This window comes from Anaerolineales bacterium (assembly GCA_015075625.1).
Lineage (GTDB): Bacteria > Chloroflexota > Anaerolineae > Aggregatilineales > UBA2796 > UBA2796.
This window is the reverse complement of sequence record JABTTZ010000001.1, coordinates 1-461373: the sequence shown is the minus strand read 5'-3', so window position 1 is coordinate 461373 and position 461373 is coordinate 1. Positions and strand designations below refer to the sequence as shown.

391 protein-coding genes, 3 tRNA genes, 5 pseudogenes and 1 riboswitch are annotated in these 461373 nt (G+C 56.5%); of the genes and pseudogenes, 220 read left to right on the top strand and 179 right to left on the bottom strand.

Annotated elements, in window-relative coordinates; all coding sequences use genetic code 11:
- The first annotated feature begins 5 nt into the window (after positions 1 to 5).
- The 5 genes and pseudogenes from HS103_01995 (at position 6) to HS103_01975 (ending at position 2641) form a co-directional block, all read left to right on the top strand.
- Positions 6 to 824, top strand: coding sequence for a hypothetical protein (locus tag HS103_01995; protein ID MBE7511573.1), 819 nt, complete (start codon positions 6 to 8; stop codon positions 822 to 824).
- 210 nt (positions 825 to 1034) lie between these two features.
- Positions 1035 to 1322 carry a hypothetical protein gene (locus HS103_01990; protein ID MBE7511572.1) on the top strand — a complete coding sequence of 96 codons (288 nt, stop codon included), beginning with the start codon at positions 1035 to 1037 and terminating at the stop codon, positions 1320 to 1322.
- A 381-nt stretch (positions 1323 to 1703) separates the two neighbouring features.
- Positions 1704 to 1790 (top strand): annotated as a pseudogene (locus tag HS103_01985) (chitin deacetylase).
- Positions 1791 to 1933: 143 nt separating this feature from the next.
- On the top strand, positions 1934 to 2080 hold the full coding sequence (locus tag HS103_01980; protein MBE7511571.1) for a hypothetical protein: 147 nt from the start codon (positions 1934 to 1936) through the stop codon (positions 2078 to 2080).
- Between the two features lie 24 nt (positions 2081 to 2104).
- The gene (locus HS103_01975; GenBank protein ID MBE7511570.1) at positions 2105 to 2641 is read left to right on the top strand and encodes a hypothetical protein; all 537 of its coding nucleotides are present in this window, start codon (positions 2105 to 2107) and stop codon (positions 2639 to 2641) included.
- A 308-nt stretch (positions 2642 to 2949) separates the two neighbouring features.
- Here the strand turns inward: HS103_01975 and HS103_01970 are convergent, their stop codons facing one another.
- From HS103_01970 to HS103_01960, 3 genes are all read right to left on the bottom strand, one after another.
- Positions 2950 to 3558, bottom strand: coding sequence for an SMI1/KNR4 family protein (locus HS103_01970; protein MBE7511569.1), 609 nt, complete (start codon positions 3556 to 3558; stop codon positions 2950 to 2952).
- Between the two features lie 797 nt (positions 3559 to 4355).
- The gene (locus tag HS103_01965; GenBank protein MBE7511568.1) at positions 4356 to 5732 is read right to left on the bottom strand and encodes a DUF2029 domain-containing protein; all 1377 of its coding nucleotides are present in this window, start codon (positions 5730 to 5732) and stop codon (positions 4356 to 4358) included.
- Positions 5729 to 6517, bottom strand: coding sequence for a sulfite exporter TauE/SafE family protein (locus tag HS103_01960; GenBank protein ID MBE7511567.1), 789 nt, complete (start codon positions 6515 to 6517; stop codon positions 5729 to 5731). The genes HS103_01965 and HS103_01960 overlap by 4 nt, the downstream gene beginning before the upstream one ends.
- A 315-nt stretch (positions 6518 to 6832) precedes the next feature.
- Between HS103_01960 and pyrB the strand changes: the two genes are divergently transcribed.
- Both pyrB and pyrF read left to right on the top strand, forming a co-directional pair.
- Positions 6833 to 7825, top strand: coding sequence for an aspartate carbamoyltransferase (gene pyrB, locus HS103_01955; protein ID MBE7511566.1), 993 nt, complete (start codon positions 6833 to 6835; stop codon positions 7823 to 7825).
- Positions 7826 to 7829: 4 nt separating this feature from the next.
- Positions 7830 to 9254, top strand: coding sequence for an orotidine-5'-phosphate decarboxylase (gene pyrF / locus HS103_01950; protein ID MBE7511565.1), 1425 nt, complete (start codon positions 7830 to 7832; stop codon positions 9252 to 9254).
- Positions 9255 to 9326: 72 nt separating this feature from the next.
- On the opposite strand, the gene HS103_01945 is transcribed toward pyrF, so the two are convergent.
- The gene (locus tag HS103_01945; protein MBE7511564.1) at positions 9327 to 11330 is read right to left on the bottom strand and encodes a cation:proton antiporter; all 2004 of its coding nucleotides are present in this window, start codon (positions 11328 to 11330) and stop codon (positions 9327 to 9329) included.
- Positions 11331 to 12339: 1009 nt separating this feature from the next.
- On the opposite strand from HS103_01945, the gene HS103_01940 reads away from it, so the two are divergent.
- The 5 genes from HS103_01940 (at position 12340) to HS103_01920 (ending at position 18488) form a co-directional block, all read left to right on the top strand.
- Positions 12340 to 13398, top strand: a complete 1059-nt coding sequence (locus HS103_01940) for a LacI family DNA-binding transcriptional regulator (GenBank protein ID MBE7511563.1) — start codon at positions 12340 to 12342, stop codon at positions 13396 to 13398.
- 129 nt (positions 13399 to 13527) lie between these two features.
- A complete protein-coding gene (locus tag HS103_01935) occupies positions 13528 to 14901 on the top strand; it encodes a sugar ABC transporter substrate-binding protein (GenBank protein ID MBE7511562.1) in 1374 nt (457 codons plus the stop codon).
- A 233-nt stretch (positions 14902 to 15134) separates the two neighbouring features.
- A complete protein-coding gene (locus HS103_01930) occupies positions 15135 to 16130 on the top strand; it encodes a sugar ABC transporter permease (GenBank protein ID MBE7511561.1) in 996 nt (331 codons plus the stop codon).
- A 71-nt stretch (positions 16131 to 16201) separates the two neighbouring features.
- Entirely contained in the window at positions 16202 to 17032 is an 831-nt protein-coding gene (locus HS103_01925) for a carbohydrate ABC transporter permease (protein MBE7511560.1), read from the top strand.
- Between the two features lie 127 nt (positions 17033 to 17159).
- Complete coding sequence (locus HS103_01920) at positions 17160 to 18488, top strand: beta-glucosidase (protein ID MBE7511559.1); 1329 nt, start codon at positions 17160 to 17162, stop codon at positions 18486 to 18488.
- Between the two features lie 192 nt (positions 18489 to 18680).
- Here the strand turns inward: HS103_01920 and HS103_01915 are convergent, their stop codons facing one another.
- Positions 18681 to 19532, bottom strand: coding sequence for a DUF1684 domain-containing protein (locus tag HS103_01915; protein MBE7511558.1), 852 nt, complete (start codon positions 19530 to 19532; stop codon positions 18681 to 18683).
- A gap of 139 nt (positions 19533 to 19671) precedes the next feature.
- On the opposite strand from HS103_01915, the gene HS103_01910 reads away from it, so the two are divergent.
- Positions 19672 to 20829, top strand: coding sequence for a response regulator (locus HS103_01910; GenBank protein ID MBE7511557.1), 1158 nt, complete (start codon positions 19672 to 19674; stop codon positions 20827 to 20829).
- Between the two features lie 188 nt (positions 20830 to 21017).
- Here HS103_01910 and HS103_01905 read toward each other — a convergent pair whose 3' ends face one another.
- Positions 21018 to 22628: a helix-turn-helix domain-containing protein gene (locus HS103_01905; GenBank protein ID MBE7511556.1), complete on the bottom strand. Its 1611-nt coding sequence runs from the start codon at positions 22626 to 22628 to the stop codon at positions 21018 to 21020.
- Between the two features lie 207 nt (positions 22629 to 22835).
- Here HS103_01905 and HS103_01900 point away from each other — a divergent pair, with 207 nt between their 5' ends.
- Positions 22836 to 23936 (top strand): MoxR family ATPase, encoded by a 1101-nt coding sequence (locus HS103_01900; protein MBE7511555.1) that lies wholly within the window; start codon positions 22836 to 22838, stop codon positions 23934 to 23936.
- Positions 23937 to 23948: 12 nt separating this feature from the next.
- Here HS103_01900 and HS103_01895 read toward each other — a convergent pair whose 3' ends face one another.
- The 4 genes from HS103_01895 to HS103_01880 are packed head-to-tail and all read right to left on the bottom strand — an operon-like array spanning position 23949 to position 27176.
- On the bottom strand, positions 23949 to 24563 hold the full coding sequence (locus tag HS103_01895; GenBank protein ID MBE7511554.1) for a YigZ family protein: 615 nt from the start codon (positions 24561 to 24563) through the stop codon (positions 23949 to 23951).
- A 4-nt stretch (positions 24564 to 24567) separates the two neighbouring features.
- On the bottom strand, positions 24568 to 24930 hold the full coding sequence (locus tag HS103_01890; GenBank protein ID MBE7511553.1) for a response regulator: 363 nt from the start codon (positions 24928 to 24930) through the stop codon (positions 24568 to 24570).
- A gap of 7 nt (positions 24931 to 24937) precedes the next feature.
- Positions 24938 to 26521: a PAS domain S-box protein gene (locus HS103_01885; protein ID MBE7511552.1), complete on the bottom strand. Its 1584-nt coding sequence runs from the start codon at positions 26519 to 26521 to the stop codon at positions 24938 to 24940.
- Positions 26463 to 27176, bottom strand: a complete 714-nt coding sequence (locus tag HS103_01880) for a response regulator transcription factor (GenBank protein ID MBE7511551.1) — start codon at positions 27174 to 27176, stop codon at positions 26463 to 26465. Before HS103_01880 ends, HS103_01885 begins: the two co-directional genes overlap by 59 nt.
- An 89-nt stretch (positions 27177 to 27265) precedes the next feature.
- Here HS103_01880 and HS103_01875 point away from each other — a divergent pair, with 89 nt between their 5' ends.
- The 6 genes from HS103_01875 to HS103_01850 all read left to right on the top strand — a co-directional run bounded on the left by HS103_01875 (position 27266) and on the right by HS103_01850 (position 38536).
- Positions 27266 to 28300 carry a hypothetical protein gene (locus HS103_01875; GenBank protein MBE7511550.1) on the top strand — a complete coding sequence of 345 codons (1035 nt, stop codon included), beginning with the start codon at positions 27266 to 27268 and terminating at the stop codon, positions 28298 to 28300.
- A 35-nt stretch (positions 28301 to 28335) separates the two neighbouring features.
- Positions 28336 to 31239, top strand: coding sequence for a hypothetical protein (locus HS103_01870; GenBank protein MBE7511549.1), 2904 nt, complete (start codon positions 28336 to 28338; stop codon positions 31237 to 31239).
- Positions 31240 to 31354: 115 nt separating this feature from the next.
- Positions 31355 to 32410, top strand: coding sequence for a LysM peptidoglycan-binding domain-containing protein (locus HS103_01865; protein MBE7511548.1), 1056 nt, complete (start codon positions 31355 to 31357; stop codon positions 32408 to 32410).
- A 29-nt stretch (positions 32411 to 32439) separates the two neighbouring features.
- Positions 32440 to 33192: an HD domain-containing protein gene (locus HS103_01860; GenBank protein ID MBE7511547.1), complete on the top strand. Its 753-nt coding sequence runs from the start codon at positions 32440 to 32442 to the stop codon at positions 33190 to 33192.
- Positions 33193 to 33228: 36 nt separating this feature from the next.
- Positions 33229 to 37167 (top strand): DNA polymerase III subunit alpha, encoded by a 3939-nt coding sequence (gene dnaE / locus HS103_01855; protein ID MBE7511546.1) that lies wholly within the window; start codon positions 33229 to 33231, stop codon positions 37165 to 37167.
- 127 nt (positions 37168 to 37294) lie between these two features.
- Positions 37295 to 38536, top strand: coding sequence for a glycosyltransferase (locus tag HS103_01850; protein ID MBE7511545.1), 1242 nt, complete (start codon positions 37295 to 37297; stop codon positions 38534 to 38536).
- Between the two features lie 233 nt (positions 38537 to 38769).
- On the opposite strand, the gene HS103_01845 is transcribed toward HS103_01850, so the two are convergent.
- The 5 genes from HS103_01845 to HS103_01825 form a co-directional block, all read right to left on the bottom strand.
- Entirely contained in the window at positions 38770 to 39774 is a 1005-nt protein-coding gene (locus HS103_01845; GenBank protein MBE7511544.1) for a hypothetical protein, read from the bottom strand.
- A gap of 158 nt (positions 39775 to 39932) precedes the next feature.
- Positions 39933 to 40781, bottom strand: a complete 849-nt coding sequence (locus HS103_01840; GenBank protein MBE7511543.1) for a carbohydrate ABC transporter permease — start codon at positions 40779 to 40781, stop codon at positions 39933 to 39935.
- A gap of 14 nt (positions 40782 to 40795) precedes the next feature.
- Positions 40796 to 41722 carry a sugar ABC transporter permease gene (locus HS103_01835; protein ID MBE7511542.1) on the bottom strand — a complete coding sequence of 309 codons (927 nt, stop codon included), beginning with the start codon at positions 41720 to 41722 and terminating at the stop codon, positions 40796 to 40798.
- A 168-nt stretch (positions 41723 to 41890) separates the two neighbouring features.
- Entirely contained in the window at positions 41891 to 43222 is a 1332-nt protein-coding gene (locus HS103_01830; protein MBE7511541.1) for an extracellular solute-binding protein, read from the bottom strand.
- 247 nt (positions 43223 to 43469) lie between these two features.
- Complete coding sequence (locus tag HS103_01825; protein ID MBE7511540.1) at positions 43470 to 43952, bottom strand: hypothetical protein; 483 nt, start codon at positions 43950 to 43952, stop codon at positions 43470 to 43472.
- Between the two features lie 571 nt (positions 43953 to 44523).
- On the opposite strand from HS103_01825, the gene HS103_01820 reads away from it, so the two are divergent.
- Genes HS103_01820 through HS103_01810 form a run of 3 tightly spaced genes read left to right on the top strand, consistent with a single transcriptional unit; the run spans position 44524 to position 47572 of the window.
- Entirely contained in the window at positions 44524 to 45549 is a 1026-nt protein-coding gene (locus HS103_01820) for a hypothetical protein (protein ID MBE7511539.1), read from the top strand.
- 57 nt (positions 45550 to 45606) lie between these two features.
- On the top strand, positions 45607 to 46854 hold the full coding sequence (locus HS103_01815; GenBank protein ID MBE7511538.1) for a pseudouridine synthase: 1248 nt from the start codon (positions 45607 to 45609) through the stop codon (positions 46852 to 46854).
- The gene (locus HS103_01810) at positions 46841 to 47572 is read left to right on the top strand and encodes a 1-acyl-sn-glycerol-3-phosphate acyltransferase (GenBank protein ID MBE7511537.1); all 732 of its coding nucleotides are present in this window, start codon (positions 46841 to 46843) and stop codon (positions 47570 to 47572) included. Before HS103_01815 ends, HS103_01810 begins: the two co-directional genes overlap by 14 nt.
- 15 nt (positions 47573 to 47587) lie before the next feature.
- Here HS103_01810 and HS103_01805 read toward each other — a convergent pair whose 3' ends face one another.
- Positions 47588 to 47950, bottom strand: a complete 363-nt coding sequence (locus HS103_01805) for a hypothetical protein (protein MBE7511536.1) — start codon at positions 47948 to 47950, stop codon at positions 47588 to 47590.
- Between the two features lie 115 nt (positions 47951 to 48065).
- Here HS103_01805 and HS103_01800 point away from each other — a divergent pair, with 115 nt between their 5' ends.
- Positions 48066 to 48263, top strand: a complete 198-nt coding sequence (locus HS103_01800) for a hypothetical protein (protein ID MBE7511535.1) — start codon at positions 48066 to 48068, stop codon at positions 48261 to 48263.
- On the opposite strand, the gene HS103_01795 is transcribed toward HS103_01800, so the two are convergent.
- The 5 genes from HS103_01795 to HS103_01775 form a co-directional block, all read right to left on the bottom strand.
- Positions 48260 to 48493 (bottom strand): hypothetical protein, encoded by a 234-nt coding sequence (locus tag HS103_01795; GenBank protein MBE7511534.1) that lies wholly within the window; start codon positions 48491 to 48493, stop codon positions 48260 to 48262. The two genes, HS103_01800 and HS103_01795, sit on opposite strands and share 4 nt — an antisense overlap.
- Positions 48494 to 48674: 181 nt before the next feature.
- The gene (locus HS103_01790; protein MBE7511533.1) at positions 48675 to 50378 is read right to left on the bottom strand and encodes an MFS transporter; all 1704 of its coding nucleotides are present in this window, start codon (positions 50376 to 50378) and stop codon (positions 48675 to 48677) included.
- A gap of 79 nt (positions 50379 to 50457) precedes the next feature.
- Complete coding sequence (locus tag HS103_01785; GenBank protein ID MBE7511532.1) at positions 50458 to 51852, bottom strand: amidase; 1395 nt, start codon at positions 51850 to 51852, stop codon at positions 50458 to 50460.
- A 2-nt stretch (positions 51853 to 51854) separates the two neighbouring features.
- The gene (locus HS103_01780; protein ID MBE7511531.1) at positions 51855 to 52976 is read right to left on the bottom strand and encodes a PD40 domain-containing protein; all 1122 of its coding nucleotides are present in this window, start codon (positions 52974 to 52976) and stop codon (positions 51855 to 51857) included.
- A gap of 135 nt (positions 52977 to 53111) precedes the next feature.
- Complete coding sequence (locus tag HS103_01775) at positions 53112 to 53336, bottom strand: transposase (protein ID MBE7511530.1); 225 nt, start codon at positions 53334 to 53336, stop codon at positions 53112 to 53114.
- A gap of 481 nt (positions 53337 to 53817) precedes the next feature.
- On the opposite strand from HS103_01775, the gene HS103_01770 reads away from it, so the two are divergent.
- Positions 53818 to 55248 (top strand): LysM peptidoglycan-binding domain-containing protein, encoded by a 1431-nt coding sequence (locus HS103_01770; GenBank protein MBE7511529.1) that lies wholly within the window; start codon positions 53818 to 53820, stop codon positions 55246 to 55248.
- Positions 55249 to 55275: 27 nt separating this feature from the next.
- Here the strand turns inward: HS103_01770 and HS103_01765 are convergent.
- From HS103_01765 to HS103_01750, 4 genes and pseudogenes are all read right to left on the bottom strand, one after another.
- Positions 55276 to 55348, bottom strand: a tRNA-Arg gene (locus tag HS103_01765).
- A 69-nt stretch (positions 55349 to 55417) separates the two neighbouring features.
- A pseudogene (locus tag HS103_01760) lies at positions 55418 to 57153 on the bottom strand (ABC transporter ATP-binding protein).
- A gap of 30 nt (positions 57154 to 57183) precedes the next feature.
- Positions 57184 to 58212, bottom strand: a complete 1029-nt coding sequence (locus HS103_01755; GenBank protein MBE7511528.1) for a radical SAM protein — start codon at positions 58210 to 58212, stop codon at positions 57184 to 57186.
- Positions 58213 to 58224: 12 nt separating this feature from the next.
- Positions 58225 to 58758 carry a phosphoribosyltransferase gene (locus HS103_01750; GenBank protein MBE7511527.1) on the bottom strand — a complete coding sequence of 178 codons (534 nt, stop codon included), beginning with the start codon at positions 58756 to 58758 and terminating at the stop codon, positions 58225 to 58227.
- 230 nt (positions 58759 to 58988) lie between these two features.
- On the opposite strand from HS103_01750, the gene HS103_01745 reads away from it, so the two are divergent.
- Entirely contained in the window at positions 58989 to 59906 is a 918-nt protein-coding gene (locus tag HS103_01745; GenBank protein ID MBE7511526.1) for a tetratricopeptide repeat protein, read from the top strand.
- Positions 59907 to 59931: 25 nt separating this feature from the next.
- Here HS103_01745 and HS103_01740 read toward each other — a convergent pair whose 3' ends face one another.
- The 3 genes from HS103_01740 to HS103_01730 all read right to left on the bottom strand — a co-directional run bounded on the left by HS103_01740 (position 59932) and on the right by HS103_01730 (position 64496).
- A complete protein-coding gene (locus tag HS103_01740; protein ID MBE7511525.1) occupies positions 59932 to 61269 on the bottom strand; it encodes an AAA-associated domain-containing protein in 1338 nt (445 codons plus the stop codon).
- A gap of 24 nt (positions 61270 to 61293) precedes the next feature.
- Positions 61294 to 63030 carry an ABC transporter permease subunit gene (locus HS103_01735; protein ID MBE7511524.1) on the bottom strand — a complete coding sequence of 579 codons (1737 nt, stop codon included), beginning with the start codon at positions 63028 to 63030 and terminating at the stop codon, positions 61294 to 61296.
- Positions 63031 to 63347: 317 nt separating this feature from the next.
- Positions 63348 to 64496, bottom strand: a complete 1149-nt coding sequence (locus HS103_01730; protein MBE7511523.1) for a hypothetical protein — start codon at positions 64494 to 64496, stop codon at positions 63348 to 63350.
- Between the two features lie 16 nt (positions 64497 to 64512).
- On the opposite strand from HS103_01730, the gene HS103_01725 reads away from it, so the two are divergent.
- The 4 genes from HS103_01725 to HS103_01710 all read left to right on the top strand — a co-directional run bounded on the left by HS103_01725 (position 64513) and on the right by HS103_01710 (position 69836).
- The gene (locus tag HS103_01725) at positions 64513 to 66075 is read left to right on the top strand and encodes an acyl-CoA carboxylase subunit beta (protein MBE7511522.1); all 1563 of its coding nucleotides are present in this window, start codon (positions 64513 to 64515) and stop codon (positions 66073 to 66075) included.
- Between the two features lie 163 nt (positions 66076 to 66238).
- Positions 66239 to 67552, top strand: coding sequence for a histidinol dehydrogenase (hisD, locus tag HS103_01720; GenBank protein MBE7511521.1), 1314 nt, complete (start codon positions 66239 to 66241; stop codon positions 67550 to 67552).
- A gap of 212 nt (positions 67553 to 67764) precedes the next feature.
- Complete coding sequence (locus tag HS103_01715; GenBank protein MBE7511520.1) at positions 67765 to 68505, top strand: glycosyltransferase family 2 protein; 741 nt, start codon at positions 67765 to 67767, stop codon at positions 68503 to 68505.
- 101 nt (positions 68506 to 68606) lie between these two features.
- Positions 68607 to 69836: an aminotransferase class I/II-fold pyridoxal phosphate-dependent enzyme gene (locus HS103_01710; protein ID MBE7511519.1), complete on the top strand. Its 1230-nt coding sequence runs from the start codon at positions 68607 to 68609 to the stop codon at positions 69834 to 69836.
- A gap of 123 nt (positions 69837 to 69959) precedes the next feature.
- On the opposite strand, the gene HS103_01705 is transcribed toward HS103_01710, so the two are convergent.
- Entirely contained in the window at positions 69960 to 71120 is a 1161-nt protein-coding gene (locus tag HS103_01705) for a hypothetical protein (protein ID MBE7511518.1), read from the bottom strand.
- Between the two features lie 293 nt (positions 71121 to 71413).
- On the opposite strand from HS103_01705, the gene HS103_01700 reads away from it, so the two are divergent.
- On the top strand, positions 71414 to 72358 hold the full coding sequence (locus tag HS103_01700) for a PD40 domain-containing protein (GenBank protein ID MBE7511517.1): 945 nt from the start codon (positions 71414 to 71416) through the stop codon (positions 72356 to 72358).
- A gap of 290 nt (positions 72359 to 72648) precedes the next feature.
- On the opposite strand, the gene HS103_01695 is transcribed toward HS103_01700, so the two are convergent.
- Entirely contained in the window at positions 72649 to 73377 is a 729-nt protein-coding gene (locus HS103_01695) for an amino acid hydroxylase (protein ID MBE7511516.1), read from the bottom strand.
- Positions 73378 to 73727: 350 nt separating this feature from the next.
- Positions 73728 to 74912: a homogentisate 1,2-dioxygenase gene (locus tag HS103_01690; protein MBE7511515.1), complete on the bottom strand. Its 1185-nt coding sequence runs from the start codon at positions 74910 to 74912 to the stop codon at positions 73728 to 73730.
- A gap of 214 nt (positions 74913 to 75126) precedes the next feature.
- On the opposite strand from HS103_01690, the gene HS103_01685 reads away from it, so the two are divergent.
- Positions 75127 to 75579 carry an Hsp20/alpha crystallin family protein gene (locus HS103_01685; protein ID MBE7511514.1) on the top strand — a complete coding sequence of 151 codons (453 nt, stop codon included), beginning with the start codon at positions 75127 to 75129 and terminating at the stop codon, positions 75577 to 75579.
- 85 nt (positions 75580 to 75664) lie between these two features.
- Here the strand turns inward: HS103_01685 and HS103_01680 are convergent, their stop codons facing one another.
- Positions 75665 to 75895 carry a hypothetical protein gene (locus HS103_01680; GenBank protein MBE7511513.1) on the bottom strand — a complete coding sequence of 77 codons (231 nt, stop codon included), beginning with the start codon at positions 75893 to 75895 and terminating at the stop codon, positions 75665 to 75667.
- Positions 75896 to 76098: 203 nt separating this feature from the next.
- Here HS103_01680 and HS103_01675 point away from each other — a divergent pair, with 203 nt between their 5' ends.
- The 12 genes from HS103_01675 (at position 76099) to HS103_01620 (ending at position 88178) form a co-directional block, all read left to right on the top strand.
- The gene (locus HS103_01675; protein MBE7511512.1) at positions 76099 to 76818 is read left to right on the top strand and encodes a Crp/Fnr family transcriptional regulator; all 720 of its coding nucleotides are present in this window, start codon (positions 76099 to 76101) and stop codon (positions 76816 to 76818) included.
- A gap of 68 nt (positions 76819 to 76886) precedes the next feature.
- The gene (locus HS103_01670; protein ID MBE7511511.1) at positions 76887 to 77585 is read left to right on the top strand and encodes a Crp/Fnr family transcriptional regulator; all 699 of its coding nucleotides are present in this window, start codon (positions 76887 to 76889) and stop codon (positions 77583 to 77585) included.
- Between the two features lie 153 nt (positions 77586 to 77738).
- A complete protein-coding gene (gene nosZ / locus HS103_01665) occupies positions 77739 to 79730 on the top strand; it encodes a Sec-dependent nitrous-oxide reductase (protein ID MBE7511510.1) in 1992 nt (663 codons plus the stop codon).
- 84 nt (positions 79731 to 79814) lie between these two features.
- On the top strand, positions 79815 to 80486 hold the full coding sequence (locus HS103_01660) for a cytochrome C (protein ID MBE7511509.1): 672 nt from the start codon (positions 79815 to 79817) through the stop codon (positions 80484 to 80486).
- A gap of 52 nt (positions 80487 to 80538) precedes the next feature.
- A complete protein-coding gene (gene nosD, locus HS103_01655; GenBank protein MBE7511508.1) occupies positions 80539 to 81981 on the top strand; it encodes a nitrous oxide reductase family maturation protein NosD in 1443 nt (480 codons plus the stop codon).
- Entirely contained in the window at positions 81978 to 82862 is an 885-nt protein-coding gene (locus HS103_01650; protein MBE7511507.1) for an ABC transporter ATP-binding protein, read from the top strand. The genes nosD and HS103_01650 overlap by 4 nt, the downstream gene beginning before the upstream one ends.
- Positions 82852 to 83712: an ABC transporter permease subunit gene (locus HS103_01645; protein MBE7511506.1), complete on the top strand. Its 861-nt coding sequence runs from the start codon at positions 82852 to 82854 to the stop codon at positions 83710 to 83712. Before HS103_01650 ends, HS103_01645 begins: the two co-directional genes overlap by 11 nt.
- Entirely contained in the window at positions 83709 to 84458 is a 750-nt protein-coding gene (locus tag HS103_01640) for a FixH family protein (protein ID MBE7511505.1), read from the top strand. The genes HS103_01645 and HS103_01640 overlap by 4 nt, the downstream gene beginning before the upstream one ends.
- Before the next feature lie 66 nt (positions 84459 to 84524).
- Positions 84525 to 85517 carry a c-type cytochrome gene (locus HS103_01635; protein ID MBE7511504.1) on the top strand — a complete coding sequence of 331 codons (993 nt, stop codon included), beginning with the start codon at positions 84525 to 84527 and terminating at the stop codon, positions 85515 to 85517.
- A gap of 141 nt (positions 85518 to 85658) precedes the next feature.
- Positions 85659 to 87068 (top strand): cobalamin B12-binding domain-containing protein, encoded by a 1410-nt coding sequence (locus HS103_01630; protein MBE7511503.1) that lies wholly within the window; start codon positions 85659 to 85661, stop codon positions 87066 to 87068.
- Complete coding sequence (locus HS103_01625; GenBank protein ID MBE7511502.1) at positions 87065 to 87874, top strand: MBL fold metallo-hydrolase; 810 nt, start codon at positions 87065 to 87067, stop codon at positions 87872 to 87874. Before HS103_01630 ends, HS103_01625 begins: the two co-directional genes overlap by 4 nt.
- A gap of 109 nt (positions 87875 to 87983) precedes the next feature.
- On the top strand, positions 87984 to 88178 hold the full coding sequence (locus HS103_01620) for a hypothetical protein (protein MBE7511501.1): 195 nt from the start codon (positions 87984 to 87986) through the stop codon (positions 88176 to 88178).
- A gap of 644 nt (positions 88179 to 88822) precedes the next feature.
- Here the strand turns inward: HS103_01620 and HS103_01615 are convergent.
- Positions 88823 to 89221 (bottom strand): protein kinase, encoded by a 399-nt coding sequence (locus HS103_01615; protein ID MBE7511500.1) that lies wholly within the window; start codon positions 89219 to 89221, stop codon positions 88823 to 88825.
- A gap of 186 nt (positions 89222 to 89407) precedes the next feature.
- Positions 89408 to 89479: transfer RNA gene (locus tag HS103_01610), tRNA-Gly, on the bottom strand.
- Between the two features lie 189 nt (positions 89480 to 89668).
- Between HS103_01610 and HS103_01605 the strand changes: the two genes are divergently transcribed.
- The 12 genes from HS103_01605 to HS103_01550 all read left to right on the top strand — a co-directional run bounded on the left by HS103_01605 (position 89669) and on the right by HS103_01550 (position 102304).
- Positions 89669 to 90622, top strand: a complete 954-nt coding sequence (locus HS103_01605) for an ROK family protein (protein ID MBE7511499.1) — start codon at positions 89669 to 89671, stop codon at positions 90620 to 90622.
- Between the two features lie 4 nt (positions 90623 to 90626).
- Positions 90627 to 91982: a putative aminohydrolase SsnA gene (ssnA, locus tag HS103_01600; protein ID MBE7511498.1), complete on the top strand. Its 1356-nt coding sequence runs from the start codon at positions 90627 to 90629 to the stop codon at positions 91980 to 91982.
- Positions 91983 to 92055: 73 nt separating this feature from the next.
- Positions 92056 to 92958, top strand: a complete 903-nt coding sequence (locus tag HS103_01595) for a glycosyltransferase family 2 protein (GenBank protein MBE7511497.1) — start codon at positions 92056 to 92058, stop codon at positions 92956 to 92958.
- On the top strand, positions 92925 to 94430 hold the full coding sequence (locus HS103_01590; GenBank protein ID MBE7511496.1) for an undecaprenyl-phosphate glucose phosphotransferase: 1506 nt from the start codon (positions 92925 to 92927) through the stop codon (positions 94428 to 94430). The genes HS103_01595 and HS103_01590 overlap by 34 nt, the downstream gene beginning before the upstream one ends.
- Positions 94430 to 95728, top strand: a complete 1299-nt coding sequence (locus HS103_01585; GenBank protein MBE7511495.1) for an HlyC/CorC family transporter — start codon at positions 94430 to 94432, stop codon at positions 95726 to 95728. The genes HS103_01590 and HS103_01585 overlap by 1 nt, the downstream gene beginning before the upstream one ends.
- A 253-nt stretch (positions 95729 to 95981) precedes the next feature.
- Entirely contained in the window at positions 95982 to 98261 is a 2280-nt protein-coding gene (locus tag HS103_01580; protein ID MBE7511494.1) for a response regulator, read from the top strand.
- Positions 98262 to 98264: 3 nt separating this feature from the next.
- Positions 98265 to 98618 (top strand): response regulator, encoded by a 354-nt coding sequence (locus HS103_01575; protein ID MBE7511493.1) that lies wholly within the window; start codon positions 98265 to 98267, stop codon positions 98616 to 98618.
- Between the two features lie 10 nt (positions 98619 to 98628).
- The gene (locus tag HS103_01570) at positions 98629 to 99033 is read left to right on the top strand and encodes a response regulator (protein ID MBE7511492.1); all 405 of its coding nucleotides are present in this window, start codon (positions 98629 to 98631) and stop codon (positions 99031 to 99033) included.
- Positions 99034 to 99112: 79 nt separating this feature from the next.
- On the top strand, positions 99113 to 100282 hold the full coding sequence (locus tag HS103_01565; protein MBE7511491.1) for a hypothetical protein: 1170 nt from the start codon (positions 99113 to 99115) through the stop codon (positions 100280 to 100282).
- Between the two features lie 17 nt (positions 100283 to 100299).
- The gene (locus HS103_01560; protein MBE7511490.1) at positions 100300 to 100563 is read left to right on the top strand and encodes a PqqD family protein; all 264 of its coding nucleotides are present in this window, start codon (positions 100300 to 100302) and stop codon (positions 100561 to 100563) included.
- A 4-nt stretch (positions 100564 to 100567) separates the two neighbouring features.
- On the top strand, positions 100568 to 101275 hold the full coding sequence (locus HS103_01555) for an FAD binding domain-containing protein (GenBank protein MBE7511489.1): 708 nt from the start codon (positions 100568 to 100570) through the stop codon (positions 101273 to 101275).
- Between the two features lie 126 nt (positions 101276 to 101401).
- Positions 101402 to 102304: a VOC family protein gene (locus tag HS103_01550; GenBank protein MBE7511488.1), complete on the top strand. Its 903-nt coding sequence runs from the start codon at positions 101402 to 101404 to the stop codon at positions 102302 to 102304.
- A 64-nt stretch (positions 102305 to 102368) separates the two neighbouring features.
- Here HS103_01550 and HS103_01545 read toward each other — a convergent pair whose 3' ends face one another.
- Entirely contained in the window at positions 102369 to 103718 is a 1350-nt protein-coding gene (locus HS103_01545; protein ID MBE7511487.1) for a YifB family Mg chelatase-like AAA ATPase, read from the bottom strand.
- A gap of 241 nt (positions 103719 to 103959) precedes the next feature.
- Between HS103_01545 and HS103_01540 the strand changes: the two genes are divergently transcribed.
- A complete protein-coding gene (locus tag HS103_01540; protein ID MBE7511486.1) occupies positions 103960 to 105492 on the top strand; it encodes a YifB family Mg chelatase-like AAA ATPase in 1533 nt (510 codons plus the stop codon).
- A gap of 12 nt (positions 105493 to 105504) precedes the next feature.
- Here the strand turns inward: HS103_01540 and HS103_01535 are convergent, their stop codons facing one another.
- The gene (locus tag HS103_01535; protein ID MBE7511485.1) at positions 105505 to 106341 is read right to left on the bottom strand and encodes an ImmA/IrrE family metallo-endopeptidase; all 837 of its coding nucleotides are present in this window, start codon (positions 106339 to 106341) and stop codon (positions 105505 to 105507) included.
- A 31-nt stretch (positions 106342 to 106372) separates the two neighbouring features.
- The gene (locus tag HS103_01530; protein ID MBE7511484.1) at positions 106373 to 106750 is read right to left on the bottom strand and encodes a helix-turn-helix transcriptional regulator; all 378 of its coding nucleotides are present in this window, start codon (positions 106748 to 106750) and stop codon (positions 106373 to 106375) included.
- Positions 106751 to 106894: 144 nt separating this feature from the next.
- Between HS103_01530 and HS103_01525 the strand changes: the two genes are divergently transcribed.
- The 4 genes from HS103_01525 (at position 106895) to HS103_01510 (ending at position 111478) form a co-directional block, all read left to right on the top strand.
- On the top strand, positions 106895 to 109021 hold the full coding sequence (locus HS103_01525; protein MBE7511483.1) for a hypothetical protein: 2127 nt from the start codon (positions 106895 to 106897) through the stop codon (positions 109019 to 109021).
- A gap of 607 nt (positions 109022 to 109628) precedes the next feature.
- A complete protein-coding gene (locus HS103_01520) occupies positions 109629 to 109832 on the top strand; it encodes a hypothetical protein (GenBank protein MBE7511482.1) in 204 nt (67 codons plus the stop codon).
- Between the two features lie 29 nt (positions 109833 to 109861).
- Positions 109862 to 110782, top strand: coding sequence for a hypothetical protein (locus tag HS103_01515; protein MBE7511481.1), 921 nt, complete (start codon positions 109862 to 109864; stop codon positions 110780 to 110782).
- 87 nt (positions 110783 to 110869) lie between these two features.
- The gene (locus tag HS103_01510) at positions 110870 to 111478 is read left to right on the top strand and encodes a hypothetical protein (GenBank protein MBE7511480.1); all 609 of its coding nucleotides are present in this window, start codon (positions 110870 to 110872) and stop codon (positions 111476 to 111478) included.
- A 38-nt stretch (positions 111479 to 111516) separates the two neighbouring features.
- On the opposite strand, the gene HS103_01505 is transcribed toward HS103_01510, so the two are convergent.
- The gene (locus tag HS103_01505) at positions 111517 to 112134 is read right to left on the bottom strand and encodes a hypothetical protein (protein MBE7511479.1); all 618 of its coding nucleotides are present in this window, start codon (positions 112132 to 112134) and stop codon (positions 111517 to 111519) included.
- 109 nt (positions 112135 to 112243) lie between these two features.
- On the opposite strand from HS103_01505, the gene HS103_01500 reads away from it, so the two are divergent.
- From HS103_01500 to HS103_01485, 4 genes are all read left to right on the top strand, one after another.
- Positions 112244 to 112873, top strand: coding sequence for a hypothetical protein (locus tag HS103_01500; protein ID MBE7511478.1), 630 nt, complete (start codon positions 112244 to 112246; stop codon positions 112871 to 112873).
- Positions 112870 to 113094 (top strand): hypothetical protein, encoded by a 225-nt coding sequence (locus HS103_01495; protein MBE7511477.1) that lies wholly within the window; start codon positions 112870 to 112872, stop codon positions 113092 to 113094. Before HS103_01500 ends, HS103_01495 begins: the two co-directional genes overlap by 4 nt.
- Positions 113095 to 113193: 99 nt before the next feature.
- A complete protein-coding gene (locus tag HS103_01490; protein MBE7511476.1) occupies positions 113194 to 116667 on the top strand; it encodes a hypothetical protein in 3474 nt (1157 codons plus the stop codon).
- A gap of 9 nt (positions 116668 to 116676) precedes the next feature.
- The gene (locus tag HS103_01485; protein ID MBE7511475.1) at positions 116677 to 117576 is read left to right on the top strand and encodes a hypothetical protein; all 900 of its coding nucleotides are present in this window, start codon (positions 116677 to 116679) and stop codon (positions 117574 to 117576) included.
- A gap of 68 nt (positions 117577 to 117644) precedes the next feature.
- Here the strand turns inward: HS103_01485 and HS103_01480 are convergent, their stop codons facing one another.
- Entirely contained in the window at positions 117645 to 120647 is a 3003-nt protein-coding gene (locus tag HS103_01480) for a hypothetical protein (protein ID MBE7511474.1), read from the bottom strand.
- Positions 120648 to 121196: 549 nt separating this feature from the next.
- On the opposite strand from HS103_01480, the gene HS103_01475 reads away from it, so the two are divergent.
- The 10 genes from HS103_01475 to HS103_01430 all read left to right on the top strand — a co-directional run bounded on the left by HS103_01475 (position 121197) and on the right by HS103_01430 (position 136203).
- Positions 121197 to 121802: a hypothetical protein gene (locus HS103_01475; protein ID MBE7511473.1), complete on the top strand. Its 606-nt coding sequence runs from the start codon at positions 121197 to 121199 to the stop codon at positions 121800 to 121802.
- A 135-nt stretch (positions 121803 to 121937) separates the two neighbouring features.
- A complete protein-coding gene (locus HS103_01470; protein ID MBE7511472.1) occupies positions 121938 to 122351 on the top strand; it encodes a hypothetical protein in 414 nt (137 codons plus the stop codon).
- Complete coding sequence (locus HS103_01465) at positions 122348 to 123022, top strand: hypothetical protein (protein MBE7511471.1); 675 nt, start codon at positions 122348 to 122350, stop codon at positions 123020 to 123022. Before HS103_01470 ends, HS103_01465 begins: the two co-directional genes overlap by 4 nt.
- A 192-nt stretch (positions 123023 to 123214) precedes the next feature.
- On the top strand, positions 123215 to 125251 hold the full coding sequence (locus HS103_01460; protein ID MBE7511470.1) for a type IV secretory system conjugative DNA transfer family protein: 2037 nt from the start codon (positions 123215 to 123217) through the stop codon (positions 125249 to 125251).
- The gene (locus HS103_01455; GenBank protein MBE7511469.1) at positions 125232 to 125528 is read left to right on the top strand and encodes an HU family DNA-binding protein; all 297 of its coding nucleotides are present in this window, start codon (positions 125232 to 125234) and stop codon (positions 125526 to 125528) included. Before HS103_01460 ends, HS103_01455 begins: the two co-directional genes overlap by 20 nt.
- A 119-nt stretch (positions 125529 to 125647) precedes the next feature.
- Positions 125648 to 128404 carry a DUF499 domain-containing protein gene (locus HS103_01450; GenBank protein ID MBE7511468.1) on the top strand — a complete coding sequence of 919 codons (2757 nt, stop codon included), beginning with the start codon at positions 125648 to 125650 and terminating at the stop codon, positions 128402 to 128404.
- Entirely contained in the window at positions 128401 to 129360 is a 960-nt protein-coding gene (locus HS103_01445; protein MBE7511467.1) for a hypothetical protein, read from the top strand. The genes HS103_01450 and HS103_01445 overlap by 4 nt, the downstream gene beginning before the upstream one ends.
- A gap of 130 nt (positions 129361 to 129490) precedes the next feature.
- Positions 129491 to 132937, top strand: coding sequence for a DUF1156 domain-containing protein (locus HS103_01440; protein MBE7511466.1), 3447 nt, complete (start codon positions 129491 to 129493; stop codon positions 132935 to 132937).
- A 4-nt stretch (positions 132938 to 132941) separates the two neighbouring features.
- Complete coding sequence (locus HS103_01435) at positions 132942 to 133427, top strand: hypothetical protein (GenBank protein ID MBE7511465.1); 486 nt, start codon at positions 132942 to 132944, stop codon at positions 133425 to 133427.
- Positions 133408 to 136203, top strand: a complete 2796-nt coding sequence (locus HS103_01430; GenBank protein ID MBE7511464.1) for a DEAD/DEAH box helicase family protein — start codon at positions 133408 to 133410, stop codon at positions 136201 to 136203. The genes HS103_01435 and HS103_01430 overlap by 20 nt, the downstream gene beginning before the upstream one ends.
- 30 nt (positions 136204 to 136233) lie before the next feature.
- Here the strand turns inward: HS103_01430 and HS103_01425 are convergent, their stop codons facing one another.
- The 7 genes from HS103_01425 to HS103_01395 all read right to left on the bottom strand — a co-directional run bounded on the left by HS103_01425 (position 136234) and on the right by HS103_01395 (position 143520).
- Positions 136234 to 137199, bottom strand: coding sequence for a hypothetical protein (locus tag HS103_01425; GenBank protein MBE7511463.1), 966 nt, complete (start codon positions 137197 to 137199; stop codon positions 136234 to 136236).
- Positions 137200 to 137208: 9 nt separating this feature from the next.
- Positions 137209 to 138495, bottom strand: a complete 1287-nt coding sequence (locus HS103_01420; protein MBE7511462.1) for a hypothetical protein — start codon at positions 138493 to 138495, stop codon at positions 137209 to 137211.
- A complete protein-coding gene (gene topA / locus HS103_01415; protein MBE7511461.1) occupies positions 138492 to 140384 on the bottom strand; it encodes a type I DNA topoisomerase in 1893 nt (630 codons plus the stop codon). Before topA ends, HS103_01420 begins: the two co-directional genes overlap by 4 nt.
- On the bottom strand, positions 140381 to 140587 hold the full coding sequence (locus tag HS103_01410) for a hypothetical protein (protein MBE7511460.1): 207 nt from the start codon (positions 140585 to 140587) through the stop codon (positions 140381 to 140383). The genes topA and HS103_01410 overlap by 4 nt, the downstream gene beginning before the upstream one ends.
- Positions 140588 to 140604: 17 nt before the next feature.
- Positions 140605 to 142743 (bottom strand): hypothetical protein, encoded by a 2139-nt coding sequence (locus tag HS103_01405; protein ID MBE7511459.1) that lies wholly within the window; start codon positions 142741 to 142743, stop codon positions 140605 to 140607.
- Positions 142744 to 143199, bottom strand: coding sequence for a hypothetical protein (locus tag HS103_01400; GenBank protein MBE7511458.1), 456 nt, complete (start codon positions 143197 to 143199; stop codon positions 142744 to 142746).
- 81 nt (positions 143200 to 143280) lie between these two features.
- On the bottom strand, positions 143281 to 143520 hold the full coding sequence (locus HS103_01395) for a hypothetical protein (GenBank protein MBE7511457.1): 240 nt from the start codon (positions 143518 to 143520) through the stop codon (positions 143281 to 143283).
- Positions 143521 to 143778: 258 nt separating this feature from the next.
- Here HS103_01395 and HS103_01390 point away from each other — a divergent pair, with 258 nt between their 5' ends.
- Complete coding sequence (locus HS103_01390; GenBank protein ID MBE7511456.1) at positions 143779 to 146625, top strand: restriction endonuclease; 2847 nt, start codon at positions 143779 to 143781, stop codon at positions 146623 to 146625.
- Between the two features lie 246 nt (positions 146626 to 146871).
- Entirely contained in the window at positions 146872 to 147078 is a 207-nt protein-coding gene (locus tag HS103_01385; protein ID MBE7511455.1) for a hypothetical protein, read from the top strand.
- Between the two features lie 4 nt (positions 147079 to 147082).
- On the opposite strand, the gene HS103_01380 is transcribed toward HS103_01385, so the two are convergent.
- From HS103_01380 to HS103_01345, 8 genes are all read right to left on the bottom strand, one after another.
- Positions 147083 to 148438, bottom strand: a complete 1356-nt coding sequence (locus HS103_01380; GenBank protein MBE7511454.1) for a hypothetical protein — start codon at positions 148436 to 148438, stop codon at positions 147083 to 147085.
- Complete coding sequence (locus HS103_01375; protein ID MBE7511453.1) at positions 148435 to 150993, bottom strand: hypothetical protein; 2559 nt, start codon at positions 150991 to 150993, stop codon at positions 148435 to 148437. The genes HS103_01380 and HS103_01375 overlap by 4 nt, the downstream gene beginning before the upstream one ends.
- Before the next feature lie 3 nt (positions 150994 to 150996).
- Complete coding sequence (locus HS103_01370; GenBank protein ID MBE7511452.1) at positions 150997 to 152061, bottom strand: hypothetical protein; 1065 nt, start codon at positions 152059 to 152061, stop codon at positions 150997 to 150999.
- A complete protein-coding gene (locus HS103_01365) occupies positions 152058 to 153278 on the bottom strand; it encodes a hypothetical protein (GenBank protein ID MBE7511451.1) in 1221 nt (406 codons plus the stop codon). The genes HS103_01370 and HS103_01365 overlap by 4 nt, the downstream gene beginning before the upstream one ends.
- Positions 153279 to 153405: 127 nt before the next feature.
- Entirely contained in the window at positions 153406 to 154095 is a 690-nt protein-coding gene (locus HS103_01360) for a response regulator transcription factor (GenBank protein ID MBE7511450.1), read from the bottom strand.
- A 17-nt stretch (positions 154096 to 154112) separates the two neighbouring features.
- On the bottom strand, positions 154113 to 154463 hold the full coding sequence (locus tag HS103_01355; protein ID MBE7511449.1) for a hypothetical protein: 351 nt from the start codon (positions 154461 to 154463) through the stop codon (positions 154113 to 154115).
- A gap of 9 nt (positions 154464 to 154472) precedes the next feature.
- On the bottom strand, positions 154473 to 155507 hold the full coding sequence (locus HS103_01350; protein ID MBE7511448.1) for a ParM/StbA family protein: 1035 nt from the start codon (positions 155505 to 155507) through the stop codon (positions 154473 to 154475).
- Positions 155508 to 155691: 184 nt separating this feature from the next.
- On the bottom strand, positions 155692 to 156354 hold the full coding sequence (locus HS103_01345) for a response regulator transcription factor (protein MBE7511447.1): 663 nt from the start codon (positions 156352 to 156354) through the stop codon (positions 155692 to 155694).
- 309 nt (positions 156355 to 156663) lie between these two features.
- Between HS103_01345 and HS103_01340 the strand changes: the two genes are divergently transcribed.
- The 5 genes from HS103_01340 (at position 156664) to HS103_01320 (ending at position 160127) form a co-directional block, all read left to right on the top strand.
- Positions 156664 to 156858 carry a hypothetical protein gene (locus tag HS103_01340; protein MBE7511446.1) on the top strand — a complete coding sequence of 65 codons (195 nt, stop codon included), beginning with the start codon at positions 156664 to 156666 and terminating at the stop codon, positions 156856 to 156858.
- Between the two features lie 7 nt (positions 156859 to 156865).
- Positions 156866 to 158461 carry a DUF3987 domain-containing protein gene (locus HS103_01335; GenBank protein ID MBE7511445.1) on the top strand — a complete coding sequence of 532 codons (1596 nt, stop codon included), beginning with the start codon at positions 156866 to 156868 and terminating at the stop codon, positions 158459 to 158461.
- 97 nt (positions 158462 to 158558) lie between these two features.
- Positions 158559 to 159536, top strand: coding sequence for a toprim domain-containing protein (locus HS103_01330; protein ID MBE7511444.1), 978 nt, complete (start codon positions 158559 to 158561; stop codon positions 159534 to 159536).
- Positions 159515 to 159742 carry a hypothetical protein gene (locus HS103_01325; protein ID MBE7511443.1) on the top strand — a complete coding sequence of 76 codons (228 nt, stop codon included), beginning with the start codon at positions 159515 to 159517 and terminating at the stop codon, positions 159740 to 159742. The genes HS103_01330 and HS103_01325 overlap by 22 nt, the downstream gene beginning before the upstream one ends.
- A gap of 43 nt (positions 159743 to 159785) precedes the next feature.
- Entirely contained in the window at positions 159786 to 160127 is a 342-nt protein-coding gene (locus tag HS103_01320) for a helix-turn-helix transcriptional regulator (protein MBE7511442.1), read from the top strand.
- A 2384-nt stretch (positions 160128 to 162511) separates the two neighbouring features.
- Here the strand turns inward: HS103_01320 and HS103_01315 are convergent.
- Complete coding sequence (locus HS103_01315; GenBank protein MBE7511441.1) at positions 162512 to 162700, bottom strand: hypothetical protein; 189 nt, start codon at positions 162698 to 162700, stop codon at positions 162512 to 162514.
- Positions 162701 to 163017: 317 nt separating this feature from the next.
- Between HS103_01315 and HS103_01310 the strand changes: the two genes are divergently transcribed.
- The 4 genes and pseudogenes from HS103_01310 to HS103_01295 all read left to right on the top strand — a co-directional run bounded on the left by HS103_01310 (position 163018) and on the right by HS103_01295 (position 169231).
- A complete protein-coding gene (locus tag HS103_01310; protein ID MBE7511440.1) occupies positions 163018 to 165042 on the top strand; it encodes a DNA primase in 2025 nt (674 codons plus the stop codon).
- Positions 165043 to 165068: 26 nt separating this feature from the next.
- Positions 165069 to 166742, top strand: coding sequence for an RNA polymerase sigma factor RpoD (gene rpoD / locus HS103_01305; GenBank protein ID MBE7511439.1), 1674 nt, complete (start codon positions 165069 to 165071; stop codon positions 166740 to 166742).
- 278 nt (positions 166743 to 167020) lie between these two features.
- Positions 167021 to 168172 (top strand): annotated as a pseudogene (locus HS103_01300) (sigma-70 family RNA polymerase sigma factor).
- 111 nt (positions 168173 to 168283) lie between these two features.
- Complete coding sequence (locus HS103_01295) at positions 168284 to 169231, top strand: branched-chain amino acid transaminase (protein MBE7511438.1); 948 nt, start codon at positions 168284 to 168286, stop codon at positions 169229 to 169231.
- Positions 169232 to 169419: 188 nt separating this feature from the next.
- On the opposite strand, the gene HS103_01290 is transcribed toward HS103_01295, so the two are convergent.
- From HS103_01290 to HS103_01265, 6 genes are read right to left on the bottom strand one after another with little or no spacing between them, the layout of a single operon-like run.
- Positions 169420 to 170496, bottom strand: coding sequence for a phosphotransacetylase family protein (locus HS103_01290; protein MBE7511437.1), 1077 nt, complete (start codon positions 170494 to 170496; stop codon positions 169420 to 169422).
- A 40-nt stretch (positions 170497 to 170536) separates the two neighbouring features.
- Positions 170537 to 172651, bottom strand: coding sequence for an acetate--CoA ligase family protein (locus HS103_01285; protein MBE7511436.1), 2115 nt, complete (start codon positions 172649 to 172651; stop codon positions 170537 to 170539).
- A gap of 14 nt (positions 172652 to 172665) precedes the next feature.
- Positions 172666 to 173529, bottom strand: a complete 864-nt coding sequence (locus HS103_01280) for an acyl-CoA thioesterase (protein MBE7511435.1) — start codon at positions 173527 to 173529, stop codon at positions 172666 to 172668.
- Positions 173530 to 173556: 27 nt separating this feature from the next.
- Complete coding sequence (gene pseI, locus HS103_01275) at positions 173557 to 174609, bottom strand: pseudaminic acid synthase (GenBank protein ID MBE7511434.1); 1053 nt, start codon at positions 174607 to 174609, stop codon at positions 173557 to 173559.
- A gap of 2 nt (positions 174610 to 174611) precedes the next feature.
- Positions 174612 to 176165, bottom strand: coding sequence for a UDP-2,4-diacetamido-2,4,6-trideoxy-beta-L-altropyranose hydrolase (pseG, locus tag HS103_01270; protein ID MBE7511433.1), 1554 nt, complete (start codon positions 176163 to 176165; stop codon positions 174612 to 174614).
- Positions 176166 to 176168: 3 nt separating this feature from the next.
- Entirely contained in the window at positions 176169 to 178547 is a 2379-nt protein-coding gene (locus tag HS103_01265) for a protein kinase (protein MBE7511432.1), read from the bottom strand.
- Between the two features lie 170 nt (positions 178548 to 178717).
- Here HS103_01265 and HS103_01260 point away from each other — a divergent pair, with 170 nt between their 5' ends.
- Both HS103_01260 and HS103_01255 read left to right on the top strand, forming a co-directional pair.
- A complete protein-coding gene (locus HS103_01260; GenBank protein MBE7511431.1) occupies positions 178718 to 180511 on the top strand; it encodes a DUF3352 domain-containing protein in 1794 nt (597 codons plus the stop codon).
- A gap of 108 nt (positions 180512 to 180619) precedes the next feature.
- The gene (locus HS103_01255; protein MBE7511430.1) at positions 180620 to 181417 is read left to right on the top strand and encodes an MOSC domain-containing protein; all 798 of its coding nucleotides are present in this window, start codon (positions 180620 to 180622) and stop codon (positions 181415 to 181417) included.
- Between the two features lie 7 nt (positions 181418 to 181424).
- On the opposite strand, the gene HS103_01250 is transcribed toward HS103_01255, so the two are convergent.
- From HS103_01250 to HS103_01240, 3 genes are read right to left on the bottom strand one after another with little or no spacing between them, the layout of a single operon-like run.
- Positions 181425 to 181940, bottom strand: coding sequence for a cytochrome P450 (locus HS103_01250; GenBank protein MBE7511429.1), 516 nt, complete (start codon positions 181938 to 181940; stop codon positions 181425 to 181427).
- The gene (locus HS103_01245) at positions 181874 to 182290 is read right to left on the bottom strand and encodes a hypothetical protein (protein MBE7511428.1); all 417 of its coding nucleotides are present in this window, start codon (positions 182288 to 182290) and stop codon (positions 181874 to 181876) included. Before HS103_01245 ends, HS103_01250 begins: the two co-directional genes overlap by 67 nt.
- The gene (locus tag HS103_01240; GenBank protein ID MBE7511427.1) at positions 182227 to 182496 is read right to left on the bottom strand and encodes a cytochrome P450; all 270 of its coding nucleotides are present in this window, start codon (positions 182494 to 182496) and stop codon (positions 182227 to 182229) included. Before HS103_01240 ends, HS103_01245 begins: the two co-directional genes overlap by 64 nt.
- A gap of 95 nt (positions 182497 to 182591) precedes the next feature.
- On the opposite strand from HS103_01240, the gene HS103_01235 reads away from it, so the two are divergent.
- The 4 genes from HS103_01235 (at position 182592) to HS103_01220 (ending at position 185003) form a co-directional block, all read left to right on the top strand.
- A complete protein-coding gene (locus HS103_01235) occupies positions 182592 to 182828 on the top strand; it encodes a hypothetical protein (GenBank protein ID MBE7511426.1) in 237 nt (78 codons plus the stop codon).
- Positions 182829 to 182831: 3 nt separating this feature from the next.
- Complete coding sequence (locus tag HS103_01230; protein MBE7511425.1) at positions 182832 to 183779, top strand: GNAT family N-acetyltransferase; 948 nt, start codon at positions 182832 to 182834, stop codon at positions 183777 to 183779.
- Between the two features lie 132 nt (positions 183780 to 183911).
- On the top strand, positions 183912 to 184445 hold the full coding sequence (locus tag HS103_01225) for a hypothetical protein (protein MBE7511424.1): 534 nt from the start codon (positions 183912 to 183914) through the stop codon (positions 184443 to 184445).
- 27 nt (positions 184446 to 184472) lie between these two features.
- Positions 184473 to 185003, top strand: a complete 531-nt coding sequence (locus tag HS103_01220) for a GNAT family N-acetyltransferase (GenBank protein ID MBE7511423.1) — start codon at positions 184473 to 184475, stop codon at positions 185001 to 185003.
- Positions 185004 to 185102: 99 nt separating this feature from the next.
- On the opposite strand, the gene HS103_01215 is transcribed toward HS103_01220, so the two are convergent.
- The 6 genes from HS103_01215 to HS103_01190 all read right to left on the bottom strand — a co-directional run bounded on the left by HS103_01215 (position 185103) and on the right by HS103_01190 (position 190766).
- Positions 185103 to 185852: an ABC transporter permease subunit gene (locus HS103_01215; protein ID MBE7511422.1), complete on the bottom strand. Its 750-nt coding sequence runs from the start codon at positions 185850 to 185852 to the stop codon at positions 185103 to 185105.
- Positions 185849 to 186634: an ABC transporter permease subunit gene (locus HS103_01210; GenBank protein MBE7511421.1), complete on the bottom strand. Its 786-nt coding sequence runs from the start codon at positions 186632 to 186634 to the stop codon at positions 185849 to 185851. Before HS103_01210 ends, HS103_01215 begins: the two co-directional genes overlap by 4 nt.
- On the bottom strand, positions 186631 to 187410 hold the full coding sequence (locus tag HS103_01205; protein ID MBE7511420.1) for an ABC transporter ATP-binding protein: 780 nt from the start codon (positions 187408 to 187410) through the stop codon (positions 186631 to 186633). Before HS103_01205 ends, HS103_01210 begins: the two co-directional genes overlap by 4 nt.
- A 241-nt stretch (positions 187411 to 187651) precedes the next feature.
- Entirely contained in the window at positions 187652 to 189439 is a 1788-nt protein-coding gene (locus HS103_01200; protein ID MBE7511419.1) for a threonine--tRNA ligase, read from the bottom strand.
- 224 nt (positions 189440 to 189663) lie between these two features.
- Positions 189664 to 190017, bottom strand: coding sequence for a hypothetical protein (locus HS103_01195; GenBank protein ID MBE7511418.1), 354 nt, complete (start codon positions 190015 to 190017; stop codon positions 189664 to 189666).
- Between the two features lie 404 nt (positions 190018 to 190421).
- A complete protein-coding gene (locus HS103_01190; protein MBE7511417.1) occupies positions 190422 to 190766 on the bottom strand; it encodes a glyoxalase in 345 nt (114 codons plus the stop codon).
- Between the two features lie 211 nt (positions 190767 to 190977).
- On the opposite strand from HS103_01190, the gene HS103_01185 reads away from it, so the two are divergent.
- Entirely contained in the window at positions 190978 to 193458 is a 2481-nt protein-coding gene (locus HS103_01185; protein ID MBE7511416.1) for a WD40 repeat domain-containing protein, read from the top strand.
- A 352-nt stretch (positions 193459 to 193810) separates the two neighbouring features.
- Here HS103_01185 and HS103_01180 read toward each other — a convergent pair whose 3' ends face one another.
- From HS103_01180 to HS103_01165, 4 genes are all read right to left on the bottom strand, one after another.
- Complete coding sequence (locus HS103_01180; GenBank protein MBE7511415.1) at positions 193811 to 194626, bottom strand: HAD-IIA family hydrolase; 816 nt, start codon at positions 194624 to 194626, stop codon at positions 193811 to 193813.
- On the bottom strand, positions 194619 to 195485 hold the full coding sequence (locus HS103_01175) for a DUF1028 domain-containing protein (GenBank protein MBE7511414.1): 867 nt from the start codon (positions 195483 to 195485) through the stop codon (positions 194619 to 194621). The genes HS103_01180 and HS103_01175 overlap by 8 nt, the downstream gene beginning before the upstream one ends.
- Before the next feature lie 173 nt (positions 195486 to 195658).
- Positions 195659 to 197341, bottom strand: a complete 1683-nt coding sequence (locus tag HS103_01170) for a glycoside hydrolase family 3 protein (GenBank protein ID MBE7511413.1) — start codon at positions 197339 to 197341, stop codon at positions 195659 to 195661.
- Positions 197338 to 198186: a response regulator transcription factor gene (locus HS103_01165; protein MBE7511412.1), complete on the bottom strand. Its 849-nt coding sequence runs from the start codon at positions 198184 to 198186 to the stop codon at positions 197338 to 197340. Before HS103_01165 ends, HS103_01170 begins: the two co-directional genes overlap by 4 nt.
- A 421-nt stretch (positions 198187 to 198607) precedes the next feature.
- Here HS103_01165 and rpsB point away from each other — a divergent pair, with 421 nt between their 5' ends.
- From rpsB to HS103_01150, 3 genes are all read left to right on the top strand, one after another.
- A complete protein-coding gene (gene rpsB / locus HS103_01160; protein MBE7511411.1) occupies positions 198608 to 199447 on the top strand; it encodes a 30S ribosomal protein S2 in 840 nt (279 codons plus the stop codon).
- Between the two features lie 83 nt (positions 199448 to 199530).
- Positions 199531 to 200124, top strand: a complete 594-nt coding sequence (gene tsf / locus HS103_01155; protein MBE7511410.1) for a translation elongation factor Ts — start codon at positions 199531 to 199533, stop codon at positions 200122 to 200124.
- Between the two features lie 111 nt (positions 200125 to 200235).
- Positions 200236 to 200988: a UMP kinase gene (locus HS103_01150; protein ID MBE7511409.1), complete on the top strand. Its 753-nt coding sequence runs from the start codon at positions 200236 to 200238 to the stop codon at positions 200986 to 200988.
- A gap of 145 nt (positions 200989 to 201133) precedes the next feature.
- Here the strand turns inward: HS103_01150 and HS103_01145 are convergent, their stop codons facing one another.
- Positions 201134 to 202429 (bottom strand): Glu/Leu/Phe/Val dehydrogenase, encoded by a 1296-nt coding sequence (locus tag HS103_01145; GenBank protein ID MBE7511408.1) that lies wholly within the window; start codon positions 202427 to 202429, stop codon positions 201134 to 201136.
- 248 nt (positions 202430 to 202677) lie between these two features.
- Between HS103_01145 and HS103_01140 the strand changes: the two genes are divergently transcribed.
- Complete coding sequence (locus tag HS103_01140) at positions 202678 to 203958, top strand: insulinase family protein (GenBank protein ID MBE7511407.1); 1281 nt, start codon at positions 202678 to 202680, stop codon at positions 203956 to 203958.
- A gap of 149 nt (positions 203959 to 204107) precedes the next feature.
- Here the strand turns inward: HS103_01140 and HS103_01135 are convergent, their stop codons facing one another.
- The 5 genes from HS103_01135 to HS103_01115 form a co-directional block, all read right to left on the bottom strand.
- A complete protein-coding gene (locus HS103_01135; protein ID MBE7511406.1) occupies positions 204108 to 205760 on the bottom strand; it encodes a hypothetical protein in 1653 nt (550 codons plus the stop codon).
- Complete coding sequence (locus HS103_01130) at positions 205757 to 205969, bottom strand: hypothetical protein (GenBank protein MBE7511405.1); 213 nt, start codon at positions 205967 to 205969, stop codon at positions 205757 to 205759. The genes HS103_01135 and HS103_01130 overlap by 4 nt, the downstream gene beginning before the upstream one ends.
- 12 nt (positions 205970 to 205981) lie before the next feature.
- Positions 205982 to 206395 (bottom strand): hypothetical protein, encoded by a 414-nt coding sequence (locus HS103_01125; GenBank protein MBE7511404.1) that lies wholly within the window; start codon positions 206393 to 206395, stop codon positions 205982 to 205984.
- Between the two features lie 83 nt (positions 206396 to 206478).
- Complete coding sequence (locus HS103_01120) at positions 206479 to 207576, bottom strand: ABC transporter substrate-binding protein (protein ID MBE7511403.1); 1098 nt, start codon at positions 207574 to 207576, stop codon at positions 206479 to 206481.
- 76 nt (positions 207577 to 207652) lie between these two features.
- The gene (locus HS103_01115) at positions 207653 to 208459 is read right to left on the bottom strand and encodes an ABC transporter permease (protein ID MBE7511402.1); all 807 of its coding nucleotides are present in this window, start codon (positions 208457 to 208459) and stop codon (positions 207653 to 207655) included.
- A 202-nt stretch (positions 208460 to 208661) separates the two neighbouring features.
- On the opposite strand from HS103_01115, the gene HS103_01110 reads away from it, so the two are divergent.
- Together HS103_01110 and HS103_01105 are read left to right on the top strand one after the other, a co-directional pair.
- Positions 208662 to 209174 (top strand): FHA domain-containing protein, encoded by a 513-nt coding sequence (locus HS103_01110; GenBank protein ID MBE7511401.1) that lies wholly within the window; start codon positions 208662 to 208664, stop codon positions 209172 to 209174.
- A 9-nt stretch (positions 209175 to 209183) separates the two neighbouring features.
- Positions 209184 to 209606, top strand: a complete 423-nt coding sequence (locus tag HS103_01105) for a response regulator (GenBank protein ID MBE7511400.1) — start codon at positions 209184 to 209186, stop codon at positions 209604 to 209606.
- A 56-nt stretch (positions 209607 to 209662) separates the two neighbouring features.
- Here HS103_01105 and HS103_01100 read toward each other — a convergent pair whose 3' ends face one another.
- Complete coding sequence (locus HS103_01100) at positions 209663 to 211816, bottom strand: pre-peptidase C-terminal domain-containing protein (protein MBE7511399.1); 2154 nt, start codon at positions 211814 to 211816, stop codon at positions 209663 to 209665.
- A 246-nt stretch (positions 211817 to 212062) separates the two neighbouring features.
- Here HS103_01100 and HS103_01095 point away from each other — a divergent pair, with 246 nt between their 5' ends.
- Complete coding sequence (locus HS103_01095; protein ID MBE7511398.1) at positions 212063 to 213583, top strand: LCP family protein; 1521 nt, start codon at positions 212063 to 212065, stop codon at positions 213581 to 213583.
- A gap of 138 nt (positions 213584 to 213721) precedes the next feature.
- Here HS103_01095 and HS103_01090 read toward each other — a convergent pair whose 3' ends face one another.
- Both HS103_01090 and rplI read right to left on the bottom strand, forming a co-directional pair.
- Positions 213722 to 214666: a DUF4115 domain-containing protein gene (locus tag HS103_01090; GenBank protein MBE7511397.1), complete on the bottom strand. Its 945-nt coding sequence runs from the start codon at positions 214664 to 214666 to the stop codon at positions 213722 to 213724.
- Between the two features lie 50 nt (positions 214667 to 214716).
- On the bottom strand, positions 214717 to 215256 hold the full coding sequence (gene rplI, locus HS103_01085; protein ID MBE7511396.1) for a 50S ribosomal protein L9: 540 nt from the start codon (positions 215254 to 215256) through the stop codon (positions 214717 to 214719).
- Positions 215257 to 215409: 153 nt separating this feature from the next.
- Between rplI and HS103_01080 the strand changes: the two genes are divergently transcribed.
- Both HS103_01080 and HS103_01075 read left to right on the top strand, forming a co-directional pair.
- Positions 215410 to 216189 carry a hypothetical protein gene (locus tag HS103_01080; protein ID MBE7511395.1) on the top strand — a complete coding sequence of 260 codons (780 nt, stop codon included), beginning with the start codon at positions 215410 to 215412 and terminating at the stop codon, positions 216187 to 216189.
- Positions 216190 to 216452: 263 nt separating this feature from the next.
- Positions 216453 to 219386, top strand: a complete 2934-nt coding sequence (locus HS103_01075) for a molybdopterin-dependent oxidoreductase (protein MBE7511394.1) — start codon at positions 216453 to 216455, stop codon at positions 219384 to 219386.
- Here the strand turns inward: HS103_01075 and HS103_01070 are convergent, their stop codons facing one another.
- The gene (locus tag HS103_01070; GenBank protein MBE7511393.1) at positions 219387 to 220073 is read right to left on the bottom strand and encodes a DUF2344 domain-containing protein; all 687 of its coding nucleotides are present in this window, start codon (positions 220071 to 220073) and stop codon (positions 219387 to 219389) included. It abuts the gene before it with no gap.
- A gap of 396 nt (positions 220074 to 220469) precedes the next feature.
- Between HS103_01070 and hisS the strand changes: the two genes are divergently transcribed.
- From hisS to HS103_01055, 3 genes are all read left to right on the top strand, one after another.
- On the top strand, positions 220470 to 221831 hold the full coding sequence (hisS, locus tag HS103_01065) for a histidine--tRNA ligase (protein MBE7511392.1): 1362 nt from the start codon (positions 220470 to 220472) through the stop codon (positions 221829 to 221831).
- Between the two features lie 44 nt (positions 221832 to 221875).
- Positions 221876 to 223138, top strand: a complete 1263-nt coding sequence (locus HS103_01060; GenBank protein MBE7511391.1) for a hypothetical protein — start codon at positions 221876 to 221878, stop codon at positions 223136 to 223138.
- Positions 223139 to 223224: 86 nt separating this feature from the next.
- Positions 223225 to 224607, top strand: a complete 1383-nt coding sequence (locus HS103_01055) for an FAD-binding oxidoreductase (protein ID MBE7511390.1) — start codon at positions 223225 to 223227, stop codon at positions 224605 to 224607.
- 479 nt (positions 224608 to 225086) lie between these two features.
- Here HS103_01055 and HS103_01050 read toward each other — a convergent pair whose 3' ends face one another.
- Both HS103_01050 and HS103_01045 read right to left on the bottom strand, forming a co-directional pair.
- Positions 225087 to 226145, bottom strand: coding sequence for an Mrp/NBP35 family ATP-binding protein (locus tag HS103_01050; protein ID MBE7511389.1), 1059 nt, complete (start codon positions 226143 to 226145; stop codon positions 225087 to 225089).
- Positions 226146 to 226291: 146 nt separating this feature from the next.
- Positions 226292 to 226708 (bottom strand): hypothetical protein, encoded by a 417-nt coding sequence (locus tag HS103_01045; GenBank protein ID MBE7511388.1) that lies wholly within the window; start codon positions 226706 to 226708, stop codon positions 226292 to 226294.
- A 165-nt stretch (positions 226709 to 226873) separates the two neighbouring features.
- On the opposite strand from HS103_01045, the gene ruvA reads away from it, so the two are divergent.
- Positions 226874 to 227455, top strand: coding sequence for a Holliday junction branch migration protein RuvA (gene ruvA, locus HS103_01040; protein MBE7511387.1), 582 nt, complete (start codon positions 226874 to 226876; stop codon positions 227453 to 227455).
- A gap of 105 nt (positions 227456 to 227560) precedes the next feature.
- Positions 227561 to 229714: an FHA domain-containing protein gene (locus HS103_01035; GenBank protein MBE7511386.1), complete on the top strand. Its 2154-nt coding sequence runs from the start codon at positions 227561 to 227563 to the stop codon at positions 229712 to 229714.
- Between the two features lie 137 nt (positions 229715 to 229851).
- On the opposite strand, the gene HS103_01030 is transcribed toward HS103_01035, so the two are convergent.
- Together HS103_01030 and HS103_01025 are read right to left on the bottom strand one after the other, a co-directional pair.
- The gene (locus tag HS103_01030) at positions 229852 to 231579 is read right to left on the bottom strand and encodes a carbamoyltransferase (protein ID MBE7511385.1); all 1728 of its coding nucleotides are present in this window, start codon (positions 231577 to 231579) and stop codon (positions 229852 to 229854) included.
- Between the two features lie 33 nt (positions 231580 to 231612).
- Entirely contained in the window at positions 231613 to 234888 is a 3276-nt protein-coding gene (locus HS103_01025; GenBank protein MBE7511384.1) for a DUF4062 domain-containing protein, read from the bottom strand.
- Between the two features lie 393 nt (positions 234889 to 235281).
- Here HS103_01025 and HS103_01020 point away from each other — a divergent pair, with 393 nt between their 5' ends.
- The 15 genes from HS103_01020 to HS103_00950 all read left to right on the top strand — a co-directional run bounded on the left by HS103_01020 (position 235282) and on the right by HS103_00950 (position 252420).
- Positions 235282 to 236187, top strand: coding sequence for a PrsW family intramembrane metalloprotease (locus HS103_01020; protein MBE7511383.1), 906 nt, complete (start codon positions 235282 to 235284; stop codon positions 236185 to 236187).
- Positions 236184 to 236783: a hypothetical protein gene (locus HS103_01015; protein MBE7511382.1), complete on the top strand. Its 600-nt coding sequence runs from the start codon at positions 236184 to 236186 to the stop codon at positions 236781 to 236783. Before HS103_01020 ends, HS103_01015 begins: the two co-directional genes overlap by 4 nt.
- A gap of 382 nt (positions 236784 to 237165) precedes the next feature.
- Positions 237166 to 239025, top strand: coding sequence for a serine hydrolase (locus tag HS103_01010; GenBank protein ID MBE7511381.1), 1860 nt, complete (start codon positions 237166 to 237168; stop codon positions 239023 to 239025).
- 49 nt (positions 239026 to 239074) lie between these two features.
- Entirely contained in the window at positions 239075 to 239920 is an 846-nt protein-coding gene (locus HS103_01005; GenBank protein ID MBE7511380.1) for a fumarylacetoacetate hydrolase family protein, read from the top strand.
- Positions 239921 to 240117: 197 nt separating this feature from the next.
- On the top strand, positions 240118 to 241002 hold the full coding sequence (locus tag HS103_01000) for a carbon-nitrogen hydrolase (protein MBE7511379.1): 885 nt from the start codon (positions 240118 to 240120) through the stop codon (positions 241000 to 241002).
- 156 nt (positions 241003 to 241158) lie between these two features.
- On the top strand, positions 241159 to 242217 hold the full coding sequence (locus HS103_00995) for a L,D-transpeptidase (GenBank protein MBE7511378.1): 1059 nt from the start codon (positions 241159 to 241161) through the stop codon (positions 242215 to 242217).
- 26 nt (positions 242218 to 242243) lie between these two features.
- Positions 242244 to 242966, top strand: a complete 723-nt coding sequence (locus HS103_00990) for an ABC transporter ATP-binding protein (GenBank protein MBE7511377.1) — start codon at positions 242244 to 242246, stop codon at positions 242964 to 242966.
- Between the two features lie 136 nt (positions 242967 to 243102).
- On the top strand, positions 243103 to 243888 hold the full coding sequence (gene ccsA / locus HS103_00985; GenBank protein ID MBE7511376.1) for a cytochrome c biogenesis protein CcsA: 786 nt from the start codon (positions 243103 to 243105) through the stop codon (positions 243886 to 243888).
- A 51-nt stretch (positions 243889 to 243939) separates the two neighbouring features.
- Positions 243940 to 245328, top strand: coding sequence for a VWA domain-containing protein (locus tag HS103_00980; protein MBE7511375.1), 1389 nt, complete (start codon positions 243940 to 243942; stop codon positions 245326 to 245328).
- A gap of 495 nt (positions 245329 to 245823) precedes the next feature.
- Positions 245824 to 247230 (top strand): glucuronate isomerase, encoded by a 1407-nt coding sequence (gene uxaC, locus HS103_00975; GenBank protein MBE7511374.1) that lies wholly within the window; start codon positions 245824 to 245826, stop codon positions 247228 to 247230.
- 67 nt (positions 247231 to 247297) lie between these two features.
- Positions 247298 to 248878: a DNA polymerase III subunit gamma/tau gene (gene dnaX / locus HS103_00970; protein MBE7511373.1), complete on the top strand. Its 1581-nt coding sequence runs from the start codon at positions 247298 to 247300 to the stop codon at positions 248876 to 248878.
- 8 nt (positions 248879 to 248886) lie between these two features.
- Positions 248887 to 249276 carry a YbaB/EbfC family nucleoid-associated protein gene (locus tag HS103_00965; GenBank protein MBE7511372.1) on the top strand — a complete coding sequence of 130 codons (390 nt, stop codon included), beginning with the start codon at positions 248887 to 248889 and terminating at the stop codon, positions 249274 to 249276.
- 115 nt (positions 249277 to 249391) lie between these two features.
- Positions 249392 to 250000 (top strand): recombination protein RecR, encoded by a 609-nt coding sequence (gene recR, locus HS103_00960; protein MBE7511371.1) that lies wholly within the window; start codon positions 249392 to 249394, stop codon positions 249998 to 250000.
- 105 nt (positions 250001 to 250105) lie between these two features.
- Positions 250106 to 251254: an FAD-binding oxidoreductase gene (locus HS103_00955; protein ID MBE7511370.1), complete on the top strand. Its 1149-nt coding sequence runs from the start codon at positions 250106 to 250108 to the stop codon at positions 251252 to 251254.
- A 56-nt stretch (positions 251255 to 251310) separates the two neighbouring features.
- The gene (locus tag HS103_00950; protein MBE7511369.1) at positions 251311 to 252420 is read left to right on the top strand and encodes a glycosyltransferase family 4 protein; all 1110 of its coding nucleotides are present in this window, start codon (positions 251311 to 251313) and stop codon (positions 252418 to 252420) included.
- Here the strand turns inward: HS103_00950 and HS103_00945 are convergent.
- The 4 genes from HS103_00945 to HS103_00930 all read right to left on the bottom strand — a co-directional run bounded on the left by HS103_00945 (position 252404) and on the right by HS103_00930 (position 256647).
- Positions 252404 to 253231, bottom strand: coding sequence for a hypothetical protein (locus HS103_00945; GenBank protein ID MBE7511368.1), 828 nt, complete (start codon positions 253229 to 253231; stop codon positions 252404 to 252406). The genes HS103_00950 and HS103_00945 overlap by 17 nt on opposite strands.
- Before the next feature lie 66 nt (positions 253232 to 253297).
- On the bottom strand, positions 253298 to 253498 hold the full coding sequence (locus HS103_00940; protein ID MBE7511367.1) for a hypothetical protein: 201 nt from the start codon (positions 253496 to 253498) through the stop codon (positions 253298 to 253300).
- Between the two features lie 142 nt (positions 253499 to 253640).
- Positions 253641 to 255227 (bottom strand): glycosyltransferase family 2 protein, encoded by a 1587-nt coding sequence (locus HS103_00935; GenBank protein MBE7511366.1) that lies wholly within the window; start codon positions 255225 to 255227, stop codon positions 253641 to 253643.
- A gap of 154 nt (positions 255228 to 255381) precedes the next feature.
- Positions 255382 to 256647, bottom strand: coding sequence for a HAMP domain-containing histidine kinase (locus HS103_00930; protein MBE7511365.1), 1266 nt, complete (start codon positions 256645 to 256647; stop codon positions 255382 to 255384).
- Between the two features lie 257 nt (positions 256648 to 256904).
- Positions 256905 to 257007, top strand: a riboswitch (SAM riboswitch).
- A 176-nt stretch (positions 257008 to 257183) separates the two neighbouring features.
- On the opposite strand from HS103_00930, the gene HS103_00925 reads away from it, so the two are divergent.
- Both HS103_00925 and HS103_00920 read left to right on the top strand, forming a co-directional pair.
- Complete coding sequence (locus tag HS103_00925; GenBank protein MBE7511364.1) at positions 257184 to 258374, top strand: methionine adenosyltransferase; 1191 nt, start codon at positions 257184 to 257186, stop codon at positions 258372 to 258374.
- An 82-nt stretch (positions 258375 to 258456) separates the two neighbouring features.
- On the top strand, positions 258457 to 258816 hold the full coding sequence (locus HS103_00920) for a hypothetical protein (GenBank protein MBE7511363.1): 360 nt from the start codon (positions 258457 to 258459) through the stop codon (positions 258814 to 258816).
- Here the strand turns inward: HS103_00920 and HS103_00915 are convergent.
- Together HS103_00915 and HS103_00910 are read right to left on the bottom strand one after the other, a co-directional pair.
- Positions 258727 to 259233, bottom strand: a complete 507-nt coding sequence (locus tag HS103_00915) for a hypothetical protein (protein ID MBE7511362.1) — start codon at positions 259231 to 259233, stop codon at positions 258727 to 258729. The genes HS103_00920 and HS103_00915 overlap by 90 nt on opposite strands.
- 41 nt (positions 259234 to 259274) lie before the next feature.
- Positions 259275 to 261878 carry a HEAT repeat domain-containing protein gene (locus tag HS103_00910; GenBank protein MBE7511361.1) on the bottom strand — a complete coding sequence of 868 codons (2604 nt, stop codon included), beginning with the start codon at positions 261876 to 261878 and terminating at the stop codon, positions 259275 to 259277.
- 196 nt (positions 261879 to 262074) lie between these two features.
- Between HS103_00910 and HS103_00905 the strand changes: the two genes are divergently transcribed.
- Positions 262075 to 263775: a hypothetical protein gene (locus HS103_00905; GenBank protein ID MBE7511360.1), complete on the top strand. Its 1701-nt coding sequence runs from the start codon at positions 262075 to 262077 to the stop codon at positions 263773 to 263775.
- Positions 263776 to 264167: 392 nt separating this feature from the next.
- Positions 264168 to 264818 (top strand): HD domain-containing protein, encoded by a 651-nt coding sequence (locus tag HS103_00900; protein ID MBE7511359.1) that lies wholly within the window; start codon positions 264168 to 264170, stop codon positions 264816 to 264818.
- Here the strand turns inward: HS103_00900 and HS103_00895 are convergent, their stop codons facing one another.
- The 5 genes from HS103_00895 to HS103_00875 all read right to left on the bottom strand — a co-directional run bounded on the left by HS103_00895 (position 264819) and on the right by HS103_00875 (position 270851).
- Positions 264819 to 266183, bottom strand: a complete 1365-nt coding sequence (locus HS103_00895) for a WD40 repeat domain-containing protein (protein ID MBE7511358.1) — start codon at positions 266181 to 266183, stop codon at positions 264819 to 264821.
- A gap of 3 nt (positions 266184 to 266186) precedes the next feature.
- Positions 266187 to 267470: an MFS transporter gene (locus HS103_00890; GenBank protein ID MBE7511357.1), complete on the bottom strand. Its 1284-nt coding sequence runs from the start codon at positions 267468 to 267470 to the stop codon at positions 266187 to 266189.
- Positions 267471 to 267625: 155 nt separating this feature from the next.
- A complete protein-coding gene (locus HS103_00885; protein ID MBE7511356.1) occupies positions 267626 to 268288 on the bottom strand; it encodes a sortase in 663 nt (220 codons plus the stop codon).
- 104 nt (positions 268289 to 268392) lie between these two features.
- A complete protein-coding gene (gene tsaE / locus HS103_00880; protein ID MBE7511355.1) occupies positions 268393 to 268899 on the bottom strand; it encodes a tRNA (adenosine(37)-N6)-threonylcarbamoyltransferase complex ATPase subunit type 1 TsaE in 507 nt (168 codons plus the stop codon).
- Positions 268896 to 270851 (bottom strand): hypothetical protein, encoded by a 1956-nt coding sequence (locus tag HS103_00875; GenBank protein MBE7511354.1) that lies wholly within the window; start codon positions 270849 to 270851, stop codon positions 268896 to 268898. The genes tsaE and HS103_00875 overlap by 4 nt, the downstream gene beginning before the upstream one ends.
- 210 nt (positions 270852 to 271061) lie before the next feature.
- Here HS103_00875 and leuC point away from each other — a divergent pair, with 210 nt between their 5' ends.
- The 7 genes from leuC to HS103_00840 all read left to right on the top strand — a co-directional run bounded on the left by leuC (position 271062) and on the right by HS103_00840 (position 279394).
- A complete protein-coding gene (gene leuC / locus HS103_00870) occupies positions 271062 to 272489 on the top strand; it encodes a 3-isopropylmalate dehydratase large subunit (GenBank protein MBE7511353.1) in 1428 nt (475 codons plus the stop codon).
- 406 nt (positions 272490 to 272895) lie between these two features.
- Positions 272896 to 274074, top strand: coding sequence for a hypothetical protein (locus HS103_00865; protein ID MBE7511352.1), 1179 nt, complete (start codon positions 272896 to 272898; stop codon positions 274072 to 274074).
- Positions 274075 to 274276: 202 nt separating this feature from the next.
- Complete coding sequence (gene leuD / locus HS103_00860) at positions 274277 to 274885, top strand: 3-isopropylmalate dehydratase small subunit (protein MBE7511351.1); 609 nt, start codon at positions 274277 to 274279, stop codon at positions 274883 to 274885.
- A gap of 171 nt (positions 274886 to 275056) precedes the next feature.
- Positions 275057 to 275884 carry a tryptophan 2,3-dioxygenase gene (gene kynA / locus HS103_00855; protein MBE7511350.1) on the top strand — a complete coding sequence of 276 codons (828 nt, stop codon included), beginning with the start codon at positions 275057 to 275059 and terminating at the stop codon, positions 275882 to 275884.
- 108 nt (positions 275885 to 275992) lie between these two features.
- Complete coding sequence (locus HS103_00850; GenBank protein ID MBE7511349.1) at positions 275993 to 276997, top strand: SH3 domain-containing protein; 1005 nt, start codon at positions 275993 to 275995, stop codon at positions 276995 to 276997.
- Between the two features lie 36 nt (positions 276998 to 277033).
- Positions 277034 to 278755 carry a HEAT repeat domain-containing protein gene (locus HS103_00845; protein ID MBE7511348.1) on the top strand — a complete coding sequence of 574 codons (1722 nt, stop codon included), beginning with the start codon at positions 277034 to 277036 and terminating at the stop codon, positions 278753 to 278755.
- 69 nt (positions 278756 to 278824) lie between these two features.
- Complete coding sequence (locus tag HS103_00840) at positions 278825 to 279394, top strand: polymer-forming cytoskeletal protein (GenBank protein MBE7511347.1); 570 nt, start codon at positions 278825 to 278827, stop codon at positions 279392 to 279394.
- 409 nt (positions 279395 to 279803) lie between these two features.
- On the opposite strand, the gene HS103_00835 is transcribed toward HS103_00840, so the two are convergent.
- Entirely contained in the window at positions 279804 to 281123 is a 1320-nt protein-coding gene (locus HS103_00835) for a hypothetical protein (GenBank protein ID MBE7511346.1), read from the bottom strand.
- A gap of 336 nt (positions 281124 to 281459) precedes the next feature.
- Between HS103_00835 and pheA the strand changes: the two genes are divergently transcribed.
- From pheA to HS103_00805, 6 genes are all read left to right on the top strand, one after another.
- Positions 281460 to 282314 (top strand): prephenate dehydratase, encoded by an 855-nt coding sequence (gene pheA, locus HS103_00830; protein ID MBE7511345.1) that lies wholly within the window; start codon positions 281460 to 281462, stop codon positions 282312 to 282314.
- Entirely contained in the window at positions 282314 to 283624 is a 1311-nt protein-coding gene (thrC, locus tag HS103_00825) for a threonine synthase (protein ID MBE7511344.1), read from the top strand. The genes pheA and thrC overlap by 1 nt, the downstream gene beginning before the upstream one ends.
- Before the next feature lie 180 nt (positions 283625 to 283804).
- Positions 283805 to 286597 carry an ATP-binding cassette domain-containing protein gene (locus HS103_00820; GenBank protein MBE7511343.1) on the top strand — a complete coding sequence of 931 codons (2793 nt, stop codon included), beginning with the start codon at positions 283805 to 283807 and terminating at the stop codon, positions 286595 to 286597.
- A 525-nt stretch (positions 286598 to 287122) separates the two neighbouring features.
- On the top strand, positions 287123 to 287287 hold the full coding sequence (gene lysW / locus HS103_00815) for a lysine biosynthesis protein LysW (protein ID MBE7511342.1): 165 nt from the start codon (positions 287123 to 287125) through the stop codon (positions 287285 to 287287).
- Positions 287284 to 288156, top strand: coding sequence for a lysine biosynthesis protein LysX (gene lysX / locus HS103_00810; GenBank protein MBE7511341.1), 873 nt, complete (start codon positions 287284 to 287286; stop codon positions 288154 to 288156). Before lysW ends, lysX begins: the two co-directional genes overlap by 4 nt.
- Complete coding sequence (locus tag HS103_00805) at positions 288153 to 289202, top strand: N-acetyl-gamma-glutamyl-phosphate reductase (GenBank protein MBE7511340.1); 1050 nt, start codon at positions 288153 to 288155, stop codon at positions 289200 to 289202. Before lysX ends, HS103_00805 begins: the two co-directional genes overlap by 4 nt.
- A 393-nt stretch (positions 289203 to 289595) precedes the next feature.
- Here the strand turns inward: HS103_00805 and rho are convergent, their stop codons facing one another.
- From rho to HS103_00785, 4 genes are all read right to left on the bottom strand, one after another.
- Positions 289596 to 290876 carry a transcription termination factor Rho gene (gene rho / locus HS103_00800; GenBank protein MBE7511339.1) on the bottom strand — a complete coding sequence of 427 codons (1281 nt, stop codon included), beginning with the start codon at positions 290874 to 290876 and terminating at the stop codon, positions 289596 to 289598.
- Positions 290877 to 291046: 170 nt separating this feature from the next.
- A complete protein-coding gene (locus HS103_00795) occupies positions 291047 to 292018 on the bottom strand; it encodes an NAD(P)H-quinone oxidoreductase (GenBank protein ID MBE7511338.1) in 972 nt (323 codons plus the stop codon).
- Positions 291999 to 292316: a DUF2007 domain-containing protein gene (locus HS103_00790; protein MBE7511337.1), complete on the bottom strand. Its 318-nt coding sequence runs from the start codon at positions 292314 to 292316 to the stop codon at positions 291999 to 292001. Before HS103_00790 ends, HS103_00795 begins: the two co-directional genes overlap by 20 nt.
- Positions 292313 to 294265 carry a response regulator gene (locus HS103_00785; protein ID MBE7511336.1) on the bottom strand — a complete coding sequence of 651 codons (1953 nt, stop codon included), beginning with the start codon at positions 294263 to 294265 and terminating at the stop codon, positions 292313 to 292315. Before HS103_00785 ends, HS103_00790 begins: the two co-directional genes overlap by 4 nt.
- Before the next feature lie 81 nt (positions 294266 to 294346).
- Between HS103_00785 and HS103_00780 the strand changes: the two genes are divergently transcribed.
- Positions 294347 to 294829, top strand: a complete 483-nt coding sequence (locus HS103_00780) for a hypothetical protein (GenBank protein ID MBE7511335.1) — start codon at positions 294347 to 294349, stop codon at positions 294827 to 294829.
- 22 nt (positions 294830 to 294851) lie between these two features.
- Here the strand turns inward: HS103_00780 and HS103_00775 are convergent, their stop codons facing one another.
- The 3 genes from HS103_00775 to HS103_00765 are packed head-to-tail and all read right to left on the bottom strand — an operon-like array spanning position 294852 to position 297728.
- Positions 294852 to 296252 carry a glycoside hydrolase family 1 protein gene (locus tag HS103_00775; GenBank protein ID MBE7511334.1) on the bottom strand — a complete coding sequence of 467 codons (1401 nt, stop codon included), beginning with the start codon at positions 296250 to 296252 and terminating at the stop codon, positions 294852 to 294854.
- A 5-nt stretch (positions 296253 to 296257) separates the two neighbouring features.
- Positions 296258 to 296980: a GNAT family N-acetyltransferase gene (locus HS103_00770; protein ID MBE7511333.1), complete on the bottom strand. Its 723-nt coding sequence runs from the start codon at positions 296978 to 296980 to the stop codon at positions 296258 to 296260.
- A 7-nt stretch (positions 296981 to 296987) separates the two neighbouring features.
- A complete protein-coding gene (locus tag HS103_00765; protein MBE7511332.1) occupies positions 296988 to 297728 on the bottom strand; it encodes an HD domain-containing protein in 741 nt (246 codons plus the stop codon).
- A gap of 604 nt (positions 297729 to 298332) precedes the next feature.
- On the opposite strand from HS103_00765, the gene HS103_00760 reads away from it, so the two are divergent.
- Together HS103_00760 and HS103_00755 are read left to right on the top strand one after the other, a co-directional pair.
- A complete protein-coding gene (locus tag HS103_00760) occupies positions 298333 to 298884 on the top strand; it encodes a sigma-70 family RNA polymerase sigma factor (protein MBE7511331.1) in 552 nt (183 codons plus the stop codon).
- A gap of 57 nt (positions 298885 to 298941) precedes the next feature.
- Positions 298942 to 299652, top strand: coding sequence for an anti-sigma factor (locus HS103_00755; protein MBE7511330.1), 711 nt, complete (start codon positions 298942 to 298944; stop codon positions 299650 to 299652).
- A 61-nt stretch (positions 299653 to 299713) separates the two neighbouring features.
- On the opposite strand, the gene HS103_00750 is transcribed toward HS103_00755, so the two are convergent.
- Complete coding sequence (locus HS103_00750; GenBank protein MBE7511329.1) at positions 299714 to 300169, bottom strand: Hsp20/alpha crystallin family protein; 456 nt, start codon at positions 300167 to 300169, stop codon at positions 299714 to 299716.
- A 167-nt stretch (positions 300170 to 300336) separates the two neighbouring features.
- Between HS103_00750 and HS103_00745 the strand changes: the two genes are divergently transcribed.
- The 7 genes from HS103_00745 to HS103_00715 all read left to right on the top strand — a co-directional run bounded on the left by HS103_00745 (position 300337) and on the right by HS103_00715 (position 309071).
- The gene (locus HS103_00745; GenBank protein ID MBE7511328.1) at positions 300337 to 300861 is read left to right on the top strand and encodes a cytochrome c-type biogenesis protein CcmH; all 525 of its coding nucleotides are present in this window, start codon (positions 300337 to 300339) and stop codon (positions 300859 to 300861) included.
- A 132-nt stretch (positions 300862 to 300993) separates the two neighbouring features.
- Positions 300994 to 301746 carry a hypothetical protein gene (locus HS103_00740; protein ID MBE7511327.1) on the top strand — a complete coding sequence of 251 codons (753 nt, stop codon included), beginning with the start codon at positions 300994 to 300996 and terminating at the stop codon, positions 301744 to 301746.
- A gap of 38 nt (positions 301747 to 301784) precedes the next feature.
- Positions 301785 to 304550: a hypothetical protein gene (locus tag HS103_00735; protein ID MBE7511326.1), complete on the top strand. Its 2766-nt coding sequence runs from the start codon at positions 301785 to 301787 to the stop codon at positions 304548 to 304550.
- A 78-nt stretch (positions 304551 to 304628) separates the two neighbouring features.
- Complete coding sequence (locus HS103_00730) at positions 304629 to 305036, top strand: response regulator (GenBank protein ID MBE7511325.1); 408 nt, start codon at positions 304629 to 304631, stop codon at positions 305034 to 305036.
- The gene (locus HS103_00725; GenBank protein ID MBE7511324.1) at positions 305011 to 306876 is read left to right on the top strand and encodes a transporter substrate-binding domain-containing protein; all 1866 of its coding nucleotides are present in this window, start codon (positions 305011 to 305013) and stop codon (positions 306874 to 306876) included. Before HS103_00730 ends, HS103_00725 begins: the two co-directional genes overlap by 26 nt.
- Positions 306786 to 307646, top strand: coding sequence for a hypothetical protein (locus tag HS103_00720; protein ID MBE7511323.1), 861 nt, complete (start codon positions 306786 to 306788; stop codon positions 307644 to 307646). The genes HS103_00725 and HS103_00720 overlap by 91 nt, the downstream gene beginning before the upstream one ends.
- A gap of 219 nt (positions 307647 to 307865) precedes the next feature.
- Positions 307866 to 309071: a hypothetical protein gene (locus HS103_00715; protein MBE7511322.1), complete on the top strand. Its 1206-nt coding sequence runs from the start codon at positions 307866 to 307868 to the stop codon at positions 309069 to 309071.
- A gap of 153 nt (positions 309072 to 309224) precedes the next feature.
- Here the strand turns inward: HS103_00715 and rfbB are convergent, their stop codons facing one another.
- Positions 309225 to 310253, bottom strand: a complete 1029-nt coding sequence (gene rfbB / locus HS103_00710; protein ID MBE7511321.1) for a dTDP-glucose 4,6-dehydratase — start codon at positions 310251 to 310253, stop codon at positions 309225 to 309227.
- A 316-nt stretch (positions 310254 to 310569) separates the two neighbouring features.
- Here rfbB and HS103_00705 point away from each other — a divergent pair, with 316 nt between their 5' ends.
- The 4 genes from HS103_00705 (at position 310570) to HS103_00690 (ending at position 315610) form a co-directional block, all read left to right on the top strand.
- Positions 310570 to 310818 (top strand): helix-turn-helix domain-containing protein, encoded by a 249-nt coding sequence (locus HS103_00705; protein ID MBE7511320.1) that lies wholly within the window; start codon positions 310570 to 310572, stop codon positions 310816 to 310818.
- Complete coding sequence (locus HS103_00700; GenBank protein ID MBE7511319.1) at positions 310802 to 313081, top strand: hypothetical protein; 2280 nt, start codon at positions 310802 to 310804, stop codon at positions 313079 to 313081. Before HS103_00705 ends, HS103_00700 begins: the two co-directional genes overlap by 17 nt.
- A gap of 320 nt (positions 313082 to 313401) precedes the next feature.
- Positions 313402 to 314883: an alpha-amylase gene (locus HS103_00695; protein MBE7511318.1), complete on the top strand. Its 1482-nt coding sequence runs from the start codon at positions 313402 to 313404 to the stop codon at positions 314881 to 314883.
- A gap of 37 nt (positions 314884 to 314920) precedes the next feature.
- A complete protein-coding gene (locus HS103_00690) occupies positions 314921 to 315610 on the top strand; it encodes a YceI family protein (GenBank protein ID MBE7511317.1) in 690 nt (229 codons plus the stop codon).
- Between the two features lie 50 nt (positions 315611 to 315660).
- Here HS103_00690 and HS103_00685 read toward each other — a convergent pair whose 3' ends face one another.
- Together HS103_00685 and HS103_00680 are read right to left on the bottom strand one after the other, a co-directional pair.
- A complete protein-coding gene (locus HS103_00685) occupies positions 315661 to 316362 on the bottom strand; it encodes a sugar transferase (protein MBE7511316.1) in 702 nt (233 codons plus the stop codon).
- Positions 316355 to 316981, bottom strand: coding sequence for a hypothetical protein (locus HS103_00680; protein ID MBE7511315.1), 627 nt, complete (start codon positions 316979 to 316981; stop codon positions 316355 to 316357). Before HS103_00680 ends, HS103_00685 begins: the two co-directional genes overlap by 8 nt.
- A 209-nt stretch (positions 316982 to 317190) precedes the next feature.
- Between HS103_00680 and HS103_00675 the strand changes: the two genes are divergently transcribed.
- Both HS103_00675 and HS103_00670 read left to right on the top strand, forming a co-directional pair.
- Positions 317191 to 318384, top strand: a complete 1194-nt coding sequence (locus tag HS103_00675; protein MBE7511314.1) for an aminotransferase class I/II-fold pyridoxal phosphate-dependent enzyme — start codon at positions 317191 to 317193, stop codon at positions 318382 to 318384.
- A complete protein-coding gene (locus tag HS103_00670) occupies positions 318381 to 319340 on the top strand; it encodes a homoserine kinase (protein ID MBE7511313.1) in 960 nt (319 codons plus the stop codon). The genes HS103_00675 and HS103_00670 overlap by 4 nt, the downstream gene beginning before the upstream one ends.
- A 142-nt stretch (positions 319341 to 319482) precedes the next feature.
- Here HS103_00670 and HS103_00665 read toward each other — a convergent pair whose 3' ends face one another.
- Entirely contained in the window at positions 319483 to 320385 is a 903-nt protein-coding gene (locus tag HS103_00665) for a PmoA family protein (protein ID MBE7511312.1), read from the bottom strand.
- On the bottom strand, positions 320364 to 320837 hold the full coding sequence (locus HS103_00660; protein ID MBE7511311.1) for a hypothetical protein: 474 nt from the start codon (positions 320835 to 320837) through the stop codon (positions 320364 to 320366). The genes HS103_00665 and HS103_00660 overlap by 22 nt, the downstream gene beginning before the upstream one ends.
- A 178-nt stretch (positions 320838 to 321015) precedes the next feature.
- Here HS103_00660 and HS103_00655 point away from each other — a divergent pair, with 178 nt between their 5' ends.
- Genes HS103_00655 through HS103_00645 form a run of 3 tightly spaced genes read left to right on the top strand, consistent with a single transcriptional unit; the run spans position 321016 to position 322495 of the window.
- A complete protein-coding gene (locus HS103_00655; GenBank protein ID MBE7511310.1) occupies positions 321016 to 321321 on the top strand; it encodes a hypothetical protein in 306 nt (101 codons plus the stop codon).
- Between the two features lie 27 nt (positions 321322 to 321348).
- Positions 321349 to 321816 carry a transcription elongation factor GreA gene (greA, locus tag HS103_00650; GenBank protein MBE7511309.1) on the top strand — a complete coding sequence of 156 codons (468 nt, stop codon included), beginning with the start codon at positions 321349 to 321351 and terminating at the stop codon, positions 321814 to 321816.
- A gap of 28 nt (positions 321817 to 321844) precedes the next feature.
- Positions 321845 to 322495: an MOSC domain-containing protein gene (locus HS103_00645; protein ID MBE7511308.1), complete on the top strand. Its 651-nt coding sequence runs from the start codon at positions 321845 to 321847 to the stop codon at positions 322493 to 322495.
- A gap of 110 nt (positions 322496 to 322605) precedes the next feature.
- Here the strand turns inward: HS103_00645 and HS103_00640 are convergent, their stop codons facing one another.
- The 9 genes from HS103_00640 to HS103_00600 form a co-directional block, all read right to left on the bottom strand.
- Positions 322606 to 323403 (bottom strand): DUF554 domain-containing protein, encoded by a 798-nt coding sequence (locus HS103_00640; GenBank protein MBE7511307.1) that lies wholly within the window; start codon positions 323401 to 323403, stop codon positions 322606 to 322608.
- A 148-nt stretch (positions 323404 to 323551) separates the two neighbouring features.
- Positions 323552 to 325345, bottom strand: a complete 1794-nt coding sequence (locus HS103_00635; protein MBE7511306.1) for a peptide ABC transporter substrate-binding protein — start codon at positions 325343 to 325345, stop codon at positions 323552 to 323554.
- Between the two features lie 421 nt (positions 325346 to 325766).
- Positions 325767 to 326642 (bottom strand): GNAT family N-acetyltransferase, encoded by an 876-nt coding sequence (locus HS103_00630; protein MBE7511305.1) that lies wholly within the window; start codon positions 326640 to 326642, stop codon positions 325767 to 325769.
- A gap of 48 nt (positions 326643 to 326690) precedes the next feature.
- Entirely contained in the window at positions 326691 to 327257 is a 567-nt protein-coding gene (locus tag HS103_00625; protein MBE7511304.1) for a Uma2 family endonuclease, read from the bottom strand.
- 53 nt (positions 327258 to 327310) lie between these two features.
- Complete coding sequence (locus tag HS103_00620) at positions 327311 to 330265, bottom strand: NHLP bacteriocin export ABC transporter permease/ATPase subunit (protein ID MBE7511303.1); 2955 nt, start codon at positions 330263 to 330265, stop codon at positions 327311 to 327313.
- Positions 330266 to 330342: 77 nt separating this feature from the next.
- The gene (tsaB, locus tag HS103_00615) at positions 330343 to 331038 is read right to left on the bottom strand and encodes a tRNA (adenosine(37)-N6)-threonylcarbamoyltransferase complex dimerization subunit type 1 TsaB (GenBank protein MBE7511302.1); all 696 of its coding nucleotides are present in this window, start codon (positions 331036 to 331038) and stop codon (positions 330343 to 330345) included.
- Between the two features lie 6 nt (positions 331039 to 331044).
- Positions 331045 to 331485: an NUDIX domain-containing protein gene (locus HS103_00610; GenBank protein ID MBE7511301.1), complete on the bottom strand. Its 441-nt coding sequence runs from the start codon at positions 331483 to 331485 to the stop codon at positions 331045 to 331047.
- 5 nt (positions 331486 to 331490) lie between these two features.
- Positions 331491 to 332450, bottom strand: a complete 960-nt coding sequence (locus HS103_00605) for a GDP-L-fucose synthase (protein MBE7511300.1) — start codon at positions 332448 to 332450, stop codon at positions 331491 to 331493.
- 446 nt (positions 332451 to 332896) lie between these two features.
- Positions 332897 to 333100, bottom strand: coding sequence for a hypothetical protein (locus tag HS103_00600; protein MBE7511299.1), 204 nt, complete (start codon positions 333098 to 333100; stop codon positions 332897 to 332899).
- Positions 333101 to 333564: 464 nt separating this feature from the next.
- Between HS103_00600 and HS103_00595 the strand changes: the two genes are divergently transcribed.
- The 8 genes from HS103_00595 to HS103_00560 all read left to right on the top strand — a co-directional run bounded on the left by HS103_00595 (position 333565) and on the right by HS103_00560 (position 336377).
- On the top strand, positions 333565 to 333777 hold the full coding sequence (locus HS103_00595) for a hypothetical protein (protein ID MBE7511298.1): 213 nt from the start codon (positions 333565 to 333567) through the stop codon (positions 333775 to 333777).
- A 16-nt stretch (positions 333778 to 333793) separates the two neighbouring features.
- On the top strand, positions 333794 to 334051 hold the full coding sequence (locus HS103_00590) for a hypothetical protein (protein MBE7511297.1): 258 nt from the start codon (positions 333794 to 333796) through the stop codon (positions 334049 to 334051).
- Entirely contained in the window at positions 334020 to 334190 is a 171-nt protein-coding gene (locus tag HS103_00585) for a hypothetical protein (GenBank protein ID MBE7511296.1), read from the top strand. The genes HS103_00590 and HS103_00585 overlap by 32 nt, the downstream gene beginning before the upstream one ends.
- Before the next feature lie 20 nt (positions 334191 to 334210).
- The gene (locus tag HS103_00580) at positions 334211 to 334516 is read left to right on the top strand and encodes a hypothetical protein (GenBank protein ID MBE7511295.1); all 306 of its coding nucleotides are present in this window, start codon (positions 334211 to 334213) and stop codon (positions 334514 to 334516) included.
- A gap of 240 nt (positions 334517 to 334756) precedes the next feature.
- A complete protein-coding gene (locus tag HS103_00575) occupies positions 334757 to 335188 on the top strand; it encodes an MBL fold metallo-hydrolase (GenBank protein MBE7511294.1) in 432 nt (143 codons plus the stop codon).
- A 234-nt stretch (positions 335189 to 335422) separates the two neighbouring features.
- Positions 335423 to 335614 carry a hypothetical protein gene (locus HS103_00570; GenBank protein MBE7511293.1) on the top strand — a complete coding sequence of 64 codons (192 nt, stop codon included), beginning with the start codon at positions 335423 to 335425 and terminating at the stop codon, positions 335612 to 335614.
- Positions 335611 to 335895, top strand: coding sequence for a hypothetical protein (locus tag HS103_00565; protein MBE7511292.1), 285 nt, complete (start codon positions 335611 to 335613; stop codon positions 335893 to 335895). Before HS103_00570 ends, HS103_00565 begins: the two co-directional genes overlap by 4 nt.
- A 125-nt stretch (positions 335896 to 336020) precedes the next feature.
- A complete protein-coding gene (locus tag HS103_00560) occupies positions 336021 to 336377 on the top strand; it encodes a hypothetical protein (protein ID MBE7511291.1) in 357 nt (118 codons plus the stop codon).
- An 84-nt stretch (positions 336378 to 336461) separates the two neighbouring features.
- On the opposite strand, the gene HS103_00555 is transcribed toward HS103_00560, so the two are convergent.
- The 8 genes from HS103_00555 to HS103_00520 all read right to left on the bottom strand — a co-directional run bounded on the left by HS103_00555 (position 336462) and on the right by HS103_00520 (position 339571).
- Positions 336462 to 336617, bottom strand: a complete 156-nt coding sequence (locus tag HS103_00555) for a hypothetical protein (GenBank protein MBE7511290.1) — start codon at positions 336615 to 336617, stop codon at positions 336462 to 336464.
- 158 nt (positions 336618 to 336775) lie between these two features.
- Positions 336776 to 337027 (bottom strand): hypothetical protein, encoded by a 252-nt coding sequence (locus HS103_00550; protein ID MBE7511289.1) that lies wholly within the window; start codon positions 337025 to 337027, stop codon positions 336776 to 336778.
- A gap of 589 nt (positions 337028 to 337616) precedes the next feature.
- Complete coding sequence (locus HS103_00545; GenBank protein ID MBE7511288.1) at positions 337617 to 337868, bottom strand: hypothetical protein; 252 nt, start codon at positions 337866 to 337868, stop codon at positions 337617 to 337619.
- Positions 337805 to 338194: a hypothetical protein gene (locus HS103_00540; protein ID MBE7511287.1), complete on the bottom strand. Its 390-nt coding sequence runs from the start codon at positions 338192 to 338194 to the stop codon at positions 337805 to 337807. The genes HS103_00545 and HS103_00540 overlap by 64 nt, the downstream gene beginning before the upstream one ends.
- Positions 338169 to 338354 (bottom strand): hypothetical protein, encoded by a 186-nt coding sequence (locus tag HS103_00535; protein ID MBE7511286.1) that lies wholly within the window; start codon positions 338352 to 338354, stop codon positions 338169 to 338171. Before HS103_00535 ends, HS103_00540 begins: the two co-directional genes overlap by 26 nt.
- Before the next feature lie 129 nt (positions 338355 to 338483).
- Complete coding sequence (locus HS103_00530) at positions 338484 to 338660, bottom strand: hypothetical protein (protein ID MBE7511285.1); 177 nt, start codon at positions 338658 to 338660, stop codon at positions 338484 to 338486.
- Between the two features lie 219 nt (positions 338661 to 338879).
- A complete protein-coding gene (locus HS103_00525) occupies positions 338880 to 339119 on the bottom strand; it encodes a winged helix-turn-helix transcriptional regulator (protein ID MBE7511284.1) in 240 nt (79 codons plus the stop codon).
- Positions 339116 to 339571, bottom strand: coding sequence for a response regulator transcription factor (locus tag HS103_00520; protein ID MBE7511283.1), 456 nt, complete (start codon positions 339569 to 339571; stop codon positions 339116 to 339118). Before HS103_00520 ends, HS103_00525 begins: the two co-directional genes overlap by 4 nt.
- Before the next feature lie 78 nt (positions 339572 to 339649).
- On the opposite strand from HS103_00520, the gene HS103_00515 reads away from it, so the two are divergent.
- From HS103_00515 to HS103_00485, 7 genes are all read left to right on the top strand, one after another.
- Positions 339650 to 339907: a hypothetical protein gene (locus HS103_00515; GenBank protein MBE7511282.1), complete on the top strand. Its 258-nt coding sequence runs from the start codon at positions 339650 to 339652 to the stop codon at positions 339905 to 339907.
- 484 nt (positions 339908 to 340391) lie between these two features.
- The gene (locus HS103_00510) at positions 340392 to 340919 is read left to right on the top strand and encodes a hypothetical protein (protein ID MBE7511281.1); all 528 of its coding nucleotides are present in this window, start codon (positions 340392 to 340394) and stop codon (positions 340917 to 340919) included.
- Entirely contained in the window at positions 340867 to 341127 is a 261-nt protein-coding gene (locus tag HS103_00505; GenBank protein MBE7511280.1) for a hypothetical protein, read from the top strand. Before HS103_00510 ends, HS103_00505 begins: the two co-directional genes overlap by 53 nt.
- Before the next feature lie 127 nt (positions 341128 to 341254).
- The gene (locus HS103_00500; protein MBE7511279.1) at positions 341255 to 341398 is read left to right on the top strand and encodes a hypothetical protein; all 144 of its coding nucleotides are present in this window, start codon (positions 341255 to 341257) and stop codon (positions 341396 to 341398) included.
- Between the two features lie 171 nt (positions 341399 to 341569).
- A complete protein-coding gene (locus HS103_00495) occupies positions 341570 to 341815 on the top strand; it encodes a hypothetical protein (GenBank protein ID MBE7511278.1) in 246 nt (81 codons plus the stop codon).
- 549 nt (positions 341816 to 342364) lie between these two features.
- Complete coding sequence (gene mazG, locus HS103_00490) at positions 342365 to 343819, top strand: nucleoside triphosphate pyrophosphohydrolase (protein MBE7511277.1); 1455 nt, start codon at positions 342365 to 342367, stop codon at positions 343817 to 343819.
- A gap of 7 nt (positions 343820 to 343826) precedes the next feature.
- A complete protein-coding gene (locus HS103_00485) occupies positions 343827 to 344717 on the top strand; it encodes a hypothetical protein (protein MBE7511276.1) in 891 nt (296 codons plus the stop codon).
- Between the two features lie 550 nt (positions 344718 to 345267).
- On the opposite strand, the gene HS103_00480 is transcribed toward HS103_00485, so the two are convergent.
- Complete coding sequence (locus HS103_00480) at positions 345268 to 346284, bottom strand: sigma-70 family RNA polymerase sigma factor (protein ID MBE7511275.1); 1017 nt, start codon at positions 346282 to 346284, stop codon at positions 345268 to 345270.
- A 318-nt stretch (positions 346285 to 346602) separates the two neighbouring features.
- On the opposite strand from HS103_00480, the gene HS103_00475 reads away from it, so the two are divergent.
- Positions 346603 to 347574, top strand: a complete 972-nt coding sequence (locus HS103_00475; protein MBE7511274.1) for an aldo/keto reductase — start codon at positions 346603 to 346605, stop codon at positions 347572 to 347574.
- Between the two features lie 120 nt (positions 347575 to 347694).
- Here HS103_00475 and HS103_00470 read toward each other — a convergent pair whose 3' ends face one another.
- From HS103_00470 to HS103_00435, 8 genes are all read right to left on the bottom strand, one after another.
- Positions 347695 to 349599 (bottom strand): hypothetical protein, encoded by a 1905-nt coding sequence (locus HS103_00470; protein ID MBE7511273.1) that lies wholly within the window; start codon positions 349597 to 349599, stop codon positions 347695 to 347697.
- A 128-nt stretch (positions 349600 to 349727) separates the two neighbouring features.
- On the bottom strand, positions 349728 to 351266 hold the full coding sequence (locus HS103_00465) for a hypothetical protein (GenBank protein ID MBE7511272.1): 1539 nt from the start codon (positions 351264 to 351266) through the stop codon (positions 349728 to 349730).
- 56 nt (positions 351267 to 351322) lie between these two features.
- Positions 351323 to 352024 carry a hypothetical protein gene (locus HS103_00460; protein ID MBE7511271.1) on the bottom strand — a complete coding sequence of 234 codons (702 nt, stop codon included), beginning with the start codon at positions 352022 to 352024 and terminating at the stop codon, positions 351323 to 351325.
- A gap of 123 nt (positions 352025 to 352147) precedes the next feature.
- A complete protein-coding gene (locus HS103_00455; protein ID MBE7511270.1) occupies positions 352148 to 356008 on the bottom strand; it encodes a protein kinase in 3861 nt (1286 codons plus the stop codon).
- Between the two features lie 22 nt (positions 356009 to 356030).
- The gene (ilvD, locus tag HS103_00450; GenBank protein MBE7511269.1) at positions 356031 to 357695 is read right to left on the bottom strand and encodes a dihydroxy-acid dehydratase; all 1665 of its coding nucleotides are present in this window, start codon (positions 357693 to 357695) and stop codon (positions 356031 to 356033) included.
- 185 nt (positions 357696 to 357880) lie between these two features.
- Positions 357881 to 358444 carry a GNAT family N-acetyltransferase gene (locus HS103_00445; GenBank protein MBE7511268.1) on the bottom strand — a complete coding sequence of 188 codons (564 nt, stop codon included), beginning with the start codon at positions 358442 to 358444 and terminating at the stop codon, positions 357881 to 357883.
- Complete coding sequence (locus HS103_00440; GenBank protein ID MBE7511267.1) at positions 358444 to 359424, bottom strand: GNAT family N-acetyltransferase; 981 nt, start codon at positions 359422 to 359424, stop codon at positions 358444 to 358446. The genes HS103_00445 and HS103_00440 overlap by 1 nt, the downstream gene beginning before the upstream one ends.
- Positions 359425 to 359426: 2 nt before the next feature.
- The gene (locus HS103_00435) at positions 359427 to 360890 is read right to left on the bottom strand and encodes a C39 family peptidase (GenBank protein ID MBE7511266.1); all 1464 of its coding nucleotides are present in this window, start codon (positions 360888 to 360890) and stop codon (positions 359427 to 359429) included.
- A 182-nt stretch (positions 360891 to 361072) separates the two neighbouring features.
- On the opposite strand from HS103_00435, the gene HS103_00430 reads away from it, so the two are divergent.
- From HS103_00430 to HS103_00420, 3 genes are all read left to right on the top strand, one after another.
- Positions 361073 to 361948 carry an alpha/beta hydrolase gene (locus tag HS103_00430; protein MBE7511265.1) on the top strand — a complete coding sequence of 292 codons (876 nt, stop codon included), beginning with the start codon at positions 361073 to 361075 and terminating at the stop codon, positions 361946 to 361948.
- Between the two features lie 280 nt (positions 361949 to 362228).
- Positions 362229 to 363062, top strand: coding sequence for an SMP-30/gluconolactonase/LRE family protein (locus HS103_00425; GenBank protein MBE7511264.1), 834 nt, complete (start codon positions 362229 to 362231; stop codon positions 363060 to 363062).
- 67 nt (positions 363063 to 363129) lie between these two features.
- Positions 363130 to 363204, top strand: a tRNA-Gln gene (locus HS103_00420).
- Positions 363205 to 363252: 48 nt separating this feature from the next.
- On the opposite strand, the gene HS103_00415 is transcribed toward HS103_00420, so the two are convergent.
- The 13 genes and pseudogenes from HS103_00415 to HS103_00355 form a co-directional block, all read right to left on the bottom strand.
- Positions 363253 to 366549, bottom strand: coding sequence for an ATP-binding protein (locus tag HS103_00415; protein MBE7511263.1), 3297 nt, complete (start codon positions 366547 to 366549; stop codon positions 363253 to 363255).
- Between the two features lie 11 nt (positions 366550 to 366560).
- On the bottom strand, positions 366561 to 367124 hold the full coding sequence (locus tag HS103_00410; protein ID MBE7511262.1) for a transposase: 564 nt from the start codon (positions 367122 to 367124) through the stop codon (positions 366561 to 366563).
- A gap of 2736 nt (positions 367125 to 369860) precedes the next feature.
- Positions 369861 to 370178 (bottom strand): annotated as a pseudogene (locus tag HS103_00405) (endonuclease domain-containing protein).
- 102 nt (positions 370179 to 370280) lie between these two features.
- Positions 370281 to 370838, bottom strand: a pseudogene (locus HS103_00400) (DUF1156 domain-containing protein).
- Positions 370839 to 370847: 9 nt separating this feature from the next.
- Positions 370848 to 371270 (bottom strand): type II toxin-antitoxin system VapC family toxin, encoded by a 423-nt coding sequence (locus HS103_00395; GenBank protein MBE7511261.1) that lies wholly within the window; start codon positions 371268 to 371270, stop codon positions 370848 to 370850.
- Positions 371270 to 371518, bottom strand: coding sequence for a hypothetical protein (locus HS103_00390; protein MBE7511260.1), 249 nt, complete (start codon positions 371516 to 371518; stop codon positions 371270 to 371272). The genes HS103_00395 and HS103_00390 overlap by 1 nt, the downstream gene beginning before the upstream one ends.
- The gene (locus tag HS103_00385; GenBank protein MBE7511259.1) at positions 371518 to 375012 is read right to left on the bottom strand and encodes a DUF3883 domain-containing protein; all 3495 of its coding nucleotides are present in this window, start codon (positions 375010 to 375012) and stop codon (positions 371518 to 371520) included. Before HS103_00385 ends, HS103_00390 begins: the two co-directional genes overlap by 1 nt.
- Positions 375013 to 375093: 81 nt before the next feature.
- A complete protein-coding gene (locus HS103_00380; protein MBE7511258.1) occupies positions 375094 to 376290 on the bottom strand; it encodes an MFS transporter in 1197 nt (398 codons plus the stop codon).
- A gap of 5 nt (positions 376291 to 376295) precedes the next feature.
- Positions 376296 to 377774: a hypothetical protein gene (locus tag HS103_00375; protein ID MBE7511257.1), complete on the bottom strand. Its 1479-nt coding sequence runs from the start codon at positions 377772 to 377774 to the stop codon at positions 376296 to 376298.
- 7 nt (positions 377775 to 377781) lie between these two features.
- Entirely contained in the window at positions 377782 to 379098 is a 1317-nt protein-coding gene (locus HS103_00370) for an acetyl-CoA hydrolase/transferase family protein (GenBank protein ID MBE7511256.1), read from the bottom strand.
- Between the two features lie 116 nt (positions 379099 to 379214).
- Entirely contained in the window at positions 379215 to 379802 is a 588-nt protein-coding gene (locus tag HS103_00365) for a GNAT family N-acetyltransferase (protein ID MBE7511255.1), read from the bottom strand.
- 33 nt (positions 379803 to 379835) lie between these two features.
- Positions 379836 to 380204 (bottom strand): DUF192 domain-containing protein, encoded by a 369-nt coding sequence (locus tag HS103_00360; protein ID MBE7511254.1) that lies wholly within the window; start codon positions 380202 to 380204, stop codon positions 379836 to 379838.
- The gene (locus HS103_00355; GenBank protein ID MBE7511253.1) at positions 380201 to 381793 is read right to left on the bottom strand and encodes a LysM peptidoglycan-binding domain-containing protein; all 1593 of its coding nucleotides are present in this window, start codon (positions 381791 to 381793) and stop codon (positions 380201 to 380203) included. The genes HS103_00360 and HS103_00355 overlap by 4 nt, the downstream gene beginning before the upstream one ends.
- Positions 381794 to 382001: 208 nt before the next feature.
- On the opposite strand from HS103_00355, the gene HS103_00350 reads away from it, so the two are divergent.
- The 7 genes from HS103_00350 to HS103_00320 all read left to right on the top strand — a co-directional run bounded on the left by HS103_00350 (position 382002) and on the right by HS103_00320 (position 388603).
- On the top strand, positions 382002 to 382457 hold the full coding sequence (locus HS103_00350; GenBank protein ID MBE7511252.1) for a hypothetical protein: 456 nt from the start codon (positions 382002 to 382004) through the stop codon (positions 382455 to 382457).
- A 9-nt stretch (positions 382458 to 382466) separates the two neighbouring features.
- Positions 382467 to 383039, top strand: a complete 573-nt coding sequence (locus tag HS103_00345) for a xanthine phosphoribosyltransferase (GenBank protein ID MBE7511251.1) — start codon at positions 382467 to 382469, stop codon at positions 383037 to 383039.
- Positions 383036 to 384610: a glutamine-hydrolyzing GMP synthase gene (guaA, locus tag HS103_00340; protein MBE7511250.1), complete on the top strand. Its 1575-nt coding sequence runs from the start codon at positions 383036 to 383038 to the stop codon at positions 384608 to 384610. The genes HS103_00345 and guaA overlap by 4 nt, the downstream gene beginning before the upstream one ends.
- Positions 384611 to 385011: 401 nt before the next feature.
- On the top strand, positions 385012 to 385245 hold the full coding sequence (locus tag HS103_00335) for a hypothetical protein (protein ID MBE7511249.1): 234 nt from the start codon (positions 385012 to 385014) through the stop codon (positions 385243 to 385245).
- A 37-nt stretch (positions 385246 to 385282) separates the two neighbouring features.
- Positions 385283 to 386314: a hypothetical protein gene (locus HS103_00330; GenBank protein ID MBE7511248.1), complete on the top strand. Its 1032-nt coding sequence runs from the start codon at positions 385283 to 385285 to the stop codon at positions 386312 to 386314.
- On the top strand, positions 386302 to 388194 hold the full coding sequence (locus tag HS103_00325; GenBank protein MBE7511247.1) for a hypothetical protein: 1893 nt from the start codon (positions 386302 to 386304) through the stop codon (positions 388192 to 388194). Before HS103_00330 ends, HS103_00325 begins: the two co-directional genes overlap by 13 nt.
- A gap of 181 nt (positions 388195 to 388375) precedes the next feature.
- On the top strand, positions 388376 to 388603 hold the full coding sequence (locus HS103_00320) for a hypothetical protein (GenBank protein ID MBE7511246.1): 228 nt from the start codon (positions 388376 to 388378) through the stop codon (positions 388601 to 388603).
- A 313-nt stretch (positions 388604 to 388916) separates the two neighbouring features.
- On the opposite strand, the gene HS103_00315 is transcribed toward HS103_00320, so the two are convergent.
- From HS103_00315 to HS103_00285, 7 genes are all read right to left on the bottom strand, one after another.
- Positions 388917 to 390341: a hypothetical protein gene (locus tag HS103_00315; protein MBE7511245.1), complete on the bottom strand. Its 1425-nt coding sequence runs from the start codon at positions 390339 to 390341 to the stop codon at positions 388917 to 388919.
- Between the two features lie 102 nt (positions 390342 to 390443).
- Positions 390444 to 391460 carry a phospho-N-acetylmuramoyl-pentapeptide-transferase gene (locus HS103_00310; protein ID MBE7511244.1) on the bottom strand — a complete coding sequence of 339 codons (1017 nt, stop codon included), beginning with the start codon at positions 391458 to 391460 and terminating at the stop codon, positions 390444 to 390446.
- Between the two features lie 167 nt (positions 391461 to 391627).
- A complete protein-coding gene (locus tag HS103_00305) occupies positions 391628 to 393370 on the bottom strand; it encodes a penicillin-binding protein 2 (GenBank protein ID MBE7511243.1) in 1743 nt (580 codons plus the stop codon).
- Between the two features lie 5 nt (positions 393371 to 393375).
- A complete protein-coding gene (locus HS103_00300) occupies positions 393376 to 393858 on the bottom strand; it encodes a hypothetical protein (GenBank protein ID MBE7511242.1) in 483 nt (160 codons plus the stop codon).
- Between the two features lie 70 nt (positions 393859 to 393928).
- Entirely contained in the window at positions 393929 to 394876 is a 948-nt protein-coding gene (rsmH, locus tag HS103_00295) for a 16S rRNA (cytosine(1402)-N(4))-methyltransferase RsmH (GenBank protein MBE7511241.1), read from the bottom strand.
- A gap of 11 nt (positions 394877 to 394887) precedes the next feature.
- Positions 394888 to 395706 (bottom strand): alpha/beta fold hydrolase, encoded by an 819-nt coding sequence (locus HS103_00290; GenBank protein ID MBE7511240.1) that lies wholly within the window; start codon positions 395704 to 395706, stop codon positions 394888 to 394890.
- The gene (locus HS103_00285; protein ID MBE7511239.1) at positions 395706 to 396725 is read right to left on the bottom strand and encodes a zinc-binding dehydrogenase; all 1020 of its coding nucleotides are present in this window, start codon (positions 396723 to 396725) and stop codon (positions 395706 to 395708) included. Before HS103_00285 ends, HS103_00290 begins: the two co-directional genes overlap by 1 nt.
- Positions 396726 to 397052: 327 nt before the next feature.
- Here HS103_00285 and HS103_00280 point away from each other — a divergent pair, with 327 nt between their 5' ends.
- The 3 genes from HS103_00280 (at position 397053) to HS103_00270 (ending at position 399105) form a co-directional block, all read left to right on the top strand.
- Positions 397053 to 397496 (top strand): hypothetical protein, encoded by a 444-nt coding sequence (locus HS103_00280; protein MBE7511238.1) that lies wholly within the window; start codon positions 397053 to 397055, stop codon positions 397494 to 397496.
- A gap of 65 nt (positions 397497 to 397561) precedes the next feature.
- A complete protein-coding gene (locus HS103_00275) occupies positions 397562 to 398032 on the top strand; it encodes an acyl-CoA thioesterase (protein MBE7511237.1) in 471 nt (156 codons plus the stop codon).
- Positions 398032 to 399105, top strand: a complete 1074-nt coding sequence (locus HS103_00270; protein MBE7511236.1) for an amidohydrolase family protein — start codon at positions 398032 to 398034, stop codon at positions 399103 to 399105. The genes HS103_00275 and HS103_00270 overlap by 1 nt, the downstream gene beginning before the upstream one ends.
- Before the next feature lie 27 nt (positions 399106 to 399132).
- On the opposite strand, the gene HS103_00265 is transcribed toward HS103_00270, so the two are convergent.
- Genes HS103_00265 through HS103_00250 form a run of 4 tightly spaced genes read right to left on the bottom strand, consistent with a single transcriptional unit; the run spans position 399133 to position 403346 of the window.
- The gene (locus HS103_00265; protein MBE7511235.1) at positions 399133 to 400494 is read right to left on the bottom strand and encodes a hypothetical protein; all 1362 of its coding nucleotides are present in this window, start codon (positions 400492 to 400494) and stop codon (positions 399133 to 399135) included.
- A 19-nt stretch (positions 400495 to 400513) separates the two neighbouring features.
- On the bottom strand, positions 400514 to 401671 hold the full coding sequence (gene rffA / locus HS103_00260) for a dTDP-4-amino-4,6-dideoxygalactose transaminase (protein ID MBE7511234.1): 1158 nt from the start codon (positions 401669 to 401671) through the stop codon (positions 400514 to 400516).
- Positions 401672 to 401674: 3 nt separating this feature from the next.
- Positions 401675 to 402400 (bottom strand): GNAT family N-acetyltransferase, encoded by a 726-nt coding sequence (locus HS103_00255; GenBank protein MBE7511233.1) that lies wholly within the window; start codon positions 402398 to 402400, stop codon positions 401675 to 401677.
- Positions 402375 to 403346: a glycosyltransferase gene (locus tag HS103_00250; GenBank protein ID MBE7511232.1), complete on the bottom strand. Its 972-nt coding sequence runs from the start codon at positions 403344 to 403346 to the stop codon at positions 402375 to 402377. Before HS103_00250 ends, HS103_00255 begins: the two co-directional genes overlap by 26 nt.
- A gap of 166 nt (positions 403347 to 403512) precedes the next feature.
- On the opposite strand from HS103_00250, the gene HS103_00245 reads away from it, so the two are divergent.
- The 10 genes from HS103_00245 to rsfS all read left to right on the top strand — a co-directional run bounded on the left by HS103_00245 (position 403513) and on the right by rsfS (position 412603).
- The gene (locus HS103_00245; GenBank protein ID MBE7511231.1) at positions 403513 to 404307 is read left to right on the top strand and encodes a class I SAM-dependent methyltransferase; all 795 of its coding nucleotides are present in this window, start codon (positions 403513 to 403515) and stop codon (positions 404305 to 404307) included.
- Positions 404308 to 404447: 140 nt separating this feature from the next.
- Positions 404448 to 404930 (top strand): Lrp/AsnC family transcriptional regulator, encoded by a 483-nt coding sequence (locus HS103_00240; protein ID MBE7511230.1) that lies wholly within the window; start codon positions 404448 to 404450, stop codon positions 404928 to 404930.
- 46 nt (positions 404931 to 404976) lie between these two features.
- A complete protein-coding gene (locus tag HS103_00235) occupies positions 404977 to 406512 on the top strand; it encodes a long-chain fatty acid--CoA ligase (protein ID MBE7511229.1) in 1536 nt (511 codons plus the stop codon).
- A complete protein-coding gene (locus HS103_00230) occupies positions 406509 to 406922 on the top strand; it encodes a MaoC family dehydratase (GenBank protein ID MBE7511228.1) in 414 nt (137 codons plus the stop codon). Before HS103_00235 ends, HS103_00230 begins: the two co-directional genes overlap by 4 nt.
- 127 nt (positions 406923 to 407049) lie before the next feature.
- Positions 407050 to 408357, top strand: coding sequence for a substrate-binding domain-containing protein (locus HS103_00225; protein ID MBE7511227.1), 1308 nt, complete (start codon positions 407050 to 407052; stop codon positions 408355 to 408357).
- A gap of 135 nt (positions 408358 to 408492) precedes the next feature.
- A complete protein-coding gene (locus tag HS103_00220) occupies positions 408493 to 409284 on the top strand; it encodes an ABC transporter ATP-binding protein (GenBank protein MBE7511226.1) in 792 nt (263 codons plus the stop codon).
- 67 nt (positions 409285 to 409351) lie between these two features.
- Positions 409352 to 410059 (top strand): ABC transporter ATP-binding protein, encoded by a 708-nt coding sequence (locus HS103_00215; GenBank protein ID MBE7511225.1) that lies wholly within the window; start codon positions 409352 to 409354, stop codon positions 410057 to 410059.
- Positions 410060 to 410083: 24 nt separating this feature from the next.
- Complete coding sequence (locus HS103_00210; GenBank protein ID MBE7511224.1) at positions 410084 to 411106, top strand: branched-chain amino acid ABC transporter permease; 1023 nt, start codon at positions 410084 to 410086, stop codon at positions 411104 to 411106.
- A 3-nt stretch (positions 411107 to 411109) separates the two neighbouring features.
- Positions 411110 to 412189: a branched-chain amino acid ABC transporter permease gene (locus HS103_00205; GenBank protein MBE7511223.1), complete on the top strand. Its 1080-nt coding sequence runs from the start codon at positions 411110 to 411112 to the stop codon at positions 412187 to 412189.
- A 24-nt stretch (positions 412190 to 412213) separates the two neighbouring features.
- Positions 412214 to 412603 carry a ribosome silencing factor gene (gene rsfS, locus HS103_00200; GenBank protein MBE7511222.1) on the top strand — a complete coding sequence of 130 codons (390 nt, stop codon included), beginning with the start codon at positions 412214 to 412216 and terminating at the stop codon, positions 412601 to 412603.
- A gap of 78 nt (positions 412604 to 412681) precedes the next feature.
- Here rsfS and HS103_00195 read toward each other — a convergent pair whose 3' ends face one another.
- Together HS103_00195 and HS103_00190 are read right to left on the bottom strand one after the other, a co-directional pair.
- The gene (locus tag HS103_00195; GenBank protein ID MBE7511221.1) at positions 412682 to 413938 is read right to left on the bottom strand and encodes a sigma-70 family RNA polymerase sigma factor; all 1257 of its coding nucleotides are present in this window, start codon (positions 413936 to 413938) and stop codon (positions 412682 to 412684) included.
- A 180-nt stretch (positions 413939 to 414118) separates the two neighbouring features.
- Positions 414119 to 414715, bottom strand: a complete 597-nt coding sequence (locus HS103_00190; GenBank protein MBE7511220.1) for a hypothetical protein — start codon at positions 414713 to 414715, stop codon at positions 414119 to 414121.
- An 873-nt stretch (positions 414716 to 415588) separates the two neighbouring features.
- Between HS103_00190 and HS103_00185 the strand changes: the two genes are divergently transcribed.
- The 4 genes from HS103_00185 to HS103_00170 all read left to right on the top strand — a co-directional run bounded on the left by HS103_00185 (position 415589) and on the right by HS103_00170 (position 419723).
- Positions 415589 to 416644, top strand: a complete 1056-nt coding sequence (locus HS103_00185; GenBank protein MBE7511219.1) for a sulfate ABC transporter substrate-binding protein — start codon at positions 415589 to 415591, stop codon at positions 416642 to 416644.
- 364 nt (positions 416645 to 417008) lie between these two features.
- Complete coding sequence (cysT, locus tag HS103_00180; protein ID MBE7511218.1) at positions 417009 to 417866, top strand: sulfate ABC transporter permease subunit CysT; 858 nt, start codon at positions 417009 to 417011, stop codon at positions 417864 to 417866.
- On the top strand, positions 417853 to 418686 hold the full coding sequence (locus tag HS103_00175) for a sulfate ABC transporter permease subunit (protein MBE7511217.1): 834 nt from the start codon (positions 417853 to 417855) through the stop codon (positions 418684 to 418686). Before cysT ends, HS103_00175 begins: the two co-directional genes overlap by 14 nt.
- A gap of 2 nt (positions 418687 to 418688) precedes the next feature.
- Positions 418689 to 419723 carry an ABC transporter ATP-binding protein gene (locus HS103_00170; protein ID MBE7511216.1) on the top strand — a complete coding sequence of 345 codons (1035 nt, stop codon included), beginning with the start codon at positions 418689 to 418691 and terminating at the stop codon, positions 419721 to 419723.
- Positions 419724 to 419794: 71 nt separating this feature from the next.
- Here HS103_00170 and HS103_00165 read toward each other — a convergent pair whose 3' ends face one another.
- Positions 419795 to 420673, bottom strand: a complete 879-nt coding sequence (locus HS103_00165) for an SDR family oxidoreductase (GenBank protein MBE7511215.1) — start codon at positions 420671 to 420673, stop codon at positions 419795 to 419797.
- A 183-nt stretch (positions 420674 to 420856) separates the two neighbouring features.
- Positions 420857 to 421492, bottom strand: coding sequence for an NAD(P)-binding domain-containing protein (locus HS103_00160; protein MBE7511214.1), 636 nt, complete (start codon positions 421490 to 421492; stop codon positions 420857 to 420859).
- Between the two features lie 257 nt (positions 421493 to 421749).
- Here HS103_00160 and HS103_00155 point away from each other — a divergent pair, with 257 nt between their 5' ends.
- Positions 421750 to 422247, top strand: coding sequence for a hypothetical protein (locus tag HS103_00155; GenBank protein MBE7511213.1), 498 nt, complete (start codon positions 421750 to 421752; stop codon positions 422245 to 422247).
- Positions 422248 to 422272: 25 nt separating this feature from the next.
- Complete coding sequence (locus tag HS103_00150) at positions 422273 to 422590, top strand: sulfurtransferase (protein ID MBE7511212.1); 318 nt, start codon at positions 422273 to 422275, stop codon at positions 422588 to 422590.
- Between the two features lie 57 nt (positions 422591 to 422647).
- Here HS103_00150 and HS103_00145 read toward each other — a convergent pair whose 3' ends face one another.
- Entirely contained in the window at positions 422648 to 423928 is a 1281-nt protein-coding gene (locus HS103_00145) for an SRPBCC family protein (GenBank protein MBE7511211.1), read from the bottom strand.
- A 45-nt stretch (positions 423929 to 423973) separates the two neighbouring features.
- Here HS103_00145 and HS103_00140 point away from each other — a divergent pair, with 45 nt between their 5' ends.
- The 7 genes from HS103_00140 to HS103_00110 all read left to right on the top strand — a co-directional run bounded on the left by HS103_00140 (position 423974) and on the right by HS103_00110 (position 431361).
- Positions 423974 to 424357, top strand: coding sequence for a hypothetical protein (locus HS103_00140; GenBank protein ID MBE7511210.1), 384 nt, complete (start codon positions 423974 to 423976; stop codon positions 424355 to 424357).
- Positions 424326 to 424817, top strand: coding sequence for a hypothetical protein (locus HS103_00135; GenBank protein ID MBE7511209.1), 492 nt, complete (start codon positions 424326 to 424328; stop codon positions 424815 to 424817). Before HS103_00140 ends, HS103_00135 begins: the two co-directional genes overlap by 32 nt.
- 1 nt (position 424818) lies before the next feature.
- Positions 424819 to 425046 carry a YtxH domain-containing protein gene (locus HS103_00130; GenBank protein MBE7511208.1) on the top strand — a complete coding sequence of 76 codons (228 nt, stop codon included), beginning with the start codon at positions 424819 to 424821 and terminating at the stop codon, positions 425044 to 425046.
- 69 nt (positions 425047 to 425115) lie between these two features.
- The gene (locus HS103_00125; protein ID MBE7511207.1) at positions 425116 to 427800 is read left to right on the top strand and encodes a hypothetical protein; all 2685 of its coding nucleotides are present in this window, start codon (positions 425116 to 425118) and stop codon (positions 427798 to 427800) included.
- 358 nt (positions 427801 to 428158) lie between these two features.
- A complete protein-coding gene (locus HS103_00120) occupies positions 428159 to 429214 on the top strand; it encodes a hypothetical protein (GenBank protein MBE7511206.1) in 1056 nt (351 codons plus the stop codon).
- Between the two features lie 47 nt (positions 429215 to 429261).
- Complete coding sequence (locus tag HS103_00115) at positions 429262 to 429774, top strand: hypothetical protein (GenBank protein ID MBE7511205.1); 513 nt, start codon at positions 429262 to 429264, stop codon at positions 429772 to 429774.
- A 108-nt stretch (positions 429775 to 429882) separates the two neighbouring features.
- Positions 429883 to 431361 (top strand): hypothetical protein, encoded by a 1479-nt coding sequence (locus HS103_00110; protein MBE7511204.1) that lies wholly within the window; start codon positions 429883 to 429885, stop codon positions 431359 to 431361.
- Positions 431362 to 431384: 23 nt separating this feature from the next.
- Here the strand turns inward: HS103_00110 and HS103_00105 are convergent, their stop codons facing one another.
- The 7 genes from HS103_00105 to HS103_00075 all read right to left on the bottom strand — a co-directional run bounded on the left by HS103_00105 (position 431385) and on the right by HS103_00075 (position 438469).
- A complete protein-coding gene (locus HS103_00105) occupies positions 431385 to 431618 on the bottom strand; it encodes a hypothetical protein (protein MBE7511203.1) in 234 nt (77 codons plus the stop codon).
- A gap of 18 nt (positions 431619 to 431636) precedes the next feature.
- Entirely contained in the window at positions 431637 to 433337 is a 1701-nt protein-coding gene (locus tag HS103_00100) for a hypothetical protein (GenBank protein ID MBE7511202.1), read from the bottom strand.
- 72 nt (positions 433338 to 433409) lie between these two features.
- A complete protein-coding gene (locus HS103_00095) occupies positions 433410 to 433826 on the bottom strand; it encodes a hypothetical protein (protein MBE7511201.1) in 417 nt (138 codons plus the stop codon).
- Between the two features lie 143 nt (positions 433827 to 433969).
- Entirely contained in the window at positions 433970 to 434728 is a 759-nt protein-coding gene (locus tag HS103_00090; protein ID MBE7511200.1) for a hypothetical protein, read from the bottom strand.
- 70 nt (positions 434729 to 434798) lie between these two features.
- The gene (locus HS103_00085; GenBank protein ID MBE7511199.1) at positions 434799 to 435881 is read right to left on the bottom strand and encodes a serine/threonine protein kinase; all 1083 of its coding nucleotides are present in this window, start codon (positions 435879 to 435881) and stop codon (positions 434799 to 434801) included.
- 28 nt (positions 435882 to 435909) lie between these two features.
- A complete protein-coding gene (locus HS103_00080; protein ID MBE7511198.1) occupies positions 435910 to 436668 on the bottom strand; it encodes a MinD/ParA family protein in 759 nt (252 codons plus the stop codon).
- Between the two features lie 175 nt (positions 436669 to 436843).
- Positions 436844 to 438469 (bottom strand): hypothetical protein, encoded by a 1626-nt coding sequence (locus HS103_00075; protein ID MBE7511197.1) that lies wholly within the window; start codon positions 438467 to 438469, stop codon positions 436844 to 436846.
- 199 nt (positions 438470 to 438668) lie between these two features.
- On the opposite strand from HS103_00075, the gene HS103_00070 reads away from it, so the two are divergent.
- Entirely contained in the window at positions 438669 to 439037 is a 369-nt protein-coding gene (locus HS103_00070) for a hypothetical protein (GenBank protein ID MBE7511196.1), read from the top strand.
- Between the two features lie 54 nt (positions 439038 to 439091).
- Here HS103_00070 and HS103_00065 read toward each other — a convergent pair whose 3' ends face one another.
- The 4 genes from HS103_00065 to HS103_00050 form a co-directional block, all read right to left on the bottom strand.
- Positions 439092 to 440087, bottom strand: coding sequence for a glycosyltransferase family 2 protein (locus HS103_00065; protein ID MBE7511195.1), 996 nt, complete (start codon positions 440085 to 440087; stop codon positions 439092 to 439094).
- 13 nt (positions 440088 to 440100) lie between these two features.
- Positions 440101 to 441813 carry a hypothetical protein gene (locus tag HS103_00060; GenBank protein MBE7511194.1) on the bottom strand — a complete coding sequence of 571 codons (1713 nt, stop codon included), beginning with the start codon at positions 441811 to 441813 and terminating at the stop codon, positions 440101 to 440103.
- Positions 441814 to 441818: 5 nt separating this feature from the next.
- Complete coding sequence (locus tag HS103_00055) at positions 441819 to 443351, bottom strand: oligosaccharide flippase family protein (GenBank protein MBE7511193.1); 1533 nt, start codon at positions 443349 to 443351, stop codon at positions 441819 to 441821.
- Between the two features lie 106 nt (positions 443352 to 443457).
- Positions 443458 to 447384 (bottom strand): DNA-directed RNA polymerase subunit beta, encoded by a 3927-nt coding sequence (locus HS103_00050; GenBank protein ID MBE7511192.1) that lies wholly within the window; start codon positions 447382 to 447384, stop codon positions 443458 to 443460.
- Between the two features lie 292 nt (positions 447385 to 447676).
- Between HS103_00050 and HS103_00045 the strand changes: the two genes are divergently transcribed.
- From HS103_00045 to HS103_00005, 9 genes are all read left to right on the top strand, one after another.
- On the top strand, positions 447677 to 451486 hold the full coding sequence (locus tag HS103_00045; GenBank protein ID MBE7511191.1) for a PD40 domain-containing protein: 3810 nt from the start codon (positions 447677 to 447679) through the stop codon (positions 451484 to 451486).
- Complete coding sequence (locus tag HS103_00040; GenBank protein ID MBE7511190.1) at positions 451474 to 452559, top strand: hypothetical protein; 1086 nt, start codon at positions 451474 to 451476, stop codon at positions 452557 to 452559. Before HS103_00045 ends, HS103_00040 begins: the two co-directional genes overlap by 13 nt.
- A gap of 90 nt (positions 452560 to 452649) precedes the next feature.
- Positions 452650 to 454272, top strand: a complete 1623-nt coding sequence (locus HS103_00035) for a M23 family metallopeptidase (GenBank protein MBE7511189.1) — start codon at positions 452650 to 452652, stop codon at positions 454270 to 454272.
- 18 nt (positions 454273 to 454290) lie between these two features.
- On the top strand, positions 454291 to 455421 hold the full coding sequence (locus HS103_00030) for a hypothetical protein (GenBank protein MBE7511188.1): 1131 nt from the start codon (positions 454291 to 454293) through the stop codon (positions 455419 to 455421).
- Between the two features lie 138 nt (positions 455422 to 455559).
- Entirely contained in the window at positions 455560 to 457023 is a 1464-nt protein-coding gene (locus tag HS103_00025) for a hypothetical protein (GenBank protein MBE7511187.1), read from the top strand.
- Positions 457024 to 457027: 4 nt separating this feature from the next.
- A complete protein-coding gene (locus HS103_00020) occupies positions 457028 to 458236 on the top strand; it encodes a WD40 repeat domain-containing protein (GenBank protein MBE7511186.1) in 1209 nt (402 codons plus the stop codon).
- A gap of 962 nt (positions 458237 to 459198) precedes the next feature.
- Positions 459199 to 459819 carry a hypothetical protein gene (locus HS103_00015; GenBank protein ID MBE7511185.1) on the top strand — a complete coding sequence of 207 codons (621 nt, stop codon included), beginning with the start codon at positions 459199 to 459201 and terminating at the stop codon, positions 459817 to 459819.
- 3 nt (positions 459820 to 459822) lie between these two features.
- Entirely contained in the window at positions 459823 to 461007 is a 1185-nt protein-coding gene (locus HS103_00010) for a WD40 repeat domain-containing protein (GenBank protein ID MBE7511184.1), read from the top strand.
- A 115-nt stretch (positions 461008 to 461122) separates the two neighbouring features.
- Positions 461123 to 461373: hypothetical protein (locus HS103_00005; GenBank protein MBE7511183.1), on the top strand; the 251-nt coding region annotated here is incomplete at its 3' end.

The following is a 461373-nucleotide window of genomic DNA, read 5'->3' as shown; positions in this document are numbered from 1 at the left end:
CTCCCGTGCCGACACTAACACCTACTTGGCTACCTACCAAAATAGCGACAGCGAAAACGCTGAACATCCTCACCGTATTTTGCCAATACACACCGGACCCTGTCAACCCACTGCCAACGCCGCCCGTTCCTTACAGCGTCCCCTACCTTGTCAGCCTTGAACTCGCCAAGAGGGTGTTTCCTAGTGTTGTCGATTTCTGGTCGGCGCAATCTCAAGGGAAAATAACGCTCAACATGGTAGCGTTTCACTCTTCTTGGTTGACGATGGACTATACCAGCTATGAAGATTCCTTAGAGTACCCTTTAGTCGCTACAGACTGTCTGACTCAGGCTATACAAGATGGGGTCGATCTAAATCCATTTATGCGATCCAATAACGGCATTGTGATCCTCTTTTTTGACTACTTCTTATGGAATAGGGCAGCCGCGTTTACGCCGTCTCTGGGAATAATGCCCCAAATCTATATCGATGGCTCGCTTTACGCGATAGACCCTATCTTTGTGGGGAATGTTCAGTCGATGATCAATATCCCCTCTCTTCAGGCAACAGTTGCCCACGAGATCGGACATATTCTTGGGTTACTTCACTCCTATTCGCCTTACTATGTCCCAGGGGATGTCTATGGATCGTCATGGGACGTGATGAGCGATGCACTGGGCAATTATTCTATTTACCCAACGTTACCAGCCACAACTACAGGTACCCCATCGCCTGTCCAAAAAACATGCGGGCAATGGGATACTACTGGTGAGTTGTTCTGTATACCGAATAATGCGATAGCTTTTCATCGGTACAGATCAGGTTGGTTTCAACCGACACGTTGAGGAAGTTGGCAGTCCATCGGCACGCATTATCAAGCTTAAGGTGCTAGATAGCGCTCCTATTAATCAGAGTGCGAACGAAAAATATATGATACGAATTGATATACCCCACGTTTCGAGCATGATAACCGATCGTTTTATACGATAGAGGCGAGAAAACTGGGGAATCTTTATGATAAAGGACTGCCCATACTGATCGATAGACCCGTGATTTTGATACACCGCATTGAGGATGCAAGTGGAGTTGCAGTTGTCGTTGATATTGATAAACGGCGTGCAATGGCAGGTTATGAAGTGAGGTATGTCTGCAATTTAGGGAAAGGATCAACGGAAAACCCAAACGATTTGGGAGCAATTTGGCTTACAAATCAGATGTTTATTGATGAGAAGACAGATATTCAGGTGAAAGTAATTGGATATGACCCAATAACGGAAACGTTCACCATTGATATCCAGGTGGGACAAAATGCGCCGCCACCACTACCAGACGAATGTCAATGACAAATAGGGAAAATCTCCAAGTATCATGAAATCAAAATTTGCGACAACCTTCTGGTTTGCTGTGGTTCTTTGGTTTGCTTAGGAATATTAATCAGCAATATGGACATTCCCAAATTGCCTCTGAGAGCGTTTGGTGCGCCAGCACAAGCCTCTATTGATCTTGACGCTACGCATTCCTTAATATTACTCACCGTGACGGTTTATTATGCAACGATGGGTACTCCACCCCCGCCCGCACCTCCTACCGAAACGTTCACTTTGGGCGATCATCTCACCGCCGATCATTTCCAGAAAACTGGTTATTGGTCTGCCACTCAATCACGACTTACGAATGATGCTTGGGTGACGCAAATGTATGGTGAAACTCTCACCGCCCTCGCACCCACAGCAACCCCAACGCCAAGCCCATCGAAAACCCCAACGGCAACTCCCACATGGACTCCCACCCCGACGGCAACGCCCTTCCCCGCAATTATCCCCTACCCTACTGGCTTTCCTCCCGTCTGCCCCGGCGGTGGCGGCGAATGGATGTGGGTCGATGGGGAGTTGATCTTCGTCTGCGGGGTGAGTTGGGAGTAGTCCATCCATAGACGACGAACGATGCCCGCACGGTGATCCTCATCCGCGCCGATGGGTCGGGGCGCGATGCCCATCCGGGGATGGCGTTCCTCGGTGTCCCCCCGACGTGGTACGTGCCGGTGCAGGCGCAGTCCACGCCCACGCCCGTGCCGACGTCTCCGTTGGGCGTGTGTCCATAACCAGCGACGCGAAAGGTACTTTCGATGAAACGACGCCTTAGGTCAGGCTTTGGGCTCACGATGATGCTCCTCACCGTGATTGGTATAGTGGTGATTTTTGTCAATGGACAGCGCATTGCCCCGCCAGCCTATCTTGCCCCTGCACAACAAGCCACCGATCTATGGGTGGCTACGTTACGTGCTAATTCACGGCTGACGATGACCATAATTTACGCTACTGTAGGGACGCCCATCCCTACAGCCCGTCCCTCAAATACCTTTACGTTAGGTCAGCATCTGACCGCCGAGCATTTTCAAAAAACTCGTTATTGGGATTATGTTCATTCTTGGCTTACTAACGATGCCAAAGAAACACAAGATTACTTCAAGACACAAACCGCCCTCGCCCCCACAGCAACCCCAACGCCAAGCCCATCGAAAACAGCAACGGCTACTCCCACACGGACTCCCACGCCACCCTTCGGCGGTGGTGGTGATCCCCTTTGCCCCGATGGTGGCGGCGGCGAATGGATGTGGGTTGATGGCGAGTTGGTCTTCGTCTGCGGGGTCACGTGGGAGTAGTCCATCCGTAGGGGATTCGTACAGCGCGTCCCTTGACACTGTACGGGGGGGGGTAATATTAGTGGCGGTCTAAGATTATACAAACGAGATCGCCGCCCTATGCGCTGTCGGATGCGTTTGTTCATTGCCCTTCTGTTTCGCTACCCCAATGTCGTGATAAATTCACGATAGCCAACTGGGAAAGTGATATTGAGTGTTGCCCCAACGTCCGACACCACTTCCTGCGTAATCGAGTTGAGTTCGCCGCCAACGACCTTTACATTTTCCAGCTTCATGCCCGAATCATCCTCTATTGGCTCAATCATAAACTATGAAGCCAACCAGTGATCAACATATCCTTCAATCCACTGGTAGAATGTCACACGGTTGCCCGGTTCGATGGGGATAGCACGATCATGTTCATCACTCCCCTGTGGGGTAAATGGCTCTGGTGCAACTGAAAAACAGTCCCACCGATCATCCCACCAGACATTACCGCGTTCAGTGCCGGATACGACTAGGATGTAACGAGTCGTACAACCGCCCGAACACAGTGTCAGTGCCCCGCGAACTGTCCCTATTTTCTGGCGCACCTGTTCCAGATAGTCGGCTTCGTCGTCAAATTTATCTTTGCCAAGCCAAGCCGTCGTAAATGGAAATGGCGCAGAAAACAGATCATTGGGAATAGGAGTATCAGAAAAGTAACTAACCGCGTCTTCAACTACCTCATCGAGCGAGAGCAGAAGCGAATAACCATCATTTAGCAGCTTGACATACCCCACGCTGAGCAAGAGCCGACGATAGTTCTCTGGCAGGATAATATTCCAGCGATTCTCGAAACCTGTTACGATTTCTTCTGATACCGGCTGAAACTCGACCTTATTGATTTGGCGAAGCATGTTAAATTTTTCAATGACTCGATCAAAATCATTTTCCATCGCTTATACCTTCCATCGCTGTCCAATGCGTGTTCACTCTGCGCCGTCAGATTTCCAGCTTGATAGTTCTCAAAAGGCTGACCATCAACAAATATTAACCAATGGTGCAAATAAAGGTTAGAGGGTATTCATCGTGTCTGTCACCACGTATCCCAAGCGAGGTGTTTCTCAGAGCGCCCCAAAGAGGCAGATTAAGGGGGAAGCCCCCTCAAAAAGTGACTACTCCCTTCTCCCATTGGGAGAAGGGGGCAAGGGGGGATGAGGGCTTCCGCGTTCTATTGCAGTACCCTCACTGGTTGGACTGCAACCAGCCTTCTTACAAGAAGAGCGGGCGTCGTTCGTTTACCCCTTAGATCACCACCGCCTAGCCCATCGGTAAGTATATTGTGATAAGCGGGGCTGTCAACCACGAAGGGGTCAATCTCCTTGAAAAATGCTGTAGGTTCTGTTGATAGTGTAATTCCCGTAGGGGCGCCATGCCTTGCGCCCAGCGCCGCCCGTAAGCGCCCGCCGCTAAAGCAGCGGGCTAGGAGTAGCCACCCTTTCAGGGCTTGGAAACGCTAATCCCCACCCCGTAAACAAAAAGAGGGAAGCTCTCCCCCTTTCTCCGCGTGCGGGGAAAGGGGGTAGATAGGGATTCTGAACCAAAATGTCAACACACCCTAGTTCGTTTGGGCAGGCAAGCCTTTCTCCTCTCCTGCCCTTTTTTCTAGCTGCTGCTCCCTCAGCCGTTTACGGGGAGGGGGGTGGGGTTGTTGGGTCAGTCTATCTCTACTTAGCTGTGTAGTGGACTACTATCACCAATAGAGCGGGGGGTAACGCAGACGGTAGAGAATTTGCCCCGCCAAAACACTAAGCAGGAGCAGGATTCCGAAGCGGTTTACCGTGATCATCCCTTGTCCAATAGGGATCGCCGCCCGATGCAGCCGAGAGCGGCGAGGAGGCACAGCCAGCGGAAACACGGCGATGCCCATCATTTCGACCAGAAGGCAAAGGTTAAGGGCAGCGATAGCAGCCGACGCCTGCGGTATCCAGAGCGCCGCCGTAAGCAGCGGCACGCCGAGGACAATCACAAGGTTGTAGGTGAAGGTATAGATACTCCCTATTGCCACGAAGATGAGTCGCCGTTCCTGCACGAGGGCAACTATGCTGAGGACAACACCCGGATATAAATAGCGCTCATGGATTTGCGTAGGAAGGGTGAAAAAAACCATGTAGAGCGCCGCCGCCCAGACGAATTCCCGTCGTTCAGCGGGGTCTGTTCTTTTCGCGCCCCGCCATACGGCACACAGGATTAAGAGCGTGCAGACGCCCAAAGCAGCAAGTCCCGCCTGATTCATGCTCAGCGGAAGGGAGGCACTGAGAGGCTGTGAATCAAGCGTGTAATCATAGGGGAAGGGCAGGGCAAATTTATGGGGGGTGACGACATACCATAGATTGAAGGCATTCACGGTGATCACGGGATATTTCCCTACCGCGCCGAAGTAAGGATGGAGCGCTTCGTCAAAACCGCTGCCCATCGCAAAAGGAAACACCGCCGCCGCCACGATGAGCACGGCAATAATCACCCCGCCGAGGGCATTTCGCCAACCATAACGGCGAAAGCAAACGACGACGAGCAGCGGCAAAAGGATCACGCTTTGTATTTTGGCAGTGAGCGCCACGCCGAACAGTCCCCACACCCACCAGCGTTTATCATGGTGAAGCGCGAATAGGGCGGCAACCACAATAAGGACGTAAAGCGAATCGACCTGTCCCCAGAGCGCTGTATTGAGGATGAGTGGTGGGCAGAGGGCGATCACTGAGGGAACAGCCCACCGCCACACCGCCCGCCGTCGCAGCCAAGCATAAGCAAGGGCAATAATTCCAAGTTCCGCCCCAATAGGGACGATTTTGAAGATCGGAATCAGCGCCGGATTATCAGCGAGGAAGGGCGTTTCTCCCCACGAATGAATCGCGCCAATGACCCCCAAGACGGTGATGTAGAGTGGCGGCGCGTCGGTAGGATGCTGGCGGTAGACGCTGAAAAAGCCGAACTGCTTCATGCTCCATGCCCGCCGACTGTACCAACTGAGATCGCTCTCATGTCCGCTGTCGGGAACAAAGCCCATCCGCAGCAGCAGCGCGGCGAGGAGAATCACCGCCAATGGCGACCAGACCCGCAGGCGACTCACGCGGCGTAGGTGCGAATGAAAAAGAGGATCGTGACGAAAAAGGCGATGGCGATCACAATCCGGCGGGCGATCTGTGGATCGAGACGCAGCGCCAGCGATGCGCCGCCATAGCCGCCGAGAACTGCCCCGGCGATGGTGATCAGGGCAATATCCCAATAGACCAAGCCAGAGAGGACAAAAATAACCACCGCCACGCCATTGATCAAACTCGCCAGCAGCACCTTCAGGGCGTTCATGCTATGGATGTTCGTCATGCCCATCAGCGAGAGCAGCGTAAGCATGAGAACACCAATTCCGCCGCCGAAATAGCCGCCATAGGTGGCGATTACCAGTTGGATCACAATGGCAGCGGGCGAGGGGCGGTTATCCTCCCCGATCAGCGGGCGCTTGAACAGCCGATTTACAAACTGAGTGATCCGTTTGCTGAAGGTGAACAGAAGCGTTGCCACCAGCAGCAAGAAGGGCAAAATCTTATCAAAGATTGTCGCCGGCGTTGCCCGCAGCAAAATCGCCCCTAGAATGCCGCCAATCAAGCTGACCGCCATCAAGCCGAGGACGCGCCCCCGATCTTGTTTGGCAAGTTCCTTGCGGTAAGGAGCAATGCTCACCATCGAGCCGGGCCACAGGGCAACAGTATTCGTGGCATTCGCATTGAGCGAGGGGATAGTCCCCCCCAAAAAACGAATGGTTGGAAAAAGAAGGAAACTCCCCCCTCCGGCGATGGAGTTCATCCCTCCGGCAATGACTGCCGCAAGGAAAAGGAGAATAGCTTGCAAGAAGGTCATGTGTATACTTTCTGCAGGACTGAGTATAGGGACGGATGGTAATCATAACTCGTTGCGTGAAAAACATCAGCTACAGCGCACCCCTCGAAATTGAACGACTCTCCGCGTATAATTCCCCCAATTTGCCACCTACAGCATTTTTCAAGGAATTTGACTCCTTAATGGTTGGTAGCCTCGCTTATCACGATATACTTACTGATGGGCTAGGTGGTGGTGATCAAGGGTGTAAACGAACGACGCTCACCCTTCTTGTAAGGAGGCTGGTTGCACCCCAACCAGTGAGAGTACGGCAATAGCAAAAAAGAAAGACCCCAGATGACCTTCGCCTCTAACCTGATCAACGTCCAATCGGCACGCCTCCCCTTTGCCACCCATCACAGCGGGCATTTTAAGGGGCAACATATTCTCTCTGTCTCCCAATTTTCGCTTGACGACCTCGCCTACATCTTTGATGTTGCCGAGGAATTTCGGCTGATTGTCCGCCGCATTGGAATCATGGATTTGCTAAAGGGGCATGTCTTGGCAACGCTCTTTTATGAGCCGTCCACGCGCACCTCGTCGTCATTCATCGCCGCCATTCACCGCCTCGGCGGGACGGTGATCCCGATCAGCGAGGTGCGGTATTCCAGTGTCTCCAAAGGCGAATCGCTGCCGGATACCATCCGTACACTGGAATCCTATGCCGATGTGATCGTCCTCCGCCATCCAGAGGTTGGCTCAGCGGCGTTAGCGGCAAAATATGCTCGCAAACCGGTGATCAACGCCGGAGATGGCATTGGCGAACACCCCACCCAAGCCCTGCTTGACCTATTCACCATTCTCCAAGAGCGGGGCAGCATTGACGGGCTGACGGTAACCATGCTTGGCGACCTGAAATATGGGCGGACGGTTCACTCGCTTGCCAAGCTGCTCAGCCTGTTCAACGTGACCATCCATTACGTCTCGCCAGGGGGCTTGGCAATGCCCCCTGAACTTGTTGCCCAACTGCGGGAGAAGGGTATCACCCAGTACGAACACCGCAATCTGCACGATGTATTGGGGCAGACCGATGTTCTCTACGTCACACGCATCCAAAAAGAGCGCTTCAGCGACCCCGCCGAGTATGAACGCCTTGCCGGAAGTTATGCCATTACGCCGGCGATTATGGGCGAGGCAAAACCGGATATGGCGCTCATGCACCCGCTCCCCCGCGTGGGCGAAATCACCATGGAGGTGGACGATGACCCCCGCGCCGCCTACTTCCGCCAGATGGAGTACGGTCTGTACGTGCGGATGGCGATCCTCGCCCTTGTCTTGGGGAAGGCGTAACCGGATGCCCTCTCTTTTTGACCGCCTAGATGCCCGCGCTCAGCAGATCGACAGCTTGCTGTGCGTGGGGCTTGATCCTCATCCTGCTCTGCTTAAACAGAAGGTGAATCGTCAGGATGCATCGGGGGCACTCGCCTTTTGCAGTGAAATTGTCGACCAGACTGCCGATCTCGCCCTTGCCTATAAACCAAACAGCGCTTTTTTCGAGGCACTGGGAAGCATGGGCATTGAGGCACTTCGGGCGCTGATCGCCCGCATTCGGACGGCGGCGCCGGGGGCGTTGGTCATCCTTGATGCGAAACGGGGCGATATAGCCAGCACAGCGGATGCCTATGCCCGTGCCGCCTTTGATTACCTTGATGCTGATGCACTGACGGTGAATCCCTATTTGGGAAAGGAATCGATCACACCCTTCTTAAATCGTCCCAGACGAGGTGTGTTCGTCCTTGCGCTCACCTCCAACCCCGGCGCCGCTGATTTTCAACACCGCGAGATTGGCGCTGCCCCGCTCTATCAGCATATTGCGGAAACGATGGGCGCTATGGGAGAGGATCACCCCGGACAGGTGGGGTTGGTCGTCGGGGCAACCGACCCCCACTCCGCAGCAAGGGTGCGGCAGGTGAACGCTGAGGCGTGGTATCTTGTCCCTGGGGTGGGGGCGCAAGGTGGCGACCTGAGCGCCACACTGCGGGCGACGCGCCGACCAGACGGAATGGGTGTCCTCATCACTGCCTCGCGTTCGATTGCCGAAGCGGACGATCCCCGCGCCGAAGCGCTCCGTCTGCGGGATGCGATCCGCGCCGTTCAGCCCGTACAAGGCAGTAACACGCTTGCCGCTGCTGAGCGGCGTTTGGCGCTGGCGCTTTACACCACAGGCTGTGTAAAGTTTGGGACGTTCACCTTAAAATCTGGCGCGGAATCCCCCATCTACATGGACTTACGCCGCCTGATTAGTTCGCCCCCCGCCATGCATGAGGTGGTGACAGCCCTTGCCGCGCTGGTGAGGCGGGCAGCGCTCCCCTATGATCACCTTGCCGCCCTTCCTTACGCCGCGTTACCCATTGGGGCTGTGTTGGCTTACACCATCGGCGCATCGCTCATCTACCCGCGCCGCGAGGCAAAAGACTACGGGACAAAGGCTGTGGTGGAGGGGGTTTTCAAAGCGGGCGATAGGGCGCTTGTTGTTGACGATCTCGCCACGACGGGGGAGAGCAAATTTGAGGCGATTGAGAAGTTGACTACGGCAGGGCTGACCGTCAGGGATATTATTGTCGTGTTGGATCGGGAGGGCGGCGCACGAGAAACGCTGGCAAAGGCGGGCTATACCCTCCACAGCCTGATCACCCTTTCCCACCTGACGGCGATTTTAGCGGGGGAGGGGCTGATCACAGCGGCACAACACGAGGCGGTAAAGACATATCTGCGCTAAGTAAGACCACAGTTACATAAGCCCGCTGCTAAAGCAGCGGGCAGAGTTTTATGCGGTGCGACAGAGTCCTAGTTACTGATCTTCGACAGGCGGATTGATGATTTTTGCTGCCGAGACCAGTTCTTCAGCAGTTCCAATGAAGCCTACCATATCGCCTTGCATAAATACCATGTTGGATTTTGGATTCGGCAGTACCTTCTTATCTCGTATTAGTGCAATCACTGACGCGCCAACATTCGCTCGCAGGTTAGTTTCCGCCAGGTTTTTACCAAGAATCGGGCTATTGGCTGACACAATTTGCCAGTCAATTTCCACTCCTCTTACAGCTGAGATAAGCTGATCAAGGACAGGATGGCTTTCGTGATCTGGGCGTATAGCTTTATAGGCATCCTGACGGACAGCATCAACGTAATGTTGAATTTGAGTCATTGGATAATCCAAGATCATCAAGGTGTGACGTACAATCTCCAACCCGCCTTCAAGCTCAGGATGAATCACATGACGTGCCCCGTGCTTTGATAGCCGTTCAATACCTGATTCTGTCCCTGCTCTAGCAATAATTGGCAGTGTAGGAGCCATAGCATGAGCAGCGGCGACAACAAGTTCTGCGGCGGCCTCATCTGGAACAGTAACGATTAATGCACTGGCGTGATCCAACCCGGCATGGGTAATGACTTCCGAGTTGGCGGCATCGCCAAAGAGGATCTGAATGCCTGCCTGCTGCATCTTTTCTGCATGTTCAACATCCTGTTCAACCACTAGGTAGGGTAATTTCAGATGCTCAAGCACGCGGCCAATATGCGTACCAACACGACCATACCCGACAATCACAACATGTCCGGTTAAGCCTTTATGCCCTAAAAGGGGGGTAGGTCCACCTTTTTCCATCCGATTCCAAAGAATTGGTATCTGCTGAAGGATGCGTTCAATCGTTGGAATAGCCCGAAACATGAGCGGGTTAACGACAATGGAAAGCAGCGCGCCAGCCAAGATGAACCCATACTGATCGCGGGTTAGAATACCAAGCGAAACGCCAGTTTGCCCCACAATAAATGAAAATTCACCAATTTGACTCAATCCCGCTGCTACCACAATTAAGGTGCGCCCCGAAGCAGGCAGAATAAAACTCAGAAGGAGGGTCACAATTCCTTTGCCAACAACAATTAAGATGGTGAGAGTAAGAATTGGTCCAATGTTTGCGACAACTGATGTCGGATTAACCAGCATTCCAACCGAAACAAAGAAAAGGACAGTAAAAACGTCGCGGAAAGGGATTATCTCCGCACCTACCTGATGGCTAGTCTTTGATTCGCTAACGACCACCCCTGCCAAAAAAGCGCCCAGTGCTAGTGACACACCGAAAAGTTCGGCTGCGGCAAATGCTGTTCCAAGTGCGAGCGCTACGACGGCAAGGATGAACAATTCACGAGACCGTGTATGGGCAATACGTGTAAGTATCCATGGCATAAAGCGTGCCCCGGCAAAAAGCATGATCACAATAAATAAACCTGTTTTGAGAATGACCAGTCCAACGCTTGCTAGCACGTTATCTGTGCTACCTAGCAAGGCAGGCATGAGTACCAAGATAGCAACTGTTGCCAAATCTTCAAACACAAGCCACCCAATGGCTACTTTACCATGAGATGTATTTAGCAAGCCGCTATCGGCTAATCCTCGTAAAAGGACAACGGTGCTAGCAATCGAGATGGATAATCCAAGAACAAGGCTGGCGTTCATCGACCATCCCCAAAGTTGGGTAAGGATAACGCCAAGGAATGTGGATGCCAGCGTTTGTAACACAGCTCCCGGAATGGCAATGTGTCGCACACTCCATAAATCTTTCAGCGAAAAATGAAGACCAACCCCAAACATCATAAAGATGACACCCATTTCAGCCAGCTGGCTGATGGCGCTGGCATCTCCAACAAAGCCTGGAGTAAAGGGTCCAATGATCAATCCTGCCACGAGATACCCTACTAGGGCAGGCAGACCAAGTCTTCTCGCGACATATCCACCAATAAAGGCGGTAAGTACAGCCATCGTAATTGTGGCAAACAGGGCAAGATCATGAGGCATCTGTCCATCCTTTCCTTAACTACCGATTTCCAATTCTTAAAAATGGGGTGGTATTTATTGAGTGGGCGATAATATACTGGCTTCTGCGATTTGAAGTGTCGACAGAGGCTATTTTATATACCATCAAGAAAGGTCTCTTGATCCCTATACTTCTTAGCTATGCGTTCATCCCCGCACATATACCACCGTATCCGCTGTACCCATCCATGTAAAACTGGCAAGTGCGCTCTGTACAAGTAAGCCGTTCGCGGTGACTTCAAAGACAATACTACTCTGGAATCCAAGCCAGCCACTCCACAGATTGGCCTTCCCTAAGGTTCAGTTGCTGGCACAAAAGTGCTTGGAGAACAGAATGAAACAATCGTCATCCCAACTATATAGCCAATGGTGCAGAGTCCCCTAGAACGCCGCAGCCCTCGTCCCTCTAGCCCCCTTCTCCCATTGGGAGAAGGGGAAGTACTGTTTCTGAGAGGACTCCCCCTCATACTACCCCGTTGGAGTGCTGCGGAAAGTACTTCACAAAGATACAGACTGCGACAATGGCAATGGATACAGCCCTAACATTAATTTACACTATTCACTATATATCCTAGCTTGCCTAAGTATTTGATGCAACACATTCCGAATGAATGTGGGTGCTGCTTAACGAAATCTGATCCATTTAACGATGGGGATATTCCAGTCACGCAACATGCCCATCCGGGACAAGCAGATGCGTATCGTCAAATGCTTTAGGGTGTGAAGCGTCTCCAAGGCACGTGCTGCTGTATTCATGCGCTCATTTAGCATTTTTTGCCACCGTAATACCTATCAGTGAGAACACATACACGCCCCGCAAATGACATGCCTCATCTTTCTTTCACGTAGTTTGTACAAACTGCCTAACGAATTTAGTTTGGGGTCTTGACATGCACTTAAAATCCGTTCTATACTGTGTCCAATGTTTTGGGAACGCTCCCAATTTTCAATGGAGCGGGTTTTTCTAATTTTTTTGTGTAAGGTTTTCTTCATGAACGGGCGAAAGCGGCTTAATCTAGAGGATATAGCGGAAAAAGCGGGCGTTTCCCGATCTACGGTATCGCGTGTCGTGAATAATGACCCGAACGTGAACGAGAAAACCCGCGCCCATGTCCTCATGATTATTGAGCGCGAACGGTATACTCCAAATCCCGCAGCGCGGATCATGGTCACCAAACGCACGAATGTGATCGGCGTTGTATTCCCCCACACCTTTCAGCAGTTCTTCAACGATCCTTACTACTTCCCTGCCTTGTTGGATGGGGTGAACAGCACCGCTCATAAGCAAGATTATGGGATGCTGCTGTGGGTGCGTCACGGTGGCGAGGATGAGGGGATTTTCTACCGGCGCATCCTCCAAAATCGGTTGATGGATGGCGTGTTGATCGCCTCAGCGACAACCGATACACACCTCATTCAACAACTCTTGGATACGAACACCCCCTTAGCGATGGTCGAACGCCCCATTGCCTATGAAGACCGCATCAACTACGTGACGATAGATAACGGCGTGGCGATGCACAAAGTGGTCGCCCATCTGGTAAAACGTGGGCGGCGGCGGATTGGTGTCCTTGCCGGGGCGATGGACAACATGGACGGCAAAGAACGCCTTGTTGGGTTCTTCGAGGCGCTCAAAGAGCATGGCTTGCCCTACGACCCCGATCTGGTGGCGTATGGTGAGTTTAGCCGGACCCGCGCACGGGAGGCAACCCGCCACCTCTTGCGCCGTCCGGGGGTGCGAGATCGGATGGATGCGCTTGTTTCTTGCAGCGACATTATGGCACTTGGTGCTTACGAAGCCTTTGAAGAAGCGGGTGTGAATATTCCCGAAGAAATCGCCGTTGTTGGCTTTGACGATCTGCCAACGGCAACACAACTCAAACCCATGCTGACGACCATCCGGCAGCCAATCCGCCAAAAGGGGGAGAGCGCTACGCGAATGCTCATTGAGCAAATTGAGACGGGGCGGGCAGAGCGCCACCACGACATACTTTCTACCGAACTGATTGTTCGTGATTCATGCGGGAAACGCCGCACAGCAAAACACTAAACCATTTTTTTAAAGGGGGTGATGAGGCGGCATTGACAGGTCTTGGACTACGCAACCGATTTTTGCTGACATCGATCTGGCTTTTCAGATCATAGGTTACAGACTGACGCAGGATTGAGGAGAATCATCATGTCGAAGAAGTTTTTCCGTTCGTTGCTTGTTTTGGCGCTGGTATTGGGAGCGCTCCCATTCTTTACCGCCCGCGCCCAAGAAGTCACCTTGAAATTGTGGATCATGCCCAATGGTCCCGACCCGGCGGGCGCTGTCTCTGCCGAAATCGCCGCCTTTGAAGCCGCAAACCCAGGCTATAAGGTTGAGTATGAAATCCTTGACTGGGGTTCGGCGTGGACGCGCATCACGAACGCCGCCGTGTCCGGTGAAGGTCCCGATGTGACCCAACTGGGGACAACATGGGTTGGCGCGATTGACGCGATGGACGCGCTGCACCACTTCACCGATGAAGAAATTGCGGCAATCGGCGGCAAGGATAACTTCACCGCCGCCTCGTTGAACACGGTTGTCCGTGCTGATACGACCGATGGCGCAGTGGTTTCGCTGCCATGGTTCACCGATGTGCGGGCGATCAACTACCGCGCTGACATTTTTGCCGAATTGGGCATTGATCCGGCGACGGCATTTGCCGATTGGGACAGTTTCACCAAGACGCTTCAGACCATCAAAGATGCAAAGCTGATGGGCAAGGATGCCGAGGGGAAAGAATTCCCCATCTACCCCATTGCCTTCCCTGGCAAGAATGACTGGAACGTGCTGCACAACTTCGCCCCCTGGGTGTGGAGCGCTGGCGGCGACTTGATCTCGGCTGATCTCAAGACAGCCACCTTCAATGACGAAAAGTCTGTGGAAGGCGTGGCGTTCTATGCCAGCTTGTTCACCAGCGGCTTCACCCCCCCCGACACGCTTGAACTGAACAGCGCCCAGGTGGACGGGTTGTTGAGCAGCGGCAAGGCGGCGATGATCGTCAGCGGTCCGTGGAACGTTCCGAACAGCCGTACCTCGATTGATAAGAACGGCTGGTCCGACCCCTCCAAAGAAGGCAACTTGTGGCCCGAGGCGTATGCCGTTGCGGAAATCCCCGCCGGTCCCGCTGGACGTTACACCTTCGTTGGTGGCTCGAACCTCGGTGTGTTCAAGTCCAGTGCAAATCTGGAAGGCGCTGTGAAGTTGGCGCAGTTCCTCGTCAGCGATAGCAGCCAAGCACGCTATACACAGACCATCGGTATGCTGCCGACGGCGAAATCGACCCTTGCCCTTGCCGAATTCGCTGGCGATAAGGACTACTCGGTTTTCATCAGCGCGGTAGAAAATGGTAAGAGCTACCCGGCAATCGCCGCGTGGGGCCCGATTGAAACCATCATGGTGACCAACCTCGGCGCACTGTGGGACGATGTGGCGGGTGTGAATGGCGCGTTTGACGCCGCCAAGATGATCCCGGCACGCCTTGCCGCCGCCGCTGAAGAAGTGACGAAGGCATTGGCGCAGTAGCTATCTCTGCAACGCCCTCTTTCCCACAGGGGAGAGGGCGTTCACTCACCCGCTGGATACCTATCGGGCTGAGATCAGACCATGTAATAAGCACTGTCTTCTCCCATCGAATGAATGATGGGAGGAAACATCGCAACTAGGGTGGGCGCAGGGTTGCTCAGGGCTTTGCGCCCCCGTCGTGAATTCAGCACAGCAAGACAGCGATCACAGGAGGGCGGTTCACCGCACAGGCTATGGCTACTCTCGCAGGGTCTACCTATTTACCCAAAGTGAAACAGATTGGTTTTTGGGGGCGCGTGCGACGCTATCGCTTTGCCTACTTCATGATCGCCCCGACCCTCATCATGATGCTTTTGATTTACGCTTTGCCTATTTTACAGGGGATTCACCTGTCTCTGCTGGATGCCAACGGCGCGGCAAAAATGCGCCTCTTTTTAAGCGCACCCTATCATGAGCTTGAGAATTACGGCGAGTTTTTTGGTGGGCGAACAAGCGCTGGCGCACAGGTGCTGTTGAATGCGGCAAAAAACACCTTTATCTACACAAACGTTGTGAATGTCGCCAACATTGGGATAGGGTTGACCGCCGCGCTGCTGTTGAACCGCCGCTTTAAAGGGCAGCGCCTCGTTCGGACGCTCGTTTTACTGCCATGGATTGTCCCCACCTACGCTGTTGGCATGATGTGGGCGAATATGTGGCTGCGCGAGACAGGGATCATCAACAATATTCTCGTTGATGGCTTGCATTTATTTCCGGCGGATAACCGTCCTTTCTGGCTGATTGGTCCGAATGCCTTTTGGGCGGTGGTTGTTCCCACTGTGTGGCGTTCGATGCCTTTCAATACAGTCATGATGCTGGCAGGCTTGCAAGTGATCCCGGCGGATCTTTATGAGGCGGCAAACGTGGATGGAGCAAGCACCTTCCAAAAATTCCTTTTCATCACCGTGCCTTTGTTAAAGCCTGTCTTGGCAATCATGCTCCTGTGGGGCGTCATTGGAACGGCGTTCGGCTACAACATTGTGGCGATGATGTTCGGCAACGGCGCTGGTTTCCCCGGCGAATCGGCTGACCTATTGATGCCCGCCCTTCAGCGGCAATCGTTCCAACAATACAATTTCGGGTTGGGTGCAGCCATGTCCGTGATCATGATGGGTGTCATGATGATCTTCGTCTTGGCATGGATGCGCACCTTCCGTGAGACACTCACCCAACAAGGAGGCGCACGATGACGCAGGCACTCTTGGGGACGACACTCCCTGTAGACACCGCCCAACCCAAGAAGGCGGAACGTCGCCTACGAATGGGGCAGGAATTCTGGTCAAACCGTTTTGGCGATTTTCTCTTGTTGTTGATCGTGATGTTTGCTCTGTTCCCCATCTTCTGGATGGTGATCACCTCCTTCAAGAGCAACCAAGAGATCGTCAACAACCGCCTGTTTCCAAGCGAACTGCGCTGGCGGAACTATGTGGACTTATGGGATCGTGTCAATTTTGGGACGAGCTTTATCAACAGCATCGTCATCAGCACACTGGCAACGGTGGTCGCCACCTTTTTCTCAACCTGTGCGGGCTATGCATTAGCACGCTTCAAATTTCCCGGTGCGCCGGTGTTTGGGGGGGCGGTCATTGCGACGCAGCTTGTCCCGGGCATTTTGATGATGCTGCCGCTTTATTTGACCTTTGTCAACATAAAACGGACGACGAACATCTCCATCATTGGCACGCCCGGCGGGTTGATCATGCTTTACGTGGCGTTCTACATCCCGCTTAGTTTGTGGATTGTGCGGGGATTTTTCGCGGCGATACCGACAGAATTAGAGGAAGCGGCACAGATTGACGGGGCATCTCAATTTCAATCGTTCTGGATGGTGGCGCTGCCGCTTGCCCGTCCGGGGATTGTGGCAACGGCAATCTACGTCTTTTTGACAGCGTGGGATGAATTGTTCTTCGCTCAGGTGATGAATGTCCAGACGATCCCGCTTGGTATTCGGAACTACATTGGGCAGCAGGCAAACCGTTTTGATTACATGATGGCAGCGTCGGTGATTGTCACCATTCCAGTAGCGATCATCTTCTTTGTCTTGCAGCGGCACATGATCAGCGGGCTAACGGCTGGCGCGGTCAAGGGGTAGTACGTACCCCCTCCCCAAAAAACCGTTAGGGTTGGACAGGTGAATCGTTAAAAGCAACTCGTAAGGCACATTCTGCGCGGGGATTTGCTCTCCGCGCCTAACGAACGATAACAGGGGGCATTCAGCCATGACAGGGCATTTTCCTGAAGGGTTTGTCTGGGGCGCGGCAACGGCAGCGTTCCAAATTGAGGGGGCAGCCAATACAGATGGACGCGGCGTCTCCATTTGGGACACCTTCTGTCGCACACCGGGCAAGGTGTTCAATGGCGATACCGGCGACGTTGCCTGTGACCATTATCACCGCTACGAGAGCGATATTGCGCTGATGACCGACCTTTGTTTGCGGGCATACCGGTTCTCCATTTCGTGGGCGCGGGTTGTTCCCAATGGGACGGGGGCAGTGAACCCCGCAGGTCTTGATTTCTATGATCGGCTGGTGGATACCCTGCTTGCCAAAGGGATTCAACCCTACGCCACACTCTACCATTGGGACATGCCACAGGCGCTTCAAGATCGCGGCGGGTGGGTCTCGCGGGAGGCGCCGACTGCCTTTGCCGCTTATTCCGAGGCGGTGGCGCGGCGCTTGGGAGATCGTGTTAAGGACTGGATGACCATCAACGAGCCATGGGTTATTTCCATGATGGGCTATGGGACGGGCGACCATGCCCCCGGTCTGCACGATTGGAAAGCAGCCCTGCAAGCCTCGCACCATGTTCTTTTGGCGCATGGCGAGGGGATGCGGGCGGTACGGGCAGCCGTCCCCGGCGCACGGGTGGGCATTGTCCTGAACACAACGTGGGTTGATCCCGCCAGTGAGGTAGCGGCGGATAAAGAAGCGGCAGCACGCTTTGATGGGTTTTACACCCGCTGGTTCGCTGATCCCGTGTTCACGGGGGCATATCCAGTGGATATGATGAACTGGTATGGCACCCAAGCGCCGACCATTCACGAAGGGGATATGGCGTCGATCAGCGCCCCAACGGACTTCCTCGGTGTGAACTATTACAGCCGCGTGATTATTGGCGCGGGCGATCACGACTCGCACTTGAAGGTGCGCTATGTGCGTGGGGCGGGCGAACATACGGCGATGGATTGGGAAGTCTATCCCGATGGGCTTTACAACAGCCTGAAGAAATATGCGGCGTACCAACCCAAGAAAATCTTTGTCACCGAAAACGGCGCTGCCTATGACGATCAGCCCAGTGGGACGGGCGCAGTCGAAGACCCCCAACGAGAGGCATACCTGCGCCATCATCTAGCGGCGGCGGCGCGGGCGATTCAGGATGGAGTCCCGCTGGCGGGCTATTTCGTCTGGTCGCTTTTGGATAATTTCGAGTGGGCGCTTGGCTATTCTAAGCGCTTCGGCATTGTCTATGTCGATTACGCGACGCAAAAACGGACGCCCAAGCGGAGCGCCCTCTACTACCGAGATGTCATTCAACGGAATGCCCTCTAACGACATTCACCATCTTCCATGTGGTCTAGCAGCCCCGACACAGGCTGAGTCTTACTTAGAGCGGACACATACTTAAATACGGAGCGGATCGCAAGGGCGGGGGTGTAACTTCCGCCCTTGCGATTCTAATTGGACGCCCCTTTGTGAGAAATCTGAGAAATCGTCGTGGGCTAGTCGTGGGCTAGTCGTGGGCTAAAGGGGCAAGCGTTCTCCCGCATCAATGGGAAAGGGAAGGGTGTTCTCACGGGGGGGCAAGGGGCAGGTGGCAAAGGGGGTGAAGGCGCAGGGTGGGTGATATGCGCGGTTGAAATCAAGAAGGACACCACCTTGCGCATCCCGTGTGGCGTAAAGAAAACGTCCGGCTTTGTAGGTGAGTGCTTCATTGGTGGCATCTTTAAAGATAAACCACAAGGTATCCTCTCCGGCATCAAATGCTTCTAGGCGGGTATCATGTTCGGCAAGGCGGAAGGTCACCCAGCCGGGGTTCTCCATGGGGACGAGGCTGCCCACCGAATTCATCACAGTGACAGTACGAGGTGTGGGGTGGGGAACGTAACGCCCAAGGACATAATAGGCGGGATCAAGCGGGAACCAATGCCGTCCGCTAAACATTTGGCGTGCGGGGCTGCTGCGCTGGCGGACGCGAATCGCATACTGATCGCCCCGTTTGATCACAAAAAAAGTGAGATCACCCACGTTGACGAGGGTTGCCCCACCCTCGGCATGATCATCGCGGAGCAGGGCGTTTCTGGCGGGCTGCTGATCGATTTGCACAAGATCATCGCCGGTGACGGTGAGCGTTACCTGACCAGCCTGAAGGGTAAGCCATCCTAAGTGGGATGAGGTAGACTTGGCGGGGAGCGGCACAGCACAGGTGGGGTCGCTGCCAATCGCGTTGGATCCTTCACTGAGCCAGTGAAGACCGACCACCGTCAGCCAGCCATCTTCGGCACGCAGACGATCTTCCATCATCTGCCGCCACGCAAGGCTCTCTGGTTCAAAATTGGGCGGCAGCGCCGCCTGTACATCATGAGAAAGGCTCATCGTTCACCTCTAACCCTTGTTTTGCTCTTGATTTGTGCCTTATCGTGAACGATCTTAACGAAACTCACCATACATTGCGCGGCATCTGTATTGATGCTAGACTAGCCGGAGTGACGCGGCGCAAGGACAGGTCTACCCAATGGCGGAAAAAATACTAATCGTTGACGACGACGTGGACAGCCTAAAGCTAATCGGTTTGATGCTCAACCGACAAGGCTATGAGATTATCGCTGCCAACAGCGGCGGGCAAGCCTTCACGAAAGCTGTTGCCGAACGTCCGAATCTGATCATTCTTGATGTGATGATGCCCGATATGGACGGGCTGGAAATTTGCCGCCGTCTGCGTGGTAACGCGGCGACGCAAGGTATTCCAATCATCATGTTCACAGCAAAAACACTCATCGATGATAAAGTCGCAGGGTTTGAGGCAGGTGCGGATGATTATCTGACAAAGCCAACCCATCCAGCGGAATTAGCATCGCGGGTGAAGGCGATCCTTGCCCGAAACGTGGCGCAGCGCAAAACCCCCGGCGCAGGCGGGAGCAGCGGCGGTGCGGTAGTCACCTTTTTAGGGGTGAAGGGCGGCGTTGGGACAACCACGCTCGCTGTGAATACGGCTGCCGCCTTTCAACAAAAAGAGGGGACGATCCTCGCTGATATTCGTCCGGGACAGGGCAGTATGGGCTTATACCTAAACCTTTCTCGTGCGGCGGGAATGGCAAATTTGCTCCCGCGTTCAGCGGCAGAGATCACCCCGCGCATGGTGGAGCAAGACCTTGCCCAACACCCCAGTGGGTTGCGTGTTTTGAACAGCACGACACGCCCCCGCGAGATGGGGCTGCTGCCCAACCCCGACACAGCCAGCGCCATTGTGAAAGTACTGCGCGGGTTGGCGGCGCATGTTGTCATTGACAGTGGTGTAGGGCTGACGCCCCTCAACGCCCGCCTGATCAAGGAATCGAATCAGAGCGTGATCGTTGTTGAGCCAACCCGTCCGGCGCTTCATATGGCGCGGGAAATTCTGAAGGAACTGGAGACGATGGGCGTCGGACGCCCTCGTTTGAATGTCGCCATCGTCAGCCGGACACAGACTCAGGTGCAAGTCCCCTGGCAAGAGGCGGAACAGATTCTTGGGCAAGAGATGGTGGCGCTCATTGGGGCGGCGCCGGAATTGGCGTTCCAAGCGACAGAAGCGGGCTTCCCCGTTGTCTTGTTCCAGCCGGCATCGGTGGCGAGTACGCAATTGAACAAGTTGGCAGAAGAACTACTGGTACTGGTACGCAGCACGGCAGGCTAATCTTCTCCGCGATCTCACGCTTTTCGCTCTAGCGGCGCTCTCTTTGCCTACAAGTCATTTCAAAACCTTGACCCTCCCCTTTATGGGGAGGAGTTGTTTACCCCCTTTCCCCGCTTGCGGGGAAAGGGGTAGGGGGATAGGCGTTTTTGACATACATTCTATTCTTGTGAGCGACAAGAGGGGACGTTTTATTCCCCCAACAGGCGGTGAATCTTCAATGAAAGGTGAACGGCAAGCCGCACGTCGGGCTGGTCAAGGTCGAGACCGGTGATCTCGGCAATGCGGTTCATCCGATAAAAAAGGGTGTTCCGGTGAACGCTAAGCTTTGAGGCGGTTTGGTTGTGGTTTCCGTGCTGCTCAAGGAACATTTCTAGGGTTTGCAGCAGATCAGCCCGCTGTTTCGGGTCGTAACTCAACAGCCGCCCAATCGTCTTGTCCCTCAGGGCGCGGAGTTCCGTTTCTACATCGGGGTTCGTGAGCAGGGCGTAAATATCAATGTCCCCGCTGTAAAGGGCTTCCTCTGCCCCAATGCGTCGGGCGATTTCCGCCGCTTGGTGCGCCCCTCGGTAGCTTTCGCGCCATTCCCAAACCTTTGTCGCTACAACACCAATCCCAACGGCAACCCGTGCTTTTTTTCCCTCACGTCCTACCGCCTCGATAATCTCTTTTCCTAAAGATCGCGCTGAAGCTAAGCCGTCCCCTTCGGGGGCAGCATAAAACAGACGCACCTCATTTTCGTAATATTGGGTCAGCGCCCCTCGTCCGGCGCCGCTCAGCAGCCCATTGACAAGCGTTTCGAGGCGGCGGACAGAGGGCGGGTTTTCCCCATACCAACGGGCAACGATGGCGATATGCGAGGCGTTGACGTTATGCCCCAAGCCTTCAATGGCAGCACTCGCCTCCGCTTCAGAGAGCATCCCCGTCATGAGGCTGTTCAGGAAATGTCCTCGCGCCCGTTTCTCAATATCGCTGATCACTTTTGCCCGCGACATTTCAAGGGCGCAAACGACGGCAGCATGACGGATGATCAACTGATCAACCTCGTCAAAGACGTTCTCATGAGGGGCGACAAGCGAAAGATAGCCACGCCCAACGCCCTGATTGACAATGGGCATGATCAACCGTGCCGCGCCATTTGCCTCCAACTGTTGCAACGATGCCTGAACGCCGCCGCGTGGCAGACGGTGACGATCTCGGATTGGCTCTGGAAGGCTTGTCCGATCTTTCAGCGCGTCACCAAAGGATTCCCACACACGGGCAAGTTCCGGCGAAACAACCTCATGAAGGATGCGCAAGTGTTTATCCTGAACAATCACCCCCCGATGGATTGTCTTGGCAAGGGTTTCGATAATGCGCCCCAAGCCCGCGTTTTCCGAGGCAAGCTGCACCATTTGTTGATAAATACCCGCGCTGAGGCGTTCTAGATGTCCGTTGCGATCTAGAATCAAACCGAGCGCGGTTCGTTCAATCTCCCGCAGATGTGCGCCGCTTGGCAATAACAAGAGCGGGACACCGGCTGATTCTGCTTGGGCAAGGGCAACTGGCGAGAGTGGCGGTGGGGCAGCAAATGCCACTGCGCCGCGTTCGGCACAGGCGCTCATGACTGCCGAAAGCTGATCGGTTTGGGCGGCAAGAAGGATGAATTCACCCCCTTCCATGTAAGGGGGGGTGTCCTCCGCCGTGACCACCCAGCGGACATGGCGATCTACGCTCCCACCGCCCGCTGCAAAGGTGGTATTCAACGGGAGGGCAAAACGCACCAAATCGCTAAGTGTAATGCCGGGATGATGATCGCTCATGGATGGGGAAAATCCGCCTGTGTTGTGGAAACATAATACCCCGAATAGGGCGCAGATTCAACTGAGGGGCAATTCACCGCACGGGATGAGCGGATGGTGAGTCTCTCCGAAATGTCTCGTGGCGAATCAGCCAAGACCCACTAGGGATGAGCCTATAGGGGAGACGCGATGCCTGACATTGTACAATTTTAGTCGTGTGATAGACTCATGGCTCAACCTCATAAACAGTCTGACCGTTGGTGGCATGTACCAGGTTCACGTTCCAACACCCATCTCCCATATGACGGCACATTCCGCTACCAATACCGAACCCATCTAACACATCAGGGAGTCATCACATTGAAACAGGTTCAATCCGTCGCTGAACGGCTCATTGAGAATGTCAATCGGGTCATCATCGGCAAGCGCAATGAAATCCGCCTCACGGTGATCGGGTTGTTGTGTCAGGGGCATTTGCTTCTGGAAGATGTGCCCGGGGTGGGCAAAACGGTTATGGCGAAGGCGCTGGCGAAATCGTTGGGATGTTCCTTCAGCCGTATTCAGTTCACCCCCGATATGCTCCCTTCCGATGTGACTGGCGTTACCATGTTCAACCAAGCCACCCGCGAATTTGAATTCCGTGCCGGTCCAATCTTTGCTCAGGTTGTCCTTTCCGATGAGATCAACCGCGCAACGCCCAAGACCCAAGCAGCGCTTCTGGAGGCAATGGAAGAACGCCAAGTGACCGTTGATGGCGTTACCTATCAGTTGGAAACGCCTTTCCTCGTCCTTGCTACCCAAAACCCGATTGAATATGAAGGGACGTTTCCCCTTCCAGAGGCGCAGTTGGATCGTTTTCTGCTGCGGCTGCGGCTTGGCTACCCCACACCCCAAGAAGAAATGATGATGTTAGAGGCACAGCAAACCCGCCACCCCTTAGAAGGAATCGGGCAGGTCATCACTGCCGAGGAGTTGATCGTCGCCCAACGTGCCGTGCGGAGCATCTATGTTGGGGAGGAGATCAAGAAATACATTGTCGATATTGTGACGGCAACGCGCACCCACCCCGATGTGTATTTGGGGGCGAGTCCGCGTGGGGCGTTGGCGCTTTATCGCGCTTCGCAGGCACGGGCGGCTGTTGCCGGGCGTGATCTGGTCATCCCCGACGATGTAAAAGCCCTGGCAGAGGTAACGTTGGCGCACCGCATTATTGTCGGTCCGATGGCGCGGGTGAAAGAGATCACTGCTCGCAGTATTTTGATCAATCTGCTGAACAGTATTCCTGTTCCAGGGGCTTCGCTCGGTATGCGGACGGCAAACGCAGGGTGAATCGTCCCACCCTCAGGAGAGGTCAAGCGGGGTGATTGCTCCGGCGCTAAGGTCACGAAGGGCGTTTGTAAACGCAGCAACATGGGCAGCGGGGAAGCGAACGATGAGGGTGACTTCCCCGCCGAAGGTTTCTTCATCGATGTGCGCCTCGTAGCTTCCTAGCAAGCGCTTCACCCGCTCATAGAAGGGGTAAGAAAAACTAAGACCTAGCATTTGGAAGGGAATTTTGAGCGTGGTTGGGGTAATCGCCAAAACGGATCGGGCGGCGTCCCCATAGGCACGTACCAAGCCCCCGGTGCCTAGCTTTGTCCCCCCAAAATAGCGCGTCACCACGAGACAAACATCGCCCAATGGCGCCCCACGCAGCACGGCGAGGACAGGAGCGCCTGCCGTTCCCGATGGTTCGCCGTCATCGGAAACACCCTCCGTAAGGCTTCCGCCAAACCCCACCTTAAAGGCATAGACATGGTGCGAGGCAGTGGGCATCTCCGCCCGTATGGAGGCGATGAACGCTCGCGCTGCCTCTGCCGTCTCTACCTGATCTACGGTGGCGATGAAGCGCGAGCGGCTGACCTCTGTTTCGGTTCGTGTTCGCGCCGTGGGAATGGGGTAGGGATCACCTCCCATGACCCTAGCCAAGCCGTTGGTGGATCAAATCGAGCAGTTCTTTGGGGGAGAAGGGTTTGATCAAATAATCATCCGCGCCTGCCCGCATTCCGGCATCCACATCCGATTCCCGTCCCCGTGCCGAGATGATAATTACAGGCGGCGCTCCCGTACCCAAATCGCGTTTGATTTGTTGGCAAATATCCAGCCCTGTACGCCCCGGCAGCATAACATCGAGGAGGACAATCAGCGGTTTTTCGGTGCTGATCATCGCCATGACCTGATCGCCATCGGCAGTGCTGCGCACAGCGAAACTGGCGCCTTCTAATTTGCGGCGCACCATCAACTGAATGTAGGGGTCATCTTCCGCCACAAGTACGTAACTCATCGAAATCCTAAATCCCTTTCACGACGGGTATAGTGAAGTGAAATGACGATCCCGTCCCTTGCTCTGATTGTACCCAAATTCGTCCACCGTGCAGTTCAACAAAGCGTCTAACAATGGTCAACCCCAACCCGCTTCCTTGAATCTGGCGGCGAGAAACTTCCTCTGTGCGGTAGAAACTATCGAAAATACGCTCTTGATCTTTCAGGTTGATGCCCATCCCGTTATCATGGACGCTGATCACAAAGGCGGGAAGGGCTATCCCACGCGGCGGCTCGCCGGGCAGCGCTGCTTCATCCTCGCTAATTCTGGCGTGGATGGCAAGTGCGCCGTGAGGGTCGGTATATTTGCAGGCATTTGCCACAAGATTTGTTAAGACTTGCACAAGGCGATCTCGATCCGCCCAGATAGCGGGGAGATCATTGGCAATCTCCAGACTCAGGGTGTGCTTCTTGTCTTCGATCATCGGGCGTAGCGACTGAACGACAACCTCGACAATCGTTGGCAAGGCATAGCTCTCAGGGTGAATGTCCACATGCCCCGCCTCCAGTTTTGTCAGGTCAAGAATGTCGTCAATGAGGACGCGCAGACGCACGGCATTCAGTTTGATGATCTCCAAAAATTCTTGAACTTCCTCGTTAATCTCACCAGCGTCGCCATCCAAAACCATCTCATTGAAGCCGACAATGGAGGTCAGCGGAGTGCGTAGTTCGTGGGAGACAAGGGAGAGGAACTCCGTTTTCATCCGGTCTAAATCGCGTTCGCGGGTGGCATCGTGAAAGGCATAAAGCCTTCCCATAAGCGCTCCATCGTGCGCATGGACGGGAATCGAATACCAAATGAGAACGCGCCGGTTGGGGCTAGGAATCTCAAAATCGCCTCCAGCGGTACGCTGCATGTCTTTGCCCAGTGTGCTGAAAATGTTACTGAAATCGGGGGGCAAATCGTCGCGCTGACGGACGGCATCCAAAAGGGCATCCACTGGATAACCAAGATGCTGATAACGGGGGACGTTGAAAAACGCCTCGAATTGTGCGTTCATGGTCAGCACACGCCCATCGGGATCGATCATCACCATGGCGTCGGTGGTCGTCTCTAGTACGGCTTCCAATACATCACGTTCTTGTTGGAGTGCTGTCTGGATGGTGAGCGAATCGGTCACATCGATCACGAACAAGCTGACCCCCACCACTGCCCCCAGATCATCGTGAACAGGGGAAAACATGACGCGCACCCCAAGCGCTCGCCCGCCAGAGGCAATGTGTTCCGTTTGCAATTCCACAAAGTGACCTTCGCGGGCGGCAGTATAAACGGCGCGATCATGATCTTGGCGACACGAGGGGTGAACAAGCATGGTGATTTGTGAGCCAACGACGGCATCATTTGTATAGCCATAAAACGCTTCTGCGGCACGATTGAATAGTGTCACCCGCCCGTGAAGGTCTTGGGCAAGCACAGTCACCCCCGCACCCATGACAAGGTTGGCAAGAAAATGGGCTGCCTGCGAAATTTGTTGGCGGGTTTGGGAATCAATGTCATTCGTCATAATCATGCCCTTCGTTTTCGGCTGGCTCAACGGCAAATAAATAGCCATAGCCGCGCTCGGTAAGAATATAGTCGCGCTTCGTTTTCCCTTCTAGTTTTTTCCGTAAGCGGTGGATGTGGACGCGAAGGCTTTCATGCAAGTCGTCTTCTCCCCACACCCGTGCCATGAGTGCCTCATTGCTGACGAGGCGCCCCCGATTGCGGTAGAGGATATATAACAAATTTGTCTCAATTGGGGAAAGCAGCACGGGAGTCTGGTCAACAATCACGCGGTTGTTCACAAAATCAATCGTCAAGGCGCTGTCGATAATTTCTAGCGGGCTGCTACCATCGCCCGACAAGCGGCTGAGAACGCGCTTGATACGTGCCACAACCTCGTCAACATCAAATGGCTTGCGAATGTAATCTTCGGCGTAGTCGTGCAGTCCTTCCGTTGCCGTCTGGGGAGACGTATCGCCCGTGAGGATCATGATAGGGATATCGCCCATCCGCTTCACCCGACGGCAAAGTTCAAAGCCATGCATTGTCGGCAAGCCGAGGTCGATCAAGATTAACTCTGGTAGTCCGCTGCGCTGAAGGTGGGCAAGGGCATCTGGTCCATCCCCGACAGCGTTTGTGTTAAACCCTTCCCGCTCCAAAATTTCCCGAAGGAGGGTCTGGGTGACCAGATCATCTTCCACAATGAGGATTCGCTTGGGGGTCATGGGCTGCCTCACGCTTTCCTAACACGTCGGGGGTTTCTACACTACTTTGGACACGGTGTCCCTTAATTCCATGATACAATAGATGTGCCATGAGTGTCCATTCGATTGAATTTCGCTGGGCGCTGGACGAACACGGTGTCCCTACCCCAATCACCCGCGCATTACGCGGCGCATCCTATCGTTGTCCCTGCTGCCAGCAGTCCATGATTGCACGGATGGGGCAGCATGTACAGCATCATTACGCCCACGAGGTGGAGACGGATTGTACCTTAGAGCGTGTCGAACGTGCGACACTGCGCCGTTTTATTGCCCTTGCCCTCAAAGACGCCCTCGTCAATGGGGAACGCTATCGGTTGAATGTGCCTTGCCCCTATTGTGGGCAGCACCATGCGCTTACCCTTTTAGAGAATGTTTCGGACGTTCGTGAAAATGTTCAAGAGAAGGGGCATGTGTTAGACGTGGCGTTGATTGGCACCGGGAGCGGAGCAGCGGAAGTGATTCATGGCACACTGCAAGCCGGCGTTGTATCACCTTATGCCCACCAAACACCTACCCCGCTGCTCTTTCCAGACCGCCCCGCATGGGAGATCGAACTCTCTGGGCATATTCTAGAGCAGTTGGCTACCTCGCATAAGGGTATTGTCCTTAGAGACGCCCTGCGCGGGTGGCTGACAGACGATCAGATGCGAGCAATTCGTAATACGCCTTGTCCGGTGTGGGCGGCGGCGGGGGGTATTGTTCGGGAGGGGGGCGAGACGCTGCGCATCCTCACCGAGACCGCGCTCAGCGCCCGCCGCTTTCTCGCCCGCGTGGAAACCTTGCAAGGGTTAGCCGATCTCGTCCGTGTGGGCGGAAAAACACTGTGGCTCACAGCGGCGCGGTGGCGAGAGGTTGTTGGTGGGGAAATCAGCCGCATTGGGGGGTTAACCATCTACCACCGCTTGCTTCCGCTCAGCAGTGGGGAAAGCATTTCGCTTTTTTATGTTATGTTGAACGACACCGCCGCCATTGCCGGACGGCGACACGCGCCGGGGGAAAAATCGACCCCTCGTATTGATGAACGTTTCCGCACGCGCCGCGCAACCGCCTATGATATTGCCGCGATGCTTATTGCTACTCAGTGACAACCCTAGCGAAACTAGACCCAACATCAACGACCATGCCTAAGAACAAAACAACCAGTGAGGCACGTATCCTCACGCCACGCCACCTCGTCACACTCCTCGAAGCGTCGCCGGAGGGGTTTTTTCATCGCACAAAACTCAACGATCCCAAGCTGGGCGCCGGCGGGCGGGCAGAGGTGATTGCTGAGGCACTCAACGATGGCTTGATTGGGCAAGAAGGCGATTACCTCTATGCCCTTGACCGCCTGAACGCTGACGAACTTCGGCGGCGCAGCGCTGAATATCCGGGGAGCATCCCCCCGCTGAAATTGGATGGACGCCCTGCCGTGCGGAGCATCCCCGAACGGTTCAGCATCCGTGAAGAACGCCTGACAACGCTTGACGATCCAGCGCTGAACCGCCTCTTGAACCGTTTCGAGGGGACGGAAGGCTATCTCCCCCGTGAGCAGGTGGTTCTTGAAGCAGGTGATGAAACGCACCTCTTGACCCTGATCCAAGCAAATTTGCTCAAATCCTCGGAGGGTATCATTTTTGACCCACTGCGGATTTCCCGCGAGAGCGTCGATCACATCTTGGAACGGCGGGTTGTCCTTCCGGCACGGGAAGCGATGATTGCCCAACTGCGCGAATCACCCGCACAGACGCTCCCCCGCGCCGCCCTTGTCGAGGCTTACGGGTTCAAACTGCTGGAGAAGGCGCTTGCCTATGGCGGGCTGCGCTTGTTCAATGTCCCTTCCCCACGCGGGGAGGTGGCGTGGGTGACGCTCAGTGAGGCGGATGAGGTCACCCCCTACAATTTTGCCGTAGAAGCCGTCCAACCCAAAGATTCCGATTGGGAGGCACTTTTAACGCTTTGCGGAAATCGCCTGAAAGAGGATGCCGTTGAGGGATTGACCTTCCGCGAAAAGGTCATTGCGCGGACGTATATTCTTCCCCATGCGGCAAAGCAGATCGGTGTTAAGGAAAGCACCCTCCAAACGGCGATCACCGAACATAGCTTGAGCAGCATTCTAGACCCTGAGGGGAAACTGCGCGTTGCTGTCGTTGAAGTCAAAGACATCCTTGCTCACCCTGCCCACCAAATCGCTATTGAAGATTTAGAATTGCTCCACCTGCGGGAGGTCAAACTTGCCTTTGGCGAGGCAGAAGCACGCGCCATTCTGGAGCGTATTCGCCGCCGAGGTCATGTAAAACTGCGGTGGGGAGCGCTCCGCGATGTCCTTCATGGGACAGAGTATGCCGAACTGACTCTTGCGGCTTTTCACGAGCGGGTTCAGGGTGGGCGCGACGATTGGAAACAGACGGAAACGCTCCGCAAGGAACAGCAGCGCCGCCAACGCGATGAAGACCGCCGCCGCCGCGACACCGAGCGCCGCCAAAAAGAAGAATTACGGGCGAAATTGTTGGCGGCGTTTCCCACCTGGGCGCACCCAGGACGCGCCGATCAGCGCGTTGTCATTCACGTGGGACCGACGAACAGCGGAAAAACACACCATGCGCTGGAGGCGCTGGTAGCGGCGGGGAGTGGGTGGTATCTCGCCCCGCTGCGCCTGCTTGCCTATGAAATTTTTGACCGGCTCAACCGCCGAGGGGTGTATTGCAACTTGCTGACGGGGGAGGAATACATCCCCGTGCCGGGGGCGCAAATCACTGCCTCTACCATTGAGATGTTCAACCCCCAAAACAGCGGGGAATTGGTGATCATTGACGAAGCCCATATGCTTGCCGATGCAGATCGCGGTTGGGCATGGACGCGGGCATTCATGGAGGCTCGTTCGCCGCTGATTCGGGTGATCACTCCGCCCTTTGCCCGCACGCTTATAGAGCGTCTTGTGAAAGAGGCGGAGATGCAGTGTGAGGTGGTCACCCACGAACGGCTGACCCCGCTGGAAATTGCCCCTCGCCCCTGGTCGTTGGAGCATATGCCTCCCAAGACGATCCTCGTCGCCTTTTCGCGGAAGATGGTCTTGCGGCTGAAAACAGAGCTAGAACGGTATGGACGGCGGGTCTCCGTCATTTATGGCAACCTCCCCCCCGAAGTGCGCCGCCGTCAGGCGGATCGCTTTGCCCAGGGGGAGACAGAAATTTGTGTGGCAACCGACGCGGTGGGCATGGGCTTGAACTTGCCAGCCGATAATGTCTGTTTCTATGAGCTAGAAAAATATGACGGGAAAAATGTCCGCTTGCTCAGCACGATGGAGATTCGGCAGATCGGCGGACGTGCCGGGCGCTTTGGCTATGCGTCGGCGGGGTTGATTGGCGCGGTGGAGCGCGGCGGCTTGAAACTGCTCCGCCAACTCTATGAAACCGAGCCAGACGCACTAGAACATGCCCGTGTTGCCCCCGAAGTCGAAGATTTGGAGATGATCCCCGGCAGTTTGGCGCACCGTTTTGCCCAATGGCGGGAATTGGAATCGATCCCCGATTCCCTACGCGATGTCATTGAACCTGCCGATATTGACGAGCGTATCGCCCTTGCCCAGATGCTCTCTGATTCCGATGTAGAAAAAATTGGGTTGGCGGCAGCCGTCCAGTTGGTGAATGCGCCCACGCGGGAAAACAGCCGTCAATATTGGCTGCGCTGTGCGCGGGCGATCATCAATGGGGAGTCGATGCCCTTCCCACCCGAAGCGCCTTTAGAAATTGAGAGCGATTTCGATCTCGACCAAACGGAGGCGGCAATTTCGTGTTCGGATATTTACCTTTGGCTGTCTGGACGGCGCGAATTTCAGTTGTTCGGACCCGACGAAGCCTGGGTGCGCTCGCTCCGTTCGGAATGGTCGTTGAGCGTTGATGCGGCGCTTTTGCGGAGGCTGGATACGGCGGCACGCTGCATCAACTGCCGGACGAAACTGCCTTTGAATCACCGCTTTCCGCTCTGTGATAACTGCTACCAACGGGGGAGTTACAACAATCACTCCCGCCGGAATCGGTGGTAACCTTTCTTGCGGGGCGACCATTTGTTTTTCCCCCCATCTCTTGGTATTCTTTTCTCTAGATAGATGGGGATAGTCTAAGGCGGAGCGTTTTTTGGGCAAGGTGCGTTATGGGGGCATGATTCGTGTTGTGGGGGCGTTTTTTCTCATCGCCACCCTTGTTGCTGCTTGTTTTCAGCCGGCTGGCAGTGGGATCACCCCCTCTCCAGTAGATGTGGCAGCGCTGACGATGATCCCGCCAACGCTCACCGCAACAGAGTTCCCACTCGAATCGCCCACCGAATTTCCCACCAACCCTCCCCCTCTTGAAACACCAACCCCAGCGCCGTTCATCACGCCGCTGCCGCCGGAAGGGTTCACCCCACCAACAGCAACCTTCACCGTCCCCACCCCTACGGACATTCCGACAGTGGATTTTCCTACTACCGCTCCAGAGGGGTTGCTAACGCCGACTGAGTTTGTCGTGTTTCCAACGCTGACACCGAACGATCTCGGCGTGCTGCCCGCCACCCCGACGGAGACCGCGCCGCTGCTCCCGACCCCAACGGCGCTCCCGACGGATAACCCCTGTGTTCACACTGTCCAGCCGGGCGAATGGCTGCTGAAGATTGCCCGTGAGCGCGGTATTGATGCGCAGGCGCTTCTTGCCGCCAATCCCAGTGTGCGTGGACGGGAGACGAACCTTCAACCCGGCGAAACCTTGATCATTCCCAACTGCAACGCCGCGCCAACACCTATCCCCCCGCCCAACACCGATGGCTTGCCCGCCACGCCGACGGCGCTACCTACCGCCAACCCGTGCGATTACATCGTCCAGCCGGGCGATACGCTTTACCAGATTGCCCGTAAATTTGGGGTGGATGTGCAAGTGATCTTAGCGGCGAACCCGCGCTTGGCGGCAAATCCGAATTCGCTCTCTGTGGGACAGCAAATTGCCATTCCCAACTGCACCGTCCCCACCGTTGCGCCAGCCCAACCCGGACAGCCCGCCGCGCCCACCAATCCCGCCACCCCGATCATCTTGACAGATCGCATCTATACCGTTGTCGAAGGCGATACGATGGGAGCGATTGCCCGCAAGTTTGGGATTACTGTGCAAGCGTTGAAAGCAGCAAACAATCTCGCTAATGATTTCCTCCGTGTTGGACAACAACTGAAGATTCCCGCACCGTGATCGACACCCTGATCGCGGTTTAGGAGGAGGTGGCAGAACCAACGATGAGCAGCGGAAAAGACCACCGGGGAGGAACAATGCGTCAGCTTGTGAGCGAACTCACCAGTCATGCCGAAGAAGCGCTTTATTCTCCCAATGATTGGGCAACCCACCTGACAATGAGCGCCGCCTCACGCAGTTTTCTTGCCGCCTTGCGGGAGGAATGGCTGCCCGCCGAACCCCCCGACTCGTTCTGCCGCGCCATGTCCGATCACGTTCAAACCCATTTGGCATCGGTCTACGCGGGGTGGCATCACCTCTGGGCGCACACCTTGCGGGTGACGGGGATCGCCCTCGCCCTTGCCGAAGAAAGCGATATCGATCCGGCACACGCTTATTTAATGGGCATTTTTCATGACGCGGGCAAGCTCGATGAAATGATTACCGGTGCGGCTCATGAGCGCGTGGGGGCGCTGCTCATCCGCAAAGCGCTGCGGGAGGAATACCATCCGACGGTGATCGAACGCATGGCAAACGTGATTGCCAAACTCGCCCCTCCCACCGATAGCTACATGCATATCCTCTATGATGCCGACAAACTAGATAAAATCGGCGCGGCGGGCATTCTGCGGCGGCTGACCACCCGTTGGGGAGCAAGCCGTCCCACCGCTGCCTTGCGTACCGTCAGTGAGGAGATGGAAGATTTCCCCGCCATGCACTTTGCCCGCTCAGCCCTCCTGACTGGATCGAAAATCACCTACACGGCGGAGTTTTTGCAAACCGCCCAAACGATCCGCTTCTAAATGCCCGATTCTTAAGTGCCAGAGGCGATTTCCATCATGAGCGATGCCAACGATTTGCCCATCACGCCAACGGTGGATGAAACCTCTCCCCCGCCTGATTTTGTCCACCTTCACGTTCACACTGAATACAGCTTGTTAGATGGCTTGAGCAAGATTGATAAGCTGGCGGCGCGGGCAAAAGAACTGAATATGCGGGCGCTGGCAATTACCGATCACGGGGCGATGCACGGGGTGATCAACTTCTATCGTTCTTGCAAAAAGGTCGGTATCAAGCCCATCATTGGGATGGAGGCGTACCTTGCTCATCAGGATATGACTGTCCATGATCAAAGCGAGAAACAGTCCTACCATCTGCTGCTTTTGGCACGTAATCTGACGGGCTACAAGAACCTACTGAAGATCGCGTCAGCAGCACAGCTTCACGGCTTTTACGGCAAGCCGCGCATCGACAAACACTTCCTTGCCGCGCACGCTGAGGGCTTGATCTGTACCAGCGGCTGCATAGGGTCGGAAATTCCCTTTCACATTAAAACGGGGAATGAGGATCAGGCACGGCATCTGATGGGCTGGTATCAGGATGTTTTTGGTAAAGAAAACTTTTTTCTCGAACTCCAAAACCACGAACAGGTCGAAGAATTACCCGCCGTTAACCAGTGGCTTTATGAGAATCAGGGCTATGTGAACGCGCCGCTGCTTGCCACAAACGACACACATTATATCTATGAAGAAGACGCTGATGCGCATGATACGCTTTTATGCATCCAAACGGCGACGAAAAAAGCCGATGCCAAACGGATGCGGATGAGCGACAACAGCTACTTTCTACGTTCCCCCCAAGAGATGTTTGACCTTTTCAAAGAAGTACCTGAATCGCTTTCCAACACCGTCCTCGTTGCCGAAATGTGCGATCTCAGCCTTGATAGCAAGGGCTACCATCTGCCCCTTTTCCCCGTCCCCGAAGGCTACATGCCTGATTCGTTCCTCCGTCACCTTGCCGAAAGCGGCTTGCGTTGGCGCTTTAACGAGATTACCGAGAGCCTGCAAACGCGGTTGGATTATGAACTGAGGGTGATCCACACGATGGGCTTTGATACCTACTTCCTCATTGTGTGGGATTTGTGCCAGTTTGCCCGCTTTGCCGATATTTGGTGGAACGTGCGCGGCTCAGCAGCGGGGTCACTGATCGCCTATTGTTTGGGCATCACGAACATTGATCCGATCCAAAATGGGCTGATCTTCGAGCGATTCTTGAATCCGGGACGTTTGAGTATGCCCGATATTGACATGGATTTCCCCGATGATCGCCGTATGGAGATGATCGAATATGCCATGAACAAGTATGGGGCGGAGAAGGTGGCGGCGATCATCACCTTTGGAACGATGAAAGCACGGGCGGCGATCAAAGACGTGGCACGGACGTTGGATATTGAACCGAGCCTTGTCAACCCCGTCACGGCGCTTGTGCCGCAAATTCCCTCCCGTCCAGTGACGCTCTCCGAATGTTTGTTTAGCGAGGACAAAGAAAAAGCCGTCCCCGCCCTGCGCGAAATCTACGAGAATGACAAGCGAATGCGCCCCGTCTTTGATACAGCAATCACCGTTGAAGGGGTGGCGCGAAACGCTGGCACACATGCCGCTGGCGTGATCATCTCTGATAAGTCGCTCACCGAATACCTGCCGCTCTACCGTCCCATTGGCGATACGAAACTTTCCCAAGTGACGCAATTCCCCATGGAAACTTGCGAGTCGATTGGCTTGCTGAAGGTGGACTTCCTCGGTCTTTCGACGCTGACGATTATGCGCAAGGCGTGCGAACTCATCGAGCGCTATCACGGCATCCAATACACGATGGACAACATCCCTTACCGCCCTGTTCCGGGCGACCCCCTTGAAACGAAACGGGTGGAAGCGCTCTTTGATCTCATTGGGCGCGGAGATACGACGGGCGTCTTTCAATTGGAAGGCGGCGGGATGAAGCGCACGGTGATGAGCATGAAACCGCGCACCTTTGAGCATGTGGTCGCTGCCATTGCCTTGTTCCGTCCGGGTCCGATGCAGTTCATCGATAGCTATGTGAAGCGGATGCACGGGGAGGAGCAGTTTGAATACCTCCATCCCAAACTAGAGCCGATCCTCAGTGAAACCTATGCCATCTGCGTGTACCAAGAACAGATTCAGCAGATTGCCGCTGATTTGTTCGGGTACACCCTCGGAGACGCCGATCTGATGCGGCGGGCGGTTTCTAAGAAGAAACCGAAAGACCTCCAAGAACATAAAGCGATCTTCATGGAGAAGGGTCCTGAAAACGGCGTCTCGGTGGAGGTCAGCAAGAAAATCTTCGAGATGATCGAATACTTTGCTGCCTATGGTTTTAATAAGTCCCATTCTGCCGACTATGCTGTTCTGACCTGCCAAACAGCCTACCTGAAGGCGCATTATCCAGAGGAATATTACACGGCGCTGCTCAGCGTCCAGCGCGATAACATTGCTGATGTCGCCGTTTTCACCAACGACTGCCGCAAAAAGGGGATTCCCGTCCTCCCCCCAGACATTAACAGCAGCGACCTTGATTTCACCATCGTGGAAACGAACGATCCCTTGTACGGAAAAAAACGCGGCATACGCTACGCGCTGAGCGCGATAAAAAACGCTGGTGAGCGGGCGATTGAGATTCTCTTAGAGGGGCGCGGCGACCAACCCTTCCGCGATATTGGGGATTTTTGCCGTCGCGTCGATCTGCGCCATGTCGGACGAAAAACCCTCGAAGTCTTGATCAAAGTCGGCGCGATGGATAGTTTTGGGGATCGTGATGCTTTGCTTGCCGTGATTGAGCGACTCATGAAGTACAGCCTTGATTACCACGAGGCACGTGCTGCCGGACAGTTGGGCATGTTTGGCGACGAAGAAACAGAGACCTTTGAACTGCCTAAACTCAAAGACAATGACCGCAGCGACAGCCGCCAGCGCCTAAAATGGGAGAAAGAACTCCTCGGCTTGCCTATCTCCTCGCACCCCCTAACGGCAGTTATTGAGAAGGTGCGCGATCTCGCCAATTATTCCGAAATTGGGGCGCTTCGCCGTGATGAAGACACCGACTCGAATGATCCGTCCCTCTCGCCCCACAGCGAGATCAATACCGAGAACGTGACCCTCGTTGGCTTGGTCAGTGGGCTGAATGTGCGCCTGACGCGCAGCGACGACAACATGGGCATTTTCACTCTTGAAGACCTCACCGGGGCGATCTCTTGTGTTGCCTTCCCCAAAAAGTGGCGGCAGATTGAAGGGCTGACGAAGAAGTTAGTACAAGATGAGGGGTTGGCGGTTGTTCGTGGGAAGTATGATCTCTCACGGGGTGATCCCCAGATTATCGTTGAGTCGATCAGCGATCAATTTGAAACCGTTCGTCCCGCTGGGGATGATCCCTACACAGCGCCAACAAATCCTTCCCGAAAGCGCCACGAAGCCCCCACCAATCATGACTTGGACGAGCCGCAGCACGCCACCCCTGTCCCTCGCTTTGTTGATGACAGCGATCTTGGTGAGGATGGCTTGCCCAATGAATTATTCAACCGCGCCGCCACGCCCACCCCCTCTCCACGCCCCTCAACGCCCGTACACGGTAGGGTGGAGACGGCACCGCCTTCCTTTCCAGTATTAGACATCGCTGAACTGCTAGGGAGTTCCGCCCCTGTACCAAAGAACCCGCCCGTCTTAATCACCCTCACCATCCGCCGTACCGAGAACCCCGAACGCGATCAACGCAAAATCACCCGCTTGCGAATGAAATTGGACGAATATCCGGGACGGGATCGCTACCGCTTTCGGATGATCATGCCCGATGGTCGCATCGTGTGGGTTGAATATCCCGACGCCAGTACCCATTACAGCCGCGAGATGGAGAATTTCCTCACCGAGGAACGCACCAAGCAAGAGATTACCGATCTGGATGTTGCCACCCTCCCACCCAACGATTAAGCTGTGATTCCCTTGAGAGGGACGACCCGCACGCCAAGATTAGTGTTGTAAACATTCAATACTGTACAGCCCGTTATTTTCGGCTAGACTCTAGCGGGCATTTCCATCAGTGATTTCGACAGGACACATGCACCTACTCTTTCTAACTTCGCAAATGCCATACCCTCCCCATGCCGGCGGGGCGCTCCGTGCCTATGGCTTGATTAGCGGCTTGCGGGCAGCCGGCTACACCATTGACCTGATCACCTTTGTCGCGGCGGGTGGCGGGGAAAGCGATCCAACGCCGCTGAGCGATCTCTGCGAAAAAATTGTCACCGTCCCCTTGCCGCCCCGTTCCGGGCGAGACCGTCTGCGGGATGCGTTGTTCACCAACCATGCCGATATGGTGCAGCGCTTCGCGTCACCCGAATTCGCCCGCGCCCTGACCGCGCTAGTGACGGCACGCGCTTATGATTTGGCGATGATCGAAGGGTTGGAGATGTCCCCTTACCTGCCCATCCTCAAACAGCATGTAAAAAAAGTTGTTTACGATGCCCTGAACGCTGAATATGACCTTCAACGGTTGATCTATCAGGTGGATCGCCGTAACCTGACTCGCCTTCATGCGGCGCTTTATTCGCTCATCCAATGGCGGCGGTTGGAGCGCGTGGAACGCTCTGTGTGCCAAATGGCAGATGCGGTGGTTGCTGTTTCCGACCTTGATGCCAGTTTGCTGCAAAAACTTGCCCCCACCACGCGCCTTGCCGTTGTCCCCAATGGGATCTATACGGCGGAATACCTCCCCGCCCCAACAAAGCAATTGGCGTTGGGAAACGCGCCCCTGCTCTTTACGGGAACGATGGATTATCGCCCCAACGTAGATGCGATGGTCTGGTTTGCCGAGTCTGTCCTCAGCGAGATTCGGTCTGCCGTCCCCGACGCACGCCTGTTCATCGTTGGCAACCGTCCACACCCACGCTTGGCAGGTATTCGCGGGCGGGGCGATGTGGAGATCACGGGCTTTGTTCAAGATGTGGCGCCCTTTTTACACAGTGCCGCTGTGTATGTCGCTCCCTTACGGATGGGCAGTGGCACGCGCTTGAAGCTGCTGCAAGCAATGGCGGCGGGCTGTGCCATTGTCTCTACGCGCATCGGCGCGATGGGCTTGGATGTCACCAGCGGGCGGGAGATGATCCTTGCTGATGATGCCGGGGGGTTTGCCTCTGCCGTGACAATGCTGCTGCGTGACCCTGAACGCCGCCGAGCGATGGGCGTAGCCGCCCAAAAACTTGTTTGTGAGCGCTACGATTGGTCTGCCCTTGTCCCCCAGATGGTTGCCTTCTATCAGCAGATGGGTGTTGCGGCAACAGGGGGAGAGTCTTCCCCCTAATGTGAAATTAATTTTGGCGGGGCACCATACCTTGCGCTCACCACCGCCCGTGAGCGCCCGCCGCTAAAGCCGCAGGCTAAGAGTAGCCGCTCGCAAACCCTAATCCCCACCGCGTAAACAAAGAGAGGGACTCTCTCCCCCTTTCCTTATCTACGGGGATAGGGGTTCTTTAGAAATTACTGTGGTGAATTACTGGGTAAGGTGCGCCATTCTGAGTCACCAACGCCTAAACCTCAGCGGATCGCCTCCATGCATGTGGTCGGACCCGCCACCACCTTCCGCACATCACGCATCCAACGCCCCTCTACAAACGCCCGACACAACCGGAATCGTTCCGCCGCCAGTGCCGCATCGTCCACTGTTGGGGCAGGCGTTTTCTCATAGAGGATGAATCCGGGTTGTAATTTTTCGCTGGCGGTCTCAAAGACCTTCGCCGCCGCCGTCGCCTTATCCTTGAAGGGCGTCACCTGACACGTCTGGCGGTCTTGCTCAAGGCGAGAGAGCAGCATCAATGTGGTTGGGTTGCGCAGTACATCGTCTTTCGTGGCGACGGGCGTCAGGTCTACAACGGCTTTGGCAAGGAAGTTCTGGCGTGTCTCCAACGCCGTCACCCCTAGTTTTTCGCGGATAATTTCAGCATATTCGCCGGCGATGCTCCCCGTCCAGACATTATCATGAAGCGCACCCTTATAAAAAGTGATCCCACCCTCATCAATCTTGAAGAAGGTCATTTCGGCAGTAAAAACCTCGTAGCCTTCTTTCAACGCCTCAAAAAGATAGACGGACTTTCCCGCTCCTGTGCCGCCGCCGATGATCAGTAGTTCATGTTTGCCCGGGTGATAAAACGAGGATGCGTGCATACTGACTATGCCGTGTTCGCGCTGTAGCACGGCAAGCGAGTAACGGAAAAATAACCCCATGTTCCCAAACACTGAATAGCGCCGATCATAGACATCCCGTTCTAGGGCGGTCAGATCGCCCGCCACCCACAGCATCCGCGCATCGCTGCGGATGGTCAGGGGCATCTGGCGCACATCAAGGATGAATACCTCGGCACTAGGCGGGTGTGTATCCTCTAGGGGCAGGTCAACAACGGTGTAGTAATTCGTCAGCAGCGATTGGACATCCTTCGCCCCAAAATATTCCTCAGCATGGATGAGTTCAGGCGCATTTGAGTGGAGTTGAAAAACGCCCTCCACAAGTTGGATACGACGTTGGGCAAGGGAAAGGACAGGCATTGACGTATCTCCCTTCTGAAGAAATATCGAACGATGAGAGTCTAAGGCATGTTGCAGTTTTACTTCAAAGCCCCGACCCTCCTTTCCCCTGCCAATGGGAGAAGGGAAGGGGTTTATCGAACTCCCCTTATGGTGGACAACGAAGGTAGTCCGTTCCTCTACCCCTTAACCGCCCCTTGCAGCATTGCCTCGAAAAAATGCCGCCGCAGCGCCAAAAATAGCAGCATGACCGGCGCCATGATCAAGACACAGGCAGCCGTCCAAACGTGATAGGCAATCTCATAAGACGATTGAAAATCATACAAACCGACGGTAACTGTCCTCGCCGTGCCGGAGAGCAGCGCCAGCGCGGCGAGGAATTCGTTCCACGTATCGACAAACATCAGTAAGAAAGCTGCCATCAAGCCCGGCATTGCCAGCGGCACAACGACGCGAATCAACGCCCCCAAAGGGCTGCACCCGTCGATGAGCGCCGCTTCCTCTAATTCTAAGGGGATCGTCTCGAAAAATGAGCGGATGATCCAAATGGCAAAAGGCAGCCCGCCCGCCGTGTACACAGCGATGATGAATTCATGACGATCCAACATGCCAGCATCACTCGCCATTTTGTAAAGCGGAATCAGGTTGGTGAGACCGGGGATCATCATCAAACCGAGGATCATGAATTCCAACACACGGCTGCCCCGAAAGCGGTAGCGACTAAAGGTATAGCCTGCCAACGACGCCACCACCACCACCATCACCGACGATACCACCGAATTGATCAGTGAGTTGGGGATGAAATGCTTCACCATATCGCTGTTAAAGACGGTCTGATAACCCTCCAACGAAACCTGCTGCGGGAACAAGGTTGGTGGGCGGGTGAGAACGCCGTTTTCTGTTGAGCCATTCTTGAACGAGGTCATCAAGGTATAGATAATGGGGAACAGGGCAAAGAGCGCAAACAGCCCCAAGATCAGATGTGTTGTCAGCGTATCAAAGCGTTTTGTGAAGCGTGAGACGACCATCGGTATAGACCTTTCTATTTTTCCCGTCGCTGCCCGATAGCATTCAGGTAGATAATCGTCAGGATGGCGTTAATCGCAAACATGATCACCGAGACCGCCGCCCCCCGCCCAAAACGCCCCTGCTCCCACCCTAATTGGTAGAGGAAATAGCTGGCGGTGGTTGTTGCCCCGCCCGGTCCCCCTTTGGTAATGGAGAAAATCAGCCCCAACGAATTGACCGCCTGAATAGAGGTGAGCAAGACCATCACGAGAATAACAGAGCGAATGGTGGGCAAAATGACGCGGAAGAAGCGCTGAAAACGGTTTGCCCCATCAAGGGCGGCGCTCTCGATGATCTCTTGGGGGACGGTCTGCAACGCCCCCAACGCCAAAATCGTGGCGAACGCCAGCCCCCGCCATACCCCCGCCGCAACAATGATCGCCATCGCCCCGCTGCCAGAGGTATACAGCGAACTGCCGATGAAGGGAACGTACTGATCGATCCAATATTGGATCAGCCCATAACTGGGTTGAAACAACCAGCGCCACATGGTGCCGGCAACCACATCAGAGATCACCCAGGGGATGAAGATAATGACGAGATACCAGCCCGTGAATTTCACTTTGCGGTTCAGCAAAAGGGCGATAAACAGCCCTAATACAACCGTGAGCGTCACATAAAAAACGCTGTAGGTTGCCGTCAGGCGGAGGCTCTCTACGAAGCGGCGGCTGGCGAAAAGCCGTTCAAAATTCTCTAGCCAAACGCCCTGAAACACACCATCTTTCACATCGGTGACGCTTAAATAGAGCGAGTACAGCGTTGGAATCACCTGAAACGCGACCAAGATAATCAGGGTGGGCAAAAGCAAGCCCAAAGGCAGCCACCGGTAGCGCCGCATGTCGCGGCGGGTGGGTTTGGGGATAAGCGCTACGGATGTGCGGGCAAGTGTTCCTTGTGCCATAGAGACCTTCCCTTCGGCAAACCCCGACGAGGAAACAATCAGCGGGCGGAACACGCACCGCCGCGGCTTTTTGTTTGCCGTGACGTGTCGCGCTGCGCCCGCTGTAGGGTTAGGTTGTGAAGTTGCCGTTCGACCCGTCCCCCATAGTGGGGGGCGGGGAACTTCGTATTACTCTAGTTCGGCGTTGTATTCATCCTCTGCCGCTTCCAACTCGCTCATAATGTCCAGCGAGGGGTTTGTGATCAGCTTGACAATTGTATCGGCAAGGATCGTCATCCCCCGGTCATAGTCGCGCAGGGTTGGCGCACCAACGCCATATTCCGCTTGGAGGTCGGCAACTGCTTGCCAATACTCTGTTTGGAATTCCGGCGCGGCAAGGGAGGAATTCAGCACAGGCAGCGCCCCATAAGAGGCAGCAAAGGCTACATTGTTCGCTGTCGTCATTTGGAAATCAATGAACGCCTTCGCCGCCTCAACATTCTTCGCCCCAACGGGGATTCCCCACGCGCTCGCCAAGATCAGCGAGGCGGGGATGCCCCCCGGTGCGGTGAAGGGCGGCGCGTAGCCCAGTTTGCCCGCCTCTGCCGCCGCCCCCACCGAGAGCGCTTTGGGGTCAAAATCGCCCGTGATGTCCCCCTCAAACGTTGTTCCATCCGGCGCGGTGAGCGGCGTCAGATAGACATAGGAGTACGAGCCAGAGACGAACGCCCCCGCATCCCCACGTTTGAAAGGTTCTTCGTTATCAAAGGCGGGGGCGAGGGATTCCTTCGCCATGTAGCCCTTCTCGTACATTTCGCGGACAAACTCAACGACCTTGACTGTCCCCTCGTTTGCCCATGCCGCCAAGCCGTCCTCATCGGCAATATCTTCGCCGTGAGAGAGGATCAGCCCATAGTAAAAGCGCTCCACCGCAGCTTTTTCCGCCAATTTTCCGGTGAAGGGAAATTTATCGGGAGCGGCGGCTTTCATTTCGGCAGCCATTTTCAAGAAGGACTCCGTATCGGCAGGAACGCCATCCGGGTAATAATCCTTCCAATAGTACATGAAGTGATTTGCCGCGCTGGTTGGCACGCAGAGGATTTTCCCATCGGGCGTGGTACATGCCTCTACTGCCTGTGGGCTCAGATCGGCATACCAGGTTGATCCCTTCACCCACTCGGTGAGGTCTGTGAGCGTGCCGTTTTGGGCAAAAAAGCCCAGACGTTGGCTATCCACATAAGAAACATCCGGCACACTGCCACCCGCAAGGACGGCAACATTCAATTTCTCATTAATCTGGTCGTAGGGTTGGAAAATGTTGGTTACGTCGTTCCCTGTTTTCGCTTTATAGTCAGCGAGGGTGCTTTTTAACCACTTGTCTTGCGTGTTTTGCGGATTCTGATCGTTGAATTTTGTCCAAAGTGTCAAGGGCGGCTGCGTTTGCGCCGCCGCGCCAGAGACTCTAAACATCATTGTGGCGACGAGCGCCACCACCAGCCCCAAGAGGGAAATTCGTTTCACCTTGATGTTCTCCTCGGTGAGCTTGAATGATACAGTATGACCTTAGCACATTTACCCCATAGAAACAACTATGACTTAACCATTAAAGAACATTGGAACGCCTTTCTAGCTCTAGCACCTTCCTCCGAGGAAGGGACACTGCGAGTACCCGACCACACGAATCGTTATAGCTCCCCTCACTCCCCGTAAACGGCTGAGGAGAGGACATGTTTTCAAGTAAACCTTATGTCTGGGATAAAGGGTAATCCTAGACATAAGGTTTGGCGTTGAACAACTTGCACGAAGTAGCGCAAGCCTTCCCGAAACAAGCTCCAGAGGCGCCGGAACGGACCGTCGGGATGACGAACGAGCGGTTGGGCGATGCCAGCAGCAACGGCTTGCTGCCGAGGGCGACCACCCACGTGTAGGCAATGACCAACAGAACCAGTCGGTTGGCGACATGCTGCGGGGAGCGCAGACGACTATCGCCCCAATGCCAACCACCACTTTTCAGGTCACGAAAACACTGCTCCTGCCAGTTGCGTCGGGCGTACTCGTGACCGGTCAGGCGGGCATCGTTGGTCACCAGCGCCCAAGGTTCGTTGTAGCCCACGCCCCACAGCGCCCGTGCAGGCGCGGGAATCCGTCCGCGCCGCTTGAAAATCTGCCCCGACTGCTGCCATACCTCACCCGGTTGGACTTGTCGGGCATAAGTCCTCCACCACCCGACACAAGGCAGGCGAGCAACCAATCCCTCTGTCGGCTAACACTAAGACCTTGTAGCCCTCACCAATGCCCGCTTTCACGCTTTCCAGCAGGGCGTGTATCATCTCCACTTGTCCTTCGGCGGGATAGCCTGTCTGGCGGTTGCGCCAGCGGCAAACACCGCCCTTCCCACCCCAACCCGACCATCATCACCCCAATCCGGTCATGGACTTTCGTCTCATCCACCAACACCGTGAGCGGCTTTTCCCCTACACACTGAACTATCCAGTCACGTTCCTCACTGGGTTTCTTGGTCGATTTCCAGTTTGAACGATGAACTCCCTATTTTTCAACCCTCCTTCCAAACATGTCCTCTCCTCAGCCCTAAGGGAGAAGGGGGAATCACATCTTTGAGGGGGAAGCCCCCTCACCCCCTCACCCGCAGTATCTCTCCCCTTTCCCTGCAAGCGGGGAAAGGGGACGGGGGATAGGGGTTTTTGAAATGCGTTCTAATCTCAAGGGGAAGTCAGCCCCACGCGGGGCAGCAGACACAGCGGGCGATCTCACGAGGTTGCCCCTACTGTATCCGTTCGCCTTCTGCCCATTGATTCGTTAGAATGGGAATGCAACACTCGTCCGTGTTGTCGGAGGCAAAGACCGCCATGATCCTCCCTGCCATTCGCCCACCCCGCGTGGAAAACCCCATCCTGTGGCAAGAACTCACCCACCAGCACCGCGCCGCGCCCACCGCTCAACAGCGGGAATTTCTCCTCGCTCTCGTCCTTGCCACTGCCCTTGTGGGGGGAGCGCTGCTGCTGCTCCCCAACAACCGTACACTTGGCTATATCGTCACCCAATATGGGTTGGTCGCGCTGTGGGCATTCACCGCCACCGTGATGATCCGGGCGGTGGTTGCCGGGGCAAATGTGATCAGCCGCGAGCATGTGGGACGGACGTGGGATGCCCTCGTCCTGACAGGCGTCAGCGCTCGCCGTATCATGATCGGAAAATGGCTGGCGGCGGTGCGCCGCGTATGGGGGTGGGGGGTAGCGTTGGCGTGCCTGCGCATGGTGTTTGTCCCAATTTTCTTTTTTAGCACAACCCAATCGTATGCCTATTACACATGGCGGCGGATGGGATCGTATCAAAATCAATACGATGATGTCGTCTACACCATTGGCTTTTCGCCCGGGATCACCTTCACAGCGGTGATCGTTGCGCTGCTGATGCCCTTCATTGAGATCGCCGCTTGTGCTGCGCTTGGAGTTGCCGCCAGCGGGATCACACAGCGGGGGGCGTCGGCGGCTGTTTTAGCAGGCATTGTTCGCTTCGTCCCCACCATCCTCACCTTGCATAGCGGGTTCGTTCGTTATGAAAGCAGCGCCCCCTATTGGCGTTGGCTGCGGATGCCAACCTTCTCTCTTGCTGATGCAGGAACAGGACTTATGATGCGCTTGTCCATGCCAGAGATTAGTTGGACACGCAGTACCTATGGATGGGCGTTCAGCAACCTGGGCGCTCCCTTGCTGCTTTTATTCACCTTCACTGCCCTTGCCCTAGTTGTGACGCTTCTTATGGCACGTCGGCAGGGGGCGCTACCCCATCCAAAGGCGTTGAAACTCCTTTCTCAATCATCGGCATAACCGTGACATAACCATGATATAATGCCTGTTCAGACCACGATCAAGGCACACGATTCCATGTCCGAACGATTGCAAAAACTAATCTCGCAGGCGGGCATTAGCTCCCGCCGCGATGCCGAAACCATCATTGCCGAAGGGCGCGTAACCATCAATGGGCGCATTGCTACCCTCGGTGAATCGGCTGACCCCGACAGCGACGATATTCGCGTTGATGGCGCACGTCTGCGCATCAAGACCACCTTTCGCTACATCATGCTCAACAAACCGATGCAGGTGGTGACAACCACCCGCGCCCAAGATCAAGAAAAACGGCGCACTGTGCGCGATCTGGTTGAAGTAGAGGGACATTTATACCCCGTTGGGCGCTTGGACGCCGACAGCGAAGGGCTTGTGCTGCTCACCGACGATGGCGACCTTGCCGAAAAACTCACCCATCCCCGCTATGAACACGCGAAGGTTTATACGGTCACGGTACGGGGACGGATTGACGACAAGGCATTGGAGCAGTGGCGGAAGGGTGTTCACCTAGAGGAAGGGCTAACCCTCCCCGTTGAGATCAAAGTAATCCAACGGGAGACGAGCCATTCCATCCTTGAGGTGACGATGCGTGAGGGACGCAAACGCCAGATTCGGCGCATTGCCAGTATTGTTGGCTATCCAGTGCAAAAACTGGTACGGACGCATTTAGCCACACTCACCTTAGGCGATCTTCCTTCCGGGGCGTGGCGCGATCTCACCCCTTCTGAGGTGAAGTCACTCAGGATGACAATTTCCGCTGGAGAGAACCGCGAAGCAGCACGCGCCGCAGCCAAATCACTCCCGCGCCGCAGTCCGGGCAGCCCCCCTCGCACACGCCGTCCGGCACGACCAGAGGGGGAACGTGCCGAACACGCCGGCGGTACAGCCCGTCCGCCGCGCCGCCCATCGTCTGGTGCGCCCAAGCGAAGTGATTCCGCAGAGGGTGGGCGGTTAGAGAGTGGGAAGCGCCCCGCCCGTCCGCCGCGCCCGACACGCCGCCCGTCTGCTTCTATAGCAGGACGCAGCAGTACGCCCCAAGGCGAACGATCTGAACAGAGTGAGCGCACCGAAGGTGGCGAGCGCCCGCCGCGCCGTCCGTCTTCCGGTGCGCCGAAGCGCCCAACGGGTGAGAATCAGAATCGCCCCGCCAGCCGCCGTCCAAGTGGAAAATCGACAGGGAGACCCAGCGGCAAAGCGGGCGGACGCCCAGGCAGAAAGCCCGGAGATAAGCCAACAGGCAGCAGCCCCAGCGGAAAAGGACGCCGCCGTCGCAATGACTCTGGTTAGTGCTGATTTTGCCTTTCGCCAAGATCGGTATCGGGCATGGCGGTATTTCATCCGTGATGTGCTGCTGCGCTCTTTAGCCTTCCATCTTTTGGCAAAAGTTGAGGTGCGTGGCTTTGATCATATCCCGCTTTCGGGCGGGACGATTGTCCTTTTCAACCACATTGACGCCATCGATCCGGTGGTGATCCTCGGTGTGGTGCGCCCCCGTTTTGCTGTTCCCATGTCGAAGGTGGAAAATTTTTCGCTGCCCATCTTTGGGACGCTGATGAAACGGTGGGGAGCGTACCCCGTCCACCGAGATCGGACGGATAAGCAAGCCGTGCAGAACACCATTTCCCTCACGGAGCAGGGGCATCTCGTCTTGATCGCCCCCGAAGGGACGCGCAGTCCAGCACTCATCCGGGGAAAAGATGGGGCAGCGTTTGCGGCGGTACGGACGGGAGCAACCATCGTCCCTGCTGCCATTGACGGCACGCCCGCCCTGCTCAGCAACCTCAAGCGTCTGCGGCGGACGCCGATCACCATCACCTTTGGGCGGGCGTTCCGGTTCAACGCGCAAGGCGATGTGCCGCGTCAGGCGCTCACGGTTATGACCGATGAGGCGATGTATCGGCTGGCGGCGCTGCTGCCCCCCGAACGGCGCGGCGTCTACAGCGATCTGGACAAAGCCACGACAAAGACATTAGAATTTTTGCCCTACACACCCTTTGCCAGTTGAGCCGGAACACACCCCCTAGCGCAACACCGCCCGAAGCAGGTAGACCCCCCCTAGCGTGACCGCCCACGCCACATAGCCAACAAGAATCGCGGCGATCAGGCTGTGACCGGCTTTCGTCATCTGCCATGCGACGAAGATGAACAAGACCGTAGGAAACATGTTGTAGAAGGCTGCCTCGGCAAACTCTGCCAAGAGTTTCGTCTGGTCTTGCCCTTCCGTCGTCCCACTGAAAACAATCCACATTCCCAGGGGGAGGTTGATCGGCATCGTCGCGGCAATGGCGGCAAAAGCGCGGGAATAATGACGAAGGATTGCCACCGCAATGATGATCAGAATAGAGACAATGACGGGCAAAAGTTTTGACCATGCAATATTCACGGTTAAGGTGTCCTCAGTTGGGCTAGATCAGGGTTGGTTGGTTGTGTATGATGCTATTGTACCCACCGATCATCGTTAGGGGGCGTGATGATCGCGTCTGGAACGCCCCCAGAGCTTGGAAAACACCCCCATAGCCCGTGATGGGATGCAGGCGGAGACCCAAAGCGATGTGGCGATCTTCACCATTGGCTACAGTAGTGGGGCAGATGAAAGCGTCTTGCGCACCATCGCTGAGGGGGAGCGTGGGGCATTTCGGGCAGGGTCTACCTCCGATATTCGGCAAGTCTATCTGGAGATTTCGACCTTCTTTTAGGTAGTACCGACCTGAATATTTTCCAGATCGTTCACAAGGTTGCCCACATGCGCATAGCGCTCTGAAGGCAGTTTCGCCAATCCGCGCCGAATGATGTACGTCAGTTCTTCGGGTAAATTCGGCGCAAGTTCACGTGGGTCTGGCGGCGGTTGAGTTAGATGGGCAATCAGCAGTGCAGCGGGATTTGTGTTGGTGAAAGGCAGTCGCCCGGTAACCATCTGAAACAGCATGATGGTGAAGGCGTAAACATCGACCGCCCATCAATCGTCTCGGCTTCCTGAATTTGCTCAGGCGACATATAGTCGAACGTTCCTACTACACCTGTCGTCAATTGAGTGCCACCTGATAAGAGCCTGGCAATTCCAAAGTCCACCAACCTACCCCTTTTTGATGCAGCGGGCGCGGGCAGTCTCAATCCCGCGCCCGGATGAGCAGCGTTGGCAGCAAGGCAACGGCACAAACAATACCCCCCACAACGAGCAGTTCGCCAATCACCTGTACACCAGAGGCAATATAGGCTTGGGTCGAAAGCCCTTGTACCTCCTGCGCCGTCAGCCCCCCTGGAAAACTGACTCGCGCTATGGTGACGAGCTGCCCAACGCGGTTGAGGGCAAAGGTTGTCATTGAGGCAATGGCAACGGTCATCCCAATAAGGCGCATGATCAAGACCAGCGCAGAGGCAACTCCTCGGCGGCTCTCATCGACGTGGTTGATCACCACCGTGCCGATAGGGGCAATGGTTAAGCCCAAGCCAACGCCGACCATAGTCATATGAAATGCCATCATCAGCGGGGGCGAATCCAACCGCCACGTTGTTCCAGCGCTGATAAACCCCACCCCTGCCAACCCCATCCCCAAGAGGGTTGTTGTCCGGTAGCCAATCTTCCCACTTAGCCACCCGCCGGGAATCGCCGCCAATGCCATCGGAATGGTAAGGGCAGAGAGGAGAATTCCAGCGCGTTCGGCGGCGAGGGCAATCGAGACAGCGCTGGCATTTTCCGCCTGAAGGTTGACCAAAAGCGGCACACTGACCAATCCAAGCATGAGGCAAAAGCCAACCAGTAGATTCGTCACTGTCGCTGCTGAGATGCTTCGATCTCGGAAGAAATGAAGTTCTAAAAGGGGATATTTCGCCCGCCACTCCCATGCCACGAAAATGACGAACAAGCCGAGTGCCGCCAATAACAAAACGGGATTGTAAGGGAGTGCGGACTCGCCTAAATTGCGTAAGGAGGTTGCCCCTGTCACATCGGTGTTCCCACCTAGCCCTAAGACAAGCGCCACCAATGCGAGGGCGATCAAGAGTGCCCCAAGAACATCGAAGCGTCCGGCGCTAATGGGGTGTTCTACCCGCCGCAGCGCCCGCCACATGAGGAAAAAGGCGAACAACCCCAACGGCACATTGATGTAAAAGAGCAAGCGCCAATCCATCGGCAAGCCCCCCAACCCAATCCCGCTGAGTGTCTGGTGGAGCCCAGCCCCATTCACGGCAAGGAAATTGACCGTTAATCCACCGTAAAGGTGTCCCAAGACCCAACCGAGCGTATCAAACGCGCCGACCAACCCCACTGGACCCGCCCGCCGAGAGGGTGGATAGAGATCGGCAACAAGGGCAACGCTGACGGGGACAATCGCCCCCGCCCCAAGCGCTTGAATCACCCGCCCTAAAATAATGGCGACGAGGGTCAAGGTGTTCAAATCGGGGCGCTGCCCCAAAACGCGCCGCGCAAAGTCATTTAAAACCACCGTTGGGAATTGATTCGCTGTAGCCACCCAATAGGAACCAAAAATGAAGATCGTCAGGCAGACGAGGAACGCCCCACGCCGCCCGACCATATCGGATACCCGCCCCATGACCATCATGCTGACTGTGTATGCCAAGAGGTAACCCGTGACCATCCACGCGGCGAGGGCGAGGTTCGTCTCAATGGGGATGTTCAGGCGCGTCAGAATTTCGGGCAAAATGGCGGAGACAATGGTTAGATCAAGCGATCCAACAAAGACGGGTATCAGGACAAGAAAGACGATCAATCGTCGCCGGCGTGCGCTGACGATCTCGTGAAAGGGGGCTGTCGCAGGCGTCATCGATGAGCGGAATGTAGACTCGGCACGCATGGAGTGTCTCATTATTCACAACGAATGCAGCTATTCTAGCAGAGGGGGAGAAGATCGGCGTTGATCTTCAGCCCCTTCCTCAGGCGAAATTTGGGTGGCGCTCCGTCCACTGAGTTGCTTTTTCATAGGCATAGGCTGCCCGCAGCAAATGCCTCTCCATCGTCTGTGGGGCAACGAGTTGAAGCCCTATCGGTAGCCCGTCGCGGGTGAACCCACCGGGAAGCGAGAGCGCCGGGACGCCTGTCATGTTGAAGGGCGTGCAAAAGCGATTGTAATCGTAGCCGCGTTCTGTCCATGCTATCGCCGCCTCAGGGCTGAGCGCAGGCAAAGGGGTGGCTGACGTTAAGAGAAGATCATACCCCTCAAAAAATGCACCCAAACGGTGCGTGGCAAGACTCTGCACATGGCGTGCCTCGGCATATTCTATGGCGGTGAATGCCGAGTCTTCTTGCAACCGAGCGAGGATCGGGGGGCTGAATTTTTCTGGGTGACGTTCGATCCGCTCTCGATGAAAGGCAGCCGCATCCGCCCCCCGCATAATTCGCGTCTGGGCGCCGGCTGCCCGCAGCCAACTCATATCCACCCATTGCACATCCGCGCCGAGCGTCGTAAAAACCCCTACCGCCGCCTCAAACGCCGCCGTGATGTCGGGATCAGCCGCCTGAAAGTAGTCATCATCGGCGGCGGCAACCCGCCAGCCCACAATGCCGCCCTCTAGATCGCCTTGCACATCCCCCATGGGGTAATCAATGCTGAAGGGATCGTCAGGGTCATAGCCCGCCAACGCCTCATAAAGGATCGCCACATCGCGTACCGTTCGCGCCATGGGTCCGGCGTGATCGAGCGACCAACTGAGCGGCATCGTCCCCCGCAGGCTAATCCGCCCGTAGGTTGGTTTGAAGCCAACAACCCCACACAGCGCCGCCGGAATCCGAATCGACCCTCGCGTATCGCTGCCAAGCGCCCCCAAACACAAGCCCGCTGCTAACGCCACCGCCGACCCGCCCGACGAGCCGCCCGAAATACGCGCCACATCGTAGGGGTTGTGGCAATGCCCGTAAAAGGGGTTGTCGTTCAAGACGCCGAGGGCAATTTCGTGCATGTTTGTCTTGCCGAGCAACACCGCCCCGGCGTGGGTCAGTTTGTCAACCACCGCCGCATCCCGCCCCGGAATATGATCGGCAAAGTGCTGTGAGCCAGCCGTCGTCAGGATGCCCGCCGTCTCGAAAAGGTCTTTATAGGCGAGGGGGATGCCGTGCAGTGTCCCGTGATAACGCCCCGCCGCGATCTCTCGTTCCGCCGCCGCTGCATCTTGACGGGCGCGTTCGGCAGTGACGGTGATGAAGGCGTTCAACGCCGGATTCAGACGGGCGATCCGCTCAAGGTATGCCTCGGTCAGGGTGAGGGGAGAGAGCGTTCCGGCACGGATGTGTGCGGCGGCTTCGGCTAGGGTGAGAGTTGTCAGGTCAGGCAGTGTCATTTCTGCACCGGGCGCCATGCGGGTTGATATGCTTTGTCCTCAACAGGGGAAAAGGGGATTGCCTCGCCCGTACCATCGGCACGTCGGAAATTTAATATGCCGTCCTGATCATCCAGCAACCATTCACCATTAGGCGACCATGTGACAATGGGAAAAAGACGATTTTCCTGGAAGATGTAATCCCGTATGGATGAGGGAGAGGGGTCATTTTTAAGCATCCGATCTACATCCACCACCTTTGTCAGCGATCCTTCGATCACGCTGCCATTGGCATCGTACTGGCGATCTGTTTGTACCCAAAAGCGTTTGTTGTCTGGCGACCAGCCCATGTACCAAATGGATGTACCGCTGTAAAAGACGCTGAACGAGGCAAACTTGCCCGTCGCTAGATCAATTACATCCACTTTTGCTTTGTTGGCAAGGGCGATCCATTGGCGATCCGGCGAGCTAACAGCAACAAACGAATAGGCTTGCGGCGTCCCAATTGGCTGAGGATTTTTCAGCGCTGCGTCGGTGATCGTGGCGTTGCCCTCAATATCAATCAGCAGAAACCCATCCTTTATTGGGAGGACGTTGCTGAGGTTGGGAACGCCGTCGGGATTCAAGGCGCGGCGGTTTGAGGAATCGGCATCGATGATGAAAAATTCAAGGTGCGCCTTCTCTTTGATAAGACGTGTCACACCATAGACAATCTGCCGACTGTTCGCCGTCCACCCGCCGAATTGATACTGATTCAGGATAAATTCCTCACCAAGTGGGTAGGATAACAGGCGTGTCCGCTTCTGGGTGCGGAAATCAAACACCCAAATTTCGCTGGTCTCACCGCTGCTGGTTGGATCAGGGCGCACAGTGTAATAGAACTTTGTCCCGTCTGGCGACCAAATCGGCGCATAGCTTGCGCCCGTTTTGCCGGGCGTGTTCGTCAACTGTTTAAGCCCTGTCCCATCGGTATTGACGAGGAACACTTCGTTTTTGCCTTCCACTTTGGAAACAAAGAGGATTTCTCCTTTAGGGGGAACATCCGCTTGGGCGCGGATGGGCGCGGCGGAGGCTGACCAAATCCACCCTCCCACCACCCCAAGAATGAGCATAAACACCAACCAGCGCGTGCGCCTCATCGTGTGCATCTCCTTCCAACGTATCTTCACCATGAGAACAATACCTAACCTAGTGATCACCCCGCAACTTCTTAACTGACCTTACGCAATTGCCCTCATCTCCCTACCCCCTTCTCCCTAATGTTCTTTAACAAATTAGTAAGGCAATAAACTGACATAACGAAGCAGATCAGGCGAACCGGTTTGAACTTGGGACATAAAGTCTAGGACGCGCTGCTTGAGTTCCGACCAAGCATCAGCTAACCGATGCAGGTGAAGCATGGTTTGGCGAAGCCAGCGCCAGAGTTTTTCAATGGGATTGAGCGAGGGGGCATAAGTGGGTAAAAAGAGCATCTGAATGGGTAAATGACCTGTGGGCATGGTAGCAGCGTACAGATGCGGCAGGATGGTGAGATAAGTGGGCGGAAGGGGCTGAGTTGAGGGCAGCGTGCAGCCAGAATGTCAGGATGATAATGAACGGAGCAGTTATCCTGGACAGCAAAAATGGTGGTGGCTTGGGGATAAGCCTGAGCGAGCTTGTGATAAAACTGAACAGTATGCTGGGTGGAGAGGCGAGAATGCTGGGCATAGGTGAGCCGCCCGTTCAGCGCATTCAAAGAGCCGATACCGCGACAGCCCTCATCCTTCGGCGTGTCCCCGCTCTCCCTGTGGGAGAAGGGGGAATCGTGTCTTTGAGAGGGCTTCCCCCTCACCCCCTCGCCCGTAGAATTTCTCCCCTTTCCCTGTGTACGGGGAAAGGCGACTACTGCGCAGTAACCGGGGGATAGGGGTTCTTTTAGAAATCTTTCTGGCGGACGACTAGGGGGTGCGGGGGCGCTTGCTCAGCGGTAAAATACCGCGCATGCCGCTTAAACGATTTCTTTCTCTCCTCGTGCTTGTCAGCCTAATCGTGATCGGGGGTTCCCCTGCCGCCGCCCAAGATGGTGGAACGGGCGCACCGTCCGGCAGCACGATTCATATCGTCCAAAAGGGCGAAACACTCACCCGCATTGCCATTCGCTACGGGATCACCGTTGAGACGATTGTCCGTGTAAATGGACTACGCGACCCTTCGGCAATCAGCGTTGGGCAGCGCTTGTTGATTCCCAATGCGGCGCCGGGGTCGCCCGGAATACCGACGGAATTCACCGTTGGGGTGGGGGATAGCTTCCTGACCCTTGTGGCACGCTTCGGGGTAACGCCACAGCAGATCGCCCAACAAAACAAAATCACAAACACACACTTGCTGTTCATTGGGCAGCGGATCAACGTCTTGGAAGGCGCGAACAGCGGCGATAAGGGCGTCCAGCGTGGCTGGCTGCACACTGTCGCCCCCGACGAAACGATCTGGCGAATCGCCCTCCGCTACAGCCTTCCAGTGGAGGTTATTTTGCGGGCAAACGCGCTCCGCCGCCCCGCCCCGCTTTACGTCGGGCAGCGTTTGGTGATTCCCGATCTGGGTGAGGCGGGAAACACCCTCTCCGATGTCCCTGCCCCATTCGTCCGCGCAACGATCACGCCGGCGCGGATTGAGCAAGGGCGCACTGTCGTTTTTCACCTGAGTACCGCCACACCCGCCCGTCTGACAGGGACATTTCTGAACCGCACCCTTCTTATCCTCAGCGATGCCAGCCGGACGGCACATATTGCGTTGGTCGGCGTCGATTCCCTCACGCCGCCCGGGATGTACCCTCTCCGTTTTTTGGCGACGGATGATTCCGGTGTGCAAGGGGTGATTGAGCAGAGCGCCTATCTCTATGACGGGGGCTATCCCAACGAGAGCATCACCCTCCCCCCGACGCAGCAGGATTTATTGAACCCGGCGATCACCGAACCAGAGGCGGAACGGGTTGCCCAGATCGTCAGTGTGATGACCGCAGAACGCTATTTTGGCGGGCTGATGGGGCTGCCTTGCTCAGCGCCCGTGACTTCCCAGTTCGGGACACGCCGTTCCTACAACGGTGGGGCGTTGGAGCGCGTCCATGCTGGCACAGATTTCGCCGCCATGCCCGGCGCCGCCATTTACGCCGCCGCGCCCGGAAGGGTTGTCCTTGCCGATGCGCTCACCGTGCGCGGCAATGCGACGATCATCGATCACGGGAACGGCGTGTTCACCGGCTACTGGCATCAGGACACCATTACCGTGAAGGTGGGGGACTTTGTTCAAGCTGGGCAAATCATCGGGACGGTGGGGCAGACGGGGCGCGTGACGGGACCGCATTTGCATTGGGAATTATTTGTGAATGGTGTGCAGGTTGACCCCTTGCAGTGGACAAAGGTCACCTTTCCGTAGATGGGCTGTGGGGGTGATATGTCTGTGTGGTCTCGGCGGGACTCGAACCCACGACACTCAGTTTAGGAAACTGATGTTCTATCCTCTGAACTACGAGACCATTCTAGCAAGTATAGCACTGCCCATTACCGCTGTGTAGAGCGAACTAGGGGCGTGATTTCCACCCCGATTACACCGAGGACTGCACGCTGTAAAGCGAGGCATAGATACCCTGCCGTCCAAGCAGTTCGTCATGTGTGCCTTCTTCGGCAATGCCTTGCTCTGTCAAAACGATAATTCGATGGGCATTGCGGATCGTGGACAAGCGGTGGGCGATGACCAACAGCGTGCGGTTGTGGCGCAGCCGCTCTAATGAGACTTGAATCGCCCGTTCACTTTCGTTGTCTAAGGCGCTCGTTGCCTCATCAAAGATGATGATCGGCGGGTCTTTCAAAAAGACACGGGCAATGCTGAGGCGCTGTTTCTGCCCACCGGACAGCTTGACGCCGCGCTGTCCGATCTCGGTCTCATAACCATTCGGCAGGCGCATGATGAACTCGTGAGCGTTTGCCTGTTTCGCCGCCTCAAGGATCGCCGCCCTTGCCGCGTCGCGCTTTCCATAGTGAATGTTCTCGGCAACCGTTCCAGCGAACAAGTAGGTGTCTTGCTGAACAACGCCAATGTGTTGCCGCAAAGAGCGTAGGCGCACATCCCTAATCGGCTGGTCATCCAGCAGGATCGCCCCTTCGGCAACCTCGTAAAAACGGGGGATGAGCGAACAGAGGGTTGTTTTCCCGACGCCCGATGTTCCGACCAGCGCAATATACGCCCCGGCAGGGATGCTCAGCGAGAGGTTTTTCAGGACGTATTCGTGATCATCGTTGTATTTGAAGCTGACGTTTTGGAAGGCGATGTTCCCCTGAACGTCCTTCAGGTCAACGGCATGGGGCGCATCGGTGATCTCCGGCGCAAGCGCCAGAATCGCCATGATGCGATTGAACCCGGTCATCCCTTCTTGGATCAAGCGGACGATGTTGATCCCGCGTTGAATCGGATCGATGAGAATCGCCACACACAGTAAAAACGTCACCAAATCGGCGGCGCTTAGGGAGGTATTCACCATCCCCACCGCCCCAAAGACAATCACAGCAATGGTGATCAGTTGGGTAAAGCCGATCAGCCCGGCGGAAAAATACGCCTCACTGCGGTAGCCCTCGCCTCGGCTTGCTACAAAGCGCTTGTTTTCGTAGGCGAACTTTTCCCTTTCAACATCCTCATTGGCAAAGGAGGCGACCACCCGAATCCCTGCAAGAGAGTCCTCCATTTGGGCGTTAATATCCGCGATGCGCTCCCAACTTTTGGCGAGGGCGCTCGCCATCCGCTGGTAAAAGTAATAGGCATAGGCAGCCATGATCGGCAAAAAGAGAAAGACGATCAGGGTCAACGTCACATGGATGCTCAGTAAGATGATCAACGCCCCGCTGAACTTGAGCAGCGCAATGATCACATCTTCCGGTCCGTGGTGAAAGAGTTCGGAAATGGCAAAGGAATCATGGGTAATTCGCGCCATCAACTGACCGGTTTTATGGTCATCGTAAAACGGAAGGAAAGCCCTTGATAATGGGCGAATAGCTCGGCACGAAGGTCGCTTTCCATCAACGCGCCCATCAAATGACCTTGATAATCGACCACCATGTTGCAAAGCGTCTGAACGCCGACCAACGCCAGCATCACCGCGCCGCTCAGGTAGACCTGCGAGAGCCGATCTGCGGTTGGTTCGCCCAAGACGTGCTGCGTAAGGTGGCGGGCAAGAAGCGGCAGGGCAAGGGTAATCCCCGCCACCAGAAAGGCGCAGATCATATCGGCAAAAAACAAACCGAGATATGGCTTGTAGTAGGAGAAGAATTTCAGAAATCGTTTGTTCAAGCCCATGAACGATGCTGCTGCCGTCACGCCCTAGATCGCGCCTGTGATCAGCGCCCGCGCCCCGCGATGGAGCGGGCAGACGCAGCGCGTACATTCGGGGCGTTGCCCTCTCCGGTAGGCGCTGCGCAGGGCAACGAGAGCGGGGTTGTTCAACGCCGCGCTGAGGGGTGTTTGACGTAGATCGCCTCCAGTAGGGAGGAAATAACAGGGGCGAATGCGCCCATCGACCTCCACAACGAGGCTGAGATGGGGGGCATTGCAGCGCGGCGGGGCAAAGGACGCCAAGCCGAACGGGGCGGCGAAATAATCCCACAGGCGGCGCAGTTTGGCGGGTGATTCGGCAATCTGTCCGGCGGCGAATTCAGCGGCGTGCGTCCCTTCAAGGGCATCCAAGAGCGCGGCGAAAACAGGCAGATCGTCGGCTTGCAGGGCGGGCGAGTGGATCGGATCGGCGGGGAAGGTACGCACCCCGAAGGCTTCTGTGTTCAGTACATCAACGGGGAGGAAGCTCGCCCGCGCTGCCCCCGCCCCTAGCGCTGCATCAATGATCGCCGGAATCTCGGTGAAGTTCGCCCGCTGAACGGTTGTCCGCGTCGTTATGGAGACGCCGCCCGCTGCCACCATCGCCATCCCCTCCAAGACGAGGGCGAAGGCATCCACGCCGCGAATCGCCGCATAGGTTTCCGGCGCTGCCCCATCAAGGCTGACGGTTAGACTGTCCACATGGGCAATCACGGCGTTGGCATCTTTTTTGAGGAACAGCCCGTTCGTGATCAGCCCTACCTTCACCCCGGCGCGGCGAAAGAGCGCGGCGATCTCCGCCCACTGAGGATGCTGCATTGCCTCCCCACCCGTGAGCGCCACCGCCCGCCCGCCAAGCGCGGCAAATTCCCCAACAAGGCGAGCCACAAAGGGGAGCGGCATGTTGCGGCGGGGATTTTTCCAAATATCACAGGTCAGACAGCGCGAATTGCAGCCATCGGTGATGGAGAGGACAAGCAAAGGGAGCGCCCGCAGATGATCTGAGGTGAGGTTGAGCAGCGGACGAAGATCGGGCATCAGCGGCAGGGCTTAGCTTGGCTCTGGTACGCCATCGGGGACGCCCTTTGTGCCGCGCTCTACCTCCCAGGGGTAGATGATGTGGGCATCGGTGATCGCCGCGTAAAAATCCGGTTCGGCGCGGGTGAACAGGGAACGATAGGGGTTGTAATGAAAGACGCATGTCGAAGGCATTGCCCCCGCCGCCAAACAGCGGTTCTTCACCGAAGTACTCGTCCGCCCGCTGCCCCACACATCATCAATGATCAAAATGCGGCGGTTGGCAAGCAGATCGTCGGCGGGAAATTGGAGGAAGGTTGGCATGGCGGCAAGCTGTGCCTTTGGCTGAAGATCAAGCGGGAAATCGACGGCGGCAATCAGCGTGTAGTTAATGTCCAGTGCCTCGCTGATCAGCCCGCCGGGGATGATCCCGCCCCGCGTAATGATCAACAGGGCATCAAAATAGCCAACACTTCGCAGTTGAGGCGTCAGCACATCGACTAATTTATCCACATCTGCCCACGTCAACAGTTCATGGCGGAGTGGGCTGCGGGGCGAAGATATCATCAGGCGCGTCCCTTGTGGTGATCACTACACGGTTCATGAGTCAGGCTATTATGCCGCAGGGTGAGGTGTGGCGCAAACAAAGGGATGCTTAGCGCCCTTCGTGGTTTGAAAGACGCCCTGACCCTGTCGTTTCGGTATGGTCGTACTTAGCCGTATATTCTACGACAGACCTACGATACAATCTCTGGCGTGGGATGGTGTGCTACATTTATGTGGGAGAAACCTTGACAATGCCCCTTGCCGCTTCACGGATTCGGTTTATCAGCGTGTGCCTCTGCGTTGCCTTGCTTGCCTCTGCTTGTCGGGGCGAAAATGCGCCCGAACAGACGGCAATCCCTACCCTCGCAGAATCCGGCGGTGAAACGTCCCAAGCCCCAACGCCCTTCCCCGAACCTCAGAACGCCGCCGAATTTTTCGCACGGGGCAAAGCTGCCTATGAACAGGGCGATCTTCCCGCCGCCCTTGCCGATTTCAACGCCGCTATCGAGCTAGACAGCAGCCAAGCGGAGTACCTTCACCAGCGGGGGATCGTCTATTTCGTCAGCGGTAACTACGAATTTGCCCTTGCCGATTTCACTGGTGCGGTGGGCTTGAATCCGACAAACTCGGAATTCATTTTCTGGCGCGGGCGGACGTATTCTTACACCGGACGCCCCGTTGAGGCAATTGCCGATTACGATGTGGCGATCCGCCTAAACGCAACGAACGCCGAGTATTTTTTCTGGCGGGGGGCTGCCTATGCCTTCCAGCAGCAGCAAGACCCCGCCATTGCCGATTTCAACCGTGCTATTGCCCTCGATTCCACGAATGCCAATTACTACCATTGGCGGGGCAACGCCTATGCCTTCAGCGGGAACGTTGATCAGGCGCTTGCCGACCAAACAAACGCCATCGCGCTCAGTGGGACAGACCCCGAACACTTCTATGCGCGGGGGTTGGCATTCGCCGCAAAGGGCGACCCGATCAGCGCGACAGCGGATTTTACACAGGCAATCATCCTGAATGGCGAACGGAGTGAGTTCTATCTGGCGCGGGGGCTGGCTTACAAAATGGCGGGAAACAGTGAGGCGGCACGGGCTGACTTGCAGCGTGCCGCCGAGATGGGCAACACCGATGCCGCCTCAGAATTGGCGGCGTTAGGATCGTAGTGGGGGGAATGGCATGGATGCCCCCTCATCCGCCAGCCGTAAGGCGTTGTTCTTCCAGCTTGATCGTCTCGTCGCGGTCATCGTAGTCGATCAGTTCGGCATAGCGCCCCCAATCAATCGCCGTGTCCAACTGCCGCGTCGCCATATCGTCGGGGAGGTCTGGCTTCAGCGCTGTGTAAAAGACCTTCCAGGGCAGCATCCCCTCGGAGGTTGCCCGCAGCATCTCCATAATCCATTGGATCATCGGCAGGCGGCGGGCGCGGTTGGCGAAAATCTCTTTGCGGGTGAGGATCGACGCCTCGGCAAAGATTTGCCCTAGCGCGGTGAGTTCCACATCGCCCGGGGTGACTTTCACAAAACCGAGCATCTCCGTCATATCGAGAATTTCCACCAGATCGTCCATGGCAATGCCCAGTTCATCGTCCAACTTGTAAATATCTGTGCGTGGCGAGGTGTTATTCATGAACTCCAACAACCCCGCCATTTCTTCCACAGAGGCTTGCGGGAGCATCCGCGTGGGGACATTTGCCGCTTTCCCGCCAACATCCAGGGCTTGGGTGGGGCGTCCGGCAATCGCCCCGTAGATTTTGTCGATCAGCGCTTCAAAGTTAGGGTCTTTGCGGGAGCGCGGATGCGCCATCGGAATGGGGAATTCAGCGGCGATATGCCCAGGTTCTTTGCCCATGACGACAACCCGATCCGCCATCGTGATCGCTTCCTCAATGTTGTGGCTGACCATGAGGATCGCTTTCGTCGGCAGTTTGCCGCCCATCCACAGTTCCATCACCTCCCCGCGCAGCGTTTCCGCGCTGAGGACATCCAACGCGCTAAAGGGTTCGTCCAAGCAAAGCAGTTCCGGCTCTACCGCCAATGCCCGCGCCATCCCCACCTTTTGGCGCATTCCGCCGGAGAGTTCGCGGGGGTAGGCACGCTCAAAGCCATCCAAGCCGACAAGGTCGATCAAGCCAATGGCGGCTTCCTCCCGCGCCTCACGGGGGACACCCCGCGCCTCTAGCGCCAGCGCCACATTATCGCGCACGGTTAGCCAGGGGTAGAGGGCAAAGGATTGAAAGACCATCGTCGCAAAAGGATTCACCCCGCGAACGACCTTATCGCGGTATTTGACCGTCCCTTTCGTGGGGGCAATCAACCCAGTGATCATGCGAAGCAGGGTGCTTTTGCCGCAGCCAGAGGGACCCAAGAGGGCGACAAATTCGCCCGCGTGAAGGGTCAGATTGATGTTCTCAACGGCGGTAAAACTCCGCTCGCCTTTTCCATACACGCGGGAGACGCCTTCCACCCGAAGCAGAACCTCACGGGTTTCTTTGGGGGGGGCGCTGGTTGGTTTTAGGTCTTTGTTCAGGATTCCCACGAATCACCCCGTTTCTTACTGCTCTAGGCGGAAACGATCTTCAGCAAGGCGGTAAAGCCGCCGCCAGACAAAGCGATTGATAAAGACGACGATCAGCACCATGGTCAGGGTGGAGGCTAACAATAGGGCGTGGTTTTCGGAGGCGGTAGACTGCGTAATCAGCGCCCCTAAGCCGGTGACCGTAGTCGTTTTTCCAGCAAACTCCGTATATTCAGAGACGATGCTGGCGTTCCATGCCCCGCCGCTGCTGGTGATCAGCCCAGTGATGATGTAGGGAAACAAGCCCGGCAAGATCAATGTGCGCCAGCGCTTCCAGCCGTGCAGCCGCATAAAATCGCTGGTATCGTGCAGGTCTTGGGGAATTGCCGAGGCGCCGGCGATGATGTTGAACAACAAATACCACTGCGTTCCCAAGAGCATGAGCAGTACGGCGGCGATGTTCGCCCCGCCGGGGACATTGAGCAAGCCAAGCAGCAGCGCCGGAAAAAGCGCCGTCGCCGGAATCGAGGCAAGAATTTGAACAATGGGCTGCAAGAACCGCGCCACCGCCGGATTTGTCCCAATGAGGACGCCAACAGGGATCGTCCATGCGAGGGCGATGATCACCGCACAAGCAACGCGCAGCGAGGTTGCCAACGCGCCGAGGGCAATCTCCCCCCACGAGGTGAGCGGCAGCGAGACAACCATCCCCGCCGCTTGGACGAGCGCATAGCCAGCCGCCCCACTGAGGATGATCAGCAGCAGCCAACCAAGCAGGGAGCGGCGCACCGTGTCCTCAGCGGGGTCAAGGCTGGCAACATAATCGGGCGCACGGGGGGTGAGTGCCTTGTTCACCCTGTCCACAACGGGGAGGACGATTTGCCGATTCAGGCGCTCCAAAAGGGCGGTGCGCCGCAGCATGGTCAAAAACCACGACTCCGGGGCATTCTCATTGCTCACTTGGGACATCTTAAAGCGCTCTGCCCACGCCAGCAGGGGACGCCAAACAAGCTGATCAAGCATGACGATCAGAGCGATGAGGGTGGCGATCCCTAGCCAAAGCGCTTGTGTGTTCCCCTGATCGGCGGCGGTTTGGAGGTATGCCCCTAAGCCGGGCAGCCGAAAATCGCGGTCTCCCAAGCGAAAAATTTCCGCCGCCATGAGGAAAAACCACCCCCCCGCCCACGACATGACGCTGTTCCAAATCAGCCCGACGGCGGCAAAAGGCATGTCGATGCGCCGGAAACGCAGCCAACCGTTCAACCGAAAAATCTTCGATGCCTCGCGCAGCTCGCGGGGCTGCGTCTTCATCGATTGGTAGAAGCTGTAGGTCATGTTCCATGCCTGACTAGTGAAGATCAGGATGATCGCCGCCAGTTCAACGGCAACCCCACTGGGCAGGATGGAAATGAGCGTGAGCAGCACGACGGGCAAAAAGGAGAGGATGGGAATCGATTGCAAAATGTCTAGCGCAGGCATCAGCAGGCGCTCGGCGCTCTTGCTGCGGGCGGCGCTGTAGCCATAGGCAAGGCTGAACAACAGGGAGAGGGCATAGGCTGCCAACATGCGCCCCACCGAGAGCAGCGCATAATAGGGGAGCGCCTCTGTCTCCAGCCGGATCGTAGGACCTTGAATCACGGCAGGGGCATTAAGCGCCAGCCGCGCCGCAAAAAAGATGAGCGCACCAAGTACAAGCAGCACGACGGCATCGCCCACGCTGAACAGCGGGCGGGTGGGAACAGGCGTGCCGAAGACTCGCTTTTGTGCTGTCATGAAGAACCCCTTTCGAGTCTTTCCCGAAATGAAGGGGAGGGAGATGGTATCGCGCCGGCGGTGAGAGTTTATTTGAGAACCCGGCGCATCCTAAAGGAGAATCAAAGGGGATGTGTCAGGTGCTTAACAACCACACAGCCAAGCGTAACGCTGACTGCCCTCGTCCATGTCGTTGATCTTTTTCAACCTCGTGAATCGTTAACCATTGAATGACCAAAACGAGGCTATTGTACGCCGTTTTTGGCAAATTGAGCAAGTCTGAACAGGTCACAAAATCGTCCCAACTCGTAGCACATCCTTGTCGGGCAGAGATTCGCTTAGGGCAGCCGCTCATCGGTGAGCGCCGCCAAAATACGCGGGGCAATATCGGTAAGTGCCGCCAACCCTTCGGAAAAGGCATCCCGTCCGCCGCCGATGATCACCGTTGGGACATCGTTCAGGGTGTGTTGGCGGATAGAAATATCCTCCATGTTACCATGATCGCTGGTGATGATGATCAGTCCGTCCTCGTCGCGCCATGTCTGGAGCAAACCCTTCATCACCGCATCAAACACCTCTAAGAATGTCGTGCCGCGCTCTAAAGGACCGCGATGCCCAATCTCATCGGTGATCCACGTCGAGAACAAGCTGAAGTCGTGGGTGTACGCCAATTCCGCTAGGCGCACGCCGCTCTCTAGGGCGCTCATGACAGGTGTATCGGGGTACTGCAAAACGTCCCGCCAACCCTGACCAGTGAAATCGGCGCTCATGGCGCGTCCGGCGTTCAGATCGTCCACCGTCCCGATGCGCACTCCGGCAGTGTGGGCAGCGTGCTGAAGGGCGGTGCGCAGACGTTTGCCGCGTTCGATGGCGGCGTGAAGGGTGGGCGGGTAAGCAGCAAGGTATGCCCCCCGCTTGCCGTGTGCGGCAAGGCGCTTGAACAGGCTGGACTCATCGATAATGGCGCGGACGGCGGGGTTTGGATACGGTCCGTAATGCTCGCCAAGTTCGGTGGGGGCATTCCGTCCGGTGATGATCGCTGTCTGCCCAGTGGCGCTTTGGGGACGCCCCGAAACCCCTAACCGTGGATCGGTGGGGATGAATACCGCCCGTTCGCTGACGACGCGCCCCGTCGCCGCCAGCCATTTATTTCCCCCAGCAAGGGCATTCAGCGTTGGCGTATCGGCGGCGGCAAAGGGATTGATCGTTGGATCATCCGCGCCCAAGCCGATCCCATCGAGGAAAATAAGCAGGATGTGAGGGGGCAAGGTGGCAACCTTTCTAAGCGAATGGCGCGGCGGGATAGAGAAATTGTGCCGTGCTTTTGCGGGAACGTCGAGAGTAGGGACGCCCCACACGCCCTGTGGCGTCCGCGATTTCAAGGGCTTTCCGATGGGTTTCCTACCCGCTTGCACCATTCCGCCCATTCCGGTGTTATAGTCACTGACGTTTGAATAAACGCAAAAAACGCTTTCAAGACAAGCCATCGGGATAATTCTCTCCATGACCGACCAACATAAAGACAAATACGACCTTCTCCACGAGATGCGCGAACGCAGCCGGCAAGGTGGCGGGGCAGAGCGCATCGCCGCCCAACGCAAGAAAAACAAATTGACCGCCCGTGATCGCCTTGAGCTTCTGCTTGACCCCGGTAGCTTCCGCGAGATGGATGCCTTCGTCACCCAACGCACCCGCGATTTCGGGATGGAACGCCCCGAAAACCAAATTCCGGGCGATAGCGTCGTCACCGGATGGGGGACGGTTGAGGGGCGCTTGGTCTACGTCTATTCGCAAGATTTCACCGTTTTTGGCGGGTCGCTGTCGGAAGTCCATGCCGAAAAAATTTGTAAGATCATGGATATGGCGATGAAGAACGGCGCTCCGGTGATCGGCTTGAACGATTCCGGCGGGGCGCGGATTCAAGAGGGCGTTGTCAGCCTCGGCGGGTATGCCGATATTTTCCTCAAGAATACCCTTGCCAGCGGGGTTGTCCCCCAGATCAGCGCCATTATGGGACCCTGCGCGGGCGGCGCGGTTTATTCGCCGGCGCTGACCGACTTCATTTTCATGGTGGAGAACAGTTCCTACATGTTCGTCACGGGTCCCGATGTGGTCAAGACCGTCACCCACGAGGATGTAACCTTTGAGGAACTGGGCGGGGCGTCTGTTCACAGCGCGGTGAGCGGTGTTTGCCATGTGACAGCCGCATCCGAGGCAGACTGTCTCTTTATGATCCGCGAGGTGTTGGGCTACATCCCCCAAAACAACATGGAGGATGCCCCCTACAAAACGACGGGGGACGACCCCCTACGGGCAGATGCGGCGCTAAACAGCCTTGTTCCCGATAACCCCAACAAGCCCTACGACATCAAAGAGGCGATCAAGATGATCGTTGATGAGGGGCATTTCTTTGAACTGCACGAACACTACGCGCCGAATATCGTCGTCGGCTTTGCCCGTTTGGGCGGGCGCAGCGTGGGGATCGTCGCCAACCAGCCGATGGTCTTGGCGGGTGTCCTCGATATTGACGCCAGCGAGAAAGCGGCACGTTTCATTCGCTTTTGCGATTGCTTCAACATCCCGATCATTACCTTTGAGGATGTACCCGGGTTTATGCCCGGTCTCAAACAGGAACACGGCGGGATTATCCGCGCCGGCGCAAAACTGCTCTACGCCTATTGCGAGGCAACCGTTCCCAAACTGACGGTGATCACCCGCAAGGCATATGGCGGTGCCTATGACGTGATGAGCAGCAAGCACATTCGCGGCGATCTCAACTTTGCGTGGCCCACCGCCGAGATTGCCGTTATGGGACCGGACGGGGCGGTGAGCATCATCTTCCGCCGCGAACTTGCCGAGGCGGACGACCCCGTAGCGAAAAAGGCGGAATTGGTTGCCATGTACCGCGAGAAATTCGCCAACCCCTATGTGGCAGCCTCACGGGGGTACATCGATGATGTGATCATCCCTTCAGAGACGCGTTCGCGGCTGATCAATGGGCTGAACATGCTCCAAAACAAGCGCGACGAAAACCCCGCCAAAAAGCACGGGAACATCCCGCTGTAAACCTTTCTGTGGGGGCGTGGCGGGTCGCCCGCGCCATAGCCCCGCATCCTGTAGGGGCGACCATGCGGGGTCGCACGCGGCTTTGATACGCCCCCCTTGACCACCCCCCTGTGGTATAGTTTCCCGAATCTTGTGAACGACTATCCCCCAAAGGGTTTACACCATGATCCAACTACGCCACCTTGCGGCGCTGACGCCTGCTGAGCATGCCGCGCTGATGCGCCGTGCCGAACAAGATATTGCCTCGCTGCTGCCCGCCGCCCAAACGGTTATTGACCGTGTGCGGACGGAAGGGGACGCCGCCCTTGTCCATTACACGCGCAATTTTGATGCGCCCGCCTTTGACGAATCGCGCTTGAAGGTGCAGCCAGAGGAATTTGATCGCGCCTTTGCCGAAGTCGCCCCCGACCTGATCGCGGCGATCCGCCATGCCCACGCGAACATCCAGCGCTTTCATGCCGCCGCCATGCCCGAAAAAGCGTGGTTCATCGAGATTACGCCGGGGATCAAGGCGGGCGAGAAAGTCACTCCCGTCGCCAGCACAGGCTTATACGTCCCACGTGGAAAGGGATCGTTCCCTTCGGTGATGCTCATGCTGAGCATTCCGGCGTTGGTGGCGGGCGTCCCCCGTGTCGTCGTTGTCACGCCGCCCAACAGCGAAGGGCGGGCGGATGCGGCGTCTCTTGTCGCCGCCAAGATCGCTGGCATCTCCGAGGTCTACGCCGTCGGGGGGATGCAAGCGATTGCCGCCCTTGCACATGGCACGGAAACAATCCCGAAGGTGAGCAAGATTATTGGACCCGGCAGCAGTTATGTATCCGCCGCGAAACGACTTCTCTATGGCGTGGTCGATGTGGGGCTGCCTGCCGGTCCAAGCGAGGCGGTCATCCTCTGTGACGCCAGCGCCGATCCGCGTCTTGCCGCCCTTGATCTGCTTGTTGAGGCGGAACACGGACCAGAATCAGCGGCACTGCTCGTCACCGAGAGCCGCGCTCTTGCTGAGGAGGTCGCCCGTCTGCTGCCGGACTATATCGCTGAACTTCCGGCGTGGCGGCGGAACTTTGTGGAAACTGTCTTGGGCAACTACGGCGGCATCCTAATTACCGAGAGCGTCGAAGCATCAATTCAGTTTGTCAACGACTACGCCCCAGAGCATTTGGAAATCCTCACCCGCGATCCAGAGGCGACACTTGAACACATCGTCAATGCCGGGGAAATTTTGCTAGGGGCGTATACCCCGATCCCCACCAGCAATTATTGTTTGGGGCTGAACGCCATCCTCCCGACGGGGGGGTTTGCCCGTTCGTTCTCAGCGGTGGGCATTTGGGATTTTCTGAAGCGGAGCGGGATTGGGGTCATGACGCGAGAGGGCTACAACACCCTGCGCCAGACAACAACGGCGCTGGCGGATTACGAGGGGTTTCCCGCCCATGCCCTCGCTATTCGCAAACGGGATCAGATTTTAGGGTTGGATTGAGAGAAGGGAACTAGGCGCGGACGACCATGTGGGGTGACCCCTGCCGGGTGCAGGCACAAGGGTGGGCAGTGGGGTGTCCTTGCTCTGTTGCCATTGGTGAGGGATAATGCACCCCAACCTAAACCTGATTGAACACGCGCCCGCACCAACCCATTTGCGCGGCGGCGCGTTTTGTGGAGTCACTTGTGGCGAGCAGCGAACCGTTTCTGTCTATCATCATTCCGGCGTTAAACGAAGAACGCCGTCTTCCCCTCAGCCTTGAAAAGATCGACGCCTTCTTAAAAACACAGGCGTTTAGCGCCGAGGTTGTCGTTGTTGAAAATGGCAGCACAGACCGTACCGTACAGGTCGTGGAGGATTTCATCCGCGATCATCCCTATGTGCGCATTTTAGCCGGCGAACCACGCGGCAAGGGGCGGGCGGTGCGGCGCGGCATGTTGGCGGCACGGGGGGCGTTTCGTTTCCTGTGTGATGCCGATCTCTCCATGCCCATTGAGGAACTCGTTCATTTCATCCCCCCACACCTTGATGTTGATCTCGCCATTGGCTCGCGGGAGGCAAAAGGGGCAATCCGTCATGGAGAACCCATGCACCGCCATTGGATGGGGCGCATTTTGAACATGATGGTGCAGCTTTTCGCCCTCCCTCGCTTTAATGATACGCAGTGTGGATTCAAGGCAGTGCGCGGGCATGTTGCCGACGATCTGTTCTCTGTCAGCCAGATCAACGGGATCGGCTTTGATGTGGAGTTGATCTACATTGCCCAAAAGCGCGGTTATTCTGTTGCCGAAGTGCCGATCAACTGGTATTACAACGACGATAGCAAAATGCGTCTCGTCCAAGATTCGCTTGGCATTATCCGTGAAATTTTTCAGGTGCGGCGCAATTGGCGCGAGGGCGTCTATGCCAAACAGCCGCAGCATACAGCGCAAGAACCCGCCAAAATAGTGTAAAATCAGCAGAATAGACCAAGCAAAACCTGATCGCGTGTCCTTCGTGATTTCTATGGGTTGTAATGAACATACATTAATGAACGGAAGGGGAATATCCCACCATGCCTGCTGATCTTTTTGATAAGGTCACGAAATTTACCACCGCAAAAGAGGCGCAAAATCTGGGGATTTACCCCTTTTTCCAGCCCATCACAAATTCGGAGGGCGTTACTGCCACCTTCAATGGGCGTGATGTGATCATGTTGGGCTCCAACAATTATCTCGGTCTGACCGCCCACCCCAAAGTACGCCAAGCGGCGATGGACGCCATTGCTCAATTTGGCACATCCTGCACGGGGAGTCGCTTCCTCAATGGGACGCTCGAATTTCACCTCGAATTGGAACGGCGGCTTGCCCGCTTTATGGGAACAGAGGCGGCGCTGACCTTCACGACGGGCTATCAGGTCAACGTGGGAGTAATTTCCTCTCTTGTCCAGCGCGGTGATTATGTGATTATCGATAAGGACGACCACGCCAGCATCGTTGATGGCTGCCTGATGGCGTTTGGCGAGATGAAACGCTTTACCCACAGCGATGTGGGGAGTTTAGAGCGCATCCTCAGCAAGCTGCCCCCTGATGCCGGCAAACTCGTCGTCGTTGATGGTGTCTACAGCATGGGCGGCGATATTGCCCCCCTGCCAGAGATTATCCCCATCTGCAAGAAGTACGGGGCGCGAATCATGGTGGACGACGCGCACGGTATTGGCGTCACGGGACCCGGCGGGCGGGGGACAGCCGCTCATTTTGGGATGCTCGATCAGGTTGACCTAATCATGGGGACATTCAGCAAGAGCTTTGCCTCGGTGGGCGGCTACATTGCCGGCAAAGCGGATGTGCTGCATTACATTCAGCATACCGCCCGCTCGCTGATGTTCAGCGCCAGCCTGCCGCCCGCCAACGCCGCCACCGTCCTCGCCTGTCTCGATCTCTTGGAATCCGACCCGACGATGGTCGAACGGCTGTGGAGCAATGCCAATTACATGCGACGCGGCTTGGGTGAACTTGGTTTGAATATTGGCAGCAGCAACACGCCGATCATCCCGATCATCATCGGGGATGATTTGCGGACGGTCTTGGCGTGGCGGGCGCTGGCAGATGGCGGCGTCTATGCGAATCCGGTGATCCCGCCCGGCGTGCCACCGTCACAATCACTGCTGCGGACGAGTTACACGGCGACGCACACCCATGCCCACCTTGACACTGCCTTGAAGGTCTTTGCCGATGTCGGTGAGCGGCTTGATCTTTTTACGGCGCGGCAAGAGCGCGAGAAGAACGCCACCGCCAGCGCATAGAGACGGAGGAGCGACAAAGACCACAACATCGCTGCAAAAGAGAACGGGGCGATTCTGATAAGAATCGCCCCGTTTGCTATGGTGATTTTTCTGCCCCCTCTTGTGAGGGAGAGAGAAGTTCCCTTACTTCACTGCTTCGCGCTCAATTGCCTCAAAGTCGGTAAAGAGGAAGTGATCGTGATAGTAGTGAATCCACAGGAAACACAAGATCGCCGTATAGTAGGCGGTGTCAAAGCGCTTGTCCATCGAGCGCGTCGGGTCAAAAATGCCTACCACAATGTAGACAACAATCCCCAAGATGATCGAGCCACCCAACATGCTCAGCGAAAACAGGTACAGCCGCCACGAGGACGGTTTCGCCGCGATGTTGTTCACCATTGGGTTAGAGGCAACTAAATCGCCCGCTTGCTGACGCAGCTTGATGATGTAGAAGGTCAGGGCAAGGTATTGGAAGGAATGCCATGTGTTCAAACCCTGAAAGGCGGTGTCAAGGTTATCAAAAGCGGGCATGGTGCAGGCGATAGGGACGGTGATCATGATGAAGATCGTCTTTGGCAGGTGCAGGTAGCCGCCGCGCCATTCGCGATAGGTCTTTTGCAGGTACAGCCCAAGCGCCACCACAAAGATGCCCGTCGCCGTATAGAATATCCACGTCTGTTGAAAGAAGATCGGGATCGCTGTCGTCAGATCGTTTGTGCCGATCTGGAAATTTCCCTGGCTAATCTTCAAGGCGGCGATGGGGAACAAGCAGGTCAGAACAAGCGCGTAATCGATGAGCTTGGAATAGAGCGAGTTCGCACTCTTTTTATCGGCACGTTTGTTGTACAGTTCCACCACATAAACGACCTGATGCAGGACGTGGATCGACGCCCAGAAGAAGAAGATCGTCAGCAGCAGATTCAGGTTGAGGAACGCCAGCGAGACGACGACAATCGGAATGATGATCGAGGAGCGAATCAGCATCGGATAGCGGCTGACGAACTGCTTATCAAGCGCCGTCCGCATGAAAGTGGCATACATATGGGGACCGCCAACAAGGACGGCAACCACTAAATTGACCAGATTCCGGGCGACATTGCTAATGTGATCCGGCGTCCAGCCCGGCACATTGGCGGTGATAATCGCACTGTTCAGAAGGAGGTATAAAATGTACGGCGTCGGGACGAGAAAGACGCTCATCGTCATGAAGATTGTGTCCCAATTGCGGTTACGAAGCCACAACCCCTCTGGTTTAATCGCCGCTTCAGATTGTCCGGCGGGATAACTTGCTTGCATTACAGCCATAGATACCACCCCCAACTGCCTACCATCGTTACTAGAGAGACTCAACACCCCATTACGCAAAACGTTACGTCTGAGGGCGCATGATAGCACGATTCTAAAGAGAATATGTGAAGTTTGCAACAAGCAAGGTGAAGGATGACATTCACCATGAGGAAAAGGTGACATCTGTCACATCGGCGCCCTTTGTTATTTGTGGAGGTCCATGGCAGCAGGTAGGGTTTGCCCTTCATCCTACACAGTCTATAATTCACCTAACAACGGACATCTGATGAGGGAACAAGGACAGCCATCTTATGAAACGACTCACACAGATTCTGGCGGCGCTGTGTACAGTACTGCTTCTGACGGCAACAACGGCAGGGGCGCAGGGGCGTTATCGCATTCTCTATTCAACGGGAATCAGTATGGGGGGTGGGAGTGTCCCTATTTTTGTCATGGAAGGCGATGGCAGCGGGGCGTCAGAGCTTTTTGGTCAGTCGTTCGGCTGCAACACATTTGAACCCTCACCCGATGGCACACAGATCGCTTGTTATGTCCCCACGACAAGTTCAACGATCATCATGATGGGTCCGACGCCCACCCCTGATCCTTCTGAGAAAGCGGGCTTGTACATCCTCTCCCTTGCCGGTGAGGAGACACGGCATATTGTCTTTGGCGAGGCGTTCAGTCCGGCATGGTCGCCCGATGGGACGAAGATCGCCTATTTCACAAATACCAACGGGCTGCCGCAGTTAAGCATTGTGGAGGTGGCGACGGGGACAATTACGTCACTGCCCGCCTTCAAAGGGGGGGCGTATAACCCGGCATGGTCGCCCGATGGGACGAAACTTGCCGTCGTGGTGACCGCTGAAGATCGCTCACGCATTGGCGAACTATATGTGATGAACAGCGATGGGACAGACCCCGTGCAGCTAACGGAGAATACGACGGTGGGCGGCTTGGATAACAGCCCGTCGTGGTCACCCGATGGGACGAAAATCGTCTTTGATGCCTCGCGGGAGGATGCCAGCAAAGCAAATATCCTGATGATTGACGTGGCAACCAAAACAGAGACGGTGATCGTTGGGCAAGCACAGGTGCCGGGCTATAACTACGGCGCACGCTTTTCCCCCGATGGCGGGCTGATCGTCTTTGGGAATTTTGGCGACTTTGGTATCTATGTGGTGGATGTGGTCGGCGGGAGCATCAAGCGGATCAGCATGGGATACACCCCAAAATGGCTGCTGGTGGGGCAGTAAAAAACTTACCGCCTTCCTCTATACACAGGCAGACAGGGTATGAATGCCTCCTCCCCTTTTAGGTGCTGTGGGGGCGTCCCCTCACACCCCCCAGAGTGGGGCATGGGAGCAGTCTACCCCTCCGAATCGCGATTCACTCTTTGCCCGCATGTGGAAGAAGCGGGTACACACCGAAAGTGGATCGCAGAGGGATGAGGGTAACCAATGCCTGTACACCCTACTGTCGCCCCCTCAGCCTTGCGGGCGAGGGGGCTAGGGAGGGAGGGCATCGCCCAAGCCCCGGAAGGCAGCTAGGCGGGGAAGGTGATTCCCTCCATCTCAGCGAACTCCCGCATGATGCGCAGGGGGTGATCTTCACCATCGAGGATGAAGTATTTCTCGTGCATACTGTATGCCGCCCCAGCGGTTTCCGCCACCATACGGGTATCAAATGGCACTTTCGGGGTCTCTGCCTTCAGGCTGTGCAGCAGTTCGCCGGGGGAACTAAGCAGCCCCGCCCCATAGATTTTCAACGCGCCGCCCTCGCGGATGAACCCGAACTCCGTTGTATACCACCACAAACGGGCAATGCCAAGCCGCTGGTAATCTGTTTGGGCGTTCAGGTAGAACTTCCCAAACGTTTGCGCCATATCGGCAAACTCCTGATTCATGAAAAAGGCGAGATGCCCAAAATATTCATGGAACAAATCAGGATTAGGGGTGAACTCCAGTTCGTGCGGACGGCGAATGTAATTCGTCACCGGGAAGCGCCGTTCGGCAAGGTGTTCAAACCATTCTGTCGGTCCGAGGTAGCCATTTTGGGCATCGCCTAACGTCCAGCCTGTCGTCGCTCGAATATGTTCGCTGACGGTGAAGGGATCGGGCAGTTGGGTCAGATCAAGATTGAGCGCCGCCCACCCCTCATGAAAGAGGCGGCAGGCAGGCTCGCTGACAAGGGGGATTTGGCGAGTGCAAAGTTTTGCCCATGTCTCGTGATCTTCGTCGGTATAAACGGGTTTTTGTAAGGTGATGGTCGCCATAAGGGGAAGTCTCCTGAAAGGAAGGTGTCTTTCACGCAGCAAGACCGACACATGGATCGACTCTTTTTGCGGAAAGCAATGTCAATTTGCACAAGATCATAGCACCAAACCCATAAAACACACGGGTGAATCCCAAATTTTTGATGAATTTTCACTGGCGGTACGGAGCGGAGGAGGCGCGGGGCTAAAACCGCCGTGCTAGGAATAACCACCCCTATGGGGCTTGGAAAAGCAGACCAGCATGGGGGGGGCATCGCTTTGTCTTTAAGCCCTAACGGGGCGGTCAGCCTTAGCCCGCTGCTTGAGCGGCGGGCGGATAATTGACGACGAGGCGGGCGCAGACCATGTGCCTACCCCTCGGTGTTTTTTTTGTAGCGCTCCGGCAGCCAACTGGTGGCGTAGGCGTGATCTTCCATACCAAGGGCGTGGCGCGTCAATTGCAAGGGACGGAAGGTGTCGACCATCACGGCGAGTTCTTCGGTGCGTGTCTTGCCAATTGACCCCTCATACGTCCCCGGATGCGGTCCATGGGGGATGCCGTTGGGGTGGACGGTGAACGATGCCCGCTCAATTCCCCGCCGCGACATAAAATCGCCATCGACATAGTACAGCACCTCGTCGGAATCGACGTTGGAGTGATTGTAAGGGGCGGGAATCGAGAGCGGGTGGTAATCGAACAGGCGTGGGACAAACGAACAAACGACGAAGCCCGGTCCGTCAAAGGTTTGGTGGACGGGTGGCGGCTGGTGAACCCGACCGGTGATCGGCTCGAAATCCTCAATATTGAAAGCATAGGGGAACAAATGCCCATCCCACCCGACCACATCCAATGGGTGATGCCCATAGATAAACCGCGTGATTTGTCCCCGCGTTTTCACCTGCACTTCAAACTCGCCCACCTCGTCAAAGGTGAGCAGTTTTTCCGGCGGGCGCAGATCGCGTTCGCAGTAGGGGGCGTGTTCCAAGAACTGCCCGTAATCATTGATGTAGCGGCGGGGCGGCTCGATATGCCCGAACGCCTCAACCACAAGCATCCGTTGTTCCACGCCCGCATCAGGGACAAAGCGCCACAAAACGCCCGTCGGAATGACGAGATAATCCCCCGGACGGTAATGCAAGACGCCAAACTGGGTTTCAAGGACGCCCGTCCCCTCATGGATGAACAGCAGATCATCGCCTTGCGCATGTTTGTACCAGTAGCTCATTGCCTCGGTGGGGCGGGCAACCGACATGACCAGATCGTGATTGCCCATCATCGGCAGGCGGGCGGTGATGGCGTCGCCGCCAGCGGGGGTGGGCGCAGAGCGCAGGTGACGGTGACGGAGCGCGTCGGTATCCTCGTAGGGGATTTCGACCTTGCAGACCATCTCCATATGGCGGACTTCGGTGGGCGGGCGGTTGTGATAGAGCAGCGATTGAATCCCGCTAAAGCCATGAATCCCCATCAGTTCTTCGTGATAAAGTGTTCCATCCGGCTTGCGGAATTGGGTATGGCGCTTATGGGGGATCGCGCCGAGGCGGTAATAATAGGACATAGACCATCTCCACAGAATAAGTTGAACCCATACCTGTCTTGTGCAGATCGCCCAAACTATACCCACTTTCGCCTGCTGATACATCTCCTACAAAATGTTGATCTATCGTTTACGGTCTGTCTATGTGCCTCTAACGAAGGGGATTTATGATCAGAAGCATAGGTTTGAGACCGTATTGAGAAACAAAAACACACTGGTTGGAGGTACTTGAACAATGGCTACCGTAACACGTTGGAATCCTGTCCGCGATTTGATCACGATGCGTGAAGCGATGGATCAGGTAATGAACGAGGCGTTTAGTCGCACCCGTGAGAATCGTCAGGCATGGCTGCTGCCAGTGGATGCCTACAGCACGCCGGAAGCGCTTGTCTTGAAGGCGGATGTCCCCGGTGTGAAGCCAGAGGACTTACAGATCACCCTAGAGGGCGACACACTGACCATCCGGGGCGAGTTCAAGAAGGGCGAGCAAAGCACGAATGGCAATGCCAACGGGAACAGCTACCTGCTGCAAGAGCGGTTGTGGGGCAAATTTGAGCGCACCCTGACGGTGAACACCCCCATTGATGGGGAGAAGGTCGAAGCGACCTTTGAGAATGGTGTCCTCACGCTGACGCTGCCGAAAGCCGAAGCGGTGAAACCCAAGAGCATCACGGTCAAGCGCATCTAAACGCGCAGCGGGAGGACAGCCCGCCCCCCGCCCCCCCTCAATCGGTCTGACTGAGGGGGGGCTTTTTGTTGCCCGCGCCCCTACACTACTCCACCGATGGCGGGCGATAGACCCACAGATCGTTCAAATCCCCGTTTTTGTTCACCCCGCCAAAAAGGATCATCTGCCCGTGAGCGACGTCCCATATCGCAGCGTGGCTGCTGCGAAGGGGAGGTGCAGTCTCGCCAGTATGGATTAGCCATTCGCCCGCCAGCGGGTCAAACGCCCATAAGTCAGCCAGATCTCCCCACCGCCGCCGCGCCCGCCAAAAAGCCAAACGACTCCCCCCCTGCCACGAGGGACGGATTCGAGCGCGGTGCGGGCGCGGCGTTCGTCGGGGTCACCTCGCGCCAACCGTTCGTCAGCGGATCATAGCGCCAGGTGTCTCCCTGTGGACAAGGACCTCTGCGAGCGGATTGTTCTGAACTGTGTTTGGCAGTATAATTGACCTATTCAAACGGAGCACAAATTTTGGAGTATATGGCACTTGATCGTTTCCCGGTAAAGGTTGCCGAGGTAAGAAGCTTGCCGGCTTTTCGGGATATGCCAATGGAGCAGTTAGCCCTTTTGGCGTCATCAATGGTGCGCCAGAGTTACATGCCCGGTCAGGTCATTTTCACCGAGGGCGAGATAGCCGGTTCGCTCTGGTTCGTCTTTGAGGGGCGAGTCAAGATTATCAAACAGTCGTTCAATGGACGGATTCAGGGACTGTGTGTGATGGATCAAGGGAAGTGTTTTGGAAGCTGCCCCCTCTTTGATATGAACAGTAACCCGGCTACCGCGCAGGCACTGGATCATGTCACCCTTTTTCTCCTCCCCGAATCCGGGCTTCAGCAAGTGAAGGTGTGCAAACCTCAACTGGTTAAAGTGCTGCTGCACATCTACAGTCAGCGCTTAACGCACCTCGCCAAAGTGAGCGAGATATTAGGCGCATGGACTGTGCCCGACCGCATCAACGACTGCCTGCTTACCTATGCCAACCGCTCCACCCCCCAACCAACTGTGGAACTGACCCACGAGAGGCTGGCCGCACTCTCAGGAACCGTGCGAGAAGTGGTCACACGGCACCTTAATCATTTGGAAAAGGAAGGCATCATCCACAGCGAGCCGGGTCATATTACGATCCTCAACCTCAACGCGCTTATGCCTCCCTGTGCCTGTGATGATCAGAAGAAAAGCCCCTTACCTCACGAGGCGTGATTTAAGTCACATTCTGTTCATCCCAAAAGGCTTACCCTGATTACATATCGCCCTGATGTTGATGAAATGTGTCCCCGATGGTGAGCCTAGAGCAGCTTTTAGCCATTCCTCTCCTTCAGGCGCTCAGCCCACGCACCCAGCGCTGTCTTGCTGAAAAGGCAGTGGAACTGAGCTATGAAGCCCATCTTGATCTGTATCAGCAGGAAGATCCACCTACAGGGCTATATCTACTCCAGAGGGGGCACGTCAAGCTTTACCGGCATTCAAAGGACAAATGCCAGATATTGGCCCTGCTTGTGCCGGGACAGTGCTTAGGTGCGGAATCCCTGCCCACAGATACCCCCAGTCCCTATGCTGCTACCACCCTTTCCCCTGTACAAGTCCTCTTCCTGCCACCGGGGAATCTGAGAGTTCTGCTGGACGAACTGCCCGATTTCCAAGAGCTTTTTTTGCGCCTGATCACCGATAAACTTAAACAATTCGTCATCCTTGTACATGATCTCGCCTTTCGTGATGTGACTTCGCGTCTGGCGATGGTGCTGCTAGCGCGGGCTGAGGCGGAAGGACGACCCTACGAAGGGGGAATCGGCATTGAACGCCTGCTCTCACAACAAGAATATGCTGATATGGTCGGCACTGCCCGCGAAGTTGTCTATCGTACCTTTCGGAAGTTTGAGGCTGAGGGATTGATCCAAGTTACCCGCACCTTGATTCTCCTGTATAACCTCGATAAACTGCGCCAAATCGCCCTGCACGAAGCCCGCTGAAGTTCTTCATCCCCTTAAACCCATGTGACTTGAGTCACATTCGCCACCCCAGATCAGTGTCATGATGAACTGAGAAATCGCTTGCTGGGCATGATCTGGGGCGGATTCCTCGTCATTTCCATTTAGGTATAGGTAAAAGAGAGGCTAAAGAAAATGATTAAACTCCGGCTTTCACTGAAATCTCTATTCATCGTTGTGATTATGGTGGCGCTGCTTTTGGGAGTAGTAGCACCGAAGATGATCACCACGAACGCCCAAGATGGTTCCACTGATTGGCAGTCCATTATGGCACAGCGTGGTCTTACCGAAGCCGACCTGCGTGCTGCGGTGATGACCTATACCCCCAGCGGTATGATGGATGAATACGTGATGTTCGCTTCTGCTGGTCAGGGTGGTCAGATGCTAGCGATTGGAATGCCCTCCATGCGCCTGCTGCGGTTGATCTCCGTTTTCACCCCGGAATCGTGGCAAGGTTATGGGTATGGGGCGGGGAATGAAATCCTTGATCAGGGTAACATCGATGGTAAGGAAATCCGCTGGGGTGACACCCATCACCCGGCACTGAGCGAAACCAACGGCGAATATGATGGTCAGTGGCTGTTCATTGGTGATAAAGCCAATGGGCGCGTTGCGGTTATTGACCTGCGTGACTTTGAGACCAAACAGATCGTTCACAACCCCGCTTTCTTGAACGATCATGGGGGCACCTTTGTCACCCCCAACACTGAATACATCGTTGAGGGTGGTCAGTATGGTCTACCCCTCGGTGGAACCTACGCCCCCATCGAAAACTACAAAGATGCCTACAGCGGGATGATCACATTCTGGAAGTTTGATCGCGAGACTGGGCGTATTGATATGAGCAAGTCGTTCGCCATGGAACTTCCTCCCTACTGGCAGGATTTGTGCGATTCGGGCAAGTCCGTCTCCGAAGGTTGGGTGTTCTGCAATTCTTTCAATGCGGAAATGGCGACTGGCGGTATCGAAAAAGGCAATCCTCCTTTTGAAGCGGGCGTGAGTCGTGGCGCGGTAGACTACCTGCATATGATCAACCTGAAGGCTGCGGAGGCAGTCTTCCAAGCAGGTGGTGTTGTGGATGTCAAAGGCTTTAAAGTCATCCCCCTCGAAAAATCGATTGAAGCTGGACTGCTATACCTTGCCCCAGAACCCCGCAGCCCTCACGGCGCGGATGTGACCCCCAAAGGCGATTTCATCGTCGTCGGTGGCAAACTTGACCCCCATGTGACCGTCTACAGTTTCGCCAAGATGATGGCCGCTATCGCCGCTGGACCCACAGAGAAGGATGCTTTTGGAGTACCCGTTCTGTCGCTCGAAAGCGTGATGGAGGTTCAGGTTGAACTGGGACTTGGACCGCTGCACACCGTTTATGACGATCAGGGCTATGCCTATACCAGTCTGTTCTTGGACAGCGCTGTAGCACGCTGGAGCATCGGCGCAGAAGGTTATCGTCCGCAGGATGGCTGGAAGCTGATCAATAAGACCCCTGTTCAGTACAACGTGGGGCATCTTGCCGCTGCTGAAGGCGATACCGCAACTCCTGACGGGCGCTTTTTAGTCGCGCTCAACAAGTGGTCAGTGGATCGTTTCCTCAGCACGGGCCCACTGCTGCCCCAAAATCTACAGTTGATCGACATTTCGCAGCCGGGTGACAAGACTCAGATTCTATTCGATATGCCTATCACCGGCGCAGAACCACACTATGCCCAGATCATCAAAGCAGATAAGCTTAATGCGTGGGAAGTCTACCCTGAAGTAGGCTGGAACCCGGCGACCCAGACGGTTGATCCCAGAGCAGTCACCCAAGGCACCGAAGGTATAACCCGCGACGGTAAGAACGTAACTGTGCGCATGACCGCCGTTCGCAGCCACATGACTCCTGAGCATGTCGAGATTCAGGTGGGCGATCATGTTACTTGGACGATCACCAATGTGGAGCGTGCCCGTGACGCTACCCACGGCTTTGCAATCCCCTTCTACAATATCAACCTGAGTATTGAGCCGGGAGAATCGATCACCTTTGAGTTTGAAGCGACCCACGCAGGTGTGTTCAGCTTCTACTGCACTGAGTTCTGCTCAGCACTCCATCTCGAAATGATGGGTTACATGATGGTGAAGCCTGAGTGATGGTCAGCCATTGAGGGATGGTGGGGTGGGATAACTGCCCCACTACCCCTCATCATGCGCATAACCAGATCACAGAGGTTCAATATGGCTGCAAATATACTTTCCTCCTCCAATTCAAGCGCTGCACAGAATACTACTACTGGCGCTTCCCGTCATTGGCTAAAGTGGTTACCACCAGTCCTGTACCTGAGCGCGGCAGTGTTGATGATCGTCTCCACTGCTTTCCCCTACTGGGGACTGATCTTGCAGGCACCTCAATACCCCGGTGGGCTTCAGATGCGGGTATTTGTGAACTATATCACTGGAGACGATGATCCCAAACTGGACGAAGTTCGGGAAATTGACGGGCTAAACCATTACATCGGCATGAAGTCTCTCTATGACGCTGCACAGCTAGAACGCTCCATCGCCATCCCGGGGATGGTTGTGATGATCATCCTACTGATTGTGGCGGCATTTTGGCGGCGGCGCTGGACGTGGTTGTTGACTATACCAGCCCTGCTGTTCCCCTTCATTTACCTTGCCGATCTAGCGTTTTGGATGAACCACTATGGGCAGAACCTCGATCCCTATGCGCCGCTTTCTAGCGCTATTCGTCCTTTCACCCCGCCAATCCTCGGTGAGGGAGTCATCGGTCAGTTTAAGACTGTTGCCAATGTTGATGTGGGTTGGTATCTGATCGTACTGGGCAGTGCCCTGATCGTACTGGCGGCTGTCCTTCGCTTCGCTCAGCGACGGGCACGCACTTCAGGCTGAGGCAGCCTCTATGAAACCAACCTGCTGTACTCGACGAATCTACCGCCCCGCTGTGCTGATCAGCCTGCTCATGTGGATGGCGATACCCCTGATCACAGTTCGGGCACAAACCACCCTGATCGTGGCTCCGGGTGGAGCTTACCCCACCATCGAAGCAGCTCTTGTAGCTGCCCATAATGGTGACGTGATTGAAGTTCACGGTGGTGTATATGTCGCGCCGTTAGTGATCGAGAAATCGATCTCCCTGATCGGGATCGATCAACCGGTGATCGACGGTCGCGGCATAGGCAGTCTCGTGCTGATCAACGCCCCCCGTGTCATCTTTCAGGGATTCATCGTGCGGAACAGCGGTCACAGCCTGCCTCACGAAGATACGGGGATCGTGATTCAGTCCCCACAGGTTACTGTTGCCGATAACCTGCTTGAAGATGTCTTGTTTGGGATCTATTTTGCCGATGCCCCTCAAGGGATTGCTCAGAACAATGTTATCAGGGGCAAACCCCTTGAGGAGAGTATCCGGGGCGACGGCATCCGGGTTTGGTACAGCCATGATGTGAGTTTGATCGGCAATGAGATCACCAGCGGGCGTGACATCCTTATCTGGTATGCCAACAATATCCTCATTCGCCAGAATTACATCCACCATAACCGTTATGGACTGCATTTTATGTACAACAAGGATGCAGTGGTGGAGGACAACCGAATTGAGGAAAACGCCGTCGGCGCTTACATGATGTATTCGGCGGGACTAACCCTGAGCCGCAACCGGATCATCCATAACCGAGGGGCAAGCGGTTACGGTGTTGCCCTCAAGGATATGGATCAGGTGCGGGTTTTTGAAAACGTCTTTATAGGCAATGCAGTGGCCATTTTTTTGGATAACTCACCCTCCCTTTATGATTCCCACAATTATTTCAGCCAGAACTTCATTGCCTACAATGATATCGGCTTGACCGGCCTGCCCTCGGTGAAGCGAAATATTTTCCAGAACAACACCTTCCTCGAAAACTACCAACAGGTGAGTGTTCAGGGTCGTGGTAACCTTCTGGGAAACGCTTGGAGTCAAGACGGCATCGGCAACTACTGGAGCAACTATGTAGGTTATGACCGGGATGGTGACGGGGTGGGGGATATGCCCTACCGCGCCGAAAAGCTCTTTGAGAGCATCTCCGACAACAACCCTGTACTACGCCTTTTTACCTTCAGCCCAGCAAGCCAAGCCATTGACTTTGCGGCAGCAGCGTTTCCTTCCTTACGTCCTGATCCTAAGGTCATCGACGAAGCCCCTCTGATGAAATACAGCGTCCCCGTCCAGATCGACTCACCCGGACAGGGAATGACGTTTTCCTTACTGGCTGGTACAGGGCTGTTATTGGGGATTGGAGCACTGGTGTGTCTCTCGGCGCTGCGTAACCGGGCACTGTCTTCTATCAGGAGAACTTTAGCCGCGTCAGAACCTATGCCTAAAACTGAGCAGAAAGTACCCCTGACATGATCATCGCCAAAAATCTGACCAAACGTTACCGCAAACATGCTGCCCTGCATGAAGTCTCTTTCACCATCAAAGCGGGCGAGTCCGTTGCCTTGTGGGGCGCAAACGGTGCAGGAAAAACCACCACCCTTCGCTGTCTGTTAGGGGTGCATGGATTTGAGGGCGAGCTGACCGTGAATGGTATCGATGTGCGTAAACAGGGCAAGGCTGCACGGGCCGCCATCGGTTATGTTCCCCAAGAAACTGCCTTTTATGACCTGACCGTCGTAGAAACCTTGTATTTTTGTGCCCGTCTTAAAAAAGCTTCGGTGAAGCGGATCGATGAGGTGCTCACTCAGGTGCACTTATCGCCCCACAAGGCCAAACGAGTCCACATGCTCTCCGGGGGCATGAAGCAGCGTCTGGCGCTGGCAGTGGGACTTCTCTCCGATCCGCCTGTGCTGGTGCTGGATGAACCCACGGCTAGCCTTGATGTCAAAGCACAGCGGGATTTCATCCACATGATCCAAAGCCTGAATCAGTCCGGCAAGACCATTGTGTTCTCATCACACCGCTTGGATGAGGTTATAGCATTGGGCAGTCGGGTGTTAGTGCTGGACGAAGGCAAGTTGGTTCTGGATTGTGCCCCACATGAACTTGCGCCTCGCTTGGGGCTGCATCGCTGGCTGCGCATTTGGATTTCGGCACAGCACAAAGCTCAAACCCTGAATGTTCTGAGTGAACAGGGATACCGCTTTATGCCCAATGGGCACAGTGTGTACGTGCAAGTCAGCTTGAGTGGTAAGGTTGCCCCCTTGCGCCTTCTGGAATCAATGCAAATTCCCGTAGAGGATTTTGATCTGATCGACGGTGAACTGCTGTTACTGGGGGAAAATGATGATTGACCTTGCCAATATCCGCACCATGGCGGAAAAAGAGCTGCGCGACGCCCTACATAACCGATGGTTTTTGGTGTTTACCATCGCTTTTGCAGGGCTGGCACTGGTGCTTTCAACGTTAACTCAGCCCGGCGGAATGAACCTTCGTGTGGCCAGTTACAGCCGTACCGCCGCCAGCCTGATCAATCTGGTGCTGCTATTTGTACCGCTGATCGGGTTAACGTTGGGGGCTGCGAATCTCGCTGGAGACCGGGAGACAGGCGTACTGATGTATTTACTTTCGCAGCCTATCAACCGGGTGGAAGTCATCCTTGGCAAATTTTTGGGCATGGCGGGCGCACTCCTTGCCACCCTCAGCCTCGGATTTGGAGTGGCCGGGGTGGTGCTCTCGCTCCAAGGCGGGATTCAGGATGCTGGCGGTTATCTGTTTATGGTACTGCTGGCGTACCTGCTGGCCTTGGCGATGCTGAGTTTGGGCTTTTTGCTCTCCAGCATTACCCAGCGTACTGCTGCGGCCTTGGGTGGGGCGTTATTCCTGTGGCTGTTTCTGGTGTTTATCGGCGATCTGGGCATCATGGGCACAGCCACATCTACCCAGATGCCTATTGAAACCGTCTTTGCGATTGCGATCCTGAATCCCCTTCAGGTATTTAAGATCGCCTCCATCCTCGTACTCCAAGCAAACTTAGAAGTACTAGGGCCTGCGGGGGTGTATGCTACCGATCATTTTGGCAAGCTTCTCCTCCCCATGCTCATCAGCGGCTTACTGCTGTGGATCATCATTCCTTTGATGGGGGGAATGATCCTCTTTGGGCGTGAGGAGCGGTTGATTCAAAGAGGCAGAGGAAATTTATGACTTCCTTCCGAATGCTGTTGGCTATGGTGCTGTGTCTGTTTGTGATGAGTGCATGTGCCGGAGCCGCTTCTCCCACTATCACCCCCTCGAAAGTGGACTTATCCGTGAGGGCTGAACCGGAGCCACCCGCGGTAGGAGACTCTGAACTGATCGTAACCTTAAAGGATGCGCAGGGAACACCCATCGACGGCATGTTGATCCAAGCTCATGGAAATATGGATCATGCGGGCATGGCTCCGGTTGACGGCGAGTCCCACGAGAGCCTTAAGGGTGTGTACCGCATCCCCTTTGAATGGACGATGGGTGGGGGGTGGTTCGTGACTATCACCGCCACACTGCCCGATGGCTCGAAGATTAGCCGGGATTTCTCTTTCACGGTTGAAGCTGTCTCCAGCGAGAGTATCATTCGGCGTGCTACGGGCACCCCCGCCTCAGACTTTTCTGCCCTGAACATCGCCTACAGCCCTGATCGCAGCCCTGCCCTTGTGGGTAGTGGGATAGTGATCATCACCGTGACCGGCCCTGACGGCGCACCTGTCACTAATGCGATGGTGAAGGTGACAGGGAACATGCTCCATGAGGGCATGATGCCGATCACGGGGGAGGGTAAACATATGGGTGAGGGGCAGTATCAGGTCTCACTGCAATGGTCAATGGCTGGTGATTGGCAAGTCGTGGTTAATGTGACCCGTCCCGATGGAACACACGCGGAGCGCACTTTTGATCAGGACGTGGTCATGCCCTGAGCCACCCTGAGAATACCTGCGAATCTGTGTTTAATTCATCCAAATTTTATGAGGGAGAAAGTTTTCGTGGAGCATCACACACATAAAACGGCATCACTGCATCCTGTTCTTTTCAGTTTGATCTTTGCCAGCAATCTAGTGATCATCGGTGTTTTGATTCTGGTTGGATTAATGCAGTCTCAGCCCGATGGCGTTAACAGAGGCTCGGTAGTGGTTTGGGTAGCGCAGACATCCACCCCCACCCTTATTCCCACCAGCACACCAATCCCAACGGTAACCCCTACCCCCCTACCGACCAATACACCCGTACCTACTGCGACCTCAACCCCGCCTCCAACCAGTACCCCTCTCCCCACCCTGACGTCCATATCCCCTGTGAGCAGCAACCTCACCCCAACAGCAATCGCGCAGGCAGACGGCACTGGCGGGGGCAGCAGCACTTATGATCCGGCTCTGGTGACCAAAGGGGAGCAGCTTTTTGGTGCTTGCAGCGCTTGCCATGGGTCCAATGCGAAAGGTATTCCCAATCTGGGTAAAGACCTTATTGCCAGCGAGCTTGTGGCGAGATCATCCGATGCGGACCTGTTAACCTTCATCAAAACCGGACGCCCAATCTGGGATCCACTCAACACAACCGGGATTGATATGCCGCCCAAGGGTGGCAATCCGGCGCTAAGTGATGACGATATCCTCGCTATCATCGCCTTCATTCGCAGTTTGTCCGCTCAAACTGAAAGTGCGGTACCTGCAACTGATACTGAAACGGACCCTGCCTATGATTCAGCCCTTGTGACTGAAGGCGAAAAACTGTTCACGGCTTGTGCCGCCTGTCATGGGTCCAATGCGAAAGGTATTCCCAATCTGGGTAAAGACCTTATTGCCAGCGAGTTTGTGGCGAGATCATCCGATGCGGACCTGTTAACCTTCATCAAAGCCGGACGCCCGATCTGGGATCCACTCAACACAACCGGGATTGATATGCCTCCCAAAGGCGGCAATCCCGCTCTGACGGATGATCAGATTCTGTACATCATTGCTTATATTCGCTCATTAAGCTGACAACCGCAGCTTCGACCCTATCCCTAAAAGACCTTGCGCTGGATGTGTCCACTTTGGATCAACCTGCACGAGGTCTAGAATTGTCTCGCAGCTGAGATTAATTGTGAGAGAAGCATTCATTTGCAAGAACCGAGGTGTATCATGAGAATCCTATTGGTCAACCCACCCAGTGGTGATCTCACCGTTGGGTTGAAATATCTGGCGAAGGTCGAACCACTGGGGCTGGAGATCATCGGCGGGGCTGTTCCTGATCATGATGTTGAACTACTCGACATGGAACTCGACACCGATCTGGAGGGTGCCCTGAAGCGCTTTAATCCTGACATTGTGGGGGCAAGTGCACAGGTGGTACAGACCTACACAGTACAGCGAGTTTTCAAAATCGCCAAAGCATTCAATCATCGTATTTTGACCGTTGTGGGTGGACATCACGCAAGCTTGTGCCCAGAGGAGTTCAATTCGCCCTACCTTGATGTCATCGTCATTGGTGAGGGAGTTCCCGCCTTCCGAGAAATTGTTGCCCGCTGGGCAGAGCGGCAGATTGTGGACTTTGAGGATATTCAGGGGTTGGGGCTTCCCAGAGAAGGGCAGATACACTTTACCGAATCCCGCCACTTTCCAGCGAACCTCGATCATATGCCTCAACCCAAGCGCTCGCTCACAGATAAATACCGATCCCGCTATTACTATCTATTTGAAAGCTCGGTAGCTTCGATCCAGACTTCACTCGGATGCACCTTCCCTTGCAATTTCTGCTCCTGTCAGCACTTCACCAACCGACGCTTTATTACGCGGTCACCGGAGCTTATTGTTGAAGACCTAAAGACCATCCGCGAAGATTTCATCATGTTTTGTGATGATCACACCTTCATTGATGTGAAACGAATGGAGCGACTGCATGACCTGATCGTGGCAGCAGGTATCAAGAAGCGCTATTTTGCCTATACCCGTACTGACTGTGTGGTCAAAAACCCGGAAATCTTCGCCAAGTGGGCAAAGATCGGGTTGATGATGGTCATGACGGGTTTGGAGGCCATTGACGATACCCGTATCAACGAGATCAACAAAAAGACCAGCATCGAGATCAATGAAAAGGCCATTCAGATTCTTGCCCAAAACGGGATCGCCCTAAGCGCGGGCTTTTTGGTCATGCCGGATTACACCGAAGCTGATTTTCAGAACATTGATAGTTATGTACGCAAACATCCCAACATCGCCCTGACAGAACTGACCCCTTTGACCCCACTGCCCGGTACTGGCTTTCACCAAGAGATGAAAGACAAGGTGACAACCCACCATCGGGAACTATATGACCTTGCACATTTTGTGATTCCCACCACCAAGCTCAGTCAGGTGGAAATGTATCGCCTGATTCAGAAGTACTATTTTCGGGTTGTACTCCGGGCGATATGGCGCTTTAAGTTATATCGCCCACGGGCTGCCCTAAAGCGTCATATTCCCCAGCTACTTTTGGGGGCGATGCGCAACAGCAGGTTGATCAAGAATATGCATGTGAATACCTTTGCCCCAGTGCCAACGGATGTAGTATGAACATTCACTATTACAACTGGTCAGGCATCAGTCTGCAACACGCGGGCGCATTTATAGGCTTTGACTTATACGGTGAAGCCGTCACTTGGGATGTTCTCAAGAATGATCAGCCTAAACTGCTTTGTGTCACGCATGGGCATCCAGAGCACGCGGGTTCACTGCGGCGGTTTTTAGAGGCACCGGAAGCCCGTCCATACTTGGAAAACATCCACCTGATCTCCTCTCCTGCAGTTACTGCCCATATCAACCGACGCAATATACTCCTCCCCGCAAATGTACACAGGATCAAAGCAGGTGAAAGCATCACCCTAAATGAGATCAAGATTACTGCCTTCACTTGGGTACATATGCCCCTCTTGCCACCCGGATTCAAGCATAAAGTAGACTATCTTCTACAACTTGCACTTCACCCCTTTGATCTGCTCCGAATTGGCAGTCAAGGCTTGCGCTTGCCCATGAATGCTCCCCAACTTGGCTTTCATGTGCGTTATCCGGATGGAACGACGGTGCTCAACTACGCGGAAGGAGTTCACCGCCTGACCAATCCTCAGGAAGTTCAACGGGTGGCGCGGATTCTGCCCGCAGATATGCTCTTGTTTGCAGTTGAGCCTGACGACGCGGAGTCCATCCCTCGGTGGGTGGAGATGCTGTCTCCTCAAGAAGTCTATCTGTACGAGGCGCATCGCCCTTGGCGTGACTTGTTCCACCTGCCATTTATTGATCTGGAAGTCTACAGGCAACGTTTGCAGCAGCAATTTCAGACAATTGTCTTTCATGCGCTAACGCAGCCCGGCATTGTGCAGTAGCAGTAGCCGACAGAGGGCTTCACAGCGCGGTCTTGTCCCCGACATTTGAGAGAGAAGACCCCGTCGCTTGGGTGGCGTGTTGTTCGCCAGACATTGAAGGTAGGTAACCATGTCGAACCTGATCGGTAGACGTTTGGGTCCTTACAATATCGTAGGGATGCTGGGTAAAGGTAGTATGGCAACCGTATATCGTGCGCATCATGCCACAACAACCCTTGAAGCGGTGCTGAAGGTCCTCGCGGTCAATTCTGGTGGATACAGCGAACTTGTAAAGCGCTTCGAACGTGTGAATTTCGGACGGTGAACACACTCACCCATCCCCACATTCTACGTATCTATGGCTATGGTATCGATGTGGGGACAAGTACCCTCTATCTGGCAATGGGTGATCGGCAAAGCCTTAGCCAAGCACCGCGCAAACTGAATTGCTTCGGCCGAGGAACTTGCGACTCTGCTGCGGTCTGTGACCACACAGGCGGCAGAATTAGTTCCTTTCATTGGGACACAAACTGAACATATGATGCCTCCGATTCCCCCGGGTGGCAATGTGGCGAACGAGTCGACGGTTGTTGTTTCTATCAGCAGGGAACAGGCTGCGGCACAACAGCAGCGTGCACTCGAAGCCATTAAGGCTGAGATTGGGCAACGTCACCGCCATGAGATCGAATCCCATCGCACCACGGTCAATGCCCCTCCTCAGGATGTCGATGACCGGTTCGTAAACCGGATCAAAAAGCCGTCCGATTTGGCTAACCTGCTTGCTGAGCGTGCCCGTCTCATCAGCATCTATGGACGCGGAGGTGTAGGCAAAACTGCTCTTGCCTGCACAATCATGAGGTGCAGCGGATGCTTGAAGCGCTCATTGAGGTCTGGGGATGGAGGAACTGACCGCAGGAGGGCGGATAGAGAAGAGATTCAAAACTTCCTCGAGCAGCACATTCTGAGGCTTCAGGTCGTGGCGGATGAACCCCTTGGCATGGGCGTGATCAAGAGGGCGGAGGCGATCTGATCTAGGTAATGAGCAGTCTGTTCAGCGCTGAGCTGCTCCGCTCGGATAAGGCTGCCCCCGCTCTTGAGCTCCATCCCCAGATGGAGCAGGTTATCCTCGCGCCCGAAGTCATGAATCTTGAGGATGTGGGAATGATCGAGGGCAGCGATGGTCATCGTCTCGCGTTCAAAGCGTCGGATGAACTCTGGGTTGCACGCCAGTTTGGACTCGATGATCTTGACTGCCACGTCGCGCCGAACGCTGGTCTGATGTGCTCGATAGACGGTCGCCATACCGCCTTCGCCCAGCAGCGCTGTAATCTCGTACTGTCCCAGTTTACGCCCGATGAGTTCGTTCATGAAACTGCCCCCTTGCCCGTGTGGTAACCGTGGGTATTCACCACTTCCCTATTACTATAAAACAAACGGAGGGCGGGGCAAAGTGATAATTGTCACCCAAAGAGAGGGGGTTGGTGCTATAAACACAAACTCCCCACGAAGGGAAGCATCATTTGAGAGCTGTTTACATAGGCTAGGAGGGCTAAGAGCGGGTAAGCGGACTCGAACCGCTGACATGTTGCTTGGGAAGCAACCGTTCTACCACTGAACTATACCCGCATCGCACTTTGTGGGAGATAGTATAGCCCATCCTCCCGCCCTTTGTCAAGCATCCCCTTCACACAAAGACACCCTCCGCGACAGGTCGCCTCTTTCTATGAACTGCATACCTACCATTGCCGGATATGCCTTTCGTGGGGTACACCTTAGAGGGGTTTAGTGAGTTTTTCCGGCGCAAAGGGCAGCATCATGACTGAAAAAATACACTACATCGGGATCGATTTAGGCGGGACGCGCATTCGGGCGGGGCGTTTTGACGCGAATTTGGAGATGGACGCTCGCACCGAGACTCTCACCCTTGATGAGGAAGGTGTCGATGCCGTGATCGGACGTATGGTCGCGCAGGCACGCGCCGTCTTTCCGACGGACGGTGGGCGTGTGGCAGGGATTGGCGTCTCTGCACCGGGACCCATCGACCCCAAAGCCGGAGTGATCACCTCGCCTCCCAACCTGAAGGGTTGGAAAAATATCGAACTGCGGCGTATTTTGCAGGAGGCTTTAGGCGCTCCCGTCTTTTTGGGGAACGATGCCAATCTTGCCGCCCTTGCCGAACACCAACGCGGCGCTGGGCGCGGTTACACCGATTTGATTTACCTCACCATCAGCACAGGCGTCGGCGCAGGGGTGATCACCGACGGGCGCTTGTTGATCGGCTCACACGGGTTTGGCGCAGAGTGCGGACACCTGATCATGCTTGTTGAGGGGGAACACGTCTCTACCCTGGAAAAAGAAGCGGCGGGACCCTCCATTGCCCGCCATGCTGTTGCCGCGATTAAGGCGGGTGAGCAGTCGGCAATCATCACCTTTGCCGCCAATGACCTTGCCGAGGTCACGGCGAAACACGTCAGCGAGGCAGCACGTCAGGGCGACCCCTTGGCACTGCGCCTTATGGGGCGGACGGGAAAAATCATTGGCTGTGGGATCGTCAGTTTGCTGCACACCTTTAACCCCCAAATTGTCGTGATTGGCGGGGGAGTCTACAAGGGAGCATCTGATCTGCTGAACCCCGCTATGAATGACGCCATTCGCGCCTATTCCATTGGGGCGGAATATTGGCGCGATCTCGTCATTGCCCCCGCTGCCCTCGGTGAAGATGTCTGTTTGATTGGGGCGGCGGCGTTGGCAGTTGGCGGGGGGAACTAGGGTGATGGCTAATCTGCTGCTGACGAACGCCACTATCCTGAATTGGTCGCCCCGCGTTGTCCTTCCGAATCAGGCGATCCTGATTCGAGAGGGACGGATTGCCAAGATTGGCGATTCTGAGTCGCTTACGGCAAACGAGGGAGGGCTGCCCATTTATGATTGCGAGGGGGCGCTTGTCCTCCCCGGCGCAATCTGCGCCCACACCCATTTTTATGGTGCTTTTGCACGGGGGATGGCAATTCCCGGCGTGCCGCCCCGTGATTTTCCTGAGATTTTACGCCGCTTGTGGTGGGGCTTGGATCGGGCGCTGACCTTAGACGATGTTCGTTACAGTGCCTTGCTATGCCTGATCGATGCCATACATGGCGGCACCACAACACTCATCGATCATCACGCCAGCCCAAATGCCATTGATGGCAGCCTCAGTGTGATCGCCGCTGCCGTTGAAGAAGCGGGCTTGCGCGGCGTTCTCTGTTACGAGGTGACGGATCGGGATGGGGCGGAACGCGCCCAAGCGGGCATTGCCGAAAATGTCCGCTTTCTGCGAGAGATGGAACGGCGGCAGGATGATCGTCTTGCGGCGACCTTTGGCTTACATGCCAGCCTCACCCTTTCCGAAGAAACCCTTCGTGCCTGTACCACCGCTAATGAACCCTTTGGGAGTGGCTTTCACATTCACCTTGCCGAACACGAAGCAGACGAAGAAGACAGTCTTGCCCGTTCTGGAGTGCGGACGACCCTTCGCCTGAAGCACCACCGGATTTTAGGGGCGCGGACAATTGCCGCTCACGCCGTCCATGTCGATGCATCGGAAGTAGCACTTCTGCGGGAGACGGAGACGTGGGTCACCCACCAGCCGCGCAGCAACATGAATAATGGGGTGGGCGTTGCCTCCCTTGATGAACTGCTGCGTGCCGGGATCAAGGTGTGTTTGGGTAACGATGGGTTTAGCCATTTCATGATCGATGAGTGGCGGGCGGCGTATCTCGTCCACAAAGTGGCAAAGCGCGATCCCCGCGCCGCCGGGGGGGAGACGATCCTCCATATTGCTGCCGAACACAATGCTGCCCTTGCCGAGATGTTCTTTCCCACCCTAACCTTAGGCGTGATCCAACCCGGCGCAGCGGCAGACCTGATGATCGTCGCCTATGATCCCTTCACCCCGCTCACGGGGGAAAATGCGCCTTGGCATGTCCTGTTTGGGGTGGAGTCGCGCATGGTGGTGGGAACAATTTGCGCCGGAAAAGTCGTCATGCGCAATCGTGAGATCACCACGCTGGATGAAAGGAAAATTCTGAGTGAGGCACGCGCCCGCGCCCCGCACATTTGGGCGCGATATGCGGCGTTGGTGGGCAATTAGCGGTTTGCTGGAGGTGGGTTGTTTCAGAGCGCGTCTAACGCTATAGTAGGGAACGTGAGGAATAGACGCACCAATGTTTGATTTGGGAATCGTGATCGTCAATTGGAACACCCGCAATCTGCTGCGGGATTGTTTGCGTTCGATAGAAACTGGTGAGCCAAACATCCAGCGGCAGGTGATTGTTGTGGATAATGCCAGCAGCGATGGCAGTGCCGAGATGGTGCGGGCAGAATTCCCTTCGGTCACGGTGATTGTCAACAGCGAAAACACCGGCTTTGCCCGCGCCAACAATCAGGGCTTGCGGGCGTTTGGCTGTGGAGATATTGGGCAGACCAGCCCCACCGCGCCGCGTTACTTGCTCCTCTTAAATCCCGATACGGTTGTTCCGCCCGATGGCTTTCGTAAGATGGTGGATCGGATGGACGCCGACCCCAAAATCGGGGCGGCGGGTCCGCGTTTAGAGATGCTGGATGGCTCGCTTGATCTGGCATGCCGGCGGAGTTTTCCTTCCCCAGAAATCTCCATGTGGCGGATGCTTGGCTTCAGCAAACTTTTTCCCAAAAGCCGCCTTTTTGGTCGCTATAACCTCACCTATCTTGATGAACACCTCGAAACCGAGGTGGATTGCATTGTGGGGGCGTATATGCAAGTCCGCCGTGAGACAATCCAGCAGGTGGGCTTGCTTGACGAACAATTTTGGATGTATGGAGAAGACATCGATTGGGCGTACCGCATCAAGCAGAACGGTTGGAAAGTTCTCTACTACCCGACAGTGACCGTTCTTCACGTGAAACGGGCGGCAAGCCGCCAAAATCCCCAGACGAAGTTCGAGTTCCAACGCGCCAGTTGGCAGTTTTATCGGAAGCACTACCGCGCTCGCACGTCGCTGCCCATGCACGCGCTGGTGATGAGCGGGCTGCTCCTGAAAGGCGGGCGAAAGCTATGGGCAGCCATCCAAACGGAAAGGCACGGGTGACGCAGCCCGCGAAGGTGATTGCTCCCTCGGCTTCACCCACTCCCACGCCACCGCAAGCCCCTGATCGCCCCCGCTTGAAGTCGTTTTTGGGGGCGCTGTTGGTGGCGTTGGATACGCTCGCCGTCATCGGGGCATTTGGTTTGGGCTATTTTGCGCGGCGGCGGCTGCCCCTTTTCAACGCGCCCATAGACCCGCCGACGTTTGGCTTTTACCTGCCGATTTTGGTCATTCAAACGCTCACCTTTTTGACCTTGTTTTTTGTCGCTCGGCTCTACCACCAACGCCGCGCTGTCAGCCGCATTGATCAGGCGTTCGTAATCGCCGCCTCAGTCTCGGTGGGGGTAGTCATGACGAACGGCTTCACGACGATCCTACTCAAAGGGACGGATGTCGGCTCGGACTACCCCCGCCAAATGGTCATGTATATCTGGTTGTTCACGATCATAACCGTGATCATCGGGCGCGAAATTCACCGCCAGACGGCAGTTCTCTTGCGGCGCTTTGGGATGGGGCGGGATCGCGTGATCATTGTGGGGAGCGGCGAGAGCGCTCAATCCATTGCCCTGCACATCCAAAACAATGCGTATCTCGGCTACCATATCCTCGGCATGGTCAATGGCAGTGATCACGACAAACTGCCGGGGATTCCCCTGCTGGGTTCGCCAAAGGACATGCCTACGCTCATTGATGGCTATCGAGTTGATGAGGTGATCATCGCTGTACCAGAGGCATCTCGTGCTGATCTCGCCCATCTCGTCGGATTGTGCCAGCGCGGAAGGGTGAGCATCAAAATTTACCCCGACACGTTCGCATTCATGGCGGGCAATATGTCCGTAGACGATATGGGTGGGCTGCCCCTTCTGACCGTGCGCGATATTGCTATGCGCGGTTGGAAACTAGCACTCAAACGGTTGGTCGATGTCTTAGGCGCTTGTGTGGGATTGGTGTTCCTCTCGCCTTTTATGCTGCTGACAGCGCTCCTGATTCGCTTGGAATCGAAGGGTCCGACGTTCTTTTGTCAGGAACGGATGGGGTTGGATGGACGCCCTTTCCCCATGATCAAATTCCGCAGTATGCGCACCGATGCCGAAAAGTTGGGGAATTGGACAACCCAAAACGACCCCCGTGTGACGCGCTTGGGGCGCTGGATGCGCAAGACGAACTGGGACGAAATTCCCAACCTGATCAACGTCCTCTTGGGGCATATGAGCCTTGTTGGTCCGCGCCCGGAACAAGTCCAGTTCGTCCAGAAATTCCGTGATATGATCCCGCGCTATATGGAACGCCACCGTGAGAAAGCCGGAATGACCGGCTGGGCGCAGGTCAACGGCTTACGCGGTGACACCTCCATCGAGGAGCGGATCAAGTATGACCTTTGGTACGTTGAACATTGGTCGCTTGGGTTGGACATCAAAATCATCATCCGCACCGTTTTGCAGACGGTCTTGGGTCGTAGCCGAAACGCCTACTAATGTTTGAACTTCTCTTGATTTTCGCCCTTGCCTTGTTGAATGGGTTGTTCAGCATGGCAGAGGCGGCGCTCATTGCCGCACGGGAGGCACGCCTTCAGCAGCGTGCCAACGAGGGCGATAAACGCGCTCACCTTGCCCTTGCCCTCCGCAAAGACCGCGAACGATTTTTTGCCACGAATCAAATCGCCATCACCCTCATTGGGATTCTTTCGGGGGCGTTTGGGGGGGCAACCCTCAGTGATCCGTTGGCGAAGTGGATCGCCGGAATTCCCTTCTTAGCGGGTGCGGCGCAACCCCTCGCTTTTCTCATCGTGACGATGGGGATCACCTACCTCTCGCTCGTCTTTGGGGAGCTTGTCCCCAAACAACTGGCAGTGAACAACCCCGAAAGCATCACCGCCGCGTTGTCGGGGATCATGCGCACCCTGATCGCCTTAGTCGTGCGGCTGCGTCTGGATAAGCTGCTCAACGGCTCATCGCGGCTTATTCTCGCCCTCTTGAATGTCAAACCGAATGACACCCCGGATATTACCCGCGAAGAATTTAAGGTGATGCTCGATGCCGGGGCGCAGTCGGGTGAGTTTGAAGTTGATGAGACGCACCTTATGAAGCGCGTCTTTCGGCTAGACGATATACGCATCAGCGCGATTATGACCCCCCGCCGTGATGTAACATGGCTTGATGTGGATGATTCACTGGATGTTCTGCGGGAGAAGATCACCAGAGCAGGGCGTTCCCGCTACCCTGTTGCTGAGGGATCGCTCGATCAGGTGATCGGCGTCGTTCGCACAAAGGATTTGCTGCTGAAGATTATGTATGGCGAAGCGGTGGATTTGCGCCAGATCATTCGCCAGCCGATTGAAGCCCCCGAATCATTGAGTGTCCTTGAAATCCTCCAAAAATTTAAGGAGAATAGTTCTCATCTTGCCCTTGTTTATGATGAACATGGCGGTTTGGAAGGGATTCTGACGATCACCGATGTCTTGGAGCAGATCATCGGCGGCATCTCGCTGACGGACGAAAGCGCCGAACCAAACGCCGTTCAGCGGGAGGATGGATCGTGGCTGTTGGATGGAATGATCGCCGTAGACGAACTGAAAGACATCCTGAAGATCAAAACACTTCCCGATGAAGATGAGTTTCAAACCCTCAGCGGATTCGTCATGGCACAGTTAGGGCGTGTCCCCTCTGCCGCCGATCACTTCATCGCTGCGGGCTACCGGTTTGAGGTTATGGATATGGATGGGAAACGGGTTGATAAGGTTCTCACCGTGCTTTTGCCCACCGCCAAAAGCTAAACCAGCCCTAAACTATTTTTTGCACCAATTATTTAGAAATCGCGTTTTCCCGTTTATAATGAACGCATTAAGGGTGACTCTCCGTCTTAAGGAGATTTAATTATGTTTATAGATGGGGTTACTTGCGCAAACCGAACACACCTGTTTAAGCGGTTTTCTTCTTTCTGTTTAGCACCCGCCTTGCTCTTAGTGGCTGCGTCTTTCAAAGCCCACAGGTAAAAAAGTTTATCTATTCTTAAACGGAAATAGGCTTATGCGTTTTAGTATTCAACGACGTATCATTGCCGTCTTTGCCCTTCTTTCTGTTCTCCCACTCACCCTTGTCGGTGTGGCGGTGGTGCTGCGCAGTTACAGCTTGCAAGAACGGCAAGCCCTTGACCAGCAGCATGCCGTTGCCCGTCGTATTGGTGTGGAGGTGATCAGTGAAATCACCAAACGGGAAACCACCCTTCGTCAACTGATTAGCGTGGGCGATTTTCCCGATCTAAGCCCCGCCGGGCAAAACAGCATCCTCTCCCAACTGCTGGCTTATGACAGCGCCTTCGATGAACTGACCCTTCTAAACAACGAGGGAGCAGAGATCGTGCGTGTGGCTCGCTCACGGGCATTTACCCCAAGCGATCTGGGCAACCGTTCTGAGGCGGAAGAATTCGTCACGGTGAAGGCAACGGGGAATGTCTACTACAGTCCGGTGCACATCGAACCGAACTCTGGGGAATTTCTGATCACCGTCGCTGTCCCCCAAATGAACATCCGCACAAACACCCTTCAAGCTGTACTGGTGGGGGATTTGCGCCTTAGGCAAATCAGCCAGACGCTCTCCCAGATTAGGGATGTTGATGTCAGCAGCGCCTATGTGGTCGATGACCGCAATCGCGTTGTTGCCCATCCTGATCCTTCGGTGGTTTTGCGTAACACGCGCTCCCCCTTCGGTCTGGCAGATGGGTTGGCAAATGGGTTGTTGGGTGGCTCCGTCTTTCGGGTGGTAGATACCCTCCCCCTCGGCAATCGGGACATTCGCATTGTTGTGGAAAAGCCCACTGCCCAAGCCTTCCAATTGGCATTTGAAAGCATCGTTGTCTTTCTCATCGTGGTGATCCTCTCCCTCTTGATTGCCCTCACCCTGAGTGTCGTCTTTGCGCGACGGATCGTTCGCCCCATCCGGGCGCTTGGCAGCGTTGCCGAGGCAATTACGGCGGGCGACCTCACTGCACGGGCGGAAGTCAAAGGGGTGGATGAGTTGGGCGCGTTGGGAAACGCCTTCAACAGCATGACGTGGCAGCTTCGGCAGGTTCTTTCTAACCTTGAACAGCGGGTGGAGGAACGTACCACCGCGCTTCGCGAGGCGAACCGCCGCACCGAACAAGCCAGCCAAGCAAAATCGGTCTTCCTTTCCAACATGAGCCACGAACTGCGCACGCCGCTGAACGTGATCATCGGTTATTCCAGCGCCATGCTCCATGTGCGCAGTATGTACGAAAATGTTGATCTCCCGCCGATTTACCGCAAAGACATTCAGTTGATATTGGAGAACGGCGAATACCTGCTTGGTTTGATCAACGACGTTCTCGATCTGAGCAAGATCGAGGCGGGCAAACTGGAAATTCACCGCTCCCCTGTTGATCTTCATGAGGTTGTCAAAGCAGTTATGGCAACCGCCATCGGCTTGGTGAAAGAAAAACCTGTTCAACTGCGGACGAACCTACCAGAGGGGCTGCCCTATATTCAGGCTGATTCGGTCCGTATTCGCCAGATCACCTTAAATCTAATGTCCAATGCGATCAAGTTTACCGAACGGGGGACGATCACCCTGGAGGCGGTGGTTGAAGATCGTTTTGTGCGGATCACCGTCACCGATACGGGAATAGGCATTGAAGCGCATGTCTTGCCCTACATTTTTGATCGCTTTCAGCAAGCGCAAAGCGATACGGATCGACGCTATGGGGGGACGGGCTTAGGGCTGGATATCAGTAAGCAGTTGACGCAGATGCACGGCGGGGATATGACTGTTGAGAGCAAAGTGGGTGTAGGCACGACGTTCTCTTTCACGATGCCCATTGCCGAGGCACAGCCCGCCAGCCAAGCACCCGCCGAATTCGTCAGCGACAAACCCGAAGATGCCCTTGTGACGATCTTCAGCGAAGACATGATGAGCGACCTGAGCGCCTCAAAGACGATCTTAATCGTTGAGGACGAGGTGAACGCACGGCATTTGATGCACGAAATATTAGAGGGGGCGGGGCATATTGTTGTTGACGCGGAAAACAGCCGTGAGGCGCTCAGTATGGCGACCAGCATCCTTCCTGATCTAATCATCTTGGATTTGCAACTCCCCGATGCTTCTGGTCGGGAGGTCTTGCAAAAACTGAAAGCCGATCCGCTCACCGCAGATATTCCAGTGATTATCTACACTGCCCGAAGTGCTGCACCTATAGCAGAATTATCGGGAGCGGCGCTGATCCTGACGAAACCTGTCGCCCCGGACATTCTCCTTAAAACAATCACGAATCTGATGACAACAAAGGTGAACTAACTCGTGAATATCTTGTATCTTGAAGACGAACCAAACGACGCTGCCCTTGTGGAACGCTTCGTGCGTTCCACCCCACACCACCTCACACTGGTCACCACTGTTGATGAGGCAATTGCCACATTTACCCCAGAATACGATCTCGTTCTGGTCGATGTACGCATTGGGCAAGGGCGAACAGGACATGAATTTGTTGAGATGTTACGTGAACAGGGGATTGCCCGACCAATCATCGCCGTCACAGCGCTGACACTCCCTGACGATATGGAGCGCTGTTACCAAGCTGGCTGTAATGCCATTCTGAGCAAACCGTTTCGCATCGATCAACTGGCTGCCCTGATCGATGCCCATGCCTCGTAGGGAATGTCTTATGCCGTACATCCTTCTTGTCGAAGACAACCAATCCAACGCCGATTACGCTATCCGTGTGTTGAGTGCCGCTGGCTATCAGGTGAAACATGTCTTGCGGGGGTTAGAAGCGCCGCCTATGGCACGCCAGGAGCGCCCCAGTTTAATTCTGATGGACTTCGACCTGCCCGATATTGACGGGCGGACGATGATCCTTTTGCTCAGAAAGCAGCTTGAGGGAATCACCCCCCAACCGCCCATCGTCGCGCTCACCGCCCGTACCAGTGCTATGGATCAGCGCATTGCTGCCCGTCTGGGGTGTGCTGCCTTTGTGGGCAAGCCGTTTACGCCGGATATTTTAGTGAATATCGTCCAAACCCTGTTGAAAACGAAACAACCGTCTGCCGAATCGCCACCACCATCCTGACCATCTGGTTTCGGTGATCTCACCCCAAACCTGATACAATGGAGTGCTTATCACGAAACATGAAACGAGGAGGGGCGACGTGACGCGCCACAACCGCCCGAAGGCATACACTCGGCTCTTTCAACTCACCTTGCTAGGGGTGGCGTTTGCCACACTTGCCGCCTGTCGTCAGCGGGTGGAACCACCCCTTCCGACGGTGGCGATTCTCCCTTCACCAACAATCACCGACACACCAACAAACACCTACACGCCCACCTTTACACCGACCTTCACGCCGACGTTTACCTTCACGCCGACGTTTACGCCGTCCTTTACATCGACGTTTACGCCGACGTTTACGCCCACCTTCACCCCTAGCCTGACGCCTTCCACCACCTTAACACCCTCGAATACCTTCACGGCAACGTTCACGCCGAGCCTAACCCCCTCGCTGACGCCAAGTTTGACGCCGACCTTCACGCCGACCTTCACCCTCACCCCAACGCCAACGCTCACCCTGACACCGAGTTTGACACCAACCCTGACCCCTGTCCCTCCAACGATCACGACCTTTGGAGTCACCCCGGCAAGTGTCGCCAGCGGTGGGCAAGTCACCGTGACATGGCGTGCCGATGGCGAGGTGATTCGTCTGATCCGCCTGACGGGGACGCTCGCCGTAATTGACACCACCCTTGTTGGACCCGACGGGCAGCAGATTTTTACGCTGACTTCTACAAACAGCGACACGGTGATCATCCGCTTGGAGGCGGAGCGCGGCGGGCAATCGGTGAAGCAAGATATTGCCATTCAAGTTCTCTGCGCCACACCCTGGTTTTTCACCCCTGAGCCACGCGGCGGCTGCCCTTCGCAGGCGGCAACCTATGCGCCCATGATCTGGCAACGGTTTGAACGCGGCTTTGCCCTCTATGATTCCAGCTCCAACCGGGTCTACTTCTTGGCGAATAATGGGCTGCGCGTTGGCTTGTATAGCAACACATGGACACCCGGTGTTGAGATTCCCACTGTCACCGTCCCCGCTGGTTATCAAGCTCCCACAGCACAGATTGGCTACCTATGGGCGACAAGTAATTGGATCGATGGCAACAGCCTGATCAGTGTCTTTGGCTATGGCATTGCTGGCGGAGAAAACTATCAAGGGACACAGCAGCCTAGCCCCGTCTCCAATCAGATTTACGTCAGCCTGCCGGATCGAACGGTCTACAGCATCCAACTGAATGGTAACTGGCAGCCCGTCGGGCGGGTTAAGTAGGGGAGGACAGACGATTGATGATACGTCCAAACACGAATGTTTTGATCAGCGATGTTGCTGGTGAATCCGTCCTGCTGAACATGGATACCGAGAAGTATTTCACCTTGAATGAGAGCGGTACACGGATGTGGGAGGCACTCCAACAGCACGGGACACTCGATGGCGCAGTCGCCGCCTTGTTAGAGGAATACGATGTTGAGGAGGCAACGCTTCGCCAAGACCTAACTACGCTCATTGAGGAACTCCGTGCAGCGCAGCTTGTTATTGTTGAGGAGGCGTAAGCGAATGCTTCTCAATTTGAGGGCAATCCACACCCCGCGCACGTTGGACGAGGCAGCGGCGCTCGTCCGGCAGTCAGGCGTATTTCCCCTCTACGGAGGGGGCGCCTACCTTGTGCGGTGGGGGGATAGCCACATCGAAAGCGCTGTGACCCTTACCAAGCTGATTCACGATGGGACAAACAGTGCGGATCATCCGGCATGGGTGGGGGCGGCGGCGACCTTGGAAACGCTCTGCGGGTTAGATGGGAACGTGCGCCGCCTTGTCAAAGCAGACACGCCGAACACGCTGCGTCATGCCTTGACCGTAGGGGATGTCCTCATGGAAACACGCCCCGAATCGCTCGTCAACGCGCTTTTTCTGGCACTCCGCGCAGAGATCGTCTGTTACGGGGAAGAACCATTCACCCTTGAAGAATGGTTCGCTAAGCCTATGATCTGGCGTGGGCGGCGGATCATTCTGCGCGTGACCCTTTCCGGCTACCGGACAGGCGTAACATCCATTTCGCTGGAAAAAGTAGGGCGAACGCCTGCCGATATACCGATTGTGGCGGCGGTGACGGCACAGACGGGCGCTGAGAAGGTGACGGTAATCAGCGGCGTCGATGCCCATCCGGTGGTCTATACACCGGCATTGACCAGCCGCCTTAGCGACTACCGAGGGAGCGCCGAGTACCGCACAGCGATGGCACACGAACTCGCCGGACGCGGATAGCTGTCGGCACATCGTTCATCGCTGCCTTCTCCCCCTCTGGCGCTGAACACGTCGGAGGGGTTTCCTTTTTGATAAAGCAAGAATTTCCCCTCTCCCCCCGTCTAAAGCCATAGGAGTATCCTACCTATGACAACACAACCCTCACCACAAAGGACACCGGCGGATATCTTTCCCATTCACGCGGCGACTCGCTTGGGGCATGTTCACTATCGGACGGCTGATCTCGATAAGCAGATCGCTTTTTACCGCGATGTTCTGGGCTTTCAGATTCATTGGCGGGATGGCGCGGCGGCAGGCATGGGCGGCGGCAAAGAGGACTTGCTCCGCCTGACAGAGGAGCGCACAGGGCGGCGTTACCGCCGCACAAGCGGGCTTTACCACACGGCATTTTTGCTGCCCACAAAATGGGAACTCGCTCATCTGCTGCGCCAAATTGCCGTCACGCGAACGCCAATTCAGGGCATGGTCAACCACCGCACTCACCTTGCCATTTACCTTCCCGATGCCGAGGGAAATGGAATCGAACTGGCGTGGGATTTCCCTAAAGAAGAATGGGTTTCCTACGAGGAAATGCTGGCATTGGGGGCAAATTTGAATCTCCCCCTTGAGCCGGATGAACTCTTAGCTGAACTAGAGCGCGATCCCTCGGCGTGGTCAGGGCTGAGTGCAGGGGCAAGCGTAGGGCATGTCCATCTACACGTGGGCGATCTGGAGAAAGCCGCAGCCTTTTACCACGATGTCTTGGGCTTCGATACGCTCTTTGTCAACCACGACTTTGGCGCGGGCTTTTTCAGTGCGGGGGGCTATCATCACCATATAGGGACAAACGTCTGGCAAGGGCATGGTGCGCCGCCGCCGCCGACAGATGCGCTTGGTCTGCGCTATTTCAGCGTGCTGCTGCCGGATGAAGCAGCGTTGAGTCCTGTATTGGCGCGGGCGGTCGGGGCAGGTGTTGCTACCGAAAACACCGAACAAGGAACGCTCATCCGCGATCCGTTTGGGAATGGGATTGTTCTCAGCATAGGGTAAGGAGAGGAATAAAATGATCTGATTCGGGTTTCGCGCTGAGGAAAGCCGATCAGGTCATGGTGATTCACCCAACAAGCACCCTAGATCGATACTGCACCGCCTCTGCCACATGCTCTGTCCGAATGATCTCACTGGCGGCTAAATCGGCAATGGTGCGGCTAACCTTCAATACGCGATGGTAAGCACGGGCGCTCAGTTGAAGTTTTCGCATGGCAGCTTTCAGCAGAGTCGCGGCGGATTCATCCATCTTACAAAATACATCGATCTCGCCCGCCCCAAGATCGCTGTTCGTCAGCACCCCCGAAAGGTGTGCATAGCGCTGACGTTGGTGCTCGCGGGCAAGTTCGATACGGGCTTGGATGATTGCTGAGGATTCGCCGCGTCGATCCTCGGTTAATTTATCGAAGTCCACGCGCTGTACATCGAGTTGAATATCGAAACGATCCAACATCGGACCGCTGATGCGCTGTTGATATTTCCGCACGGCTTGATCGCTGCATGTACACGCCCGCAGGATGTCCCCTCGGTAGCCACACGGACAGGGATTCATCGAGGCGACGAGGATGATGTTTGCCGGAAAGGTGGTTGATCCGCGCACGCGGCTGATGGTGACCATCTTGTCTTCAAGAGGCTGGCGTAAGACTTCCAAAGAGCGTCCCATCTCCAATACCTCATCGAGATACAGAACGCCCCGATGACTCATCGTGATCTCGCCAGGGCGCGGGATGCTGCCGCCGCCGATCAAGCCCGCTTCGCTAATCGTGTGATGGGGGGCGCGAAAGGGACGGCGCTGCGCCAGCGTTTTTCCCTGTGGGAGCATATCAGCCACGGAGTAAATGCGGGTGATTTCGAGTGCCTCCTCAGGGGTCAGTTTGGGGAGGATGCCCGGCAGCGCACGGGCGATCAATGTCTTACCCGAACCGGGTGGCCCGGAAAGCAGGGCGTGGTGTCCGCCCGCCGCCACAATCTCCATCGCCCGCTTGATATATTCTTGCCCTTTGATGTCGGAGAAATCAACAAGGCGTTCGGGGGGCTGTGTTGGGGTGAGGTTTATTTGGGTGCGATCTAGGGGGGGGATGACATTCAATTGAAAGATATGTTCAACCAAATGCCCCAACGTCGGGACGGGGATTACATCAATGCCGTCAACGAGCGCCGCTTCAAGTGCATCACATTCGGGCAGATAGAGCCGGCTGAGTCCTAAATCTCTGGCAAGGTAAGCGTAGGAGAGCGCCCCGCGCACATGGCGCAACGTCCCATCCAGTGAAAGTTCCCCAATAAAAAGGGCATCGGAAAGGGACTCTGGCGGAATTTGTTCCGTCGCAGCAAGAACGCCTATAGCAATGGGCAGGTCATAGGCGGGTCCTTCTTTGCGCATCTCCGCCGGGGCTAAATTGACGAGGTAGCGCTTCATCGGGAACAAGCGCACAAACTTCAGGTCTTCTTGGCAGTTCGCCTTTTGACATCGTAATGGTCTTGCGTGCCGCACCAGCAGGGAGAATCGCCCTTTCTCCAAAGCGGTGAGGTATTTGGTATTTACCCGCGAAAAGTCGTCATTCAATGCCGGACACCGTTATGCTCACAATTGCGGGCAGAGTATAATCCCCAGCAGTGCTGCTAGGAAGGGCGGCGGTGCTTATGGGGATTATTTGTTTATGCTTTCTATTGTACAGTCCGGCGCACTCGTCGGGTTGGATGCAGTCAGGATCACAGTTGAGGTGGATTACAATCCGCGCGGAATGACAGGTTTTACGATTGTCGGACTACCAGATACGGCGGTCCAAGAGAGCCGAGAACGTGTTCGGTCGGCAGTTCGCAATCGTGGCTTGGATTTTCCTATGCGTCGTTATTTAGTGAACTTAGCCCCCGCGGAGATGCGTAAAGAAGGCCCCGCTTACGATTTGCCCATTGCGATGGGGGTACTCGCCGCGACGGAACAAATCCCGCCTGAGTCGCTTCAGGATGCTGTTTTCGTTGGCGAACTCTCACTGGACGGCACTTTACGACACGTGCGGGGTGTGATGTCCTTCGCCTATATGACACGCGAATTGGGGTACTCCACCCTCTATGTGCCTGAATGTGATGCGGCAGAGGCGGCACTCGTAGAAGGCATCGATGTGATCCCGGTGTCCAGTTTGGGGCATCTGGTCGAACATGTTTTTAAGCTGAATATCATCCCACCTTATGATCGCAACCGCACGCCGCCAGCCACCGAACCCGGCCCGGAACGTCTCGTGGATTACTCGGACATCAAAGGGCAGGAGTTTGTGAAACGGGCGATGGAGATCGTGGCGGCTGGCGGCCACCACGCGTTGCTCTCCGGCCCACCCGGATCGGGCAAGACGCTGATCGCGCGAGCGCTTCCCGGCATCCTGCCCAAACTAACCCCACCGGAAGCCCTTGAGATCACCCGCATTTACTCGGTTGCTGATCTGCTGCCTTCTGGCAAAGGCATGGCGCAGCGCCGCCCTTTCCGCGCGCCGCACCATACCATCTCGGAGGCAGGCTTGATCGGCGGCGGCAGCATACCGCGCCCCGGTGAGCTGAGCATGTCGCACCGAGGCGTGCTTTATCTGGACGAGGTGTTGGAGATGGGCAGGAATCTTGAAGTCCTGCGTCAGCCGCTCGAAGATAAAGTGGTGACGATCAGCCGCGTGCGCGGCTCGGTGACGTTTCCCGCCAACATCATTCTGGTGGCGAGTATGAACCCGTGCCCCTGCGGCTATCGGGGCGATTCAATGCGAGCCTGTACCTGTTCTGAGCCGTTGGTGCGCAAGTATCAAGCACGCATCAGCGGCCCCATGCTAGATCGTTTTGACATTCAATTGGATGTACAACGGGTCGATTACGACAAACTGACCGATGCGCGACGCGGCGAACCATCGGCAGTCATTCAAGCGCGGGTTGAAGAGGCGCGCGAGCGCCAATATGCCCGTCATCGTGATCTGCCCGGCGTGCTGACCAACAGCGATCTGGGTGCGGGCGAGATCGAGAAGTTCTGCACGATGGATGAGTCTGCCGAAACGCTGCTGAAGGCCGCGCTGCGCAAGTTGCAACTGAGCGCCCGCGCCTATCATCGAGTGTTGAAGGTGAGCCGCACCATCGCCGACCTCGCGGCCAGCGACATCATCCGCACGGAGCATGTGGCTGAGGCAGTGCAGTATCGGGCGAGGACACTTTTGAGCTAAAGATGACGTGCTTTATTGGGCTATAACTGCAACGACAAGCCCATCTTTTTTAGAGTCTCCAACATAAATGGGCATACGCATAGACTCAAAAATACAAGACGCTCCAAGACCAGATTCATTTTGCCAGTGTTCCACAGTTCTTGCTGTACCTTGCCCAAGCCATGCCCGTTTGAGGCAGTTGTAATGGGGCAGAATCGTTCGACCCAAAAGGGTGTATGGGAATCGGCGTGTCACGTAGTAGCGCTGAATATAAAAAATCTCGTCATTGCCCATTGCGGCGGGTAGGCAGTATAGAAATATGGCAGGTATCTGTCCATAACATGCGATGGCGCGGATCACGGCCTCAAAAGACACGTCCAGATATTTGGCAAGAAAGTCTACGGTTGCTAACGAGCATCCTCGATCACCAAGCGTTTCGCTGATAAAGGTTGGACGCAAACCAAGAAGCATCGTAGCAAATAAATCGCAGATTTCCTCTTCCTCACCCGTTTCAATATCAGGGTTATAGGATATACGTTCCTTTGGAACCCCAATTTTGCTCGTCAGGATAGCTTTATGACCGATCTCGTGAGCAATTGAAAATCGTTTGCGTACATTAGGATGAGCCTTGTTCACTTCGATATGATATTTCCCGTCAAGATGAACAAGGCGACCCGCCTGGGCCATTTCAACGTATTTGAACTTCGGTTCAATTCCAAATACAGAAGCTACGAGCGGGAGGTCGATTGGATACTTGGGAGTACCGAATATACTGAGGGTTCGATCTAACCTGGCGATCAGCGCGTCTTCCATCACAGCCGCTTGGGTTTCCGTGAGGAGTTGACGCGCCAGTAGACTATTCCAATCCACACTCTCCATGGTCACCTTCCTGCGGCCAAAGTTAGCGTAATGTGCGTTTTATAGATTCAAAGATGTAGCGCCAGTCATCTGCGTTGTCTGGTCGTTTCCCTCGATACTGAATACGGGACAGCATCTCGACATCTGCTTCTGTCAGATTTTCGGCTCTCGCAAAGTCCCTGAGTGATTCTGAAATCTCCGTCGAAACAGGCTCAACCTGTTCCTCACCTAATAAATCGGCAATGGTGGTTCCTAGCTCGTTCGCTATCCTGAACAAAATCTCTGCGGATGGGCTTTGAGTATCCCCTGACTCGATAGCGTGGAGATAACCCTTCGATAAATCCGCCCGCCTCGCCAATTCTGCCAACGCAATGTTCATCTCCGTGCGACGCAGTTTGATTCGTTCCCCGATGTTCGACATGCGTTCTCTCCTTAAAACTATCGTTCTCTTGACAGAACGTTATTGTCTGTTATCATTTTGCTTTAACAAACGCGGGTTTGCTATATCGAAAGTATAGCACATTTTCTCGACTTGGAAAGGACAAATGCAATGGTCACAAGTGCTATGACGAAAACGAAAGTCATCGTTGATGTCTATCCCATCAAAGCAGATGGTCTACCGCCTCTTACCGGATGGATCGTTCATGCTCCCGAAGAGGATGCCGCTGAACTAGGTCGGAAATTCGCTCATCGGGTTCGTGTGAAACTCGGAAAACGTGCCATATGGTCACAGAGCCGTTTGGTGACGGATATGGTGCAGAAGGCCGATGACCTGATGGTGCTTCTACGGAAGTTATGGGAAGAAGATGACGATGTGTTCAAGAAGATGCGCTCGGTGGGTGTGGACAAAGCATTCTCAGCAACGGCACGGACTCAGGCCGATTTCGTTGCTTTTGGTGTAGCAGAAGATCACCGGAAAGAGATTAGGGCAATCCTAGATGCGCATCAGCGCCGTATTCGTAACGCTACTGTAGAACGCTATGATGATATTCGCGGGATGGTTGTCGAAGGTCAACCTGCGCTGGCCATATCGGTGAACTCGAAGCTCTTCCCGGCGCGTTCGCTTACGGACTACATCCGCGATCTGGTTGGAAAGTTGAACGACCTTGTAGGCGTAGAAGTCAAGGATAAAACCGGAAACTTAACAGGCAAAATCACACAGATAGTGGGGACAATGGCAGAGCATCGAGAAAACTTACTGGCCCGCACAACCCGTAACGAAATGAAAGCCATCATCAAGAATGCTCCAAACGAAGATTTGGTCCTTCATGTCCGAACCGTGTCAGGGAAGAGCTACGATTATCCTGCAAGCGCCTTGCAGATGATTGCGACGACTGAGCAGTATAGAAAGCTCGACATCAACGGTCAGGATGCTCTTAGCAATCTGCAAATCTCATCTGATCCACGGCGCGAAATCGTTCAGCAAATCGCGCGTCTCTTCGCGGAGTTGGGATATATCGAGGCTGAACCCTTCAACAGCGAAGTACATGAAGCGCGGTTCATGCTGAATCTCGACAGTCAACTCGGAATAAAAGCGCGTTTGGGAAATAACGCTTCATGCCGATGCGATCCACAAGCTGTTCTAGCAGCCCTGCGCAAATTTCCGCCGTACCGCCGCGCAGCAGATTTGGGTAGCAGCCCCCTGCGTCTTGCAACACTCAACCTTATCGGAGAACATCCACAGGGAAAGTCGTATCTCGGTCAAATCGGCAAAGAACTAGCTGCCATCGGTTTCCCGGTGAATTTTATAGGAGCAGCACGACCTGACGGAAAATCACATCACGCCCTTGAAATAGCTGTGGAAAAGCTGGCTCTACTGAACCCGCATCTCATTATCGCTGTTTTGCCAGGTAATCCCCTCGACGGGGAGGTTGCCGACAGTCTCTACCATGACCTGAAAGCGATCACGCTGGCCCACGATCTTCAAAGTCAGTTCATTTATGAAACGACACTGCGCCAGAACTATGCAATCAGCAACATTGTACTCGGTATACTTGCTAAAACAGGTACAGTGCCATATGTCCTAGACGAGCCATTGCCATATACTGATCTGGTTGTGGGGATTGATATTGCGCGTGAGCGTAACGAGCGCACCGCTGGCAGCCGCAATATCGCCGCGATGACACGTATTTACGCCGCAAACGGGGACTTCTTGAAGTACACATTCCTCGACACATTAGTTCAGGGCGAGATGCTAACGCAAAGCGAACTACGAAGACTGCTACCATCCAGCGAGTTCGCAGGCAAGCGAACGATTATTCATCGTGATGGATTGTATCGAGGCAATGAGGTCGCCAATATTAAGGCGTGGGGTGACGACATTGGAGCTAAGTTCTTTCCAGTTGAAGTAGTGAAATCGAAAGTTCCGCGCCTGTATATCGAGGAATATGACAGGATTCTCCGTCCGCAGAAAGGAACCGCATTCGTTCTTAATGATCGGGAAGCGTTCTTGGTCTCGTCATTGCCTCCGACCAAGAATTCAACACCCCGTCCATTGCACGTTCGTTCGATGGGTAATCTCAGCATTGAAGAAGCCTTGCATTCTGTGCTAGCAATGACGCATCTGCACTATGGTTCCGTGCCAATGCCGCGTTTGCCAGTTTCACTGCACTACAGTGATGCCATCGGTTATTTAGTTTTACGGGGAGTGCGCCCGAAGAGTGCAGGAGGACATATTCCATTCTGGTTATAGGTGTTACCGATGTTCTGCCTGCTTCTCAGAAAACAAGAAGTAGGCAGGACAATTCCATCACCACCTTTTCCTAGTCCTCTAGCCATACCGTAACACACTTTCCCAGTGACCGTGGCCGCCAAGTAATCACCCTCTCGATAATTTGTCCGCTGCCTTCCTTCACCTTGCACGATACCGCACCCGCAAAAACATCAAGCCGCAAGCGGCTCGCTGCGGCTTTTTGCTCTGGCTTGCGCCGCTACGCTCATGCAAAAATCCTTGCGCCCGATGGGTGAGATTTTTGCCTATGGGTGCGGTATCTGGATGTGCAAGGGAAGGCAGCTTCCCGAACAACCTATCGAGATAGAACGTGCTCACGGTGACGGCACGAGGCACAAGCCCAACGGATTATACGTTGGCGGTCACCTAGCGGAGAACGCGAAATCGAAGATTACATACCGCCCCCGCCGCTCAGGAGCGCCCGCTCCAGCGGTGTGTGCTCCAGGCAGGATGTCTCCGAGTCGTGAGCCGCCACGTTTATATAACCCTCTATATCCAATGGGTCGTGGTGCTGGAAAAGCCGCTGAGGGACACGGGAATGGGTTGCCAAGCAATCCGCCCGTGATCTATGCACGCTCAGGCTGAAACGGTAGACAGATCGGGCGTTTACAAGACCAGTCGCGCAGATTCTTCCTCGCGCCCTCCACGCCGGATTCCTCTTCGCCCGGATCAGGTGCAGCGGCGCGGCTGGTCAAGTGTTGTCAGATGGCTGCCCGTGCAAGCCTCCTCGTTGGCGCAGCCGGACTTCGACCAATTGCACATCCTCGTTTGAGTATCCACCCACTGAAAGGATAACTGAAGATGACCGACCCGGTATACACCTGCCGTCAATATCGTCTGCTGATCACAGGCAGTCGCCACGCAACCCCGGAAATGCTCGATATGGCTCGCCGTGCCGTTACCCGCGCCAAGTCCAACGGCTGGATGGTGCTGGTGGGGGACAATCCACAGGGCGTTGATGCCGCCGTCATCGATGCGTGTGATGCGCTGGGCGTGAATGTCCTGGTCTGCGGCACAGCGCCCCAGCCGCGCAAGGGCAGCCAGCGCGAGGGATCGTACTGGCAGGTGGACGTGAAACGCCGCGATGATGATGCCACCTTGTTTGATGCCTACGCCGCCCGTGATCGTTGGATGATCGACCTGTGCGACCGGATGCTGGCGATTTGGAATGGGCAGTCACGCGGGACGAAAGCGGGTTTCGACTACGCTCGCCAAATCGGCAAGACAGCGAACCTTGTGACTTTCGAGCCGCCTCAAACGGCATCAACGCGATTGCCAGTGCCGCGCACCCTGCATACCGTCGAACTGATCATCGATGCTGGCGACAGGCCAAATGATCTGACCTTCGAGGGAGTGTACGGATTACGAGCGCTGGACGAAATGGGTGACCTGCTCTACGATGCGACTGCATCCAGCCCAGCGGATGTCCACACCTCCGACGCGGCGCGGATGCAAATGCTCATCATGGCGCTGGAACGTCTCACGGCACGTCTCCAGACTGATCAGGCTCCGTATTGCCTCCGCGTCTTTCAATCCTCCAAGAATGTCGAAGGCTGGTGCGCCAAGTCATGGCGGCGCAACGTGCCGGAGGTGCAGCGGCTCACGGCCCGAATCGAAACCCTGCTCCAGCGTTTCCCAAACGTAGAGTGGGTCAAGATGCCCCGCGCTCAGGTTGCCTCGAAGCTGAGCAAGATCGAGAAAGGAGGCGCTGCACGACGCTAACACGCAGCAATCGACCACGTTCGCCAGCCGGAGCAGGAGTACGCCTGTTCCGGCTTTTTCGTTCTTGCCTACCGAAAGGAACAACCCATGACTCATCATCAACCTTCGCCCGAATCGCTCAATATCGCGCAGGCCATCCTCGACGGCTATAACAAACGCTACAACAACGCCACCTACCGGGCATTCAGCGTGGCGCTGGAACAGGCGCTGCCCGATGGCATGTCGGATGAACGACACAATGCGCTGATGAACCTGCTCATTGACGCGAGTTTTGAGCGACTCGGCGCAAGCCTGTACGACGGCGCGTGCCGGAAACTGGACGCTGCACTCGCCCAACTTAACGCACCAGACCTGTATGTTTTGGCAGAGCAGCACCTTCGCAACTTCAACCCGGAGTCCGACGAAACGGTACTCATTGCCGGACTGCTGCACTCGCTGGAAACCCTTCGTTACACGGCTGATCAAGCAGCAAGCGCCGCCTCAGCCAGCCACCACTGGCGCAGGCGCGTTGTGTTCTGGTGGTTGGCAGCTATCGCCCTGCTTGCACAGGCCGCGCAAGCCGTACTGCGCGAAGCAGAGAATGACTACGTGGAAGAGAAGCTCAGTCGCGCTCTACGCAATGTGCGGAACGGTCTCCGTGAGGCATCCGCCAGTGGTCTTGCGGCGCAGATTGCTCATTGGCTTGCGCGATGGTGACGCTCCAAGTGATGTCCTAAACATCTTTCGACTGCAACTCATACTCTAAATGCAAGATACCGAAATTCACCACCGGAGATCGCATCAAGTCTCGAATAGGGCTTCCATTCCACAGTATAGCTACCAGAAAGGTGCAAGGGTTCGGTTCGTCCTCGAATCGTGCCAGGAGCCGCATTCGGTAACCAACCCATATCTCCAGTAATCTCCCGGCCCGGATGTAGCCGGAAGTTCACATCGACGGTTCCTATACGTCCCGTACCCCAGTAAGAGGGATCATTGGTGAGCAACACAGCATATCCAGATACATTGCTGCTGTTCATCGAAACTTTCTCAAGTCTTGCTACATCCTTGAGAAAGTCGTATCGACCTGAGTCTTGAGCGCTGTGACTCTTAAGGCGGAAATGCTCATCACTGTGCAAGGTTTCAAGGGTGCGCGACTTGTATTTCAATTCAATTGCCAACTTTTGGCTGGGTGTGTCTAGCCAAAGGTCAATGTAAATCCATTTACCTGCATAAAAAGGGTATTCCAGACGAACGCGAGCCTCTGGAAAAACTTCATGAAACTGCCATGCAAAAGCGTGCTGAAAATCAGCTTCAGAATGAAAAATAGCACGTTGGGAGGCAAGTCCGACCATGAATTGATCAATATCAAACATCAATTCTTCTTTCCTTCAGCAAACGAATCATGAGTACCAGTACCGATTTAGGTACTTGGCGCTCATTTGACACCTTCCCTGTGAACATTATCCCCCTTCAGAGGTAACTATGACAACCGAATATCGTGTCGCACCCGCTGACCTGCTGCGGTCATTACCGCTACGCTACATCGGCCATGTGAGCGTGGTTGGTGACTGCTTCTGTTTCGGGCTGGCCATCGAGTACACGCCCGACACCCACCGCGCCTACCCGATCTACCTCAACCTGTGTGGCGCAGCGACCAGCGTCGAGGCGGCCTGGGCGAAGTTGGCCCAAGGAAAAGAGTTGGGCATTACGCCGCTGGAGCGTAACGCCACGACTATTCCGCTGCATCCGCCAGACAAGGGGCTGTACGTCCGTATCCAGCGCAAAATCGACGGGCTGGGTATGGATAACCTCATCCTGCTCCATCGCCAACTGGCGCAGCCCACGTTCACCGATACCGAACTTACCTTCCTCATGGCCGCCGATGAAACGTTGGCGCGTGCGCGCTTGGTGGATTACGTCCGCCAGATGGTCAAGATCGCGGTGTTCCCTGCCTGGGGTGAGTATCTGCATCAACAAGGTTATCGCATGGGGTTGCTCACGCCGCGCCAGTCACACGAAGGGTTGATGTTCTGGACGCTTAAAGTCGATGCCGCCGCATGGACAGAAATCATCTGCGATGGACTGCGTAAGGGGCGCATCAAGCTGCCATGAAACGCTTCCAATCCACTGCCGATTACCTCACGCATATTTACTTTGTCCGACTGCGCCTTCAACTCGCCAAGGCTCGCTATCGCGCTGAACAGAAGAAACACGCGCAACTCAAAGATCGCGTGGCAAAGCGGCGGCAGTTCGTGCGTATGATGCGTGCCTGGATCGATTATTACGCGCTGCATGAGTACCTCAAGGATCTGCTGCGCGGCACGCTGAACTAATTCACTCTCCATAACCTCTTCTGCCCGACTCCACGCGCCCCGTGCGCGTCCAGTCATGGGGCGCGTCCTTGCCCGGATTCTTGGAAAGGATGCAAACTCATGACTCGACTGACTTCCATCGAAAAAGGCGGCTACTACGCCTTCCCGGATGAACACCTGACCGCGCTTGCCTCACTCTTCGCCCCCTCCTCGCATGGCGGCAAACTGCTTGATCCGTGCGCCGGAGAAGGCCGCGCGTTGAAGCATCTCGCGGAATCGTGGCGCTTGAGCGCCTATGCCAATGAACTTGATAATGTCCGCGCTGCTGAATGTCAGCACTTGTTCGGGCCGACCCAGACGGTGCATGGCGACCTGTATCAGCTTCGCGCCTCAACGAGCGCATTTACTGCGGTCTGGTGCAACCCGCCGTACACTTGGGACAGCACAGGCAGCGACAAACGCCGCGAATTCGGGATGCTCAAGCACGCCTGGAAGTGGGTACAGCCGGACGGCTTCATGCTGTGGTGCGTGTATGCCCATCACATCACCCCGGATGCAGCGGCGTATCTCGTAAATCATGCTTCCCAAGTGGACATCTGGCGGCTGCCGGGATTGCACCTCGGCGCGTATGTGCATGTGGTCGCCGTCGCCCGTGCAGGGAAACCCGCAGGCGATCCGGCTCACCGAGCGCTCGAATTGGTGGAACAGGCGCGGAGCGGCTCACTGCCCGAACTGACAGTGCAGGCTACACCGCAGTATGACTTCCCTGCCCCGCTAACGCGCAAGTCGTTCCTGTTCGCGCCAAAAAACATTACCCCGGAAGTGGCATTGCAAGCGGTCAGGGATGCGGGTGCGCATTTCGCACACGGATTCGCAGCGCTGCTGGAACCGCCCCTCGAAACCCAAGAGGTGCGCCCGGTCGTGCGTCCACGCGGTCGTCAATTAGCGCTCATTCTCGCAGCGGGCATGTTCAACGGCCTGACGCTGGACACCGAGCAGGGACGTTCCGCCGTGCGCTCCACGATTGAGTCTACCGAAGCGCTGGTCGAGACGGAAGGCGATCCTGACGCGAACGATGAGGAGACGGCCCGCGAGGTCTACCAGACCCGCCCACGGGTGACCATTACCCTGCTCTCCGAATCCGGCGATGTGACCGACCTGAGCGGCGACTCGGCGCTGGTGGATTTCATCAAGGCGTACAAACCCATCCTGATGCAGTACCTCGACGACCACTTCAAGCCGCTGTACGGGTTCGACTACACGCCCCTCAAGCCGATACTCGGCTTTGCCAAAGGCGGCAAACTGTTCCCGACACAGAAGCACGTGATCGCCGCCTGCCATACTGCGCTTTTGGAGCGGCGCGGCGTGATCCTCGTCGGCGAGCCGGGCAGCGGAAAGAGTATCATGGGCGCGACCATCGCGGCGGCGCTGCAACCGCAGATGAAGCTGGGTCAGGTAGTGATCATCATGTGTCCGCCGCACCTCGTGGAGAAGTGGGAACGCGAGGTCAAACAGGCGGCACACCGGGTGTTTGTGCGCATTCTGAGAAACGTGGATGATACCCGCGCTTTCATGGACGGCGCAGCGCAGCAGAGTACCGATACCCTCAAAATCGGCATTATCAGCCGCGAGACCGCGAAACTCGGTGAAGGGTGGACGATTGCCGTCAATTGGCGCAAGAGCCGCTTTGCCCGCTGGTCGATGGGCATGAAGCCCGAAGATGCCGAAGGTGAACGGATTGTCACGCTTGAAAAACCGATTTGCCCGACCTGCGGCACGCAAATCGAGAAGGACAAGGACATTCCCGCCGACCTGAAGTGGTTGGAGCGCGTGCCCCGTTTCTGCCCGAACTGTCGCTCCGCGCTGTGGTCGAAAACACGCACCTTCAGCAAACCCAAACACGGCAATACCCCGACTCGCAATCCGCGTACACCCCTAGCGGAATATCTGGCGACCGCCTTTCCGGGGCGGGTCTATCTGGCTGTAATCGACGAGTTGCATGAGTGTAAATCGGCTTCAACCGATCAGGGTGAAGCGATGATGATCCTCGCCAATGCCGCGACCAAAACGCTTGGGTTGACAGGCACTTTGTATGGCGGATGCGCCTCCTCGTTGTACAGCATCGAGTTTGTGTTCAATCCCCGTGTCCGCACGCGCTATCCGTGGGGAAAGGTCAATGAGTGGGTCAAGGACATGGGCTGCCTGGAACGAGTAGTCGAATACAAGCCGCAGTATGACAAATCGGGCGTGTATTCCGGCAAGCGCCGCATGGAGCAGAAGCCCCGTGAAGCGCCCGGCTGCTCGCCCGTGTTGGTGGGCGAGATCATCGACCATTGTGTTTTCGTCGGGCTTTCGGATATGGGCAAAAAGATGCCCGATTTCGAGGAAATCCCAGTTGCCATCTCGCCCGATCCCGACGTCTCTGCGTTGTACAACGAGGCCAAAAAGAAGCTCGGCCAGTATCTCTTTCAGTGCCGGATGGAAGGCGACGCTTCAGCGCTCGGCATGTACCTGCAAACCCTGCTCTCGTGGCCCTCCGCGCCTTATCGTGAAGAGCTGTGCATCCATCATAAACGGTTGGGCAAAGACTCGGATCAGTTCATTGACATCCCGGTGCATACCGTTCCAGCACTGGACGAAGACCGCCTGTATGCCAAAGAGCACTGGCTCATCGACACGGTGCGGGAGGAACTGGCACAGGGGCGCGGGGTGGCGGTGTTCTGTCGTCAGACGGGAACCCGCGATATTCAGCCGCGCATCGAGAAGCTGGTCCGCCACCACATACCCCTGGCGAAGCCATTCGTCCTCAAAGGCAGTGTGCAGGCGGATCGCCGTGAGGAACTGCTCAACCGTCAGGTTGAAGCAGGCGTGAACACACTGATCTGCAATCCGCGCCTTGTCCAGACTGGCCTCGACCTGTTGAGTTTCCCCTCGATCATCTTCTTCGAGATGGATTATTCGCTCTACGTCATGGGACAAGCATCGCGTCGGGCGTGGCGGCTGATCCAGGACAAACCTTGCAAAGTGTTCTATCCCCATTACGTAGGATTGATGGAACAACAGGCGGTCGAATTGGTCGGGCTGAAGCAGCAGGCGGCAGGACTGCTCTACGGCGAAGAGACGGGCGGCCTCAGCACCTTGAGCAGCGGCGGAGGCGGCGGTTCACTGCTGGCGGAGTTGGCAGCCGAGATGGGGCAGGACAAGGAGATCGCTGACCTGAACGTTTTGTTTGCACGTCATGCGCAGCAGCACGACCCGGCAGAAAGCGCTTGGTTCACCAGCGAAACACCCGATGAAACTGTCATGATCGCTGTCCCAGAACCTGAGCCAGACATGGCAGCGACACATACTCAACCCAATCAGCCAACGCCTGATCCGCTGCTGGTCTTTGCCGCAACCGTTCCACCGACGAGTCGTTCCGCGCTGCCCACTGAGCTTGCCAAGAAACGTCGTAAATCGAAGATCAGCGGGAGCCAAACGCTCTCTATCCTCTCGCTTCTCCCAGACCCGCCTGCGCCGCCTTGCGCACCGCACCTGATTCGTGAGGAACGTGAGCCTTTCCCTGAAAACATGCAGCAGCTTGCGCTGTTTTAGGCGGCTGCCATGCAAGCCGAAACCATGACTTTCCTCCGCGCTCTGTACCACGGCGTGGAGAGCGGGTTTCTCACATTCACCGCCATCCACCCCGACAAACAACACGCTACCCCCTCGCGGCACGTGCCCATCAAGGACGAGGCGCGACTGGCGGATACGTTGGCGCAGATCTGCACCGCAAATGCGCAAGGGTGGGGCGCTTACTTCTCCGTGGCGACCCGCAAGGCGGATCTTGGACGCTGGCGGCGTGGTGGAAAGGGCGATCTGGCCGCGCTGCCTGCCCTGTTTGTGGATATAGACGGCGATCCTGATGCGGCGCAGCGCCAACTGGATGCCTACAGATTCTCGCCGTCGTGCATCGTCTCTAGTGGCGGCGGGATTCATGCGTACTGGTTCATCCAGCCAAATACAGATTGGAGGCAGGCCGATCTGGTCTTGGCTGGGCTGGCGAATGCGCTTAACGGCGACAAGACCAATACCGCCCAGGCGCTACGACTGCCCGGCACGCTCAACACCAAACCAACACGCAATGGCGCATCGTGCCGCATTATCGCCCTTGACCCGGAACGTCGCTACACACTGTCGGATTTCCCGACTCTGAAACCAGCCTGTAAACGCTCAAAGATCTCATCTTCGGCATCGCATACCCATAATCGCGTCAATAACCGCCTTCTCCACGCTGTCGCTAACCACCTATGCGCCGAATTTCGCGGCTATGTCAAGGCAAACGGTTACATCGCCGCGCTGTGTCCCTGTGGGCATTGCCGCGATTATCCCGGAAGCCATTTCAATTTCGATCCCGTGCGTGGCATTGGCATATGCTTTGGTCGGCATGGAAGGCTGAGGCTGAAAGATCTTTGCGCAGTGATGCAGATTGCTCCTGTTCGACATGGTGGCTTCTACGTTTGAATTTCCGGCTGCACCTATGAATTCCTCGCCTATCACGGCGGCTACTATGCGTAGTTTCCCTTCCTGTATCAAAAGTAGTCGCCTTCAAACTCCTCCACATTGTCAGGATAACGCGAGTAGTAGTAGTTTTTCCGTACTACCTCCGGTTCGATAATCTCACTGTCAAAATCTGGTTCCTGATATGTTCTATAATTGTTGTCCAACGAATACCACTCAGCCATCAATTCACGCATGAGATCGTATTGCTCCTGCTGACTCCCGTTCCGCTGTGCCAAAATGAGGAGGTTACGCGCAAGTTGTGCACATCGATCCTTGATTTGGATCGCACAACCAGCAAATGCCTTCTGCTGACGGACATCAGGGGTATATTGAGGGGTGAAAATGAGTGTCTCGGTAGCCATCAATGCTTCCACCAAGAATTCATCATCTGTGAATACTCTGTCATTCACACTGATGCCCTCCAGAATACGGATGATCCCCCGATTTTGTACCGCCTCCGTCGAACGAAAGAACCGAAGGATGAGCGCCCTCAAGGATGAAATGCCTGGGAAAACTGCCTCATGGAGCTGTTGCCAAATGGTATGAAGGTGCTCAACATGACCTTGCAACGCCAAATGCTCAATGACTACTCGTGGAGACTTCAGAACGTAAGGAAAATTGCTGATGATCTCGATAACTATGTTTAGAACCTGATCGTACCCAAGTCGCGCAAGCCGATTCAGGGTAAAGCTAAGATAAGTTTGGATATTCTTGAGGTTCGCTTTCTGTTCTTTCTCGCCCAATTTATCCGGGTTCTCAGCCTTAAGGATTTTCCACTCACCCCACTTTTCTAAAAGTAAATTAGACAACTCAGTCTTTATGGCATTGTACTCACCGCTCCACTGATCATTTTCCTCGATGAACTGCCGAGTCCATAAGTCACGATCTTGCGAGTGATCAAACGCGGGAAACTCTTTTCGCACTTCTCGGCGCAGCAAGGGATTCTGTACATACTGCCACACCTTTCGACTTAAGCGAGATGCTTCGACAAAAACTCCCAACTTACTCAAACATTGCTGGTAGGCATAGATGAATTTCCACCAATCATGCTCTGCGGCGAGCCGTAGCTTCGCGTGATAATCGGGATGCGTGAAATACAACCCATCCGTCAACTGCCGAAACCGCTTGTCCAAATCATCAAGAGTCTTATCTCTTTCTAGCGCTTCCAACGCACTGACGACCGACTCACTATCCGTCTTATCATCGGACAAGTTCAGTCCCAATTCCCCGATGCTTTCTCTGAGATCCTGCAACACCCTATCCTTCGCTGACGCATCGGGGACAACAAGCACCATATCATCAACGTACCGGTAGAACGATGCATGTGCATAGTCATCTGAGAATCGACTGTCCAATTCGAGTAAATACAAGTTTGCCCAGAACCCAGAAGCCAATGGCCCCTGCAGTACGCCACCGTCTTTCTCATTTTCAGAGCGCAACAAGAGTTGTCGCAATAGCCAAACAACCCGTGGATTCGCCTCAATTCGGAGTTTAGCCGAAACTGTAGTGAGTAGCTTTTCTTGCGGGATGGTGGGATAGAAGTTAGCAATATCGCTCCGGATTATAATCCCATTCTCATCCCCACCACGCAGCGCCCTTCTTACCGCATTTCGAAAACGCCCGTAGGAGCGGAACCACGGACGATACAAGTATTCAGTATTTCCGGCAAGGTCGAGGCGATACCCGTAATTGCGGGCCATTAGCTCTTGTACCGTTCGACCGAGAACCTGAATGATCGCTACCGCCAAAACCTCCTCATGAATTGATTGCAGTGCTCGCGGGCGAGACTTGCCTTCATCTTTGGGGACACTGTAGAAAAGGCGTGGGAAATCCGTCAGGCGAGTTGTATAAGTCAGTAAACGGTTTCGAATGGCCTGCAGGTTGCCGTCAAGCTTGTACTCAAACAGCTTTAGATCAACTTCGTCTACTATTGACTCGCGGATCATGGCAGCACGGACCCGCACCCATGCGAGTTTTAGATTCTCCAGCGAAATGATCTCTTGCCAATCCCGATCAGCCAGAAAATGTTGGCTTTCGATATGTTCTACATCGGCATAGAATCTCGCTGTATAACTTGTAACCCTGCGCTGAGTACGCCAATAGCTTCCATCAGGATTTGTATACGACACGGACAAGGGCTGGGCAACGACTAGCGGTGCATAAAGACGGGTCGCTCTATGACTCCTATCTGAGAATATGCGCATCACGGAGTCACCAAACTGACTCGAGCTGCCACGCCAGTTATCGTCATTAGTCGCCACTGTCATAACGAGCATCCGATCCGCCTCACTGAGCCGCAACAACTGCTCATAAGCGCGTGCCTCGACCTCACCGAAATCATCGGGAATTAGACTTCGGTTGGCATCTAGTCCTAAGCTATTCCGCGCTTTTTTGTCCTCCTCCCAGATATTCTGCAATGGTCGAACTACATTCGATTGGATAACCCAGAGATCGTTTAGCGATGGAATAGCCCATTTCTTTTTCGCTTGATGCAAACCTTCGGCCACATAAGTCAATACTTCGGGCATTCCTTTTATGACAGCATGATAGTCGATGCGTTCCTCCAAGGCTGAAACGCGAGAATAACCCTGCATCATCCAATCATAGAGCTGAACAGCGCAGTGATTGGTGTCTATCCCCACAAATAAAAAGCGCGTGTCTCTCTCGGATTTTCGCAAAAGCATGTTGATGAGCGCTGTCGTTGCTGTCGCACCACCACAACCGATGTCCACAATGGCAAGACATGCCCGTTCTGTATGGAGAGACAGTGCATAATGCTTGTCCAGATGGTCTATCAAGTATTGAACTTTGAAACTATGCCCTGGCATGTAGTCGTAGAACTGTCCGGCTATACTGTCAGGTGATTCATCGTTGACATTAACCTTTCCATTCGGATCAACAGTTCCAGCAATCGAATTACACGACAGGGGTTTGTTAAGCCATTGTCGGGGTGGTGCAGCATATAGGCTACATATGTGCTGAATGACTTCCTGGTAAACATTGGTGACTGCGTCGTCCCAAGTGTACTGCATTACGGATTTCCTCAGAGAGCCTTCAATGCGGTCAACACGAATGATTGCGCATAATTCTATGCCGCAACACGGTAAGGGATCAAGGCAGGTCGTACCGGGGTCGTACCGTTTTGCCGAAGTGGTCGTACCGAGGTCGTACAACTCCGGGTATCCCGATCTTGGCGGGTCGGCACGGCTGCTATGCCCGCCCTGGCAGGCGGGCATCCGCCGCGTTGCGGCGGTCACTCCCCCCACCTCGACATGGTTTTGTGTATCGAGATAGCGGGGTGGGGGGAGTAGCGAGCTAAAACGCTCGCCACCTCATGCGCCGGTGGGGGCTTGGGGGCGGGCCGCCGCTACCCGCTTCGCTGGCGGCGAAACCCGCCCTCTGTGACGCGCCTGAGCGCGTCACCCCGCTGCCCTTTGCAGGTGCAGCGGGTCGTGTCGGCGCGGTTCACCCTGCCGATACACAGCACCTCAATGCTGGATATGCCGTTGCGGTATGCATTTGCACTCCGGGTTCGTTGGGATACACATTGTGGCATAATTTGATAGATATGGAGGTGAAAAGTGTCCCGGCACAGCTTTAGAAGAAGCCCATCGACTGATGATGCAGAGGAGATTATCGATACTCTGTGCGCCGGTTGCGATCTGCCTGCCTCAGTCAATGATGTAGGGCTATGCCCGGACTGCAACGCGAAACTTGAGCGTGACCTGATCCGTGCCCGCGATTGGGAGTATTCGGTTACGGCAGCGCTCACACCGGAAGCAGAACGCGAAACCTTGCGCCTTGATGTCATCAGGAAGTATGGATCTGCCTACGAACTCATTGAACCATCGACCAAAGTCGAACAGCAGGCGCGTAAACCGAAACCTCCTGCGCCGCCCCCTGTCCAACCGCGTCAAGCGGGAACCTACACCGAAAGTGATGTGCTGGCGAGCATTGAAGGAATCCTTGCCTCAACCGATCAATACATCTGGCGTGAATGGGCGGCAGTGACCCGTGATCTTCGCCGTGAATACCCTGACCTCGATCCTAGGCAGTTCGGTCACAAGAGCTTGCGTCACATGGTGCAGGCACATCCGAAACGATTCCATACCCAATGGGATGATCCCAAGCACAAGCATACTCGTCAGCTCTACATCCGCCTCGCCAAAGACCATACGCAGAAATAGTAGCCTTGGCGGGCTGCGAATTTCCCTCTCGATACTGTAGTTTTCACCTTCCACCAGCCGCAAATCTCCATCCTATTCACCACACAACCTGAGACAATAAGGGGTGCAACATGAGTGTAGCGGGAGAGCCGACCCATGGCGGGGAAGACGATTCGGCGCAGCATCGCCATGACCCCGGAGATGCACAGCCGCCTTGAGCAACTTGTCAGCAAACTAGGGCGCGACATTACCGAGAGCGACCTGATCCGTGAAGCGATCCGGCTCTACCTCGACGAACAACAGGACATCATCGGCAGCCGACGGCATTTTGCACGCTCGTTCCAGGATCGGATAGATCGGCTGGAGTACGCCCTCGAATTCCATCTGAACGTCTTGTTACTCCTGCTTGCCAATGCGCTGCCTCAGATGCTGCCGCACTTCACAAAGGAACGCACGACCACATCGCAACTTCTTCAGCAGGCCATCATCGCCGCCCGGCGCGACGGTGAACGCCTCCTGGCGCAAATGGATGCGGTGCGCAACATGGACCACGACAAGGATAAGTCGTGAAGGCCACGATTGTGCCCGACTTTGGCTATGTTTCGACAAAGGGTAAAGGTCGCGTCAGCGCCCACAAGCACCTACGTGGCAAGCTCAAGTACTTCACATATCGGGATAACCGCGATGAGCACCTCAAGCCAGAAGATCGGGAAGAGCGCTGGCAAGATCACGGACTGGGCAAGGATTACCGCACCATATTGAACAACTGCGATAAGCTGAGCAGCAAGCACGTCCTCGCCTGGTCGTGGGTCATCTCGCCTGCGCCCGACCTGATGGCGCTCGTGCCGGAAGACATGCGCCGTGATCTGGTCGTCGATCTGACCGAACGCATCGTTGAGTCGTACTACACGGCACGAGGCGCAGAAGTCCCGGAATATGCATTCGTCCTGCACAACCGTCTGACCACAGCAAAAGACGGCGGCGAACCCGGTCTCCAGCATTTGCATACCCATGTGATTTTGCCCGGCACCGTGCCTTCCCTGGAAGGTCGCCACGCCTTCTACAACAACACAGAGAAAGGCCATGACCGCCTGTTTCGAGAAATCGCTGCGCAGCATTTCGAGGCGGCTTTGGATGAGATCGTTGGAGAACGCTGGCGCGACCTGCGCCGCGAACCAGAGGTAGAACCTACCACACCCGATCTTGATGACCTTGACGCTTGGTTTCCGAGGGAGCGGTGAACATGCGGAGTCGCCATATGCCATTGATCTATGGGTTACTCGTGGTGGTCGCCTGCATCAGCGCTACGACCGTGCTTTACCGTGCCTTGGGGTTTGGTAAAGGGGAAGCGCTGTACTTCGCCTGTTTGACCTTTGTGGTGCTGTCCTATCTCACAAGCCGCCGTGTGACACGCCGATACGGGGAGAAATAGCATGTTTTACTGGTTGTTCACTGAAGGGAAAGCGCTGTTGGGCGGCTGCCTTACACCGCTCCTGTGCCTGACCGTATCCACGCCGCTTGTCGTCGCCGGACTGCTTGGCGCGGGCATCCAGCGCACAGGCGACTCGGCATCCTTCAGAGGTCGCCGCCGCCTGTATCTGCTGTGCGCCTACGCCATCGTCAATCTGGGCGTATCCGCTCTGTATCTCCACCTGTTCAGCAACTTCGCCCTTGTGCGACAAGTTGGCAGAGCCACGACAAATGACTTTATCCTGTTGCTTGCTGGCGCGCCGCCAACGGTCAATCCGATGCGTGTCTTCATGGTCGGCATGGGGCTGATTTTTGCCCTCGTCATGGTCAGCATCGGCCTGCACAGCGCATTACGCAGCGGTGGATGGCTGCACGAGTGGGTAGACAGGTTACGTCGGCCTGTTGTGAAGCGCGGCGAGATGGGATCGTCGCACTTCTGCTCCAGCCGTGAATATCGCCGCTATCGTCGCCAGGACAAAGACGGCGTGACCTTCCTTGGCGCATTTTGGGGTGATGGCAAGCGGCGGTTGGATTTCGGATTTGGCAAATTCTGCTTGAACGGGGAAGATGCTGCGCGTGGCATTTTGACGCTCGGCGGCCCCGGTTCCGGCAAGACTCAAGGCGTGATTCTGCCTGTCATCGCTGACCGGATGCTCGCCGGACACAGCCTCATCGTGGCCGACCCGCAGGGCGAGATCACGGGGCACGTCATGAAGTTCGCGCGTGTCACGCGCCATCTGGTCGTCATTCACGATCCAACCAGTTCCATCGGGCCGCGCTACAACCTTTCGGAAGGCATTGCGAATGTCTCCGATGCGCGGGCAATTGCTGACGTGTTGGTGCCCTCCGCCCAGGGTGACAACAAGTTCTGGACGGACAGCGCGGCGGCGCTGCTGGCCGCGTGCCTGATCCGGTTCGACAATCTGGGCGAAATCTACAACGCGCTCAATGACCTGAAGAAGCTGGCCGAGACCCTGGCTGCGGGCAAAGATGACGCCTCCCTGCTGGCGAACAGCTTCATCGCCAGCGTGGGCGCAGACGGCAAGGTGGCCTCGAATGTGGTGGCGACCCTGGCGACAGCGCTCACGGGTTGGGCATCCACCGATGTGCGGGCCAACACCAGTGCCTCAGACTTTGACGCCGATCTGATTGTCTCGCAGCCAACAGTGGTGGTGCTGACCTGCCCCGGCAGAATGCGCGCCGTCTATGCTTCGTACCTCGGCGCGACGTTGCGCAAGCTCATGCTCGATCTGGATACCCTCGGCGAACGCAACAAGGGGCCGCTGCCCATGCCCGTCGGCGTGATCCTGGATGAGTTCCCGACGCTTGGCAAGCTGGACAGCCTCGTGGCTGATGTGAACCTTGTGCGGAAACGAAGGATTTCCATATTGATAGGCGCACAGACGAAAGGGCAGTTCCACCTCATCTATGGCGACGAGGGCACCCAGGCGTTATTCACCGGACTGGCGACCCAGATCGTCTACGGCGGCTGCGACCACGACACCGCCAAGTTCTACAGCGAGGCTTCCGGCACGGCGACGGTGGACGCGAATCCTGACCCGAACAAGGGTAACTTGCGGCAGCGCCCGCTGCTGACCGTTGATGAAGTGGTCACACCGCAGATGGGCAACTGCACGATCTTCGCTCGCTACGTGGAGCCTTCCTTCGCCACGCAGGTCATCCTCACGGCACGCCTGACGCGCCTCTACGAGCGGGAGGACTGGACAGCGCGGTTCAAGGCTGCTAATCCAGAAGAGCCGCTGCTTTTAGAGCGTGGCGTAGCGATTACTCCTAAACCTATCTCCGCACCCGCCTTGCCGGATAAACCGCAGGGAAACACGCAGTCCACCTTCGAGCAAGCTGCGATCCGAGCGATGGAACGGGCGCAGGCAATGGACAAACGTACAGGCGGGAATGAAACGCAGTTCACTAATCTCCGCGAGATGCGCCGCCGTCGAGACGCGGCAAAGAGGGAAATCGATGTCGTTGGACAAAAATAAGACAGTCGCCGAAATCGGACGCCGCACCCGCCTGCGTAATCACGAGGTGCAGCGGATGTTGGAAGCGCTTATCGAGGTCTGGACGGAAGCACTCGCCAGCGGCGGGCGGATCGAGATTCAGAACTTCCTCGTGCTGGAGGTGAAGCAGGTGGACAGGGGCGAGAACGCGGGTAAGCTCATGGTCGGCGGCAAGTTACGCCGTGCGCCACGCCATACCAGCAGATTGATTGTCAGAGCAAGCAAGAAACTCAGATCGCGTCTGAACACCATTCGTTAGACTCGCCGCAGCATGGTAAAATCAGGCAGCTTTTAAGGTGTGCCTGATCTGTCATCACGCCTGTTTGCTTGTGCAATAACCCAATACTTGTTACACGATAATCAGAGGCCGATACTACAATGCTGAATCTTCAGCTCAGACCTGAATTTCTTAACGCCCAGACGCCGGGCACCGCCATCGCGTTGGCTGACGTGAAACAGCGTCCGCCGAGTTGGATACAGGAAATCACGTATCCCACAACGGATATCCAGAACGCCTTGAAAGCGATCAGCGTGACCAGAGAGGGGCGTCCCATCGTCTTGATGGGAGATCGCGGACGTGGCAAATCGCACATTATGGCGGTGATGCATCATGCGATTTCTTCCCCCGATACAATGGAACCTTGGGTGCGAGACTGGGGAAACCGTGTTGGATCGCCCACACTGACCTCACTGTCTATTCAGCGAGGCTATCAGGCTATTTCAGAAGCTGTTCACAATCAAGAATATCCCCTTCTGTGGAACCTGATCTTTGATCGGCACCCGCGAGGCCAATATTACAGGGGAGAGTTCGAGGCATCCGGCAATCCTTTTCCTGCGCGTTCGCTACTGGAGCGCATGTTCAAGGAACAGCCCGTTGCGCTGATTCTGGACGAGTTCCAGAAGTGGTTTGATGGACTACATGATGATCCCGCAGGACGCAAGTGGCAGACCAACGCTTCAAATTTCATCCAGATTCTATCGGAGCTTTCCAAAGATAGACCAGAACACCTCATTTTGGTGATTTCGGTATTGAACAACCAAACTGAGGCATTTAAGCAGGTTCATCGCAACACACCCGTAGTTGTGGATTTCCGGGGGCCGACAGCCCGTCAGGATAGGCAGCGATTGTTGCTGCATCGGTTGTTCATGAACCGAGGCAACATACCGCAGGCCGAGATCAGATCGCTTGTTAATGCTTACGCATCAGAGCGTTTTCGCCTACGTTATGCTGGGATCTCTCAGTCTGAGCAAGATCGAATTACGGGCGAGGTTATCGGCGCATGGCCCTTCGCGCCAGAACTGCTCGAACTGCTTGAAGATCAGATTCTGATGGCAGAAGCGGCACAGGAGACACGTGACCTGATCCGAATCTTGGCCCAAGTGTATCGCGCACGAGGGGAGCACTCACCGGTCATCACACCAGCCGATTTCTTTGTTGATGACGATTCAGGCGGCGTAACCACACTGCTTGACTCGATTGCGACAGCCGCTGACCAGGAAAAACTGCGGGCTGTTGCGCAACGTAATCTTGAAAGCATTGCCTCGACAAATGCGCCTGTTCCCCATGCCCGTGAACTCGTAAGCGCGCTGTGGATGCGCTCCCTTTCGTCAGGAAAGAACAACGGCGCGACCCGTCAGGAACTTCAGCTTGACATTACCCGCAGCGCATCCCAAGACGACAATGCCTTCCGTGTCGAATTGAGTCAGTTGGAAGACCATGCCCCGAATATTCATGGGGGTGAAATTGGGAACGAGCGTCTGCGCTTCGAACTAGAAGAAAATCCCACCACCAGAGTACGCACCATTGCACGCAACAACAAGCTTTGGGAGCCAGGCGCTGTAGCGACAATCGGGAGTCAGGTCTTTCCGGGTGAAGACATCAGCCACATTCGAAAGACATTCCGTTCGATCCTCTCTCCAGAGGCAAAAGAACGACCATCGCGGATCATCGTACTTGGCCCTAACTGGCAGCGCGACCCCTGGAAGGATGTTGACGAAGCGGATCAGCCTGCCCGCTGGGATCGCCCGGTATTGCTGGTTATTCCCGATCCGGTCACGATTGAGGCTGACGGGCGTATTCTCGGCTTGGGGGAATGGCTCAAGGCTCATGTTTCCCGGCGACGCAATACGGTGAGGTTCCTTCTGCTTGGGGCAGGAACACAAGGCATATACACTGATCAGACCATGATCCAAAATGCCCGTGGGTCTTTCCTAACCTCAATCGCATGGAAGGATGACGGCAAGTACCGTGCCCTGAAGGACAAGTTCGACAAGCCGCTGCGCGATTCGCTGAAAACGCGCTTTGACCGCTTCGCTATTTTGCAGCATTGGGATTTTCAGAATCCGGCAGCTTGCCGCTTTACATGGGAACGTGTCAATGCGCAGGGCGAGGACATCCCGGCTCAGGTAGAAGCCAAGATCAACGACGAGATATTCGATTTCGCGCCGTTCGAGAACTACATCCTTGAAATCGCCAAAGATACCGGAGTCGTTGGAGATGTGCTGGATTATCTCTACGAGCCGCCGTCTTCGCCCGCTGAGGAAGCTACTCCCTTCCTCGGAGATACGCGCATCTATGAGCGTATTATGCGCATGGCCGCCGATGGCAAGATCGCGCTCAATGTAGGCGGCGCTTGGATTCGCCGATTGACCGAGCATACTTCCAGCGACCAAGCATACAACCATGTCAAGAGCCGTGCTTTCCGTTCTGGCTCGGAGTTGAGGGCTGTGCAAATCGCCCTGCCCGAAGCCGTCGGCGGCACAACCGTCACTGTACCGCCGATCACACCACCCCAACCTGCACCCACGCCGGGATCAACCAACCCGCCCATATCTGTAACCGTCCCCGGCGGCGCTCAACCTGTTGTCGTTGTACCGCCCGTACAACCCGACCCGACGCCAATACCGAAGCAGCCCGTTGTGAGAACACAACGTACCGATGACGCCAATACCAGTATCAATCTGGCGGGTAAATTGGAAAGCTGGAATGTGCCTTCCGGCACGCGGTTGACGACTGCCAAGCTGGAATTTGGCAACCTGACTGTCCAGGAGTTGAAACAAATTCTCACGCGCATACCATCATCCTTGCGGGCTTTGCTCGAAATCTCCTATAACGAAGAGGACGAGTCCCGATGAACGCGCTGGGCTGGACAGAGGTAATCCTGGGCGCGACCACGCCAACGGAGGCATGGCAGGCGATTTTCCAACACCTGAACGACATTGCCGTTCAGGCCACGTCTCCAACAGAACTCCACAACCAGACCGTCGCGCCTGATCGGCTGCTGGCGGAGAGCGGTTGGGAGCTTTGGGAGGCGTACTCCGCCAGCGCAGAGCGCACAGCAGCGCGCCTGAAACGCTGGTATGCACAGCCAGCGGCAACTGGTCGCGCCACCCTGATATTGGATGCGCTATCCCTTCGTGAACTGCACGTGCTGTTGGAGGGTGCAGCGGCGCATAATATCCAACCTATCGAGGTTGTCGTAACCGGATCAGAGGTTCCATCGGACACCAATCGCTTTGCTCAGGCGCTGGGTGCGTCCACACGAAGCAGCCTGACCAACAACGGCAAACCGGGTGGATTTGCGCTGGCGCAGACCTACACCGATGTGCTGAGTGTGCCTTTTCAAGATTGCGTGGGCAGCGTGCCCTATGAACACAACATCCTCCTCTGGCACACTTTCATTGACGACCTGATTCATGAGCAGAAAGCGCCAGAGCAAGTCTACAAACAGGCTGCTGATATGCTCAAAGATGCCGGGTTCTGGGCGCTTGTGGATCGGATGCGTCAGGGTCGTGAACTGGTCATCACCGGTGATCATGGTTACGCAACCAGCAAACTCTTCTCGGATGAGATTACCGACAAAGAGAGCATCCAGTTGATGCGCGACACCTTCAGCGCCTCTCGGACGAAACCCGCTTCCGCCGTTTGGGAAAATCGCTTCATGCCGCCGTTGGTGCTGACTGAGAATAACCAGCATGTGGTCATTGGGCAGCGTAAGTGGAGCGTGCAAGGTGGCTTTCCCAACCTGTGTCACGGCGGCCTGAGCCTCCTAGAAGTGGCTGTACCGTTTGTAAGACTACCTGCGAAGTAATTGAGTGAATATGGCGAATAAACAGCAAGAGCTGATGCCGGTTGAACCGGACGAGCTGAAGAAGGTTGAAAAAGACAAGACCAAAAAAGCGCCCGCCTACCAGCCGCCAAATCTCGGCAAGGCGATTCGGCTGCCCGTGCCTGATTTTAACGACCCGAATCGACCTCCCGTTTGCCTGGAGGTTGATTTTCCCATTGCGCCGATCAACGCCCTCTCCAATCTGGAAGGTAATGCAGGCAAGCCAATCTACCAGATGTCCAAGTGGTGGGCGCGGCGGCGATCCAGCGTCTTTCGCAGCCTGCTGATCGCGGCGGCCACCCAAGCGCCCGAAGACCCCACCAAAGCGGGCAAACTGGTCTGGGATCACTACTACGCGAACCACCAGAAGGCGGGCAGCTTCAAAAAACTGCGGGTGCTGGAACCCTTCATGGGCGGCGGCACGACCATGGTCGAAGGCGCGCGTCTCGGCTTTCAGATGACAGGCATCGACCTGAACCCGGTGGCGTGGTTCGTGACCAAAAACGAACTGGCGTGCAGCGATCCCAAACAGGTGCAGGCGTTTTTTGATCACATTGAGCGCGAGGTCAAGCCGCTGATTCAGCCGTTCTACACGACTACCTGCCCGCGCGGACATCAGGGCCAATGGATCGATCTTGAAACTGATCTGCCAGCCGATGTAGATCCACTGACTCTGCCGCCTGAAGACCGCAAGCGCTACCGCTGGTATGGGCCGGAGATCATCTACACCTTCTGGGCTAAACATGGCCCCTGCAAGGCAGACGGTCACCGCACGCCGCTGTTTAAGTCTCCGGTGGTTGCCGAGAAGAAGCTCACCACCGCATTCATTCCTACCTCATGCCCGGACTGCGGACGCGCCTTCCATATCGAGCTTGGTGAAACGCGCATGGCTCCCGGCGTGGAGCGGGTTGTTCTCGATAACGAACCGAGTTTTACGGAGACAACACAGGCTTTTGCCCAACTGCTGAAGGACTACAGCAAGGGCAGCAGCGCCGAAAAGACCGCCCGGATCAATGAACTGATCGAAACTATCGATGACGAACCGGGGCTGCGCTGCCCACACTGCGGGGCGTTTGCGGGCCGACGCATCAAACAGGTGGCGGAGAAACACAAGAAGGTGCAGCGGCAGAGCGACATCAAAAAGGGCGATTACGGCATTGAGACCCGCCATGTCTACATGTACCTGCTGATCCACCCGGACTGGCTGCGCGGCACCCCCGGTGAACTGGATGGGCAGCCTTTGGGCGGCTGGGCAGGCGCAGACCCCGACAGCACTGCCCGCTGGTACAGCGCTCGGATGGAAGGGCTGCGTCTCATTGAGGTGCGCGGGCGGATCAAACTGGCGGATGAAACCACGCCTGATGATGAAGACACGGATGCAGGTGAAGAAGGTGCGAGCGAAGCGGATGGCGATGACCGCAAAGGCTACGGCTTACCCCGTGAGATTGTCCTAAGCGATGGCTCGCGGATTACGACTCGTATTGGAACGATTCCCGCAAAAGCAGCGTTTGCATGTCAATCATGCGGTCGCCAACAAGACGTATTGGAAGCAGTTAAGGCGAGCAATCATACCGGGGCAATGGCGGTATATGCTCTCCAATGCCATTGTCCTCAATGCGCGTTAGAGGGCTACAACTACACCGGACGTTATTTCAAAGCACCCGATGATAGCGATGTAGAGAAGCTGATTGCTGCGGAGACTGAATGGGCAACACGTAACATCGCGGATTTGGAGTCGTATTTCCCTCATCCTGCTTTGCCCTATGCTTGGAAGACTTCGCATTGGGACATACAGGGTCACGGCTACACGCACTGGTGGAAGATGTTCAACTCCCGCCAACTGCTGGTCCATGCCCAATTGCTGCGAGCAATCACCAATGGCGGCGGCGATTGGGCACTCGATGTCCGCGAACAAGCGCTGGGGGCGTTTCAACAGTATCTGAGAAATCAGAATATGTTCGTTTTTTGGAATACTCAGCGTGATACGCCTGAACCGATGTTTTCCAATCCCAATTATCATCCCAAGCAACAGGTTCTGGAGAACTCGGTATGGGGATATTTGGGGCGTGGAAATTGGTTGTCATGCGTCCAAGCATGTATTGAGGGATTAGAGTGGTCAAGCGAAGCATGGGAGGTTGCCTTTGACAACAGTCGCACCAGCCATCGCATTTTAACTGACGATCCGGTTCCGTTTGCTGTGTCAACATTGTATTGCCAATCTTCAACCGACCTTGCCGATCTTGCCACGCGAGGACTGGTGGATTTAGTTGTTACTGATCCTCCATTCGGCGACAACATCAACTATGCCGACCTCGCAGACTTTTTCTATGTGTGGCTGCGCATCCCTTTGCAGAAGTGGTATGCGGGTCTGTCAGAGGCGGAATACTTCAAGCCGGAATTTACGCCGAAGTCAATTGAAGCCATCGAGAACTGGGCAGAACACCCCGATGATCGTACCCCTGAAGAAAAACGCCCATTGTTGGAGGATAAAACGCCTAACTCGGCGTTCCGTCTCCCACCTGCTGAGGAATTCTATCAGAATGCCCTCATGGAATGCTGGTATCAGGCAGGCAAGTTGCTCAAGCCAGGCGGCCTTATGGCATTTACCTTCCACCACGATGAGGATCGCGCCTGGGCGAATGTATTGGCGGCACTGTTTCAGGCAGGGTTCGTATTGGTCGCTACCTACCCAATCCGCAGCGACGAGACAAAGGGCGATAAAGCGCAGTTTGGCAGCCAGAAAATCGAGTATGACATTATTCATGTCTGCCGCAAGCGGCTGGACGACCCCCAACCCGTGAGCTACGCCGGGATGCGCCGCTGGGTCAAGGATGAGGTGAATCGCCTTAAGCTGCTCCTTGAACACACCCACGGCAAGACGCTGCCCGACTCCGATCTGCGAGTCATCCTGCGTGGCAAAGCGCTCGAATTCTACAGCCGCCACTATGGGCAGGTGCTCACCGGAGATCGGCAGGCGCTGGGCGTGCGCGACGCGCTGCTCGGCATCAACCAACTGCTGGATGATCTGCTCGAACAGGGCACGGTACGCCGTCCGCCGGAAAACGCCGAACCCATGTCGCGGCTGTATCTGCGCATTTTCCAGAGCCGCAGCGCGATGTCCCGTGATGAGCTGCACAAGACCCTGCGCGGTACAGGGGTGTCGCAGGATGCGCTGGAAGCGGCAGGGTGGATCGAAGCGCGTGGCACGACTATCGAGGCGAAGCCGATCCGTGAGCGTTTCGCCTTCTTCACCGCGCCGGGTCGCAACCGCAAGGTGCTGAAGACTGACCTCGATCAGGCGCATTTTCTGATCGGCGCGGCGCTGCCCGGCAGCGGGATCGACATCACCAAAGAACTGAGCAACCGAGAGACGTTCAAGCTCAAGAAGTCCGTCGATGCGATCCTGACCTGGTACAGCCAGGTTGACCCTAATGCTTCAATCAGGGAAGCGGCGGGGCGTGCGCTGGCGCTGGTCGGGCACTGGCGGGCAGAGCAGGCCAAGACACCCGAAACGATGCAGTTGTCGCTGTTCGAGCAGCTTGACATGGAGGATAACTAACGCCATGCGCGATATGTCCGCTTCCTCATGGCTGCGCCAAGGGTCGAGCATCGTGTTCGACAAGACGAAGTTGGGGCCGCTCGTCACCACGGGCTGCTTGATCTCGCTGCGTGAGGCGCTCAGTTGGGTTGATCGTTTCCCTGCCGCGCCCAAAAACGGCGCAGATACGGTGCTGGTCGGCGGATTGGAAACCTGCCTCGACCTGCTGCCTGCCCCGGATGCGGAAACATGGATCAGGACTCACGTCCGCCGCTTCATTGTGAAGTTTCAGAACGAGTGGGATCGGCGCGGGCTGGTTTTTGGTTTTAGTACGCCCGCTAAAGTCGTTCACCGCATGAGCGATGATGAGGTATTGTTTCAATCGAACAATAAGGTTATCCGCCTGTCTCATGCGCTGTGGAACGGCACCGCAACCGTCGATGTGGCGCGTCTGGTGACGGATGACCGCGAAGCGAATACCGTGGGTTACCATGTCCGACGCATCTCCTAAGACTCCGAGGGCGGCGGCGCAGCTTCAGCCGGGCAAAAAAGTCCTTCACGCGGAACTCGGCGAAGGGGTCATTCTTGCCGTTGAGCCGACGGGCTTTGTGCGGGTCTTCTTTCAGGCGGTTGGCGAACGTCAGGTACACCCCACCTCTCTGAGCGATGCGGCAAGCTGGATAGATCAGGTGATCGCTGGGCTGCGTCCCGCAACGCCCGAAGCGCTGGAACGACTATGGCTCACCATTGAAGCAGCGGAACTACCGCTGATCGATAGCGCCGCGACCCTGACAGCGGCAAAAGTGGCGCTCCTGCCCCATCAGGTCGTTTTGGTTCATCGAATTGCCCGTGTCCAGCCGCGTCGATTCCTGATCGCCGATGAAGTGGGGTTAGGCAAAACGATTGAGACGGCACTCATCCTGCGCGAACTGGCGTCACGAGGCGAACTCACCCGCGCCCTGATGATTGTCCCTGCCAGCCTTGTTGAAAACTGGCGGCACGAACTTAATGACGTGTTCAACCTCGATTTTGAAGTCTTCGGCTACGAGGGCGATGTCACTGACCGCAAGACCAACACCTTCGCCCGTCACAATCGGATCATTGCCTCGGTAGACACACTTAAACGTTCGGCACGGATCAAGCGACTACTCGAAGCACCCGCGTGGGATTTGGTCGTCTTCGACGAAGCGCACCACCTGAGCGTTTTTAAAGCGGGGAGCAAGGTCAGGAAGACGGAGAACTTCAAGCTGGCGGAGGTGATGCGGGGTCACTGCCGCGATCTACTGCTGCTCTCCGCAACGCCGCACCAGGGCGATCATTTCCGCTTCTGGATGCTGATCCGTCTCTTGGAGCCAACACTCTTTGAAGACGAGACGGATATGCTTGAGAATCGCCACCGCCTCAATGCGGTCGTGATCCGGCGCACCAAAGCCGATTCGTGCGCCCCCGATGGCAGCTCGCTGTTCGCCCGGCGTGTGGTGCATACAGAAGCGTTTACGCTGGCAGGACCAGAGCGCGAGTTTTACGAGGCGCTTCAGGAGTATCTGCAAGACGGCTACAACCTCGCCGAGAAACAGGGGGGCAAGGGGCGTGCGCTTGGTTTCGTGATGACCATCTTCCAGAAGATAGCGGCAAGCAGTTTTGCGGCAGTCAAATCCACGCTTGAACGTCGTTTGTTGATGCTCACGATTCGTGACGCGATTGAGCGCGACGAACTGCTCGATGTTGATGGGCGAGATCGCGTCCTGCGTGAGGCGCGTGCGCTTATCTGCAAGATATATAGTTTGGGCGATGATCCCGTCAGCCAGGCGCAAGCCGATCAACTGCTGGCTGAGGCGAAAATACAGGTCTTGCGCCGCAGGCGAGACACCGAAGAACTGGAAGGTTACGATGACAGCGAGATCGCGGCGGCTCTTGCTGAAGACTCGGCAGCGACATTTGTCGGAGTCGCCTTGCCTGAGGAGCGGCGGCGGATTGGCGATCTGCTGGCGAAGTACCCAGCCGGGATGGAAACAAAGGTCGTCACGCTGCTTGATGCGCTGCGCCAGTTGTGGAAGGCTAATCCACGCGAGAAGATCGTCATCTTCACGACCTATCTGGGTAGCGTAGACAATTTGCGGGCTGCGATTGAGTTGGCATTTCCCGGTAAAGGTGTTGAGGTTCTGAAGGGCGGCGATCACGGCGCGAAAACGGCGGCACAACGCCGTTTTAAGCGCGAGGATGGCCCGCAGGTTCTGATCTGTACCGCCGCCGGGCGCGAAGGGATTAACCTTCAGTTTGCCCGTATCCTCTTCAACCATGACCTCCCCTGGAATCCGATGGATTTGGAGCAGCGGATCGGGCGTATTCACCGTTACGGGCAACAGCAAACCGCACAGGTCTACAACCTTCTGGCGGCGGATACCATAGAGGGCGAAATCTATCTGCTGCTGGAAGAGAAGTTAAAGGACATCGCCCAAGCGCTTGGCAAGGTCGATGAAGACGGTCAAATCGCCGAAGATTTGCGCGCACAGATTCTCGGTCAGCTTGGCAGTCGCCTAAGTTATGATCGCCTCTATCAGGATGCCGTGCGCGATCCCTCGCTCAAGCGTACACGGCAAGAGCTTGAGGTGGCGATGTCGAACGCGAATGTCGCTCGTCAGGTGGTATTTGAACTATTCCAAGACCTGGAGCGGTTTGATCTGAGCGAGTATCGGCGTGTTGAAGATACGGGCGACGGGATGAAGCGCTTGGTGTCCTTCGTGCAGCGAGCGGTGCGTCTGGATGGTGGGGAACTTCGCCCGAAGGCAGCTTCCGTCTATGAACTCGTTCGTCCCGGTCAGCCAACGACCCTCATTTCTACCGACAGAGATCGAGCGTTATCTGCCGAAGAACTGAGCCTTTTCGGGCTAGAACACCCACTCGTCCAATCGCTGTTTGCTCGCTTCGACAACCTCGATCCTGAACAACGCGCCCTAGTGGGAAAACCCGAGAACGGCAACCTTTCCGGGGTTTTGAGCCTGTGGCATGTGTTGATTGACTCCCCAGGCAGCCACAAGCGCCAGCACGTTATCCGCCTCGGAATTTCACCCGCTGGGGAACGCTTACCGCGCTTGGAACGTCTTGGGAGCGATTTACTGCACCTATCCACAAGCTCCGAAAGTTTGCTTGGGATGGAAAGAATCTCATTGCTGGTTAGCGATGTAGCCCCAGAAATGCTCCATCGTGAATTGATTCGGCTTGGGGCTATTCAAGAAGGCTCCTCATATTCATCAAGGCTAGTCGCATGTATTGAGGTAAACCCGTAAGATTGCCCGGCTCATCACCGGGCTTCGTTCTCATCGGTCAATGTCGGGGTCATAGTATGGATCAGGCGTGTACTCGTAGGGATGCCAGTCCTCTCGTTCGTGGGTCAGGCTGAACGCGCCTTGTTGAATGTTCCGTACATCCTCCTGACCCAAGTCCTTCCACGCCGTCGGCAGACTGTGACCCCGTGCGACTTCCTCCGCGAGCGTACTCATCTCGTCAGGATAGGCATATTCGAAGAAGTTGAGAAACTCCTGCCGGAAGTGTTCGGCATCCGCCTTGGTATTGAACTGCGCGATCTCCAGCGCTTTCCCGCCGTGTCCAGCGCCTTCATTGGCTAATTCATGCTCTGCGTGGGAGACCACTACTGTGGAAGCGCCCAGCGTTCCGCCATCGGGATCGAACACATCCGCAGCCAACACTTCCATTCTCTCAGATGGCGTCGATGCCTGAGCGATGCTAGGTATGGCGATTTCCTGCGTATCGTCGGGATCGAGCCACTCCCTTTTGTACTCCGGCTGGATTGTGAATCGATCCGGTGGCCCCTGCTTGAACAGGCTGGGGTCATCCGCCTCAAGATGCCCACATTCCACACCGGTCTGCCACGCTTCGTGCATCAGCGCGTTCAGCCCCTCTTTGCCATATACGCGCAGCAGATGCTCTCTGTCCATCGCCGCGACCTCATTTTCATTTTCTGGTTCCGGTTCGTAGGTGTTCAGCGTCACCGATTCCAAGCCCAGATAGTCGTTTTCGCCGCGCCAGTACTTTTCGGCGGCAAGTTCCACTGTGTAAGGATCGGCGTACTGCACCGCAATAGCGTAGTTCACGGTGTCATCCAGCGGCTGAAGCAGGGATGTGTCACTTCCCGCGAACGTCGCTTCGAACCATGCCGCACCTTCAAGCGACGCATTTGCTTCGCGTTCCCGTTGTGCCTGTTCTGCAAAGTCGCGGTGCATCGCTTCCGCTGGATTCACTGCTTCCGTGTCCCGGTCAGTCATCGTGCCTCCTTATAGCTCCAATTCCCAAGTCTCGCGGGTGTATTCCGCCGCTTGTTCGGCGTAATCCGGTTCCAGGGCCACACCGCGCCCGCTCTCCCACAGTTCACGCTGGTCAGTGGCAATCGCCATCGATTCGGCGGCCAGAAAACAGGCATCAATGCCTTCGCGTTCCATCACGCCGAGCAGATGCTGGCTGCTCTCGAAGGCTTTGTCCCAGTCGCCGGGCACGCACGGCGCAAGCTGCGCCTCCACCGCGCCTGTCTCCGGGTTGCGTCCCAACGACAGGATACTGGCAACGCAGTTCTCCGGGTCGTCGGTATCCGGCTGGAAGATGCCAATCCAATAGGCTGTGCCCGTTTCAGGATCATAGAAGGGCGGCGGGTCTTGGTCAGGGTTGAAGTCTTCCGCCTGGATGCCAATTGCACTCAGGGCATTGAAGGCAGGCGAGGCGGTGTTGACCGCGACATCCAGATCGGGCGGCTCCGCTTCCACCGCCACCTGCACCAACTGCTCGTGCAGTTCGAGCGGAGGCTCATCTATTTCCCGTTCGACGGCTTGCCCTTCCAGAAACGGCGCGAGCGTCTCTGAGTCCACTTCACGCCAGGCGGTTGGCATTCCCCGTTCATGCGCGGCGAATTCGGCGTAATCATGCACCGCGTACGTGGGCAAACCGCCGTTGTGGACTTCGCCTTGCAGTTCGTGGTACAGCTTTTCCGCTTCAGGCTGGTCTTGAAAACGCCCAATTTCGAGGTAGCGTCCGGTATAGCCGCCGCTGATCACATCCGCGCTCACCTCCAGGCAGCCCACTTCGTAGCCAATCACCACGCCCGTCTCATCGGTGCGTTCTACCCCCACGAACTGCGCATCCACCACATTCAGCGCTTGCGCCCGGTCGATGAGTTCCTGTTCCACCACATCGGGGTTTCGCTCCACTGGAAACGCCGAGAGGTAACGCTCCCAGGTGTTCTTCGGCGCATACTCGCTTGGCTCGATAGGTGTATCGCCCAGATTGAATTCTGCCGGGACAAAGGGATCGTCCTCTGGCGCATAGTCGAACAACCCCATCTGCGCCTCGGGCGGCGCTCCGGCCAGATCAGGCGGCTCAGGAACAACGCCCTTGTCCAGAGCCGCCAATTCAGACAGCAAATCAGCGAAATCAGGCGGCATGTCGGACTCGGACGGCGGTTCCGGCGCGAACCAGTCATCGTCGGGCGGTTCGGGTGGAGGCCAGTTGTCGGGAGACGGCGCGAAGAAGTCCGCCACCTCATCGGGTAGGTCAGGAATCCGGTTGGTCATGCCCCCACCTCCGCACGTTTACCCACCTTGCTGAACCGTACCGGACGGAACGTGCCGCCTGTGGTGTATTTGCACCTGGGAAAGTTCGCGCAGCCGATGAACTTGCCGAATGCGCCTTCGCGCTCCACCAGTGCGCCGCCGCATTTGGGGCAGGTATCGCCTGTCGCTTTCGGCGCAGCTTTGACGGGCGCATCACCCGTGATCTGACTCCTTGCCGACCTGAGCAGCGGATGGAAACCTGACCAGAACGCCTGCAACGTCACCAGACGACTGATTTCACCGCCTGCGATGCGGTCAAGGTCAGCTTCCAACCGGGCGGTATAGCCATAATCGAACACCGCCCCGAACCGCGCCACGAGGAGATCACACAGCTTCAGCCCCATTTCGGTCGGGATCAGCCGTTTCTTGTCCAGCTTGACGTAGCCTTTGGCGCGAATCGTCTTGACCATACTGGCATAGGTCGAAGTTCGCCCAATGCCCCGTACCTCTAGCGCTTTAACAAGCGCGGCTTCGGTGTAGCGCGACGGCGGTTGAGTCGTGTGTGAATCAGGTTGCAGCGTGACGACCCCTAATGTCTGACCCTCAGTCAGTGGCGGCAGAGTCTCGTCGGGTTGAGCGCGTTCGTCCTCATCCAGCGCTTCCTGATATACCTTCAGGAAGCCGTCAAACGTCAGCGTGCGACCCTGTGCCCGGAAGTCCAATGGGTACGGCTGCCCTTGCGTCTTGCCCGCCAGAATTTGTGCGGCGCGGAGCTGATAGCGGGCATCCGCCATCTGCGAGGCGATAAAACGCGACCAGATCAGGGCGTACAGCTTCGCGCCATCCGCGTTGTCGCCCGCCATTGCGAGTTTGTGCGCCACGTCCACAGGTCGAATAGCCTCATGGGCTTCCTGGGCGTTGAGGGTCTTCGTTTCGTAGCGCTGCGGCTGTCCCGGCAGATAGGCATCGCCGAAGGTGACCTTGACGTAATCGCGGGCCGCCTCAATTGCTTCCGGCGCGACGGTTACCGCATCGGTGCGGTGATAGGTAATCAGCCCGGCTTCATACAGGATTTGCGCGACCTGCATGGTTTTGTCCGGCGCGAAGCCAAGTGCTTTGCTCGCCGCTTGTTGGAGCGTGGCTGTGGTGAAAGGCGGCAGCGGATGACGCATTCTCTCGCCTTCCGCGACCTTGTGAACCCAGAACGCTGACCCAGGCAGACCATTCACCAGCTTCTCGCACTGTTCCCGACTGGCGAAAAGCGCTTTTGCGCCCTTCACCGTGGTCAGCCGAGCCGAAAACTCACCTGCATCCGTCCGAAGCCGGGACTCCAGTGTCCAGGAGGTTGCAGGCGTGAAGGCCCCAATTTCACGTTCCCTATCCGCGACCAGACGCAAACACACGCTCTGCACGCGGCCTGCTGAGACCTGTTTGCCCAACGACTTGCAGGCCAGCGGCGAGACGAGATACCCAACCAGCCTATCAACGATGCGGCGCGCCTGCTGCGCTTCAACCAGGTTCAGGTCAAGCGGGCGCGGATTGGCGACGGCAGCCAGCACCGCGCTCCTGGTGATGGCGCTGAAGGCGATGCGATGAACCTGTTTCTCTTTGGGCAGCTTCGCCAGCGCCAGAATGTGCCACGCCATCGCTTCCCCTTCCCGATCCGGGTCGGTGGCGATGTAGATGGCTTCCGCCTCCGTCATCGCTTTCAGCAGACGACGCACGGTGTTGCCTTTGCCCGGCAGGGTGGCATACTGTGGCGCGAATTCAGCGTCAATGTCCACGCCAAGGGCATCCTCTGGCAGGTCGCGCACATGACCATAGGACGCCTCGACCCGCCAGCCATCACTCAGGAAGGATGCGATCTTCTTCACCTTCGCCGGACTCTCCACAATAACCAGTTTGGTCATGTTTTCTTCCCTTTCGTCAACTCTGTTTCAGGGCGCTGACCAGTCTTCGCAGCACCTGGCGCATTGCTCGACGCGCCTGCCGGTGATAGATGAGTCTCCAATTCCTTCTGGCGCAACACCAGAAAAATCGGCCATTCTCGAAAGGCATGGTACGCCTCTTCTTCCATTGCCTTAAAAGGGCTGGTGACGGGTGTTTTCGCCATAGTTCATCTCCTCCTGTTCATGTCGTGCGGAAGCGCCCTACCTCGCCCTCGCTGGGACGGTTGTACAAGTACCAAAGCCCCTCGTCCTGAATGTCGAGGACGAAGTGAAAGCGCGGCAGGGCGGCGATGATGTCCCGGTGCTGAGGGTTGAGGTGCTGGAAGGCGGGATCATCTCGAAAGACGTGCATCCCCTGCCGCTGCGAAAACACCACTCGGATTGGGCAATTCTCGAACACCAGACGCGCTTTGCCTTCGAGGAACACGCTCATCTGTTGGTCAATCGCCAGCAATTTCTTGCGACGGGTACGGAACGTCTTGGCCGCCTCGATCAGGAAGTCCAACAGTGATGGATGGCGCATCAGGCGGTAGACTTCATCGACGGCGATGATGCGCGGTTGCTCGTCGATGAGCGAGTCGCGGCGGATAGCCGACAGCACCTGGGCATAGGCAATCGCCAGCATGATCGGGTCTTCGCTCATCTCGTGGAAGGAGAAGATGCGCGGCCCAATCCACGCCCGGCCACCCCGCGAGAGATCCACGTTGGTCTGCCCGTTCAGGAAACTCGCCCACGGCCCGCTGCCGCTGCACAACCCGGCGATCTCGTCGGCCAGGTCGCGGGCGATCACCTTGATATGCTCTTTGTCGCCCAGGCCGCGCAGGATATCGCACAGCGTTTCTGGCGTGGGTGTGAGGTCGGGCGTGACTTTTTGCAGGTTCGGGAAACCGCGATACAATAGGTCGAGTGCTTCCCCAAGCAGCCCACGCTCCAGGTTTTCCCGCTGACCACCCGACAAGGCCCGACCCAACACCGTCTCGTACAGCCGCGTGACATGTGAACGCTGCTCGGTGAGCGTCGGAAACATCACATCGTTCGGGTTCATGACCGTCGTGCGGGCGCTCATCACGTGCCAGGGCAAGCCAAACGCCTCGGCCACATGTTTGCCATGTCCCATCGGTTCGAGCAGGTCGAACGGGATGCCGTTTTCCGCGTATTCACGGCTCAGATAGCAGTTGCAGTAGAACGTTTTGCCGAACCCCGACACGCCCACCCAGATTTCGTGGGTCGCGCGTTTGTCCCGCCACGAGTCGTGGAACATGGGATACGATGCGCCGACCGCTTCGCCGCGTAGGATGCCCTGTGTGCTGGACAGTTTGCGGTACCCGAGCGGCGCGAGCATAAGCGCCAGTTCCCGTGAAGTGACGGGCCACGTCGTCTGAGGCAAGCCGATTTCCCTGGTTGGCTTGGCGGCGAAGTAGCCCACCGAACGAGCCAGCAGTTCGCCCACCTCTTGACGCAGCAGGAACCATGCTCGCGTTTCGTTGACCACCGCCGCGACCCGCGCTTTGAGCGTCTCCACATCGGGCGCGGCGACCGCAACGGTGATCTGCGCCAGATGCAGCGCATCGCCTTGATTCATCTCCTGTAACGCCCGCCGACAGTCGTTGACCCGCGTCACCGAGCGGCTGTCCTCGCCGCGAATGGTCGCCAGATGCACCTGATAGGCCGCGATGATGCTTTCTACCGCGTCGATGCCGTCGTTGCGGTCATACGTCTTGGGAATATCCACCGTCAGCGCCAGCGGGAAGTTCAGCCGCAGCAGCGAAGCCAGCGGACGGAAGAAGTTCCAGATGGACGGCAGAAACTCATAGGAATTGAGGATTGCCCAGACCGCCCGACCACCGGGACGGCCCACCGGCGCGAGATGCCAGAACGGACTCTCCCGCAGTTCGTATTGCCCATTGAAGAGCGCAGGCCAGACGGTTTCAGTGACGGGCGTATCGAACGCCGAGGTCATGCCCGCCGCCAATGCACGCGGGTTTTCCTCCGACCACAGCGCCATGCCACACACCGCCCGCTGATACTCGGCGGAGTCCTGGAGCAGCTCGTAGTGGCGGCGATATTCCATCAGCAGGCCCGCCCGCTGCGCATCGGTGGTTTCACGTGCGGTGCGGCTGACCTGCGAGATCTTCTCATCCAGCGTGGCGGGAATCTGCCAGCAGGCGAATCTTGCCGGGGTGTGCAATGCCCGCAGCCAGTTGGCGAAACGGGTTTGCAGCGCGTTTACGCCATCTTCGGTGGCGTGCAGCATAATGTCGAACGGTTCGATGAGGAAGGTGCGCAGCGGCGCGTCCTTCGCGTTGGTTTCACGAGCCATTTAGCGCACCTCCACGAATTCCAGCCCATCGCCGCGATCTGCATCGGCGGCTTGGGCGAAGGTGACCCATTCGGCGAGATTCGCCTCGATCTCAGTGGCGGGTGGCGTGAACAGCATCGCCGAATCCAGCCGCGCCAAATCGGTGGGGATTTCGACCAGCTTGCCGACGCTCCCCGTGAGGCTGTGCGGCTGCTGCGCTGCGCCGAGCATCAGGCTGCCCCGCACGCTGTAGAGCAGCCGCTGCCAGCGCGGAATGCCGCCGCGTGGCGCGGTGAGGATGACCAGCAGCACCCCAACCAGCAGCGCGACCGGAATAGCGACATCCGGCAGCGCGAACTTGCCGAGCGTATAGACCATGCCGCCGCCCACACCTGCCAGCATCAGGCGCTTGAACGGCACGCCCATGAAGCCTTTTTCATCGCGGCTCAGGACGTGCGATTTGAACTCAGCGACCATCACGACTCCTTCCGAGTGGGCCTGGGGAAGCCAAATCGGTCTGCGCTTCCCCCTCCGCTGAACATTGAACTTGCCGACGGTTCAGGAAAACGAGATAATGGTCGTGATGCTGCTGGCGGCGATGACGAAGAGCAAGCCCATCACCACCTGATTGGCGGCGCGGGGATTGTCCTTTTTCCAGTCCCCAATCAGGGGCCATGAACTGCCCATATACATGATGCCGAGGCCGATAAACCCCAGCACCGCGCAGATGGGCGCAATGAGCTGCGCAATGTCCCGCGCATCGGTGAAAAACTGGTTGATGGCGTCACGAAGCGACACGGTTGGCGTCTCCTCTGCTGAAACGGATGGCTGGGGCAGCGCAGCGGGTGTGTAAACGGCGCTACGGACCCTTCGCGGTTGAGGCCCTACTCACGACCAATGCGCCGCCCCGATACTGCTCAGGATAGCAGGGTGGGGCGGGTGAACCGCGTAAGATTGCGAGCCAAGCGGTGGAAAGCTGCGGACGGGACACGGAAGTTTTCAGCCAATATCGCTAGTGGTGTGTTGAACAAGACAGAATTAGGGATCAGCTAACCCATGCTACCCATGCCAGAGTTGAAAATCCTCTCCAATGAGACAACGTCACAGGCTCAAGCCAATGAACGTGGTAAGTTCTTTGAGGATCTCATGCGTAGAGTGTTACGTCGTTACGGATACAAGATTAAGAGTAAATCCATCAATTATGCTGGTATGGAGATAGATATTGAAGGTGAACATGAGGTTTCGGGGCATCCACTGTACGCCGAATGTAAGTTCTATGATAAATCTATCGATGCCCCCAAACTACAAGCCTTTTTTGGTAAGTACATGGCTTTATGGATGAAGGACAATCACGCCAGTGGACTATTCATCGCTGTACCTGGACTTAATTCACATGCTACTGCCTTTTATGAGGAGAACTGCCAAGGCAACTCAAAAATAACTGTTCGATTGCTGGAAAAACGCGAGGTTCTTGATGCTATTTTTGAGGTAGATTCCTGCGTACGCCCCGAAAGTATTGCATCGCAAATACCGGCAGAAATTGGCATTCCCGGTGATCAGGTCCTGACATATACAAAGCAAGGATTTTTCTGGTTTCAGTACGTGATTCCAATGGGAGGCGTTATACCTCAATCAGTTGCGATATTTGATGCTAAAGGGGTCAATATCCGAGACAAAGAATCTCTAAATACATTTCAACAGTTGTACCCTGAGGTTGCTCAATACAACATATTGAATCTCAAGGCTACGCCATTAATTCAATCAACCATGGCACCTGATTTGGAGCAAATTGTCGAAGTAAAAGCAGGTTCAGCTTGTTTTGAATACCAATTTCCTGCACATCCTGATTATTTCGTCGGACGCACATCGTTGTTCGCCGAAATTGATAAGTTTGTTACCCAGGTGCTCGATGGTAAAACGTCGGCAAGGGGTCTCATATTCACAGCAAACTCAGGATGGGGTAAAAGTTCATGTGTGTTGGCAGTTGTTGATCGCTTGAATAAAGCTGGACATTTCGCTCTGGCAGTTGATTCGCGCACAGCGTCTTCGCCGCAGTTTATTCTACGAGTGTGCGACTACGTGTTTAACGAGAAATTTCGCAATCTACTGCCTCAGGTTCCTTTCAAAGTTACAGGTTACGAAGGCGCTGTGGATGCGTTAGGCAAGTTAGGGAAAGTACTTGCGCAGCAGCGGAAAATACTTGTCATCTTCCTTGACCAGTTTGAGAATATTTTCTTCCAAGTTGATGCCTTGAGGCACATCAAGGATATGTTTCTAAAACTATGCGATTTACAAACTAATATCGCCCTTGGGTTCTCTTGGAAAACAGACATTGTTGGACAGATAAATGATTTTCCGTACCAACTACGCGAAGATTTGACTGCAGCAAGCCTGAGCATTCCATTAGGAATCTTTTCAAATACCGAAGCTAAAGAACTCTTTCAATGGCTCGAAAAGGAAATTGGAACAAGCTTGCGAGAGGACCTGAAGTTCTTCTTGTCTGAATACTCACAGGGTTATCCTTGGCTGTTGAAGAAACTTTGTGCTCATGTTAAATCTCAATACGAGACTAGCGTTCCGCAGGCAGATCTCGCCACTAGCTTACTAAATGTAGAGCAGATCTTTCGCTCAGACATGCAGGGATTGCTTGCTGAGGAAGAAGATACACTTCGAAGTATTGCTCGGCTAGCCCCCATTAACGCGACGGACTTAGGAGATGAATTCAACCCGTCGGCAGTCCAGGCGTTAGTCAACCGCCGCCTCGTGGTGCGGGTCGGCAACAAATACGACATTTACTGGGATATCTTTCGAGATTATTTGAATACAGGGCGAATTCCAGTCCAAGAACACTATATTTTACGAATTCAAGCGGGGACAGTGATTCGCGCTACCAGATCGCTCTTTGAGCAAGTGAAGAAGGGAATGGAGTTTACCTCAGACCAATTCCGTGATCATCTTGCTAACCATCATAGGATTGCGCATCGAACGTTCTATAACGTCTTTCACGAGATGAAACTGCTCGGATTAGTAACGCTTGATGACATGACAGGTATTCTGGGCGTGCCACAGGATTTACAAGGAGATGATGCTCCATTTGAGCAGTCTTTACAGAAGTATCTCTACGACCGTTTGACCCGGAATAGGCTCATCTTGCGATATATTCAGCACTTAGAGGTTCACAACATACTTGACATTAATTTGGCCTCAAGGTTGCTCAGGAAATGGTGCCCCTATATCTCGGCTTCATCAAAGACATGGCAAACCTATGCAAGAATATTCGCTGGATGGATGAAGGCCACAGGGTTGGCAGACTTCGACAACAAACAGGGTCGCTTGGTTTGGCAAGAACCAGATATGATGTTAAGCGAATATAGCTTGCTTGATGTTGAACTTGGGAAAAGAAGAGGGGTAGGTTTACCAGCCATTCAGTACAAGCCAATCGAGCAGGTGCTTTTGAGGATTGTGGAGGCAGCAAAGAACAACAGCACAGTCGATACTAGCAATATCAAGAGAAGTTCTTGGTCAAAAGTATTAGCCAGCCTCGAAGAATTGGGGTTTATTGTAAGAAGGTCAAGGACTATAGGTGTACTCCCAGTCGCGATTGAATTCGCCGATAATCCCCGAGATAGAAAGACAATCTTTTCCGAAAGGGCTATGCAAATACAGCCATTTTCAACATTTGTGGCAATACTTCACGACGCAGACAGCAATGCTCAACTAACCGATATTGCCCAAATATTGAAATTGCGTTTAGGAGTTGATTGGACTGATGGCACTGCTGAGGTAAATGCCAAGATTATGTTGAATTGGGCGCGCCATCTAGATCTCGCCCCTGCGCATCTAAGCAAGAAAAAAACACACAAATTTACTGACCCTGATAGCGATCAGCAATCTCTCTTCTGAGATAGCGAGTAAGATAGAGTACATAGAGCCATGCCCTACCTGTTGTCACAATCTTCATACCTACCAAGGTTTAAGCGCTATGCCAAATAGATAGGTGAGGGTAACTTGCAGCGTTCCAAATGGTTCCCCTGCCCCCGCCCAAAAGATCGTCAGATCCTCTGCCTAGCCGGGCAGCAGCGTGAAGGGAACTAACCCATCTGCCGGGATGCGGGTGCATGGTATAATCTGCACAGAGGAGGGAACGCGATGACTGATCTGATGGAACGGGCGTTGGCGGAAATCAACAAACTGCCGGCGCAGGAACAAGATGTTTTGGCGGCTTGGATTCTGGAAGAACTTGCCTCAGAACGGCGTTGGATGGATGCTTTCGCCACCTCGCAAGATTTGCTGGCGGAATTGGCGGATGAGGCACTGGCCGAGCACCGTGCCGGGAAAACGCAGCCCTGCCTGTAACGCCTTACTCCCACTGCATCGCGTACCGATAGACTCCCACACTCAGACTCCCGAACGGCTCCCCCGCCCACGCCCAATAGATCGTCACATCTGCCGCCTGACCGGGCAGCAACACGAAGGGCGTTAACCCATCCGCCGGGATGCGCGGGCCGAGCGGGTTGGGCGCGTAGCCGAACGCCATCCAGATCATGTCCCCCGTGATTTGCACCGCCTCCACGCCGCCGTTGTAGAGCCGAAGCTGCACGGTCACGCGCCCCGGCACCGTCGTGACCGAGATCACCTGCACATCCAGCCGCTCAAACGGGATCGGCGTGGCCGTAGGTGTTGGGGTTGCCGTCGCTTCGGGCGGGGGCAGCACACTGCCCACCTCGCTCAATGCGCCCGTCCGCGAGAGTTCCTGTTCCGTCGGATACGTGGCGGTGACCACGATCCGCGAGGCGGTGGGCATTCCATCCAGCCCGCGCTCGCCAACCAGGGCCAGCACCAGCCCCGGCTCCACCTGCCGGAAAATGCCCGTATCGCTGCGCACCACTTCGGTCTTGGAAGCAAAGGCAAAGCGCAGCGTCGCGCCCGTGTTCATCTGCAAGGTGAAGGCCGTCCCCGCGCTCATCCGCGCAAACAGCGCTGCATTCTCCGGCGAGTAGGGCACGCCTATCACCGGGCGCACCGTCAAGCCAGCGATGTACGAGGCGGTGTCCGGGTTGGGATCAAAGCGCCATTCGGCGGTCTGGATCACCCGCCTCTGCACCACAAAGACGCGCGGCACCGTCGCATCGGCCAGCGTCACCCGCAGATTGACCGGATAGGCAGTGGTCCTGTCCGCATCCCCGCCCCGGATCACCGGGTCTTGCTCTTCCAGCGCAATGGGCGTGGGCGTCGGGCTGCGGCGCGGCGTGGGCGAAAGCGTCATGGTCGGCGTGACCGTCAGGTTCTCCGCCACACGGCTGCCCCGCCCGCCGATGCGCGTCAGGATGAGCAGCAGCACGAATGCGAACGCCGCCCCGCCTATCAGCAGCACAATAGGACGTGGGCGCTTGGGCGACTCGCGTTCCAGAACCGTTTCCGGCGCGACCAGTTCGCTGCTCTGTTTGGCCGCCTCCTGAATGCGCACCGGGCAGCGTGCCCATCGCGCCCCCACCGGGACGAGCGCGGTATCGGTGTAGCGGGTGAGCAGTTCAGCCGCGACCTGCCCTTCGAGCGCGTCGGAGCCGGACGCGCCCGCATTGCGCACCTCACGATCATAGACCGCCTTGTAGCGGCGCTGCCGTTCCGTGGGCACCAGTTCCCAGAGGGCGGTCAGTTCCGCCAGTGACAGCTCGCGCAGTTCGTCAATGGCATAGTAACGCAGCATCTCGATCACGCTTCACCGCCTTTCGGCGCGCCGATCATCTCCGCGCTGCCCGTGAGCGCGCTGTCACGCTGCACGCCGCTGTCGGGGGTATCCTTGCCCGTCTCCACCGTCACCTGCACGGTGGGACGCACCTCGATTTCGGGCGCAACCTGCACATGGGGGGCAGCAGCAGGCACATTGACCATGCCATAAGCCGAGATGTCGTTGGGCAGTACACGAGCAGCGTGTTCAAGGGTTTCCACCTCGCGTCCTGCATCCGCCCACGAGAGACCCCGCGCGTCTTGTCCGTGCTGGATCAGTTCTTCGCGGGTCTTGTCAGTGATTTTCCCTTCGGGCGACTCCTTAACTTCACGCACGACCCGTTCAGTCTGTTCCGGGTTCAGGCCCATCGTCAGCGCCTGGTTGGTGAACAAGCCGAATCGCGCCAGGTCGCCCTCAATAGGCGGCTTGCCATCCCGGATGGGCGTGACCCCCAGCGCGCCCGCCATTGCCTGGGCAACGGCGAAGTTGTCGGGGGTTGTCGTCCCACGTGCCGCCAGCAAGGCGACGGTATCGCCCATTGCCGAGGCCACATTCCCGCTGCCGGACACCTGCAACCGCCCTTCAGCGGCGCGCACCAGTCCTTCGACAGCTTGCATCAGCCGATCCGCCGCCTGTTCCAGTTTGCCTGCCGAGGCTTCGGCGCGGGAAGTCTCCGCTTGTGCGGTGGGCGCAGTGCTCCGGGCGACATCGGTGATGTGCTGCTCCATCTCCTCGTCCGTCTCCTGCTCGATGTAGTCACTGCGCTGTGAGGCAGTCTCAAGCTGGGCAACCGTCGCGGGCCCATCAGGGAGCGCAGGGGTAGGCTCACCAGACGGTAATGCAATCGGCGTGAACTTGCCCATGCGCCCCGGATAAAGCGGCGTGAACTCGCCCTCGAACGGCTCCTCTGGCGCTGACCAACGTGGGCCGCGTGTTAATCCGGCCAGCGCTTTGCCCACCGCAGGCACGAGCATTGGCTGCTTCCACCGTCCGTCCTCATCCTCGTAGGCACTGTCGGGATTACGATCCGTCAGCAGCGCTGCGCCGACGGTTGGCCCGGTTATCCTGCCTACAATGGGTACGCCTCGCGCTACCTGCCGCGTGACTGCACCCTCCACGAAGTGATCCGCCGCCTCCGCCAATTCGGTATCGCGCAGCCCCGGCAAACGAGTGAGCGTGCGCGCAGCCCCGGTGAGCATCTGTGAGCCGCCGAAGGCCACGCCTGCCGCCTGCGACCACGACGCGCCGTTCATCAATGCGCTTGCGCCGCCCAGCGTATTGCCGACCAATGACATGCCGCCCGTGGCGACGGCTGCGCCTGCCGTGACCGCTGTTTGTGCCGCCGCGCCAACCGATACCACGCTGCCGCCCGTTGCTTTGCCGAAAGCGTCAAACAAGCGGTTGAAACTGCGCCAGATGGCCTTCACGCCCGACCAGAGCAGGATCAGCATGAGCAGCAGGCAGATCAGGCCCACGCCAAGCACGACGAGTCCGTTGTTTGTCCCGGCAGCGGCGAGAAAGAACGAAACGACCAACGCTTGCACCATCGCAATGATGACGGTCTGGACGATGGTTTCAATCCACTGATCGACAACCGACCAAGCGATACCTTCGGTGCGTTTGAAGAAGGCGAACAGGATCGCGCACGCGAACGAGATGAAGGTCAGACCTTGGGCGATGGTCAGGCACAGCGCGACGATCTGTTCTGTGATCCCGAACAAAACGAGCGGCCACGCCGAAACGAGCCGCCACTGGGCGGTACTCGCCATGCTGATCGATGCGGCGCGCTGCTCGTCGGTCATGGTCGGGAAAAAGACGGGCTGTTTGGTGTTGTCGAAGAAACTGCCGGGCCGCTGCCATTCCCAGGGAATAGCGAACGACTGTGGCGGCACGTGCGCCTGGCAGTTGTCCGAGGTCGGGTAGGGATAACCCATCACGTCGATGCCGTCGGCGCGCAGATAGGCCAACGCGACATCCAGCCCGTTGATGAGGATGGGCGCGCCATGCCCGCCCGAACGCCCCAAATACGGCCCGAAGTTATCGCAGGGCGTGAGGATACCCAGATCGCTGGTTGCTACGCTGCTCAGCGACGACAAGGCCGCCCCCGACTGGCTCTGCATGGTGGATAACACGCTCAGGTAAAACGCTGAACTCACCGTGCGGCGGAAGTCGGCCATGCCCCGATAGAGCGCTGGGCCGACCTGAAAGAAGATCAGGCCCGCCACGAACCACAAAATCGCGTTGCGAGGACTGACCACATCCAGCCGGACAATCGAGGCCAGCATATAGGTCATGCCCAAGACGAACAGGGCAATGACGAACGCCCAACTGGTGGCAATTTGCAGGCTGTCGCCCGTTTGCTGGATAAGTGGCGCGAACGCTTCCGACACCAGCCAGTTGGTGAGCAGTTGGATAGTGTAGCCCATCATAAACGCGCCGCGCAGCAGGCTCCATTGGAAGGCGGCCAGCATCATCAGCAGTTGATACCAGAAGGAATCAATGGCAAGTTGGATCTGTCGAACAATATCACCAATAATGGGCATCGTTTACGGCTCCTGTATCTCGCCGATGCAGTCGGTGTTGGGGCGGTTCAGCCACGATACGATATTTGCGCCCGGCACTTGAGTCGGGCCGCCGCGCGTGGTCAGGTCCAGCGCATAGCTGATCCGATAGGCAGTGCCCTGTGGCCCAAAGGCGGCGAGGGCGAATAGCATGGTTTGTCCGGGCATGAGCGCTGCCGGATCGTAGGTCGGGCTGATGCCCGCTGCCCGTGCCGCGTCGAGGCTGGGTCCCCACACGCCTTGCATCGTGCCGCCCATAGGCGTGATCACCTCGCTCACGTACATCTGCGCCGCCGGATACAGGTTGTACTCCAGCGTCCCGATGTTTTTGACTTCCAAGCGCCAGACGTAAACACTGCGCGGATTGCCATGCGCATCCGGTGGCGCAGGGAGGCTTTGCACCGCCGTCACCCGGAACTTGAGGCGCAGCGTCGCGGTGATGGCGTACACGGGATCGCCGACGAAATAGTCGTTGGTGCGCACGTAGAGCGTCGGCGTGGGATAGGGCGTGTAGGTCGGCACGGGCGTCGGGTATATCGGCGATGGCAGGCAGCACGGCGGCGGATTGGGGCTGGTGAAGAATGGATAGGGGTAACGTGTGACTGTGAACGTGTAAGCGTAACCGCCCACGACAGTCAGCGTCGCGGTGTTCACGTTCGATGGGATGCTCAACGGATAACCGCCAATCACGCCCGGCACGCCGTAGGGTACATAACCGATGCTGAAGCTGCCCGACCAGACCTGCCCGGTCGTGGTCATCCCCGAATAGTTCAGTTGGATGTTGCCGACGCTCTGCGCCAGATACTGGACCGTGACGATGCCCCGCGTCACATCCACGTAGTTGTAGTTGAGATTCGCTTGGAACGTCATCGGATAGGTTGGCGGGCTGGTGGGACGCGGCGTATCGGTCGGGCGTGGTGTGGCCGACGGGCAGATATACTGCGGAAGCTGCGTCACGCGCAGATTATCGGGCGTGCCTGCGCAGGCCAGCATGGAGACGATCAGCATCCCGATCACAAGCAGTAGGGCGAAGACGATAGGTCGTTTCATGGAATCAACCCCGGCTGATTACCTGGCGGCAGCAGCAGTGAGAAGGCTTGTTCGCCCGCCCGACTGCCAGCAATGTTCCAGAACTTGCCAAAATACGGCACAACGAGGCGCACTGGCGTATCGGTGAGCGTTTCCAGCCGCACAAAACCTTCGGCGTTGGTGAAGCCGGACGCGATGACCTGGTTGGTGCCCACCGTGACTAACCGCACCGAAATGCCCTGCACGCCTTCCGCAGGCTCGACGGAGCGATTGCCGTTTTCGTCATAGGCGATGACCAGCGACACCGTGACCACGCCTGGCGGCAGTGGTGTGGCCGTCGGTTGGACGGTCGGCGGGCCAGCCACCAGACGCGCCTCAATGGCAGCAGGTGAGAGCGTGAAGGTCAGGGTAGGGCCGGGCGTGAGCGTGGGCGCGGGAGTAGGCGGCAGGCCACGATAGACCTCAATGCTGTCCAGGGCCACCATGTAGCCCGTACTGGCCGGATTCTTGCGCCCGGTGTTGACGATCTCGACGGTATGCTGCCCATGCGTGAGCATGAAGATATCTGAGATGAGAAATGCCGCGCTTGGGCTGTACGAATCAATTTCGGCTGCAACCCTCCCATCAATGCGAATCTGGAAGATGCCATACAGGGAGTAGGCCACATACCGCACCCGCAATCCCGCCCCAATAAAGGTCAACGTGACCCGCGCCTCCGGGTCGGCGGAGTAAGAATAGCCCCGTGCGGTGGCGCGGTTAGCGCGATAGGCGAACCAACGCCCCGCCACGTACTGATAGGCAGGATCGGCGGTCTCGTAGCGTCGCCACCCAGTCTCTGGCGCATCCAATCCGGCAATCGGCATGTCTGCGCCGGGGGGCGGTACATCCACTGTGGGGGGCACAGTTGGCGAAGCAAACGCCGTGACGGTAGGCGGCGGCCACAGCGTGACGCCCGCATTCACTGCTGTCACCTGAAGTACCCGCGTGGCGAGGGTGGGTGTTGCTGTGGCAGTCAGGGTGGCGGTGAGCGTAGCGGCAGCCGTGTGGGTAGGCGTCACCGTCGGCGTTGATGTCAGCGTGCTGGTCGAAGCGGCTGTTGGCGCGACCGTTGCCGTATCGGAAGGCAGCGCAGCCAGCGTCGGCAGCGGCGGTGAGCTGCGCCCCACACCCCAAAAGTAGAGGGCGGCGATAAGGCACAGGAGGCCCATTGCGCCGCCGATGAGCAGCAGTTTTTTCATGCAGGCTCCCGTCTTTCGACCCGGATAGGCATCTGTCCCATCCTACAGAAACGAGAGCGGCAAGGCGCGAAGTTTTACCGGGGATGTGTGGGGAAGATTTCAGGAGATGGCGGCGATTTTACAGGCGTTAGGGAATGAACCCCTCCAACCTCGCTCGGCTGATGATCACCTCGTTGGTCGCCGCGCCAAACCGACGGCGCAGTTTCTCACGTACCCAGTAGACATGCCGCACCGTGACCTTGAGCTGCGCGGCGATCTCATGGACGGTGCAGCCCTCCGCCAGCAGTTGCAGGATTCTCAGCGCTTCCGAATCAAGGCGGAAGCGTGCAGATCCACGCTGGGTTGAAAGCAAGTATTCCGCGCTGGCGGTTGGCGAAAGATAGGGCCTGCCGAGGTGAATCGCCCGCAGCGCCGGGATCAGCGTCTCGGTCAAGGGATCGCTTTTGTAGAGATAGGCGTGAATTCCCCGGTTGAACAACTCCTGCACCGCGAAGCCATCGACCATGTTGCCGAGGAGGGCTAAGCGTGCGCGAGGCGTGATTGTTTTGAGGGTATCGATCAGCTTGAGCGGAGCGCAATCCATATCGAGCCGATCTCCCACAATGATGATGTCTGGCGCAGCGGATCGAAGTCCAGTCAGCAGATCAGGGAGCGACGCATACACCCCTAACAAATCGCATTCGTTCCATGCGGTCAGAATGGCTTTTATCCCGGTCAAGACCAAATCCACATCGTCCGCCGCGACAACGCGCATCTTTCGATTTGAGCTTAACATCGCCTTTCCTGTCTGAAGTGTCGTCTTTCCGTATTGCTCCATCGCTTTTCCCCTGCCCCTTACCAGCGAGTGCGGGCGATTTTCCGTCCCCGTCGCTCTACCTCGTCCCCTGTCAGCCCCGTATGGGATGGGTTCGACAGCGTGCCTTTGTGCGTCAAGATTGGCGGCGCAGCGGCAACCCGAGCGACAACTTGTTCCAGATAGCCGGGCAGCGCGGATAGCGTCTCCCTGATCCAGGTCGCATCATCTTTAGGCGGCAGCCCTAAAGCCTGTTGCGCATACGCCCGCAGTACGCCTTTCACCAAACTTTGGCGACCCCCCGCAGGAATCGACAACCACCAATCGATAAGGTCGTCATCCTTGCCGGGCAGCAGCTTCAAGGTAATGGTCACACGCTTCTGGCGGCTCATGGCGGCGCTTCAGGATTGCTCAGGAACGCGTGCCGCGAACAGCGCATAATGCAGGTAGCCTTGCGCGTTTGCCAACTGCGCTTGCGCCACCAACTGCATTTGCGCATAGGCCGCCGCTACCGCCTCGTGAACCAGTTCCGCTCCGCCGCCAGAGAGGTAAATTACGTCTACCGTCGTACCGGCTTTCCACTTTTCGCTCATGAGGTTGAGTGTGGCGCTGCGCAGGGGTTCGAGGGCGCTCTCGACGGCCTCGCTATAATCGATCATCTCCCCCTTCGCCCGAAACTTGCCCGTCCGCAGCACCGTCTCGATCAGCTTGGGCGAAATCTTCTGACGGTGTTCTCGCTCCAAAAGGGCTGCGATGCGCTCCAACACGCCGGACACGCCGCCTTCCACACTGCCACTCTCCGCGTCTACAAACTCGCCGTCGTCGTCCAGCGCTAGGTCAACAGTGAACGTCCCTACATCGCACACGCCCGTTCGCATGTAGCTGTGCGCTGGGTTGACCTCGCCGCTTTCGGTGAGCGTCTGGGCATAGATAGTGCCGTAAGGCTGCGGCATGACCATGACTTCGGTGATGTTGGCGATGAAGTCGGTGGCATCCGTTTTGATGACATGTTGCCCAAGCAGCGCCGCCTTCAGTTCTGGCGCGTCGGGCATGTGATCCACCGGCAAGCCCGTCGCCACCCGCAGATGGAGAATGTCACCTCCGGCGCGGCCCGGCCACAGTTTGCCAATAGCGGCTTTTGCTAACCGCACCCGGAAAACATTGCCCATCGTCACTTCATCAGCGGTGCGCCCCCGCAGCCGGAGCAGTTCCCCTGGCGGAAGTTGGGTGAGCGCCAGATCGCCGATGAACCACGTTCCCATCTCATCGCGGAGTTGATCGCCGGGATGCCGCGCCGCGATTTCATCCTGCTGAAACTTGATGTCTCTGGCATGGCCGCATACGGATGGAAACACCAACGACGTTGCTTCCGTGACCGCCTTCACCGCACCATAGCCAATATCCAGACCAAGGGTGAGAATTTCTGGTTGCCGCACTGCACCGCCTCCATCGTTATCGTTCGTACTTATTTGTTGTTACTTGTATATAAATAAATTAATTACTTATTCTAGCATGGATTGGTAGTATTGTCCAGTGGAGGACAAAAAAAGCCCCACAGCGCGTTTTCAGGGTGGGGCATTTGGGTATGCAGTTGTCGCACAATTTCCGGCACCTATGATTCTACTGCGACTCCGGCTCGCTCTTGGCATCTGTCAGCCCAGACGACGATTTGATAAGCCCCAACCGTTGCGCGCGTGGCACGATCTCCTCGTTGGCGCGCACATTCAGCACTTTGCGCAACCGTCGCCGCGCATGGTAGACCGCCTGTTCCGAGATCGCCAATTGCCGGGCGATCTCCGGCACCATGAGTCCCTTCGCAAGGAGTTGGAGCACCTGCCGACTGCGCTTGCTGAGGGTTTGAAGCTCATCATCGGTGCATACCAGCGCAGCGACCTGCGGCGAGAAGTAGGGCATATCACTCAGCACGTGATGGATGCCGTCTTCAAGGTACTTCAGCAACTCCGCTTTGCTGATACACCCGGAAGCGCCCGCATCAATCACATCATGGATAGAGGCAGCAGTCAATTCACTGCCGTAGACGAGGATATGGAGCATGGCAAACCGTTGGGCCAGCTTGCGAATGACCATACAGGTATCCATTCCCGGCAGGGTGTTATCCAGGATAAGCACCTGTGCCGGTCGCTCCTCCAACTTACTGATAAGGCTGGATAAGTCCGTAAACATGCCCACCAACTGGTACTCTGGCTTGCCCTTCAAGAAGGTATGCAAGCCAAGTTGGGTCAGTTCACGGTCTTCCAGTACCGCAACGTGAATAGAAGCCATTCAATAGATCACCTCACCCTGATAAACAACAATAACCAGAACGAATGTTCTGGCAGCGCTATTCTCGCAGAGAATCTCCTCAATGTAAATACAAGGAGCGTCAGAGTCTGGTTAAGTTTCGGTGTGTTGAAGCGGTTCAATAACGTTTGGCAACAAACCGGAAGAATTCGTTCCCTTTGTCCGAAAATTGCTCATGCCTTTGGACAATTTTGTCCCTGCCGATGGATGAAATTATCCAGAACGAATGCGCGGTATCTGCTACCCTGCAACTACGGATGAAAACAGTTCACGACAGGAGCCGCCATGCAGATGAAAATACCTTCTCGTACCCGCACGATGGGCTTCCGCCTTACCGAAGAAGACTATGCCCTACTGGTGAAAGTGGCGCGGGGCGAGCGCCGCAAGCTGGCCGATATGGTGTACATCCTCGTGGTTGAGGGTCTGCAACGATATGCCCGGCAGATTCCCCGCCCAGACAGCGTGACGCGACAGCAGGAAAGCTGAGGCGACCATGCCTTCTTCCGCGAACGCCTTGTCGCGTTACGATGCCTATGCGCTTGCGCGAGCCTTAGTCGGACTGCCCTGGCAGCACGTGCCGCTTTCGCCGTTGGCTGGCGCGCTGCTGGCAGGATTGGACCTCAACACGCCTGCGGAGATGCAGGTTTTGCGGCGCATTCTTCAGCCTGATCTGATCCGTCAAGTTCTGGCACAAGACCCCAATGCGGATCTACCCGATCTCAAGAACGATGATGTGCAATCTGTGCCACCGCTTCCCGCCGCTGCACGCCTGACAGCAGCGCAGGAAGCGGAAGCGGCGGAGGTGGGCGGTTGGTTGACGGATTATGTGACATGGGCGGGCGCGTCAGCCAACGAAACGCCGCTCCTGTTTCATCAGGGCGCGGGTCTGTATCTAGCGGCTGTCGCTATCGGGCGAAGGCTCTACATCAGCACGCCCTGGCGACAACAAGTCTTCCCCAACCTGTATGCGATGACCGTCGCCGTCTCGACCTACTATCGTAAGTCGGCGGGATTGAGTTTGGCCGCAGAGGTCGCTCGCGCCGCCATGCCACACATGATTCTGCCTCAGCCGGGCAGCCCGGAAAACTTCATGAACATGCTCGGCGGGGTGCTGCCGCCGAACTTCAACGAAATCCCGCAGCCCGATCAGGCGCGGCTGACGAAAGGCAACACCTTCGCCGCCCAGCGGGGCATCCTGCGCGATGAGCTATCCGCGCTGTTCAAGTCGATGGGACGCGATTATATGGCTGGGCTGAAAGAACTGATCATGCAGCTCTACGACTGCCCTGCCTATCTGGACTCGAATACGAACAATCGCGGGCTGGTGGTGATTCATGACACCGCCCTGAGCATTTTGGGCGCGGCCACGCCTGCTGAACTGGCCTGCGCCCTGACCGTCAACGACTGGTACAACGGCAACCTGGCGCGCTTCGCGCTGTTGACGCCTGAACCTGACTACGTAGAGCGCCCTGCCCAGAGGCAAAGCGTTACGCCTGACTCGCTGGTGGCGCGGCTGAAGCGCCTGCATGAGCGCCTGCCCCCACCCCCGTCCTCTGGCGCGCTGGGCGACAAGCCGCAGGCGGAAGCCTGGTCCTTGGTTGCGCCCGTATGGGATCTCTGTCATGCCTATGAACAGGCGTTGCGGCGCATGACCGCGCCAGACAGCGCGTTGGACGACCGATTACGAGCCGTGTACGGGCGGCTGCATGTGCAAGCCCTCAAAGTCGCCATTGTCTTGTCGGCGCTGGATTGGTCAGACGCCAATGCGGATGGGCATCCAGCAGTCAGTGCCGCCCACTGGTTTCGTGCCCAGCAGATTACCGAGCAGTGGCGGGCTTCCGCCCATCGCTTACTGCATGAATTGGGCGAAACCGAGGAGTCACGGTTGGAAGTGCGGGCGATACGGTTGCTGCGAGCGCATCCCGAAGGGCTGAGTGTGCGCCATCTGTATCGCATCCTGAAATCCGCACGCAAGCCCGTGGTCGAGATGCTCAACGCGCTAGAGCAAGATGGGCAGGTCAAAAAAGTAGCGCCGCCTGCGGATGGTCGCCCTGGGCCAAAGCCTGAACTGTATATCTTGGTGGAATAGCCGATCTTGTACCTGTCGGGGGACACATTCTCGATCCTGGCAACCTGACAACTTGTCTCCATGTGGGTGACAAGATCGCGGGAGGGTTAGTGGAGTCATGATGACCGATATTCAAGCGCTCAAAACGCGCTGCGATGTGCGTCTGCTGGTGGAAGCCGATTTGGGTCCCGCCCACAGTCGCGGCGGGAAAGCGTTGTTATGGCGCTGTCCCTTTCATAACGAACATAAGGGGTTCAGCTTGGCGGTATGGGATAACGGGTGGCGCTGTTTTGGCGCTTGCAGTGTGAGTGGCGATGCGTTGGATTGGTTGCAGAAGTACCGTGGAATGTCTTTTGAAGAAGCATGTACTTACCTCGGTGCGGAAGACAGGCGCAAGCAGCCAATCTGCCACGTCCCGCGTGAGCGATCTGCCGCGTCCGAAGCGCCGCCCGCAGAAGACTGGCAACGCGAGGCATGGGGAGTGGTGGATAGCGCGGAAGAGGTCTTGTGGAGCGAACAGGGTGGACGTGCGCTGATATATCTCAAGACACGCGGCTTGACCGACGAAACCATTTTACGGGCGCGTCTGGGCTACATCCCCGGCCCACCGTGGGAATGGCTGCGGATTGGCAAACTGACGGTTCCATGCGGCATCGTCATTCCTTGGGCTGTGGGGAAAGAACTCTGGGCGGTCAAGGTGCGGCGCGCCGCTGGCTTGCCGAAATACACCCAGATTGCGGGCGGCAGCGCGCACGGGCTGTACAACGCAGCCAACCTGGAAGGGCATGAGACCGTGTTGTTTGTCGAGGGGGAATTTGACGCGCTGCTGGCCGAGCAGGAATGTGGTGGGCTGGTCGGTGTGGCGACGCTCGGCAGTGCCTCTGGAATGCTCAATCCGCGTTGGATGCCACTGCTGCTTCACTGCAAGACAATTCTTGTGGCCTACGATGCGGACCAAGCAGGCATGAAGGGCGCAGCACGCTTGCAGGCGCTCACCAAACGAGCGCGTGTTGTGCAAGTGCCGTGGGGCAAGGACATCACCGAATTTGTGCTGAAGGATGGGAGTGTGCGGGAATGGCTAAGCGAATTGACATGAGTTCAATGCACAAGAACGGTGAAAACCACCAGCAGGTGCGGCCAAAGCAGATCGATTTACTGACTGTGTATCGAACGCTGTTCGGCGCGTATGTCCGTAACCACCCGAGTGAAACAGGTCAGCAGATCGCAGAGACCCCGATTTCTGCAACCATCGCAACAGAGGCCAGTCTTAAGCCTGAAGATGTAGGACATTTGAAGAGGTAAACTATGGACTGTATCGAGTCGATTTTTACAGGTCAAGAGCAAAGTGGCAAGCCAAGCAGATATTGGACAGCGAATGCGCCAGGCTCGTGAGCGAATTGGCATGTCCCAAAAGGAATTTGCAGATGCGGTAGGAAAGGATCAAACCGCAATATCCGAGTATGAAACGGGGAAACGGAAAGTTCCTGCGGTAGAACTTTCCACCTTCGCCAGAGTGCTCGGAATTCCGGTGTCATACTTCTACGATGGAGATTTTCAGACAGACGCGCTCGACCAGATGATTTTGCAGGAGATTCAAACTCTCCCTACTACAGAGGCGAGAGAGGCTGCACTTCAGTTAATTCGCATTCTGTCTGAAACGCTCAAAAAACACTCGCACACTGAGTAGTCTGCCCTCTCCATCCGTTGATGAAGCCGAGTTCCCGTAGGCTTCCCCGATCCTCAATCCTACGCAATTGGCTCGTGACAGCAAAACCGTTCACGATTATTGCAACGGTATCTCACCTATTGTGTTTACACGAATGAATTATAGTGTATAATCGCAATAGAAAATCTGTATCAGCAATCGACGTGTACAAATACTATCAAGCTAAAGGAGCCGCCCCATGCCCAGAACGTTCCGACCACAGAAAAGTGATCTTGACAGCCCAGAAAGCTCAGAGGCCGACCTCTTGAGTCAACCTGTGGCGGTCTATTATCGCCAGTCTACAACGGCTCAAGTCGGGAATGTATCGACTACCATCCAGACGGTGGATATGGTAGATGAACTTGTCCGTCGGGGATGGAAGCGTGAACAAATCTATCTGATTGACGATGATGAGGGCGTAAGCGGTACCAAGCGAATTGATGAACGTGAGGGGATGAGCTACCTATTTGAGCTAATTGCCGAGAAAAAGATTGGCGCAGTGGCGTGTCAAGATGAAGATCGTCTGTTTCGTGATATGACCCAGATTCAAGTCAACATTTTCATCGACACTTGCCGCAAATCACGAGTCAAAGTCATCACGCCATATATCACTTATGATTTTGCGCATCCTTTGCATGGGGAATTTCATGCACGGCAATTTCGGTTCAAGTGTGACATGGCGGCAGAATATCTCAAAATCTATATCATGGGGCGACTCACGCCAGCACGTCAGCGCATAATGAAAGAAGGAAAATGGGGTGGGTCGAAAATGCCAGTCGGATTCATGGTGGATATGCGAAAACGACTGCCTGATGGGACGGAAAACCCCGCCTACCGCAAATATGTCCCTTTCGAGCCATTTGCCCAGGTTGTTCGGGAATACTTCCGCTTGTTTCTTGAGAATGGTGGAGCGATTCGCAAGACAATAAGGCAGATTCGCCAGCAGCGTATCTCCTTTCCAGATTGTCAGCCTCCTGAAGGATTTCGCATACGCTATCAGCTGACATACAAGGAAGATGGTTGCTATATCGCAAGCACGTGCTTCCGGTTGCTGATCACGAATCCTGCCTACATAGGGCATTGGCATTTCAAGGGCGTAATCATCCATTGGAACAACCATCAACCATTGATTGATCCCGACACCTTTATGCGCGCATTCAACTACATTTCCAAGTACACGCTGACTGGTGAGGACAACCCTGACTATCAAAATGCGGATAAGTACGGGCGTCCAAAACTCCAAGAAGAACGCGATGTTGAGCGCCCCCTACTTGGCGGAATGATCTATTCAAAGGTCGGAGACCGCTGGTACTACAATGGTGTCCAGTTCGAAAAGCGAAACCACTGCTATTTGTATGCCATCCATCGTGTCGAATATGACGGTACTCATATGGAATGGGCACGGCGGGCAGAATGGATTGATAACGCTGTCATTTCACGTTTTAAGCAGAAATTGCAGGCCACATTCAATTTGGACACCTGGACTCAAGCTATTCATGAGAGCGAACAGCTTGTAGAGCGTGATCGAAAAATCAAGAAGCTCCAGCTATCTTCGCTTCTCGAGGAGATGCAGAATGTGGTCGTCAGCATTGGCAGACTTACTCACCCATACTTGATCCAAGAAGTTGAGGAACGCTATCGCCAGATGGAAGCAGAACGGGATCGCCTGCTTGCGGAAATTGCCAGCCTCGATCAACAACGCAACAAATATCTATCTACTGAACAGGCATACGAGGTATTTGAGCAAACGCTGTCAGGTTGGGATTCCATGTCTCAAGAAGAACGACGCAACGTGCTGACGCTGTTCATCGAACGAATTGAGGCATCGGACTATAATCGGGCTGGGAATATGCGACTTATCATCCTGTGGCGTGACGGAAGTACAGATGAGATTCGCCTTTGGCATAAATCCCACTCAGCCCATTGGGACATCGAGTCCAGTGAACGGTTGCTTGCCCTATTCGATGGTGGTGCGGATCAGCTACAGCTCGCGGCAGCGTTTCCCGAACTGAGATGGCACCAAATATTCAATGAAGTGAAAAAGCACCGTGGATTAGTCCGTTTTTCGCCCTCCAGACTTGGGAAAAACGAAACGTACAATGATTATGTTGCGTCAGGGGGGCGCAAGGGTAAACACACTTGCTCAAAATGGCAGCCCTACGAAGATGAGCGGTTATGCCAGATGGTCAAAGACAAAGTTGAGCAACTGGAAATCATGAAAGCTTTCCCGTTCCGGCGATGGATTCAGATTAAGCACCGCATCAAACTTCTGCTCGGAAAGGGAATACGAGTGCCCATGTCTGGTGTGGGACAGCACATCAGCTACGACCAATACGCAGCGCAAATGAAAGCCTCAGATTCGGATGCTAGTTCGGGAAGTCTAAATTCCGGTTGCGTATGGCGCTCCGCACGCGCTCCCGGCTCTCTTGAACAGCCGTATCGGGCAGCCCGACAATGGTAAACCCAGTCATGCCGCGAGGGTTGTAATCAATTTCAACCTGAATACCTATTGCCTCTAGCCCAATCAGCGCCCCAGACTGAACGGTTGCCAGCATGAATCATCCCTAATCCCACACTACCGCAAATTTTACGGCGACACTGGTTAGGAATTATACTCTACAAGTCAGTTCAACCCCCCAAATTCCACTACCTAATACCTCACCTTAGAGATTTCTAGAAGAACCCCTGCGCTCTCAGCCGGTAAGCAAGGGAAGGAAAGGTAGGGCGCGGACGACCAGGGGGGCGTCCCTACGGGGGTGCGGGCGGGATGGTGGGTTTAGAATGTCACACACACCCTAGTCATTCCACATTAGGCGTGTATACGTATATAATTGATCTATCTCCACGATACCATGTCAGGGGTGGGTATATCATGTCCGTCACGGACGACATCAAATCCCGACTCGACATTGTTCAATACATCTCCCAAATCGTCCCCCTGAAAAAAGCGGGGCGAAATCTCACTGCCTGCTGCCCTTTTCATCACGAAAAAACGCCCTCGTTCGTTGTTTTTCCCGAACGACAAAGCTGGCATTGTTTTGGCGCGTGTGCCACCGGCGGCGATATTTTCACCTTTGTCATGAAGCACGAAAATATCGATTTTCCGGCGGCGCTGATCAGCCTTGCCGAACGTGCCGGAGTCGAGATCAAGCCTCGCAGTGACGACCAACGTCGCATCGATGAGCGCATCGAACGCCTGCGCGGGGTGGTCGATCAGACGGCTGTCTTCTACCATCAGCTATTGTGGGATGCGCCGGAGGCTGCCCACGCCCGCGATTACGTCCTCAAGCGCGGCTTGAGCGAAGCGACTATCGCCCAATTTAAATTGGGCTATGCCCCCCGCGATTGGGCAGCCACCCTCAACCACTTAAAAATGCTTGGCTATACGGCGCAAGATGTCATGGATGCCGGCTGTGCCAGTCAAAACGATGAAGGGCGCGTTTATGATCGCTTTCGGGATCGGCTGATGATCCCCATTCACGATGAGCGCGGGCGAGCGATTGGCTTTGGGGCGCGGGCGCTGAACCCTGAAGACACACCGAAATACTTGAACTCTCCACAGAGTGAAGGACTTTTTGATAAGTCGCGGACGCTCTTTGCCCTTCACCATGCCCGCCCCACCATCCGCGAGAGCGAGGTTGCCGTGATCGTGGAAGGCTATATGGACGCGATTACCGCCCACCAAGCGAAGTTCACGAATGTTGTCGCCCAAATGGGGACGGCGCTGACAAAACCACAGTTAAAACTGCTCAGCCAATATGCGAAACGGCTTATCTTGGCGTTGGATGCAGATGCAGCGGGCGTCCGGGCGACGATGCGCGGCTTGAACGTGATGCAAGAGGCATCGGAGACGAAACAGGTCTTTTTTGACCCCACCGCCACCTTGCGTCAGGCGAGTCACTTTGACCTCGCCATTGAGGTGATCACCATCCCCGAAGGGAAAGACCCTGACGAGGTGATCCGCAAAGACCCCGCCACCTGGCAGACGCTCATCGAGATGGCACAGCCCGTGGCAGAATATCTGATTCAGGTGGGGACAGCGCACCTCCGCCACGATGCCCCGCTCCCCGAACGCGAACAGGCTGCCCGCGAACTGCTCCCCATTCTGATTGCCACCGAGAACGACTTGCAGCGCCAAGCGAATGTCCAACAGTTGGCGTATAAACTTCGGTTGGGGAGCGGGCGAGCGCTCCTTGAGTGGGCGCTCCAAAACGTCCCTAACGAGCGGGTCAAGGCACAGCCTCAACGCTCCCCCGCTGCGTTCAGCGCCCCCACCGAGGTGGCGGCTGGCGGAGAAGGACAGGCGAAAAGTACCTTCAATGTGAACAGGGCGGCAGAACGAGAGCGCTACTGCATTGCCGCCTTGCTCCAAGCGCCGGAACGCCTTGCCCTTGCCAACCGCCGCCTGCGCGAGGCAGAGGCAGCCCCCCTTGACGCCGAGGACTTCACGCAGGGCGATTATCGGGCAATCTACCTCACCCTGCGGGAAGGTGTTGACCAAGATGATGTCTCCATTAGCGAATTTCTTGCCGCCCGTTTGCCCGATTTGCGTGAACTCATTGAAGATCTGCGCGAAACAAATCTTGCCCACCTTCAACGCCGCTTGGAGCGCGGTTTGCATGGCGATTGGGTGGCAGTGCTGAACAAAGAAACCCGCGTCGTAGCAACACTCAACGATGTTGAGGCACTTAAAACGTCGTTAGGGCAGCATATTTTGGAATTACGCCGCCTCCATTTGCGTCGTCAAAACACTGAGTTACAGTATTTACAGCAAGACCTTCAACGTGATGGGCAGCAAGCGACACCAACAGACACCCCTCAGACGGGTACATTTGAAGGGCAGATTGCCGTAAATGCCAGCGTTTTGGCACGCATTGAACGGGCGATGAGACATTGACCGATGGGCGAGGGGAGGGCGCAGGGATGACCAAACGCACCAGTAAGCCAGTTGAGGATCAACCGCTGGATACGCAAGAAATGGCAGCAGCACTTGATGCCGCCAGCGCACATGGCGATGAGGACGCCGCCGCTCCACCGCCCATCCTCTCCTATTTTGAAGATGAAACGGACGAGCGGCAGTCGATGCTCCAACAGTTGGAGGAAATGGGGATCAGCGTCACCGGGGAACTTGGCGAACCCGCCGCGCTGCTTGCCGAACTAGACGACGACCTTGATGAGGACGATCTTGAAGAAGCGGCGGTAGACAGCGGTATCCTCTCCGATGATCCGGTGCGGATGTACCTCAAAGAGATTGGGCAGGTTGGCTTGTTAGAGCCAGACCGAGAGACGCGCCTTTCCTCCCAAATGGCGGCAGTTACCCTTCTGAATCAGATTCTTGAAGAAGCAAAAACACAGGCGGGCGATGGGAATTCCTATCTCTCGCTGCTCCATCTGCTTTATGAGCGTTTGGTTGGTTATTGGGCAGCCGTGCAGCACCATGCGAAGACCTATGGTATCGAGCAGCCGAATCTGATCACACTCATCGGGGAGGCAACCGCCCTCCGCCGTGAATCACACGAGATTCAACCGACATCCTACATTCGGCTCTATCTTGAGCAAGGCGAATGGGGGCGCGATGAAGGCTGGACGGCACTCGCCCGCAGTCTGTACGAGGCGTTCCAAGCCGCCTATCTCATGCCTGTGTTGCTCCAAACCGCCCTTCGTGACCATCTCAAAAGTCACGGGGAGCTTCCGCCGGTGGAGACAGTAGCGGCATGGCTGACCGATCATGCTGCCGAGCTTGAGGCGAGTGCCGCCGAAGATATTGCCGAAGTCCGCCGCTGTGCCAACAGCGCTGCCGAGGCGCTCACTCGCGCCAACCTGCGCCTAGTCGTCAGCGTCGCCAAGCGCTTTATGATGCGCGGCATCAGTTTCCTCGATCTAATCCAAGAGGGAAACATTGGCTTGCTGCGGGCGGTGGAAAAATTTGACCATACGAAGGGCTTCAAGTTCAGCACCTATGCTACATGGTGGATTCGCCAAGCGATCAGCCGCGCCATTGCCGATCAGGCACGGACGATCCGCATCCCCGTTCATATGGTCGAAACGATCAACCGCCTAACGCGAATGCAGCGCGATCTGGTGCAAAAACTAGGCGCAGAGCCAACGACAGAACAGCTTGCCATTGAGATGGAGTTTCTCACGAAAGAGGAGATCGCCCACATCCGCACATTGGAGGCACGCAAAGAACGGCTTGACCCCGCCACCGCCCGCAAACTGCGCCGCGCTGCCAACAAAGTCCGCCGTATTCAGCGCATCTCGCAAGAGCCGATGTCACTGGAAATGCCAGTGGGCGATGAAGATTCCAGCCAGTTGAGCGATTTCATCGAAGATGACAAGGTGATCGGTCCCGTCGATGCCGCTGCCCGCCAACTGCTCAAGGAGCAAGTGCGCAGCGCCCTTGCCGTTCTCAATGAACGGGAGCGGGAAGTTGTCGAGATGCGCTTTGGCTTGAAGGATGGTCAGGAACACACTCTTGAAGAAGTTGGGCGGCACTTTGGCGTCACCCGTGAGCGGATTCGCCAGATTGAGGCGAAGGCGCTGCGAAAATTGCGCCACCCCAACCGCAGCCGCTCTCTGCGTGACTATTTGACTTGATGTGGTGTGTAGCAAAGGCGGGGCGGGGGTTCACTTACCCCCGTTTCGCTTATCAGGGGCGTTGGTTTTCGGCAATTTATCCGGCAAAGTTGCAAAAAACTCATAAAATTCCCCACTTGATCCGAAAGTGATTTCACATATACTTCATGTTGTGAGATGTTTCACGCGCATCTCAGCGCTGTGTCTGAGCGAGAAAAGTACACGGCTCGGAGGTTGTTCCGTGCCGTATGGCACTTGGTAGGACACCGAAAATCAATCGTCTTGGGAGGTAACTAGTGATACAGGAACTCTTGAACCGAGCGGATAAACGCGGGTTCATCACCTTTGAAGATGTTATGGAGGTGATGGAAGATGAGGGCGACGAAGTAATTCCCTTTGAGACGATCCTTGATGAACTTGATGAACTTGGTGTGGAATTTCGACAGGATGATGGCGGGCGCGATGAAGTAGATGAAGTAGATGACGATTTTGAGATCGATGCCGAAGAACACCACGATCATATTGGCGATATTAACGCCGTTTCCGCAGACGACCCCGTAGGACTCTACTTTCGGCAGATGGCACAAGAGCCACTGCTGACCGCCCAAGAAGAAATCGAACTGGCGAAACGCATTGAATTGGGCAAACTGTCTGGTGACATCCTCGCCACAAAGCGTAAAATGGAATGGCAAGAACGGACAAAACACGAGGCGTTCATGCGCGATGGGCAGGCTGCCCGCGAACACCTCGGACGGGCGAACACACGCCTTGTCGTCAGCATTGCCAAACGCTATATGGGGCAGGGGTTGCCCTTCCCCGATCTGATTCAAGAGGGCAATGTCGGTTTGATGCGGGCGGTAGATAAATACGATTACCAACGTGGCAACCGTTTTAGCACTTATGCCACATGGTGGATTCGCCAAGCGATTACGCGGGCGCTGGCGCAAAAGACGCGGACGATCCGTATTCCGCTCCATATGACGGAACGGATTCGGCAGATGTACCGCACGGCGCAGCTTTTAGAGCAAAGCCTCGGACGCCGCCCCACACCGGAAGAAATTGCCCTTGAAATGGACATTCCCTCCGAAAATGTGCGCGGGATGATGGACGCCAGCCAGCACGCCATTGCCCTAGAGCGCCCCGTTGGGGATGACGGCGACAGCGAGTTTGGCGATTTTATTGAAGACCAAGATTCACCTAGCCCTGTGGAAGCCGCCACGCAGCATTTGCTCCAAGAAACCATTGAAGAAGTGCTGAGTGAACTGACCCCCCGCCAAAGCCATATTTTGAGATTGCGCTTTGGCTTGGGCGGTGGCGACCCGCATACCTTAGAAGAAATTGCCAACAAATTTGGTCTCAGCCGCGAACGCATTCGCCAATTGGAAAAAGAGGCGCTGCGTCGTTTGCGTCACCCGCGCCTTGCCCTTACCTTACGAGATTACCTAAGCTGAGAGACGTCTCATTTTAGGAATTCTTACGGGCGGGCGGGCGAACACCCCGCCCGTTGCTGTTTCTAGGTCGTTGTGTTCTGGGTTTTATGATTGTGTTTGAAAGGATCACTCATGCAGAAACCTAAGTTCGCGTACTTCAACGGGCAGATTGTCCCTATGGAACAGGCGACAGTCAGCGTCATGACTCACGCCCTGAACTATGGCACGGCGGCGTTTGGCGGGATTCGCGCCTATTGGAATGCGGCGGAAGAACAACTCTTTATTTTCCGCCCGCTTGACCATTTCGCCCGTATCAAACAATCGGCAAACCTGTTGATGATGACCATCCCCCAAAGCCCAGAAGAACTGCGCGATCTTCTGGTGGCGCTGCTGCGTAAAGAAGATTACCGGCAGGATACCTATATCCGTCCGCTGGTCTATGCCGCAGAAGAAGGCATTGGCGTCCGTCTGCACGATGTGCCGACGGCATTCACCATGTGGGCAATGCCCTTTGACCGCTACGTGAGCAAGGAGGAAGGGCTTTCTATTGGCACATCCTCTTGGCGGCGGGTGGATGATACCTCGATTCCGGCTCGCGGCAAGATCGCTGGCTCATATGCGAATTCGGCGCTGGTGAAATCCGAGGCGATCCTGAACGGCTTTGACGAGGCACTCGTCCTGAATCAGGATGGGCATGTCTCCGAGGCAAGCGCGGCGAATATCTTCATCGTCCGTCGCGGACAGGTCATTACCCCGCCGATCAGCGCGAATATCCTTGAGGGAATTACGCGGGCGACGGTGATCACCCTGCTTCGTAACGAGATGGGCATGGAGGTTGTCGAGCGCGAGATTGACCGTACTGAAGTCTACAACGCCGAGGAAATGTTCTTCACGGGGACGGGCGTTCAAGTGGCGGCGGTCACCAGCGTCGATCATCGCAAGATTGGGACGGGTGTTATGGGCGAGGTGGTGGCAAACCTGCGGACGTTGTTCTTCGATGTGGTGCGGGGTAACAACCCCACCTATCGGGAATGGAATCACCCCGTCTTTGCCGAGGAACGCATCGGGGCGCAAGACTAAACGCCTACCAATTTCACCCGACATGAGCCTATCGGGCTAAGGTTGACCGCCCCTTACAGAACTTAAAAACAAAAGAGGGCAGCCTTATGGCTGTCTTTAAGCCCCAACGGGGTGGGTACTGTGAGCGCGAGGGCTTTAGCCCCGCGCTATGACCTACTTCGCCCAACGGGTTCACGTCGGGCGAAGCGTTATACCCCCAACAGTTTGAACAAGCGCCCAAAATCAAAGTGTGCGTCTAACACCTCGCGGAAACGGTTCAGCTTTTCGGGATGCGCAATGCGCGTTTTCCCAAACACCTTTTCCACACGCTCCACTGCCTCAATCGTATTGAAGGGGACGATCAGGACGGCGACGCCGCGTTCCTCGGCATGTTGGAGGATCGTTGAACTGGGTGTCAGGTTGCCCGTCAGGACGAGTGCCGTTGTACTGGTTTCTAGTGCCGCCGCCTGAATATCCGCCCGATCCCCGCCCGTGATCACCACCTTCCGCTGTGTTCGCCGGAAGTGGGACATGGCGCTTTCGACGCTCATTGCCCCAACGCTGATTGTCTCGATCAAGCCATCTCCCTTGCCGGGGACAAGCACATGGGCATTCAGTGTCTCGCGCAGTTCCTCCACCGTCAGCGACATGAGTGCTTGCTGTTGGGGGAGTGTTCCCAACACGGCGACGCCTTGACGCTCTAGGTAAGGGGTGATTTTCTCCCGAACAGCCGCCATTGCCTCGGCAGGGACGCTGTTAATGACCACCCCAAGCAGGGTATCTTTCCCCGCTGTGCCAACCCGTTCGCGCAGTGCCAGCGCATCATCGACCAGCGCCAACGAGCCGCGATAACGGATCACCCCAAGCGTCGGTAGATCGAGTTCGTTCACAAGAGCGACAGGACTTACCCCGACAGCGTACCCTTCCCGAAGGGTTGCCGCCCCCTCTACCAAGACCACATCATTCCCCGCCGCTAGGGTGGTGTAGGCGGCTTTCACCTCGGCAAGAAAATCGCGCTTCACCCCGCCAGAAAGCATCGTATCGAACAGGGCATCATCTATGACGATGGGTGCGACGGCAGAGGCAGGTGTGGTGAGACCGAGCGTGCGGGTGACGAAATCGGCATCCTCATCCACCACCTTCCCATTGCTGATGAAGGGCTGTGTGCTGAGCGGCTTGAAGTAGCCAACCTTCCGCCCCGCCCCTTGCAATTTTAAGCCAATCCCAAGGGCGAGGGCGGTCTTGCCGGAAAAGGTGACCACCGCCGTAATATACAAAGGTTTCATGATCTGTACCTTTCAGGGGATATCTTTTGTTACTGTGCCGCTACTGTGCCGCCAAAACCAAGCGCATGTCAAGCGAGATTGCGCCCTGCCCCGCCTCATAAACCATAAGCGGGTTAATATCCAGTTCCACAATCTCTGGAAAATCCGTCACAAGCTGGCTGATTTTGAGCAGTGTTTCGATGATCGCCTCTTTATCGACGGGCGGCGCCCCGCGCACGCCATCTAATAAGTGGTGAGCGCGAATTTCACCGAGCATCTCCGCTGCCGCTGCGCGATCAAAGGGGGCGACGCGGAAGGTGACATCTTTCAACACTTCCACATAAATCCCGCCCAAGCCAAAAGTAACCAGCGGACCAAACTGCGGATCGCGGTTCATCCCCACGAGGATTTCCATCCCCTTCGGGATCATTTCTTGCACCAAGCAGCCCCAAATGACCGCCCCCGGCACATAGCGCCCCGCCCGATAGACAATCAGATCGAAGGCATCGCGGACATCGTTGGCGTTGCTCAGGTTCACCTTCACTCCGCCGACATCCGTCTTGTGAAGAATATCCGGGCTGGCGATCTTCAAGACGACGGGATAGCCGATCTCGCTGGCGAGAGCGACGGCTTCATCGGCGCTTTTGGCGAGTTTTGCCTGTGGGATGCGCAAGCCACACGCCGTCAAAATTTCGCGGCTCTCGGCGTCGCCAATGGTCACTCGTCCCTCTTGGCGTACCTGCTGGATCACGCCGCGAATGTGTAGATCATCGGCGGGAAAGCGGCTGAGCGTCTGATCAGGCGCATCGCGCAGGGTGCGGTAATCGCGCATGGCGGAAAAGGCGTTCGCTGCCCGTTCGGGGAAGGAAAAATTGGGCACACTGTAGGCTGCCGCGAGGGAATCAATCGCTGCGCTGACGCGGTGTTCGCCCATGATGCAGCTCAAGATCGGAATCCCCCGCGCCGCGCCAACCGTCTTTGCGGTTTCGCCAATGGCAGCGGCTGTCTGCTCAATTTCCGTCATTGCCTGCGGCGTCACGATGACGATAATCCCATCAACGTTCGGATCGTTTGCTACTTTTTCGAGGGCAAAGCGGTAGCGATCTGCGAGGGCATCGCCCAACACATCGACAGGGTTGGCAGCACTGGCGGAATCGGGCAGAAAGGCTTGGAGCGCCTGCGTCGTGGCGTTCTCCATGCGGGCAAGCATCAAACCGCCTCGTTCAAGGGCGTCCGTACAGAGAATGCCCGGTCCGCCCGCGTTGGTCACAATGGCGATGCGATCCCCTTTTAAGAGCGGTTGGTAGGCAAAACCGAGGGCGTAGTCGAACAAATCTTGCATCGTCTCCGCCCGAAGAACGCCGGACTGCCGGAAGGCGGCGGCATACGCCTGTTCCGAACCGGCAAGCGATCCCGTGTGGCTGGATACTGCCCGCGACCCCGCCTGTGTGACCCCACTTTTGACAAGAATGACGGGTTTTTGGCGGCTGACACGCCGCGCCGTTTTCATGAACGCCTGCCCGTTGGGGAGTCCCTCGCTATAGGCAAGAATCACGCGGGTATGGGAGTCTTCCGCCCACGCTTCCATGAGTTCAATTTCGCTGATGTCTGCCTTGTTGCCGAGGCTGACAAATTTGCTGAAGCCGATCCGCGACCCCGCCAGCGACCAATCGAGGATCGCCGTGCCAAGCGCACCGGATTGAGACATGAAGGCAATCGGACCCGCTGGCGGCGTGCCAGCGGCAAAGGTCACATTGAGAGGGGTGAAACAATCGATGATCCCCAAGCAGTTCGGTCCGATCACCCGGATGTTGTACTGGCGGGCAATCTGGATCATCTCCGTCTCGCGCTTCATCCCCTCATAGCCGGCTTCGCGAAAGCCCGCACTAATGACGACGACAGCGGGAATACCCTTTTCGCCACACTCTTTCATAGCGGCGGGGACGTGCGGGTAGGGAATCACGACGACGGCGAGATCGGGTGTTTCGGGCAGCGACGCCACAGCGGGGTATGCCTGCTGCCCCAAAATAGCGCCAGCTTTGGGGTTGATTGGGTAAAGCGTCCCTGTGTAGCCGCTGTCAATAGCATTTTTGAGGACAGCGTAGCCCAGTTTATCGGGGTTGGCGCTCGCCCCGATCACGGCGACGGATCGCGGTTGAAAAAAGGTTTCCAGCATCCACGCGACTCCTGTTAAGTATGGTCAGATTGTACCGCGCTGCGAAGTGATTCAGGGAGGGAGACAGGCGTATTCCCCTCCATCAAGGTGAGCGCCAGATGATCGACGACGAAAGTATCGCCCCGTTCGGCGTGTTGGATCGTCGTCCGCCAGTCGATCCCCGTTGGGGAGAGCGCCACAGGCTGCACGGTTAGGCGAAGGAAATCGCCATCTTGGGCGCTGCGCTGGAAATCAATCCGGCGCGAATAGGGCTGCCACCACAACCCCTTCTGACGGAGGGTTTGCGGCGTCCAGCCCATCTCCCGTAAGGCATTGGTGATCGTCGCTTCCGACCAGCCCGCATAGACGGTGTTGTTCACATGGTGCGCCCCGTCCACCTCGTGGTAGGCGACGCGGCGGGTTTCGCTGTAGGTAGCGCGGCTGAGCAGCGGGACGGCATCAGGCAAGTCCAGATTGAGCGATTCAAGGTGACCGGAAGGGTCAAAGCGTTCGTGAAATTCGGGGATCAGTTTCGTCGGGCGCATCGTCTGTGTATCTAGGTAGACCCAATTGCAGCGCCCGCGCAGCATGGGTGCATCATCAACGGTGCGGCGCAGATCGTACTCACGGTGGGATTGAACGTGTTTGGCGTCGGAAACCCATGTATGCATCGTCAGATCGTCGCCATAGACGGGAAGGGTGTAATAACGCACATGAATATGGCGGGCAACCCATACGCGCTGGTTGGCGCGATACCAGGCATAATCATAACCGAGTGAGGCGCTCCCCTGAATGGCGGTTTCTTCAAGATAGGTTTGCAGCACGGCGGGGCGAACGCGCAGGTCGGGATCGGTTTCGTTGGAACGGACGCGGAACTGCCAAGTGTAGACGTAGGTCATAAGGGGTGCTGTCTGGTTCCTTCTGCCTTACTCCACCAAATCCCAACTGAGCGGAGTCCCTTTGACAATATCGCGCCGCGCCACCCGCCCCAACACCTCTCCCAAATGGCGGGTATGCAGCCCATGCCCCGGACGGATTGAACGGACGGTTTCCGCTGTAAACGCCTCGCCCGCCTTCATCGCCCGCACGACGAACAACGAGCGGCGGAACACACGGCTTTTCGCCTCGCTGGGGTTCACCCCATAATTTACCCGCCCCACTGCCCGTTCCGTCACCCGCACCGCGTCCACCATCTGCTTGAATTCATCCGGCTCAAGAGAGAAGGCGCTATCGGGCCCCCCCGCCGCCCGTGAGATGGTGAGGTGTTTTTCGACGAGGCACGCGCCGAGTGCCACCGCCGCCACTGGCACAGCAATGCCTAAGGTGTGGTCGGAAAGCCCTACCGGAACGCCAAAGGCGGCTGCCATGTGGGGAATTGTGGCAAGGTTTGCTTCTTCCGGTGGGGCGGGGTAGGCGCTGGTACATTTCAACAGCGCCAGTGGTGTTTCTGCCCCGCCTGTGGCGCGGATCATCTGCACCGCCTCATCAATCTCCGCCAGAGTCGCCATCCCCGTAGACATGATGATTGGCTTCCCCGTCGCCGTCACCTTGCGCAGCAGCCCCATATCGACATTCTCGAACGAGGCGATTTTGTAGGCGGGGACGTTCATCGCCTCTAAAAAATCAACGGCGCTGTCATCAAAGGGAGAGGAAAATAGATCAAGCCCGCGCTCGTTGGCAATCTCCATCAGGCGCGGCTGCCATTCCCAGGGGGTGTATGCCTCGCCATAGAGATCGTACAGAGTGCGCCCTTCCCACAGCGTCCCTTTGATGCGGAAATAGTCGTTATCGCTCTGGATGGTGATTGTGTCGGGTGTATAGGTTTGCAATTTAATGGCATCGGCTCCCGCCGCTTTTGCTGCATCAATGAGGCGAACGGCTTGATCAAAGTCTTGCCCATGATTTGCCGACAGCTCGGCAATGATATAGGTTGGCTGTCCGGGGGCGATGCGGCGCTCGTTGATCCGAAAAGAAGTCATCGTCACTGTCCTGATTCTTCTATGTAATCCCAAACAAATTCAAGGGAAGGGCGATCCTCTCTCACGCGGGGCTGTGCCTGTTGAAAACCCGCCTTCTGAAAAGCACGGATAGAGGCGTGGTTTGCCGTGAAGGTGACGCCGCTGACGCGCCTGACCCCAAGCTCGCGGCAGGCACGCGCCGCTGTTCGCCGAAGGAGTTCCGTCCCAAAGCCTTGCCCACGCTCTCCGGGGGCAACCGTGTAACTGAGAATGGCGCTATCGCCCTCACGATCATACCGGATATGCCCGACAGGAACACCATCCGCCGCCAAAAGCCAAAAGCGCACATCGGCTGCCCCCATCTGACGGGCAAACCATGCGCAGTGTGCCTCCCATGAGATCGGCGCGGGGTTGAAGGAATTTGCCCGCACCGTTGGATCGTTTGCCCAACGCCAAAGCAGGCGGCGATCTCCCTCGTCAACGGGGCGCACGGTGAGCAAGGGCGGGGTCTGCGTCAGGGCGCGAATCACCCGCTCTGCGCCAAGACCATCGACCAGCGTGGCGCTCCCTTGGGCAAAGGCACGCAACTGCTCGCCGTCCTCGCTTAGCGCCGCCAGTGCCGCCGCTAAGTCCCCCTCGGCGGGGGGTGTTTCAAAGCCAATAGCAGCCCCTAGCGCTGCCATCGTTCGGGCAATGGGGTGTTGATTCTCCGCAACGGCGATCAGGATTGAGGGAACACCCATAAAGGCGAGTTCCCACACCGTGCTACCGCTGGCGGAAATGGCAACCTCTGCCCATGCCATATGTTCCGGCATGTGGCGGCTGTTCACCTCAAGACGGATACTGTGGCGAGAGTGCCGCACCGCTGCCTCAAGGTCTGGGCGAGAGGGGTGTCCGCCGCCAATGACGACAACTACCTCGAACTGGATGGTCGGGGGAAGTAACGCCAGCGCCCGAAGAACCATCCCCGTCAGATTTGCTGGATCGCTACCGCCGAGGGTGACGAGAAGTTTTCGCGCCTGTGCGGACGTCTCTCGCCCATAATTTGTCCATGCCTGAAATTCGCCCCGCACGAGGGCAAAAGGTGTGCCGAGAAGAAAGCGCGTGTCGGGATCATGGTGGGGGTAGGCGCGGGCATCGGCATAAACGTTCTGGTTAAGGACGATCTGCGCGGTATAGTGTGCCGCCTGCCCGTAATCATCAAGGACAAGCACCCGCCCACCCGCCTCTTTCAGCCCATGTGTGAGCGCCGCTTGGTACGCCTCCCCAAAGGCATAGCCATCGAGAATGACCGCCCTCGCCCCAAGTGTCACGGATAGGGTAAGCACCTCGGTGGCATCTTCGAGGCTGCCCACTGCTGCGCTGATGGTGTGAACGGTCATCCCCTCCCTCACCAACCGGTCATCGAGTGCCGGGGGCAGGCTATCGGCAGCAGCAAAGACCACCCGCCCACCGCGCCGCCGCCAAACTTGGGCAAGGGCAAGACAGCGCATGACGTGTCCTATCCCCATCTGCGGATTCGCATCGGCGCGAATCAGCAGCGGGGCAAGGGGTAGGGTAAGGAAGGACTCGCTCATCACTCAGGTGTTCTCCTCGCCCCACAAGGCGGCATAGGCGCGGGCAACCGCCCCATAAGACGCCGCCCGCACTGGATCGCCCGCCTCGGTGTAATGATGGGCGATGGTAGCCGCGTGCATGGGTTGTTCCCCGTAAACACGCCCCATCGACTCGGCAATCTCGGCATGAAGTGGCGGACGGCGGGCATCGTCCAATGCGGCGAGGATACCCGCCCGCAGGTAATCGTGACTAAAGCGCCAGATGTTGTTGGGGGAATCAAGGATCGCGGCAATCGCGCAGCGCGTCAACCAATCATCGAGGAGATCGACGCTCCCGCCGAGGGATTTCAAGACCGCCAGATCAAGATCGCGCCCAATCAGCGCGGCATATTCCAAGCGGGCGTAATCCGCCGCCGAGACGCGCCCCAAGCGCCGCCGGATCAGCCGCCCCAACCCGCCCGTTGGCACATCTTCTGGGCGGCGTGTCCCGCCGATATTGAGCAACCCGCCGGAATCTTCTGCCAGCGCCCGCACGCTTTCGACAAGGGCAAAGGCGTTGCCCTCGGTCTCTTGGTAAAGCGCCTTGACAACGGCGGGGGGGGTTTTGCCAATCATCGATTCAACAATCTCCCCCACCGCATCGGATGTGAAGCGCCCTAAGGTGATCACTTCGGCAGCCGGCAGCGCATGGGGCAGCGCCGGGCGTTCATCGTCACGGTAGCTGCCAATGATCACCAGCGGGACAAGAGTCGTCAGCGCCGCTAAACGATTCAGCGCATCCAGATTTTTACGCTGGTGAACATCCTCAAAGATAACCACTTTAGGGTTTTTGATACGCCTAAACAGCCCTAAAAAAGTTGTTACAAACCGCTCGTAATTTGCCTTTCCCTCTAAGGGAGGGAGGTCAGCCACAGGGCGATCCAGCAGTTGCTCTATATTGGGAATCAGCGGTTTTACAACGCCCGCCTCATGATCGGAAACATCCAACCGGAGCAGAATCTGGTGGAGGATTGACCCCCACAAGTGGTAGGGCGTCTCCCCTATCCCGCTGTAGGTGGCACGCAGCACATGGACGCCAGCAACGTGGGCGTTAACGACGATCTCATCCAAAAACCGTGATTTGCCCACCCCGCTTTCCCCGCCGATCAGCCACATGCCGCCCTGCCCTGTTCGGATCAGTGTTTTCAAGGCATTTTGCATCACCAACAGCGGCTCGTCTCGTCCGGCAAAGTGGGCGGGTTGTAGAAATCCCTCGCGCAGTTCGTCACCCTCGCTAGGGAGCGGAAACCCTGCCACAAGGCACAGATCGCGGATCAACGTCTCTGCCGAATGGTAGCGATCTGCGGGCGATTTTTGCAGCAGCCGCCCGATGATCATCCGTAGACCGCTGCCCTCTGTCTCATCGCGCCGAGGGGTCGGCGTTGGGCTTGGGCGTGGCGCTTGCGGCAGCGGAAAGGGTACGGCGTTGCCATCAGCGGTGATCGTTCGTTCGTCGTCGGGAAGCCCCCGTGCCGTGTCCGTCGTATGTGGGCTGTTGATCTCCTTATAGTCGCCGTAGGTGGTTGGGTCGTCTCGTGTCTCTGGGGGAGAGGTGGGCGGCGGGGAATCGGCGGTGGGTGTTTCGGCGGTGGGCTGAACCTGAATCGGATCAATACGCAACCGATCCAGATCGGGATCAGTAAACAGAATTCCGTTCAGTAAAACGGCGAGAGGCTCTGTGGGGAAGGGGTGTCCGCCAGCGAACATCTCATAGAGCATGACCCCAACGGCGTACAGATCGGATGCTTCAGAGGCGGGCAAGCCTTCCAATTGTTCTGGCGACATGTAAGCAACCGTGCCAGCGGGCGATTCAGGGTCACCCTGGGCAAGGGCAATGCCAAAATCCAAGACCCGCGCCTGCCCTTGCCAAATCAAGACATTGGCGGGTTTCAAGTCGCGGTGAATGATGCCGCGCCGGTGAAGGTATGCCAGCGCATGGAGCATCTGAAGGGCAAGATCGATCTTTTCTTGGGTGGAGCGTCCGAAGGCATAGCGAGTGATTGGCTGCGCCCCTTCAAGGTATTCCATCGTTAGGTATGGGCGGCGTGCCTTATCAAAGCCATAGGTGTATTCATTGATGATGTTCGGGTGGCGAATGGACGCCAACACGCGGAACTCATGCGCCAGCGAAAGGAAGGTACTCGTTGAACTTGGAGAGGAGACGATCTGCGTTGTGTAGACAATCTGATCGGCTGCCACGCGCACCCATTTAAGGGCGACCATTTGTCCCATCAGGCGGTCATACGCCTTATAGACAATGCCCATCCCGCCTTCGCCAAGTTTTTCCAGCAAGACGTAGCGACGATCCGTCAATTCTGGTAAGGCAGCCGTTGTAGAGGTTGTTCTGGCGTCTGATTGCCCCATAGAGTGTCCTTCTTCTCCCCCTCGCCTGATTTCTCCCATGACACGGGCTGACCCCCGTAGTTTACTCCCTGATCGGTTGAATCGCCGTTATTTGGGATCAGATCGGCATATAATGGTAGTAGTCGCTTGAGATAGCGCGATAGCCTTGCATATTCAAAGGAGCATAGCGTATGTTAAAACGAGTTCTTCTCATCATTATGGCGGTGCTAATCCTGCCCCTTGGGGCGATCAGCGTGCGCGCCGACTCACTACCCATCGAGCGTGCAAGCACTCCCGCCGAAACCTACCCGACGGGCTTGGCACGGTTCTGCCCTAATGATTCGATTGTTTACCTCAGCCTGCGCACCGACGAAGCCTATTTTGAGACGCTGATTGGCATTGCTTCAACCATCTCGCAAAAAATGACCGGACGGGCGCTGCCCTCAGCGGCGGCACTGATCCAATTGGGACTCGCCAACACCGGGGTCGATTACCAGCGCGAGGTGCGCCCCTGGCTTGGGGATCGCGCTGCCTTTTGCATTGCGAAGGTACGCGAAATTATGATGGATAACGCCAACCCCTTGCAAAGTGAAGGGCTTTTGATTCTTCAGGTGAAAGACAAAGCCGCCGCCGAAACGTTTGTCGATAAAGTAGTGAAAATGCTCAGTCTGCCAGTAGCGAAGGAGGGGACGGACATCCTTCGTTGGAAGGGCGAACAATCCCCACTCACCGTCGAACTTCACGATGACATCTTACTGATCGGGACGAATTCGGGAGTTGCCCAAACCCTGCTGCTCGATACCAAGCTGGATTTGACGGACTCGTTCAAAGAGGTGGCGTCGCTGCTTCCCGGAGAGAACAACCTGTTCCTTTACGTTGATCTGCCTCAGTATGTGAGCATTACCCAAGACATTCTGACGCGAAACAGCATTACCCCAACGGCTGATCTTCAACGGCAGTTGGCAATTGCCGGAATCGGGAAATTGGGAATTGCCGGCAGCTTTGCCGACGCCGACAAGACGCTTGTTTTGGATATAGCGGTAGCCGTTGACCCCGAAAAGGTAGCCGCGCTTGGCTTTACGGGGACTCGCCCACTCCAGGAGGGTTGGAAGCGCGGCATCCCACGGTCCTCGCTCTTTCTCGTTAGTGCCGATTTTCCCGCCTTGCTCAAAGGGCTTTTTGCCGCCGCCACAGAAGGAGCAGCCCAAGAAGCGCAGGTCATGGCAGCCTTTAAGCAAGCCACCGGGCTTGATCTCCAAGCGGATATTCTTGATAACCTGAGTGATGCCGATTACGCCCTTTGGGTGAACTATGTCCCTGACGCCAGTGGGATAAGCATTTTCGATACCAGCGTTGATCCAAGCCTGAAGGGATCGCTCACGGGGGTTGCTTTTGGGGTCGCGGCAAATATCAAGGACGCCGAAAAAGGGAAGGCGCTGGCAGCGAATCTCCGTAAACTTCTTGAAGCAGGGGCGGCGCAAGGGCAGCCGATCACCTTCGGTACGGAGTCGATGGGCGGAATGACCTTTAACACGGTGAGCTTTGAATCGCCCACCCTTGACGCGCCGGTGACCTTTGTCTTGGATTACATTCAGGACACCTTCTTCTTTGCAACCATGAACAACCTCGTGATCGCATCGGGCGGGGATGATGTTCTCTTTGAGCAGGCTGAGGCGCTGATCCTCCCTGACGCTACCTCGTTCTGGTTTATGGATGGCACGGGACTGCAGATGCTTGGCGAAGGCTATACGGCGATCATCATTGCCACCGGACGAATTTTCCGTAATATCGCGATGAGCATACAGCAAACGCCCACCCCGCAAGCTGGCGCTGACCCGGAGTTGGCGGCAGAAAAAGCACAGTTTGAAGCTGCCAAAGTCACCTTTAAGGCGTTGGCAGAAGTTATCCAGTTGGGGACGATTAGCACCGCCTCCACCGCGAAGGGCGATGCGCTGCTCCGTCTCACACTGACGGTGGGCGAGTAGGATTGCACCTTTACCAGAGGGCATGTCACATAGCCCACATGGATAGTTTTTTTCATAGTGGGGTGCAGGCTGCGCTGCACCCCTTTACCCCAAAACAGGAGTCCTCTTATGCCCCCTATTGTGACGGCGCTTCACTATTATCCGATCAAATCGTGTGGCGGTGTAACGCTTGAGGTTGGGGAGGCGGATTGGCGTGGCTTTCGCTATGACCGCCATTGGCTGATTGTTGACCCGCACGGTGATTTTGTGACGCAGCGCGAACTGCCTCGCCTGGCGTTGATCCATCCGACGATCCACAGTGGGATGCTCACCATAAACGCCCCGGCGATGTCGCCCTTGTCCCTTCCGCTGGGGATGGATGGGCGGCGGATGAGTGTCACCGTGTGGGATAGCGAATGTGAGGCGTTTGATCAGGGCGACGATGCTGCCCAGTGGCTGAGCGATACGCTAGAATCGCCGCTCCGCCTTGTGCGGATGGCGGACGATCATATCCGTCAGGTTGATCAACGCTATGCCAAACGGACGAGCGATCAGGTCGGTTTTGCCGATGGCTACCCCTTCCTCTTGATCAGCGAGGAATCCCTTGCCGATCTGAACACCCGCCTTGACACACCGCTTCCCATGAATCGGTTTCGCCCTAATCTAGTCGTGCGCGGCGTAGATGCCTATGCCGAGGATGGCTGGAAACAGATTCGGATTGGCGCGATGATCTTTGATGTGGTGAAAGCGTGCGCCCGCTGCACCATTACGACGACGGATCAGGAAACGGCGAAGCGCGGCAAAGAACCTTTGCGCACGCTGGCAACCTACCGTGATTCCGAGCGGGGGGTGCTGTTTGGGCAAAACCTGATCCACGCCGCGCCCGGAACGGTGCGGGTCGGGGACGAAGTGATCATCCTCGCCTGAGCGCCTGTCACCCCGCCACGTCGCCAGCGCTAAGCTGTGCCTCTTGCCGCAGGCGCACCCGCATCGGGATTCCATCGCGGGGGCGCAAAGTGATCATCGGTTCAAGGGCGGGTGGCGTCTCCGCCGGCGGGTAAAGGCGCATCGTCTCTTTCAAAACGTGATCCAAGTAAGGCAGCTTGGAGACATCCTTTGCGGTGGGCAGCCGTTCGCCCACAATATCCTTCAATTTGGCAAGCAAACGCTGTTCCACTTCGGGATGTTTTGCCAAGAGGTAAAAGGCAAAACTGAGTGCATTCGCCGTTGTCTCATGTCCGGCAAGGAACAAGGTCATCGCTTCATCGTGAAGTTGGTCATCATCCATCCCCTGATCGGTGTCCTCATCGCGGGCGGCAAGCAGCATCGAAAGCAGATCGCCGCGATCCTCACCGGACTGCCGCCGTTCATTGATAATCGCCATCAAGACTTGATCCAAATTCTCGCGGATTGCCCGAGGGCGGCGGTTGTTCGGGGTTGGCAGCCACATGGGGGGCGGGGACCGAAGGCATTGTTGACCAAACGCATTCCGGCGGTGACGGTCATGCTGACATGATCGGTGTCTGAGTCCACATCGGCATCAAAGAGGGTCTTTGCCACAATCTGAAGGGTGAGCGCCGACATCTCATGCGCCAGATCAATCTGCTCCTCGTCACGCCACCTCAACCACCGCTGATGGGTGTAATGAACCATCGATTCGCCAAATCCGGCGATTTTGGCATGGTTGAACACAGGTTGAATCAACCTCCGTTGGTGGCGGTGGAAATCCCCCTCGCTCAGCAACAGCCCTTGTCCGATAATCGGTCCAACATTCCGCTTGAGAAATGTGCCTTTGTGCATTTTGTCGGCGTGTTCAACCAAAACACCGCCCGCACATCGTCAGGATTTATAAAAAAGAAGGTACGCTTCGTCGCCAAACGAAAACTGCTTATCTCGCCAAAGGTGTGGTAGAGATCGCTCACCAGTTGCAGGCGGTGGCTGCGCATTTGAGGCAGCATCCCAAGCAAAGGGTGTCCTTTCGGTCCGGGGGGGAGAAGGCGTGCCATTGCGTAACGACTCCTTACTTTGCAGCGATTCGCTATAATCAGCACAAGATCGCTGTTCATGCTTTCATACGTAGATTCCCGAAGGAATGTTTCCGATGATCATACCCACCACCCGTCGTTTTGTCCTGATCGCTGTTGCCCTTGTGGGGTTGTTTTTCGCCACGCCCGCGCTGGCACAAGAGGGTGGTGAGCGCGTTGATAGCGCCACGCCTCCGCAAGGGGTCACTGTCTTGATTTTGATGTTGGGGTTGGCGGCAATCGCCGCTGTGGGCGTTTATTACCTGGCACAAAATAACGCTAACCGCGCCACCGATGGCGACGACGACGAGTAGCCGATGACCACCGTTCGCTTGGCAACACTCCAAGATACGGCGGCGATCACCGCCATTCACCGTTCGCTCACCCCCCAATGGGAGCGCATCACGGCGGAGGGAACGCGCCTACCAATGTCTTATGAGTCGCTCACACTCTTTGAGCGCTGGCAGCACGGCGGCGCGTGGATGAGCATCGAAACGTGTGCCGTCCACCTAAACCGCCTCCTTGCCGGTTCCGGTATTCCCCTTGTTGCCGAAGAAAACGGCGTCGTAGTGGGCATGGCGGAACTTTATGAGAGTGTGGAGCCACCCCCCTTCGGATCCCACCTTGAACTCTCCGTGCTTGCCGTTCATGCCGACCATCAGCGGCGGGGGGTGGGATCGGCACTGATGCGCTACATCCTCCAGATGGGGCGGCTGATGCGCTGCGCAAAAGTAATTGTGGCGCACGGCGAGGCAGCACCCTTTTACACCCGCATGGACTTTCGCCAAACCCTGCGTGGGCAGAGTGTCCGCCTTCCTACAGTGGGCGGGCGCGTCTTTTACCAAGCGGCGGAATGGGGCGAGCGCTCCTATGAGGCAGTGCGCGGGTGGGCGCTCCCTCTGGGGCGCTACCGATCCAGCCGCCAAGAATGGGATAAACTATTTCCCCAAGATTGGGCGGCGGGAATGCCCGAACTGCTGAACGCCCAATCCCATCATGTGAAATTGACGGCAGCCGGCGGGCAGGCGGCAGTTCTTTACAGCCGCGAGGCAGACGAGATCGATTGCGAAGCGGGCGATGTGCATCTTGCCTGTTGGTCGGCGCGTCCACTGACCGGTCAGCTTGTCGCCGCCCTTCGGGATTGGGCATTTCGCACAGGATACAAGACGATTTTGACCTTCTTAATGGAAAGCGAGTTAGCATTAATCGGTAGCGAGGCGCAGCCAACGGGGTATCGTCAAGACCTGTATGAGGTAACACTCTAGAACTATTCAGAAATTTTTCATAAGTTTTACGGATTTATTGCGGCATTTGCCGGATTTCCGTGCAAGAATAGAAAGAGTAACCAAACGCAGCATCCGAAAACGCATCATTGAAACAGGTTTGACAGGATCACTATGCTCACCTTCATCTCTGGTTGGCGCACAATAGAACGTGACAGGGCGTTGATCCAAAACCGCGATGGCAAACGGCGCTCTGTGTTCTTCGTTGAAGACTCATCCCATTTTCCCAACCTTCTTCCCGAAGCGCCCATCATTGAGGTGTGGCGAAACGGCACCATTGATTTTGCCGTTGAATCTGTCCCAGAAACGATTGTCCGGCTGAATTATGACACCGAACACAGCGTCCTTGCCCGCGCCATTCTCCATGTCATGTTACATGACCCAACGGCACAAGTGATCGTCACCTACGATGCGCTGAATCATCTTTACCGCTTGTTTCCCCACCTCCGCCAAGCCGATGCCCTTCTTGCCGCCAACGAGCGCCTAGACGCCCCACCCGGAGATCGCGTCTTGTTCTCGCGGGGGGGGTCGTTCCTCTGGCGGGATCACCTGCTGGAGTCGAAAACATCCCTCTTGTTTGGGGAAGAAGTGATCGACGGCGGCATTGTCCCCGACGAGATTGATGAGATTGAGGAATATCCGGTCTAAGCGCTGTCTGCCATAAGGGGCGATACCGTGTTTACCATTGAGCGCCTCGGCGCAGCGGAACTCACCCACCATCACGCCGATCTCGCGGCGCTGTTGATTAACGTCGTTGAGGGGGGATCGTCTGTGGGCTTTATCGCCCCACTTTCAGAAGAAACAGCCGATGCCTTTTGGGGCAAAATCGGCGCAGAGGTTGACGCGGGCAAACGCCTTGTCTTGGCTGCCATTGAAGGCGATAGCGACAACCAGCACATCGTTGGCTGTGTCCATCTTGCCCTTGCTGCACCCCTGAATGGAACACACCGCGCCGAGGTTCAGAAACTCCTCGTCCACAGCCTCCACCGTCAAAAAGGGATTGCCACTGCCTTGATGACAGCAATAGAGGACGCGGCGCGGGGTCTGGGAAAATCCCTCTTGGTTCTGGATACCGAATCGGGCAGCACAGCCGACGGGCTTTACGAACGGTGGGGGTTTGTCCGTTCGGGGGTGATTCCTCAGTATGCTCAAAACAGCACCGGCACCGCCCTCATTGACACGGTGATTTACTACAAGCTGGTGTGACAGAGGAGGTATGGGTTGAGGAGTTATTGCGCAATCCCGACCCGTTTGTTGTAGGGACGTACTAGGGGACGCCCGCCCTTCATTCGGATGATTTCTCTCTCACCCCCGAAAGCGCCGCAGCGCACGCCTTTCCAGCCCCTCTGCCCCACGCAGCAAAAGCACCCCCAACGTCGTGATGAACAGCACCCCCGCCAACAACCGAGGGATGTTGTAGAGCGTGTTCGCCCCGGTGAGGATGCTCCCTAAGTTTGCCGTCGAAAGGAGTAGTTCCGCTGTGAGCGCCCCCCGAAAGGCGCGTCCTAATGCCAAACGCAGCCCCACCGCCAGCGAGGGAAACGCCGCTGGAAGGATCACCGTCCACCACCGCTGAAGGGGACGCGCCCCAAAAGCACGGGACATTTCCAAAAGGGTCGGCGGCGTCTGGCTGATTCCGGCACTGGTCGTCTCATAGATGGTGAACACCGCCCACATAAAGACGACAAACACACGCCCCACCTCACCTGTCCCCAAATAGAGTGCGATCAGCGGGAGGAACATGGAAATGGGGGCGATATTCAGGGCGTCGATCAGCGGGCGGAGCGTCCATTCCCCCCACCGCCAGAAGGTGACTGCACAACCAAGCACGATGCCGATGACAATCGCCAGCAGATAGCCGATCAGCATTGTCCCCAGGGTGCCGCCCGCCGCCCGGAAGAACTCTCCAGAGGTGATGCCGCTCACCAACGCCGAAACGACCTTTCCTAACGAGGCGAAGGCAAAAGCACGGGGCTGTGCCGCTTGCCATTCCCAAACGAGGATGAGAAGGATCACCGAGAGGGCGCGAAATGCCCAAATTACCCAGCGGCTCATTGTACACCGCGCCGACGAGGCGCCATTCCAACCCTGTTCCAGCAGGTCAGCCGCCGCTCCACGAGACGCATCCCCTCGTAGCAGAAGATGCCAATGCCGACGATCCACACGATAAAGGCAAAATACTCAGAGAGGTGGTGCGATGTCCCCAATTCGACCAGTTTTCGCCCCGTCCCCACGATCACCCACAGTTCGGCAATGATTGCCCCCTTGAAGGCGTTCGCTAAGCCGATGCGCATCCCAGAGAGCAGATAGGGCAGCGCCGCCGGAAGGATCACCGTGCGAATCACGGCAAGGCGTGGGGCGCAGAAAGCGGCGGCGGTCTCGATCAGGGCGGGATTCACACTGCGTACACCCGCCGCTGTGTTAAAGAGAATGCTGAACAAGGCGAACAGGAACACAACAGTGACACGGTAGGGGAGCCCCGTCCCCACCAGCAGGATGAGAAAGGGCAAAATTGCCTCTAGGGGAATGACAAACAGCGCCCGCGCATACATACCGAGGACGCCATCTGCCAAGCGAGAACTGCCTATCAGCACACCAAGCCCAATGCCCACAAAACAGGCGAGGGCAAAGCCGCCCGCCATCTGACGAAGGGTTGTCACCAGGGTCAGAATATCACCATTAAAGAGGATGGTGGCGCTGGCGATGAGAACCTCGCCCGGACGGGGGAGGAAAAATGCCCCTAGCTGAAGGGCGACCACTTCCCAAAGGACGAGCAGCCCCCCCCAGACGATCAGCCGCGCCCGCAGTACCGGACTCATCAGCCCGCTATAGCTCACGAGACTGCCTCGTTTGCGGCGCGGAGGGCGTGGCTTACCTCCCCACGCAGGGCGGCAAAGGCGGCGGTGTGCCGGAGATTATCGGGGCGCGGGCGCGGAAAAGGGACGGGGATCGCCTCTGCTATTGCGCCGGGGCGCCCGCTCATGACAAAAACCGTATCCGCTAAAAAGACCGCTTCCTCAATATCGTGGGTGACGAAGATCATCGTCGTCGCTGTCGCCGTCCAAAGGCGCATCAGATCGCTTTGCATTGCCTCCCGCGTCAGGGCATCCAGCGCCCCAAATGGCTCATCCATCAGGAGCATCTGCGGCTCTATGGCGAGGGCGCGTGCCAAGCCAACGCGCTGCTGCATCCCGCCGGAGAGTTGGGCGGGGAGGTAGCGCTCAAAGCCTGCCAACCCCGCCCGTTCAAGGTAGGTTTGGGCGCGGGCGCGGCGTTCGGGGCGGGGAATGCCAAGCATTTCCATCCCGTACTCAATGTTCCCAATCACAGTTCGCCAGGGGAGCAGGTTGAAGCTCTGAAATACCATTCCCCGATCTGCGCCGGGGGCGGTGATGGGCCTATTGTTGATCCGAATCTCACCCTGATCGGCGTGGATCAACCCCGCAATCAGGCGTAAAAGGGTCGATTTTCCGCAGCCGCTTGTCCCCACCAGACAGCAAAACTGCCCCCGTTCAGCGTTGAAGGTGACTCCCGCCAACGCCAACAGGGGCTGCTCGCCGCCTACGGGGTTGGGGAAGGCTTTTGTCACATCGTGTAGTGTCAGATGGGGCAAGGCGCTCCCGACCACAGTACCGTTCCTTTTGCAGAGAGTCTTTGTAAGTTGTGAGGTTATTTTGTTTCAGAATGGTTACCCCGCATAGGGTTATTCGCCATAGCGTCATTCGCCCCATCACGCCGGATGCTAAAGCGTCCGGCTAAGGGTAACCACCCCTGCGGGGCTTGTAAACCCCTGCTTGCATAACGCTCTGATGCCCCCTTCTCCTTGCAGGAGAAGAGGGTTAGGGGGATGAGGGCTAGCGCAGCGCCAACGATTTCGATTCGATCACGCCGGACGCCAACGCCACAAAGTCGGCAACGGACATCGCGCCGAGGTCTTCGCCTGTTCGCAACCGGAGGGAGATACCCCCCGCCTCTTGATCCTTATCGCCAGCAACGAGCATGTAGGGGACTTTTTGCCCTTGCCATTGGCGAATCTTGTTGCTCATGCGCTCTTTGCCGCCGTCCACCTCGGTGCGGATGCCCGCCTGACGCAAGGTTTTCGCCACCCCGTTAAGATAGTCGATATGGCGATCGGCAACGGGGATCAACGCCGCTTGGATGGGCGCTAACCACACCGGAAACGCGCCGGCAAAGTGTTCGATCAGAATCCCAACGAAGCGCTCCATGCTGCCAAAGGGGGCGCGGTGAATCATCACCGGACGGTGCATCTGGTTATCACTGCCAACATAGTCCAGATCAAATCGCTGCGGTAGCTGGTAATCGACCTGTACAGTCCCCAACTGCCACTCCCGTTTCAGCACATCGCGGAAGATGAAATCGAGTTTCGGACCGTAGAAGGCAGCCTCGCCTTCGGCAACGAAATAGGCAAGCCCAACCTTTTCGGCAGCGGCGATGATCGCGTTGGTTGCCTTTTCCCAAAGCGCCGGATCGCCCACATATTTATCGCTGTTCGGGTCGCGTGTGCCAATCCGCGCTTTGAAATCGGCAAAGCCCATGACATTGAACACGTATTGGATCAGTTCAACAACGCCGATGAACTCCTGCTCGATTTGGTCTTCGCGAACGAACAGGTGGGCATCGTCCACAGTGAAGCCGCGCACCCGTGTTAAGCCTGTCAGTTCGCCGCTCTGCTCATAGCGATAGACTGCACCGAACTCGGCATAACGAATGGGCAAATCACGGAAACTGCGCGGTTCGCTCTTGAAGATTTCGATGTGGTGCGGGCAGTTCATCGGCTTGAGCATGAACTCCTCGCCGTCCACATCAATGGGTTTGTACATACTGTCCCGATAGGTGACGTAATGCCCCGATGTCTTGTAGAGATCGATCTTGCCGATGTGCGGTGTGACAACCGGCAAATAGCCCGCCTCGATTTGTTTCTCGCGCAGGAAGCGTTCAAGGGTATCGCGCAGGATCGCCCCGCGTGGTTTCCAGAGCGGTAAGCCCTTCCCCACCAATGGGCTGAAGGCGAACAAGCCAAGCTCAACGCCGATCTTGCGGTGGTCGCGCTGGCGTGCTTCCTCCAAAAGGCGGAGGTATTCCTCAAGCTGCGCTTTCGATTCCCACGCTGTGCCGTAAATGCGCTGAAGTTGCTCGCGGTCTGAATCGCCCCGCCAATACGCCCCGGCAATGCTCATCAGTTTGAAAGCGTCGGGGGCAATCTCGCCGCTGTTAGCGACGTGCGGTCCGCGACACAAATCTTCAAACGAATCTTGGCGGTAGGTGCTGATCACCGGAGCGTCGTTCGACTTCTCGCCATACTCATCCACGCCGCCTTTTTCCAGCCCCTCGATCAATTCGATTTTGAAGGGTTGGTTGGCAAATAGGCGTTTCGCCTCGTCCGCGCTCACCTCGCGGCGGATGAAATCGAACTTGCCCTTGATGATCTTCCGCATCCGCGCCTCAATATCCGCGAGGTCGTCTTCTGTCAGTGCGCGGGGGAGACTGAAATCGTAGTAGAAACCGTCCTCAATGGGCGGACCAATGGCAACGCGCCCGTCGGGGAATATCTCAAGAACAGCTTGCGCCATGATGTGCGCTAGCGAATGGCGAATTTTATAGAGTTGGTTGAATTCGGGCATGAGGTCTCGTGACCGTCCTGTCTGATGGTGACTCGCAAATAGGTGACGAAGCGGCGGGGAGTGTACCGCACCGCAAGCTGTTTGAGACAGAAATGGCGTGCGTGGAGGGGTGCGCTGTGCCGTTCCGTCTCTGCTCAGCGTCACGCACCCTGACGAGTAAGGAGGGGCGTCCCCGTACCCGTGCCATCCGTATCAGGTTCGGTCATGATTACTCCTATCCGAATTTAACCCTTTACCGCATGAAGGAAGTAAACATCCTCGCAGCGGACGAAAATCCCCTCGAACGTCCCCATCGTGATCAGGTTATCAATCGTATCTTCAATCGTGTCGGGGTGGAGATCATCCACAATGACATGGGGTGTCTCCAGCGTCATAAAACGCACCGGCGCCATCAGCGGGGACTCAGCGACAAGCTCGCGGTTCAACGTCATTTGCTGACGGATGTAATCCAGCGTGGCAAACGAGGCTGACCATAAGCCGCTCTCCTCCAACCCTACCACGACAGCGGTGATGCCGTTGTAAGGGTCAGAAGCCCCTTCCGTCCGATATTCGCGCTCAATCCAAATTCGGTTAATCATTCGTCACAATACTCCTTTACTTAACCAACGATGTCTGAAAACAACAAAAAGCCCCCGCCCAAGCGATGGGGCGAGGGCAGCTTAACAGCCCACGCGGTTCATTGCCCTGCCGAATATGGCACGGGCATACTTTGAACAGGGTGGGATGACTTTATCCCGTCGTTTGGATCACGGCTATCATGATCATCACAGCGTTAGATTTTTGTTTCATTCTGTTTACAGGATAGAACAAATTGAAAAGCGTGTCAATGGGGATGCCAAAAAGGATGTGAATGGGAACAGGTTTTTGAGGGGACGTGCCGTTGGGATCATGCCCTTTCAGGCGGGAGCATTGTCGTGCGTCGCAACATCGATGCACGAAGGGGCGCATCCGCGCATCCCATGCGCCCCTTCAATTCCTTCCACTAGGGAACTTGAATCAGCCCGATCAGGTTGTTATCAGAATCCTTCACGGAGGCGGTCAGTTTCCCCCCACCAACATCCTTGATCCCTTGCTGCAACTGGGCGCCTGCATCTAAAAGTGCTTGCAAACTCGCTTGAATATCCTTCACCTGGTAGTACCCAAGCGGGGCGGTTATCCCTGCCTTGTGACCATTGGGGTCTAAGCCTACATCTTGGTCACCAACGGTAAACCCAACGTAATACGGCTCGTCCATGTAGGGCGCTACCCCTAACAGGGCGCGGTAGAGCGCCTTTGCTTGGGCAATATCCTTGACCGGATAAATGATCGTTTGGATACCCTGATTCATAGTCATGCTGCCCCCTTTATTGGGTTCGTTTGTGTGGCTGACCGCCCTCAGTTTAACATAGAACGGAAAATCTAAGACAATAACTCAAATGGTCTAATTATTCTCTCATCAGAGGGGGAATGCTTGCCACAAGACGGCGCAGTTCTTGCTTGTTATCTCGGCTGTTGGGTATGCTTTTGCGTGGTGATGTATAGAGAAAGCTGTTTGCGCCATGTCATTTTCACAGCGCCGTACGATACGTTGGATTACCTTCCTCATCATCAACATGGTTCTTATGTTGACATGGCGTGGTTCACAGCCTGTACAAGGGCAAGGCGATTCATCCAGTGTGCTGTTACAGATTCGCGCTGATCAGGATGTCTTTGTCCTGATTCTCCCCGCTTCCCCCACCGGAATTGTCTCTCTTGCTGGCTTAACCTTCGTCACCCCTCAGGGCGATGTAGCCTTGCAAGCCTACATTCGCCCCTTAAATGTCAGCCAACTTCCGGCAAACGTCTGCTTTCGCTTTGAAACAGGACTCTCGCAGCCACCTTTGCCAAACAGATGCACGGCGGGGAATACCATCCCGATCCCGCTGCCCCCAAGCGGCGCATTTTGGGTGGCAAACAACGCCGTCCTGCCAACGATGGAGATTCGCAACAGCGAGACTGGCTTTAGCGCCATCTGTGGGAACAATCTTACTTGCGACATCACCTACGAACTGACTCCGCCCCCCACCGTCGCACCGACAGATATCCCTCCCTCAACGGCGATTCCCACAGCATTTCCCACAGAATCCCCAACAGCGACGGCTGCCCCCACCGAAACAGCCCCTTCCCTGACTCCCTTTAAGACACTCAGCGGGCAAACGAGCGAGTCGATTGACCATATTTTGTGGAGTCCTAGCGGAAAGCACCTTGCCCTTGCCTCTCGCAAAGGGCTGCTAACAATCATGGAGGCGGAAACCGGGACGGTTATCCTCACCCGCCGCCCTCTGACGTCCACCGAAACGATCAACGGGCTGGCGTGGCGTCCGGGGGCAAGTGAGGATGTCTTGGTCGGTGTTTTTAATGCTCCCTATATCTTGATTCTGAATGTGACCGCCGCCCATGAGGAAATGCTGGACACAACGCGCATCATCTTTGATATGGGCAGTTTTGCGGCGGTGGCGTGGCGCCCCGATGGGCAAGGGTTTGCCACCAGTGGGGGGGATCGGGGCAACATTCACCTTTGGGAGGCGGATGGTAACTCATGGAAAGTGGTCAAAGAGATCAGCACAAATCAGGTCACCCATCTTTCGTGGAATCCGCAGAGCAGCGCCCTTGCCGGAGTCTTACGGTTGGGGCCAACCCGCCAGCAGATTGTCACGTGGGATGTTTCCCAAGCGAGACCCCAAGCCGTCCCGATTGGCGTGGCAACGGGCGATGCCATTGCAGCCGTCAGTTGGTCAGCCCGCAATCAGATCATGTGGATTGGCGAAGCGAATAACGCGGGAAACGTGTACGTTGCCAACGTGGGACGCGGGCAGGAAATTATTGTTGTGGCGGAGAATTTACCCACCGCCCGTTTCGCGCAATTCAACGCCACTGGGACATATCTTGCCGTCTTACGCCAAGAGACGATTCATGTCTATGAGATGGAGCGGATGCTCCTTGTTGGGCAGCTTTCGCTAGGGGCAGCCGCCCGCAATTTACGTTCGCTGTCATGGGATCAGACGGGGACGCTTTTGGTTGGTGGGGCGCAAGACGGCGCAACGTTGTTTTGGCGCCCGCCCCTAACGCCCACCGCACAGATGGTAAAAACGGACATCTTTCAGGCACACCGTAGCCCCATTTCCGCCTTGGCATGGGATCGAACCGGAGAGTGGCTGGCAACAGCCAGTGAAAGCGAGGTCGCTCTCTGGTCAGCAGCGGCAGTTTTGCACGGCTCTCCGCTCTCCTTTGATGCAAAAGTGGGTGCGCTGGTGTGGGATCGGCGCGGCTATTTAATCGTCGGTTTGTGCGGGGCGATTCAGATCATTGATCCGGCGACGGCAGTCCCCCTGCGTACATTGACAGAGCGAGGGTTGGGCTGTGTGACGGCGCTTGCTACCCACCCCACAAAACCCCTTCTGCTGGTGGGTGATGACAGCGCCCGCCGCTACCTATGGGATATGCAGACAGGCGATCTCAGTTTCACGCGCATTTCAACGACCCATCCGGTGACGGGCGCCGCGTGGGGGTGGGATAGCTACGCCCTGACGGTGGCACGCGGGGCGCAGATCACCGGTGCAACGAAACTCTTGGTGCTTGATGGCAGCACAAACGCCTTGCTTAAGGCAGATATTTCCTTCAACCTTGCCCCTGCTTATACCGGTGTCACCTATGTTCATGATGGACAGCGTAGTGTTGTAGAGACCTACCAAGATCGCGTTGAAATTTGGTCAAATCGCGGGGAATTTCTCACCTTTATCGATATACGCGATACCTCCCTGTTCAGCGCGATCACGAATCTGCGCATTGCGGCGAGTGCCACCGAACCCTGTTTTGTCTCCACAGGGGATGATGGTGTTCTGCGGCTATGGCAAACTGATACAAAAGAGCGTCTCGGCACGCTGCCTGCCGAACGCTATAGCCATCTGGCATGGGCGGCGGCACGGAAAACCTTTGCGGCGGCAAGCGCCGAAAGGATTGGCACAGTTGAACTGTGGGACGTTGCAGAGTGTGCAAAGTAGGCGAAGCACCATCAAAACGATTTGGTGAGGTGGGGGCAAGCCCCAAAGGGGTGGTTACTCCTAGCCCGCTGCTTTAGCGGTGGGTGATCACGGGCGGCGATGGGCGCAAGGCATGACGCCCCTACGAGAATGACATTGCCAACAGAGCTTAGACCCCTCGTGGCTACTCTCTTAGGCTCACCTCATTGCGGACAAGCCTTGTAGCGGCGGGCGACATACGGGGTGGAGGGCGGCGCGGGGCAAGCCCTCGCGCTAAGGATAATCACCTCAAGGGGGCTTAACCATAGCGCCCTAACGCTGCCCCTACGCCCAACCATAGGGGAAACGAACCCAATGGCGCAAGGTATGTTCGTTACCCTATCCCCCATGCCCGCCCCACCGCAATCAAATCGTCCCCGATCCAATCCGGCGGAGGCTGGCTGGCTTCCGCTTCGGCGCGTGTGCTGATCCCGCTTAAGACCAACGCCGTCCGCATTCCAACCTGTGCCGCCCCCAAAATATCGGTGTCTAGCCGATCCCCAATCATGAGTGTCTCTTGGGGGGCTGTTCCCAAACGCTGAAGGGCGATCTCAAACATAGCGGGGGCGGGCTTGCCCATCAGCAGCGGCGCACATCCGGTCATAGCGCTAAGTGCGGCGATCAGACTCCCTGCGCCGGGGGCGACGCCATCCGCTGCCGGATAGGTGACATCGCCATTTGTGCCGATGAACACCGCTCCGTTTAGGATGCACCGTCCGGCAATTTTCAGTTTCTCATAGGTCACCTGCACATCCAACCCGACGACGACAACCGCCGCCTCCGCCGGATTGAGGACAAATCCCCGCTCCGTAAGCAGGCGGCTGAGGTTCTCGCTCCCTAAGACGTGGATCGCTGTTCCAATCGGATACTGCTTCGCTAACGACTCAGCGGCAACAAACCCAGAGTTAATCACTTGCGAAGGGGTGACGGGAATCCCAAAGGTGGCGATCTTTGCCGCGTGGTCGTCTGGGTTGCGCATGGCATTGTTCGTCAAAAAAAGGTAGGGAATCCCCTCTTTGGCAAGGGCGTGAAAAAACGACGGGGTACCTGGAAGCGCTATCTCGCCCCGCCAGACAACGCCATCCAAATCAAGGGCGACGGCGCGGATTGTGCTGAAATCGAACGGCGTTTCAGGTATGAAATCAGGCACGGAAGCGCGTCCGAATAAAGTTCAGCACAACCGGATCAAGCCGTTCAGGGTGATCATCGGGCGTCCAACGTTCCTCAAGGTTTTCCACGCCGACAAACGCCCAAAACGCCTCTCGGCTTGGCTCGTCCCACTGCCCATGAAGTGCGCCGGTGTAATGCCCTTGTGCGGCGAGGATCGTTTGCAGTTCGGTGGCAAGCGCGGCGTCGATAGGCAAATGGTTTTCCGGCGGCGTTTTATCGAAGTAAAGCGTTCGCAAGTCCATCAGTTCACGCAAGCGGGGTACAGGGTCGGTATGATCATCGACGCGCAGATCAAAGAACCGATCATTATCGCCGCCATACCCGCCGCCCGCTTTCACGACGAGAATCCCCGCGGATTGCCGCCCGCGCTTATCGCCGCCTGCCCGATCTCCGGCGAGAAGCGCCGCATAGAGACGATCTGGCAGCGACCCACTGCTGGCGATATAGGCGTGGGTCATCGCCTCGATCACCCCGCGCCCGGCAAGGATGTTTCCCTGACAGGTGAACCCCTCGCCCACATAATGCCCGGCATAGTCAAAGCATTCCGATCCGGTATGCGCGGCTGCCCCGCCGCGCTGATCGACAATCCCTACTTGGCGATGTTCGGCGTCTTTGTCTGTGCTGAGCAGTTTGGCAAGGGTTTCCTCAGCGCTTAGCCCTGTTGCCAGAAGATCAAGCCCGTTTGGACCAAAACTGACACGGGCAAACGCTTGTGTCGCAATGCCCCCCGCGCCCGCCCGCGCCCAATTGACCACAGCCGCCGCCGCCAGAAATTTACTGGCAACAGCAACGCCCCACATCTGTTCATCGGCGCTGTGCGCCACGATGGAAAAGGTCATAACGCCCCCTCTTACAGCATTTTTCAACGAGATTGACCCCTCAGTGGTTGACACCCCCGCTTATCACCATATACTTGCCAATGGGCAGACGGTGGCGATCAAGAGAAAACGAACGACGCCCGTCCTTCTTGTAAGAAGGCTGGTTGCAGTCCAACCAGTGAGGGTACTGCAAATTACCCAGGGACAACCTCGAACGTTCCGCCTGCTTTCCAACGCCCATAGAGCGCCCCGCATATGGCACGGTAGGCAGGCGGGGTCGGGTTAAAGACCGCCCCATAGGCGCCCGGTGCAATCCCCCGCTCAAAATCATAGGGGTTTGCGAGGGCAATGACTATCGTTTTCTCCGGCGGGAGGGCGTTCACCAAATCAGCCTGTCGCGGATGGCGCTCCATATCGGCAGTAAAAACGATGGTCAGATCAGCTTGGGCGGCGATCTGTGCCGCCGCGCTGATTTGCCCTTCGCTAGGGTCAAGGGCATAGGCGACATTGGCAACCGGCGATCCATAAGCAAGGCACGCCGTGCGCACATCCCCATAGGGGACGGGGTAAAGCCACGCGACGCGCTTTTCAGGCGTCAGGGGCAGCACCCCAAAATCATCATAGGCAAAGGCGACGGTCTGCTCATAAAGTGCCTCCAAGCGGGCGCTGTGATCGGCACTGTTCACCCGCACTGAGGCAGTCTCAGGATCAAGCGGCGTCCAATCCAGCAGCCCATAGCGCCCTTTGAGCAGCAAAATGCGGCGTGCCGAGTCGGTCACTTGGGCGTCGCTCAGAGCGCCCCGCGCAATAGCATCAAGGATCGCCTGTTTCATTGCCAATTGCGCGCTCATATCCAATTTTGGACCAATGGCAAGCATCGTCGCCCCGGCTTGGAGCGCTAAAACGCCCGCACGGGTGGCGGTGAAGTTATCGACCACCGCCCCCATATCCATCGCATCAGTGAGGATCACCCCCTGAAAGCCTAATTCCCCCCGCAGCAGATCGGTGGTGATTGGTTTGGAGAGCGTGGCGGGGAGTCCGGGGGTGGGGTCAAGGCTTGGGACGCTCAGATGTCCCACCATAATCACCTCTGCCCCCGCCGCGATTCCTGCCTTAAAAGGGACGAGATCAATCGTCTCTAAATCACTGCGCGAATGATTCAAGACAGGCAAAAAACTATGGCTATCGCCCGCCGCCCCATGACCGGGGAAGTGTTTCAGCGTGCCAATCACGCCGCCTGTTTGCAACCCCCGCACATAGCCAGCCACCGCGCCGCCCACCCGCTCTGGCTCATAGCCAAAGGTGCGCGGCTCTACAAAGTAGGGGCGTTCGGCGGCGGCGCGGACATCGGCAACAGGGGCGAGGTTTAGGGTCACCCCTACCGCCCGCAGTTCGGCGGCAGCCATCCCCCCCACCACCGCCGCCATCTCCGGCGGCATCGCCCCCAACGCCGCTCCATAGGGAAGTGCGGTGAAGCCTTCACGGAGGCGCATGACCGCCCCGCCCTCATGATCGCTGGCTATCAGGTAAGGGACGCGCCCGCCGCTTTTGAGGGCGACACTCTGCCAAGCGTTGATCACATTTGTGACGAGTTCCGGGCTGCGTCCGTTGGCGCTAAACATGACAATAGCGCCGGGCGTCAAGGTGTGCAGAAAAGTTGCCACATCCGGCGCCAGGGTTGTCCCCGGCACGCTGACCATAAAGAGTTGCCCGACAATTTCCTCGCGGGACATCCGTCCTAAAATGGCTTCCACGCGGGCGGCAAGGGCAACCTCCTCCGTCCCATCATCGGCACGGCTCAGGGGGGGATGTGCCAAGCCATTCCAAAGCACCCCAACGCTAAGGATTAGGCATAGAAGACGGGCAGCACGCTTCATACGGTCTCCTCATTAGAAGTGTTCAGCCGATAGCCAACCCCGCGCACATTGTCGATCAGGTCGGGGTCTTGCCCGGCATCTTCTAATTTACGACGCAGATTTGAGATATGGGGGCGGATTACCTCCCGCGCCTCGTTTTCCTCCACCAAATAGCCGCGCACTTCGCGGACAAGCTCGTGGCAGGGGACAACACGCCCCCGATGGGCGGCAAGGTAAAGGAAAAGATCAAATTCGGTGGGCGTCAGGTTGAGTGATTCCTCGCCAATTTGTATCCGATAGTGACCGGGGAAAAGCGTCAGCGGACCAATGACCACCGTTGGCGGCGGAACGGTGATAGGGGGCGGGGGAACGCCGTTTGAGGGGCGCTCTTTTACCGCTCGTTCCACATCGATCAGCAGCGCCACATTCTGTTTGATTGATTCCAACAGCATTTGGCGGCGGCGAATGTTCATCGCCCGCATTACCCCCCGTGCCACGCTTTGCCGCAGATCGGAATTGCTGACGGGTTTCATCAGGTAATCATGCGCCCCCAACCGGAGCGCCTCCACTGCACTAGGCAAACTGCTGAACCCAGTCATCAAAATGACCACCGCTTCCGGGGAGCGATCCTTGATTCGCGCCAAGAGTTCCACCCCAGAAATATCGGGCATCCGAATATCGGAGATCACCACATCATAAGGACGCCCTTCCATGACGAGCAAAGCCTGTTCCCCATTCACCGCTTCTTCCACATCATAGCCGGCGCGTTCTAACGTGCGCCGAATGGCATAACGTGCCGCCCCATCATCATCCACCACAAGAATTGTTGCATCCTGCCTATCAAGCGTGCTACCACCATCTGTCATTATCACCTATCCATCACTTATTCGTAAAAACACCATTAAGCTGCTGCCAAGATGCATAATCAATCTCAATTATAGCAAAAGGATTAATAGGTTGCCATAAGTATTGTACGATACTGATTGGGATTACGAATCAATACCCAAAGGTGAAAAGAAAGGCAACCCCAAAGAGCATAAAAGGTAGCCCCTTGCCCACCTCTTCTTTCCCCCTCTCCGGCACAGCCAGAGAGAAGAAACCCGTCTTTGGGGAGGCGAATGTTTTCCCCCTTGAAGGACACCCCTCTTTTCGGCTATGATTAGGTGTTTGGGCATTGCGCCCAATCCATATCCACACGCTCCGACTCCGTGCGTGTGTCTGGCACACCTGCTGGATGAACACGGGGAATGACGAGCGTGAACGTAAAACACGAAGGACTATACCACCATGTCTGTTGTCTCTATGAAACAACTCCTCGAAACGGGCGTCCATTTTGGGCATCGTGCCAAGAAGTGGGACCCGCGCATGAAGCCGTACATCTTCGGGGAGCGCAACGGCATCCATATTCTTGACCTTCAGCAAACCCTTTCCAACCTTGAGGAAGTCTACGAACTCGTCCGCACCACTGTGATGGAAGGCGGCACCGTGTTGTTCGTGGGGACAAAGCGCCAAGCTCAGGAAACCATCCAGCAAGAGGCAGAACGGGCGCAAATGCCCTATGTGAACCAACGCTGGTTGGGTGGCACGCTGACGAATTGGCGGACGATCAAGAGCCGCATCGATCAGCTTAAGCGCTTTGAAACAGAGCGCGAAAAGGGCGAAACCCTCATGTACACGAAGAAGGAACGCTTCATTCGTGACCGCATGATCGAAAAACTACAAATTCGGCTCGGCGGGCTGCGTTACATGAAGCGCCTGCCAAATCTCATCTTCGTTATTGATGTGCGCCGTGAAGATACCGCCCTTGAAGAGGCGAATACCCTGAAAATTCCGATCATTGCCCTCGTTGATACGAACTGCAACCCGGAACAGGTCGATTACGTGATTCCGGCGAATGACGACGCGATTCGGGCGATCAAACTGCTGACCGGCAAGATTGCCGACGCCTGCCTTGAAGGGGTTGCCATGCGCAAGGCGCAAGGCGACGACAGCGACGAAACCGCATCCAGCCAACAGGGTGATGGGCGTCGTGGCTTCACAGAGGAAGATGACAACGAGGAGCGTTTGCTCGGCAAATCGACTCTGGCAAAACTGCAAACCAGTTCGTTTGGCGACGACGACGAATAGCCTCCAACGCCCTTGCCAACAGACAAGGGCATATACCCAATCAATGAGCAAAGGAGTTATGTGTGACTGACATCACAGCCGCGATGGTGAAGACGCTCCGCGAAATGACCGGCGCGGGCTTCAATGACTGCCGCACCGCCCTCCAAGAGACGGGCGGCGATATGGACAAAGCGGCGGACTATCTGCGTAAAAAAGGCATCGCCACTGCCGCCAAAAAAGCGGGGCGCAGCGCAGAGGATGGGATCATCCAAACCTATATGCACCATAATGGGCGCTTGGGCGTCCTTGTCGAAGTCAACAGCGAGACCGATTTTGTTGCCCGCAACGACTCCTTCAAGGCATTTGCCAAAGAGCTTGCCCTGCACATTGCCAACCTTGCCCCCCGTTACATCACGCGGGAAGAAATCCCTGCTGAATTGGCGGCGAAAGAGCGCGAGGTGCTGCTTGCCCGTACCATCGAGGAAGGCAAGCCAGCAAACGTTGCTGAGAAGATCGTCGAAGGGCGCATGGCAAAATGGTACGAAGAACTCGCCCTCATGGATCAAGTGTGGCTGCACGATGACAACAAGAAGGTGAAAGAGGTTCTCACCGACCTGATCGCTGAGATCAAAGAGAATATCGTCATTCGGCGCTTTGCCCGCTTCGCCCTCGGTGAAGAAGAATCCAATGGCGCATAGCCACTCCCCCCACGCGGGAGATGCAGTCTAACATTGGCGATGAGGATCAGGCGATCACCCTGATCCTTTTTTTCGCCTGCAACCAATCCAATCGGTGTTTTAGGAGGCAGAATGACCGCACAACCATCACTACAGATCGCGCCCAACGCCCTTTCCACCCGTTACAAGCGTATTTTGCTCAAACTCAGCGGCGAGGCGCTCTCTGGAAAGGGTGAATTCGGGATTGACCCCGACCAAGCCTCGCGGATTGCCCAACGGGTGAAAGCCATTTACGACCTCGGCGTGCAAATTGGCATTGTCATTGGGGCGGGCAACCTGTGGCGGGGGAAACAAGGCGTGGAACGCGGGATGGATCAGACCACCGCCGACCACATGGGGATGATCGGCACGGTGATGAACGCCCTTGCCCTGCGCGACTCGCTTGAACATGTCGCCATCCAAGCCCGCGTCCAAACCGCCATTGAGATGAACAAAGTTGCCGAGCCATACATCCGCCTGCGTGCCATTCGCCATCTCGAAAAGGGGCGCGTCGTGATCATCGCTGGCGGGACGGGCAACCCCTATTTCACAACGGATAGTGCGGCTGCCCTTCGTTCGATGGAAATTGATAGTGAAGTGCTGATCAAGGCAACCAAAGTAGACGGCATTTACGACAGCGACCCGCGCAAAAACTCGCAAGCGAAACGCTTCACAACACTCACCTTTCGGGATGCCATTGAGCGCCGCCTAGAGGTGATGGACACTACCGCCTTTACGCTCTGCATGGAAAACAATATGCCCATCCTCGTCTTGGATTTTTGGAAAACGGGCGACTTAGAGGCAGCCATTATGGGCGAATCGGTGGGGACGCTGGTGAGCAACTGACCTGAGGCGATGGTTAGCGGCACGCTGCCCTTGCCCAAGCGAAGGGGGGATTTCCCCTACCTTGTGGGGGCGTGCTAAGGGATGTCCAACGGGCGACCACACGGGGTCGCCCCTACCCTTTCTTTACCCCTTCAACAGGTCCTAACTACGGGTAAATCCCCCGTGTGATCGTCGCCTGTGCAACACGGTTGATCGCTGTGATCTGCGCTGCTGTGCGTAGGTCTACGTGGTATTCCTCTTGGGTGGCAACCACCGCTTCATAGGCGTTGATCAGGATGCGCTCTAGACGGCGATAGACCTCATCTTCGTCCCAGAAGTATTCTTGCAACCCCTGCACCCATTCAAAGTAAGAGACCGTCACCCCGCCAGCGTTCGCCAAAATGTCGGGGACGATCAACACGCCGCGATCCGTCAAAATGTCGTCCGCTTCGGGTGTCGTTGGACCGTTCGCCCCTTCCACAATCAGCTTTGCCTTGATGTTGTTGGCGTTCTTCTCGGTGATCTGTCCTTCCATCGCCGCCGGAATCAAGACATCGCAGGGAAGTTCCAGCAGTTCGGTGTTGGAGATGCGTTCAACATCCGTCGTGTACCCATCAAGCGTCTTACGCGTGCTGCGGCGGATGTGTTCGCGCATGGCGGGGATGTTCAAGCCGTTGCTATTGTAATAGCCGCCTGATACATCGCTGACGGCTATCACCTTGAACCCTAATTCATAGGCGCGATTTGCGGCGTTCGCCCCCACATTCCCAAAGCCTTGAATGATGACGGAAATATCTTTCGGGCTGCTGGTGATTTTCTTGTGGCGGAGCGCCTCTAACATGCAGACGATCACCCCGCGTCCGGTGGCTTCCTCGCGCCCAAGCGAGCCGCCAATGTTGATTGGCTTGCCCGTGACCACCGCTGGCACAGAATAGCCAACGGTCATGCTGTAGGTATCCATCATCCATGCCATTGTTTGGGCATTCGTCCCCATATCCGGGGCGGGAATGTCAATTTTTGGTCCGATGAGCAGGATAATTTCCGAGGTGAAGCGCCGTGTGAGACCGGCAAGTTCAGGGGTGGAGAGGTCTTTCGGCTCAACAATCACGCCACCCTTTGCCCCGCCGTAGGGTAGGTTGACAAGGGCGCACTTCCACGACATCCACATCGCAAGAGCGCGTACTTCGTCAATGTTGACATGCGAACTGTAGCGAATACCGCCTTTGGAGGGACCGAGGACGGTAGAATGGTGAACGCGGTAGCCCGTAAACACGCGGATGCTCCCATCGTCCATACGAACGGGGAAATTTACCGAGAGTTCACGACGGGGCCATTTCATGAATTCGGTCAGACCGTCTTCCAACTTCAGATGCGACACAGCGCGATCATATTGCTGTAAGGCGGTAAGATAGGTGGGGTCGGCTGTTTTATGAACCGACGATAAAACAACATTCGCAACCATTGAGGGGGACTCCTGTCAGTAAGTATGATGAACTATCTGATGATCTGTTGAAAGACCATGTGCGACGTTAAAGATGGCAAATAAACTCTTTGCCCTCGGGACAACCTTACGGCAAACAAGGTTTAGTTAAGTATAGCCGATACCGCGTTTTGCGGGATAGGGTGAGTCCCTGTTGTTTGGGACTCCCCCTTCCGCATCCGCGACCCATCTATAAAGTGATGTTAGAGATCGAAAGACACACACTGACAATGACTGACCAAACCGCCACACACGCCCTTCCCGGCTCACGGGATATTTTCGTCCGCGATCTGCCGAATGGGATCACCGTTTATGTACGGGAAAATTTTGCCGCCGAGTCCGTCGTTATGGCGGGCTATCTTGAGGCGGGGAGTGTCTTTGATCCCCCGGCACAGAGCGGCTTAGCAGATTTCGTTGCCTCGGCGCTGATGCGCGGGACGCAGCGGCGCACCTTCGATCAGCTTTACGAGACGCTCGATGGCTTAGCCGCCCGTTTGGGCTTTTCCAGCGGGATCAACACCCTCTCTTTCAGTGGGAAATGCCTTGCCGAAGACCTGCCCACCCTCTTGGAGATCGCCGCCGATGTCCTCATGCACCCCGCTTTTCCCGACGACCAGACCGAGCGACTGCGTGGGGAATCGCTCACTGGGTTGAAAGTGGCGGCACAAAACAGCCGCCTCGTTGCCTCGGAAAATGCGACGCGCTTTCTCTATCCGGCGGGACACCCCAATTCCTTTAGTCTTGCCGAAGAAACAGAAACCGTGCGCACCCTGCGCCTTGACGATCTACGGGCGTTCCATGCGCGGCATTACGGCGCACGGGCGATGAAGCTTGTGATCGTCGGTGCGGTGAAGGGAGAGGATGCCGTTCGTTTTGTGGAGGATGCGCTAGGGGCATGGGCGAATCCTGACCAGCCCGCCCTTCCGCTCATCCCTCGTGCCGAGCCGATAGTGGCGATTCAAGAGCGCGTGACGGCGCTCCCGGGCAAAACCCAGACCGATGTGGTCATGGCGTGGGTCGGTCCCGAACGCGCCGCGCCGGATTACACGGCGGCAAGTCTGGCAAACAACATCCTCGGCGTGTTCGGGATGATGGGGCGCATCGGGAAGGTGATTCGGGAGCGGGAAGGCTTTGCCTATTATGCCAACAGCCGCTTGGGGGCGTCTCATGTCCAGACCCCCTGGGTGGTGACCACTGGGGTTGCCCCGCAGAACGTCCGGGCGGCGGTTAGCCTGATGCAAGCGGAAGTTGCCCGCTTCTGTGATGAACCGATCCGTGTCGAGGAATTGGCGGATAGTCAGGCGAATTACACGGGGCGTTTGCCACTGGCGTTGGAAGGCAACGAAGGGGTAGCGACGATGATTCTGACGATGCTGAGCCATAACCTCGGTTTGGATTACCTCTATGGCTATGCCGAGCGGGTGAACGCGATCACGCCAGAGGAGGTCAGCGCGGCGGCGCGGCATTACCTAAACCCAAACGCCTATGTGCTTGGCATTGCCGGCGCGTAACCTCGGGTCTCCCGCCCCTCTCGCACACGGAGGGCAGCAGGGGACACGGCACGCCGTGTTGGCATGGGAATATTAGCCGGCACGCCGTCGAATCGCCCCAATGGGGTTTCGTAGGGGCGCCCCCTGGGCGTCCGCCCGCCCCACCAACATCACGGCTTGGGGAATAGCACCGTGTACTCGTAGCCATTCATAGGGATCACCGCCCGCACCGCATAGGCGCGATCCACCGCCGCCAAAATGGGCGGGGGGTAAAACTGCGCCCGAAAGATTACCGCCGCAAACGCCTTTGCCTCAATCATCCCCACCAGTTCGGCGGGATCGTACAGCCCGTTCGCATAGAGATTCAGCAGTTGCGTCGGGTTCGTCACAACGGGTTTGCCCAAGTGAAAGCTGAACGCCGCTTCCTCGCTCAGTATCGGGCGTGGGTCATTCTGGGCGCGGATCAGGGCGAGGATTTCCTCGCCGTGCGCCACATCCTCCGCCGTCGGAATCTGCCCAATCGTCGCATAGCCCATCGTCCAGCCCGCCCCATCGTAGAAATGGGGAAATTTCGTGTTGCTGCTCATGTTGAGGGCGCGGGCAATATCCCCCACCATAGGCGCATTCAGCGGCAGTTTCACGACGGCAAGCCCGTAGAGGACGAACAAACTGAGCGCGGCAATTCCCAACAGCGGCGTGAAAATTTGCGCCAAACGCCCGATCCAACCACCAAGCCCAAGCCGCCCCAAAAGCCGCGCCACCCGCACGGAGAATGCCGGCGGCAGGCGCCACTCCCGCCCAAGACAGCGCCCCGTAAACAGTCCGGCGAGGATGCACATGGCGGCAATGCAGGTGGCAAAATAGCTATCCCCCGCGCCCCACTTCCCCGCCAGCGTCGTTCCCGCCGCTGAGACGACAAACCACACGCTGTAAATGGACAACCGCTCTAGGTAGAGTTCGTACACCACGAACACGCCAGCAAGGATCAAGAGCGCCCCGTGCAGCCCCCAAAATTGGCGCAGCAAGCCCGTGTACTGGCTGAACAGGTAATCGTTCACATTGGCGCTGATGATGTTGATCCACCACTGATGCCCCGTGCTGGCGTCAATGAGCAGAAACAAGCCCCCTGCCACCGCCGCAAAGCCGATCCCATAAAGAACCGCCCGCCGCACCCCGCGCAGCAATAGCCAGCCAAAGACAGCAATGCAGGTGAGGATTGCCAATTGTTTCGTGTAGCCCGCCGCCAGCAAAAGCGCCAATGCGATCAGGATCAGGCGGCGTTGGCGGCGTGGATTTCCCTCGTAGGCGGCGATTCCGCCGATGAGGATGACGGCGACGGTTTCCAGCATGACCATGAACAAATGCTGCCGAAAGAGGGGCGCAATATGATAGACGTAATTCGAGGCAAGGAAGGCAAGCCCACTCAGAAGGGCGACCCCCTTCTGGCGCGTCTCGCGCTGGACGGCATAGGCGATGGCGGCGGCGGCGATCAGCCCGGCAAGGATGCCCGCCAAGCGTCCGTACCAATACGCCCCGCCAAAGAGCTTGGCAAAGGGAATCAAAATCACGTGGTAGAGCGGCGGGTAATTGCTGGCGTAAAAGGGGAAGGTGTTGTTATCGCGGTAGGGACTCTGCCCCTGACTGAGCAGAAGGGTGTCGTTCAGTTCAAAGCCCTCGCCCTGATCGTAGTCGAAGGGGAACGACAGCAGCGAGACGCCATAGACAAGGTAAACGATCAGATGCCCGATCATCAGCAGAAGCGCCGCCCCAAGCGCGATCCGCGTCCCCCACCGCCGCCACAACGAGCGCTTTTCCGTCGTCATGCCGGGCGGTTTCCAAAGGGAATCAGCGAAAGCCCAACGAGGATCACCGCCCCACAGCCGATCACTGCCAACTGCTGTGTGGGACCGAAATCACCCGCCCCGCCGCGCAGCCGATCCAAGAGCAAGACGCCGCCTAAACCGACGCCCCCGCCGAGGACAAAGAGAATCCCCAAGAGGCGTTTCGTAATGATCCAATCGGGTGCCGGCATGAGGGAGAGTGCCTACTCGCTGTCCAATTTGTCAATGACAAGGCGCAGATTGCGCACCTTCACCTCTTTTTGTTTCCAATAAATCTTGGCGATGCGTCGGTTGCTCATCAGCGGGGAGGTTTTCGCGTTCGCCATGATCATCCCCAAAAGGAGGCTGTTCAGATCGTTTTCCGACTCGTGGCAAGAGAACATGAAGCGGTCAACCATCTCGCCGCTGGCGAGTTTTTGGGCGGCGCTCAGCGTCGTCCGGGCGGGGTTGGTCTTTGTCGGCGAGGACTCCGCCCACATAATAACAATCGGTTTTTGGAACAACTCCGCCATCGTGGGGCGTTGGGGGTACTGCTCCATGCCCCACACCCGTTCATGATATTGAACGAGTTCCATGAAGTTGGGATCAATCGGTGTAGAGGTATTTTTTGCGCTCATAAGGGGCTATTGTAACGCATTTCAAAGCAGATGCATGGGGAATGCCCTCTCCCACTGAAGAGGGAGAGGGCTAGGCTGTCGGTCTATTCCCCGCCCGGGGTCACTTCCACCGTTTGCGGCTCATATTTCTCACCCTTCAAGTCAAGGTCGGGCATGTCTTTCATCAGCCCTTCCAATGCCTTCGTCACCAAGTCGGTGCGGTAGGCGTTCTCTGGCTCTTTGGTGATTACCTTGCCCTCAAGGGCAACCTTCACTGTTTGCGCCCAGAGCGCCTCATCCATGACACCGATACCTGCTGAGGATGGCCAAATTAGCTTATTGATCTCGTTCAACTGCCAGGTCATATGACCCTTGCCAAGTGTGGGGCCATTTTCCAACACAATGTCCACACATTCTTCAAAGTTGTCACGACAGAACACCCACCCGCGAATCGAAGCGCGGATGAACTTCACTGCCGTTTCCTCGTTCTCGGCAAGGTAGCTGCCGAGGGCGAAGATATGATCCTGCAACATCGCCGTGCCAACATCGTTGTAGTCGATCACGCTCAGTTCTTCCGGTTGGTAAAGTTTTCCCGTCTCCGGGTTTACCTGCTCCAAAACCTGCGCATATTCGTTGTAGGTCATCGCCTGCGCCGCGTCCACTTCCCCATTGAGAAGTTGCGACATATCGAACGATTGGTTGACAATCGTCACATCATCCGCCTTGTCGGGGTCGATTCCGGCGGCGCGAAGGGCAGCAAAGACCTCATGCTCGTTGCCAAAGCCCCACGTCCCCACCTTTTTCCCTTTTAGGTCTGCCACGCCCTCAATGCCCGCATCGACAAAGGAGACTTGGAGAGTCCCGCTCCGTTGGAAAATCTGGGCAATATTGACTAGATCAGCGCCGCCCTCGCGGGAGGAAAGGACTTTCGGCACCCAGGCAATCCCGAACTCTGCCCCGCCCGACGCAACCACCTGCTGGGGGACAATATCAACTGCCCCTTCAAGGATGGTCACTTCCAAGCCTTCCTCGGCATAGTAGCCCTTCGCGACGGCGGCATAGTAGCCGGCAAACTGCGATTGGGCGACCCATTGCAATTGCAACCGTACTTTAATTGGGTCTTGCGCCTTCGCTTGTCCAAACGCGCCCACCCCCACAAGGGATAACACAACAAGCAAGGTCAACATACGACGCTTAAGCATAGCTTTTTCTCCGTAACACAGTGTTCGATCCGAATTCACGGGAGTCTCACCCGAAAATTCCAACATACGTCTCCGCTCACGTCCGCTCCGCTGCGCGGAAGGAGACATGCCAGGGCATGATCAACCGTTCGGCAAGGTTCACCAGCGCATAAAAGGAAAGCCCAATGATCGATGCCATGATAATCCCCGTCCACGCCCGCGCAAAATTGAAGTTGGACGCCTCTTGGGTGATAAACACGCCCAACATGACGCGCTGCCCGCCGAAAAATTCTGCCACCACTGCCCCAATCGTACTGAGAGCGCTGGCAACGCGCAAGGCACTGAACATATAGGGCAGGGCGTTTGGAATACGCAGATCGCGCAGGATGCGGCGGGGGGTTGCCGCGTAGGACTGCATCAGTTCAAGTTGGCGGGTGTCGATCAAGGTCAGCCCGCGCACCGTGTTGATCATCATCGGGAAAAAGACGATGATCGCCACAATCGCCATCTTCGAGGCTGGATTTTGCGTCCCAAACCAGTTGTTCATAACCGGCGCAAAGGCGATGATCGGGACGGAATTAGCGGCGATAGCGAAGGGCATTGCCGCCTCGCTGAGGATTGTCCATCGCGCCGTGAGGAGGGCGGCGATCACCCCTGCTGCGCACCCCAACACCAGCCCTCCAAACGCCGACCACAGCGTAGCAAGGCTTGCTGCAAAGAGGATCGACCCTTCTCCGGCGGTGGTCGCTAGGCGGATTTCGTTCAACATCGCCTGAAGGATCACCGAAGGGGCGGGGAGCAAGAACTGCTGGATATTCAGCAGCCGCACGGCAAGTTCCCACACCACCAAGACACCAGCGGCGATCAGAATCGTAGGGAGGTAGTAGCGTAGGCGGGCGATCATGGTGACTATGGGATGAACCTATCGAACGAATGGCACAATGGTACGATTGTACCCTGTTGCTGCCAATTCGCTGCAAGTCGTCCTCTGTGGGAGGATCGCTGCTGTTGCGCACTTGTTAAGCGCCCCTCTCTGCTGCCTATGGTAAAATAGGGAGATGAACTCATTTTGTCCTTTTGGATTCAGAGAAACTAGGTAGCACGGCATGACGCAACAGGAATGCCCGAAATGTGGGACAGCTATCCGAGGGGATCGCTTAGTGTGCGATAAATGCGGCACACTACTGTTTGATCCAAAGGCAAGTACAGTCCATTTGCGTGTAGACCCCGCCATTCTAAAACTGCGTCGCAAGGCAGAGCGCCAAACCGGACAGCTTGCGCTTGGCACGGCTGTTGGGATGCAAATTCGAGGTTTGGTGGTGCGCCTTGAGTTTGAGGAGGGGACAGAAGTCGTTATGGGGCGCATCGACCTTTCTAACCCTGATTTTTCGCGCTTTGATCTCACCCCCTATGGCGGGCATGAGCGCGGCGTCTCCCGCGAACACGCTCTGATGCGCTATGGCGAAGGTAAGCTGACGATCACCGACCTTGCCAGCGCCAACGGGACGATGGTCAACCTGCAAAAACTTGCGCCGGGCGAGCCGACCCTGATCAAAGACGGCGATGAGATTATCCTTGGCAATTTAGCAATCAAGATCATCATGGAGGGGCAGGTCTAAACGCACCCTATGGCGAAAACACCATCCAAACCCGTCCCTCGTATCCTTGTTGTCGAAGATGATTCGACGTTCCGCGAGACGGTGCGCGAACTCCTCCGCGACCTCGGCTACAAAGCACGCGGCGCACGCAGCCTGACAAAAGCCGTCAAGCGACTCACTCGCCACCATTTTGATCTGATCCTCAGCGATGTAGAGATCGGAGATGGCACAGGGTTTGATGTGATCCAAATTGCCCGCCAAGCCCACCCCGATGCCCCTGTGATCCTCATGAGTGGCAACGCCGATCCAGCCCTCACTGGAGAGGCAGTGTCTTCTGGAGCGGCACAGTTCTTGCCGAAACCGTTCACAATGAAGGAACTCATCACAGTGGTTGAGGCGATGCTAAACGCCGCAGAAACGGATGATCCTTCTAGCGAGGAAAGCGCCCCTTAGTCGAGGATATGGAAGGGGGGGCGCATGGTATGCGCCCCCAAGACAAAGATGACTTGCTACCGTCCCAATGGTGATAGAGAGATTTCATAGCTCCCGCTTGTGCCGCCAAAGACAGCCCCAAAGCGCGATGCCACAACGATATACCCACCATCGGCGGGGATCACCGCATCAATGCGCGAGTTAGCGTCTTGTCCGGGCTGCACATCGTCGTTTTGCGCCAATTGCAGTCCGGTGCTGTCCAACAAGTAGAGGAACGGATCAAGCGTCCCGCTGATGCTGCGCATGGCGATCCGCACCCGATCGCCCGCCCGCGCTTGGAAGGTGTAGACGACATAGGGCGAGGTCACATCGATCACGCCGGTAGACGTTCCACCATAGACTAACGCTAGTGCGTCGGGAATGCGCCCGCTGATGTCCCCAATGTCCGTCCCCAGTTGGCGGGCAAAGATGCCGCCTTTCGTCGCCGTTGCCGTCCCCGCCGAATCCACCGAGAAGGTGTTCACGGTGATGTTGCGGTTCAGATCGGGACGGTTCGTCTCGCGGATCACTTCCTGCCCGCGCACCGAAACGACCAACGTGTAGGTGGGCGGCGTCGGCTCGTTGCAGAGGTTGTTCATCCACACCTGCACTTCATACGTCCCAATCAGGGGCGGGTCAATCGGGAAATAGGCGTAGGTGGTCGGCGCTGCCGTCAAATTTTGGCAGTTCAGGTTATCCGTTCGCTCCAAGACACCGCCCCCGGAGATGTTGCGCACATCAGAGAATAGGGAGCGATTCAAGGGATCGCGGATCAAGAGGCGCACATCGGCGCGGTTGTTCCACGTCAGGCTGACGGTAATGCTGCCGCTTGGGAAGCCGGGCAGCCCAACACTCCCACCGCCCACTGGGGTTGGCTGAAGGATGATCCCGCCCGGAGTGGGCGAGACAGCGGGGGTTGCCCCTGCCACCGTGCCGCCTGTCGTCGTGATCGCCAGTTGATAGTTGCCTTCCGTCCCCCCGATGATCTTTCCAAAGCGGGTGGCGACAATGACATACAGCCCCGTCGATGGAAGCGCCTTGTTCACAATGGCGGCGTTGCGCGTCACGTTGGAGGCGTCATCGTTGGAGGCGACAACATTCCCCTGCCCATCCAAAAGGATCAACTGGGCATCCAAACTGCCGCCCTGAATGGCATCCATCTGAATGGTGACAATCTGTCCGGCAGTGCCGTTGAACGACCAGACATCAACGGGATTGCTGTTCCCAATCCGCCCGCTCACATTCGTGCGCGTCCCCAACGCAGCGGGGTTCGCCAAGCGGCTGGCAAAGGGCGTCAGGTTCAGCAGCAGCGGGTTTGCGCCACCTTCGCGGAGGGCAAATTGTTCCGCCGAGCTAATGACAAAACTAAAGACGTATTGTTCGTTTAAGTTCAACGTTCCGGTAACGGCGGGGAGTGCTGTCCCATCGACGTTCACCACCGCGCTGAAGGTGGCGGGCGCCGCCGGTTCGTTGCAGGCGCGGTTGAAGTAGACGAGGACTTCATAGCTCCCCGCCGGAATACTGCCCCCCGCCCAACGGACGCTTTCCGAGGGGTTGCGCGTCGTCTGGGTGCAGCCGTTGTTGGCATTGCCGCTCAGCGTGCCGCCGCTGGGGACACTCGTATTGTTGAAATAGACCGATCCGCCAAGCGGATCGCGCACTTCAATATCGAGATCGTCGGTGGTTTGCCAGCTAAGGGTGATCGACAGCCCCCGCGCCAAAGAAACCGTTGTCGGCGTCACCGGATCGACAGCAGCGCTGCTGAGGGTGAGCAAAAATTCGCCCGCCGCCGTCCCCTCTACGCCGCTTGCCCGTAAGACGGTGATGAAATAGGGACGTATATCGTTGAGGACGATGTTGGAAAGGCTCACCGTGCCGGGCGTCGCCGTATCAGGCGCGGACTGTCCGACGGTGTTTCCGTCCGAGTCGGTCAGGATCAATGCCAGACCCAAGCCCGCCGCATCTGTCGTCACCGTGACCGTCACGGGGAGACCGATCTGCCCATCAAAGGCGAAGATGCGGGCAAAATTTTGGGCGTTCAGCGTATCCCGCACCTGATCGCCAATGGCAATCTTGCGCGTATTACCGCCTTGTCCTTGACTAGGTGAGACACTGAGGAGCGCCCCCACAACGAGGACACTAGCAAGCAGTGTATAAAGTGTGCGTTTCATGAACGTGTCGCGTTGGCTCACGTTTCTGTTCCTCCTGATGGGTTGCACGGGGAAAATTCGAGTCGGAGAGCTATCCGGGGGTCGTCCGCGCAACGAGAACGTCTGTAGTTTAGCCGCGCACGAACGATCAGGCAAATGAGGGGATGTTAATCTTGAGCGGGGAGGGAGGCGTCCGTCATAGGGCAATCGTTGATCGCCCCGCTGCGCCATCTGGTATACTTGGCGCGTTTTGCTGCCCACCGTGTCAATGATAGAGTACACCATTCGATGATCATCCGACGCCGTTCCGCGCTCAGGCTGAGCCTGTGCTTAACCCTGTGCCTCGCTTTCAGCGCTCTGTTTATAGCGCACCTAACGCCAAACGCGCTTTCCACCGCCGCCGCCCAAGCGGGGGGGACGAACACCCTGCCGCCACCGCCGCCCACAAACACAAAACGCCCTAGCCCAACGCCGCTGCCCCCAACGGCAACGCTGACCCCCACCCCAACGGCAACCTTCACCCCCTCACAAACGTTCACCCCCTCTCGGACGCCAACACCCTCCAAGACGCCCGAACCAACGTTGGTGATCATGGGGACGTATGAAACCCCCGCCCTAACGCCCGTCACGGCGATTCCCTACCCGATAGCGACGCCTGTCGGCAGCGGTGACGATGTGCTGAACATCCTCCTTTTGGGGAGTGACACAATCACCGATGGGGCGGTGGCGCGGACGGATGTAATCATCGTCGTCTCGGTCAACCGCACAACGGGGACGGTTTCGATGCTCCATTTCCCCCGTGATCTCTTTGTCTATGCCCCCAACGACACGATGCGCAAAATCAATACGATTGTCAACGAGGGCAACCGGCGCTTTGGGGCGGGCGAAGGAATCAAGATGATGAAAGAGACGATGCGCTATAACTTTGGGCTGCGTATCGATTTTTACGCCCGCGTGGACTTTGTGAAGTTTCAAGCGCTCATCTTCAAACTCGGCGGGCTGAACATCTCCGTCGATTGTGCTGTACAGGGCAACCGCCTGAAATCGCCCGAACTCGATTACACCCTCCCCGAAAGCTACGAGGTCTATACGCTCAATATCGGGATGCACACGCTTGATCCCTACATGGCGCTGTGGTATGTTCGGGCGCGGGGCAGCAGCAGCGATATTGACCGAGGGCGGCGGCAGATGGAGGTGTTGCGGGCGATCTGGCGGCAGGCGCGGACAACGGGCTTGGTAGAACAGGCAACCGTCCTCTTGCCCGAACTGCTGAACATCCTTGATACGGATATGACCGCTGGCGACATCCTCGGACTTGTCCCTTTGGCGCTCTCCATCGATCCGGCAAACGTGCAGCGCCTCTCCCTCGTCCAGAATGTCCATATGACAGAATGGTATACCACAGGCGAAGGCTCCTTCGCGTGGATTCCCAACCAAGAGGCGATCCACACGATCATCCAAAACTTGATTCTCCCGCCGCGCAACCGCATGAGCGGCGAAAGCCCCGTTGTGGAGATTGCCGCCGGGTTAGCTTACAAGGGCTACGATCAAGTGGCGGCGGATCGTCTCTCGTGGGAGGGGTTTCGGGTACGGATGTTGGGATCGGAAGGCTTTGCCAACCGCAGCGACACAGTGATTTTTGACTACACCGGCGGGGCGAAGCCGCAAAGTTTGGAGGCGCTCCGTAAGGCGCTGCGTGTCTCAAAGGAACTCGTCATCGATCAGCCCGATCCGAACGCAACCGCCGATTTTCGGGTGGAGATGGGGCGCAGTTACGGCACATCGTGTTTCTACGGGCTGCCGAATTAGGTAGGATGGCAGAGTGATTTCTAGAAGAACCCCAATCCCCCCCGCCATTTAGGGTTGAGGGGGTTAGGGGGTGGGGCTGTCTGTGGGTGTCTGTGTCTACCCCGCTTTTTCAATGTGGTGATACTTAGGATCGTTTCCCTACCCCCGCGCTGCGGGGTCAAAGGTGGGTGTCCCTGCTGGCGTGGCGGGCGCGACTGAAGTGGGGAGGGCTGGCGGCGCTTCGCCAAGCGGGGCGTTGGGGGTGAAGGTTTCCTCTACAATCTGCCCGCGCACGCCCAAAATACCAAGGTCTTGCCCATTGACGACGGCGCGTAAGCCAATGGCATTTGCCGCCCGAATGGTCACGGTTCGCCCTTTGTATTGCAGCACGGTATTCGGGGCGGGCATCCCCTGATAAACAACCACCCCATCGACTGTCACCCGCAGCCACGTTCGGGCGAGGATCGTCAACTGAAGCGAGACATCCTCAAAGGTTGCCCCTTTGATCGGCGGGGCGTCGGGGGCGGGGGTGGGGGTAGGCGGTTGAGGCGTCAGGGTGATGGGGTCAGGGGTGAGCGTCGGGGTGGGCGGGAGCGTTGGCACTTGCCCCAAAATGCCCGCATCGGGGCGGTTGGCGTTATTTAGGGCAAGGACGGCGGCAACGACAATACCCCCAAACAAGGCGGCGGCAATCAGCCCGATTCCCACCAGCACAAGAAGGCTGCGGCGTGGTTTCTCTGTGCTGCCGTAAGCGGCATAGCTGCCCGTGACGCGGATCGCGCCGGTTGCCCCCGTGCGCTGTGGGGGGAGGGCGGGGGTGTAGCCCGTATCGACGCGCACAGCGCGGCGGCGGCGGGATTGCCCCATGACCGCTTCATCCCAACGCTGGACGAACAGATCGCCATCATAGCCGAGGAACTTTGCGTAGCTGCGGAGGAAGCCCCGCGTTTGGACGGACGCTGGCAGCAGGTCAAGCTGACCGTTCTCCAACGCCTCCAAAAATTTGGCACGAATATGAATCTTCTGCTCAACCTGACGGAGTGAGAGGGTACGCCCTTCCCGTGCAATTTTGAGTTCCGTGCCGATGCTGAGAATATCGGACATGGTGGGCGAGACTCTCCCTCCGCGTTCAGGTCATTCGCATGATCGGGGTGTTATTGGGCAGCCGCTTCGCCGTCCTCGGCGGGCGCTTCCGCACTTTCGGTGGCGGCGGCGGCTTCTGCCTTACGGCGAGCGATGAAGTCATTCAGTTCTTCTTCGCGCACCACCGTCACATGAACCACTGGCGAGACATCGCCCATCCGCACGGGGACATCGAACCGCCCCAGTTCGCGGATGTTGCGGTCACTGATGCGGCGACGGTTAATATCGACCCCGCTCAGTTCTTGAATCTTTTCCTTGATCATCTGGCTGGTGATTGAGCCGTAGAGCTTGTTGTTTGTGCCGGCACGCATTCCAAAAACGATCTCTAAACCGTTCATCTTTGCCGAGGCTTCGTTGATCTGTTGGCTGATTACAGCGCGGTTTTCAAGGGCTTTGGCACGAAGTTCCGCCATTTTCTCGATGTTCGCTTTCGTCGCCGGAAGGGCAAGCTTGCGCGGGATCAGCCAGTTGCGGGCAAAGCCATCGGCAACGTTGACGATCTCGCCAGCGACGCCGTGCTTATAGACATATTGGGTCAAAATGACTTTCATGAGTCGGGCATCCTTCTAAAGTCGGGCTTGAGCGCCGCAAGGCGACGCGCTGTGTTCGGTGCGTCGGGGAATCGTAACTGAAAATGTGCCAGTCTTCAAGGTGAAATGTGGAAAATGCGGTAGAGATCATCATCTGGGATATACTTTCCCGCTATGAACCACCTGATCAAACGCCTAACCTTATTCACAAGCCTTGCCCTCTGCGTAGCGGTATTCGTCCTGACCCCGCACAGCGCACTAACCGCTCAAGCGCCAACACCGACCTCGCCCCTTTTGGCAATTCCCACCACACCCGCCCCCACCGCCGCCCCCACCGTTGTGCCGGTGGAAGCGGGCGGCGCTCCGCAACTGACGCTGACGCTCCCTGAGGGGTGGCAAGCCGCCTATGGGCGCGTCCCCATTCGCACTGCCCTTGATGAGGTGCGGATGAATGTTGCCATTTATCGTGGCGTGCTGGCAAACGGGACGGGGACGATTGTCGTCCTGTGGGGCTTCCCGCAGATTGCCGCCCCCCCCCGCACGGGCGACCCCACCAGCGCCGCCCCAGAGACGCTCCGTAACGAGATGCTTTGGTCAGATGGCTTACGGCTTTTGCAAGGGACGCTTGTTGATATTACCTGCAACGTTGGCACGTCCGGGCAGCGGACGTTCAAGGTGGGCGGGGTGGAGGGGGTGGGGACGTTCTTCAACGTCAGCCAGTGTCAGGGTGAGCCAGAGACGGCAGGCTGGTTCGTCGGCGTCAGCCAGTATGGGCGAAGCTACCTCTTTTATGCCTACATTGAGCCGATCACAGCGTACAATGACGCCCGTGCCGCGCTCCAAGCCATTTTGGATAGCGTTAAATTTTTACCGACAGCGGCTACCAAGACGCCGGGGACGCTCCTCCCTACGACAACGCCTCTCGTGACGCCAACGGCGACGCCAGCAGGGTGACTGCCGGCTGATCGAGGGTAAATGCGGGGGGGGATAGTTCAAGATTTGGCGTTGGAGAGACAGAATACACGGCACACTGCTCTCTACGGCTAAATAGTGAGGATGGAGTATTTTTCTGGGATTAGGGTGCGTTTTATCTGTCTGTTTATCGTACAACACAATGAGGCCTGCCCGCAGCTATACCTTAGATCGTGCCTTGATATACTGTGACAAGCTGATAAACTGCTCATGCTGGGCGTGGAAGTGTAGAAGTAGGGGGATGTATGGCTGAAATTCACCTTACCCTGAATAACGAAGCGGTCACTTGGCGAGTCCAACCCAACGAGACGCTGCTCAGCGCCCTTCGCCGCCAGCCGCTCTACAGTGTCAAACACGGCTGCGAGACAGGCGAGTGTGGGGCGTGCGTCGTCCTCATTGAGGGCAAGCCAACGCCCACCTGCATCACCCTTGCCGCCGCTGCCGCCGGAAAACGGATCACGACTCTTGAATCGTTCGGGGTGAAGGGTAGCGAGATGACACCCCTCCACGAGGCGTTTGTCGAGACGGGGGCGATCCAATGTGGGTACTGCACCCCTGCCCAAATCCTTTGCGCCCATGCTCTTTTGCAAGAAAACCGAACGCCCAATGAGGGCGAGGTGCGCGAGGCGATTGCCGGTGTGCTGTGCCGCTGTACGGGGTATGTCAAGCCCGTTCAGGCAATCCTGCGGGCTGCTGCTACCATGCGCGGTGAGAGCGTCCCACCTGTAAATGACGAAGTGGATGTGGATCGCGTGTTCAGTGCACCGCCTGGGTTGTTCACTCCCCGCGCCGGCGATATCCCCTCTGGTGAGGGGTTCGAGGGGGGAGGCGACCTGCAAACCCGCATCAAACCGATTGTTGTCGCTCCGGCAGAGGGAAAACCAACGAGCATTGTCGGGAAACCGGAACCGAAGGTCGATGGGGTGAAATTGGCGATGGGGCGCCCTGTCTTTACCGACGATGTAGAGATGCGCGGGATGCTCTATGGGGCGCTGCTGACCAGCCCGCACGCGCACGCCCGCATCACTCATATTGAGACAAGCAAGGCGAAAGCGATTCCCGGCGTTCATGCCGTCCTCACCTACAAAGACGTGCGGCGAGTCATTTATGCCAGCGGCGGACAGAGCTACCCCAACCCGCCTCCCTATGATCAGGTCAGTTTGGATCACAAGGTGCGGCATGTTGGGGATCGGGTGGCAGTGGTCGCCGCCGAGTCGCCGGAATTATGCCAGCAGGCACTTGACGCCATTGAGGTGGAATGGGAAGTTCTGCCAGCGGTCTTTGACCCCGAAGAGTCCTTCCGGGTAGGAGCGCCGCTGATCCATGACGAGCCGGACGCGATTGGGATCAAAGACGCCGCACGGAATCTCGTATGTCAGGTTCATGCCGTTGTCGGTGATGAGCCAAGCGCATGGGCTGCCGCCGATTACATTCTGGAAGGGGAATACCGCGTTCATCAGGTGCAGCAGAGTTCGATTGAGCCGCATATTTGCATCACCTATTGGGACGAGGACGAACGCTTGGTGATCCGCACGAGTACGCAAGTTCCCTTTCATGTGCGGCGGATGGTTGCCCCGCTGATTGGCTTGCCCGTCGCCCGTATTCGGGTGATCAAGCCGCGTATTGGGGGGGGGTTTGGCGGCAAGCAAGAGATGCTGATCGAAGACCTATGCGCCCATCTGACGCTGGCAACGGGGCGTCCGGTGCGCTTTGAATACAGCCGCGCCCAAGAATTCACCAGCGCTCGCAGCCGCCACCCGCAAATCCTCCGCTACAAATCGGGGGTGACGAAAGATGGGCTGCTGACCGGTCAGGAACTTTACATCTTGGGGAATACGGGGGCGTATGGGACGCACGGGCTGACTGTACAGACTGTCTCCGGGCTGCGGGGGCTTTCCACCTACAAAGCGCCCTACCTAAAATTTGAATGTGATGTCGTCTACACGAACATCCCCACGCCTGGGGCATATCGCGGCTATGGTGCGCCGCAGTCCCTCTTTGCCCTCGAAATTCACATGGAGCAGATTGCCGAACGGTTGGGGATGGATGTCCTTGAATTCAAAGCGAAGAATTGGGTGCGGGTGGGCGATCCGCTGCTTTTGGCGCAGGCGCTTGGCGAGGGACGCGAAGGGTTTGCCCAGACCGTCCTCACCTCGGCATTAGCGGAATGTGTCAATTTGGGAGCAAAGGCGATTGACTGGCACGCCAAACGCCGCAACCCGGGTGAGGGGGCGATCAAGCGCGGGGTGGGGATGGCAGTCTGTATGCATGGGACGGCGATTGCCGGACTGGATATGGGCGCGGCGAGCATCAAGATGAACGATGATGGATCGTTCAATGTCCTTGTGGGAGCAACCGATCTCGGCACGGGGTCGGACACGGTGATCGCCCAGATCGTCGCTGAGACATTGGGCGTCCCACTCAGCAAGGTGATTATGTATTCGAGTGATACGGACATGACGCCTTTTGATACGGGGGCATATGCCAGCAGCACGACCTACATCAGCGGTGGGGCGGCAATGCGGGCGGCGGAACAGGTTCGGGGGCAAATTCAAAAGGTAGCGGCAAAGATGCTCAACGCCGCCGATCCAGAGTCACTGTGGTTGGCGGATGAGCGCGTCTATGCGCCGGGTGGCTCAAGCGTGACGCTGGAACAGGTTGCCTTGCGCTCGCTTCATCAGGATGAGCAGCACCAGATCATGGGGACGGCAAGCCATATGTCGTATGCCTCGCCGCCGCCCTTTGCCGCCCAGTTTGTCGAGGTCGAGGTGGACACCCGAACGGGGCAAGTGACGGTGACGCAGCTTGTCTTTGCCGTTGATTGTGGGATCGCCATCAACCCGATCACCGCTGCCGGGCAGGTGGAAGGGGGCATGACACAGGCGCTTGGCTACGGGCATTGCGAAGAAATGATCTACGACGGAAAGGGCGTCCCGCTGGCGACACGCTTTGGGGATTATCACGTATACCAGGCAGACGAAATGCCCGATACCCGCGTGATCTTTGTGGAAACCTACGAGCCGACGGGTCCGTATGGGGCGAAGGCGGTGGCGGAAATCCCCAAAGATGGCGTTGCTCCGGCATTGGCAAGCGCGATTCGTGACGCAGTGGGGGTGTGGATTCATGATATTCCGTTCACCCCAGAAAAGGTGTGGCGGGCGATCAACGGGACGCGCTGATCATTCTTGCTCTAACGCCGGAGAGGGGCTGAGGGTGGTAAGGCTGGTGTCCAGTTCCAATGCCGTGCGGTGCAGCGCTGCCGACAACGGATCAAACCCCAACGCTTCCAACACCTCATCAGGACGCCCGACGCCGGCGTGTTCCTGCGCCGCCAAGATCATCGTCAGGTGGCGATCATCGACGGCGTGAAGGGCAACAATCAAGGGGCGCAGATCATAAGTCTTTTCCTTCCGAGTGCGGAGGATGGTGGGTTGCGCCATGAGCGTGCTAACTCGCAAAGTAAGATCGGGCTGCGGTGCTTCGAGGGTTGCCGTGTAATGCGCCCGTCGCACCAGTGTAGGGAGCGCTGGCGTTCGCTCTGGGACGCTTTCGGTGCGGCGAATGACCAACCCAACAGGGCTAACGGTAGCCAATTTCTGGGCAATGGCGGTGATTTCCTCTGGGGTGAGGCTACCCCCCTCTAACCAGACATCGATCAGTTCTGCTTCACTGGTGCAGCCCAATGACAGTGGGGAGGCAAACTGCATCTTGGGACGGGCATTAAACCCTTGTGAATAGGCAAGGTGGATTTGCGCCCGCCGTAGGACGCGCTCCCAAATTTTCGCTAAATCTAAATGCCCAATATACTTGAGCGCACCTTCCTTATGGAAGGTAATCCGTAAACGGAGACGGGTTACTTCGGTCACACGACACGTCCTGTTCATGCAGCGTTTCGAGCGCTACGATAACGACCCTAAACGAGAGTGGGTAGGCGCTTACATTCATGACTTGAGGAGTTACGCACGTGCCCTCATCCCCCTGCGACCCGCCTTCGGCGTGTACCTGCTCTTCCAGTGGGAGAAGGGGGAATCCATTTTTGAGGGGGCTTCCCTCTCAAACTTCCCCTTTCGATGAATACAAGGTAAACACGTTCACCTGCGTAAGTCCTACTTGTATGAGGTTAACTAGTTTCCATCGAAGTCCTTTATAAACCTTTGTTAAGTTCGCGTGTCCAATTTAGAAAATCTCTGCTAGAATGTATTACATAACCTCTACCATGATAGAGAGATGTCTGATATTCAGCAAAGAGCAGGTCTAGATAAGTGCAACGGATCACCGCTCGCCTTCCTTCAGGAATGCGTGATTTTTTACCCTTACAAATGATACGGCGACAGTATGTTATCTCAACAATTGCCGCTGTTTTTGAATCGTTTGGCTATGAACCTTTTCAGACCCCCGTCATGGAACTCAAAGAGGTTCTTCAGGGGAAGTACGGGGCAGACGCCGAACGATTGATTTACTACGCCGGGCACCCCGGTGGCGAGGAAGAACTTGCCCTTCGTTACGATCTAACCGTACCACTTGCCCGTGCCTTTGCCCAACACGAGAACGATTTACGCCTTCCCTTCCGGCGTTACCAAATCGCCCCCGTCTGGCGTGGCGAAACGCCTCAACGGGGAAGGTATCGGGAGTTCCTCCAATGTGATGCTGACATTGTTGGCATAGGGACGATGGATGCCGATGCGGAAATTATCGGTATTGTTGATATGGCGATGTCTCGCTTGGGATTTCCCGATTATGCAATCAAAATAAATAATCGGAAACTTCTCACAGGGATAGGTCACTACGCTGGCTTAGAGGGCGACGCCCTCGCCAATTTGTATCGATCTATCGATAAAGCCGACAAAATTGGGCTGGAGGGCGTTCAGGCAGATCTCTTAAAACAAGGCATTTCGGCAGAGGTTGCCGCGAAAATCATCGCCATCTTGAAGGAAGCCCGTCCGGGTGAACTGCTTGGGATTGGTATTGGCTTGCGGAAAATCGCTGCGCTCCGCGAACAACTGGCGGGGTATCCAAGCGCCGAGGAAGGGTTGGCAGACCTTACAACGCTGTTTGAACTGTTGCAAACAACAGGCGCTGCCGATGCCGTTGTGGAGTTTGATCCGTCTATGGTACGGGGCTTAAGCTATTACACCTCGACCATTTGTGAAACTGTTCTCATGTCGGGCGATAGCGAAGAACGTGTAGGAAGTGTGAGTGGTGGAGGTCGGTACGATGATTTGATTGGTTTGTTTCGCAAGGAATCGCTCCCCACAGTGGGAATCAGCCTCGGCATTGAACGCCTCATTTACCTCATGGATAAACGCAATTTGTATCCAGCGCACCTGAACAGCACCATTGTGCAGGTCATGGTGGCTGTGTTTCCCGACACCCGTAGAGAGTCAGCGGCACTTGCCATGGAACTGCGCCGTGCTGGATTGCGTGTCGAACTCTACCTTGGCGGCAAGGCAAAACTAGGCGACCAGTTCACCTATGCGGCGAAAAAAGGGATTCCCCTTGTGGCGCTCATGGGCAGCAGCGAGCTAAACGGAGGGATGGTCAAACTAAAAAACCTCGCCACCAAAGAAGAAATGACCGTCTCCCGCACAGAATGCCCGGACGAAATTCGTCGTCATATCGTCTAACCAAAGCACACAAATACCCTTTTAATCCCTAAAGGAAGCTACTCATGTATACCATTCCTCCCAATGACACCTATTTACGATCAATTCTCGATAACCTAGATGACTATAAGGCTGCCTTCATCGCCCCCCGTATACGGAATAAGAATCTTATTCTCGCGGCGATTATGAACTCCGATGTGGCAACCTACTACGTTGCCCTTGATAGTGAACACAGCACGCTCTCTAGTTTTGTAAAAGGTTTTAGTGAGGCGTGCCAGACCTATTCACCACGCTTTGGCACACAAGCCATCCAAGCCGCAGAATCAGCCCGAACCGCCCCACAAACAATTGCCGAAAGCTTGATAGCCGATCTAGGGAAGGCTAAACCGAAACCGCGCCGGATTATCCTTGATAATCTGGACTTTCTGCCCTTTGATGAGGATGTCACGGCGTTTTTCCATTATTTTGTGCCAAACCTTCCCCAAGGAACACAATTGATTGTGAATGGGCGGCATATCGCTTATGCCACATGGATGCCGCTGGTTGCCTCCAACCATGTCCTTGTGATAGGTGATGAGTTGGCGGGAAGAATCTTCGCCCCAAAGACGCTCAATCAACCTCATTTGGAAGTTTATTCGCTGGCTGGTGGGTCTGTCTTTGTAAATGGATTACCCATGAATACATGGGATGGACCGCTGCCAAGAAACCTTTTTCATTACTTCATAGATAATCCTCTTGTTACAAGGGGGAGTGTTTTTGAAACATTCTGGCCCACACTGCCAGTGAAAGAAGCTACCAATGTATTCCATGTTACAAAACGAAAAATAAGTGAGCGCCTCGGCTATGAATTAACGGCGTACAGTAGTGGGTTTTATCGACCATCCGATCAAATGGTGGTTCATTATGATGTGGCAACCTTTGAGAAAACAGTCGAAACGAACAAACTGAACGCCTCCTCTGACCCCGAAGCCTGGTATCCCGCGATTCGTCTGTACCGTTCACACTACCTCAATAGATATGACATGCCTTGGATGATCAAACGCCGTGAGGTGCTGCGTGGCTTGTATGCCGATGCGCTCATTGGCTTAGGGCGTGCCTATGCGGAACACGGGGATAAAGATCAGGCAATCAGTGTTTACTTGCGAGCGTTGCAGGAAGTGCCAGAGCGGGAAGATATTCACCGCGATCTGATGAAATTCTATAATGAACGTGGCGAGCGTGAGCAAGCTCTTACCCAATTCAGAGTCCTGAGTACCATACTGGATAAGAACCTCAAACTAGCCCCCTCTAAAGCAACTCAAAAGGTATACGAATCGATTAAGGGATAAACGGAATTCTCCCATTCCTCTCTCTTTTTAGTTTGGTGAAAAGAGTGAGGATGGGGTTTCTCCACCGCTCGAGGGAAAACCAATCCATGCCAACCTTTTCTCGCCTGACGACTGAACACATCAGTGTGCTAACGGCATTTGTTGGGGCAGAATATGCCAGTACACGGCAGGCGGATCGTACCCTTCATGCCCGCGATCAGTCCTTTCACCCTCGGCACACCCCAGAGATCGTTCTTTCGCCAGCCACAACAGAGGAAGTCAGCCAGATTGCCGCCTATGCAAACGCCCAGCGCTTAGCGGTTACGGCGTGGGGGGCGGGAACAAGCCTTGAGGGGAATTCGATCCCCGTCTGTGGCGGCATTTTGATCAACTTTGGGCGGATGAATCAGATAATCACCATCCGCCCGGACGATTTTCAGGTGGATGTGCAGCCGGGGATCACCCGCCTTGAGTTAAACAAAAGTCTTGCCCAACATGGCTTATTTTTTACCCCTGAGCCGGGCGCCAACGCCACCATTGGGGGGATGATCGCCAACAATGCCAGCGGGATTAAGACCATTAAATATGGGGCGACAAAGGATAACGTTCTGCGCTTGGAGGTGGTCAAGGCGGATGGGGAGGTGATTCATGTGGGCAGCCGCGCCCGGAAGGATTCCAGCGGCTACGACTTGCTCCACCTTTTTGTTGGCTCGGAAGGGACACTGGGGTTGATTACGGCGGCAACGCTGAAGCTCTTTCCTATTCCGGCAGATTACAGCGCGGTCATGGCGTCTTTCAGCAATGTTGGCGCGGCGATCCAAACGGTGGTGGAAATTGTCGGGGCGGGCTTAGAACCCTCTGCCCTCGAATTTTTGGATTCAGAGACGGTGGCGGCGCTGAACCAAGACAAAGGCTTAAATTATGCCATTGCCCCAATGGTAATCATGGAGTTCATTGGTGGCGATGACACCGAAGGGTTGATTACCGCACTGGAGATTTGCAAAGCGAACGGCGCACAGCAGTTCACCAGTGCGCAAGGGACAACAGAACGCAACAAACTGTGGGAGATTCGCCACCATACCTATGAGTCACTGCTGCGTCTGCACCCCAACCTTGCTCAGAAGATATTGGATGTCTGCGTGCCGATTTCGCGCTACCCTGAATTGGTGGCGTATGCGGAGAAAACCATTCAAGAGTATGGATTGATTGGGTACAAATTTGGTCATGCCGGAGATGGCAACCTCCACATCAATATTGTTCATCATGCAGAGAACGCCGATGATTATGCCCGCGTAGAGGAAGCGAACGCCCTCATTGTGCGGCGGGCGCTGGCGCTGGAGGGGACGGCGACGGGCGAGCATGGCGTTGGGATTGGCAAACGCCAATTCATGGTCGAACAACACGGTGGGGCATTGGCGGTGATGAAACAGATCAAAGATGTGCTTGATCCGAACGGGATTTTAAATCCGGGCAAAATCTTCCCAGAGTGAGCAACTTGAGAGGGGGAAGGGAAAATAAGGTAGGAGTTATGCAGCTGCCCTCACCCCCTAGCTCCTTCTCCCACTGCGTGGGGTGAGGGACGACACTAGCTCATAAACGATGGCAATAGTCCTCTCATCCCCCTGCCCCCTTCTCTCCCACGATGTGGGAGAGAAGGGGGATTGTTTTGTGGGGGTGTTCCCTACACCCCCAGAGTGGATCGTGTGAGAGGGTTATCTTCACAGTCTCGATTCCCCCTTTGCCCGCATGAGGGCGGAGCAGGTACACACCGAAGGCGGGTCATAGGGGATAAGCGAAAAAGCTGCTGTCGCCCACTCAAATCCCCTCGTGGGAAGAGGGGGGAATCATCTTTTTGAGGGGCTTCCCCTCAAACTCCCCCTTTCAATGAATACAGGGGAAACACATTCAACTGCGTAAGTCCTATAAGGGTTGTGAGGGGCAGCGCCCCTCACACGCCCTGTAGCGGCAATTAGCCGATGATATTCAAGGGAATCACATCGGCATGGAGCATCTGCTGGACGCTGATCCGCGCAGCGGTGGCGCGGGCAATATCGCGGAACGCTTGCGCACTTGCCGAATCAGGGTGAGAGACGACCACCGGACGCCCTAAATCACCCCCTTTCCGCACCTCTACATCGAGAGGAACACGCCCCAAGAAGGGGAGGTTTTTCCGTTTTGCCAGCGCCTCGCCGCCGCCTGATCCAAAGAGATCGCCCGCCATATTCTCTATAATGCCGAGGATGGGTACGTTTAGCTGCTCGTACATGCTGATGCTGCGGACGGCATCGCCCGTCGCCACATCCTGCGGTTGGGAGACGATTACCGCGCCCGTCAGGGGGACAGCCTGCGCCAAGCTGAGCGGGGCATCGCCCGTGCCGGGGGGCAAATCGACAATCATATAATCAATATCATCGCCCCATAGAACGTCGTTAAAGAATTGGCGAATGGCGCTGTTAAGCATCGGTCCGCGCCATACCATCGCTTTTTCCGGCTCAATCATGAAGCCCATGCTGATCGCCTTGATGCCATAGACATCGAAGGGGAGGATTTTTCCATCCTGCACCATCGGACGCCCAGAGGTCAGCCCCAACATAATGGGGACGTTGGGCGTCAGAATATCGGCATCCATCAAGCCGACCCGCGCCCCTTCCTTTGCCAACGAAACGGCAAGGTTGACACTGACGGTTGTTTTGCCGACGCCCCCTTTGCCACTGCCAACAGCAATCACATTGCGCATGGGGATCAAACCGTGAACGCGCTTATCTTTCGGCACTTCGGCGTCCCATTTCACCTCTAAGCCGCTGATGCCGGGGACTTTTTTAAGAGCAACTTCGGAGGCTTTATACATGACATCCTTCAACGGACAGGCAGGCGTTGTCAGCATGATCGTAAAATGGGCAATGCCATCTCTGATCTCTAGGTTGCGCACCATATTTAGGCTGACAATATCTTTGTGCAGTTCTGGCTCGATAACGGTGCTAAGGGCTTTCATTGCCCGTTCGCGCAATGTGTGGTTGGTGTCGCTCATGAGGAATCCTTTTACTTTTTAATGCGGGGTGACCGAATTTTGAAAATAGGCATAAGAGAAATTGTAACGAATCGTTGCGGGGAATGGCACATCGAAAGCGGGGATTGTAGGGACACTCTTAAGAGCGCCCTACAATAACGAGTGTTTTACCCTGCTTTGCTGCCGTTGACAGGGACATTTAGCCAACTGTAGAGCGTATCCCGCGCTGGTTTCGTTAGGCGGAGATTCAGGCTGATATGCCCTGTGGCGTCAGCGACAATCGTCAGACGGAGGAGAAGATCATCCTCTGCGGTGAGACCAAGAGCAAGGTGTGCCTGCCCCGTGCCAACTTGCCGGGTGGTGTGCAGTCCTTCAACCACACTCAATTTTGAGAGCGCCCGAACGAATTCTTCGTAGCGAGGGCGCAAAGCGACTTCCATCGGACCATAGCTGGCGGAGATTGTGATATAAATCCCCTCACGGCGAAGCGCAAGGCGGGGTTGATCATCATCCGCTGCCTTCGTAAAGAATTCCACGTTATCCGTGCTGTTGTGCGAGGTGTCCAGAGTTTGGAAATTACGCATAGTGGGCAAACTCCAGTGACGAGCAGTAGCCAATTTGGTGAATTATAGCACAAGCAAGTTGTTCTACGAACAGAAAGGTCAAATTGCTTCCTCTTTGGGCTGCACTTTGGTCAGAATCCCAAAAGAAAGGGGTAGGCGGGGTAGAATGTTGCCAGAGGTGCGTACATGATTGACCGCGTGATTGGGCAGGTAGCAAAACTGGGCGATGGGGTGATCGTCGTCATGGTAGGGGGAGTGGGGCTGAGTATCCGCGTCCCCAAGACCGTCCTTGAAACCGTTCACGGGACGGGGGAGGTGGTGACGCTGTTTACCCATCTGATTGTACGAGAGGATGATCTCTCGCTCTATGGTTTTATTGCTGAGGAAGAACGGGCGCTGTTTGAGGTGCTTCTCTCTGTCAGTGGGGTCGGCGCACGGACGGCGATAGCGATCCTCGGCACACTCTCGATGGAGCAACTGCGAAGCGCCGTGACCCGTGAGGAAGCGGGGATTCTGACCCGCGTGCCGGGGATTGGAAAGAAGACGGCGGAGAAGATCGTTTTTGAACTGAAGGGGAAGCTCCGCCCTGCCAGCTACACCGAACAGCTTGCGGCGATCAGCGACACAGACGCCGATGTGATCGCCGCGCTCACCTCGCTTGGCTACAGCATCGTTGAAGCACAGACGGCGCTGCAAGCCATTCCGCGTGACGCCCCTAAGGATGTGGAAACGCGGATCATGTTGGCATTGGGATATTTTTCGTCATGAGCAAACACCCAGCGGAGTGGTGGGCGCGGATAGCAATCTCACCCGAATTGCCCGAATCTCACCCCCGTGCTACACTTCCTACCGCGAAGGGGAGGAACATAACGCATGGCGGCATACGGTAGGCTCGATATTTTCTGGCCTGATGGTCCCTCGGAGAATTACCAGCTTGAGAAAGCCTCCATTGCGGTGGGGCGCTCATCCGGCAACGATATTATGCTGGATGCGACCTCGATCTCTCGCTATCACATCAGCCTGACCTATGAGAACAATCAGGTTTATCTGCGCGATCTCGAATCGGTGAATGGGACTTATGTGGACGGCGTTCGGCTGAAAGCGAATGAACCATTTCATCTGCGTGGCGGTGAGGAAATCCAGATTGGCGACATTCGCGCCATTTTTCAGCCGCTGACGCCTCAAGCCGATAGCACCACTCAGCCGATTCAGCCAAAGACGGAACAGAGCGAAATCGCCGGACAAAATTATGTCATTACCCTTGATGGTCCGGGGATGCCCGTGACGCCCGGGGCGCGGGTGCAGGCATCGCTGACGATCAAAAATAACGGCTTCGAGGTGGATCGCTATATCGTGGAGGTGGTGGGCATCTCCCGCGAGTGGTACAGCCTTGACCGGACGGAACTCGAAATTCCGCCCTCGAATCAGACGATTGTAACGATGAACATCAAGCCGGCACGCCGCCCAGACAGCACCCCAGGCGAGTATCCGGTGACCATCTCGGTGCGCTCGAAGGCAGCCGGAGACGCGCCACCCCTTCAGGCGACGATGGTTTTGAAGATGCTTGCCTACAGCGGCTTTGGCATGGCGTTGAACCCCTTCCGGGTGGAGAAAAACAAACCCTTCACCCTCTACCTGCACAATCAAGGCAGCGCTGCGCTGACGATTTCCTTGCGTGCTGAATCTCCCAATGGGGGGGTTGCGCTGAACTTTGGCGGAACATCGACCATAACGCTCCCTCCCGGTGAGCGTCGCCAACTTACGGTGACCGCCCAAGCGGTACGGGGGAAGCGCCTTGAGGCAGAGACTCCCTTTGCCGTTGTTGCCCAAGCGGGAGATGTCTCTAAATTTATTGCCAGTGTTCCCGGTGTGTTTGTCAAAGGGCGGACGGCAACTGCGCCATTAATCCTCGGCGGGCTGCTGATCACGGCATTGGCGGTGATTATCCTTGCCCTGCTCACCCGCCCCCGCGCCGCTCAGATCACGAGTGTCGCTGCCCAACCCGCCACCCTGATTCGTTTTGTGCGCGGGGAGGTTCGCCTTTCGTGGGAGGTGAGCAGCGCCAAGAGCGTCCGTGTTGAGGGGGTGAATGCCTTCACTGGGACGGCTGAGACGGGTGTTTACAAGGCAAAAGACAGCGCCACCTTTGGGGGAACGGCGCTGACGCCCTTAGAAGTCAGCATTGTTGCCCTCGGTGATGATGATGTTGAGGTGCGCCAAGCGTACACCGTTCCGCTCAGCGATCCCATCTGCCGAACAACGGCAGAAGTAGACACCTACCGCGGGCCCGACACGATTTACCCCACCATTCAAAAGGTGGGTGTGGGGGCGGCGCTCTCCCCGGATCGACGCGACCCGACGGGCGGTTGGCTGCGGGTAAACTCGGCAAACAACGGCGAACAGTGGATTCGCGTCGATGGGGTGCAGTGCGAAGGGTTTGCCCCGATGGATGTTATTCTAGCCGGCGAGGGCGAAGTGCCACCGACGCCCACACCCACACCAACAATCACCCCTCCCCCCACACCCACCTATACGCCGACGTTTACCCCAACGTTTACGCCCACCTTCACGGCAACCTTCACCCCCACGCACACTCCTACCTTCACGGCGACCCCGACGGTAACCTTCACCGCAACGGCGATGCACACGGCGTCCTTCACCCCAACGGCGACGCCGACCTTCACGCCGACGAATACGCCGACACACACCTTCACCCCGACGGCGACACACACAGCAACGGTGACGCCTTCGCCAACGATCACGCCGAGCCGGACATTCACCCCCTCACGCACGCCAACGCCAACGCGCACCTTCAGCCCAACGCCCACCTCCAGCCTGACACCCAGCCGGACGGTGACGCCTAGCCCAAGCCCAACGCGGACGCCCTCACCGACAATTACACCTAGCGTGACACCGACAATCACCGTGACGTTTACCCCGTCGCGGACGCTGACGCCCTCGAAAACAAGTACGTCGGTGGGGAGCATCACTACCCCGCCGCCCCCAACGCGGACGCCCCGCCCCTAGCCCTGTAGGGGCGCGTACCTTATGCCCCGTGTGGATGCGAACAGCGGGCGTTCTGGATTATCTCTATGGTATAGAAGGGTGACCTATCTTGCCACAAAGGACAAAGGCTACAAAATTACCTGTGGGGTAGAGCGCCCCTACTTCACCACCACATAGTTCCCCATCACCAGCGCGTCCATCCGCGTCCGCAGGAAGCAATCGAGCGCCTCCTTCGGCGTGCGAACGATGGGTTCATTTTCATTGAACGAGGTATTCAGCACGACGGGCGTCCCCGTCCGCTCCCCAAAGGCGTGGATTAGCGCATGGTAGAGCGGGGTATACGTCTGTTCCACCGTCTGCAAGCGCCCTGTGCCGTCTACGTGCGTTACGGCGGGGATTTCCGCCTGCTTTTCAGGGCGCACACCATAGACCTTGATCATAAACGGATCGGGGTAGTCTTGGTCGAAATACTCGCCTGTGCGTTCCAAGAGAATGGAGGGGGCAAAGGGACGGAACGCCTCACGGTGCTTGATGCGGGCGTTCAGGATGTCCTTCATGTCCGTCCGGCGGGGGTCAGCAATGATGCTCCGCGCACCCAACGCCCGCGGACCCCACTCCATTCGTCCCTGAAACCAGCCCATAACGTTTCCCTCAGCGACGATCTCCGCCGCCCGCTTGACAAGGGCGCTTTCCTCCAAGACCTCGTACTTCACGCTTTTCCCATCCAATACCGCCTGAATCGCCCCGTTGTCGTAGCGCGATCCGGTGTAGGCGTTGTGCATGACGAAGGTACGTGGCTTGCCCAAAAGCTGATGGTAAATGTAGTAACAGACGCCGAGGGATGTCCCCGCGTCGCCCGCCGCCGGATGGATGGAAATATCGGTGAATTCAGTCTGGGGGAGAATTTTTCCGTTGAAGGCACTGTTCAGCGCCACGCCGCCCGCCATGCAGAGCGCCTTCTTGCCCGTCTCCTGTGCCAGCTTGCGGACGATGGCAAACTCTGCCTCCTCCAGCATGAGTTGGAGCGCCGCCGCCACATCGTGATGGTTCTGGGTGATCTCCGAACGTGGCACACGCGGCTCGCCAAGCAGGTCGATCAGCTTGGGCGAGAACATCATCCCGATGGTGGGTTCGCCGCTCGCCCACGTCATTGCCGCCCCTTCAGCATGGTGGATGAAGTAATCCAGATCGAGGTCGAACGTCCCATCGCGGTGCAGCCGGACGAGTTTGCGCATCGCGTTTAGGTAACGATCTGGGTTGCCATAGGGGGCTAAGCCCATGACCTTACCTTCATCGCCGTATTTTTGGAAGCCAAGCCATTGGCTGATCGCCGTATAAAAAATGCCGAGCGAGTGAGGAAAGTTAATTTCCCCCGCCACCTCTAGGCTGTTTCCCTTCCCCGTCCCCCACATCGTCGTGACGAAATCGCCCGCGCCGTCAATGCTGAGGATCGCCGCATCGTCAAAGGGGGAGACGAAGAACGCCGACGCCATGTGTGCCCGGTGATGCTCCACATTGTGAAACTCAGCGTGGAGTGACTCTTGGCTGACCCCCACATGTTCGGCAAAGACTGCCTTGAGGGAGGTGACCTTGAGGACATTTCGCAGCCGATCCGTGACGAGGTTCAGGCTAGGGCGGCGGCGGAAGGCATAGAGCGCCATTTTGAACAGACGGGCGTTAGGTTTGCGGGAAATCCCCACATGATCAAGATCGGCGGGGGTGATGCCCCCTTCAGTGAGAACGTAGCGAATTGCCTCAACGGGAAAGCCCGCCCAATATTTGATGCGGTTGAAACGTTCTTCTTCAGCAGCAGCGATAAGCTGCCCGTCCTTGATAAGGCAAGCAGACGCCCCACCATGAAAGGCATTGATTCCGAGGATATACATGTGACTCCGGTATGTTGTCTATGGTTTGTGTGGTTAGGATGCTGATCCTGCTCTGCTTGCCCGCAATGTATCGACAAACAGCCGAATCCCATCCTCATGGGGAATCGGCGCGACAGAGAGCGGATCAAAGGGCGGTAAGTGTGGCTCTGCCATATCGAGCTTTGCCAGCGCCTTGCGCGAGAGGTCTAGCTCCCACCAAAAGGTAAAGGGAACACCATCTGCCCATGCGCTGCGGTAGCCCTCTAAGGCGGCGAGGCGTGCCTTTTCTTTTTCTCCGAGGGCGATCAGCGCATGGGCGGCGGTAGAAGGCGTTGCCCCCCGCGCCAGCGCCGCCCGCGCCTCGTCAAAGCGGCGTAAGTCTGCCAGCGCCCGTGCCAACCCGCCGAGGTAAATTGCTGCCGACCCGCCCGGATGGGGGGAGAGTTCTAATGCGGCGCGGAAAAATCGTTCGGCGGCGTCGGGGCGTCCCTGCTGCAATGCCGATTCCCCCCAAAGGGCGTGAATCGCCCGCTGCTCGGTGATCGATTTGCTCTGCATGGCAAGTTCCCACGCCAAGCTGAGCGCCATGGTGGCGTCTTCCCCTTTGCAGATCAACATCTTCGCATAGACACGCTCAGCCGTCGCTTGGCGTCCGGGGCTGCGGTGTTGAGCGGGAATATCGTTAAAGGCGCGGTAGCTTGCCTCGGCGCTCTCCCACTGCCCATTATCGACATAGCTCTTGAGCAAAAAGAGGTGACTGATGGCGAGGGTTTCCATATCCCCCAACGCCTCGGAGAGATCGCGGGCGAGTTCAAAGGTATGGACTTTTGCCGCCATGCGGTGTTCGTCACGGAGAAGCCCGGCATAATGGATCAGTGCCGCGTTTAGACTGGGTGCGTCGTGTTCTTCTAAGAATGTGCCAATGGTCAAGCCAAGCAGTGCCAGTGCATCGCTCGTCTGCCCGATATAGCCAAACATAAGCGCCATCTCGTTCGTGAAATAGCCTCGATCTTTGCCGGCTTTCAACGCCGGAAGTTTGCGGAAGCCCTCAGGGAACAGCGGGCGCAAGAGTTCAATCGTTTGGTAGGGCGAGGTCAGTTGGACGATCATCGCCTTGCCCAGATTCGCCCGATAGCGTTCGGCGGCGGCATCTAAGCGCCCGGTGTTGATCAAGGCATTGTAGATTTCTAAGGCGGGGTGCAGATCGCTAATATCGCGCATCGTTCCTTCAACCGGCAGGCGCTCGTAATAGAGTATCGCCCGTTCAAACGCCAGCGCCCGTTCCTCTAGAGAGAGCCACCCAAAGACCTCTCCACGCACGATGGGATGAAGTTCAAGGCGGTTGGTGAGGGTGTTCCATGTCAGAAGCCGCCGCTGCGCCAACCCCCGCAGGGCAGCAATCAGGCGGGGCATCGTCGTCTCTAACTCTGCTTCGCGCAGACGGAGTTTTTCTTGGTTGGCATCCCAAATGGTCTTTGCCTCGGCATAATCTGCCTGCCAACGGCGAGGGGCATTCATCTTGGGCGGCGGCGGGGGAGCAAAGGGCGAGGCGGTGTAGATTGCCGCAAAATGAACGGGGGTACGAAAAACGCTCATCTGTTGAAGGACGGCTTTTTCGTCAGCGGGCAACTCACGGGTGATCTGCTCCAAAATGACGGGGCGGCGGGCTGTCATCTCCAAATTCGTCAAATAGACCCCGTAACGGCTTTGCCAAAGAGCAAGATCGCCATTGAGATCATGGATGATCTGCCCGGCAACAAGGCGCAGCATAAGGGGATTTCCCCCCAAAGCGCGTGACACCTCTATACCATCGCCGCCCTTCACTCCCACAAAATCAAGGAAGGTTGCCCCATCGTCGGGTTTCAAGCCCTCTAATTTTAATTCGCGCACATTGGGCAGTGGAGCAAGGGTTTTGACCATCATCCGTGAGGTGATCAGCACTTTTGAAGGGGCGCAAAGAGCAAGCTGCGCTAGGAAAAACCCAATCGCCGGATCGCTTGTTGCCCACAGCGGAGAATCAATCGGTGTGCCATCGATCTGATTTTTTTGCGCCTCGGTGAAGTACGCCGCATCCAATTTGAAGTAGGCGCTTAACCAGCGTTCCACCCCATCCAAAACAAGCAATAATGAGCGCTTTTTCAGGGCGGCAAGCAGGGCTTTTTCCCGCTCAGCGGCGCTCATTTGGTTCACCACCTCAAGCGGCTGTTCGGTGATATACGCCAGTGTGCGCCGGATGAAGTTTGCCAACGATCCATCCGATTCGGAAACGCGCCACCAAATGACCCCCACAAAATGTGCCGAGGTTGCTGCCCATTGGCAAACCCGCCAAGCCGTAACCGTTTTGCCCATCCCGCCGCTCCCCGTTAAGACCAACATGGGGTGATTGGGCGAGAGCGCCCATTCATTCAAGGCGGCGGCGGCTGATTCCCGACCAAAGAATGCCCCCGTCTCCGCATAGGCATGGGGAAGAAAGGGCGTAGGAAGTTTGGGAATGGCAGTGCTTGCTGCTGGATGGCAGCCCATCGGGGTGAGCAGTGCCGTCAGATCGTAGGGCTGTGGCGTTGAATCGTCCTCTGTTGGACTGGTGATGCTAACCTCTGGCGGGGGGGGCTGTGCCGGGGGTTCGGTGGCAGTAATCAGGGGGACGCTAACGAGTTCTGAGGGGGGGAGCATTTCCTTGCCTGGGTCGATCTCTGGCTTACGAATGGCGGAGGCGGCGTTGGGTGTCTCTTCGGACATAACCGCCCGCAAATGTAAGAGGAGCGGCTTGGTATGGGTTTCTTCTGGGGAGATATACCCGCCCATCAGGGGACTCATTGTGGCTTTTTTTAGAAGGGCAATCTCCCGTCCCTTTTCCAAAAGGGGGATGACTGCCTCGGCAACATCGCGCACAGAGTGAAAGCGTGAGATGCCATGAGCGGCTGTCATGATCTCGGTGCGGAATGCCTGTAGACGGCGGCGAAAGCGGGCAGCCGAGGCGCTGATTGCTTCCAACTCCCCCGTTTTGACTGTCGTTGTGGCGTCGTCATAGCTGAGAAAGACCAGCATGGGAATCCCACGCCCGGCGGCACGGCGGTATTGCAACTCCCCAACAGAGCGTTCGGCAGTGTTGTTCTGGCGCGGGACAAAGCCATAGCGCACCCCGATAATGCCAACATAAATATCCGCCTCATCCACCTGCGCGTAGGCGTCGGCGACGGCGTTCTTGCTCCCTTCAAGGTCAGCGAAAAGGGGCATCATACCCAAACGTTCAATCGCCTCTACAACGGTTTTTCGGTGATCGGCAAGATCGCGGCTGGTGGCAGAGATAAGGACTTTAAGATCGCTCATAGACGGGTAATTTTCTGTGGTATCCGCATGATAAATCACAACAGGCAATGAAAAAATGAGATGGTGTTTAGTATAACGTGGCTGAGTTCGATCCACGAAAACTAGGTTCTGTTGACAGCGCTGGGCGCAAGCATTGCGCCCAGCGCCGTGCGTGAGCGTCCGCCGCTTTCGCGGCGGGCTGAAAGCATCCACCCCTTCGAGGCTTGGAACCCCTAACCCCTACCTCGTAAACAGAGAGAGGGACTCTCTCCCCCTTTCCCTGTCTACGGAGGCAGGGTGGTTAGGGGTTCTGAACTAAAAACGTCAACAGAACCTAGCGCACGTTATAATCGTCCCACAAAATAACCTGTGTCATGATCACAAGACTATCTAAAAAGACCATCTGAGACGGCTATGTCCCAACGTCCAATCTCGATTCGCCCCCGCCGCGCCGATGATGAGGCACGCTTATACCGTCCCGTATGGCGGACGGCATGGACGGAGGCATTTCTTTTGATTGGGGCAGCCATTGCCACGATCATCGTCTTTCGCGCCTTGCCGTTCCGCCTGAATGCCGATGGACGGCAGATGTTTGGGCTTGGCTTCGCCCTGCTGCCGCTTGTTTTGTGGTATCTGATCTCTTTCCGCGCCGAACAGCGGGCGATCCAACCCCGCGAACGACTGTTGACGGTGATGCTTGTGGGGGGGCTGTGCGCCAGCGGGATTGGCTTACCGATCACGGAACGGCTCTTTGCCGTTGAAGAATGGCTGCCAAATGCGGCGGGGTTCTCCCGCGTCATTGGCTACACGCTTTGTCTGGGCATCACTCAAGAATTCCTGAAATATGCGGCGATGCGGTACACGGTGTTTCCTGATGTTTTCCGCACCCGTCTCGACGGAATTGCCTACGCTATGGCGACGGCGTTAGGCTATGCAACGGTGATCGCCATTGATTTTGTGCTGAGAAATGACCTTACCCCAGATGGCTATGCCCTGCGGATTACGGAGATTGTCCTTCCCCATGTGGCGATCAGCACCATCTTGGGCTACTGTTTGGTGGCGCTGCGGCGGGAAACAGGGTCGATCTTCCTCGTCCCATTGGGGTTGATTGCGGCTGCCTTCTTCGCCGGACTTGCCGTCGTCATGCGCGGGGGGTTGATCGTCGGCGGGGTCAGCACGGCTGCAACGGGCAACAATGCGCCTTTTGGTTTGGCGATGGCAATTTTTATCGTTGTCTTGCTCTACAGCGTGATGAATTTCCTGATTCGGAGCGCGGATAACCGTGAAAGCCACCGCGCCCGCCCGGAGTTTGAGCGATGAGCCGCATCCTTGAACAGGACGAGCGGCAACTGAGCTTTTCCCAACGATGGGCAAGCTATCTGACCATCTTGGTTGCTGTTGGCGGGGTGATCTTGGGCGTGTTTTACAAAAACAGCCTTGTTGGGGCAACTTACCCTTTCATCAACCGCCAAGTGGGAATCACTGCCCGCTACCCTGCCCAGTGGCTTCTAACAGAGGGCGGGGCAGAGTTTGTCTTACGCGCTCAAGACCCGAAATCGCTCCCCTTCAAGACGACGATTCAGGTAGCGCTTTTGCCAACGGGGAGTGGCGCACGCCCCAGTGACATTTTGAATTTACTCGATATTGATCGGGCGCGGCGGCTGCCCGGTTACCGCTCTCTGGCACGGGAGCCATTCACGCTCCCGAATGGACAGAGAAGTATTCGTATGGAGTATGCCTACGCCTCGGTGGAGGCAAACCCCTTTTCCCAGGCAGAACCGATCACCGTGCGGGCGACGGATATTGTCGTCTTGCGGGAAAACCAAGCGGTGGTGATCACCTTTCTGACAGAAGCGGCAAAGTATGAGGCAAACCGTCCCTACTTTGAGGCGTTTTTGCGCAGTCTCAGTTTTTAAACCTTATTGCAGTACCCTCACTGGTTGAGCTGCAACCAGCCTTCTTACAAGAAGGGCGGGCGTTGTTCGTTTACCCCTTGATCACCACCGCCTGGCCCATCGGTAAGTGTATTGCGATAAGCGGGGCTGTCAACCACTAAGGGGTCAATCTCGTTGAAAAATGCTGTAGGCGTTACGCACTTGCCCTCATCCCCCTAGTTCCTGACCACAGTGATTTCCAGAAGAACCCCTATCCCCCGCCCCCTTATCGAATCAAAATTCGATAAAGGGGTTGCTCATTTTCCGCCGCTATCCCTACGCCTTCACGGTGTTCTCATGCAAAAGTGCGCAAGCCGCGTTACTATACGCCGAATGTCATCAGGAAGGTCAGGACTAGCATCTGGTGAACGGACACGCTCTACAACTCTCGGCACGGGCGCTGCGACGAGCGATCCTTATTCTGTGGATCGTCTTGCTCAGCATTGTTCTTGCCACTGCCGCCCGCGCCCAGGGCGTGACGGCGGAAGCCTATGGCAAGGCGAACCTTCGGGCGGGTCCCGCCATTGAATACCCCGTTGTTGGCGAGATTGCCGCAGGGACGGCATACCCCATCATCGGGCGCAGCGCCCGTTTCCCCTGGTATCTGCTTCAACTACCAGACCATCAAGGTTGGGTGTTCCGCGATCTGGTTCAAGTTCGGGGAAACATTGAAAGCGTCCCCTACAGCGATCTGATCATCACACCCGGCGCGAACACAGGGAATACCAACCCCACTGCCACTGCCTTTGTCCTCCCCTCCACATTGCCGCCCACGCTTGATCTGACAAACGCCGCCACCGCGCCCGTCGTGATCGTTTCGGCAACACCTGATCTCAATGTCCCCACGCTTGATCCAGCGCTGCTGAACGCGCCGACAAGTACACCAACCAGCACGCCTACCCCGTCTCCTTCACTACCGCCCTCTGCCTCCGCCGTCTATGCCGAGGCGATTGAAATCGCGAACATCCGCTTCGCCCCCTACCTTGAGGCGCAGCGCGTGGGGGAGATCAAAAAAGGCGAAAAGTACGCCGTTCTTCGCCGCCACAGCCAAGTCCCCTGGCTGGAGATTGCCTATGCGGGCGTTGCCAGCGGGCGGGCATGGGTGAATCGGGATTTGGTCACCGTCACGGGCGATTTGAACAATGTCCCTGCCACCAGCGAGACGAACTTTGGCTACCCGACCCTGACGGCGACGCCGAACAAAGTCGTTGCCGCCATCTCGCCATGGACGGGGCAGCCCGTCGGCGCCTCGCCCGCGCTAAACGCCATGGGCAACCAAGTCTACGATTATCTCGTGGCACAGGGCTACCTTCCCAACAGCCCCAAACAGGGGTCGGTATTCTTGCTCGATCTCACCTCTGGCGAGGCGCTCTCGCTGAACGCAAACGTAGTCTACAGCGGCGTCAGCCTGATGAAAATCCCGGTGATGGTCGCCTTTTTCCGCCGCTTCAATATCCCCGATCCGCAGCAGGCGCAGCTTCTACCGGAGATGATCGCGTGCAGCGAGAACCTTTCTTCCAACAAAGTGTTGGCGATGATTGGCAGCGGCGATGAATATGCAGGGACGCAGTTTGTCACCCAGACGATGCAGGGCTTGGGGCTGAAGAACACCTTCCTTGCCCGTTCCTTTCTAACGAATGTACGTCCGGTGGGGGCAACGCCCACCGAACAGCCCTTTGCGCCACCGCCCATTCCGGGTGACGCCACACAAACCGACCCCGACCCATCCAACCAGACGACGCCGGAAGACATGGGTTGGCTGCTCTCCGCCATCTACACGTGCGCTCTGACGGGTGATGGACCGCTGAGGGCAACCTACCCCGATGAGATTGACCAAAATGACTGCCGCCGGATGATCCGCATCATGCGCTCGTACAAAATCGGGGCGATGCTCGAAGCCGGTGTGCCGCCTTCGATTTCGGTGGCGCACAAAGTCGGCTGGGCAGATGAAGTCCACAGCGACGCGGGGATTTTCTTCACCCCCGGCGGCGATTACATTGTGGCGATCACGCTCCGCAACCGGAAATGGCTGCTCTATGATGAATCGTTTCCCGTCTTTGGGGAAATTTCGCGGCAGGTCTACAACTTATATAATCCGACACAGCCGAGTTCGGTGGTGAACAACCGCCCGATTCCCGACTCCTGCACCATTGAGACCGTGACGGCATTTGACCCAACGCTGGTTCAGGAAATTCAGCTACCAGAAGCGCCGCCAATCAAGTGATTACGATGAACAGACCCGATTCAACAGAAAGATAGACACACAACGATCTATGAAACTGGCAACCGCAACCTACAACGGAGCATCCTTCATCATTGGCAAAGTGGGCGAGGAGGTGCGCCGCTTGAACGGAGTTACCTCGATGATCGAATTAATTGAGCGCGGACGACCCTTTGCCGAAGGCGCCTTTGGGATTGGGACGCCCATTGCCGAAACTGCGCTCACCTTTCAAGCGCCTATCCCCCAACCGGGGAAGATCATCGCCGTTGGGCAAAACTACATGGATCACATCCGCGAGCAGAACGGAACACCCCCGACTAAGCCACTTCTGTTCACAAAGATGCCTAGCAGTGTGATTCCTACAGGGGCGCTCATCCAATGGGATACAGAGGTTGCCACCTTTGTCGATTACGAAGTGGAACTTGCCGTTGTGATCGGAAAAACGTGCCGCTTAGTCGCCCCCGAATCAGTGACGAATTATGTTTACGGCTATCTTGTCGTCAACGATGTGACCGCCCGTGACCTGCAAAAAGGGGATGGGCAGTGGACGCGGGCGAAGGGAATGGACACCTTTTGCCCGATGGGGGCGTGGCTGACAACTGCTGATGAGATTCCCGACCCGCAAGCGCTTGCCTTGCGCACGACGGTGAACGGCGAAACGCGCCAAAACAGCCGCACCAACGAGATGATTTTCGATGTTAAGACACTCATTTCGTACATCTCGCAAGCGTTCACCCTTCAGGCGGGGGATGTGATTTTGACCGGAACGCCCGATGGCGTGGGGGCATACCGTAAGCCGCCCATCGCCCTGAAGGATGGCGATACCGTCGTCTGTGAGGTAGAGGGCGTTGGACGGGTGGAAAACCTCTGCCGCACGTTGAAATTCCGTTTAACCTAGTGGTTCGTCAAGAAGATTTCTAGAAGACCCCCTATCCCCTGCCCCCTTTCCCCGCACGCGGAGAAAGGGGAGAAATTCTGTGGGCGAGGGCTGTCTCTTTTTATGGTTACCTTTTTGATGAACTACTAGTGCTGGCGAGGGGTCGGGATAAAGGGACGGGGCGGACGCCCAGGGGCGTTCCTACAGGTGGAGGATTGATGAATATCACGGTTGGTTTAGCACAGATTGCCCCCAAGATTGGGGATGTGGCGCACAACCTAAATGTCCATTTGGAATACATGGAGGCGGCAAAGGCGCACGGTGTCGATCTGCTGCTTTTTCCCGAACTCTCTCTCACGGGCTATAACCTGCAGGATTTAGTTTATGAGGTGGCGCTAACCCCCACCGCCGAAAACCCTACCTTTCGGAGGCTTCTCGATGCCTCGGCAAAAATGAACATGGATATCATGGTCGGCTTTGTCGATATGGACGTCCGCTCGCGCTACTTCATTGCGGCGGCGTACCTCTCTGGCGGGAAAGTCGTCCACGTTCATCACAAGGTGTACCTGCCCACCTACACCATGTTTGACGAGGGGCGTTACTTTGCGTGGGGCGATACTGTGCGTGCCTTTGATACGCGCTTTGGGCGCTTGGGAATGCTCATCTGCGAGGATTTCTGGCACGCCTCGCCCCCCTATTTGTTATGGCTGGATCGCGCCGATGTGCTGCTGTTTCACAGCGCCAGCCCCGGACGCGGCTTAAGCATGGCAGACCGGCTCAGTTCGGCGCGGTGGGTGAAACTCGTCAATATGGCATATGGTTCGCTGTTCACCGATTATATTTTCCACTGTAACCGCGTCGGCTATGAGGATGGACTCAATTTCTGGGGGGGGAGTACGGTCATTGACCCCGACGGGGAGGTGATCCTTGAAGCGCCTCTGCACGAACCCGCCTTGCTCATCCAAACGGTGGATTTGAATGAACTCCGCCGCGTGCGTACTCGTCTCCCCCTTCTGCGCGATGAACGGACGGGGCTGCTGATGGGCGAACTGAACCGCATTCTGGGTGGGGCGCCAGCCTTCCCCCGCAGCGAACATCCGTAGGTCATTCGTAGGGTTGATTCTGCGGCAATATTTCGTAGACTTAGCGCGATAAGTGATGGTTGTTCTTAGGGAGTGTTATCCTCAGCGATGGTGACTTTGTCAACTGTGTATCGTAAAGCTGTACCCCTCATTCTATTGGTTCTCGCGGCTGCTGCCATGCCTCTTTTTCCGGCTAACGCACAGGGTGGGACGGGCGTCTATAACCCGGAGGTCTGCGCGAAGGACATTAGCGGTGCGGCGCTTTCCCCCGCCTGTGAAGCGATGATCAAGGCGTTCCCCACCCCGCCAAATACGAAGAAAATTCAGGTAGATAGCGCCACACTCAGCCTGTACAACTTTTGGAAGGTCGGTCCAGAGCCAACCGCCACCTTTGACGCCCCCGGCGGGAATGTCATTGGCGAAATTCCGGCGGGTTTCAATTGGGTGAACATCATCGATGAGAGTATCGAGGGCTGGTTGAAAACCCAAGATGGGCGCTGGGTGAGCAAGGAAAAGGCACAGCCCGCCAGTCCTTCCTACTTCACTGGCGTGGAGATCAGCGACGGGCTGAAACACCCCTTTGCCTTTATCCTCGATAAGAGCAACGTCTACGTCTCCAGCGTCCCCGGCGGCAAACCGGATAAAACAACAGGGCGCTTTATGAAACGCTACGAACTGGTGAACATCTTCAGCGTGGCGGTAGATGCCGAAGGCTGGCGCTGGTACATGATTGGACCAAACCAATGGGTGAAACAAACCTTCGTTGGCAAGGTGATCAAAGCCGAGCGTCCGGCAGGCATCAGCGGACGGTGGGTTGCCATTGACCTTTATGAGCAGGTTTTGGTTGCCTATGAGGATGATACGCCCGTCTTTGCCACGCTGGTTTCGACAGGCGTTCCCAAATTTGATACGCCAGAGGGCGTTTACAAAGTATGGGCAAGGTTAGAACGCGATGGGATGTCTGGGGCGACGGGTGCGCCACAGGCATATGCCTTGCAGAGCGTTCCCTGGGTGATGTATTTCAACAACAGCATCAGCCTACACGGGACGTATTGGCACGATGTCTTTGGCTACCGGACGAGTCATGGCTGTGTCAATGTGACGATCAGCGATGCACGCTGGCTTTACCAGTGGTTCAAAGCCGCCCCCCCCGATAAAGAGACGGGCGAGATCACCAATCATGTTCTCGTCTACAGTTCGGGGACGTATGGCAGCGGCGTGATTCGCGGGCAGTGAGTCTTGTGACGCTCCGGCTAGAGCAGATCACGAAAACGTTTTACGACGGGGCAGCCCCCATCCCCGCCCTTGAAAACTGCACGTTTGCCATTGGGGGCGGGACGTTCACCTGTTTAATCGGACCGAGCGGGAGCGGCAAAAGCACAATCTTCAACCTGATCACCGGACTGATCCGCCCGGATCAGGGGGCAATTTGGCTTGGCGAGGAACGGATTGACGGCGTGCCGGGGCGCGTTGGCTATATGCCACAGCGCGATCTCTTGCTCCCCTGGCGGACGGTCTTGGGGAATGCTACCCTCGGTGCAGAGATCGCGGGCGTGGACAAAAACACAGCACGCCAACAGGCGCGGGAACTGCTGCCGCGTTTTGGCTTGGCAGGCTTTGCCGAGGCGTATCCGGCGCGACTTTCGGGGGGGATGCGCCAGCGGGCGGCGCTGCTCCGAACGTACCTGATAGGACGTTCGGTGTTGCTTTTGGACGAACCCTTTGGGGCGCTGGATGCGCTTACACGGCGGGAGATGCAGCGTTGGTTACTGGGCGTCTGGGCAGAGATGGGGACAACGATCCTGTTCATCACCCATGATGTGACCGAGGCAGTGACGCTGGCGGATCGCGTCCTCGTCCTGACCACCAGACCCGGGCGCATCAAAGCCGATATTCCGATCACCCTCCCCCGCCCCCGCGAAGAAGGCAGCGCCGCGTTTGTCAGCGCCCAAGTGGGCGTGTATCAGGCGTTGATAGGAGGGTAAGGGGGCTTCCTCTCCATTCCACGTTAGCGCCCGCGGCGAAAGGCGCGGGGAGGGCTTGACCACCCCCGCCGCGTTGATCGTTGTTATAATTCTATAAAATCTACACCCGTCTATAAGATTTACGGAGATTTCCGACATGGCTGTTCTTGGGCAAGCAACGTCTACCCTTTACACCCCACCAACAAGCGCCCGCCCCACACAGTACCCCTTGTGGCGAACGCGCCTTTTGTGGGGGCTGACGGCGGCGCTTGGTGTGGGCATCTTTGCTATGCTCTACATGGTGTTTTTCTACGCTGGCACAGAGATCAATCAGGGGCATGTCCAACGTATTTTCTACATCCATGTGTCTGCCTATGCCGGCGGGGCGGTGGTCTTTCTGATCACCGTGATCGCTGGAGCGCTTTACCTTTATACGCGGAAGGCAAAATGGGATCGCCTCGCCCTCTCTAGTGTAGAGGTTGGCTTGCCGCTGATGATTGTGACGCTGGTTACTGGGTCGGTATGGGCGCGTCCGATTTGGAACGTGTGGTGGACGGCTGATCCGCGCCTGAACGCAATGGGGGTCATGGTCCTGCTCTACCTCGCTTACCTCGTCTTGCGCGGGGCGATGGACGACCCGGATCGGCGGGCGCGATTCGCCGCCGTGTATGGGATGCTTGCCTTCATCAGCGTCGTCTATGTGTACCTGATTCCCCGTATTCGGACGGACACACTTCACCCAGAGGTGACGACAGGCGGCGTCCAAAACCCGATGGCAAGTGGCGGATTCCAGTTTCAGGGCGATAATCTGATGGGAACAACCGTCAGCGTGGCAATGATCTGGTTCTGCACCTTTGCTGTTGTTTTGCTGTGGCATCGCGTCCGCTTGCAAAACCGCATTGAGGCGCTCCGCGAACGAGAAGCCGCTTTGATGGACGATTAAGAACGGTAAACTGCCCACTGCCCGTACATGATTTAGGGAAGGAATCTCCCTATGGATAAGCGTTTGGTCGAATTCATCCGCACGTTACGTGCTGCTGGTGTCCGCATTTCGATTGCCGAGACGAACGATTCAATGCACGCCGTCGATGTAATTGGCGTCGGGGATCGCGGGGATTTCCAGTCGGCAATGCGGGCGACGCTCGTCAAGGAATCGAAAGACATTCCCACCTTCGATCACTTCTTCCCCCTCTTTTTCGATACCGCTGCGCCGCCCATGTTCAACATGGAGCAAGAACTCAGCCCCGAACAACAAGAGATGCTCCAACAGGCATTGCAGGCGCTCTCTGGCGATAAAGAGGCACTTCAACAACTGCTTCAACAGTTGATGCAAGGGCAGAGTTTCGATCAGGGCGATCTGGACCAACTGGCACAACAAATGGGCATGGGCAACGCCGAAAGCCCCTACCAGCAGGGATTCTACCAACGTCAGATGGGGCGGGCGTTGGGGATGAACGACCTCCGCGAATTGCTCGAAATGCTGGAAGAACAACTGCGCGAGATGGGCATGAGCGAGGAGAGCATCGAGGAGATCATGGCGATGATGGAGGGCAACAGCGACGCCCTCAATGAGCAGCTTCGCCGCTACGTGGGCAGCAGCATTGCCCGCAACATGGCAGAGCAGCCCCCGGAACGCCCCGAACCGCAAGACCTGATGAACACACCCTTTCGCTACCTAAGCCCAGAGGAGGCAGATGCGCTGCGCGACGAGGTGAAACGCCTTGCCGCCCGCTTGCGCAGCCGCGCCTCGCTGCGCCAAAAGAAAGACCGCGAGGGCAACCCCGACCCCAAAGGGACGATCCGTCACAACCTCCGCTATGGGGGGACACCGCTCGAACTTCACTACCGCTCGCGGAAGGTCAAGCCGCGCTTGGTGATCGTCTGCGATATTTCCACCTCGATGCGCTACTGCTCCGAATTCATGCTGACGATGATCTACGAACTGCAAGATCAGGTGGCAAAGACGCGCAGTTTCATCTTCATCAACGATCTGACCGAGATCAGCCACTATTTCAATGTGGGACGTCCCGAAATTGCCGTCCAGAACGTCCTGAACGACAACCCGCCCGGTCATTACAACACCGATTTAGGGAATGCCCTCAACACCTTCTTCAACGATAAGCTCGATTCCATCGATGGGCGGACGACAGTGATCTTCGTGGGCGATGGGCGCAACAATTACAACGACCCGCGCCTTGACCTTGCCCAGACGCTTAGCCGGCGGGCGCGGCGTGTCTTGTGGTTTAACCCCGAACCCCCCGCCCAGTGGGGGACAGGCGATAGCGACATGCTTGATTACGCGCCGATCAGTCAGGGTGTCTTTCAGGTAGCAAACCTTGCTCAGTTGGTCAGCGCCATTGATAAAATCATGGCGGATGGCTGATTTTTCTGTCCGTGAGGAGTATCGCCCGCCGCTAAAGCAGCGGGCTGAAAGTAACCACCCCTGCGGGGCTTGGGAGGCAAACACGGCATCGAGCGTCTGTTTTAAACCCCAACGTGATGATCAGCCGTAGCGCGGCGGGGGCTGCCCCGCATCGTCCCCCACTGCCAACCCGTTGGGTAGGCGTCATGGAGCAAATCATCAAAAGTGACCTACTCCGCGGACAAGAGCAAGCCAAGCCCACCTAAAATGATCTGGACGCCGCATCTATTCACGATCCAACCTTCCCACAAAATGACTGCCTTTTTAGAATATGACTAGGACCTACGCAGTTGAACGTGTTTACCCCTTATTCATCGAGAAGGGGATAAGGGCAAGTGTGTAGCTCCTATATGACATAGTGTAGGTTATTTTAGACAATCGGGAAACGTACTTTTTTGGTTCATGTTCGTTCGTAGCTATTCTTAAAATGACAGCAACAGAAAGACTTTACCCATTATGCCGCTCCGCACCGATCGCTATTTTTCCCCTGACCCGGCGCAAAAATCACTGGCGCTTGCCCTCTATACAGGGATAGCCCCCCTCCCTCTGATCTGCCCACATGGACATATCGATCCGCGCCTGTTCAGCGATCCCGATTACCGCTTCGGCTCACCAACAAACCTCTTGATCACCCCCGATCACTACATTCTGCGGATGCTTTACGCCGTTGGCGTGCCGCTGGAACAGCTTGGCATTCCAAGCGCCGATGGCACACCCATCGAAGGCGATCCGCGTGCCATATGGCAGTGCTTTGCCGACCATTGGCATTGCTTTCGCGGGACACCAACGGCGCTTTGGCTGCGCTATGCCCTTGAAGACGTATTCGGGATCAGCGACACACTGACCCCCGCCAACGCCGCGAGTGTCCACGATCAGATCAGCGCACGGCTGAGCGACCCTGCCTTCTCGCCTCGCCAACTCTATGAGCAGTTCGCCATTGAGGTGCTGTGTACGACGGACGCGGCGACGGATACGCTGGCAGACCATGACCGGATTCGGGCATCGGGATGGTTGGGGCGCATCCTACCCACCTTTCGTCCGGATGCGCTGCTGAACCTTGAAAGTGCCGGCTGGCGGGAGGAGGTAGACCGCCTGAGCGCCCTCAGCGGGATCACCATCCACACCTATGACGCCTTCCACCGCGCCCTTGCCGAGCGACGGGCATTTTTCAAGGAACGGGGGGCGACAGCAACCGATCATGGCGCGACGACCCCCTATACAGAGCGGCTTAGCAAGGCACAAGCAGAGGCGATTTTTGAACGCGCCCTACGCGGGGAGGCAGGGGCGGAGGACGCGGCACGGTTCACCGGACATATGCTCATTGAGATGGCGGGCATGAGCCGCGAAGATGGTCTGGTGATGCAGCTTCATGTCGGCGTCCATCGCAACCACAATGCCGAGGTCTTTCGGCGCTTTGGGCGGGATCGCGGTGCGGATATACCCCTTGCGGCGGAATTCACCCGTAACCTGAAACCACTCCTCGATTATGTGGGGAATGATCGCCATCTGACCTTGATTCTGTTCACCCTTGATGAAGCGACCTACAGCCGCGAGCTTGCCCCCCTTGCCGGACATTATCCGGCGCTCCGGCTCGGTCCCCCCTGGTGGTTTCATGATAGTTGGAACGGGATGCAGCGGTACTTTGCGCAGGTCATTGAAACGGCTGGACTCCCCAATACCACCGGCTTTAACGACGACACCCGCGCCTTTTTGAGCATCCCCGCCCGTCACGATCTCTGGCGGCGGGCGGTCTGTGAGTGGCTCTCTGGGCTGCTGGTACGGGGGATGATTGATGAGGACGAGGCACAGAGCATGGCGTATGCCTGTGCCTATGGCTTGGCAAAAGATGCTTATCGCCTCTAAGGATCGTCGTCCCTAAAACGCTTGTTCTATGTTACAATAGAAATGACCAGCGAACGAGGAATTTCCCTTGCCCGAACAGGCGCTTTACTTGAAATGGCGTCCACGCATGTTTGAGCATGTGATTGGACAGGAACACATCACGCATACGCTTCGCAACGCGCTGATTGGGGAGCGAATCCGGCACGCTTACCTCTTTAACGGACCGCGTGGGACGGGCAAAACGACGATGGCACGCATCCTTGCCAAAGCCGTGAACTGCCTCCATCCCGACCTTGCCAGCCGCCCCTGCGATGACTGTGATCACTGCACGGCGATCAACGAGGGGCGCTTTATGGATTTGATTGAGATCGATGCCGCCAGCAACAACGGGGTGGACGATGTGCGCGAACTGCGCAACAAAATTGCCTTCTCCCCTAATGAAGGGCGCTACAAAGTTTATATCATTGACGAAGTGCATCGTTTTTCCGGTGCGGCGTTCGATGCGCTCTTAAAGACGTTGGAAGAACCGCCCGACCACGCCATTTTTATCCTAGCCACCACCGAACTGGATAAAGTGCCGCCGACGATCAAAAGCCGCTCGCTGATCTTTGAGTTTCGGCGCGTCTCCACGCAGGAGGTGGCAAATCGGCTTGGTGAGATTGCCGAGACAGAGGGCGTGAATGTCGAACGGGCGGTTTTGGAACTCATCGCCGGACAAGGGACGGGGAGCGTTCGCGACAGCATCAGCTTGCTCGATCAACTGATCGCTGACCCAACCGAGATGATCACCCTTGATTATGCAGAGCGTGTCTTGGGAACGGCGGGCATTCGGATGGTGGGGCGGCTTGCTCAGGCGATTGTGGCGCAAGACGCGGCAGGGGGCTTAGCCCTCTTGCACCGGGCAGTGGAGGAAGGCGCTGATCCCGGACAGTTTGGACGGCAGATCGTCGACTATTTGCGGAACATCCTTCTTGTTCAGACGGGCGGACCTGATTTGGTTGAAACCAGTGAGGATATGCGCGAGACACTCGCCACCCTTGCCGCCCAAATCGGGCGGGGGGCGCTGCTGCGGGCAGTACGCGCCTTCAACAGCGCCCTCTACGAGATGAAATCGGGTTGGCAGCCGCAGCTTCCGCTGGAACTGGCGCTTGTGGAAAGTACACGCTCCTTTGAGGAAAACGCTCCCCCCGCCCCCCGCCCTGAACGGGCAGCACCGCCCACCGCCACGCTTCGCCGTCCCGAAAACGCTGCTCCACCGCTTAACCTGATGGAAACACAGCTACCCAGCGAACCACCCCCCAACGGCGCCGTGACCTTGACCCTGATCCAGAATCACTGGAAAGCAATCCTCCATTACGTGCAGGCGACGGAAAACCTGCCGATGATCCGCATCATGGAGGCGCAAGCCACGCCGCATGGGGTGGAGGGAAGTACGGTTATCCTTCGGGTGCGCGAATCGTGGGCGCATACGCGCTTGGCAAAGGACGTTCCCATATTGGCGAAGATCATCAGTGGGGTGCTGAAAACGCCCTTGCAAGTGAGAATCATTCAGCAGGGGACGCAAGCCAGCAAGGTTGATGATACAATCAAATACGACCCGGTGATTGCTAACGAACTAAAGACCGGGGGAAAAGTAACCCGTGTAGATGATTCAGAGGGAGGATCATAACAAAACTCATGACAAAACGACGCAGCGGCGGCTTTGGCGGTCCTGGGATGGGCGGTGGCGGCTCGATGGGCGGGATGATGAAGCAACTGCAAAAAATGCAGGAAGACATGGCAAAAGCACAAGAGGCGCTTGCCAACGAAACGCTTGAGGTGAAGGCAGGCGGCGGCGCAGTGACCATTGTTATCAGCGGGCATCAGCGCATCCAGTCGATCACCATCAATCCAGAGGCGCTGGACACCAACGACCCCGAATGGCGCACCGACCTTCAAGATTTGCTGGTGGTCGCCGTGAATCAGGCAATTGAGGAAAGTCAGAAACGCGCTGCCGAACGGATGGAAGCGGTTTCCGGCGGCGTGAATGATGTTCTGGGCGGCTTGGGCGGTTTGCTCGGCGGCTAAGACGCGCCTTCTTTACTCCCCGTGCGGCTGGCGGGCGCATCGTCATGCGCCCGCAATGTGTGCTGAGGTGTGACGATCTGTTTGTGATTAGCAACCCATCAAAGCCAAAGTGATCATGTCGAAAGCCATCCCTGAATCCGTCACCCGTCTGATCGATTCCTTTTCCCGTCTGCCGGGGATAGGACCGAAAACCGCCTCACGGCTCACCTATTTCCTGCTCCGTTCGCCGGAAGACCTCGCCTCAGCGCTTTCCACCGCAATCACCGACCTGAAGGCGAAAACACGCCTGTGCAAGGTCTGTTTCAACATCACCGAGGACGAAACCTGCCCCATCTGCACCGATGAACGCCGCGATGGAAAGCTAGTTGCCGTCGTTGAAGAACCCCTCGATGTGCTGGCATTAGAGCGGGCGGGTGTTTTTCAGGGGCGTTACCATGTCTTGCACGGCGTCCTCAGCCCGCGTGAAGGGATTTTTGCCGAGAATTTGAAGATCAAAGAGTTGATCGGGCGGGTGAAAGAGGGGATGATTACCGAGATCATCCTCGCCACGAACCCAGGCATGGAAGGGGACGCCACAGCGCAGTTCATTCGCGATGAATTGGGGCGGGCGTCGCTCACGGTGAAGGTGACGCGCCTTGCACGCGGGCTTTCCACCGGATCGGACTTGGAACATGCCGACGCCGCAACTCTGATGCGGGCTCTGGAAGGGCGACAAAACCTATAGAATGCCTAAGATGACCTTGATTTTGCCGAGGCGCATCGCTGTAACGGTAAGGGGGAGTGAGGGTACCCGCGTAACCTCAGTGAGTCAGCAAGGATACTGCACACTATGACTGTCTCCATTTGGCACGCCGATGACACGCAGCCCATCCGTGAGGTTGATTTTCTGGTCATTGGCGGGGGGATCATCGGCTGTACGGTTGCTTATTTTGCCGCCCAAATGGGGCGGGGCGTCGTGATCACCGAAATGCGTGATATTGCTCTCGGCGCAAGCGGACGCAACGCCGGCTTTATGATCACCGGACCGGATACCTATTATCATCACGCCATTGATAAGCACGGTCACGCTGCCACGCGGGAGATTTGGGACATCTCCCAAAAAACACACACCTATTGGCGATTCTTTGCCGAACGGCACGCCGTCCCCCTTACCAACAGCGGATCGCTGCTGCTGGCAGAAAGCGAGGACGAAGCCGCCGATCTGCTCATCGCCGCCCGCATGATGGAACGCGATGGTATCCCGATTGAGTACCTGAGCAGCGATCCCCTTCAGCGCGGGTATCACGCCGCCATTCGGCAGCCCTTCGATGGGGCGGTGCATCCGGTGAGGCTGGCGCAAGCCGTCTTTGCCGAATCCGGCGCGGAGATGGTCACCAACAACGAAGTTTACGCCATCCACCAAGAGTCGCCCGATTCGGTTTGGGTCTATTCACGGCTCTATCGCTTCCACGCCCGCCATGTGATGCTCTGCACGAACGCTTATTCCGCCCTCATTGAACCTTATTTTGTGGGGAAAGTGATCCCCACACGGGGGCAAGTCCTCGCCACCGCCCCCCTGAAGGAGTCCGTACTCCCCACCTGCGGCTACAGTGATTATGGGTATATGTACTATCGGGAGACCTTCGACGGACGCTTGTTGATTGGCGGCGGGCGCAAACAGAACAAGCCGCTTGAAAACGACACCACCGATGACCGCACCACTGACCCCGTCCAGCGCACCCTAGAGGCGTATCTGAAGGAGCGCTTTCCAGAGGTCGATGCGCCGATAGAGCGCCGGTGGGCGGGGATTATGGGCTTCAGCCTTGATGGGCTGCCGCTGGTGGGAGTTTTGCCAGAGAAACCGAACGTAGGCTTTGCGGTGGGCTTCACTGGGCATGGCTTGGCGTTGGGGGCGGCAACCGCAGAGCGGGCGGTGGAGCGCCTCTTAAAGGGCGTTCGGGCGGGCGTCGTGGATAGTGCGCGGTTAGACGGACGCTGAAGGCTCACCCCCTGAAGATCACCGTTTCTGCCGTTGGGCGTTTCCACCTCTTTGACTTGGCGCGGGAGCTTGCCCGACGCGGGCATAGCGTCACTCTGCTAACGGGCTACCCTCGCCAGCGCCTTGATTCCGAACTGCGCCCCCTTGCCCAAACCCTTCCCTACCTCCCAACGCTTGAACTCGCCCTTGTGCGGGCGGGATTGACGCGCCTCAGCAAGCGCCTGAGCCGCCTTTCGGTGACAACCCATGACCGCTGGACAGCGCGGGTGCTGCCCCCTGCCGATGCCCTCATCGCCCTTTCGCAGACGGCGTGGGCAACCTTTCTGGCGGCGCAACGGCGCGGCGTGCGAACGATTCTAGAGCGTGGATCGGCACATATCGTCACGCAGCGTGCTATTTTGAGCGCGGAATATGCGCGGCAAGGGCTTCCGGCGGCGCGGACGTCCGTTCCGGCGTGGGCGGTGCGCCGCGAATTGGCGGAGTATGCCCTTGCAGATCGGGTCGTTACCCTCTCGGCGTTCGCCCGCCAAACCTTCCTCGATCAGGGTGTTGCAGCGGGGAAGGTTGTCGTCAACCCGTTGGGGGTTGATCTGGCACGTTTCACGCCAACAGGGAGGATGCCCCGCCCAAACAACGCCCCCTTACGAGTGATCTATGCTGGCGCGGTGAGCCTTCGTAAGGGAATCCCCGATCTGCTTGAGGGGCTGTGTGGGCAGCCTGGAATTGATCTCGTTTTGGTGGGGGGGATTGATGCCGAGATGCGTCCGATCGTGCGGCGCTATGGAGGTCAATTCACCCATATCCCGAATGTCTCCCAAGCTGCGCTTGTCGATCACTACCGCGCCGCCGATGTGTTCGCCATTGCCTCCCTTGAAGATGGCTTTGGGATGGTTGTCCCCCAAGCGATGGCGTGCGGGTTGCCCGTGATTGGGACGGCGAACACCGGCGCGGTGGGGATGCTCATTGAGGATGGGCGGGAGGGATTCATTGTCCCCATTCGTGACCCCTTAGCGCTGCGGGCGCGAGCGGTCTATCTGCGCGATCATGCTGAGGAACGCCGAGCAATGGGCGCGGCGGGACAGGCAAAGGTAGCAGGGCTTGGCGGGTGGGTGGCGTATGGGGCGCGGGCAGAGGCGATTCTTGCGGAGCTTATTCCTCCCCGCTGATGGCGCTGGCAGGATCAATGCCATAGGGGGCGGTGAACGCATAGCGAGCAACCTCAAAGGTTGGGTTCACCATGTGCGGGAGTGTCCATACCGCCGCTACTTCCGAGGAGAACTTGGCGATCTTGTTCACATCGCGGATTGCGCCTGCCTTCACCGCCGCTTGCATGAATTGAACGGCTTTGGGGAGTGAGGTAAAGGTGAGCAGCACCGCCGCACCGCCCCCGTCCGCCGCCGTGATCGCCTCCCAACGGAGTGTATCGGCGGGGGTGAGCGCCCACGCTGGCTTGTTGGGCGTCTGCCGGATCAAGAGGAACAGATACAGATACTCCCTCTGCCGATTGGGGAGAGCCTCCCCCCCACGTTCGGCGCTCAGGGCAATCCGTTCCAGAGTCGTCAGGTTTGGGTAGGGAACTTCCCCCCGTGCCAGAATTCCCGCCCCCTTCGGAAGGCGCTCGGCAAGGACGCGGACGAAGCCCGCCTCCTCTAACACGCCGACAATCCTTGTAAAGTGATCCTCCCTATCCTGATCGAGAAGGATCAACCGCCCGCCGGGGCGCAGCACCGTCCTCGTCTGCGCTAAAAAAGGGGGATTGTCGGCGGTGAGGGTATCGGCGCGGTTGAAGGCGATGAGGGCGTCGGCACTCGTTGGTTCAAAAGTAAGGAGGGGAGGGGTCTGTGTGATATGCAGATCGGGACGGGACTGGCTAAAAAATGCGGCAGAGTCGGCATCACCGAGGTGAATCAAATGGAGTCGCTCCCCACTAGGAGGTAGGTGGCGGAGCATTTCAGTGAGGGTATCCGGGTGAGGCATGAGGCTGATGGTGCGTCTGATGTGTCTAGGAGGGTAGTCCCCTAAGAGGGACTACGCCTACTGGATTTACTTTTTGGGCTGTTTTGCCCCTGTCAGAGGCTTCAACAGTTCAAGGAACTCATCCCATTCTTCCTGATAAAAATGGATGGTGACATTGCCCGTCCCCACCTCAAGGTGGTACTGGACTTCACCATCTGGCTCTTGGGACATCCACACGCTGTAATTTTCTGTTTCGGCAAGGACTTCCGTTGGGATTTCGCTATCCATAGCTTTCTTATTTCTACTCCCTTGATGATGGTAGATGGTACGAAGGATACGCCCCTCCGCCCTGATAGTTTATGGGGCAAGACATTGAGGGGCATTCTGACAGGGCAGCCTTATCGGGCTGCCCAATACGAACAAGGCGGGGTTAGACTTTCCGTGCCACTTTGTATTCCAACGATACGCCGAGCATCAGCCGCGTCTGCGCCTCAATTGCCGGTAGAGCAACGAGGATCAAGACCAAGATACCGAGGGCAATGAAACTCCCTCCAGTCAAAACAACCTCACCAAGCCGCCAGGGGTGAGAGCGCGGCGGGCGCATCTTCAGGTCGATCCAATAAAAGAGCATCCCCATGGCTGCTACTGTGACGAGCGCCCCCTGAATGATCAGGAATTCTGGGGAGAAAATCCGTCCTAAGAACAACCCGGGATTCAAGATGAGGGGAAGTTGTGTCCCCACCGTCATAATCATCCAGCCAGCGCCCGCCATGAGGTTATCGTGGGAGACGCGCAAGAACACCCGCAGCGCCCGATGAAAGGGGATGGGACGTTCCATCATCAGACGGATCGTGTAGCCCATCTCTTTCGCCCCCCACGCATGGCGGAGCGTTTGGTTGTAGCGATTCCGGCAGGAGTCGATGAAGCCATCGCCCGTCACCGAATAGGCGGAGAAGGGCAAGTAAATCGGTTCAATTTGGAGCAAGCCCTTGCGCCCAAAGTAGCACTTGATGAACATGTGCCAGTCTTCAGCGATCACATCGGTATCCCAATAGCCCACATCATGCGCCAAGCGCAGGCTGAGGGAATAGGTGGAGATGGGCAGTCCTTGCCACCATGAGCCAGCGAGGTATGCCAACTCCCACGCCGCCGAATATGCTTGCACAATGGCAAGGGCGGGGTGAACATCCCACACATTCCCATTATAGCGGATGGGCGCTTGCCAAATGGCGCTCATGCGGTGAGAGGTGGTGGCAAATTGGCAGGTGAGCGCCTCAAGGTAACGGGGGTGAAGGATTGAGTCGGCGTCGCTGACGGTGATCACTGTGTGATCAAGGCACATGCCCGTATCTTCGCAGAGCATTTTTTGGACGTGCTTTGCCGCCCACGCCACATTGGAGGACTTGCCCGCCACCTCGCCAACGATCCCACGCGGGTGAAGGGTGGCATGAATGGCGAGAAAGCGCCCCTCAAACTCGGTACGGAGTGTGGCGGCGGTGCTGGCGGCGTTGGGGTCGCTTGCCTCCATTGCTAAGGCAATGATGATCTGTTCGCGGGCAAGGGGGGACGCCGCCAAGCGTTCGAGGGTTGCCCGTAAAACGGTAATGTCTTCTTTGTAGTTGGGGATAATGACCAGATGGCGAACGTCCTCCCAACGGAGGCTGTCTGCCCGCCGTTGGCGGAGGTACTGCGCCCGCCAATCGGTTGCCTCCCAACGGCGGATATGGCGCACGCCGAGGAGGTTGGCGACCCCTGCCGCCGCCATACGTAGTGCCATGTATGCGCCAATCGAGGCAGCCACCGTGAACACGACCACCGGGGCAAAGACTGTACCAGCGATGACGAGGATAAAGCTCACCCACATCAGAGCGCCGGGGATGCCGTCCAGAATCCGATTGCGCAAGGTGGGCGGTGGTGCTTGTAGGCGCTTGCGGCGGTTTTCCCGCCAAATGCGCCGCGCCCCAATGAGTACCCCACCACGTCGCAGTTTTGTTGATTGTCCGGGTTGAAACGTCACCCTGTATTCCTTCCGCCCAGAGACTTTGTGTAGAGTATCACAATTTTACGAACTTTGGAATAGGGGAGAGGGCAAGGCGCACAAGCGAACGCTCATCAGCGTGCTGCTGCCTGGGTAGGGTGATGTTCCAAAGGTATTCAGATGATGGTTGATGTTAGGATGACTCTTTTCCTTTGATCGGAAGCGCCATTGTGAAAGTTGCGCCCTTGCCCACGCCGGCGCTCTCTGCCCAAACGCGCCCATGATGGGCTTCGGCAAAGCCGCGTGCAATGCTCAACCCCAAGCCCATCCCATTGTGTTTGCGGGTCATGTGGTCGGCAACTTGGTGAAATTCCTCAAACACTTTTTCCAATTGATCAGCGGGCAGCCCAATGCCATTATCGGACACGCGCACCCAAATTTCCTCGCCGTGCGGCTCGGCATAAAGGCGGATCGTCCCTTTGTTGGGGGTGAATTTGATGGCGTTGTTCAGGAGGTTGATAATCGCCATGGCAACCTTTGTCCGATCCATATAGACAAGGACATTGGTATTGCCGAGATCGATCTCAAGGCGGTGTTCTTTTGCTTCGGCAAGAGATTTCAAATCGTTATGCGCCGCCTGCATCAGTGTTCCAATGGCGGCATGTTCCATCGCCAGTTCGATCTTGCCGATCTGCAAATAACGGAGGTTCGTCATGTCCTCAATCAGATTGCGCAAGTGGAGGGCGCTGTTCAACACAGCAGCGGCGTGATCGCTTGCCTCGCCTTGTGCTTCGTCCTTCAGGAAACTGGCATAGCCGAGAATCACGCTCAGCGGGGTGCGCAGTTCGTGGGAGGCAATGGCGATGAAATCGTTCTTGATTTTGTCCAGTTTGCTGAGTTCCTCGTTGGCTTTGCGGAGCGCCTCGGTTTGGCGGGCATTGCTGATGGCAACGGCGGCGTGAGAGGCGAGAATCGTCAGATGGGTGAGGTTGTCTTGCGTCCATTCCCCGCTGCGGCGGTTGAGCGCCTCCACGACGCCGATCACATTGCCGCGCACATGCATGGGGACACCAAGCAGCATCTGCGTCCGAAAGCCAATCGATTCATCGACAGAGCGGTAAATGCGGGCATCGTCAGCGGCATTTTGAATGATGATCGGGCGGTTCTCCCGCACGATCTGTCCGGCGATGCTACCGCTCATGGGGACGGGAATTTTTTGCAAATCCTCGATGCTGCTGCCGGGCGTGTTGGAGGCGGCAAAGCGAAGTTCGTCGTTGTTGCGGTTGTAAAGCAAGATCGACGCTGCTTCACATTCGGTAATCTCGCAGACAGCATCCAAGATGTAGCCAAGAATAGGTTTGAGGGCAACATTGAGGTTCAACACAAGACTGACATCCAGCAGCCGACTCAAAATGGCATTTTGTCGTGTCAGGTCATGTGGTTGGGAAGCCGTTGTCATCGGGATTCACTTTCCCCGCGTTCGGGTGTCTTTGAAGTTTCCGGCGTTGTGTGCTGTTCTTATTAGACAAAATTATAGACCATTTTGACCTTAGGGATAACCATCGGAAGTGTACCAATCGTGAAAAAGGGCTATAAAGAGCAGCAGGGCAGGCAGGATGAGGGCAAGGCGGTAAGGTGGCGTGTCTAAACTGAATTGACATTCTTCGCCCACCGTGATACCATTCGGCGCTCAAATCGATGTATCACCTTCTGCAACTCTTATCCAGAGCGGTGGAGAGAACGGCTCGTTGAAACCGCAGCAACCCCCGAAGCGTCGGGATGGTGCTAACTCCGACAGTTTTTTTCTGGAAGATGAGAGGCGGCAGCACCGCAAAAGGAATCATCCGGCTGCGGTTTCCCCGTCAGGTATACCCGAAGGTGTTTTCTCCGTGCTGGATCAGCGAAGCGCGGGTGATATGTCGCAGCCATTCCTTATGTCCGATATGACCAGCAATGAGGATCGAAGAATTACCCGTGAGCAGCAATAACACCTTCATGTCGTCGCCCCAACTTTTCTACACCTCTGAATCGGTGACAGAGGGGCATCCCGACAAAATGTGCGATCAGATCAGCGATGCCGTACTGGACGCGCTGTTGGCGAAAGACCCGCTCTCTCGCGTCGCCTGCGAAACCGCCACAACCACAGGCTTGATCGTCGTCATTGGCGAGATCACCACCGATGCCTATGTCGATATTTCGACCATTGCCCGCGATGTCGTCCGCGAGATTGGCTACACACGCGGCAAATTTGGCTTCGACGCCGACACCTGCGGGGTGATGGTCTCCATCAAAGAGCAGTCCAGCGATATTGCCATGGGCGTGGACAAGGCAAAAGAGGCGAAAGAACTCTCCGATGATGAGATCGACGCCATTGGCGCGGGCGATCAGGGCATGATGATCGGCTTTGCCTGCAACGAAACGGCGGAATTGATGCCGCTTTCCATCTCCCTAGCCCACCGCTTGGCGCGTTCGCTCTCGGTGAACCGCAAGAGCGGTGTTTTGCCCTGGCTGCGCCCCGATGGAAAATCGCAGGTCACGGTGGAATATGTGCATGGCAAGGCAAAGCGCGTCGATACCGTCCTCATTTCCACACAGCACGCGCCGGAGATTAGCCAAGAGCAAATCCGTGAGGCGGTTATTGACTGCGTGATCCGTCCGACGCTTCCGGCGGAACTGTTTGATGAGCAGACGAAAATCTTCGTCAATCCCACCGGACGTTTTGTTACCGGTGGTCCGTTGGGTGATGCGGGCTTGACTGGACGCAAGATCATCGTGGATACCTACGGCGGCGTGGCGCGGCATGGCGGCGGCGCGTTCAGCGGCAAAGACGCCACAAAAGTGGATCGCTCGGCGGCGTATATGGCACGCTATGTGGCAAAGAACATCGTTGCGGCGGGCTTGGCAGAGCGCTTTGAACTTCAGGTATCCTATGCCATTGGGGTGGCGCACCCGCTCTCCCTGGCGGTGGAAACCTATGGGACGGGGAAAGTCTCTGATGATTTGATCTTGGCGTTGATCAAGAAGCACTTTGATCTTCGTCCGGCGGCAATCATCCGTGACCTTGACCTGCGCAAGCCGATCTTCAAGCCGACGGCGGCTTACGGTCACTTTGGGCGCGACGATCTGAATGTTTCGTGGGAACGCACCGACAAGGCAGCCGCACTTCGTGCCGATGCGGGCTTGTAGCTCGCGCTGTTCGTAAAGCAGTGGGGCGATCTCCCTGAGATCGCCCCACACTCCCTCAGCCAAGCAACGAGGACGCTGAATCATGTACGCCCCCTCGGATATTACGCCGCCACAACCAGCCAAACACTCACAATCCATCCCGCCGGAGCGTGTGGCAGGACTCTTATTTGTCTTTTTTGCCTTGTTTACCTGTCTGTTTTTCTCGCTTGGGGCAGATGCCGATTTATTCAACCCCCAAAACACCGCCCGCGCTCAGACCCGCCAAGCAGCCAGCCGCACCCCCACCACCCCCCCCTTCACCCCGCAGCCAACCCTCATCACCACACCCCGTCCGGGGGATGGGAACGTCCGTCTATTGGAAGATGTGGTAAGCAATCACCTGCGATTTGTGAACGAAAATATACGGCGCGGCATCCACCAGACCCGGGCGGGCATCCAGTAGGGGGTAGATGCGGGCATCCGTCGCCGGAATGAACATTGATAGGTACGCCTCCGAAAAGTCCGTCACCTGAGCGTCGGGACCCATATGGAATTTCCCGATGATGCAGTAATGGGACGTATAGAGCGCCAACGGCTCAGTACGGGGGAGTAGTTGAATGCCGCTTGGGGGGGTGGGCAAGGCAACCGCCTGACACGCACGCTTACTGACGAACAGTTCATTCGTTTTCAGATGTGCCGCTGGGTTGCTGGCATTCACGCCGATCCCTTCCACCTCTCGCAAGATGAGGTTCGGGCGTTGGTCGTCATTGAGGAAGGTCATAAAGACGCCCAACGTTGGCAGCTTGGCGCGGTAATGAAAGCCCGCCGTGAAGATGGCAATATCAAGATCAACTTGGGTGGGTCCTAACGGTGCGCCCATAGCGGCGGTAGTCCTTTCCAGACTGGTTCAGAAAAATCCTATCAATTCAACGCTGGCAACTTCATCCCTAAGCGGGTTTGCAGCGCCGCCAGCGAATCATAGGCGGCGGTACGTACCCCTTCATCGGGGTCGCGCAGAGCGGTGTAGAGCGCCTTCAGCGCCGAATGATGCCCCAGCGTGCCAAGCGTTTTGGCGGCGGCGGCACGCAGCACCGGATCGCCCTCTTGGAGCGCCCGTACAAGAACTTGCCGCCCGTTTGGTCCCACCGGAACGCCCTCGCCCCGATCCGCCGCCCAACTGACCAACCACGCAATCTGATCGGGCTGCGGGTGGGTGTGGATGCTGATCCGATCCGGGCGCTGCGCCTCGCCCCAGGCTTGTTGGGCGGCGTTGCGGACAACCCACTCTCCATCTTCCAGCATCGTCTTATACAGCAGCGCCAACGCCCACGCTTTCTTGATCCGCGCTACGCCGTAGACCGCCGCCCGCCGCACATCGAGTTCGGAACTGACAATCGCATCGCGCAGGGTGGGGTGTCCCACATCAGGGAGCGCCGCCAGCGCCTCTGCCACCGCCCGCCGCAGTTGGGGATCGCCCGTCAATAACCCCTGAAGCATCGTTTCCAGAGCGCCCGGCGTGCCAATTGCCGCCAATGCCATGCCTGCTGCCAACTGGACATCGGGATCGCTGTCGTTAAGGGCGGGGGAAATTTCGCGCACGCCGTCTGGCTCGCCAAGCGCCCCTAAGCCCACACAGCACAACCGCCGAATCACGGGGAGGGGGGTTTTCAGCCCTTCGCGCAGAACAAATAAGACACCCTTATCCCGCGAACTGACCAGCGCCGCCATCGCCCGTTCGCGAATTGCCGGAAACTGGCTTGGCTGGAGGAGCGCTGCCCCAAGCTGTTTAAAAACCGTCCCTTTCCATTGGGCGCTGGCGGGGGAGTCGATCAGGCAGGGGACAAGGCTAAAGACGCCTGTATAGAGAAGGTCATAATTCGTATCCAAAAGGCGTGCTTGGGCAACCGCCTCAAAATTGAGTCGCGCCGCCGCAAAGGGCATGGCAATTTCCCACGCGGGCTTGCCCGCCGCCGCTGCAAGGGTCGTTTCTTGCAGTGTTTCGCTGGCGAGGAAGGCGGCGATCAGCGGATGGGCAAAGGCATAGCGATCCCCCGGCAGCGCCCTCAAAAGGACACTCTTGATCAGTTTGTTCGTTAGATCATCGGGGTTCGCCGTCGGTTTGCCGTCCGCGCCCGTGACAGCGGCAGTGATCATCTCTTTGATCTGGGCGTGTGTCAGCGGAGCACCGTTCGCCTCAAGGCTTGCCGCCGCTAGTTTCTCAAAATAGGGGCGCAGTTCGGCGGCGAAATGCCGCGCATAAAAATCGTACCAGCCGCGCCGCCCCACCTCTTTTTCATCATCAGCAAAGGCTGCCCACGCTTTGAGGGAGACATCCAGCGGCAGGCGGGCGCGGTTGTTCGCCTCGGCACGACGAACGATCTTTTCGGCAGGAATGGCTGCAGCCTTCCGCCCCTGTTTGCCAATCTGCGTCCAGCCCGTTGCCCAATGCCCCACAAGCGCGGTGTAATCGGTATCTTGCCACGCCCGCAGATAAAGGGGAGTAAAGCCGATATTCGCCAGTGTATCGTAACCGCCCACACCAGCAGTCACCACGATGAAATTGGCCCGATAGATGCTGAGGAAACCAGACAGCCACGCTATCACCGCAGGGCGATCCGCCTCACTGAGTTCGTCAAAGCCATCGAACATGACCAGCGCCTTGCCTGCTGTCAGCCGTGAATAGATGACGCGGGGAAGGGTACTGGCAACAACCCCGCCCGCGCTGCGCTGCATTGCCAAGACGAGCGGTTCAGCGGGGTCAAGCGCCCGTGCCGCCTTTTTGCCGTCCGCGCCAATGCCCAACACTTCTGGGCGCAGGTCAATCTCGCTGAGGTGGATGTAAATGGGTATAAATTCCCGCCACGAGGGAATCAGGGCAGCGGGCGTTTCCCCACCCGCCCCGCGCTGTTCATCCTTGATCTGCTTCAGGGCGCGGTCTTGCAGTTCTTTCCGTGCCTTGATCCGTTTCTCCCGTTCGGCGGGGGGGAGGTCTTTCACCTCGGTTTCAAAGGTTTCATCTTCCAAAAGATCAAGCTCAGGGAGGTCAATCGCTCCGCTGGCAACCAACCCTAAGACGGCAAGGGCGGTGCTGCGCCCCGAACCGGGCAGCCCCAACAGGGCAATCTGGCGTTCGCCAGCACGTAAATCGTTGATGCCCATCGCCTCAATGTTATACGGCGCGTAGGAGGCGGGAAGATCGTGAATGACTGGAATGGCATGAAAAATACTATCGATCCGCTCGGCATTCGGATCGGCGGGAGGAGGGGCGGCAAGAAAACGCGGTTCAACGTAGAGTTCGGCAAGGGCAATGTGATCGCCGGCAAGGTGGGCGGCGTTCAACCGTTTGGTGATGAATTCGTAATAACGCCCTTCGGCGCTGTTGGAGATGAACTCGCGGGTTTGCCCCACCCGTGACTCTGCCGTGCGGCGCAGGGCAACAATCCGATCTCGCAGGCGGTAAAGGATGAAGCCCATGACGGTGGCGGATAGAAACCCAATCAGAAATGAGCCAATGTTGAAACTCATACCGTTCCCCCACCTAAAAATATCACCGAAGAAATCAACATATCACAATAGACCGAGTAGGTGCGATGGCGTACTCAGGAATCCAAACTTGGGTACAATCACTGTAGCCGCGCCGAACGAAAGTCAATAGTACCACAAATGTGGCAAGCGTGAGCGCAAGCGAAAAATTTAGGCGATTCATCGGGAGTGACATTACATGGATCGGACAACATCGGCACCTGTCTCCCGTGGTGAGTGGCGGTGGGTTATCATCGTTGGCGGACTTCTGGTCACCCTCTCGCTCTTGCCCTACCTTTGGGCGTTGAACGGAGTGCAGACAGAAGGTAGTTATGCCTTTACGGGAGTCCTCTATAACCCGCTGGATGCCGCTACCTACCTTGCCAAGATACGGCAGGGAATCAATGGTAACTGGCTGATGAGCCTCCCCCACACCTCTGAACCACACGCCCCGGCGCTGATCCAAGTCTATTATGTGTTTTTGGGGCAGATCGCCCGCCTGTTAAGTATGTCGCCCATCGTCATCTACCAATTGACGCGGCTGGTTGGGGCGTTTTTCATGTATCTGGCGATGTACCACCTCGGCGCGACGATCTGGACACGGAAACGTGAACGACGGCTCTTTTTTGCCATTATGGGCATGGGGTCTGGTTTGGGCTGGTTGGGGCTGCTGCTCACTGCCGCCCGTACCGCGCCCGCCACCGATTTCACCATCCCTGAATCGATTCCCTTCCACGCAGCGTTGGTGAATGCCCATTTTGCCTTCTCGATTGCTCTGATCATGATCGCGGCGGCTGTGTTTGTGCGCGTCTTTCGTCCCGGTCACGACGAGCAGCCAACCCTGACCAACGGCGGCGGCACGCTCATCATGATCGCTCTCATCCTAATTGTGATCCAACCCCAAGCGTGGCTGCCTATGGCGGCAACGCTCGGCGCGTATAGTGCCGTTCTGACCATTCGCGGGCGAGGCGTTCCCCTCCGCGAGATCAATTGGGCGCTGCTGTTCATTCTTCCCGCCCTCCCTTTTCTCATTTATTATGTGGCAATCCTTTCCACTAATGAGGCGATGCGCCTTTGGAACGAGCAAAACCAAACCCCCTCACCGGGGGTGATTAACTACATCCTCGGCTTTGGGCTGCCGCTCTTGGTCGGCATCCCTAGCATCTGGCGGGCGTTCCGTCGCTTTGAACGGGATGGGGATCGCTTTATGGTCACCTGGCTGATCGTGAACGCTGCCCTGTTGTATGCCCCCTTTAATTTACAGCGCCGCCTTGCCATTGGGCTGTTCATCCCCATCAGTTATTTCGCTGTCCGCGCCCTACGCGATTACTGGTTTACGCGCATTCCGGCACGCTGGCGTGGGGCAACCCTGATCGCCCTGATCGTCTTTATGATTCCCTCAAACATCCTGGTGTGGGGGCTTCCGTTGGTGGGGATTCTTCAGCCCGAACAGGGACTAGAGGGATCGCTACTCATCTACCGTGACGAGGCGCAGGCAATCGCATGGTTGGCGGCGAACGGCAACGCCGGAGAGATTGTCCTTGCCTCGCCGAGGGTCAGTTTGTACATCCCCGTCTACAGCGATCTGAAAGTGGTCTATAGTCATCCCTATGAGACGCTTCGCGCCGCCGAGAAGTTGGTGTGGGTCAAGGGGTGGTTGGAGGGAATCTACTGCCCACCCAAAACGTCGGATCATGACGAACCAACCTGTATGCCTATGCCACCGGAAGCCTGCCGCACCGTCTTGGAGCGCTACAACGTGCGCTATGTCCTTCTACGGGCGGCAGATGCCTCTAGCGAGACGACGGGGGCAACGAGCCGCACAGCCTGCCTTGAGGTGGTCGGGTTGACGACGCCTATTCAGCGCATTGGGATGATAGCAATCTACCGTGTGCCGTAGTCTGTGGGCTACCCTAGAGAATCAATGATACATCTCATGTGACATGAAAAGGTAGTGAGGTTTGGGGTTCAGAAACCCTATCCCCCCGGTTACTGCACAGCAGCCGCCTTTTCCCGTACACAGGGAAAGGGGGAGAGATTTCCTCTCTCTGTTTACAGAGTGGGGGTCAGGGGTTCCAAGCCGCGTAGGGGTGGCTGCTTTCAGTTCGCTGCTTTAGCGGCGGGATCGCTTTTGGCTGCACTCCAAAGGGGCAGATTGAGGGGGATGAGGATTGCGGGGTTCTGGGGGAGTCTGCATCATTGGTTAGAGAGAGGTGAGGGGTGGTGGCTCTCACGCACAATCCGTTTCGGCATACAATAGCCTACTGTCGAACATAAACGAGCAAAGCGGTCATGACCATCCACACACCGAATTTCGAGGGCGCCAGGGCATATGCACTGGAACGGCTGGCAAACGAGCTTGACCCACGTCTGACCTATCACCATCTGGGGCATACCCGCGATGAAGTGGCAGCGGCGGTGGCGGTGCTGGCAAATGCCTTAAATGTCGAGGGCGAGCGCCTCATGCTGCTGCGGACAGCGGCATACTTTCACGATCTGGGCTATCTGCACAGCCGCCTTGAACACGAAATGCACAGCGTGTTCATCTGCCGTGAAGCACTGCCCGATTTTGGCTACAATGTTGTCCAAACCGAGGCGATTGGGACAATCATCATGGCAACGCGCCTTCCCCACCGCCCCAAGGATGTTTTGGGGGAAATCTTAGCCGATGCCGATTTGGATTCGCTTGGGTCGGCAGCCTTTCTTTCGCGCAGCGCCGATTTACGGCGTGAGCTTGAGACCTTCAACAGCCCCATCAGCGATGCGATGTGGTATCAGATTCAGATCGATTTTATGGAGGCGCATCACTACTTCACCGCGCCGGCTATTGCCCGCAATGGCGCGGCAAAGGAACGGCATATCGCCTTGATGCGGGCGCTGCTCAACGAGGCGCTGGAAAAAGACGCAGCCCAAAAAGGTGCAAAAGAAAAAGAGCAGTCGTGATCACTGCACCAGCCGGACTCCCCAATAGCGTATGATGCGATCCAGCCCGACAGCGGCAAGGCGCGTCCCATCGGGGCTAAAACCGAGTGCCGTCACCCCGCCGATATGCCCATCCAAAACAGCGGCAACGCGCCCCTCAAAGGGATCGTAGAGGGTCACCGTTGGGGCGATGCCCCCCGCCGCTAAGATCGTCCCGTCGGGGCTAAAGCTGAGATGGGTCACTCCATTGGGGGCAGGCAAGACAAACAGAGGCGTTTTCTGCCGCAGATCACTATCCCAGAGGCGAATCGTCCCATCGCGGCTGCCGCTGGCAAGGCGTGTCCCATCGGGGCTGAAGGCAACACTTAGCACACCACCCGTATGCCCTTGCAGCAGACCCGCTGGCTGTCCCGTTCGCACCGTCCAAAGGCGGACGGCACGCCCGCCAAGCGCTCCCGACGCCAACAGCGATCCATCGGGGCTGAAGGCAAGGCTGCTCACCGCGCTGTTATGCCCCACTAAGCGCCCTAACGGGCGACCCGTCGCCACATCCCAGAGGCGCACCGTCCCATCGGCGCTCCCCGATGCCAAGATCGACCCATCGGGGCTGAAGGCAAGCGTAAAGACGATTCCGGCATGACCGGGCAGAAAGAGCAGTTCCTCACCGGTGATCGCATCCCACACGTAAATGTTGCCTAAGGCATTGCCGCCCGCAATACGGACGCCATCGGCAGTCTCGCCCGGACTGAAGGAAACACTGTACATGCCCACCGGTCCTTCAATGGTGGGGATGGGCGTCGGTGTCGGCGTCAGGGTGCTGAGAATCACCGTTGTGGGGGTGGGGGTGGCAACCGAAAGGGGCAAGAGCGCGTTGATCTCCCGCCCGGAACTGACCTCCACAAGACGGACGCCCGTCTCCGTGTTGCTGACCATAGCGAGGATCATCCCATCGGGGCTAAGGCTGAGCGCATTCACAGCGAAAACGGTTCGGTAGCTGCCCACTTGAGTAATTTGTTCGATGGTTGCCAACGAGAGCAGCGCCAACCCCTGCAAGGCAGCGAGCGTCCGCGCCGGAGCAAGTGCCGTCGCCGTGAGCGCTCGATTGAAGCGAAGGTTTACCGTCGCCAAGAACTGCGCCGTTGCCGTTTGGTAATCCACCGTCCGTCGGACGAATGCCGTCTCGGTGAAGCGTGCCTCGATTGCCGCGTTCAGCGTCGCCTCCATCTCGGTGGCGCTTAGCGGGGCGGTGGAGGAGGCGGTTAGCGATGGAGTGCGCGTCTCGGCTTGCGCGGGACGCGAGGGGGCGGTACGCCCGCCGAGGATCAAGGCGATCACGATCAGGGCAATCATCCCCCCGAAACCAACCCCACTCCCGCGATGATTCATGGTTTACCCCATTTCCAGACTGACATTCGTTGGTCGGTTGCGAAAGATCAGGTAGATGCTGATGCCTGTCGTGGCAACCCCCACCCCCACAAGGGCATAGAGCAACCCAAAGCCGTGATTGCGCAAGAGCGCCCCGCTGACCGCGCTAGAGAGAAACCACCCCCCATTCCACAGGACGGAGTTCAGCCCGCTGGCAATGTTGCGCATGGAAGGCGGAAAACTTTCGATAAAGAGCGGTTGGTAAAGCGGCACGATCATGTTCCGTAGGGAGACGGCAAAATAAAGGGCAATGACGCCCACCGCCAAGACCGCCGCCCCCGACATGACAAAAAACGCCACTGCTGCCATGCCCATCAGGATCAGTGCCGCCCGCACCCGCCCGAAGCGCTTATCCCACAGCGGGGTGAGGACACTGGATGCCCCCATGATCAGCCACGCCACGCCGAGGAGTGTCCCCACCACCTCATCGGATTGGTGAAAGCGCGTCCGCAAAAAGAGGTTATAGAAGGGAAAGGTCATGCCCGCCGTAATTCCAAAGGTGATCATCGGCAGCGAAAGGTAGGTCATGCGCCACAGGTTGGTGCGGGTAAAGGTGCGCGGTTGGTCTTCGCCTGTTTTCGCCTTTTGGATCGCCCGTGTTTGGGCGGCGGTTTCCGGCTCGGCAAACAACAGAAGGGGAAGCACGCTGAGGGCGCTGAAAAGCCCCGCAGCAAAAAGCGCCCCAGCATAGGCAAAGATCGTTTGCTCTGGCGGCAGGGTTGCGCTTTGCACGACGGTGGGGAATAAGCGTGCCACAATCGAGGGCAAAAAGCCGCCCAACGCTGTCCCAAAAGATGTTCCGGTCAAGCCGACGATCTGGTACGTGGCAAAGGCGCGGGTGCGGTAACGCGCTTCCACCAGTTGGGCAATGAGCGGCACGCCAGCCAGGAACATGGCATTAAAAAACGCCCCAAACAAAAAGCGGCTCAGAACAAGCATGGGCAAAGTGGGCAAGAAGATGAGCGGAAGATAACTCGCCCCAACCCCTAAGGCACAGAGAATTGTCAAGCGACGCGCCCCCATCCGGTCTGCGACAATGCCCAGTGGAATGCCGGTGATTGTCCCCCCGACGCGCCCCAAGCCTTGCAAAATACCGATGGTATCTGATCCGTAGCCGAGGCTGACGAAATAAAAGTTCAAGATCACATCGGTGATCCCATAAACTGCCAGTTGCAAAAGGGCGGTGTGCAACAAAAACAGCAACATCCGCCGATCCATGCCGGCGAACAGCCCGCGAAGTCGGTGCATAAGAGTCAATTCTTTGGATTCAATTCTTATTGAAACTAGGTTATCCCTGTCCCTCAGCCTCAAGGCAAGGCAAGGGAACGAGGGTGACGAGGCGGATTGGATTTGCTCCCCAAACAGTTAGGCTGTGTTGATGTTTTGGTTCATTGGTTCAGAACCTAATTCGTCGTCAGCGGCTCGGCAATGACCACCAACCGCCCATTGTATGTCCGCTCTTTGTAGTCGTACTCCGTACAGGTGATCATCGTCAGCCGCCCTGAGCCGTTTTGCTCCGTCAGGTAGACATCATCCGGTTTAGCCTGGATGATCTCGGTGACGCGGTAGTATTTGCTCACCGCCCCCTCTTGCAGAATCACCAGATCGTCTTTGTTCACCTTAAAGAGGAAGGCGAACGGTCCGGGCGCTCCGGTGGCGCTTTCGACATGTCCGGCAAGGACGATATTGCCCTGCTCGTTATCGAACCAGCTTGTCCCTTCCAAATGCCCCACCGAATCACCCAGATAGCGGGTTTCCCATGTTGTATCGGTGCGGATTGCCTCAATGATCCGGCTGGTGAGCGAAGCAGCCGGAAACACAAGGTAGCGCGGGGGGACGCTGTGATCAACGGTGGGAGTGGGCAGGACATCCGTCCGCGCCAAACTGGTGGGAAGGGTGGGGGTAACCCCCGGTGAGAGGGTTGGGCTGGTGGTGGGTATGACCGACCCTACCTGACTGAGAAGTTGTTGGGCAGAAACGACGATTAGGACAACGCCCGCCACCATCAGAATCAACTGCCACAAGGATAACGAACGACGTGAACGACGCGAATAAGGCAGACCCATACCAAAAACCTTCAATGTAAAGAGCAGTGTGCGAGAAAGAGACCTTCAACCGCACATGATAACCCAACCGAAAGCATTTCGATACAAAACACTCATTTTTCGCCTCAGCCCTTGTCACTGTGTGTCTCAGCCAAACGCCGCAGAAGGAACAACCCGCGCCCGACGCTTGCCGAAAGGGTGATCGCTCGCTCGTCGGGGGACTCTGCCTGAGCCTCAAGGCGAATCCAGAGCGCCTCCGATGGGATCAGCACGGCGACTCGCTCTGCCCATTCAAGGAGAACAGGATCATCCCCACCAATAATATCCTCCAAGCCAATGCTCTCGGCATCGTCCACCCCGCGCAGACGATAAGCGTCAATATGGTATAAACGCTCGCCGCTTGCCCGCCGATGCTCGTGAACAAAGACGAAGGTCGGGCTGTGAACAGCCTCGCTGACGCCCCACCCCGCGCCAATACCCACAGCGAGTGCCGTTTTCCCCGCGCCCAGATCACCAGAAAGACAGATCACCTCCCCACCGCTGAGAAGCCGCCCGATCTGCACCCCGATTGCCAGTGTTGCCTCGCGAGAGGCGCTGTTTAAGAGAAGCGTTTCTACTGGCGGAGGGATCATGAGGTCATCCGAGAGGGGCTTGCCTCAAGAGGCATGGGGGGTAATGGCGAGTCCTGCAACGCGGCGCGTTCCATCTCGGCAATGGTTTGGGCAATCTGATCAATGGCGATCTTTTGCTTGCGGTAAATATCCGCCTCCCCGCGTGATAGCTGCCGTGCCACATCGCGCACCTTTTTCCCCTGCACAAAACGCATCTCCACCACATTATAGAGCGTCCACTCGGGGAGTGTCAGGCTGCGCTGACCTTCGGGGCGCAGCCGCTCAATCGCCTTTGTCAGCATGGCGCGGACGGCTTGGGCTGGTTTTCCCTCATTATCGGGCAACAACTGCTCAACAAGTTTCAAGTTGGTCAGACGGTCATCGGTAAGCCGCGCCCCGCCCCAATAATCACGCAGGGCATCGCGGATCAGATCGGGAAAATCCGGCTGATCCACACTGTTTTGTCTTGTTTGGGCGGCAAGTTGAGCCACTGCCCCTATGTAATCAAGGCGCAGGCTGCCAGCGGCTACATTCTCTGTATCTTCCAACAGATCATCCACGCGGGCGACGAGTTCCTCTTGCAGCCGGATGTCGTTTAAAACACGGGCAATCCGCCCGATGAGCGTTTTGTAGAGGGTTTCTTCATCGGGGCGCAAATCGAGCAGCGGCGAACGCGCCCAAATGCCCAACACCCCTGCCGGGCGGGCATTTTCGCCCGCATAAAGGGTCGTCAGCCAAAACGACTGCCACGCCGTCAGTTTGAAGGCTGTCCCCGTCCCGTTGCGGGCAATGGTCAAAAATTCTGGGGCGCTCAGTTGCTCTGTGGTCGGCGTCAGCGATCCCACCGTCTGCGCCAGCTTTGCCCCTTCGCCATTGAAGGTGACGATAAACGCGCTTGGCACGCGGAGGTAATCGCAAATGGCGGCGAGGTTCGCCTCTAACAACTGCACGGCGTCGGTCTGTGTCAGAAGGTGATCGCTAAGATCTTTCAAGCGGCTCACATTTTCCACATCGCCCGCATAGATAAGAACGCGCTCTAGCCATGGGATGAGGACGGTATACGACCATTGCAGCGCCAAGACCACCGTCACCGCTACAAAAGGCATGAATTCCACACCCGGTACGCCGATTCCATTTAGGCGGGGGACGAACATAATTACCACCAAGACGGCGATCCCCGTCACCGGACCGCGCAGCATAAAACTGAGCAAGTCCGCTTTGATCACGCGGTCTGGCTTGCGCACCCCGAAAAAGGAGAGCGGGTACGCCATAAGCGCCAGCATGAGGACGATCCCAAAATTCCCGATATTGATCAACGCCCACAGCAAGAGCGGGTGTGCCTCAGCAGGCTGATTAAACAGCAGGGTGTAGGGGAAAATTCCGGCAACGGGGGTGATTAGGGCGAACAGAAGGTAGCTCATGCGGCGGCGGGTGGCGCGGGTAAGGCAGCGGCGGCGGGCGCGAAGGACGTTGTTCAGCGCGAAACTAGACACGCTAACAAAGAAAATAACATACAACTCAAAGAGCGCTCCGGGCTGCATGAGCGCAGCGGGGCGCATGACCAGATCGCGCACGATCAGATCGGTAAAGGCGGCGGCAAAAACAAACGTCGCGCCAATCAGATAGAGCAGGCGCACCACCCGCCGCCGCCGTCCGCGTGAGCGCAGCCCCGTAGTAGAGAGAAGCGCATCGGAAAGATGAAACAGCGCAGGCGGCGCAAAACCCAAACCAAGCCACTCAAAACGCAGCCAGTTTTCGGTGCTGGCGGGGTTGCGGCTGATGTTGACGAACACATCACCCACATAAATGATCGTGACGCAGGCGAGCAGCAGCGCCGAGGTGCGCGTTACACGGTCATGAAAGCCGTGCGTGATGTGGTACAGCAGCATCGAGAAGGCGACAATCACCGTAGCGGCGGTCAGCACTTCGTTGATCTGCTTCAGAAAGCCGATGAGGGAATCTACCGTAATCATGATTCAGAATCATACCCGATCAGAGTGCGGGAATCCTCACGGTTTCATTACCTTTGCCCAGCGTTCACAGAGAAAACGCCCACACCCAGAAAAAGGCGCGGGATTTTTTGTTTTGTCCCCTGCACAATTGAATTTTCCCCCTCAAACGCGCTATGATTGCCGAATCGCATCAACAACCAACCCTAATTGATTTAGCAAGAGGCAGAGCAGATGGCATCTCATCCCCGCACCTTATTTGAAAAAGTCTGGGACGCACACCTTGTCAATCCCCCAACCCCCGACGTTCCGGCGCTGCTGTATATTGACCTTCACCTCGTCCACGAAGTGACCTCCCCACAGGCGTTTACGACGCTCCGTGAGCGCGGTTTGAGCGTCCGCCGTCCAGATCGCACCCTCGCCACGATGGATCACAGCACGCCAACGACACCCCGTGATGTCCCCATTGCCGATGCACAGGCGGCGGCTCAAATTGCCCAAATGGAGAAAAACTGCCGCGATTTTGGGATTCCGCTCTATGCCCTCGGCAGTGATAAACAGGGTATTGTCCATGTTATTGGACCCGAAAACGGGTTTACCCAACCGGGGATGACGATTGTCTGCGGCGACAGCCATACCAGTACACATGGGGCGTTCGGGGCGTTGGCGTTTGGTATTGGGACGAGTGAGGTTGCCCATGTGCTGGCAACCCAGTGTTTGCTCCAAAACAAACCGAAAACGATGGAAGTTCGCATTGATGGGACACTTGGCGTTGGCGTCACTGCCAAAGACATCATCCTCGCCTTGATCGCGAAAATCGGTGTGGGCGGCGGCACAGGCTATGTCTTGGAATACACCGGATCGGCAATCCGCGCCCTGACGATGGAAGCCCGCATGACGATCTGCAACATGAGCATCGAAGGGGGCGCTCGTGCTGGCATGATCGCTCCCGACGAAACAACCTTTGACTATGTGAAGGGACGCCCCTATGCCCCCAAAGGGGAGGCGTGGGATCGCGCCGTTGCCACGTGGCGGGAACTGCCCACCGACGAAGGCGCTGTTTATGACGCTACGGTGATCCTTGACGCCAACGCCCTTGAGCCGATGATCACCTATGGGACGAATCCGGGCATGGGCATTGCCATCAGCGGGCGCATCCCTGATCCGGCTGATTTCAGCGATGTGAGCCAGCGCGAAGGCTTGCTGAAGGCGCTGCACTACATGGATTTGCAGCCCGGAGCGCCGATCAAAGGGCATCCCATTGATGTTGTCTTTTTAGGAAGCTGCACGAATTCGCGCATCAGCGATCTACGCACCGGCGCAGCGCTAATCAAAGGGCGCAAGGTTGCCCCTCATGTACGAATGATGGTCGTGCCGGGATCGCAGCAGGTGAAACGCCAAGCCGAGGCGGAAGGCTTGCACGAAATTTTCAAGGACGCCGGCGCCGAGTGGCGCGAGGCAGGGTGCAGCATGTGCATTGCCATGAATGGCGATCAATTGCAGCCGGGGGAGTATGCCGTCAGCACCAGCAACCGCAACTTTGAAGGACGGCAAGGCAAGGGCGGGCGCACTTTCCTCGCCAGCCCGCTCACTGCCGTCGCCAGCGCTGTGAACGGCTGCGTCTCTGATGTCCGCGAACTCTTAGAGCCGACCTACGCCTAACTCCTTTTCCCTGTGTACAGGGAAAGGGGCAGGGGGGGATAGGGGTTCTGAATCCCACATCTCAATACCTTTAGGCGTTACGCACTTGCCCTCGTCCCCCTACCTCCCTTCTCCCAGTACAAAAAGGGGGGTATCTATTTTTTGAGGGGGCTTCCCCCTCAAACTTCCCCTTTCCATGAATACACGGTAAACATCTTCAACTGCGTAAGGTCTATTTGTAATAGCCCCTGTGTGGCGATCTCTCAGGGTTATCTATAACGATTTCATATCTGCGTCTGTTTCGTTCACCATCTCTGTTATTATTTTGGAACACACTTTTGACATATTGACAAAAGTTATATTTATGAAGATAATAAAGAGGTGCTACAAGTACAGAAGTTCGATATGTGCTGCGAAAGGGACTGCCATGTTACGTACCTTGGCGACTCACCTCGAACGTCTGTTTGTCGAATACCGTGCCTTACAAGCCTGCATTGCCCACGATGACTGCCCACGGCTCGATCTCTCGCTGATGACGATTGCCCGCTGGTCGAAAACCTTCCAGCGCAATCCACACGCCGTAGCCGTAGAGCAAGCCGTAGAAGTATGGGCGCGGTCTCACGGGATTTGGTTGGAGGATTACAGCGACCATACGAATACGATGGGCGCTTACCTTCACCCTGAAACGACAGACAGCCGCCGCCTTGCCGCCATCGACAAAACGTATCTCATCCTTTTCTACATTGACGACACCATCAGCAACGAACTACAAAAGGAACTCGCCCCCGCCGCCAAACTGCGCGGCAAACGTATGATGGAGGAGCTTTTTGCCCTGATTTGTGGTTGGGCGAATCCGCTTCCTACTGCTCCCTCAGCTTTTGGTGTGGTTAATGCCACCCGCGATCTCCTAGACGATCTCCGCGAACAGGGTGATCCAGATTGGATACGGTGCTTTATGGTTGCCCTTAAGGAACACCTCAAGGATGCCGTCACCGATCAAAACAGCAGTGTGCGCGGAAAGCATCTGACGATTAGTGAATTCATCGATCTACGCAACGACATTTCCGGCATGTTCGTGACGACATGGTACATGGAGTTTGCAACGGGGTTATACCTACGCCGTGAGGCGCTACCCGCTTCTGTGCGTGCGCAGTGTGAACGTTTGGAATACCTCTGCGCCTTCATTGGCGGCATTGCCAATGAGTTCTTTTCCTTTGAAAAAGAAGTGATCGATCACGCGGAGGAATTCAACCTGATTCCGGTGATGATGGAACAGCGCGAGATTTCCTTTGAAGATGCCATTGTCGCCAGCCTCTCCTACATGAACGATGCCTGTCATGAGTTTCAGCGCGTTTGCACGATGCTGCAAGCTATCCTACCAAAACTTTCCCCCGAAATACGCCCCGCTGTGGAATCCTATATCCGTCAGGCGTATTCCGTTGCCCTCGCCTCGTGGTTTTGGGAACTAGACACAAACCGCTACCAGCGCCCAAACTCGATTTTTGTCCAAACCGATCAGGGATGGCGCGAACGGCGTGGCTATACAAAACGGCTGCGGAGTGGGCAGCCTCTCCCCGAAGAATACGGCGCTACTAACCCTACCTAGAGCGAATCGCTTACAACCATTCATAGGGATGCGCCCAGTCTATCTGGTTAGAGCATCCCTGTGTGTGTATCCCCTCACCGTTTTTTGCGTTTTCCCTCTTTTTCTGCCTCTGGCAATTGCACAATGGTATCTTGCGCCAAAACCCGTTAAAGTTTTCCCCATACAGCTATCGAACGAACCTCTGAGAAAGTACGAATCACCTATGGACGCACTGACCCCCTTTAGCGGCAAAATTGTCGCCCTGCCCATCGAAAACACGGATACCGATCAGATTATCCCCGCCCGCTTTCTAAAAACGACAAGCGCACAGGGCTTGGGTGCATCCCTTTTTTCCGATTGGCGCTATGAGGCGGACGGGTCGCCCCGTGCGGATTTCCCCTTAAACCAACCAGAAGCGGCGGGGGCAAGTGTCCTCATCGCCGGACACAACTTTGGCTGCGGCAGTTCCCGCGAACACGCCGTTTGGGCGCTCACCGGCTATGGGTTTAAGGCGGTGATCAGCACGTACTTTGCCGATATTTTCCGCAACAACGCCCTCAAAAACGGCTTGCTCCCCATTCAGGTCGATCCTGAGACGCACCAGCAGTTGATCACCCTTGCCGCGGAAGACCCTCAAACCAGCGTTTATGTTGATCTGGAAGCGCAGACAATCACCCTCCCTGACGGGCGGGCCGTGGGATTCCCGATTGATGGCTTTGCCCGCCGCTGCCTCTTGGATGGCGTTGATCAATTGGGGTACATTCATAAGCAAGAGGACAAGATCGCTGCCTACGAAGCTGCCCACGCCGGGCGCGTCGTCACCACAGCCTAACCGCCGAAAACCCTATCCTCTCCCTATCGGTTAAAAGTAGGGGATGAGCGGGCTGTTCGTATCGTCTATGAGGTCGTGTCGCCCCCTCAGTCCCCTTTCTGGGAGAAGGGGGAGAGGGGCAAGAACATAAAAAGCCCGCGTTTATAACGTTTATCAAGGATCATTCGTAATATGACCACCCACGACACCGATGGCGCAAAATTAGATTTCAGCGGCGAGATGAGTTATGGCGATTACCTCGGTCTGGATGCCCTTCTCAGCGCCCAACACCCGCTCAGTTCCGATCACAATGAACTGCTGTTCATCATCCAGCACCAAACCAGCGAATTATGGATGACGTTGATGATCCATGAACTGCGTGGCGCCCGCGAACAGATCAAAGCCGATGACCTTCCACCCGCCTTCAAAATGATGGCGCGAGTCTCGCGCATTATGGAGCAGCTTGTACGGGCGTGGGATGTGCTGGCAACGTTGACCCCAAGCGAATACACGAACTTTCGTCACCTGTTGGGTCATGCTTCAGGCTTTCAATCCCACCAATACCGGATCATCGAATTTCTGTTGGGGAATAAAAACGCCGTGATGTCCATTCCCCATCGCCACCATCCGGCGCGTGCCGCAGAGGTCGCCCGTGAGTTAAATGCCCCCTCCCTCTACGATGAAGTGCTGCGCCTTTTGGCGCGGCGGGGGCTGCCCATCCCCCCCACACACACCGAGCGCGATTGGACTCAGCCCTACCCTGCCGAGGATGAGGTTGTTGCCGCCTGGCTGACCGTCTATCGCCAACCGCAAGAACATTGGGAACTCTATGAGCTTGCCGAAGAATTGGTTGATCTCGAAGATGCCTTTCGTCAATGGCGTTTCCGACATTTGAACACCGTCAAGCGCATCATCGGTTTTAAGCGCGGCACGGGCGGCACATCGGGCGTCAATTACCTGCAAAATGTCCTCAGTGTGGAGCTTTTTCCCGAACTGTGGAAGGTGCGCACCTCACTGTAATGCCCCCTGTCGGGACGTCCTCCGCATCTCTATAGGGGGCAGGTTTGTGCAACGGCAAACTTTCGGCTATCCTCTAGCCGTTATTCTGGACGGTGGAGGATGCCGACGGTGCTGAGGCGGTTTTTCTTTTTTCTAATGGGTGGGGCGCTTCTAATAGCGCTGACGGCGTGCGGTGTGAACGCCCCACAACCAGCGACGATGGTGATCACACCGCCACCGCCGCCCCCGACAAACACCCTGGCGCTTGTCATTACAGCGACGCTGCGCGTCACGGCGACGCCTATTCCCACCGCAACCTTCCTCCCTTCGGAAACGCCGCTCCCCACCAGCACGCCGGAACTACCCACCGCCACACTTCCCCCACCCACAGCGGCGGTAGAGGCGATACGCGGGGCGGTCAACAACCGCTCTCAGGTGGTCAATCTTCGTCTTGGACCCAGCACCGATTACACCTCCGTAGGGCGGGTGAATTCGGGGACGACGATCACCATTTTGGGCTTTAGCGATGATCGGCAGTGGTATTTTGTCGTGGCGGATGGCATTGGTGAGGGATGGATGAGCGCTGAATTCGTCACCGTTTCCAACGCCAGCGCCGTCGCCGTTGTCCCACAGGTGGAACTGACGCGCCGTGCCGAGAACCGCCCTCCCACTGCTGGACAGACGCCGGTTGCCACCTTACCCGGACGCGCCACCCGCCGGACGGATGTCCTTGCCTATTGTGACCTTCCCGATTTCAAAAATGAGCAGGGTAAGCGCTTTACAAAAGACACGGCGGTCACCTTGTATTGGAGTTGGTACGCCCAAACGCAGCAGCAGACGCAAGATCACATCAACGCCGCCAAGTATGAGGTGGCGCTGGAGAAAAAAGATGGCGATGGCTGGCGGCAGGCATTGGCGCTGGATACGTGGATGAACTATCGGACGGAGATCATCCGTCAGAGTGGGCGCTGGTATGTCTATTGGTTCGTGCCGGTGGGCAAACTGGCGGCGGGTGATTACCGCATCAGTTATAAGCTTACATGGTCGCAAAAGATTGATGACGGCTCAAAAACCTTTGGTCCCGGCGGCATTGAGGAAATCAACACCGGCACCTGCTTGTTCAGTGTAAACTGATCCGAGTGAACCGACCCGATCCTGAGAGGATTCCCGATGGCAGAGGCAGATTTTTTCGCCCTGATCGATAAACTCCGTGATGATCCCGATCCAAAGGTGCGGCGCGGGGCAGCCAGAGAGCTTGGGGCGCTCCGCAACCCGGACGCTATCTCGTTCCTTGTGCAGGCGTACCGCAACGATGGCGATGGGAGTGTTCAGCAAGCGGCACGCGATGCACTTCTGATCTACCGCCGGATGGAGTATGAGGGGCGCGGCGAGACACCCTCAGGCGGGGGCGGCGTCTCCTCCGAACTTGCCGGACGGCTACGGAACATCCTGACCGTCGTCTTGGTGTTGACTCTCGTTGGAAATGCCGGACTCTTTGTGGCGAAAACGATCCTGAATCGCCCGCCGGGGGATGTTGTCCTTACCGCGCCAACCCCCCGCGAAGAACTGACCGCAGAGTTTGAGGCGCGCCTGGCACAGATTCGCGCCGAGATTGAACGCCCCATTGCGGCGAACACCCGTGAGACTTTGCGGACGTTGTTCACTACCTTCCAAACGGAGATTGAGGCGCTGAACAAACTCCCTAAGTGCCAGACGCTTGACCCAAGCGCCCTGAGCGCCTTCAAGGTTGCCGATCTGAACGCCTATACCTACCCCGATTTGGGGCGTGGCGGGCAGGAACTTTCCCAAGCGGTGGATGAATTTTTGCGCATCCGCAACGCATACGCACGCTTTTGCGCCTTCACCACCCTTGACGACCTAAAACGGGATTTGGACATTCAGCCCGGTGGGGCGCAGACTCTCGTCCAGCGCTTGGACGAATTGGGAAAGAAACTCGATCAAATTACCGATATTCTGCGTGCCAGCCGCGAAAGCCCGCTCCCCACACGGGGACCCACCGCCACGCCCATCCCAACTGATGTGCCAACACTTGCCCCCACCCCCACCGGCGCAGAGGTCGTCGTCCAGCCAACAGCGGCGACGACGGCAAGTGGCAACGAAACGCCGCCGCCCACCATCAGCGAGGGAACACCCCTGCCGCCGCCCACCGCCGTTCCAACGCCCACGGCCACGCCCATCCCTGAATTCATCTTTCGCGGCTTGGGGCTAGAGGTCTATCAGGCAGTTCAATACCGCTTTGAAGTGAAATATGAGGGGCGCGATCCGCGTAGCCAAGAGATCATCGGCGGGTTGCAATTGACCGTGACCCGCCGCGAGACGCCGCTGGTTGCTCGTTATGGGGTCGCCATTCGGGATCGCGCCGATATTCTCGTTGGGCAGAATTACCTCGCCCCCAGTTTCAATGTGATCGGGCAAAGTTCGTTCACCATCAAGGATGGGGTGATCTACCAAGTAGACCCAACGAAAGGGACGTGTGCCGCGTTCCGCGCAACAGACGCCCGTCTTGCCGCCTTCAATGACCCCGGCTTTGTTGGGAAGTTCCTTCCCCCAGAGGTTTCCGGCGGGGACATCAACGCCCTGAACTTGCAGCTAACCCAGACAGTGGGCAACCTGACAACTTATGAAGGGGCGGCGGTAAATACAACGAATGAAGGTGTGCAAGAGCAGTACACCATCCGAGCGGCGGTCTATAGCGATACAGGGGTTTTGCAGGCGTGGTCGTTAACCCGCAAAGCTACCGCCCCAGCCGGCTATACCCGCACGATCCTGACCGATCTTTCGATTGACTACACGCTGATCAACGTTGATAATCAGGTGAACACCGAGGCAATCGCCGTCGAACTTCAATGTGCCAATGTACGGGTACAGTAGCCTAGTGTGGGCAGCAAAATATCCCGTACCATCCATGATACATTAAAGGGCGGTGAAGGAGTTGGAACGATGTTTGGACGCACGAAATCGACCCCACATGGGGCGCAAAACCCACCGGAAACACCATCAACACCTAGCGGAAATACAGCTATGACCCCTGCCCCTGCCCCACGCCAACCGATTGGCTATGAAACGGTGATCGGCTCAAACACAACGATCAAGGGCGATCTGCGCAGCAAAGCGAACGTTCGCATTGATGGCACAGTGGAGGGGGCAGTAGACATTGAAGGAAATGTCATGGTTGGAGAGACGGCACGCATCACGGCGAATGTCATTGCCCGCAACGAAGCGAAAATTGCCGGAGCGGTGCGCGGGAATATCAACGCCCGCAAGGTTCACCTTGCCCGCACCGGGCGCGTATGGGGCGACATCACAGCGGTGAGCATCATTGCTGATGAAGGAGCGTTCATTGAAGGGAAAATTACAATGACCGGACATCCCGCTGGCACACAGGGCTTTACCGAGGCACTCCCCGCACCGGGAATTACGATGCTCCGCTCGGAATTGATCGTTGAGGGTGAGCATATTGAGGCGGAAGTGGTGGACGACGATTTCCGCACGCACGAAGACAAGAAATAATGCGCCCTCACCCCCTGACCCCGTGCTAAAAGGCTTGTCCGGGAACTAGGGTGTGTGGACAGTGTAACCCCAGCGATCCCGCCGCTAAAGCAGCGGGCTGAAAGCAGCCACCCCTTCGGGGCTTGAAAAGCCTAACCCCCACCCCGTAAACAGGGAGAGGGAATTTATCCCCCCTTTCCCTGTTTACGGGGGAAAGGCGACTGCTGCGCAGTAACCGGGGGGGATAGGGGTTCTGACCCAAAACAGTCAACACAGCCAAGTTGGTCACGTTTGAGTTTACCCCTTCTTGGCAGATGCTTCTTTTTCCAGTTACGGACACGCCTTAAAAGCAGAGGGAATCCCCATACACCTATTCGGGTTTTAAGCCCCAACGGGGTTGTCTAGCCCGTCCGCCGCCGCTTGGAGGTGTTCACCACGACCAAATGCCTATCGTCCCATCTCCGATACGGGTCGTTGTACCGGGGGCGGTCACATCGGCAAGGTACACCCCCGCCGTTCCCGTCCCCTCCATACTCCCATAAGCGAAATACCGTCCATCAGGCGACCACAACCGATGGCTCCGCGAGAACTGATCGGCAAAATTTAGGTAGTAAAGCATCTCTGCCGTTGGGGTGAAATCAGCAAGTACATCGGTTTTGTTTGCCGCCACATCAAGGACATACCATGTGAACTGGTGGGGCGATTGCTGCGGCGGGTGTGGGGATTGGTGTCCATTGGAACGGTAGGCTATGGGCGCATTGTCATTTTTCTTCAGGCTAAGGAAGGCGATCTTGTCACTGTTTGGCGACCAAAAATAGGCGAGTGCGGGTCCTGATTGGTTCATATTCAAGGTGATACCGCCCGCCACATCTATGACAATCAAGGTGCTTGAATTGACGGTGGCGGCAACTTTTTGCCCGTCTGGTGACCAAGCGAAGGCAATAGTCGAAGGTTGTCCGCTCAAAATTGTCGTCCGGTTGTCCCCCTCGGCAATAACCAAATCATTTGTATTCACCTCCTCGCCACGCACGGCAAACAGAAGGCGATCATCAACGGGCGACCACATCGGCGCTTGAAACGCGCCGGGGCTATCCGCCAAACGTGTTGTCTCCCCCGACTCGATATCGTAGCGTTCCAATTGGCGGGCAAAGCGATGCCACAGCATAGATTTTCCATCGGGCGAAAAACTGTAGTAGAAGGGCGCGGCACGTCCCACCAAGCGCTCGCTGAACGTCTCGCCCTGATCACGGATCAGGCGCAGGGCAAGTGCCTGTTGGTCGGCGGGCGTGAACAAGAGGGCGAGATCGCGGCAGCCAGTTTCGCCACCTCCAGCACAATCGGCTGGCGACCAACAGGCGTAGGTAAATATCTCATCCAAACTCGTGTACGCTGTACGGTACGCGCCGCCCCCCGCCGGACGGACAAATACCCGCAGTGTATAGGGATCGGCGGGGTCAAAGCTGAACCCGAAAAAGGCGAGCCGTCCATCGGTTGCCCATGTCCCCCAACTGTACGTTTTGCGATCCGGCACAGCGTCTGTCGTCAGGGCGATAGGGTTTTGACCGTTCGCATCATAGAGATAAAGGTTGCCATCTGTTCCCATCACTGCCAACATCGCCGTCCCTCCCGTACTTTGGGCGTGGATCGTTTGGCTGCCCCCGCTGCTGCCTATCCCCGGCGCAGCCAGCACACCGAGGAGAATCAGCAGCACAATGCCTACTACGCCGCCTCGCCAACGTCTGGTTTTCATCCTGTTTCCCATAGTTAATTTGGCGGCTTCCTCTGTCGCCTGAAGGCGACAGAGGAAGCCGCTCTTTCTCCTTTGATTAGGGGATACGTTGTAACGAGTGTCTCATGTGTTAGAGTGTACCTATAAATCTGACCTACGAGTACCGCCTATACGGGCATCCCCGCGAGCGCATCTTGCTCGCCTTTACCCGACGGAGTAGATCACCTCAGCGCTATCATTAGGGTAAATAGATCAATCCTTTTGTCGCCCTCGCCAATTGCCCCCTGTCGGGAAGGGTGCTATCCTACGGCTTGTTTTTCCCAAAGAGCAAACAATTACCAGATAGCGATACCTATTATGACGATCGTTGCTTTTCAAGGTGTTCACGGTGCATATTCCGAAGAAGCAATTCGCCTAAAGTATGGCGAAAGCGCCGAAACGATGCCCTGCGCCTCCTTTGATGAACTCTTTCGCGCCGTTGAATCACGGCGGGCAACACTGGGAATGCTGCCAGTGGAAAACTCGCTTGCTGGCACAGTGGCAACCAGCTATGAACTGCTTCTTGATTTTGATCTGCGCATCCAAGCGGAGGTCATCCTTCGCGTGCGGCACGCCCTTCTTGCTCCGGCAGGGACGACGATTCAAGATGTGCGGCGCGTGCGTTCTCATCCCCAAGCCTTGGCGCAATGTGAGCGCTACCTCGCACGGCGCGGCTTTCAAGCTATTGTTCATTTTGATACGGCGGGGAGCGCCCGTGATCTTGCCGCCGCGCCAGAACCAAACACCGCCTCCATTGCCAGCGCCCTTGCCGGAAAGCGCTACGACTTAGAAGTTTTAGACTACGGAATCGAAGATCAGCCCTTCAACTACACGCGCTTCTTCGTCATTGGGCATGGGACACCGCCTGTGGAGGCAGGCATACCGATGAAAACGTCCGTCGTCTTTGCCCTTCAGGATGCACCGGGGGCGCTTTATGGGGCGTTGGGAGAGTTTGCCTCACGGGGGATCAACCTGACCAAGATCGAATCGAAACCGCGCCGCAACAAGCCCTGGCAATATTACTTCTACCTTGATTTCGATGGACGGGTGGACGACCCCCTCTGTGATACTGCCCTGATGGGTCTGCTCAAGCGAACGGCGATTTTGAAACTACTCGGCTCATACCCGGCGGCAGCCCCTACCGCAGACGATAACGACAACGGAGAACATTGATGAACGCCCCCCTAAGCGTCTTGCGCTGTATGGATTGCGGACACACCCACGATCTGGATGATCCGGTCTATGTCTGCGGAAAATGCGGCGGATTGCTGGATGTCATTCACGATTTGGAACGCCTTCGCCCGTTGATCAGCCGTGAACTCTTTGATGAGCGGCTGCGGGAGGTGGACGCACCGTATAACAGCGGGGTGTGGCGCTATAAGGAACTGGTTTTCCCCGCCGCAGCGGAAGATAAGATCGTCACGCGGGGGGAGGGGAACACGACGCTTTACCGTCCCCCTGCACCCTTAGCCGCATGGGTCGGCGCAGATCGGCTGCAATTAAAACACGAGGGAGAAAACCCAACCGGATCGTTCAAAGATCGAGGGATGACCGGCGGCATGACCCATGCGACGTTGGTCAGAGCGAGCAGCGCCCTTTGTGCCTCAACGGGAAACACGTCCGCATCGATGGCGTCCTACGCGGCAATGGCGGGGATTCAAGCCCTCGTCTTTTTCCCAGAGGGCAATATTGCGATGGGCAAGTTGGCGCAGTCCGTTGCTTATGGGGCGATCAACGTTCAGGTCAAAGGCGATTTTGACACCTGCCTTGATCTTGTCCGCCAAGCCTGCCGGACGTTTGGGATTTACCTGTTGAATTCGGTGAACCCCTTTCGCTTGGAAGGGCAAAAGACAATTGTCTTGGAATTGATGCAGCAGCGAAAATGGCGTGTCCCTGATTGGATCGTGCTGCCCGGCGGCAATCTGGGAAATACCTCTGCCTTTGGCAAAGCGCTCCACGAGATGCACACCCTCGGTCTGATAGACCGCCTGCCGCGCCTTGCCGTCATTCAAGCGGCGGGGGCTGCCCCCTTTTATGCCAGTTACGCTACTGGGTTTCAAGATCGTCATAGTGTCAAAGCGACGACCCTTGCCACCGCGATCAAGATTGGGAATCCGGCGAGCTTTACAAAGGCGATGCGGGCGTTGGCATGGACAAACGGCATTGTCGCCAGCGTGAGCGATCAAGCAATTATGGATGCCAAAGCACAGATTGACAGTGCCGGGATCGGCTGTGAGCCAGCATCGGCGGCATCGGTGGCGGGCGTGCGTAAGCTGATCGCGGAGGGCGTTATCGAGCGCGGGGCAGAGATCGTCGCCGTGCTGACCGGACATCTACTGAAAGACCCCAACCTGATCATTGATTATCATGGCGGGACACTGACGGGCATCACCAGCACTTATGCCAACCATCTGCGCACGATAGAGCCAACCCTAGAGGCGGTAGAATCCCTGCTGCGGGGGGCGGCGGTGCAGCCGACCTAAGCTCATTAAAAAGCACGCTCCACCCTTTTGGGGGTGGAGACAAACAGGGGGGGTGCTTCCCTTTCACCCTACTACTACCCTAAAATACCCAATCGTTTTTCCCTCGTTTGACTCCCAACGGCATTGCGCCATACTAGACATACCTTAATCCGCAGCACACAACGGGGGATACATTTAGGCATGGCTGACCAACCACCAAGCGCGACGCTCTCCATACGGGGGGGCGAAATTGACGAACGGCTACCAAGCCTACGGATTACACCTGACGTTGGCGCACCCTTCACGGTTCGTTTGGCGCAGCGTCTTGCCAATATCGGCGCGGATGCCAGTCAAGACATTACCGTGAACATGCCCGGTGTGGAAAAACGCCATGCCCGCCTTGTTCAGGAAGGGACAAGTTACCGCCTCTACGATCTGACCGAATTCAACGGCGTCCTCGTCAACGATCAATCTATCGAAGGGAGCGCCCTCCTTCGCGACGGCAACACGATCCGCCTTCAGGGGCGTGATAAACGCGGGGTGACCATCCAATATTCCAACCCGATTGAGCGGGCGTTGGGCAGTGAATCGGTGGGGAAGGTCTATCCCCTGGAAAATTTCCCTATTACCATTGGACGCGATCCGAAGGCGGCTATTTCGCTCCACAGTGGGGCTGTCTCGTGGCGGCACGCCGAGATTATCCAAGCCGGCAATGGGCATATCCTGCGCGATTTGGGCAGCGAAAACGGCACATTCGTCAATGATCGCCCCCTGAAAACGAACGGCGAATACCGCCTTGTCCCCGATGACGTGATCCGCATTGATTTGGCGCTGTTTGTCTACAAAGGAAAAGCACTCATCCGCTTGGCAGCGACACAGCGTTTCGAGATGGACGCCGTGAACCTCGAAATGACCTACCAAACAGGGATGATTCGCAAGCGGACGCTGAACACGATGCGGGAGGTTGCTCTCTCTCTAAAGCCAAAAGATTTCGTGGCGGTGATTGGCGGGAGCGGATCGGGAAAATCGACACTGCTTAAGGCGCTGAACGGCGCGTATCGGGCGACGGGTGGGCAAGTGCTGATCAACGGGCGCAATTTTTACGAAAATTACGACCTCTATCAACCGCTGGTGGGGTATGTTCCCCAGTTCGACATTGTGCAAGACGCGCTGACGGTCTTTCAGTGCCTCACCTTTGGGGCGCGGCTGCGTTTCCCCAACGAGCCAGAAGAAGCCCGCTTGGAGCGCGTTGAGCGCGTTCTGAAAGACCTTGAACTGACCGATTTTCGAGAGCGCTTTGTGGGACGCTTGAGCGGCGGGCAGCGCAAGCGTGTGAGCATTGCCCTTGAACTCATGGCAGAGCCGAGCATGTTGTTCCTTGATGAACCGTCCTCCGGGCTTGATCCGGGGTTGGATAAATCGCTGATGAACACGCTGCGCAACCTTGCTAACCGAGGGCATGTCGTCGTCGTGGTCACCCATACAACGCTGAACATTGAACTCTGTGATTACGTGGCATTCATGGCGCGTGGGCATTTGGTCTACTTCGGACCACCGAAAGACGCCCTGACATTCTTCGGGGCGCAAGATTATTCCGAAGTCTACAATCGCGTCCAGCAAATTCCCGAAGTGGCAACGGCACAGGCGGCAAACCAGACAATGGTCTTTAATGTCGCCACCGCTCAAAACGCCATGAAGGGCGATAAGATCGGCGCACAAGAGGCAGCCAAACTGTGGGCAGATCGGTTTCGCACCAGCCCGATCTACGCCAGCTATGTCACGGAGCGGTTGGGCAAGGCAGGTCAGGAAAGCCTTCGCCAAACAGGGGGCAAAGGCAGCGGCGAAAGTGTTCTGGGCAACAAGCGTTTGCAAGGGGCGCGGCGGGGGACGTTCATGCAGCAGGCGCGGGTGCTGACGGATCGCACGGTGGCGCTTGTCCGCCGTGATACGCGGACGATCATCGCGCTCTTGCTGATCTTGCCGCTAGTGGGCTTATTCTTGGGGTTAATCAGCCGCGATCAGGTTGAAAACACGCGGGGAAAGATGTTTATCAGTCGCGGCGATAGCAGCGATTACCTTCTCATCCTCGACAAACTCCCGCTTGAACCCGTCGCCACTGTCGCCCCGACAAACCTGACCCCAACGCCCAACGCCGAAAGCAGCGCCACCGCAACACCCACCCCAACAGGCGGGGGAACAGGCGGCTCTAGTGGGCGGGCGAATTCCCAACCCCAAGTGCGTGGGGTGGGGACGTTTTCTCCGGCAAGCGAGGCACAGCGGTTGCTGTTCATCGTCGCCCTTGCCATCACCTTGTTTGGTATTTTCGCCTCGGCATACACAGTAGTCAGCGAGAAAACGCTCTTTCTGCGCGAACGGATGGTCAATCTGCGGGTGATTCCCTACCTTGCCTCGAAGGTGATCGTCTACACAGCGCTGGCGGTGATCAGTTGTGTGCTGCTGATGATCACCGTGTCGTTTGGGGTTGAGCTTCCGGCAAAGGGCGTGATCTTGCCCGGGATTATCGAAATCTTCGTCACGATGGCGCTGACAGCGGCGGCAGGGGTGAGCATCGGAGTGTTCATCTCGGCAATCAGCAAGGAGACGAACGCCGTTACCTATACCGTCCTTGCTGTTTTGTTTCTGCAAATTCTCTTTCCGGGGGTCTTGTTCAAGATGGATGGGGCGCTTGAGCCACTCTCGCGGCTGACGGTGACGCGCTGGTCGCTAGAGGCTCTCGGTGGCACGGTGGATATTGTGCAGCGGAACGCTGAAGGGCGCATTGTCGTGGAGACGGTCCCCGTCAACCCACGCACAGGACAGCCATTGACGGGTGCGCCTGCTGCCAAGCAGTATTTCCCTGCCCCACCTGCGCTCAACGTGACCTACCCGATAACGCCGGACGGGTTGGTTATTCGGTGGGGGGCGCTGCTCGTCTTTTCGGTGGTCTTTCTGAGCGGGGCAGCGCTTGTCCTAAGACGCGGCGAGGGGTTGTGAGGATAATCCACTGATGGAGTGTGGGGAGGGTGATCCTTCCCACCTCATCTCCCTGCTCTCTGCTGCATAAGGGAAAGCGCCTAACATCTTTGAGGTATTTTGCTGTTGACAACCTTTCTGCCTTATGATACCTTTGCACCTACAGCATTTTTCAAGGAGATTGACCCCTTAATGGTTGACAGCCCCACGTATCACGATATACTTACCAATGGGTTAGGCAGTGGTGATCACGGGGTAAACGAACGACGCCCGCCCTTCTTGTAAGAAGGCTGGTTGCAGACCAACCAGTGAGGGTACTGCAATAACCCGTACTGATCAGCGCCGAAGCAACCAAAAAAGGCGGCAAAAAAACCACCCCTCTAGGAAGGGTTTCGTGCCGCTTGCCAGTTGCCGGAACATGCCAGCCCTTCCACAATTCTGCGGAGGGGCTGTTTTTTGCCTCGGTACTACTGCCATCTGATACACTCAGACCCGTTTGGCTGCCTCGTTCTGATTGTGCGCTTTTGCTTGAAGGAGCGTTGAGTTATGTCCTCGAATTGTCCCGAATGTGACGCCGTGATCGATCTGACCAAGCCCATGCGGGGCGAGATCGTCTCTTGCCCGGATTGTGGCGTTGAACTTGAAGTGACTGCCCTAGAGCCGCTGACCCTTGAACCCGCGCCGATGGAACAGGAGGATTGGGGAGAGTGAGCAGCGCAACCGCTCTCCGTGTTGGGATCATCGCCTCGCGCATCCGCGTGGAGGAAAAACACCTGCTCACCGCCTTTGAAGCACGCGGCGCAGCCGTGACCCTAATCAACGATGATGAACTCATTTTTACCACAGGCATGGCGACCCTCCCCTACGATGTGATCCTCGAACGCTCAGTGAGTACCTCACGAGGGCTGTATGCCTTGCATCTGTTAGAGGCAGCGGGCAACCGCTGTATCAACCGCTGGCAGACGGCGAACACCTGCGCCGATAAACTGCTGACGACAACGGCGCTTGAGAAGGCGGGTGTGGCACAGCCGCGCTGCAAGGTTGCTTTTACCGCGGAGTCGGCGCTCATCGCCATTGAGGAATTCGGCTATCCTGTCGTCCTTAAGCCCGTGATCGGCTCATGGGGAAGGCTCTTGGCGCGAGTGAATGATCGGGATGCAGCCGAGGCAATCCTCGAACATAAAGAGGTCTTGGGCGGCTTTCAACACGGCATTTTCTACATTCAAGAGTTGATTCGCAAACCCGGACGGGATATTCGGGCATTCGTTGTCGGTGATGAGGTGATCTGCGCCATCTACCGAAATTCCCCTCACTGGATCACAAACACAGCGCGGGGCGGCAAAGCGGCAAACTGCCCCGTGACGCCCGACCTTGCCGATATTTCCCGGCGGGCGGCGCAAGCGGTGGGTGGCGGGATCGTGGCGATTGATGTCTTAGAAGACCCGGATCGCGGGTTTTTGATTAATGAGATCAATCATACGATGGAGTTTCGCAACAGCATTGAGCCTACCGGTGTCGATATTCCGGGGCGCGTTGCCGACTACGCCCTCGCCCTTGCCGCTGAGAGGATCGCCCAATGAGCGCCCTGAGCGACACATTGCGGGTGAGCATCATCGGGGCGTCGGGCTACACGGGTGGGGAGGTTTTGCGCCTTCTGCTCGGGCACCCCAACGTTGAAATCGGGCAAATCACCTCTGAATCGAACGCTGGGAAGCACGTCTACAGTATCCATCCTAATCTACGGAAGGTGACTAACCTTCAGTTCGTCTCAGCAACGACCATCCAGCCCTGTGATGTACTATTTTTGGCGCTCCCTCATGGGGAAGCACAAAAACGCATTGATCACCTCGCTGGCTTGGCAAAGCACATCATCGACCTCTCGGCAGATTTTCGGCTGCGCAACCTAGCGATCTATCAAACCTACTACGATGAACCTCACAGCGCCCCCGCATGGGTGGAGAAATTCATCTACGGGCTGCCGGAGATCAACCGCGAGGCATTGCGGGGCGCTCAGTATGCCAGCGGGGTGGGCTGCAACGCAACAGCGGCGACTCTCGCCCTCTTGCCCCTCGTCAAAGCCGGACTGATCGATCCCACACGTCCGGTGACCGTTGATCTCAAGGTAGGGTCATCAGAGGGTGGGGCGACAAGCAGTCCGGGCAGCCACCACCCCGAACGGAGCGGTGTTGTGCGCACCTTTGCCGCCGTCGGACACCGCCACGAGGCAGAGGTTGCCCAATCGTTGGGTGTGGGGAATGTCTATCTGACGGTGAATAGCATTGAGATGGTGCGTGGGGTCATGGCGACGGCACAAGTCTTTACCCATCCGGGGACAGACGATAAGGCGCTGTGGCGTGCCTACCGCGCCGCCTACAGCGACGAGCCGTTCGTGCGCATTGTTCACGATAAAACGGGGATTCACCGTCACCCTGAACCAAAGTGGCTGGCAGGCACAAACTTTGCCGATGTTGGGTGGGAGGTACAGCCGGAAACGGGGCGTATCGTCGCCCTTTGTGCGATAGATAATCTTGGTAAGGGGGCGGCGGGCAGCGCCGTGCAGTGTATGAATCTGATGCTTGGCTTGCCTGAGGGGGCGGGGCTAGGTTTTGCCGGACTGCATCCCTAGTAGTCCGCCACAGGGATTTCTAGAAGACCTCCTATCCCCCCCGGTTACTGCGCAGCAGTCGCCTTTCCCCGTACACAGGGAAAGGGGGAGAATGCCTTCCCCCTCTCCGTTTACGGGGAGGGGGAAGGGGTGGGGTGAAACCCTATCTATCTGTGTGGTGGTCTACTCAGTACAAGCAAAAACATTCTTTTGGCGTGAGGAAAGCAAAAACCCCTGGGTAACAATGCCTTTTAAGCCCCGAAGGGGTGGCTGTTTTCAGCCCGCTGCTTTAGCGGCGGGATCATGTGTTATCCCGCCTTTTCGTTGTCTTTGTACTTAGTTCTCGGACACGCCTTTTAGCGGCGGGCGATATCATTGTGCGCTCTGTGCGCTTGAACTATTTCTTCTAGCGGCTTACCCACGTTCCAGCGTTTCGAGGAATTCCTCGTTGTTATCCGTTTGGCGAAGGCGGGTGAGCAGCGCCTCCGTTGCACCGATCATCCCCATGCCCGCATCTTTGTCTTTCATGGGGTCGCCCACCAACTGACCAAACATCCGCCGCATGACGAACACGCGCTGGAGAATATCCGGTCCGAGGAGGAGTTCTTCCCGCCGCGTAGAGGACTTTTCAATGTCAAAGGCGGGGAAAATGCGCCGTTCTTGGAGCTTCCGGCTCAGATGAAGTTCCATGTTGCCCGTCCCCTTGAATTCCTCGTAAATCACCTCGTCCAACTTGCTGTTGGTATCCACCAAGCAAGTGGCGATGATCGTCAGCGAACCGCCTTCCTCAATGTTACGCGCCGCGCCAAAGAAATGCTTTGGCGGGTAAAGCGCCGAGGGATCAAGACCGCCAGAGAGCGTCCGTCCCGACGGCGGCACAGTCAAGTTGTAGGCGCGGGTCAGGCGAGTGATGCTGTCGAGCATGATCACCACGTGTTTCCCAACTTCCACAAGGCGTTTTGCCCGCTCCAGCGCCATCTCTGCCACACGTACATGGTCGGTGACCGGATCATCAAAGGTGCTGCTGACCACTTCGGCATCCACCGAGCGGTCAATATCGGTCACTTCTTCAGGGCGCTCCCCAATGAGGACGATCATTAGATGCGCTTCTGGGTGATTTTTGCTGATAGCGTTGGCAATTTCCTTTAGGACTGTGGTTTTGCCCGCCTTCGGGGGAGAGACGATCAACCCGCGCTGCCCCTTGCCAATCGGGGCAATCAAGTTTAACAAGCGGGTGGAAAGCATCCGGGGGTTCGATTCAAGGTTGAAGCGTGTGAGGGGGAAAATGGGCGTCAACTGCTCAAAAACGGGACGGGACTTGGCAATTTCGGGATCAATGCCGTTTACCGCCTCTACCCTTAGCAAGCCAAAATACTTTTCTGTATCTTTTGGTGGGCGCACTTGCCCAATGACCATATCGCCCGTCCGCAACCCAAAGCGCCGAATTTGTGTCTGGCTGACATAAATATCATCTTGACCGGGGAGGTAGTGTTCGGAGCGGAGAAACCCAATGCCATCATCAATGATTTCTAAGACACCTCCACGCAGTTCATGCCCCTGTTTTTCTGCCTTATCACGGAGCAAGCGGAGGATCAAATCGGGTTTCTTTAAGCGGCTGTAGCCGGCAATGCCGACATCGCGGGCGAGGGTACGTAGACCATCTAAGGTCGTGGTTTCCAGTTCTGCAATATCCATGAGCGTCTGTACTACCTTTGCGGTATGTGGGATGAGGTTTTGGTTGGAAAATGAATCAGTTCAGTTGAATTTGAATGCTGAAGCAGATCGTGGGCAAGTGGATGCTTTGCAAGATAGTAGCATGACTTTTGCCTGTGGTCAACGGGAGAAAATTTGAGGGGGCTATCCTCTCATTCGGCTTGCTCAGTACGCAAAAGAATTTTCCCTAAATTGGCATGTTGCATCATGCGGCGATGGGCGGCGGATGCTTCCGAAAGCGGAAAGACGGAATCAATGATGGGGCGCAGTTCCCCCCTTGCCCAATGTGTGGCGGCAAAGGCTTCAAAGGCGCGGGTTAGGGCAATTTTTTCGGAGAGCGGCGTCCGTCGCAGTGTTGTCCCCCGCACGGTGAGGCTTTTGGTTAAAATGGGTGCCAGATCAAGAGTCCCACTGCTGCCACCTAAAAAGCCAATCAAAAGCACCCGTCCACCGCTGCGCAAGGCGGCGAGATTATCCGCCCAATAGGGCGAACCAATAAAATCGAGGATCATATCCACCCCGCCAACCGCTTGGGCAGCCTCAAGGAAGGACTCCCTCTTGTAATTCACAGTGATCTCTGCCCCAAGTGATCGGCATAGATCGCACTTTTCCGGCGATCCAGCAGTAGCGAGAATCGTTGCCCCCACAATCCGCGCCACTTGAATGGCTGCCGTGCCAACCCCGCTTGCCCCGGCATGGATCAGAATCCGTTCACCAGAGCGCAGCCCGCCGAGGGTGATCATATTCAGGTAGGCGGTGAGAAACGCCTCTGGAAGGGCGGCGGCATCCACCGTAGCGATAGGTTTGGGAATGCGCAGCGCCATCCCTGACGGAATCACCGCATAGTCGGCATAGCCGCCGCCCGTGACCACCCCCATGACGCGATCTCCGCGTTGGAAGTCGCCCGCCCCTTGCACAACCTCCCCAGCAATCTCCAAACCGAGGATGGGTGAGGCATCTTTGGGCGGTGGATAGGCACCGGCACGCTGAAGGAGATCAGCGCGGTTGACGCCAGCCGCCGCTACGCGGATGAGAAGCTCACCCTCCGCCGGGATTGGATCAGGAGCGTCGCCATAACGCATGACCTCCGACGCACCGGGTGCATCAATGAGGATCGCTTTCATCGTCCTCCCATTCCCAATCCTCGCCGTCTGACTCCAACCCGTCGGTGAGAAGCGTCCCCTCAGCCGGATATAAAATTGCCATTGCCAATTCGTAGGCATCTTCGGGGACGAGGATGCGAATCTGACCGATCCCAATACCCAACGGCAAGACCGACCCTAGCGCCTCACGCTCTAAGAAAGCGGGAATCCCCAAACTTTGCAACCGTCCAGCAAGGATCGCCGCCTCAGACTCCCCAAAGGCAACCGCCACCACCGCCCACAGCATTCCATTGCGGCGGAGTGGTGGTGTAGCACTCATGAGTTTGCTTCCGCTATTTTGGGGGCTTGATAGGCGGGGAATATCACCGTGAAGGTTGTCCCCTCATTTTCTTTGCTTTCCAACCAGATTCGCCCATCATGTTGGTCCACCACTGTTTTGACAATGCTCAGCCCCAAGCCCGTCCCTTCAAACTCTTGTACAGCGCGATCCGTGCGGAAAAATTTGTCGAACACATAGGGCTGGTCTTCGGGGGAAATACCAATTCCAGAGTCTTGAACTTGAATGAAGGCGAGATCGTTGTCGCCCCACACATGGATGGTGATCCGCCCGCCATTGGGTGTGTACTTTACGGCGTTGCCAATCAGGTTGGCGCACATCTGGCGAAGGCGAAGGGCGTTCCCCCAGACGGGGGGAGAATCAAGGGCGATTTGGATATCCGTTTGCAACCCCTTCACGCGGATTGTCCCTTGCAGCGGCTTGAGTGCCATATCAATGATGTTGGCGAGGGCGACAGGTTCGAGGTCGATATTGTAATCGCTCTCCAACTTGCTTAGTTCCAATAATTCCGTAATCAGCAAGGTGATCGACTGCACCCCTATCACAATTTGTTCGATAAACTTTTCCTGTTGGCTGTTCAACGTGCCAGCGCGTTGGATGAGTTCGGCATAACCGAGGACGGCGGTCAACGGTGAACGGAGATCATGAGCAACAGAGGCGACAAAATCTGTCTTTGCCTTGTCAAGGCGCTTCAGGGGGGTAATGTCTTGCATGACCACTGCCCGTCCAATCCCTTCAAGGATCGTCAATTGGGCGTTGAGTGTTTTTTCCGCCGCGCCGAGTGTGATCTCGGCACGGCGTCCACGTTTATCGTTAGGGTCTTTTTGAAACAGCGTGATCACTTCGGGGTTCGTGATTACCTCGGTAATGGGCTTGCCAATAAAGTTGAGCGACCCAACGTTGAATATCTCGCGGGCGGTCGGGTTGCAGAAAAGCACATGATCTTCTTTATCAACGACGATGATCACATCATCGGTATCCCGCAAAATGGCATCAAGAGCGTCCCGTTCGCGGGTTGTCTCGGCGTGAAGGCGTGTGTTCTCTATGGCAATGGCAGCAAAATCAGCGATGATTGAGAGCGTTTGCACGTCTCCCGCATCAAATTCCCGTGCTTCCTCGCGGTGTTCAACGCCCAAAATACCGATCACCTTCCCGTGTAGGCGAAGCGGGACATAGGCGGCGCTTTTCAGGGGGTAGGGGGTGAATACTAGGCTGCTGTTGCGCTCGCTAATCACCAGTGGTTCGCCATCAAGGGCAACGCGCCCAATCCCGCTCTGATTAATCTTGATGCGCAGGGTCGCTGCCGTGCGTTGGTCAATGCCTTTCACCGCCCGCAGGTAAAGTTCGTCCGTGCGGCGATCCATCAGGAACAACCCACCCGCTTCCGCCGCCGTGACATTAATCGCTGCCTCTGTCGCCCGATCCAGCACTTGGTTTAAATCCAACATCGCCGTGACGCTTGCCCCGACATTGAGCAGGTGTGCCATCTCACGAAAGCGCTTTTCAAGCCGTTTGTTCGCTTCCATCAGGTGTGCGGGCAGACGATCCGCGATTTGCCGTGACCAATATCGATTCATCACGCGCCGGACGGAATCAAGCAGTTCAGCAGGGGTATAGGGCTTCACCAAATAATCGGCAACGCCAATGCGCAGCGCATGTTGGAGGGCATCGACGCGATCCGTCACGCTGCATACGATCACCGGCGTGTCATAGCCTTGCTCACGCAGAGTTTCAATGAGGGTAAACCCATCTTGTCCGGGCAAGCTGATCTCGGTGATGATTAATTCTGGCACAAGGTCGCGGGCAAGGAGCGCCCCTTCCTCGCCCGTTGCGGCAGTGATCAGATCATAGCCGACGCCTTGTAGGATGGTTTTTGTAATATGTCGGGCGTTCTCTTGATGGTCGATCAGGAGGATGCGTTCACCGCTCAAAACGTCGCTCCCATTCGCAGATACTGTGCCTTATAGTTAGAATTCTGTTATAGAGGATAACCAATTTAAAAGGATTGAGCCATGCCAGATCGCAGGACAACCCTTCAGCGGACGCCTCTCCCTTTTGGGAAATTATCACCGAATTTCAACCTTGAAAGCGTGGGCGACGGGCTGCACTATACCCGCGAAGGGTTTCGGGGAAAAGCGGGTTTGCTGATCATCTTTTTTAGCGACCCCGCAGCGGTGTATGATTTACTTAGTGCAGTAGGGAGGGATTCCGCTGAATATGCCGAATTGAACGCACGAGTCTTCGCGCTTTCCCCCGCAGATCGGGAATCGTTGCTGAGCTTGGCAGCAGACCTTCCCTTTCCGATTCTTCGTGATGCTGAGGGAAAGGCATGGACTGCCTTCACTGGAGCAGGCGAGTACGCTTACGCCGTATTTTCTTTAGATACCTACGGCGGCGTGGAGGGACAGCGCGTGGTGGCAACAGCGGCGGAACTGCCCAACGCAAAAGAACTGCTCTATTGGGTGCAGGGAGCGCAGTTTAAGTGTAGCATTTAAACGGTACACGCCCTTAGACATGTTAACGCCGTTTGAGCGTCACCCCATCGGCGCCGGGGCTGCCGGGAAAAATCTTCGGGGTCATCTCCGGCGCGAATTCAGCAACCATCTCAGCAGAGAGCGCGTTATGCGCCCCTACCTCTCGGTAGAGTTCCCCACTGCGGCGAAGGGTGCGCTCTTGAGTCTCGAAATTCGTTTTATACAAGCCAAAGCTGTAGCGTGGATCGTAGCCTTCCGTCCATTCAAAATTATCTAAAAGCGACCACCAAAACAGCCCCCGTACAGGGATATTAAATCCGCAAGCATGCCAGATTCCTTTCAGCGTTTGCGCCATATAACCGGGGCGGATGGTGTCGTCGGCATCGGGAACGCCTGCCTCGCTGACATAGATTGGCTTTTTCAATACCTTGTAAAGCCATTGCAGCCGTTCAAAAATCGCCCCCGGATTCAAACCACCCCACAAACGCGGACCGACGGGCATATCCGGCGGTTTTCCTTGCCGGATGAACAGTGTTTGAGGCGATTTCCAGTGAAACCCCGAACGAAATTCTTGATAATACTGCATCCCCACCCAATCCACCGCCCCCACCGCATGAGGGACGCGAAATGCCCGCCCCCCAGAAAGACGCAGTGACCCTGTGTTGAAGGCATCCAGAAAGGCGTGATTGAAAAAGCGATTCACCAGCCGTGTGGCAAGGGCATTGATAGTGCCGGGCGGGGCGGGTTTGTTGCCAATAATATGCGCGGAAAAGCCAATCTGACCTTCGGGCTGAATCGCTTTGATCGCATGATAGGCGCGGACATGCCCTTCAAGCATGGCATAGGCAGCCCGCCGCGTCGCCCCTAACTGCTTTTTCCCCGGCGTCCATGTCCCAAACAGATAGCTGTTGGTGGCGTAAACCATAGGCTCATTCACCGTACACCACAGCCTACACAGATCGCCAAGCGCCTTGACCACCGTCTCGGCAAAGGCGGCAAAGCGGGCAGGGGTGTCTGCCACCAGCCACCCGCCGCGCTCTGCCAACCAGATCGGGTTGGTGAAGTGATGCAGCGTGATCATGGGTGTCATGCCCCGTTCGCGGAGGGCAAGCACCATCTGGCGGTAGCGATCCAACGCCCACTGATCGATCTTCCCTGCCTCTGGCTCGATCCGACTCCATTCGACGGAGATGCGCTGTGCGTTGTTATAGAGCGAGGCGGCGCGGTCAAAATCTTCCTCATAACGTCCATTCCACCAATCACAGGCAAGCCCATGCTTGTGATCTTGGAAAATGCGCCCTGGCTGCTGCTCCCACTGCCACCAGTCATTGCGGTTTCCACCCTCTACCTGATGGGCGGCGGTGGCACACCCCCATAGGAATCCGGGCGGAAAGACTAACTGCCCGTCAACTGCCATACGTCCTGCTGCTTCTGGAAATGCCATAGGGTTTACCGCTTCCCCGGATGCCCTAAATAGATTGCGTCGGCGTAGACTTGCCGCGCCCCTGTTTCTTGAAAGCCAACGCTGTGTGCCAAGCGGAGCGAGGCTTCATTCGTTGGTTCAACAAGGTAGAGCGGCAAACGCCCACCCGCCAAAACAGCCTCAATAAGCGCCACAAGGACGCTTCGTCCCCATCCCTTTTGGCGGGCGCCAGGGTCAACCTCTACATAGAGTTCAGCAAATCCCGCCGATTCCCAGTTTACTCCGGCAATGGCACGCACCCGCCGCTCGCCTGTCTCAGCGCTGATCTCGGCACGGGGTGAGCCATCGGGGGCGCTGCTGCGCCGGACGAGGATGTTCATTTCTGAACGAAACTGAGCGCGATCCAAGACATGGATCGTCAAAATACGCTCCCCGCTGATCTGCATACTTCCCCCCACAAGGGGGAGTTGATTCAGCGGCGCAAAAAACATGTAAGGTCGTCCCGGTAGGGCAATCTGCGAGAGTAAATTAGCGGCAGTTTCGGCATCAAGGCAGCCAAGCGTAATCAACGGACGAAAGAGATCAACGCCCGTTTGGAAACGCCCGGCAAAGCCCCTCGCCGCCGTGACGAGCGTTGAGCGGCTGGGATCATGATAGAGCGCGTAATAGGCGGTGGGGGCATCCGCCGGACTGGTAATATCCAACCGAGTGGCAATCTCGGCGCGTTTGTCGCGGAGCGCGTTTGTCACAGGATGCCTATTCCGGTAGCTGCAAGAGTTCCAACGTTTGCTGCGAGGGCGAGGGGTAGGGATCGTACATGACGATCTCATCCTCTAACTGCTTAAAAAACAGCCGTGTAAACGCCAAACGCTGCACGCCGAACGCCTTTCCGGTAGGGGTGATCAGCGTCGAAAACCACGCCTCTGCCCGTTGAAGCGTCCAACCCGAATTCAACTCGCGGGCAAGGTCGCTGACGGGGCGGTTGTTCAGTGTGTTCAGCGTGCGCAAGGCGATCAACAAATTACTGACGCCAATTTTATCAAGCGTTTCGGCGTCAATCAGCATAAGTGTTTCCGGGCTGTATGCGGCGGCAACAGCTTCGATTTGCGCTTCGATGGGTGTTTCTTCTTCCCAGTCTTGGTGGTGTCCACGCACCGCCTCCGCCACACGCTTGACAAAATCAGCCGCATAGTGCTCTTTGGTTAGGTAACGCCCTGCCGTCTCTGCCCCACGCACGCCGTGATAAGGAATATCCACTGTGTAATGATCAATATCATGGAAAAGCGCTGCCACTTCGCAGACCGCCCGCGTATCGGCATCGGTTTTCTCGCCGTCGCACAGTTTACGGATGTTCTTCAGCACATTTAAGGTGTGCATCCAGCGGTGTTGGGCGCGGGCGCGGGCATCCTTATGCCCATAAAGATCTGCTGTGCGCAGCAGATAGCCCCGCACATATTGGGCGACGCGGGTCAGTTGAAGTTCGGTGAGCGTAAACATGCTGTGCCTCAAAAAAACCTTAGGCAAATTGGGAGATAAACATCATTCGGAATGATCGTGAAAAGGATTGTACCAGTTTGAGCGACGGGTGGGGTTGGGTGATCTGTTGAAGTGAATGACTAGGGTGTGTTGACGTTTTTGGCTCAGAACCCCTACCCCCCCCTTGCCCCTTCCCCCACTGACAGGGGAAGGGGAGAAATTTCCCTCTGTGTTTACAGGGAAGGAGCAGGGTTTCAAAGCCCCGAAGGGGTGGTTACTCATAGCCTGCTGCTTTAGCGGCGGGCGCTCACGGGCGGCGACGAGTGCAAGGCATTGCGACCCTCAAGGGATTTCAATGTCAACACACCCTAATACACCTTAGAGCCTATCCGTAACTTCGGGGTTGGCTTGTAATCAGGGCAGCGCTGAGAAACATACCTTTGGCAAGCATGGCATGTTTCCCTGAATGCCATCAACAAAAGGGTTGTGAGCGGCGCTGCCCCTCACCGGAATGATTCCCCCTCAGCCCACGCAGTGGGAGAGGGGGCTAGGGCAACGGCGTAATCTTTCTTCAATATCACAGCACGTTTGCATCTAGCATCGGAGCGGGTTAGAGTCAATGCCTATGGACGATTTGCGACTGATTGAGGGGATCAAAGGGCGCGATGAGGAGGCAATGATGAGCCTCTATCAGCGCTACACCGATCTTGTATACAGCGTCGCTTTTCGTATCGTCAACGATGCACCACTGGCAGAAGAATGTGTTCAGGATGTCTTTCTGAAAGTTTGGCAAAACATTGCCCAGTTTGATTCAACACGAGGGGCATTTCCTCCGTGGTTAGTAGGGATCACTCGTAACCTTGCCATTGATTGCCTTCGCGGGCGGGCGCGGCGGGAAAACACCGCCCCTCTTGACGAGGAACGTGGCGGGGAAAACACCCTTGCCGAAGCCTTCGATGTGGACCTTCGCCGCGATCAGGCTGCCAGTTTACGTGCCGCCATTGAGTCCCTTCTTAGCCCTGAGCAGCGCCAAGTAATTGATTTAGCCTATTTTGGCGGCATGACTCACACAGATATTTCCGAGCATCTCGGCGTGCCATTAGGGACGGTAAAAACGCGCATCCGCTTGGCGATGCAAAAACTGCGGGAGGCATGGCTGCGCGACAAGGATGAGTAAAGGGCTGAGACCGACGTTCAGCAATCCTTAAGTTCCCTTTTTTGCGTATACCTGATCATGATGAACGACAGCGTACTCGAAGACCGCATCATTGCCTATGTGTTGGGGACACTTTCCGCGGCGGAACGCGCCGAGGTGGAGGCGATCACGTCCCGCAACAGCGAAGCGGCGGCACTTCTGAGCGAGTATCAGGCGTCTCTCTATGGCTACACTGCCGTGACGACTCCCCGTCGCAGCGCTCCGGCTGCCGCCGAAGCAGCGTTTCGGGCGCGGCTGGCGGAATTCAGCGGCACAACCAGCGCCCCTGCCAAGCCTAACTCGCGTCTTTCTACAAGGCGGGTTGTCTATGCCCTCGCCGCTGCCATAATCACCCTTGTCCTCGGCGTGCTGGTGCTTTTCCGCCCCTCAACAAATCCAACGGCGGCTATTCTGGGCGACGCGAACGCCGTTCGGGTTGCCTTTGCCCCACAAGGAGAGGGCAGCCCTGAGGGAGCGCTCACCTTCGTCACCGTGAAGGGACGCGCCGAGGGAGTGATCGTTGCCGCCCTTCCCCTTATATCCGATGAGTGGGACTATCAGTTGTGGTTTATTGACGAAGAAGCAATTCACAGTGGGGGGGTTTTTCCGGCAACAACCGAATCGTATTTGGTTACAATCCCAGAAGCAGGACGGGCATACACACTTGGCGTTACCATAGAAAAACGTGGTGGCGTGGCACAGCCGAGCGGGTCGCCTATCTTTGCCGCCCAACTCCCCGCCCTCCCCTAACCCGCGTTACAAGGCGAGCCGCCAGCCAGCATCGCCCTGTAGCCTTGCTGCTCTCGCCTCTCTAGCTAGAGGCAGCGCGAATGGTCACCACCTTCGGCTGTGGGTTTTCCTCTTTGGGCAAGGTAATTGTCAAGAGCGCATCGCGCAGATCGGCTTTTGCCTCATTCGGTTTAACCGCCTGAGGGATTTTCACCGCGCGGTTGAACTCCCCAAACTTCCGCTCCCGCCGCAGATAAGACTCAGCCGGAACAGCCGGATCGGAATGGGTTTTCCCTTTTAGGGTGAGCGTCTCGCCAGTAATGGCGACATCAATCGTCTCCACATCAATTCCCCACAGCGGTCCTGCTTGAACGACGACGGTTGTCTCCGTCTCGTAAATATCAATCTGGATCAATTGCCCACCAAGCGCAGATAAGCCATCTTCAACAACGCGGCTTACCGAGTCGCGGAGATTACTTAGGCTTTTCATCGGGTCAAAACGCGAGGCGTCTGGTTGTGGTTTGGGTTCATCGGTCATGGTTTGATTATCCTCCTGTGATCCTGTACGCGAGAGCGGCGGTGGGGTTGCAGAGAAGTTATCTCCAAGTGACAGTGAACCCACCTCCTATCGAATACAGGCGGTTTGTTCTGCATGGCACGCTATAATCATGGGGAGGGTGAAATCACTTGGCGGGAGGGCTGCACATGGTAAAACGGATCGTCTTGGCTTTTCTGGTGATGCTAGGCGCTGTGCTAGGGACTATCCTGAGCGGTGGTGGCGTTGCCGCGCAAGATGGCACGCCACCCATCCCCACCCGACGCCCCATCACCGATAACGAGGTCAACCGCGTCTCGAAAAATCTATACTGCCCCGTCTGCGAAAACCTCCCCCTTGATGTGTGTCCAACCGAAGCGTGTGTCCGCTGGAGAGAGGAAGTACGTGGGCTGCTTGCCGAAGGATACAGCGCGGAGGACATTGAGCGCCATTTTGCGGAGCGTTTTGGGATGAAGGCGGTGGGCGTCCCGCTCGATTCGGTGGGGCAGTTTTTGACAATGGGGCTGCCTTTTCTGCTGTTTGGTGGGGCGGGGGTGGCGATTGTGATCATGCTTTTCCTGTGGCAGCGCCGCGCCCGCCTTATCCCAGAAGACCGAGGAGAAATGCCCTTGCCCACTAGGGAAGACGATCATTCCTATTTGGCGCAGTTGGAAGCTGATTTGCGTGACGAGTGAGGGAAATGAGGGCAAGTGCGTAACCCCTAGGATGAATCAGCGCACCCTAAATTCGCCCCAAGTGCTGCCCCGATCTATACTATGAAAGCATAGGGGAAACCAGAGCGGCAAGCGTGGTAGAGGGTAAGAGCAATGACCGACAATTCCGATGCCAGCATTACACGGCTGAAAAACCCAATGATCACCCGTTCCCGCCCGCCAAGCGATGCCCCCGGCATGGTGGACGGTATTCCGGTGGAGGAACTTGTTCGGCTGACGCGGGAATTCACCACACGCATCACAAACGAAGACCGCCAACGGCTGACCATAGAGGTCAACGAGAGTGGGCGCTCGCTCCAAAGCGGCGCACCGTATATTTTGCAACAATTCTTTGCCGGCAAAATTGATCTTGATGGGGAATTGATGCGCCGCTACCCCAGTGCGCCGCTGCTCGCCTCTGCCAATTACAATCCGGCGCCGGGCAAACGCGCCAAACGTGGCTTTGCCCAATTCAAAAGCCAAGATGAAGCGGCTGTTTTGAACATTGATTTACAAGGCATTGATGGCACATTAGAAGCCGATTTTATTCTGCGGGGGATGCTCGGTCTGCGGTTTACCTTAGGGGCGCTGCCCGATGCCTCACGGCGGCGTTTTCTCGATCTGATGCGCCGCCAAAATGGAATCACCATTCTGTGGGCAAAGGAACGTTGGGAGCGCGATTACCTGATTTTTATTGTGCGGGAGCGATTCGCTCGTTTGTATGCTTTTAGTCCGGGGCGCTTTGATGCGGCGATCCGCCTGCCCCCGCCCGTCTTGGACGAGATGACACGCTGGTTGGCGGGTTTTTGGGTCACGGATGAACTAACCCGTCCCTCCGAGGCGCTCACCGACCCCAACAAACCCTGACAACCTGTGACGATCCATAACCATAAGAAGGATATTTCATGCGTGACTGGGGACTGAATGCCGACAAACCGCACGCTTTACGTTTCGCCGCTGATGCCCGCCTGACGCGCACGGATTATGCCGATGATCAGGCTTGGGAACTCGCCTTTGGTGGGGCGCAAGAGCCAGCCCTCGCTATCCAAACAAAATATGGCGGGCGGGCGGGCTTGGCGCGGCTTGTCCCTATGTTCATTGTCGATGGGCGAACCATCTACGAGACAATCGCCTTTGCCGAACGCCCCGTTGTACGCAGCATCACCCCCAATTACACCCATATCACGGCGAAACTGACAAACAGCCTAAGCCTAACCTTTGACCTGTGGGTGATGGAATCACATGCCGTTGGGGGCAGGTTTCATGTTGAAAACACCGCCGAAAAACCGGTCACGCTGCGCGTAGAACTCTTTGCCCAAGCGATCCGTAACGACAAAACGGTGACGATGAACCTGTTGGGCTTGGATGATGGCAGCGAGGCACTCCATATGGGGCGAATCGGCAATCTTCATCCCATTGTAATCCTCGAAAAGGCGACCCCCCAAACGGGCGGACGACCCAACGAACGAACGAGCGCTAAACTGACGACGACCCTCACCATCAGCGGGCAGGGGCAGGGCGAGGTACGCTGGGTTCATGCCGGCTTGACGACGATGAACGAGAGCCTTGCGGCGGCGCACAGTTGGCTTAGCCGTGTGGATTGGGAGGCAAATTTCCGCAAGATCGCGGCGCTCAACAATCCACTTCCCGTCATTGAGACCAGCAACGCCGATTGGGATGCTGTGTTGGGCTTTGGGATACACGTCCTGCTGCGGAGCTTTCTCTCCCCAACAAAGGCGCTGCCCCACGCCTCGTTTGTCACGGCGCGGACACCCGGACGGGGGTTCAGCGCCCAACCCGATGGTAGCGATCACGGGCGGCAGTGGAACGGGCAAACGGCACAGCTAAGCCATTTCATCTTGCCCTCGACGGCAATCCTCGCCCCGGAATTGGCAAAGGGCGTCATTCGCAATGCTCTTGCCGTGCAAGACAGCAGCGGCGGCATTGATTATAAAGTGGGCTTAGGTGGGCAGCGGGCGCATCTGCTCAGTTTGCCGTTGTGGGCAACAACAACACACGAGGTCTACACGCTGACCGAAGATCGCGCCTTCGTCCAAGAGGCGCTCCCCGCTCTGCGTCGCTTTTTTAGAGGCTGGTTTCAGCCCGAAACCGATGCCGATGGCGACGCTGTGCCAGAATGGGCAACCGTAGAGCAGAGCGGCTACCCCGATAACCCAACCTTTGCCCGTTTTCGCCGTTGGGCGCAAAACGCCGACATTCAAAAGGTAGAAGCGCCCGATTTGGCGGCGTATCTGATTGCCGAAGGGACGGCGCTGCTGGCGCTAGGCGAGATTGCCGCCGAAGGAGACACTAGGGGCGCCGCTGAAACCAGCGACACCGCCTTCATCCAAGAGCGTCTTGAGGGGCTGCGTGCCGCCTTAGAAACGATGTGGGACGAGCCGAACGGAACGTATCTCTACCGCGAACGCGACACAAACGCCATTTTGAAGGGGATTTACCTGTTCCGAGGGAAGGGCGATGAAGCCTTTGACGTAAAAACGCCGCTCGATCCGCCCAACCGCCTCATCGTGCGCATCATTGGCGGGCGGGATAGCGCCCCGAAATGCACGGTGGTCATTGAGGGGATCGATCATCAAGGGAACGCCGTCAAGGAGACCATTGATAGCACTGCCTTTGCCTGGTATTACGGCATGGGCGCGGCAGTGAGCGAACGGGTGTACCGTCAGGTGAATTACCTGAAGTGTGAAGGGATCATCCGCCTCTATACGGTGGAGGTCGATACGGTAGACCTCACCCGCCAAAACCTGACTCAATTGCTTCCCTTATGGGCGGGGGCGGTGGGCAGCGAGGAACGTCTGCGGCGGATTGTGGCGACACTGAACGATCCGGCACGTTATGGGCGTCCCTTTGGCTTGCCCATCTGTCCAGCGAACGATCCGGCGTTCATCCCCAACAACGATGGTGGCAGCGGCGGCGTGTGGATGGTCTGGAACGGGCTCTTCGTACAGGCGCTTCTTGAGAACGCCGCAACAGCCGCCAACAAATCGCTGCGGGGCGAATTAACGGACGCCGCACGGGGGTTGTTCAGCCGGCTGATGGAGGCGATGGCAAAGGCGCTGCGCACCGATCACGCCTTCCGAGGCGGCTACAACAGCGAAAGCGGTGACGGCTTGGGTGATATTGACGAGATAGAAGGGACATTCCCGCTGGCGCTCTTTTTCCGCCTGATTGGGCTGCGCCCGATCAGCACCCGAAAGGTCTTTGCTGGCGGTGTTTTTGCCCTTCCCCACGCAGTGACCGTCCGCCTGTGGGGGATGACCATCCGCCGCGATAACATGGGAACGTATATCACCTTCCCAACGGGGTATCAGGTGCAGGTGGACAGCACATGGCAAGCGATTGAAGACTCCACACCCCTTCCGGTGGAGTCAGCCGCGCCGCCGCCACCGGAGACCCTTCCTGAACTGCCTCCCGTCGTCCATATCCGCGAACTCCCGCCGATCTCAACGGATACCAGCGAAGGGGCAATTATCCCCGTGCAGGGTAAAAAAGATGACACCATGGAGATCACCATCAAAGCCGTTGACTTTGAGACTCCAACGGACGCTCTGCCACCCTCAGGGACAACCGATTTGCCTACCGAACCGCGTCCGCCAGCAGGCATGGGCGGGACGACGAAAATCCCTGTTCGTAGACCAAACGACGATTAAGCGTCGATTAGACATTGGTCAAGGGAGGGAAAGGGCAGCCGATTTCTCGTTACACTAACTAGCATGGCGACTTACATAATGACAGACAAACAGCGGGAAACAGACAGCAAACTGGAAAAAATACGGGTCTTGATCGTTGATGATGATCGCGCCATTTGTAACATGATGGCGAATACCCTGCGCACAGCCGGGTACGAGGCGTTCACCGCTTACGATGGAGCGTCGGCATTGGCACATTACCCAACAATTCATCCTCATCTCGTTCTGTTGGATTTCGCCATGCCAGAGATGAACGGCTATGAAGTGGCATCTGCCATTCGCAAACTCGATGGCGGCGCACGCCGGACGCGAATCATCTTCGTCACCGCTTACGCTCAGGCAACCTTAGTCGCGCTCGATTTCAATATCAGCAGCGATGGCTTTCTGACAAAACCACTGCTGCCCAGTGAATTGCTACGCCATGTCCATGAATTTCTCAACGGATAGCACAATTTCTGACCAAACAACAGCGGGTAAGACGAAAGGGACGCTGAGATCGCCCCTTTCTAACCGTCGGGGGTCTTTTTTGATCCTCGTCGGCGCAATGCTCCTTCTCTCCTTTCTATGGGTGGGCGGGGTTGGGGCAGTTACCCAACAGCCCGCCCCGACGCTCGTCCCGCCGACGCTCGTCCCTCCCCCGCCGACTGCCACACCCTATCCGGCAATCAGCCGCACCGCCTTAGCACGGATTCGAGAACGGACGCCGGCAACGCTGGTGGTGGGAACGCCCGCCAACCGCCTCCCCTTCGCGGCGATCACCGATACGGGGGATTATGAAGGTTTTGAAGCCGACATTCTCCGCGCTATTGCCGAAGATTGGGGTATACGCCTTGAATTTCGGCAAGTGACGAAAAAAGATGCCTATGGGCTGCTCCAAGCGGGGACAATTGACGTATTGATCGGCGGGCAGATCATCAGCCGCGATGCCCCTGACTTCCTCGATTTTAGCGATCCCTATTTCGTGAATCGGCAGGTGGCGTTGGCGATGGCGGATACGCCCGGCGATGTCCTCAGCCTAAATGGGCAAATAGTGGGCGTCGTGGTGGGCAGCGCAGGGGAAGCCGCCTTTGGGGGATTCAGCCTCGCCAATGGGATGAACGTCACTGTCAACCGTTACGCCATGATGGACGACGCGATTCGGGCATTGGGGGCGCGGGAGATTACCGCGCTGGTGGGAGATCGGTGGGATTTGGATCAGCGTGTGCGGGGAAAGATTGAAGGCGTCCGCCTTATGGATGGCACGTTCCGCAGCGAACCGTATGGCATTGCCATGCTGCGCTATGATGATCATCTCCGCACGCTGATCAACCGCACCTTACAGCGCTTGGTCAAGAGTGACCGCCTGAAACAGATTTTTGATCGCTGGTTTCCGCCTGACCTAATGCCGAGCGAAGATCGAGTCTACCCCTTGGTGTGGGCTGATCTGGATGCCGATACGCGAGCGGTCAACTGCGCCCCAGGCGGGGAGTGTCAAGCCTTTCCTGTCGATATCGTGCGCCCCGCCCGTTCGGTCATTGAGATCATCCAAACCGGTGGGGCGCTGCGCGTGGCGGGCTTGGGTGAGCCGCCCGATGCGCGGGGGACTGTCTCCATCTTAGAGACGTTCAATGCCGCGCTCATTTACGAGATGGCGCGGCGCTGGGGTGTAGGCGTGATGATCGTACCGGGGGCGCACGCCACCGCCGAAGATGCCCTTGCTAGTGGGAACGCCGATCTTGCTATCAATGTGAAACCCCATTGGGGGACGGTGGATCGTGTTGACTTCGTTGGGTGGTATGCCGAGCGCGGCTACCGGATGTTGGTGCGTGTGGGCAGCCCCGTTGAAAACTTTGGCAGTTTGCGCTTGGGCAAGCGTGTGATTGGCACATTTGCCGACGATAGCGGCGCGTTCGAGATCGCCCGCCGTTTGGCGATCAGTGTGGGGATTCCCGAACAGACCATCCAACATATTCCCTTCACTTCTGATGAACAAGCGATCCGTGAGGTGTTCGAGACGCAAAACGCACGGGTGCTGTTTGGCGATGCCCTGCGAATTATCCCCCTAGCAGAACGGAACAAGCCTTACGTCCAACTGACAAAAACACTCTATGAGAAATCGCCGCTCACTTTTGCCGTCCCGCGCAATGATGTGCCATTCCGCATCCTTGTGGAGGCAACGCTCCAAGAAATGTACCGTGATGGGACGTATCAGCGCTTGTGGCGCGATCTGTGGGGGATGGACGAACCGTTGAAGATGATCATTATGCCGGGGACGGGAACGCCCTTCGGGATACGGGCGGTGGGGTGATGGGCAGCACATCAATGCGGCGCGGGGTCTATGGGCTGATGGCGGCGTGTTGCCTGACGCTGATCGTCGTACTGCTGCTGCTGCCAAGCCTTTGGCAGCGGGCAGATGCCCAAGCGCCCACCCTGACGCCGCTTCCTGTTCTCATTGTCACCCGCACAGAGACTCCCCCCCCGTTTGAATCGCCCACCCCGTCACGTACACCAACTCCCGAAGTAAGCACCATCCGTGCTGAAGCCCGCGAAGAAGCGAATATACGCTCTGCGCCAAGCCTTGATTCACAAGTATTGTTCAAAGAAAAACCGGGGCGCTTTTTTGCCGTGACGGGGCGCTATGGGATGTGGCTGCAAATTCGCTATGATCGGGCGGCGTCTGGGGTAGCGTGGGTCTATGAGGATGTCGTTGTGCTAACGGGGGGCGATCCGGCGACGATCCCAATCATCGACCCACAGGCACTGCCCACAGCGAATGTAGCGACGGCTGGTGCGCAGCAAACCTCAGAGTTTCTGACGGCAACGCCCGGCGCGCCAGAGACGGCAACGGTCATGCAGGCATCGGCAACGGGCATTTTTACACGGGCAGCGGATGGAGGGGTAGGGACACCGCTTGGACCGCAGCCAACCTTTACCTATCCACCTGCCTTTGTCGAGGCGACGCTGCCCGCACGGGTATCCCTATCGGCGCGGGGAACAATCCCACCCATCGTGTTTATCGCCGGACTCGGCATGATTGGGGTGGCAGGGATGCTTATTGGAATGCTCCGGCGGCGATGAGCAAGGGGAATCCCTCTTGAAACGCATTTGGAAGACCATCGAGAGAATCGTCTTTGGTGGCGTCTAGCGCATTCGCGCAAATCTCGGTACACTCCTCTCTCAATCGATTGTCTCCTGTTTGTGAACCCTATAGAATTAGGTTGTGTTAGGTAGTCAGCAGCGAAGGGGGCGGCAAGGGCAGGTGTCCCCCCGCCACATAGAAAGGGCGGTCTCCAAGCTATGTCGAGCAGCCAGCGTACCATTCTTCAATCCCTTCGGACGTTGGTCGATCCGAAGACCATCCCATTTTTAATCTCACAGGGCGTGCCGCGTAAGCTGTTTCCGCTTGGCACATTCCTCCTGGGGATTATTTTGGCGTTCTTGTGGGCATATGTCATCTCGCCAAATGTCTACACCGCTGCCGAAGCGGTGCATTTGGGGGATTCTTGGAAGCGGGAATATGTAAAACAAACGGCATGGCAATACAGCGCCGCCCGCCAAGACCCCAATACCTCTGCCGTCGCCTTACAAAACGCGCAACTTCAATTGGATTATCTGGGCAATGCACCGGAAATCGTCAATGGGCTGATTGTGGAACTGCAAACGGGCAATCCGGCAGATCCGCTCCTCCCCCGTCTGTTGGATATTCAGCCCTTAGCGCGGGAAAACCCAGACCAAATCGCCAAAGTGACCTCCAGTTTCTTCAATGGCAACTTGACCCCTGTGCTGTGTGTGGTTGTCCCCGCCCTGTTGATTGGCGGAATCATCATCTTCAACACAATCATCCCGATTGGCGTCCTGTTCCAGCGGAAATCTTCAGCGCCTTCGACAGTCCAAGAGGGGCTGGAAAAAGAACGCCGTAAAGCGATGGAAGATGCCCGCAAAAAGGCAGTAGAGGCAGAAAAAATCGTCAAAGCCACCCCTGAGAGCGGAGCAACCGTCACCGTAGATCGAGGGACGCCGGTTGCCCAATTCATGTCTACGTACATCATGGGCGATGATTACTTTGATGACTCGTTCGCTATTGAAACGTCTGCCGGGAAGTTCCTCGGTGAGACGGGCGCGGGGGTCTCAAAGGTAATTGGCGTGGGTGATCCCAAAAAGGTGACCGCCCTTGAGGTATGGGTCTTTGATGCGAACACCACAAACACACTGACGAAAGTCTTGATGACCGAACATGCCTACCGCGACGAGGCAACCCGTGCCGAACTTGCCCCGAAGGGCGAGGCAGTCATGATAAAAACGGGCGATGCTGTCCTTTTGGAGACGGCAACCCTGACGATACAGGCACGCATCCTCGACCTTGCCTATGCAACCACAGCGATGCCGCAGGACAGCGTTTTCGAGCGGCTTTCCATCCAGATTTCGGCATGGGCAAAGAAGGCTGATGCCCCCGATGTTGCGTCTGCCTTTGGCGATACCAGCCCGATGGATTTGCCGCGCTAACAGTCAACCACAGGGATTTCTAAAGAACCCTTATCCCCCCCTCCTCGTTTGCGGGGAGGGGAGAACAGCCATTCGTAGGGGCGACCCAACGTGGTCGCCCCTACTCTGCTACCCTTTCAAACCTTACACGGGCGGTTGATTTTACACTGAGGGTTAGCCCTGTGCGGCGTTCGCCAAGCGATCTGCATACTGCTGCTTGTAATAGGCAAGGTATTCCCCAGTCTTGATCTTGCGCCACCACCATTCGTTCGCTTGATACCAGCGCACCGTTTTTTCCAACAGTTCTTCAAAAGATGCCGACTGACGCCAGCCAAGCCCGCGAATCTTTTCGCAGGTGAGCGCATAGCGGCGATCATGTCCGGGGCGGTCTGTCACATAACGGATGAGCGTTTCCGGCTTGCCAAGCAAGCTCAGGACGCGCTTGGTCACCTCTAGGTTATGGCGTTCGTTTTCCCCGCCTACGTTGTAGATTTCGCCGGGTGTTCCTTTGTGTAAGACGAGATCAATCGCCCGACAGTGATCATCAACGTGCAGCCAGTCGCGCACCTGCATCCCATCGCCATAGACAGGGAGAGGGCGATCATCAATTGCCTCGGTGATGAACAAGGGCAGCATTTTTTCGGGGTACTGATATTCCCCGTAGGTGTTGCTCCCCCGCGTGATGGTCGTCGTCATGCCGTAGGTCACATGGTAAGCGCGGATCATCATCTCGCCGCCGGCTTTGCTGGCTGAATACGGGCTGTTCGGCTCAAGCGGATCGCCTTCTTTGAAGAACCCTTCAGGGATTGAGCCATAGACTTCATCCGTACTAACGTGGTGGAAGCGCTGAATACCCGCCTTCCGCGCTTCTTCCAGCAGCACATAAACGCCAACGACATCCGTTTTGATAAAGGCGTCGGGGTCAAGGATGCTGCGATCCACATGGGATTCAGCAGCGAAGTTGACAATCGTATCAATGCCATCCGTCGCTAAAATGTGGCGGACGGTGGCATGATCGGCAATATCCCCGCGCCGAAAGGCATAGTTTTCTTCATCGCTGACAGGGAGCAGGTTATCCATATTGCCCGCGTAGGTCAGCTTATCAAGGACGATGATCCGGTAGTGCGGGTAGGTCGCCACCATATGGCGCACAAAAGCGCTCCCGATAAACCCCGCTCCGCCCGTGACCAAAATAGTTTTCATGGTACATTCCTGTGTCGGTCAGAATCTAGCGCATTATAGCATTCCGGCGGAAGGTCTTGTATCCATTGGTTACGGCTTTATTTTAGAAGCCTATCCGCAAATTGGGGTTTGGTGTGTAATTGCGGCAGTGCTGAGAAAGATGCCTTTGGCAAACACCGCATCTCTCCCTGAATACCATCAGAAAAAGGGTCGTGAGGGGTTGCCCTAAACTTTACCTATAATTTACGGATAGGTACTTAGGACGATTATGTTTTCCCCGTCGTTATTCATCTCGCGTTCATTGTTTTGAGGACTTCTGCATAGGATAATCTACGTCATGATCCACCATACCAAACGCCCTGTCATTGAGCCGAATCGCGTCTACTCCCGCGAGGAAGTCGCTGAAATTTTGAACGTCAGCCTCAGCACTGTCAAGCGGCTGATCACCGCCCGCGCCCTGCGGGTTAGCCAACCGCCGGGGATGCGCCGTGTCCTCATTCGTGGGCAGCATATCCTCGATTTGTTGGCGGCAACCGAAGTCCAGCAGCCAAGCGCGACAATAGAAGGTGATGATGAGAATCGCTGAGCGCCACACACGCTATTGGGTCATTTTTTTTGCGCTGCTTATGACCGTAGCCGCTTGCAATGACACGCCTCCTCCCCCGCCAAATGCCGCCAACGCCACACCAGTTCTGACCCTTGCCGAGGCGGAAAACGTTGCCCGCGCCTTTTTGGATGGGTGGATAGCGGGGGATTACGATGCAATGTATACCCTGATCACCCCGCGCAGCCAGATCACCAGCCGCGAAGCGTTCCGTGAGGCGTACACGGCGGCGGAAAAAACGGTGCAGCTTGTCCCAGAAAAGGCGAAACGTTACACACTCCATGCCGATCGGACACAGCAGCAGGGAACGACAATCATCGTCAGCTATGACATGACCTTTGTCTCCTCCACGTTGGGCGAATTTTCCGACATGGATCGCACCATGCGTCTGATTGTTACCCCGCGTGGCTGGCGGGTGACATGGAGTACGATGGATATTTTTGAGGGGATGGCGGGCGGGGCTACCCTTGCCCTCAGCCGTGTTCGCGCCCCGCGTGGGACAATCTATGATCGCTATAACCGCCTGATTGCCCAAGATGGCGTGACGAACATTGCCGTGCGCCTGCTGACCCGCAGCTACCCAACAAACAACCCCGACGAATGCTTTAACCGCCTTGCCAGTGTCTTTCGGCTTTACCGCCCCGATCTCGAAAAATACAAAGCCTTTACTGGGCTGGATAACGGCTACACCATTGGGATTCTCAGCGAGCCAGATTACAACGCCTTGCGTCCCTCGCTGGATCAAGTCTGTTTGCTGGAATACCGTCGGCAAAACTCGCGCTTCTACTTTGCGGGAAACCTTGCCGCCCAAAGCGTCGGTTTTGTCGGTCCGATCCAAAATCCGGCAGATTACCCCGATCTCTCGCGAGATTCGCTGGTGGGTTTGTATGGCGTAGAGCGCACCTACCAAACAGAGTTGGGCGGGGTGAGTGGGGCAAGTTTGGAGATCATCACCCCCGACAGCATCCTTGTGCGGACAATCTACACCCAAAAAGGGCGGGGCGGCAGCGATGTGACCTTGACGCTTGACCGCGACTTTCAATTGAAGGTCGAACAGGCGGTTGCCGATGCCTACAATGCGGCGAACTGGGCGCAGTTTTCGCAAGGGGCAGCGGTGGTTGTCTTGGATGTCAAAAGCGGCGAAATTTTGGCAATGGCGAACTACCCGACCATTAACCCCGATGCGTGGCGCTTGGATACCTCTTTTGACGCTGGCACCATTGAGGGCTACCTAAAAAATCGGGCAACGGTGAACCATGCCACTGAGGAAACCTACTTTCTCGGCTCGGTGATGAAAATCGCCTCCACCGCAGCAGCGGCGGGGTCGGGTTTGTTTGATCTCAATGAGATTGTCGATTGTCGCGGGACCTACCGCAGCAGCGATGAAGATTTCACCCGTACAGACTGGATTTACCTTGAGCCAAACCGTAACCCAAACTATCATGGGCGAATCAACCTGAAACAAGGGCTGACCTCCTCCTGTGATGTGTATTTCTGGACGGTTGGGGCGCGAATCTGCGAGAAAGATGCGCGGCTCATTCGCCGCTATGCCAACGATATGGGATTAGGGATTCGCACCGGAATCGAGGCGCTCATTGAGCAAGAAGGGTACATCCCTGATCCCGACAGTCAGTTTACCCGCAGTGGGAAACGGTGGGGGACGGGCGACTGCCTAAATATCATCATTGGGCAGGGCGATCTTCAAGTAACCGTGCTGCAAGTGGCACGGATGCTCATGCTCGTCGCCAACGGGGAAAAACTCTATACACCGCACCTTATAAAATCCATTGGCAACGCGGGAGAAGCCCCGTTTTACACGGCAAACCCGCCCGACCCGACGCTCAAAGACATCTCCCCAGAGGTCATCGATGGGATTCGCGTCGCGCTCTGCAATGTGACGACCAACAAAGAATTTGGCACGGCGCAGTGGGTCTTTGTCAATTTTGACCAGACGAAGGTACAGGTCTGCGGAAAGACGGGAACAGCGCAGAGCGGATCGCCTTATCCACATGGGTGGTTTGCGGCGTTTGCGGGCATCCCGGGCGAAACGCCCGATATTGCGGTGGCAGCGCTCGTCCTCACCAGTCGCGAGGGGTCGGAAACCGCCGCCCCAATTGTCCGCCGTGTCATTGAGGCATACTACAACCTTCCTTACGCCCCGTTCCCCGATTTTTGGAGTCTCCCTTACGAACTGCTGCCGACGCCGGGCTTGGGCGAGGGTGGACCGCCCCGTGCTGCGCCGTAGCCACCACCCTCATGTAGTCGCCCCCATAATTCCACCGCATGGGAGCGCCCGTCGCTAAAGCAGCGGGCTAGGATTGACTGCCCCTTTGGGGCTTGAATACACCTCACCCCCTCCTCGTGTGGAGAGGGGGAACGAATTCGCGCCACCCCGCACTCGTGTGGTCGCCCTCACCCTCCTTTCCCTGCTACACAAGGGTAAAGAGGAAACCCCAACATAACTTAGAGTAACGTGCTTAGAGGGGTTGGCGGAAAATCGCACCTTTGGCGATAATGGCGGACATCATTAAACGTTTCACGCCCTCCGAAGGGGGTTCATCACGGATGCGCAACCATCCCCTACTTTACGAAATCAACACCTTTGCCTGGCTCAATACGCTCTCCCACCGCTACGGGAGGGGAATCACTCTACACAACGTTCCCGACGAAGTACTCGACACTATCGCCGCTGATCATTTCGATGTCGTCTGGCTGATGGGCATCTGGGAGCGCAGCCCCGACGCACGCGACATTGCTCGCAGCCACGAAGGGCTACGCAACGACTATGCACACGCCCTGCCCGGTTTTACCGAAGACGATATTATTGGCTCTCCTTATGCCATTCACCGCTATGCCGTTGATTCGCGCATTGGCGGGCGGGATGGCTTAGCCGCCTTCCGAGAGGCGCTGCGGCGGCGGGGAATGGCGCTGATCCTCGATTATGTGCCAAACCATGTGGCAAATGACCATCACTGGATTCACGACCATCCCGATGCTCTCTTGGGCGGCACAGATGAGGATATGTTGGAGTCGCCGGGACATTTCTACCGCGCCCGCAGTGGGCGCATTGTTGCCCATGGGCGCGACCCCTACTTTCCACCCTGGGGGGATACCGCCCAAGTGAATGCCTTCTCGCCCGCCGGACGCGCCGTCACCCGCGAGGCGCTCATTGAGATTGCCAAACAATGTGACGGCGTGCGCTGTGATATGGCGATGCTGCTTGTCAACCGCATCTTCGCCATGACCTGGGGGCTGAACGATCACCACCAGAATGAATTCTGGCGGGAGGTCATTCCAGCGGTCAAAACCGCCTTCCCGAACTTCCTCTTTATGGCGGAAGTCTATTGGGATATGGAGCATGAACTGCAACGGCTTGGCTTCGATTACACCTATGACAAACGCCTTTATGATCGGCTGCTTCATGAGGGGACAGCCCTCGTGCGCGATCACCTCATGGCAAGTTACAAGTATCAAGCGCGGATGGTGCGCTTCCTAGAAAATCACGACGAACCACGTGCGCTAACGGCATTTGGCGAAAAACGCATCGCCGCCGCTGCCGTGCTAACGCTGACCTTGCCCGGTATGAAGTTGATCTACGAGGGGCAGTTAGAAGGGCGGCGGGTGAAGCTCCCCGTCCAATTAGGACGCGCCCCTGACGAACCCCTTGAAGCATGGCTGCGTGACATGTACCGCAGCCTATTGGCAGAAGTGAACCATCCCATCTATCATGATGGGGTGTTCATGCTTTTGGCGGCGCATCCCAACCCCAATGAGTCCGAGTCAGTGGTGCATGGGGCGGTAATCGCTTATGCGTGGGCATACCAAGAGCATTGGCGCTTGATTGTGGTAAACCGTGCCGATCATGCTGTGCGGGCGCGGGTGATGCTTCCTCAACCCAGTTTCAGAGGGTCGGGGCAGTGGCATCTTTCAGATGCCCTCGATGACAATCATACAAAAGTGGTCAGCGGCGATGATATGCTGACGGCAGGCATAGGCGTTGACCTTGCGCCGAACTCCGCCCACATCTACCACATGGAACAGAAGTGACATTACTGACCCCTTGAGGTGGGGAAGGGGGAACCCTGTGGGAGGCTTTATACGCCGTCGTCGTCTGTTCTTAGTATTCGCCTTTGTCGTACTGAGCGCTGTTGGGCTGGGCATTGCCCGAACAGTGCTGATCTGCTGCGCACCGCCTCCCACCTTCCAACTCACCTTCACCCCGACGGCGGATGTGACTCTCGTTCCAGAGACACCCCGTTTTGTTGTGGATACCATCCAATCGGTGTTCCGGTATACGGCATCGGGGCAGGGCATTTTGGGAATTGCCCAATTGCCCGGGATCTTCAAACTCTCTGGGTGGGACGTGCTGCTTGTGCCGGAAGGGGTGGGTTACCGCGTGAAGGTTGCCATTCAAATTGATGGGAACACAGCAACAGCCGTCAACGGGCTGCTGCTCTCGACGCTTCGGCAGGTTTTGGAGATTGACGCCAACCCTTACGCCGATTTTATTGGCGATGCGACGACTCTAGTTACCTTAGAGGCGCTCGAAAAAGACGGCGTTGAGGTCGTCATCTCTGGAACGCTGGAATTGGTGAAAAAAACGCGGCAGGTGGAACTCCCTGTCCGGCTGATGCTGAAGGATGGCGTCCTCTCAGCAAGGGGAACAGTCTCGCTGGACTTAGGTTTGTGGGATATTCATGTCCCAACGGCGATCATGAGCAGCACGATCCGCTTTGAGGCAGAAATCTACGCAACCAAGCCCCTTCAACCTTGAGTAGTGCGGGCGACCACACAGGGTCGCCCCGACAAAATCCCTCGCCCGCGCTAGACCTCCCCGCGCATCAACCGGTCGCGCAGGTGGGCAACCTCTGGGTGTTCTTTGACCGGTAAAAACCGGAAGATCACTGCCCAGACGGTCAGCAGCAAGATGTAGGTGTCATAGATCACCGAGTTGCGATACACATGGGTCATTGCCAAGCGGATTTTTAAGGGGACGAATTCCGTCTCATAGGCAGTGTCGGGGTCTTTGGCTAGAGCGAGCATGGCTTCCTCATCCCGCAGGTGAAGGGTGGCAAGGCTGGTGATCCCCGGACGGATGGCGAAAACATGCCATTGTTCCGCCGTGTAATGGGCGACAACAGACGGCACTTCTGGGCGTGAGCCAACCAAACTCATTTCCCCCCGAAGGACATTCCACAACTGCGGGAGTTCATCAAGTTTTGTGCGGCGGAGAAATTGACCAATCCGAGTGATCCGGCTGTCATTTTTAATCGTGATCGAGCCGCCGAGTTTATCTGCACCAGCGACCATCGTGCGAAATTTGTAACAACGAAAAAGGACGCCCGCCCGTCCCACACGCATTTGGGAATAGAACATGCCGCCCGGCGACCCGCGCATAATGACGACGCCAATGACGAGCATAAATGGCGCAAGCACAACCAACCCAATCCCAGAAAGGACACTATCAACGGTGCGTTTCAGTGGGTTGCGAACAATGGTGATGGGGGGTCTGTGTAGCTCAGTCACGGGGAATTATTCCTATAACTGCCCATGCCATGAGCGCCATACCGCTGACCAAGACCCCCAAGCCGATAGGCGTTGGCATACCGGTGCGGGCGAGAGTCTCAAAACCAGAACTGACGCCGATTAGCGCCGCGCTAATTCCCACCACCGCCAGACCCGATTCAATAACCCGCCACGCCCAACGCGCCTGCCGAAAGACGAACACAACGCCGATCCCGATCAGGGCGCTGAGGACAAGTCCGGCAAACTGCTGATAATTGGGGTCAGCAAACTGCCCCCGAAAGAACTCCAACGGCGGGGTGAGCGTTAGGGCAAGGATAAGGGCGATAATCCAGAATAACCAATGCCGCAGCGCCCGCCCGCGAAGGGCAAACAAGAGGGCGAGGATAACCAACACCCCCCGCAGCGCCAGCGATGCCGGCATGGGAGGGGACATTTGCCGCTGTGCAGGCGCTAACCCTACCCATTCGGCAAGGTCAAGGGCATTCGCGCTGAGTGCGGCGGATCGGTTTGCCAGCCATGGCAGCCAATAGCCCACAGCCGCAACAAAGACAAGAGTCGCCCCAAACCATTCAACAAGGTTTGGGCGTGGCAAGGAGGAGGATGAGGTCATGCTGATCATAGGTGCGGATCATACCATGACCGTTAGTGCTTTGCGCAAAATGCCCTTGCCCTCCCCTCTATTCCGCGCTACAGTCGCCCGCCACAACCCTCAGGAGGAGACAAAACGTACCCGTGACCGCCAAGACGCCCGACCAAACCGAGACGCCGCTTGACAGCACATCAGGTGGGAGCGCACCAAATAGCAGCGACGCCGCGCCCAAAAAGCCCATTGGCAAAAATACGCTCTCCGTTCATGGGGGCGATGACCGTACCCGCGCCCACCAAGCCATTCCCATGCCAATTGTTCAGACGGCAACCTACGCCTTTGCCGACAGCGCCGATCTGATCGATTTTATGCAACACAAGAGTTGGGGTGATGGGATACATGGGCGGGAAGAATATGGACGCTATGGCAACCCCACCGTCCGTGCCGTAGAGACAAAAGTTGCCGCTCTAGAGGGGGCGGGCGATGCCGTGCTTTTTTCCTCTGGGATGGCGGCGATCACCTCGCTCTTGCTGGCAAGCCTGCCAACGGGGGCGCATCTCGTCATGACCAGCGATTGTTACCGCCGAACACGCCAATTTTGCACGGTCTTTCTGAAGCGTCTCGGCATTGAGACGACCATTGTCGAAACGGGCGATTACGAGGCATTGGAGGGCGCTATTCAGCCCAAACGAACGCGCTTTATCATCTCCGAAAGCCCAACAAACCCCTACCTGCGCTGCGTTGATCTGGCGCGGATTGCTGAGATTGCCAAACGCCACCGCCTGCAAACGATTATCGACAGCACCTTTGGGACGCCCATCAACCAGCTCCCGCTGACCTATGGCATTGATTACATCGTCCACAGCGCCACAAAGTACCTCGGCGGGCATCATGACATCATGGCGGGCGTTGTCGCCGGACGGAAAGATCGGATTGCCGCCCTGCGTGATGCACGCGGCGTCCTCGGCGGGATCGTTGATCCGCAGAGCGCCTACCTTTTGGAGCGTGGTTTGAAAACACTTGGCTTGCGCGTTGCCCAACAGAACGCAACCGGGCAGCGCGTTGCCGAGTTTTTGGAAACGCACCCCGCCATAGAGCGTGTGTGGTATCCGGGGCTGCCCTCGCACCCCGATCACGCCATTGCCCAAAAGCAGATGAACGGCTACGGTGGCGTCGTCAGCTTTACCGTGCGGGGGACGTTGGAAGACACCAGCCGTTTCATTGACGCCATGGAAATTCCCTATATTGCGCCGAGTTTGGGTGGCGTGGACAGCCTGATCGAACAGCCCGCGCTGATGTCCTTCTTTGAGAAAACGCCGGAAGAACGTCTGGAATTAGGGATCACCGGAAATCTTGTCCGCTTTGCTATTGGGGTTGAGGATGCTGCTGACCTTATCGCTGACCTGAGCCAAGCCTTAGCGGTGATACCTTCATGAGTCTCTATGATGATCTGCCGCGCCGGGTGGAAGTTCGCGCTCCGGCGACCATTGCCAATTTGGGCATTGGCTTCGATGTCTTGGGCATGGCGTTTGAACAGCCCTTTGACACCATCTATGCCGAGCGAACGGAAACTCCCGGCGTCCTGATTAACGACATTCGCGGTGATGGCGGGCGTCTCCCCCGCGAATCAGCAAAGAACACAGCGGGTATTGCAGCACAGGCAATGTTGAATGCCTTGAATATTGCCGATCAGGGCGTCTGCCTGACGATAGAAAAGGGGCTGCCCCTTGCCAGCGGCTTGGGCAGCAGCGCGGCGAGTGCGGCGGGCGGGGCGGTGGCGGTCAATGCCCTCTTTGGCGGGCGGGGAGATGTGGGGATGGTCATTGCGGCGGCGGTGGAGGGGGAAGCCGTTGTCAGCGGACGCCATGTCGATAATGTTGCCCCAGCGGTCATCGGCGGACTCGTCCTCGTCACCGGATTGGAGGCGAGCCAGTTGTTCGCCCTGCCTGTGCCGCCTACACTATGGGCAACAATCTGTACCCCCGATGTTGCCGTCCCCACAAAAGAGGCGCGTGCTGTCCTCCCCCGTGAGGTGTCCCTTGCTACGATGGTGCATCAAACGGGCGGGCTAGGGCTGTTCATCCATGCCCTCTATCGCAGTGATGTGGCGCTTATGGGACGGGCGATGATGTACGATCAGGTCGTTGAACCCGCCCGTGAACACCTGATCCCTGGGTTAGGGGCAGTGCGAGTAGCGGCAGCGGAACGCGGCGCATTAGCAACGGTGATCAGCGGGTCGGGCCCAACGATCTGTTCCTTCACCGAATCGAAGTCCGCCGCCGAGCGCGTCATGGAGGGGATGTTTCAGGTCTATTATGGGATGGGCATAGGCTTCAGCGCCCAAGTGACCCGTCCGGCGGCAGCGGGAACGACATGGCGGGTGATCGCCTAAACACCTACAGCATTTTTCAGTGAGATTGACCCCTCAGTGGTTGACAGCCCGCTTAGCACGATATGCTTACCGATAGGCAGGCGGTGGTGATCAAGGGAAAACGAACGACGCCCGTCCTTCTTGTAAGAAGGCTGGTTGCAGTTCAACCAGTGAGGGTACTGCAATAAACATCGCTCATGCTCAGCGTATGCCAGAAGTAAAGCCGCTCCCTCGGCAAGAGGTCGTAGTGCCGCTCATAAGGAAAGGCGGCGCATATGCCGAGGTAGTCCTTCTGACGGACAAACCATGCCGTCGCCCGAATCTGCTCTGGCAGGAACTGCCGCGCCTCCCAATGAAGGTCAAGCCGTCCAGCAAGGTGGTAATGCATCTTATCCACCCCATACGGATCGGGGGCGCTCAGTACCTCCGCTTCGCTCTGGGCATTAAACGTCCCCCCTGTGAGCGCGGCGGGCAAGCGCCAAAATAACCCGCCATAGCCCACGCCCGCCCGCCCTTGTGTCCAGGGCGAGCCGAACCGTAAGGGATGCGCGGTGCTGTTTGTGAATCTTGAGAAAATGGTGATCACGAGTATTGGTTGGTCTAAGAGGGGAATAGAAACCTCCCACCGCCGCGCCTCCGTCAGCAGCACGTCTCCGGTAGCGTTCCGCCACGCCCACGTTTCATGAAAGGCAGCGCCGCTGCCCTCCCCTTGAAGACGCACGGTTTGGTTGAGCAGATCCACTCGCCCGTGATTCGCCAGCAGCACATAACCGTGATCCTGAAGATAGGTATGCCCACCCCAGAAATTCACCCCGGACACATCGACAAAGGTCATCGATAAGCCCCGATGCCAGGGGTGATCGGGCGGGGCGTCCTCGGTGAGCAGAACGCCGCGTGGCGAATACAGGGGGTGGATGTAGGGGCGCGGCGCATGGACGGCAGGCATGGGGGGGGCGGTCTGATAGGTCAGCATCAACCCATCAGGACCGAATCTATCGGCACGTTCGCTGTAGAGGTGCAGACTACTGCCCTCTGAGACAACCCTCACCGCACGCCCCATTCCCACATGCCAAAGGCAACCTTTTTCTCAAGTGGATGTCCGGCGTGGGTGAGGATGATCCCAATTTCGGCGCGATGGTACGATTCGTGGGCGATCAAATAGCCGAGGAACGCCGTCGCATGGGGTTTAAACCCTCTAATCTTTCCAGACTCCAACCCCCGTTCAAGCAACACGCTGATCGCTCCCGCCGATGCGTCTAATGCCGTTCGCAGTTCAGTGGCATCGGGGTTGAGGGCAAGATCAAATTTCCCTGCGCCAGAAGCATCCAACCCCTCCAATAGATCGGGGGCAGCCTCTTTCAGCCACATGAGACGCACGTTGTGGATATGGGCAAACTGCGCGGCAACAGTGCGCAGTTTGAGCGCCTTTCCCGCCTTCAGTGCCTCAGGAGCAACCGCGCCCAGCACATAGAGGGTGATGCGGGCGTTGATCTGCCATGTCTCAAGAAGTGGATTCATGATCGGATTTTCCTCAGCAGGTAAGGCAACCTGATTATAGCCCTTCTTGAGACAAACGATTCCCAATCCGTCCCTCCTTGTTTTCATGATTCGTTCCTTTAGCGACGCTGCCCCATATGGTAAAATAAGCGCTTGGGCAACCCTAAAAAAACAAACCTAATTCTGAGGAGAGCCATCCATGGCAAAGAAAAAGAGTGAGCGCCGCCCGAATTTATCGGCGGATGTCTTGGAACGCGCCCGCGCCGAACTGAGCGGGCAAGATAAAGAGAAGAAAGCCGATAAAGGCGAGGTGATGGTGGCAGGCGGGGCAACCGTGCGCGTTGCCAGCCGTTCGGTCATGGGGTCTGCCAGCCGGCGCATCCCCACCCAAGAGGAATTGCGCCAAGATTACGCTTATGTCTTAAAAGACCTTCGTAATTTAGCGGTTTTGGCTGGTGCATTGTTCGTCTTGATCATCATTATTGCGGTGGTTCTGCCCCGTTAGCACCCCGCTTAGGAGGAACTGCATCCGATGAGCGATGTTCAATACCTCACCGAGGAAGGCGCGGCTGAACTGCGCCGTGAACTTGATGAGTTAAAAACGGTAAAGCGCCCCGAACTTGCCGCCAAATTAAAAGAGGCGATCTCGCAGGGCGACCTTTCTGAAAACGCCGATTACCAAGATGCCAAAGAGCAGCAGGCATTCCTCGAAGGGCGCATCAATCACCTTGAGGAACTTCTGCGGGCGGCAACGATCATCAGCAATGACAAAACAAGGGGCAAGACGATCCAAGTTGGCAGCGAAGTGACCGTTCAGGAAGGGAACGACCCCCCAGAAACCTACATTATCGTCGGTGCGGCGGAGGCAAACCCCCGCGAGGGGAGAATTTCTAACGAAAGCCCGTTGGGAAAATCTCTCTTAGGCAAGAAACAAGGGAACAAGGTGAAGGTGGAAACCCCCAGTGGGGTGGTCACCTTTGTCATTAAAGCCATTAAATAGGTCTAGCTCTTTATAAGCGAGAACGATCATGCACCTTCTCAGCGTGAATCTTGGTACGCCGCAGCCCATGAACCGAGGCGGTAAGGTTGAAATCATCACCGGAATCTACAAACACACCACGCCCAATCCCGTTCAGATCAACGCATTGGGCTTGGAGGGGGACAACGTGATGAACAAAAAACATCACGGCGGACCGGATCAGGCGGTGTATGTCTATGGTGACATCGATTATGCGTGGTGGGGGACACAGTTGGGGCATGATCTTGAGCCGGGGATGTTCGGGGATAACCTCACTATCAGTGGGTTGGAATCTGCCCCACTACACATTGGAGATCGCCTCCATGTAGGAGAGGTTATCTTGGAAATCACCTCGCCGCGCATCCCCTGTGTAACATTGGCAACGCGGATGGGCGATCCCACCTTTGTGAAGCGCTTTCGGGCGGCGGAACGTCCGGGCTTGTACTGCCGCGTGATTCAGACCGGGTGCGTCCAAGCCGGTGATGCGGTGCGCCTTGAACCCTATACGGGTGATGTGTTGATCACAGCGGGTGAGATGTTCCGTCTGTACTACGAGAATCCGATCAGCGAAGGCGAACTGCGCCGGCTGCTTGCCGCGCCGATTGCCATTCGCGCCCGGACAGAAAATGAGGAAAAACTTGCCGAAATCCTCGCTGGCTAAGGGCAACCAAAACAAACCCCCGATGGGAATGTAAGGGGATGTAGGAATATCCCTTTCCACCCGCACAAAGGGTGACGGCTTTCAGCCCGGCGCTAAAGCGCCAGGGACACTTAGGGAATGGGCGGGGGGTAAATGGCGATATTCAGCAGCGCGGCTAAGCCCACCAGCAAGGGCGCAATGACCAGCGCAGGAAGGAAATTTGCCACCCGCGATTGTTTCATATTCATCAAGATGAAGGCGAGGGCAATCAACACCAAACCACCCGTTGCCGAGAGTTCAACAAGGTAGGGATTCGTGCGCGATAAGCCGATAGTTGCCGCTGTTCCTGCCGCTGCTGCCCGCGCAATGAACATCCCCACCACAGAAAAGCCACCTTGCAACAGAAGGGTGGGAATAATCGAGAACATGACGCCTATCCCTAAGGTGGACGCCAACGCCGCCGATGCAAAGAGATCGAGCGTCGATTTGATCGCCAACAGGCGGACTTCGTTCACATCAATACCGTTTTGGATCGACCCCAACACCGCCATCGGTCCGATGCAGAACAGTAAGCTGGCGGTGACAAAGCCGGTGATGAAGCGTATCCGCCCCTGATCGGCTTTGGTTATGTCAGCAGCGCTCTCCGAAACGCCCATCGCGGCGACGCGACTCTGCAACCAGCCGCCGAAGCGCTTTAACGCCCCATCGAGATCGAGTGCCTCGCCCACGATTGCCCCCACAGCGATTGCCAGCACCGGAAGGATAATGTTGCCGCTGCCCATCGCATTTTGGACGCCAATGGTCAAGGTGACGCAGCCCAAGCCCATCATCACTGATTCTTGCATTTTCTCCGTCAGCCGGTTGCCTATCAAAAGCCCGACGAGGCTGCCTAAAATGATCGTGATCAGATTGAGGAATGTGCCAGTCACAGGGATGTGTCCTTCATGGGTTAGGTGAGACAACGAAAACCCGGCATAACGCCGGGTGAATGGGGGAGTGATCCTGTATTATTGGGATCACCCCACGCTTTTCCTATTGAGGTGATCCTGTTTAGAAGATCACCCCATCGATTTGAGGCTAGTTCCCGCGAGCAGCAAGCTGTGCGGCTTGGTCAACCTTCCGGCTGTTCCAGTGCGGACCGCCAAAGAGACCGTCGGTCTCGAAGAAGCCCGTGTACCATGGCTTGACCATGAAGATATTGATGTTCAAGAACAACGGCGCGATGGGGAACACCCCGTCTGCGCCAAAGAAGGCTTCTTCCAATTCACGGTACATCTGCTCACGCTTCAACGGATCGGTTTCCGTTGCGGCGGCGTCGATCTTGCCATCAAGCGCCTCGTCACAGGGGCGGTTGAAGGGGTTATCGGCATTGCAGCTTAGCACGTCATGAATCCAGTTGTGGGCATCCGGGTAGTCCGGTCCCCAACCGAGGGTGAACATGTGCGGGCGCTGCGCAACGGGGGTTGCCCGTTTGATGGTGCTGAGCAGGACGCCGAATTCAACTTCCTCAATGATGATCTTGGAAGGATCACAGCCGAGGTTCGTTTGGACAGCGTTCTGGAGGAACTGCGCCCAATCGCTGGCGCCCTGATATACGGCGATATTGACTTCGGGGAAGCCTTCGCAGTTCGGGAAGCCGCCTGCCTCCATCTCGCTCTTGGCAAAAGCAGCATCAAAGCCGGGGGTATCGGGCTGCCCAATACCAACCTCGTTGATCGGCACTGCGCCGCGAATACCGGGGGGCATGAAGTGCGCCATTGGCACACCCTGATCTTGCTGGGTTTCGCTCACAAACGCCTTGCGATCCAGCGCGGCGCTGAAGGCGCGGCGAACATGGACGTTATCGAACGGCGCTTTATCGAACATGAACCCAAAGTAGAACACGGCAAGGTCGCTCGTCTGGCGCAGTTCTTTGCTCAGTTCGGCATCGCCACGCACGCGCTGAAGTTCAGCCGCAGGAACGCCAGAGGACTCGATTTCGCTGTTCTGGTAGAGACTCCAGATCGACCCACCATCACCGACGACAATCGTGCTGACACGCTCGATGTTGCCACCGTAGTTGTCATTGACGGCTTCGGGATAGAGGGTGTTCTTGAGGAATACACGGTTGACCGGCTTGTCCCATTCGGCAAGGACGAACGGACCATTCGTGATAATGTTGCCCGGCTCTGTCCAGCGATCACCGAATTCTTCAATGGCTTCCTTCGGGGTGGCACGCAGTACCCACATACCACTGGCGCTGAGGAAGAAACCCAAGGGTCCCTTCGTCTTGACTTCCAACTGGGTATCGCTAAGCGACTTCACGCCAACCTGATCAAGGTCTTCGGGCTTGAAGGCAGCAGGGTCAATGGCACGTGCCGTATCACAGCCCTCGATCATTGCCGCCACAACGGAGGCGTAGTAGGAGGTTGTGTTGGGGTTGCAGGCACGCTTGATCCCGTACTCGAAGTCTTGCGCCGTCACCTTGCGGATTTCGGTGGTTTCCTTCGTGGCGGGGTTGTAACGGACCCATGGGATGTCATCGCGGAGGGTGAACGTCCAGGTGTCGCCTGCCTCGTTCACTTCCCACTTCGACGCCGCTTCGGGGCGGACAGCCGTCGTCTTAGGGTCGAGATCGGTCAGACCGAGGAACAGATTTTCCACTGGCGGGATGGAAACGGAATCTTCGGCGTATTGGGGGTCAAGGCTGTTAATTTGAGCGGTGGTCGCGCCGTAGATGGTGACAGGCTCGGTTGCCTGTGCCATCGGGCTGGCGATCACAACAACGTTTTCAGGGGCGGCAACGGCGGCTGAGAGCGTCCCAACGGGAGCGAGAGCAATCGCCACCAACGCGAGAACGGGCAGCAGCCCCTTCAAATGAAACTTACGCATAGTACCATCCTCCAAAAGATTTAGTTAGAGACGGTTAGAATCACGGAGTGGCGTTTTGTGCGCCACATACCTTGATAATCTTACCCGCAAGGGCGGTCAAGAGGCAACCACCCATTTAAAATGAGAAGATACTCATCTATTGCAGCACCCTTGTTGGTTGGATTGCCGCTAAGTGCGACGACGGTGAAAAGGGGAAGAGCGCTTATGATCCCGCCGCTAAAAGGCTTGTCCGGGAACTAGGGGCTGTTGAGATTAGGGGCGCAATGCTTGCGCCCATCGCCGTCCGTGAGCGCCCGCCACTAAAGCAGCGGGCTGAAAGCAGCCGCCCCTTCGGGGCTTGAATACACCTCACCCCCTTTTGATAAATACGGAGTAAACATGTTCAATTGCCTAAATCCTAGGGGAGTATCCTCAGCCGTATTTACGGCGTTTTGATATAGCGCCCGCGCCGCCCCTGCCGGACAAAACCCACCCCCTCATAGACGCGGATCGCCTCTGGGTTGTCCTCCCCAACGTGGATGTCGAGGGCGGGGACATGCTTGACAGCGAAGCGTGCCATAACCAAGCCCAAAAGCCGCTGAGCAATGCCCCGCCTGCGAAAATCGGGGTGCGTTCCGATCTGCCCAATGTAGCCCGTGTCGGGGTGGGGGCTACCAGCAAAGGTGGTAACAAAAGCGGCATCGCGCCCTTCCATCATGGCAAGGTAAGACAATTCGGGGCGAAAATCGGGGTCGCTGTCATATTCCGCGATCCAGCCGCTGGCATCGGCATCGGTTGTCCCACGCGGACGTGTGCTAAAGGCGGCAACATAGGTTTCAAAAAAGCGGGAGGCGTTGCGCATTGTCCATGTTTCGACAAGCAGCGGTTCAAAGCGTGGGATCGGCGCGATGAGGTCTCGGCGCAGCCAAAACTCGCTGAAATCTTTGCGATAGCCGCAGGCGGCGAACAGCCTTTCGGCATCAGGGTGAAGCGCCTCCGAACGCACATGGAGCATCGGGCGTTGGGCGGCATCTTCAAGGGCGGCGATCAATGCCCGCCCTAAGCCCCGTTTGCGCCAGGTGGGATGCACCGCCCCAAAGAGTGTCGCCGTTGTCTCCCCAACGCGGGCATAGCCAGCGGCGCATATCGTCCCGCCCTCTGTGGTAAGGCAGACCGTCCGCACGCTTAGCTGATCAATCAGTTCCGAAAAAGGGGGGGGCGGGACGGCAAGTATGCCGTCGTGTGCGGCGCAGTCGGCATAAAAGACCGTTAATACGTCGTTATCGATCTGTTCCCATGGGCGAACTATGTGGAGCATGAGGAGCGTTCCTTACTCTTTGGCGTACCCTCGCTGATTGGACGGCAATCAGCGTGTCGGAAACAGATCGCTGACGGTGACCCCAAAGGCGGGCAGCACCTCGCCACCCTCTAAGGTATCGGTTGCCGTCAAAACGCGCACATTGATACTTCCGTCTGTTTCTGGGCGATAAACGCGCACTAGGCGGTCTTCAGGCTCAATCACCCAGGCAAGGCGCGTGCCGTGCCGAAAAAAGGTCTCAATCTTTTTGCTGATTTCGGCATGGCTGTTCGTTGGCGACATAACCTCCACCACCAAATCGGGAGCAATCGTATACCGTTTGGGGAGGGTCGGCGCCCGCTCTTTGGAGACAAAAGAGAGAGCAGGCTTGAGGATAATTCCTTCTGCCAATTCGTAATCTAAGTTATCGCCATAGGCATCCCCAAGAGGGTGTTGAGTCAGATAGAGATAGAGTAATCCTGAAAGGATAAAGACAATTTTTTGGTGGAGGGGACTTGGCGATGGCATATGGTAGGGTATCCCCTCCAAAAGTTCTAAGGAGTGGTGGGCATGTTCCGGCAAATTCTCATAGGCGCGGAATGCCTCGTTTGTCATGTGGGTAATCTGAACAGCCATCACCCTACCCTTTTTCCGATCCTTATTTTTTAGCTCATTTCTTATTTTACCACTTACGTCAACTGCCGCCGTGCCAAATCTGCGAACAAGCCCGCCTGCCCAACCAGTTCCTTGTACGACCCCTGCTGAACAACCTCACCACGCTCCATGACAATGATGCGGTGGGCGTTGATGATCGTGCTGAGGCGATGGGCAATGACAATCCGCGTGGCGTCCAGCGTATCCAAACTGCGGGTGACCACCTCTTGGGTGCGGTTATCAAGGGCGCTGGTTGCCTCGTCAAAAAACATGACGCGGGGCTTCGTCACAATGGCGCGGGCGATGAGCAGCCGCTGCTTTTGTCCGCCGCTAAAGGTGCTGCCGCCTTCGCCAATGACGGTGTGCATCCCCATCGGCATTGCCTTAATGTCTTCTTCCAAGCCCGCCATGCGTGCGGCGACCCATGCTTCGTCAATGCTCAAGCCCGCCTGCCCAACGATATTTTCGTAGATCGTCCCTGCCATCAGTTGGCTGCTTTGCAAGACAACGCCCAACTGTCGCCGCACGGCACGGACATCCAAGCCAGCAAGGTCTTGCCCGTTATAGAAGATCGCGCCCGATTCGGGCATCTCAAAGCCGAGTAAAAGACGGAGCATGGTGGATTTTCCTGACCCAGATGCTCCCACAAGGGCGACAAATTCGCCCCCCTGAATATGAAAGGAGACATCGCGCAGAATGAGCGGACCATCGTCCTTGTATTTGAAGGACACATGGCTGACCTCAATATCGCCCGTGATCTCGCTTGGGTCACTTTTCGTTGAATCGACCTCCGGGAGCATCTCAAGGATGGGCTTAACGCGCTCGTATTGGGGCAAGACAGCGTACAACCCAACGAAGACCATCCCCAATTCAAGGGCGCTGCCCAAAAAGAGGGTGAACGCCGTGTAGAAAGCGATGAACCCGCCTGTGGAGACCTCTCGTCCGGTGGCGCGGGTGGCGGCGAAAATGAGCATCGTCGCCAAGATGGGAAAAACACTTGACCACGTAATAAGGTAGTTCCGTACGATGCGGGCGCGGAAGGAACGGGTTTTTTGTTCGCTGAACTCCTTTGCCCAAAGGCTGAACGCCCGATTTTCCGCTCCGGCGGTACGAAATTTCGCCACGCCAGAGACGATCTGCAAAATGAGACCGGAGATTTTCCCCTGCTGCGCGGTGATCTGCCGCTGGATGCGCACCTGTGCCAAGCCAAAGCCCATCGTCACCCCGACGGCGACGATCACCAACAGCATAGCGACGCCCGCCACCCGCGCATCAAACGCCAGCAGCACGAACAAATTAAAAATAGAAAAAATCCCGCTGAGCAGGGCATTGATGGTCGGTCCGGTGATTGCCTCACGGATGACTTCCAAGCCCAACGCCCGCGCCGCCAAATCGCCTGAGGCATAGCGGCGGAAAAATGGCGTCGGCAAGTTGATCAGGCGATCCCAGAGCGCCCCCTGCACGGTGCTGCTGACACGCCCTTCCACGCGCAAAATGGCGATGCTGCGCGTCATGGTGAAGGCGGCAGAGGCAAGAAAGACCATGATCAGGACAATGCCAAGCTGAAGCAGCTGCGCCCGATCCGAACCCGGAATCACGCTCTCGAAGATAATGCCCGTCACTAGGGGCGTCGCCGTCGTCAGGACGCCCACGAACAGCCCCATGAGGACGACGGTGAGTAAATCGCGCCAGATGCCTTTTGCCGCAAAACGCAGCACCTGCCAGCCGGTAAGGGGGGTTTCTGGGAAAGGGCGGTAGAAGGCATGGGCAAAGTAACTCAGGTTATCGGCAACCTCAGCGGTGACGGGTACTTCTTTGCGGGTGGCGGGGTCGCGGACGACATACGTCCCAGGCGTTTCGGCAATGAGGGCGACGGGGCGTTTGCCTTCTTCCCAATAGCCAAGCAGTGGACCAGAATCGGTTTTCCACCATTCCTCTTTGAGTGCTACCGAGCGGGTGCGGAAGCGCGATGCCTTCGCAATATCTTGCAACGGGTTGCGGAGCTTTTTCCCGCGCAGCATATCGGGATGGGGGCGGACGGCGATCCCTATATCCGTGCCGACAATCTGGCAAGCGGCTAAGAGAGGGTCTTCCGTGTTCATATCGGCGGGAAAGTCCCGCGATCCCTCGGCGGCAAGCGGCGCGGCAAGCTGTTGAAGGGCGTTGCTCACGCGGATGGTATCTGAGGCAGAGCGGTTTTTCAGCCGTTCGCGTTCGGCAGCGTCGGCACGGGTGGCGCCGGTGACGATCTCGCGCATAACAAACCGATCAAAGGAATCGATCACTTCCCACCCGTTTTCATGGGTCAGCAGAGCGGCGGTATCAATCGCCTCGACCTTGCTGCTGCGTGCCGCTTGCAGCCACATTGCCCCCGCCGCTGGAAAGGGTAGGGCGGCATCAAGGGCGGGGACATCCGTCCGCCCTAAATAGCGCAGTTCACCCTCTACCGCCCGCACCCAAACGACGCCCCGTGTGGCGCGGGCAATGGCATCCAATTTGAGCGAGGTTGTCTTGCCCGCCTCTAGTTGGGTGTATTCTTTCGGGGGAACGCCCCGCACCAGCCCACTGTAGAGGTTTATCAGCCAGCCATTGAGCAGCGCGGCAATTGCGGCGCGGTTTTCATCCTGTGCGGCAAGCTCTTGAAAGCGGCTGCGGGTGACGCGCAACGCCTCTGTTTCGCCCCCCCCAGTGACCAGAAAGCCATAGCCGGTATCCTCTGCCGAAACGCCCATAACCAGAAGCGGCGCATCGGCGCGAAAACGGTGTTGGCGCTGCCCGACGATGTTCCCCTCTTGGATGGGGGCAGAAAAGACATCGACCCGCCCGCGAAAGACAAGATAGACCGACGCCGGGTCGTTGAGGATAATCGGCTTGTTGCTGGCAACGGGGACTTGCTCATAATCCGCCTTGAAGCGTTCGAGCAACAGCATCTCGACAAAATCGTTGTCGTTTGGCGGGTTTGCCGCCTCCAAGCGCGAGAGTACAGACATCGTGAATCACCCCTGTTGTACGCCCAAAGTGTGACCGAAAAGAGGGGATCGCGCAAATGATCAGTAACGGGCAGCGCTTAGGGATGCGGCACGCCGGGCTGGTGAAGGTAGATGGGGGTTACGCTCTCTGGCGGACCGAAATCCCCCGCCTGCCACCGCGCCCAGGCAAGCTCGGCAAGATAACCCGCCCGCCGGAGCATTGTCGCCGCCCCCACGTAAGGGATTCCAGCCGCGGTGAGCGCCGCCCGCCCCGCTGGATCGATCTCTCCGCCGATGAGCGCCCCACCAAGCGCGTTCGCCGCCGCGATGAGCGCCTCCCACCCGACGATGTGGGGCGATCCCTCGGCTGCCCACCGCCCACCCTCGCCCGTCTGTCCATGCTGCCAACGATACCACGCAAGGCAGACCCGCCCGCGTCCAGCTTGGGCTGTCGCCCCAAAGTAAGGAGGATCGGCAGGGGCGGGGCGGTGTTGTGCCGCCACAACCTCCAACGTGGGAATGGCGATGAGCGGTAGGCGGAGCGCCATTGCCAGCCCTTTTGCCGTGCTGATGCCAATGCGCAGCCCATTGAATGACCCCGGACCCTGACTGACGGCGAGCGCCGTTAGGGTGGTGGGGAGAATACCCGCCGCCGCCAGCATGTGCTGAATGGCGGGCATAAGTTCGGCAGAGTGCTGATTTGCCGTGCGCCAGGTGCGTTCGGCATGAAGATCATGCCCATCGTAGAGGGCGAGGCTGATCAACCGGGTGGCGGTGTCAATGGCAAGCAGCATAAGCCCTTAGCGATTCGTCTTTCCGGCAAGGTAGGCGCGGTAGAGAGCAAGATCATGCCCGGTGACTTGGGTCAGGTTGGAGGGAATGTCCTCTAGGGCAAACCAGTCAATCGCCGCGCATTTCTCTGGTTCGCGGATGGTGGGCGTCCCTTTGGCAATGTGACAGATGTAGGATGGGGATACCCAATGCTGCCCTTCTTCGGGAAGGATATGATCGGTTACGGTGAGCATCTCCTCAACGCCGATAATGATCCCAAATTCTTCATACATTTCGCGGATGAGGGCATCGGTGAGGCGCTCGCCAAATTCGACAGAGCCGCCGGGAAACTCCCACAAGCCGCGTTCATTGCGAGCTTTTTCGCCGCGTTTGGCAAGGAACAGTCGCCCCTGTTCATCAACGATGATCGCCCCGACGCCCACCCCAATGTAATCTTTGCCGCGCTGCACGCTGCTTACCTCACCGTTTGCTGCTGGTGCTGAACGTACCAATCAATCGTGCGGCGCAGCCCATCGCGGAAGGGCGTGGTAGCCTCAAAGCCAAACCATGCTTTGGCACGGGTGGTGTCTAGTTTGCGGCGTGGCTGTCCGTTCGGTTTGCTGGTATCCCAGATTAGCTTGCCCGTGAACCCTGTCAGTTCGGCAATCACCTCGACAAGTTCCTTGATGCTGATCTCAAAGTGGCTGCCAAGATTGACCGGTTCGCTTGTTTCCAGCTTTTCTGCCCCAAGCAAAATCCCCGCAGCGGCATCTTCCACATAGAGGAACTCCCGCGTCGGTGAACCATCGCCCCAGACCTCAATTGATTCATCGCCGCGCTGCTTTGCCTCAACGCATTTTTTGATCAGGGCGGGGATCACATGGCTGCTTTCGGGGTCAAAGTTATCTTCCGGTCCGTAGAGATTGACGGGCATCAGGTAGGCGCTGTTGAAGCCGTACTGCTGGCGATAGGACTGGCTTTGCACAAGCAGCATCTTCTTTGCCAAGCCATAAGGGGCGTTCGTCTCCTCAGGATAGCCATCCCAGAGGGTTTCCTCTTTGAAGGGGATGGGGGTGAATTTGGGATACGAACAGATCGTCCCGACGACGACGAATTTTTCAATGCCCGCCCGCCATGCCTCGTGGAAAAGCTGGACACCCATCATCAGATTTTCATAGAAGAAATCCGCCGGATGAAGGCGATTCGCTCCGATCCCGCCGACCTTTGCGGCGAGGTGGATGATCACCTGCGGGCGGAGGTCGTTCAGGGCGCGGCGAACCGCGCCAATCTCGCGAAGATCGTACTCAGCACTGCGCGGGGCAAAGACAGTGGCGTTTTGGCGCTCTAAGCCCCGAACCACATTGCGCCCCAAAAAGCCTGCGCCACCGGTGACCCAGACTCGCTTGCCATTCCAAAAGGTTGTTTCATGTGTCATGCTGTGTTCCTTGCCTACACGTCATTTCAAAACCCCACCCCTTGCCCCTTCCCGTAAACGGAGAGGGGTTGTTCACCCCCTTTCCCCGCTTGCAGGGAAAGGGGGTAGGGGGATAGGGGTTTTTGAAATATGTTCTAGACTATCATGCCTTTTCAGGCAGTATCCTTTAAGGGTACACACATTTTTTAGGAGAGGCTAGGGAGCGTTGGTAAATCGCCTCCCTCGGCGGGCGCAGGTTATAGTTCCAGCGCCGATCCCCTTCATTTAATGTGCAAATCGACATCGGAAGGCGTGAAGTACAACTGGGCTTTTCCCTGACTCAGCGCCGTAAAAATATCTTGTTTGTGCAGCGTGTTGAACAACGCAATTCGGTTCGGGATGGATACTCCCTCGCCTATAGCATTTTTTAACGAGATTGACCCCTCAGTGGTTGACAGCCCCGCTTATCACGATACACTTGCCGGTGGGCAGGCGGTGGTGATCAAGGGAAAACGAACGACGCCCGTCCTTCTTGTAAGAAGGCTGGTTGCCGTCCAACCAGTGAGGGTACTGCATGCAAATAGTGTAGACAAAAATGCCCGCAGTCGTTCTACTTCCGCCTGCCCTTTCGCTAACCCGTTCAGCCGTTCGTTCTCATTTTGTATCTGCATCAGGTCGCTACGTGGCCGTTCTGCTTCAATTTGCCTTTGCAAATCCCGCAGGCGGACTTTGTTTTGACTGTCTTGCTTTTGGAGGCGCGGAGAAAGTGGACAATCAATGACATGGTATTCCTCTTTCTTCAAACAATATTAGGAATTATTATAGGCGTTATGCATTTACCCTGTTGCTGCCCGCTCAGCACACGGAAGGGGAGGGAAAACCTTCCCTATCGCTGTGGCGAGGTGCTAGTGCGTAAAGCCAGCACGCCTATGCTCACGGTGGTACAATTTGTTCTACCATCTGCAGGGGACTATTGTGCCAGATTTACGCGCCACCATTGCCGCCATGCCCAAGATCGAACTCCACCGCCATTTGGAGGGTCGATTCGTCTGACCACCCTTGCCGAGGTTGCCGAACAATACGCCCTAGATGTCCCCTCAACCGCGCCGAGTTACTGCGCCCCTATGTGCAAGTGATGCCCGGCGCGCCGAGGACTGCCGATCATTTCCTCTCCAAGTTTGCCGTTTGCGGGGTTTACTGCGCCCCAGAGGTCGTTTATCGTGCGGCGCGGGAGGCGGTGGAGGACGCCGCCGCCGATAACATTCGGTATATGGAACTGCGCTTCACCCAAAGGCATTGGGACGGGCAGGGGGTTCACCTTTCCCGATGTGGTTACGTGGGTGTGTGATGGCGTGCGCGATGGCATGGCTGGACGCAGTATTGAGGTTCGTCTGATTGTCGCCGTGAACCGCCACGAGAGCCTCAGCGACGCCGAGGGATCGATCCAAGCGGCTCTCGATCAACAGCAGCGCGGAATTGTCGCCGTCGATCTGTGCGGGCAAGAGCGCGGGTTTCCGCTGCGCCCTTTCGCAATCTGTTTCGGGAGGCACGCCGCGCCGGAATGTTTGTCTCCTTGCACGGGGGAGTGGGATGGCGCCCCACAACATTCGCTATGCGATTGAGGCGATGGGCGCACGGCGGATTGGGCATGGGGTCAGGATTTTTGAGGATGAACTGACGGTTGCTCTGGCGGCGGAAATGGGCGTTGTCTTTGAGGTCTGCCCCACCAGCAATATCCAGAGCGGCGTTGTCCCTCGCTGAAGGACCACCCCATCCAGCGCATGATGGCAGCCGGCTTGCGGGTGACGCTGAACACTGACGATCCGGCGATCTGCGATGTGACGCTTAGCGAGGAATATTATCGGACGGCGATAGCACATGGCTGGACACTAGACGTTCTTCAGAGTCTGACCCAAACGGCAGCAGAGGCGGCATTTCTTCCTGAGATGGAACGTGCCGCCCTCATTGAACGTATTCAGATAGCAAGCCAGCAGAGCGATCGTATGATAGCCGATGAAGGGGCAATCTCGCCCCGTCTGCCGATAGAGGAATACCTGAACACACAGATTAACACGCAACAGACGTGATATGATTCACCTATGATTCACTTAGGCGCTTTCCAACTCTACTTTCTCACCGATGGCACAGTTCATGTCGATGCCGGCGGTCGCTGAGCTTGTCCGCGTGCGCTTTACCGCGATTACCTTCAGCCAAACGCGGAAAACCAAATCCCATGACCCTGACCTGCCTCTTGATTCGGGCGCACGGGAAGCTAATTCTCGTGGATACGGGCTTAGGCGATAAGCTGACCGATAAAATGAAGGAGGGTGGGGCTGCTGCGCAGCGAGGACCCTTCTGGAGGGTTAGCGCGGCAAGGGGTTGCCCCTGACCAGATCGATATGGTCATTAACACGCACTTGCACGCCGATCATTGTTCGGGGAACACCCCTCTTTACCGCCAAGGGATTGGGCCGACCTTTCCCAGCGCTCACTATTACGTGCAGCGGCGAGAGTATGAGGACGCCACCCACACGAATGAACGGACGCGCAGCACCTACTACGAGCCGAATTTCCAACCGCTGCTTGACTGTGGGCAGATGACCTTATTGGATGGGGACACCGACATTTTGCGGTGTGCGCGGCGTTGTAACGCCCGGTCATACGCCCGGTCACCAATCGATCCTGCTCAGCAGCGAGGGGCAGCACGCCTTATTTCTGAGCGATTTGGCAAGTTATATGATTCACTTCGAGCGGCTTAGCTGGATGACGAGCTACGATACCGGGCCGTTGGTGACTTTAGAGACCAAGCGAAATGGCAAGCTTGGGTGCTGGAACACCGCGCCTTGCTGATCAGCCAGCACGATCAAAGGTGAAGGCTGGGTATCTCTCTCAAACAGGAGAGCGCTATCAGATCACCCCACCGTCACCGCCCATGATTAACCATCATAAACCCTAATAAACCCTGACGAACAGCGAAAAGGACGTCCCCTATTATGGCAAGAGATGACAAGCGCAGCCCAATTGACGACATACGGATGAATACTTTTCGGGCGATGCTGAGCGATGCTTTTCACCGCACCGAGTGCAATCACCATTGGCTTGACGATCATTGCTTTTTCCGGTATTCAGCTTTTTCGGGGATGGCAAACTGGTTGTGGTTGGCAATTGGGGGTGATCAGAGGTGATCTACCTTGTGGCGACGCTGACCGATCCGAAAGCACGCGAACAGGCGAACTTGCGCATCCTCAAAGAGCAGTTCGACCCCGGCGATATTCAGGATCTCTATGCCCGCCAACAGTTGGTGAAGGCGCTTGAATACAAGCGCATCATTGATGAGTTCGTTGGCAAGCAGAGCAGCGCCATGCGCGTTGCCTTGATGACACTGCCAGCCAAATCAACGACTGGATCGAGAGCATCTACCGCCTTGCCAAGAGCATCGATACCTTGGGTCGAATCCGATCATTGAGCGGGATCGCCGCCAAGTGCCAACGGAAATTCAGGCGTTGAAGCGCCGCTTGAGCCTTGAGGAAGACCCACCGTAAAGGCAGAATTGCAGCGGGCGTTGGAGATTAAGGAATCACTGGCGGGGACTTGAATCAGGTTGCCGCCCTCGTCAAGCGCATTGAAATCAAGATGGATTCGACCATTGCCCAACTGAGCGCCGTCCACGCCAAAATGCAGTTGATGGATGTGAAGGAACTCGATAGCTCTGGGGCGCGGCGCTTGCAGGATCAAATTCGCAACGAGGTTGCCTCGCTGGAAGACATGATCGCCGCCATGGACGATGTGTATTCGCACACGGGTATGGCATCAGCAACCTTCCCGCCGATTCGCGCAGCCGCTCAGACCGCCTTGCCGAACAAGCCGATCAAACTGGCGCCGAAAGCCTCGGTGGGGCAGAGGGTGCGGCAAAGCGTGGGGCAGCCAGGCAGGGGTGAGCGCCCCTGACGCCCGCCCTTTTAGCTCCTTTCAGCAACTGAGAGAGGGCATAGCCGCCCTACCGGGTGCGGGCGAATTGGGCTTTCGCCTGATTCACTCGTTGATCACCGTCACTTCACGGCGGAGAATGATCTCTGGACGCAGCCCGGCATAGGCGCGGGTGATGTTGAGCATATAGCGCCCCGTTTGCCAAAGCCCGCCCTCGCCAACGCCATCCTGTTCATTGAAGGTGGGCAGGATCGTCGCCACCCCGAACAGGCGAGCGCGTTCACCTGATCACAGGTGATCGTGTGGCTGTGGGCGGCAACAATCCCCTTGACCATCAGTCACATCAGCGCGGATCAGTGTCGGCGGAAAACGCGGGACCAATGCGGTAATCCCATGTCACATCAAGCAGCACAACACCATCACGGGCAATGAAGATCGTGCTGCCAGCATTGCTTTCCCAATCTGCCGAGCATCTTCAGGGATGGGCGTCGGGGGGTGGCATCGCCCGTCAGGGGGAACAGGGTGGGGGCCGTCACCGCTGATCCGGTGGTGCGGATGGTGATGGAAACGGTGCGCTGGCGCAGGAAGGTCATCGTCAGTTCAAAGGCAAGTACACCACAAACAAGGACGCCAATGAGCAGTCCGGCGCGTTTCATCATAGCAGGATTCATGACGGTTGGTGATCTTTCGTGCAACTTGTGATGCTGTTTACGAGAGATCGTAGCACACCGCTCAGGTTAACAGGAAGTGGACGGTGAAGATTGTCCCCGCCCCAGGGTGCTTTGGACGTGAATCGCACCTTGATGAAGTTCGACCAGCCGTTTGGTGATGCTCAAGCCTAGCCCGCCCCATCGCGTTTCCAGCCATCGGGGTGGTGCTGCCGCGAGCGATCTGCGCGGTAGAAGCGATCAAAATATGGGGGAGCGCGTCGGGGCAATGCCTTCGCCCTCGTCGCTGACTGCCACAATCATAGCGCCCTCGCCCACGCGCCCAGAAAGGGTGATCGCATCGCCCCGGGCGGGTGTGGCGCAAGGCGTTATCGATCAGGTTGCTAATGATCTGCCGCAAGCGGGAGGGTCGACATCCACCGTCGGAAGGCGTTGGGAAGGTCTAGACGCATCGTGCGCCCTTCCGATTCCGCCGCTGTTGCCCAAAATCGTGAATCGAACGGAGAAAGTCACCCAGGGGACATTCTCCCGTTGGGCGTGATTTGGTCGGCATCCATCAGGGAGAGCAAACGGAGATCGTCCACCATACGGCTCAACCAACCGACTTCCTCGCGGGAGCGGCGGCGGCTTCGGTGGGCGTTTGGTAGCCGGCTTCAATCGCCTCAATTTCTAACATCATCACCGAAAGGGGCGTGCGCAAATCGTGGGCAATATCCCCAACCATCTGCCTGTTTAACTTTTGCTGGCGGTGATCCCCTGCCATGCCGTTGAAGGCGTCCGTCAGATCGCCAAATTCGCCTCTTGCCCCGCGCTCGATAGGCGTATTCCATTCACCCGCCGCCAACCGCCGGACGCCTGCCATGAGGTGACGGGCGGGGTGCTGATCCGCCACGAGAGAATCACCCCAAACCCAAGCGCCAAAGTCCGCTGATCAGGGCTGCCGCCAGCACCCGCTGCTGATTGCCCCAATGTCTCGCGCTGCGCCTCGCTCATTGCCCCAAGCGCCATCCCCACCGCCACCCGCCCAACAAGCTGTCCACGAACATAAATGCCCGCGCCGAGGAAATTGGGGTCTTCAATGGGCGTCCAATGTAGGGAGCGGCGTTCGGTGTCGTGGCGATGATCGTCCCTGCTGTGTCTAAGATCAGAGGGCATCAGGCGAGAGCGCAAAGGGCTGCCCTATCCCCGCCGCGTCGATAGGGGAGGCTGCCCGCCGCCGCCCATTTCGCCCATACCGGAAGGGATTCATCGGTGGGTTCACCGGCAGGGCGACGCCCTCTCCGCCTGGAAGGTGTTGCCCCCATACGGTGGATTTCCACCCCTTCGCCAAAGGGTTCTGGCTTGGTGGGGCAGTCCTAATACCGCTCTCGATGACAACAATGCATTGCGGCAAGCCGGAAGTGATGATTAGGGCGAGGGATTCCTTCAGGGTATGTCCAACAGGGGCTGCCCTCCAGTTTCAGGACGGAGGCGGCGTTCGCTGACGACGACGACGCTTGTTCCTCTCCGGCAAAATGCCATTCAGTCCCGTCCATGCCCCAAAGGTTTCGTAATAGGCGCTGAGACAGGGCATGACGTTATCCATGTATTGGCGAGCATCCGCCCGCACAAGAACATCAAAGCCCCGCGCTGCCACCCTTGCGCTACGCTTCCTATCACGACAACGGGAACAATCACCAGTGGAAGGTAGCTCAGGATCACCTGCGCGCGAAGGCTTCGTAATGCCCGCCCAATCTGCGCTCCAAGGGAAGTTTCATACCGCACACTTTAGCCTAAGCCCGACGCAGCGGCATCGGGAACACGGACGATCCGCCATAGTTAGGGATTCGAGGTGGGCGCTTCCTCCGGCGAGGATTCATCCCCAAGACCACCAAACCGGTAGCCAGCGCCAAAGACCGTCTGAATATAACGGGGTTTGCCGTATCCGTTCAATTTTCCGCCGCAGGTTGCGAATGTGAACATCCACCGTCCGTTCATAACCAGCGTAATCGTAGCCAAGCGCCTCATTGATCAGGCGTTCGCGGCTGAAAGGGACGCCCAGCTGACGCATCATTGTGTAGAGCATGTCAAATTCTGTCGGGGTCAGGTTGATCACCACCCCATCGCGGTGACAGCGCGGCGCGGCGGGTCGAGCAGCAGCCCCTCATGGCTGATCGGGCGATCTTGGCGGACCAGATCGCCACTGGCACGGCGCAGCAGAGACCGGATGCGGGCGACCACCTCGCGCGGGCTGAACGGCTTCGTGATGTAATCATCTGCGCCAATTTCCAACCCGATGAGACGGTCTGTTTCCTCGGCACGGGCAGTCAGCATAAGGATGAAGGCATCGGAGCGCTGGCGGATGAAACGACAGACATCCAAACCATCCATATCGGGAGCATCAAATCGAGGGACAATGACCTCTGGCTTTTCGCTCCAGACGGTCTGCAAGCCTGTCCGTCCGTCATCCGCCCGCAGCGCCTCGAAGCCAGCATCTTCAAGAAAGCGGGCAAGCCATCCGGCTATTTTAGGTTGATCTTCAATGATCAGTACACGAGTCTTTGGCATACCAAAGTGTAGCATAGAGCCGTGAAGAACTCATGAAGGTTTGGTGTAGACGGTTTGCGGTACAATGGGTGACGATGTTTGGCGAAAACCTTCCCACGCCTTTCAACGTTTATAACCACACGCGCGGCGTCGCCAGAGGTGTTTGTTGGTCAGGACGACGCTTTCGCTCTGATTCGCGGCTATCTGGCGGGGGCAGTCCCCTGTGTGCCGCTGCTCATAGGCAGCCGAAAAATTGGCAAAACGTCCATCCTGCTGAACACCCCCGCCCACATTGAGCGGCGCTACCTCCCGCTTACCTTGATCTGGGCGATATGGCGGAGGTGTGGTTTGAGGTGAGCGATGAAGAAGCTCTGGTACAGGCACTCCATGAACGGCTGACTTATGTTGGAGCAGAGGCTGTGAGCGAGCCGCGAACAGGGTGTTTCGTCCGCCGCCCCTGCCTTCGGTGTTCCCCACCGACCCCCACCAATGGGCGGCATGGTTCGTTGAGACCTATTTCGCCCCCTTGTGACGGTGGATCGACGGCTGCGGCGGATTGTCTTTCTAATAGATCGCCTCGATCAGCGTGAGGGCGCGCCACCCGCTGCCCTCAGCATGGATGGCGGCGCTCTCTGAAGGCGCTGGAGAGGATGAGCGATTGGCTTTTGTGTTCGCCGTTGATTCCGACGCTGAGCCAGCGCTGATGGATTTCCCCTGCCGCGAGATCCACTGCTGCGCCTGCGCTTAGCGCCGCTCTCCGATGCGGCGGCAAAACGCCTGATCAGCGAGCCTGTTGCTCTCTCTATACAGTGACGGACGACGCTCTAGAGGGATCTTGAGTATGGGGACACCCTATCTGCTGACGGTCATAGGTGATCAGCTTTGGGATCATTCTTTTGCGCGCAACCACAGCGCTGATATAACCCTTGCCGATGTAGAAACAATTCTCCCTCATGCCATTTTTGTTGCGGATGATTTTCTGCGCGAGACATTGACAACGGCAATTCCCTATGGCTCACTCGCCTTGCACACGCTCAGCACGCTGATCCAAGCGAATGGCGGGCTGCCCGTCACCCTAGAGGCGATTCGCGGGTGGCTCTTTGCCCAAATGGATACCCCTCCCGATGACGCCGAGATTGCCGCCACCCTTCGTGCCTTAGAATATGGAAACATCGTCCGCACGCCAAAGCGGGGCATTACACCTTCGTTGCCGGACTCTATCATATCTGGTTTACAGCGGGGTCAGCGGGGCGCCGCCCACCACACTCCCTGCGGATCGCCCCGAACCACGCCGCTTGATCGCCCCGCTGCTGCTCATGGCGCTCATCTTGATTGGGGCGGTGTTCGTCCTCTTTCGTGTGGGGAATGAGGCGGGCATCAGCAGCGAAGCGCCAACCCTGACTCTGCCGCTTGATGTGCAAGCGACGCAGCGTATGCGGACTAACCCAAACGTTCGTCGCCCTGCCCACAGCGACGGTGACCACAGCAACCTTCACCCCACCCATACCTGCACCTTTCCCCCACCCGCACAGCAACGGCAACGCCTTCTCAAACGGCGACAGCATCCCAAACACTGACCCCAACAGCAACCTTCACCGTCAGCCAGACGGCAACGCCTAGCCCCACCTTCACGCCCAGTCTAAGCTACACACCGTCTCAAACGGCAGCGACCACCGCCAGCTAACGCCAACAGCCACCGCCACGATGAGCCTTACCCCAAATCCAACGGCAACCTTCACGCCCACTGCCACCGCAACCTTCACGCCGACTGCCACCGCCACGCCGCCGCCATCGGTGACGCCGCCACCCTTCCCCACCGGGCAAATTTTGGCGACGCAAGCGCCCTGATTCAGCCTCTCAACGGATCGTCTTGTCTGATCATCTGTGCGAATTTTGAGAGGCGCTTTTGGGGATTATTTTGGTGCGATTTCCTTCTATTTATCGCAAGATTCCTTGACTCGCCGCGCCTTTCCGTGATACAATTGTTCTGTAATCGGCACACGATAGGGAGGTTGGTGAGTGCGTTTAAAGCTGCATAGTACCCGCCTTTTGGTGAACGATGTAAGTGCTTGTACCCGCTTTTATCGGGATATTTTGGGCTTTGGCGCCCGTTTTGATGAGGAGGGCAGCGTGTACGTTGAACTTTCCGCAGGGGATACCTTCATTGCTTTGTATGATCGGCGGATGATGGCGGAGGCTGTTGGGAAGGGAGACGAACCGGAGATGAGCGCCGGAAAGGATCGCCTGCTGCTCTCTTTGAGGTGAATAATGTCGATGAGACCGTGCGCGAGTTGGAAGGCAAGGGTGTGGCAATGATCGCACCACCAACAGATCGCCCGTGTGGGCATTGCGCACCGCGCATTTTGTGACCCCGAAGGGACGCTGATCGAGATCAACCAGCCGCTTTCAACGGGCGGGTAGCGTCCGGCGAGGTCATTGTGTAGGGCGCATCTGCTGCGCCCACCCCTGTTTTCCCTCTTTACCCTTTATTGGCGCATGTGTAAAGTCCACCTTAGATTAACGGTTCAATCGTTCTACAATCTGCGGTAGGATTTCTGGTGTTGGCTTGGCTTGTTGGTATTTATTGCAGTACCCTCACTGGTTGGACTGCAACCAGCCTTCTTACAAGAAGGACGGGCGTCGTTCGTTTCCCTTGATCGCCACCGCCTGCCCATCACCAAGTATATCGTGATAAGCGGGGCTGTCAACCACTGAGGGTCAATCTCGTTGAAAAATGCTGTAGGGGTTGTGCGATTTGGTACACTAGGGAGTGGCAACACCGCCCCTCGTTTCTTGTTGAGGATAGACATCCCCATGACAATCACCATTGTTGGGTTGGGACCCGGACACCCAGATTTGCTGACCCGCCGCGCTTGGCAAACCCTCGAACCCGCCTCTGAAGTGTATCTCCGCACAGCGCAGCACCCAGGTGTAGAGGCGCTCCCAATCCGCCACCTAAAAAGTTTTGATGCGTGGTATGAAGAAGCGGCGGATTTTGACGCGCTTTACAGCCGTATTGCCGAGGAAATTATCCGTTTGGGAGGGGGGGGGAACAGCGTCGTTTACGCTGTGCCAGGGCATCCGCTGGTGGGGGAACATACCGTCACCCTCATTTTGGAACGGGCGAAGGCGGCTGATATTCCGGTGATTCTTGTCGATGGGTTGGGCTTTATCGAGCCGACACTCGCCGTACTTGGCATCGACGCCTTAGATGGACTCCAACTACACGATGCGGTAGATATTGCGCGGATGCACCACCCGCCCCTAAACCCCGATGTTCCGGCGCTGCTTGCCCAAGTGTACAGCCACACTGTCGCCTCGAATGTCAAGCTGACGTTGGCGAATCAGTACCCCGATGATCATGAGGTCGTCTTGGTGCATGGGGCGGGGACGGCGGGTGCATCGCTGGAACGCCTCCCCCTTCATGAAATCGATCACAGTGAACAGATTAATCATCTTACGTCACTCTATGTTCCCCCATTGATGGCGAAGGGCAGTTTTGAATACTTTCAAGAGATCGTCGCTCACCTTCGCGCCCCAGAAGGCTGCCCCTGGGATCAAAAGCAAACTCACGAGTCGTTACGCCCCTACCTTCTAGAAGAAACCTATGAGGTCTTAGAAGCGCTTGATCACGAGAACACAACGGAACTTGCCAAAGAATTAGGCGATCTGCTGCTCCAGATTGTTCTCCATACGCAGATTGCGACGGAAGCAGGCGAATTTCAAATGGGCGATGTTTTGGCGCACATCTCGCAGAAAATGATCCGCCGTCACCCTCATGTTTGGGGGGATGTAAAGGTACGCGATGCTGATCATGTGGTGGATAATTGGCAAGAGAACAAACGGAAAGAACGCCTCGCCAGTGGCGACCAGCCAAAATCGGCGCTAGAGGGTATCCCAGAGACACTGCCCGCCCTTGCCTACGCCGCGACAATGCATGACCGTGCCGCCCGTTTAGGCTTTGAGTGGGAAACGGTGGAGCAGGTGATCGCCAAGCTCCATGAAGAAGTGGCGGAAGTTCTCAGCGCCGATGCTGACCACCGCGCCGAAGAACTGGGCGATGTCTTCAGTGTTTTGGTCAATCTTGCCCGCTGGTGGGGGCTTGATCCCGAATCGGTGATGCGTGAGAATAACCAGAAATTTTCACGCCGGTTTCGGGGTGTAGAGGCTTTGGCAGGAGATCGCCCACTAGAGGGAATGACTCTCGCCGCGCTGGATGATTTGTGGAATGAGGTCAAGCGGCGGGAAAAAAACAGCGCAAAGGATTAGAATCCTCATGCACCCAAACTACGATAATCGACGCTTCACGGGGCGACCAGAGAATCTATCGAAAGAAAAAAAACAGGCGTGGCGCATCACCTTATCCTCTCTGCTAGTGTCGTTTGGGGTGATGTATCTCGTCTACGGGGCAATGTCCAATTTTGCCATTAGGAATGCCACCGGGATTGATTCGCTCAACCAGATAGCTACCCTTTTGCTGTGTGGCATTGTTGGAGTGATCGTTGGGTTTTTCTTGTATGGCATACAGACGGTAGGACTCCGGCAAACGCTCCGCGATATGCGCATGATTTTCACCGCACCGTTCAAAGCCGTTGGCGAGGAAGCACAAAAACGCCAAGAAGCACAAACCGAAGCACAAGCACAACGTGCCGCTGAACGAACGATGGAGCGGGCAAACTACACACCCAATGAGGGCGACCCTTCCGTCTTTGATGTGGGAATCATCCTCTGGGGCGATATTGTCCGCACCCGCGAACTCCCGCCCGATATAGATTCTTTTCGCCCCTTCATTGGGATTGTGTCCCCCGCCACACTCGTTGATCAAGAAGTCGTTTTCCTTGTGTATGACTCGGAAAATCATGTGCGGATGAAAGCCGGAGGGACGACGACCCTAAAGGAAGGGAAAAATCGGATTCGGGCGAACCAAAATCTGGCGCTTAAGAAACTTGATCCTCCGGCGCGGGGCGGGCGGTGGCATGTTGTCGCCACCCTCAACGATGTGCCAATCTCCCTTCAGCGTGTTGACCTGACCTTCACCACTGAGGAAATTGCTCGCCGCCGTTTGGGGGCGGATGGTGAGGTTGACTCCAGACTTGCCGAAATGGTTGGCGAGGCAGACGAAACCGATATTTCATTGACAGAGCTGCTTGGCGGCGAGAAGAAATAATTCTATGTAGGCTGCTAAGTACAACCACATTGCTCTATGGGGGCGTTTTCCGCCGCACTCCAAAGGGCGTGTTTGCGGGGCTTCCCCCTTACAAAATCTCAACCCTCCTCTTCTAGGGGCGAGGGGAATGAGGACAACTGTGTAGCCTTTCACTAAGTACAAACAAAAAAGCCCTTTGGGGTGGGGACGACGGAAAAGCCCATACGGATATGCCTTTTAAGCCCCGAAGGGGTGGCTGTTTTCAGCTCGCCTTTTCAATGTGGTGGTACTTAGTAGTTCGTCAAGAAAATTTCTAAAGAACCCCTATCCCCCCCCCCCCTTTCCCCGTAGACAGGGAATGGGGGAGAAATTCTGCCGGCGAGGGGGTGAGGGGGAAGCCCTCTCAAAAACGAGATACCCCCTTCTCCTTGCGGGAGAAGGGGGTTAGGGGGATGAGGACTGTCTCATTCTAAGCTTACCTGCCTGACGGTCTACTAGAGCAACACCAAAACGGGGTGATCTGATTTAGATCACCCCGTTTTGACAGGAGGGTTAGGAGAACAACGCTCTATTACTCAAGGTAATTCGCTAAAGCGAACTCCCGATCCAAGACACGAAGTTTGCTCAGGGCTTCGTGCTGAATCTGGCGGATACGCTCTCGGCTGTAGCCCATAATTTCACCGATCTGCGCCATACTGTGATTCTCCCCATCGCGGAAGCCATAGCGCAAGCGCAAAATATCGGCTTCACGAGGGGGCAGCATGTCCAAAAGCTGCGCTACCGTTTCTGTCAGAAGTTGACGGGCAGTTGCCTGTTCGGGTAGCTCGCTCTCGGTATCCTCCAGCAAGTCCTCACGGGGACGGTCTTCCTCATCGCTAACCAATTCATCAATTTGCAACGGTTCCCTAGCGGCAAGGAGTGTTGACTGCACCTGCTCAATAGAAAGTTCGGCATTGGCGGCAAGTTCTTCAAAGGAAGGTTCGCGTCCCAACTGCTGAGATAAATCCTCAAACAGACGACGCAGCCGTCCCCAACGCTGCCCCTGATTAATTGGAAGGCGGATCGTTCGCCCACCATCGCCCGCTGCTCGTGCAATCGTTTGCCGAATCCACCATGTGGCGTAGGTGCTCAGGCGTACTCCGCGTTCAGGATCAAAGCGATCCACCGCCTTCATCAGCCCCAAATTGCCCTCTTGGATCAAATCCGCCAAAGACAACCCGCGCCCCTGATAGGTTTTGGCTATGCTGACGACAAGGCGCGTGTTTGCCATAATCAATTCGTCACGGGCAAATTCCCCCGCATCACTTGCCTCTTGGTAGGCGTCATAGTCTTCCTTAGGCAGATTTCCGTTTGCCAAGTATGCTTTCGCCGCCTTCCCGCGCTGGACGGCAAGGGCGAATTGGCGTTCTTTATCAACGGTTAGCGGCGAGGAGATCGGGCGTATGTCGCGGAAATAGAACTGAACCAAGTCTGAGTCAGGGTCAATCGTTGCTGAACGTTGGGTGTGATCCTCTGTCATAGTGAATGCTTCCTCAAGCGGAAAATCATCGGGGGTATCACGCTCTTGATTGGTTAGACGCTTATCCATGATCCACTCTTACGCCCTTTGTGTTGGGATCAGATATTTATTATTTTGTCTAATATTTGCATAATATATATTATCTATTTGTAAAATGTTGCATGGTTTTTCAAGGTATGTCAAGTGTTTTCGATGAGAAGCCGATAAGCAGGCGGATCAGAGTCACCTAGAGGAAAGGAGACGTTAAGCGCTCCCCATAGGTAGGCGTAGGGGGAATACCTTGCTATGATCACCTCATGGATAGACCGTCAGGACTGCTAGAAATTATGTGATGTTTTATCTTGGCAACCCCTTCTAACCCTTCACGTACATCGAGGAGAATCGTTTATGGAGTACCGCAAACTGGGACGTACTGGATTAAAAGTGAGTGCGTTCTGTTTAGGAACAATGACCTTTCGCTGGACAAGTTCGGAGGAGGAATCCTATCGTGTCTTGGAACGGGCATGGGAGGCGGGCATCACTTTTATTGACACAGCAGACATTTACACCACATGGGCGCCGAGTGCTGGTGGTGGCGTGTCGGAGGAAATTATTGGCAAATGGCTGAAGGGCAAACCCCGTGAACAGGTTGTCCTTGCCACAAAATGTCGGGGGCGCATGTGGGAGGGCGCAAATGGCGAGGGGGCAAGCCGCCAACACATTATGTTAGCTGTCGAGGGCAGCCTGCGTCGCCTTCAGACGGATGTGATTGACCTGTATCAAATCCACTCGCCCGATTGGGATACCCCGCTGGATGAGACGATGCGGGCGCTGGACGATCTGGTGCGACAAGGGAAAGTTCGTTATATCGGGTGCAGCAACTTCCAAGCATGGTATTTGATGAAAGCGAATGCCATTGCCGAACGTAGCGGATATACCCGCTTTGACAGTGTGCAGCCGCACTTTCACCTCTTGAATCGGCGCGAGATTGAGCCGGAAACTGCCTTGCTGTGCCTTGAGGAAGGAATCGGGATGATTCCCTACAGCCCACTGGCAAGCGGCTTTCTCACCGGAAAATACAGCCGAGAGAATCCCACAACGGGCAGCCGAGGTGGTGTTCAGCGTTACTTTAACGAGGACGGGTTTAAGGTGATCGACACCCTGCGCGAGATTGGCAGCCGTCGTGGAAAGACAGTGGCACAAATGGCGCTGGCGTGGCAGTTATCGCTCCCCTTTATCACCGCCCCTATCGTGGGGGCGAATACAGTGGAGCAGTTGAACGAATCCTTAGGCGCGGTAGGAGAGCGGCTAAACGAGGAAGAAATGACTTTGCTAGATACGGTGACGGGCGTCAACCGCGATTACAAAGCGCGACGCTAAGGACAAGCCCGTTCGGATGGAGACGGACGCCCTAGAGGGCGTCCCTACGGGATGCTAAGAAATGCGGGCGACCCTTGTGGAGCGCCCTTATGAACCGCTCTCCGCTGAAGCACTACACGGCTACTTAGCAAGCGCTTTCAAGCCGCTTTGCAAGCGCTCCACGAACACTTTGAAATACCATTCCAACTGGTCTTGGGTGATCCAGTCGCCCTTTGCCATCAGGTCTTCATTGTTCACGCTGAAGGTGAACAGTTTGTTATCGACGCGCACTACTTGGGCATACGTTTGGAAAAACCCGATGGTGCGGAAGGTCATGCCGTTGAAGAACATTGCCTGATCGCCATCGTTCCCCCCCTCAATGATTCTTCCCGATGTGCCTCGGATGCATTGACGTACCTTTGCGCGGATTTTATCGAGCGCGGCTTGTGCATCAGCCGCCGTATCAAAAAGAAAGCCAGCGCTGTGGATATAGAACTTTGCTGTGTCACTGGTGGCGTAGCGCTGTGCGGCAGTGAAACGTCCTTTGTCAAGGGCAACCGCATAACACGAATCGATTTCCTCAACCCACAACGGCACATTCGTTTTGTCGTAACGGACTGCCTCCCGCAGGGGAACGATCTTTAGTGGCGGGCGGGTTGTAGCGAAGTCTTTTTCTTGAGGAAGAAAATGGGTGATCAAGAGGGAACGGGCAACGCCAACGCCAACGCCCGGTTGCAACCGCCCCGCCTGAAGGAGATCGGTGAGCGATTTCGCCAGATCGCCGCGCCGCAGATAGACATTGGCACGGTTGGAATAGGGGGCTGCCCATGTGGGGTCAAGGGTAATTGCTTGGGTGTAATCGGCATAGGCGCCATCATCATTTTTCAGGTTGCTGTGAACAATGCCGCGCTGGTTGTAAAGCCGCGCATAGCTTGGAAAAGGCTTCATTGCGACCAGCACATCAAGCGCTTTCTGATAGTCCTTAGCAAGAGAATAGATGCTGGCAAGCCATGAATTGACCTCTGGGGAGGTTGGGGCAAGCGCAAGCGCACGTTCGGCGTCCTCGAAGGCGGCTTTTTCCGCTTTTTTATGAACGTAATTCAGCCGGCTGCGCACGGCATAAGCGAGGGCGTTGTCAGGGTCAAGGCTGAACGCTTTCTTAATATCCCCTTCCACACTCGGTTCAAGTTTTGTGTCGCTGGTGACTAGGTTTAGATAGGCACGCCAAGCGTAAGCATCGGCAAGCGTGGGGTCGGCGGCAATCGCCCCACTGAACGACTGAAGGGCTCCTCGCGCATCCCGTTTTTCCCAATAGAGCGCCGCGCCATTTTTCAGGTTATCTCCGGCACTCGCCGCAAGAGGTACGGCGGTGGGGGCGGCTTTGAGGGCAGCATCACTACCTATCGCCCGAATCGTCACATCGTCAAACGAGAGTTTCATGTTGACAGGCTGGTTGGAAAAACGGGCGATCCCAAAGCCAATCGTCCCGTTGAAATCATTCGGACCGTCAAAGCGAATGACCCGCTGGTTGCCCATTGTCCAAATCACTTCATCGCGGGTGACGCGCAGCGTGCTGATGAACGTCCCACCGCTGAATACATCGGGGAGATCGCTGCTAGCGGCACGGGTGGCATTATGTTTGCCATCATTCACGCTGTAGGCAAGCCGGCGCTCTGGGGCAATGTAGTACATGAGCATGTTCTGTTTCGGCGTGCTGCCAATGTTGTAGACAACCGCCAAGAAACACGATCCGGGCTTATCACACGCCCCCCCGCTGACCTTGAAGGTGTATTCATAGGCGGCGGCTACTTTCGGCGCAGTTTCAAATTTAGGGTAGGTGAACCACACTACCTCTTTTGCCGCCTTGCCCATCTGGACGGTCAGTTTGCCATCGGAGACCTCAGCAAAAATACCGCCTGAATTCGTCGTTCGCCACGCCAAACTGTTCGTATCAAAAGTTTCTTTGAATTCCACCGCTTGGGCGTAAACGAGAAGTGCGGGGTGTATTCCTAAGAACAAGAGAGCACCCCAAAGAAGTACCGTCACACTGGGTAAACGTCCTCGAATCACCGTTCGTTCCTATCCTAACTTATGAAAAGCAGAAGAATACCTGTGGATGGGAGGAACTGACAAAACAAACCTATCACATTTATTGGTTGACTGCCCTGCTCATCTTATGGGGAGCAAGGTGTCCCTGTCACCACCGTACCACCCTTGCCCGCCAACGAATCTGCTAACTCGTTCAAATAGACTTCAAGGTTTGTGTAGCCAGCCACTCCGGTTTTCTTTTCCGATAGGTCGTTCCCATTGTGATCTTGGATGGTTGGCTTCAAGCCGTGCGCCGTTTCCCATGCATCAGGCATCCCATCTAAATCGGTATCCAATGGCGCAGTAGGAGGCGTGTGCGGATCATAATCGAGTAGGAAGGCATCGTCACGGACGGGCTTATCGCGGCTTTCAGGGTCAATCGTGCAGTTTGCCACTGCCGACAGCAAGCGCCGATCCATCGGATCACGCGGGAATGCCCCAACCTGGGCGACCATATATGCCGGAAGATCGGTTGTCTCTGTCAGGGTGACGGGCGGGAAAGGCTGGCGCTCGGCAAGCATTATCGCCAGAGGGCTATCGGTATTGGGGTGTTCCTGATAGAAATCGTTGCAGCACGAGGCAAGCTGCGCGTCACGCAGATCAGGGTAGAGATTCATCCGGTTGCCTTCAAAGAACAGGCGATTCTGCGCTGTAGTGGTCACATCCGATCCGATCATCCCGAAGGGATAATCTTGGCGCACAAACATGACATTCCGCACCCAATTCAGGTGTAAGCGGAACAACCCCGCTTCGGGCTGCCCGCTCCCCTCTTGGGCATTGCTGTTGTAGGTGATTACCCCGCCAGCATCCCACAACAAGTTATTCGTCAATTCAAGATTCAAGGGCTGCTTGCCGCAAAACGAGGGGCGTTCGGCATTTTCGTCAGCGCCGATGTTGCGGGTCATTTCACAGCTAATTTCCGGCAGCCGTCCGGTGATACGATGCCACAGGTTGTGATGAATGGTCAGGTTATCTTGCGGGCGTTGACTATGCGAGTAGTTGATCAGCATCCCCCCAAAGATGTGATGTTCGCCCACCGTCTCGGCAATGATGGTATTCTGGATGGTGATGTTGCGTGCTATAGAAATCTGCACGGCTTCATCATTGGCATTGGCAAGGGAAAGATGATCAACGATCACCTTTTCTACCCCGTCTAAGCGAAGGGCATCATCCAAGATATACCCCGCACCATCACGAGGGATGTGCGCGGCAGGGCGAGAGCGCAAGTGACGAATAATTAGATTGTCACAAGCGTTCGCCTCATAATGCCCATCACAGACAATGCCCCTGACAGTAATCCCTCCCGGTGAGGTTTGTCCGGCAATCGTCACATCGCCATAGATAAGTTCGGCGGCGGTGTTGATCACGCCGCTGACGGTGAAAAGGATGTAGCGCCGTCCTGGGGTACGCAGTGCCTCGCTCAACGATCCGGGTCCATCGTTTGCTAGGGTAGTCACATAGATCACCTGTCCGCCGCGCCCGCCAGTGGCAACCGCGCCAAAACCTTCCGCACCGGGGAAGGCGGGCGGCGGCGTTTGCGCATGGGTTGGCTGTGCGGCAAGTGTAACACTGATGAGGACGGTCAGTATGAGACTGCGAAGCGTGGCAAGGCGGCGCCTTATCATGATTTCCTCCTGGGCAGATTGTATGGTATGTCCTGAGCGCGTTCGTTCCTTTTCGCTTAACGCCCCACCGTGATCTCGCTGAGCAGGACACCGCGCAGCGCTCCAAAGGTGGGCGCGTCAAGGTCGGCAGAGGCGCGGCGGACATAGCCAATTTTCATGGGGAGCGCCACATTCAGCCCGCCAGATGCCCCCAGTGCCTCCCACAAAAGGGGTTGGCGGATGATGAGCGCCTCACTGAAGGTGACGCAGTAGAGGCTCAGACCTGTCTCTTGGGTGGGGTTGTCCGGGGTGATGGTCAGCGCGGCGATCACCTCACCCGACGCCGCATCCATACGCAAGGTGCCCGTCACCGCCGCCGTCAGCGGATCAGAATCAAGGACGGAAGCAACACAAGGCGGCTGCTGGACGCTAGGGAAAAATTCCAAGGTCCCCCGCACCGAGGCATCAAAATCAACCTCCAATGTGGCTGAGCCGAAAAAACGCACATCGCTAAAGACGGCGTTTCCGATGATCTGGTGGTTCAGGTCAAGCCGCCATGTGCCAATCATCGTATTCATGGCAAAGGGAAAGGTAGCGGTGGGAACAATTGTCGGGGTGGCAGTGGGGACGCGGGTGACGACAACGGTCACAAAGCGAACGGGTGGCTCAGTGGCGGCGGGGGGGCGCGTGGGGGTGGCGCTTGGCGCAGAGCGGCACGCCCCCACAACAAGCGCCATGAACACAAACACAACCCACCGCCAATGTCTTGAGTCACCCATACTGGTTCACCTATGCGTGATGTGCGGGGTGACCACAGCGGAACACCCCTACCAACCCCTTTTTACAGGATAAAATCACCCCTCACCGACACCCACTCGCTAGACAATAGATTGCAAAGCAATTTATTGACCGGGCGTTGGGGTCAGGGGTGGGGGTGTCTGTGCCGCCAATTTTGCCAGCAGATCGAGGATGTGCTGCCGCTCTGTTGGATCGTCATAGTCCGAATTGGCATAGAGCGCCTCCAAAAGGGCATCACGCGCTGCCGGATAATTGCCCATCGTTATGTGAACTTCAGCTAGTTCGATCTGGATATCCACATAGCGCCCATAGACCTTGCGGAATTCGTTGTATGCCGCCACCGCTTCCTCGTAGCGATTCAGTTTTGTCAGAACCCGCGCCTGATCCACCAACAAAAAGCGGCTGAAATAGCCTGTGAAAAAAGGTCCGCTGTTGTAGTTGGGGCGTTTTTCTTGGAGCGCCTTGAGCAGTGTCAAGGATTCCTCGTATTTGCCTTCCTGAGAGAGCAAAAGCGCCTCCACCCACTGCCCTTCAATGAGCGTAGGATCAAGGCTGAGCGTAATGCCTATCCAACGCTGCGCTGTCTCAATCTGCCCAACATCATAGGCGACAAAAGCACCCTCAGCGTAATGAAGGGGATCATTCGTCTTGCCCCCATCAAGGACATCCACATAGATAGTATACGCTGCCTCATTTTGATCGCTCAGGATATAGCTGGCAGCAAGCCCATTCATATAATAGATACTCCCCTCAAGATCATATGCCTTTTGGAAATCGGCAGCAGCCCGCGCCATATCCCACCGCTCAAAGTAAAAACGCCCGCGCCCAATCCACCAATACGCCTCGTTGGGGTCAAGCGCGATTGCGCGGCTGAGGTCAGCCTCTTTCTGCGCATCGGAGGCATAAAAATCCCTGCAGCATTGGACGCGCCCATAGTAGGTAGCAGGGTCGATTGAGCCGTGTTCGATGGCGGCAGTGTAGAAGTCCCACGCCTTTTGGCTGTCTCTTGTTTCGTCAAACCACTGGTAGTACGTCCCATAGAGACGGTATGCCTCTGGGCGCTCGGTATTCATACCCAACAGCCGATTCAGTATCCCTTGAATGGTGTTTAGCGCTGCTGAATCAGGATTCATCTCCATAAGGACGTAGGCACGCATCGCCAAAAGGTCATACTGCTCGCCATCGGTGGTAATGATCGAGTCGATCAGACGCAGCGCCCCCTCACGGTTGCCCTCATGCATCATTGCCCCAAATTCATCGCGGATAGTCACATAGCGTTCATCCGGTGTATTCAGCGCTACCCGCGTTGCATCGGGCGTGGGAAGGACAACCACCTCGGTGGGGGTTGGTTGGGGTGTGTTATAGCGGATCATTACCGTTGGCTGCGGGACGGGAGTCACCTCCTCGTCAAGGCTTTGCCCAAGCCGCAGGCGGGTAAGCAACCCCAAAATACGCTCCCGTTGATCAGGGTCATTTTGGCTAATCTCCAACACGTGGCGCAGTTCTTCACGGGCGTCGTCCGTCCGTCCGACGCGGTAAAGCGCCCGCGCCCGTTCAAGGTGCGGCGGTATCCAATTCCCAAATGCCTCAATCGTCCGTTCAAAAGCGCTTGCGGCTTCCTCAAAACGCCCTAAACGGGCGAGGATGCGCCCGCGATCCAGATTGACCTCATGATTAAAGCGCGGGTGAAGGAACGCCGTTGTGTAATCGCGGTTTTCGCCATTGGCAAAGGAATCCAAGAGCGCCAAAGCCTTTTCGTCCTCGCCCTCAGCGACGGCAACAAGAGCAAGGACATAGCTTGCGCGGTTTGTATCGGGGTCAAGGCTGAGCGCCGTCTCCGCCCACTCGCGGGCTTTTTCCAGTTGCCCGCCAAGAAAGGCAACCGCTGCCGCATCCCCATAGTAACAGCCGCAGGTCGGGCGTAGGGTGGCAATCCCGCGCATATATAGATCAAAGGCGGACTGCTGATCTTTGAACAACAAATAGGCAATGGCGAGGTCAGTATGGCGGTAAACACTGGGATTCAGCGACTCCGCCTTGAGAAAATCGTCAATGGCTGCCTGATAGTTCTCCCGCCGCATGTAAAAATTGGCGCGTTCGTCATAGTAATAGGCAACCCAGGGGGCAAGCTCAATGGCGTGGGTGAAGGCGCTCAGCACATCCTCATCCGGGCGATTCGCGTCGCGGGCTGTCGTCCCTTGCCGAAGGTATACATCGGCATCTTGCAAGCCTAAGTTGATTGCCTGAGTGTAGAGATCGTAGGCGGCGGCGGCATCGTAGTTTGGCGCGCCGCGCTTGTATTCGGCAAGGGCAACATATGCTTCTGGACGGATCGGTTCGGCTTCAATGCCGCGTTCGGCAATGCCCTTAGCCTCTTCTAAACGCGCTGGCTGATCTTGATAGCGGACAAGGGTGAGCGCCTTCAAGATGAGCAGTTCATACTTTTCGGGATCGCTCGCCAGTTTTTCCTCTATTTCGGTAAGCGCCTCGTCATACTGCCCGTTTCGCAAGCGTTCGATGGTCCAATCCCAAAACTCCTGATAAGCAGGATCGGTAAAGACGACAGCAATGGCAACCAGTGTTGGAGGGGTTGTTGCGGCAGTTGTTGGCGCGATGGTGGGTGGGAAGGTGGGCGGGATGCTTGTAGCAGCACTGTTTGTTGGCGGTATATCCGTCGGCTTGATGGTCGGTTCTACCGAGGGAATTTCTGTCGGAATGGCAGTAGGCACAATGGTAGGAAGGCTACTCGGCAGTGTGACAAAGGATTCTCCTGTGGGAGAGATGGTCGGTAGGGCGGCACTTTGGGTCGAAGGGATAGCCGTCTCAGTTTGGGCAACCTGGGATGGATCACCAGCGGGCAGTGTGGGCGGAACAACGACAATCGTGTTGTCTTTGGGGCGGGTGAGCGCAAACACTGCCCCTCCCACTACAACCAGCGCGACAAAAACGAGAAGAAGGGGAGAAATCCTCCCACGCTGTGGAGCGGGGCTAGGTTGTTCCTCGGTCATCCCACCCTGAATGGTATTCGCCCGCCCGACACTGGAATCAGGCTTCGCTGGTGTCGATTGCCCCGTCATGGGGCGGTTATAGGTTGATGATGAGGCACGCAGCGGCGGCGTTGACATGCCCGGTTTTGTCGAAATGTCGTTGGGAAGGGTGTTCAGCGCGGTGATCATCGCATCCCGAAGTTCGTCCGCCGTGCGATAACGATCCTGAGGGTCTTTGGCTAAAGCGTGGAGCAAAATCGCTTGGACGGAATCAGGAAGCTTGGGAGGGAGTTTGATCGGCTCGGCAATGTGTTTATAGATGATCGCCAATGGGGTATCGGCATCAAAGGGGACGTTTCCGGTGAGCATCTCGTAAAGGACAATGCCCATCCCGTAAATGTCTGTCCGCTCGTCTGTTTTTTCGCCCCGCCCCGCCTCAGGACTCATGTAGGCGGGTGTCCCCACAATCGCACCGCTGGCGGTCATTTGGGTTGTCCCCATGATCTTCGCCACGCCGAAATCGGTGAGGACAGGTTCGCCCGTCTTGGTGAACAGGATGTTGGCGGGTTTAATATCGCGGTGCAGCATCCCCTCGCCGTGCGCATAGGCAAGCGCATCGGAAAGTTTGATCGCCACATCGAGTGTCTCGGCAAGGGAGAGCGCCCCACGCTTGCGGAGTCGATCCTTCAGCGATTCGCCTTGAATGTACTCCATCACCATGTAGAACTGCTCATCGTGTACATCAAAGTCCATCACTTGGACAATGTTCGGGTGACGCAACCCCCCGACCATCGTTGCCTCGCGCTTGAAGCGCTCGGTAAAGCCTTCTTCGTCAGCGAGGTGCGCCAACATAACTTTGATTGCCACGAAACGATTCATCGTCGGTTGGAAGGCGCGGTACACTTCCGCCATCCCTCCCCGTCCAAGCCGTTCGATGATCTGATACTTGCCGAGTGTTTTTCCCGTCAAATCCGCCATGATAGCTCCCTATCGATTCGCCTCAGTTCCCCGTCACTGCGCCTTCGGAGGCAGGCTTGACCAAGCGAGCATATTTCGCCATGACGCCGCTTTGGTAACGCGGGGTGGGTGGCTGCCATGTCGCCCGCCGTGTTGCTAAATCTGCCTCGCTCAGTTCCACGCGGATTGTCCGTGCTTCAATATCAATGGTGATTGTGTCCCCTTCGTGGAGCAATCCAATCGCGCCGCCGGCTGCGGCTTCGGGGGTGATATGCCCCACCATCAGTCCGCGAGTTGCGCCGGAAAAACGTCCGTCGGTGATGAGGGCGACGGAGTTTCCCAACCCTTGCCCACTGAGCGCGGCGGTGACGCCCAACATTTCCCGCATTCCGGGTCCGCCAACGGGTCCCTCATAGCGAATGACGACGACATCGCCAGCGACGATCTGATTATTCTTCACCGCATGAAAGGCATCTTCTTCTGTGTTGAAGATGCGGGCGGGTCCTTGATGGTACAGCCGCTCGTAACCAAACAGTTTTACCACGCCGCCATCAGGCGCTAAGTTCCCCTTCAGAATGACCAAGCCGCCCGTCGCCTTGACCGGGTTGGCAAGGGTGCGGATCACTTCCTGACCGGGGGTTTCTTCGGCGTTGGCTGTTTCTTTGGCAAGCGTTTTGCCCGTCACAGTGAGAGCATCCCCATGCAGCAGCCCGCCTTCCAAAAGACGCCGCACCAGAAGGGGAATACCGCCCGCCCGTGTCATATCGGTGGCAACGTACTTCCCGCCGGGTTTCATATCGGCAATTAGGGGCGTCTCGCGGCTGATCTGCTCAATGTCGTCAATCGTGAAAGGGATGCCCGCTTCGCGGGCAAAGGCGAGGATATGCAAAACCCCGTTGGTGCTGCCGCCCGTCGCGGCGACGGAACGAATGGCGTTTTCGAGCGCTTGCCGCGTGATGATTTGGCGAGGGCGAAGGTCGCGGGCGATCAAGTCCATGATCATTGTCCCAACCTGATAGGCAACATCGTTTTTCTGCGGGTCTTCCGCTGGCACGCCCGCCGAACGCATGGGGGACATACCCATCACTTCGACAGCGGTTGCCATGGTGTTCGCCGTGAACTGCCCGCCACAGGCGCCCGATCCGGGGCAGGCGGCGTTCTCTACGGCACGCAATTGGTCGGCGGTGATCGTCCCCTTCGCATACGCGCCGATGGCTTCAAATACATCTTGGACGGTCAAATCTTTGCCGTTCAGGTGTCCGGGGGCAATTGAACCGCCATAGAGCATCACCGAGGGGATATTCAGGCGGATCAAACCCATAATCGTGCCGGGGATTGTTTTATCGCACGAGGAGAGGGCGATCACACCGTCAAAATAATTGGCGCGGGCAACCAGTTCAATCGAATCAGCAATCAGTTCGCGGCTGATGAGGGATGCCTTCATCCCTTCCGTCCCCATCGTGATTCCGTCGGAGATGCTGATCGTGTTGAATTCGAGGGGCGTTCCGCCCGCTGCTTTGATTCCTTCACGCACCTTTGCCGCCAAACGCCGCAAATGGAAGTTGCACGGACCAATTTCTGTCCATGTGTTAGCAATGCCGATGATTGGCTTGTTCAGGTCGTCGTCGGTTAAGCCAATTGCCTTGAACATGCTGCGGGCGGCGGCGCGATCCACACCCTCTACAAGGGTGCGGCTAGTGACATTCAGGCGAGAGGCGGTGGTGCTGCCGTTTTCGGTCACGGTGGGCGGACTCCTCGGTGCAAAATCGGGATGACACACGATCACGGTTGGTTGATCATGATCATTGTAGACCGATCAGGGGAAAAGTACTAGCACTTGTGACGACTTACGGCGAAATTAGGAGCAATGCCCAAACCGTAACATGAAGGGTGTTAACGCACCGACGCCCCAAAAAAAAGGGCGATGTCGTCGCTGCGGTAGTGACGATCATTGTAGCCACAAAAGACCAAGCCGTGCTTTTGGCAAAAGCAGATACCGGGGTAGTTTTTCGTTTGTGTTTCGATGATGATCTTTTCTAACCCCTCGTCACGGGCGTGTTGGTAGGCCATGTTGAACAAGCCGCTTCCCACATGCTCCCGGCGGTAGGGACGCCCAACCCCCATATCGACAATCCAGCCTAGCGCCCGTCCGGGATCAATGCGCATATGAAGGTAGCCGCGCACACGCCCACCGCCCTGCGCCACGACGACATAATCGCCTTTCTGAAGGGCGTGATCCAAACTGCGCGGCTCGCGGGGGTGAGTCACGCGCATGGGGCGGGGAAGGCGTCCGGTGCGAAAACTGAGGGCGATTGCCCCATATTCATCACGAAGATCGACTTGCCAAACGTAATCCGTCTCGTAGGTGAGGTCAAGGGCGGCGCAGGCAGAGAGATCACCCTCCCCCGCCCGGCGAAGGGTGATTCCGTCAAATGCATCAGAAAGAGGCGGCTGCATCAGCCCGCCTTTATCGTATCGGTGACTGTCTTGGCGTAAGTGACAAGGCTGAACGCCTTCTGGAAACCCACCGATTCGTAGAGGTGGGAGGCGTTGTTTTGGTTATCCATATAGACATACAAACGCACCGAGTCCATTCCGGCATCGTGTAAGATTTCTAGTGTCTTGAGGATCAGCGTCCGCCCTAGCCCTTGCTGGCGAAAGCCCCGCCGCGTGCCGATCTGGTGCAAGAGCGCTTGTTTCACCCCCACGCGCCCAACTTCCTGCGGGTTGATGAACGACCAGCAAAAGGCGGCGAACGTTCCATCGGGGGCAACGAGGATCAAATCGCGTTCGGGGGCGTAACCTGGGTCGGTCTGGCGGCGGTGACGATAGTCCTCAAGGGTCAGATCAATGTGATTCCAGTGATCGATGAAAGAGTCGTTGTACATGGCAATCCATGCCTCAGCATCGCGTTCGGGATCGGCGGCGCGAATGGTGAACCCTTCGGAGAGGGTTGGTGTGTCAATGGGCTGGTGTAAATCCCGATCCATCTGCCATAGTTCATGGCGCACGTCATATTTATGCCATTCCAGCAGAAATTGACGCGGACGATCAATGTCACGGGCAATCGATTCAAGGCGGGCGGGGAGTCCTTTTGTTACTCCTACCTCACAGAGGCGTGCCTCCCCCCACCGGATTACATCGTCATCCAGCCAATGCTCACGGTGGTCGGGGCGCACCCGCCAGCGAAGAGTACCCGTGATCTCATCGGTGGCGACATCAATTTCGATCACGCCATAGGCAATGACGACGCCCTCTGGGTTTTCCCAAAGCCGGACATCGTGTTCAGGATCAAGGGTGGGGGCGAAAAACTGGACGCGCAGTTCCTCGGCAGTACGCCGCACCCCCATTTGATCAACGATTTCGCAATCTGTCAGCAGTTGGGCAAGTTTGGGAAGGTCGCTTTCGCCAGCAAAGGAACGGTAGGTATAGATCATAATTACAACGTCTCCGGGACAGGAATTACGCCGCTGCGCAACTCAGCAAGGGCGCTTTGGGCTGGTGCAAAATTTGGGTTCAATTGTAGCGTGCGTTCCAAATCGGAGGTGGCTTGGGCGCGAATACCTACTGCGGCGGATGCCAGTCCGCGATAGTAGTAGGCTTCTTCAATGAAAATCCGTTTAGAACTGTTGATCACGTTGTTGGCGAGTTCGAGGACGGTTTTGTAATCGCCCGCCATGTAATATGCCTTGAAAGGACCGAACTGATACCACATCATCCGCCAGGGTAGCCCACCCCCAAGATAGCGTGCCTTGTCGTAGGCGATTGCTGCTTCTTCGTAGCGCCCTAGCGCCACCAGATTCGTCCCAATGTTGAACCACGCATACATATCGTTGGGGTTATACTGTGTCTCTAAAAAGGCTTTTTCCAGTGCCTCCACATGGTTTTGGCGTTCGTCAAATGCCGTCCCCAGAATATCTTGAATGTGAGTCGCTTGTTCAGGGGGATAGATGACGAGATAGACACGGTTGAAGTGTTTCCAGCGCTGGTCAAGATCAGCGTAATTTTCGCGCACGCCGCGCCCATCAGAACCATTTTCCTCAAAGGTATCCAAGCCAAAGAAATAGGCACTGAGATCGTCCCACCCAACGAGTGTCACGTAATGCCCCAACCAACTGCCATCATCCTTGTGGATTAACCCTGTCTCAAGAATCACCCCCGCCCCGGCGTAAAGCAAGCGCTTCATCAGGTCGATAGAGCCGTTTGTGCGCACAAGGGCGCGGAGTCCAGTTTGCTCGTTGACATATTGCGCCATTTGCCAGGGGCTGACGTTGGCATCATCGGTGTTTGGCTTCAGCCAGGCGGCAGTGTCTTCCTGGCGCGTGTCTACGCCGAGAACATACATTGCCTGCACTAAATTTGCCGGACCGCAGTTGTTCCATAATTGGGCAACCCGTTTCGCCCTGGGGACGTAAAAATTTGCAGGAAGGGGGGCGGTGGTTGCCGTGGGACGGGTGACGGGCGTCATGGTGATGATCCCCGGCATCCCAATGGGGGTTGCTCCCAGAACCGCAGAAGGCGTCACGCCGGGGGCAAGGGTGGCGATAGGAGCGCCCGCCAGATCAATGGTGAAACCAGCCGCAGCCGTTGCACGGGCGGGGTCAAGGGTGGGCAGCGCCTGAACGCCGGGAACTTCCGTTGGCAAAAAGACGCGCAAGACGGGCAAATAGCGGGCAGCACGATCTTGCCACTCTGGAGAAAGCTGGCGAAAAGCAATTGGCGTCAGAACAACGGTGAGGGCGCACATCCCGACGCACAGCAGCACACCGAGGAACAAACAACCCCACATAACACCCTCACCACGCCCGCGTCGCGGACGCAGACGGCTGTTGTAGGTGCTATAGCCAGTGCGGTTATCAATCTGGTAAACGTGCCGTCGGTATTGGGGTGGTCGCCTAGTCATACCCTGAACTTAAAATCCATGACGTGCCTATTGGGTAGCAACTGTACACCGATCCCCCATCCCTTTCAAGCATTGCATAGAAACTATTCATCCAATATCAGGATAGTTTCCCCCTTGTGCTGACCAACACATTATAATCGGTGCAGTTTATATACTTCCCCCTCTTGAGGAGGCTGCACCTAATGGCACATTCTATTCTCGCCCCAACAGATTTCCATACAGAGACGATTCGCGTTGGCGACCTGACAATGAACGTTGCCTTAGAAGGCGATCCCGATGCGCCACTCGTCTTGCTGCTGCATGGCTTTCCCGAATTTTGGTACAGTTGGCGTCACCAGATCAAGGCGCTGGCAGCGGCGGGCTATCGGGTGGCAGCGCCCGACCAGCGCGGCTATAACCTGACCGAGAAGAAACCACCCTACGACCTGATCACCCTAAGCAACGATGCAGCAGGGGTGATCACCGCGTTAGGAAAGGAAAAAGCCTTCGTCGTTGGGCATGACTGGGGCGGGGGCGTGGCGTGGATCATGGGGGCATACCACCCAGAGATGGTTGAAAAGGTGGTCATTTGCAATGTCCCGCACCCGTTGGTCATGGCGAAGATGCTGCGCAGCAGCCCGCGCCAATTGCTAAAAAGTTGGTACATGCTTTTTTTCCAACTTCCGGCACTTCCAGAGGCGCTTCTTGCCATGCGCAATTACAAGGCGTTGGTGGATACCCTAAAGTCGGTTAGCACCGTCACCCCGGAAGAAATCGAGTATTTTAAGGTGGCGTGGAAACAACCCGGAGCGCTCAACGGCTCGTTGAATTGGTATCGGATTGCCTTTCGCACACTCGGTAAGGTTGCCAAGCGTGATTTGATCTTGAAAATGCCAACGCGCATTATCTGGGGCGATCCCGATCCTGTTGTTGATCGGAGTGCGGCGGAGGCATCGCGCAAATTTGCCCCCGGCTGCGATCTGATCTACCTCCCGGGCGGTGGGCATTTTGTTCAGCAAGAGCGCCCCGACGAGGTGAATCAGTTGATCTTGGCATTTTTGAACGGATCAAACGGATAAGGATGTCCTGATGAACCCTTTTAGACGCCTGTTGATGCTACTTACAGTTAGCCTGATGATGATGGTATGTGTGGCTTCCCCAAGCGCCGCACAAGAGCCTACAGCATTTTTCAAGGGGATTGCTCCCTTAGTGGTTGACAGCCCTGCTTATCACGATATACTTGCCGATGGGCTAGGGGGTGGTGATCAAGGGGTAAACGAACGATGCCCGTCCTTCTTGTAAGAAGGCTGGTTGCAGCCCAACCAGTGAGGGTACTGCAATAAATACCCTGATCTGATTATGATTCGCCAGCCGGATTTGAACCCGGAAGGCGTTGAATGGGATGCCGCCGCCGGACAGTTCCTCGTTGGCTCATTGGGAAATGGCAAGGTTTATGCCATCACCGATGAGGGGGTAGCCACTCCACTGGTAGAGGATGATGCAGTGAAAGTCGCCGTTGGCATTGAGGTTGACGCCAAAGGGGGACGCCTGCTGGTATGCAGTTCGGAACGGGAGGCGTTCACCAATCCCTTAGCAAAAACAAAAATCGCCCTCGGCATCTATGATTTAAAGACGGGCGAACGGCTGCACCTCGTTGATCTGACGAAAATTGGCGGGGAATCGCGCCACTTTGCCAACGATGTCGCCGTTGATGGGGAGGGAAACGCCTACGTCACGGACTCGACCCAACCCCATATTTACAAGGTAACCCCCAATGGAGAGGCGTCTTTGTTTGTGAAAGATGCTCGCTTCCAAAATCCCTTTTTGGGGTTGAACGGAATCGTTGCTCACCCTGATGGGTATCTCTTAGTTGCCCTTGCTGGAGGCGGGAAACTTTACAAGATTACTTTGGAGGCAGCGCCCGTTGTCACCGAGGTAACCCTTCGGCAAGCTGAACGCTTTGATGGGCTGATTTTGACGCCTGAGGGGGTGCTGATCGGCGTTTCTAGTGGGCGGGTAATTCGCTTGGAAAGTGATGATGCGTGGGCAACAGCGACGATGACGGGCGAGGCGAAAAAACATCCCGCGACGACGGTTGCCTACCGCGATGGGGAGGTCTACGCGCTGTGGGCGCATCTTTCCGAAAACCCGCAGCCAGAAGCCTATGAGCTTGTGCGGGTGGTCTTTCCGTAAGGGAAATAGTCGGATCAGCATCCGACCCTTGTTCAGCCGCCGCTCCCATGATACACTTAGCGTATCTTGGGGGATAGTTTAATCGGCAAAACGTCAGGTTCTGGCCCTGTTGTTCTAGGTTCGAGTCCTGGTCCCCCAGCCAACACATACAGAGGCGGCGTAAGCTGCGCCGCCTCTGCGCGTTCACCCTCTACTCTCCCTCAAAGCCGTGACTCTTGAACTTCAACGTGCGGCTGTTCTCGTTGATCGTTCGGATTGTTGCATCCTCGAATCCGGCAGAGCGTTCGGCGCTGATTTCAAGGGTGATTTCAACATCTGTACCCGTCAGGCTGGTGAGACGTTGGATGATCTCCTCCACAATTGTCCCCATATCTTTGTTGATGCGCTGCGGGTTAAGTGAAACCGTCCCGTGAAAGCGTGTTGTCAGCCTCGGTTTTGGCGGTGTGGAGGATACACTGGGTGCTTGGGAACGTTCAGAAGAAGGGGTGGTTAACGGCTGTATAGTTTGCTGTTTCTGGCTATCAATCTGTTTTTGAGCGATTTCAGGGCGCACTAGTACGGCGTTCTCATCGAAATAAACACTCGATGTTGGCTGACCGAAAGCGAGACCTTTATAGACCCCGTCTAAGCTCACCATCGTCGCATAGCCGAACGGTGCATCGGGGCGGGCGACACCATCCCTTACGGCTCCCAGCAGTACTTCCTCATTGTAAAGCCGGGGCAGATAACAGTAGCGAGCAAGATACTCCCAAAGCTGCTTCAGTCCCAGATGCGGCTGGTCGCGCCATAGATAACGGTCAAGCTCCATGCGTAAATTATCCGGCGACCAGCGCGGGATGAGCATTTCGCTCTGGCGCAGTTTCTGAGCAGCCCGATCATAAAAGCTGTCTTGCCCTGCAATGCGATGTGCCTGATAGTCAATCGGTCCCGTTGGCTCAGGCTGCACAGGAACAATCAGCCAGCTATAGGTTTCCTGCAACCGAACGAGCAGTGTTTCCTCGGTGCGTTTGCAGTTGGCATCGACCTGCTTACGCTGTTGAGCATCCAGGTTGAGCGGTTCAGCTTCGTCTTTAATAGACTTCCATGCCAGATATTCGCGCAGCGCCTTCTCCCATGCCTCAGCGTCATTGGCATCAGGGGCAATGAATACCAGCATATTACGATAGAGACGGGGCGAACTCCCGCGATTTTCAAGGATTTCCTGCGCGGCACGCTGCGCTTCCGAGCCACCATTGCCTTTTTTGTGACTATAGTTCGGGTCAAGGACGACCACCCGTGTTCGCCATTCGTCAGCCACATCCCCAGAACTCTGAGGGGCGATGTGTGCGGCAGAAAAATCCTCGCGGCGGTATTTCACCCCACGCAGACGGTCAATCGCCTCCTGATAGACCCAATCAGGATTGATGTTCTGCGCCCGATCTTGCGCCATACGATTGACGGTTGGGCGGGTGTCATACCAGTAGCGGCTGCCATCAGTGTAAAGGTAGGTCAACTGCTGGCTCATGCGGTGAAGGGCGTCATTGAAAACAGGCAGCGGTTCCCCCGGCTGCACCGTTGCCAGACGAATTCTCACTTCTTCTACCCCACGAACCGTCTGCCCCGCTACGGAAGGCGCAGAACCCACGAAGATGCTCCGTGCCATGCGCCGACTCGCCATATATTTACCGATAGTAGGCACGCTCTTGTCCAGTTGGAAGGGTTTGGCATCATCGCCGTCAATGTCTGCATCAACAATGGCGGGCCACGTCTCCGGCAGGTAACGCAGCATTTCGTTGCGAACACCCGATGCCCACAGCGGAATGCTCGCTGGCATAATCAGCAGCGATTGGTCATTGTCTTGCCAAAGTTTGTGAATGACCGTTGCCATAAGGCGCAGCACGCCGCGTGTGCGCTGAAAGCGATCCAAGGTTGACCAATCTTGGTACAACCGATCAAACAACTCTGGGTGAATAGGGTAGGCAGACTTCATACGGATGGCATAGCCAGCTTCAGATGCGCCGGAGGGGAATTCACCTTTGTTTGTGCGATACATTTCGGTGAAGGCATTGACCACCGCATCGCGTGCCGGATAGTCGATCTCAGTCGTGAACAGGCGGCGGCGCACAATCTCAAAGCTCTCGATTGCCGTCACTGGTTTCCAGATAGACTCCATCCGTCCAATCGTTTTGGCAAGGGTGTCCAGCGCCTGTTTGCCCAGTTCACCGCCGATCTCATTTTCAGATTCGGGAATGGACACCAGCAGCATCGAATCGCTAGACCGTTTGACCGCTTCGGTGAGATTCTGAAAAAAGGTCATCGTGGAGTCGAATGTACCTGCCGCGATGCGCTCTGCTGTGGTGAGCGGTAAATTACGGGCAAAGGCGACCAACTCATCGATCATGATCAGCGCCGGTCCGTAATCCTCCAGCAGTGTGACCAACGTATCGGAGCCAGGGGCAACGGCGGTCAGATCGGCATTTTCAATCACTTTGTAGGCGTTTGCGCCGCCCAATTGATAGGCAATATCGCCCCACATCGTATGGGTGGTTACGTCCGCATAGACACGCGGTTCTGTCGCACTGAATGCCGTCCCCACAATGACAACGCGATTCGCCGTGATTCTGTCGTCAATCTGTCCCACCTCTTTGAGAATGTGTTCACCGCCCGGGATTTCGGAAAACCCAATGGCACCGCTAAACAGGTGGTAGAGCGCTAACAGGCTGTGCGTTTTACCGCCGCCGAATGCCGTTTGAAGCTGCACGACTGGATCGCCGCCCTGACCGCTCAAGCGCCGGACGGCTGCCACCAGCAGTGATAGCAGCCCTTCGGTGAGGTAGGTGCGGCGAAAGAACTCGTGCGGATCGCCATATTCAGAGGCGGCCTTTCCTGCTTTCACATCAGCGATATTGGCAACGAAATCCGCCAAGATGTAGCGCCCGCTGGCAACATCAGGATGCGGTGTGACCACCAGCCGCCAGGGACGCAATCCGGCTGGTGTGGTGCGAATCACGGGGACTTCCTCCGTTGCTCTTACGGCTTGTTTTGCCTCCGCATCAAAACGAAGGCGCAGCAGTTCCGTAGCAATTTCGCGGGTATGGTTTGCCTCTCTCACGGCGCCAACCCCTTGAAGCAGCCGAGCGGCTGTATCGGCAATGCGGTAGGCGGTGTCGTTGTCAAAGGCTTTTTGGTGCGCCCAGTCGTTGCGGGCTGTCATCAATTCGCTGACATAATTACGTTCCGATTGCCCAAGTTTTAGGCGAAAAACATCATTCCAACGCTGCCAGATTAATTTGAGAAGGTTGTGAATGTCGAGCTGCCCGATCAGCGCGTCGAGGCTGTTGAAGGCACTGCGGGGGAGTTCATAGGCACTCGTCGTCAACACCGCATCGATTTCGTGGGCAAAGGCGTCTTTGTAGACACTGCGGTATTCATCGACAACGAAGCGACCAAGCCCACCCTTGAGCGTGTCCATGATGTCCCCAATGCGGTCACGATTGCTTTTCGCCATGATAAATCCTCTTAGTTTGAAAACAGGCTGTCTTGCTGCCACCGAGATGGATTCGTTTCGATGTATTCTCGAATGCGGATCAGGTCGTCGTCATTGCGGATGATGTGTTCGTAATAGTTGCGCTGCCAGATGGAATGACCGGATGCGTTTGGCAGACGGTTGATGCGGCGGGTGACGGCCGCTTTGAATGTCCCAATAATCGTGGACAACGATTGTGCAATCGGCTTGGAAAATTCACGTTTGGGCGGGGCATGATCGGGCGGTTGTGTAGGGGCATGATCCGTAGGGGCATGATGCATCATGCCCCTACCATCATCCACCATGACGATTATCCCATGCACATGATTGGGCATAACCACAAACGCATCCAATGCCACATTGGGGCGTAAAATCGCCGTTTGTTCCCATTCCTCGATCACAATCTGCCCCCATGCATTGACCATCATTTCCCCATCACGTATTGTTCCAAAGAAACACCGCCGTTCATGCGTACAGATTGTGACGAAATACGCCCCGTTTTGGGCATAATCGTAATGTTTCAGGCGGATAGAACGACGATGATGGTTGGTATTCATCGATTAACCCCATTGGATATGATTGGGCATCGCGGATTGCCGTTATCGCGGCATGATCCGGCAACGACGTAGGGGCATGATGCATCATGCCCCAACATGCCATGCCCCAACACCAATGCCATGCCCCCACCATCATATCCACCATGACGATTATCCCATGCACATGGTTGGGCATCGTGGATTGCCGTTATCGCAGGATGATCCGGCAGCGACGTTGGGGCATGATGCATCATGCCCCTACAGATCGAATAATGTATTTTGGTGGGTGTTGAGATTCGCGTCCTCTGCCCGCCGGATCCCCGCCCCACGTTCGGCGACACCCACCCACTGAATGACCAACGTGTTGTAATCCCGCGCATGGTCTGCCCACCCTTTCCGTTCGCAAATATTGTACAGCCGATAGGCGAGATTACGCGCCTCGCCCAGAACGTCCCGATTCATCCGGTTCATGAGCCGCGCCGCCCCTTCTTCGCCGTGACTGTTCAGCCGTTCAATCAGATGGTGGGTCGCTTCCCAGACCGTCGCCCGTTTGTCAGACTGCGGATCATAGGCGCCGGGATCGTACTCTTTCCAATGGATAAGCCTGACCTTCCCGCGCCCAGATTGCACGACGCCCGCCGTTTCAACCCCTGCCACGCTGGTATTTTTCGCCCGCGCCAACACATCAGCCAAGCCAAACTCGCCTTCGTTGAAGCCGAACTGCTCGAACCACGACACGGCAAAGCGTGTATCTGCGTCAATCTCGCCGTCCTGCTCGGCGAGATAGGCATCCAGTTCCTGATTAATCAGCCCCAGCGCAGCGCGGACACTCATGGGTGAACCATCGGCTTCCAGCACCTTGGCATAGCGGGAATAAATTGCCATGCCCGGACCGATGCTCGCTTGTGCGAGGTCAACGGGGGCGATGTTGCCCGATTGCATCTCTTTAAGCGCGGCGGGCAGCTCACGGCGCAGTGCATCGAGGAAGGCGCGGCGGCTGGTGGTCGGTGCATCCTCTGGGCGCGGGCGGCAAACAAGGACGATGGACGAGGCGAGGACGTTTGTCCCTGAACCAAGCATGCGGTTGCTCAACTCAGTTCGTATGGGCCATGTGCCATCAATGCTAAAGCCCGCCTCAATGAGACTGCTGAGCATCGTCTCCCAGCCGGTGGAGCTTTGTAGTTGCGCCGGGGCGTCATTGGCGTTCTCGTCATCGGGGATGCCATCGGTATCCGTAGGGGCATGATGCATCATGCCCCTACGACCCATGCCCCCACCATCATCATCGTCCGCCGCCTCGGAATTTTGCTGTTTGAAGGCGTAATAGACCGTCAGCGGATAAGCGGGCGAGGCAAAACGGCGGATATTGGAGAACGTCTGGAGCATCCCGCCTTCAAAATGGGCGTTTGCCGCCTCTTTGCTCCCGCCGTGACGGTAGGGACTGGCGATCAGTTCCGGCGCTTTGGGGACAAGCATCGTGCTGAACAGGTCGGGATAGGTATCTTTCAGGGCTTTACGCATCCACACATAGAAAAAATCGGATAAGTCCGCGTAACCGATGTTGTCATAATAGGGTGGATCGGTGGAAAGAACTTTAATGTCAGAAGTCAAATGGGATGCATCTACCTGCCGTACTCTGCCACCCATAACACACGAGAGAAAGGTTATTGCATTTGCCACCCAATTAACGTTATTTAGATAATTTCCACTGGATGCGCTGAAAGGGTTGCCCTCTGCGAAATCCCATATCATTGGAATTGCCTGACGAGCAAAAGTGTTTCGTACCCCTTCCATCTTGGGACTATTATCCCATGAGCAAACGGCAGACCCGTAATTTACGCTTCTATCCACCGCAAACGCCAAATACACCCCAACCGCCTCCGCATATGCCAGCGCGCCGCGCCCACCGTCGCGCAGGGGGATGCCGTCGTCCGGCAGTCCGGCGGCAAGCGCATCGGCGTGGACTTGGGCGCGTGCCTCATGCACAAGATCGCTGAAGGTGGTCAAAGCGACGAGTTGGCGCGGGGTGAAGAGTTTGTCAAATGTGTCTAATCCATAGAGGGTGCACCAGATTGCACGCGGCTCGTAAGGTAATGCTGCCGTTGGATAATCTTGGGGTTGCGCTTGATTTGCAATTGCCTCTTGTTGAGGCGTTGGACTGTAATAATTACGTCCATTTGTGCCCTCAGTAACAACTGCCATCAATTGACTACCCGTGCGATTTGCCATACCTTCATCTTTGATATGCTGATCTGGCGCAGTTTCACCACAGACAAGACATCGAAATTTTGCGCCGCGCCCAACTTTAGATGCCTCTGGAGCTTTTCCTTCACCCATCCGAACATTAAACTGAACTGTTTTTGTAACTTTATCGATGACGGGTTCAATCCATGCTTTTCGTTTTGGTTTCTTGCTCAGTTCGAATGTGCTTACTAAAGGCATTTGTGCGCCACATGCCGGATTTGGACATTTCACCGTCCGCGCCCACAGCCACGCGATCACCGTTTCGCCGTTATGCGTCGGGTACAGATGCCCAATTCTTTCCCATGCCCTTTCGCGCATCCATTCACCGTAATAACGCACATCGGCGGCGAGTCCGGCTGCGCCGCGATAGGTGGTGTCTTGCCCCCCCACCCCCGACCCCTCCCCCCCAGGGAGGGAGGGGAGAAACTCCACAGGGGGGGAGGGGAGATTAGGCTTCCCTCCCTCATTTTGGGGGAGGGATTGAGGGTGGGGGAGGGATTGAGGGTGGGGGAAGAACGCCGCGCGGATTTTGGCGACAGACGCTTGCAAGTTGCGCTCTATCTCGTCGTTGGTCAGGCGCACAAAACGAATGCCAAGGGATTCGATCAATTCCTGACGCACCCTATCCGCTTCCTGCTGGTTATCATGAATGGGACCATCAACCTCGACAGCGAGGCGCTCCGAAGAGCAATAAAAATCCATGACAAATGCGCCGATGGCAACCTGCCGCCGGAATTTACGCCCATCTATCTGATTTTTCCGAATGGCTTCCCACAGTCGTTTTTCAGCGCGGGTTGGGTTCTTCCTAAGTTCACGCGCCACTGCTTGCATACGCCGTTCCAATTCCGGCGAAATCTCCCACCGATCATTCCCCTCCCTCTCAATGGGGGAGGGGCTAGGGGTGGGGGCAAACAGGTCAGCCTGACCTCGCCGGTTCACCGGCGGCATGTTGGCAAAACGTGGGGGGATTTCAATCTGCGCCTTGTTAATCATTACCGCAACAGGATTCAGGTCGCTGGCGTGTGCTTCGAGACCGAGTCGCTGCGCTTCCAGTGGAATACTGCCACCGCCAGCAAAGGGATCAAGCAGCGGTGGGGGGTTGCCTTCGGTGGCAATCTGAATCAACTGGCGGGCTTTGTTTAGGATCGCCTCGTTCGTCGTGCTTTCCCACTGGACTAAGCGCTCCATGAAGTCAAACAGGCGCATACGCGGCGTATCGCCATTGGCATGGACATTTTTGTTCTCATAGCCGAACGCTTTGCCGTCCAATATTTTGCAGGCATCGACAAAGGCGGGCAGCGCGCCGGGATCGTCAGGATCATCGACCAGCGAGGCAAAAATCACCGCACGAGCAGCGGCTAAAGGTCGTCGCGCCCACCACAGATGCAGCGTGGAGGGGTGTCCGTGCCGGATCGATTTTTCGCGGGCGCTAGCGATATTGATGGCTTCCAGTGGCAGCGCCACCTCGATCAGTTTTTTGCGGGGGGTCATAGGTTTTCTCTACTTGAAATTCGTGATGGGGATTACGGTCACACCTTCGGCTGTAGCTGCACGGATTTGCTTGGCATCGAGGGTCACGAAAGCATTCTTGCTTCGCAGCGCCAGGGCAATGTACAGCGAGTCGTAGATCGCCAGGTTGTGCTTCAATCCAATTGCCAGCGCGGTGCCTAACACGGCTTTGGTCGGCGCGCGTTTCAACGGCAGGGCTTTGAGATCACGTAGTGCCTGAAGCGCCTGCGCGGACGGCATCCCTCGAAAACGCACCGCCTGCCAGATGACGTTGGTACATTCACTCAGCGCCAGTTCAGGTACAGTGAAGAGATCGCCGTTCAGCGCGCCTTTGAAAAACGCCTGGGCGTTTGGGGTGTGCGGTCCGGTGATGAGAAATTCAGCGACGACGCTGGCATCCACGATATAGAGCATCAGTGTTCATCCCGGTTCTGGCGCAGCATTTCCGTCGGCGTTGGCGATCCGGCTGGTGGTGTCCAGCGGTTTTGTTCTACCGAAGCAAACACTTCTTCCAGAGTGCGGTTGTCCGGCTCATCCTCAATAGCGAGATCACTTTCGTCCATATCGAAATCGCCAAATAAATAGCTTAAGCGACGCTCCTCCATCAGATCGAGAATAAGCTGCTTCAAGTCATCGAATGTCATGTTCGCAATAGTTGCCATCAGTTCGGCTCCTCACTCATACTCAGCAGTTCTCTGAGATTGAAATTGACGCTGAATGCCAGCGGATCGGGTTCGCGGAACGGATAGTTTCGCACATATCGCGGCTGTTTGCCTGCGGGCAACTCACGTGTTGCCCCTACGGATTCAACCTCCACCAGCGCCAGTATGAAGGCTTCGGGACTGTTCAACGCTCGATACAATTCATTATACGTGAGGGTGACGGTCTCTGCACCGGCGCGTCGCCCTTTTACTTCGATGAATCGGAGCCGTCCGGTCTGCCCGTCACGGCTTTCGATGTCATAGCCAAGATTCTGGGCGCTCACATCACGGGGATGATTTCCCAGCGCAACTTCGGCGTCCATCACGGCACGCATGGCGATTTGCTCGGTGATGCGGCGATCAAGAATTTCCGGCGGTGTGTTCTCACCCAGCAGCAAGCCAATCGGGATAATCAATGCCCCACCGACGACGATGGGCCGCGCGGCGGAAATCTGGCGCTCCTGTGCAAGCTGCATCTTACGCTGTTCCAGGCGCTCCGCCAGCCGTTCTGCCCGTTCCTGAGCGCGTGCGCTGTTCACTCTGGCATTCATTTTTCCCGCTTGCTCTTGGGCGCGGAGTTCATTAGTACGCGCATCCCAATAGTTGATTTCTTTCGTCAGGCGTTCCCGCACCGCCGCCTCGGTTTTGTCGATCAGTTCAAGTCGCCGCGCTTGTACCCGTTTCAGATGGGGCGGGACGAGATGTTCGACAGCATAATCTGCCGCACGGCGTTCGAGGTTCTCACCCTTCAACCAATCGTGGTCGAGCAGATGCCTAATCTGCGCCATTTCATCAGGCGTAGATGGGCGATAGTCCAAATACGGTGCGCCTCCGGCTTCGCGCACGTTACCCGCGCTGTCAATCTCCACAAAATGGACTTCGCGGGAGATGGTGCGCTGTTCACCGGACTTCATCGGCGTGGCATCCTGAATTGCCTGCTCCAAGTAGAACAGGATGCGCAGCGTCTGACCGGGGTCGGTTTCATCGACCAATATCCCGCCATGTTTGAGGGTGTCTCGTTCGCGTACCAGCATCAGGCTGATCGTCGCATCGAGCAGCGGGTGCCCGGGACAGACAAAGGTCGCTGGTAGCTTGTCCGGCAGATGAATCAACGCTTTCTCAAAACAGATGCGCTCATATTTGGGCAAAACAGCGCCGAATCCGCGTTCCTTCGCATGGTTGCGGATGATGGCGGGCACATTGTTAATCGTGTAACGCCCGCTTTCGCGCTCATGGATCGTGCCGCCAAAGTATTCAAATGCCTGTAAGAAATAGGCTTTGATGTAGAACGGCTGCAAGCGGCGAGCTGCTGCCCGTTCCATCTCTTCGCGGATGCGCATAACTTGGCTGACATCCATACTGTTCGTCACCAGCGATTGGTGTTCCAGCAGATCGCGTACCCGTTCACGGTCTGTGGCGTTATCTACCGCCTGTTCTAAACGGGCGCGAACCGCTGGATCGTCGCCATAGCGCACCGCATCCACCAGCAATTTTCGCAGCGGTGTCTCCTGAAACAGCTTCCCCAGTACGTCAAAGACCTGCCCATCCAGCGCATGACGTTCAGCCTCCAACTTCTTGAGCAAACGTTGGTAAACCGCGCCCTCGCGGGTTTCGCCAGCAACGAGATTCCACAGATGGCAAACCTCGGCCTGTCCAATGCGGTGAATACGCCCAAAACGCTGCTCAAGGCGGTTCGGATTCCAGGGCAAATCGTAGTTGACCATTAGGTGTGCGCGTTGCAGGTTGATGCCCTCGCCCGCCGCATCCGTCGCCAGAAGGATCAACACGTCAGGATCATTGCGAAAGCGGTCTTCCACATCACGGCGGTCTTCACGCCGGATACCTCCATGAATGGTGACAATCGCTTCGGCGCGTCCAATCTGGGTAGACAGCCGATTCAGCAGGTAATTCAAGGTGTCGCGGTGTTCGGTGAAGATCACCAGCTTGCGTTGTCCGCCTTGTAAGCGCTGCATTTCCGGTGTGTCTTGCAGCAGCTTGAGCAGTTCGTTCCACTTGCGGTCATGACCACTGCGCCGCACACGCAGCGCCTGCGTTTCAAGATCGCGAAGGCTGATGATTTCCGTTTCGAGTTCTTCTACCGTTCGGGCAGCGGTGGCACTGTCTATCAACTCGGCTTCGAGAGCTTCGATTTCCGCATCCGGTGCGTCCTCAAAATCGTCCCAGTAATCAGCATCATAAACGGACTCATTCGTAACAATTTGCTGGCGGGTTAGCTGAATTTCTTTCAAGCGCTTTTCCAGACGTTCGCGGCGGCGTTTCAGCGATTGGTAGATGGCTTCCGGCGACGATGCCAGCCGCCGCTGGAGAATGGTCAGCGCGAAACCGACTGTTCCTTTACGCCCATCGTTTTCAAGCTGTTCTGCCCGGTTGAATTCCTGGCGGACGTATTCTGTCACCGCCTCATACAGCACATCTTCTTCGGGCGAGAGCGTGTAATTGACCGTGTAGGCTTTGCGCTCTGGAAATAAGGGCTTGCCGTCGAACTTCAGCAACTTCTCCTTGACCATGCGCCGCATCAGGTCGGAGGCATCCACCTGATGCACCCCATCGCGGAAACGCCCCTCGAAGCGATCTGCATCCAGCAGCGCGAGGAACAACTGGAAATCTTCTTCCTTACCGTTATGCGGTGTGGCGGTCATTAGCAAGAAGTGGCGCGTCACTTTGCCCAACAGCTTTCCCAGCCGGTAGCGCTTCGTCTCCTTCAGATCGCCGCCGAAGAACGATGCTGACATCTTATGAGCTTCGTCGCAGATCACCAAATCCCAATCGGTTTGTTGAAGTCTCGCCTGCAATTCGTCACTGCGGCTTAACTGGTCGAGCCGGACAATCACGAGGTCGTGATCGGCAAAGGGATTTCCGCTCCGCGAGGTTTCCGCCATGTCACGGGTCATGATCGTGAAATCAAGCTGAAATTTCGCCCAGAGTTCATCTTGCCACTGTTCGGTTAGGCTGCCCGGCGTGCAGATCAGGCAGCGCCGCACGTCCCCGCGCACGACCAACTCACGCACCAATAATCCTGCCATGATGGTCTTACCGGCACCGGGATCATCTGCCAGCAAAAAGCGCAGCGGTTGGCGGGTGAGCATTTCGTCGTACACAGCGGTGATCTGGTGCGGTAGTGGCTCAATCAACGAGGTATGGACAGCCAGAATCGGATCAAACAGATGAGCGAGGTGAATGCGATAGGCTTCCGAAACCAGACGCAGCCGCGCCCCATCCACGTCGAACGCCCAGAGCCGTTCGGCTTGGACAATCTCCAGTTCCGCTTCATTTTCCCGATAGAGTAGCGTATCGCCCACTTTGCCATCACTGCGACGATAGACCACCGTCACGGCATTCAAGCCGCTCCACTCCACATCAATCAGAGTGACTGTTTGTTGTGGGACAATACCGTTTACCTGAATACTGCGTTGCAACTGTTCGAGTTGAGCCATAGGTATCTCTTCAATCTACTTTGGCTGTTGACCCCTATACCACAACATGGTTGCCCCGTGTTGGGTAGCGTTGACGTCATTCTAAGAGGGTATCACGGGGGGGCGGGGTTCACCCCCAACAACAAATGCCCGCCGATACAGAGCGATGATTCCAATGGCAAGCAATTCAATCCCGATCAAGGTCGCCGTCACCCCGATGCGGTCTGCCACCACCCCGGCAGCAAAGGCAGCTAGCGCCATGACGATGCTCCCCGCAAAGGCATTCAACGATCCCATGGTCGCCCGCTGCGCATCGGTGAATTCACGCTGTTTGAGTCCCGTTGTGGCGACCATACTTACCCCGAAGAAGATGGAGGTGCTGCTGATCAGGAACGGGGAGAGCGTCCCCTGAAAGAGCAGCGCGGTGAGCGTCATCACGGCATTCAGAATGATCCCTGTGATCAGGATGCGGTATGCCCCAAAACGGGCAATCAACCCGCCTGCGAAGTAAAAACTGCTCGCCGCCGCCGCATGTGCCGTCGTCCGCGCTGCGCCAATCGCCCACTCCGGCAGCAGCCGCGCATAGAGCGCCGGGCGGAATTGATGTGCCGTCTCCCCCAAGGCAAACCCGAGAATCGACGCCAAACTGACCGCCCGCAGACGAGGGTTTGCCCTAAACGCGGCGATTGCCTCCCCCAAATGGGCAAAGGGAGATGTGGTATGGCGTTTCGCTACCTTTGGCTCAACAAGACGAAGGGTGACCACAACGCACAGCGCTTGCGGAATCACGGTTAGCCAGAACGTCGCTGCAAGGGAAATGCCCGCCAACACACCGCCGATCAGCGCCGAGACACCCAACGCCATCTGATACATGGCGCTCACTTTCCCATGCCATGTTTGAAAGGTGGTTTCTTGCCCGCTTTCAGCGAGGGTGTCGTAAAGCAGGGCGTCGTTGTTGCCGCTGAAAAACGCCCGCGCCAGCCCCTCCAACACAGCCCCTACCAGAAGGATCAGGTAGGCGCTGCCGAGCGCATAACACAGGACACCACCCATGCTGGCAAGCGCCCCAAAACATGCCGTCCAACGCCGCCCAACCCGATCCGAAAGGATGCCTGTGGGGACTTCAAAAAAGGCTCCGGCGAGCATAATCATGGAGAAAATGCTCATGCCGAGGGCGAACGATCCCGCCACCGTTGAAAAATAGACAATGGCGACGGGCGTATACAGGCGAAAATCACTTAGAAAATTCAGCCAACGGAGAAGGCTCAGGTTGCGCTGAAAGGAGTCTGTTTCCGACATGGGGGTTAACAGGTGATCCCCACCCGTGCGGCGAACATCTCCCGCAGATCGATCCCTATTTGGCGCTGCATTGCCCCGTAAAACTGACAGGGAGTGCCGATGCCCAAATTGACCTCCCGCACATAGTCGCGCAGTCCATCGATGAAGGCGTCCACGCCCATATGCTCTGCCAAATCCCGCAGAAAAACCGCGCCCCCGCCATAGGTGGTACTCATGTAGTCAGCGAAATCGCGGTACTGGTCAAGCGGCGTATCAATCGGACGAACGGTGACAATCCGGTTGTACCACGTGAGGATGCTTTGCCAATAGGTCGCTGCGCTGCCTGCCCCGGCATACTCTGTTTTTAGGTAAAACAGGTAGCCGGCAATCTGGGCAAGGCTTTCATCCAGCCACGCATGGCGAAGGGTATCATTGCCCGCAATGCCATAGAACCACTGATGGGCAACCTCGTGCGCGGCGATGAAGCGCCAATAGGCGGCATTGCGTTCATTGTTGATGAACACCAGCCCTGGGTATTCCTCGCCGCCGCTTGGAAAGCGCATGATCACCACGTCAAACCCAGCGTAGGGATAGCCGCCAAAATTTGCCTCGAAAAAGGTGAACACATCCCGCGCAATGGTGGCAATCTGTTGAGCGGTTTCTTGGTTTCCGGCATAAAGGACGCGCACCGGTACAGGACCCCCGCTAAGTTCAAAGGATCCCCATCCCCGCGCCTGAATCAGGATGAAGTTGCGGACGGGTCCGGTCACAATCGTGTAGGTTGATGTGCCATCCTCGTAGGGTTGTGATGCTTTCAACTGCCCTACAAACCATGTATTCACATCGGTGGGGGCGCGAAGGTTCACCGCATAGAGCGCCGACTCACTGTAGGCGTAATCCAGCCCATTCGTCGCCACCTCGGTGCGCCAGCCGCTCGAATCGTAGACGGCAACCATCGGAAACGGCTCAGAAACATAGAAAAAGCCCGCGCCAGGCAGGGTGATTGTGTAGTCAAACAGAAAGATTGCCGTCCCCCCCACTGCAAGAGGAACAGCCAAGCGTATCTCGTAGATGGTCTGATCGGAGTCAAGCGTTTGCCCACTGGTGGGGCTGCCATCAAGGGTGACGCTCTGAATGGTCATCGTCCGCGCCCCGTGTGTGGGATGGTTGGGGTAGAGCCGGAATATGACATTGCTGAGGGGGACACCGCTGTGGTTGACGAAAATAACCTCTGCTCGTCCTGCGATCCTTCCGCGAACGGGATCGACGGAAAGCGCCAAGCGATAGCGCGTTCGGTTGAGGTAGGGTATTGCTACCTCGGCAAATCCAGGGCGGGCAAAAACGGGATCAGCGAGGAGTGCCGCATCAGGGAGCGGGGGGAGGCTGTCCGTCTGCGCTGTCGTTGGGATGATCCCTGCCCCAAATATCACCAGAAAAAGAATCACAACACGTCCGGCGCGGTTGCGCCGGACGAACGGTTTGGGTTGTTGTTGTGCCTGCGCCAAAATGACCTCAGACGCCTACATACGCTTTCGGCAAGTATGCCATCTCCCGTGCCTTTGCCGCCAATTCTTCACGGAAATTGGGATGGGCAATGCTGATCAACGCTTGGACGCGATCTTTGACTGTTTTGCCGTGTAGGTATGCCACACCATATTCGGTAACGACATAGTGAACGTCGTTGCGGCTGGTAACCACCCCCGCCCCAGCCTTCAACATGGGGACAATACGGCTGATTGTGCCGTCTTTTGCTGTCGAGGACATGGCAATAATCGGTTTGCCGCCCGCCGAACGAGCCGCCCCTCGGACGAAATCGACTTGCCCGCCGACGCCGCTGTAGAGTCGATGTCCGATGCTATCCGCGCATACCTGCCCACTCAGATCAACCTCCAACGCGGCGTTAATGGCAACCATCTGGCGGTTTTGGGCAATGCGGAAGGGATCATTCACATACTCGGTGGGGTGCAGTTCAACCATCGGGTTATCGTGAATGAAATCGTAAAGACGTTTTGATCCCAAGACGAATCCGGCGATCAGCTTACCCGGATGGAGCGTCTTACGCTCATTCGTGATCACGCCCGCCTCAATCAAATCGATCACCCCGTCAGAGAACAATTCAGAATGAATACCCAAATGCTGCTTATCGCCCAGACATGACAACACCGCATCTGGGAGTTCGCCAATGCCGGTTTGGAGTGTGCTTCCGTCTTCGATCAGGTCAGCAATGTACTGTCCAATTTGCTGCTGAAGAGGGCTTGGGGCGCGACGTTCAAATTCGGGAATTGGGTAATAGACCTCCACGATGTGCGTCAACTTGCTGACATGGATGAAGGAATCGCCATGCGTGCGGGGCATGTTCGGATTTATCTCAGCGATGATGATTCGCGCTTGTTCCGCCGCTGTTTTGCTGACACCAACCTCTACCCCAAAAGAACAATACCCGTGATCATCGGGCGGGGAGACCTGAATAATCGCCACATCAATAGGCAAGGTTGTGCTAAAAAGCTGCGAGGCTTCAGAGAGGAAGATCGGTGTCATATCGGCACGGCACTCGTTCACGGCAAGGCGCACCTCTGAGCCGATGAATAGCGCGTTGATGCGAAAATGCCCTTCCATCTCTGGGGCGGCGTATTCCGTCCCCCCCACATTGAGCATTTGGACGATTTCAACATTGTTTAGCATCGGCGCACGGGCGGCAAGTGCTTTATTCAGGACACGCGGCACCGAGCAGTTTCCGCTGTGGTAAACACGCATCCCCGATTGAACAACGCTCACGGCGGTTTCAGGGGTTGTCAGACGTTCAGCATAAAGACGTTTTGAATCAGGCATGAGCAAATTCCTCATGGATCGTTGGTGCATTGTCTATACCTTGATTTTATGCCAAAGACGCGGAAAAACAGAGGGAGGGTTGTCACCGATTCGGGGTGATGGAACGCCTTACTTAGTCAGCGCCTCTCATGAGCGTGGCTAGGATGGTTGAGAACGCCGACGACCTCGAACCAGAAGGGGGTATCCCCTGGGTTATGGTAGATTGCCATCCCCAAAGATCGCATCACAGCTTGGCTGGCAAGGTTGGCGTGATCAGTCTGGGCAATGACACGGCGAACCGAGAGTTCATCAAACAGGTAAGTGATCAGCCCCCGTGCGGCTTCGGCGGCGTACCCCTGCCGACGGTGCGCCTTGCCAATAACCCAAAACAAGCCGAATTCCGGGGAAATTAGGGTATGCGGGGCTTCCTCTGGGACGCGAAAGGCGGGGAGAACTCCCCAAGGAATCACCGAGGGGACAAGCCCCACCGCGCCGATCAGATCGCCCGTCGTTTTCAGGGTGATTGCGTAATCACCGTAGGGCGGCTGGTAGAGATTTTCCAACGCCCGATAGTTAAGCAGCATCCAGCGCAGCCAGGTATCGTTTTGCTCGTGCGTAATGGCAGATTCAAAGCCTTCTTCGATCAGGGTGCGCCGTCCCTCGCCATCTTCAGCGCGGAATTCTCGGATCAGAAGGCGTTCTGTGTCAAGCGTTGGGATCGGCATTTTGTTCGTCTTTTTTCAGCTTCTTGACTATGCTCACCACGCCAACAGATCGCCGACCTTCACCCGCTCCAGAACGCTTGGGTGCGCTTCCAACACATATTGGGCGGGGGTGCGCGGCGCGTAAGCCGGACGCCAGCGTTTTGCCAACACCATATCAACCACACGCCCTTCTTTATCCAGCCACAGACAGGCAATCTCAAAGCGCATGAAAAACATGTGAATACTTGTTTCAACCTTACTCTCCCGCCCATAGACGAAGATCACCCCTTCATCTATGGGGAGATGACGGCGAAACATCAGCCCGCGAAATTTCGTCCAGAAATCCGTCCCCCAGACGACGCGGGCGATCAGCACCTCGCCGCTGGCGGCGAGGCGCACGGTGCGGTAGCGGGTATCGCTCACGGAATGACCAACACCTGCCCAACGTAGATCAGGTTCGGGTTGAAAATCCCGTTTGCCCGCATAATAGCGTCCATCGTCCGGTTAAAGCGGAGCGAAATGCGGAACAAGTTATCCCCCGGCTGAACGGTATAGCGCGTTGCCCCCGGCTGTGGCTGTCCGGTGGGGACAACCGTTGGGGCAGGCGTGCCGCCGGGGGGGTTATTCCCCGGACCCGGCACCGCGAGAACTTGCCCAATGACCAACCGTGACGGATTCACGATCCCGTTGATGCCGGCAAGGTATGCCACCGTCGTCTTGTAACGGCGGGCAACCGCTTCTAGCGTATCGCCGGGCTGCATGATGTACGTTCCGATGCCGTTCACCGTCGGTCCGGTGAGCGTCGCAACCTCCACCGGAGCAGCGCCAACGCCCGGCGTAACCGGCGCTGTTGTCGGCGGGATGGCGGTGGGCGGGGCTGCCGTTGGCGGGATCGGCGTATTCGTGCGGGTGGGCGTGGGCGGCGTGGGGATGGGGATGATTAATTTTTGCCCAACGCGAATCAAGCCCTCTGGGGAAAGGTTGTTTAACTCAATGATTGCGTCGCCCCGCGTGTTGAAGCGTTGGGCGATCCCGCTGACGGTATCCCCCGCCTGAACCGTATATTCAACGCGCCCAGGCAAATCGGGGAATTCCAAACCACCGCCAGGGGTTGAAACTGGCACCGTGGGAGGCGGCACGGTGGGGATAAGCGTTTGCGAGGTGGGTTGTACCGTCCCCTCCCGCGTGGGGATGAACGGATCGGTGGTCGGCGTATTCGTGACCGTCGGCGGGATGGGTGTTACGGTGGGTGGGCTGCTCGTCGTTGGCGGTGGTGTATTCGTTGGCGTGTTCGTCGCTGTTGGCTGGCTGACAACAGGCGTCCCTTGCCCACCTTCTGCCGTCAGAACAGCGGCATCAATATAGGTGTGGTTACGCCGCACAGGGTCAAGAGTGATCGCCCGCACAAAGACGGTGATTGTCCCCCCCGCTGCTGTCGCTTCAACGCTTAGGGAGCGAAACTCGTCGTAAAATCCGGCTTGGCTGCTGCCCCAAATAATGCTTGTACTCTCGCCATTCGTGCCACCCATTGGATCAATGCCCACTTGGGCGTTCACTGCGCCGGGTTTCTGGCTCTCCACCTGCCCTGGTGTGGGCTGGTCGAGCAAATCGGTTGACCAAAAGCTGATCTCAGCGCTGAATTTCAGTTTTGCGCCGGGCGAAACGTTCACTTGCTGAAAGACGCCCGCCGTGTAAATGGCGTAGAGTTCATAAAGCTCTTGAGCGCGTTTGCCTTCCTTCACCCGCCCCTGACGCTCTGTGGGAAGGTATTGGGGTGTGATGTTCGACCAACTTGGCTCTCCAGACTTGCGGGCGACGTTCCATGCTGACCAGCCCGGCGCAACAAGGCGGCTAACATCGCCCTGAAAGGCAGCATAATCGCCCTCGAACCCCGGGTTTGTGAGCAAATTTGTCTCTTGTGCCAGCGCCCCTCTTGGCGACAGCGTGAGACCGCCCAAGAACAAAGCAAGAATGAGGACGGTACGAACGTAAAACACCGAACGATGTAGCATGGATGCCCCCCTTTTGCGGCTTTCGGAGTGCAAAATTTCAGTCGCACATACGATGCATGGCGGGGAGTGTAGCATCGAATCGATAGGGGCGGTAATTTCTGCGTAGATTTGTAGATTCTATGGTCAACCATTGCGGAAGAATATTCCCGTCGTTATGATCACCCGCCACAGGTTGGCTTCACCATCCCAATCATCGGGGAGGGGCATCATGGGCTACGAGATTCGCCGTTTAACAAGTGACCTCATCTTTGTCCGTTGGAACAGCATCGCCACCGAGGAAGAAGGATTTCACTATGTCAACGAACTTCGCCACATAATGGAGGAATCGCCCCACAAGCTGTATTTCATCTCCGATCTGCGGAAGGGCTATATTGAAAATGTGAATGTTCTCCACCGCTTGGGAGCGCTGACAAAAAGCGAGCAATTCGGCGGCGGGACGGCGTTTAGCCATCAATTCTCAGCGAGTCTGTTTGTCGGCGTCTTTGCGCGGCTGGCACGACGGTTCAGCCGGACAGACCAATTCTACAACACCTTTAGCGAAGCAATCGCCTTCCTCGAAAAGCTGAAACCCGGCGTCACACAGGGCATTGACTGGCAAGCCATCCTGAATGCCCCCATCTCAATACCACCCCAATCACAAGCAAAGGAATCCTCACAAGGGTAGTCACGCACTATGCAAGAATTGAAAGATCGCATCCTTGCCGAGGGTCAAAATCTCGGCAGCGGCATTTTGAAGATAGACAGCCTGCTAAACCACCAGATCGACAGCAATCTGATCATGCGCTGCGGTGAGGCAATTGCTCAGATATTCCGTGCGGCGAACCCCACCCGCGTCCTGACAGCGGAAGTCTCTGGGATTGCGCCTAGCTTTGCCGTTGGCTATGCTCTCGGTATTCCCGTTGTCTATGCCCGGAAGGTGAAACCAGTCACCATGTATGGACCCGTTTTTCTGGAAACTGCCCCCTCCCACACAAAAGGTGTGGAGACAAACCTGCTTGTTTCCGCCGAGTTTATGCCCGCCGGGGAGCGCGTCCTCGTCTTGGATGATTTCCTCGCCTCTGGAAAGACAATTCGTAGCCTCGTGCGCATCGTGCGCAGCGCCCGTTCAGAGGTGATCGGTATTGCTGCCGTTGTGGAAAAAGTCTTTGAGGGCGGACGGGCGATGCTCGAACATTATGGCGTCCCCATTGTCTCCCTAGCGACGATCACGGCCATGGACGACGGAACGATTACCTTCAGCGAATGACCTCCACACACACCTTCACCACGATACACCACAGCGGTGGCATTGCCATCCTTGATTACGGATCGCAATACACCCAGTTGATCGCCCGTCGCGTCCGTGAGCAAGACGTGTATGCCGAAATCTTCCCCTGGGATGCCCCTCCGGAAAGCGTCCTTGCTACAAAGCCCGTTGGGTTCATCCTCTCTGGCGGTCCGAACAGCGTTTACGATGAGGGCGCTCCGATGCTCCCTCGCTATGTTTTGGAGCAAGGTATTCCCGTTTTGGGTGTCTGTTACGGGATGCAGCTTTTGGCGCAGGCGCTAGGTGGGCGCGTAGCAGGGGCTGCGGCGCGGGAATATGGCGCGGCGGTGGTCACGCTGACGACAAGCAGCGGCTTATTCTGCGATTTACCCCCACAGCTTGAGGTTTTTATGAGTCACGGGGATCGGCTTGAAGCGATTCCTCCGGGGTGGGAATCGCTGGCGCAGACAAGCAACTCCCCCTATGCGGCGATGGGCGACCCAACAACGGGGCGCTATGGTGTCCAGTTCCACCCGGAAGTGACCCATACGCCGCTTGGGGGCGTCATCTTGCGCAATTTCGCCCGCGATCTCTGCCGCGCTCCGGCAACATGGACACCTGCCTCAATCATCAGCGAGAACATTACCGCAATACGCGATCAGGTTGGAGAGGGGCGCGTGGTTTTGGGCTTAAGCGGCGGCGTCGATTCGGCGGTAGCAGCAGCCTTGATCCACCGTGCCATTGGCGACCAACTGACCCCCATCTTCATCAACAATGGGCTGATGCGTCTGAACGAACCAGAACAGGTTGTCGCTACCTTTCGAGATGGCTTAGGGATGCACCTTGTGGCTGTCGATGCCACTGAGGAATTCCTCAGCGCGTTGGCAGGGGTCACTGACCCTGAAACAAAACGCAAGACGATTGGGCGCTTGTTCGTTCGCCTGTTCGAGGCAGAGGCACGAAAATTGGGGGATGCCGCCTTCCTTGCACAAGGGACAATCTACCCCGATGTGATCGAAAGTGCGGCGAAGGAACGCCCGGGCGCACACCGCATCAAAACGCACCACAATGTGGGCGGCTTGCCAGAAGATATGCACTTTCAACTCGTGGAGCCGCTGCGCTACCTGTTCAAAGATGAAGTGCGCCGCGTGGGGACGGAGCTTGGCTTGCCAGAGGCGATCATTTGGCGGCAGCCTTTCCCCGGTCCTGGCTTGGCGGTGCGCTGTTTGGGGGAGATTACGTGGGAACGGTTAGAGCGCCTCCGCGCCGCCGACGCCATTGTGACCGGAGAGCTTGGCGCGGCGGGGCTGCTGCGCGGCGAGACAGCGCAGGCATTTGCCGTGCTGCTCCCCGTGAAAAGCGTGGGGGTCATGGGCGATGGGCGTACCTACCAAGAACCGGTGATCCTCCGAGCGGTGGTCACCGATGATTTCATGACGGCGCATTGGGCGCGGCTACCCTATGATATTCTGGCACGCATCAGCGAACGAATTGTCAACGAGGTGCCGGGCGTGAATCGCGTCGCTTATGACATCACAAGCAAACCCCCCGCTACTATTGAGTGGGAGTGAGGCAACAAACCCTCAGAAGGGTCACTAAGATGTGTTGATGTTTCGGGTTCAGAACCCCTATCCCCTACGACCCGCCTCTCCGTAGGGGCGATCCCGTGTGGTTGCCTGCTGCTAAAGCAAGGGGCTAAGGCTAACCACCTCTACGGAGCTTGAAAATCCTGACCCCACCTCGTACACAGGGAAAGGGAAGACATTCTGCCGGCGAGGGGGTGAGGGCTGTCTCTCTCTGTGGTTACCTTCCTGATGGGACGGCTAGGGGGATATGAAGTGCATTGCCAATAGGTTAAGCCCACTGTAGATACAGCGTAATCTCGTTTGTCTTTTGTTGCATCGTTTTCCTCTGAGTGTGATAGAATGATTCAAACCTTGAGGGCTGGGATAAACGCGGCGTAGGGTATGGCATGAATGTTGAAAGTGCGATGGCACGCTACCTTGAACTCTACAAATCCCTCTATAAGCGGATTCCATCCGAACTGCGCGATCTAGGTGGGAATTGGATACTCGTCAATGGGGCAAAAATGACGGTTGACGAACTGCGCCAACTCACCGACCAACTTCAACGCGAGCTACAGCAAGAACAAGCCCGGAAACGGAGCATTGTCAAGCGGCTGCTCAGTTGGTTTGGGGGGAATTAGGGCGCATTCGATTTACCCCGTTGATCCGCCCGTGATCATGTCCCCTGTTCATCTGCGCCGCCTGTATGCCGCGACCTCTGCCTTTCTTTTCCTCACCCTTCTGACCGCTGCACTGGTCGGTTGTGATCCCTTAGCGCCGCCGCCCACCGTCGTGGTGATCGTCCTGACCACACCACCACCGCCAACGGCAATTCCTTCCGACACACCGCCGCCCACAAACACGCCAAGCGCCACTCCCCGCCCAACGGCAACGCTGACACCTACCTTCACCCCACGCCCAACAATCACCCCCTTCACCTGCACAGAACAGGATGGGCGTCTTGTTGAAATGCATCTGACTAGCGAGATCGCCAAGCGCGATGTCCCTTACCTTGTCTATTTGCCGCCTTGTTATGCCGACACCGGACGGCGCTATCCATTTGTTGTTTTGCTGCATGGGGCGGATCAGAGCGAGCGCTTGTGGGTGGACTATTTGGGAATTATCCGCGCCCTTGATGTGGGCATTTCCGTCCGCGCCCTGCCGCCAATGATCGTGATCATGCCCGGCGGGGGTGATGTCGCCGGAAATGGGCGCTTTAACCCGCAAAACTCCTACAGCGGGTTGATCGTCAATGAACTGCTCCCCGATATTGAAAAGAACTTTTGCACATGGAACGAGCGTGAAGGACGTGCCATTGGCGGCATTTCGCGGGGGGGGTTGTGGGCATTCATCATCGCCTTGCAAAATCCGGCGCTCTTTCTGGCAGTGGGCGGACACAGCCCCTACCTTGACCTTGATTTTCCCGCTAACCGGCTCTACAACCCGCTGTTCATGGCAGAACAGGTGGTGTTCCCTCCGGGCGAACAGCCCCGCATTTGGTTGGATATTGGAACGCGGGATTCCGTCTTGCCGCTGGCGGAGGCATTTCGAGATACCCTGCAAGGGCGAGGGATAGCCTTCGCTTACACGGCAAACCCCGATGGCGAACACTCAGAAGCCTATTGGCGGGCGCACCTGACCGAATACCTTGCCTTCTACGGGGCAACATGGACATTCGCCCCCGATGATTTGCCCTCATGTTTGGAATGACCACACACCGCACGCCTATCGGTTGGCTGTTGGCGTTTTTTGCCCTCAGCCTTGCCGCTTGCGGCGGCGGAGCGGAGATTCCGCCCGTGCCGCGTCCGGTCATCCTCGCCGGCACAGTCACCTATGGCGAGACCATCCGCACCCAGATTGCCGAGATGGAAAGCCGCTGGACATTTGAGGGCGAGGGCGGCGATATGGTAGAGGTCATCCTAGCCCCATTGACGGGGATCGGCTTTCCCCCAATGGCGATCTTGAATGCGCGTGGCGAATCGATAGCCCGCAGCGATAACGGGACGCTTTCCGGTGTTGTGCTGCCTCGCAGCGGACGTTACAGCATCGCGCTCAGCCCAACCCCGGGAGAATACAGCCTCTCGCTCCTGCTCACCCGCCCCGCTAGTGCGCCAACCATCACTCCCCCGCCAACGCCCACCTCCCCACCTATCGGACGCGCCATTCAGGTTGGCGAGCGGCTGAATGGCAATCTGCTCAGCGGGGACCCAATTGGCGTCTGGGCGCTGGATGGCTTTGCCGGGCAAGTCATCACCATTACGTTAGAACCCTTTCAATCCGACCTGATCCCCGCCCTGCGCCTTTTTGACCCCAACGGTGATCTGCTGATCAGCGACGACAGCGCAGATCGCGTCGTGACGGGCGGAGCGCGGCTTGCCCAGATCAATGGCGTTGTCTTGCCCTTGATGGGCGTGTACACCCTTCAGGTCTCTGGGGGGGGGTACTTCGGAGGTTATATTTTGGCGGTGCGGGCGGGCATGTCTGCCCCGCCCACCGCCCCCACCACGCCAACGCCGCGCCTCACCCTGCCGCCCACCGCGCCCCCTACCGGAACACCAACGCGCATTGCACAGGCGCAAGGCGGCGATGTCCTATCGTTTGGGCAAACAATCCGCGATTCGCTCAGCGGGGCGGAGGAAGTAGATCGTTACGCCCTCTTTGCTCCGGCGGGGACAATCCTCACGGTGGGCGTCTTTGCCGAGGAAGGAAGCCCCCTCTTGCCCACCCTTGATCTCTACGCCCCCGATGGGACACTGCTCAATCGGGCGGATGGCTATCTCAACCCCGGCGAGGCGGTGATCAGTGGGATCGAAGTGCCTGTCACCGGCGCGTATGTCCTTTTTGTCGGTGGGGTGAGCGGAACGCCCGCCGGATCGTACACTATCGGCGCCGGAGAGGGTTGGACACTCCGCGAGGTGGGTGGGGGAATCGAAACGGTGGGCAGTGCGTACAGCGGCGCGTTACTCCGCAGTGGAGATCGTGTTACATGGCGGGTGGAACTGCCCGAAAATGCGACAGTGGGGGTCAACCTGACCCCGCAAGATTCGCGCCTGAATGCCGTCTTGGAACTTGTTGATCCCGATGGAAACCAGCTTGTCGCCCTACGCGGCGGCGAAGGCGGCGTGGTGATCCCGGCGCCAGTGACAACGACAAAAGCGGGCACCTACCTGCTGCGGGTGACGAGCTTTCGCAACGAAAGCCTCGGCGCGTTCACCCTCAGCACGGCATTGATCCGTTTGGTCCCGACGGCAACCTTTGCCCCCATCGATCACAGCGCGTTCGTTACCCTTCGACAGGGAGAAAAGCACCTCTATACCTTCAAGGGGAAACCCGGCGATGTGATCACGATTTCTGTTCGGGCTGAACCACCCGCCGACCCCGCCACGCCGCCCTTCGACTCGGTGATCGAACTTTACGCCCCCGATGGGCGGCGCATTGCCCGTGCCGACGATGTAGGGGCGGATGTCAACGCCGCACTCCAAACAACGCTTGAGGGGGGGATCGGGGAGTACCGCGTAGAAATCTATGGCTACGCGCTGATGTCGGGGGCGTTCACCCTGCGAGTGGGGGTGCTTCCCAACGTACCGTGAGCAGCGCCCCGCCCAAATCGCCCCTACGTATTATTATGGCGCACATCGTATCCGTATGGGCGCATGTGGGCAGATATCCCAACGGAAACAACCTTACTCCCTTTTCCCACCTGAAAAGCATTGGACAAGGCGTTGGCGGAACGGCACGCCATTGACCTGACCCAAGGGGTGGAAACCACTGATGGACGCACACGACGCCGCCAGTGTCCAAGCGTGGATGGTCTTGGTGGGCGATCTGGGGGGTGACAAAAGCAGTTTCATCCGCCACCTGACACTGTGCATAGCGGGGGCGGCACTGACCGCTCTCGGTGAGGCGAACGTCCCCGGCAAGGCGTCCATCGCCGCCCTCCAAGATGTGAGCCTCCCCCCCACCCAACGGGCGGAGATCGAGCGTGATCTGCCGCCTTAGGGGATCCCCGTCCGGGGGTGTTGGATTTCAACTGGGGAGCGGACTATTGGTGTCGCGTCCCGGCGGGGGAATTCCTCATGGGGAGAGACCGAGATGATAACAACCCGAAGTGGACAGAGACGATCCCCTACGACTACTGGATCGCCAAGCACCAGTTCACCTACGCACGGTACAAGGCGTTCCCCTCCAAGTCTTTGTGGGCGGGTTCTTGTTTCCAACTCGAACCTAACGCCAAAGACTCTCTCCGGCAATATATGCCAAACTTCAGGGGCGCCCCTACAATGCGTGGGGAGCGGGCGCATCCGATGCATCCCTATTCGGTGGGCGTTGGCGTCAGGGTGGGGGCGCTCTCCGGTGTTTGGGTGGCGGGGAGCGGTGTGACGGTATGCGTCGCCGTTGGGGTCAGGGAGGGCGTCAGGCTGGCACACGGCGTCGCAGTGGGTGTTGGCGTCGGCGTCTGATCGCCGTTCGTCGTCCCCGAATCGTCGGGCGTTGGTTGGAAGGGATCGCAGTTGGGCAGCGTTGGCGTTACGCTCGGCGTGTAGGTATGCGTCGGCGTTTCCGTTAATGTTTCGGTCAGGGTCGCCGTCGGGGTGGCGGTGAAGGTCGGCGTAAGCGTCGCTGTTGGGGGCAGTGTGACGGTGTTCGTTGGCAGCGGCGAAGGCAGCGTAATGGGCGTTGGCGAAACCGCTCCCACAACCCCACTAAACGGTGTCAGGGTGGGTGTGGCGCTTGGGACGATCTCCGGTGTCAGCGTCGGGGACGGGCTGGCTGGCACGCTCGGCGTGCTGCTCGGCGTGAAAGAGGACGTTTCTGTCGGTGGGGCGATGCTCGGCGTGAAGGACGGTGTTGGCGTCAGCGGATCGATGATCAACACAACGGGAGTGGCGCTGGCGGTGAACGTCGCCGTTGGGAGAGGTGTCGGCGTCCATGATGGGGTGGGCGTCAGGGTGAAGGTTGCTGTGGCAGTGGCGGTAGCGGTCGGCGTTGGCGTTGGCGTGGGCAGCACCGCCCCACGTGGGTCGTTGGGGGGCGTCCCGCTGAGCAGCGCGGCGCGGATGGCGTTCAGCGCCGTCGCCTGTTCGGGAAAGGCGCGGGCGGCGTTTTCCAATGCCTTTGACGCAGCGCTGTAGAGTTCAGCCGCCGTTGATGGGTTCTCAACGAGGGCGGCGTTGAGGGAGTCCTGAAGGCGTGCCATGAACGCGGCGTCGGGAGCGCTGCCCGCTTGTACGCTCTCTGCCAATTCCTCAAGGCGGCGGTTGGCAAAGCGCAGCAGCAGCGCCGGACGTGATTCCCCGGCAAAGGCGAGTTCGGCACGCTCCACCACCTGTTTCACGCCATACAAGGGCTGACCGGGAAAGCTCGTTAGGGAGAGTTTTCCGACCAACACACCGATGAACAAAAATGTAGCAAGGATGCTCGCTGCGATCCCGCCGCTGAGGAGGCGCGCCCAAAAGAGGTTGCCCCGTGCGTTCGGGGCGCTTTTTGCCGGTGTTTTTTTGCTGTGGGCGCTCTGTGCCTCAAACGCCCGCAATAGGCGTGCTTCAAGGGCATTCTGACGGGCGTCGGGCATGGTTGGGCGCGGCACATCGCGCAGGTTATAGGCTAGGCGCAGTAACGCCGCCAACTCCGGCTGATCGGGATGTTGGGCGAGGACATCTTCAAGGGTTGTCTCCCCCGCCTCCAGCGCACGGAGCGCCTCAGCCAAAAGGGTGGAGAAATCGGCGTTCGTCGTCATGCACACTCACACTACAACGTCTTACGCTTGTTTTACCGTCATTGCCCGCCAAAAGAAACGCGCTCGGTATAGATCACCCGCGCCGTCGTCATCCGCCCGCCCTCAGCGCAGTAGCGCCAACGCCACCCCGATGATTGCCGCAAAGAGGCTGATGGTAAAAAAGCGCTGGACAACCTGGGTCTCGCTCCAGCCGCCCAACTGGAAATGATAATGGATGGGCGCACGACGAAAAAGGCGAATGCCCCCCGTCCAGCGGGCATACATCACCTGTGCAATCACGCTGAGGACTTCCGTCACCGGCACAACGGCGATGATTGGCAGCAGCACCCACTGTCCGCTCATGAGCGCCACTGTAGCCAGTGTTGCCCCAAGCGCCAGCGACCCTGTATCGCCCATGAACAACTGGGCGGGGCGTGCGTTGAACCACAGGAAGGCAAAACACGCGCCAACCATGACAAAACAGAACTGGACAAGGAAAATTTGCCCCTGCACAAGGGCGATCAACCCATAGGCGACGAATGCCGCCGCCACCACCGATCCCGCCAAACCATCCAAGCCATCAGTCAGGTTCACCGCGTTCGAGGTGCTGATGATGATGAATATGGCAAGGGGGATGTAGATCAGCGGGGAGATTGCGAGGCGAATCCCGCTAATCGGGATGTAAAGTTCATTAGCAAACTGAAAACCGCCGTTCACCAGCGAAAGCGCCCCTGCCGCCAGTCCTGCTAAGACTAACGAGACAACCGTCTTGGCAGCGGGGGATAAGCCTTCGCCCTTCGTCCGCAACTTCAGCAGATCATCTGCCCCCCCAAGCGCCCCAAAGGTGATCAGGGTAAAGAGCGGAATCAGGATGCTGATACCCGTCCCCCCCTCGGCGGCACGGAGCAGATTCACGCCGTTGACCATGAGGGTGATCAGTACCACCGGAACGAGGATCAAAATGCCGCCCATCGTCGGTGTTCCGGCGCGTTCGCTGTGCCAATCAGGTCCATCCTCGCGGATGGTCTGCCCAATCTTCAAGCGCCGCAGCACCTCGATGAAGGGGTCGCCCCAGATCACGGTGATGAGGAAGGCGATTGCGCCAAGCGTTAGGGCGAAGGGAAGCGGGTTGATGATCATAACTATTGCAGTACCCTCACTGGTCGAACTGCAACCAGTTTTCTTACAAGAAGGACGGGCGTCGTTCGTTTTCCTTGATCACCACCCACTAACCCATCGGCAAGTATATCTTGAAAAGGGGCGCTGTCAACCACTAAGGGGGTAATCTCCTTGAAAAATGCTGTAGGTTAACGCCCGACAATCATGGCGGTATCCCCACCTTGCTCACGGAGGATGGCACGCTGCTCATCGGTGGGGATGTTCATCAGCACAACCAGTTCTTTCGCCAGAGTCGCAAAGGCGGGCGCGGCGGTTTCGCTGGCAAAGCGGCTGACCTTATCAAGCTTGATCAGGACGCTCACACGCGGTTCATCAGCGGGCAAGAAGGCGACGAAGGTTGCCATTTGCAGTTCGGGGTCATAAAGCCCCGGACAGGTGGCACAGTAAATCTGGGCGGTGCCGGTCTTTCCAGCAATCGTGTAGCCGGGGAGTTTGCCCGGACTACCCTCGCCCTCATTGATCACCTTGACCATGATCGCCGTGATTCGCCGCGCTACATCTGCCGAAACGGGAGTGCGGATCGCCGTTGGGATAGAGGGAATGACAACGCCATTATCCACCGTCTTTAGGCGGATATGCGGCTGCATCATCTGCCCATCGTTGGCAATTGTGTTCAGGAAGGCAAGCATCTGAAGGGGAGTCACCGTCAAGCCCTGCCCAAAGCTGTTCGTGGCAAGGTCGGAGTCGCTCCAATAAAGAGCGCCGGGGGTACGAAGCTGCCCACTTGCCTCCCCTTCAAGATCAATGCCCGTCGGAGCGCCAACCCCAAACGCCAACAACCCCTTGTAGAAATCATCCGCGCCCAAGATGTCTACAGAAAGCCATGTCGTCCCTAAGTTCCAGGAGCGGACGAGAATATCGACAAAACTTTGTGAGCCGTGTGCGGCACGATCCCAGTTATAGACGCGTCGCCCGCCGATCTCACGGGAGTTTGAGCCTTCAAAGTAGGTGGAGTTTTCGTTGACGCGCCCGCTTTGGAGCGCCACCGCCGCCGTGACGATCTTGAACACCGATCCGGGCTCATAGCCATCGCTGACGGCGGGGTTTTTCATCAGGTCGGCGTCAATCGTGTAATAGTTGTTGGGGTCAAAGGTGGGGTAGGACGCCATCGCCAAGATTTCGCCGGTGCGCGGGTCGCTGATCAAGATCGTCCCCCCCACCGCGCCGTAGGTTGTGATCGCATCGAGAAGCTGCCGCTCGGCAAGGAATTGAATATCCCGATCAATCGTCAGGTAAATATCCTTCCCGGGCGGCGGTTCGTCATTGGCGACGACTTCAAAGGGGATGCGGCTGCGTTCGGTGATGCGGCTTTCCCCGGCGAGATCGGCGTTGTAGCCGCCTTCCACCCCCACATACCCGCGCCGGATCGTGCCATCCCACCCCACAAAGCCGACGATCTGTGCGGCAAGGCTGCTCTGCGGGTAAATCCGTTTCGGTTCGGGGTCAATGCGGACGGCAATCGATTCGAGGGCGGCGATTTTCTGCGCTACCTCCACCGAGACGGGCAGGCGGGTGAGTGCGCGGTAGGGATCATTACTGGCGAAAATGTCCAGCAGGCGCTGCGGATCGTCATTCAGAATGGCGGCGAGGTCTTGGGCAAGTTTCTGCGGGTTAGAGACATAGACAGGACTAACGCCGATGCGGTATTCCGTCGTGTTGCCAGCAAAAAGTTCTCCGTTGCGGTCAAAAATGCGCCCCCGGTCAGGAAAGCGATCATCCAGCGTGCGGTAGCTGCGGTTGGCAATCGTCTGCAAGTAAGACGCCATATCCAATTGAAATTGGAAGGACGCCAACCGCGCCAAAAGCAGCACACCGAGGACAACCAACCCTACAGTCAACATGGACAAGCGGCGATTCAAACTGGCACGCATAGGCGTTACTTCCCTCTCCCCATCCATGCTTCAAACTGCATCACCAACGATGCCCACTGCTGCTCCAACCAGCCGGCAAAGGTTTCATCGTAAAGACGGGCGGGTGTGGGCGTGATCATCGGCGTGGGCGTGGCGCGGTTGGGTGTGTAGCCCTCCACGATGAGATAGACCAGATCGGCGGGTTCGGCGGGACGAAAGCCAAGCTCCAACGCCCGCCCGCGCAGCGTGGAGATGCTGCTTTTGAGGGCGATCTGTGCCTCGCTATCGCTGTTTGCCCGCTGAAGAAAATCCCGCGTCCGCTGCAATTGGATCAGGTTGCTGCCCGTTGTGGCGGTGACGGTAGCTTGGGCAAGGTAAAGCGCTCCAATGATGATCGCCACGACTACCGCCAAGCCAATCACCGCCGCCGCCTGTGCAGGGGGGCGGGCTGTTGTTTGGGGCAGAACCTGTGTTTTCGGCGTCGAAAGACGCTCAGAGCGATCCGACATGGTTAGCTTGGTCTGTTCCTAATGTAACCTGTGTGACCCCGACGCGCATTGGGGACACGCTCAACACACCCTAGTATACCGCCAAGCGCTCCACGATTCGCAATTTGGCGCTGCGGCTGCGGGGGTTTGCCGCCATCTCCGCCGCGTCGGGGGTCAGCGGTTTGCGGGTGATCTCGCGCAGGGTAGTCTTATGCCCACAGGTACAGATGATCTGCTGGGGAGGGCAAAGACAGTCCCGCGCCTCACGGTGAAAATAGGTCTTTACGAGGCGGTCTTCTAAGCTATGAAAGCTGATCACCGCTAAGCGTCCGCCCGCCCGCAGCAAACTGAGCGCCAGCGGCAAGACACGCTCCACATGTGCCAATTCGTCGTTCACAGCAATCCGCACCGCCTGAAAGGTGCGCGTTGCCGGATGGAGGTGATCGTATTTGACGCCCCGCAGCCCGCGCTCTACCGCCCGAACGAGATCGTGTGTCGTCTGAAGTGGGCGGGCATCGGCAATGGCGCGGGCGATCCGTTTAGCGTGGCGTTCCTCCCCATAGTCGCTCAGAATTCTCACCAAATCCTCAAGGGGACATGTGTTCAGCATCTCGGCGGCTGTGGGAATGTCTGAATCAGGATCGAAGCGCATATCGAGGGGGGCATCGGCGCGGAAGCTGAAGCCCCGTGCCGCATCGTCTACATGCATGGAGGCGATCCCCAGATCAAGGACGATCCCATCGACCCCCTCAGCCAGCGGGAAGCCCGCTGAAGCGGTGAACTGCCCCATCTGGGTATAACTGCCCTGCCGAAGGGAAACCCGCTGCCCGTAGCCGGCAAGCCGCTCGGCGGCAATGGCGAGCGAACGTGGGTCGCGGTCTATCCCCAACAAGTGCGCTTGCGGGGCAGTTTCAAGGATTGCCTGGGCATGTCCGCCGGCGCCCACCGTGCCATCAATGAACCATCCGGGCGCGGCGGCGCGGACGTTCAGCCCCTCAAGGATCGCCTGAAGCAGCACGGGTTGGTGCGGTGCATCCAACGGTATCGCCCTCACAACCCCTTCAGAAAGGCGGCAATGGCGTCAAAGTAATCCCATAAGCCATGCCGGAGCAGGTCGTTATGTCCGGCGTTTGGAATACGCAGCAAGGTCTTACGCTCCGGCGGGGCGGCGGATGCCTCGTAAAGGCGTTCGGCATGGTCAATGGGGATCAGGGTGTCCTCCTGCCCGTGCAGGATCAACGTTGGCAAAGTGATCTCGCGCATTTTGCGCCCGTTGCCAAGCGGATCAAGGGCATTTCCGATAACATTCCCCGGCGCTCCGAGGCGGATCATCAGGGAGAGAATGTCGGTGAAGGCGCTCTCCAAGATCAGCCCCCTGACTGCCTCCGGCGTGGTGTGGGCTAGGTGGATGGCGGGGGCGCTGCCGAGCGAACGCCCCATAACGACGAGGGGGGGGGTCGGGCTGATACCCCCCTCCGCTCTGATCCCCGGTAGGGCAGCGAGGATGTCCGGCACATCCCCGATCAGCGCGTTGAAACTTGGCTGACCTGTACTCCAGCCGTAGCCGCGATAATCCACCACAAGCAGCGACGCCCCCGCCCGTTCAGTGTAAAAGCGGGCGATGTCGTCGTAATCGGGGGCGATCTCGCCATTGCCGTGAAAGTAGAGGATCAAGGGCTGATCGGGGAGCGCTGTATAGAGGCGGTAGCCAAGCCGAACCGCCTCACCCTCTGGGGTGGTGGCGCTGAGCGGAATTGTCCCGCTGTGGATACCCACCTCTCCCGCCCGCTCTCCCTCGGCGGGGTCTGCCGGGCGGGGGTGAAAGGCGATGGAAAGAATCAAGGGACTATCAAGCAAGGCAAAACTCATCAGGGCGTTCCTTCTGTGGAGACGAACAAGACTTTTCCGGCAGACATAGCCGATTCGTAATCGCGGATTGCCTCGTGTGCTTTGGCAAAGGGATAACGGGCGCGTACCTCGCTGCTCAAGTCGCTCCCTAGCAGTTTTTGCACGTGGCGTCCGATGAGAGCGAGACGGAGGATACCTTTCTCACCGATGTAATCGGAGAGCCAGAAGCCGCTGAGCGTTTTATCCTTAAAGATGAGATCAAGCGTATCGGCGCTGGCGGAGACCTCCCCAGAGAGCGCCCCATAGACGCGCAAGGTGCTGTGGCGGGGCATTGCCCGCAGAATCCGCGACGCGGTTGTCCCGCCTACCGCATCAAAACAGAGGCGGATACGCATCTCGCGGGTGATCGCTTTGACCTGTTCATCAAAATCAAGGGCGGTGCTGCACAGGATGTGTTTCATGCCCATCGCCCGCAGGTCGTCGGCTTGTTCGGGACGGCGAACAATGCCTACAACTTCTACGCCGCGTGCCTGCCCCAAACGCCAGAGCATTTTCCCTAAGGCGCTGCCCGCCGCCGTGTGGAGGATCGTCTTGTGTTTTCCCCGCTGGCTTATATCGATCAGCGCCCACGCCGTCATGGGGTTCACGGCGCTCATGGCGGCTTGCTCGTCGCTGATGCCCTTCCCCATAGGGAGTACCATCCGCGCCGGAACGGTCACATAGTCTGCCCATACGCCGTCGCCCACTTGCTGGACGACGGCCGCCACGCGCCGATTCAGGTAAAAGCGCCCAATACCGCCGTTGGCGGCAACAACAATCCCGCAGCCTTCAAAGCCCGGGACGGTGGGCGTGGGGCGAGTAAAGCCATAACGCCCCTGCATGAACAAAAGATCGGAAGGGTTGATTGGGCTGGCGATCATTTTGACCAGTACCTCGCCCGCTTTGGGTTGGGGGACGGGGCGTTCTTCAACGGTGATGCCGCCGTAGTTTGCATCGTAGCGGTGCAGCACAACAGCCTGCATCGTCGTAGGAATGGTCACAGCGAATTCCTTTGGGTTTGCGTCCTTGCCATATACATCCTATCGTGTACGGAGTGTACCTCATGTCGCCCCCATGTCGCCCGTGTCGTCCCGCGCTAAAGCACGGGACTAATATTAGCCACCCCTATGGGGCTAAATTCTGAATGATACGCCTGCCTTCGTTTTAAGCCCCAACGGGGTGATCAGCCTTAGCGCGTGGGCTTTAGTCCCGCGCCTCTCCCGCGCCCTTTTTCGTTCTCACACGGGCGAAGCGGTGAGGGAGTACCCCTCAATCCCCAGCGAACGTGGTACACTTCCGATAGGTTGTTTTTGCTAAAGGGAAGCCCCATGACCGACAAACCGCAGAAACCCATTTTCATCTACAACACGGCTGGCGATTGGATCGGCACGCTCTTAGGGACGTATATTTTTGACCCACGCGGCGAGTCCATCGGGTTTGTCCAAGAGGAAGGGAAGGACAAAGCCGTCTACACCTTCGATGGCGAATGGGTGGGGCTGATCTCCAAAGATGGGCGCATCCTGCGCAAGCGGGCGAACGCCAAACGCCCCCTTCACGCTGCGCCGCTGCCCAAGCTGAAAGGCAAACAAGCCGGACTGCCCGCCCGCGCCCCGCTGCCCCCACAGAACGCCGAAATTGGCTACGATACACTTGATGTTCTTGAAGAAGACCCAGAGGTGTTCAAGCGCGTCTCAGATCGACGGGCAGATATTGGCGAAAACGCCCCCACACAGCCCAAACCGACGACACCACCGCCGCCGAAGAAACCGTAATTGGTGTGCGGGTCAGGCGGACACCCCCACGAAGGGGCGAATAAGAACGAATACTATGGAGCATTATGGCTGACGAAACACGTACCATTGCCGATTCGCGGGTGATTCTGACCCACCTGATGGGTCCGCCAGAAGCGAATGTGTTGGGGAACGTTCATGGCGGGGTGATTATGAAACTGGTGGATGAAGCGGGCGCTCTCGCCGCGATGCGCCACGCCCGCGCCCCTGTCGTCACCGTTGCCATTGACTCGATGACCTTCTTAGAGCCGATCTTGGTGGGGGCGTTCGTCACCGTGCAGGCGGAACTGACCCACGCCGGACGGACGAGCATGGAAGTCCGGGCTGAGGTCGTGGCGGAAAACCCGATCACCGGCGCCAAAAAGCACACAAACACCGCCTACCTTGTCTACGTCTCGGTGGATAGCACAGGGAAGCCCTCGCCCATCCCGAAATTGGTGGCGACCACCCCCCAAGAAAGCGCCGCGATGCAGGCTGCCCGCGAACGGCAAGAACGCCGTGTGAAGAATCAGCGCTGATGACGACCATTCGCTTGCCCGGGCTGATCGACCCGCACGTTCATTTGCGCGAACCCGGCGGAGAGCATAAGGAGGATTTCCTCAGCGGGACAAAGGCGGCGTTGGCGGGGGGAATCACCACTGTCTTGACAATGCCCAACACACAGCCTCCGATGATTGATCCCGACTCGTTGGCGTTAGGGGAACATGCCGCCGCTGCCCGCGCCGTCTGCGATTGGGGGATTTACCTCGGCGCGAGCGAAACGAATATCCTGACGGCGGCGGCGCTTGCCCCCCGTGTCGTGGGGATGAAGTTTTACCTAGACGCCACCTACGGACCGCTGCACATCAAGGACTTGCGGACGATTCGAGAGCATTTCGCCCGTTTTCCAAAGGAAACGTCCATTGTCTGCCATGCCGAAGGGCGAACAATTCCCGCCGTCCTGATGTGCGCCTACCTCGAAAATCGCAGCGTCCATATTTGCCATGTCAGCCGCGCCGAGGAGATCACCCTGATTCGGGATGCGAAGATGCGTGGGGTTGCCGTCACCTGCGAGGTTGCCCCGCATCATTTGTTCCTCTCGGTGGAAGATAGTCCGCACCTCGGCGGCGGGCGCTGTGAGGTGCGTCCGCGCTTGGCGACGAAAGCGGATCAGGCGGCGCTGTGGGAAAATATGCCCGTGATTGACTGCTTCGCTACCGACCACGCCCCCCATCTTCTGACGGAAAAAGACAGCGAAATCCCGCCGCCGGGTTTCCCGGGTTTAGAGACAGCGCTGGCGCTGATGCTGACGGCAGTCCATGAGGGGCGGCTGGCGTTGGAGGCGGTTATCGAGCGCATGTACGATGCCCCCCGTCGCATTTTCAACCTGCCCGAACAGCCCAATACCTATTGCGAGGTGGATGCTGATCAGGTTTGGTCACCCACCTTTGAGGGGACAATCAGCCGTGCGGCGTGGACGCCCTTTGCCGGATGGACGCTGCGCGGGCGCGTCGTGCGGACGGTGCTGCGCGGGGAGACGCTCTATGAACAAGGCGTGTTTCATGTCACGGCGGGGAGTGGGCAGAACGTTGCACCGGCGGCGCGGGGGTGAGGGGGAGAGGAAAATAAGACACTGGGTTTAAGGCGCAGCGTAAATGGTTTCAAGGTCATAGTAGTTTGCCATGCAGCGATTGACCCAAAAGTCGCTGTCGGAGGTTAGATCGTCAAAGCCGAAGACCCCCTGAAACGAAACGGTTGAAATCGTTTTCGTTTGAGCCGTTCGCAACTGCTGGTCTCGCGCATCCCACGCCTCGGCAAATTTGCGCATAGCGCTGAAGAGGTCGATAGCGGAGATTGTCCCCATAATCGTTAGAACGATGATCGGTAGAATCAGGGGGATCAGACTCGGTGTATGAGGTGGGTGACGCCGCGTCGCATGACCGACGAGGTAAAACCATAAAAGACCGCCAAAGCACATGATAAAGATGGGCAAAATCCAGATTCGTCCCGGAATGATTTCTGAAAGACCATAAAAACCTGGAGCAAAGGTTGCCATTGTACACAGAATGATTGCTATCGGGATAATCCTGAGATACACCTTGCGTTTAGGGGATGGGACGTGTGTTGTATCGGCAGTATGGGCATATAAGAAGGGCAGAACAAAAAAGGCAAGGAGCGCAAGCGGCATCCAGTGAAGCATCCCCGCAATCAGTAGTCCGGGACTGATCAGAGTACTGGTGATGGTATACCCTATGTTCGGAGGGGGTAGAAAAGATGCCCGGATCGCATTGCCCGGAGCAAAATAAAAAATAGCTGTCCCTAACACTCCCCCCAAGACCCCGATAAAAAGATAGGGAGCGGCGGAGGTCTTCCGTACTAACAAAAAGACGCCCCCTGCGAGCAAGATAAAGACCATGGAATGACTGATGGCAAACCCGGCAATGATCATCCCCCACAGAAAAAATAGCCCCAAGAACCCGAAGAACAAGGGACGCTGAGAGTGCTTGCCCTGAATTTCTACAATCGCCCCAAAGAAGGCAATGATCAAGACCATCGGCAAGAAATAGGCGACCCGCCCATTCAGCCAATAAAGCGATTGGACAACATTTGGGGTGGTAATCAAAGTGACTGTGCATAGCATCGACGTCCCAGTCGCTGCGGTCAGTGTTGAATCGGGGATCGCTTGGCGTTGCAAGAAGTGCCGCATCAAGCCAAAAACAGAACCCCACCATAACACAAACAGGAGGACAAAGGCGATGGGTTCCACCCCCAAACCAACAGATCCCTCCACACCCATCACGGTGAATGTGCCGTATGCGCCCGCCCATGTCATGTAGTAAGTTGCGGCTGTGCTAAGAATGCCATCATCGTGAACGCGCCCAATGAGGCAAAAATCATCGGCATGGTAACGTATTGAGAAACTGGCGGCTAAATAAATGAGAAGGGGCGCTGAGGCTAAGATAACTAAGCCATAGCGCAAGGATTTATGATTAATTGTCATATGATTCTTTCTATCGGCGTTAGCTTGTAAACCCACCAAATGCCACCACCGCATCGACAACAAATGCCTGATCGCTCTCGGTGAGGTCGTTATAGAACGGTAAGCGTACCAAGCGATCACTGACCGATTCGGTCACAGGACAATCGCCCACCTTGCCGCCAAAGCGCTGCCCCATCTCGGAAAGATGGAGCGGCAAATAGTGAAAAACAGCCAATATCCCCTGTGCTTTCAGGTGTTCAATGAACGCTTGGCGCTCTTTTAGCGAGGGCATCAGCAGGTAATACATATGGTAGGGCTGCTCAACATGGGGGGGGATGGTTGGCAGCGTCACCCCGTGTTCCAGTGCCCATTGGCGCAGATGCGCATCATAATACTGCCAGATGCGCTGACGTTTGGCTTGAATGTGTTCGCGTGCCTCAAACTGAGCGTAGAGATATGCCGCCAACATATCCGATGGTAGGTAGCTTGAGCCAAGATCGACCCATGTGTATTTATCGACCTGCCCACGAAAGAAGCGGCTGCGGTTTGTCCCTTTCTCTCGGATGATCTCGGCACGCTCGCTGTAACGTTCGTCATTAATGAGCAGGGCGCCCCCTTCGCCACAAGTAAAATTTTTCGTCTCGTGAAAACTTTGGGTCGCCAACGCCCCAAACGTTCCAAGCCAGCGCCCTTTGTATTTCCCAAACAAGCCGTGAGCATTATCCTCAATGACGGTTAGCCCGTGCTGAGCGCTCAGCGCCAGAATCGCGTCCATCTCACAGGCAACGCCGGCATAATGGACAGGCACAATCGCTTTCGTGCGTGGGGTGATCAGGGACTCCAGAAGGCGTTCATCCACATTCAACGTATCTAGGCGAATATCGGCAAAGATGGGCGTTGCCCCACGCAAAACAAAGGCATTCACCGTCGAGACGAAGGTGAATGCAGGAATGATCACTTCATCACCAGCGTGTAGATCAAGCAAGAGCGCAGACATCTCTAAGGCATGGGTGCAGGAGGTTGTTAGCAGGGCTTTTGGTACGCCAAGCCATTCTTGCAGCAGCCCATGACAGCGCCTGGTGAACGCACCATCCCCCGACGCATGTCCATTGGCAATCGCTTCGGCAATGTACTGATGTTCCCGCCCCGCCACATGAGGACGGTTGAACGGAATTTTATAGGGCGATTTTGTCGTCATTGGTTAATCAAACCATTTGTGAAAGGTGTAGTAGGCATAGCTCGGTTCAAACCCGAGGCGTACCCAAACTTTTTGAACGGCGATGTTGTTCACTTGCGTCGAAACAACCATCTGATGTGCGCCGGAAGCAGCGCACCAGCGCATCCCCTCAAGGATGAAGGCGCGATAAATGCCTTTCCCTTGCGCTTCAGGGGCAACGCCAAAAAGGACACCCTCGCCTTCCTCTGTAGTATTAAGTCGTAAGGTGGCAAAGCCAACGATGGAGTCATTTGTCTCGGCAATCAGTACCTCAGCCGCTACATTGCGGTCAAGGCAGGAGCGAACCGCCCAATCGATGTACGTTTCATCGCATTTGGCACGCTCTAAGCGGGGATCGGCGTGATAATGCCCAGCATAGCCACGAAATGCCCCCTCCGCCACCCTTCGGACTGCCGCCTCATCACCGATGCGGACAGAGCGAATGGAAAGGGGGTTGGGATCAGCGGGAATTGCTTTTTTCAGCACGTCGCGCTTGTAATAGACAAGGGTATCCATCAACAAAAAGCCGGATTGTTCTAGCATCTGTGCATGATGAATGTGATCGACGGCACAGCGGGCAATGAGCATCTGCACGGCGTTCTGTTGGCAATAGGCAAGTATATCCGCGACATGCCCGCCTTCGATGTTGGCAGCACGCGCCACACGGATACCAAAACGTGCTTCGTCAAGCGCTGAGAGAGCGATCTCCATGAGCCTCCTCCTTTGAAGGAAGGATATGCATACGCACCGTATAGGCAGGGCGTTTCATCAGGCGAAAATGCATTCGCGCTAGATATTCGCCAATCATTCCCAAAGCAAACAACTGCGCACCGGAAAAAATGGCAATGACAGAGGCGAGAAAGGGAAAGCCCGGCACACTCCCGCCTTCAACCAGATAGCGCAGAATAACATAGAGGAAGACAATCACCCCAAAAAACGTCAGACCAAAGCCGATCCAACTGGTCATTTGGAGGGGCCAGACACTAAACCCGGTAATCATATTGATGGCATGGATGATCAACTTACGAAGGGTGTAGTTGGAGTGCCCAAAGCGCCGCTCATCTTGAAGAACTTCCACAGCGCGAAAGCGCGTCGTTGCCCATGTCAATAACACATCAATGGAAACATAGGGGCTGTCGTAAGTGGCAAAGGCGTTTCGCAGTTCGGTACGAAAGGCACGCAAGGCGCTGGCTTTTCGCGCTGTGGAAGCCCCCATCGCGCTTTGAAGGGCAATCTTCGTGAATTCCGAGGCGAGATCGCGCAGCAAGCCGTGCTGTTGTTTTTGTGGTGTGCCATAGACCACATCGCACTGCTCATCGAGGGCTGCCAAAAGTTTAGGAAGTTCACCCACCGGGTGTTGCAAATCATCATCCATCGTGATCACGATCTCATAGCGTGCCGCACGAATCCCACACAACAAGGCGCTGTGCTGTCCATAATTTCGCATTAAATGAATGCCCGAAACCCACCCATACTCCTGCGTTGCGTCTTGAATGACCTGCCAACTGGCATCGGGGCTGCCATCATTGACCAAAATGAGTTCGTACTCGTCTGCCATGAGGGGAAGCTGCCCTGCCAGCGCCTCAACCAAAAGAGGTAGACTCTCTTGGCTTTTGTAGACAGGGATCACAATGGAGATGGTGGGTTTTCTGAGCATTGTCGTGTTCCTCACGGGACTTCGGGCAATACATCGGCAGGCGGCGTAGCAACCAAGTGCCTATCATAACATTTAATCGAAAATCGAGGATACTGCCTATACATCCGGCGCGGACGCCCCAGATGGCGCCCTACGGGGTGGGGATGGACGAGACTTTTACTAGACAATGCCTACAAAACGACGACCCAAGCCACTCGGTCTTCCCACACGGGGGAAAACCGCCCTCAACCGTCTGCGGCAGATCGATACCTACATTGCCCTTGCCCATGAGGAGACCTTACGGGGGGGATCGCCGCTCGTCGTTGATCTGGGCTTTGGCGCGGCGGTGTGGACGACGCTTGAACTCTACGAACGCTGGCGGCGGCTTGCCCCCCGTCTGCACGTGATCGGCGTTGAGATTGATCCGCAGCGCGTCGCTGAGGCACGCCCCTACGCCGCGCCGCCGTACCTTGAGTTTCGCCTCGGCGGGTTCAACCTCCGCGAGACGCTCGATGGCGAAACTGCACGCCTGATCCGCGCTTATAACGTCTTGCGCCAGTACGAGGAGGCGGCGGTTGCCCCTGCACTGGCAGAACTGAGCGCCGCTCTTGAGATCGGCGGGCTGCTGATCGAAGGGACATCGAACCCAACGGGGAGTCTCGTCGCTTTTGATCTCTACCGGCACACGGCAGACGGTCTACGGCATATCGGGCTAACCTTTGGGACGAACTTTCACGGGCATCCCCATCCGGCAGACTTCCAAACGATCCTCCCCAAGCGGTTGATTCACCGAATGCGCGATCCCCGTCCAGCAGCGTTTTTCGAGGCGTGGAAGCGCGAATTTGACCAGCGGAAGGGGCTGCCGCTCCGCGCCCGCTGGCTAAGCGCGGCACTTCGGCTGCGTGATACCTATCGGATGGATGCCCGCCCGCGTTTGCTGCGGCGGGGATTTCTCACCATTTATGATAGGCTGCGCGATTGATCGCCCTACTTAGCCCAGTTTAACTGCCCGACCCTTCTTCAGCCTCAAACGAAAACAAGGTCTTTCCCTCCCCCGCCGATCATTTCTTTTGAATCCCTCCCCTCGCGTACAATCCCCACATACAATGCGAGAAAATGGTTATGCATCATGCGTTGTTGGCGCGTGGTTTTGATCAGCTTGACCACGCCATTTTAGATGAACTTCAAGAGGATGGGCGGATCAGCGTGGCGGAACTTGCCCGCAAGATTCACCTTTCTGCGCCTGCCGTCCACCAGCGCATCAAACGCTTGGAACGGGCGGGGATCATCCAGCGCTACGCGGCACTGGTGGATCGGGAAAGCGTTGGCTATGACCTCTTGTGCTTTGTGCGGATTGGGCTGCACGCCCTGACCCCGCCGCAACAAGAGGCGCTGCGGGCGGCGCTGCGGGAGATACCCGCTGTTTTGGAGTGCTACGGTACGGCAGGGACGCAAGATTTGATGTTGAAGGTGGTGGCGCACAACCACCGCGAACTGGATGCCCTGCTGAACGAACGTCTGGCAGCGCTTCCGGGTGTAGAACGGATCGAGACGAGTTTGGTGCTGAACGAGATCAAACCCCCCTCGCCGTTGAAAGTACGTTAGGGTTTGCGGAAATGGTTCGCTAGTTTTTTTGAGAACGCGGTTTGTTATGTACATTGGTGATTACAGCGGACGGCGTGCGCTTTACACGCCCGATCAGTTGGCGGTGGTGGATGCCGGGAAAAACCCACACCGCGCCTTTACCTATGGCGAATTGAACGCCCGTGCCAACCGCCTTGCCAACTGGCTGCGCGATGGAGCGAATATCGGCAAGGGGGATCGCGTCGCCATCCTTGCCTATAACGGCATCGAACACCTTGATGCCTTCTTTGCCTGCGGAAAACTCGGCGCGATCCTCACCGGCTTAAACTGGCGTCTGCATTGGCGCGAACACCTCCAACTGATCAAGAAAACGACGCCCACCGTCTTGATCTATTCCGGCGAATTTGCCCCCGTTGTGGAAGAACTTGCCGCTCACACAGAGATCATCCAGCATTACGTCCATATCGATGGCGAGGGTATTCAGGGCAGCCGCTATTATGAGAAAACGCTGACCGATTCGATTCCCTATCCAGTGACGACGGAAACCCTGCACGAGGAAGACATTGCCTGCCTGATCTTCACCGGCGGCACAACAGGGCTGCCCAAAGCGGCGCAGATCAGCCACCGGATGATCGCCTGGAACACGTTGAACACAATCATTCATGATCTCCATCATGACGATGTAACAGTGAACACCTTTCCCCTGTTCCACACGGGGGGGCTGCTCGTCTATACCGTGCCGCTCTTAATCCTCGGTGGGACGGTTGTCCTCGTCCGCAAATTTGAGGCGGCGCAAGTCCTCACCTTGCTGGAGGAATACTCGGCAACGGTCTACGCAGGCGTCCCCACTACCTATCAACTGCTGACCGAAGCGCCCAATTGGGAGCAAGCCGACCTCAGTACCTTGCGTTTTTGCACCAGCGGCGGCGCTCCCTTGCCCATCGGCTTGGTGGAAAAATTTCGCGCCGAAAAGAATATCCAATTCAAACAGGGCTTTGGCATGTCGGAGTTTGGTCCGGGGGTGTTTGCCCTTGCCCCCGAAGATGCTATCCGCAAGGCGGGGAGCATCGGACGCCCGAATTTCTTTGTCGATGCGCGGATTGTCGGGGAGACCAACCAACCCCTCCCCCTCGGACAAGTGGGCGAGCTTGTCTTGCGCGGACCCTCCCAATGTTCGGGCTATTTCAACGCGCCGGAGGCAAGCGCCGCCGCCGTAGACTCCGAGGGTTGGTTTCATACGGGCGATCTCGCCATGCGCGACGACAATGAGTATTACACGATCATTGACCGCAAAAAGGATATGTACATCAGCGGCGGGGAGAACATCTACCCCAACGAGATTGAGCAAATCCTCTACAAGCATCCGGCGGTGAAGCTCTGTGCGGTGATTGGCGTCCCCGACCCGAAATGGGGCGAGGTGGGCAAGGCGTTCATCGTCTTGCACGAGGGGAAAACGGCAACAGAAAGTGACCTTCGCGCCCATTTACAGCACCACCTTGCCGGCTACAAAGTCCCCAAGCACATCCTGTTCCGCGATGAACTACCCATCTCTGGGGCGGGAAAGGTTGTGAAACAAGATTTGGCATGGGAGGAAGGGGCATGACGATGACACCTGCCATCACTGTAGGGATGACGGCAAGCCGGACGACGCCGATCACCGATGAGGCAGTCCGAGCATTTGCGGCGCTCTCTGGGGACACCAACCCCGTCCATCTGGATGAGAGCTACGCGGCGACCACCCGTTTCGGGCGGCGCATTGCACACGGGATGTTTACAGCGTCGCTGCTCTCCGCCGTCTTGGGTTGCGACCTCCCCGGTGTGGGGACGGTCTACCTCTCGCAGACACTCACCTTCAAAGCGCCCGTCTATATTGGGCAGACGATCACCGCCAGTGTGGAGGTGACTGCCTATCGAGAGGATAAGCGGATCACGACGCTCAAGACGCTCTGCACCAACCAAGATGGTATCGTCGTTTTGGAGGGCGAGGCGGTGGTGATTGCCCCGAAGCCATAACCTGGGACGCCCAGTGAGGCATTTCCACCCATCGCCATGCCTTGTAGGGACGCCCTATAAGGCGTCCGGTCTCGTTGGGCAGCCGCCCAAACCCATGATTCGTTCGTTTTCTATGGAGGATCGTTGAATGTCTCGTAAAGTGATTCTTTTCGTACTCGTTTTTCTGATGGCGGCGGCATTGATCCCCGCCTTTCCCCGCGCCCAGGCGCAAGACCCCCTGAAGATCGGCTTGCTTGTCGATCAATCGGGGGCGCTGACAATTTATGGTTACGAACTTGAACAGGGGTTCAAGCTCGGTTTGCTCTACGCCGCGGGAGTTAAGTTGGCTGACCACAACAACAGCCTTGACGAGGCGTTGAAGGCAGTCACCATCGCCGGGCGTCCGGTGGAAGTGATCATGCGTGATAACGGCAGCAAGCCCGACGATGCGGCAACACAGGCACGCGAACTGATTGAGCAAGAGGGTGTCGAAATTCTGGTTGGCGCGCCGAGTTCGGGCGTCATGACCGGCGTTCAGCAGGTTGCCCTCGACTCCGATGTGATCCTCTTTGCTGCGCCCGCCGCCTCCCCTGCGATCACTGGCGCAAACTTCAATGTGAACACCTTCCGCGTCTGCCGGAACACCTTCCAAGACTTCCTCGCTTTTGCCCCCTATGCAAAGGAAAACCTGAAGGGGAAATTCGTCATTTTGGCGATTGATAACGACTTTGGAAAGGCTTCGGCAGGGGCGGCGCAAGGCGTCCTCGGCGGGGCTGGGATCGAATTCGTCGGTGCGCCGATCTACGCGCCGCTGGATACGACGGACTTCACCCCCTACCTTCAGCAGGTGTTGGCATCCGGCGCAACGGCGATGCTCCCCATTTGGGCGGGCGATAGCTCGGTGACGCTGTTCCAACAGATTGCCGAACTGGGCGTGGGCGAAAAACTGGCAGTGGTTGCCGCCTTCAACTCGAACGACATCGTGGCAAAAAGCGACCCCTCCACCATTGGGAACATCTCGTGGATCGTCTACCACTACAGTTTCCCCACGAACGACATCAACACCTGGATGGTGAACGCCCACAAAGCGGTTTACAACGATGTTCCCGATTTGTTCACCGAGTGTTCCTTCGCCACCGCCCAAGCGCTGGTGAACGCCGTGACGACGACGAAGGGCGACGCCACCCCAGAGGCGATGATCCCCGCGTTGGAAGGCTTGGTCTTTGAGGGACCGAAAGGGACGTATGCCATTCGTCCTTCTGACCACCAAGCGCTTGTCCCCATGTACGTGGCAAAACTGGCGAACCTGACCGACCCCGATCAGAAATTCTATGAACTTCTGGCGGAAGTGCCGGCGAAGGCAATCATCCCGCCAGTGCTGCTCCCTGAGGCAATCTTGGCAGATCGTGTCAAGCTGGACGAAGCGTTTATGAAGATGATCGCGGAAATGCCCTAAGGAGTCCCTACAGGGTGGGAAAAGGGGGCGCATACTCTACGCCCCTATCGCCCCACGATAAATGAAATACTATAAGGGCGCACCGATGGGTACGCCCTTCTTGAAGATAGCTAGGCAAGGAAGCCATAAATCGCAGTGGTCACTGAGTCACCAGTCATTTTGGAGGGACGTAACCTCCGCAAGGAATTCGGCGGTTTAATCGCCGTTGAGGATGTCAGCATTCGAGTCCAGCGGGGGACAACCCACGCCATTATCGGACCAAACGGGGCGGGCAAAACAACCCTCTTTAATCTAATCGGCGGGCGCTACCGCCCGACGGCGGGAACGGTGATCTTCAACGGGCGCGATGTGACCCATCTTCCCGTGTACCGCCGCGTTCACGTCGGAATGGGGCGTTCATTCCAGATTACAAACCTGTTTCCCACGCTCACCGTCATGGAAAATGTTCGCCTTGCCGCCCAAGCACGCGGCGCGGACAACCTGCGCTTTCTCCGGCGGGCGGATTCCTTCACCATCTATATGAGCGGCGCCCGTGAGGTGCTAGGGTTGGTCGGCTTGGGAGATGCGCTCAACGTCCCCGCCAATGCCCTGCCACACGGCGGAAAGCGGAAGTTGGAATTGGCGATTCTTTTGGCGGCTGACCCCGATTTACTGCTCTTGGACGAGCCGACGGCGGGCATGGCGTCTGAGAGCGTCCCCGAACTGCTGCACATTATTGATACGGTGCGGCGCGAATCGAACAAGACGATCCTCTTGGTGGAACATAACATGCAGGTTGTCATGAATTTGGCGGATACGATCACCGTCATGGCGGCAGGGCGCATCCTTGCCGAAGGGACTCCGGCAGAGATCGCGGCGAATAAGACCGTTCAAGAGGTCTACTTGGGGACGCTCTACGACGCGCCATCGGCGCCTGAGGCGGGGTGACCATGGGGTGCGACGGCGGCGGGCGCATACAATGCGCCCCTACAAGGATTTATTTTGAGAATTTTTTATGACTGACATGCTGCTTGACGTGACGAACATCCATACCTTTATTGGGCAGTTCCATATTTTGGAAGGGGTCAGCTTTGCTGTTCCCGAAGGGAGCATCACCGCCCTGTTAGGGCGCAACGGGGCGGGGAAAACGACAACTCTGAAAAGCATCATGGGCATCACCCCCCCGACGCAAGGGACGATCACCTATGGGGGAAAGCCCCTGCAAGGGAAGCGCATCTTTGATATTGCCGCCCTCGGTATTGGCTATGTCCCCGAACATCGGGCGATCTTCAAAGAACTGACCGTCCGCGATAACCTGCGCATTGCCGAACGGCGGCGGGGAGACCTTGCCCGTAACGAGGGGATGATTTTTGAACTGTTCCCCGACCTCAAGCGGCTGATCGACCTCCCCGGTGGGAATCTCTCCGGCGGGCAGCAGCAGATGTTGGCGATTGCCCGTGCGCTTGTGCCGGAAAATCGTCTGCTCATCATTGACGAGCCAAGCGAAGGTCTGGCGCCGGTGATCATCGAGCACCTGATGAAGGCGATTGCCCGCCTTGCCGAGCGCAGCACGATCCTTCTCGTAGAGCAGAACTTCCGCGTTGCCAGCCGCCTTGCCGATCGCTACGTGATCCTTGACGATGGGCAGGCGGTCAGCAGCGGGCTGATGCCCGATTTGGTGAAGGATGAAGCGCTGATCAAACGCTATTTGGGCATTTCCTAACACACGAATCGAAAAGGCGTTTTCATGAACTGGTCGCTGCTGACAAAACCCTTCCGCGAACGCACCACGACATGGGCAATTGCGGCGATCCTCGCCTTTCTGCTCATTGTGGCGATGGCAAAGGCGACAAGCATTGGCGATTTGGGGATCACCTTGCTCTCTGGGCTGTTTCAGGGGATGCTGTTGTTCCTCGTCGCCTCAGGATTGTCGATCATCTTTGGCTTGATCGATGTCCTCAATTTGGCACAGGGATCGTTCTTCATGATCGGGGCGTATGTTGCCTATGAGGTGCAGCACCCCGGCGGGGTGATCGACGTGAGCGCCGTCATCCCTGACCCCAACCTGCGCTTTCCACTGGCGGTGATCGCTGCCATTGGCGTGGGGGCGCTCAGCGGCACCGCGCTGGAGCGCGGTCTGCTCCGCCCGCTGTATGCGCGTCCGATTTTCCAATTGGTGATGACCTTCGGTGTCTCGCTGGTGATTGCCGAAATCGTCAAGCTGATTTGGTCAACAACCCCCTACAGTTGGACGGATTTATTCGGCGTGCGGGAGAGCGCTTTTGAAGTCTTTGGGCAGCGCTTCAGCACCTACCGCTTGTTTGTGGTGGGGATGGGCGCGGTGCTAATCATCAGCATCGGCTTGCTGCTGCGCTACACACGGATCGGGATCATCATTCGGGCGGGCGTGGAGGATGGACAGATGGTACAAGCGTTGGGCATCAACGTCCGCGCCGTGTTCACCCTCGTCTTTACCCTCGGCTGCGCCGTTGCCGCCTTTGGCGGGGCGGTTGCCGCGCCATTTTTGGGGGCGTCGCCCTCGCTGGCGGGGTCGTTCCTGCTGCAAGCAATAGCCGTCGTCGTTCTCGGCGGGATGGGCAGCTATGGCGGAACGGCGGTGGGCAGTATTTTGGTCGGCTTGTCCATCGCTGTCGCCCAATCAGCAGCGGTGGGGACGAACTTTTCCGCCTTGCCCAGTGTGACGCCCATGCTCTTGCTTGTCTTGGTCTTACTGCTGCGCCCCAGTGGGCTGTTTGGGAGCGTGAGGTAAGCCATGACGAACCGCCTGTTCAAGACGCTCCGCCAAGATTGGCTGATCCTTGGGGTGATCGCCGCCCTCATCCTCTTTCCGTTTGTGGTGGCATGGCTGACAAACTCGAATCCGTTGGGTGTGCTGCGCGGTGAGCGCTACATCATGCGCGGGGAATCCGTCCGCTGGCAGTCGGTGCTGATCGAGATTTACATCCTCGCTATCCTCGCCATGAGCTACAACCTGCTCTTTGGCTTCACCGGCGTGATCTCGTTTGGTCATGCGTTGTTTTTTGGGGTGGGCAGTTACAGCGTAGGGATCGCCCTGCAATACCTGAGCCTGCCGCCCGATGTGGGGCTATTGGTGGGGGTGGTGGGCGCGATAGTGTTCAACATTCTATTGGGGTTATTTGTGGGCTTGGTCTCTTTGCGATTGCGGGGGGTCTATTTTGCTATTTTCACCCTCGCCATTGCCGAGATGTTCTTCGTCTTTTTTGGGCGCTTAGAACTGACCCGCGCCGAAGATGGCTTTGCCCTGAACGCCGTCCCCGCGTGGATTGATCCGGCGCAGTCGCGGTTGACCCTGTATTTTGTGACGTTGGCGTTGGCGGCGGGTGTATTCGTGTTCATCCGGCGGTTGATCTTCTCGCCAACGGGGGCGGTCTTTCAAGCGATCCGCGAAAACGAAGACCGCACACGGGTGATCGGCTACAACACACTGACCTACAAACTGATGGCAATCACCCTCTCGGCAGTGTTGGCGGGGGTGGCTGGCGTGTTGCAGGCGGTTCTGAACAAAAAGGTCGGTCCCGAACTGCTCAGCGTGGGCTATACGGTTGATCCCCTCTTGATGACAATCATCGGCGGGATCGGCTCGTTCACGGGACCGATCATCGGCGCAACGGGGCTGCACCTCTTGGAGATTCTCCTGCGCGATGCGGTGATCTCCATTCCCCTTGGGGCAGAGGTTCTGCACATTGAGATCAAAGCGATTTGGGGGCTGCTGTTGGGGGCGGTTTTTATTGCGGCGGTGATCGTGTTTCCGCGTGGGATCGTTGGCACGCTGCGGGCGTGGCGAACGGGTCGCCGTTCAGCGCCGCGCTAGACGCTCCCGCCGCCTCATGATAGAATGGCGGTTCTAGTTCACGTAGGATGTGGTTGGGAGGCGCTTACGGAATCCGTAGATTTGGCGCGGCGCGTCGTTGATTTGATTGGAGATGTGAAGGGCGAGGCTATCGTCCTGATGGATTTGCGCGGGTTGACGGTCATGTGCGATTACTTCGTCATTGGGACAGCGAACAGTGACCGGCAGTTGAACGCGATTGTCGAAAAAATCCGCGAGGAAATCAAAAAAGAGTCGCAAATTCTTCCGGCAGGGGTGGAAGGCAAGGGCGAGGATGGGTGGGTACTGATGGATTATGGCGATGTGATCGTCCATATGTTTGCCCCCCAAGCCCGCAGTTATTATGACCTTGAGGGGTTATGGCGGGACGCGCCTGTGCTGCTGCGGGTGCAATAAGCGGCGATTCGATTGTGAGGTAGGACGGACGCCCCAGGGGGCGTCCCTACAGTGGTGCGGTCAGAGGGGGGGCGGTTTTTAAACGCGCCCTTCCAAGAAATCCCGCAGAATTTGGTGGGAGGACGAACGACGCAGACGGTTGATCGCTTGCGCCTCCAACTGGCGGACACGCTCCCGCGTGACGCCGATTGCCTTGCCCACTTCCTCTAGGGTGTGCGCCTCGCCATCTTCCAAACCATAGCGCAGTTTCAAGATGTGCGCCTCGCGGTCTGGCAGGCGGGAAAGCGCCACCGAGAGGTGATGTTTCAACATTTCCCCTTCCGTTTCCTCCGAGGGCGACATGCTGCGTGTATCCTCAACAAAATCACCGATCTCCGTTTCCTCATCCTCATCGGTGGGCGCTTCAAGGCTCACCGGACGGCGAGAAATCTCCAGCAGGGTGTTGATCTTGTCCGGCGTAGTGTTCATCGCCTTCGCCAGTTCGTCCATGACCGGTTCGCGCCCTAGCTCTTGCGTCAGGCGTAGGGAGATGCGCCGCAAGCGGTTAATCTGGTCACCCATATGGACGGGTACGCGGATCGTCCGCCCCTGATCGGCAACAGCGCGGCTAACCGCTTGCCGAATCCACCACGTGGCATAGGTGCTGAACTTGTGTCCGCGCTGGTATTCAAACTTCCGGGCGGCGCGGATCAAGCCGATGTTGCCCTCTTGGATCAAGTCTAAGAAGGGGACGCCGCGTCCGGTGTACTTTTTTGCCACGCTGATCACAAGGCGGGAATTCGCCTGAATCAGATGTTCCTGAGCGCGGTTGCCGTCCTCAACGACATCGTTCAAATCCATCCGTTCTTCAAGGGGCAGGTAATCGCCTTCGTCTTGAAGTTTTTCGAGGGCAAAGCGCCCCATCTCCATCCGCTTGGCAAGGCGAACTTCTTCCTCACCAGTGAGCAAGGGGACGCGCCCCGCTTCTTTCAGATAAAGCCCGACGACATCATCGGTTTCAATCGCCTGTTGGTAGCCGAGGTCTTCGATCAGATCAAGTCCGATTGCCTCCAGTTCCGCCATGCCTTCCAAATCGTCATCACCGGGCATGTCCAGCATGTCGGGGAGATCGGGATCGGCACTCTCAATGGTGAGAGGGTCGGCGTGGGGCGGTTCAGTAGAGACGGTCACTCCCGCCTGAGCAAGGCTATCCATGACCTCCTCAACAAGTTCGAGGTTTTGCTCGGCGTTGGGGATGAGCGCCAGAATATCCTCATAGAGGATGAAGCCTTGCGCCTCCCCCTTGCCGATCAATTGCTGTGTGATTTGCCGCTGGAGCACCTTATCCGTCGCCATCAACATTCTACGCTGACCCTTTGTCTCTCTTGTGTGTCTGTTGTGTCTGTAGTCTCGCTCGGACGTTACAACTGGCTCAATATGGTGACGCTTTGATACGTAGCACCGAAAAAAACACCCCACCGAAGGGGTGGGGCGTCAGCACACAGGCATACCTTGCGTGGTGTGGATTGCCGCCCCTTAGGGAGTTGCCTCTGGGTTTGCTGCCTTGTTTTCAAGCAGGCGCAAGAGGGTGTCCGCTTGTGCCGAGGGAACAAGGACTATCTCCGATTCAACACCGCGCCATGCATAGGCAAGGCTCTGATCGGGATTTTTTGTGCCAATTCGTAGCACGTAAGGCGTATTCAGTGCCTCAAACTGTACGGTGACGTAAGCGCCGTCTGCCAACCCGAAGGTCTCCAATGCCGAACGTTCAGAAATCGTCATAGCCCGATTATAACGCATATTTGCTAAAACATGCAGCACTTCGGGCATTTGGGTTAAATCGACGGGGAGAATTACCCCACTTTCATCGATCCCGCGCCAATCGCCGGGGCGTTTTATCAGGGTTAAGGATCGTTTCTGATCGGCTGCGATCAGCATGATTTTGGTGATCGTCGTCGTCTCCACATCGGGAAAGACAAACGGAGCGACCTCAACGCCCGCCGTTGGCGCATACTCCACAGATGCCCGCCGTATCCCGCTCAGAATGAACGCCGCCGCCATAAGGACAACGAGGACGATCAAAAGCAGACGGGCTGTGGCTGTTGATTGGGATGCCTGTTTGGGGGGTGTCATGTATCCCCACTTGAACACGGTGCAAACCCCTCATGCGTGCGGCTGAGGGAGTGTAAAGTTTAGCAGGCTGTGAATCGTTTGGCAAAAATTGATACGGATTCGGAATGGGAGGGCTGCCGCAGAGATATAGCCCTCGCCACTCAAACAGCGAACTAGGGCTGACTCCACCCCCGCCGGGCTTGGGAAACTACTATACCGCATCCTGTATGCGTCTTTCAAGCCCCGAAGGTGGCGCTTTCAGCCCGGTGCTTTAGCGTCGGGGCGTGGGTATATGCGCCAAAACAAGGTGGGTGTGGTTGCAGCAAATTTCCGATAAGTACAGTTATCGCCGACTCTTTCTGCTGCTCCCCCGCCCCCTTTCCCCGTACACAGGGAAAGGGGGCGGGGGGGATAGGGGTTCTCCTAGAAACGACAAACAGCCTACCTCCATACGGGGTGGGCTGCTTGTGCTGCCCCACTCCCTTCTACCCTCCCTCGGACCCTATGCCAGTACCCCCATTGAATCCCTCATTTTTGCTAATTCCTACTAAATCAATCACAAAACTCTTGTAATTTGAAAAAAACTGTGCTATCCTTGTCCTTGTGTCGTTGAAAGGCACAGAAACTATCCAAATAAATCGGAGATGTTCTGTATGCACCGCGTTCCAGTTCACACACTTTGTCGCTGTCAGCCGTCTTGTGGCTGTTGTAGCGCCGCTTGTTGTGGGTGTGGTCTGTGTGCGTGTCTGTGTTGCTGATCTCCAGCGTCAAAATGACCCTGAATCATCAGCCCTGAACGACGTATTCGGGGCTTTTTCTTGCTAATACTCTGTGTGGATGCCCTAAACAGCATTCTTGTGAAACAACCCAAAAACGAACGTTCATGGAGTATCCATGCTATCGGTTCTCCGTAAATACCTTCCCTTTCTGATCATTGCCACCTTTGCCTTGGGGATTTTTGGCATCTTTGGGGATGTGAATCCGGCACATTCTGCCGAAGGCAATGTGACACTGACCTTTGGCGCGTTTTCCGTCGCTGGCTCAGCCTATGGCGAGATCATCGCCCTTTTCCAAGAACGCTACGAAAAGGAGACCGGTACCCGTGTCTCCTTTGAAGAAACCTATCAAGCCTCTGGTGCGCTCACACGTGCTGTCGCGGGTGGCTTGGAAGCGGATGTGGTCGCTCTCCAGCAAGAAACCGAGATCAACACGCTCATCAAGGCGGGGCTGATCACCTACGATTGGCAGGACAATGAATATAAGGGGATTGTGACGACCTCCCTCGTTGTCTTAGGCGTCCGTGCCGATAATCCGAAAGACATCAAGGATTGGGCAGATGTTGTCAAACCGGGGATCGAATCGCTCAGCCCCAACCCGGTAACCAGCGGTGGAGCGCGATGGAATGCCTTGGGCGCTATCGGTGCGGCAAAGCGCGGCTTTGTCTCAGGCTATGAAAAGACCGCCGAAGGGGGCTTGCTGTTCTATGGCGACCTGCTCAAGAACGTCGTGACACTGGCAAAAGATGGGCGCGAAAACGTCCTGAACTTTGAAAACGGCATCGGTGATGTAGTGATTACCCAGGAAAGCGAACTGCTCAGCGGGATCGCAGCGGGGGCAGAGGTTGAGGCTGTTTACCCAACTTCCACCATCTTACTTCAGAGTCCGATTGCCGTTGTCGATGGCTATGCCGATAAGCACAGCGTTCGCAAAGAGGCAGAAGCCTTTGTGAAATTCCTCTACACGCCCGAAGCGCAGCGCATTTTCGCCAAATACTACTTCCGTCCGGTGGTCGAAGATGCCCTGACGAAGGAAGAATTTGAGGCGTTATTCGCCCCAGTGGAGGATGTGTTCACCATTGAGGAATTCGGCGGGTGGGCAGAGGCGCTGAACATCTACTTTGGCGATGAAGGGGCAGTGACCAAGCTGATCGCTGAAAAGACGGGGAACTAGGTTCTGTTGACGTTTTTGGTTTAGAACCCCTATCCCCCCGCCCCCTTTCCCCGCACGCGGAGAAAGGGGGAGAGATTCTCTCTGTGTTTGCGGGGTGGAGGTTAGGGTTTCCAAGCCCCGAAGGGGTGGTTGCTTTTAGTCTGCTGCTTTAGCGGCGGGATCACTGGGATTACGATGTCAACACAATCTAAATCCCTGCACCAAAACCGGAGCTAAAAGCAGCGTCTTTGTCCTCCCTGATCTCAGCCCGGTGCTTTAGCGCTGGACTACCTATCTCCCCTCTCCACATGCGCAGAGGGGAAGGGGTTTCGGGGGTCACCCTTACGAAAAACGGATTCAATACGAACCAACACACCAAATGTCAATGACAACGACTACACCGTCCTTCCCTCTTTCACTCCGCCCCACATTCACCCCCCGTTGGGGTGTTTGGGGGTTACGGGCTGCCGCTCTCAGCTACCTTATGCTGTTCGCCCTTGTTCCGGTGATCGTCGTCAGTGTCCAGGGCTTGCGCGGGGGGTGGGATGCCTTCTGGCTCAGCATCAGTCGTCCAGCGGCAATCAACGCCATGTGGCTTTCCATCTGGACAGCGGCAGTCATGGCGGTGATCAACGCAATCATGGGGACGCTCACCGCCTACGTCCTCGTTCACTATCACTTCCCAGGCAAGGGGCTGCTCAATATCCTGATCGATATTCCCTTTTCCGTCCCCGCTCTTGTCACCGGCGTCATGCTCATCTTGCTTTACGGTCCGCAAACGGTGATCGGCAAATTTTTTGAGAAGGAATTGGGCGTCAAGATCATCTTTGCCTCGCCCGGGATTATCCTTGCCCTGCTCTTTATTGGCTATCCGTTCGTCGTTCGCGCCGTACAACCTGTCCTCATGTCCCTTGAGGCAAGCCAGCAAGAGGCGGCGCTCACCCTCGGCGCATCCCCCTGGCGGACGTTCCGACGGGTCATTTTCCCCGCGATCCTTCCCGCTGTGCTAACCGGAGCGCTGCTGAGTTTTGCGCGGGCATTGGGCGAATTCGGCTCGGCGGTCATTATTTCCGGCAACATCCCCATGCGCACCCAAACGGCAACGGTCTACGTCTATACCCAAGTAGAAAATGGCAACATGGCGGCGGCAAGCAGCATTTCTTGCTTACTGTTGTTACTCGCCTTTGCCCTCACCCTTGCGGCGGATCGCATCATTCGGAGGACGCACCGTGAACACCACTGAGCGGGCAAAGCGTCCCCAAAACCTCGTTGGGGCAGTCCTTGTTGGGATCGTCCTGCTGTACGGGCTGGTGTTGGTTGCCGCCCCCTTTATTGCCGTCCTCGGTGGGGCGTTCAGTCGCGGTGGCGAGGCGCTCATCCGCGAACTGACGCGCCCCGATGTGCTAATTGCCTTTCGTCTCAGCCTCATTGCTGCCTTCACCGCCGTGATTATCAACACGATTGCTGGTATTGCCCTCGCCTGGGTCTTGGTGCGTCATGAGTTCCGCGGCAAGCACTTTTTTGATGCCCTTGTCGATGCGCCCTTTATCTTTTCCCCCGTCATTTTCGGCTACACGATGATCGTCCTCTTTGGGCGCTTGGGGTGGTTCAAAACGGAGTCTGTCGCCCTTGTTTATTCCCCCCTAGCGGTGGTCATTGCTACCGTCTTTGTCACCCTGCCTTTCGTCGTGCGCGAGGTGCAGCCTATCCTTGCCTCGCTCCGTCGGGAACAGGAAGATGCCGCCGCCACGATGGGCGCCAGCCGTTGGCGCACCTTTCGGCGGGTGATCCTTCCTCAAATCTCACGGGCGCTTGGCTTTGGAATCATGCTCACCTTCATTCGCGCCATAGGCGACTACGGGGCAGTGGCGGTGGCAGGTGGGCAGATTGAACGCACCACCGAGACAGCGACAGTCTACCTTCAACGGGCGCTGGATGATCGAAACAACGTGGGCGGCTATGGGATTGCCCTTGTTCTCATCGTCTTGTCTATCCTTTCACTGGTGATTATGGATGTATTGCGACGCGGTAAGACCGGCGTCGCCCTCAGGAGAGGCGAATAACGATGTCTATCCATCTCGAAAATGTCCAAAAATCATTTGGCAAGACGCCCGTCGTTCAGGATGTCACCCTGACCATTGAGCGCGGCGATTTCTTCGTATTGCTAGGCGAGAGCGGCAGCGGGAAAAGTACCATTCTACGCATGATCGCTGGACTCACCCCGCTGGATAAAGGGCGCGTCTGGCTGCACGGGCAGGATGTCACCCGTCTCCCTCCCCAAAAACGGAACACCGGCGTTGTCTTTCAGGGTTATTCCCTTTTCCGGCACATGACCGTTGCCGAAAACATCGCCTTTGGGCTGGATGTGCGGCGCGTCTCCAAAGCGGCGCAAGCGGCGCGGGTGGGGGAACTGCTCAGTTTGATTCAGTTGGCGGGCTATGGTGAGCGCTATCCCGATCAGCTTTCCGGCGGTCAGCAGCAGCGCGTTGCCTTAGCGCGGGCGCTTGCCTATGAACCGGAGGTCTTGCTGTTGGATGAGCCGTTCGGGGCGCTTGATGTGCGCATCCGCACCCAGTTGCGGCGCGATGTACGGGCGATCCAACGCCGCTTAGGGATCACCGCCATCCTCGTCACCCATGATCAGGACGAGGCGCTTGAACTTGCCGATCAGATCGGGGTCATTGAAAACGGTCGGCTTGTAGAAGTCGGGACACCAACCGCCCTTTATCAGACTCCCCAACACCGTTACACCGCCTTCTTTTTAGGGACGGCAAACCTCATCCCCGCCGGATGGGAGGGAGCTAAGACGGAGATCATGGCACGCCCAGAGGCGATCAGCGTGGCGCGGCACGTTGGCGAGGTCGAAGGCGAGGTCATTGGCTACGGCATGGTGACCGAAACCATCTTTGCCGGGGCATGCGAGCGCGTCAGCCTGACCTTGGAATCTGGCGTCACGGTGAATGCCCTCTTAACGGGCGAGACGGCAACCCAGCTAAGCCTTCATGCCGGTGAGCGCCTCGCCGTTGGGGTACGCAGTTATCGCGTCATTTCCGGGGAATCCGTCATAGAGGGGCGGGCGGCACTGCGGTTGGTATCCTAAGGCATCGCCCGCACCCCGTAGAGATGCCCCCTGGGCATCCGCCTGCCCTGCGGTTGCGATTCACCGTCGGGCTAACTCACCATCTCTGGCACAGCCAACCCGGTGATCTCAGCGCTCACCGTCCACAACCGCGCCCATTCGTCCTTCTCATACGATCCCTTCACCGAAGGTTTCGCCTTCTTCTTTTCAAAGTATTTCCCGCTCACATCCTCTACCTCTGGCGAGGTGGCAAGGTAAACAGACGTTTCCGCGCCCTTTTCCACCGTCAGCCCGAACCGCTGCAAAACACCCATCACCCCTTTGATAAACCCGTTTGGGGTGTTATGCCAAAACCCCGTGCGCACAAAGCCCGGATGAAGCGCGTTCACCGTGACCCCTCTCACGCCTGATTCCTTCAAACGCCGCGCCAACTCATAGGTGAAGTAGATGTTCATCAGCTTGGAACGTCCGTAGGCGGCGAAGGCGGCGTATGCCTTCTTCAGTTCAATATCCTCAAAGTCGATTTTTCCCATCTGGTGAGCATCCGACGAAACATTGATGATCCGTGCCGGGGCGCTTGCCTGAAGCATATCCAAAAGCAGATTCGTCAGCAGGAAGTAACTGAGATGGTTGAGGGCAAAGGTCATCTCATGTCCCTCACTCGTTTCTTCGCGCTGGAAGAAAATCCCCCCCGCATTGTTGATCAAAATGTGCAAGCGATCATGGCGTGCCTTGAATTCATCGGCAAGGCGATGCACGTCGGCAATCAGCGAGAGATCACCGATCAGCCCTTCGATGTTTGGGTTGTTCGTCACCGTTTTGATTTCGGCAATGACTGCCTGTGTTCGTTCGGAGTTACGCCCGACGATCACAACGGTTGCCCCTTGTTTTGCCAACTCAAGCGCCGTTTGCTTCCCAATCCCGTTCGTTGCGCCGGTGATCAGGACGGTTTTTCCACTCAACGTAGTCATACATCTCCCAATGTGCTTATATTACATACGCACCTTACGCACAGACCCTCACCCCCCAGCCCCCCTCAGCCCGCTACGCGGGAGAGGGGGAATACCCTTTTTTTGAGGGGGCTTCCCCCTCAAGCTGCCCCTTTCGATGAATACGGGGTGAACAAACCCAAGTGCGTAAAGTGAGTTACAGAGTTACTTTACAAGGGTAAAGTTAAACATGCCCGTCCCAAACATCCCGTAGAGGCGTATCCACATCAGCAGCATCCCTTCCATCGCCCGCGCCCCGCTTAGATCACCGAGGTCAAGGATCGTCTGCCAGCCGAACCATATTTTCAAGATGTCTGCCACTGTCGCCCGTGCCTCAGGGTCGTTCCCACATAGCGGGAGGAAGTGATCTCCCCCAAGCTGTGATGGATTGACCATCAGCGCCGCCGTCACCGTGTTCAGCGCCTTCACAACTTTCACATCGGGGAACGCCCGTTGAATCTGCTCACCGAGTGAATCGGTGTTGGCTACAAAGAGCGCCGGAAACCCCTGCGAAAAATCCAGCGGGTTGGCGAGATCGATCAGGATTTTCCCTGCCATGTTCTCTGCACCCGCCAGCGTGAGCGCCTCTAGCGACCCACTGCCGCTGATGCAGTTAAAGAGAATTTCGCCAAACTGCGCCGTTTCGCCCAATGTGCCAATCTGGGTGTTCGCTGTCCCCTCCGCCCATTCGGTCAATTTTGCCGCATCCCGCGCCCCAAGCATCACGGGATGACCCAGTGAGGCAATCTTTGTCCCTAATGTTTGGGCAACCTTGCCCGATCCAAGAATGCCAACGTTCATCATAACCCCTCTTTGCTCTATTCATCACAATCATCCCATACATTTTGACGTGTTGTCTGAGCCAATCGTTACCAAACGAGGGTGTGTTGACCTTCTCTAACCCGCCCTCCCCGCGCCCCTTTCCCTGTTTACGGGGAAAGGGGTGCGGGGAGGATAGGGTTTTTCTCGAAATCACTGTGACAGCCGTTTACCAGTGGTAGCCGAAACGTAGGCGAAAGGGGGATCAAAAAAACAGCTTGCGGGTTAGAATAATAGGTATGGACACACGCCTTCAAGCCTATCTCGTTTACCTTGCCTTCAGCCTCCTTATGGGGGTGGTGATTACCCCGCTCGTCTTTTGGGGGAAGGGGCGCAAACCCGCCAGCGGCTTTTTTGTCGGCGCATTGGCGGTAATTCCCTTTGGGGTGGCAGCACTTCTCATTCTGTGGTTTGCCCTCCGCCGCCGCCCCCCCCCAGATCGGACGGGCTTTGATCTCGCCGTCGCCTACAATCTGGGGGTTGCTGCCCTCATGGGTGGGCGCGTGGAGGAAGCACGCTTTTACTTCACCCAAGTCACCCACAGCGATCCGCGCCATGTTGGGGCGTGGCTCTATTTGGTCAACCTTGCCACCTCCCCCTTAGAAGCGTGGAGTTTTGTTCAGCAGGCACGCGCCATAGACCCCACAAACCCCCTTGTCCATGAAACAGCGACCCTCGTCTGGTCACAAGTTCAGCGTTATTATTCTGGGCAGCAAGAGTACGCTATTCCACGCTAAAGGATGAGGACACATCATCGTGACGATGCCAAACATCACCCCCACCCAAGTAAAAAGCCGCCTCGATTCCGGCGAAGCACTTGTAATTTTGGATATTCGGGAGGAATGGGAAGTGGAAACTGCCGCCCTCGCCGGCGTGCTGCACATCCCTATGGATAACCTCCCCGCTGAGGTGGAACGTCTCCCAAAGGAGTCCCCCCTTGTGATCATGTGCCATCATGGGAATCGCGGTGAGCAGGTCGCCTGGTGGCTTATGGCGCAGGGCTATACAAACATCTTGAATATGATGGGCGGCATCAACCAATGGTCAAGCGAGGTTGATCCCGCCGTTCCCACCTATTAACCCCCTCACCCCGGTAGGGACGCGCTGCAGCGCGTCCGCCTTCCCCCGCAAAGCAGCTTAACGACGTTTCCGCCGCGCCATCGTTCGTTTATCCCCCGTCGCTGCCCGCCGAACGGGGATTGTCGCCCGCCGTCCTCGCGCCTTCACCACCCCTCGCAGTGTTTTTGTCGTCCCGCTGCCTTCTTGCAGCGTGGCGATCAACATTTCCGTCGTCTCGCGGTTGCGTTCACTGGGCGGGGTCAAGCCGAATGCCTCCCAAACACTGGTCGTCCCTGTATCATCGTGTTGGGTGGGAGGTGGCACAGGGCGCTCCGTGAGAATTTTCGGCGGGTCTGGGGCAAAGAGCCTTACCGGTGGCGAGGCGGCGGGCATGGCATACGTTTGCGTCACCTCCAGCGGCGGCGCAGAGGCAGGGGGGGGAGCGGCGGGCGGGGCAACCAATGAGACGGGAACGGTCAACGCCTGTGGGTCGGCATGTTCTGCGCCGGTGTGCAGCGCTTCCTCTAGACCTTTTGGTTTGCGCGGTTTGGTATCGGCTATGGGTGGTTCAGCCCCGCTCAGCGACGCCACAAACGAGGGGTCGGGCGGCGCGGGGAGCGGCGTCCCCCCCCGTAAAATAGTCGCCTCTGTTGGCGGCGGCGGTGGTGCCATGCGCGGCAAGGCGATAGGCGTTGGAGCGGTGGTCGTGTAGCTCATCGGCATCGTTGCTTCAGCGCTTAGCAGAGAGGCGTCATCCTCGTCCAAGACAATCGCCCGTTCCACATCGGGCAGCGCCACATGTGCGGCACGGGGGGCGCTAGGGGCAACCGATTCAATGGGCTGTCGGCTTGTTTTGTGGGCAAGTGCCGCCCGTTCTTCCCAATTCGGCGCGGGGCGCATGGCAAATCGTTCTTGTTTGTCAGGGTCAATGCGCACCCCGCTGAGTTCCACCTGTTTACGGAGCGCCTTCAGGCTCTCGCTCATCAGCCCCTCTAGGCGACGGCGATAGCCGAGGCGCGGCAGAATACCCCGCAAGTGGTACTCGAACGTCCAGTTCACAATCGTCCCTTCGGGAATTGGCTGTAGACGTAGCCGCCCCCGATAGTCTCGATAACGTCCCTCCACCATGACATACTCATAGCCAAGATTTTCCAACCACTGGCTGATCTCCTCAATGGTGGCACGCCCCGCCTCATCCACCACGCGCCGCCGCGTTCCCACCACCCCAATCTTTGTGCTGAGGATCGACACTTGCTTATAGCCCTTGTGCCATTTCGAGATCAACTCTGGGCGGGCGAGGAATCCCCACACCGCTTCGGCGGGCGCAGCGATGGTCTGGCGCTGGTCAATAGACGGCACGCGATACATACTCCTCGTGGTTTTCGGTTGCGTGGTGAGTTTAACATGATCAGGTACAATTGGCATGAGTGGCAGGCAATCGGCACAGGAAATGGCATCATGCCGAGTCCGGCAGTCGTCTTTGGCTTCATTATGGCAACGCTCTACGGGGCGGCATTTCACCTTGTCTCTGGGGGAAATGCGCGGCGGTTGGCGCTTTACCTCTTGGCGGGTTGGCTTGGGTTTGCGCTAGGGCAAATCTTTGGCAATGCCTTTGCCGTGACGCTCTTTCGCGTCGGGCAAATCAACCTGTTTGCCGCAACCTTCGGCGCACTCATGGCACTTCTGTTCACACGGTTTCTGACCAGCAAACGCGCCCCACGCTTGGGCAAAGGCGCTCTAAGGGGGACTTTAGGGAATGTCCAACGCTCCCGAACCATGGATCGCTAAAGACCATCTGGCAGACGATACGCCTAAGAACGAATCACGTCCAACGATGATGCGTTGGATGGGCATTGCCTTTGGCGGCTTGGCGCTCTTTGTCATCATCGGCTTTCTCATCGCCGTCATTGGCGGCGCATCAGATTCAGCGGGCGTGGCAAACTTTTTCCGCATCCTGCGCGATTTCTTCATTGTCGTTTTGGCGCTGCAAGGGATTTTGATCTGCGCTGCCTTCGTCCTCCTCATCATCCAACTAACCGCCCTTGTCAATCTCTTGAGCAGTGAGGTGAAACCGATCTTGGAGGAAGCACGGGATACGATTGCCACCGCACGGGGGACGACAGAATTTGTCTCGCAGAGCGTCACCCGTCCCGTCATTCGCACCACCTCCACCGTCGTGGGGGCGGTCACCTTTCTGCGCGAGGTCGGCAACATCCGCCGCCTAGTACGTGGAAAGAAGAAATCCTAAGATGGGGCGTTTTTTTTGGCGCGGGGCGGTCATAGGGGCAGTCATCGGCGCGGTGATTGGCTTCATCCGCGCTCCCCGCAGCGGGCGCGAAAGCCGCGCCTTGCTTGCCGAACAAACGCAAGATGCCGCCACTCACCTTCGCCGCCAGATCGACGGCGAGAGCATCGATGAATCCCTACGGGCGGGAAAAGCCGCCGCCCGCCAATTGAATCGGGCTGACAAGCGTTGACACGCTAATTGATACAATGAGTGATTGAGTGATCTGTCAGTCACGCTGGCATCCAAACGAGGTGTACCGATGGAGTCGAACCGTCCCTTCACGCCACATCAGGCGCCCGTTCACGATATTCGGGCGCTGCCTGTCCTACCCCCGACAAAACTGATTGGACGAGATAAAGTTGCCGCTGCCCTCTACCCGGCGCTGAAAGCTGGCGGCGCCTTCCTCATCGCGGGTGGGGCAGGGATGGGCAAGACGGCGCTGGCAGCGGTCTTGGCAACGGGCTATATTGCCTCCAAGCGGGGCGGCGTCCTCTGGCTGGACGTGTTGGAAGATGACGCTCGGACACTGGTAGCGCGGGTGGGGCGTGCCTTCGGGGTTGATACCTATGCCCCCTATGCAGGCGGAAGTACCGTCCGTGCCTCCCAAGCGCGGGCGCGGCTGATGCAAAGCCGCCCGTTGATCGTCCTTGATGGCATTGTCGATCTCGACGCCGCCTATGAGTTTATCCAAGCCTGTGCCGCTGAAGTCCCCGTCTTGATCACCTACGATTCCCCCCCAAGCGAGGATTCACGCTGGACAAGCGCCCACCTCGCCCCCCTTAGCCAAACAGAGCGCGTCGATATGTTCCGCCATTATGCGGGCAGCCCCGCCGCCGACCCCAATGACGATCTCTTTGGGTTGGGAAAGATCATCGGTGGTGTGCCGCTCACCCTAGAACTGTTCGGGCGCTATGCCGCTGCGGAGAAGCTCTCCCCGGGCGAGATTGTCGCCAGCCTTCCCACCACCACTGGCGAGGACACCCTGGGGACGATTTTAGGGATGATCTTCAAGCGCCTTCCCGCGCCGGCACAAGGGGTGATCATGGCTATGTCGATCACCTTTGCGGGCGGCGCCGGGGTGGAGGTTGTCTCTGGGCTGACCAAAATCGTCCCCGAACAAACCCTTTCCCTCTTGCGGCTTTTGGTCGGGCGTGGGCTGCTGCGCGAAAGCACGCTCTATCGCCAACCTTATTTCACCATTCACGAATCTGTCGCCCGCTATTTTCAGGGAATGTTGCGCGGTTATGGGCGTCTGGAAGGGCTAGAAGGGCGGATGTTGCAGGTCATGGCGGGGTATGTTGACCGCCACGCGAAGGAGTCGCCTTCCGATCATGATGCGCTGGTTGTGGAACTCCCCAATATCTTGGGGGCGGGGGCGGTTTTTACCGACAAAAGCGATCACGACGCCCTCGGACACCTCATTGTCGCGCTGGAGGTGAAGGCCGGGAATTTCCTTAGTGTGCGTGGTTTCCGTCCCGAAATCGATCAGCTCAAACAGCTTGTCGCGCTCATCCAGCCGACAACGCCCACCCCAATCCCCTTGCCTGTGCCTACCTCGCCCACAGAAATGCCCCAAACCGCCCTCCCCCCTGCCCCCAAACAACCCCATTTCCTTGAACCGGAACCCTCCCCCGACGATAGCCAAGCGACGCCCCCCCTGCCCCTGAATCTGTTCAATACCGGAATCAAGACGCCAACGCCAAAGGTCGAAACACAGCCGATCCAAAAACTTCCCCCTCCGCTTGATCTCGCCCCCACCCTTGCTGGCGATCAAGCCCTTCCCGACCTTCCCCCAACGCCTGCCGATTTTGTGCCGGCACATGCCGAGCGCGACCCGCTCCCGCTCACCCTTGATGAAGTGGACACCGAGCCGCTCACCCTTGCCCCACTTGGGGAAGCGCCCGCCCAAGAGGACAGCCCTCCCCCCGTTGAGGAGGTCACTCTGGACAGCCTTCAGGAGGCGCTGGCAGCAGCCGCGAACGACCCCGCACGCGAGGCAGCCGTCCTCATGCGGCTAGGAGCATTCGCCCGCTTGGAGATGGAAAATGACGCTGACGCCACAAACTATTATGCCGATGCCCTCAGCCACTATGAACAATTAAAGGACGCGGCGGGGGAGGCAGATGCCCTTGAACAGCTTGCCTCGCTGTGCCGTTTCCGCGATTACAAAAAGATGGACGACTATGCCACGCGGGGCATTGCGGCGGCGCGGAAAGCGGGCGATAAACCCCGCACTGCACGGCTGATCATGATGCAAGGGATGGCGAAGGCAGCGACGGGCGGCGATGAGATACAAGTGTATACGAATGTCGTAGAGCAGCTGCGTGCCACCGAACAGTGGGATTCGATTGGGCAAGGGCTTGCCCGCTTAGGAATGGCGTATCAGGATGCCAAGAAACATCAGGAAGCGATTCTGATGTTGGAGCAGGCATTGACCATCTTCCACCGCGAAGGGCTGGAGAACGACGAAGCCTTTTATACCGGACAAATTGCCGCCAACCACGAGGCGCTGCGGGCGTGGACGCAAGCGCAAAGTTACTATGAGCGGGCGCTTTTCCTCAACCGCGAGCAAGGCGATACCCACAACGAATCGGTGAATTTAGTGGGGTTGGCGCGGGTGCGTTATTTCCAAAATGATCGCTCTGAAGCGGTTGCCAATTACAGCCGCGCCATCCACCTTGTTTATGAGCAGAATCCGACGGTCAAGCTGCGCTTGGGCGAATATGCGCGGGAATTGGGGCGCTTGCTTTTGGATGATGTACAAACGCTTTCCCAAGCAGCGGAATTTCTGAAAGAAGCCGTTGAAGCAAATGATCGAGACACATTGGCAAAAGGCTTATTGGAGCGGGCAGAAACCCGGATAAAGCGCATTGCGGCGGCGGGGACAGCGCTCCCCCAAGCCACCACAAACCGCGAGTTCGCGGCAAAGGCGTATGTGGGATAGCAGAGGGTCAACGACAGCCCTTTCCCCTCCTCAACAAGGGGGATGACGAGCCGCTTTCGGTGTGTGCTTCCACACACGGGCAAAGGGTAAATCGAGATTCTGAAGGGTAAACCTCTCATACAACCCAATCTGGCGAATGTGGGGAGGGAATCTGTACCCCGTTTAAGCCCCAACGGGGTGATCAGCCTTAGCGCTGGCATTGTAACCCCACGCTTTGCTATCCAGTCTTGTTCCTTTCGCCAAACAAGGGGGCTTGGTGAATCCTTGCGGCGTAGGCTATTATGATAGGGACTGTCCTCGTAGATTCATCGATGAGATCACCATGTTCAGCCGCCTAACCTGAGAGATACGAGACCTTATGGCTAAACGATGGATCGTTTTGTTCATCCTAGTTGTTCTTACCTTCCCCGCCGCCCTTACCACTGCTCAACCATCAACACCCCCGCCATGGCAGCGGATCACCCCCGGCGGAGAAACCATCTGCGCCGATGGCTCGTCCTACAGCTATTTTTACCGCCCCGGCACAAACGATAACCTCGTCATTTTCTTTGCTGGTGGGGGCGCTTGTTGGGATGAGGGAATGTGCGCTACCGAGAGTGGCATGTACCGCCCAAACGTCCCCGCCGACCTCCCAGATCGCTATCGGGATGGCATGTTCACAGATCGCCCCGAAAACCCCTTTCAGGGGGATCAGATCATCTTGCTGAGCTACTGCACAGGCGATCTGCACATCGGGAACAGTGATCATACCTATGAGCAGGGGTCATCGAGGATCACCATTCATCATCGGGGGTTTGTCAACGCCCAAACCGCCCTCGCCCAAATTTATGAACGCTTCCCCACCCCATCACGGGTGTTCATTGCGGGCGGCAGTGCGGGCAGTTTGGGGGCAATTGTTCACGCCAAAGGTATCTTAGAACACTATGATGGCGTGCCAGCCTACCACCTTGGTGATTCGGGTGTGGGTGTCGTGGCGGTGGGTTGGACGGGGTTTGATGTGTGGGGGACGGTGGAGGTGCTGCACGAATGGCTGCCAGAGCTAGAGAACACACCCCCTTCCGACCAAACGGTAAATATCCTTTACAAAGCAGTGGCGGCGCGTTTTCCAGCCGTTACGTTTGCCCAATTCACCACCGTAAATGACGGGGTGCAGTCCTTTTTCTTGGCGCTGACGGGTGAAAGCGGCTGGCAAGAGGCAATGCAGCAAATGTTGAACGATCTTCAGCAAAGCGTGCCAAACTTCCGCGCCTTCATCAATGGCGGCAGCGGGCATACCATTCTGACCCGCCCTGAGTTTTACACCTATCAAACGGCAGGGATTCCCTTCCGCGATTGGTTGGCTGATCTCGTCAGCGGCATTCCGGTGAAAAGCCTTCACTGCACCAACTGTGCGGTAGCGGAACTCCTCAATTGAGACTATCCTAGAAGCGCATTGCGTTTTTCATGTTTACGAGGTGTGCCATGCGTAAGGTTGTGATTTCCCTTTCACTGATCATGGTCATGGTCTTTCTCGCCGCCTGTGGCAGTTCACAGCCAGCGCCGACCAACCCGCCAGGCAACCCTTCCCCCGAATCATCGCAAAACTTGCCTGATCCTTGCCTCTTGATCATCAAAGAGGAAGTCCGTGAAATCTTTGACAACACACCTGTCGATGGGACATCCAGTGTGGGGCGGTTTGAGTCTGAATGTATTTACAATGATACCAATGGGAACACCATTCTGACGGTCTATCTGGGCGTTGCCAAACAGGGAAACACCGATATGTTCGAGGCGCTCAAAAGCCCGTCCTACATCAAGCCAACGCCGATAGCCGGCTTGGGGGAAGATGCTTTCTATGATGCGGGAACAACCCTCGCTCTCTACATTCGGAAAGGGACGTTGTATGCGCAGATATACAGCAGCGCCGCATCGTTTCGGGGCGATTTAACGCGCCTTCAACTGGCGGCTGCCCTCGTTGTTGCCAGAATGCCTTAACGAATACCTCCCCAAGCATCCCTTCTCATGGGCATATCCCCTTTTTCGCACAGAGGCAAAAAGGGGTAAGCTCTATCCATAATCATCGATCACCAGAAGAACTCACCTGTGACCAACGCTCCCATCATCACCAACTTTGCTCAAGCGCGTGCCTTCTGTGGCACGCTTACACAGCCTGTCGTCTTTTTTCAGCCGCGCTTTCGGCTGAATATGCCGGATATGATCTTCCTTGCCGAAGCGCTTGCCGAGCGCTTTCTGCCCGTTTTCCTTTACGAAACCGAAACGGAGTGGCGCGAATGTCTCATAGAGGTGTACCCCGCCCTTCACCTATGGCGGTTTTTAGGGGTAGGCGATGCATCAAACGTCGCATCCGCCGAGAAACAACCAGAAAACACCGGGGAAGCCCCCGCCAACACGACAGGCGGGCGCTCTCTCTACAGGCGGGTGCGCGGCGTTGGGCGGCAGCTTATTGCTCCGGTTACTTTGTTCCAGTGGCTCATTCAGAACACCCGCCAAAAATTACATCTCTATCGCGAGGTGGTTTCCTTGTTCAAACCACGCGGGGCATTCCTCAACAGCGATCAGGATGGGGATATCTATTTCACGACTGAACTACATCGTCAGGGCGTCCCAATGATCATCCCTCCGCGTGCCACCGCCAACAGCTATCAAGAAGGAAAACTTGAAATGGCGATCAACCGCCCGCGCTATACGCATCATTCTCGCCTTTTTCAGGAATTCACCGCGCTTATCTTCCCTCACACGGTAAAACGTTTTGAGACGCGCCCTATTTTTCGGACTCACCCGCTGGACATTTGGGTGCAGTGGGGGTTTGGCATTCAGCCGCGCAGCCCCTGGTATATGGGCGGTGGCAAAGCGAATTACCTGCTGCTCCCTTCCCCGCGTGATCAAGCGCGTTATGAAGGGTATGGTGTCCCCCGCGAACGCTTGATCGTCACCGGCGAACGGACGGATGATCGTCTCTTTGAGGCGCTGAAAGAGCAGCCCCTCTCAACTGCCCGCAGTGATGGGCGTCCTCTCTTGTTATGGTATGTTCCGCCCCTTCCCGAACATGGCTATGCCCTTACATGGGATGAGCATCGCCGCATCTTGACTGAGGTGGGGCTTGCCCTGAAGGAAACTTCTGCCGAGGTGCGAGCCTGTTTACACCCCTCTCATGGGCAAGCATGGTATCGGGCGCTCTGTGCAGAGCTATCCATCCCTATTGAGGAACGCCCGCTGTTGGAAGCCATCCCTGAGGGGAAACTCTTTGTCTCCTGGTATACGAACACCCTTCAATGGGCGCTGCGCTGTGCGATTCCCGTCGTTATGATGAGCATGTACGATACCCTACTGCCCCCCCAGATCGAACGGTGGGCAAATTATTATTGGGGCAGCCAACCAGAGTTGATCCGCACCTTTACCGCGCCCGACCTTCAGGCAGAGGTAGAGCGCTTGCTGCATGATAGGGATTATTTCGCCCACATCAAAGAGACGCTTGCTCCCTACAGTCAGGACGACTCCTACTTTGATGGCTGCTCTAGCCAACGCCTTAAAGGGACGGTTCTACGCCTTCTTTCGGCTTAAAGCAAGGACGGACGCCGCCCCGCCTACTTTGCTACCTCAAAGGTTAACTCGAATTCGCCCCGACTGGTGGCTGCCTCTCGTCCGAAGCGCGTCGCTTGGATGCGATACGATCCCGTATAGGGGAGGCGGTATTCAGCGATACGGGCGTCAAAGCGCCCCAAATCGGCGGCGCGGGTGTCGTCAATGCCAAAGAGGGGCTTTCCCTCAAAATTCAACAAGGCAAGGTAGGGATCAAGCGTGCTGTCGAGGGCGCTCATCGTAATGGTGATGATCTGTCATCGCTGCCCCTCAAAATGGTATTCCCAAACGAACGCGGACGGCGTGATTGCCCCTAAGACCCGCGCTCCGGGGGCGATTGCCCCGCCCTCACGTGTTCCCGATTTCAAATCAAGCGCCCGATCCCCATTCAGAGAGAAGGACACCACTTGGGGGTAGGGTTCGGCATCAACGACGTAGAGCAAGGCGCTATCCCCCGCCAAGACAAGGGCGACGGGCTTTGCCAACTGCCCCAATTTAGGCGGTGACGCCCCATCATAGGGTTCACCGATCACCCCTTGCAGCAGCCCATCACTATTCAAACGGAATACGCCCTGATCACGGGTGGCAACGTAAAAATTGACGAAGCGATCTACGGTGATCGCTGTCACCTCTACCCCCGCCAGCGCCGCCGCCGCAATGTTCTGGCGGAGGATGCTCCCATTCGGGTTGAGAATGGCAATGCCATTTGTGTTGCGCCCCACAATATATGCATAACCGCCGCTATCCGCCGTCATAATTGGGGCGTCAATGCGGTAGCCCAAAATGCGATCCAACTCCCATGCGGTAAGCGCCTGTCCGGTGCGGTTGAAAATCTGAATGCGAACGCCGTTTTCCGTCTCATCAAGAGCGTAGATCAATTCTTCGGGAAAGGCGATGAGGCGTGGATGCCCCGCGCCAAAGGCGCCGCGCTGTGTGCCTTCCCGCCCGCCGGCAAGCCGCTGAACATCGTTCCCCCGAATCCGCCAAATAGTATGCGAGGTGGGGTCAGCCACATAGCGCGTATTGTTGGCAAGAACGGCAAACCCACCAAAGGTGCTGATTGCCGAGGGACGGTCAATACTAAGCGTCTCTCCGGCTGGATTCAGAGTCCAAATCCCCTTTTCGGCGTCGGAGACGAAAATCGTCCCCCCGTTTGCCGAGAGGCTGACATCCGTCAGGCGGGTGAGGTTGGGCGGCTCTAAATTCCAAAGGGGCGTCCCAATGCGGTCTAGGTCTTTCCCGTCAGGGGTGAAGAAGGTGAGCGTCGCCGTGATCGCATCAAAAGCGCTGGCTGTGCCTTCTGTCCAGTTGAGGGGCGTAGAAAACCCCCGCACAAGGGCAACACGACGCTGCCCCACCGAAAGGATCAGCACCCGTCCGGCAATGCCTGTCGTTGAGTTTTGCGTATCGGCAAGGACCCCCCGCGCCTGATTGATTTCTGTCTCCCCTGCCGTCCCCGCCGCACCCATCCGCCCAAGCACGGCATAAAAATCAGCCGGAGTCCCCGCCCCAATTTGGCGCATCGTCGTCATTGTGAGGGTGAAGATCAACCCGACAGGGGTTATGCCACTGGCAATGGCGGTGAGGTCGGCAGGTGAGGCGGCAATGACTGTCCCCGTTTGCGGTGTTTCGCGCACCTCCCATTCCACCGGATAATCAAAGGCGACGCCAAGCGCCGCGCTGCGGTAATTTTTTCGATCCGTACCGTCTGATTGGGCGTGGGAAGGAAAGACAGAAATACAGGTGGAAACACAAAGAGCCAGCAGACAGGCAAGGGTGATCAGGCGGGTTCTCATAGGCACAATGGGTTGATCTTTTGGGGATAGTGTGTGCAGTACCCTCACTGGTTGGACTACAACCAGCCTTCTTACCAGAAGGACGGGCGTCGTTCGTTTGCCCTTGATCACCACCGCCTGCTCATCGGTGAGTATATCGTGATAAGCCGGGCTGTCAACCACTAAGTGGTCAATCTCCTTGAAAAATGCTGTAGGTTTCTTGATTTTTGGCGACAGGCTGATGTTTTTCGAGGATCATCCGCCATCGCGCATGGTGATCCGAATAGGGGCAACCGCGTTGTCATAGTTGATGAGGTCGGCGCTGAAGACGTACAGCCCATCTTTGCTCAGCGTCACGGAGACCCGCGCCATGAATTCAAGGTTCTTTTCGGGCATGATCTCAACCGATGTCGGCTTGGTAAGCGGCAGCGAGGTGTAATCCTCGTCGTGCCGGACGCCAAACGCCAATTCATACATACCGGGCGGCGCCATGACATTCGCCACAACGATCAGATCAAGGGCAATAGGAATCCCGCCCACCGCCAAATGGCTGACGGGATTCAACTGCCAGCCCCCCGTGAGATCATCGCGGATCACTTGGGAACAAACAAGCAGGGAGTAAATACGCGGCTTTATTGCAGTATCCTCACTGGCTGCGCTATAATCAAACATCTTACAAGACGTATAAGCAGCGGTATTCTATCCCTTGCTCCCCACAGCCTATCGTAATCCACAAGTATAGTGTGATGAGTAGGTTTGTCAATCGGCAGGGGGCGATCTCCTTGAACGGTGCTATAAGATTCCCATAAGATCGTTTATTTTTTCTCGTCGTCGTCGTCGTTTTTCGGTTTAGCGCGGAGTTCCTCGAACAGCTTGCTAATGCGCACCGATGTCCCCGAAGGCGGCGTGGCGGGTTGGCTAAGGGTAACTTCCCGTTGTTCGGGGGGAATATCCTCCAGCGTTTTCGCCTTGCCGCCGGTAAATTCCTTAAAGAGGCTGCTGACAAAGCCCTGCTTTTGCGCCTCGTTGCGCAGCGGACCTTCTGGTTTTTCCTCATCAGAGGTGGCATCGTTGCGCCGGATACGGGCAGCATTGGAGCTTTTCTCTTGAAGCTCTGCCTCACCCTTTGCCCCTAGCTTGCCCCAAAAGTTGCTGATCCGATCCAAGCCGCGACGATGGCGATCCGAGGTTTGTCCGGTTTGGGTGGCAGCGGTGTCTTTTTTAGCGTTCGGGCGGGTAGGATTGGGATCAGTATGGGGCGCATCATAGGCCTGATTCAAGGCAAAGGTGCGGTTAATTGCGCCAACTTCGTAGGAATCGCCACGCTGCTGAAGCCAGCCCTTTTCAACGAGATCGATCAATGCCCCATCAATGGCGGCACGGGAGAGGTGTTCTTCGGGCGGCATTGCCTCAATAAGCGCGTAAACGCCAGTGCGATTCACGCTAGGATAACGCATGATGATGCGCATAATCTTGCGCTCATCTGGGGGGAGCGCCAAGAGGTCGGTGGGCTTGATTCCATTATCTGATGATGAATCATCAAAAGGTGGCTGCCCGGTGGGTTTTTGACTCATGGTTGTCTATCCCCCGCACTACGATTCATCTGACAGCTGATTCTATCATGACTTTGTTGATAATCGCTCCTTAGCCCCGCCCAGCAAGAATCAACAACAGGATCAAAATGACGACCACCCCAACGGCGATGAGGGGAAGAATAATTTTGGGATTTAAGGTTGAAGCCGACTCCTTCGGAGCGCTAGAAGGCTTGCCGGCAACCGCCCTCGCCCGCTCTGCTTGAAGCTCTGGGGAAAGTTTTGCCTCGGCTGATTTTTCCAGCAGGACGGTATCTGTTTCAGCGGCAGCGGCAACTTTTTTCAGATCGCGTGCCATCTGCATTGCTTTGGGGTAGCGGTCTTCAACCGTTTTGCCCATTGCTTTGCGGATCACCTCATCCACACCAGGGGGTATCCCATCGACATGCTTCGAGACAGAGGGGACAGGATCATCGCGGTGCATTTTCATGATCGCGTAGGGAGTCCGCGAGTAGAAGGGTAGTTTTGTCGTCAGCATCTCATAGAGCAAAACCCCAAGCGCATAAATATCGAGGGAGGGGGTTAGTTCGACCTCCTCCCACATTTCAGGCGCCATATAGGCAGGCGTTCCCATCGCCATACCGTCTTGGGTGATTTGTTGTTTATCCCCCTCTAGGCGTGCAATGCCGAAATCGGAGAGGATGGCGTTGCCTTGTGCGTCAAAGAGGACATTCCCCGGCTTCAGGTCACGATGAATCAGCCCCCGTGAGGCGGCGTAATCCAACGCTGAGCCAATCTGCTCAATGATTGGCACGGCGGCGCTGAGCGGCAAGGGTTCGCGTATGATTTTGCTTGCCAAACTGCCGCCCGTCAGCAGTTCCATGACAATGAAGTACACGTCCTTGCGGGCATCAATCGAGTCATTGGTGAGCGCCAAGTGAAAGCCCCGCGCCACGCCATAATCAAAGATTTTGACGATATTCGGATGGCTTAGGGAGGCGCATAATTCAGCCTCTTTATCAAAGCGTTTCTTAAATTCATCCCGCTGGGCAAGGCTCGGCAGAATGACTTTAATGGCTACCTCACGCTTGATATTGACTTGGCGTGCTTTGTAGACAGCCGCCATGCCTCCTTCGCCAAAGCGGGAGATGATTTCGTAGTTGCCTAGCCGCTGACCGACGAGGTTGAGCATCATTCACCCTTTTCTAACAGACCGTCCGGGGCTAGTCCTCAAGGAGCGAACGCGCTACCCCGCGAAGGGTTTGAGCAATGGGATGATCTTTGTATTTCATGACGAACACCCCCTCCGATGCCAAGACCATCATTTCGTCAGAGTGGGGCAGCACTGCCGCAACTTCAGCACCAAAGCGCTCATGAACATTCTGACGGACTTGATTGAAATCGTAGATGGTGGGCGTTTTGTTCACAATCAAAACCAAGCGAGGCACGTCTAGTTTGCGGGCAACCTCTACGGTGACACTTGTCCCTTGAAAGTCTTGCTGGTCTGGGCGCATGATAATAGCGAGCGCATCTGAAATGGCAATCGAAAGGAGCGTTTCATCGTTCAAACCGGGGTGCGTATCAACGATCAGGACATCCAGTTTGAGCGCCTCAATGAGCCGTTGGAAGCCATCATTGAGCAAGCCAACATCATAATGCTCGCGCAGAATACGGGCAATATCGCTGACTTTGATGCTAGACGGAACGAGGAACAGCTTCCCTTCGATGCTGGGGTCTACATTCGCAGTAACATCATAAGCGGCTTCTTCAATTTGGCACTTGCCCCATAAATAATCATTGAGCGACAGTTTCATGTCGTCTTCGCCAAGCCCTAACAAGACATGAATGCCGGGGGATTGAATATCCGTATCGATCACACAGACGCGCTTGCCTTCCGACGCCATGATGGCGGAGAGATTCGCTGATGTGTTCGATTTGCCCGTCCCGCCACGAAACGAGTGGATCGAAATGATCTTAGCCATGCGATGCAGCTACCTTTCTGAGGGCGATGGTCTGAGAGTGACGATCACCGATTCTATCCGCAAAATGTGGGAAATGCCATTCCAATGGGGGCGAGTATAGCACAAGTTTGATACGCCAAAGAAAGAAGATGTATGCTGTACGCCCTTGTGGTTTCGCCGCCTTCCCTCCCGCACCCTAGTGTTTTGTCGTATTCTCATCCTCGCTGTAGCGCGAACGAGGCGGCGGGGGCATTGCCGAATCGGTTTTTATGCCCCCTTTCAGATCCCCTTCCAGCGGCGCATTTTGTCCGGTGATCCCCCGCAGAAATTCGGCATCTTTGGCAAGCTCTGCCGCCTCGTCAGGGGTGGGGGGGGGGAACAATGCCCCCGCCGTCGGGTGCGGCGTGTAGGGCATATACGGCACACTCAAACGCACTGCCGCCCGTTGGGATTGCGTATCGGGCATAAGGTCTTTATCGGGTGGTGGCGGCTGTGGGAGCGGCGCTGTTGCCACTGGGAGCGGTGGCGCGGCTGTTGCTGGCAAGCCAACAGTTGGCGCTTCGGGGTGTGGGTAGAGAAGGGGTAGGGGGCTAGGCGTGCCGCTATACCAGCCAAAGCCGGGTGCTGTCTTTGCCGCGCTCATCTGCGCCGAAAACCACAACCCAAAACCGACCAACGCCAAAAGGACGATACCCACCCCAAAAAGGAGCATTGGCGCGGTTGTGATCGCGCTGCTGAGCATCCCAATGGGGTTTAGGAAAAGATGAATGAGGGCAAAAGTGGGCAGAAAGGCAGCCGCCGCCCACAACGGCTTTCGCAAGGCAAAAAGCCGCCCACCAGCGGATGTTCCAAGTGGCAGCACAACGAAGAATGCCGTTTGGGTACCCATCACAAAGATGGCAAACCCAAAGGTTTGAAGCAGGCTTGCCAATGGCGCAGCCCTGTTCAGGGTTTCGGGGGGAAATGTCGCCCGCCCAATTTCAGCGAGGAGACCCACCCCTAGCCAACCCAATGCTGCCACCGCTAGAAGAATGAAGGGTGTCAACAGGGCGGCAACCAGCCCCCTGCGAGGTGCTTCATCGGGGCGGGGGCGAAGATCGCCCAGTGGGGCAAAAAGTAGCCCGGGCGGGACGCCCACCACCCGCGAGATAACCGCTGCCGCCCCCGCCAAAAGCAAGACCGAAGGACGCGCACCATAACGACGACGCCCCCCGCTAAAGCGTCCGGCAAGACGAATGGCGGCATCCGCCCCCAAACTGATTACCCCCACCGCTGCCGCTAAGACCAGCGCCAATTGAATCCCTGCCGGGCTGGTTAGCGGCGTCAGGCGATCTGAGGTGGCGAAAAGAACGCCCATCACGGCGTAGATCAGCACAAAAATGGGGAGCGTCAGCAGATGGCGGCGGATCGTCCAACGCAGCGCCGCCCGAAGGCGCTGAATGGCGAGCCACAAACGCACCGTCCGCAGCAGACGCTCGATTCCCTTGCCTGCCCCATCTGCCACCCCGGAAAGGATGATCCCAATCATGTAGAGCGCCCCCACCGCTCCGGCGGCGATTCCGGCGTTCGTGACGAGGGCGCGGAAATCGCGGTTCGCCTGTTGGGGGAGGGGGACATTGGCAAAGAGCGGCATTTTTCCATACACGCTGTTCAGCGAAGCGGGCGCAATAGCCTCGCCGCTGCTGGAAAGCCGCGCCCCGCTCTGGGCAAGGTCAACTCCGCCGCGTAGAGCGCTGAACAGCACCGCACCGATCAGCGCCGCAAGGGCGAGGATCACAATCAGAAGCCACGCGCACCCCCGCAGTGGGCGAAAAAGAAACATGATCGGCAATCCTTTCTTCCCCTCATACCATACGCCATGATACGCCGAGAATGCGTCCCCACCAAACGCTGAATGGGGGACGACCAATGAACGACTGCCCTACGCAGCGTCTTTTTACCAAAAATTTACACCCCCTCGGCGCAACCCCACCGCACTCCTCACGTACAGATTATGTAGATACAACAGGAGGAAGATCGTCATGTCTGAACGTCCTTTGCCAATTGTCGGCATTGCTGCCTACTATTTCATCTTTGGGATTCTGGCAGTGCTTGGAGGGTTGGTCAACAGCGTTGTTGGCGCACTGGCGTTTTGTTTTGCCCCTTGGATGATTCCGATGGGTATTTGGGGGCTGATCACCGGCGGGCTGAACTTGCTGCTCGGCGCGTCGATCTGGAGCGGGCGGCGTACCGGACAGGGTATTGCCACCTTCCTTGCCGTGATCGGGATCATTGTGGCGTTGGGAAGCGCCCTGACCGGAAACGGGCTGCCCTTGCTCTCTCTGCTGGTCAATGGGTTTGTCTTGTTCTACCTGCAAGGCGACGAGGCGCGTCAGTTTTTCACGCGGTAAGTGGCAAGGGTATTCTTCCCTCATCCCCCCTGGCAAAGGCGGGGGGATGAGCGCTTAGCGGCGAAAAGGGCGAATAACCCCTACCCAAAAGCCGCATCCCCACGCTAGATGAATTGTTGGAAAAACAAGCAGCAGTCGCCCAAACAACGCCCACCCTTGCGCCGCCGCAAGCCGAAAACTAACGATTACCGTCAGGACGACGTAGAGAAGGACGACACCCCCCCACACAGGAAGAAGCGCCGGTGCAAACAAGGCGAGGAGCGGCACACTAGCAATGCCGGCGACAAAGGCAGGGGCAATAATTTGACGGGGGCGTAGCGACGAAGGATGTTCACGCAGTGTCTGGACTTTGGAACGCCCATAGCGAAAATATTGGCGGGCAAGCGCCGTTAGGGTTTGCCGTCCATAGTAGAGCGATTGAATGTCCGGGGCGAAATAGATCGTCCCTCCGGCGCGACGAAGACGCACATTCAGTTCGTAATCTTCATTGACCCCAACGTGTTCGTTATAGCCCCCCACCTGCACCAAAACCTGACGGGGAAACGCCCCCATGTAAACCGTATCGGTGAACGCCGCTTGACTGCTTACATGGAAGGCGCTTGGCACAGCAAAGGCGGATTTTCCCGCTGCCGCAATCGCCTTTCCCATCGGCGTTACCCCCACCGGATTCATTGCTCCACCAACGTTGTATGCTCCCGTTCGCTGAAGGTGTTCCACACAGCGCCGAACGTAATCCGGCGCAATGATGGTATGCCCATCAATGCGCAGCACATAATCCCCCTTAGCATAGGACAATGTGATGTTCATAGCCGCTGCCTGAATGCGACGTGGGTTGGGGATAATCTGTACACGCTCCGCACCGGGCATCGCCTCAATAATCGCCCGCGTGTCATCCTCGCTCATCCCATCGCCAATGAGGATTTCCATCCACTCTGGAGGGTAATCTTGTGCTAAGACTGCCCCCAAACAGCGCTCGATAAACTGTTCTTCATTGCGTATTGGCAAAATGACCGTGACGAAGGGCAGCGTATCGCCTATCGGATCACTCATGGCGAGGTACCTCTCAGGCAAAGGGATTGACGAAAGGTGTGCCATCCAAAATGGAGTCACACAGCGCATCGAACGTCCGACTCCCGCCGGGGCGCAGATCAGTCACCCCTTGTATCTTCAAGCGCATGTGTCCAAATGTGCCTTCCTCCATAACCTCATCGAGGGGAATCATCGCCCGATAAAAAAAGCTGTAGGCATAGCGCTGCGCTGTCTCTTGATCAATTGGAGGGAGATTGCCACTCTGCCAACGCTCTATCCACCCTGCCATATCCTCTGAGGTATGGACATCGCGAGTGAAGCCTTTCCCCCGATAATGAACTTGCCCAGAAACCACCGTTTGCTTGCCCATCAGGACGCTTTCCAGCCCAATGTTTGAGGCGTAAACCATCACCAGATCAGAGACTTCCAAAAGGGTGTAGCTGCTCAGGGTGCTTTCGGAAGGAATAATCTTAATGTTTGAGGGCAAAATAGGGTGGTGGCGAGCAATGTAATTGCCAACCGATTCATAGGGACGATAGCGATCCAAACGCGACTCGGCAGGGTGAATCCGAAACACCAAATCCACAGCAGGAAGGGCGCTAAAGCGGCGAATCAGATCATCAATCCACGCCGTCATGTCGGAATAGGCTTGATCACGATCTAAAAGAGCCGTGTCACCAGTGACATTCGTAAAAACGCCAACGACAGGTCTTTCAGCGCTTAGCCCAACTGCCGTTCGGAGTGTCTCTGTTCCCTCCTGCACCGTTTTCCATAGGTTGTCCATTTGCCCGCGCCCGTAACGCCGTTCTTGCAGGTAGGTCAGCAGATGATCGCGCTGATCCTCACGGAGTGGTATGTCTCGGTGCATCTCCCATACTGGCTCAAACTCAAACTGCCCCATCGGATAGTTATGGCTGAGCATAAAGGTATTGGCGAGGTAGCCCCGCTCAGAGGTGATATACGAAATACCTTCGCGTTCAGCAAGCGCACGGACAACCCGCTCCGCCACCAACAGACCGTTCATCATGATGATTTTATGCGGTCGGTCTTTGGCAATCAGCCGCTCTAGGGCGGCTTTTACCGTCCGCCCTAGCACAATGTAGTTTCGGACATGCTCACGCATCTCCGTGCGCAGTTGGTTCACGCCGAAAAACCACCGTGCGCTGAAGGAGGCAAAATGCCCATATGCCAACCCATCGTGGGTATAGGCGAGCAAATCATCAACAGGGATCGCCGCCACCTCTGCGGCAATTTCGGCACGTTCCCTCGCGCTGAGAAGATGGTGAATCATTGTGGGGATATGTCCAAAGGCACGTAAGCCGCTATCGGCATAAGCGCGACAGCGCCCACAGGGCATGGGCGGCACATTGGAGGAGGCATTTTGCAGGTTACAGATGGGCATTACACCCCCACAGGTGAAATGGCTCACACGCACCCCCCGCTGGCGGAGGGCAGCCCCTAGCAGCCCATCAAAAATGATGTGTGTAGACCACCCCTCAAAGGAAAAAAACAAGATATGCCGGCTATCACCTTTTACAGGGGGGGGGTGTTTTTCTTCCTTTGACCATCCTCGTGCTTGGAGAATTGGCGTGAGGGGATGCAAGGACTGGTTGGCAGGGCGTGCTTGGCGTGCGCGCAAATAGGCTTCCCACACAAGGCGAAACAGGTGCGGCTGGTGGTGGTTGAGGTAGCGTAAAAGCGGATTTTTCTCAAGAAATGTCCGTGCGGAATCATTGGGAACAGACATTGCCGTTACTCCATATCCGGTGTAGTAGGGCGAGGTTGGCGCAAAATAATCCGTGTAAGCGCTTGCCGTTCTACGCGCTCTAGTCCAGTGAAAGCAAATAATCCAAAATAAACGAGCATTCCCAACGCCCCATACAAACCTACCTGAAAAAGATTGCGTGGCGGTTGAGAGGTGGCGAGTAAGAACACCGCCCCTCCCGCCATCAGCGCTTGTGGGTAGGTGCGCCAAATCACGCGGCGCCATACTTCACTGAAGGTTATCCCAATATCCCGTCGGAACGCATAGAGATAAAGAAGGCAGGCAGCCGCGTTCCCCACCACTGTCCCTAGAATAACTCCGGTAACGCCGAGCGAGCCTACGGCGATCAGGCTGACGAGAAGATTTACGATGGTGCTGATCAGAAGGGCGGGAAGCAGCACGGCGAGGCGGTTCATCCCGATCAACATGTTTTGCCCGACACGAATCAAAAGGTACATCAGCAGGTAACTTAAAAACAGGCGGGTTGCTGTCACGGTGTGAAGGTACTCTGCCCCAATCCAATAGCGCGTCATCGATTCCGCCAAGACGATCAACAGAATCGTCGCTGGAGCAGCGAAGGCGGCGGTGAAGCGCGTGGCGCGGAGCATCAGACGGCGTAGGGCGGGGAGATCGGCTTGGGCATAGAGTGCAGAGGCGGCGGGCACCATAAAGGGACCGATCAGCGTCGTTAGGGCAAAGACGAGAGTGTGCAAGCGGGCAGAAATGTCGTAATCGGTGAGTGCCGTTGTCGAGAGGCGTGTGGCAAGGATGATCTGATCCATTTGGTTATAAACTGTTGTGGCAAGGGCAAAAACAAACATTTTGCTGCTCAAACCGACCATTGCCCGCAGCACAGCCCGCGAAGGACAGTAGACCAAGCGCCACGCTGGAAACGCCCGTCGTCCCCAATAGATATGCCCAAGTAAGCGCACAAGTTCGCTCAGGAAGGTTGCCCAAGCAAGGGCATAAACACCCATTCCCGCCTGTAAAAAGAGGAGGCTTAACCCGCTGTAAAGGAAGATGCGGACGATATTAAGCCCTCGCGTCACATCGTACCGCTGCAACCCTTCGAGGACGCCTTGCACTGCTAGTGCCGGAAAATCAAAGAGGGTTTGCAGCGCCAAAATAAAGAGCAGGCTGCGGGCGGTGTCTAGGTGTTCCGGGGGGGTGCGAAAGAGGCTGCCACTAAAAGCGGCGGCAAAGACCAGCAGCCCTAAAGCAGTCACCCCGCCAATGAGTAGATAGGTGAGAAAGGCGCCACTGAAGGCTTCGTTTACTTTGCGCGGGTCTCCTTGTGCGTGGTATTCGGCAACATATTTGACAAGGGCAGAGAGAATGCCCAAATCAAAAATGATCAGTGCCCCCCGTGTGACGGAGAGCGAAAGGGTGAACACCCAGATGCCGTACAGTTCGCTGCCCAAACTGTGGATGAAATAGGGGGCAATCAAAAACCCAACAATGATATTCACTGTCAGGTTGAGGAGGTTAATAAGGGTGTTGATCGTGAGTTGGCGATACATCAAAACACTTCAACCGCCCTGCCCTAAAGGATTATCCAGCAGCCCCTAAAGCCTCACCCCAAACACCTTTTCCAAGATGCTTGAGGTGGCTATAGGGGAGAAAGCTCTAATTTCCCTGACGGTTTGGCTCTAAGCCGAACAATCCCGTTTTGATATTCGGCTGACGGTTATCTTCCCGCTCACGCCCAAAGGTGATCACATCGCCCGCTTCGGTGATCGCTTCCACCGCCAAGCCAAGCGATTGCAATTCCTTGACGAGGACGCGGAACGACGCCGGAATCCCCGGTTCTTCAATCGGGTCGCCCTTGACGATGGCTTCGTAGGTTTTCACCCGCCCTTGTACGTCGTCCGATTTCACCGTGAGCATTTCTTGGAGGGTGTACGCTGCGCCATAGGCTTCCAGCGCCCAGACTTCCATCTCCCCGAAGCGCTGACCGCCAAACTGTGCCTTCCCACCAAGCGGCTGCTGTGTGACAAGGCTGTATGGTCCCGTTGAGCGGGCATGAACCTTGTCTTCGACCAAGTGCGCCAGCTTCAGCATGTGGATCACACCGATGGTCACTGGGCGATCATAAGGCTGCCCCGTTTTTCCGTCGTAGAGCATCTGCTTGCCATAGATCGGCACGGGGAGTCCGGTCCGGATCGAGATGCGGTGCGCATACTCGCGCAGTTCTTCGCGGCTTAAACCTGCCGGCGTTTCTTCGCCAGAAGCAAATGCCGTCCACACATATAGAGTTAGGTCAATGGCGTTGGCATCAATGCGATCCCGCTCCGCTGAGGACATCCCTGTATTATCAAAGATCAGCACATCATCAGGATTCCAACCTTGTTCGCGCACCCACTCCCGCAGGACAGAACGGCGCAGATAGATATGCTCCAACATCAGCAGATCGCTGTCATAGTCGGGCTTGCCCGCCAGCCAATCACTCACGAACAAGCGGCGGACTTCCTCATCATCTTCCAGCTCTTCTTCGCTGTAACCTTGCGGATTGATCCATGCCCACGCCCGTTCGGTGATCGCTTCCCATGTGTAGTCGATCAGCCACGCCCGTCCGAGTTCTGCCTCAATCTCGCGTTCTTCCGCCCCGTCAAAAACGGGAGTCACGGCGCGGAAGCCAAGCTGCCCCGCTGCCCAACCGAGATGCGTTTCCAAGACCTGACCAATGTTCATACGCCCCGGCACGCCGAGGGGGTTCAAGATGATGTCGATGGGCGTCCCATCCTCAAGGTAGGGCATGTCTTCCAACGGCACAACCTTCGAGATCACACCTTTATTCCCATGCCGCCCCGCCATTTTGTCGCCCTGTGTCAGCTTACGGCGCTGCGCCACGCTGACGCGCACCATCTGCTCAACACCAGCCGGCAAATCGCGGTGTTCCTCGCGGTTGAAGATTTTCACATCAACCACCTTACCTCGTTCACCGTGCGGCAAACGCAGCGAAGTATCTTTCACTTCCCGCGCTTTTTCGCCAAAGATTGCCCGCAGCAGTTTTTCCTCTGGGCTAAGTTCTTTCTCGCCCTTCGGGGTGATCTTTCCAACGAGAATATCGTTCGGACCGACCTCTGCCCCAATGCGGACAATACCATCCTCATTCAGGTCTTTGAGCGCTTCTTCACCGACATTGGGAATGTCATAGGTGATTTCTTCCGGTCCCAGTTTGGTATCCCGCGCTTCGATCTCATGTTTTTCGATGTGGATCGAGGTGAACATGTCCTCACGCAGCAGGCGTTCGCTGATCAAGAGGGCGTCTTCGTAGTTGCCCCCTTCCCATGACAAGAAGGCACAGACCACATCGTGACCAAGCGCCAGATTGCCTGATTTTGTTGAGGAACTATCCGCGATCACATCGCGGCGGTTCACACGCTGCCCTTTTTCCACCACTGGGCGCTGATCAATGCACGTCGATTGGTTCGAGCGGGTGTATTTCCGCAGGCGATATTCGCGCAGGTCGCCGCTGTCGTCTTTGACAACGACCTTATCGCCCGTCACACTGATCACCTCGCCGGCAGCTTCCGCCAACAGCACCTGACCGGAGTCGTAGGCGGCTTGGTCTTCCATCCCCGTGCTAACAATCGGTACATCGGGGTTCAGCAGCGGCACAGCCTGACGCTGCATGTTCGATCCCATCAGGGCGCGGTTGGCGTCGTCATGCTCCAAGAAGGGGATCAACGCCGCTGAAATACCAACGATCTGCCGAGGGGCTACGTCCATATAATCGATGCGGTTGGGCGTTGTGTCCAAAAACTTCTGATGGAAACGCGACGAGATGCGATCCCCAGTGAACTGGCTGTGTTCATCGAGGGTGGCGTTGGCTTGGGCAATCATGAAGCGATCTTCTTCATCAGCCGAGAGGTAAACTGTCTCCCCGCTGACGAAGGGGCGAACGGGGACGGTCTTCATCTTCATCTGCTTAAATTTCTTCAGCAGCCCTTCGGTGATCACCGTCCCTTCCTCAACGATCACCTCATCATCGGCGTTCGTCAGGTCTTCACTAAGCTGCCGTCCAAACAAGCGCTCGTCGTTGAGCGCAAGCTCTTTGACGACTTTTCGGTAGGGCGTTTCGATGAATCCATAAGGGTTCACACGGGCATAGGTTGCCAAACGCCCAATCAAGCCAATGTTCGGACCTTCCGGCGTTTCAATCGGGCAGATGCGCCCGTAGTGGCTGTGATGCACGTCGCGGACATCGAAACCGGCACGTTCACGGCGCAAACCGCCCGGACCCAATGCCGAGAGTGTACGTTTATGGGTCAGTTCCGCCAGCGGGTTCGTCTGCTCCATGAATTGGCTCAGTTGGCTGCTGCCGAAAAATTCGCGGACGGCGGCAACAATCGGACGGATGTTGATCAGCGTCACGGGGGTGATCCGGTCTGCCTCTTTCATCGTCATCCGCTCGCGGATCACGCGCTCGGTACGGCGCAAGCCAACGCGCAGTTTGCTTTGGATCAATTCGCCAACCGTTTTCACGCGGCGGTTGCCGAGGTGATCAATGTCGTCTGGCTCTGCCTTGCGGTTGTTGATCATGATCATCCGCTCCACCACCTTGACGAGATCGTACTTCGTCACCGTGCGGATTTTGCGATCAATGATCGTGTCCAAGCCCATCCGTTGGTTCAGCTTGTAGCGCCCGACGCGCTCAAGGTCATAACGGCGCTGATCGAACAACTGCTGGCGCAAATACTCGCGGGCGTTGTCAAGGTTGGGCGGGTCGCCGGGGCGCATCCGCTTGAAGAATTCCAAGAGCGCCATTTCGCCAATGGTGCGCCCTTCTTTAATATCCCACTGCGGCTCGTTTTTGATCGTCGCTTCAAGGTAGTGATGATCGTCGGCATCATCGACATCTTTGAAGATCGCCAAGAGTTCTTCATCCGATCCGGTGCGGATCGGGGAGAGATCATCGTGATCATCAGAGACGGCAGCCAACGCCCGCAGCAGAATCGTCACGGGGACGGTGCGTTTGCGGTTGAACTTGACCGTGATGTAGTCGCTCTTGCGCGTTTCAAATTCCATCCACGCGCCGCGATCAGGAATCAGCTTCGCATTGGAGAGGTTGCGCCCGGTGGTACGTTCTTCTGCCACGTCAAAATAGACGCCGGGGGAGCGAATCAACTGGCTGACAACGACGCGCTCAATGCCATTGATGATGAACGTGCCGTTCTCTGTCATCAAGGGAAAATCACCGAGGAAAATATCGTTGACGAGAATCTCGTCGGTTTCTTTGTTGACCAACGCCACCCGCACATAAAGCGGGGCAGAGTAGGTCATGTCCCGCTCAAGGCACAGTTCCTCGCTGTGTTTGGGGTCTTCAAACCAATATTTCAGACCAAATTCATCCGTTTCCGGTTGAGGTCCGGGGAAATAGAGTTTGAGACTACCATTGTAACTTTCAATCGGGCTGATCTCCGAGAACAATTCGCCCATACCGTCGGTTTTGAACCACTCGAAGGATTGAAGCTGCACCTCAATGAGTGAGGGCAGTTCCTGCACATCGTGTGTTCGGGCGTAGTTCTTCGTGTCCAGTCGTTTTTTCATCGAATCGCTCCCGTGTGCTAGAGGTACTGGAAACGACAAATCAACTGTAGAAAACCGGGCGGTTCACAGTTGAAAGGGTCTGATTGGGTTTACTTGGAGAATAGTTCATGAATTTTGGATTGTACCGCAACGAACTAGCTTAAAGCAGGTTCGGCAAAAAGTCAAGCACGGGTTTTCAACGGCGTGGTATAGACTCCCCCCTAATCACCCTATCCCCCCATCCCTTGACATTGTACGGGGGGGGGGTAATATTAGCGGCGGTCTAGGATTACACCCGCGAGATTGCCTTCTTATGTCCCGTCGGATGCGTTTGTTCATTGCCCTTCTGTTCGCTACCCTAGCGTTTTACACCCTCACCATACCCTTATCTCCCGTACACTCACAGGGAGAGACGCCAACCCAAACCTACCTCATCGCGGCGGGGGACGCGCTGGCGCTCACCGAGGCGTTGGCGGGCGCGAACCACGCCGCAGAGTTTGGCGATGTGGCAACGGTAATCTACCTCGAAGGAGGGACGTACACCTTTGCCCTCCCCGGCTCGCCCTCTCAACCCATCCTCCCCACCGTGCGAGGAAACTTGACCCTCTACGGGAACAACGCCACCCTCCTCTTTCGCTATCTGGAAACCCCGCTCTACCCCGGCATCACGCCGATCATCATCATGCCGCAGGGTGATTTGACAATCCACCACGCCACGCTGCGGGTCATGGAGGGAAACGGACGGGCAATCACGAACTATGGTGCGCTCCATATCCTTGACGCGGTGATTGACACTGGCGACCCGACGGCGGCGGAAGGGGGAATCATCAATGAAGGTGAACTGCTCATCAGCCGGACGACCTTCGCCCACCACCGCCAACGGAGCGCAGCGGCAGTCGGTGGGGCGATCTATAATGTTGGGCAAATGTCTATCACCTGTGGACGTTTTCTGAATAACCGTGCCTCACAAGGGGGAGCGATTTACAATGCCGAGGGTGGGACGGCAGCCATTCATGAAAGCTATTTTGAGGGAAATTATGGCAATGGCGGCGGGGCGGTTTTCAACGGCGCAGAAAGCCCCCTTGACGCCAGTGGAAATTGGTGGGGGGCGGACGGTGTGCCAGAGGTGAACGAGACCACCTTTGTGGCGGATGCGGTCAGTACAAGCGTCACCTTCATGCCCGCTGCGGTGAGCGATCCGACCCAAACCTCTGGCTGCGCCTCACCGCCACCACAAACGCCGCCTATCCCCGCTACCCCACCGCCCGCCAATGCCCCCGTCCCGCCCCCCGATTTGCGCTCACCGCTCTCCTACGGCGGGTGTCCGCAAGCCGGGCAGGGAAATACCTGTCTCTACACGCTCATGCCCGATGGCACAACCCGCCAAATCAGCGGATTGCAGATGAGCAGCCCGCCCGTCTGGTCGCCGGACGGACAGAAGGCTGCCTATCAATCGTGGCGGCACGGACGCGGCGAACTCTTTGTTTACGACACGCTCACATGGGGGGAAATTCAGGTCACCGAGTCCTGGGGTTGGGAGGATAGTCACCCCACATGGTCACCGGATGGGGTGTATCTCCTCTTTGACTCGAATCGCCACCATGCTCGTTACGATGCGGTTTGGCTGGTCAAGGCGGATGGCACACAGCGCTTGAGTCCAACACCGATTGGCGTCCCACCCTACAACGCGATGCCCTACCCGCGCTACCCTACCTTCTCGCCCGATGGGACGACGATTGCCCTCACCCACCGCGCCTCGGCAAACCCCTTTGACCCCTATGGCTTGTGGCTGCTGCGGCGAGATACATTCGGCGCTTGGACACAGACAGCTCACCTCGTCTACCTCTACTACGGAGACAGCGGACGCCCTGCCTTCCCGCAGTGGTCGCCCGATGGGACGCGCTTGTACTACACGCTCAATGGGGTGATCCGGCGGGTGAACGATGTGGCGACAGCAGTCTACTACGGGACGACATTGGTTCAGGGCGGACAGTTTGACCTCTCCCCCGACGGGACGCAGATCGCCTATGTCTACCAGCAGACGTCCCCCACGATGCAAACTCAGTACCGCTTGGCGGAGGCGGATGGCTCGAATCCGCGTTTGGTCATGGCGTTGCCGGGACAGAGCAATGCCGATGGGTTGGGTTTTGGGCAAGCATCGGGGGGACGAATTGTCTTTGCCTCAGCACGCGATGAATTTCGCACTGGCAATGAGGGCGATTTAGAAATTTTCACAGCGAATCCTGATGGGTCAGGGCTTCAGCAACTTACTGAGAATACCGTCACCGATACCCAACCTGCTTTTTCACCCGATGGGACACGAATTGCCTATATTTCCACGCTAAATGGCAATCGTGATCTCTTTATCATGAACGCCGATGGGACCAATCCTATCAATCTGACCAATTCCCCATCTGTCAATGAAGATGAACCGGCGTGGTCGCCAGATAGCACTCGAATTGCCTTTACTTCAGACAATGATGGGCGGCGCAGCAACATTTGGATGATTATCCTTGCGACTGGACAGCCGATGCCATTAACCTCGCTGACGGGTGACGTGGGGACATGGGATACCAGTCCGGCATGGTCGCCGGAAGGGACGCGGATTGTATTTGTGCGGATTGGGGACAACCGCCTTGATCCGCCTCCCTCTACACCAACGCCTACACCGCCACCGGGAACACGCGATCCCAAGCGGCGACTGATCATCCTTGAGATAGCGACTGGACTGGAAACCGCTATTCCTGTAGCCGAACCTGCTTATGATTCGGCATGGATGCCTGTTTTGACGGCGGAAGGAAAACACCGTATCGCTTTTGTCTCCGAAGAGGGGGGATCATCCGAAATCTATTGCATTGATTTCGATCTTCCTTTAACGCAGGCGAGTGTCTTTCGGGTCACGGACGGCGCGGGGTGGTGGAATGACAGCCCGGCATGGTCACCGGATGGCAATTCTTTCCTGTTTGTTTCTAACCGCACGGGGAGCAGTCGGGATGGGAGTAGTGTGGCGGTGACCTTAGAGCGCCCCGGCAATCGTCGACTCTGGACAGCCACACCCATCCAGAATAGCGCCTTAACGCCCATCACCGCCGGAATTGATGGGGACATCGCACCTTCTTGGGGACGTTCTTCCGCTGTTTTGGTGATACCACCATCACCGCCAACGATTAACCCTGACCTCGAATTGGCAAAATACGGCGTGGAGGCGACTGGGGGATGGTCAACCCTCGAAAAACTGAACATCCTCGCCGGTGTGCGCAAAACGGCATTGGCATTGGCGATGCACACGCGGCACATGGAGATCGGCAACACCAGTGGCATTCCCGCCGAAGGGCGAAACGCGCCAAGCGATGTGTTTCGGCGCGTCATGGCGGCATCCAACCCCTCTGCCCCAACGTTGATTCGTATCATGCGTCAAACCGGAGCGCAAACGACCCATTGTGAGGCAACTGCCATTGGCACACCGCAAGGCGTAGATGCCCTGATTCAGTGTAACTATGCCGCGACAGCCGTCATGAGCGAACACACCATTGTCCATGAATTGGGGCATGTTTTCTACTACCGCAGCGGGCGTGGTAATCCTTATCTATTAAATGTTGGCTTGGGCGACTACATCGAAGATCCGAGTGAAGAAAATAGGCGGCAGATCAATTCGGAAAGAGTGATTCGGGACAATTTACGCACTGATTTACGTTTTGAGGAACGTCCAGTAATGGGTGTAGTCGTCCAACAAAGTGTTCTGGATTGGCAACGCGGGAAAGATGGCTGGGGGAGCGGTCCCGCAACAATAAATGAGGGCGTAGGGCGACGTTTCCAACAAAATGCTTTTGATGTTCCACAGCCCTACGATGCTGGCGGAAGTCAGGCGGAAGAATATGAAGAAACTGGTGCGGATATGTTTCTGAATTGGGTCTATCGCATGGTCTTGGATGATCTCTCACTTGATACAGGGTTCAAGAACCGTGCATGGCGCATCGAGGTTTCTCTAAATGTTGCCTACTGCCAACGAAAATATCTTGGCTGTGAATACACCGCCCACCGTCCCGGTGACAAGCGCTTTGATTGGATGAATCGTGTCCTGCAAGCCATTTTCGATGGGAATAGCACCACTTGGAAAAACTAAAGCGAGGTAAGCAAACCATGAACACAGTCTCTTTACCCAAACGTCTGGGGTTGATTCTCCTCCTTTGCTGTTTTGGAGTAATTTACAGCACGCCTAGCGATGCGCAATCATTCACGCTAACGAACCTTCGCTTTACAGCTTGGAGTTACGATGGTAGATGGATTGCTGGTGGAGGCGACCAAGGCTATGTGTTTGTTTGGGATGCCACCACACAACAGCTTGAATTCGTCTTAGAGGAACATACGGCGGCGATTTGCTCTCTAGCATGGAGTCATAATAGCCGTTGGCTTGCTAGTGGGGGTTGCAATGGTAAAGTAATCATTTGGAACATTGAAGGGCGTCTAGTCTATCGAACACATTATGATTCTACTGTAGCAGCAACATCAGTGGCATGGAATAGCACAGATGAATGGCTTGGAATTTGTTACCCTGAAGTGTCCATGACCGCAATTCATAATACTTCAGATGGAAACCTTGTTTGGGATATCAACCGTGGCTCTCCCATTGCTTTTTCGCCTGACAATCGACGCTTGTCATTTGCGAATGGCGATTCAATAGCTCTCTACGACTATGTGGCATTTCAAAATGAGCGATTTGAGGACAGTGATAACTATTTGTTATCCATGGATTGGCGACCTGATGGAGCATTTGTCGCTGGAGGGGGTGGGGTACAAACGGGCAGTTTTACCGTGTGGGAGGCTGCCACCGGAGCAATTGTCATTGACACTTATGGTCAGCACACGGATACCATTTACAGTGTCGATTGGAGTCCTGATGGGCGCTATGTGTTGACAGGTGGGCGGGATGGGAAGGTATTGGTTTGGGATGCCCAGACATGGCAGCCTGTTCAGACGTTCACCAGCCCTACTGGATCGCCCGTCACTTCGGTATCGTGGGGTGCGGATAGTCGCTCGTTTGTTTTCGTTGATGAGAGCGCTAATTTACATATTGAGCACGTGGGTGAAACAGCGATCATTCCCCCCGGCGGCGATCCCGTCTGCCCCGGCGGTGGGGGCGTCTGGGTGTGGGAAAATGGCTTCCCCATCTTCATCTGCCAACCAAATTGGGAGTAGCGAATTGGCGTGTGATGGCAGGGCGGGCAGTTTGACCTCTCCCCCGACGGGACGCAGATCGCCTATGTCTACCAGCAGACGTCCCCCACGATGCAAACTCAGTACCGCTTGGCGGAGGTGGATGGCTCGAATCCGCGCGTGGTGCTGGCGCTGCCGGGACAGAGCAATGCCGATGGGTTGGGCTTTGGGCAGGCGAATCCCCAATATTGTCGCGTCATCATCAACACAGGCGAAACCATGTATGGGTTTAGTGATCCTGAAGACGCCCTCCGCTTACGAGATAGTGTGCCCGCCAGACGTTTTGAAAAAGCCTTGAATCTAGCCTCGTATCAGGGGGCTTATTCAAAGGATGATGTAGCCTCCCTCGATATCGTGCAATACTACAAAGACAAAGCCTATAACATTGTTGAGGTGGAAGCGACGTATATTACTCCTCAATCGGGACCCGCTCGCTTCTGGATGTACGCTGGCTATGGGCTTACACTCGTCAGTGGTGATTGTGCTACAGCCCCTGTTCAGGCTCAACTGCCTGAATGTATTGTGGATGGCAATCTGACGAACGGGGCAAGCTATGATGTTTTGAGGGTTCCCGTTTCCAATAATCTGCCCTCATCTAAGATTCCGGCGAGTGCCAATTCACGGGATTACAAAATCATCGAGAAGCATGTAGATTACAAGAATGTCACATGGTTTTATGTCTCTCAGATTTTCCTTCAAGGAGGGACAACCCCATCAGGTGACGCCATAACCGGATGGGTGGAAAAATCGTTCTTCTATGCCGATGAAAACAACCCTCCACCGTGCCTTAGTACACTTCTTCGTGCCACGCGCTATGACATCGATCCAAATGACTCGGCGTTATCTTGGCGTACTTACGAGGGTAATCCATCCCCCAAATTCTCTGATTGGCCCGTTGATCCTGCCATTTTGTGCGAAACCCCACGACGAGAAATTCATACCTTGGGAATTCAAGGGCGAGACCACAACTACCCGCGTGGCACCCATCATGCCGCAGACTTTTTCATCCCAACGGATAGACCGATCCACGCACGGGCGGTAGCGGATGGCATTGTGGTGGGCATCAACATAGACGGCAACGAAGGGTCACATTATCAGTGGGGCGGGACGGTCAGTGAAACGAGTGGCTATGCGGTCATCATTCGGCATGGGCATTTCTATATTCTCTATGGTCATCTGGAGTCCATCCATGCTGAGTCCATCTATGTGGGCGCGGTGATCCGAACGGGGGAGCAACTTGGCGTCATTGGTCAATTCACAGCGGATGGCATTTCTAGCGAGACACATCTCCATTTGGAAGTTCACAGCTATGGCTCGCAGGTTTATAACCCTGAGGCTGATCCGCCCTTACCCCTACGCCTAGAGATCGCGCCCAATGGTATTTTGCCTCGTCAGGTAGGCACTGCGGGGGAAATTATCCCCCCGCATCTCTACGATGTCATGCAGTTCCTGCCGAGTAGTGATGCCAGTTTTGCTTTCTCACCAGATGTTTTAACCAATGCGCCAAACCCTTTTGATCCCCAAAAGACGGTGGGGCAAGCCTCGTTGCAAGTTCAAATGAATTGCTTCCTCGATTATTATTCCGCACTACCCGGTACAGGGTATATCGTTCAGCACAATGGCTACAGGGGTTTTGTGGGATACGGAACAGAAGCATTTGCCTCCCCGCTGGTCATTACCGAACCGAATCACTAACGAAAGGATTCCAAAATCATGCGTCGCAACGGAATTCGTGTTTTTACAATCTTGTTCATAACGATCTTTTTGATAATTGCCAAACTGACAACGTTAAAAGCACAAGCAACTATCGATTTCGTTGTCCATTTAGGTTCTGGTGACTATGAGCATAGTTGGTCATGGGATAGCCAGTATTTTATCTTTCAGGGCTATGAGTGGTTTTCCTATGACGTGCAAAACAAACAGCTTGCCATCACAGAGGGGGCATGGCCCCTGCAAGTGCCATTAACGGAGGCTCAACGCCAAGCCTTTGAGGTTGGTACAGACCCCGATGGAAACACGAGTTTTTTCCTGCGCTCTCCCAATGGACGGTACATTGTCTATGTCACCAGCCACGAGACAGACAAAGGCTCCTTTGGAAATGCCAACAGTCTTGGGTTAGCGGATCTCACCTCAGAGGAGCATGTTCTCCTTGAGGGTACATACACTGATTACTTTGATAATTTCAGAGCCAATTACGAGGTCTTGTGGAGTGCTGATAGTTCGGCGTTCATCCTGAATCACCACACGCTTGCCCCGAAGACCTTCTATATCTCCAATTTTAATGAGGGGTTGAATAATACAAATATTGTGTCTTTACATGATGGCATTCGTGTAGGAGATGTTACTTTAACATACTTTAAACTCTATGATATTTCGCTGGATGGGGACTATTTATTACTGGGTGTTCCCGACAAGCGCGGTCTCACCATCTGGCAAACCCGAATGCCTCATGAAACACTTTTTGTTCCCCTCGTTGATAGGGGGTTAGGGTTTGGGAAATTCGTGGCGGGGCATCATGCCGTTCGCTACATCACTAGCACAGGGTTATACGAACACAACATCCTCACTAGGGCGACAACATTGATTAGCAGCGACCTGAATACCGCCGAGGGTGACCGGTTCTGGTTTTCGCCTGATGGGAACAAAGTCGCCATCATGAAAGACCGTGATTTTTATATGGCGTATCTCCCTGCTTATACGGAACCAACGCCCACACCGCTCCCCACCGCCTTCCCTCACCCCACCGGATACCCCGGCGGCGACCCCGTCTGCCCCGGCGGTGGCGGCGAGTGGATGTGGGAAAATGGCTTCCCCATCTTCATCTGCCAACCAAATTGGGAGTAGCGAATTGGCGTGTGATGGCAGGGCGGGCAGTTTGACCTCTCCCCCGATGGGACGCAGATCGCCTATGTCTACCAGCAGACGTCCCCGACGATCCAAACCCAGTACCGCTTGGCGGAGGTGGATGGGTCGAATCCGCGCGTGGTGCTGGCGCTGCCGGGGCAGAGCAATGCCGATGGGTTGGGCTTTGGGCAGGCGCAGCAACCCACATGCAAAGTGACAGTCGCAGAGGGACGGAATCCATCGTACTTCACGACGCCATTAGAGATGCTCGGTCGGCAACTAACGACAGGGAGTCTCCCCAGTGGAACGATTATCGAGGTTGATTTAAGATCGTTCGTAAATCCCAACCTTGTGCGCATTCGCACTAACGCAACCGATCCCGCTTCTGTGGGTCGCTGGTTCTATGCAGGAGGTGGTAATGTCACACAGACACCACAACAGCAGCAGGACACGCCTTGTAATGTACTCACAACCCAAGTTATTGATCCCTTAACGGCGCTCACTGAGCTTGAGCAGGATTACGGCGTGTTGTTGCGAAATGAAAGCACGTTCGTCTGGACGGAAACCGAAATCGTCGAGATTTATAAAGGCGTGGTGACGACGGCAGCAGCCCTCGACCGCTTATCAGATTCCTCCCGCATAACGCCAGAGCTATTCCGGCAGATCATGATCACTGGGGATACCCTACCTTACATCGTGCTGTATAAGGCAGTGGGTACGCCAAATTCGCAAGAAATTGCCGTCGCTTATACAGTTCCTTCAGGGACTGAAACCAAGAGCGTATCATTTGGAAATAATGTGAATGATGCGAGCGACAACATCACTGATGGCGGCTGCGTTACATTCCAAGGAACTGGCGCAACAACTGCACCATCACCAATCCCTCGAACGATTGTCTGTAATTCACTCTCAATTACCGCTGGTAGTGAGATGATATTGGCTGGAGCGAGCGGTCAAACGAACTTGGCGTTCATGCAGTATCTCTTGGTGCATGAACTGGGACATGTCTTCGATAATCGCACGACCTCAACGAATTGTAGTCCGACCTCGGCAACATCACCTTGCCGCTTGCTCAATCTTGCTTTTCAGGGGCTTGCGAGTGGAAGTTGTCCTGCCTACTTGCGAGACTCACTCCGTGCTGATGCGCTTTCAGAACTTCCTGATGGGAGTCCTGACTTAAGCTTTACGACAACTTGCACCAGTGTGGAAGATGCAGACTCTTTTAGAGTGATCGGCATACGAAGTGATTTAGGTCAATATGGTAGGCGTGATAGGGGTTGGGGAGCCGGTCCCGACAATATCTTCACGGATTTCCAGCAGCATCCAGCCGATGTATTTGCCTCAGATCCTCTGGTGCTTGTCCTTGAAGAAGAGGCTGCAGATATGTTCTTGAATTGGGTGTACCGGACTATAAGCAATATCCCGTTTACTTACCTCGATCCACTCAGTGTGCCTGGAACCTGGAGCGGCTTTCGAAATCAATCTTGGGGTACTTACGGGTCTAATGCTTACACCGGTAGCGATAGCACCTATCCTGGCGATGCACGGTTGGAATGGATGCAAATCATCATGCAGAACATTTTTGATGAGAAGGGTTGGTAACCACATGCCCAAAATACCTCTCAAGTCTCAGCTTTTGCTGGTGGCAATCACGCTAGTTCTATTCAGTATCCACCCTGTCGTTGGGTCAGCTCAAAATGTAGAGGCTGTTCTATTGGATGTTGCGTGGAGTCCCGATGGGACAATGCTAGCTAGTATTGCAAATGATGGCACTTTCAATATTACGGTGCCAAGCCAAAATACTACAGTCTTTGAGTTTGCACGCCCAAGTACATTGGTTAAAGCAGCCGTTGCGTGGAACCCGCTTGGAGACCGACTCACCGTAGGCATAGGTAATCGTATGTACATCTGGAATGTGGAGACCTGGCAACTACTGCATGAATATGAAGTGGGGTTACCGAGCGGTTTTTTCACATGGATAGATGTAGACAATATCCCAGAAGGCGTGCAGACGATCACATGGAGCCTAGATGGACGCTATGTTGTCGCCGGTACATACAGCTATGAAACAAGCGTCTGGGATACACAGCAAGGGCAACTAATTTTTCGCGATGGCGATTTATCAGGTGGCGGACCGGGGCGAGTGTGGCTCAATAACGATGGTCGTATGGGAGATGGCGCAAACTGGCTCAATGCATTTACAGGTGATCGTACCCGTCCTCCAACAGAAGACATCCAAAGACGATTTGGCGGTAATGCTGAAGGCGGCACAACCGAACCCAGACCAGACAACAGTCAGATCGCTTGGGGGACTATTGATGGCTATTTACTGATCATCGATCTCAACACAACGTGGGCTGTCATAGGCATCGAAGTCACAGACAGTACACCGCCAGCGCCGAGACGCAACATTTCTGATATATCTTGGAATGGAACTGGGGAATTTATAGGAGTGGTCTCCAATGATGGAGAATTATACGTTGTCAATTTAGCTACAAGAGAAGTAGCTACTGTTTTAAACGTGGCGGGTCGGTTAACTACTGTGAATTGGAACCCCACCAATAACCTTGTCACCTATGCTGGCGTAAGCAGTACAGGGGAGTCCATTTTGGAAACGGTAGATGTCAGCGGGATCGCTGGTGTGCCAACGGTAGTGCCTACCCTCACACCGCCAACCGCGACGCCCCCTCTCCCTACCGCCTACCCTCATCCCACCGGCATTCCCGGCGGCGCCCCCATCTGCCCCGGCGGTGGCGGCGAGTGGGTGTGGGAAAATGGCTTCCCCATCTTCATCTGCCAACCAAATTGGGAGTAGCGAATTGGCGTGTGATGGCAGGGCGGGCAGTTTGACCTCTCCCCCGACGGGACGCAGATCGCCTATGTCTACCAGCAGACGTCCCCCACGATGCAAACTCAGTACCGCTTGGCGGAGGTGGATGGCTCGAATCCGCGCGTGGTGCTGGCGCTGCCGGGGCAGAGCAATGCCGATGGGTTGGGCTTTGGGCAGGCGCAGCAACCCATGCAAAGTGACAGTCGCAGAGGGACGGGATCCATCGTACTTCACGACGCCATTAGAGATGCTCGGTCGGCAACTAACGACAGGAGTCTCCCAGTGGAACGATTATCGAGGTTGATTTAAGATCGTTCGTAAATCCCAACCTTGTGCGCATTCGCACTAACGCAACCGATCCCGCTTCTGTGGGTCGCTGGTTCTATGCAGGAGGTGGTAATGTCACACAGACACCACAACAGCAGCAGGACACGCCTTGTAATATACTCACAACCCAGTTATTGATCCTTAACGGCGCTCACTGAGCTTGAGCAGGATTACGGCGTGTTGTTGCGAAATGAAGCACGTTCGTCTGGACGGAAACCGAAATCGTCGAGATTTATAAAGGCGTGGTGACGACGGCAGCAGCCCTCGACCGCTTATCAGATCCTCCCGCATAACGCCAGAGCTATTCCGGCAGATCATGATCACTGGGGATACCCTACCACATCGTGCTGTATAAGGCAGTGGGTACGCCAAATTCGCAAGAAATTGCCGTCGCTTATACAGTTCCTTCAGGACTGAAACCAAGAGCGTATCATTTGGAAATAATGTGAATGATGCGAGCGACAACATCACTGATGGCGGCTGCGTTACATTCAAGGAACTGGCGCAACAACTGCACCATCACCAATCCCTCGAACGATTGTCTGTAATTCACTCTCACCATTACCGCTGGTAGTGAGATGATATTGGCTGGAGCGAGCGGTCAAACGAACTTGGCGTTCATGCAGTATCTCTTGGTGCATGAACTGGGACATGTCTTCGATAATCGCACGACCTCAACGAATTGTAGTCCGACCTCGGCAACATCACCTTGCCGCTTGCTCAATCTTGCTTTTCAGGGGGTATCAAGCGGTATTTGTCCCACATTTTTAAGGGACACCCTTCGTACAGATTCAACTTCTCCTATTCCAACTCAAGTTGCTCCATTGCAATTTGACACAACTTGCGTCTATGTAGTCAACAGTCGTGTCTTCACAATTATTGGGAATACCAAGTCTAGTCAATATATCAGACGAGATCGCGGGTGGGGAAGCGGTCCTGACAATATTTTCACTGACTTTCAGCAACATCCAGCCGAAGTGTTTGCTTCAGACTCTACTGTGTTGGTTCTCGAAGAAGAAGCCGCTGATATGTTCCTGAATTGGGTTTACCGAACTATAAGTGACGTTCTGTTTACGTATCGGGAAAGTGTACCAGGATTTTGGAACGGATTTCGCAATCAATCTTGGGGAATCTTCGGACCAGATACATTCAATGGCAACGATGATAGCTATCCGGGTGATGCCCGACTGGAATGGATGCACATCGTCATGCAGAACATCTTCGATGAGAAAGGTTGGTAACCCATGCCGATACGACGTCGCGCCGTTCAAGTGTTCATTCTACTGGCAATTGCGGCACTCTCTTTCGCCGTTAACGTGAATAGGCTATGGGGACAAAACGCACCTTCTATGATCCTTGATGTGGCATGGAGTCCCAACGGTGAGAGACTGGCTATGGTGGATAACAGTGGTACGCTTCGCATTAGGGTATCTGATCAAAGCACAGACATTTTTCACTTTACACGCCCCCTTGTGTTGTACAAGGCATCTATTACTTGGAGTCCACAAGGGGAACGACTCGCTGCTGGCATTGGTAATAGGATGTATATCTGGAACACCACTTCGTGGCAATTAGTTTACGAGTTTGCCGTAGGCGATCCTGATGGGTTCTTCACATTTGATTCTATTCAAAATATCCCAGAAGGAGTACAAAAGATTACATGGAGTGTGGATGGGCGCTATGTGGTCGTCGGTACATACAGTTATGAAACGAGTGTATGGGATAACCAAGAGAGTCGGTCAATCTTTCAAGAAGGAGATTTATCCGGTGGTGGACCCGGAAGAGTTTGGTTGGGTGATAATGGATGGCTGGGAGATGGCGCAACGAAAGTAAATGTATTTTCAGGTGAACTCATTGTTCCCAGCGTTGAAGATATTCAAAATAGATATGGGGGATCTGCTGAAGGGGGTGCAACAGAACCTCGACCAGACAATACTCAGATAGCTTGGGGGAATAACACTGGCTTTCTGCTAATTTACAATCTAAATACTCTTCAAGGTGTAAATGCTATTGAAGTCACAGACAGCATACCGCCAGCACCGAGGCGCAGCATTGCCGACATTTCATGGGATGGTACGTGGAATTTCATCGCGGTTGTGTCACATGACGGTGAGCTTTACATTGTCAATCTCTTGACTGAAGATGTGGCAACCGTTCTGAATATCAATGGGCAGTTGAACGCAGTGAATTGGAACCCCACCAATAACCTTGTCACCTATGCTGGCGTAAGCAGTACGGGGGAGTCCATTTTGGAAACGGTGGATGTCAGCGGGATCGCTGGTGTGCCAACGGTAGTGCCCACACCTCACCCCACGCCCAGCGGCGGCTTCATCATTCCTCCCGGCGATCCCGTCTGCCCCGGCGGTGGTGGCGAGTGGATATGGGTCGATGGGGAGTTGGTCTTCGTCTGCGGGGTCACATGGGAGTAGGCGGACGGTGGCGGAGCGTCCAGAATAACCGGCGGCGGATCGTGTACACTGCCCGCAGATCGTTAGCGGGGACTGCGGGAGTCTGCCCCTCCCGACGGCGACGCCGACACCAACCATGACGCCCACCCCCACCCCAACCCTCCCCCCAGCGGTCTGCCACGTTCTGATCCTGCCGAACTTCGGCACGCCCACGCCGACAGGGGCGCTGACCGGCACACCACCGCCTGATCTGCGCCGTGTCTACCACACCCCTGAAGAAGCAGCGACGGAAACAGGCGAAGGGGTGTTCACCGTGCCAGCGGGGTTTGTGCTGGGGCTGTATCAACGGGCTAACCAGTACCCGGCGGTAGCCTTCACCCAAATCGT

What these genes read in the sequence shown, in the direction of transcription:
- HS103_01975 (MBE7511570.1), top strand. Translation starts at nt 2,105, where the DNA reads ATGAAACGACGCCTTAGGTCAGGCTTTGGGCTCACGATGATGCTCCTC.
- HS103_01970 (MBE7511569.1), bottom strand. Translation starts at nt 3,558, where the DNA reads ATGGAAAATGATTTTGATCGAGTCATTGAAAAATTTAACATGCTTCGC.
- HS103_01960 (MBE7511567.1), bottom strand. Translation starts at nt 6,517, where the DNA reads ATGACCTTCTTGCAAGCTATTCTCCTTTTCCTTGCGGCAGTCATTGCC.
- pyrB (MBE7511566.1), top strand. Translation starts at nt 6,833, where the DNA reads ATGACCTTCGCCTCTAACCTGATCAACGTCCAATCGGCACGCCTCCCC.
- pyrF (MBE7511565.1), top strand. Translation starts at nt 7,830, where the DNA reads ATGCCCTCTCTTTTTGACCGCCTAGATGCCCGCGCTCAGCAGATCGAC.
- HS103_01945 (MBE7511564.1), bottom strand. Translation starts at nt 11,330, where the DNA reads ATGCCTCATGATCTTGCCCTGTTTGCCACAATTACGATGGCTGTACTT.
- HS103_01940 (MBE7511563.1), top strand. Translation starts at nt 12,340, where the DNA reads ATGAACGGGCGAAAGCGGCTTAATCTAGAGGATATAGCGGAAAAAGCG.
- HS103_01935 (MBE7511562.1), top strand. Translation starts at nt 13,528, where the DNA reads ATGTCGAAGAAGTTTTTCCGTTCGTTGCTTGTTTTGGCGCTGGTATTG.
- HS103_01930 (MBE7511561.1), top strand. Translation starts at nt 15,135, where the DNA reads ATGGCTACTCTCGCAGGGTCTACCTATTTACCCAAAGTGAAACAGATT.
- HS103_01925 (MBE7511560.1), top strand. Translation starts at nt 16,202, where the DNA reads ATGGGGCAGGAATTCTGGTCAAACCGTTTTGGCGATTTTCTCTTGTTG.
- HS103_01920 (MBE7511559.1), top strand. Translation starts at nt 17,160, where the DNA reads ATGACAGGGCATTTTCCTGAAGGGTTTGTCTGGGGCGCGGCAACGGCA.
- HS103_01915 (MBE7511558.1), bottom strand. Translation starts at nt 19,532, where the DNA reads ATGAGCCTTTCTCATGATGTACAGGCGGCGCTGCCGCCCAATTTTGAA.
- HS103_01910 (MBE7511557.1), top strand. Translation starts at nt 19,672, where the DNA reads ATGGCGGAAAAAATACTAATCGTTGACGACGACGTGGACAGCCTAAAG.
- HS103_01905 (MBE7511556.1), bottom strand. Translation starts at nt 22,628, where the DNA reads ATGAGCGATCATCATCCCGGCATTACACTTAGCGATTTGGTGCGTTTT.
- HS103_01900 (MBE7511555.1), top strand. Translation starts at nt 22,836, where the DNA reads ATGGCTCAACCTCATAAACAGTCTGACCGTTGGTGGCATGTACCAGGT.
- HS103_01895 (MBE7511554.1), bottom strand. Translation starts at nt 24,563, where the DNA reads ATGGGAGGTGATCCCTACCCCATTCCCACGGCGCGAACACGAACCGAA.
- HS103_01890 (MBE7511553.1), bottom strand. Translation starts at nt 24,930, where the DNA reads ATGAGTTACGTACTTGTGGCGGAAGATGACCCCTACATTCAGTTGATG.
- HS103_01885 (MBE7511552.1), bottom strand. Translation starts at nt 26,521, where the DNA reads ATGGCTATTTATTTGCCGTTGAGCCAGCCGAAAACGAAGGGCATGATT.
- HS103_01880 (MBE7511551.1), bottom strand. Translation starts at nt 27,176, where the DNA reads ATGACCCCCAAGCGAATCCTCATTGTGGAAGATGATCTGGTCACCCAG.
- HS103_01875 (MBE7511550.1), top strand. Translation starts at nt 27,266, where the DNA reads ATGAGTGTCCATTCGATTGAATTTCGCTGGGCGCTGGACGAACACGGT.
- HS103_01870 (MBE7511549.1), top strand. Translation starts at nt 28,336, where the DNA reads ATGCCTAAGAACAAAACAACCAGTGAGGCACGTATCCTCACGCCACGC.
- HS103_01865 (MBE7511548.1), top strand. Translation starts at nt 31,355, where the DNA reads ATGATTCGTGTTGTGGGGGCGTTTTTTCTCATCGCCACCCTTGTTGCT.
- dnaE (MBE7511546.1), top strand. Translation starts at nt 33,229, where the DNA reads ATGAGCGATGCCAACGATTTGCCCATCACGCCAACGGTGGATGAAACC.
- HS103_01850 (MBE7511545.1), top strand. Translation starts at nt 37,295, where the DNA reads ATGCACCTACTCTTTCTAACTTCGCAAATGCCATACCCTCCCCATGCC.
- HS103_01845 (MBE7511544.1), bottom strand. Translation starts at nt 39,774, where the DNA reads ATGCCTGTCCTTTCCCTTGCCCAACGTCGTATCCAACTTGTGGAGGGC.
- HS103_01840 (MBE7511543.1), bottom strand. Translation starts at nt 40,781, where the DNA reads ATGGTCGTCTCACGCTTCACAAAACGCTTTGATACGCTGACAACACAT.
- HS103_01835 (MBE7511542.1), bottom strand. Translation starts at nt 41,722, where the DNA reads ATGGCACAAGGAACACTTGCCCGCACATCCGTAGCGCTTATCCCCAAA.
- HS103_01820 (MBE7511539.1), top strand. Translation starts at nt 44,524, where the DNA reads ATGGGAATGCAACACTCGTCCGTGTTGTCGGAGGCAAAGACCGCCATG.
- HS103_01815 (MBE7511538.1), top strand. Translation starts at nt 45,607, where the DNA reads ATGTCCGAACGATTGCAAAAACTAATCTCGCAGGCGGGCATTAGCTCC.
- HS103_01810 (MBE7511537.1), top strand. Translation starts at nt 46,841, where the DNA reads ATGACTCTGGTTAGTGCTGATTTTGCCTTTCGCCAAGATCGGTATCGG.
- HS103_01795 (MBE7511534.1), bottom strand. Translation starts at nt 48,493, where the DNA reads ATGCTGTTTCAGATGGTTACCGGGCGACTGCCTTTCACCAACACAAAT.
- HS103_01790 (MBE7511533.1), bottom strand. Translation starts at nt 50,378, where the DNA reads ATGCGTGCCGAGTCTACATTCCGCTCATCGATGACGCCTGCGACAGCC.
- HS103_01780 (MBE7511531.1), bottom strand. Translation starts at nt 52,976, where the DNA reads ATGAGGCGCACGCGCTGGTTGGTGTTTATGCTCATTCTTGGGGTGGTG.
- HS103_01775 (MBE7511530.1), bottom strand. Translation starts at nt 53,336, where the DNA reads ATGCCCACAGGTCATTTACCCATTCAGATGCTCTTTTTACCCACTTAT.
- HS103_01770 (MBE7511529.1), top strand. Translation starts at nt 53,818, where the DNA reads ATGCCGCTTAAACGATTTCTTTCTCTCCTCGTGCTTGTCAGCCTAATC.
- HS103_01755 (MBE7511528.1), bottom strand. Translation starts at nt 58,212, where the DNA reads ATGCCCGATCTTCGTCCGCTGCTCAACCTCACCTCAGATCATCTGCGG.
- HS103_01750 (MBE7511527.1), bottom strand. Translation starts at nt 58,758, where the DNA reads ATGATATCTTCGCCCCGCAGCCCACTCCGCCATGAACTGTTGACGTGG.
- HS103_01745 (MBE7511526.1), top strand. Translation starts at nt 58,989, where the DNA reads ATGCCCCTTGCCGCTTCACGGATTCGGTTTATCAGCGTGTGCCTCTGC.
- HS103_01735 (MBE7511524.1), bottom strand. Translation starts at nt 63,030, where the DNA reads ATGACAGCACAAAAGCGAGTCTTCGGCACGCCTGTTCCCACCCGCCCG.
- HS103_01730 (MBE7511523.1), bottom strand. Translation starts at nt 64,496, where the DNA reads ATGGCTTGTCTTGAAAGCGTTTTTTGCGTTTATTCAAACGTCAGTGAC.
- HS103_01725 (MBE7511522.1), top strand. Translation starts at nt 64,513, where the DNA reads ATGACCGACCAACATAAAGACAAATACGACCTTCTCCACGAGATGCGC.
- hisD (MBE7511521.1), top strand. Translation starts at nt 66,239, where the DNA reads ATGATCCAACTACGCCACCTTGCGGCGCTGACGCCTGCTGAGCATGCC.
- HS103_01710 (MBE7511519.1), top strand. Translation starts at nt 68,607, where the DNA reads ATGCCTGCTGATCTTTTTGATAAGGTCACGAAATTTACCACCGCAAAA.
- HS103_01705 (MBE7511518.1), bottom strand. Translation starts at nt 71,120, where the DNA reads ATGGCTGTAATGCAAGCAAGTTATCCCGCCGGACAATCTGAAGCGGCG.
- HS103_01700 (MBE7511517.1), top strand. Translation starts at nt 71,414, where the DNA reads ATGAAACGACTCACACAGATTCTGGCGGCGCTGTGTACAGTACTGCTT.
- HS103_01695 (MBE7511516.1), bottom strand. Translation starts at nt 73,377, where the DNA reads ATGGCGACCATCACCTTACAAAAACCCGTTTATACCGACGAAGATCAC.
- HS103_01690 (MBE7511515.1), bottom strand. Translation starts at nt 74,912, where the DNA reads ATGTCCTATTATTACCGCCTCGGCGCGATCCCCCATAAGCGCCATACC.
- HS103_01685 (MBE7511514.1), top strand. Translation starts at nt 75,127, where the DNA reads ATGGCTACCGTAACACGTTGGAATCCTGTCCGCGATTTGATCACGATG.
- HS103_01675 (MBE7511512.1), top strand. Translation starts at nt 76,099, where the DNA reads ATGGCACTTGATCGTTTCCCGGTAAAGGTTGCCGAGGTAAGAAGCTTG.
- nosZ (MBE7511510.1), top strand. Translation starts at nt 77,739, where the DNA reads ATGATTAAACTCCGGCTTTCACTGAAATCTCTATTCATCGTTGTGATT.
- HS103_01660 (MBE7511509.1), top strand. Translation starts at nt 79,815, where the DNA reads ATGGCTGCAAATATACTTTCCTCCTCCAATTCAAGCGCTGCACAGAAT.
- HS103_01650 (MBE7511507.1), top strand. Translation starts at nt 81,978, where the DNA reads ATGATCATCGCCAAAAATCTGACCAAACGTTACCGCAAACATGCTGCC.
- HS103_01645 (MBE7511506.1), top strand. Translation starts at nt 82,852, where the DNA reads ATGATGATTGACCTTGCCAATATCCGCACCATGGCGGAAAAAGAGCTG.
- HS103_01640 (MBE7511505.1), top strand. Translation starts at nt 83,709, where the DNA reads ATGACTTCCTTCCGAATGCTGTTGGCTATGGTGCTGTGTCTGTTTGTG.
- HS103_01630 (MBE7511503.1), top strand. Translation starts at nt 85,659, where the DNA reads ATGAGAATCCTATTGGTCAACCCACCCAGTGGTGATCTCACCGTTGGG.
- HS103_01625 (MBE7511502.1), top strand. Translation starts at nt 87,065, where the DNA reads ATGAACATTCACTATTACAACTGGTCAGGCATCAGTCTGCAACACGCG.
- HS103_01620 (MBE7511501.1), top strand. Translation starts at nt 87,984, where the DNA reads ATGTCGAACCTGATCGGTAGACGTTTGGGTCCTTACAATATCGTAGGG.
- HS103_01615 (MBE7511500.1), bottom strand. Translation starts at nt 89,221, where the DNA reads ATGAACGAACTCATCGGGCGTAAACTGGGACAGTACGAGATTACAGCG.
- HS103_01605 (MBE7511499.1), top strand. Translation starts at nt 89,669, where the DNA reads ATGACTGAAAAAATACACTACATCGGGATCGATTTAGGCGGGACGCGC.
- ssnA (MBE7511498.1), top strand. Translation starts at nt 90,627, where the DNA reads ATGGCTAATCTGCTGCTGACGAACGCCACTATCCTGAATTGGTCGCCC.
- HS103_01595 (MBE7511497.1), top strand. Translation starts at nt 92,056, where the DNA reads ATGTTTGATTTGGGAATCGTGATCGTCAATTGGAACACCCGCAATCTG.
- HS103_01590 (MBE7511496.1), top strand. Translation starts at nt 92,925, where the DNA reads ATGGGCAGCCATCCAAACGGAAAGGCACGGGTGACGCAGCCCGCGAAG.
- HS103_01585 (MBE7511495.1), top strand. Translation starts at nt 94,430, where the DNA reads ATGTTTGAACTTCTCTTGATTTTCGCCCTTGCCTTGTTGAATGGGTTG.
- HS103_01580 (MBE7511494.1), top strand. Translation starts at nt 95,982, where the DNA reads ATGCGTTTTAGTATTCAACGACGTATCATTGCCGTCTTTGCCCTTCTT.
- HS103_01570 (MBE7511492.1), top strand. Translation starts at nt 98,629, where the DNA reads ATGCCGTACATCCTTCTTGTCGAAGACAACCAATCCAACGCCGATTAC.
- HS103_01560 (MBE7511490.1), top strand. Translation starts at nt 100,300, where the DNA reads ATGATACGTCCAAACACGAATGTTTTGATCAGCGATGTTGCTGGTGAA.
- HS103_01555 (MBE7511489.1), top strand. Translation starts at nt 100,568, where the DNA reads ATGCTTCTCAATTTGAGGGCAATCCACACCCCGCGCACGTTGGACGAG.
- HS103_01550 (MBE7511488.1), top strand. Translation starts at nt 101,402, where the DNA reads ATGACAACACAACCCTCACCACAAAGGACACCGGCGGATATCTTTCCC.
- HS103_01545 (MBE7511487.1), bottom strand. Translation starts at nt 103,718, where the DNA reads ATGAAGCGCTACCTCGTCAATTTAGCCCCGGCGGAGATGCGCAAAGAA.
- HS103_01540 (MBE7511486.1), top strand. Translation starts at nt 103,960, where the DNA reads ATGCTTTCTATTGTACAGTCCGGCGCACTCGTCGGGTTGGATGCAGTC.
- HS103_01530 (MBE7511484.1), bottom strand. Translation starts at nt 106,750, where the DNA reads ATGTCGAACATCGGGGAACGAATCAAACTGCGTCGCACGGAGATGAAC.
- HS103_01525 (MBE7511483.1), top strand. Translation starts at nt 106,895, where the DNA reads ATGACGAAAACGAAAGTCATCGTTGATGTCTATCCCATCAAAGCAGAT.
- HS103_01520 (MBE7511482.1), top strand. Translation starts at nt 109,629, where the DNA reads ATGCACGCTCAGGCTGAAACGGTAGACAGATCGGGCGTTTACAAGACC.
- HS103_01515 (MBE7511481.1), top strand. Translation starts at nt 109,862, where the DNA reads ATGACCGACCCGGTATACACCTGCCGTCAATATCGTCTGCTGATCACA.
- HS103_01510 (MBE7511480.1), top strand. Translation starts at nt 110,870, where the DNA reads ATGACTCATCATCAACCTTCGCCCGAATCGCTCAATATCGCGCAGGCC.
- HS103_01505 (MBE7511479.1), bottom strand. Translation starts at nt 112,134, where the DNA reads ATGTTTGATATTGATCAATTCATGGTCGGACTTGCCTCCCAACGTGCT.
- HS103_01500 (MBE7511478.1), top strand. Translation starts at nt 112,244, where the DNA reads ATGACAACCGAATATCGTGTCGCACCCGCTGACCTGCTGCGGTCATTA.
- HS103_01495 (MBE7511477.1), top strand. Translation starts at nt 112,870, where the DNA reads ATGAAACGCTTCCAATCCACTGCCGATTACCTCACGCATATTTACTTT.
- HS103_01490 (MBE7511476.1), top strand. Translation starts at nt 113,194, where the DNA reads ATGACTCGACTGACTTCCATCGAAAAAGGCGGCTACTACGCCTTCCCG.
- HS103_01485 (MBE7511475.1), top strand. Translation starts at nt 116,677, where the DNA reads ATGCAAGCCGAAACCATGACTTTCCTCCGCGCTCTGTACCACGGCGTG.
- HS103_01480 (MBE7511474.1), bottom strand. Translation starts at nt 120,647, where the DNA reads ATGCAGTACACTTGGGACGACGCAGTCACCAATGTTTACCAGGAAGTC.
- HS103_01470 (MBE7511472.1), top strand. Translation starts at nt 121,938, where the DNA reads ATGGCGGGGAAGACGATTCGGCGCAGCATCGCCATGACCCCGGAGATG.
- HS103_01460 (MBE7511470.1), top strand. Translation starts at nt 123,215, where the DNA reads ATGTTTTACTGGTTGTTCACTGAAGGGAAAGCGCTGTTGGGCGGCTGC.
- HS103_01455 (MBE7511469.1), top strand. Translation starts at nt 125,232, where the DNA reads ATGTCGTTGGACAAAAATAAGACAGTCGCCGAAATCGGACGCCGCACC.
- HS103_01450 (MBE7511468.1), top strand. Translation starts at nt 125,648, where the DNA reads ATGCTGAATCTTCAGCTCAGACCTGAATTTCTTAACGCCCAGACGCCG.
- HS103_01445 (MBE7511467.1), top strand. Translation starts at nt 128,401, where the DNA reads ATGAACGCGCTGGGCTGGACAGAGGTAATCCTGGGCGCGACCACGCCA.
- HS103_01435 (MBE7511465.1), top strand. Translation starts at nt 132,942, where the DNA reads ATGCGCGATATGTCCGCTTCCTCATGGCTGCGCCAAGGGTCGAGCATC.
- HS103_01430 (MBE7511464.1), top strand. Translation starts at nt 133,408, where the DNA reads ATGTCCGACGCATCTCCTAAGACTCCGAGGGCGGCGGCGCAGCTTCAG.
- HS103_01425 (MBE7511463.1), bottom strand. Translation starts at nt 137,199, where the DNA reads ATGACTGACCGGGACACGGAAGCAGTGAATCCAGCGGAAGCGATGCAC.
- HS103_01420 (MBE7511462.1), bottom strand. Translation starts at nt 138,495, where the DNA reads ATGACCAACCGGATTCCTGACCTACCCGATGAGGTGGCGGACTTCTTC.
- topA (MBE7511461.1), bottom strand. Translation starts at nt 140,384, where the DNA reads ATGACCAAACTGGTTATTGTGGAGAGTCCGGCGAAGGTGAAGAAGATC.
- HS103_01410 (MBE7511460.1), bottom strand. Translation starts at nt 140,587, where the DNA reads ATGGCGAAAACACCCGTCACCAGCCCTTTTAAGGCAATGGAAGAAGAG.
- HS103_01405 (MBE7511459.1), bottom strand. Translation starts at nt 142,743, where the DNA reads ATGGCTCGTGAAACCAACGCGAAGGACGCGCCGCTGCGCACCTTCCTC.
- HS103_01400 (MBE7511458.1), bottom strand. Translation starts at nt 143,199, where the DNA reads ATGGTCGCTGAGTTCAAATCGCACGTCCTGAGCCGCGATGAAAAAGGC.
- HS103_01390 (MBE7511456.1), top strand. Translation starts at nt 143,779, where the DNA reads ATGCTACCCATGCCAGAGTTGAAAATCCTCTCCAATGAGACAACGTCA.
- HS103_01385 (MBE7511455.1), top strand. Translation starts at nt 146,872, where the DNA reads ATGACTGATCTGATGGAACGGGCGTTGGCGGAAATCAACAAACTGCCG.
- HS103_01375 (MBE7511453.1), bottom strand. Translation starts at nt 150,993, where the DNA reads ATGCCCATTATTGGTGATATTGTTCGACAGATCCAACTTGCCATTGAT.
- HS103_01370 (MBE7511452.1), bottom strand. Translation starts at nt 152,061, where the DNA reads ATGAAACGACCTATCGTCTTCGCCCTACTGCTTGTGATCGGGATGCTG.
- HS103_01365 (MBE7511451.1), bottom strand. Translation starts at nt 153,278, where the DNA reads ATGAAAAAACTGCTGCTCATCGGCGGCGCAATGGGCCTCCTGTGCCTT.
- HS103_01360 (MBE7511450.1), bottom strand. Translation starts at nt 154,095, where the DNA reads ATGGAGCAATACGGAAAGACGACACTTCAGACAGGAAAGGCGATGTTA.
- HS103_01355 (MBE7511449.1), bottom strand. Translation starts at nt 154,463, where the DNA reads ATGAGCCGCCAGAAGCGTGTGACCATTACCTTGAAGCTGCTGCCCGGC.
- HS103_01345 (MBE7511447.1), bottom strand. Translation starts at nt 156,354, where the DNA reads ATGGCTTCTATTCACGTTGCGGTACTGGAAGACCGTGAACTGACCCAA.
- HS103_01340 (MBE7511446.1), top strand. Translation starts at nt 156,664, where the DNA reads ATGAAAATACCTTCTCGTACCCGCACGATGGGCTTCCGCCTTACCGAA.
- HS103_01335 (MBE7511445.1), top strand. Translation starts at nt 156,866, where the DNA reads ATGCCTTCTTCCGCGAACGCCTTGTCGCGTTACGATGCCTATGCGCTT.
- HS103_01330 (MBE7511444.1), top strand. Translation starts at nt 158,559, where the DNA reads ATGATGACCGATATTCAAGCGCTCAAAACGCGCTGCGATGTGCGTCTG.
- HS103_01325 (MBE7511443.1), top strand. Translation starts at nt 159,515, where the DNA reads ATGGCTAAGCGAATTGACATGAGTTCAATGCACAAGAACGGTGAAAAC.
- HS103_01315 (MBE7511441.1), bottom strand. Translation starts at nt 162,700, where the DNA reads ATGCTGGCAACCGTTCAGTCTGGGGCGCTGATTGGGCTAGAGGCAATA.
- HS103_01310 (MBE7511440.1), top strand. Translation starts at nt 163,018, where the DNA reads ATGTCCGTCACGGACGACATCAAATCCCGACTCGACATTGTTCAATAC.
- rpoD (MBE7511439.1), top strand. Translation starts at nt 165,069, where the DNA reads ATGACCAAACGCACCAGTAAGCCAGTTGAGGATCAACCGCTGGATACG.
- HS103_01295 (MBE7511438.1), top strand. Translation starts at nt 168,284, where the DNA reads ATGCAGAAACCTAAGTTCGCGTACTTCAACGGGCAGATTGTCCCTATG.
- HS103_01290 (MBE7511437.1), bottom strand. Translation starts at nt 170,496, where the DNA reads ATGAAACCTTTGTATATTACGGCGGTGGTCACCTTTTCCGGCAAGACC.
- HS103_01285 (MBE7511436.1), bottom strand. Translation starts at nt 172,651, where the DNA reads ATGCTGGAAACCTTTTTTCAACCGCGATCCGTCGCCGTGATCGGGGCG.
- HS103_01280 (MBE7511435.1), bottom strand. Translation starts at nt 173,529, where the DNA reads ATGACCTACGTCTACACTTGGCAGTTCCGCGTCCGTTCCAACGAAACC.
- pseI (MBE7511434.1), bottom strand. Translation starts at nt 174,609, where the DNA reads ATGACTTCTTTTCGGATCAACGAGCGCCGCATCGCCCCCGGACAGCCA.
- pseG (MBE7511433.1), bottom strand. Translation starts at nt 176,165, where the DNA reads ATGAGCGAGTCCTTCCTTACCCTACCCCTTGCCCCGCTGCTGATTCGC.
- HS103_01265 (MBE7511432.1), bottom strand. Translation starts at nt 178,547, where the DNA reads ATGGGGCAATCAGACGCCAGAACAACCTCTACAACGGCTGCCTTACCA.
- HS103_01260 (MBE7511431.1), top strand. Translation starts at nt 178,718, where the DNA reads ATGTTAAAACGAGTTCTTCTCATCATTATGGCGGTGCTAATCCTGCCC.
- HS103_01255 (MBE7511430.1), top strand. Translation starts at nt 180,620, where the DNA reads ATGCCCCCTATTGTGACGGCGCTTCACTATTATCCGATCAAATCGTGT.
- HS103_01250 (MBE7511429.1), bottom strand. Translation starts at nt 181,940, where the DNA reads ATGTGGCTGCCAACCCCGAACAACCGCCGCCCTCGGGCAATCCGCGAG.
- HS103_01245 (MBE7511428.1), bottom strand. Translation starts at nt 182,290, where the DNA reads ATGCACAAAGGCACATTTCTCAAGCGGAATGTTGGACCGATTATCGGA.
- HS103_01240 (MBE7511427.1), bottom strand. Translation starts at nt 182,496, where the DNA reads ATGGCACGCCTTCTCCCCCCCGGACCGAAAGGACACCCTTTGCTTGGG.
- HS103_01235 (MBE7511426.1), top strand. Translation starts at nt 182,592, where the DNA reads ATGATCATACCCACCACCCGTCGTTTTGTCCTGATCGCTGTTGCCCTT.
- HS103_01230 (MBE7511425.1), top strand. Translation starts at nt 182,832, where the DNA reads ATGACCACCGTTCGCTTGGCAACACTCCAAGATACGGCGGCGATCACC.
- HS103_01225 (MBE7511424.1), top strand. Translation starts at nt 183,912, where the DNA reads ATGCTCACCTTCATCTCTGGTTGGCGCACAATAGAACGTGACAGGGCG.
- HS103_01215 (MBE7511422.1), bottom strand. Translation starts at nt 185,852, where the DNA reads ATGAGCCGCTGGGTAATTTGGGCATTTCGCGCCCTCTCGGTGATCCTT.
- HS103_01200 (MBE7511419.1), bottom strand. Translation starts at nt 189,439, where the DNA reads ATGCCCGAATTCAACCAACTCTATAAAATTCGCCATTCGCTAGCGCAC.
- HS103_01195 (MBE7511418.1), bottom strand. Translation starts at nt 190,017, where the DNA reads ATGATTAACCGAATTTGGATTGAGCGCGAATATCGGACGGAAGGGGCT.
- HS103_01190 (MBE7511417.1), bottom strand. Translation starts at nt 190,766, where the DNA reads ATGAATCAGGGTATCCAAACGATCATTTATCCGGTCAAGGATATTGCC.
- HS103_01185 (MBE7511416.1), top strand. Translation starts at nt 190,978, where the DNA reads ATGTCATTTTCACAGCGCCGTACGATACGTTGGATTACCTTCCTCATC.
- HS103_01175 (MBE7511414.1), bottom strand. Translation starts at nt 195,485, where the DNA reads ATGACCTTTTCCATCGTGGCGCACAGCGCCGATGAACAGATGTGGGGC.
- HS103_01170 (MBE7511413.1), bottom strand. Translation starts at nt 197,341, where the DNA reads ATGAAGCGTGCTGCCCGTCTTCTATGCCTAATCCTTAGCGTTGGGGTG.
- HS103_01165 (MBE7511412.1), bottom strand. Translation starts at nt 198,186, where the DNA reads ATGACAGATGGTGGTAGCACGCTTGATAGGCAGGATGCAACAATTCTT.
- rpsB (MBE7511411.1), top strand. Translation starts at nt 198,608, where the DNA reads ATGTCTGTTGTCTCTATGAAACAACTCCTCGAAACGGGCGTCCATTTT.
- tsf (MBE7511410.1), top strand. Translation starts at nt 199,531, where the DNA reads ATGGTGAAGACGCTCCGCGAAATGACCGGCGCGGGCTTCAATGACTGC.
- HS103_01150 (MBE7511409.1), top strand. Translation starts at nt 200,236, where the DNA reads ATGACCGCACAACCATCACTACAGATCGCGCCCAACGCCCTTTCCACC.
- HS103_01145 (MBE7511408.1), bottom strand. Translation starts at nt 202,429, where the DNA reads ATGGTTGCGAATGTTGTTTTATCGTCGGTTCATAAAACAGCCGACCCC.
- HS103_01140 (MBE7511407.1), top strand. Translation starts at nt 202,678, where the DNA reads ATGACTGACCAAACCGCCACACACGCCCTTCCCGGCTCACGGGATATT.
- HS103_01135 (MBE7511406.1), bottom strand. Translation starts at nt 205,760, where the DNA reads ATGACGACGGAAAAGCGCTCGTTGTGGCGGCGGTGGGGGACGCGGATC.
- HS103_01130 (MBE7511405.1), bottom strand. Translation starts at nt 205,969, where the DNA reads ATGCCGGCACCCGATTGGATCATTACGAAACGCCTCTTGGGGATTCTC.
- HS103_01125 (MBE7511404.1), bottom strand. Translation starts at nt 206,395, where the DNA reads ATGAGCGCAAAAAATACCTCTACACCGATTGATCCCAACTTCATGGAA.
- HS103_01120 (MBE7511403.1), bottom strand. Translation starts at nt 207,576, where the DNA reads ATGCTTAAGCGTCGTATGTTGACCTTGCTTGTTGTGTTATCCCTTGTG.
- HS103_01115 (MBE7511402.1), bottom strand. Translation starts at nt 208,459, where the DNA reads ATGATCGCCCGCCTACGCTACTACCTCCCTACGATTCTGATCGCCGCT.
- HS103_01110 (MBE7511401.1), top strand. Translation starts at nt 208,662, where the DNA reads ATGACGCAACAGGAATGCCCGAAATGTGGGACAGCTATCCGAGGGGAT.
- HS103_01105 (MBE7511400.1), top strand. Translation starts at nt 209,184, where the DNA reads ATGGCGAAAACACCATCCAAACCCGTCCCTCGTATCCTTGTTGTCGAA.
- HS103_01095 (MBE7511398.1), top strand. Translation starts at nt 212,063, where the DNA reads ATGATCATCCGACGCCGTTCCGCGCTCAGGCTGAGCCTGTGCTTAACC.
- HS103_01090 (MBE7511397.1), bottom strand. Translation starts at nt 214,666, where the DNA reads ATGTCCGATATTCTCAGCATCGGCACGGAACTCAAAATTGCACGGGAA.
- rplI (MBE7511396.1), bottom strand. Translation starts at nt 215,256, where the DNA reads ATGAAAGTCATTTTGACCCAATATGTCTATAAGCACGGCGTCGCTGGC.
- HS103_01080 (MBE7511395.1), top strand. Translation starts at nt 215,410, where the DNA reads ATGAACCACCTGATCAAACGCCTAACCTTATTCACAAGCCTTGCCCTC.
- HS103_01075 (MBE7511394.1), top strand. Translation starts at nt 216,453, where the DNA reads ATGGCTGAAATTCACCTTACCCTGAATAACGAAGCGGTCACTTGGCGA.
- HS103_01060 (MBE7511391.1), top strand. Translation starts at nt 221,876, where the DNA reads ATGTATACCATTCCTCCCAATGACACCTATTTACGATCAATTCTCGAT.
- HS103_01055 (MBE7511390.1), top strand. Translation starts at nt 223,225, where the DNA reads ATGCCAACCTTTTCTCGCCTGACGACTGAACACATCAGTGTGCTAACG.
- HS103_01050 (MBE7511389.1), bottom strand. Translation starts at nt 226,145, where the DNA reads ATGAGCGACACCAACCACACATTGCGCGAACGGGCAATGAAAGCCCTT.
- HS103_01045 (MBE7511388.1), bottom strand. Translation starts at nt 226,708, where the DNA reads ATGCGTAATTTCCAAACTCTGGACACCTCGCACAACAGCACGGATAAC.
- ruvA (MBE7511387.1), top strand. Translation starts at nt 226,874, where the DNA reads ATGATTGACCGCGTGATTGGGCAGGTAGCAAAACTGGGCGATGGGGTG.
- HS103_01035 (MBE7511386.1), top strand. Translation starts at nt 227,561, where the DNA reads ATGGCGGCATACGGTAGGCTCGATATTTTCTGGCCTGATGGTCCCTCG.
- HS103_01030 (MBE7511385.1), bottom strand. Translation starts at nt 231,579, where the DNA reads ATGTATATCCTCGGAATCAATGCCTTTCATGGTGGGGCGTCTGCTTGC.
- HS103_01025 (MBE7511384.1), bottom strand. Translation starts at nt 234,888, where the DNA reads ATGAGCGATCTTAAAGTCCTTATCTCTGCCACCAGCCGCGATCTTGCC.
- HS103_01020 (MBE7511383.1), top strand. Translation starts at nt 235,282, where the DNA reads ATGTCCCAACGTCCAATCTCGATTCGCCCCCGCCGCGCCGATGATGAG.
- HS103_01015 (MBE7511382.1), top strand. Translation starts at nt 236,184, where the DNA reads ATGAGCCGCATCCTTGAACAGGACGAGCGGCAACTGAGCTTTTCCCAA.
- HS103_01005 (MBE7511380.1), top strand. Translation starts at nt 239,075, where the DNA reads ATGAAACTGGCAACCGCAACCTACAACGGAGCATCCTTCATCATTGGC.
- HS103_01000 (MBE7511379.1), top strand. Translation starts at nt 240,118, where the DNA reads ATGAATATCACGGTTGGTTTAGCACAGATTGCCCCCAAGATTGGGGAT.
- HS103_00995 (MBE7511378.1), top strand. Translation starts at nt 241,159, where the DNA reads ATGCCTCTTTTTCCGGCTAACGCACAGGGTGGGACGGGCGTCTATAAC.
- ccsA (MBE7511376.1), top strand. Translation starts at nt 243,103, where the DNA reads ATGGCTGTTCTTGGGCAAGCAACGTCTACCCTTTACACCCCACCAACA.
- HS103_00980 (MBE7511375.1), top strand. Translation starts at nt 243,940, where the DNA reads ATGGATAAGCGTTTGGTCGAATTCATCCGCACGTTACGTGCTGCTGGT.
- uxaC (MBE7511374.1), top strand. Translation starts at nt 245,824, where the DNA reads ATGCCGCTCCGCACCGATCGCTATTTTTCCCCTGACCCGGCGCAAAAA.
- HS103_00965 (MBE7511372.1), top strand. Translation starts at nt 248,887, where the DNA reads ATGACAAAACGACGCAGCGGCGGCTTTGGCGGTCCTGGGATGGGCGGT.
- recR (MBE7511371.1), top strand. Translation starts at nt 249,392, where the DNA reads ATGTCGAAAGCCATCCCTGAATCCGTCACCCGTCTGATCGATTCCTTT.
- HS103_00955 (MBE7511370.1), top strand. Translation starts at nt 250,106, where the DNA reads ATGACTGTCTCCATTTGGCACGCCGATGACACGCAGCCCATCCGTGAG.
- HS103_00945 (MBE7511368.1), bottom strand. Translation starts at nt 253,231, where the DNA reads ATGCCTCACCCGGATACCCTCACTGAAATGCTCCGCCACCTACCTCCT.
- HS103_00940 (MBE7511367.1), bottom strand. Translation starts at nt 253,498, where the DNA reads ATGGATAGCGAAATCCCAACGGAAGTCCTTGCCGAAACAGAAAATTAC.
- HS103_00930 (MBE7511365.1), bottom strand. Translation starts at nt 256,647, where the DNA reads ATGACAACGGCTTCCCAACCACATGACCTGACACGACAAAATGCCATT.
- HS103_00925 (MBE7511364.1), top strand. Translation starts at nt 257,184, where the DNA reads ATGTCGTCGCCCCAACTTTTCTACACCTCTGAATCGGTGACAGAGGGG.
- HS103_00920 (MBE7511363.1), top strand. Translation starts at nt 258,457, where the DNA reads ATGTACGCCCCCTCGGATATTACGCCGCCACAACCAGCCAAACACTCA.
- HS103_00915 (MBE7511362.1), bottom strand. Translation starts at nt 259,233, where the DNA reads ATGGGCGCACCGTTAGGACCCACCCAAGTTGATCTTGATATTGCCATC.
- HS103_00910 (MBE7511361.1), bottom strand. Translation starts at nt 261,878, where the DNA reads ATGAGTTTCAACATTGGCTCATTTCTGATTGGGTTTCTATCCGCCACC.
- HS103_00905 (MBE7511360.1), top strand. Translation starts at nt 262,075, where the DNA reads ATGGATCGGACAACATCGGCACCTGTCTCCCGTGGTGAGTGGCGGTGG.
- HS103_00900 (MBE7511359.1), top strand. Translation starts at nt 264,168, where the DNA reads ATGACCATCCACACACCGAATTTCGAGGGCGCCAGGGCATATGCACTG.
- HS103_00895 (MBE7511358.1), bottom strand. Translation starts at nt 266,183, where the DNA reads ATGAATCATCGCGGGAGTGGGGTTGGTTTCGGGGGGATGATTGCCCTG.
- HS103_00890 (MBE7511357.1), bottom strand. Translation starts at nt 267,470, where the DNA reads ATGCACCGACTTCGCGGGCTGTTCGCCGGCATGGATCGGCGGATGTTG.
- HS103_00885 (MBE7511356.1), bottom strand. Translation starts at nt 268,288, where the DNA reads ATGGGTCTGCCTTATTCGCGTCGTTCACGTCGTTCGTTATCCTTGTGG.
- tsaE (MBE7511355.1), bottom strand. Translation starts at nt 268,899, where the DNA reads ATGATCCCTCCGCCAGTAGAAACGCTTCTCTTAAACAGCGCCTCTCGC.
- HS103_00875 (MBE7511354.1), bottom strand. Translation starts at nt 270,851, where the DNA reads ATGATTACGGTAGATTCCCTCATCGGCTTTCTGAAGCAGATCAACGAA.
- leuC (MBE7511353.1), top strand. Translation starts at nt 271,062, where the DNA reads ATGGCATCTCATCCCCGCACCTTATTTGAAAAAGTCTGGGACGCACAC.
- HS103_00865 (MBE7511352.1), top strand. Translation starts at nt 272,896, where the DNA reads ATGTTACGTACCTTGGCGACTCACCTCGAACGTCTGTTTGTCGAATAC.
- leuD (MBE7511351.1), top strand. Translation starts at nt 274,277, where the DNA reads ATGGACGCACTGACCCCCTTTAGCGGCAAAATTGTCGCCCTGCCCATC.
- kynA (MBE7511350.1), top strand. Translation starts at nt 275,057, where the DNA reads ATGACCACCCACGACACCGATGGCGCAAAATTAGATTTCAGCGGCGAG.
- HS103_00845 (MBE7511348.1), top strand. Translation starts at nt 277,034, where the DNA reads ATGGCAGAGGCAGATTTTTTCGCCCTGATCGATAAACTCCGTGATGAT.
- HS103_00840 (MBE7511347.1), top strand. Translation starts at nt 278,825, where the DNA reads ATGTTTGGACGCACGAAATCGACCCCACATGGGGCGCAAAACCCACCG.
- HS103_00835 (MBE7511346.1), bottom strand. Translation starts at nt 281,123, where the DNA reads ATGAAAACCAGACGTTGGCGAGGCGGCGTAGTAGGCATTGTGCTGCTG.
- pheA (MBE7511345.1), top strand. Translation starts at nt 281,460, where the DNA reads ATGACGATCGTTGCTTTTCAAGGTGTTCACGGTGCATATTCCGAAGAA.
- thrC (MBE7511344.1), top strand. Translation starts at nt 282,314, where the DNA reads ATGAACGCCCCCCTAAGCGTCTTGCGCTGTATGGATTGCGGACACACC.
- HS103_00820 (MBE7511343.1), top strand. Translation starts at nt 283,805, where the DNA reads ATGGCTGACCAACCACCAAGCGCGACGCTCTCCATACGGGGGGGCGAA.
- lysW (MBE7511342.1), top strand. Translation starts at nt 287,123, where the DNA reads ATGTCCTCGAATTGTCCCGAATGTGACGCCGTGATCGATCTGACCAAG.
- HS103_00805 (MBE7511340.1), top strand. Translation starts at nt 288,153, where the DNA reads ATGAGCGCCCTGAGCGACACATTGCGGGTGAGCATCATCGGGGCGTCG.
- rho (MBE7511339.1), bottom strand. Translation starts at nt 290,876, where the DNA reads ATGGATATTGCAGAACTGGAAACCACGACCTTAGATGGTCTACGTACC.
- HS103_00795 (MBE7511338.1), bottom strand. Translation starts at nt 292,018, where the DNA reads ATGAAAGCGATCCTCATTGATGCACCCGGTGCGTCGGAGGTCATGCGT.
- HS103_00790 (MBE7511337.1), bottom strand. Translation starts at nt 292,316, where the DNA reads ATGAGTGCTACACCACCACTCCGCCGCAATGGAATGCTGTGGGCGGTG.
- HS103_00780 (MBE7511335.1), top strand. Translation starts at nt 294,347, where the DNA reads ATGCCAGATCGCAGGACAACCCTTCAGCGGACGCCTCTCCCTTTTGGG.
- HS103_00775 (MBE7511334.1), bottom strand. Translation starts at nt 296,252, where the DNA reads ATGGCATTTCCAGAAGCAGCAGGACGTATGGCAGTTGACGGGCAGTTA.
- HS103_00765 (MBE7511332.1), bottom strand. Translation starts at nt 297,728, where the DNA reads ATGTTTACGCTCACCGAACTTCAACTGACCCGCGTCGCCCAATATGTG.
- HS103_00760 (MBE7511331.1), top strand. Translation starts at nt 298,333, where the DNA reads ATGGACGATTTGCGACTGATTGAGGGGATCAAAGGGCGCGATGAGGAG.
- HS103_00755 (MBE7511330.1), top strand. Translation starts at nt 298,942, where the DNA reads ATGATGAACGACAGCGTACTCGAAGACCGCATCATTGCCTATGTGTTG.
- HS103_00750 (MBE7511329.1), bottom strand. Translation starts at nt 300,169, where the DNA reads ATGACCGATGAACCCAAACCACAACCAGACGCCTCGCGTTTTGACCCG.
- HS103_00745 (MBE7511328.1), top strand. Translation starts at nt 300,337, where the DNA reads ATGGTAAAACGGATCGTCTTGGCTTTTCTGGTGATGCTAGGCGCTGTG.
- HS103_00740 (MBE7511327.1), top strand. Translation starts at nt 300,994, where the DNA reads ATGACCGACAATTCCGATGCCAGCATTACACGGCTGAAAAACCCAATG.
- HS103_00735 (MBE7511326.1), top strand. Translation starts at nt 301,785, where the DNA reads ATGCGTGACTGGGGACTGAATGCCGACAAACCGCACGCTTTACGTTTC.
- HS103_00730 (MBE7511325.1), top strand. Translation starts at nt 304,629, where the DNA reads ATGACAGACAAACAGCGGGAAACAGACAGCAAACTGGAAAAAATACGG.
- HS103_00725 (MBE7511324.1), top strand. Translation starts at nt 305,011, where the DNA reads ATGTCCATGAATTTCTCAACGGATAGCACAATTTCTGACCAAACAACA.
- HS103_00715 (MBE7511322.1), top strand. Translation starts at nt 307,866, where the DNA reads ATGTCGAGCAGCCAGCGTACCATTCTTCAATCCCTTCGGACGTTGGTC.
- rfbB (MBE7511321.1), bottom strand. Translation starts at nt 310,253, where the DNA reads ATGAAAACTATTTTGGTCACGGGCGGAGCGGGGTTTATCGGGAGCGCT.
- HS103_00705 (MBE7511320.1), top strand. Translation starts at nt 310,570, where the DNA reads ATGATCCACCATACCAAACGCCCTGTCATTGAGCCGAATCGCGTCTAC.
- HS103_00700 (MBE7511319.1), top strand. Translation starts at nt 310,802, where the DNA reads ATGATGAGAATCGCTGAGCGCCACACACGCTATTGGGTCATTTTTTTT.
- HS103_00695 (MBE7511318.1), top strand. Translation starts at nt 313,402, where the DNA reads ATGCGCAACCATCCCCTACTTTACGAAATCAACACCTTTGCCTGGCTC.
- HS103_00680 (MBE7511315.1), bottom strand. Translation starts at nt 316,981, where the DNA reads ATGATCAGCATGACCTCATCCTCCTCCTTGCCACGCCCAAACCTTGTT.
- HS103_00670 (MBE7511313.1), top strand. Translation starts at nt 318,381, where the DNA reads ATGAGTCTCTATGATGATCTGCCGCGCCGGGTGGAAGTTCGCGCTCCG.
- HS103_00660 (MBE7511311.1), bottom strand. Translation starts at nt 320,837, where the DNA reads ATGAATCCACTTCTTGAGACATGGCAGATCAACGCCCGCATCACCCTC.
- HS103_00655 (MBE7511310.1), top strand. Translation starts at nt 321,016, where the DNA reads ATGGCAAAGAAAAAGAGTGAGCGCCGCCCGAATTTATCGGCGGATGTC.
- greA (MBE7511309.1), top strand. Translation starts at nt 321,349, where the DNA reads ATGAGCGATGTTCAATACCTCACCGAGGAAGGCGCGGCTGAACTGCGC.
- HS103_00645 (MBE7511308.1), top strand. Translation starts at nt 321,845, where the DNA reads ATGCACCTTCTCAGCGTGAATCTTGGTACGCCGCAGCCCATGAACCGA.
- HS103_00635 (MBE7511306.1), bottom strand. Translation starts at nt 325,345, where the DNA reads ATGCGTAAGTTTCATTTGAAGGGGCTGCTGCCCGTTCTCGCGTTGGTG.
- HS103_00630 (MBE7511305.1), bottom strand. Translation starts at nt 326,642, where the DNA reads ATGCTCCACATAGTTCGCCCATGGGAACAGATCGATAACGACGTATTA.
- HS103_00625 (MBE7511304.1), bottom strand. Translation starts at nt 327,257, where the DNA reads ATGGCTGTTCAGATTACCCACATGACAAACGAGGCATTCCGCGCCTAT.
- HS103_00620 (MBE7511303.1), bottom strand. Translation starts at nt 330,265, where the DNA reads ATGTCTGTACTCTCGCGCTTGGAGGCGGCAAACCCGCCAAACGACAAC.
- tsaB (MBE7511302.1), bottom strand. Translation starts at nt 331,038, where the DNA reads ATGCTGCTTGCCATTGACACCGCCACCCGGTTGATCAGCCTCGCCCTC.
- HS103_00605 (MBE7511300.1), bottom strand. Translation starts at nt 332,450, where the DNA reads ATGACACATGAAACAACCTTTTGGAATGGCAAGCGAGTCTGGGTCACC.
- HS103_00600 (MBE7511299.1), bottom strand. Translation starts at nt 333,100, where the DNA reads ATGCAGATACAAAATGAGAACGAACGGCTGAACGGGTTAGCGAAAGGG.
- HS103_00595 (MBE7511298.1), top strand. Translation starts at nt 333,565, where the DNA reads ATGCCCGGCGCGCCGAGGACTGCCGATCATTTCCTCTCCAAGTTTGCC.
- HS103_00590 (MBE7511297.1), top strand. Translation starts at nt 333,794, where the DNA reads ATGGCTGGACGCAGTATTGAGGTTCGTCTGATTGTCGCCGTGAACCGC.
- HS103_00585 (MBE7511296.1), top strand. Translation starts at nt 334,020, where the DNA reads ATGGCGCCCCACAACATTCGCTATGCGATTGAGGCGATGGGCGCACGG.
- HS103_00580 (MBE7511295.1), top strand. Translation starts at nt 334,211, where the DNA reads ATGATGGCAGCCGGCTTGCGGGTGACGCTGAACACTGACGATCCGGCG.
- HS103_00570 (MBE7511293.1), top strand. Translation starts at nt 335,423, where the DNA reads ATGGCAAGAGATGACAAGCGCAGCCCAATTGACGACATACGGATGAAT.
- HS103_00550 (MBE7511289.1), bottom strand. Translation starts at nt 337,027, where the DNA reads ATGAATCCTGCTATGATGAAACGCGCCGGACTGCTCATTGGCGTCCTT.
- HS103_00520 (MBE7511283.1), bottom strand. Translation starts at nt 339,571, where the DNA reads ATGCCAAAGACTCGTGTACTGATCATTGAAGATCAACCTAAAATAGCC.
- HS103_00510 (MBE7511281.1), top strand. Translation starts at nt 340,392, where the DNA reads ATGGGGACACCCTATCTGCTGACGGTCATAGGTGATCAGCTTTGGGAT.
- HS103_00505 (MBE7511280.1), top strand. Translation starts at nt 340,867, where the DNA reads ATGGCGCTCATCTTGATTGGGGCGGTGTTCGTCCTCTTTCGTGTGGGG.
- HS103_00500 (MBE7511279.1), top strand. Translation starts at nt 341,255, where the DNA reads ATGAGCCTTACCCCAAATCCAACGGCAACCTTCACGCCCACTGCCACC.
- mazG (MBE7511277.1), top strand. Translation starts at nt 342,365, where the DNA reads ATGACAATCACCATTGTTGGGTTGGGACCCGGACACCCAGATTTGCTG.
- HS103_00485 (MBE7511276.1), top strand. Translation starts at nt 343,827, where the DNA reads ATGCACCCAAACTACGATAATCGACGCTTCACGGGGCGACCAGAGAAT.
- HS103_00480 (MBE7511275.1), bottom strand. Translation starts at nt 346,284, where the DNA reads ATGGATAAGCGTCTAACCAATCAAGAGCGTGATACCCCCGATGATTTT.
- HS103_00475 (MBE7511274.1), top strand. Translation starts at nt 346,603, where the DNA reads ATGGAGTACCGCAAACTGGGACGTACTGGATTAAAAGTGAGTGCGTTC.
- HS103_00465 (MBE7511272.1), bottom strand. Translation starts at nt 351,266, where the DNA reads ATGATAAGGCGCCGCCTTGCCACGCTTCGCAGTCTCATACTGACCGTC.
- HS103_00460 (MBE7511271.1), bottom strand. Translation starts at nt 352,024, where the DNA reads ATGGGTGACTCAAGACATTGGCGGTGGGTTGTGTTTGTGTTCATGGCG.
- HS103_00455 (MBE7511270.1), bottom strand. Translation starts at nt 356,008, where the DNA reads ATGGCGGATTTGACGGGAAAAACACTCGGCAAGTATCAGATCATCGAA.
- HS103_00445 (MBE7511268.1), bottom strand. Translation starts at nt 358,444, where the DNA reads ATGCAGCCGCCTCTTTCTGATGCATTTGACGGAATCACCCTTCGCCGG.
- HS103_00440 (MBE7511267.1), bottom strand. Translation starts at nt 359,424, where the DNA reads ATGATCTATACCTACCGTTCCTTTGCTGGCGAAAGCGACCTTCCCAAA.
- HS103_00435 (MBE7511266.1), bottom strand. Translation starts at nt 360,890, where the DNA reads ATGACTAGGCGACCACCCCAATACCGACGGCACGTTTACCAGATTGAT.
- HS103_00430 (MBE7511265.1), top strand. Translation starts at nt 361,073, where the DNA reads ATGGCACATTCTATTCTCGCCCCAACAGATTTCCATACAGAGACGATT.
- HS103_00425 (MBE7511264.1), top strand. Translation starts at nt 362,229, where the DNA reads ATGATTCGCCAGCCGGATTTGAACCCGGAAGGCGTTGAATGGGATGCC.
- HS103_00415 (MBE7511263.1), bottom strand. Translation starts at nt 366,549, where the DNA reads ATGGCGAAAAGCAATCGTGACCGCATTGGGGACATCATGGACACGCTC.
- HS103_00410 (MBE7511262.1), bottom strand. Translation starts at nt 367,124, where the DNA reads ATGAATACCAACCATCATCGTCGTTCTATCCGCCTGAAACATTACGAT.
- HS103_00395 (MBE7511261.1), bottom strand. Translation starts at nt 371,270, where the DNA reads ATGCTCTATATCGTGGATGCCAGCGTCGTCGCTGAATTTCTCATCACC.
- HS103_00390 (MBE7511260.1), bottom strand. Translation starts at nt 371,518, where the DNA reads ATGGCAACTATTGCGAACATGACATTCGATGACTTGAAGCAGCTTATT.
- HS103_00385 (MBE7511259.1), bottom strand. Translation starts at nt 375,012, where the DNA reads ATGGCTCAACTCGAACAGTTGCAACGCAGTATTCAGGTAAACGGTATT.
- HS103_00380 (MBE7511258.1), bottom strand. Translation starts at nt 376,290, where the DNA reads ATGTCGGAAACAGACTCCTTTCAGCGCAACCTGAGCCTTCTCCGTTGG.
- HS103_00370 (MBE7511256.1), bottom strand. Translation starts at nt 379,098, where the DNA reads ATGCCTGATTCAAAACGTCTTTATGCTGAACGTCTGACAACCCCTGAA.
- HS103_00365 (MBE7511255.1), bottom strand. Translation starts at nt 379,802, where the DNA reads ATGCCGATCCCAACGCTTGACACAGAACGCCTTCTGATCCGAGAATTC.
- HS103_00355 (MBE7511253.1), bottom strand. Translation starts at nt 381,793, where the DNA reads ATGCTACATCGTTCGGTGTTTTACGTTCGTACCGTCCTCATTCTTGCT.
- HS103_00350 (MBE7511252.1), top strand. Translation starts at nt 382,002, where the DNA reads ATGGGCTACGAGATTCGCCGTTTAACAAGTGACCTCATCTTTGTCCGT.
- HS103_00345 (MBE7511251.1), top strand. Translation starts at nt 382,467, where the DNA reads ATGCAAGAATTGAAAGATCGCATCCTTGCCGAGGGTCAAAATCTCGGC.
- guaA (MBE7511250.1), top strand. Translation starts at nt 383,036, where the DNA reads ATGACCTCCACACACACCTTCACCACGATACACCACAGCGGTGGCATT.
- HS103_00335 (MBE7511249.1), top strand. Translation starts at nt 385,012, where the DNA reads ATGAATGTTGAAAGTGCGATGGCACGCTACCTTGAACTCTACAAATCC.
- HS103_00330 (MBE7511248.1), top strand. Translation starts at nt 385,283, where the DNA reads ATGTCCCCTGTTCATCTGCGCCGCCTGTATGCCGCGACCTCTGCCTTT.
- HS103_00325 (MBE7511247.1), top strand. Translation starts at nt 386,302, where the DNA reads ATGTTTGGAATGACCACACACCGCACGCCTATCGGTTGGCTGTTGGCG.
- HS103_00320 (MBE7511246.1), top strand. Translation starts at nt 388,376, where the DNA reads ATGGACGCACACGACGCCGCCAGTGTCCAAGCGTGGATGGTCTTGGTG.
- HS103_00315 (MBE7511245.1), bottom strand. Translation starts at nt 390,341, where the DNA reads ATGACGACGAACGCCGATTTCTCCACCCTTTTGGCTGAGGCGCTCCGT.
- HS103_00310 (MBE7511244.1), bottom strand. Translation starts at nt 391,460, where the DNA reads ATGATCATCAACCCGCTTCCCTTCGCCCTAACGCTTGGCGCAATCGCC.
- HS103_00305 (MBE7511243.1), bottom strand. Translation starts at nt 393,370, where the DNA reads ATGCGTGCCAGTTTGAATCGCCGCTTGTCCATGTTGACTGTAGGGTTG.
- HS103_00300 (MBE7511242.1), bottom strand. Translation starts at nt 393,858, where the DNA reads ATGTCGGATCGCTCTGAGCGTCTTTCGACGCCGAAAACACAGGTTCTG.
- HS103_00290 (MBE7511240.1), bottom strand. Translation starts at nt 395,706, where the DNA reads ATGAGTTTTGCCTTGCTTGATAGTCCCTTGATTCTTTCCATCGCCTTT.
- HS103_00280 (MBE7511238.1), top strand. Translation starts at nt 397,053, where the DNA reads ATGACCGACAAACCGCAGAAACCCATTTTCATCTACAACACGGCTGGC.
- HS103_00275 (MBE7511237.1), top strand. Translation starts at nt 397,562, where the DNA reads ATGGCTGACGAAACACGTACCATTGCCGATTCGCGGGTGATTCTGACC.
- HS103_00270 (MBE7511236.1), top strand. Translation starts at nt 398,032, where the DNA reads ATGACGACCATTCGCTTGCCCGGGCTGATCGACCCGCACGTTCATTTG.
- HS103_00265 (MBE7511235.1), bottom strand. Translation starts at nt 400,494, where the DNA reads ATGACAATTAATCATAAATCCTTGCGCTATGGCTTAGTTATCTTAGCC.
- rffA (MBE7511234.1), bottom strand. Translation starts at nt 401,671, where the DNA reads ATGACGACAAAATCGCCCTATAAAATTCCGTTCAACCGTCCTCATGTG.
- HS103_00255 (MBE7511233.1), bottom strand. Translation starts at nt 402,400, where the DNA reads ATGGAGATCGCTCTCTCAGCGCTTGACGAAGCACGTTTTGGTATCCGT.
- HS103_00250 (MBE7511232.1), bottom strand. Translation starts at nt 403,346, where the DNA reads ATGCTCAGAAAACCCACCATCTCCATTGTGATCCCTGTCTACAAAAGC.
- HS103_00245 (MBE7511231.1), top strand. Translation starts at nt 403,513, where the DNA reads ATGCCTACAAAACGACGACCCAAGCCACTCGGTCTTCCCACACGGGGG.
- HS103_00240 (MBE7511230.1), top strand. Translation starts at nt 404,448, where the DNA reads ATGCATCATGCGTTGTTGGCGCGTGGTTTTGATCAGCTTGACCACGCC.
- HS103_00235 (MBE7511229.1), top strand. Translation starts at nt 404,977, where the DNA reads ATGTACATTGGTGATTACAGCGGACGGCGTGCGCTTTACACGCCCGAT.
- HS103_00230 (MBE7511228.1), top strand. Translation starts at nt 406,509, where the DNA reads ATGACGATGACACCTGCCATCACTGTAGGGATGACGGCAAGCCGGACG.
- HS103_00225 (MBE7511227.1), top strand. Translation starts at nt 407,050, where the DNA reads ATGTCTCGTAAAGTGATTCTTTTCGTACTCGTTTTTCTGATGGCGGCG.
- HS103_00215 (MBE7511225.1), top strand. Translation starts at nt 409,352, where the DNA reads ATGACTGACATGCTGCTTGACGTGACGAACATCCATACCTTTATTGGG.
- HS103_00210 (MBE7511224.1), top strand. Translation starts at nt 410,084, where the DNA reads ATGAACTGGTCGCTGCTGACAAAACCCTTCCGCGAACGCACCACGACA.
- HS103_00205 (MBE7511223.1), top strand. Translation starts at nt 411,110, where the DNA reads ATGACGAACCGCCTGTTCAAGACGCTCCGCCAAGATTGGCTGATCCTT.
- rsfS (MBE7511222.1), top strand. Translation starts at nt 412,214, where the DNA reads ATGGCGGTTCTAGTTCACGTAGGATGTGGTTGGGAGGCGCTTACGGAA.
- HS103_00195 (MBE7511221.1), bottom strand. Translation starts at nt 413,938, where the DNA reads ATGGCGACGGATAAGGTGCTCCAGCGGCAAATCACACAGCAATTGATC.
- HS103_00190 (MBE7511220.1), bottom strand. Translation starts at nt 414,715, where the DNA reads ATGACACCCCCCAAACAGGCATCCCAATCAACAGCCACAGCCCGTCTG.
- HS103_00185 (MBE7511219.1), top strand. Translation starts at nt 415,589, where the DNA reads ATGCTATCGGTTCTCCGTAAATACCTTCCCTTTCTGATCATTGCCACC.
- cysT (MBE7511218.1), top strand. Translation starts at nt 417,009, where the DNA reads ATGACAACGACTACACCGTCCTTCCCTCTTTCACTCCGCCCCACATTC.
- HS103_00170 (MBE7511216.1), top strand. Translation starts at nt 418,689, where the DNA reads ATGTCTATCCATCTCGAAAATGTCCAAAAATCATTTGGCAAGACGCCC.
- HS103_00165 (MBE7511215.1), bottom strand. Translation starts at nt 420,673, where the DNA reads ATGACTACGTTGAGTGGAAAAACCGTCCTGATCACCGGCGCAACGAAC.
- HS103_00160 (MBE7511214.1), bottom strand. Translation starts at nt 421,492, where the DNA reads ATGAACGTTGGCATTCTTGGATCGGGCAAGGTTGCCCAAACATTAGGG.
- HS103_00155 (MBE7511213.1), top strand. Translation starts at nt 421,750, where the DNA reads ATGGACACACGCCTTCAAGCCTATCTCGTTTACCTTGCCTTCAGCCTC.
- HS103_00150 (MBE7511212.1), top strand. Translation starts at nt 422,273, where the DNA reads ATGCCAAACATCACCCCCACCCAAGTAAAAAGCCGCCTCGATTCCGGC.
- HS103_00140 (MBE7511210.1), top strand. Translation starts at nt 423,974, where the DNA reads ATGATCAGGTACAATTGGCATGAGTGGCAGGCAATCGGCACAGGAAAT.
- HS103_00135 (MBE7511209.1), top strand. Translation starts at nt 424,326, where the DNA reads ATGTCCAACGCTCCCGAACCATGGATCGCTAAAGACCATCTGGCAGAC.
- HS103_00130 (MBE7511208.1), top strand. Translation starts at nt 424,819, where the DNA reads ATGGGGCGTTTTTTTTGGCGCGGGGCGGTCATAGGGGCAGTCATCGGC.
- HS103_00125 (MBE7511207.1), top strand. Translation starts at nt 425,116, where the DNA reads ATGGAGTCGAACCGTCCCTTCACGCCACATCAGGCGCCCGTTCACGAT.
- HS103_00120 (MBE7511206.1), top strand. Translation starts at nt 428,159, where the DNA reads ATGGCTAAACGATGGATCGTTTTGTTCATCCTAGTTGTTCTTACCTTC.
- HS103_00115 (MBE7511205.1), top strand. Translation starts at nt 429,262, where the DNA reads ATGCGTAAGGTTGTGATTTCCCTTTCACTGATCATGGTCATGGTCTTT.
- HS103_00105 (MBE7511203.1), bottom strand. Translation starts at nt 431,618, where the DNA reads ATGAGCGCCCTCGACAGCACGCTTGATCCCTACCTTGCCTTGTTGAAT.
- HS103_00095 (MBE7511201.1), bottom strand. Translation starts at nt 433,826, where the DNA reads ATGTTTGATTATAGCGCAGCCAGTGAGGATACTGCAATAAAGCCGCGT.
- HS103_00090 (MBE7511200.1), bottom strand. Translation starts at nt 434,728, where the DNA reads ATGAGTCAAAAACCCACCGGGCAGCCACCTTTTGATGATTCATCATCA.
- HS103_00085 (MBE7511199.1), bottom strand. Translation starts at nt 435,881, where the DNA reads ATGATGCTCAACCTCGTCGGTCAGCGGCTAGGCAACTACGAAATCATC.
- HS103_00080 (MBE7511198.1), bottom strand. Translation starts at nt 436,668, where the DNA reads ATGGCTAAGATCATTTCGATCCACTCGTTTCGTGGCGGGACGGGCAAA.
- HS103_00075 (MBE7511197.1), bottom strand. Translation starts at nt 438,469, where the DNA reads ATGTTTCTTTTTCGCCCACTGCGGGGGTGCGCGTGGCTTCTGATTGTG.
- HS103_00070 (MBE7511196.1), top strand. Translation starts at nt 438,669, where the DNA reads ATGTCTGAACGTCCTTTGCCAATTGTCGGCATTGCTGCCTACTATTTC.
- HS103_00065 (MBE7511195.1), bottom strand. Translation starts at nt 440,087, where the DNA reads ATGAGTGATCCGATAGGCGATACGCTGCCCTTCGTCACGGTCATTTTG.
- HS103_00060 (MBE7511194.1), bottom strand. Translation starts at nt 441,813, where the DNA reads ATGTCTGTTCCCAATGATTCCGCACGGACATTTCTTGAGAAAAATCCG.
- HS103_00055 (MBE7511193.1), bottom strand. Translation starts at nt 443,351, where the DNA reads ATGTATCGCCAACTCACGATCAACACCCTTATTAACCTCCTCAACCTG.
- HS103_00050 (MBE7511192.1), bottom strand. Translation starts at nt 447,384, where the DNA reads ATGAAAAAACGACTGGACACGAAGAACTACGCCCGAACACACGATGTG.
- HS103_00045 (MBE7511191.1), top strand. Translation starts at nt 447,677, where the DNA reads ATGTCCCGTCGGATGCGTTTGTTCATTGCCCTTCTGTTCGCTACCCTA.
- HS103_00035 (MBE7511189.1), top strand. Translation starts at nt 452,650, where the DNA reads ATGCAAACTCAGTACCGCTTGGCGGAGGTGGATGGCTCGAATCCGCGC.
- HS103_00030 (MBE7511188.1), top strand. Translation starts at nt 454,291, where the DNA reads ATGCGTCGCAACGGAATTCGTGTTTTTACAATCTTGTTCATAACGATC.
- HS103_00020 (MBE7511186.1), top strand. Translation starts at nt 457,028, where the DNA reads ATGCCCAAAATACCTCTCAAGTCTCAGCTTTTGCTGGTGGCAATCACG.
- HS103_00015 (MBE7511185.1), top strand. Translation starts at nt 459,199, where the DNA reads ATGCAGTATCTCTTGGTGCATGAACTGGGACATGTCTTCGATAATCGC.
- HS103_00010 (MBE7511184.1), top strand. Translation starts at nt 459,823, where the DNA reads ATGCCGATACGACGTCGCGCCGTTCAAGTGTTCATTCTACTGGCAATT.